This is a genomic window from Rhodopseudomonas palustris (genome assembly GCF_003226555.1).
GTDB classification, from domain to species: domain Bacteria; phylum Pseudomonadota; class Alphaproteobacteria; order Rhizobiales; family Xanthobacteraceae; genus Rhodopseudomonas; species Rhodopseudomonas palustris_I.
The window spans coordinates 206,964-552,616 of record NZ_QKQS01000013.1; the positions used below are offsets into that span (position 1 = coordinate 206,964).

At 64.7% G+C, this 345,653-nt stretch carries 327 protein-coding genes, 5 tRNA genes and 2 pseudogenes (1 of these 334 only partly in view); 115 read left to right on the plus strand and 219 right to left on the minus strand.

Features of this window, described 5'->3' with window-relative positions; all coding sequences use genetic code 11:
- Window positions 1-1,880, minus strand: the 5' portion of a protein-coding gene (gene dnaE / locus DNX69_RS08680; protein ID WP_110785613.1) for a DNA polymerase III subunit alpha. The gene continues 1,576 nt to the left of window position 1, outside the view; 1,880 of the gene's 3,456 nt are visible here — the first part of the coding sequence; the start codon lies at window positions 1,878-1,880; its stop codon lies beyond the left edge, outside the window.
- Window positions 1,881-2,377: 497 nt separating this feature from the next.
- On the opposite strand from dnaE, the gene DNX69_RS08685 reads away from it, so the two are divergent.
- Together DNX69_RS08685 and DNX69_RS08690 are read left to right on the plus strand one after the other, a co-directional pair.
- Window positions 2,378-2,623: a DUF3551 domain-containing protein gene (locus tag DNX69_RS08685; protein ID WP_110786030.1), complete on the plus strand. Its 246-nt coding sequence runs from the start codon at window positions 2,378-2,380 to the stop codon at window positions 2,621-2,623.
- A 113-nt stretch (window positions 2,624-2,736) separates the two neighbouring features.
- On the plus strand, window positions 2,737-2,997 hold the full coding sequence (locus tag DNX69_RS08690; protein WP_110785614.1) for a DUF3551 domain-containing protein: 261 nt from the start codon (window positions 2,737-2,739) through the stop codon (window positions 2,995-2,997).
- Between the two features lie 165 nt (window positions 2,998-3,162).
- Here DNX69_RS08690 and DNX69_RS08695 read toward each other — a convergent pair whose 3' ends face one another.
- The 28 genes from DNX69_RS08695 to DNX69_RS08830 all read right to left on the minus strand — a co-directional run bounded on the left by DNX69_RS08695 (window position 3,163) and on the right by DNX69_RS08830 (window position 29,717).
- Window positions 3,163-3,861 (minus strand): ABC transporter ATP-binding protein, encoded by a 699-nt coding sequence (locus DNX69_RS08695; RefSeq protein ID WP_110785615.1) that lies wholly within the window; start codon window positions 3,859-3,861, stop codon window positions 3,163-3,165.
- Between the two features lie 11 nt (window positions 3,862-3,872).
- Window positions 3,873-5,153: a lipoprotein-releasing ABC transporter permease subunit gene (locus DNX69_RS08700; RefSeq protein ID WP_110785616.1), complete on the minus strand. Its 1,281-nt coding sequence runs from the start codon at window positions 5,151-5,153 to the stop codon at window positions 3,873-3,875.
- A gap of 76 nt (window positions 5,154-5,229) precedes the next feature.
- Window positions 5,230-6,549 (minus strand): proline--tRNA ligase, encoded by a 1,320-nt coding sequence (gene proS / locus DNX69_RS08705; RefSeq protein WP_110785617.1) that lies wholly within the window; start codon window positions 6,547-6,549, stop codon window positions 5,230-5,232.
- 174 nt (window positions 6,550-6,723) lie between these two features.
- The gene (locus DNX69_RS08710) at window positions 6,724-8,322 is read right to left on the minus strand and encodes a copper resistance CopC/CopD family protein (RefSeq protein ID WP_110785618.1); all 1,599 of its coding nucleotides are present in this window, start codon (window positions 8,320-8,322) and stop codon (window positions 6,724-6,726) included.
- Window positions 8,319-8,846 carry a YcnI family protein gene (locus DNX69_RS08715; RefSeq protein ID WP_110785619.1) on the minus strand — a complete coding sequence of 176 codons (528 nt, stop codon included), beginning with the start codon at window positions 8,844-8,846 and terminating at the stop codon, window positions 8,319-8,321. Before DNX69_RS08715 ends, DNX69_RS08710 begins: the two co-directional genes overlap by 4 nt.
- The gene (locus DNX69_RS08720) at window positions 8,846-9,385 is read right to left on the minus strand and encodes a copper chaperone PCu(A)C (protein WP_110785620.1); all 540 of its coding nucleotides are present in this window, start codon (window positions 9,383-9,385) and stop codon (window positions 8,846-8,848) included. Before DNX69_RS08720 ends, DNX69_RS08715 begins: the two co-directional genes overlap by 1 nt.
- A gap of 126 nt (window positions 9,386-9,511) precedes the next feature.
- Window positions 9,512-9,865: a hypothetical protein gene (locus DNX69_RS08725; protein ID WP_234826900.1), complete on the minus strand. Its 354-nt coding sequence runs from the start codon at window positions 9,863-9,865 to the stop codon at window positions 9,512-9,514.
- A 543-nt stretch (window positions 9,866-10,408) separates the two neighbouring features.
- On the minus strand, window positions 10,409-10,690 hold the full coding sequence (locus tag DNX69_RS08730) for a DUF1467 family protein (RefSeq protein WP_110785622.1): 282 nt from the start codon (window positions 10,688-10,690) through the stop codon (window positions 10,409-10,411).
- Between the two features lie 3 nt (window positions 10,691-10,693).
- Window positions 10,694-11,098 carry a methylmalonyl-CoA epimerase gene (mce, locus tag DNX69_RS08735; RefSeq protein WP_110786031.1) on the minus strand — a complete coding sequence of 135 codons (405 nt, stop codon included), beginning with the start codon at window positions 11,096-11,098 and terminating at the stop codon, window positions 10,694-10,696.
- A gap of 38 nt (window positions 11,099-11,136) precedes the next feature.
- On the minus strand, window positions 11,137-12,807 hold the full coding sequence (locus DNX69_RS08740) for a ribonuclease J (protein ID WP_110785623.1): 1,671 nt from the start codon (window positions 12,805-12,807) through the stop codon (window positions 11,137-11,139).
- On the minus strand, window positions 12,807-13,622 hold the full coding sequence (locus tag DNX69_RS08745; protein ID WP_110785624.1) for a biotin--[acetyl-CoA-carboxylase] ligase: 816 nt from the start codon (window positions 13,620-13,622) through the stop codon (window positions 12,807-12,809). The genes DNX69_RS08740 and DNX69_RS08745 overlap by 1 nt, the downstream gene beginning before the upstream one ends.
- On the minus strand, window positions 13,623-15,062 hold the full coding sequence (nuoN, locus tag DNX69_RS08750; RefSeq protein ID WP_110785625.1) for an NADH-quinone oxidoreductase subunit NuoN: 1,440 nt from the start codon (window positions 15,060-15,062) through the stop codon (window positions 13,623-13,625).
- 19 nt (window positions 15,063-15,081) lie between these two features.
- The gene (locus DNX69_RS08755) at window positions 15,082-16,599 is read right to left on the minus strand and encodes an NADH-quinone oxidoreductase subunit M (RefSeq protein ID WP_165825215.1); all 1,518 of its coding nucleotides are present in this window, start codon (window positions 16,597-16,599) and stop codon (window positions 15,082-15,084) included.
- Window positions 16,600-18,705 (minus strand): NADH-quinone oxidoreductase subunit L, encoded by a 2,106-nt coding sequence (nuoL, locus tag DNX69_RS08760; RefSeq protein ID WP_110785626.1) that lies wholly within the window; start codon window positions 18,703-18,705, stop codon window positions 16,600-16,602.
- A 59-nt stretch (window positions 18,706-18,764) separates the two neighbouring features.
- Entirely contained in the window at window positions 18,765-19,076 is a 312-nt protein-coding gene (nuoK, locus tag DNX69_RS08765; RefSeq protein ID WP_011158489.1) for an NADH-quinone oxidoreductase subunit NuoK, read from the minus strand.
- Window positions 19,073-19,711, minus strand: a complete 639-nt coding sequence (locus tag DNX69_RS08770; protein ID WP_110785627.1) for an NADH-quinone oxidoreductase subunit J — start codon at window positions 19,709-19,711, stop codon at window positions 19,073-19,075. The genes nuoK and DNX69_RS08770 overlap by 4 nt, the downstream gene beginning before the upstream one ends.
- A gap of 9 nt (window positions 19,712-19,720) precedes the next feature.
- Window positions 19,721-20,209, minus strand: coding sequence for an NADH-quinone oxidoreductase subunit NuoI (gene nuoI / locus DNX69_RS08775; RefSeq protein ID WP_110785628.1), 489 nt, complete (start codon window positions 20,207-20,209; stop codon window positions 19,721-19,723).
- A 7-nt stretch (window positions 20,210-20,216) separates the two neighbouring features.
- The gene (gene nuoH, locus DNX69_RS08780; RefSeq protein WP_110785629.1) at window positions 20,217-21,242 is read right to left on the minus strand and encodes an NADH-quinone oxidoreductase subunit NuoH; all 1,026 of its coding nucleotides are present in this window, start codon (window positions 21,240-21,242) and stop codon (window positions 20,217-20,219) included.
- Window positions 21,243-21,251: 9 nt separating this feature from the next.
- Entirely contained in the window at window positions 21,252-23,327 is a 2,076-nt protein-coding gene (nuoG, locus tag DNX69_RS08785; RefSeq protein WP_110785630.1) for an NADH-quinone oxidoreductase subunit NuoG, read from the minus strand.
- 33 nt (window positions 23,328-23,360) lie between these two features.
- Entirely contained in the window at window positions 23,361-23,570 is a 210-nt protein-coding gene (locus DNX69_RS08790) for a hypothetical protein (protein ID WP_110785631.1), read from the minus strand.
- Between the two features lie 9 nt (window positions 23,571-23,579).
- Entirely contained in the window at window positions 23,580-24,905 is a 1,326-nt protein-coding gene (gene nuoF, locus DNX69_RS08795) for an NADH-quinone oxidoreductase subunit NuoF (protein ID WP_110785632.1), read from the minus strand.
- Window positions 24,906-24,923: 18 nt separating this feature from the next.
- Window positions 24,924-25,088, minus strand: a complete 165-nt coding sequence (locus DNX69_RS08800; protein WP_234826901.1) for a hypothetical protein — start codon at window positions 25,086-25,088, stop codon at window positions 24,924-24,926.
- Window positions 25,089-25,135: 47 nt separating this feature from the next.
- Entirely contained in the window at window positions 25,136-25,885 is a 750-nt protein-coding gene (gene nuoE, locus DNX69_RS08805) for an NADH-quinone oxidoreductase subunit NuoE (RefSeq protein ID WP_110785634.1), read from the minus strand.
- Between the two features lie 2 nt (window positions 25,886-25,887).
- On the minus strand, window positions 25,888-26,859 hold the full coding sequence (locus DNX69_RS08810) for an FkbM family methyltransferase (protein WP_110785635.1): 972 nt from the start codon (window positions 26,857-26,859) through the stop codon (window positions 25,888-25,890).
- Entirely contained in the window at window positions 26,856-28,064 is a 1,209-nt protein-coding gene (locus tag DNX69_RS08815) for an NADH-quinone oxidoreductase subunit D (RefSeq protein ID WP_110785636.1), read from the minus strand. Before DNX69_RS08815 ends, DNX69_RS08810 begins: the two co-directional genes overlap by 4 nt.
- A 51-nt stretch (window positions 28,065-28,115) precedes the next feature.
- Window positions 28,116-28,730 carry an NADH-quinone oxidoreductase subunit C gene (locus DNX69_RS08820; protein WP_110785637.1) on the minus strand — a complete coding sequence of 205 codons (615 nt, stop codon included), beginning with the start codon at window positions 28,728-28,730 and terminating at the stop codon, window positions 28,116-28,118.
- Between the two features lie 13 nt (window positions 28,731-28,743).
- Window positions 28,744-29,361 carry a NuoB/complex I 20 kDa subunit family protein gene (locus DNX69_RS08825; RefSeq protein ID WP_425327299.1) on the minus strand — a complete coding sequence of 206 codons (618 nt, stop codon included), beginning with the start codon at window positions 29,359-29,361 and terminating at the stop codon, window positions 28,744-28,746.
- Window positions 29,352-29,717 carry an NADH-quinone oxidoreductase subunit A gene (locus tag DNX69_RS08830; RefSeq protein ID WP_011158501.1) on the minus strand — a complete coding sequence of 122 codons (366 nt, stop codon included), beginning with the start codon at window positions 29,715-29,717 and terminating at the stop codon, window positions 29,352-29,354. The genes DNX69_RS08825 and DNX69_RS08830 overlap by 10 nt, the downstream gene beginning before the upstream one ends.
- 318 nt (window positions 29,718-30,035) lie before the next feature.
- Here DNX69_RS08830 and DNX69_RS08835 point away from each other — a divergent pair, with 318 nt between their 5' ends.
- Window positions 30,036-30,230, plus strand: coding sequence for a hypothetical protein (locus DNX69_RS08835; protein WP_110785639.1), 195 nt, complete (start codon window positions 30,036-30,038; stop codon window positions 30,228-30,230).
- 280 nt (window positions 30,231-30,510) lie between these two features.
- Here DNX69_RS08835 and DNX69_RS08840 read toward each other — a convergent pair.
- A tRNA-Asp gene (locus DNX69_RS08840) sits at window positions 30,511-30,587 on the minus strand.
- Between the two features lie 240 nt (window positions 30,588-30,827).
- Here DNX69_RS08840 and DNX69_RS08845 point away from each other — a divergent pair.
- The 7 genes and pseudogenes from DNX69_RS08845 to DNX69_RS08875 all read left to right on the plus strand — a co-directional run.
- A pseudogene (locus DNX69_RS08845) lies at window positions 30,828-31,145 on the plus strand (HU family DNA-binding protein); the annotation flags it as partial.
- Between the two features lie 291 nt (window positions 31,146-31,436).
- Complete coding sequence (gene pepT / locus DNX69_RS08850) at window positions 31,437-32,690, plus strand: peptidase T (RefSeq protein ID WP_110785640.1); 1,254 nt, start codon at window positions 31,437-31,439, stop codon at window positions 32,688-32,690.
- A gap of 136 nt (window positions 32,691-32,826) precedes the next feature.
- Window positions 32,827-34,071, plus strand: coding sequence for an efflux RND transporter periplasmic adaptor subunit (locus DNX69_RS08855; protein ID WP_110785641.1), 1,245 nt, complete (start codon window positions 32,827-32,829; stop codon window positions 34,069-34,071).
- Window positions 34,072-34,099: 28 nt separating this feature from the next.
- Complete coding sequence (locus tag DNX69_RS08860) at window positions 34,100-37,240, plus strand: efflux RND transporter permease subunit (protein WP_110785642.1); 3,141 nt, start codon at window positions 34,100-34,102, stop codon at window positions 37,238-37,240.
- 200 nt (window positions 37,241-37,440) lie between these two features.
- Window positions 37,441-38,553, plus strand: coding sequence for a DUF4236 domain-containing protein (locus DNX69_RS08865; protein ID WP_110785643.1), 1,113 nt, complete (start codon window positions 37,441-37,443; stop codon window positions 38,551-38,553).
- Between the two features lie 114 nt (window positions 38,554-38,667).
- Window positions 38,668-38,744 (plus strand) — tRNA-Val (locus tag DNX69_RS08870).
- A 361-nt stretch (window positions 38,745-39,105) separates the two neighbouring features.
- Entirely contained in the window at window positions 39,106-41,694 is a 2,589-nt protein-coding gene (locus DNX69_RS08875) for a bifunctional diguanylate cyclase/phosphodiesterase (protein WP_234826902.1), read from the plus strand.
- Window positions 41,695-41,707: 13 nt separating this feature from the next.
- Here DNX69_RS08875 and lon read toward each other — a convergent pair whose 3' ends face one another.
- The 6 genes from lon to DNX69_RS08905 all read right to left on the minus strand — a co-directional run bounded on the left by lon (window position 41,708) and on the right by DNX69_RS08905 (window position 49,816).
- Window positions 41,708-44,140, minus strand: a complete 2,433-nt coding sequence (gene lon / locus DNX69_RS08880; RefSeq protein WP_110785645.1) for an endopeptidase La — start codon at window positions 44,138-44,140, stop codon at window positions 41,708-41,710.
- A 324-nt stretch (window positions 44,141-44,464) separates the two neighbouring features.
- Window positions 44,465-45,739: an ATP-dependent Clp protease ATP-binding subunit ClpX gene (gene clpX, locus DNX69_RS08885; RefSeq protein ID WP_110785646.1), complete on the minus strand. Its 1,275-nt coding sequence runs from the start codon at window positions 45,737-45,739 to the stop codon at window positions 44,465-44,467.
- 388 nt (window positions 45,740-46,127) lie between these two features.
- Window positions 46,128-46,766, minus strand: coding sequence for an ATP-dependent Clp protease proteolytic subunit (locus DNX69_RS08890; RefSeq protein ID WP_110785647.1), 639 nt, complete (start codon window positions 46,764-46,766; stop codon window positions 46,128-46,130).
- Between the two features lie 309 nt (window positions 46,767-47,075).
- A complete protein-coding gene (locus DNX69_RS08895) occupies window positions 47,076-48,044 on the minus strand; it encodes a DNA-methyltransferase (RefSeq protein WP_110786033.1) in 969 nt (322 codons plus the stop codon).
- Window positions 48,045-48,222: 178 nt separating this feature from the next.
- A complete protein-coding gene (tig, locus tag DNX69_RS08900; protein ID WP_110785648.1) occupies window positions 48,223-49,581 on the minus strand; it encodes a trigger factor in 1,359 nt (452 codons plus the stop codon).
- Between the two features lie 150 nt (window positions 49,582-49,731).
- Window positions 49,732-49,816 (minus strand) — tRNA-Leu (locus tag DNX69_RS08905).
- 150 nt (window positions 49,817-49,966) lie between these two features.
- Here DNX69_RS08905 and DNX69_RS08910 point away from each other — a divergent pair.
- Window positions 49,967-51,292 (plus strand): multicopper oxidase family protein, encoded by a 1,326-nt coding sequence (locus DNX69_RS08910; protein ID WP_110785649.1) that lies wholly within the window; start codon window positions 49,967-49,969, stop codon window positions 51,290-51,292.
- A gap of 44 nt (window positions 51,293-51,336) precedes the next feature.
- On the opposite strand, the gene DNX69_RS08915 is transcribed toward DNX69_RS08910, so the two are convergent.
- Complete coding sequence (locus DNX69_RS08915) at window positions 51,337-52,836, minus strand: NAD(P)H-hydrate dehydratase (protein ID WP_110785650.1); 1,500 nt, start codon at window positions 52,834-52,836, stop codon at window positions 51,337-51,339.
- Between the two features lie 401 nt (window positions 52,837-53,237).
- Here DNX69_RS08915 and DNX69_RS08920 point away from each other — a divergent pair, with 401 nt between their 5' ends.
- From DNX69_RS08920 to DNX69_RS08935, 4 genes are all read left to right on the plus strand, one after another.
- Complete coding sequence (locus DNX69_RS08920; RefSeq protein ID WP_011158515.1) at window positions 53,238-53,576, plus strand: P-II family nitrogen regulator; 339 nt, start codon at window positions 53,238-53,240, stop codon at window positions 53,574-53,576.
- A gap of 87 nt (window positions 53,577-53,663) precedes the next feature.
- Window positions 53,664-55,073, plus strand: coding sequence for a type I glutamate--ammonia ligase (glnA, locus tag DNX69_RS08925; protein WP_110785651.1), 1,410 nt, complete (start codon window positions 53,664-53,666; stop codon window positions 55,071-55,073).
- 166 nt (window positions 55,074-55,239) lie between these two features.
- Window positions 55,240-55,998, plus strand: coding sequence for a CerR family C-terminal domain-containing protein (locus DNX69_RS08930; protein WP_110785652.1), 759 nt, complete (start codon window positions 55,240-55,242; stop codon window positions 55,996-55,998).
- On the plus strand, window positions 55,995-56,606 hold the full coding sequence (locus DNX69_RS08935) for a hypothetical protein (RefSeq protein WP_110785653.1): 612 nt from the start codon (window positions 55,995-55,997) through the stop codon (window positions 56,604-56,606). The genes DNX69_RS08930 and DNX69_RS08935 overlap by 4 nt, the downstream gene beginning before the upstream one ends.
- Before the next feature lie 141 nt (window positions 56,607-56,747).
- On the opposite strand, the gene DNX69_RS08940 is transcribed toward DNX69_RS08935, so the two are convergent.
- The 7 genes from DNX69_RS08940 to DNX69_RS08970 form a co-directional block, all read right to left on the minus strand.
- On the minus strand, window positions 56,748-58,025 hold the full coding sequence (locus DNX69_RS08940; protein ID WP_110785654.1) for an adenosylmethionine--8-amino-7-oxononanoate transaminase: 1,278 nt from the start codon (window positions 58,023-58,025) through the stop codon (window positions 56,748-56,750).
- Entirely contained in the window at window positions 58,022-58,660 is a 639-nt protein-coding gene (gene bioD / locus DNX69_RS08945) for a dethiobiotin synthase (protein WP_110785655.1), read from the minus strand. The genes DNX69_RS08940 and bioD overlap by 4 nt, the downstream gene beginning before the upstream one ends.
- Window positions 58,657-59,787 carry an 8-amino-7-oxononanoate synthase gene (locus DNX69_RS08950; RefSeq protein ID WP_110785656.1) on the minus strand — a complete coding sequence of 377 codons (1,131 nt, stop codon included), beginning with the start codon at window positions 59,785-59,787 and terminating at the stop codon, window positions 58,657-58,659. Before DNX69_RS08950 ends, bioD begins: the two co-directional genes overlap by 4 nt.
- 146 nt (window positions 59,788-59,933) lie before the next feature.
- Complete coding sequence (locus tag DNX69_RS08955) at window positions 59,934-60,491, minus strand: hypothetical protein (RefSeq protein WP_110785657.1); 558 nt, start codon at window positions 60,489-60,491, stop codon at window positions 59,934-59,936.
- Between the two features lie 89 nt (window positions 60,492-60,580).
- Window positions 60,581-62,011 carry an amidase gene (locus DNX69_RS08960; RefSeq protein ID WP_110785658.1) on the minus strand — a complete coding sequence of 477 codons (1,431 nt, stop codon included), beginning with the start codon at window positions 62,009-62,011 and terminating at the stop codon, window positions 60,581-60,583.
- Between the two features lie 162 nt (window positions 62,012-62,173).
- A complete protein-coding gene (locus tag DNX69_RS08965; protein ID WP_110785659.1) occupies window positions 62,174-63,163 on the minus strand; it encodes a hydroxyacid dehydrogenase in 990 nt (329 codons plus the stop codon).
- Window positions 63,164-63,269: 106 nt separating this feature from the next.
- Window positions 63,270-64,169, minus strand: coding sequence for a DMT family transporter (locus DNX69_RS08970; protein ID WP_110785660.1), 900 nt, complete (start codon window positions 64,167-64,169; stop codon window positions 63,270-63,272).
- A gap of 662 nt (window positions 64,170-64,831) precedes the next feature.
- On the opposite strand from DNX69_RS08970, the gene DNX69_RS08975 reads away from it, so the two are divergent.
- The 7 genes from DNX69_RS08975 (at window position 64,832) to DNX69_RS09015 (ending at window position 72,816) form a co-directional block, all read left to right on the plus strand.
- A complete protein-coding gene (locus DNX69_RS08975) occupies window positions 64,832-68,605 on the plus strand; it encodes a vitamin B12-dependent ribonucleotide reductase (protein ID WP_110785661.1) in 3,774 nt (1,257 codons plus the stop codon).
- A gap of 98 nt (window positions 68,606-68,703) precedes the next feature.
- On the plus strand, window positions 68,704-68,943 hold the full coding sequence (locus tag DNX69_RS08980; protein WP_110785662.1) for a DUF2188 domain-containing protein: 240 nt from the start codon (window positions 68,704-68,706) through the stop codon (window positions 68,941-68,943).
- A gap of 280 nt (window positions 68,944-69,223) precedes the next feature.
- A complete protein-coding gene (locus DNX69_RS08990) occupies window positions 69,224-70,156 on the plus strand; it encodes a toll/interleukin-1 receptor domain-containing protein (protein ID WP_110785664.1) in 933 nt (310 codons plus the stop codon).
- A gap of 525 nt (window positions 70,157-70,681) precedes the next feature.
- Window positions 70,682-71,191: a hypothetical protein gene (locus tag DNX69_RS09000; RefSeq protein ID WP_110785666.1), complete on the plus strand. Its 510-nt coding sequence runs from the start codon at window positions 70,682-70,684 to the stop codon at window positions 71,189-71,191.
- 148 nt (window positions 71,192-71,339) lie between these two features.
- The gene (locus DNX69_RS09005) at window positions 71,340-71,588 is read left to right on the plus strand and encodes a DUF2442 domain-containing protein (RefSeq protein ID WP_110785667.1); all 249 of its coding nucleotides are present in this window, start codon (window positions 71,340-71,342) and stop codon (window positions 71,586-71,588) included.
- Window positions 71,589-71,785: 197 nt separating this feature from the next.
- Window positions 71,786-72,265 (plus strand): hypothetical protein, encoded by a 480-nt coding sequence (locus DNX69_RS09010; RefSeq protein ID WP_110785668.1) that lies wholly within the window; start codon window positions 71,786-71,788, stop codon window positions 72,263-72,265.
- 191 nt (window positions 72,266-72,456) lie between these two features.
- Window positions 72,457-72,816 carry a hypothetical protein gene (locus DNX69_RS09015; protein ID WP_110785669.1) on the plus strand — a complete coding sequence of 120 codons (360 nt, stop codon included), beginning with the start codon at window positions 72,457-72,459 and terminating at the stop codon, window positions 72,814-72,816.
- A 188-nt stretch (window positions 72,817-73,004) separates the two neighbouring features.
- Here DNX69_RS09015 and DNX69_RS09020 read toward each other — a convergent pair whose 3' ends face one another.
- From DNX69_RS09020 to DNX69_RS09035, 4 genes are all read right to left on the minus strand, one after another.
- Entirely contained in the window at window positions 73,005-73,301 is a 297-nt protein-coding gene (locus DNX69_RS09020; RefSeq protein WP_110785670.1) for a type II toxin-antitoxin system HicB family antitoxin, read from the minus strand.
- A gap of 313 nt (window positions 73,302-73,614) precedes the next feature.
- Window positions 73,615-74,256 carry a type B chloramphenicol O-acetyltransferase gene (gene catB / locus DNX69_RS09025; RefSeq protein WP_110785671.1) on the minus strand — a complete coding sequence of 214 codons (642 nt, stop codon included), beginning with the start codon at window positions 74,254-74,256 and terminating at the stop codon, window positions 73,615-73,617.
- 923 nt (window positions 74,257-75,179) lie between these two features.
- Window positions 75,180-76,331 carry a GGDEF domain-containing protein gene (locus DNX69_RS09030; RefSeq protein WP_165825216.1) on the minus strand — a complete coding sequence of 384 codons (1,152 nt, stop codon included), beginning with the start codon at window positions 76,329-76,331 and terminating at the stop codon, window positions 75,180-75,182.
- Between the two features lie 144 nt (window positions 76,332-76,475).
- A complete protein-coding gene (locus DNX69_RS09035) occupies window positions 76,476-77,555 on the minus strand; it encodes a DUF3443 family protein (protein ID WP_165825217.1) in 1,080 nt (359 codons plus the stop codon).
- Between the two features lie 229 nt (window positions 77,556-77,784).
- Between DNX69_RS09035 and DNX69_RS09040 the strand changes: the two genes are divergently transcribed.
- Complete coding sequence (locus DNX69_RS09040) at window positions 77,785-78,879, plus strand: hypothetical protein (RefSeq protein WP_234826904.1); 1,095 nt, start codon at window positions 77,785-77,787, stop codon at window positions 78,877-78,879.
- 8 nt (window positions 78,880-78,887) lie between these two features.
- Here the strand turns inward: DNX69_RS09040 and DNX69_RS09045 are convergent, their stop codons facing one another.
- Complete coding sequence (locus DNX69_RS09045; protein ID WP_110786036.1) at window positions 78,888-79,232, minus strand: 5-carboxymethyl-2-hydroxymuconate Delta-isomerase; 345 nt, start codon at window positions 79,230-79,232, stop codon at window positions 78,888-78,890.
- Window positions 79,233-79,449: 217 nt separating this feature from the next.
- Here DNX69_RS09045 and DNX69_RS09050 point away from each other — a divergent pair, with 217 nt between their 5' ends.
- A complete protein-coding gene (locus tag DNX69_RS09050; RefSeq protein WP_110785673.1) occupies window positions 79,450-80,430 on the plus strand; it encodes an NADPH:quinone oxidoreductase family protein in 981 nt (326 codons plus the stop codon).
- Between the two features lie 32 nt (window positions 80,431-80,462).
- Here the strand turns inward: DNX69_RS09050 and DNX69_RS09055 are convergent, their stop codons facing one another.
- From DNX69_RS09055 to DNX69_RS09065, 3 genes are all read right to left on the minus strand, one after another.
- The gene (locus tag DNX69_RS09055; protein WP_110785674.1) at window positions 80,463-80,900 is read right to left on the minus strand and encodes a hypothetical protein; all 438 of its coding nucleotides are present in this window, start codon (window positions 80,898-80,900) and stop codon (window positions 80,463-80,465) included.
- Window positions 80,897-81,544, minus strand: coding sequence for a PepSY domain-containing protein (locus DNX69_RS09060; RefSeq protein ID WP_110785675.1), 648 nt, complete (start codon window positions 81,542-81,544; stop codon window positions 80,897-80,899). Before DNX69_RS09060 ends, DNX69_RS09055 begins: the two co-directional genes overlap by 4 nt.
- Window positions 81,545-81,851: 307 nt before the next feature.
- The gene (locus DNX69_RS09065) at window positions 81,852-82,427 is read right to left on the minus strand and encodes a TetR/AcrR family transcriptional regulator (RefSeq protein ID WP_234826905.1); all 576 of its coding nucleotides are present in this window, start codon (window positions 82,425-82,427) and stop codon (window positions 81,852-81,854) included.
- A gap of 402 nt (window positions 82,428-82,829) precedes the next feature.
- On the opposite strand from DNX69_RS09065, the gene DNX69_RS09070 reads away from it, so the two are divergent.
- Window positions 82,830-83,420: a hypothetical protein gene (locus tag DNX69_RS09070; RefSeq protein WP_110785677.1), complete on the plus strand. Its 591-nt coding sequence runs from the start codon at window positions 82,830-82,832 to the stop codon at window positions 83,418-83,420.
- Window positions 83,421-83,452: 32 nt separating this feature from the next.
- Here the strand turns inward: DNX69_RS09070 and DNX69_RS09075 are convergent, their stop codons facing one another.
- From DNX69_RS09075 to DNX69_RS09095, 5 genes are all read right to left on the minus strand, one after another.
- Entirely contained in the window at window positions 83,453-84,292 is an 840-nt protein-coding gene (locus DNX69_RS09075) for a universal stress protein (RefSeq protein ID WP_110785678.1), read from the minus strand.
- A 188-nt stretch (window positions 84,293-84,480) separates the two neighbouring features.
- Window positions 84,481-84,876: a cytochrome o ubiquinol oxidase subunit IV gene (cyoD, locus tag DNX69_RS09080; protein ID WP_110785679.1), complete on the minus strand. Its 396-nt coding sequence runs from the start codon at window positions 84,874-84,876 to the stop codon at window positions 84,481-84,483.
- Window positions 84,873-85,523, minus strand: coding sequence for a cytochrome (ubi)quinol oxidase subunit III (locus tag DNX69_RS09085; RefSeq protein WP_110785680.1), 651 nt, complete (start codon window positions 85,521-85,523; stop codon window positions 84,873-84,875). The genes cyoD and DNX69_RS09085 overlap by 4 nt, the downstream gene beginning before the upstream one ends.
- Complete coding sequence (gene cyoB / locus DNX69_RS09090; RefSeq protein WP_110785681.1) at window positions 85,520-87,523, minus strand: cytochrome o ubiquinol oxidase subunit I; 2,004 nt, start codon at window positions 87,521-87,523, stop codon at window positions 85,520-85,522. The genes DNX69_RS09085 and cyoB overlap by 4 nt, the downstream gene beginning before the upstream one ends.
- Entirely contained in the window at window positions 87,469-88,623 is a 1,155-nt protein-coding gene (locus tag DNX69_RS09095; RefSeq protein WP_234826906.1) for a cytochrome ubiquinol oxidase subunit II, read from the minus strand. Before DNX69_RS09095 ends, cyoB begins: the two co-directional genes overlap by 55 nt.
- On the opposite strand from DNX69_RS09095, the gene DNX69_RS09100 reads away from it, so the two are divergent.
- The 3 genes from DNX69_RS09100 to DNX69_RS09110 are packed head-to-tail and all read left to right on the plus strand — an operon-like array spanning window position 88,555 to window position 92,397.
- Window positions 88,555-89,376, plus strand: a complete 822-nt coding sequence (locus DNX69_RS09100) for a class II glutamine amidotransferase (RefSeq protein ID WP_110785682.1) — start codon at window positions 88,555-88,557, stop codon at window positions 89,374-89,376. The two genes, DNX69_RS09095 and DNX69_RS09100, sit on opposite strands and share 69 nt — an antisense overlap.
- A 29-nt stretch (window positions 89,377-89,405) precedes the next feature.
- Complete coding sequence (locus DNX69_RS09105) at window positions 89,406-91,175, plus strand: N-acetylglutaminylglutamine amidotransferase (protein WP_110785683.1); 1,770 nt, start codon at window positions 89,406-89,408, stop codon at window positions 91,173-91,175.
- Window positions 91,165-92,397 carry a carboxylate-amine ligase gene (locus DNX69_RS09110; protein ID WP_110785684.1) on the plus strand — a complete coding sequence of 411 codons (1,233 nt, stop codon included), beginning with the start codon at window positions 91,165-91,167 and terminating at the stop codon, window positions 92,395-92,397. Before DNX69_RS09105 ends, DNX69_RS09110 begins: the two co-directional genes overlap by 11 nt.
- A 36-nt stretch (window positions 92,398-92,433) precedes the next feature.
- Here the strand turns inward: DNX69_RS09110 and DNX69_RS09115 are convergent, their stop codons facing one another.
- Together DNX69_RS09115 and DNX69_RS09120 are read right to left on the minus strand one after the other, a co-directional pair.
- Window positions 92,434-95,670, minus strand: coding sequence for an efflux RND transporter permease subunit (locus tag DNX69_RS09115; protein WP_110785685.1), 3,237 nt, complete (start codon window positions 95,668-95,670; stop codon window positions 92,434-92,436).
- Between the two features lie 129 nt (window positions 95,671-95,799).
- Window positions 95,800-96,993 carry an efflux RND transporter periplasmic adaptor subunit gene (locus DNX69_RS09120; RefSeq protein ID WP_110785686.1) on the minus strand — a complete coding sequence of 398 codons (1,194 nt, stop codon included), beginning with the start codon at window positions 96,991-96,993 and terminating at the stop codon, window positions 95,800-95,802.
- A gap of 197 nt (window positions 96,994-97,190) precedes the next feature.
- Here DNX69_RS09120 and DNX69_RS09125 point away from each other — a divergent pair, with 197 nt between their 5' ends.
- Both DNX69_RS09125 and DNX69_RS09130 read left to right on the plus strand, forming a co-directional pair.
- Window positions 97,191-97,778: a TetR/AcrR family transcriptional regulator gene (locus DNX69_RS09125; protein WP_110785687.1), complete on the plus strand. Its 588-nt coding sequence runs from the start codon at window positions 97,191-97,193 to the stop codon at window positions 97,776-97,778.
- Window positions 97,779-97,898: 120 nt separating this feature from the next.
- Window positions 97,899-99,065, plus strand: coding sequence for a GGDEF domain-containing protein (locus DNX69_RS09130; protein ID WP_110785688.1), 1,167 nt, complete (start codon window positions 97,899-97,901; stop codon window positions 99,063-99,065).
- Between the two features lie 122 nt (window positions 99,066-99,187).
- Here the strand turns inward: DNX69_RS09130 and DNX69_RS09135 are convergent, their stop codons facing one another.
- Complete coding sequence (locus tag DNX69_RS09135; protein WP_110785689.1) at window positions 99,188-99,655, minus strand: hypothetical protein; 468 nt, start codon at window positions 99,653-99,655, stop codon at window positions 99,188-99,190.
- A gap of 225 nt (window positions 99,656-99,880) precedes the next feature.
- Here DNX69_RS09135 and DNX69_RS09140 point away from each other — a divergent pair, with 225 nt between their 5' ends.
- Both DNX69_RS09140 and DNX69_RS09145 read left to right on the plus strand, forming a co-directional pair.
- Window positions 99,881-100,117: a hypothetical protein gene (locus DNX69_RS09140; RefSeq protein ID WP_110785690.1), complete on the plus strand. Its 237-nt coding sequence runs from the start codon at window positions 99,881-99,883 to the stop codon at window positions 100,115-100,117.
- Window positions 100,118-100,161: 44 nt separating this feature from the next.
- Window positions 100,162-100,812 carry a CPBP family intramembrane glutamic endopeptidase gene (locus DNX69_RS09145; protein WP_110785691.1) on the plus strand — a complete coding sequence of 217 codons (651 nt, stop codon included), beginning with the start codon at window positions 100,162-100,164 and terminating at the stop codon, window positions 100,810-100,812.
- A gap of 9 nt (window positions 100,813-100,821) precedes the next feature.
- On the opposite strand, the gene DNX69_RS09150 is transcribed toward DNX69_RS09145, so the two are convergent.
- Together DNX69_RS09150 and DNX69_RS09155 are read right to left on the minus strand one after the other, a co-directional pair.
- On the minus strand, window positions 100,822-102,684 hold the full coding sequence (locus DNX69_RS09150; RefSeq protein ID WP_110785692.1) for a potassium transporter Kup: 1,863 nt from the start codon (window positions 102,682-102,684) through the stop codon (window positions 100,822-100,824).
- 251 nt (window positions 102,685-102,935) lie between these two features.
- Window positions 102,936-103,772: a tetratricopeptide repeat protein gene (locus DNX69_RS09155; RefSeq protein ID WP_110786037.1), complete on the minus strand. Its 837-nt coding sequence runs from the start codon at window positions 103,770-103,772 to the stop codon at window positions 102,936-102,938.
- A gap of 298 nt (window positions 103,773-104,070) precedes the next feature.
- Between DNX69_RS09155 and DNX69_RS09160 the strand changes: the two genes are divergently transcribed.
- Both DNX69_RS09160 and DNX69_RS09165 read left to right on the plus strand, forming a co-directional pair.
- The gene (locus DNX69_RS09160) at window positions 104,071-104,244 is read left to right on the plus strand and encodes a DUF1328 domain-containing protein (RefSeq protein WP_110786038.1); all 174 of its coding nucleotides are present in this window, start codon (window positions 104,071-104,073) and stop codon (window positions 104,242-104,244) included.
- A 172-nt stretch (window positions 104,245-104,416) separates the two neighbouring features.
- A complete protein-coding gene (locus DNX69_RS09165) occupies window positions 104,417-104,713 on the plus strand; it encodes a hypothetical protein (RefSeq protein WP_110785693.1) in 297 nt (98 codons plus the stop codon).
- Between the two features lie 99 nt (window positions 104,714-104,812).
- Here DNX69_RS09165 and DNX69_RS09170 read toward each other — a convergent pair whose 3' ends face one another.
- From DNX69_RS09170 to DNX69_RS09180, 3 genes are all read right to left on the minus strand, one after another.
- The gene (locus tag DNX69_RS09170; protein WP_110785694.1) at window positions 104,813-105,442 is read right to left on the minus strand and encodes a GNAT family N-acetyltransferase; all 630 of its coding nucleotides are present in this window, start codon (window positions 105,440-105,442) and stop codon (window positions 104,813-104,815) included.
- Window positions 105,443-105,696: 254 nt separating this feature from the next.
- Window positions 105,697-106,095, minus strand: a complete 399-nt coding sequence (locus DNX69_RS09175) for a PaaI family thioesterase (RefSeq protein WP_110785695.1) — start codon at window positions 106,093-106,095, stop codon at window positions 105,697-105,699.
- 147 nt (window positions 106,096-106,242) lie between these two features.
- Window positions 106,243-107,523 carry an ArgE/DapE family deacylase gene (locus tag DNX69_RS09180; RefSeq protein WP_110785696.1) on the minus strand — a complete coding sequence of 427 codons (1,281 nt, stop codon included), beginning with the start codon at window positions 107,521-107,523 and terminating at the stop codon, window positions 106,243-106,245.
- A 133-nt stretch (window positions 107,524-107,656) separates the two neighbouring features.
- On the opposite strand from DNX69_RS09180, the gene DNX69_RS09185 reads away from it, so the two are divergent.
- Window positions 107,657-107,911 carry a DUF6719 family protein gene (locus DNX69_RS09185; RefSeq protein ID WP_110785697.1) on the plus strand — a complete coding sequence of 85 codons (255 nt, stop codon included), beginning with the start codon at window positions 107,657-107,659 and terminating at the stop codon, window positions 107,909-107,911.
- Between the two features lie 31 nt (window positions 107,912-107,942).
- Here the strand turns inward: DNX69_RS09185 and DNX69_RS09190 are convergent, their stop codons facing one another.
- Entirely contained in the window at window positions 107,943-108,305 is a 363-nt protein-coding gene (locus DNX69_RS09190) for a hypothetical protein (RefSeq protein WP_234826923.1), read from the minus strand.
- 650 nt (window positions 108,306-108,955) lie between these two features.
- Here DNX69_RS09190 and DNX69_RS26075 point away from each other — a divergent pair.
- Window positions 108,956-109,141 (plus strand): hypothetical protein, encoded by a 186-nt coding sequence (locus DNX69_RS26075; RefSeq protein ID WP_133255991.1) that lies wholly within the window; start codon window positions 108,956-108,958, stop codon window positions 109,139-109,141.
- A gap of 436 nt (window positions 109,142-109,577) precedes the next feature.
- On the opposite strand, the gene DNX69_RS09200 is transcribed toward DNX69_RS26075, so the two are convergent.
- Window positions 109,578-110,126 (minus strand): CreA family protein, encoded by a 549-nt coding sequence (locus DNX69_RS09200; protein WP_110786041.1) that lies wholly within the window; start codon window positions 110,124-110,126, stop codon window positions 109,578-109,580.
- A 211-nt stretch (window positions 110,127-110,337) separates the two neighbouring features.
- Between DNX69_RS09200 and DNX69_RS09205 the strand changes: the two genes are divergently transcribed.
- From DNX69_RS09205 to DNX69_RS09215, 3 genes are all read left to right on the plus strand, one after another.
- Complete coding sequence (locus tag DNX69_RS09205) at window positions 110,338-111,945, plus strand: L,D-transpeptidase (RefSeq protein WP_110785698.1); 1,608 nt, start codon at window positions 110,338-110,340, stop codon at window positions 111,943-111,945.
- Between the two features lie 154 nt (window positions 111,946-112,099).
- On the plus strand, window positions 112,100-113,038 hold the full coding sequence (locus DNX69_RS09210; protein ID WP_110785699.1) for a polysaccharide deacetylase family protein: 939 nt from the start codon (window positions 112,100-112,102) through the stop codon (window positions 113,036-113,038).
- Between the two features lie 32 nt (window positions 113,039-113,070).
- Window positions 113,071-113,634, plus strand: coding sequence for a dihydrofolate reductase (locus DNX69_RS09215; protein WP_110785700.1), 564 nt, complete (start codon window positions 113,071-113,073; stop codon window positions 113,632-113,634).
- Between the two features lie 6 nt (window positions 113,635-113,640).
- Here the strand turns inward: DNX69_RS09215 and DNX69_RS09220 are convergent, their stop codons facing one another.
- The 3 genes from DNX69_RS09220 to aspS form a co-directional block, all read right to left on the minus strand.
- Window positions 113,641-114,078, minus strand: a complete 438-nt coding sequence (locus DNX69_RS09220; protein WP_110786042.1) for a DoxX family protein — start codon at window positions 114,076-114,078, stop codon at window positions 113,641-113,643.
- Window positions 114,079-114,183: 105 nt separating this feature from the next.
- The gene (locus DNX69_RS09225; protein WP_110785701.1) at window positions 114,184-116,493 is read right to left on the minus strand and encodes an NADP-dependent malic enzyme; all 2,310 of its coding nucleotides are present in this window, start codon (window positions 116,491-116,493) and stop codon (window positions 114,184-114,186) included.
- Window positions 116,494-116,539: 46 nt separating this feature from the next.
- Window positions 116,540-118,315, minus strand: a complete 1,776-nt coding sequence (gene aspS / locus DNX69_RS09230; RefSeq protein WP_110785702.1) for an aspartate--tRNA ligase — start codon at window positions 118,313-118,315, stop codon at window positions 116,540-116,542.
- A gap of 260 nt (window positions 118,316-118,575) precedes the next feature.
- Between aspS and DNX69_RS09235 the strand changes: the two genes are divergently transcribed.
- From DNX69_RS09235 to DNX69_RS09245, 3 genes are all read left to right on the plus strand, one after another.
- The gene (locus DNX69_RS09235) at window positions 118,576-120,054 is read left to right on the plus strand and encodes a protein adenylyltransferase SelO (RefSeq protein WP_110785703.1); all 1,479 of its coding nucleotides are present in this window, start codon (window positions 118,576-118,578) and stop codon (window positions 120,052-120,054) included.
- Between the two features lie 100 nt (window positions 120,055-120,154).
- Window positions 120,155-121,318, plus strand: coding sequence for a ribonuclease D (gene rnd, locus DNX69_RS09240; protein WP_110785704.1), 1,164 nt, complete (start codon window positions 120,155-120,157; stop codon window positions 121,316-121,318).
- Between the two features lie 15 nt (window positions 121,319-121,333).
- On the plus strand, window positions 121,334-122,257 hold the full coding sequence (locus tag DNX69_RS09245) for a bestrophin family protein (RefSeq protein WP_110785705.1): 924 nt from the start codon (window positions 121,334-121,336) through the stop codon (window positions 122,255-122,257).
- Window positions 122,258-122,513: 256 nt separating this feature from the next.
- Here DNX69_RS09245 and DNX69_RS09250 read toward each other — a convergent pair whose 3' ends face one another.
- The 8 genes and pseudogenes from DNX69_RS09250 to DNX69_RS09285 form a co-directional block, all read right to left on the minus strand.
- Window positions 122,514-123,455, minus strand: a complete 942-nt coding sequence (locus tag DNX69_RS09250; RefSeq protein WP_110785706.1) for a serine hydrolase domain-containing protein — start codon at window positions 123,453-123,455, stop codon at window positions 122,514-122,516.
- Window positions 123,452-125,767 (minus strand): hypothetical protein, encoded by a 2,316-nt coding sequence (locus DNX69_RS26080; protein ID WP_133255992.1) that lies wholly within the window; start codon window positions 125,765-125,767, stop codon window positions 123,452-123,454. Before DNX69_RS26080 ends, DNX69_RS09250 begins: the two co-directional genes overlap by 4 nt.
- A 5-nt stretch (window positions 125,768-125,772) precedes the next feature.
- Window positions 125,773-126,981 carry an IucA/IucC family protein gene (locus DNX69_RS09260; RefSeq protein ID WP_110785708.1) on the minus strand — a complete coding sequence of 403 codons (1,209 nt, stop codon included), beginning with the start codon at window positions 126,979-126,981 and terminating at the stop codon, window positions 125,773-125,775.
- Window positions 126,982-127,186: 205 nt separating this feature from the next.
- A pseudogene (locus DNX69_RS09265) lies at window positions 127,187-128,098 on the minus strand (integrase core domain-containing protein); the annotation flags it as partial.
- 160 nt (window positions 128,099-128,258) lie between these two features.
- Complete coding sequence (ppx, locus tag DNX69_RS09270) at window positions 128,259-129,764, minus strand: exopolyphosphatase (protein WP_110785709.1); 1,506 nt, start codon at window positions 129,762-129,764, stop codon at window positions 128,259-128,261.
- 12 nt (window positions 129,765-129,776) lie between these two features.
- Window positions 129,777-131,987: an RNA degradosome polyphosphate kinase gene (locus DNX69_RS09275; RefSeq protein WP_110785710.1), complete on the minus strand. Its 2,211-nt coding sequence runs from the start codon at window positions 131,985-131,987 to the stop codon at window positions 129,777-129,779.
- Window positions 131,988-132,135: 148 nt separating this feature from the next.
- Window positions 132,136-132,813 carry a chromosomal replication initiator DnaA gene (locus DNX69_RS09280; RefSeq protein WP_110786043.1) on the minus strand — a complete coding sequence of 226 codons (678 nt, stop codon included), beginning with the start codon at window positions 132,811-132,813 and terminating at the stop codon, window positions 132,136-132,138.
- Window positions 132,814-132,857: 44 nt separating this feature from the next.
- Window positions 132,858-133,403, minus strand: a complete 546-nt coding sequence (locus DNX69_RS09285; protein ID WP_110785711.1) for a CDP-alcohol phosphatidyltransferase family protein — start codon at window positions 133,401-133,403, stop codon at window positions 132,858-132,860.
- A 266-nt stretch (window positions 133,404-133,669) separates the two neighbouring features.
- On the opposite strand from DNX69_RS09285, the gene purM reads away from it, so the two are divergent.
- Window positions 133,670-134,743, plus strand: a complete 1,074-nt coding sequence (purM, locus tag DNX69_RS09290; RefSeq protein ID WP_110785712.1) for a phosphoribosylformylglycinamidine cyclo-ligase — start codon at window positions 133,670-133,672, stop codon at window positions 134,741-134,743.
- Window positions 134,744-134,751: 8 nt separating this feature from the next.
- The gene (gene purN, locus DNX69_RS09295) at window positions 134,752-135,405 is read left to right on the plus strand and encodes a phosphoribosylglycinamide formyltransferase (protein WP_110785713.1); all 654 of its coding nucleotides are present in this window, start codon (window positions 134,752-134,754) and stop codon (window positions 135,403-135,405) included.
- A gap of 64 nt (window positions 135,406-135,469) precedes the next feature.
- On the opposite strand, the gene DNX69_RS09300 is transcribed toward purN, so the two are convergent.
- The gene (locus DNX69_RS09300; protein ID WP_110785714.1) at window positions 135,470-135,673 is read right to left on the minus strand and encodes a cold-shock protein; all 204 of its coding nucleotides are present in this window, start codon (window positions 135,671-135,673) and stop codon (window positions 135,470-135,472) included.
- Between the two features lie 497 nt (window positions 135,674-136,170).
- Between DNX69_RS09300 and DNX69_RS09305 the strand changes: the two genes are divergently transcribed.
- Window positions 136,171-136,941 carry a Crp/Fnr family transcriptional regulator gene (locus DNX69_RS09305; protein ID WP_110785715.1) on the plus strand — a complete coding sequence of 257 codons (771 nt, stop codon included), beginning with the start codon at window positions 136,171-136,173 and terminating at the stop codon, window positions 136,939-136,941.
- 78 nt (window positions 136,942-137,019) lie between these two features.
- Here the strand turns inward: DNX69_RS09305 and DNX69_RS09310 are convergent, their stop codons facing one another.
- Together DNX69_RS09310 and ndk are read right to left on the minus strand one after the other, a co-directional pair.
- Window positions 137,020-137,844 carry a TerC family protein gene (locus DNX69_RS09310; RefSeq protein WP_110785716.1) on the minus strand — a complete coding sequence of 275 codons (825 nt, stop codon included), beginning with the start codon at window positions 137,842-137,844 and terminating at the stop codon, window positions 137,020-137,022.
- Window positions 137,845-137,918: 74 nt separating this feature from the next.
- On the minus strand, window positions 137,919-138,341 hold the full coding sequence (gene ndk / locus DNX69_RS09315; protein ID WP_110785717.1) for a nucleoside-diphosphate kinase: 423 nt from the start codon (window positions 138,339-138,341) through the stop codon (window positions 137,919-137,921).
- 145 nt (window positions 138,342-138,486) lie between these two features.
- On the opposite strand from ndk, the gene DNX69_RS09320 reads away from it, so the two are divergent.
- Window positions 138,487-140,364 (plus strand): ABC-F family ATP-binding cassette domain-containing protein, encoded by a 1,878-nt coding sequence (locus tag DNX69_RS09320; protein WP_110785718.1) that lies wholly within the window; start codon window positions 138,487-138,489, stop codon window positions 140,362-140,364.
- Window positions 140,365-140,370: 6 nt separating this feature from the next.
- On the opposite strand, the gene DNX69_RS09325 is transcribed toward DNX69_RS09320, so the two are convergent.
- From DNX69_RS09325 to DNX69_RS09335, 3 genes are all read right to left on the minus strand, one after another.
- Window positions 140,371-140,907 carry a hypothetical protein gene (locus tag DNX69_RS09325; protein ID WP_110785719.1) on the minus strand — a complete coding sequence of 179 codons (537 nt, stop codon included), beginning with the start codon at window positions 140,905-140,907 and terminating at the stop codon, window positions 140,371-140,373.
- A gap of 111 nt (window positions 140,908-141,018) precedes the next feature.
- A complete protein-coding gene (locus DNX69_RS09330; RefSeq protein ID WP_110785720.1) occupies window positions 141,019-141,471 on the minus strand; it encodes a DNA polymerase III subunit chi in 453 nt (150 codons plus the stop codon).
- Between the two features lie 10 nt (window positions 141,472-141,481).
- Complete coding sequence (locus tag DNX69_RS09335) at window positions 141,482-142,984, minus strand: leucyl aminopeptidase (RefSeq protein WP_110785721.1); 1,503 nt, start codon at window positions 142,982-142,984, stop codon at window positions 141,482-141,484.
- A gap of 413 nt (window positions 142,985-143,397) precedes the next feature.
- On the opposite strand from DNX69_RS09335, the gene lptF reads away from it, so the two are divergent.
- The 8 genes from lptF to DNX69_RS26595 all read left to right on the plus strand — a co-directional run bounded on the left by lptF (window position 143,398) and on the right by DNX69_RS26595 (window position 153,447).
- The gene (lptF, locus tag DNX69_RS09340; RefSeq protein ID WP_110785722.1) at window positions 143,398-144,564 is read left to right on the plus strand and encodes an LPS export ABC transporter permease LptF; all 1,167 of its coding nucleotides are present in this window, start codon (window positions 143,398-143,400) and stop codon (window positions 144,562-144,564) included.
- Window positions 144,565-144,577: 13 nt separating this feature from the next.
- The gene (gene lptG / locus DNX69_RS09345; protein WP_110786044.1) at window positions 144,578-145,663 is read left to right on the plus strand and encodes an LPS export ABC transporter permease LptG; all 1,086 of its coding nucleotides are present in this window, start codon (window positions 144,578-144,580) and stop codon (window positions 145,661-145,663) included.
- Between the two features lie 8 nt (window positions 145,664-145,671).
- The gene (locus DNX69_RS09350) at window positions 145,672-148,170 is read left to right on the plus strand and encodes an LPS-assembly protein LptD (protein ID WP_165825234.1); all 2,499 of its coding nucleotides are present in this window, start codon (window positions 145,672-145,674) and stop codon (window positions 148,168-148,170) included.
- Window positions 148,171-148,249: 79 nt separating this feature from the next.
- On the plus strand, window positions 148,250-149,170 hold the full coding sequence (locus DNX69_RS09355) for a SurA N-terminal domain-containing protein (RefSeq protein ID WP_110785724.1): 921 nt from the start codon (window positions 148,250-148,252) through the stop codon (window positions 149,168-149,170).
- Between the two features lie 48 nt (window positions 149,171-149,218).
- Window positions 149,219-150,235 (plus strand): 4-hydroxythreonine-4-phosphate dehydrogenase PdxA, encoded by a 1,017-nt coding sequence (gene pdxA, locus DNX69_RS09360; protein WP_425327300.1) that lies wholly within the window; start codon window positions 149,219-149,221, stop codon window positions 150,233-150,235.
- Window positions 150,232-151,095: a 16S rRNA (adenine(1518)-N(6)/adenine(1519)-N(6))-dimethyltransferase RsmA gene (rsmA, locus tag DNX69_RS09365; protein ID WP_110785725.1), complete on the plus strand. Its 864-nt coding sequence runs from the start codon at window positions 150,232-150,234 to the stop codon at window positions 151,093-151,095. Before pdxA ends, rsmA begins: the two co-directional genes overlap by 4 nt.
- Window positions 151,096-151,111: 16 nt before the next feature.
- Window positions 151,112-152,170, plus strand: coding sequence for an alcohol dehydrogenase (locus DNX69_RS09370; RefSeq protein WP_110785726.1), 1,059 nt, complete (start codon window positions 151,112-151,114; stop codon window positions 152,168-152,170).
- A 590-nt stretch (window positions 152,171-152,760) separates the two neighbouring features.
- Entirely contained in the window at window positions 152,761-153,447 is a 687-nt protein-coding gene (locus DNX69_RS26595) for a hypothetical protein (protein WP_234826907.1), read from the plus strand.
- A gap of 4 nt (window positions 153,448-153,451) precedes the next feature.
- Here DNX69_RS26595 and gmk read toward each other — a convergent pair whose 3' ends face one another.
- From gmk to fabD, 7 genes are all read right to left on the minus strand, one after another.
- On the minus strand, window positions 153,452-154,114 hold the full coding sequence (gene gmk, locus DNX69_RS09380) for a guanylate kinase (RefSeq protein WP_110785728.1): 663 nt from the start codon (window positions 154,112-154,114) through the stop codon (window positions 153,452-153,454).
- Between the two features lie 2 nt (window positions 154,115-154,116).
- Window positions 154,117-155,004: a YicC/YloC family endoribonuclease gene (locus tag DNX69_RS09385; RefSeq protein WP_110785729.1), complete on the minus strand. Its 888-nt coding sequence runs from the start codon at window positions 155,002-155,004 to the stop codon at window positions 154,117-154,119.
- 101 nt (window positions 155,005-155,105) lie between these two features.
- The gene (gene mltG, locus DNX69_RS09390; RefSeq protein WP_110785730.1) at window positions 155,106-156,350 is read right to left on the minus strand and encodes an endolytic transglycosylase MltG; all 1,245 of its coding nucleotides are present in this window, start codon (window positions 156,348-156,350) and stop codon (window positions 155,106-155,108) included.
- Between the two features lie 205 nt (window positions 156,351-156,555).
- Window positions 156,556-157,821 (minus strand): beta-ketoacyl-ACP synthase II, encoded by a 1,266-nt coding sequence (fabF, locus tag DNX69_RS09395; protein ID WP_110786046.1) that lies wholly within the window; start codon window positions 157,819-157,821, stop codon window positions 156,556-156,558.
- 96 nt (window positions 157,822-157,917) lie between these two features.
- Window positions 157,918-158,157, minus strand: coding sequence for an acyl carrier protein (locus DNX69_RS09400; protein WP_009799564.1), 240 nt, complete (start codon window positions 158,155-158,157; stop codon window positions 157,918-157,920).
- 303 nt (window positions 158,158-158,460) lie between these two features.
- The gene (gene fabG / locus DNX69_RS09405) at window positions 158,461-159,198 is read right to left on the minus strand and encodes a 3-oxoacyl-[acyl-carrier-protein] reductase (RefSeq protein ID WP_110785731.1); all 738 of its coding nucleotides are present in this window, start codon (window positions 159,196-159,198) and stop codon (window positions 158,461-158,463) included.
- A gap of 20 nt (window positions 159,199-159,218) precedes the next feature.
- On the minus strand, window positions 159,219-160,178 hold the full coding sequence (fabD, locus tag DNX69_RS09410) for an ACP S-malonyltransferase (RefSeq protein WP_110785732.1): 960 nt from the start codon (window positions 160,176-160,178) through the stop codon (window positions 159,219-159,221).
- A 714-nt stretch (window positions 160,179-160,892) separates the two neighbouring features.
- On the opposite strand from fabD, the gene rpsF reads away from it, so the two are divergent.
- The 4 genes from rpsF (at window position 160,893) to rplI (ending at window position 163,314) form a co-directional block, all read left to right on the plus strand.
- A complete protein-coding gene (gene rpsF, locus DNX69_RS09415; RefSeq protein ID WP_110785733.1) occupies window positions 160,893-161,369 on the plus strand; it encodes a 30S ribosomal protein S6 in 477 nt (158 codons plus the stop codon).
- A gap of 5 nt (window positions 161,370-161,374) precedes the next feature.
- Complete coding sequence (rpsR, locus tag DNX69_RS09420; protein ID WP_011158623.1) at window positions 161,375-161,614, plus strand: 30S ribosomal protein S18; 240 nt, start codon at window positions 161,375-161,377, stop codon at window positions 161,612-161,614.
- 126 nt (window positions 161,615-161,740) lie between these two features.
- A complete protein-coding gene (locus DNX69_RS09425; RefSeq protein WP_110785734.1) occupies window positions 161,741-162,691 on the plus strand; it encodes a hypothetical protein in 951 nt (316 codons plus the stop codon).
- A 35-nt stretch (window positions 162,692-162,726) separates the two neighbouring features.
- Window positions 162,727-163,314, plus strand: a complete 588-nt coding sequence (gene rplI / locus DNX69_RS09430; RefSeq protein WP_110785735.1) for a 50S ribosomal protein L9 — start codon at window positions 162,727-162,729, stop codon at window positions 163,312-163,314.
- A gap of 148 nt (window positions 163,315-163,462) precedes the next feature.
- Here the strand turns inward: rplI and DNX69_RS09435 are convergent, their stop codons facing one another.
- Window positions 163,463-164,407 carry a hypothetical protein gene (locus DNX69_RS09435; RefSeq protein ID WP_110785736.1) on the minus strand — a complete coding sequence of 315 codons (945 nt, stop codon included), beginning with the start codon at window positions 164,405-164,407 and terminating at the stop codon, window positions 163,463-163,465.
- Window positions 164,408-164,674: 267 nt separating this feature from the next.
- Between DNX69_RS09435 and DNX69_RS09440 the strand changes: the two genes are divergently transcribed.
- The 3 genes from DNX69_RS09440 to alr all read left to right on the plus strand — a co-directional run bounded on the left by DNX69_RS09440 (window position 164,675) and on the right by alr (window position 169,352).
- Window positions 164,675-165,925: an SAM-dependent methyltransferase gene (locus tag DNX69_RS09440; RefSeq protein ID WP_110785737.1), complete on the plus strand. Its 1,251-nt coding sequence runs from the start codon at window positions 164,675-164,677 to the stop codon at window positions 165,923-165,925.
- Between the two features lie 618 nt (window positions 165,926-166,543).
- A complete protein-coding gene (locus tag DNX69_RS09450; RefSeq protein ID WP_110785739.1) occupies window positions 166,544-168,040 on the plus strand; it encodes a replicative DNA helicase in 1,497 nt (498 codons plus the stop codon).
- 67 nt (window positions 168,041-168,107) lie between these two features.
- Window positions 168,108-169,352, plus strand: coding sequence for an alanine racemase (alr, locus tag DNX69_RS09455; protein WP_110785740.1), 1,245 nt, complete (start codon window positions 168,108-168,110; stop codon window positions 169,350-169,352).
- 112 nt (window positions 169,353-169,464) lie between these two features.
- Here the strand turns inward: alr and DNX69_RS09460 are convergent, their stop codons facing one another.
- Together DNX69_RS09460 and DNX69_RS09465 are read right to left on the minus strand one after the other, a co-directional pair.
- Window positions 169,465-169,725 carry a hypothetical protein gene (locus DNX69_RS09460; RefSeq protein WP_234826908.1) on the minus strand — a complete coding sequence of 87 codons (261 nt, stop codon included), beginning with the start codon at window positions 169,723-169,725 and terminating at the stop codon, window positions 169,465-169,467.
- A 63-nt stretch (window positions 169,726-169,788) separates the two neighbouring features.
- Window positions 169,789-170,181 (minus strand): NifB/NifX family molybdenum-iron cluster-binding protein, encoded by a 393-nt coding sequence (locus DNX69_RS09465; protein WP_110785741.1) that lies wholly within the window; start codon window positions 170,179-170,181, stop codon window positions 169,789-169,791.
- 148 nt (window positions 170,182-170,329) lie between these two features.
- Here DNX69_RS09465 and radA point away from each other — a divergent pair, with 148 nt between their 5' ends.
- The 5 genes from radA to DNX69_RS09490 all read left to right on the plus strand — a co-directional run bounded on the left by radA (window position 170,330) and on the right by DNX69_RS09490 (window position 176,397).
- Complete coding sequence (gene radA, locus DNX69_RS09470) at window positions 170,330-171,787, plus strand: DNA repair protein RadA (RefSeq protein WP_110785742.1); 1,458 nt, start codon at window positions 170,330-170,332, stop codon at window positions 171,785-171,787.
- Between the two features lie 213 nt (window positions 171,788-172,000).
- Window positions 172,001-172,636 (plus strand): CvpA family protein, encoded by a 636-nt coding sequence (locus tag DNX69_RS09475; protein WP_110785743.1) that lies wholly within the window; start codon window positions 172,001-172,003, stop codon window positions 172,634-172,636.
- Between the two features lie 23 nt (window positions 172,637-172,659).
- Entirely contained in the window at window positions 172,660-174,189 is a 1,530-nt protein-coding gene (purF, locus tag DNX69_RS09480; RefSeq protein WP_110786048.1) for an amidophosphoribosyltransferase, read from the plus strand.
- A 152-nt stretch (window positions 174,190-174,341) separates the two neighbouring features.
- Entirely contained in the window at window positions 174,342-175,085 is a 744-nt protein-coding gene (locus tag DNX69_RS09485) for an SDR family NAD(P)-dependent oxidoreductase (RefSeq protein WP_110785744.1), read from the plus strand.
- Window positions 175,086-175,164: 79 nt separating this feature from the next.
- Window positions 175,165-176,397 (plus strand): ABC transporter substrate-binding protein, encoded by a 1,233-nt coding sequence (locus tag DNX69_RS09490; RefSeq protein ID WP_110786049.1) that lies wholly within the window; start codon window positions 175,165-175,167, stop codon window positions 176,395-176,397.
- A gap of 95 nt (window positions 176,398-176,492) precedes the next feature.
- Here DNX69_RS09490 and DNX69_RS09495 read toward each other — a convergent pair whose 3' ends face one another.
- On the minus strand, window positions 176,493-177,065 hold the full coding sequence (locus tag DNX69_RS09495) for a GNAT family N-acetyltransferase (protein ID WP_133255993.1): 573 nt from the start codon (window positions 177,063-177,065) through the stop codon (window positions 176,493-176,495).
- Between the two features lie 163 nt (window positions 177,066-177,228).
- Between DNX69_RS09495 and DNX69_RS09500 the strand changes: the two genes are divergently transcribed.
- Window positions 177,229-177,516 (plus strand): DUF6916 family protein, encoded by a 288-nt coding sequence (locus DNX69_RS09500; RefSeq protein ID WP_110785746.1) that lies wholly within the window; start codon window positions 177,229-177,231, stop codon window positions 177,514-177,516.
- A 92-nt stretch (window positions 177,517-177,608) separates the two neighbouring features.
- Here DNX69_RS09500 and DNX69_RS09505 read toward each other — a convergent pair whose 3' ends face one another.
- Complete coding sequence (locus tag DNX69_RS09505) at window positions 177,609-178,241, minus strand: phage tail protein (RefSeq protein WP_110786050.1); 633 nt, start codon at window positions 178,239-178,241, stop codon at window positions 177,609-177,611.
- 424 nt (window positions 178,242-178,665) lie between these two features.
- On the opposite strand from DNX69_RS09505, the gene DNX69_RS09510 reads away from it, so the two are divergent.
- Window positions 178,666-183,774 (plus strand): IPT/TIG domain-containing protein, encoded by a 5,109-nt coding sequence (locus tag DNX69_RS09510; protein WP_234826909.1) that lies wholly within the window; start codon window positions 178,666-178,668, stop codon window positions 183,772-183,774.
- A 49-nt stretch (window positions 183,775-183,823) separates the two neighbouring features.
- Here DNX69_RS09510 and DNX69_RS09515 read toward each other — a convergent pair whose 3' ends face one another.
- The 6 genes from DNX69_RS09515 to DNX69_RS09540 all read right to left on the minus strand — a co-directional run bounded on the left by DNX69_RS09515 (window position 183,824) and on the right by DNX69_RS09540 (window position 189,331).
- Window positions 183,824-185,092, minus strand: a complete 1,269-nt coding sequence (locus DNX69_RS09515; protein ID WP_110785748.1) for a TCR/Tet family MFS transporter — start codon at window positions 185,090-185,092, stop codon at window positions 183,824-183,826.
- On the minus strand, window positions 185,089-186,468 hold the full coding sequence (gene der / locus DNX69_RS09520) for a ribosome biogenesis GTPase Der (protein WP_110785749.1): 1,380 nt from the start codon (window positions 186,466-186,468) through the stop codon (window positions 185,089-185,091). Before der ends, DNX69_RS09515 begins: the two co-directional genes overlap by 4 nt.
- Before the next feature lie 72 nt (window positions 186,469-186,540).
- The gene (locus DNX69_RS09525; RefSeq protein ID WP_110785750.1) at window positions 186,541-187,059 is read right to left on the minus strand and encodes a hypothetical protein; all 519 of its coding nucleotides are present in this window, start codon (window positions 187,057-187,059) and stop codon (window positions 186,541-186,543) included.
- A 45-nt stretch (window positions 187,060-187,104) separates the two neighbouring features.
- Window positions 187,105-187,758, minus strand: a complete 654-nt coding sequence (locus tag DNX69_RS09530; protein ID WP_110785751.1) for a tetratricopeptide repeat protein — start codon at window positions 187,756-187,758, stop codon at window positions 187,105-187,107.
- Between the two features lie 161 nt (window positions 187,759-187,919).
- The gene (gene panB, locus DNX69_RS09535) at window positions 187,920-188,744 is read right to left on the minus strand and encodes a 3-methyl-2-oxobutanoate hydroxymethyltransferase (protein ID WP_110785752.1); all 825 of its coding nucleotides are present in this window, start codon (window positions 188,742-188,744) and stop codon (window positions 187,920-187,922) included.
- A 2-nt stretch (window positions 188,745-188,746) separates the two neighbouring features.
- Window positions 188,747-189,331, minus strand: a complete 585-nt coding sequence (locus DNX69_RS09540; RefSeq protein WP_110785753.1) for an NnrU family protein — start codon at window positions 189,329-189,331, stop codon at window positions 188,747-188,749.
- Between the two features lie 142 nt (window positions 189,332-189,473).
- Between DNX69_RS09540 and DNX69_RS09545 the strand changes: the two genes are divergently transcribed.
- On the plus strand, window positions 189,474-190,469 hold the full coding sequence (locus DNX69_RS09545) for a Bug family tripartite tricarboxylate transporter substrate binding protein (RefSeq protein ID WP_110786051.1): 996 nt from the start codon (window positions 189,474-189,476) through the stop codon (window positions 190,467-190,469).
- A 52-nt stretch (window positions 190,470-190,521) separates the two neighbouring features.
- Here the strand turns inward: DNX69_RS09545 and DNX69_RS09550 are convergent, their stop codons facing one another.
- The 7 genes from DNX69_RS09550 to DNX69_RS09580 form a co-directional block, all read right to left on the minus strand.
- On the minus strand, window positions 190,522-190,968 hold the full coding sequence (locus DNX69_RS09550; protein ID WP_110785754.1) for a cache domain-containing protein: 447 nt from the start codon (window positions 190,966-190,968) through the stop codon (window positions 190,522-190,524).
- A 137-nt stretch (window positions 190,969-191,105) separates the two neighbouring features.
- Window positions 191,106-191,372, minus strand: a complete 267-nt coding sequence (locus tag DNX69_RS09555; protein WP_110785755.1) for a sel1 repeat family protein — start codon at window positions 191,370-191,372, stop codon at window positions 191,106-191,108.
- Between the two features lie 674 nt (window positions 191,373-192,046).
- Complete coding sequence (locus tag DNX69_RS09560) at window positions 192,047-192,184, minus strand: histone H1 (protein ID WP_110785756.1); 138 nt, start codon at window positions 192,182-192,184, stop codon at window positions 192,047-192,049.
- Window positions 192,185-192,708: 524 nt separating this feature from the next.
- Window positions 192,709-194,193 carry an Asp-tRNA(Asn)/Glu-tRNA(Gln) amidotransferase subunit GatB gene (gene gatB / locus DNX69_RS09565; RefSeq protein ID WP_110785757.1) on the minus strand — a complete coding sequence of 495 codons (1,485 nt, stop codon included), beginning with the start codon at window positions 194,191-194,193 and terminating at the stop codon, window positions 192,709-192,711.
- 27 nt (window positions 194,194-194,220) lie between these two features.
- Window positions 194,221-194,637 carry a type II toxin-antitoxin system VapC family toxin gene (locus DNX69_RS09570; RefSeq protein ID WP_110785758.1) on the minus strand — a complete coding sequence of 139 codons (417 nt, stop codon included), beginning with the start codon at window positions 194,635-194,637 and terminating at the stop codon, window positions 194,221-194,223.
- On the minus strand, window positions 194,615-195,022 hold the full coding sequence (locus tag DNX69_RS09575; protein ID WP_110785759.1) for a DUF7662 domain-containing protein: 408 nt from the start codon (window positions 195,020-195,022) through the stop codon (window positions 194,615-194,617). Before DNX69_RS09575 ends, DNX69_RS09570 begins: the two co-directional genes overlap by 23 nt.
- A 111-nt stretch (window positions 195,023-195,133) precedes the next feature.
- Window positions 195,134-195,637, minus strand: coding sequence for an isochorismatase family protein (locus DNX69_RS09580; RefSeq protein ID WP_110785760.1), 504 nt, complete (start codon window positions 195,635-195,637; stop codon window positions 195,134-195,136).
- A 100-nt stretch (window positions 195,638-195,737) separates the two neighbouring features.
- Between DNX69_RS09580 and DNX69_RS09585 the strand changes: the two genes are divergently transcribed.
- On the plus strand, window positions 195,738-196,673 hold the full coding sequence (locus tag DNX69_RS09585) for a GlxA family transcriptional regulator (RefSeq protein WP_110785761.1): 936 nt from the start codon (window positions 195,738-195,740) through the stop codon (window positions 196,671-196,673).
- A gap of 51 nt (window positions 196,674-196,724) precedes the next feature.
- On the opposite strand, the gene DNX69_RS09590 is transcribed toward DNX69_RS09585, so the two are convergent.
- Window positions 196,725-197,831: a sensor histidine kinase gene (locus tag DNX69_RS09590; RefSeq protein ID WP_110785762.1), complete on the minus strand. Its 1,107-nt coding sequence runs from the start codon at window positions 197,829-197,831 to the stop codon at window positions 196,725-196,727.
- Between the two features lie 77 nt (window positions 197,832-197,908).
- On the minus strand, window positions 197,909-199,387 hold the full coding sequence (gene gatA / locus DNX69_RS09595; protein WP_110785763.1) for an Asp-tRNA(Asn)/Glu-tRNA(Gln) amidotransferase subunit GatA: 1,479 nt from the start codon (window positions 199,385-199,387) through the stop codon (window positions 197,909-197,911).
- A gap of 178 nt (window positions 199,388-199,565) precedes the next feature.
- Here gatA and DNX69_RS09600 point away from each other — a divergent pair, with 178 nt between their 5' ends.
- Together DNX69_RS09600 and DNX69_RS09605 are read left to right on the plus strand one after the other, a co-directional pair.
- A complete protein-coding gene (locus DNX69_RS09600) occupies window positions 199,566-199,847 on the plus strand; it encodes a BrnT family toxin (RefSeq protein ID WP_110785764.1) in 282 nt (93 codons plus the stop codon).
- Window positions 199,801-200,088, plus strand: coding sequence for a BrnA antitoxin family protein (locus DNX69_RS09605; RefSeq protein WP_110785765.1), 288 nt, complete (start codon window positions 199,801-199,803; stop codon window positions 200,086-200,088). Before DNX69_RS09600 ends, DNX69_RS09605 begins: the two co-directional genes overlap by 47 nt.
- Window positions 200,089-200,090: 2 nt before the next feature.
- On the opposite strand, the gene DNX69_RS09610 is transcribed toward DNX69_RS09605, so the two are convergent.
- The 3 genes from DNX69_RS09610 to DNX69_RS09620 form a co-directional block, all read right to left on the minus strand.
- Complete coding sequence (locus DNX69_RS09610; RefSeq protein WP_110785766.1) at window positions 200,091-200,297, minus strand: hypothetical protein; 207 nt, start codon at window positions 200,295-200,297, stop codon at window positions 200,091-200,093.
- 11 nt (window positions 200,298-200,308) lie between these two features.
- A complete protein-coding gene (gatC, locus tag DNX69_RS09615) occupies window positions 200,309-200,596 on the minus strand; it encodes an Asp-tRNA(Asn)/Glu-tRNA(Gln) amidotransferase subunit GatC (RefSeq protein ID WP_110785767.1) in 288 nt (95 codons plus the stop codon).
- An 87-nt stretch (window positions 200,597-200,683) separates the two neighbouring features.
- On the minus strand, window positions 200,684-201,760 hold the full coding sequence (locus tag DNX69_RS09620; RefSeq protein WP_110785768.1) for an NAD(P)H-dependent flavin oxidoreductase: 1,077 nt from the start codon (window positions 201,758-201,760) through the stop codon (window positions 200,684-200,686).
- A 169-nt stretch (window positions 201,761-201,929) separates the two neighbouring features.
- On the opposite strand from DNX69_RS09620, the gene ruvX reads away from it, so the two are divergent.
- Together ruvX and DNX69_RS09630 are read left to right on the plus strand one after the other, a co-directional pair.
- On the plus strand, window positions 201,930-202,412 hold the full coding sequence (gene ruvX / locus DNX69_RS09625; protein ID WP_110785769.1) for a Holliday junction resolvase RuvX: 483 nt from the start codon (window positions 201,930-201,932) through the stop codon (window positions 202,410-202,412).
- 21 nt (window positions 202,413-202,433) lie between these two features.
- Window positions 202,434-202,820, plus strand: coding sequence for a YchJ family protein (locus DNX69_RS09630; protein ID WP_110785770.1), 387 nt, complete (start codon window positions 202,434-202,436; stop codon window positions 202,818-202,820).
- A 133-nt stretch (window positions 202,821-202,953) separates the two neighbouring features.
- Here DNX69_RS09630 and DNX69_RS09635 read toward each other — a convergent pair whose 3' ends face one another.
- Window positions 202,954-204,603 (minus strand): acyl-CoA dehydrogenase family protein, encoded by a 1,650-nt coding sequence (locus DNX69_RS09635; protein ID WP_110786052.1) that lies wholly within the window; start codon window positions 204,601-204,603, stop codon window positions 202,954-202,956.
- Between the two features lie 78 nt (window positions 204,604-204,681).
- Window positions 204,682-206,313: an indolepyruvate/phenylpyruvate decarboxylase gene (gene ipdC / locus DNX69_RS09640; protein ID WP_110785771.1), complete on the minus strand. Its 1,632-nt coding sequence runs from the start codon at window positions 206,311-206,313 to the stop codon at window positions 204,682-204,684.
- 191 nt (window positions 206,314-206,504) lie between these two features.
- On the opposite strand from ipdC, the gene DNX69_RS09645 reads away from it, so the two are divergent.
- The 4 genes from DNX69_RS09645 to dprA all read left to right on the plus strand — a co-directional run bounded on the left by DNX69_RS09645 (window position 206,505) and on the right by dprA (window position 210,800).
- Window positions 206,505-207,458, plus strand: a complete 954-nt coding sequence (locus tag DNX69_RS09645; RefSeq protein WP_110785772.1) for an aspartate carbamoyltransferase catalytic subunit — start codon at window positions 206,505-206,507, stop codon at window positions 207,456-207,458.
- A gap of 19 nt (window positions 207,459-207,477) precedes the next feature.
- A complete protein-coding gene (locus tag DNX69_RS09650) occupies window positions 207,478-208,788 on the plus strand; it encodes a dihydroorotase (RefSeq protein WP_110785773.1) in 1,311 nt (436 codons plus the stop codon).
- Between the two features lie 153 nt (window positions 208,789-208,941).
- The gene (gene plsY, locus DNX69_RS09655) at window positions 208,942-209,553 is read left to right on the plus strand and encodes a glycerol-3-phosphate 1-O-acyltransferase PlsY (protein ID WP_110785774.1); all 612 of its coding nucleotides are present in this window, start codon (window positions 208,942-208,944) and stop codon (window positions 209,551-209,553) included.
- Window positions 209,554-209,663: 110 nt separating this feature from the next.
- Window positions 209,664-210,800, plus strand: a complete 1,137-nt coding sequence (gene dprA / locus DNX69_RS09660) for a DNA-processing protein DprA (RefSeq protein ID WP_110785775.1) — start codon at window positions 209,664-209,666, stop codon at window positions 210,798-210,800.
- 254 nt (window positions 210,801-211,054) lie between these two features.
- Here dprA and DNX69_RS09665 read toward each other — a convergent pair whose 3' ends face one another.
- Window positions 211,055-211,270: a hypothetical protein gene (locus DNX69_RS09665; protein ID WP_110785776.1), complete on the minus strand. Its 216-nt coding sequence runs from the start codon at window positions 211,268-211,270 to the stop codon at window positions 211,055-211,057.
- Between the two features lie 246 nt (window positions 211,271-211,516).
- Between DNX69_RS09665 and topA the strand changes: the two genes are divergently transcribed.
- From topA to DNX69_RS09685, 4 genes are all read left to right on the plus strand, one after another.
- Entirely contained in the window at window positions 211,517-214,252 is a 2,736-nt protein-coding gene (gene topA / locus DNX69_RS09670; protein WP_110785777.1) for a type I DNA topoisomerase, read from the plus strand.
- Between the two features lie 2 nt (window positions 214,253-214,254).
- Window positions 214,255-216,600 (plus strand): ribonuclease R, encoded by a 2,346-nt coding sequence (gene rnr / locus DNX69_RS09675; RefSeq protein WP_110785778.1) that lies wholly within the window; start codon window positions 214,255-214,257, stop codon window positions 216,598-216,600.
- Window positions 216,600-217,028, plus strand: coding sequence for a DUF983 domain-containing protein (locus tag DNX69_RS09680; protein WP_110785779.1), 429 nt, complete (start codon window positions 216,600-216,602; stop codon window positions 217,026-217,028). The genes rnr and DNX69_RS09680 overlap by 1 nt, the downstream gene beginning before the upstream one ends.
- Before the next feature lie 69 nt (window positions 217,029-217,097).
- A complete protein-coding gene (locus DNX69_RS09685) occupies window positions 217,098-217,853 on the plus strand; it encodes an NUDIX hydrolase (RefSeq protein WP_110785780.1) in 756 nt (251 codons plus the stop codon).
- Between the two features lie 34 nt (window positions 217,854-217,887).
- Here the strand turns inward: DNX69_RS09685 and DNX69_RS09690 are convergent, their stop codons facing one another.
- Window positions 217,888-219,135 (minus strand): MFS transporter, encoded by a 1,248-nt coding sequence (locus DNX69_RS09690; protein ID WP_110785781.1) that lies wholly within the window; start codon window positions 219,133-219,135, stop codon window positions 217,888-217,890.
- A gap of 305 nt (window positions 219,136-219,440) precedes the next feature.
- Here DNX69_RS09690 and rpmG point away from each other — a divergent pair, with 305 nt between their 5' ends.
- The gene (gene rpmG / locus DNX69_RS09695) at window positions 219,441-219,608 is read left to right on the plus strand and encodes a 50S ribosomal protein L33 (RefSeq protein WP_011158674.1); all 168 of its coding nucleotides are present in this window, start codon (window positions 219,441-219,443) and stop codon (window positions 219,606-219,608) included.
- A gap of 266 nt (window positions 219,609-219,874) precedes the next feature.
- On the opposite strand, the gene DNX69_RS09700 is transcribed toward rpmG, so the two are convergent.
- The 3 genes from DNX69_RS09700 to DNX69_RS09715 all read right to left on the minus strand — a co-directional run bounded on the left by DNX69_RS09700 (window position 219,875) and on the right by DNX69_RS09715 (window position 222,195).
- Window positions 219,875-220,258, minus strand: coding sequence for a helix-turn-helix domain-containing protein (locus DNX69_RS09700; protein WP_110785782.1), 384 nt, complete (start codon window positions 220,256-220,258; stop codon window positions 219,875-219,877).
- Between the two features lie 187 nt (window positions 220,259-220,445).
- On the minus strand, window positions 220,446-221,819 hold the full coding sequence (locus DNX69_RS09710) for a PleD family two-component system response regulator (protein WP_110785783.1): 1,374 nt from the start codon (window positions 221,817-221,819) through the stop codon (window positions 220,446-220,448).
- A 10-nt stretch (window positions 221,820-221,829) separates the two neighbouring features.
- A complete protein-coding gene (locus DNX69_RS09715) occupies window positions 221,830-222,195 on the minus strand; it encodes a response regulator (protein WP_011158678.1) in 366 nt (121 codons plus the stop codon).
- Window positions 222,196-222,320: 125 nt separating this feature from the next.
- Here DNX69_RS09715 and DNX69_RS09720 point away from each other — a divergent pair, with 125 nt between their 5' ends.
- Both DNX69_RS09720 and DNX69_RS09725 read left to right on the plus strand, forming a co-directional pair.
- Window positions 222,321-222,620 (plus strand): DUF3572 domain-containing protein, encoded by a 300-nt coding sequence (locus DNX69_RS09720; protein ID WP_110785784.1) that lies wholly within the window; start codon window positions 222,321-222,323, stop codon window positions 222,618-222,620.
- Entirely contained in the window at window positions 222,617-223,912 is a 1,296-nt protein-coding gene (locus tag DNX69_RS09725) for a DNA polymerase IV (protein WP_110785785.1), read from the plus strand. The genes DNX69_RS09720 and DNX69_RS09725 overlap by 4 nt, the downstream gene beginning before the upstream one ends.
- Before the next feature lie 8 nt (window positions 223,913-223,920).
- Here the strand turns inward: DNX69_RS09725 and DNX69_RS09730 are convergent, their stop codons facing one another.
- Window positions 223,921-224,790 carry a cell envelope integrity EipB family protein gene (locus DNX69_RS09730; protein WP_110785786.1) on the minus strand — a complete coding sequence of 290 codons (870 nt, stop codon included), beginning with the start codon at window positions 224,788-224,790 and terminating at the stop codon, window positions 223,921-223,923.
- 267 nt (window positions 224,791-225,057) lie between these two features.
- Here DNX69_RS09730 and DNX69_RS09735 point away from each other — a divergent pair, with 267 nt between their 5' ends.
- The 5 genes from DNX69_RS09735 (at window position 225,058) to DNX69_RS09755 (ending at window position 229,394) form a co-directional block, all read left to right on the plus strand.
- A complete protein-coding gene (locus tag DNX69_RS09735) occupies window positions 225,058-225,525 on the plus strand; it encodes a RidA family protein (protein ID WP_110786053.1) in 468 nt (155 codons plus the stop codon).
- Between the two features lie 18 nt (window positions 225,526-225,543).
- The gene (locus DNX69_RS09740; RefSeq protein ID WP_110785787.1) at window positions 225,544-226,296 is read left to right on the plus strand and encodes a glycerophosphodiester phosphodiesterase; all 753 of its coding nucleotides are present in this window, start codon (window positions 225,544-225,546) and stop codon (window positions 226,294-226,296) included.
- A gap of 86 nt (window positions 226,297-226,382) precedes the next feature.
- Window positions 226,383-227,621, plus strand: coding sequence for a GNAT family N-acetyltransferase (locus tag DNX69_RS09745; protein ID WP_110785788.1), 1,239 nt, complete (start codon window positions 226,383-226,385; stop codon window positions 227,619-227,621).
- A 49-nt stretch (window positions 227,622-227,670) separates the two neighbouring features.
- Complete coding sequence (locus DNX69_RS09750; RefSeq protein WP_110785789.1) at window positions 227,671-228,099, plus strand: HIT family protein; 429 nt, start codon at window positions 227,671-227,673, stop codon at window positions 228,097-228,099.
- Window positions 228,100-228,311: 212 nt separating this feature from the next.
- Window positions 228,312-229,394, plus strand: a complete 1,083-nt coding sequence (locus DNX69_RS09755) for a calcium/sodium antiporter (protein ID WP_110785790.1) — start codon at window positions 228,312-228,314, stop codon at window positions 229,392-229,394.
- A gap of 48 nt (window positions 229,395-229,442) precedes the next feature.
- Here the strand turns inward: DNX69_RS09755 and tsaA are convergent, their stop codons facing one another.
- The 4 genes from tsaA to DNX69_RS09775 form a co-directional block, all read right to left on the minus strand.
- The gene (tsaA, locus tag DNX69_RS09760) at window positions 229,443-229,904 is read right to left on the minus strand and encodes a tRNA (N6-threonylcarbamoyladenosine(37)-N6)-methyltransferase TrmO (RefSeq protein WP_110786054.1); all 462 of its coding nucleotides are present in this window, start codon (window positions 229,902-229,904) and stop codon (window positions 229,443-229,445) included.
- Window positions 229,905-229,956: 52 nt separating this feature from the next.
- Complete coding sequence (locus tag DNX69_RS09765; protein ID WP_110785791.1) at window positions 229,957-230,301, minus strand: AzlD domain-containing protein; 345 nt, start codon at window positions 230,299-230,301, stop codon at window positions 229,957-229,959.
- Window positions 230,298-231,038 carry an AzlC family ABC transporter permease gene (locus DNX69_RS09770; protein ID WP_110785792.1) on the minus strand — a complete coding sequence of 247 codons (741 nt, stop codon included), beginning with the start codon at window positions 231,036-231,038 and terminating at the stop codon, window positions 230,298-230,300. Before DNX69_RS09770 ends, DNX69_RS09765 begins: the two co-directional genes overlap by 4 nt.
- Before the next feature lie 90 nt (window positions 231,039-231,128).
- Complete coding sequence (locus DNX69_RS09775; protein WP_110786055.1) at window positions 231,129-232,160, minus strand: lytic transglycosylase domain-containing protein; 1,032 nt, start codon at window positions 232,158-232,160, stop codon at window positions 231,129-231,131.
- Between the two features lie 703 nt (window positions 232,161-232,863).
- On the opposite strand from DNX69_RS09775, the gene DNX69_RS09780 reads away from it, so the two are divergent.
- Window positions 232,864-234,573 carry a glycosyltransferase family 39 protein gene (locus tag DNX69_RS09780; RefSeq protein WP_110786056.1) on the plus strand — a complete coding sequence of 570 codons (1,710 nt, stop codon included), beginning with the start codon at window positions 232,864-232,866 and terminating at the stop codon, window positions 234,571-234,573.
- A gap of 108 nt (window positions 234,574-234,681) precedes the next feature.
- On the opposite strand, the gene clpA is transcribed toward DNX69_RS09780, so the two are convergent.
- On the minus strand, window positions 234,682-237,069 hold the full coding sequence (gene clpA / locus DNX69_RS09785) for an ATP-dependent Clp protease ATP-binding subunit ClpA (RefSeq protein ID WP_110785793.1): 2,388 nt from the start codon (window positions 237,067-237,069) through the stop codon (window positions 234,682-234,684).
- Window positions 237,070-237,256: 187 nt separating this feature from the next.
- Window positions 237,257-237,586 (minus strand): ATP-dependent Clp protease adapter ClpS, encoded by a 330-nt coding sequence (gene clpS / locus DNX69_RS09790; RefSeq protein WP_165825236.1) that lies wholly within the window; start codon window positions 237,584-237,586, stop codon window positions 237,257-237,259.
- Between the two features lie 468 nt (window positions 237,587-238,054).
- On the opposite strand from clpS, the gene DNX69_RS09795 reads away from it, so the two are divergent.
- Both DNX69_RS09795 and DNX69_RS09800 read left to right on the plus strand, forming a co-directional pair.
- The gene (locus DNX69_RS09795; RefSeq protein ID WP_110785795.1) at window positions 238,055-239,473 is read left to right on the plus strand and encodes a pilus assembly protein TadG-related protein; all 1,419 of its coding nucleotides are present in this window, start codon (window positions 238,055-238,057) and stop codon (window positions 239,471-239,473) included.
- 383 nt (window positions 239,474-239,856) lie between these two features.
- Window positions 239,857-241,581 (plus strand): serine hydrolase, encoded by a 1,725-nt coding sequence (locus DNX69_RS09800; RefSeq protein ID WP_110785796.1) that lies wholly within the window; start codon window positions 239,857-239,859, stop codon window positions 241,579-241,581.
- 237 nt (window positions 241,582-241,818) lie between these two features.
- Here the strand turns inward: DNX69_RS09800 and DNX69_RS09805 are convergent, their stop codons facing one another.
- The 4 genes from DNX69_RS09805 to DNX69_RS09820 form a co-directional block, all read right to left on the minus strand.
- On the minus strand, window positions 241,819-242,547 hold the full coding sequence (locus DNX69_RS09805; protein WP_110785797.1) for a DnaJ domain-containing protein: 729 nt from the start codon (window positions 242,545-242,547) through the stop codon (window positions 241,819-241,821).
- 55 nt (window positions 242,548-242,602) lie between these two features.
- Window positions 242,603-243,343, minus strand: coding sequence for a VWA domain-containing protein (locus tag DNX69_RS09810; RefSeq protein WP_110785798.1), 741 nt, complete (start codon window positions 243,341-243,343; stop codon window positions 242,603-242,605).
- 85 nt (window positions 243,344-243,428) lie between these two features.
- The gene (locus DNX69_RS09815) at window positions 243,429-244,256 is read right to left on the minus strand and encodes an alpha/beta fold hydrolase (RefSeq protein WP_110786057.1); all 828 of its coding nucleotides are present in this window, start codon (window positions 244,254-244,256) and stop codon (window positions 243,429-243,431) included.
- 133 nt (window positions 244,257-244,389) lie between these two features.
- Window positions 244,390-244,575, minus strand: coding sequence for a hypothetical protein (locus DNX69_RS09820; RefSeq protein ID WP_110785799.1), 186 nt, complete (start codon window positions 244,573-244,575; stop codon window positions 244,390-244,392).
- Between the two features lie 273 nt (window positions 244,576-244,848).
- Between DNX69_RS09820 and panC the strand changes: the two genes are divergently transcribed.
- Complete coding sequence (panC, locus tag DNX69_RS09825; RefSeq protein ID WP_110785800.1) at window positions 244,849-245,700, plus strand: pantoate--beta-alanine ligase; 852 nt, start codon at window positions 244,849-244,851, stop codon at window positions 245,698-245,700.
- 35 nt (window positions 245,701-245,735) lie between these two features.
- Here panC and DNX69_RS09830 read toward each other — a convergent pair whose 3' ends face one another.
- The 4 genes from DNX69_RS09830 to DNX69_RS09845 form a co-directional block, all read right to left on the minus strand.
- A complete protein-coding gene (locus DNX69_RS09830) occupies window positions 245,736-246,155 on the minus strand; it encodes a DUF1489 family protein (RefSeq protein WP_110785801.1) in 420 nt (139 codons plus the stop codon).
- Between the two features lie 36 nt (window positions 246,156-246,191).
- Window positions 246,192-247,229: a hypothetical protein gene (locus tag DNX69_RS09835; protein ID WP_110785802.1), complete on the minus strand. Its 1,038-nt coding sequence runs from the start codon at window positions 247,227-247,229 to the stop codon at window positions 246,192-246,194.
- Between the two features lie 171 nt (window positions 247,230-247,400).
- Window positions 247,401-247,592 (minus strand): hypothetical protein, encoded by a 192-nt coding sequence (locus DNX69_RS09840; RefSeq protein ID WP_011158703.1) that lies wholly within the window; start codon window positions 247,590-247,592, stop codon window positions 247,401-247,403.
- A 211-nt stretch (window positions 247,593-247,803) separates the two neighbouring features.
- A complete protein-coding gene (locus tag DNX69_RS09845; protein WP_110786058.1) occupies window positions 247,804-248,460 on the minus strand; it encodes a glutathione S-transferase family protein in 657 nt (218 codons plus the stop codon).
- A gap of 116 nt (window positions 248,461-248,576) precedes the next feature.
- Here DNX69_RS09845 and DNX69_RS09850 point away from each other — a divergent pair, with 116 nt between their 5' ends.
- Window positions 248,577-248,861: a DUF3253 domain-containing protein gene (locus DNX69_RS09850; protein ID WP_110785803.1), complete on the plus strand. Its 285-nt coding sequence runs from the start codon at window positions 248,577-248,579 to the stop codon at window positions 248,859-248,861.
- An 8-nt stretch (window positions 248,862-248,869) separates the two neighbouring features.
- Here the strand turns inward: DNX69_RS09850 and DNX69_RS09855 are convergent, their stop codons facing one another.
- The 3 genes from DNX69_RS09855 to mgtE all read right to left on the minus strand — a co-directional run bounded on the left by DNX69_RS09855 (window position 248,870) and on the right by mgtE (window position 252,226).
- A complete protein-coding gene (locus DNX69_RS09855) occupies window positions 248,870-249,664 on the minus strand; it encodes a YdcF family protein (protein WP_110785804.1) in 795 nt (264 codons plus the stop codon).
- Between the two features lie 75 nt (window positions 249,665-249,739).
- Window positions 249,740-250,573, minus strand: coding sequence for an aldo/keto reductase (locus DNX69_RS09860; RefSeq protein ID WP_110785805.1), 834 nt, complete (start codon window positions 250,571-250,573; stop codon window positions 249,740-249,742).
- A gap of 231 nt (window positions 250,574-250,804) precedes the next feature.
- Complete coding sequence (gene mgtE / locus DNX69_RS09865; RefSeq protein WP_110785806.1) at window positions 250,805-252,226, minus strand: magnesium transporter; 1,422 nt, start codon at window positions 252,224-252,226, stop codon at window positions 250,805-250,807.
- A gap of 162 nt (window positions 252,227-252,388) precedes the next feature.
- Between mgtE and DNX69_RS09870 the strand changes: the two genes are divergently transcribed.
- From DNX69_RS09870 to DNX69_RS26085, 5 genes are all read left to right on the plus strand, one after another.
- Window positions 252,389-253,192 (plus strand): polysaccharide deacetylase family protein, encoded by an 804-nt coding sequence (locus DNX69_RS09870; protein WP_110785807.1) that lies wholly within the window; start codon window positions 252,389-252,391, stop codon window positions 253,190-253,192.
- A gap of 133 nt (window positions 253,193-253,325) precedes the next feature.
- The gene (locus DNX69_RS09875) at window positions 253,326-254,645 is read left to right on the plus strand and encodes a polysaccharide deacetylase family protein (RefSeq protein WP_110785808.1); all 1,320 of its coding nucleotides are present in this window, start codon (window positions 253,326-253,328) and stop codon (window positions 254,643-254,645) included.
- An 88-nt stretch (window positions 254,646-254,733) separates the two neighbouring features.
- Window positions 254,734-255,165, plus strand: a complete 432-nt coding sequence (locus DNX69_RS09880) for an antitoxin Xre/MbcA/ParS toxin-binding domain-containing protein (RefSeq protein WP_110785809.1) — start codon at window positions 254,734-254,736, stop codon at window positions 255,163-255,165.
- A complete protein-coding gene (locus DNX69_RS09885) occupies window positions 255,165-255,626 on the plus strand; it encodes an RES family NAD+ phosphorylase (protein WP_110785810.1) in 462 nt (153 codons plus the stop codon). Before DNX69_RS09880 ends, DNX69_RS09885 begins: the two co-directional genes overlap by 1 nt.
- A gap of 44 nt (window positions 255,627-255,670) precedes the next feature.
- A complete protein-coding gene (locus DNX69_RS26085; RefSeq protein WP_133255994.1) occupies window positions 255,671-255,967 on the plus strand; it encodes a hypothetical protein in 297 nt (98 codons plus the stop codon).
- 15 nt (window positions 255,968-255,982) lie between these two features.
- Here DNX69_RS26085 and DNX69_RS09890 read toward each other — a convergent pair whose 3' ends face one another.
- From DNX69_RS09890 to DNX69_RS09900, 4 genes are all read right to left on the minus strand, one after another.
- Complete coding sequence (locus DNX69_RS09890; RefSeq protein ID WP_133255995.1) at window positions 255,983-257,170, minus strand: hypothetical protein; 1,188 nt, start codon at window positions 257,168-257,170, stop codon at window positions 255,983-255,985.
- Complete coding sequence (locus tag DNX69_RS26090; RefSeq protein ID WP_133255996.1) at window positions 257,170-257,595, minus strand: hypothetical protein; 426 nt, start codon at window positions 257,593-257,595, stop codon at window positions 257,170-257,172. Before DNX69_RS26090 ends, DNX69_RS09890 begins: the two co-directional genes overlap by 1 nt.
- A 199-nt stretch (window positions 257,596-257,794) precedes the next feature.
- Window positions 257,795-257,879, minus strand: a tRNA-Leu gene (locus DNX69_RS09895).
- Window positions 257,880-257,958: 79 nt separating this feature from the next.
- Window positions 257,959-258,201 (minus strand): FliM/FliN family flagellar motor switch protein, encoded by a 243-nt coding sequence (locus DNX69_RS09900; RefSeq protein WP_011158713.1) that lies wholly within the window; start codon window positions 258,199-258,201, stop codon window positions 257,959-257,961.
- 66 nt (window positions 258,202-258,267) lie between these two features.
- On the opposite strand from DNX69_RS09900, the gene lipB reads away from it, so the two are divergent.
- Together lipB and DNX69_RS09910 are read left to right on the plus strand one after the other, a co-directional pair.
- Complete coding sequence (gene lipB, locus DNX69_RS09905) at window positions 258,268-259,005, plus strand: lipoyl(octanoyl) transferase LipB (RefSeq protein ID WP_110785812.1); 738 nt, start codon at window positions 258,268-258,270, stop codon at window positions 259,003-259,005.
- 263 nt (window positions 259,006-259,268) lie between these two features.
- On the plus strand, window positions 259,269-261,902 hold the full coding sequence (locus tag DNX69_RS09910) for an EAL domain-containing protein (RefSeq protein ID WP_425327301.1): 2,634 nt from the start codon (window positions 259,269-259,271) through the stop codon (window positions 261,900-261,902).
- A gap of 39 nt (window positions 261,903-261,941) precedes the next feature.
- Here DNX69_RS09910 and DNX69_RS09915 read toward each other — a convergent pair whose 3' ends face one another.
- From DNX69_RS09915 to DNX69_RS09960, 10 genes are all read right to left on the minus strand, one after another.
- Window positions 261,942-263,438 carry a sugar ABC transporter ATP-binding protein gene (locus DNX69_RS09915; protein ID WP_110785813.1) on the minus strand — a complete coding sequence of 499 codons (1,497 nt, stop codon included), beginning with the start codon at window positions 263,436-263,438 and terminating at the stop codon, window positions 261,942-261,944.
- Window positions 263,435-264,526: a hypothetical protein gene (locus tag DNX69_RS09920; RefSeq protein WP_110785814.1), complete on the minus strand. Its 1,092-nt coding sequence runs from the start codon at window positions 264,524-264,526 to the stop codon at window positions 263,435-263,437. The genes DNX69_RS09915 and DNX69_RS09920 overlap by 4 nt, the downstream gene beginning before the upstream one ends.
- A complete protein-coding gene (locus tag DNX69_RS09925; RefSeq protein ID WP_110785815.1) occupies window positions 264,523-266,640 on the minus strand; it encodes an ABC transporter permease in 2,118 nt (705 codons plus the stop codon). Before DNX69_RS09925 ends, DNX69_RS09920 begins: the two co-directional genes overlap by 4 nt.
- Before the next feature lie 97 nt (window positions 266,641-266,737).
- Window positions 266,738-267,754: a sugar ABC transporter substrate-binding protein gene (locus DNX69_RS09930; RefSeq protein WP_234826911.1), complete on the minus strand. Its 1,017-nt coding sequence runs from the start codon at window positions 267,752-267,754 to the stop codon at window positions 266,738-266,740.
- Window positions 267,755-267,819: 65 nt separating this feature from the next.
- Window positions 267,820-268,791, minus strand: coding sequence for an ABC transporter permease (locus DNX69_RS09935; RefSeq protein WP_110785816.1), 972 nt, complete (start codon window positions 268,789-268,791; stop codon window positions 267,820-267,822).
- A 550-nt stretch (window positions 268,792-269,341) separates the two neighbouring features.
- Entirely contained in the window at window positions 269,342-269,641 is a 300-nt protein-coding gene (locus DNX69_RS09940; RefSeq protein WP_110785817.1) for an acylphosphatase, read from the minus strand.
- Window positions 269,638-270,507 carry an isocitrate lyase/PEP mutase family protein gene (locus DNX69_RS09945; RefSeq protein WP_110785818.1) on the minus strand — a complete coding sequence of 290 codons (870 nt, stop codon included), beginning with the start codon at window positions 270,505-270,507 and terminating at the stop codon, window positions 269,638-269,640. The genes DNX69_RS09940 and DNX69_RS09945 overlap by 4 nt, the downstream gene beginning before the upstream one ends.
- Window positions 270,508-270,514: 7 nt before the next feature.
- Complete coding sequence (locus DNX69_RS09950; RefSeq protein ID WP_110785819.1) at window positions 270,515-272,530, minus strand: acetyl-CoA carboxylase biotin carboxylase subunit; 2,016 nt, start codon at window positions 272,528-272,530, stop codon at window positions 270,515-270,517.
- Window positions 272,531-272,898: 368 nt separating this feature from the next.
- Window positions 272,899-273,474 (minus strand): hypothetical protein, encoded by a 576-nt coding sequence (locus tag DNX69_RS09955; protein ID WP_110785820.1) that lies wholly within the window; start codon window positions 273,472-273,474, stop codon window positions 272,899-272,901.
- Between the two features lie 292 nt (window positions 273,475-273,766).
- On the minus strand, window positions 273,767-274,165 hold the full coding sequence (locus tag DNX69_RS09960) for a DUF2177 family protein (protein WP_110786061.1): 399 nt from the start codon (window positions 274,163-274,165) through the stop codon (window positions 273,767-273,769).
- Between the two features lie 118 nt (window positions 274,166-274,283).
- Here DNX69_RS09960 and DNX69_RS09965 point away from each other — a divergent pair, with 118 nt between their 5' ends.
- Both DNX69_RS09965 and DNX69_RS09970 read left to right on the plus strand, forming a co-directional pair.
- Window positions 274,284-275,735 (plus strand): cryptochrome/photolyase family protein, encoded by a 1,452-nt coding sequence (locus DNX69_RS09965; RefSeq protein ID WP_110785821.1) that lies wholly within the window; start codon window positions 274,284-274,286, stop codon window positions 275,733-275,735.
- A gap of 78 nt (window positions 275,736-275,813) precedes the next feature.
- Window positions 275,814-276,155, plus strand: coding sequence for a histone (locus tag DNX69_RS09970; protein WP_110785822.1), 342 nt, complete (start codon window positions 275,814-275,816; stop codon window positions 276,153-276,155).
- A 95-nt stretch (window positions 276,156-276,250) separates the two neighbouring features.
- Here DNX69_RS09970 and DNX69_RS09975 read toward each other — a convergent pair whose 3' ends face one another.
- Complete coding sequence (locus DNX69_RS09975; RefSeq protein WP_110785823.1) at window positions 276,251-277,126, minus strand: DMT family transporter; 876 nt, start codon at window positions 277,124-277,126, stop codon at window positions 276,251-276,253.
- A gap of 151 nt (window positions 277,127-277,277) precedes the next feature.
- Between DNX69_RS09975 and DNX69_RS09980 the strand changes: the two genes are divergently transcribed.
- On the plus strand, window positions 277,278-278,186 hold the full coding sequence (locus DNX69_RS09980) for a PhzF family phenazine biosynthesis protein (protein WP_110785824.1): 909 nt from the start codon (window positions 277,278-277,280) through the stop codon (window positions 278,184-278,186).
- A gap of 60 nt (window positions 278,187-278,246) precedes the next feature.
- On the opposite strand, the gene DNX69_RS09985 is transcribed toward DNX69_RS09980, so the two are convergent.
- On the minus strand, window positions 278,247-278,693 hold the full coding sequence (locus DNX69_RS09985; protein WP_110785825.1) for a hypothetical protein: 447 nt from the start codon (window positions 278,691-278,693) through the stop codon (window positions 278,247-278,249).
- A 193-nt stretch (window positions 278,694-278,886) separates the two neighbouring features.
- Here DNX69_RS09985 and DNX69_RS09990 point away from each other — a divergent pair.
- Window positions 278,887-278,963, plus strand: a tRNA-Arg gene (locus DNX69_RS09990).
- Window positions 278,964-279,141: 178 nt separating this feature from the next.
- Entirely contained in the window at window positions 279,142-279,492 is a 351-nt protein-coding gene (locus DNX69_RS09995) for a GrlR family regulatory protein (RefSeq protein WP_110785826.1), read from the plus strand.
- Between the two features lie 25 nt (window positions 279,493-279,517).
- Here DNX69_RS09995 and DNX69_RS10000 read toward each other — a convergent pair whose 3' ends face one another.
- The 9 genes from DNX69_RS10000 to DNX69_RS10040 all read right to left on the minus strand — a co-directional run bounded on the left by DNX69_RS10000 (window position 279,518) and on the right by DNX69_RS10040 (window position 293,809).
- Window positions 279,518-282,220 carry a PAS domain S-box protein gene (locus tag DNX69_RS10000; RefSeq protein WP_110785827.1) on the minus strand — a complete coding sequence of 901 codons (2,703 nt, stop codon included), beginning with the start codon at window positions 282,218-282,220 and terminating at the stop codon, window positions 279,518-279,520.
- Window positions 282,221-282,400: 180 nt separating this feature from the next.
- Complete coding sequence (locus DNX69_RS10005) at window positions 282,401-284,575, minus strand: PQQ-dependent dehydrogenase, methanol/ethanol family (RefSeq protein WP_110785828.1); 2,175 nt, start codon at window positions 284,573-284,575, stop codon at window positions 282,401-282,403.
- Window positions 284,576-284,728: 153 nt separating this feature from the next.
- Entirely contained in the window at window positions 284,729-285,520 is a 792-nt protein-coding gene (locus DNX69_RS10010) for an NUDIX hydrolase (RefSeq protein WP_110785829.1), read from the minus strand.
- A gap of 4 nt (window positions 285,521-285,524) precedes the next feature.
- Entirely contained in the window at window positions 285,525-286,478 is a 954-nt protein-coding gene (locus tag DNX69_RS10015; protein ID WP_110785830.1) for a dihydrodipicolinate synthase family protein, read from the minus strand.
- Window positions 286,479-286,589: 111 nt separating this feature from the next.
- Window positions 286,590-287,468: an SDR family oxidoreductase gene (locus DNX69_RS10020; protein ID WP_110785831.1), complete on the minus strand. Its 879-nt coding sequence runs from the start codon at window positions 287,466-287,468 to the stop codon at window positions 286,590-286,592.
- 70 nt (window positions 287,469-287,538) lie between these two features.
- Window positions 287,539-288,399 carry a MaoC family dehydratase gene (locus DNX69_RS10025; RefSeq protein WP_110785832.1) on the minus strand — a complete coding sequence of 287 codons (861 nt, stop codon included), beginning with the start codon at window positions 288,397-288,399 and terminating at the stop codon, window positions 287,539-287,541.
- Window positions 288,400-288,546: 147 nt separating this feature from the next.
- Window positions 288,547-288,939, minus strand: coding sequence for a Zn-ribbon domain-containing OB-fold protein (locus DNX69_RS10030; protein WP_110785833.1), 393 nt, complete (start codon window positions 288,937-288,939; stop codon window positions 288,547-288,549).
- Entirely contained in the window at window positions 288,939-290,087 is a 1,149-nt protein-coding gene (locus DNX69_RS10035; protein ID WP_110785834.1) for a thiolase domain-containing protein, read from the minus strand. Before DNX69_RS10035 ends, DNX69_RS10030 begins: the two co-directional genes overlap by 1 nt.
- Window positions 290,088-290,323: 236 nt before the next feature.
- Window positions 290,324-293,809, minus strand: coding sequence for an indolepyruvate ferredoxin oxidoreductase family protein (locus DNX69_RS10040; RefSeq protein WP_110785835.1), 3,486 nt, complete (start codon window positions 293,807-293,809; stop codon window positions 290,324-290,326).
- A 324-nt stretch (window positions 293,810-294,133) separates the two neighbouring features.
- On the opposite strand from DNX69_RS10040, the gene DNX69_RS10045 reads away from it, so the two are divergent.
- Window positions 294,134-294,529 carry a hypothetical protein gene (locus DNX69_RS10045; RefSeq protein ID WP_110785836.1) on the plus strand — a complete coding sequence of 132 codons (396 nt, stop codon included), beginning with the start codon at window positions 294,134-294,136 and terminating at the stop codon, window positions 294,527-294,529.
- Between the two features lie 223 nt (window positions 294,530-294,752).
- The gene (locus DNX69_RS10050; RefSeq protein ID WP_110785837.1) at window positions 294,753-295,040 is read left to right on the plus strand and encodes a GCG_CRPN prefix-to-repeats domain-containing protein; all 288 of its coding nucleotides are present in this window, start codon (window positions 294,753-294,755) and stop codon (window positions 295,038-295,040) included.
- A gap of 62 nt (window positions 295,041-295,102) precedes the next feature.
- Here the strand turns inward: DNX69_RS10050 and DNX69_RS10055 are convergent, their stop codons facing one another.
- From DNX69_RS10055 to DNX69_RS10085, 7 genes are all read right to left on the minus strand, one after another.
- Complete coding sequence (locus DNX69_RS10055; protein WP_110785838.1) at window positions 295,103-295,912, minus strand: DUF1295 domain-containing protein; 810 nt, start codon at window positions 295,910-295,912, stop codon at window positions 295,103-295,105.
- A gap of 106 nt (window positions 295,913-296,018) precedes the next feature.
- Window positions 296,019-296,561 (minus strand): hypothetical protein, encoded by a 543-nt coding sequence (locus tag DNX69_RS10060; RefSeq protein WP_110785839.1) that lies wholly within the window; start codon window positions 296,559-296,561, stop codon window positions 296,019-296,021.
- Between the two features lie 85 nt (window positions 296,562-296,646).
- Complete coding sequence (locus tag DNX69_RS10065) at window positions 296,647-298,380, minus strand: bifunctional protein-serine/threonine kinase/phosphatase (RefSeq protein ID WP_110785840.1); 1,734 nt, start codon at window positions 298,378-298,380, stop codon at window positions 296,647-296,649.
- A 66-nt stretch (window positions 298,381-298,446) separates the two neighbouring features.
- Entirely contained in the window at window positions 298,447-299,286 is an 840-nt protein-coding gene (locus DNX69_RS10070) for a formate/nitrite transporter family protein (protein WP_110785841.1), read from the minus strand.
- Window positions 299,287-299,659: 373 nt separating this feature from the next.
- The gene (locus DNX69_RS10075; protein ID WP_110785842.1) at window positions 299,660-300,718 is read right to left on the minus strand and encodes a lipase; all 1,059 of its coding nucleotides are present in this window, start codon (window positions 300,716-300,718) and stop codon (window positions 299,660-299,662) included.
- Between the two features lie 414 nt (window positions 300,719-301,132).
- Entirely contained in the window at window positions 301,133-301,990 is an 858-nt protein-coding gene (locus tag DNX69_RS10080; RefSeq protein ID WP_110785843.1) for an SDR family oxidoreductase, read from the minus strand.
- Window positions 301,991-302,186: 196 nt separating this feature from the next.
- Complete coding sequence (locus DNX69_RS10085) at window positions 302,187-303,719, minus strand: acyl-CoA carboxylase subunit beta (RefSeq protein WP_110785844.1); 1,533 nt, start codon at window positions 303,717-303,719, stop codon at window positions 302,187-302,189.
- Window positions 303,720-303,996: 277 nt separating this feature from the next.
- Here DNX69_RS10085 and DNX69_RS10090 point away from each other — a divergent pair, with 277 nt between their 5' ends.
- Window positions 303,997-304,413 (plus strand): DUF4260 domain-containing protein, encoded by a 417-nt coding sequence (locus DNX69_RS10090; RefSeq protein ID WP_110785845.1) that lies wholly within the window; start codon window positions 303,997-303,999, stop codon window positions 304,411-304,413.
- A 1-nt stretch (window position 304,414) separates the two neighbouring features.
- Here DNX69_RS10090 and DNX69_RS26830 read toward each other — a convergent pair whose 3' ends face one another.
- The 11 genes from DNX69_RS26830 to DNX69_RS10145 form a co-directional block, all read right to left on the minus strand.
- On the minus strand, window positions 304,415-304,690 hold the full coding sequence (locus tag DNX69_RS26830) for an EscU/YscU/HrcU family type III secretion system export apparatus switch protein (protein WP_110785846.1): 276 nt from the start codon (window positions 304,688-304,690) through the stop codon (window positions 304,415-304,417).
- Window positions 304,687-306,489 carry a flagellar hook-length control protein FliK gene (locus DNX69_RS26835; protein ID WP_110785847.1) on the minus strand — a complete coding sequence of 601 codons (1,803 nt, stop codon included), beginning with the start codon at window positions 306,487-306,489 and terminating at the stop codon, window positions 304,687-304,689. The genes DNX69_RS26830 and DNX69_RS26835 overlap by 4 nt, the downstream gene beginning before the upstream one ends.
- A 69-nt stretch (window positions 306,490-306,558) precedes the next feature.
- Window positions 306,559-307,347 carry an ATP12 family chaperone protein gene (locus DNX69_RS10105; RefSeq protein WP_110785848.1) on the minus strand — a complete coding sequence of 263 codons (789 nt, stop codon included), beginning with the start codon at window positions 307,345-307,347 and terminating at the stop codon, window positions 306,559-306,561.
- 14 nt (window positions 307,348-307,361) lie between these two features.
- On the minus strand, window positions 307,362-307,778 hold the full coding sequence (locus DNX69_RS10110) for a hypothetical protein (protein ID WP_234826913.1): 417 nt from the start codon (window positions 307,776-307,778) through the stop codon (window positions 307,362-307,364).
- Window positions 307,762-309,000, minus strand: coding sequence for an RluA family pseudouridine synthase (locus DNX69_RS10115; protein ID WP_110785849.1), 1,239 nt, complete (start codon window positions 308,998-309,000; stop codon window positions 307,762-307,764). Before DNX69_RS10115 ends, DNX69_RS10110 begins: the two co-directional genes overlap by 17 nt.
- Window positions 309,001-309,403: 403 nt before the next feature.
- A complete protein-coding gene (locus DNX69_RS10120) occupies window positions 309,404-310,468 on the minus strand; it encodes a hypothetical protein (protein WP_110785850.1) in 1,065 nt (354 codons plus the stop codon).
- 12 nt (window positions 310,469-310,480) lie between these two features.
- Window positions 310,481-311,371, minus strand: a complete 891-nt coding sequence (locus DNX69_RS10125; protein WP_110785851.1) for a hypothetical protein — start codon at window positions 311,369-311,371, stop codon at window positions 310,481-310,483.
- A gap of 11 nt (window positions 311,372-311,382) precedes the next feature.
- Window positions 311,383-312,024, minus strand: a complete 642-nt coding sequence (locus tag DNX69_RS10130; protein WP_133255997.1) for a hypothetical protein — start codon at window positions 312,022-312,024, stop codon at window positions 311,383-311,385.
- Window positions 312,025-312,203: 179 nt separating this feature from the next.
- The gene (locus DNX69_RS10135) at window positions 312,204-313,622 is read right to left on the minus strand and encodes a hypothetical protein (protein ID WP_110785853.1); all 1,419 of its coding nucleotides are present in this window, start codon (window positions 313,620-313,622) and stop codon (window positions 312,204-312,206) included.
- Window positions 313,623-314,019: 397 nt separating this feature from the next.
- A complete protein-coding gene (locus DNX69_RS10140) occupies window positions 314,020-314,367 on the minus strand; it encodes a cupin domain-containing protein (RefSeq protein WP_110785854.1) in 348 nt (115 codons plus the stop codon).
- The gene (locus tag DNX69_RS10145) at window positions 314,364-315,014 is read right to left on the minus strand and encodes a TetR/AcrR family transcriptional regulator (RefSeq protein WP_207803131.1); all 651 of its coding nucleotides are present in this window, start codon (window positions 315,012-315,014) and stop codon (window positions 314,364-314,366) included. The genes DNX69_RS10140 and DNX69_RS10145 overlap by 4 nt, the downstream gene beginning before the upstream one ends.
- 83 nt (window positions 315,015-315,097) lie before the next feature.
- On the opposite strand from DNX69_RS10145, the gene DNX69_RS10150 reads away from it, so the two are divergent.
- A complete protein-coding gene (locus tag DNX69_RS10150; protein ID WP_165825219.1) occupies window positions 315,098-315,505 on the plus strand; it encodes an ester cyclase in 408 nt (135 codons plus the stop codon).
- A 212-nt stretch (window positions 315,506-315,717) separates the two neighbouring features.
- Here the strand turns inward: DNX69_RS10150 and DNX69_RS10155 are convergent, their stop codons facing one another.
- Window positions 315,718-316,281 (minus strand): HXXEE domain-containing protein, encoded by a 564-nt coding sequence (locus tag DNX69_RS10155; protein ID WP_110785856.1) that lies wholly within the window; start codon window positions 316,279-316,281, stop codon window positions 315,718-315,720.
- Between the two features lie 339 nt (window positions 316,282-316,620).
- Here DNX69_RS10155 and DNX69_RS10160 point away from each other — a divergent pair, with 339 nt between their 5' ends.
- Window positions 316,621-317,328, plus strand: a complete 708-nt coding sequence (locus tag DNX69_RS10160) for a nitroreductase (RefSeq protein ID WP_110785857.1) — start codon at window positions 316,621-316,623, stop codon at window positions 317,326-317,328.
- A gap of 274 nt (window positions 317,329-317,602) precedes the next feature.
- Here the strand turns inward: DNX69_RS10160 and DNX69_RS10165 are convergent, their stop codons facing one another.
- From DNX69_RS10165 to DNX69_RS10190, 6 genes are all read right to left on the minus strand, one after another.
- Window positions 317,603-318,022, minus strand: a complete 420-nt coding sequence (locus DNX69_RS10165) for a secondary thiamine-phosphate synthase enzyme YjbQ (protein WP_110785858.1) — start codon at window positions 318,020-318,022, stop codon at window positions 317,603-317,605.
- A gap of 69 nt (window positions 318,023-318,091) precedes the next feature.
- Window positions 318,092-320,062 carry a putative bifunctional diguanylate cyclase/phosphodiesterase gene (locus DNX69_RS10170; RefSeq protein WP_110785859.1) on the minus strand — a complete coding sequence of 657 codons (1,971 nt, stop codon included), beginning with the start codon at window positions 320,060-320,062 and terminating at the stop codon, window positions 318,092-318,094.
- 4 nt (window positions 320,063-320,066) lie between these two features.
- The gene (locus DNX69_RS26300; protein ID WP_165825220.1) at window positions 320,067-320,219 is read right to left on the minus strand and encodes a hypothetical protein; all 153 of its coding nucleotides are present in this window, start codon (window positions 320,217-320,219) and stop codon (window positions 320,067-320,069) included.
- Window positions 320,220-320,242: 23 nt separating this feature from the next.
- Window positions 320,243-321,574, minus strand: a complete 1,332-nt coding sequence (locus DNX69_RS10175; RefSeq protein ID WP_110785860.1) for a replication-associated recombination protein A — start codon at window positions 321,572-321,574, stop codon at window positions 320,243-320,245.
- Between the two features lie 238 nt (window positions 321,575-321,812).
- Window positions 321,813-323,204: a DegQ family serine endoprotease gene (locus tag DNX69_RS10185; protein WP_110785862.1), complete on the minus strand. Its 1,392-nt coding sequence runs from the start codon at window positions 323,202-323,204 to the stop codon at window positions 321,813-321,815.
- Window positions 323,205-323,286: 82 nt separating this feature from the next.
- Entirely contained in the window at window positions 323,287-323,676 is a 390-nt protein-coding gene (locus tag DNX69_RS10190) for a winged helix-turn-helix transcriptional regulator (RefSeq protein ID WP_110785863.1), read from the minus strand.
- A 129-nt stretch (window positions 323,677-323,805) separates the two neighbouring features.
- On the opposite strand from DNX69_RS10190, the gene DNX69_RS10195 reads away from it, so the two are divergent.
- Window positions 323,806-324,825, plus strand: a complete 1,020-nt coding sequence (locus tag DNX69_RS10195; protein ID WP_110785864.1) for a zinc-binding alcohol dehydrogenase family protein — start codon at window positions 323,806-323,808, stop codon at window positions 324,823-324,825.
- A gap of 341 nt (window positions 324,826-325,166) precedes the next feature.
- Here DNX69_RS10195 and DNX69_RS10200 read toward each other — a convergent pair whose 3' ends face one another.
- On the minus strand, window positions 325,167-325,814 hold the full coding sequence (locus tag DNX69_RS10200) for a TetR/AcrR family transcriptional regulator (RefSeq protein WP_110785865.1): 648 nt from the start codon (window positions 325,812-325,814) through the stop codon (window positions 325,167-325,169).
- Between the two features lie 242 nt (window positions 325,815-326,056).
- On the opposite strand from DNX69_RS10200, the gene DNX69_RS10205 reads away from it, so the two are divergent.
- The gene (locus DNX69_RS10205) at window positions 326,057-326,860 is read left to right on the plus strand and encodes an SDR family NAD(P)-dependent oxidoreductase (RefSeq protein WP_110785866.1); all 804 of its coding nucleotides are present in this window, start codon (window positions 326,057-326,059) and stop codon (window positions 326,858-326,860) included.
- A gap of 44 nt (window positions 326,861-326,904) precedes the next feature.
- Window positions 326,905-328,026: a DUF5938 domain-containing protein gene (locus DNX69_RS10210; protein WP_110785867.1), complete on the plus strand. Its 1,122-nt coding sequence runs from the start codon at window positions 326,905-326,907 to the stop codon at window positions 328,024-328,026.
- 237 nt (window positions 328,027-328,263) lie between these two features.
- Here the strand turns inward: DNX69_RS10210 and DNX69_RS10215 are convergent, their stop codons facing one another.
- From DNX69_RS10215 to tuf, 29 genes are all read right to left on the minus strand, one after another.
- Window positions 328,264-329,058 (minus strand): SDR family NAD(P)-dependent oxidoreductase, encoded by a 795-nt coding sequence (locus DNX69_RS10215; RefSeq protein ID WP_110785868.1) that lies wholly within the window; start codon window positions 329,056-329,058, stop codon window positions 328,264-328,266.
- A gap of 284 nt (window positions 329,059-329,342) precedes the next feature.
- Entirely contained in the window at window positions 329,343-329,759 is a 417-nt protein-coding gene (gene rplQ / locus DNX69_RS10220; RefSeq protein ID WP_110785869.1) for a 50S ribosomal protein L17, read from the minus strand.
- 156 nt (window positions 329,760-329,915) lie between these two features.
- Entirely contained in the window at window positions 329,916-330,959 is a 1,044-nt protein-coding gene (locus DNX69_RS10225; RefSeq protein WP_207803132.1) for a DNA-directed RNA polymerase subunit alpha, read from the minus strand.
- 109 nt (window positions 330,960-331,068) lie between these two features.
- Window positions 331,069-331,458, minus strand: coding sequence for a 30S ribosomal protein S11 (rpsK, locus tag DNX69_RS10230; RefSeq protein WP_011158772.1), 390 nt, complete (start codon window positions 331,456-331,458; stop codon window positions 331,069-331,071).
- A 130-nt stretch (window positions 331,459-331,588) separates the two neighbouring features.
- The gene (gene rpsM / locus DNX69_RS10235; RefSeq protein ID WP_110785871.1) at window positions 331,589-331,957 is read right to left on the minus strand and encodes a 30S ribosomal protein S13; all 369 of its coding nucleotides are present in this window, start codon (window positions 331,955-331,957) and stop codon (window positions 331,589-331,591) included.
- Window positions 331,958-332,141: 184 nt separating this feature from the next.
- Window positions 332,142-333,248, minus strand: coding sequence for an adenylate kinase (locus DNX69_RS10240; RefSeq protein ID WP_110785872.1), 1,107 nt, complete (start codon window positions 333,246-333,248; stop codon window positions 332,142-332,144).
- On the minus strand, window positions 333,245-334,576 hold the full coding sequence (gene secY / locus DNX69_RS10245) for a preprotein translocase subunit SecY (RefSeq protein ID WP_110785873.1): 1,332 nt from the start codon (window positions 334,574-334,576) through the stop codon (window positions 333,245-333,247). Before secY ends, DNX69_RS10240 begins: the two co-directional genes overlap by 4 nt.
- Before the next feature lie 147 nt (window positions 334,577-334,723).
- On the minus strand, window positions 334,724-335,209 hold the full coding sequence (rplO, locus tag DNX69_RS10250) for a 50S ribosomal protein L15 (RefSeq protein ID WP_110785874.1): 486 nt from the start codon (window positions 335,207-335,209) through the stop codon (window positions 334,724-334,726).
- Between the two features lie 12 nt (window positions 335,210-335,221).
- Window positions 335,222-335,416, minus strand: coding sequence for a 50S ribosomal protein L30 (rpmD, locus tag DNX69_RS10255; RefSeq protein ID WP_011158777.1), 195 nt, complete (start codon window positions 335,414-335,416; stop codon window positions 335,222-335,224).
- A 59-nt stretch (window positions 335,417-335,475) separates the two neighbouring features.
- Complete coding sequence (gene rpsE / locus DNX69_RS10260; protein ID WP_110785875.1) at window positions 335,476-336,051, minus strand: 30S ribosomal protein S5; 576 nt, start codon at window positions 336,049-336,051, stop codon at window positions 335,476-335,478.
- Between the two features lie 60 nt (window positions 336,052-336,111).
- Complete coding sequence (gene rplR / locus DNX69_RS10265) at window positions 336,112-336,474, minus strand: 50S ribosomal protein L18 (RefSeq protein WP_110785876.1); 363 nt, start codon at window positions 336,472-336,474, stop codon at window positions 336,112-336,114.
- An 11-nt stretch (window positions 336,475-336,485) separates the two neighbouring features.
- Entirely contained in the window at window positions 336,486-337,019 is a 534-nt protein-coding gene (gene rplF / locus DNX69_RS10270; protein ID WP_110785877.1) for a 50S ribosomal protein L6, read from the minus strand.
- A 112-nt stretch (window positions 337,020-337,131) separates the two neighbouring features.
- Complete coding sequence (gene rpsH, locus DNX69_RS10275; protein WP_013501927.1) at window positions 337,132-337,530, minus strand: 30S ribosomal protein S8; 399 nt, start codon at window positions 337,528-337,530, stop codon at window positions 337,132-337,134.
- 15 nt (window positions 337,531-337,545) lie between these two features.
- Complete coding sequence (rpsN, locus tag DNX69_RS10280; protein ID WP_110785878.1) at window positions 337,546-337,851, minus strand: 30S ribosomal protein S14; 306 nt, start codon at window positions 337,849-337,851, stop codon at window positions 337,546-337,548.
- A 43-nt stretch (window positions 337,852-337,894) separates the two neighbouring features.
- Entirely contained in the window at window positions 337,895-338,452 is a 558-nt protein-coding gene (gene rplE / locus DNX69_RS10285; RefSeq protein WP_110785879.1) for a 50S ribosomal protein L5, read from the minus strand.
- A complete protein-coding gene (gene rplX, locus DNX69_RS10290) occupies window positions 338,445-338,759 on the minus strand; it encodes a 50S ribosomal protein L24 (RefSeq protein WP_011158784.1) in 315 nt (104 codons plus the stop codon). Before rplX ends, rplE begins: the two co-directional genes overlap by 8 nt.
- Window positions 338,759-339,127, minus strand: coding sequence for a 50S ribosomal protein L14 (gene rplN, locus DNX69_RS10295; protein ID WP_013501924.1), 369 nt, complete (start codon window positions 339,125-339,127; stop codon window positions 338,759-338,761). Before rplN ends, rplX begins: the two co-directional genes overlap by 1 nt.
- Before the next feature lie 63 nt (window positions 339,128-339,190).
- Window positions 339,191-339,439, minus strand: a complete 249-nt coding sequence (rpsQ, locus tag DNX69_RS10300; protein WP_110785880.1) for a 30S ribosomal protein S17 — start codon at window positions 339,437-339,439, stop codon at window positions 339,191-339,193.
- A 12-nt stretch (window positions 339,440-339,451) separates the two neighbouring features.
- Window positions 339,452-339,661, minus strand: coding sequence for a 50S ribosomal protein L29 (rpmC, locus tag DNX69_RS10305; protein ID WP_013501922.1), 210 nt, complete (start codon window positions 339,659-339,661; stop codon window positions 339,452-339,454).
- Between the two features lie 5 nt (window positions 339,662-339,666).
- The gene (gene rplP, locus DNX69_RS10310; protein ID WP_013501921.1) at window positions 339,667-340,080 is read right to left on the minus strand and encodes a 50S ribosomal protein L16; all 414 of its coding nucleotides are present in this window, start codon (window positions 340,078-340,080) and stop codon (window positions 339,667-339,669) included.
- A gap of 32 nt (window positions 340,081-340,112) precedes the next feature.
- The gene (rpsC, locus tag DNX69_RS10315) at window positions 340,113-340,820 is read right to left on the minus strand and encodes a 30S ribosomal protein S3 (RefSeq protein WP_110785881.1); all 708 of its coding nucleotides are present in this window, start codon (window positions 340,818-340,820) and stop codon (window positions 340,113-340,115) included.
- Window positions 340,821-340,842: 22 nt separating this feature from the next.
- Window positions 340,843-341,226: a 50S ribosomal protein L22 gene (gene rplV, locus DNX69_RS10320; RefSeq protein WP_110785882.1), complete on the minus strand. Its 384-nt coding sequence runs from the start codon at window positions 341,224-341,226 to the stop codon at window positions 340,843-340,845.
- A 10-nt stretch (window positions 341,227-341,236) separates the two neighbouring features.
- Window positions 341,237-341,515, minus strand: coding sequence for a 30S ribosomal protein S19 (gene rpsS / locus DNX69_RS10325; RefSeq protein WP_011158791.1), 279 nt, complete (start codon window positions 341,513-341,515; stop codon window positions 341,237-341,239).
- Window positions 341,516-341,526: 11 nt separating this feature from the next.
- Entirely contained in the window at window positions 341,527-342,363 is an 837-nt protein-coding gene (gene rplB, locus DNX69_RS10330; RefSeq protein WP_110785883.1) for a 50S ribosomal protein L2, read from the minus strand.
- A 13-nt stretch (window positions 342,364-342,376) separates the two neighbouring features.
- Entirely contained in the window at window positions 342,377-342,676 is a 300-nt protein-coding gene (locus DNX69_RS10335) for a 50S ribosomal protein L23 (protein ID WP_011158793.1), read from the minus strand.
- Window positions 342,673-343,293 (minus strand): 50S ribosomal protein L4, encoded by a 621-nt coding sequence (gene rplD, locus DNX69_RS10340; RefSeq protein WP_107346648.1) that lies wholly within the window; start codon window positions 343,291-343,293, stop codon window positions 342,673-342,675. The genes DNX69_RS10335 and rplD overlap by 4 nt, the downstream gene beginning before the upstream one ends.
- 1 nt (window position 343,294) lies before the next feature.
- Entirely contained in the window at window positions 343,295-344,020 is a 726-nt protein-coding gene (gene rplC, locus DNX69_RS10345) for a 50S ribosomal protein L3 (protein WP_011158795.1), read from the minus strand.
- Between the two features lie 50 nt (window positions 344,021-344,070).
- Window positions 344,071-344,379: a 30S ribosomal protein S10 gene (rpsJ, locus tag DNX69_RS10350; protein ID WP_002712302.1), complete on the minus strand. Its 309-nt coding sequence runs from the start codon at window positions 344,377-344,379 to the stop codon at window positions 344,071-344,073.
- Window positions 344,380-344,468: 89 nt separating this feature from the next.
- A partial coding sequence (gene tuf, locus DNX69_RS10355) for an elongation factor Tu (RefSeq protein WP_110786064.1) occupies window positions 344,469-345,653 on the minus strand: 1,185 nt, incomplete at its 5' end.

A 345,653-nucleotide genomic window follows, 5' to 3' on the forward strand; every position in this document is an offset into this window, starting at 1 on the left:
CGCCGCATGCCGGCGCTTTCAACCTGGAACACGCCGACCACATCGCCGCGGGCCAGCATCTGATAGCTCGGCGCGTCGTCGATCGGCAGCGTGTGCAGATCGACGTGGATGTCGCGCTGCTTCAGCAGCTTCACCGCGACGTCGAGCGTCGTCAGCGTCTTCAGGCCGAGGAAGTCGAACTTCACCAGCCCCGCCGGCTCGACCCATTTCATGTTGAACTGGGTCACCGGCATGTCGGATTTCGGATCGCGATACAGCGGCACCAGATCGCTGAGCGGGCGATCGCCGATCACGATGCCGGCGGCGTGGGTCGAGGCGTGCCGGGTCAGGCCTTCGAGCTTCTGGGCGATGTCGAACGCGCGCGCTACGATCGGGTCTTCGTCGCGCGCCGCCTGCAGCTTCGGCTCGCCCTCGATCGCCTGTTTCAGGGTGATCGGCGCGGCCGGATTCTGCGGCACCAGCTTGGTCAGCTTGTCGACCTGGCCGTAGGGCATCTGCAGCACCCGGCCGACGTCGCGCAGCACGCCGCGCGCCTGCAGCGTACCGAAAGTGATGATCTGCGCCACCTGATCGCGGCCGTAGCGCTGCTGCACGTATTCGATCACCTCGCCGCGGCGATCCTGGCAGAAGTCGATATCGAAGTCCGGCATCGAGACGCGTTCCGGATTGAGGAAGCGCTCGAACAGCAGGCCGAACCGGATCGGATCGAGGTCGGTAATGGTCAGCGAATACGCCACCAGCGAGCCGGCGCCCGAACCACGGCCCGGACCGACCGGGATGCCGTGCGCCTTGGCCCATTTGATGAAGTCCGACACGATCAGGAAGTAGCCCGCGTATTTCATGCGGGTGATGACGTCGAGTTCGAAGGCGAGCCGCTTGTTGTAATCCTCCTCGGTCGTGCCCTGCGACAGGCCGTGGACGCTGAGCCGTTTGGCGAGGCCCTGCTCGGCCTGGTGGCGCAGCTCGGCGGCTTCGGCGGCGGCCGCTTCCACGGCGTCGCTGACGCCAGCGCCGACGGTGAATAGCGGCAGGATCGGTTTGCGGGTCAGCGGCCGGTAGGCGCAGCGCTGCGCGATCTCCACCGTCGAGGCCAGCGCTTCGGGCAGATCGGCGAACAGCACCGCCATCTCGGCGCGGGTCTTGAAGCGGTGATCGGGGGTGAGCTGGACCCGCTCGGTCTCGGCGATCAGCTTGCCGGACGCGATGCACAACAGCGCGTCGTGGGCCTCGTAATCGTCGGTCGAGGCGAAATGCGGCTCGTTGGTCGCGACCAGCGGCAGCCCCTTGTCGTAGGCAAGATCGATCAGCCCGCCCTCGGCGCGGCGCTCGGCATCGGTGCCATGGCGCTGCAGCTCGACATAGAGCCGATCACCGAACGCCTGCAGCAGCCGCTCGCAGCGCTGCGCGGCGAGCGCCGGATCGTGCTGCATCGCCAGCGATATCGGACCATCGGCCCCACCGGTCAGCGCGATCACGCCGTCGGTCTCGCCGTCGAGCCAGTCCAATTTGATGTGCGGCGCCTGATTGACCGGGGTCTCCAGGAACGCCCGCGAATTCAGCCGCATCAGGCTGCGATAGCCCTGCTCGCGCGCGGCCAGGAGCACGATCCGCGCCGGCTCGCCGAGCGCGCCGTGCCGGGCATTCGGATCCTGGTCGCCGAAATCGACCCCGAGCTCGAGCCCGACGATCGGTTGGATGCCGTAGCCCGACAGCTTGTCGGAGAATTCGAGCGCACCGAACATGTTGTCGGTGTCGGTCAGCGCCAGCGCCGGCTGGTGGTCGGCTTTCGCCAGCTCGGCCAGCTTGGCGATCTTCATCGAGCCTTTCAGCAGCGAATAGGCCGAGTGGACGTGCAGATGGACGAATCCGGCGTTGCTCATCGGCGCGGCGGCTCTTCAGATCGAATGGCGGGTCGGGCGAGAGGTGGACGGAGCCGGCGCCAATCGGCCGCCGACTCGGGTAAGCCAATGGTGGGCTCCCTCACCCGTCACCGCAAGCAGCGACGGCGCGCTTTTCCCCGCTATGCCGAAGCGATCGCAGCGCCCGCTCCCTCGCCGGGATCAGGCCTGTGCCAGCACCTGGGCCCAGACCGCCACCATGCCGATGAACAGTGCAATCGACGTCAGCGCCGCAGCTTCCTGGATGAAGATCTTCAGCATCGTCCCGCTCCCTGACTTCGTGAACATAACAAGAACAATGTTCTCATTTCGTTCTAGAGTCAAGAAAGCCCGGACCACAGCAACCTTGGTCGTTAACGAGACGTTACTATCCCCGGAATTCACCGCGCGGCGTGGATTGACGCTGATCGGGGAATGGCGCACGGACCGACACAACCTTGCGCCCGGCCATGGGCCGGCGCGCCGCAGCGGAGACGACGATGCGATTTGGAGCGATGGTGCTGACGGCGGCCGGGCTGTTGCTGCCGGCGGCGGCCGCGGCGCAGCCTTACGACAATTATCCGGTCTGCCTGCGGGTCTACGGCCCGGTGCGCTACGACGAGTGCCGCTACGTCTCGATCGAGCAGTGCCGGCCGTCGGCCTCGGGCATCGCCGGGCAATGCGTCGTCAATCCGTGGTATCAGCCGCCAGCGGGGCCGAATGCCCGCCGCGCCCAACGCCGCTGAGCGAACGTTAGATGCGCCGCGCCCGCCGGCGTCATAGACTTCTGCAATAATGGCGGGTGAAATTCGAGTCGCCGCCGAGGCTGCTCCGCAGTTCAACAAGGATACCAACGACGATGCGCAAGCTGTTCCTGATCGCGATGCTCGCCGGCCTCGGCCTGACCACCACCGCGGAAGCGCGGGACTACCGCGTCTGCCTGCGGGTGTATCAGAGCTACCATGACTGGTACGACGAGTGCAGCTACGACACCATGGCGCAGTGCCGGATGTCGGCCTCCGGCCGCCATGCCGATTGCATGATCAACCCATGGTACACCGCGCCGCAGCCGGCAAAGAAGAAGCTGCGCAAGCATCGCCGCCAGCATCGGCAGCACTGAGGCTCTGCAGGCCCCCTCAGGCCAGTCATTCCGGGGCGCGCGAAGCGCGAACCCGGAATCTCGAGATGTTCTGCGTTGAGGCCCCTCACCCTGCACTGCGGGATTCCGGGTTCGCTCGCTGACGCGAGCGCCCCGGAATGACGAGATGAGAAGGGCTGGCCCGCCCTATTCCAGCTCGACCACCACGCCGTTCTGCAGCGAGACGCGGCGGTCCATCCGGCCGGCCAGCTCCATATTATGGGTGGCGATCAGCATCGCCACCTGGGTCGCCTTGACCAGCTGCATCAGCGCATTGAACACGTGATCGGCGGTGTGCGGATCGAGGTTCCCGGTCGGCTCGTCGGCGAACAGTACGCGCGGCGCATTGGCGACCGCGCGGGCGATGGCAACGCGCTGCTGCTCGCCGCCCGACAGCTCCGCCGGCCGGTGGGTGATGCGGTCGCCGAGCCCGAGATAGGCCAGGATTTCCTTGGAGCGACTGATCGTTTCCTTGCGCTTCAGGCCGCGGATCATCTGCGGCATCATCACGTTTTCCAGCGCGGTGAATTCCGGCAGCAGCCGGTGCGACTGATAGACGAAGCCGATATCGGTGCGGCGGATCTGGGTGCGCTCGGCATCGGTCAGCGCCGAGGTCGCCGCGCCTCCGACATAGACCTCGCCGTCGTCGGGATGTTCGAGCAGCCCGGCGATGTGCAGCAGCGTCGACTTGCCGGAGCCCGACGGCGCCACCAGCGCCACCGACTGCCCCGCCCACAGCGCCAGCTTGGCGCCGTCGAGAATCGTCAGCGTCGCCTCGCCTTGCGAATAGTGCCGCTTGATGTCGTGCAGATACACGACGGGGATGTCTTCGGCGCCTTGCTCCATCGTCTTTCGCCTTACTCGTAGCGCAGCGCGTCGACCGGATCGAGGCGCGCGGCGCGCCACGACGGGTACAGCGTGGCGAGGAACGACAGCGTCAGCGCCATGATCACCACCGCGCTGGTCTCGGCGAAGTCGATCTCGGCCGGCAGCTTCGACAGGAAATACAGCTCCGGCGAGAACAATTCGGTGTTGGTGACCCAGGACAGAAACTGCCGGATCGACTCGATGTTCAGGCACACCAGCACGCCGACCAGGAAACCGGTCAGCGTGCCGACCACGCCGATCGCAGCTCCAGTGATCAGGAACACCCGCATGATCGAGCCCTGGGTCGCGCCCATGGTGCGCAGGATCGCGATGTCGCTGCCCTTGTCCTTCACCAGCATGATCAGGCCGGAGATGATGTTGAGCGCCGCGACCAGCACGATCAGCGTCAGGATCAGGAACATGACGTTGCGCTCGACCTGCAGCGCGTTGAAGAAGGTGGCGTTGCGCTGCCGCCAGTCGACCAGGAACACCGGCCGCCCCGCCGCTTCGGTGACGGCCTTGCGGAAGGCGTCGATCTTATCCGGATTGTCGGTGTAGACCTCGATCGCTGTGACGTCGTTGGCGCGGTTGAAATACGCCTGCGCTTCCTTCAGCGGCATGAACACGAAGGTCGAATCGTATTCCGACATGCCGATCTCGAACACCGCCGCCACCTTGTATGGCTTGATCCGCGGCGTGGTGCCCATCGGCGTCACCGCACCGCGCGGCGCTACCAGGGTGATGCTGTCGCCGGCATGCAGCGACAATTGATCCGCGAGCCGGCGGCCGATCGCGACGCCCTGGCCTTCGTCGAAGCCTTCCAGCGTGCCCTGCTTGATGTGATTGGCGATCGACGACAGCCGGTTGAGATCGTCGGAACGAATACCGCGCACGAACACGCCCGAGGCGTTGAACGGCGACGACGCCAGCGCCTGGCCATCGACCACCGGCGCGGCCAGCTTGATGCCTTTCACGCCGTTGAGCCGGTCGGCGACCTCTTTCCAGTCGGTCAGCGGGCTTTCCAGCGGCTGCACCAACAGATGACCGTTGAGGCCGAGAATCTTGTCGAGCAGCTCTTTGCGGAAGCCATTCATCACCGCCATGACGATGATCAGCGTCGCCACCCCGAGCATGATGCCGAGGAACGAGAAGCCGGCGATGACCGAGATGAACCCTTCGCGCCGGCGCGCACGCAGATAGCGCCCGGAGAGCAGCCACTCGAATGGGGCGAAAGGAGGGGTCCGAACAGGCTCGTTCATGGCGTGATCCATAGTCCGAATTTCACACGATTCGGGCTTTATCTGGCCGACGCCGCCCTCGCCGCTAAGGCCCGCGGTGGATAAGTGCCTATTGCGTCAGACGTGCGGCCACATCGGCGAGTGCGAGATTTTCGCGCGATCCGTCGCTACGCCGCTTCAGTTCGACCTTGCCTTCGGCAAGTCCGCGCGGACCGACGTGGATCTGCCACGGAATGCCGATCAGGTCCGCAGTCGCGAATTTGCCGCCGGCGCGTTGATCAGTGTCGTCGTAGAGCACCTCGACGCCCTTGGCGGACAGCTCGCGATACAGCTGATCGCAGGCCGCGTCGGTCGCCGCATCGCCCTGCTTCAGATTGAGGATCGTCACCCGGAAAGGCGCCACCGCCTCCGGCCAGATGATGCCGTTGTCGTCGTGGCAGGCCTCGATGATCGCACCGAGCAGCCGGGACACGCCGACGCCGTAGGAGCCGCCATGGATCGGTGCATCGGTGCCGTCGGGGCCGGTGACGTTGGCCTTCATCGACTCCGAATATTTGGTGCCGAAGTAGAAGATCTGGCCGACTTCGATGCCGCGGGTGTTGAGCCGGTTGGCCTCCGGCACTTCGCTCTCGTAGCGCGCCGGCTCGTGGACGTCCTCGGTCGCCGCGTAGACCGAGGTCCACTGCTTGATGATCGGGGTCAGGTCGCCGTCGTAATCGACGTTCTCGTCCGGCACCGGCAGGTTCAGCACGTCGCGATCGATGAACACCCCGGACTCGCCGGTCTCGGCCAGCACGATGAACTCATGGGACAGGTCGCCGCCGATCGGGCCGGTCTCGGCACGCATCGGGATCGCCTTCAGCCCCATCCGAGCGAAGGTACGCAAATAAGCGACGAACATCTTGTTGTACGATTTGCGCGCGCCGGCTTCGTCGACGTCGAACGAATACGCGTCCTTCATCAGGAATTCGCGGCCCCGCATCACGCCGAAACGCGGACGCTGCTCGTCGCGGAATTTCCATTGAATATGATAGAGATTGAGCGGCAAGCTCTTGTAGGACTTGATGTAGGCCCGGAAGATCTCGGTGATCATTTCCTCGTTGGTCGGGCCGTACAGCAATTCCCGCTTATGCCGATCGGCGATCCGCAGCATCTCCGGACCATAGGCATCGTAACGGCCGCTCTCGCGCCACAGGTCGGCGAGCTGCAGCGTCGGCATCAACAGCTCGATCGCGCCGGCGCGGTTCTGCTCCTCGCGCACGATCTGCTCGATCTTCTTCAGCACCCGATGGCCGAGCGGCAGCCAGGCGTAGATGCCGGCGGCCTCCTGCCGCAGCATGCCGGCGCGCAGCATCAGCCGGTGCGAGACGATCTCGGCCTCCTTCGGGTTTTCCTTCAGGATCGGCAGGAAGAAGCGCGACAAACGCATGGGATTTGCTCGGAGAATCGGGTGAAAGCTGAATTTGCGCCAGTGAAACCGGATCGGACGCCAAAACACAAGGGCGGGGCCGCACAGTTCGGCAATTCCGGCCGATTGGCCGCTGCTCGGCGCGGCGCGAACGAGAACCGGTCCTAGCATGGCGGCCGGGTGCTCGGCACCCGACTATCGAATCACGATCGGCCCTTCCAGGTTCACCTTCTCGAAATCCGAGATCAGGATGCCGAGCGTCAGCGTCCACCTGCCCGACACCGGCGCAGTCAGCTCCGCCCGCCACGGTCCGTCCGGCGTCTTCTGCGCTTCGGCGCTGAGCTGTTCGATCCCGGCTTCAGGATTGGCCAGCGTCACTGTCAGCGCCTGCGCGGGAAGCGGCGCCTCGTCGGCGGTCTGCAGCACGACGTCGATCGCGACCGGGCCGGCGCGGCCGGGCGTCAGCGTGACCGTCGCCATCGCCCGCTCGCCATGGAGATGCACCAGCTCGGCGGCCTCGGCGGTGACGCCGCGCGGCGGCGGCGTGAACCGCCACAGCCCGACGACGCCGAGGATCGCGATCACCAGCATCAGCTCGGCCATGATGCTGGCACGCATCGTCCGCACCGCCGCGCCCTCGCCCGCGAGCACCCGCGGCGTCAGCCGCACCCGGTTCCACAGCGCCAGCCCGAGCAGCAAGCCGACCAGTACCAGCTTGGCGACCAGAACCCGGCCGTAATCGCTCTGCCATAGCGCGTCGAGCCGGCCGAGTTCGACCGCCGCCAGCGCCACACCGCTGATCAGCAGCGCGACGATCGCCGCAGGGATCGTGCGCGAGAACCGCCGCAGCGTCGCCGGCGCCGTGTCGCGCTTGCCGATCGCGAGCGCGAGCGGCAGCAGCGCGCCGATCCACAATGCGAGGCTGACGCCATGCACCCACACCGCTGCGGATGCGAGCGTCCGCGGCTCGGCCGTGGCTGCGTGGCCGCTCACCGCGAATGCCGTGCCGAGGCTCACCACCGCGCCGAGCGACAACAGTCGCGCGTTCCAGCCGCGCCAGCGCAGCGCCGCCAGCGCCACGACCAATGCGATTCCCGACAGCGTCGCGGCATCGCCGAACGATCCTGACCCGCCGGCCCGCCACACCGCGGCCTCGCCGAGCCGTGCGAGCGGCAGATCGAGCACGTCCAGCCCCTGCAGACCGACCGACACAACCAGCGCAGCGAGGCCGAGCAGCGCCGTGACGATGCTGGTCGCGCGCGCCCCGCGCGGTGGCGCGGCAGCGATCCAGCCGAGAAACACCGCCCCGCCGACCGCCATCAGCAGCGTCAGTTCGGCGACGATCCGGGTCAGCCAGATCGCGGTACGACGGACAGGATCGTCGGGCACCTCGATGGCCGGCAACCTGTTCCCAGGCGTACCGATCCAGAACGTCAGTGTCCCGCCGACCGGATGGCCGTCGGCCGAGACCACGCGCCAGCTCAGCAAGTGCGCGCCCTGCCCCAGCGGCACCGGCGGCGCGAACCGCAACGTCGCGGCGTCCTGGTCGATCGCGCTGACCGGATGGCTCCGGCCGCGCGGATCGATCAGTTGCAGCCGCACCACCGTCACCTGCTCGTTGAAAGTCAGCGTGAAGCTCTGCGGCGACGTCGCCAGCACCGCGTCGGCGGCGGGAACGCTGGCGACGAGGCTTGCATGCGCGGCCGCGAGCGCCGGCCACAGCATCACGGCGATCGCCGCAATCCAGGCCAGCCAACGCCCGCGGTCGCGTGCGTGACGAAGCGCCGCCGTCACGGCGCCTTCGGCTCGAGCCGCAGCGCGGGGGCCGGCTCGCGTAGCGCATCGTGCTTCTGTCCAGCGGCCGGGATCTCGATCCAGCGGTGCACGCCCTTCTCGCACTCCTGCACGACCGGGAAGTACAGCGTCTTCCCGGCGGCGTCCGGAAGCTTCATCACCAGACCGAAGGTGTCGTACAGATTGTCGGGCAACGGCCCGCCCCGCCACGATACTTCATCGACCGTCTCGGTGATGATCTTGCCGTGCAGCTTCGGCTGCTCCCCCTCGATCTTGCGGGTCTTGATGTCGACGGTCCACCCCGGCTTCATCTGCGGCTTCACCGACAGCACGCCGTCCGGAATCTTGACCCGCACCGCGAGCGTTGCGCTGCCGTCGCAGCCGTGCGGCACGCTGAGCGCCGCCTGGAAGTAATTGCCGGCGGGAGCCTTGTTCGGCTGCAGCGTGACATGGGCCAGCGCTGGACCGACGCCCAGTGCGGCGGCCACGACGGCCGCCGCTCCCATCACGGATCGGGATCGCATCACTTCTTCATCCCGTGACCGCTGTGATCCATCGTGCCGTGATCCATCTTCATCATGCTGCCGCCGGCATCGCCCGGCGCCTTGGCGCCGACGCCTTCGACGTCGAGCGTCACCTGCACCTTGCCGGCCTTTTCGAACTGCAGCGTCACCGGCACCTTGTCGCCCTGCTTCAGCGGCGCTTTGAGGTCCATCAGCATGATGTGGTAGCTGCCCGGCATCAGCGTCACGGTCTTGCCGGGCTCGATCGCCAGCCCCTTGTCGAGCGGGCGCATCTTCATCACGCCGTTGTCCATCGACATCTCGTGGATCTCGACCTTGCCGGCGATGTCGGCGCTGCCCGAGACCAGGCGATCGGCACTGCTGCCCTTGTTCTGAATGGTCAGAAAGCCGCCGGCGACCTTGGCGCCGCCCGGAGTGGCGCGGCTCCAAGACTGGCTGATCACCAGATCACCGGCCTTGACCTCGGCGGCCTGCACGGCGGCGGTGGACAGCAAGGTGGCGACGGCGACGGACGCAAGGCTGCGGATGAACATCTTCATGGGTGGAGTCTTTCTGTCAGTGGAGGAACCGATAACGGAAGTACTGGCAGGCGCGTTCCCCGCGATTGCGGGAGCCACGTGCCGTCCGACGATTGTCAAAAATGGAAACAGCGGCAGAGGCCGCGATCAGGCAGAGGCCGGCAGCAAAACCGGCGGGCCGCGCGCCTGGGCGTGAGCGAACGACCGCAGGCTGATCGGCGCGGAGTCGGCAAGCTGCCAGGCCACCGTCTTGGCAAACCGCGCCACAACGAAATCTTGCGGCGGCAGCGCCGGCACGGGTGCGCCGCCGAGCGAGAGCGAACAGACCACGCAGCAGCTGCCACCGTGACTCACCGGGACACCGTCCGGCGTGTCGGCCTGCGCCATCGCTGCGCACAGCGGCGCAACGCCGACCGGATCGGCCATCGCATGGGCGATGAAGCACACGGCACCGATCGGCGCGAAAATCTGCACCAGCAGCACCACCGCGAGCAATGGCATCACCCGCCCGACACGTCGGCGTAGCGCGGCCAATGCTTTAGGCGGATGAATTATCATGCAGGTTGCTTGCGGTCGGTTGAGATGCGCAGCATCGCACAGGTCGCCAACCGCTCCAAACGAAACTGCCAAGCGCGCGCAACGGGCGACTTATCGTTCATTTCGCGCTTTGCCTTAAATTTGAACATTCGTTGCCGAGAATGATGACAAGGCGCTCCAAATAGGCTACCAATATCGGCACAGGCTGAGCTTTGCGGCGAAAGTCTGAGTGGTCCAAGTCTCGGGAGGAACCCTGACGTTCACCAATGAACGTCGCCCCGGCCAAAGAAAACAACAACTTTTCGGGGTAATTACAGGGTCGACAAGTTTTTCAGCAGGGCGCCGCGCCCTGCTTTTTCTTTTTCAGCACCATTTCGGCACTATTTTTCATTGTACGAATCGCCAAGCCAGCAACTGGCGCGCAAGCGAATCCGCCTCACCGACATTTGGCGATTACGTCGTTCGGATTGAGAGATTCGGAGGATGAGTCGTGCGTCAGCGCCGCCGCTACAGCGGGACGTGCATCAGTCTGGCGAGACGATCGATCGCGAGCCAACCGGCGTGATAGGCGTAGAGCGCGATGGCGAAGATCACCGCCGAGATCAGCGTGGTCCACAACACCTTGCGCGCCAACAGCGTCGCCACTGGCGCGCCCGGATCGGTCCCGGGCACAGCGCCCTCGCCGCCGCTCTCGGCGTGCGTGCGTACGCCGAACGGCAGCGTCACGAAAAACACGATCCACCACAGCACGAAATAGATCGCCAGCAGTCCGGTGATCGTGGCCGCCATGGCTCAGGCTTGTTCGATTTCGACCAAGGCGCCGGAGAAATCCTTCGGATGGAAGAACAGCACCGGCTTGCCGTGCGCACCGATCTTCGGATTGCCGTCGCCGAGCACACGCGCGCCCTCTTTGGTCAGGCGGTCGCGCGCTTCGATGATATCGGGCACTTCGTAGCAGACGTGGTGGATGCCGCCGTCGGCGTTGCGCTCGAGAAACTTGGCGATCGGCGAGGCTTCGCCGAGCGGCTGGAGAAACTCGATCTTGGTGTTCGGCAAGGTCACGAACACGGTGATGACACCGTGATCCGGCAGCGGCACGGCTTCCGAGATCGCCGCGTCGAAGCCGGCGCCATAGACCTTGGCGGCCTGCACCGCATCCTTCACCGCGATCGCCACGTGATTGAGCCGCCCGAGCATGATCACCTCTCCGTTGTCGTGTTCTTGTTGGTCTTATCTCAAACCGTCAGGACGTGCACCGTGCACAAAGGTTTCTTGCCCCAATGCTGCTGGATCACAGAGCGGACTGTGCGTCGGACGGATTCCGCCACGGCGTCTGGATCGCGCCGCTTGGCCCGCGGCAAGCCTTCGACGGTCGCCACAACGGCGTCGAACACGATGTCGTCGAGCGGTTCGCCGGCGCTGTTGTTTTCAGGCACGCCGATCAGCTCGACTTCGGGATCGTCGACCAGCTCGCCGGCCTCGGTCAGCGCTAGCGCCACGAAGGCGCAGCCGGCGAACGCCATCTTGCGGCGCTCGACCACGGCACGCGATTTGTCCTCTTCGAGGATGCTGCCGTCCTTGTAGAGCCGGCCGGCCGGCAACTGCTCGATGATGGCAGGATCGCCCGGGCCGAGCCGGATCAGGTCACCGTTGCGGCAGATCATCACCTTGGGCACGCCCATCTGCCGCGCCAGCTTGGCGTGTTCGTTCAGATGCAGCGCCTCGCCGTGCACCGGGATCAGCAGCTTCGGCCGCACCCAGGAGATCATCTCGCGCAGCTCGTCGCGGCGCGGATGGCCGGAGACGTGGACGAGATGATCGCGATCGGTGATCACCTCGATGCCTTGCGTCACAAGCCCGTTGATGATGCCGCCGACCGCCTTCTCGTTGCCCGGAATGGTGCGCGACGAGAAGATCACGCAGTCGCCTTTGTTGAGCGTGATCTCGGGGTGATCATCGCGTGCGATCCGCGCAAGCGCGGCGCGCGGCTCGCCCTGGCTGCCGGTGCACAGCGCCAGTACCTTGTCGGGCGGGAAATGCCCGTAATATTCAGGCCCGCGAAAATTCTGCACGCCGTCGAGATGGCCGGTCTCGCGCGCGACCTGCGCGACACGGTCCATCGCGCGGCCGACCAATACGACCTCGCGCCCCGCAGCTTTCGCCGCATCGGCGACGGCGCGAATGCGGCCGACATTCGACGCAAAGGTCGTCACCGCGACACGGCCCTTGGCGGATTTGATCAAGCCCGTCAGCGAGGCGGCCACCTCGGTCTCCGACGGCGAGCGGCCGTCGCGCACCGCATTGGTGGAGTCCCCGATCAACGCCAAGACGCCTTCGTCACCGAGTTGGCGCAGCCGCGCCTCGTCGGTCGGCGGCCCAACCACAGGGGTCGGATCGATCTTCCAGTCGCCGGTGTGCAGCACCGTACCGACCGAGGTGCGGATCGCCAGCGCGTGGCTTTCCGGAATCGAATGCGCCACCGGGATGAATTCGACGCTGAACGGGCCGAGATCGATCGTGCCGCCCGACGGCACCTCGGTAATCGGGATCTTCAGCGTGGTGCGTTCGGCCGCGAGCTTGGCGGCGAACAGCGAGGCGCTGAACTTGGTGGCGTAGATCGGGCATTTCAGCTTCGGCCACAGATCGATGATCGCGCCGAAATGGTCCTCGTGGGCATGCGTCAGCACCAGCCCGACCAGGTTCTTCTTCTCTTTTTCCAGGAAGCGGATGTCCGGCATGATCAGGTCGATGCCGGGCAGATGCTCCTCGTCGCCGAACGACACGCCGAGGTCGACCGCCAGCCAGCTCCGCTGATGGCGGTTGCCGAGGCCGTAGATCGACAGGTTCATGCCGATCTCGCCGACGCCGCCGAGCGGCGCAAAAGTGAATTCGTCGGGTCGTGCCATCAATCTGCAGCCTTTGCTGACGCCGCATCGCCGAAATAGACGTCGCCGGCCGCGATCGGAATGCGTTTCCGATCGGATGTTATCAGGACCATACAGCCTGTTTCATCGATGGTGTCGAATATCCCGGAAACCACCGACGCGCCCGACCGGATGGAAACCGTCTGACCAAGCCCTGCGGCTCGTTCCAGCCAGAGGTCGCGGATCTTTGGGAAACCACGCCCATTGTCCCAAATCCCGCGCATCTCGTGCCACGAGTCCGACAGCGCCGTAAATACGTCTTCCGCACTGGCGGTGACGCCGAGCTGGCTCAAACAGGTCACTGCGCCCGGGAGCCCCTCGGGAGCTGCGACCACGTTCGTGCCCATCCCGACCACGACCGCGAGCCGCCCATCCGGCAATGTCTCGGCTTCGAGATTCATGCCGACCAGCTTCGATCCGCCGGCCAGGATGTCGTTGGGCCATTTCAGCCGGTAATCGTTCGCGGCAGAGTTGGGCGACCGCATCGCGGCCTCGACGCTCACTTCGCGCAAGGCCTTCTCGAGCGCGACGCCTGCGGCAAAGCCCAGCGTGGCGGCGACAGCCGGTGCGACATTGAAGCTCTCGAACACCGAGCTGGCCAAGTTACCACGCGGCGCCACCCAGACCCGATTGCGACGACCGCGTCCCGCGGTCTGCATCGTGGTCACGAACCAGCAAGGCGCCTGCCCTCCGGATCGGGCATACGCCATCGCGTCGGTGTTGGTGGAGCCGGTCTCGTCGAAGACCTTCAGGCCGACGCGGGCCGCACGCGCCTTCGGTCCGAGTGCGAATGACACCTAGAACAACGACTTGGCGGCTGCCGTCGCCGCATTCACCAGCGGAGCCGGATAGACGAAGAACAGCAGGTTGAACAGGCCGGCGACCATCAACACGCTGCGCAGCTCCGGCCGAACCGGATCGATGCCGGCCGCCGGCTCGTCGAAATACATCACCTTGACGATCGCCAGATAGTAGTAGGCGCCCACCACGCTGCAGATCACGCCGAGCACAGCCAGCACGAACAGCCCCGCCTTGATCGCCGCCATGAACACGTAGAACTTGGCGAAGAAACCGGCCAGCGGCGGAATGCCCGCGAGCGAGAACAGCAGAATCCCGAAGAAGAACGCCAGCGGCGGATTGGTGCGCGACAGGCCGGCGAAGTCGGCGATGGTCTCGACGTGCATGCCGTTCCGGCGCATCGACAGGATCACGGCGAACGCGCCGAGCGTCATCGCGACGTAGATCGAGATGTAGACGATCACGCCCTGAGCGCCTTCGACGGTGCCGGCCGACAGGCCGACAAGCGCGAAGCCGATATGGCCGATCGCCGAATACGCCATCAGGCGCTTGATGTTCTTCTGGCCGATCGCGGCGAACGAGCCGAGCGCCATCGAGGCGATCGCGACGAACACCACGATCTGCTGCCACTGCGGCACGATGCCGGGGAACGCGGTGAGCGTAACGCGGGTGAAGATCGCAAGACCCGCCACCTTCGGCGCCGAGGCGAAGAACGCGGTGACCGGGGTCGGCGCGCCTTCGTAGACGTCGGGCGTCCACATGTGGAACGGCACCGCCGAAACCTTGAAGCACAGCCCGGCGAGCAGGAAGACGAGACCGAACACCAGGCCGATATTGCCGTCCTTGGCCGCAGCGGCGATGCCGGAGAACTCAACCGTGCCGGTGAAGCCGTAGATCAGCGAGGCGCCGTACAGCAGCATGCCGGACGACAGCGCGCCGAGCACGAAGTACTTCATGCCGGCCTCGTTCGACTTGGCGTCCTTGCGGTTGCTCGCCGCCACCACGTACAGCGCCAGGCTCATCAGCTCGAGGCCGAGATACAGCATGATCAGGTCGCCGGCCGAGATCAGCAGCAACATGCCGGCCGACGACAGCAGCACCAGGATCGCGTATTCGAACATCCGCCGCGACGGATCGGTCAGAACTTCGAGCGACAACAGCAGCGTCACCGCCGAGCCGATCAGCGCCAGCACTTTGAGGAAACGGGCGAAGTCGTCGACGACGAAGCTGCCGCCGAAGGTGACGAGCCTGCCGCCCGGCAGCGCGAACAGCTCCAGCGCACCGGTCGTGATCAGCAGCAGGATCGCCAGCACCGTGATGGTGCCGGTCGCCTTGGGGCCGCGATAGGCGCCGAGCATCAGGAGCAGCATCGCGCCGATCACCAGCACGAGTTCCGGCAGGATCGGCAGCAGTGGATAACCGGCTGTTTCAAAGTTCATCGGGATTGGTCCTTGCCGGTCACGGCAGCGCCGCTGCCTTCACGGCAGTCACCGCGGCAGCGTAGTTGTTGACGAGTTGCTGGACGGAGGCGGCGGACATGTCGAGCACCGGCTTCGGATAGAAGCCGAACAGGACGGTCAGCACCACCAGCGGCGCGAGCATCAGCCCTTCCCGCCAGGTCAGGTCCTTGATGGTGGCGAGCGAGGGCTTGGTGAGCGCGCCGAACACCACCTTGCGATACAGCCACAGGGCGTAACAGGCCGACAGGATCACGCCGGTCGTGGCCAGCGTCGCGGTCGGCACATTGACCTTGAACGTGCCCAGCAGCGTCAGGAATTCGCCGATGAAGCCCGAGGTGCCCGGCAGACCGACATTGGCCATGGTGAACACCATGAACACCAGCGCATACAGCGGCATCCGGTTGACGAGGCCGCCATAGGCCGCGATCTCGCGGGTGTGCATCCGGTCGTAGACCACGCCGACGCAGAGGAACAGCGCGCCGGAGACGATGCCGTGGCTGACCATCTGGAACACCGCGCCGGAGACGCCCTGGGTGGTGCCGGCGAAGATGCCCATGGTGACGAAGCCCATATGCGCCACCGAGGAGTACGCAATCAGCTTCTTGATGTCCTCCTGCATCAGCGCGACCAGCGAGGTGTAGATGATCGCGATGACAGACAACGTGTAGATCAGCGGCGCGAAATACGCCGAGGCGTCCGGGAACATCGGCAGCGAGAAGCGCAGGAAGCCGTAGCCGCCCATCTTCAGCATGATCGCGGCCAGCACCACGGAGCCCGCGGTCGGCGCTTCGACGTGCGCGTCGGGCAGCCAGGTGTGCACCGGCCACATCGGCATCTTCACCGCGAACGACGAGAAGAACGCCAGCCACGCCCAGGTCTGCAGCCCGCTCGGCACCGACGTCCGCAGCAGGGTCGGAATGTCGGTGGTGCCGGCGTTCCAATACAGCGCCATGATCGCCAGCAGCATCAGCACCGAGCCGAGCAGCGTGTACAGGAAGAATTTGAACGACGCGTACACCCGGCGCGGTCCGCCCCAGATGCCGATGATCAGGAACATCGGGATCAGGCCGCCTTCGAAGAACAGATAGAACAGCACCAGATCGAGCGCCGAGAAGGTGCCGATCATCAGTGTTTCCAGCACCAGGAACGCGATCATGTATTCGCGCACCCGCATCGTCACCGAGCGCCAACTCGCGATGATGCAGAACGGCATGATCGCGGTGGTCAGGATCACCAGCGGCAGCGAAATGCCGTCCAGACCCATGTGGTAGGTGATGGTGTTGCCGAGCCAGGGCGCCTTCTCGACGAACTGGAAGCCCGGATTGGCGGGATCGAAGTGCCACACCAGCAGCAGCGACACCGCGAAGGTGATCAGCGTGGTCCACAGCGAGATCCAGCGGGCGTTGCGTCGCGCCGCCTCGTCCTCACCGCGCGCCAGATACACCAGCGCCGCGCCGAGCAACGGCAGGAAGGTGACGACCGAGAGGACCGGCCAAGTCATGATCGAAGCCGACATTTAGCGGCCCCCCAAGCCGAGCATGAACCAGGTAATCAGACCGGCCACGCCGATCAGCATCGCGAAGGCGTAGTGGTAGAGGTAGCCGGTCTGCATCCGCACCACGCCTCGGGTGACGTCCAGCACCCGGGCGGAGATGCCGTCGGGCCCGAGCCCGTCGATCAGCATGCCGTCCCCCTTCTTCCAGAGCTGTCGTCCGATCCACTTCGCCGGGCGGACGAAGATGACCTCGTACAGCTCGTCGAAGTACCACTTGTTGAGCAGGAAGTTGTAGAGCAGCCGGTGCTGGCCGGCGAGCTCCACCGGAATGTCCGGACGGCGGATGTAGAAGTACCAAGACACCAGGAAGCCCACCACCATCATCACCGTCGGCAGCAATGCGATCCAGGCCGGGATGTGGTGCATCTCTTCGATGATGTGCGGGTGCATCTTCAGCGACGAGCGGAAGAACTCCTCGATGCCGTGGCCGGCGAACAGCTCCTTGAACGGATAACCTGCCGCCAGCGCGCCGAAGGCGAGCACGAACAGCGGGATCGTCATCACCAGCGGGCTCTCGTGCGCCGCCTCGTAGTGCTTGCGATCGTGCGGCTCGCCGTGGAACGTCTTGAACACCAGACGCCACGAGTAGAACGAGGTCAGCAGCGCCGCCACCACGGTCATCAGGAAGCCGTAGAACGCCAGCGGGTTCTTCGACACGAACGCAGCCTCGATGATCGCGTCCTTGGAGAAGTAGCCGGCGGTCAGCGGGAAACCGGTCAGCGCCAGGGTGCCGATCAGCATCACGCCGTAGGTGAACGGGATCCGGTCCTTGAGGCCGCCCATATGGCGGATGTCCTGCTCGTGATGCATCGCGTGGATCACCGAGCCGGCGCCCAAGAACAGCAGCGCCTTGAAGAAGGCGTGCGTGAACAGATGGAACATGCCGACCGAATAAGCCCCCGCCCCCATCGCCACGAACATGTAGCCGAGCTGCGAACAGGTCGAATACGCCACGATCCGCTTGATGTCGTTCTGCACCAGACCGATGGTCGCGGCGAAGAACGCGGTGGTGGCGCCGAAGAACATCACCACGGCCTGAGCGTCCGGGGCGAGTTCAAACAGCGGCGACATCCGCGCCACCATGAACACGCCGGCGGTGACCATGGTCGCGGCGTGGATCAGCGCCGACACCGGGGTCGGACCTTCCATCGCGTCCGGCAGCCAGGTGTGCAGCAGGAACTGCGCCGACTTGCCCATCGCGCCCATGAACAGCAGCAGACAGGCCAGCGTCAGCGCGTCGGCGTACCAGCCGAAGAAGTTGATGGTCTTCCCGGTCAGGCCCGGCGCCGCGGCGAAGATGGTGTCGAAATCGGTCGAGCCAACCAGCACGAACACCGTGAAGATGCCGAGCAGGAACCCGAAGTCGCCGACGCGGTTGACCACGAAGGCCTTGATGGCGGCGGCGGCGGCCGACGGCTTCTGGTACCAGAAGCCGATCAGCAGGTAGCTCGCCAGACCGACGCCTTCCCAGCCGAAGAACAGCTGCATCAGGTTGTCGGCGGTCACCAGCATCAGCATCGCGAAGGTGAACAGCGACAGATAACCGAAGAACCGCGGACGATGCGGATCTTCGTTCATGTAGCCGATCGAATACAGATGGACGAGCGACGACACCGTCGTCACCACCACCAGCATCACCGCGGTCAGGGTGTCGACCCGCAGCGTCCAGGCGACTTGCAGCTCGCCGGAATTGATCCACGGGAACAGCGCCACGCGTGCATCGTGGTGCATAAAGCCGACGTCGACCAGCGTCACCCAGGACAGCGCGCAGGAGATCAGCAGCAGCGTCGTGGTGACGATCTCGGCGAGACGCGAACCGGCAGCGGCCGGTTCGGTCGGGCCGTGCGCGTGATCGTCGTGAGCATGATCATCGTGAGCATGGTCGTCGTGACCATGCGCGGCGTGAGCATGGGCGTCGTGCGCGGCGTGGCCATGAGCGCCATGACCGTGATCGTCGTGATGCTCGACGGTGTCACCGCTCGGGTTGCGGGCGTGGGCGCCCACCAGCGCTATGACGGCGGCGATCAGCGCGCCGACGAGCGGCAGGAATACGATAGCCTGGATCATGCGCGCGCCTTCAGCCTCCGGACGATGCCGTCAATCCGCACTCGATTGCCGATCATGCCCTAGCCCTTCATCAAGTTGATATCTTGCACCGCGATGGTGCCGCGGTTGCGGAAGAACACCACCAGCACCGCCAGGCCGATCGCGGCCTCCGCGGCGGCGACGGTGAGCACCAGCAGCGCGAACACCTGACCGACGATGTCGTTCAGGTAGATCGAGAACGCCACCAGGTTGATGTTGACGGCGAGCAGCATCAGCTCGATCGACATCAGAATGATGATGACGTTCTTGCGGTTCAGGAAGATGCCGAGGGTGCCGAGCGTGAACAGCACCGCGGCGACCGACAGGAAATGGCCGAGCCCGATCTCGTTCATCGCACCCACTCCGCAGCATCGTTGTCGGAAAGTCCCTGCCCCGGCTTGACCTGGCGGATCGCCATCGCGGTCTCCTTGGAACGGGCGTTCTGCGTTGGAATGTCCTGCCGCTTGACGCGTTGCTTGTGGCGCAGCGTCAGCACAATCGCGCCGACCATCGCCACCAGCAGGATCATGCCCGACACCTGGAAGTAGTGGATGTAGCGGGTGTAGAGCACGAGGCCGAGCGCTTCGGTGTTGGACACGCCGGCCGGGATCGGCGCCGTCACCGTCTTGGTCACGGTCGGGCTGATCACCCAGCCGCCGGCGAGCAGCAACAGCTCGGCGAGGAAGATGAAGCCGATCAACAGGCCGAACGGCAGATATTCGAGGAAGCCTTCGCGCAGCTGGCTGTAGTCGACGTCCAGCATCATGATCACGAAGAGGAACAGCACCGCGACGGCGCCGACATAGACCACGATCAGGATCATCGCCAGGAATTCGGCCCCCATCAGCACGAACATGCCGGCGGCGTTGACGAACACCAGGATCAGGAACAGCGCGGAGTGCACCGGGTTGCGGGCGACCACGACCATCACCGCCGCGGCGATCGCCACCCCGGCGTAGAGATAGAAGAACAGAACGGGCATCGACATGGCGTCAGCTCACCGGTACGGCGCGTCGAGGGAGATGGCCTTGGCGATTTCCCGCTCCCAGCGGTCGCCATTGGCCAGCAGGCGGGCCTTGTCGTAGTACAATTCTTCGCGGGTCTCGGTGGCGAATTCGAAATTCGGTCCCTCGACGATCGCGTCGACCGGGCACGCCTCCTGGCAGAACCCGCAATAGATGCACTTCACCATGTCGATGTCGTAGCGCACCGTGCGGCGGGTGCCGTCGTTGCGGCGCGGACCGGCCTCGATGGTGATCGCCTGCGCCGGGCAGATCGCCTCGCACAGCTTGCAGGCGATGCAACGTTCCTCGCCGTTGGGATAACGGCGCAGCGCGTGCTCGCCGCGGAACCGCGGCGAGATCGGATTCTTCTCGAAAGGATAATTGATCGTCGGCTTCGGTTTGAAGAAGTAACGCATGGCGAGAAAGAACGCCGATACGAACTCGGTCAGAAGCAGCGAACGGGCGGTAGCGGTGACGTTCATCAAAGCCTCATTTCGGTGCCAGGCCGGCGAACTGCAGGACGGCCGCCACGATTACCACCATCGCCAGCGACAGCGGCAGGAACACCTTCCAGCCCAGCCGCATCAACTGGTCGTAGCGGTAACGCGGCACGATCGCCTTCGCCATCGCGAACAGGAAGAACATGAACAGGACTTTGAGCGCGAACCAGACGATGCCCGGCACCCAGGTGAAGGGTGCGTAAGGCACCGGCGGCAGCCAGCCGCCCAGGAACAGGATCGTGCCCATCGCGCACATCGTGACGATCGCCACGTATTCGCCGAGCATGAAGAGCAGATACGGGGTCGACGAATATTCGACCATGAAGCCGGCGACCAGTTCCGATTCCGCTTCGACGAGATCGAACGGCGGACGGTTGGTTTCGGCGAGCGCCGAAACGTAGAACACCACGAACATCGGGAACAGCGGCAGCCAGTACCAGCCGAGCATGCCCCATTTGCCGTTCTGCGCCTCGACGATCGCGGTCAGGTTCAGCGAACCGACGCACAGCAGCACGCAGATCACGACGAAGCCGATCGAGACTTCGTACGACACCATCTGCGCGGCCGAGCGCAGCGCGGCCAGGAACGGGTACTTCGAGTTCGACGACCAGCCGGCCATGATGATGCCGTACACCGACAGTGACGACACCGCGAGGATGTACAGCACGCCGACATTGATGTCGGCGATCACCCAGCCGGCACTCACCGGGATCACCGCCCAGGCCGCCAGCGCCAGTACGCAGGTGACCAGCGGCGCCAGCAGGAACAGGCCCTTGTTGGCGCCGTCCGGAATCGTCGGCTCCTTGAGGACGAACTTCAGGAGGTCGGCGAACGACTGCAGCAGGCCCCACGGCCCGACCACGTTCGGGCCGCGGCGGATCTGCACCGCCGCCCAGATCTTGCGGTCGGCGAGCAGGATGTAGGCGATCGAGATCAGGAGGATGACCAACAGCAGCACGCTCTGCCCGATCACCACGAGCAGCGGCCACAGGTTGGTCGCGAAGAATTCAGCCATGGGTCCCGCCTACTCCGCCGCCGTCAGCAATTGCCCCGACGCCAGGCGGGAACATTCCGCCATCACCGCGGATGCCCGCGCGATCGGGTTGGTCATGTAGAAATCGGCGATCACCGGCTTGAACGGCGTCTTCTCGACGCTGCCGCCGGCGCCCGCCAGCTTGCGCACATCGGCCGGATCACCGGCCTCGATCTGATCGATCCGCATCAGATGCGGCACCTCGGCGAACAGCGCCTTGCGCAGCGCCGCCAGCGAGTCATAGGGCAGCTTGGCGCCGAGCGCGTCCGACAGCGCCCGCAGGATCGCCCAGTCCTCGCGCGCATCGCCCGGCGGAAACGCCGCCCGGTTCGCGATCTGCACGCGGCCTTCGGTGTTGACGTAGATGCCCGACTTCTCGGTGTAGGCGGCGCCCGGCAGGATCACGTCGGCGCGGTGCGCGCCGCGATCGCCATGGGTGCCGATGTAGACCACGAAGGCGCCATCCGGCACCTTGATCTCGTCGGCGCCAAGCGAGAACAGCACATCGACGCCGCCGGCGGTGACCATCTCGGCCGCGCCCAGGCCGCTCTTGCCGGGCACGAAGCCGATGTCCAGCGCACCGACGCTGGAGGCCGCCGGATGCAGCACTGCAAAACCGTTCCAGCCGTCGTCGAGCGCGCCGATGTCGGCCGCGAGCTTGGCGGCCAGCGACAGGATCGCCGGGCCGTCGCGCCGTGAGGTCGCCGCCGCGCCGACCAGAATGATCGGATTCTTGGCGTTCTTCAGCGTCTCGGCGAAGGCGTGCTTGCCGGCGATCAGGTCGTTCAGCGTGTCGGTGCCGGCGCCGAGATAGTCGTAGCCGTAAGTGAGATCGGCCTTGCCGCCGATCACGCCGATCGGCATGCCGCTGGCGCGCCAGCGCTTACGGATGCGGGCGTTGAGGATCGCCGCCTCCTTGCGCGGATCGGAGCCGATGATCAGCACCGCGTCGGCCTGCTCGATGCCGACGATACCCGGATTGAAGATGTAGCTGGCGCGGCCGGCCTTCGGATCGAACGCGGCGACGTTCTGCGCCGCGACGTTGTCAGAGCCGAGCTTGGCGAGCAGCTGCTTCAGCGCGAACATCTCTTCGACCGCGGCGAGATCGCCGGCGATCGCGCCGATCTTTTTGGCCGAGGCGCCGTCGAGCTTGGCCTTGATCGCGGCGAACGCTTGCGGCCAGCTCGCCGGCTTCAGCTTGCCGCCTTCGCGGACGTAAGGCCGGTCGAGCCGCTGGGTGCGCAGGCCGTCGACGACGTGGCGGGTCTTGTCGGAGATCCACTCCTCGTTGATCGCCTCGTTGACGCGCGGCAGGATCCGCATCACTTCGCGGCCGCGGGTGTCGACCCGGATCGCCGAGCCGACGCCGTCCATCACATCGATCGACTGGGTCTTGCCGAGCTCCCAGGGCCGCGCGGCGAACGCATAGGGCTTCGACGTCAGCGCGCCGACCGGGCAGATATCGACGAGGTTGCCCTGCAGCTCGGAGGTGAGCGCATTCTCCAGATAGGTGGTGATCTCCATATCCTCGCCGCGGCCGATCGCGCCCATCTCCGGCACGCCGCAGATTTCCGCCGCAAAGCGCACGCAGCGGGTGCACTGGATGCAGCGGGTCATCGAGGTCTTGACCAGCACGCCGAGATATTTGTCCTCGACCGCACGCTTGTTCTCGGCGAACCGGCTCTGATCGACGCCGTAGCCCATTGCCTGGTCCTGCAGGTCGCACTCGCCGCCCTGGTCGCAGATCGGGCAGTCGAGCGGATGGTTGATCAGCAGGAACTCCATCACGCCTTCGCGCGCCTTCTTGACCATCGGCGATTTGGTCGAGACTTCCGGCGGCTCGCCGTTCGGGCCCGGGCGGCAGTCGCGCACGCCCCAGGCGCAGCTCGCAACCGGCTTCGGCGAGCCCTTGAGCTCGACCAGACACATCCGGCAGTTGCCGGCGATCGACAGCCGCTCGTGATAACAAAACCGCGGAATCTCGGCGCCGGCCGACTCGCAGGCCTGCAGCAGGGTGTATTCCGGCGGAACTTCGACTTCCTTGCCGTCGACGATGATCTTGATCATATCGTTCCAGTCACTCTCAGTGTCGGCGAGCGATCAATGCGGCTGGTCGGCGAGATCGAGGCGACGCTCGATCCGGTCGACACGAACTTCGAGACGATCGAGACGGCGATTGACGCCGGCCAGGCCTTCTTCGACGCCCGTCATACCCACCTTCAGGTCGTGAACGTCATCGATCACGCGATCTAGCTTGGCGTCCATCCGCCGCAAGTAAGTCAGCACCAGATTGTCGGGCTCGTCCGCCATCTTCGCCCCCTACTCCGCCGCTTGCATGTGCGCCGGATCGAGCACGCCCTGATCGTCGAGCGTGGCCTTGCGCGAGAAGTCGTCGATACGGCGCTCGATCTCCGGGCGGAAGGCGCGGATCAGGCCCTGAATCGGCCAAGCCGCGGCATCGCCGAGCGCGCAGATGGTGTGGCCTTCGACCTGCTTGGTCACTTCCAGCAGCATGTCGATTTCACGCTTGTGGGCGCGGCCTCCGACCATGCGGTCGAGCACCCGCCACATCCAGCCGGTGCCTTCGCGGCACGGCGTGCACTGGCCGCAGCTTTCGTGCTTGAAGAAGTAGCTGATGCGCGCGATCGCCGCGACGATGTCGGTGGACTTGTCCATCACGATCACGCCGGCGGTGCCGAAGCTCGACTTCACCGCGCGGGTGCCGTCGAAGTCCATGATCAGCTCTTCGCAATCCGCCGCCGGGATCAACGGGCACGACGCACCGCCGGGAATGATCGCCAAGAGATTGTCCCAGCCGCCGCGGATGCCGCCGCCGTGCTTTTCGATCAGCTCGCGGAACGGAATCCCCATCGCCTCTTCGACGACGCAGGGCGTGTTGACGTGGCCGGAGATGCCGTAGAGCTTGGTGCCGACGTTGTTGGGCCGGCCGATCGACGAGAACCAGGCGGCGCCGCGGCGCAGGATATCCGGCGCGACCGCGATCGACTCGACGTTGTTGACGGTGGTCGGGCAGCCGAACAGGCCGACATTGGCCGGGAACGGCGGCTTCAGCCGCGGCTGGCCCTTCTTGCCTTCGAGGCTTTCCAATAGGGCGGTTTCTTCGCCGCAGATATAAGCGCCGGCACCATGCGCGACATACAGGTCGAACGGATAGCCGTGGACGTTGTCCTTGCCGAGCAGCTTGGCCTCGTAGGCCTGGTCGATCGCCGCCTGCAGCCGCTCGCGCTCGCGGATGAATTCGCCGCGGACGTAGATGTAGCCGGTGTGGGCGCCCATCGCGCAGCCGGCGAGCAGACAGCCTTCGACCAACGTGTGCGGGTCGTGGCGCATGATCTCGCGGTCTTTGCAGGTACCGGGCTCGGACTCGTCGGCGTTGACGACCAGATAGCTCGGCCGGCCGTCGGCATTGTCCTTCGGCATGAACGACCATTTCAGGCCGGTCGGGAAGCCGGCGCCGCCGCGGCCGCGCAGGCCCGACGCCTTCATCTCGTTGATGATCCAGTCGCGGCCCTTGTCGATGATCGCCTTGGTGCCTTCCCACGCGCCGCGACGGCGCGCGCCCTTCAGCGTCCAGTCGTCGAGACCGTACAGGTTCCGGAAGATGCGGTCCTTGTCGTCCAGCATGGCTTGCGGCGTTCCCTGTCAGCGTTTGGTTTGCATGTGAGCGAGACCGGCCGCGCAGCCCCCGAAGGTCAGCGCCCAGATCAGGCTCGATTGAAGTGTCGCACCGAGCGCGTAGCGCTGCAGCAGAAATATGAACGCTGCGGCGGCGACACCGTGCAGCAGGATGTAAACCGGGGTCGGCATGGCTCTCGCGCTTTCCGCGACGGCGCGCCCCGCTAGGGCGATCATCGTCATGGCGTGTTCTTACCGCTGGCGTCGGCGGCGGGCGGCTTCGGCGCCGGCCGCTCCTGAACATTGGCCGCCGCCCCGCTCCGCTTGGCCTCGCTGTCGGTCAGCGGCGGCCCGTTGGCATCGACCGGCGACACGTTGATACCGCCGCTCGTGAGAGTGGTCGGACCGGTAATCGGTGCCGCATGCTGGCGGCCGTTCTGCGGGCCCGGAGTCGGCGGATTGCCGGCCGCGAAGCCATCGAGCACCTTGTTCAAGGTCTCCGGCGTCAGGTCCTCGTAGACGTCCTTGAAGATCTGCACCATCGGCGCGTTCACGCAGGCGCCGGCGCACTCGACCTCCTCCCAGGAGAAGTCGCCGTCGGCGGACAGATGGAACGGATCATGATGGATCCGGCTCTTGCAGACTTCGATCAGCTCACCGGCGCCGCGCAGCCGGCACGGCGTGGTGCCGCAGACCTGGACGTGCGCCTTCTTGCCGACCGGATTGAGCTGAAACATGGTGTAGAAGGTCGCGACTTCCAGCGCCCGGATATGCGGCATCTGCAGCATGTCGGCGACGGTGCGGATCGCCGCTTCCGGCAGCCAGCCGCCGCACTGTTCCTGCGCGCGCCACATGATCGCGATCACCGCCGAGAACTGCCGGCCCGGCGGATATTTGGTGATTTCCTTCTGCGCCCAGGCGAGATTGTCCGCGGTGAACGCGAAGCTCTCGGGTTGCAGCTCTTTGGGTGCCAGACGACGAACGGACATGCTCAGTTTCTCGCCGAGCGTTTCGCCACGCTCGCATTGAGGTGTTGGATACGGGCGTGCCAGAACGCGCTCGAGGTTCCGACGACGTTGTAGCCGACATTCGACGCGACCTTGATCCGGTCGAGAATGCCGAGGTCGACCACGGCCTCGTATTGATTGCTTTGCGGGTCGTACACGACCAGCTTCAGCGGCGTATGTTCGAGGATGTAGCGCGAAACCGTGTGATCGGGGTCGCTGCCATGCTCTTCGCACAGGATCGCGGTGTCCTCGGCCAGCAGCCGCTGGCCACCGCGGATCGCGTCGATCTCGACGCCCTCGACGTCGAGCTTGACGATGTACTTGCCGCCCAGCGGCAGGTGGCCGTCGTCGATCAAATCGTCGAGCCGGATCACCGGCACGTCCTCACCATCGGCGCCGGGCTTGCCGACGATGCTGAGCGCTTCGTGCTTGGTGCCGGACAGCCGGGCAACGCCGCGCGCGGACCCGACGGCGCATTTCATCACCGTGAACCGGTCGCCGTTGACCTTGGCGTTGTGCGCCAGACGGGCGAAGTTCTGGCTCGACGGCTCGATCGCCAGCGTGCGATGCGCGCCGAACGGGGCGCTCGACACCAGCACCGACCAGTAGCCGTAATTGGCGCCGCAATCGACGAAGGTGAAATCGACATCGGCCGCGTCGCGGAACAGCAGGTCGAGTTCGATCTCGTAGGCGTAGTCGCGCTGCAGCAGCTTGCTCCAGTAGCCGTCGCCGTAAGGAAACACGAAGGTCGCGTCCGGATTCAGCTTGATCGCGATGTCGCGCTCCGGCAGCGCCTTGCGCATCAGATTCGCCGCAGCGTTGTAGCCGCGATACGAGAAGGTCGACGACACCCGGGCGCCCATCACCAGCGCATACGCCGCTACGCGCTCCAGGGCGCCAGCGCCCTCGAGCGCGCCGGTGGCGCGGTCGAACTGGATGGGCTCGGGGACGTTCACCGATCGACCTCTCCGAACACGATGTCGAGCGAGCCGAGGATCGCCGAGACGTCGGCCAGCAGATGGCCGCGGCTGAGGAAATCCATCGCCTGCAGATGCGCGAAGCCCGGCGCGCGGATCTTGCACTTGTACGGCTTGTTGCTGCCGTCGGACACCAGATACACGCCGAATTCGCCCTTCGGCGCCTCGACCGCGGCGTAGACTTCGCCGGCCGGGACGTGGAAGCCCTCGGTGTACAGCTTGAAGTGATGGATCAGCGCTTCCATCGAGCGCTTCATCTCGCCGCGACGCGGCGGGAAGATCTTGTGGTCGTCGACCACCACCGGTCCCTGCCCGGCCGGCTCGCGCAGCTTGGCGATGCACTGCTTCATGATCCGAACCGCCTGCCGCATCTCCTCCATGCGGATGTGGTAACGGTCGTAGCAGTCGCCGTTCTTGCCGATCGGCACTTCGAAATCGAGTTCGGCGTAGCATTCGTAGGGCTGCGCCTTGCGCAGGTCCCAGGCCGCGCCCGAGCCGCGCACCATCACGCCGGAGAAGCCCCAGGCCCACGCCTGATCGAGCGTCACCACGCCGATATCGACGTTGCGCTGCTTGAAGATGCGGTTGTCGCTGAGCAGCCGGTCGAGATCGTCGACCACCGCCGGGAACGCGTCGCACCAGGCGTCGATATCGTCGACCAGCTTCGGCGGCAGATCCTGATGCACGCCGCCGACGCGGAAATACGCCGCGTGCATCCGGCTGCCGGACGCGCGCTCGTAGAACATCATCAGCTTTTCGCGCTCTTCGAAGCCCCACAGCGGCGGGGTCAGCGCGCCGACGTCCATCGCCTGCGTGGTGACGTTGAGCAGATGCGACAGGATGCGGCCGATCTCGGCGTACAGCACGCGGATCAGTTGCGCGCGGCGCGGCACGGCGATGCCGAGCAGCTTCTCCACCGCGAGGCAGAACGCGTGCTCCTGGTTCATCGGCGCGACGTAGTCGAGCCGATCGAAATACGGGATCGCCTGCAGATAGGTCTTGGCTTCGATCAGCTTCTCGGTGCCGCGATGCAAGAGGCCGATATGCGGATCGACCCGCTCGACCACTTCGCCGTCGAGCTCCAGCACCAGCCGGAGCACGCCGTGCGCCGCCGGATGCTGCGGGCCGAAATTGATGGTGAAGTTGCGGACGCTGGGCGCGTCTACGGCGGCGGCGTCAGCCATGGAGCGGGCTCCGCATCAAAGCGAGTAGCGAATGGCGAATGGCGGGCGACATCACGACTTCACTCCCGCCTTCTCGTCTCCGGGAAGAACCGGATAGTCCGCACCTTCCCAGGGCGATAGAAAATCGAACTTGCGGAATTCCTGATTGAGCCGGACCGGCTCGTAGATCACCCGCTTCTGGTCGTCGTCGTAGCGAACCTCGACGAAACCGGTGAGCGGAAAATCCTTGCGCAGCGGATGACCATCGAAACCGTAATCAGTCAGCAGCCGACGCATGTCGGGATGGCCGGTGATGACGATGCCGTACAAATCGTAGGCCTCGCGCTCGAACCAGTCGGCGCCGGGAAACACATCGATGATCGACGGCACCAGCGTGGTCTCGCCGACCTCCGCCTTCACCCGCACCCGCTCGTTCAGCTTCGGCGACAGCAGATGATAGACGATCTCGAACCGCTGCGCGCGGCCGGGATAATCGACCGCGGTCATGTCGATGAAGCTGATGAAGCGGAAGCGCGGATCGTCCCGCAGCGTCCGCATCACGTCCACGATCTTGCCGGCATCGACAGTCAGCGTGAGCTGGCCGAACGCGACCGAATGACCGGTCGCGACGCCCGGCAAGGCGCCGACGATCGTCTGACCCAGGGTGTCGAGCCCGTTGTCGTCCATGAAACAGCCTTCTTCAGCGTTCGATAGTGCCGGTTCGGCGAATCTTCTTCTGCAGCAGCATCACGCCGTACAGCAGCGCCTCGGCGGTCGGCGGACAGCCGGGCACGTAGATGTCGATCGGAACGATGCGGTCACAACCGCGCACCACGGAATACGAATAGTGATAGTAGCCACCGCCGTTGGCGCACGACCCCATCGAGATGACGTAGCGCGGCTCGGGCATCTGGTCGTAGACCTTGCGCAGCGCCGGAGCCATCTTGTTGGTCAGCGTGCCGGCGACGATCATCACGTCGGACTGACGCGGCGAAGCGCGCGGCGCGAAGCCGAACCGCTCGGCATCGTAGCGCGGCATCGACAGCTGCATCATCTCGACCGCGCAGCACGCCAGACCGAACGTCATCCACATCAGCGAGCCGGTGCGCGCCCAGGTGATCAGATCATCGGTCGCGGCGACGAAGAAGCCCTTGTCGGACAACTCGCGGTTGACGTTGAGAAAGAACGGATCATCGGCGCCGACCGGCTTGCCGGTGCGCGGGTCGATGATGCCGGTGGCCGGCCGCGCCACCAGCGGCTGCGCACCGATCGGCTGTTGCGACGGTGTCGGCTGCATCGTCTCAGGCCTCAATCCCATTCCAGCGCGCCCTTCTTCCACTCGTAGGCGAAGCCGACGGTCAGAACGCCGAGGAACACCATCATCGACCAGAAGCCGGTCGCACCAAGCTTGCCGAAGGCCACCGCCCACGGAAACAGGAACGCGACCTCGAGGTCGAAGATGATGAACAGAATGGCGACCAAGTAGAATCTGACGTCGAATTTCATGCGGGCATCGCTGAAAGCGTTGAATCCGCATTCATAGGCCGAGAGCTTTTCCGGGTCCGGCTGCTGATACGCCACCGCGAACGGAGCGACCAGAAGGACGAAGCTCAAACCAGCCGCGACGATGATAAAAACGACGATTGGCAGATAGTTAGACAGAATGCCGCTCATCACCCGCTCCCTAACCCCGCGGCCCTTTGCGCTGCCGCAGACTCGTTCGCATTTGAATTGTTCTACCGCTTAGCGCAGTGCAACAGGGGGCGCAAGCCAAGCTGTGGCAACTCCGAGGCATATGCACCTCCATACGTCTTTAGCAGCACGAATTCGTGACTCATCATTCAGCACCGACCGTAGACACATCAACCAAACAGAAACCATACGGTGATCGCACGAAACCATTTTCGGAACCGGCGAAACGATCCTGAAACACACGCAAGGCTATCGTCCGTTCGTCAACGCGGCAACAGCAAGAGCCGCGGGGAGGCAGCGATGAACCACTCTTTGCATTCAGCGGATCGTGCGACCCACCTGAAGATCGTGGTGGTGGCTCTCGTTGCCGGTATCAGCGTCGCCGCACTCGGGATCATGGCCCGCACCACCGCGTCCGACAGCCAGACCGCCCAGGTGATCAAGGCCACCAAGCAGATGACCCTCACGGACTCCGGTCAGTCGACGGTCAGATAAGCATACCTCTGCCGTCGCGCATCGGCGGTAACAGAGGGGTGAGAGCATTGCGGCCCTGCCGCCCCTCACCTGCATCGCCCCTGCTTTTTCGAGTTGCGACGTGAGCTGCGGCGCGTGCGAATGTCCGCCCCGCCTGCGATCGTCCCGCTCAATTCAGCCAGACACATCAGCACCGTACGCGCGCGTCACCGACCAACAGACACGCGTGGCGTAGGTTCAATTCGTCGACGGAAAGTTTCAGGGAAGCTCGCGGGATCGCCAAAACGCCGCCTGGGCGAAATGGCGCGAGAGACGGGGCTCGAACCCGCGACCTCCGGCGTGACAGGCCGGCGCTCTAACCAACTGAGCTACTCCCGCGTGGTTTGCATCAACCGCGCAGGCGGTCGATTAAAGGGCCCGCCCTCCCAAGTCAAGCGGCTTGCGGCAGAGATTCCCATTCTCGTGCACAGCTTTGCATTTATCCTTTAATGTCGGCATTTTTCGACACCCGAATGCAAATAATGCGCTGTTTACAGGGCAAACGGCGTAGGCAGCGCCCACCCGAATCATCTAAGCCCTGGTACGTCTTAGTTTCTAAGCCGCCACACACAGCAGGAGAGCTATATGGCGAAGAAAGCAGTTGCCAAATCCGCGACGCCGGCAACGGTGACCCTGAAGCATCTCGCAGCGGCGCTCGCCGAAGAGCACGAGCTGTCGAAGAAGCAGACCGAAGCCATTCTCGGCGACATGGTGACCCGCATCACCAAGCACCTGAAGAAGGGCGAGCGCATCCGCATCGTCGGCCTCGGCATCCTCCAGGTCCGCAAGCGCGCCGCCCGCATGGGCCGCAACCCGGCCACTGGCGAGCAGATCCAGATCAAGGCCAGCAAGAAGGTGGCATTCCGCGCCGCCAAGGAACTCAAGGAAGCGATCTGATTCTGCTTCCGGGGTCATTGGTTCGGGCGTTTCCGGCCTTCGGGAACGCTTGAATAGAGCTCGTCCCGCGCGGCGCTGGGGTCGGTTTCCAAATTGATTGGAACCAGCTCCGGTTCAGATTGAAGAACGGCAGGCTTGGGCATCCGCCCCGCCTGCCGTTTCTTTTTGATGCCAACCGTCGTTCGGCTGCGGGTCGCGCCGCACGCCAGGACAGGCTATCAACAGAAAAGCTCGCGACCGAATGCGCTCGAGCGCGTGCCGGGATGGTTGCGAGCCTGCAGGAGTTCGGCCGTGACCGCGATTAACTTCGACTTCACCGTGTTGGAGCGTTTTCTCCGCTACGTCACCATCGACACCCAGTCGGATCCGGCCTCCGACACCTGCCCCTCCACCGAGAAGCAGAAGAATCTCGGTGCGCTGCTGGCGCAGGAGCTGCGCGAACTAGGGCTCGCCGACGCCCATCTCGACCAGCACGGCTACGTCTACGCGACAATTCCCGCGACCACCGCCAAGCCGAACGTTCCGGTGGTGTGCTTCTGCGCCCACATGGATACCTCGCCCGATTGTTCAGGAGCCAGCGTCAAGCCGCAGGTCTGGAAAGACTATCAGGGCGGCGACATCGTTCTGCCGGGTGATTCCTCGCAGGTGATTCGGCGCGCCGAGCATCCGGCGCTGTCGGATCAGATCGGCCACGACATCGTCACCAGCGACGGCACCACCCTGCTCGGTGCCGACAACAAGGCCGGCATCGCCGAGATCATGGATGCGGCGCGGTTTCTGCTGGCGCACCCCGAGATCGCGCACGGCACGCTCAAGATCCTGTTCACCCCGGACGAGGAAATCGGCCGCGGCGTCGACAAGGTCGACCTGAAAAAGCTCGGCGCCGATTTCGCCTACACGATGGACGGCGAAAGCGCCGGCCATATCGAGGACGAGACGTTCTCGGCCGACAGCGCCGTGATCACGATCGAAGGCGTCAGCGCCCATCCGGGATTCGCCAAGGGCAAGATCGAACACGCCATCAAGATCGCCGCGGCGATCATCGAGCGGCTGCCGAAGACCGGCTGCTCGCCGGAGACCACCGAAGGCCGCGACGGCTTCCTGCACCCGGTCGGCATCACCGGCGCGCTGGAGAAGGCCGTGATTGCCTTCATCGTCCGCGACTTCACCGAGGCCGGGCTGCAGGACAAGGAGACGCTGCTGCAGAGCATCGTCGAAGAGGTGATGCTGGATTACCCGCGCTCGCGCGCCAAGATCGAGATCCAGCCGCAATATCGCAACATGAAACAGGTGCTCGACCGCCATCCCGAGCTGGTCGAGAACGCCCGCGAAGCGATCCGCCGCGCCGGCCTCACGCCCGTCACCGCGGCGATTCGCGGCGGCACCGACGGCGCGCGACTGTCGTTCATGGGCCTGCCCTGCCCCAACGTGTTCGCCGGCGAGCACGCCTTCCACTCGCGGCTGGAATGGGTCAGCCGCCAGGACATGGAAAAGGCGGTCGAGACCATCGTGCATCTGGCGATGATCTTCGAGCAGCAGGCGTAGCAGACGCATCGCGGCGCGGCCCCCACGAAGCCGCACGCCATGGTTTTGTCCTAATCGTTGGACCGTGATCCCGGAATCAGCTCTGAGTTCCCGTGCCGCGCGAGTTCGCTTCCGCGCGCGACACGGAGAGATTCGGATGGTTTGCGCCCGCTCGGTATGTTTGGCGTTTTCACACAGGATCGCCCTGGTCGCGCTGATCGCCAGCGCCCCCGTGATGCTGGCCGGCTGCAAGGAGCAGAACACATACGCCGCGCCGCCGCCCGCCAAGGTCACCGTGGCCAAGCCGACCCAGGCGCCGGTGACGCTGTATGCAGAATTCACCGGCAACACCGCGCCGGTCGCCTCGGTCGATCTCGAAGCGCGGGTGCAAGGCTTCATCGAGAGCATCGACTATCTCGACGGTGAGGCGGTCAAGAAGGACCGCGTGCTGTTCAAGATCGAGCGGGCCCAATACCAGGCCCAGGTCGACCTGCAGCAGGCGCAGCTCGACGGCGCCAAGGCCAAGCAGGCCAACGCCCAGCGCGAAGCCGACCGGCAGTCGATCCTCGGCCAGAAGGACGTCGCCTCACAGCGCAATGTCGATGACGCCCTGACCAATCTGGCCTCGGCCAACGCCCAAGTCGCCGCCGCCGAAGCCTCGCTGGCTCTCGCCAAGACCTCGCTCGGTTACACCACGGTGACGGCGCCGTTCGACGGTGTCGTCACCCGCCGTCTGGTGAACGTCGGCACCCTGGTCGGTTCGACCGGCGCCACCAAGCTCGCTACCATCCTTCAGGTCGATCCGCTGTACGTGTATTTCAACATCACCGAGCAGCAGCAGATCGCCTTGCGCGACGCGCTCGCCAAACGCGGCAAGACGCTGAAGGACATGCGCGAAGAGCGGCTGGAAATGCCGATCGAGGTGGCGCTGTCGTCCGACACCACGTTCCCCTACGCCGGCAAGGTCGACTACATCGCGCCGCAAGTCGATCCGGCCACCGGCACGCTGCAGCTCCGCGGCTCGCTGCCGAACAAGGACGTGGCGCTGGTGCCCGGCCTGTTCGTCAGGGTCCGGGTCGCGGTCGGCAAGCTCGACGACGCGCTGTTGATCAACGACACCGCGGTGATGTCCAACCAGACCGGCAGCTACGTCATGGTGGTCGGCACCGGCGACGTGGTCGAGCAGCGTCAGGTCACGCTCGGCCCGCAGGAGGGCCAGCTCCGCGTCGTCAGCAACGGCCTCAAGGCCGACGACCGGGTGGTGATCGGCGCGGTCCAGCGCGCCATCGCCGGCAACACCGTGACGCCGGTGGCCGGAGCGATGGCGGCTGCCCCAACGGCGCCGCCCCCGGCACCTGCCGCACTGAGCCCTGGAGCCCAATCCGGCACCGCAAAACCTTGATCCGATCGGCCCTCACGAGGCGTTGCCCATGTTCTCGCGCTTCTTCATCGAACGGCCGGTGCTGTCCAACACCCTCGCCTTTCTGATCATCCTGCTCGGCGCCCTGGCGCTGATGCGGCTGCCGGTGTCGCAATATCCCGACGTGGTGCCGCCGACGGTGTCGGTGTCGGCGAGCTATCCCGGCGCCAGCGCGCGCACCGTGATGGATTCGGTGGCGCTGCCGATCGAGCAGCAGGTCAACGGCGTCGAGGGCATGATCTACATGCAGTCGACCAGCGCCAGCGACGGCAGCTACAATCTGGTCATCACCTTCGACATCGGCACCGATCCGAACATGGCGCAGGTGCTGGTGCAGAATCGGGTGTCGCTGGCCACGGCGCAGCTGCCGGCCTCGGTCTCGACCCAGGGCCTCAACGTCAAGAAGAAGTCGACGTCGATTCTGCAGTTCGTCAGCCTGGTTTCGTCCGACAGCCGCTACGACAATCTGTTCCTCTCCAACTACGCCAAGATCAACATCCAGAACGAGCTGGCCCGGCTTCCCGGCGTCGGCGACGTCTCGGTGCTCGGCTCCGGCTCCTATGCGATGCGGATCTGGCTCGATCCCGACAAGCTGCAGAGCTACGGCCTGACGCCGAGCGACGTTGTCAGCGCCGTGCAGCAGCAGAGCAACCAGGTCACCGCCGGCCTGGTCGGCGGCCCGCCGGCGCCCTCGATCGTCAATTTCCAATACGCGCTCGACGTCGTCGGCCGCTTCAACGAGGCCACCGAGTTCGAGAAGATCGTGGTCAAGGCAGTCGACCAGGGCGGCGGCCAGCTGGTGCGGATCGGCGATATCGGCCGGGTCGAGCTCGGCGCCTCGTCCTACGGCCAGACCGCGACGCTCGACGGCAAGCCCTCGGCCGCGATCGCGATCTCGCTGCTGACCGGCGCCAACGCGCTGTCGGTGGCGAAATCCGTCAACGCCAAGATGAAGGAGATGGCGGACTCGTTCCCGGCCGGGCTCGACTACAAGGTGTCGTTCGACAGCACCAAGTTCATCACCGCCTCGGTCGACGAGGTCTACGAGACGCTGATCATCGCCGCGGTGCTGGTGCTGGTGGTGATCCTGCTGTTCCTGCAGGACTGGCGCGCAATGCTGGTGCCGGCCACCACCGTGCCGGTGACGATCATCGGCGCGTTCGCGGCGATGTCGGCGATGGGCTTCACCGTCAACACCACCAGCCTGTTCGCGCTGGTGCTGGCGATCGGCATCGTGGTCGACGACGCCATCGTCATCGTCGAAGGCGTCTCTCGGCACATCGCCGGCGGGATGTCGAGCCGCGAGGCCGCGGTGAAAGCGATGTCGGAGCTGTTCGGCCCGATCATCGGCATCACCTTGGTGCTGATGGCGGTGTTCCTGCCGGCGGCTGCGATCTCAGGCCTCACCGGCAAGATGTATCAGCAGTTCGCGCTGGTGATCGCCGCCACCGCGCTGATCTCGGCGGTCAACGCGGTGACGCTGAAGCCGACGCAATGCGCGCTGTGGCTGCGCGCGCCGGTGCCGCCGGAGCAGCGCAACCTCGTCTACCGGATCTTCAACGCGGTGTATGCGCGCTGCGAGGCGGTGTATGCGGCGCTGATCCGCCGCCTGGTGGCGTTCAGCATCCCGACCACGATCGTCGGACTGGCGCTGATCGGGGGCGCATTCTACGGCCTGTCGCGGGTGCCGACCGCCTTCCTGCCCTCGGAAGATCAGGGCTATTTCATCATCAGCCTGAAGCTGCCGGACTCGGCCTCCGCCGGCCGCAGCGAAGCGGCGGTGGCCCAGGCGGTCGAGCTGGTGCGCAAGACCGCGGGCGTCGAGAGCGTGATCGGCGTGTCCGGGATCTCGCCGCTCGACAACAACGCCACGCTGTACAACGCCGGCATGCTGTACGTCGTGCTGCACGACTGGGACCAGCGCAAGACCAAGGATCTGAGCATCGACGCGATCGCCGCCAAGGTCCGCGCCGCACTCGCCACGCTCGACACCGCGACCGCTTTGGTGCTGATGCCGCCGCCGATCCAGGGCATCGGCAACACCTCGGGCTTCACCATGATGGTGGAGATGAAGAACGGCAGCTCCGACTTCCTGGCGCTGCAGAACGCCGCCCAGCAACTCGCCGCCAACGCCGCGACCCAGAGCGCCATCAGCCACGCCGCCTCGACCTTCAACGCCGACGTCAAGCAGCTTCGCCTGGTGGTGGACCGGATGAAGGCGGAGACGCTCGGCGTCACCGTCGGCCAGGTGTTCTCGGCGGTCGAGAGCTATCTCGGCTCGACCTACGTCAACCAGTTCACCAAGTTCAACAACGTGTTCCAGGTCTACGTCCAGGCCGACGCACCGTTCCGGCTGCGGCCCGGCGACGTGCTGAAGCTGAAGGTCAAGGGCTCGAACGGCCAGATGGTGCCGGTCGGTGCCGTCGCCTATCTGACCGACGAGGTCGGCCCGCCCTTGATTACGCTGTACAATCTCTATCCGGCCGCGACCCTGGTCGGCAGCCCGGCGACCGGCTTCAGCTCCGGCGAAGCGATGTCGCTAATGAGCGAAGTCGCGGCCAAATCGCTGCCGTCGTCGATGGGCACGGCCTGGACCGGGATGTCGTATCAGGAACAGGTGGTCGGCGATCAGATCTACTACGTGTTCGCGGTGGCGCTGCTGCTGGTGTATTTCGTGCTCGCCGGCCAATACGAGAGCTGGATGCAGCCGCTCGCCGTGATCCTGGCGGTGCCGCTGACTCTGCTCGGCACCGTGGCGGCGCTGGAATGGTCCGGCCTGCCGAACGATCTCTATACCCAGATCGGCATCGTGCTGCTGATCGCGCTGGCGGCGAAGAACGCGATTCTGATCGTCGAATACGCCCGCGAAAAGTGCATCGAAGGCATGCCGATTGCCGAGGCTGCGGTCGAGGCGGCGCGGCTGCGGTTCCGGCCGATCCTGATGACCTCGTTCGCCTTCATCTTCGGCATGCTGCCGCTGGCGCTGGCGAGCGGCGCCGGTGCCGGCGCGCGGGTCTCGCTCGGCATCGCGGTGGTGGCCGGCATGCTGGCCTCGACCGGCCTCGCGGTGCTGTTCGTGCCGTCGTTCTTCGCCGTGCTGCAGCGGCTGGGAGCACGGCGCACCAATCCGGTCGAGCCGCCTCCAAAGTAGAGAGGCTAATGCTGCCTTTCGGCCGGATCGCATTTTCTCAAGGGGCGCTTCAACAAGTTATCAGAAGCGTCGAAGATGAGTCATCGTTTCCGACGACGAGGCGATCGTTAACCGATCCTACCGGTTGCGATTACTCAACTTTTGCTTGTATCGTTGGAGGGCAAGAGGCTTGCGCAGATGCGTCGTTGGGGTTGTAGGCCATGCCGTTCTATTTCAGGAAGAGCGTAAGCGCCGGTCCCTTCAGGTTCAGTTTCTCCCGAGGTGGCGTCGGCATGTCAGTCGGCGTCAAAGGTCTTCGAATCGGAGCTGGTCCGCGAGGAAACTACATCCACGCTGGATTCGGGGGCGTATACTATCGGTCTTCTATCCGTCCCGCCGGGCAGAAGGAACAATCACTCGACCAGCCTATTGCTACGCCCAAAACAACAATTGATGGCGTTGAAATGGTGGAGATCGAATCTGGCAGCGTTCTGCAAATGCGGTCTGCTAACTTCGCTGATATCCTAGATGACTTGAACATAAAGGCCTCAAAACTACCCCTATCGCGAATTATTGCTTGGACTGGTATTGCCTTGGGCTTCGGGTTGCTGGCTGTCAACTCGACAGCTGCCATAGCGACATGGACAGTCACCATTCCTGCCTGGATCGTTGCCCGCTGGCTCGATAGCTACAGACGTAAGACTGTATTGTTCTATGAGCTCGAAAGTGACGCTGCCAAAGCCTATGAAAGGCTCACCGAGGCGTTCGATCTTCTCATCGGATGCGCAGGTAAATGGCACATCAGATCCGGCGGCGCTGTTCGAAATCTCACGACATGGAAGCGCAACGCGGGAGCAACCCACATCGTCGATAAAAAGCCGACGAGGTTGGATTTTTCTCTTCCTTTGACTGTCGCATCAAACATCACACCTCCCTGCGCTCACGTTGGCGACCAAGTTCTGTACTTCCTTCCTGACGTGGTACTGGTCGCGCACGGCAAGAAGATCGGCGCCATTGATTACAACGACCTGAAGTTGCATTGGCAGGAATCAAATTTCATCGAAGAAGGTTCAGTGCCGTCGGACGCCAAGGTCGTCGGACAGACTTGGAAGCATCCGAACAAATCCGGCGGCCCGGACCGTCGATACAAGGATAATTGGCAAATCCCGATCTGCCGATACGAAGCCCTTCATCTGAGCAGCAACTCAGGACTGAATGAACTCCTGGAATTCTCGAAAGCGACTGTCTGTGCCCCCTTGGCCACCGCAGTCCGCGGCTTGGCTGTCATCAATGGCCAGAGCGCGGTACCCAACAGCTTGCAACCGGCGGAATGATCCTAGAAAATTACTGGCTCAACTGAAGGTGCCTGGCTCGAACAGCAGAGGTTCTCCCCTTCCGCGACCTCACGACTTGCCTACGACGCATCGTCGAGGGTAAATCAAGATTACGGGCGGCTAGCTCAGCTGGTTAGAGCATCTCGTTTACACCGAGAGGGTCGGGAGTTCGAATCTCTCGCCGCCCACCATGCGTTCCACGTCGCCGGACTGCGGATTCATCGCCGTTTCCCCACCCGCCTCCTGTCGCAATTTTATCCGGCCTGGTGAACAGTTTCCGACCAAACCGGCGACAGTCACCTGCAATTGCATCGCAGTTTCGCGCTGCAACCTCATTCGCAGTCGCGAAAATTTACTATAATACCCTCGATCGCGTCAGATCCGGCCGAATGCCGCCGATTCCGCGAGTGATTGCCCGTATCTGTACTAACGAGATCTCCACCTCCGGGCGGTAGTAGAAGCCATTCAGGCCGCCGACTGGGGTGCTCAATGTTACGGGTTGGAAGGGACGCAGGGCTGCGAAGCCTGCTGAGCGGGCCGCGAAACGTCTCGGTGCGCGGGATCGTCGTCAGCGGCGTGCTGCTCGGCGCGGCGATCGCGCTGGTCACCGGCTGGATGGCGGCGGACAGCCGCGACCGCATCCTGCGCAACACCGAACGCGAACTCCGCAACACCGCGCTGCTGCTCGCCCGCCAGTTCGACCGCACCTTCGAGGCGCTCAACATCGACCAGAGCGAGACCGCGTCGTCGGTCGAACACACCTTTCCGCTCGCCCAGACGCTGACCGGGCACACGCTGCTGGCGCTGAAGGCCGCCGAGCTCGGCGAATTCGACCTGTTCGACATCGACGGCGCGCTGATCAATTCGTCGCGCAGCTGGCCGGCGCCGCGCGTCCAGATCGGCTCCGCCCCGAACTTTCGGCGCTGGAGCTCGGACGTCGAGCGCGACGAGAACCAGACCGAATTCGTGCGCGATCCGGTGCTCGGCAACTGGACCCTGACGCTGGTCAAGCGGCTGCGCGGTCCGACCAAGCAGACGTCCGGCATTCTCGCTCGGACCATCCCCAACGCCTTGTTCGAGAACCTGGCCTCCTCGCTGATGCTGGGCCAGGACGCGACGATCGCGATCTTCACCACCGACGGCACCCTGGTGACACGGTGGCCGCGGTTTTCCTCGTCGATCGGCGAGAACTACCTGAACTCCGATCTCAAGCCGCTGTTCGGCCAGACCAGCGCGTCCCAGCGCATCGTCAGCCCGTTCGACGGCAGCGAACGGATCGCGGCAGCGCGGACGCTGAGCAAGCAGCCGATCGTGGTGGTGGTGTCGCGCTCGCTCAACGGAGCGTTGGCGACGTGGTGGCGCGAACTGAGCGCGATCGTGTCGGTCGCGCTGGCGACCGCGCTCGCTGTCGCCGGCGTGCTGTTCCAGCTCGGCCGCAACATCATCCGGCATCAGACCGATCTGCGCCAGCGCTACAGCATCGCGGTCGACAACATGGCGCAGGGACTGACGCTGTTCGACGCCTCGGGCCGGCTGCTGCTGCACAATCGTCGCTATCTCGAAATCTACGGGCTGCCCGCCGACGCGGTGAAGCCGGGCCTCACCGGCCCCGAGATCGTCGCCTTGCTGAAGCAGGCCGGCCACGACCCGCACCTCATGCAAGAATACCGCCGCTTTGCGGTGAAGAATGTCCACCGCAGGAGCTCGTTCGAGGCGGAGTTCGCCGACGGGCGGACCATCCTGATCACAAGGGAGCCGATCCAGGGCGGCGGCTGGGTGATGACCCACGAGGAAATCACCGAGCGCAAGCGTGCCAACTCGCGGATCCACTACCTCGCCCATTACGACGACCTGACCGGACTGCCGAACCGGTCGTCGTTCCGCGCCTATCTCGGCGCTGCGCTCGACGCGATCGAGCCGGGCGATCGGCTGGCCCTGCTCTACATCGACATCGACGAGTTTAAGATCGTCAACGACACCCTCGGCCATCCGATCGGTGACCTGCTCTTGAAGTCGATCGCCGACCGGCTGCGGCACTGCGTCGGGCCCAACGACTACGTCGCCCGGCTCGGCGGCGACGAGTTCGCGGTGGTGACGACCGACGCTGGCGCGGTGCGCGAACTGGTGGCGACGCTGCAGCGCGCGTTGCGCGACACTTTCGACTGCGCCGGCCATGTGATCTCGCCCGACGCCAGCATCGGCATCGCGCTGGCGCCGGACCACGCCGGCGAAGTCGACGAGCTGATCGCCAAGGCCGACCTCGCGCTGTATGCGGCCAAATCCGAAGGCCGTCACACCTACCGGTTCTTCCTGCCGGACATGGACATCAAGGCCAAGGCCCGGCACGAGCTGGCGACCGAGCTGCGGCGCGCCGTGGCCGAGCAGGACTTTCAGCTGCACTTCCAGCCGCTGGTCGATCTGAATTCCGGCGCGATCGCCGGCTGCGAAGCGCTGCTGCGCTGGCAGCATCCGCTGCGCGGCTTCGTCTCGCCCGCCGAGTTCGTTCCGCTCGCCGAGGACATCGGCCTGATCGAGGAGCTCGGCGAGTGGGTGCTGGAGCAGGCCTGCGGCGTGGCAGTCGGCTGGCCGGCGGCGATGACGGTCGCGGTCAACGTCTCCCCGATCCAATTCCGCCGCGCCACCTTCCCGCTCAAGGTCGCCGCCACGCTGGCGCGCACCGGGCTGCCCGCACATCGGCTGGAGCTGGAGATCACCGAAGCGCTGCTGCTGCAGGACACCGAGTCGACGCTGGCGATCCTCAACCAGCTCCGCGATCTCGGCGTGAAGATCGCGCTCGACGATTTCGGCACCGGCTATTCGTCGCTGAGCTATCTGCACCGCTTCCCGATCGACAAGATCAAGATCGACAAGAGCTTCGTCGATACCCTCAGCAACGAAACCGGGTCCGCCACCATCGTGCGGGCGATCGTGCAGATCGCCGCCGCCGGCAACAAGACCACGCTGGCCGAAGGCGTCGAGACCGCCGCGCAGCGCGATCTGCTGCGCCAGCTCGGCTGCCAGCAGATGCAGGGCTATCTGTTCAGCCCGGCGCTCCCAGCCGACGCGCTGGCACGCCTGATCGGCGACGAGGACGCAGAAACGCAAACGGCGCCCCGCAGGGCGCCGCTGATATCGGTGTAAGGCCGTCGCCGCCTTAGTGGGCGGTGAGGCCGCCGCTGGCTTCGTCGGAGGCTTCCGCGCTGTCGGGCGTCGGCAGCTTGGTGTCCTCTTCCCAGACGATCGGCACCGGCGCGCGGGTCAGCGCGTTGGCGATCACCTCGTCCATCCGCGCCACCGGGATGATGTTGAGACCACCCTTGATGGCGTCCGGAATCTCGGTGAGATCCTTGGCGTTGTCCTCGGGGATCAGCACCGTCTTGATGCCGCCGCGCGCCGCGGCGAGCAGCTTCTCCTTCAGGCCGCCGATCGGCAGCACCCGGCCCCGCAACGTGATCTCGCCGGTCATGGCGATGTCGCGGCGGATCGGGATGCCGGTCAGCACCGACACGATGGTGGTGGCCATCGCCACGCCGGCCGACGGGCCGTCCTTCGGGGTCGCCCCCTCCGGAACGTGGACGTGGATGTCGCGCTTCTCGAAGAACGGCGGCTCGATGCCGAAGGTGATCGCGCGGCTGCGGACGTAGGACGCCGCCGCCTGGATCGATTCCTTCATGACGTCGCGCAGGTTGCCGGTGACCGTCATCCGGCCCTTGCCCGGCATCATCACGCTTTCGATCGTCAGCAGCTCGCCGCCGACGTCGGTCCACGCCAGACCCGTCACCACACCGACCTGATCGTCCTTCTCGATCTCGCCGAAGCGGAATTTCGGCACGCCGAGATATTCTTCGATCCGCTTCTCGTCGATGTGCACCGCCTTCTTCTTCGAGAGCATCAGCTCCTTCACGACCTTGCGGGCCAGTGTGGAGATTTCGCGCTCGAGATTACGCACGCCCGCTTCGCGGGTGTAGCGGCGGATGACGAGCAGCAGCGCGTCGTCGTCGATCGACCATTCCTTGGAGTCGAGGCCGTGCTTGGTCAGCGCCTGCGGGATCAGGTGCTTGCGCGCGATCTCGACCTTCTCGGTCTCGGTGTAGCCGGCGATCCGGATGATCTCCATACGGTCCATCAGCGGCCCCGGAATGTTCAGGGTGTTCGCCGTGGTGATGAACATCACGTTGGACAGATCGTAGTCCACCTCGAGATAGTGGTCGTTGAAGGTGCCGTTCTGTTCGGGATCGAGCACCTCGAGCAGCGCCGAGGACGGATCGCCGCGGAAGTCGGCGCCCATCTTGTCGATCTCGTCGAGCAGGAACAGCGGATTCGAGGTCTTGGCCTTCCGCATCGACTGGATGATCTTGCCGGGCATCGAGCCGATATAGGTGCGGCGGTGACCGCGGATCTCGGCCTCGTCACGCACGCCGCCGAGCGACACGCGCACGAACTCGCGCCCCGTCGCCTTGGCGATCGACTTGCCGAGCGAGGTCTTGCCGACGCCGGGCGGTCCGACCAGGCACAGGATCGGGCCGCTCAGCTTGTTGGCGCGCGACTGCACCGCCAGATACTCGACGATCCGCTCCTTGACCTTCTCGAGCCCGTAGTGATCGGAATCGAGCACGGCCTGCGCCGCCTCGAGATCCTTCTTCACCTTGGACTTCTTGTTCCACGGGATCGACAGCAGCCAGTCGAGATAGTTGCGCACCACCGTCGCTTCCGCGGACATCGGCGACATCTGGCGCAGCTTCTTCAGCTCGTGCTGCGCCTTGTCGCGCGCTTCCTTGGTCAGCTTGGTCTTGGCGATCTTCTCTTCGAGTTCGGCGAGCTCGTCCCGGCCGTCTTCATCGCCGAGCTCCTTCTGGATCGCCTTCATCTGCTCGTTGAGATAGTACTCGCGCTGGGTCTTCTCCATCTGCCGCTTGACGCGGCTGCGGATGCGCTTCTCGACCTGCAGGACGGAGATCTCGCTCTCCATCAGCCCGAGCACCTTCTCCAGCCGCTGCGTCACCGACAGCGTCTCCAGGATGCCCTGGCGGTCGGCGATCTTGACGGCGAGATGCGAGGCGACGGTGTCGGCCAGCTTGGCGAAGTCGGTGATCGACTGCACCACGCCGACGACCTCGGCCGAGATCTTCTTGTTGAGCTTCACGTAGCTCTCGAAGTCGGACACCACCGAGCGCGACAGCGCCTCGGCTTCCACCGAAGTGGCGTCGCTGTCTTCGAGCGCGGCGGCGTCGGCCTCGTAGTAATCGGCGCGATCGGTGTACTTGTCGACCTTGGCGCGCGCCAGGCCTTCGACCAGCACCTTGACGGTGCCGTCGGGCAATTTCAGAAGCTGCAGGACGCTGGCCAGCGTGCCGATCTCGTAGATCGCATCGGGCGCAGGATCGTCGTCGGACGCGTTCTTCTGCGTCGCCAGCATGATCAGCGCGTCGTTCTTCATCACCTCTTCGAGGGCGCGGATCGACTTCTCGCGGCCGACGAACAGCGGCACGATCATGTGCGGGAACACGACGATGTCGCGCAGCGGAAGAACCGGATAGGAGTGGCTTTCGCCGTAGGTAATCGATGGCCTGGGTTTGTTGGCGGTCATGGCCCCGTTCCTTTCGTTTTGCCCCCTCGCCCTCGGCCCGCCATCGGCGCTGCCGTCACGAGGTGCGGAGGTGTCCGGTCTTCTCCGGCCGGTCAGGGCCTCGGTCTCCGGAATGATGGAGGCGAATCCTGAAAACGCTTGTCATCGCCGAACGATTAGGTGGCTATCCGGCGGTGGGGTGTCAAGTCGTGGAAAACGCAACGATTTGTCGGGCTTTCGCGCAGCATGTCGATGCACGGAAGCGGGCCGCGACACGTCGGCGACGGCCCATCTCGATCGTTGCCGGCGGCGGCCACAAGGCCGCCGCTTCGGCGCGGGGCGCCGTTAGGCGCTAGCGCTGCTCTCGGCCGCACGATCGGTGCGGTCGGCGTAGATGTACAGCGGCCGCGCAGTGCCTTCGACGACTTCGCGCGAGATCACCACTTCCTCGACGCCTTCCAGGCCCGGCAGGTCGAACATGGTCTCGAGCAGGATGCTCTCCAGGATCGACCGCAGGCCGCGGGCGCCGGTCTTGCGCTCGATCGCCTTGCGGGCCACCGCGCCCAGCGCCTCGTCGGCGAAGGTGAGCTCGACGTTCTCCATCTCGAACAGCCGCTGGTACTGCTTGACCAGCGCGTTCTTCGGGTCGGTCAGGATCTTCTTCAGCGAGTTCTCGTCGAGGTCTTCCAGGGTGGCAACCACCGGCAGACGGCCGACGAATTCCGGGATCAGGCCGTACTTCAAGAGATCCTCGGGCTCGACGTGGCGGAAGATCTCACCGGTGCGGCGATCTTCCGGCGCCAGAACCTGCGCCGCGAAGCCGATCGACGTGGTCCGACCGCGCGACGAGATGATCTTCTCGAGGCCGGCGAACGCACCACCGCAGATGAACAGGATGTTGGTGGTGTCGACCTGCAGGAACTCCTGCTGCGGATGCTTGCGTCCGCCCTGCGGCGGCACCGAGGCGACGGTGCCTTCCATGATCTTGAGCAGCGCCTGTTGAACGCCCTCGCCCGAGACATCGCGGGTGATCGAAGGATTGTCCGACTTGCGGCTGATCTTGTCGATTTCGTCGATGTAGACGATGCCGCGCTGCGCCCGCTCGACATTGTAGTCGGCCGCCTGCAGCAGCTTCAGGATGATGTTCTCGACGTCCTCGCCGACATAGCCGGCTTCGGTCAGCGTGGTCGCATCCGCCATCGTGAACGGCACGTCGAGGATCCGCGCCAGCGTCTGCGCCAGCAGCGTCTTGCCCGAGCCGGTCGGACCGATCAGCAGGATGTTCGACTTCGCGAGCTCGACGTCGTTGTGCTTGGTCTGGTGGTTGAGCCGCTTGTAGTGATTGTGGACGGCGACCGACAGCACCTTCTTGGCGTGGTTCTGCCCGATCACGTAGTCGTCGAGGACCTTGCAGATTTCCTTCGGCGTCGGGATGCCGTCGCGCGACTTCACCAGCGAGGATTTGTTCTCCTCGCGAATGATGTCCATGCACAGCTCAACGCACTCATCGCAGATGAAGACCGTGGGGCCAGCGATCAGCTTGCGGACCTCGTGTTGGCTCTTTCCGCAGAACGAGCAGTACAGGGTGTTCTTGGAGTCGCTCGTGCCGACCTTACTCATTTCTATCTCCGTCCGCCGTTCGGTCTTTTCCGGTCATCGCCGGGCCCGGGGCGAACCGGGTCGACGAGGTCTAAGGGAGCAAAATCCGTACCAGAAAAGACCCCCGCATCAGTCTGGTCGCGAACCGCGACCGAGTTCGAATCCCCCAAGCACTTTCGTCGATCAGGTTCAGCCAATCAGACTGGCACCCGTCTATCAAGAATTCGCTAATCGGCCGGGAGCCGGCCGACGTGACAATAGCGTGATTTGCTGCGTTTGCGCGACCCTTGGTCGCTGAAATCAACGCAGCGTTGCGCCGTAGTCACGCGGGATCCCGGCACGAAAGCGGAACATTGGGGCTTTCCTGTGAGAAGCCCGAGGTCGGAAATCCGACCCCGGAGGTCTCTGCTCAGGCGGCCTTCGGGGCCGGCGAGGGATCTTCGGGGCGCTTCTCGATCACCTTGTCGACGATACCGAACTCCCTGGCCATCTCGGCGGTCAGGAACTTGTCGCGTTCCAGCGCATCCTCGATCGCCTTGTAGGTCTGCCCGGTGTGGTGAACGTAGATCTCGTTGAGCCGCTTCTTCAGGTTCAGGATCTCCTGGGCGTGCAGCATGATGTCGGTGGCCTGGCCCTGGAAGCCGCCGGAGGGCTGATGCACCATGATCCGCGCGTTCGGCAGCGAGAACCGCATGTCCTTGTGCCCGGCGGCGAGCAGCAGCGACCCCATGGAGGCGGCCTGGCCGGTGCACAGCGTCGACACCGGCGGGCGGATGAACTGCATGGTGTCGTAAATCGCCAGACCCGACGTCACCACCCCGCCCGGCGAGTTGATGTACATCGAGATTTCCTTCTTCGGATTTTCCGCCTCGAGGAACAAAAGCTGCGCGACGATCAGCGTCGACATACCGTCTTCGACCGGGCCGGTGACGAAAATGATTCGCTCTTTCAGGAGGCGCGAGAAGATGTCGTAGGCTCGTTCGCCGCGGTTGGTCTGCTCGACCACCATCGGCACGAGGTTCATGTAGGTTTCCACCGGATCGCGCATAAATCACCTGAGGGTTGTCGTAGGCGACAGCTCGCGGGAGCAACAAAAACGGCTCCGCCGCAGGCGTTCGCCCCGTGATGCAGGACGTGAAGCGAGGTCACAGATATGAGCCGATTGCGCGGCGACAAGGGTGGGCCCCGTTTCCACCCCTGAGTTGATACCGATTCGGCCAGTGCCGGCAAAACCGACGAACGGCTTTTCGCCCCATCGGGACGGGTTTCGCGCCGGATCGTTAACGGCGCCCTCGCCCGCGGCCGGGCTCGTCGGGCGTCCAGCGTGGGAGCAAACACGCTGTTCGAAGCGGTAGGATCACAGCAGAGTCTGCAGCCGATCGTTCGCAACGCGCGCGTAGCGCGGATCGATCTCGACCCCGACGAAACGGCGCCCGAGCTGCTTGGCCGCCAGCAGTGTGGTGCCGCTGCCGGCAAACGGGTCGAGAACGATCTGGCCCGGCTGAGTGGTCAGCTCGATCAGCGCCGACATCAGTTGGAGCGGCTTCTGGGTCGGGTGCAGGCCGCCCTCGCCCGGCGCGAATCCGCTTCTGATGATGTTGTCGGGCCGCTCGAAGTGCCGGACGAACGCCTCTTCGTTGTAGGCACCGACGCCGTGCTCGAGCACGTTGTCGGCGATCGTGACGCGATACGGCTTGAAGCACCAGATGATCGGCTCGAACGACGGCCGCAAGTTCCCGACCCGCCAGCCGTCCCACAGCGCCGCGGACTGCACGTCGCCGCGGCGCTCGAACACGATGCTGAGCCGCTGCGCGCGGTGCGGAGCTCTGTCACGCACCCACGCCAGCATGTCGCGATAGTTGAAGCCGGCATCCTCCAGCGCCGCGATGCCCCGGTGCATCAGGCGGCGCCCGGCGAACACGATCGCGGCCCCGCCCGGCTTCAGCACACGCAGCCATTCGCCGGCCCACGAGCTGCACCACTCGTAGTACTCCCGCGGGATCGCACGGTCAGCGTCCGACCAGCCGTTGATCGGTTTGCCGCGCTTCTTGAAGATGGCGCCGGCCTTCTCCTGCGCGGGGCTGTTGCCCAAGTAAGCGGAGTTGGTGTTGGAGTGGAGTACGTCCCAGTCGTCGACGCCGATCCCGTAGGGAATGTCGCTCAGGATCAGGTGCACCGAATTGCTCGGCAGCTTCTTCAGCGCCGCCAGACAGTCGGCATTGTGAACAACGTCCAATTCCAAGTCCGAAGCCCCGATCGAGTCCTCGGACCTGAGAATGTCGCTGCGCCGCTTCAACGGTGAGAAGTGTGGGACGGGCTCGGCCATGAATGGACCCTGCGGCACGGTGGACTCTGCCGGCGAATCGTCAATACCGCCGGGCCGCATCTTTGCGCGCTCCGCGCGTTGCGTCGACCGATTGCATCGACGCCCCTGCCACTGATGCAAAACGGCCGCCGCGACGGATGTCGCGACGGCCGCCAGAACTGAGCGCGAAGACGACGGATCAGGCCGTGGTCTTGTCGTCCTCCTCCTTGTAGAGCTCCTCGCGGGTGACCGGCTTCTCGGTCACGTTGGCGAGCTCCAGGATGAAGTCGACCACCTTGTCTTCATAGATCGGAGCGCGGAGCTGGGCGACCGCTTCCGGATTCGAGCGGTAGAAGTCCCAGACTTCCTTCTCACGGCCCGGCATCTGACGGGCCCGCTCGATCACCGCGCGGCTGACTTCGTCGTCGGTGACCTGGATCTTGTTCTTCTCGCCGATCTCCGACAGCACCAGGCCGAGACGGACGCGGCGGTCGGCGATCTTGCGGTACTCTTCCTTGGCGGCGTCCTCGGTGGTGTTCTCGTCCGCGAAGGTCTTGCCGGTCGACTGCATCTCGGAATTGATCGAGCGCCACATCACCTCGAACTCCTGTTCGATCAGCGACGGCGGCGCATCGAACTTGTGGGCTTCGTCGAGGCGGTCGAGCAGCTGGCGCTTGACCTTCAGACGCGCCGCGCCGGCGTATTCGGCGGCGAGCCGGGCCTTGGCGGCTTCCTTCAGCTTGTCGAGCGATTCCAAGCCGAGGGTCTTGGCGAACTCGTCGTCGATCGTGGTTTCCTGCGGCGCCTCGAGCTTGGTCGCGGTGGTTTCGAACTCGGCCGGCTTACCGGCCAGCGTCTCGCTGGCGTAGTTGGCCGGGAATGACACCTTGATGGTGCGGGTCTCGCCCACCGCGATGCCGACGAGCTGATCCTCGAAGCCCGGAATGAAGCTGGCCGAGCCGATCACCACCGGGATGTCCTCGCCGGTGCCGCCGTCGAACGCGACGCCGTCGATGGTGCCCTTGAACGACACGGTGACGCGGTCGCCGGTCTCGGCCTTGGCGCCCTCGGCCTTGTCGGCATAGGCGCGGTTGGATTCGGCGATGCGCTTGATCGCTTCATCGACGTCCGATTCGCCGACCTCGACCACCGGCTTCTCGACCGAGAAGCTCTTGAAGTCGGCCAGTTCGATCGCGGGGACGACTTCGATCGCCACGGTGTAGTTGAGATCGGACTTGCCCTCGAGGATGTCCTCGATTTCCTTCTGGTCCTGCGGCATCGTGATCTTCGGCTCGGTGGCGAGGCGGAAGCCGCGCTCCGTGAAGATGCCGTCATTGGTGTCGCGGACCAGCTTGTCGATGGTCTCGGCAGCGACCGAACGGCCGTAGACGCGCTTCAGGTGAGCGGTCGGCACCTTGCCCGGACGAAAGCCGTTGAGGCGCACCTTATCCTTCAGATCGGCGAGCTTCTCGTCGATCTTGGCGTCGATGTCCGCAGCCGGGACACTGACCTGGAATTCGCGCTTCAATCCGTCGGCAACGGTTTCCTTGACCTGCATGGCGTCAATCTTCTTCTCTTGGCTCCGGCCGAAGGACCGGAAATGGTCGAACTGTGCGATGGGGCCTCGCGGCCTGCATCAACGGGGTGGCGGACATCCGTCCTGGCGGACGGCCCTCCGAAAAAATCGTCATGAGCAAAAGCACTTGCGTGGTGCGGGCGGAGGGACTCGAACCCCCACAACTTTCGTCACTGGAACCTAAATCCAGCGCGTCTACCAATTCCGCCACGCCCGCGAAGAGCATCATGTCCGGCCGCGATGCCGCGGGCGGCGGCTTATAACATGACATATAGGGCCCGCATCAAGAGAAACCCGCAGCTTTTGCCAGCCGCGGCGGGCGGCCGCAGACTGGACAGCGGACAGCGAACATGGTCCGCATCGAACGATGACCGATCAGCCGCCCGCCCTGTCCCGCCGCACCTTGCTCGCCGGCCTCAGCGCCGCAACGATTGTGCCTGTGTTCCGGATCGGCGACGCCGCTGCAGCGCCGGCGCACAAATCAGTGGTGATCCGCGCCGCGCCGGGCAGCGTGGTGTTGAAGCCGGGAGCGGCGGCGCTGACGCGGCCGTCGCTGACGCTCGACGCCCCGGCTCTGACCCGCGGCGACGAGGTCGCAGTCCAGTTCGACAACCAGCTCGATCAGCCGGCGCTGCTGACGCTGCGCGGCCTCGACGGCGCTGCCGCTGCCGAACCGCTGGTCAAGACCAAGCCGGTGCCGGCCGGCGGAACCGACCGGTTTCTGCTGACGCTGCGCTCGGCCGGGACCCTGATGGCCGACCTGCGCTTGACCGCCGACGCCGGTTCGGCGCCGATGCCGGCGCTGCCGCTGGTGGTCCGCGAGCCCGAGCCGCCGCAGGCCGACGGCGATCAGGTGGTGCTGATCGAGGATTTCCGGCTCGGCGAGGACGGCAAGCTGCGGCCGTCAGGGGTCGATGTCGGCGCTACGCCGTGGCTGTACACGGTCAACGGCAAGCCGTCGGCGGAGTTCACGCTGCGCACCAATGGCCGATTCAGATTCCGCTTCATCAATGCCTGCCAACGCAATGTGGTCGCGCTCCGAATCGAGGATCACAATGTCTGGGTGATGGCCCTCGACAGCCAGCCGGCCGAGCCGTTCCTGGCGCGCGGCGGAGCGCTGGTGATCGCCGCCGGCGGCCGGGTCGACGTCCTGATCGACGCGCTGAAGCCGCCCGGATCGAGCGCCGCGATCACGCTGCACGACGGCGGCAAGCCGGTTCCGCTGGCCCGGCTGGTCTATTCCGGCGAACCGCCGCTGCGCCCCGCACCGCTGCCGCAGCCTGCCCCGTTCCCGGCCAACGGGCTGCCGGCGCAACTGCCGCTCGGCGGCGCGCTGCGCACCGAGCTGCTGCTCGGCGCCCTGGTCAATGCCCAGCTCGATTGGTTCGCGCCGGACAAGTTCAATCCCGCCGCCGGACCGGCGTTTCAGGTCAAGCGTGGCCGCACCGTGGTGCTGGCGCTGACCAACCACGCCACCTACCCGATGGTGTTTCACCTGCACGGCCACCATTTCCGGCTGCTCGACCGGCTCGATGACGGCTGGAAGCCGTTCTGGCTCGACACCCTGGCGATCGACGCCGGCCAGACCCAGCGGATCGCCTTCGCGGCCGAATATCCGGGACTGTGGCTGATCGAGGCCTATGCGGCGAAATGGTCGGAGCCACGCTTGGTGCGCAGCTATCTCGTGACTTGAACCAACGGTTCCAGCCCTCTGCAGAACCAGGACTCTTTCAGACCTCAGTACTCGATCCCGAGGGCGTCATAGAGCCGCCGGTGTACCGCCGGCAGGGTCTCGGTCAGATCCTCGGCGATCAGGCCGGGACCGGCTTCGCAGGCCGCTTCGCCGTGCATCCACACGCCGATGCAGGCCGCCTCGAACGCCGGGACGCGCTGCGCCAGCAGGCCGGTGATGATCCCGGTCAGCACGTCGCCCGAACCGGCGGTCGCCAGCCAGGGCGGCGCATTGCAGGCGATCGCGGCCCGCCCGTCCGGCGCCGCCACCACGGTATCGGCACCCTTGAGCAGCACAACGGCGCCGGAACGCTGCGCCGCGACGCGCACCCGTTCAAGTTTCGAGCGAAGTGGATTTTTGTTGCTCATGTCGCTGAACAGCCGAGGGAATTCACCCTCGTGCGGGGTCAGGACAACCTGTGGATTGGCTGTGGATTTGACCGCCTCGAACAGCTCCTCGGGGCGCCCGGCGAAGCTGGTCAGCGCATCCGCATCGAGCACCAGGCCGGCACCGGCCGCCAGCGCCGCCAGCACCTTGCCCTGGGTCGCCTCGCCGATCCCTGCCCCCGGCCCGATCCCGATCGCGTTGAAGCGCCGGTCGGCCAGCATCGCGCCGAGCTCGCCGGCGGTGTCGACCGGCCGCACCATCACCGCGGTCAGCGCCGCGGCGTTGACCGCCAGCGCCTCGCGCGGCGACGCCACCGTGACGAGGCCGGCGCCGGCGCGCAGCGCCCCGCGCGCGGCCAGCCGCGCCGCCCCGGTCTGCGACAGTTCGCCCGACACCACCACGGCATGGCCGCGGCCGTATTTGTGGCCGTCGGCGCGCGGCACCGGGAAATCCTGCAGCCACAAATCGGAATCGTTCTCGAACGCCTGCGGCCGGATCTCGCTGAGCACGTCGGGCTCGATGCCGATGTCCACCAGCCGGACCCGGCCGCAATGCAGCCGGCCCGGCAGCAGCAGATGGCCGATCTTGCGGCGAAAGAACGTCACCGTCTCGTGCGCCCGGATCGCCGCCCCCATCACCGCGCCGGTGGCGCCGTTGATGCCGCTCGGCAGATCGACCGCCAGCACCGGCACGCCGGCGGCGTTGACCGCCTCGATGATCTCCAGCGCCTGATCTTTGACCGGGCGGTTGAGGCCGGAGCCGAACAGCGCGTCGATGATCAGGGCCGGCGCGCCGATCGACTGGGTCAGGAACGGCAACAGCGGCCCCTTCCACTCCCGCGCCGCCAGCGCCGCATCGCCCTTCAGCGCATCCCGCTCGCCCAGCAGCATCACGTGCACCGTGCGCCCCAACGCAACCAATTCGGTAGCAGCGATCAGTCCGTCGCCGCCATTGTTGCCGGGACCGGCGATCACCAGGATCGGCCCTTCGTCGGCCAGCTCGATCGCCGCCTGGGCGACGTGGCGGCCGGCGTGCAACATCAGCGCGAAGCCGGACGACCCGCCGGCGATCGTCAACAGGTCGGCGCGGTCCATTTCAGCGGGCGTCAACAGTTCCATGCCCAATTCCCGGTACACTCGCCTGTGACGAAGGCAGCGCGGCCCGCGCGGCTCGTCACATGCACAACAGATGAGCTAATTGCCCTCAAATTAATCAGATAGAGTGCCTTCAGCGTTTCCGCAGTGGGCCATGCGCTCCATTAATATCCTGATAAGGCTTCACAATCAGTCACCCTAGCAAATTGGCACGGACCCTGCTTTTACGGAAGCCAGTTTCGATCCCTCGCGCTCGCCTCTCGCAGGCGGGGTCGGCGCGATCGTCTCCGAGTGCCGACCGGGCGGGACTTGGGGGCGATGTCGCTCACCCAATCGGCCGCGGTGTCATCGATCAACTGCGCAGCGTCGCGCAATCTGGCATACACATGCCGACTCACGACGTGGGAAGTCCGGGGAGAGTGTAAGTGAAGAAGATCGAAGCCATCATCAAGCCGTTCAAGCTCGACGAGGTCAAAGAGGCGCTGCAGGAAGTCGGATTGCAGGGGATCACCGTCACCGAAGCCAAGGGCTTCGGCCGGCAGAAGGGCCACGCCGAACTGTATCGCGGGGCGGAATATATCGTCGACTTCCTCCCGAAAGTGAAAATCGAGATCGTGATCGCAGACGACCTGGTCGAGAAGGCGATCGACGCGATCCGGCGCGCGGCCCAGACCGGCCGCATCGGCGACGGCAAGATTTTCGTTTCCAACATTGAAGAAGCCATCCGCATCAGGACGGGCGAATCCGGACTGGACGCCATCTAAGCGCCGGGCCTATCACCTCGCCTGCTCGAATCACCTGGCGGCCTGTCCGGCCGCCGTTTCACGACGACCCGAAGCAAAGGGGTACTCATGACGACCGCTAAAGAAGTCCTGAAATCCATCAAGGACAACGACGTGAAATACGTCGACCTGCGTTTCACCGATCCGCGCGGCAAGTGGCAGCACGTTACTTTCGACGTGTCGATGATCGACGAGGACATCTTCTCGGAAGGCACGATGTTCGACGGCTCCTCGATCGCCGGCTGGAAGGCGATCAACGAGTCCGACATGACGCTGATGCCCGATCCGGCGACCGCCACGATCGATCCGTTCTTCGCAGAGACCACCATGGTGATCACCTGCGACATCCTCGAGCCGTCGACCGGCGAGCCCTACAACCGCGACCCGCGCGGCATCGCCAAGAAGGCTGAAGCCCAGGTCAAGGCGCTCGGCATCGGCGACAGCGTGTTCGTCGGCCCCGAGGCCGAATTCTTCGTGTTCGACGACGTCCGCTATTCTGCGAACCCGTACAACACCGGCTTCAAGCTGGACTCCTCCGAACTGCCGACCAACTCGGACACCGAGTACGAGGGCGGCAACCTCGGCCACCGCATCCGCACCAAGGCCGGTTACTTCCCGGTGCCGCCGCAGGACTCGGTGCAGGACATGCGCTCGGAAATGCTCGGCGCGATGGCCAAGATGGGCGTCAAGGTCGAGAAGCATCACCACGAAGTCGCGTCTGCCCAGCACGAGCTCGGCATGAAGTTCGACACCCTGACCCACATGGCCGACCAGATGCAGATCTACAAGTACTGCATCCATCAGGTCGCCCACATCTACGGCAAGACCGCGACCTTCATGCCGAAGCCGGTGTTCGGCGACAACGGCTCGGGCATGCACGTGCACCAGTCGATCTGGAAGGACGGCAAGCCGACCTTCGCCGGCAACAAGTACGCCGACCTGTCGGAGACCTGCCTCCACTACATCGGCGGCATCATCAAGCACGCCAAGGCGATCAACGCCTTCACCAACCCGTCGACCAACTCCTACAAGCGTCTGGTCCCGGGCTATGAAGCCCCCGTGCTGCTGGCCTACTCGGCCCGCAACCGTTCGGCCTCGTGCCGTATCCCCTACACCACCTCGCCGAAGGCCAAGCGCGTCGAAGTCCGCTTCCCGGACCCGATGGCCAACCCGTATCTCGCCTTCGCGGCGATGCTGATGGCCGGCCTCGACGGCATCAAGAACAAGATCGATCCGGGTCCGGCGATGGACAAGGATCTGTACGACCTGCCGAAGGAAGAGCTGAAGCAGATCCCGACCGTTTGCGGCAGCCTGCGTGAAGCGCTCGAAAACCTCGACAAGGACCGCGCCTTCCTCAAGGCCGGCGGCGTGTTCGACGACGATTTCATCGACGCCTTCATCGAGCTGAAGATGACCGAAGTGGCGCGGTTCGAAATGACCCCGCACCCGGTCGAGTTCGAGATGTACTACTCGTACTAATCGCGTCGGCGACATCACTCAGGGAGAAGGCGCTCCTCGCGGGGCGCCTTTTTCTTTGCCCGTCGGCGACCCGCGCCTCGGTCCGCAGGTCGCCGCCCCCGGGTTGATCCAGCTCAAAGCCTCATTCATTCGAATGAATTAATCGGATGAGCATGAGGCGACCGCAATGAAGTCCGACGGACACGCAGCACCGCTCCGCATCACGCCGCTGTACGGCGGCCACAGCCGCGACACCCGCACCCGAATGATCGAGGCGGCGATCGAGGTGTTCGGCTCGGTCGGCTACGACGGCGCCACCACCCGCCAGCTCGCCGAGCGGGCAAAAGTCAATCAGGCGGCGATCCCCTATCATTTCGGCGGCAAGCGCGAATTGTATCTCGCCGCCGCGCAGGCGATCGCCGACTACATGCGATCCCGGATCGAGCCGCTGATCGATCAGCTCCGCACCGCCGCCACCGACCCGGTCCGCCATATCGATGCGGTGGTGATGCGCTTTTTTCAGTTCATCGCCGGCGACGAGGAGCCGGAAGCCTGGACGGTGTTTTTCGTCCGCTGCGAGCGCGACGCCGACGATGCTTTCAGGATCATCTATTATCAATCGGTCGCGCGGTTTCAGGCCGCACTGATCGCCGAAGTGGCCGCCGCCACCGGGCGTTCGCCGGACGACGAGGACCTGAAAGTCCGGGTCGCGATCGTGCTCGGCGCGATCTCCAACTTCCGCACGCTGCGCAACGTCATGCTGAGTTCACTCGGCTGGGACACATTCGACACCGCGCGGAAGCGGACGGTCGAGATGGCGGTGCGGCGGCTGGCGCTGGCCGAACTGCTCGGCATCCGCGCCGAGGACCAGTCAGGCGCCCCGTCCCCACGCTCTGCCGCCGAAGCCTCACCAGCCTTCACCGACCTCGAAAGGAGGATCTCATGACCAAGCCCGATCTCGCCCAAGCCTATATGGAATGGACCAAGCAGAAGCTCGACGAGTCGGCCGCGACCCTGGCCAAGGTCGAGGAAACGGTCGCCAAGCTGAGCGACGCCTCGAGCGCGAAAGCTGAGGAAGCGCTGGCCCAATTCCGCGCCGCCCGCGACGACTTCCAGACCAAGGTGACGGCCCTGCAGGCCGATCTGGGCGAGTCGAAGCAGGTCACGGACGCGGCGCTGGCGGCGGTCTCGGCGCAGTGGAACGAGGTCGAGCTGGCGTTCCAGAAATTCCTCGGCACCGCCGGCGATCAGGCCAGCGTCGTCAAGGATGCGCTCGCCGCCCGCGCCGAAGCGCAGCGCCAGGCGTTCCTGTCGTCGCTGGAGACGATCCAGACCAGCGCCGCCTCGGCGCTCGAACAGGGTCGCAAGGAAATGGAATCCTCGCTGCGCCGCTGGACCGAAGAGACCGAGAAGACGCTCGGCCCGAAGCTGAGCCAATTATCGGCCGCCGGCGACGAGACCTGGAACGCGCTGAAGGCCGGCCTCGACGAGACCGCCGCGGTTTACGAGAAGACCTGGGCGCGGATCTCGCAGGCGTTCACCACGAAAAAGTAACAGCAACCAATACATCCAAGCGTCATGGCCGGGGTCGTCCCGGCCATCCACGTTCTTGATCTACGCAAGCCTAAGGCGTGGATGTCCGCGACAAGCGCGGGCATGACGGGTTGCGCAATATCTTGCTCATCAAATCACCGCTCAGCTCAGCGTGCCGCCTCGCGCCAGCACCTCGGGTGCCGCAGCGATGGCCTCATACACCGCCTCGATCTCCGCCGCCGTGCTGCAATACGGCGGCATCAGGTAGATCGTGTTGCCGAGCGGCCGGACCAACAGGCCGCGGGCGATGAAGTAGGCGTACAGCCGCGGCCCGATATCGGCGAGATAGCCGCTGTCGCCGACGTCAAGGTCGACCGCCGCGATGGTGCCGATCTGGCGCACGTTGGCGAAGCGCGCATCGTCGCGGAAGCGGTCCAGCGCGCGGGCGTGAACGGCAGCGAGATCGTCGATGCGCTGCTGCACCGGCTCGCTTCCCCACACCTGAAGATTAGCCAGCGCTGCGGCGCAGGCGATCGGATTGGCGGTGTAGGAGCTGGAGTGGAAAAACGTCTTGCGCCGGTCGGTCGAATAATGCGCGTCGAAGATCTCGCGCCGGCACATCGTCACCGCGAGCGGCACCGAACCGCCGGTCAGACCTTTCGAGTAGCAAGCAATATCGGGGACGACGCTCGCCTGCTCGCACGCGAACAGCGTGCCGGTGCGGCCCCAGCCGGTCATCACCTCGTCAGCGATCAGCAGCACGCCGTGCGCTTTGCAGATCCGCGCCATCTCGGCCAGCACCCAGGGCGGATAGATCAGCATGCCGCCGGCCCCGAGCACCAGCGGCTCGACGATCAGCGCCGCCACCGCCTCGGCACGGCACGCCTGCTCCAGCGCGTCCAGCGTCGCCTGCTCGGCGCCGGCGCGCGGGAACGGCAGCCGGCTGACGTCGAACAGCAACGGATCGTAAGGCGCGTTGAACACGCCGCGCTCGCCCACCGACATGCCGCCGATGGTGTCGCCGTGATACGCGCCCTCCAGCGCCAGGATGCGCCGCCGGCTCTCGCCGGAATGCAGCCAATAGCCGAGCGCCATCTTCAGGCCGACCTCGACCGACGTCGAACCGCTGTCGGAGAAGAACACATGCGTCAGCTCCGGCGGCGTGATCTCGACCAGGCGCCGCGCGAGCTGTTCGGCCGGCGGATGCGTGAAGCCGGCGAAGATCACCTGATCGAGCCGGTCGGCCTGCTGCTTGATCGCCGCGATGATCGCCGGATGGCGGTGGCCGTGTGTCACCACCCACCACGAACTGATGGCGTCGAAGATCCGGCGGCCGTCCTCGGCTTCGAGCCAGGCGCCCTCGCCGCGCACAATCGTCGGCGTCTCGCCCTGCACCGCATGCTGGGTGAACGGATGCCAGACCGGCGATGTGTCCCTCATGATGCGTCTCCAACAAAATCGCGCTGATCGAACGCCGCGGCAAATGCCGCCTTCAGCGCAGCGGCATCGAGCGTCGCCAGCCATGGCAGCCGGCCGAGCCGACGGGTGCGGCCGAGCTCGGCGATGATCTGTTCGGAGTCGGCATTTTCCTCACCGAGGAACGCGACGCCGAGCAGCGGAATATCACGTGCCCTGATCGCCTCGATCGACAGCAGCGTGTGGTTGATGGTGCCGAGCGAGGTCCGCGCGCACAACACCAGCGGTGCGCGCCAACGCGCGAACACATCGATGTAAGTGACCTCGCGCGTCAGCGGCACCATCAGCCCGCCGGCGCCTTCGATCACCAGCGGCCGCGGCACGTCCGGCAGGCCGAGCGCGTCGACGTCGATGCCGACGCCGTCGATCGCGGCGGCGAGATGCGGCGATGCCGGCGTCTTCAGCCGGTAGCGCTCGGGCAGGATACGCTCGGCGGCCAGCCCCGACAGCCGCTGCACCGCGCAGGTGTCGGTCTCGTCTTCGAGGCCGGACTGCACCGGCTTCCAATAGGCTGCGTCCAGCGCGCCGGCGAGCGCGGCGGCGAACACCGTCTTGCCGATGCCGGTGTCGGTGCCGGTGACGACGATGCGGGCGCTCATCCGGCAGCCCTCATGTCCTCGGCGAGGCCGTCGATCAGCGCTCCGACCACCTGCTCCGACAGATTGGCGCTCAGTGCGATCCGCAGTCGCGCAGTGCCTTCGGGCACGGTCGGCGGCCGGATCGCGCGGACGTCGAAGCCGCGCCGCTGCAGCGACGCCGCAAGCGCCACCGCGGTGCGGTTGGCGCCGACGATGATCGGCAGGATGTGCGAGCCCGACGAGGTGATGCCGCAGCGCTGCTTCAGTTCACGATCCGCAAACGCGACCAGCGCGGCGAGCCGCTGCCGCCGCTCGGGCCGGGTGCGACTGATGGTGAGCGCGGCCCGCGTCACCGCCGCGATCAGCGGCGACGGCGCGGTGGCGAAGATGAACGGCCGCGCCCGGTTGACCAGGAAATCGCGCACGATCCGAGGCCCCAGCACGAAGCCGCCCATGGTGCCGAGCGCCTTGCCGCAAGTGTGCAGCGTGATGACGTTGGGCCGTCCCTCGAACGCCGCCGCCAGCCCCCGCCCCTCCGGTCCGACCACGCCGGTGGCATGCGCCTCGTCGATCACCAGGATGGCGTCGTGCCGATCCGCCACCGCGAGAAAGTCGGCGATCGGCGCGCTGTCGCCGTCCATGCTGTAGACGCTCTCGATCGAAATCCAGGCGCGCCCGCGCGCACCGCCGGCGCGCCACTGCCGCAGCCGCGCGTCGAACGCATCGACGTCGTTGTGCGGCACGCTCTCGCATGCGGCCCGGCCGCGGCGCATGCCTTCGTGCACGCTGGCGTGGATCAGTTCGTCGTACAGCACCAGATCGCCGCGCTGCGGCAGCGTCGCGAAGATCGCATGATTGGCACCGAAGCCGCCGCCGAGATACAGCGCGCTCTCGGCGCCGAAGTAATCGGCCGCCTCCGCTTCGAGCGCTTCGTGCTCGTCGTGATTTCCCCGCAGCAGCCGCGAACCGCCGGCGCCGATCGGCACGCCGCGTGCGATCGCATCTGCCGCGGCTTGGCGCAGCTCGTCCGACTCGGCGAGGCCGAGATAATCGTTGGAGGTGAAGTCGACGCCGGCGCGCGGCTGGAGCGAGCGTCGCCGGCCGGCGTCGTCGAGCGAACGCAGATCGGCTTCGAGGCTCTGATACATCGCTGATTGTCCTGGAGGTGCGGCCGATCGATCCGCGCAACGCGGCGAGCGGCCCTGCCTGCCGTCACAGGTGAGGAAGTTCGACAACACGCGACCGCGGCGCGACGACGGATCGCGCCGCTGCGGTCGGTCGGTGCGAGCCTTGCTTAGCGCTCGGCGTCGGGTTCGTCACCGTCTTCTTCATAGCCCCGCTCTGAGGGGCCCATGACGATCTCGTTGCGCAGCGCTTCGAACCGCCGCCGCGTCTCGGCATCGCGGCTCTCGATGAAGGCGATCGCCTCGGCCCGCGGCATCGGGCCGGCCGTGATCGGATGCACACTGGCCCCGATGGTCTCGTCCACATAGTAGCCGCGCTCGTCGCGGCGCAGCCGCCATTTGAAGCGCAGCGCGTCGAGCGGTCCCGGTCCCTCGCGGGTATAGCGCTCGAGATCGTCGTCCACAGGATCGGGCTCGGGCGCCTCGGCATCGCGCTGCGCAGCACCGCCAGCCTCGGCGGGGTGCTCAGCCGACGGCTGATCGGATTCGGTCTCGGCCGCTTCCACCTCGTCAGTCGCGGGTTGTTCGCCGGACTCGGCGGCCCGCTGCGAGGCGTCGGACGAATCCCCCTCCGATACCGCTTCGTCGCGCTTGTCCGCGGCGTCGGGCTTTTCGAAGATGCTCGCGATCGCCGCGAGGGCTTCATCCGTTGGGTCGTTGGCAGTCAATACAAGGCTCCCCCAGCTCAGGCACGAAGAAAACACCTCGGCCGAGCACGTCAACGCAGACAATGGTCGCTGGTTTCTATTTTGTGTGGCTATGTCGAGGCACAGACCGGCGGACGTCGGGTTTTCCACGGCCGTTCGCGTTCGAGTTGTGCAGCGAGACGGAGCAGCGTCGCTTCTTCGCCGAACCGGCCAGCGAACATCATCCCGATCGGCAGCCCGCTCGCACTCCACGCCAGCGGCACTGACATCGCCGGTTGTCCCGACATATTAGCAAGGCTGGTCCCCGGAATGTACCGGCGCAGCGTCGGGCTGATGCCGGACAGGTCGCGCGCCATGGTGTCGAGCTCGCCGATCCGCAGCGGCAGTGCGCACAGCGTCGGCGACAGCAAGATATCGACGCCTGTGAAGAAATCGGCCAGCGCCCGCGAAATCTGAAACGCGGCGAGCTCGGCGGCGCAGTAATCGACGCCATTCGCCTTGCGCGCATTGGCGGCCGACGCCAGCGTCAGCACTTCGAAATCTCGCTCGGTCATCGGCCGACCGAAAGTCTGCTCGGCGAGCCGCACCGCAAGCCCGGTATTGCAGGCGACAATGGTGGCGATCACTTGCGCCGGATCGGACGGCAACACCGGCGCGCGCTCCTCGACATGATGGCCGAGGCCTTCGAGCAGCTTGGCCGTATCACGCACCGCCGCGGCGATTTCGGGATCGATCGGATCGCCATAGGTCGAGCGATCGGTGAACGCGATCCGCAACCGCCCCGGATCGCGGCCGACTTCGTCGGCGAACGGCCGCTCCGGTGCTGGCGCGACATAGGGGCTCGACGGCTCGGGGCCGTGCAGCGCGTCGAGCATCACAGCGCTGTCGCGCACGCTGATACTCACGACATGGCCGCAGGCGAAGCCGCCCCAACCGGCGCCGCGATCCGGCCCGATCGGATTGCGCGCCCGGGTCGGCTTCAGCCCGAACACGCCGCAGGCCGAGGCCGGAATCCGGATCGAGCCGCCGCCGTCGCTGGCATGCGCCACCGGCAGAATCCGCGCAGCGACCGCGGCCGCAGCGCCGCCCGACGAGCCGCCGGACGAATGATCGAGATTCCAAGGATTGCGGGTCGGGCCGTGCAGCCGCGACTCGGTGGTCGGCATCAGGCCGAATTCCGGGCTGGCGCTCTTGCCGAACACGGTGACGCCGGAATTCAGAAACCGCTGCGCCAGCGTGCCGGTGTGGGGCGCGACGAAATCCTTGTACAGGCTGGCGCCGAACGTGGTGCGGGTGCCGACGATCAGATCGAGATCCTTCAAGAGAAACGGCACGCCGGTGAACGGCCCCTGCGGCAGGCCGGCTTCGATCTGCTTGCGCGCGTAGTCGTCGTGGCGGACGACGACGGCGTTGAGCTTGGGATCGACCGCCTCGGTGCGCGCGATCGCCTCGTCGAGCAATTCGCCCGCGGTCACCTGCTTGCTGCGAACCAATTCGGCGAGGCCAACACCGTCGTAATTGTCGTAGTCCTTGAACGCCATGATGGGCCTTCCCCCGAGGCTTGTTTTGGTGATGATGCAATGATCTTTGAGGCGTCATTGCGAGCGAAGCGACGAAGCAATGCAGTCTCGGCCTCGCAGCTCTGGATTGCTTCGCTTCGCTCGCAATGACGCGCGTTGCCGTGATGAACGCCGAGCGCCCAACTAACCGAGCACGTCCTGATTGACGACGTTGACGCGGATCGGGTCGCCGTCGAGCACGCTCAGCATGTTGCGCGCGGTCTGTTCGCCCATGCGGTCGAGCGCTTCGCGGGTGACGCCGGCGACGTGCGGCGCGATGATCACATTGGGCAGGTCGAACAGTCTATGGCCGTGCGGCGGCGGCTCCTGCTCGAACACGTCTAACCCGGCGCCGGCGAGCTGGCCGGCGAGCAGAGCGTCGTACAGCGCCTGTTCGACCACGATGCCGCCGCGCGCGGTGTTGATCAGATACGCGGTGGGTTTCATCTTCGACAGCCGTTTCGCATCGAACAGCCCGGTGGTCTCCGCCGTCTTCGGGCAGTGCAGGCTGACGAAATCGGCATTCGGCAGCGCGGCGTCGAGATCGGCCACCGGCTTGCAGCCGGCCGCTTCGATCGCAGCCGCCGGCACGTAAGGGTCGTACACCAGGGCGTTCATTTCCATCGCCAGGCAGCGCTTGGCGGTGCGGGTGCCGATCCGGCCGAAGCCGACGATCAGCACCGTCTTGCCGAACAGATCGAACGGCAGCAGGCCGAGCCGCGTCGCCCAGGCGCCGGTCTTGACCAGCGCGTGCAGCTCGGCGCCGCGCTTGGCCAGCGTCAGCATCATGAACAGCGCCTGCTCGGCGACCGAGGGTGAATTCGCCGTGCCCGCGGTCATCAGCGGCACCTTGCGCTTGCTCAGCGCCGGCACGTCGATCGCATCAAAGCCGACGCCGATCCGCGCCACCACGCGCATCTCCTGCGCCGCATCGAGCTCGCGCTCGCCGAACCGGGTGGCGCCGAGCGCGACGCCGTGCACCGGCGCTTGGCTGCGTAGCAGCGCGTCAAACTCCTCCGCCGATATCATGTTGGGAAATTCGATCATCTCGATGTCGCCGCGTGCGGCGATCAGCGCCCTGCCCTGCTGCGACAACGATTCCGTCACCAGCAGCTTCTTCGTGTTGGACGTCATTTCCTGCCCCGAGATCTTGTTCGTTGGTCGCGCCGCTCGTGATGCGGCGGCGACCTGTTTCTGTATCAGGCCGCGCGTTGCGCGGTCCACCTGCAATTGCCGCGGATCAGGACCGCGTGGCCAGCGCCACGCCCGCGAGCGTCATCACCAAGGCGGCGATCTGGCCGAGGCCGAGCGGCTCGTGCAGCGCGACCGCCGAGGCGACGACGCCGATCACCGGCGTCGCCATCGTGCCGATCGCCGCGACCGAGGCCGGCAGCCGCTGCAATGCGGCGAACCAGCAGACATAGGCGACGCAGAACTGGATCACGATCAGATACACGATCCCCGCCCAGCCGAGCGGCGTCAGCACCGACGGATGCGGGATCTCGAAGGCGAGCCCGATCGCCGCCACCGGAATGCAGCCGAGCCCGATCTGCCACGCCGCGGAGGTGGCGCCGGGCAGCGCGATCGGAAACCGCTTCAGGAAGATGGTGCCGAGCGCGAAGCCGAGCGCGCCGATCAGCGCCAGCAGGATGCCGGGCAGCTTCGCCAGGCTGGCGGCGAAGCCCGCCGCGCCCATCAGCGCGGCGATGCCGCCGAACGCCAGCACCAGCGCCGCGACGCGCCGCAGCGTCAGCCGCTCGCCGAGCAGCGGCCAAGCCAAGAGCGCCGTCCACACCGGCATGGTGTAGGCGATCACCGCGGTCTCGCCGGCCGGCAGCCACAGCAGCGCCAGCCCCATCACCGCCATCCACAGCGTGACGTTGAAGAACGCCGAGATCACCAGCCGCAGCCGCTGGCCTCGCGGCACCGCCAGGCTGTCGCCGCGCAGCGCCGCATAGCCGAACAGCGCCAGCGACCCGGCGATGCCGGTCAGGCCGCGCAGCGGCAGCGGCGGCCATTGCGCGATCAGATATTTGGTGACCGGCCAGCTCAGGCCCCAGGCCACCGTGGTGACGGTCAGGAACACCAGGCCGCCGGACGCGATGCGGCCGCGGGCGGGAATCGGAGAAGGATTTGACATGGAGAATCCGGCAGAAGGAGCGTCCAGAATGCCGGTGTTGGGGTCCTGACGCCACCCGTAATCGGGCACCTCTCAGGGGTCTTTCGTGAGTCGGGTTTGGCAAGCCCCGAAAGCGAAAAAATACCTGCCCTGTGAACAGCGGGTGCAGCCTCGATCGGGGGCACGCCGCCGACTTTTTCGACTTTGGAATCTGTAAGGACTCACCGATACTTGACCGGGTCAGGGCGAGCCGCGGCCCCTGTTTTCCACCTTAATCCACCACATTTAGTATTTGATTCAGGAACCCGCACTATTGCTTGACGGGTCGGACGGAGTCGGCCTAGCTTCAGGGCCGTCCAGCGAGGGAGTGTTTTGTCCCGCCGGACGTTTCCCAGAAGGGTCCAGACCGGCCACCTCCGACAGCCACAGCGGCAGCGGGGCGAGGCATCGTCTGCTCCTAAATCGACCGTTGGGGCGCATTCCGACGGGCCGGCAAAACGGCTCGCAAAGCGACATGGGGCGTTATGATGGGTGGAGTGCCCGGCTGCAAAATGCGGCCGTCGCCTCTGCCCGCAAAAACAGACGGAGCCGGGCCACGGCTCGCAGGGCGAACAAGGTTCGCCGACCAGCAACTTCCCGGGCTACCCACGGCGGGGGTTCGGGCGACTTGAACGGGGCACGAGATGAAGATCGAACGGCGTTACACCAAGGACGGCCAGTCTCCCTACGCGGACGTCGCGTTCAGGCTGACGACCAGCGAGATTCGCAATCCGGACGGGTCGGTGGTGTTCCGCCTCGAGAATGTCGAGGTGCCGGAGTTCTGGTCGCAGGTCGCCTCCGACGTGCTGGCGCAGAAGTATTTCCGCAAAGCGGGCGTCGCCGCGCGCCTAAAGAAGGTCGAGGAAGAGAGCGTGCCGTCGTGGCTGTGGCGCTCCGTGCCCGACACCGAAGCCCTCGCCGCTGTGCCCGAGAGCGAGCGCTTCACCTCCGAACATTCCGCCAAGCAGGTGTTCGATCGGCTGGCCGGCTGCTGGACCTATTGGGGCTGGAAGGGCAGCTACTTCTCGAGCGAAGACGACGCCCGCGCGTTCTTCGACGAGCTGCGCTACATGCTGGCGATGCAGATGGTGGCGCCGAATAGCCCGCAGTGGTTCAACACCGGCCTGCACTGGGCCTACGGCGTCGACGGCCCCGGCCAGGGCCACTATTACGTCGACTACAAGACCGGCAAGCTGACCAAGTCGAAGTCGGCCTACGAGCATCCGCAGCCGCACGCCTGCTTCATCCAGGGCATCGAGGACGATCTCGTCAACGACGGCGGCATCATGGACCTGTGGGTCCGCGAGGCGCGGCTGTTCAAATACGGCTCCGGCACCGGCTCCAACTTCTCGCGGCTGCGCGGTGAAGGCGAACGGCTGTCGGGCGGCGGCAAGTCCTCCGGCCTGATGAGCTTCCTGAAGATCGGCGACCGCGCCGCCGGCGCCATCAAGAGCGGCGGCACCACCCGCCGCGCCGCCAAGATGGTGGTGGTCGACGTCGATCACCCGGACATCGAGGCCTATATCGATTGGAAGGTGAAGGAGGAGCAGAAGGTCGCCGCGCTCGTCACCGGCTCCAAGACCAACCAGAAGCACCTCAAGGCGATCCTGAAGGCCTGCGTCAACTGCCAGGGCTCGGGCGACGATTGCTTCGATCCGGAGAAGAACCCGGCGCTGCGCCGCGAGGTCAAGCTGGCGCGCCGCGCGCTGGTGACCGACGCCATGATCAAGCGCGTCATCCAGTACGCCAAGCAGGGCTACAAGGAGATCGACTTCCCGATCTACGACACCGACTGGGATTCGGAGGCGTACCTCACCGTCGCCGGCCAGAACTCCAACAACTCGGTGTCGCTCCGCGACGACTTCCTGCGCGCGGTCGAGACCGACGGCGACTGGCACCTCACCGCTCGCACCAACAAGAAGGTGGTGAAGACGCTGAAGGCGCGCGACCTGTGGGAGAAGATCGGCACCGCGGCCTGGGCCAGCGCCGATCCCGGCCTGCACTTCAACACCACGATGAACGACTGGCACACCTGCAAGGCGTCCGGCGACATCCGCGCGTCCAATCCGTGCTCGGAATACATGTTCCTGGACGACACCGCCTGCAACCTCGCCTCGGCCAACCTGCTGACGTTCTACAACACCGAGACCAACACCTTCGATCTCGACGCCTACGAGCATCTGTGCCGGCTGTGGACCGTGGTGCTGGAAATCTCGGTGCTGATGGCCCAGTTCCCGTCCAAGCAGATCGCCGAGCTATCTTACGAATTCCGCACCCTCGGCCTCGGCTTCGCCAATATCGGCGGCCTGCTGATGACCATGGGTCTGTCGTACGACTCCAAGGAAGGCCGCGCGCTGTGCGGCGCCCTCTCCGCCATCATGACCGGCACCGCGTACGCGACCTCGGCCGAGATGGCCGCCAAGCTCGGCGCCTTCCCCGGCTACAAGAAGAACGCCGACCATATGCTGCGGGTGATCCGCAATCACCGCCGCGCTGCGCACGGCGAAAGCCGCGTCTATGAGGCGCTGTCGGTCAACCCGGTGCCGCTCGACCACACCAACTGCCCGATCCCGGACGCCGTCGCCCACGCCAAGGCGGCCTGGGACAAGGCGCTCGAACTCGGCGAGCAGCACGGCTACCGCAACGCGCAAACCACCGTGGTCGCGCCGACCGGCACCATCGGCCTCGTCATGGACTGCGACACCACCGGCATCGAGCCCGACTTCGCGCTGGTGAAGTTCAAGAAGCTGGCCGGCGGCGGCTATTGGAAGATCATCAACCGCGCCGTTCCGGCCGCGCTGCGCGTGCTCGGCTATCCGGAAAGCCAGATCGCCGAGATCGAGGCCTACGCGGTCGGCCACGGCTCACTCAGCAACGCCCCAGCCATCAACGTGACGACGCTGAAGGCCAAGGGTTTCACCGACGAGGCGCTGAAGAAGGTCGAGGCCGCGCTGCCGACCGCCTTCGACATCAAGTTCGCCTTCAACAAGTGGACCTTCGGCGAGGACTTCCTCAAAGAGACGCTCAAGATCGAGGCCGAGCAGATCGCCGCGCCGAACTTCGACCTGCTCGCCGCGCTCGGCTTCACCAAGCGCGAGATCGAGGCCGCCAACATCCACATCTGCGGCGCCATGACGGTCGAAGGTGCGCCGCATCTGAAGCCCGAGCACTACGCGGTGTTCGATTGCGCCAATCCCTGCGGCAAGATCGGCAAGCGCTATCTGTCGGTCGAGAGCCACATCCGCATGATGGCGGCGGCGCAGCCGTTCATCTCCGGTGCGATCTCCAAGACCATCAACATGCCGAACGACGCCGCGGTGGAGGACTGCAAGTCCGCCTACATGCTGTCGTGGAAGCTGGCGCTGAAGGCCAATGCGCTCTATCGCGACGGCTCCAAGCTGTCGCAGCCGCTGAACTCGCAGCTGATCGCGGACGACGACGAGGACGAGGACATCGACACCTTCCTCGACAAGCCGATGGCCGCCCGCGCCGCGCACATCTCCGAGAAGGTGGTGGAGCGCCTGGTCGAGCGCATCGTGGTGATGCGCGAGCGCGAGAAGATGCCGGATCGCCGCAAGGGCTACACCCAGAAGGCAGTGGTCGGCGGCCACAAGGTCTATCTGCGCACCGGCGAATACGATGACGGCCGCCTCGGCGAGATTTTTATCGACATGCACAAGGAGGGTGCGGCGCTCCGCTCCTTCATCAACAACTTCGCCATCGCCGTTTCGCTGGGTCTCCAGTACGGCGTGCCGCTCGAAGAATATGTCGACGCCTTCACCTTCACCCGGTTCGAGCCGGCCGGTCCCGTGCAGGGCAACGACTCGATCAAATACGCCACCTCAATCCTCGACTATGTATTCCGCGAGCTGGCGGTGAGCTACATGGGCCGGTTCGACCTCGCCCATGTCGATCCGACCGAGACCGGCTTCGACGCCATCGGCAAGGGCGTCGACGAAGGCAAGGCGCCGGACGGCGGCATGGTCGCGGGCCCGGCGGCGGCGACCAAGTACCTGTCCAAGGGCCTGACCCGGTCGCGCACCGACAATCTGGTGGTGATGCGCAGCACCCCCGCCCACCCGGCGGATTCGACGCCGCGCAGCACCCCGGCCGGCGCCGCGCCGACCGTCACCGCGCTCGCTTCCTCGCGCGTCGGTGACGCCCTCGAAGGCGCCACCGCGCTGAAGCAGGAAGTGCAGACCGAGCTGTCGCCGACCGAAAAGCTGGAAGCGCTGCAGTGGAGCAAAGCCGCCCCCGCCGCGACCCAGCCCGCCCCGAGCAAAGCCGAACGCCGCGCCGAAGCCAAAGCCAAGGGCTACGAAGGCGAGATGTGCTCGGAGTGCGGCAACTTCACACTCGTCCGTAACGGGACCTGCATGAAGTGCGATACTTGCGGGTCCACGACGGGATGCTCGTAATCGACTAATCCACAGGTTGAAGGGCGGCGACTACTCGCCGCCCTTGACATAATAGAACAAATCACGAACGGTATCAGATGCAGCAATAGGAGCCGATCATGGCGAAGCGCGATTACCACGTGGTGCCGAACGGAGATCGTGGCGGCTGGGATGTCCGACGCGAAGGCTCCGACCGATCAAGCGGACATTTCGAACGCAAGTCGGACGCCATGGATCGTGGTCGAGAACTCGCAAGAGAGCGACGGACCGAACTTGTCGAGCACGGCCGCAACGGTCGTATCCAAGATAGCGACAGCTACGGCAACGATCCCAATCCGCCGAGGGACCGGAAACACTAGGACGAACGCCCCGTTGCCAGGTGTGATGACCGGGCGTGGATCATCCGTACTCGGGAGCCAGAAATGCCGAAGCTGGTTCAATATCGATGCAGAAATTGCGGCCATCGATTTTCCTACGAAGCACTAAGCCCGGAGGAAGTTCGCGAGGCACAACGAAGGGGCGACGACTTATCGAGGATACATTGCCCTCGCTGCAATCGCACCGATCTGGATCGAGAATGAGAACGCTTGACCTCTTTTATCGATAATCCAGCCGACCTCGTCGTTATGGAGCCCTCTTTTGTCCAGTATATTCTTCTCTTACTCTCACAAAGACGAGGAACTACGAGATCAGCTCGAAACGCACCTCGCCATGCTCCGCAATCAAGGCCTGATCGATTCATGGCACGATCGCCGTATTCTGGCAGGAGACGATCTTGATCACGCAATCAATTCGCAAATTAATACTGCAGACGTAATCTTGCTGCTTGTTTCGCCGGACTTTCTCGCATCGCGCTACTGCTATGATGTCGAAGTGCGCCGAGCCATGGAGCGACAACAAGCAGGCGAAGCGAGGGTCATACCCGTGATCTTGAGACACTGCGATTGGCACTCCGCACCATTCGGGAAACTGCTGGCGGCTCCTAAAGATGGCAGACCAATCAAGGCATGGGGCGATCCCGACGAAGCATTCGCTGACGTAGCAAGACAGATTCGCGCCGCACTACCCAAAAGACCTGACCCGCGCACTCGACGTGAAGAGACCACAAGTCAATCGACAGAAATTGCGCGCGCCCGTTCCAGCAACCTTCGAATACGAAAAGAGATCACCGAGGCTGACCGAGATAGATTCTTACACAACAGCTTCGAATTCATGATGGAATTTTTCGAATCATCATTAGCCGAGCTTGAGAACCGACATCAAGAAATCGAAACTGCTTATCGGCGCATCGACAATGACCGCTTTAGCGCCGTCATCTATCAAAACGGAAAAGCGGTATCTCGTTGCAAGATCGCCCTGGGCAGCATGTTCGGGCGCGGAATCTCTTTCTCTTATAATGATCAAGCTGCTGACGGGAGCATGAATGAGAGCTTGTCAGTCGAGATGAACGATGACCGCCTCTATCTAAAAGCGCTTGGAATGGCATCCCGCCGACTGGACGAACGGCTCCTAACGCCGGAAGGCGCCGCAGAGTACTACTGGTCGTTATTAATCGAACCTCTTCAGCGCTAAATTCACCACCCGCATCAAAGATACGCTGGCGCAACACCATGGCCGACGACTTTATAAATGAGATCATTTCGGTAACGAGAGCAGCCATTAGCAACTCCAGTGTTTACATACACTGTGGGAGCATCCACCTCCGAGACAGCGACTTGACGCTATATGGCGAAAGCGCAGGCGACGATTATGCTCGAACGACCATCGATGACATCAAGGCCGGAATAAAGCAAAGCGCTCAGAGCAGAAAGATGAGCGTCACAATTCGCGTCCCAGCAGGTGGAAACCTTGCACGGAAGCAGATGGAAGAAACCTACAAGTCGCTGTTGAAAGGGTTTGAGGTTTCAGTCTGCTCAGGCTCACTAAGAATCGATTGGAAATCACACTTCAATCTATAGCAGCAGCCCGGTAGGGCGGATTAGCGCAGCGTATTCCGCCCCCATTGCGCAAGGGCGCAATACGCTTCGCTATTGCGCACTACGCCCCACAAATACGCGGCATGCTACAATACCATTTGTCGACTGTCCGGAGTGATTGATGGAATTTCCGATCGGCAACGCGCTCACGGGGGTGGCGACGGTCGTGGCCGTCGTTATCTCCAATTTGCTTACCTCCAGGAGCACCACTCGGGAACGGCTTTGGGAGTTGAGACGCGAAGGTTACAGCGCAATCCTCTTTGAGCTTGCCGCCATTGAAAGAGTTTGCGATGCGGCAGATTCCTATATCCACGAGGTCGGCTACATGGCCTACTGGGAAATGGAAGCTCGCAGTAGACACGACAACGACATTAATGAGCGAATGAAGAAACTCCGGGATCGCGTTTCCAGCGATTACCTTATTTTTTCGGATGAGTTTCTGTCGCTATTTGACGGATTTGAGAGAGCGCTCCAGACGGACGAAAATTCTACGTTGCCTGACGATGAACACGACACATTCTGTTCTGCTGTTCGAAACTTTCGCCCGCGCCTTAGTGCTCTTGGCCGAAGCGAGATTGCATCGCCCAAGAACTTTGGACGTAAGATCTTCGGAATCGGATTTCGATTTTAGCAGCAAGCGTAGCCCGGGTGAGCGCAGCGACACCCGGGATTCATCGCCTGCTGATACTCTGATCCCTCATGGCGCTTCGCATTTCCGAGCTGCAGGATTACGATGGTCGCCGTCGCGGACAACCGCGACCTGGTCTTGAGAGTCTGGCATGAGCATTTCGGCCATCAGCGTCCGCTTTGACGACCATACGATGTGGGTCGAGTTGTCGGATGGCCGCACCCTCGGCGTGCCGCTGGCTTGGTTTCCACGCCTGTTGCGAGCGACGCCGGCGGAGCGCGAACAGGCAAAATTGAGCCGCGTCGGCCTGCATTGGGAAGCACTCGACGAGGACATTTCGGTCGCCGGCCTGCTGGCAGGCCGGGGCGACGTGACCCAAACATCAGAAACCGCTGCATAGCAAGCGTAGTCCGGGTGAGCGCAGCGACACCCGGGTCTCTCCGGGCCTAGCTCGTAGGGCCGTGAACCATCTTCCCCGCCTGAGCGTCTCACCATGAGCGTTGCTCGCGTCGGTGCGGCTGCCGTTCGGCCGGCCGCTGTCGTGCCTGCGCCCGCTCCGGCGTTGCGGAACGACCGGCGCATCTTGGGAGATAGATCATGCGTCTCGTCGTCGCCGGCACGCTGGTGCTGGCTCTGTCGTTTGGTTCGGCGGCGCTGGCAACGGAGGTGCGGTGGACGTCCACCAAGCAGCCCGCCGAAGTGCTCGGCATGCCCGCCGGTGAGGAAGAAGCCGACGATGTGCTGCGCCTGACCTGCCTGAAGGCAGGCGCGGTGCAGATCGGACTGGGCGGCTACAACAGCCTCGGCAAAGGCAAGAGCGAGCCGCTGAGCGTCACGCTGGCCAGCGGCACGCAATCCGTCACGCTGAATGGCAAGTCGGTGCGCAGCAAGAATTTCGAAATGACCGGGGCCTTCGAGCTGAGAGCGGATCTTGCTCCCGGCGAGACCAAATCCTTGATCGGCGTGCTGACAGCGGGACAGCCGATCCGCGTCTCTGGCGCCCTGAAGGAGAAGTGGTCGGTCAAGGGACTGAAGCCGATCGTGGAGCGGTTCAGCGCGGCCTGCCTCAAGAACTAACCAAGCGTAGCCCGGGTGAGCGCAGCGACACCCGGGACTTCACGCCGCCGAGATGCTGCTCCCGGATCTCGCTTCGCTCATCCGGGCTAAAGACCGAGATTGATTAGCTGCTCAGCTACTATTACGACCATTGCTATTCATTACTAGAAATTGTATTGGGATAAATCCCTTTCCGGTAGAGGCAATTTCGCATGACGGAGTCACTTGGCGAATACAACATCAAACATCACTCCGATGTCGTCGTAACGATCTCCGAGGCCGACGACGAAGCGGCTATTGTTCTGAATGGCGCTGTCGTTGGAAATAGATACATCGCAGATCCCGCACTGATCGTTAGACTTTCTCCGCTACTTAAGGCCGGTCGAAACGAGTTGATCATCCGCTCGACAGACTACGGAAGAGGTGGCAAGAACTACTGGACGTGCACATTTTCGATTGCCTTCCCAGGAAATAACATCCCTTCGATCCAGCGCCGCTTTCACGTCGAGCGATTTGGACAAAACGATCAACACGCAACCACGGATTGGCAGATCATCCTCAATAGCGCATGAATGTCTCTCCTAACGCTATCCTGCAGGCAGCGCCACCCCAACGTGCGGAGGTGGAGTTCGACCGCGTTGGCCTTCATTGGAAAGAAACTGTACGTCGGGTGAGCACAGCCAACCCGGGAGTCTTTACGCACCGAGATGCTGCTCCCGGATATAGCTTTGCTCATCCGGGCTACAGACGATGCGGCTCGTCACTCCGCCGCCGCTTGCTCCGCATGCGGGCGGACGAAGGCCACGACCGCATCGGCGGCGTCTGCGACGAACTCCGGGTCGTCGCGGAGCTGTTCGATGCTGCGCGGCTGCGGGATCGGGTCGCCGTCGGCAAGCAGCAATGCGAGATGGCCGCCGAGCGCCTCAGTGGCGTTGTCGATCGCCTGCTCGAACGTATCGCCGGCCGAGATGCAGCCGGGTACGTCGGGAAAGGCGACGCCGTAGCAGGTGTCGCTGTCCTTGTAGACCAGCGCCAGATAGCCGGATGATGCACTCATCGGACCTCCTTGCTCGTCATTCCGGGGCGCGCGGAGCGCGAACCCGAAAATCCATACTCCCTGTGCTCGCGAAATGGCAATGCGGTGGCCTCTTGGCCCTCGCCACAAGTGCCGTGGGATTCCGGGTTCACGCCGCGAGGCGGCGTGCCCCGGAATGACGGCGGTGAGATTGGACGAGCAAACGAAGCGCAGAGCCCGCAGAGCGGATCAGTGCAGCACGCGTAGCCCGGGCGAGCGCAGCGACACCCGGGACTCTCTCCCGCCGCCAAAATTGCGGTTCCCGGATGTCGCTGCGCTCATCCGGGCTACGGGACTAGCTACGCGACGATTGGACGGCCGTCTGCCAGTAACGGTGAAGGGCCGCGATGTCGCCGCTGGTCAGGATGGGCATCGCAGCTCTCAGCTCGTCGTCGCTCCAGTCCCACCAGCGAAGCTCGAGCAGCCGCGCGATGTCGGGATCGCCAAACCGCTTCCGGATCACCTTCGCGGGGTTGCCGCCGACGATGGCGTAAGGCGCAACGTCATGGGTCACCACAGCCCGCGCGCCGATCACCGCGCCGTCGCCAATTCTGACGCCGGGCATGACGATGGCTTCGGTGCCGATCCAGACATCGTTGCCGATGACCGTGTCGCCCGCGGGTTGGAATCCGTTCGCCGCGCCGGCGAAGGCGGGCATTTCGGGCATCCAGAAGAACGGAAAGGTGCTGATCCAGTCGCTGCGATGCCCCTGGTTTCCGGCCATGATGAAGGCCGCACCCGAGCCGATCGAGCAAAACGAACCGATGACGAGCTTGTCGACACCGTCGTCCGGCAGAAGGAAGCGGGCGCAGTCGTCGAAGCCATGACCGTGATAATAGCCCGAATAGTAGCTGTAGCGGCCGACCCGGATATTGGGGTTCGTGACCAGGCGATCGAGCGTGATGCCCTTGAACGGGCTTTCGAAAACGTTATGCATGGTGAGGACCAATGGTTCGCAAGCCGCGCATGCGGCGATGGCTCACCCGAGCTTTCTCGGGTGACCGACAGCGAGCGATCAGGGCGATCGCCTGCTGCAGCTTCCAGCGTCAGATCCGCGGAAGCGCGATGCCGATGGTACTGTGTGTAGCCTTCATTCTCGCATCATGGCGCATCCGTCAGCCCATGCCAAGGTCGCCTCACTTGGCCGCCGGCATCCTGTGGATCGGGACAGCAGGCGTAGCCCGGGTGAGCGCAGCGATACCCGGGATCTTCACGCCGCAGGGACGCTGCTCCCGGATATCGCTGCGCTCATCCGGGCTACAGACATCTTGACAATATTCCTACACGGATTATAGTCCGCATCGTCCTGTCCGTGAGGGGCGCTTCGCGAGGCGTCGTTGAGCGGGACAGATCGCCGGCTGGGAGACCGGCCGGTGAGGGTTTGGCGAAGCTGCATGGTGCAGCGGCGCCGGGCCTGACGCGGCGTCCTGCGCGAGGTGGTTCGCACCCACGTCGTCCGGGAGGCAGAAGGTCGCCGTCCGCCGCTACTATGAGCGGCTGCCCATTGCGAGGCTGGACGGGACGGAACGAGGCGGGAGAAATCCCCGTGCTCCCCGCGCCCGGAAGAACGGTCCCGACGCCAAAAGATCGCCGCTGGTGGGCGCGCCGTGAAGGCGATGCGCGATGGATCGCAAGCCATCGCGACCAACCACCAATCTGCGCCAAGCGGCGCGCCCCCGCCCCTCGTCGTGACGACGACGGGCGCAAAGCTCGGGCTCGGCAGAGCCGCGAGATCGCGACGCCGTGGCTGTTTGACAGTGTGATCCCGAAAGCGTGGCGAAGCTCGTCTCGAGCGCGCAGCCTGGCGCCGCTGAGATGCTATTCCCGGATCTCGCTTCGCTGATCCGGGCTACGCGACGACTACATCCCGCAATCGACGGTGCGGTCCCGGCCCGATGCCTTGGCTTGGTACAATCGATTGTCCGCCAGCTTGTACAGCGCCGCCCAGTCGCCGGCCTCGCGGGTCGTCGCCACCCCGAAGCTCGCGGTCACCGGCCTGTTGCCGAGAGCGGGAATGCGGCCTTTGCGGATGGTCTGCCGGAGCCGTTCGGCGCAGGCGGCGGCCTCGGACAACGAGGTGTCGGGCAGGAATACGGCGAACTCCTCGCCGCCCCAACGGCCGACCAGATCGCCCTTGCGCGCGGTCCTGCGCAGGATCGCGCCGATCTCCTTCAGAACGACGTCGCCGACGTCGTGACCGAAGCTGTCGTTGATCGGTTTGAAATGGTCGACGTCGCACAGGATCAGCGCCGCGCCTGCGGGCGCGCGGCGCATCGGCGCCGCGATCTCCGCCTCGAAGCCGCGGCGGTTGAGCAGCCCGGTGAGATGGTCGAGGTCGCGTTCGCGGCGCAGATCGTCGATCAGGTCGGACACCGCAGCAGCCAGGATGGCCATCGCCAAGGCGGCGCCCAGCACGGCGAGCGACAGCTGCAGCGTCTGCCAGAACACCGAGTCGGCGAACGCGAGTGGTCCACCCGACGGCGGCGAGGCGCCGACCGTGAACACGGTGCGGGGAAAGAAGTGCAGCCCGAACAGCAGCAGCGTCCAGAACAGAATGCGGTCGACCACGCGGCCGTGTCTCAGATGCGCAAGTCGCAGCGCGGCGACGCACACCAGCAGTCCGTAGCCGAAATTCTGCACATAGATGCGCGCGAGCAGACTGCGATCGACATAGAAGAAGTAGTACAGCGCCAACGAAAAGGCGGCGAAGATCTCAACGTCGATCCACACGCCGAACGCCCTGCCCGAGCGGATCAACACGCCTTCGACCGCCGCGATCACGGCGCAGGTGTAGAGCGCGCCCGACACCATCGCGTTCAGGCCGGTGTCACGCGGCCAATACAGAATCTGACTCGCCGCCCCGAGCGCGAACAGCGCACACGCCGCGGCCAGAAGAGCGAGATAAGGCCGCCGCCGGTCGTAGCTCCAGGCTGCCAGAAACGCGAGGCCGAATACGCCGATGATGCCTGGCCCGATCAGGGACAGCGTTATTCTGACAACCGAACCCGGCATTTCGAACGTCGCGACCTCGCACACTGAAGCCCGCGTGTTTTGCCTCCATCGACTGTCTAAATCCACCACACAGTCGATTCAATTTTAGCCAAGTGAACCGTCGGGCCGGCGAGCGCGTCGCTGAGCCGAACCACGGACGTCCGCTCAGTGTGCCGCGATCCCGTACATCGGGCCGACGGTTTGCGGCTCGCCGGGGATCGCGCGGCCTTCGATCAGCACGCTGATCCGCTTGCCGAGAAAGAACGGCGCGCCCCAGACGAACGCGGTCGAGGCCGGCGCTGCGGCGAGCGCGAGGCGGTCGGACGCGCCGATGCTCGGATTGCGCAAGCGCTCGTAGTTGCCGATCGCCAGATCGACCGCGAGCGCCGACTGATCGCGGCCGATCAGCGTCGCTTTCGCGGCCGTGTCGGCCGCCGGACAGAAGCCGGCGGTCTTGACCCGGCATCTGGGAAGCTCGGCGTCCGGCACGATGTAGGTTTCGGTGCCGGAATCGATGTAGCTGCCGGCGAACGCCTGGCCCTGATACACCGTGGTGAAACGGCCGTTGTCGCCCAGCAGCAGACGGCGGGCAGGTCCGATCTGGTTGTTGGCCGCAGTGCCGACGCCGAAGGTCAGCGTGCCGCTCACCATCCGATCGCCGCCCGGCGCGCCTTTTGGAAAATCGATCACGACGCCGTTGGCGTGAGCCGGCAGACGGGTCACCGGGTTGGGCAGGCGATATGCCGGGTCGACCGCACCGGTCAGCGGCGTGCAGGCGCCGGCATCGCAGCCGTAGTACAGCGGCATCCGGCTGCTCTGCACGCAGGCCTTGCCGCAATCGGTGGCGTGAATGCCGATACCGAGCGTGCCGTTCGAGGTCGGCGCCGCGCCGCCGCCGGGGCAGCTGTCGGGCTGTGGTCCGGCCGCTTCGCCGACCACCTGGATCGGGATGTCCTGTGCCGTCAGGCCGCCGAAGCGGACATCGGCGCGCACCACGCCGCCCCAGGCGCGGCTGCCGACGAAATGCAGGCACTCCGCCAGCGCGCGCCGGTCCGGCCCGACCGCATCGGGCAGACGGAACCCGGCCGGCAGCGCCGAGGCCTGCAACCGCAGCCCGGTCGAGCCGGTGTCGATCATCACGTCGTTCACCGTCGCGCATTGCGAAGTTCCAGGCTTGCACACCGTGACGCTGACCAGCACGCGATTGAATCCGCCGTGCGGCGGAAAGCCGAGTTTGATCGGCACGACATTGTCGGGCGATGCGCTCGACGACGCCGCAAACGCAAACGGACTGATTGCAAGCAGAACCGCGATGACGGCCGACGCGCACCGCGAAAATCTCATTCGTTTAGAATTGTTCATGGCGCCACTGTGCTCTCGTAAAGCTCTTGCGCGTAGAGCTCTCCTTCAAGCTACAGATCATCGATTAAGCGATGGCTGCATTGATGTCTCGATTACGAGGGAGCGAACGATCGTGATCCACCACGACATTGCCAAGACCGTCACCATCAGCGCCATGGCGCTGGCGCTGGTTTATCTCGCCTCGCCCGCCCTCGCGCAGCCGCGCTACGAGAACCGCGAAGGCGGCACCTATCTGCGCTACCTCAACGACAGCGAAACCGGCGAGCCGCGCGGCGCGCCGCCGACGCTGCTGATGAGTTTCGGCGGAGACCCGGTGCGCGCGGTGATGGACACCGGCTCGACCGGCATCGTGGTCGCGGCGTCGAGCATTCCAGGCATCGACGGCCTGCGCCAGATCGGGCCCGGCACGCTGACCTATTCGAGTTCCGGCCGGATCATGCGCGGCCGCTGGGTCGAGACCCGCGTCACGATCGGCGGCAGCAACGACCAGAGCGTCACCACCCGGCCGATCGCGGTGCTCGCCGTCGAGCGGATCGACTGTGTGCCGCATCCCCGCAATTGCGAGCCGAGCGACGCGCCGCGCCACGTCGCGATGATGGGCATCGGCTTTGCCCGCGAGGGAGATCATCAGAGCCAGAGCACACCGGACAAGAACCCGTTCCTCAATCTGCCCGGCATGGGCACGATGGCCGCGCCCGGCCGCCTGACGCGCGGCTATGTGGTGACGCGCGCCGGCGTCCATGTCGGGCTCACCGCCGCCAACACCCGCGGCAATTATCGCTTCGTGCAGCTGCAACGCGCAGCGGACGGCCGCGACTGGGGTCCGCTGCCGGCCTGCATCGCGGTGGAAGGCGGCGCGCCGGCCTGCGGCACCGCGCTGATCGATACCGGCGTCTCGGTGATGTATCTGACCGTGCCGGCGGATCGCGCCGCCGATCGCACCCAGGCCGGCGACCGCGGCGGCCAGACGCTGGCGCCCGGCACACGGCTGTCGATCCGGTTCGGCGACGCCGATGCCGAGCGCCCGGCGGGCTACGGCTTCGCCGCCGGCGACACCGCCAATCCCGCGGCGCCCGAACGGATCGTGCTGGTCGGCGGCGAGAACCGGCCGACCTTCGTCAACACCAGCGTTCATGCCCTGAACGCATTCGACTATCTGTTCGATGCCGACGCCGGCGTGGTCGGCTTCCGCATGATCGATCGCTGACGCAGGCCTTAGGCTTTCAGCCGCTTCTTGTACGCCTCCGGATCCATATCGCGGATGTCGACGCTGAGGCTGGTGACGTCGGGGCAGTGTTCGACCAGAGTCTGGCGCAGCGCGGTGCTGAGCGTGACCTTCTGTTCCGGCGTGCGGCCGGCCAGCATGAACACGGCAAGATGCACGAAGCTGTCGCGCTGGCCGGCGACCAGATAGTCGTCGAAGCCGCGCGCCCGCACCTTGATGTCGGCGGCCTGCATCACCCCGGTCGCCGCGGCGGTGACGGCGAGCTGCTCGATGAGGCGCCCGACACGGTCGCGGCCGAGATGGTCGGCCGAATAGTCCATCACCAGATGCGGCATCGTCCCTCCGGCTGGCTCGCTACGGTTTCTGCAGGCCTTCTTTGGCGCTCGCACGAGCACGGTCAAGCCCGCCCAGCGCATCAACGCAAGCGCCGCGCCGCTCATGGCCGTATGCACGAATCCGATCGACAGACCGCCGGCATTGCGGCAAAGCTCGCGGCCAACAAAGAAGCTGCACGTTCGATGGAGCCCTCCCTTGCCAGATCGTAAAACCTTGATGAAGGCCGTCGTCGTCGAGCAATACGCCGCGATCGACCAGATCGAACTGAAGCTCGTCGCACGGCCGGCGGTGACGCCGGGATCGGTGCTGGTCCGGGTGCAGGCGGTCGGCATCGGCTTCGTCGACGGCCTCAAGGTGCAAGGGCGCTACCAGACCAAGGATCCGCTGCCGTTCATTCCCGGCACCGAATTCGCCGGCGTGATCGAAGCGGTCGGCGACGGTGTCGCGGAGTACGCGGCCGGCATGGCGGTGATGGGCATGGCGCGCTCCGGTGCGCTCGCGGAGGCCATCGTCGTCCCCGCCGAGGCCGTCAGCCGGCTGCCGGACGGCGTATCGCCCGAGGAAGGCGCCTCATTTCGGGCCAACTATTTGACGGCGTATTACGCGCTGACCGAGCGCACGACACTCCGGCAGGGCGAGATCATGCTGGTGCTCGGCGCCGCCGGCGGCGTCGGGACGGCCGCGATCCAGATCGGCAAGCTGCGCGGCGCGCGCGTCATCGCGGCAGCCTCCACCGCGCCGAAGCGGGACTTCGCGCTCCGCCTCGGTGCCGACGCGGTGATCGACTACACGCAGCCGGACTGGCGCGACACGTTCAAGACCCTGACCGAGGGTCACGGCGCCGACGTCGTATTCGATCCGGTCGGCGGCCCGATCTCGGTCGATGCGTTTCGCTCGATCGCCTGGAACGGCCGGCACATCGTCGTCGGGTTTGCGGCGGGCAGCATTCCGGCGCTGCCGTTCAACCTGCCGCTGCTCAAAGGCGGCAGCCTGCTCGGAGTCGATCTCGCGCAAGTGCCGCGGCGCGAGCCGGCCGCGTTCCAACGCTGTATGGCGGACCTGTACCGGCTGCTCGGCAACCGGGAGCTCAAGCCCGCGATCGAGTCCGTGTTCGCGCTCGAGGATTTTCGCGCCGCGTTCAAGACGCTCGCCGGCCGCGAGGCGCTCGGCAAAGTGGTGGTGACGATCGCCCCGTGACGACCCGCGCAGCGCAGGCGCGCCGTGCGCGGCTATGACGGCCCGGATGTCAGCTCGGTGCGGCAGGCTTCGGCGAACGGCCACAGCAGATCGAACTTGTCGCGGTCCAACATGTGCAGATCCTGCAAGTTCAACGGCGGTCGATCATAGAGCGCGACGATGTGCTCGATCACGCGCTCGGCCTCTGCGACCGTCTTCGGCGCCGCGAACAGGCGCAGCTTGCCGATCAGCGCGTAGATCTCGATCAGCTTGGTCGGATCGTCGAGCGAGTGCATCAGCGCATCGATATAGAGCTTCGACGCCTGATCGATGAACTCGCCGAACAGCTTTTCGCGGCGGCTGCCTTCCTGTGTCAAGCGCGCGCTGCGCGCCTGGTAGTTCTGGGACAGCCAGGTCGTGCTCAAGGTCGCCAGGCCGCCGATCGCAGAACCGGCGAGCGCCGCCAGCGCGGATACCGAGGCGCCGGTCACGACGGCTGCTTTCTCGGCGGCACGGTCGGACGGCCGGGCGCGGCACCAGGACGGGCGGGCGGCGAACGGCGCAAGCGGGCACCGGGCGGCTCGAGCACGACTTCCTTCAGCGCGTCGCCGGCCAGCACCACCACGGCGAATTTCAGCCGGCCCTGCTCCACCACGAGCTCGCCGAGCACCGCCCGCCCGCGCGTCGACCGCTCAGCGACCGCCACCGCATCCGACAGGCCGGGGCCGATCGATTGCAACAGCGCCAGCTCGCGCTGCTCGTCGTCGCCGGCCTGCACCGGCGATGAATCCGACGGCTCGCCGACCACCGCGCCGGAATTGCCCGACACGACGCTGACCCAAACCTGTCCGTCGCGCGCTGTGCGAACGCGGTAGACCAGCGCGTTGCTGACGATGTCGGCCTCGATCCGGACGCTCTTGGTCCCCGGGTGCAGCTTCTCGGCAATCGCGATCGCCTGTCCCAACGAGACCGGCGCGGCGCGCACCATTTCGAGCTTGTCGAAGACGGGCTGATCGGCGTCCCGCCCCTCGCCGGTCTGGCCGGCACCGGTCGCCACTGCGTCGCGCGCGGCCGACGATGGCTGCGGCGCCAGCACGATGAAACAGGCGACGATGGCTGAGACGAAGGCACGCATGAGACCGGCTCTGGGCTGCGCCCGTGAGCGTGAAAACCGCCGCCACGAATAAAGAACGCGGCCGATCGCTTGGGGCGGCATGCGATCGGCCGCGTCGGTTCACGGACAACGTGGGAGTACGGTAGTCCGCGAACCGCAATGGCGCTGGGGCGCCAGAACGATACGGTACCAGTTCGTTTCGTTATGTCAATCGACATGACCCAGCGCTGGGCTGTTGGCGGCCCGACTTCGGGACCACCTCGCTACTTCGTGAACGCTGGAAGAGACGCGGCCTCAGGCGATCGAACGATCGCGTCGCCGCGCGGACTCAATTGGGGCGAATGCCGTTCAGAAACAGTTTGACGGCCAGACGGAGTTGCCGATCCCGTGTCTTCTCGTCGATCGCAATGTCGAACATCGTTAGCCGAGTCAGCGGGCCGACCACGATATTGAGAAAGGTCTCGGCGGCCGCGGCGGCATCGGGCACCCGAACCAGCCCCTGCTCGTTGAAATGGTCGAACAGTACCGCCAGGGTCGACACCGCGCGCCCCCAGCCCTCCTCGTAGGCCAGCCGCGCCAGATCGGGGAAATTCGCCGCCTGGAACGACAGCGTGCGCATGATCGCGGTGACGCGCGGGGTCGATCCGATCTCCTGTATCTGCCGGCCGATCGAGACAAACCACGCTTCCAGCGACCCGTTCAACGGGTTATTCCGGCGCTCCTCGACACCGTTCGACAGTGGCGCCAGCCAGCGCGCGATCTCACGGCGAAGCGCCGCTTCGAACAGCCCCCGCTTGTCGGTGTAGCGGGAGTAGACGGTCAATTTCGAGACCCGCGCCTCCTCCGCCACCGCATCGATCGTGGTCGCATCGAAGCCCCGCTCCATGAACAGGCGAGTAGCCACATCGAGTAACCGGAGGTCGCGCTGAAGGGCGGCGGTTCGGGTCGGGCGGCCACCGCGGGATCTGGCGGCGGGCGCCTTTGCAGCGGACTTTTTCGCTGCGGTTTTCATCGTCTGGGTCGCCTCCTGTTGCGAAAATCGCATGCCACTATACCCCCCTCCGACCAGCAAGCCATGCCATTGCAAGATGTTCCATTGGATAAGAGCAGCCCAATGGCAGAGCCAACATCATTTCGCCGCCAAGCTCTGCACTGCGGCAAAGCCGAGACGCTCTTGTCAGGGAAATCCCCATCGACAGCTACAGAACAAAACGTTATCGTTTTGTTTATCTGAGTGGCGGTGGAGTTCGGCAGTCGTGCGACGTGCATCGGCCCTCCGCCAGCACCGAGCCGAAGGCGCCAGACCATGGACGCGAGCGTCAGCCATTCCGAACAAATCAGTTGGATCAAGGCCAAGCGGGACGCGATCGACATGCTCGCCTCTTCGCTGCACGGCTGGGCGGCCCATCTGGAAGGCGCCCAACGCACTGAGGCGCACCGCGCAATCGCCGAACTGCTGTCGATCCGCACCGTGTTCGCCGAGCGGCTCGATGCGCTGGCCTCCCGACACGCGATTCCGCCGGAGGTGGGCGACGTCACCGTCGCCTGGCTGTCGAAAGAATGGGGCAAGGCGCACGACGAAATCCGCTGGTTCTTGCTGGCGCGGCTGGGCAGCCTGTCCGACGATCAACTCGCCGTCGGAACGATCGATCGCAAGGCGGAGATCAAGGACGTATTGGAAAAGCTGAAGCAGGACTCCAGCGCAGCGATCGAGCAAGCCAAGCGCGATCTCGACGAAACTCTCGGACGAATCGCGGCCGAACAAGTCCGGCTGGGGACGTTCTCCACCTCCAGCGACAAGGCGCTGAAATCGATCAAGGCGACCTTCGAACGGACCCGCGAGCAACACGATCGGACGTGGCAGAGTATCGCGGAGATCTGTGATCGCGGCACATGAACGGGCCGTCGGCATCGCGACCGGCACGATCGTCAATGATACAGAAACAGCGAGCAAGGCGGATTGGCGACGAGCTCGTCCGTGGTCGAGCCGAACAGCGCCTCTCGAAACCCGCGACGTCCGTATGCGCCCATCACCAGCGTGCCGACTTTGCGATCGGCCACCGCGATCCTTATCGCCTCCGACGGTTCGACGTCCGACGACAGCGGATGCGACTCCGACTGATAATCATGGCTGCGCAGATACGAGGCCGCGGCCGCGCAGTTACGCTCGGCCGTCTCTTCACTTCGATCGACCGCCGCGACGACGATGCGACGTTCGGCGCCGAGGCCAAGCAGCACGAACATCTGCAGCGCGCGCATCGCCGCGATGCTGCCGTCATAGGCGATCAGCACATCCTCGCCTTCCGGCAGTTCGTCGGGACACACGATCATCGGCCGCGGTGTCCGCAGCAGTAATTTGGCGAGTACCTCCGACAGCGGCTCGTTGAGATCGCCCGCATAGCCGGTGTCGTGCCCGGCAATCACCAAATCCCGCGTTTCGCTGGCGAGCTGGAAGGCGTCGATCGGATCGCCTTCGAACGCCAGCCACGCGAACGGCAGGCCGCGGTCACGGCATTCGCGCTCGAAAATCTCGCGCAAACGTTGCTGCGCCTCCTCCGCCTGACGCTTCAGCTCGTCTTCGAGCTTGGCCTGATAGGCCGAGATGCCAATGCCGCCGAGGATCGGCGCTTCGATCGCCGACGGATCTACTCCGGCGAGCCCGGCCAATTCCGTCCCGGTCCGTTGCGCCAATTGGAATGCGTATCGCCGGGCAGAAACCGATGATGCGGTCTGACCGAGCAGGATCAATGTGCGCTTGAGCATGGACATCCGACTCTCCCCGTATCGACGCGGCCGGCGTGGGATCGCAGCTGCGCAAGCGGACTCGCCGACGGACCATGCCTCGCCGATCACGCTCGCACCACGCCGATCAGCAACCGATCGGGCGGCATTGTGTCGCGCGGGCGAGATCTCAGCGTCGCCGCCGCGCAACACACGATGGATCGGGTTGCAGCCGTTCAGCCGCCGGAGCGCATGATGTGCTCGACCGGCATCATGTTGTGATTGAGATGCCCCATGATCCAGATCGAGCCGCCGACCACCAGCAGCACGACCAGGGTGCCGAACGCGAGTGCCATCACGTTGTTGGTGTTGTCCGGTCCGGTGGTGATGTGGAGGAAGAACACCAGCTGCACGCCCATCTGCGCGATCGCCAGCACCGTGATCGCCACCGGGATGCTGGGCTGCCAGACGAGATCGGTGCCAGCGATGAAGAACGAGGTCGCAGTCAGCAGCACCGATAGCCCGAGCCCGACCGCATAGCCGAGCAATCGCGGGCCGATGCGAACGTCCTCCTGGTCGCCGGGGGCGACGTCGTAGGGCTCGGCGTCGTCGGTGACGCTCTTGTCGCTCATGTTGCGCTCCCGAGCAGATAGACCATCGAGAAAATCGCCACCCAGATGATGTCAAGCGCGTGCCAGAACAGCGAGAAGCACAGCAGCCGGCGGCAGATGTCGTCGCGAAAGCCCTTGGCGAACACCTGCGCCATCATCGTGAGCAGCCACAGCAGGCCCATCGTGACATGAAGCCCGTGGCATCCCACCAGCGTGAAGAACGCTGACAGAAACGCGCTGCGGGTCGGACCGGCTCCCTGCGCCACCAGGCCGGCAAATTCCCGCAGCTCCAGTACGAGGAAGGCAAGGCCGAGCAATCCGGTCACCGCCATCGCGAGCTGGAACCAGCGCTGGCTGCGCACCGCGGCGGCGACGCTCGCCATCCCGCAGGCGAAGCTCGACAGCAGCAGGCAACCGGTTTCGATCGCGACGTTGCGGAGATCGAACAGTTGTGCGCCGCCCGGCCCGCCCGCGGTGGCGCCGGACAGCACCGCGTAGCTCGCGAAGAAGCACGCGAACATCACGATGTCGGACAACAGGAAAATCCAGAAGCCGTACCCGACCACGATCCGTTTCGGCGCAGGCCCTTCGTGACTGGCGCCGACCGAATCCAGCCCGCGCAACTGATGCGGATCGTCCTGACCGTATGACAGCGTCGCCTCGGTCATGGTGCGCGCCCCGCCGCGGCCAGCGCAGCACGCCGTTCGGCGATGTTGGCGCGGTCGATCCGTGCGACCTCGGCCGCCGGGATGACGTATTCGTCGCGGTCGCGCCAGGCGAACACCACGAAGGTCGCGAACGCGCCGATCCCGCCGAGCGCCACCATCCACCAGATGTGCCAGATCAAGGCAAAGCCCATTACGGTCGCGAAGAATGCGCAGACAAATCCGGTCGGCGAATTCCGCGGCATCTCGATATCGTGATAGTCCTGCTTGCGGGTCTCGAGGCCGTGTTCCAACGCCTTTTGCTTGGTGGCCCAGTACGCGTCTTCGCCGGTCACGTCCGGATCGACTGCGAAGTTGAACACCGGCGGCGGCGACGAGGTCGCCCATTCCAGCGAACGCCCGTCCCACGGATCTCCAGTATGGTCGCGCAGCTCGTCACGATGGCGGATGCTGACCGCGAATTGCACGATCTGCAGCACCACCGCCGTCGCCATGATCGCGGTGCCGACACCGGCCACGATCATCAACGGGTGCCACGCCGCGACGTCGTAGTGTTGCAGCCGGCGGGTCATGCCGAGCAGACCGGCGACGTAGAGCGGCATGAAGGTGACGAAGAACCCGACCAGCGTGAACCAGAACGCGGCCTTGCCGAGTCCTTCGTGCAGGCGGAAGCCGAACGCCTTCGGAAACCAATAGGTGTAGCCCGCGAAAGCGCCGAACAGCACGCCGCCGATGATGACGTTGTGGAAGTGCGCGACCAGGAACAGGCTGTTGTGGAGCTGGAAGTCCGCCGGCGGCACCGCGACCAGCACGCCGGTCAGCCCGCCGATGATGAACGTCACCATGAAGCCGATCGCCCACAGCATCGGCGTCGCGAACCTGATCCGGCCGCCATACATCGTGAACAGCCAGTTGAAGATCTTCACCCCGGTCGGCACCGCGATGATCATGCTGGCGATGCCGAACACCGCGTTGACGGTGGCTCCCGCCCCCATCGTGAAGAAGTGGTGCAGCCACACCATGAACGAAATGATGCAGATCGCCATCGTCGCGAGCACCATCGAGCGGTAGCCGAACAGCGGCTTGCCGGAAAAGGTCGACACCACTTCCGAAAACACCCCGAAGGCCGGCAGCACCAAGATGTAAACCTCCGGATGCCCCCAGGCCCAGATCAGGTTCATGAACATCATCATGTTGCCGCCGGCTTCATTGGTGAAGAAATGAAAGCCGAGATAGCGGTCGAGCAGCAGCATCGCCAATGTGGCGGTGAGGATCGGAAACGCAGCGACGATCAGCAGGCAGGAGGCGAGCGTCGTCCAGCAGAACATCGGCATCCGCAAATACGTCATTCCGCGCGTCCGCAGCTTGAGCACGGTGGTGACGAGGTTGATCCCCGCCACCAGCGTTCCAATGCCGGAGATCTGCAGCGCCCAGGCGTAGTAGTCGACGCCGACGCCCGGCGAATAGCTGAGCTCGGACAGCGGCGGAAACGGCAGCCAGCCGGTGCGGGCGAACTCTCCCACCACCAGCGACAGATTGACCAGCAGCGCCCCGCTCGCAGTCAGCCAGAAGCCGACCGAATTGAGCGTCGGAAACGCGACGTCCCGCACGCCGAGCTGCAGGGGCACCACCAGATTCATCAGCCCGATCACGAATGGCATCGCGACGAAGAAGATCATGATGGTGCCGTGCGCGGAGAAGATCTGGTTGTAGTGCTCCGGCGGCAGATAACCGGGCGATTGGTAGGCGATCGCCTGCTGTGCACGCATCATGATCGCGTCGACGCCGCCGCGCAGCAGCATCACCATCGCCAGCATCATGTACATGACGCCGATCCGCTTATGATCGACGCTGGTGATCCATTCGCGCCAGAGATAGGGAAAGTAGCCTTTGAGCCCTGCCCACAGCAGGATGGCGACGATCGCCGCCATCACAGTAGCGCCGGCGATCAGCGGAATTGGCTGATCGATCGGAATGGCCGACCAGTCGAGCTTGCCGAGCATATCGCGTTGGCTCCAAAATTCGCTTCGATGTACGACTGCGCGCCGTCCGTAGTCGGACGCGGCCCCGGCTGCGGCGGAATCCGTTGCGTGCTGATGGCCTCAAACAGCAGCGGATCGGCCAGCCGATAGCTCCGCGTGCCGCTCACCGGCGCCTGCTTCATCAGCTCTTTGTAACTGTCCGCGTTCAGCGCTTTGTCACTCGACGCCGTCTTGGCGACCCATTCGGAGAATGCGATCGGCGACACGACATGCACCGGAAACATCATGTCGGGAAAGCCGTCACCGCTGAAATGCGACGACAGCCCGCGCAACTCGCCTTCGCTGTCGGCTCGAAGGTTCAGCCGCGTCACCATGCCGTTCATCGTATAGATCATGCTGCCGAGCTGGGGGATGAAGAACGCGTTCATCACGCTCGCCGACGTCAATTCGAACTTCAGCGAGGCGCCGACCGGCACGGTCAGCGAGTTGATCGTCGCAATGCCCTGATCCGGGTAGATGAACAGCCACTTCCAGTCCATCGACACCACTTGGATCCGAACCGGAATGCCGGTTCCTTCGACCGGCGCGGCCGGATCGAGCCGGTGTGCACCAATCCAGGTGACACCGCCGAGCAGAATGATGGTCAGCGTCGGGATCGACCACACCACGAGTTCGATCTTTCCCGAATAAGTAAACTCCGGCCGATACTTCGCCCGTGGATTGGAAGCGCGAAACCAGAACGCGAAAGCCAGGATGGCAATGATCGTCGGCACCACGATCGCGAGCATGATCACCACGGAATCAACCAGAATGGTCGAATTTCCGTACGCGACCGGACCTTTGGGGTCGAAAATGTTCATGTGGCGGCGCGCCTTGCGGCGGTTCCAAGAGGGTCGGTAACGAGCAACGTCGGCATCCGTTCCGAACTTAGCCGTTGATGCGCGCTTAGGCGAGTGGCCACGGAACATTGCCCGCCGTGCATCAGTTGGAGGAACGCGAACGCCGCCCATCCGGCGATATTTCGAGGTGCACAGATGTTTCGAGGTCTGTAGATGTGCCGCTGGCTGGCATACCGCGGAAAAGAGACGTCCTTCGACAGCTACGTCACCGAACCCGTCCACTCCCTGATCAATCAGAGCCTGCGCGCCCGGGAGTCCGCTGGTAGCACCAATGGCGATGGTTTCGGGCTCGGTTGGTACGGCGTTCACCCCGAGCCGGGGCTGTATCGCGAGACCAGGCCAGCGTGGTCCGATGAAAACCTGAGCTATCTCTGCCGACATCTGCAATCGCACATGTTCTTTGCCCATGTCCGCGCGGCGACCGGCACCGCGGTGACGCGGCAGAACTGTCATCCGTTCGCATGCGGGCGCTGGATGTTCATGCACAACGGCTTCATCGGAAGCTGGAGCCGGCTGCGCCGCAAGGTGGAGGCGATGATCCCCGATGAACTGTATCCGTCGCGCGTCGGCACCACCGATTCGGAGGCGGTGTTTCTCGCGATGATGGGGCAGGATCTCGAGCAGGATCCGATCGGTGCCACGCAGCGCGTGATGCGCGCGCTGTGCGAATTGGTCGACGAAGACGGATTGCGCGAACGGATGCGTTTCACCTCGGCGCTCGCGAACGGCCAAGACCTCTATGCGTTCCGGTTCTCGCACAACGACACGGCGAACACGCTCTATTACCGCGAGGATGGGCCGCTCGTAGTTGCCTCCGAACCGTTCGACACCGAACAAAACTGGACCGCAGTGCCGGCTAATCATGTGCTGATTTCGCGCCCCTCCTGCCCGGTCGAAATCCGTCCGTTTATGCCCGAGCCGGAGAATGTGTCGCGGGAACCCGAGCATACTCGAAATGTTGTCGAGAGAGCTTAAACGTTCGGCAACGGAGGCCTTGAGCAAAGATGTGTGGAATTTGCGGAGAAATCCGCACCCGTGGCGAGCCTTCGATTTCTTCGTTGAAGGCAGTCACCCGCGCAATGCAAACGCGCGGACCTGACTCCGAAGGATTGTTCGCGCAGGGCCCGATGGCGTTCGGCCACCGGCGCCTGAGCATTATCGATCTGGCTCCTGCGGCGCAGCAGCCGATGATCGACAGCGAGCTCGGTCTCGGCATTGTCTTCAACGGCTGCATCTACAATTTCCGCGAACTGCGCGAGGAACTGACGCAGCGCGGCTATCGGTTCTTTTCGCAAGGCGATACCGAGGTCATTCTCAAGAGTTATCATGCCTGGGGCGCCGACTGCGTCGCGCGATTCAAGGGCATGTTCGCCTTCGCGTTGTGGGAGCGCGACAGCGGACGGGTCGTGCTGGCGCGCGACCGGCTCGGCATCAAGCCGCTCTATTACGTCGACGGACCGACCTCTTTCCGATTCGCGTCGGACCTGCCTGCCCTGCTCGCGGGCGGCGGCGTCGATACATCGCTCGATCCAGTCGGGCTGCATCAATTCTTCAGCTTCCACGCGGCGGTTCCGCCACCGCGCACCATCCTGCGCGGCGTCAAGAAGTTGGAGCCGGCCACCCTTCTCACGTTGGAGCCGGACGGCTCCCGGACCACGCGGCGCTATTGGCACTTTGCCGTCGGTGCCTCGCGCGACGATCGGGTGATGACCGAACAGGAATGGACCGAAGCGGTGACCGACGCGATGCTGACCGCGGTCGATCGCCGCCGGGTTGCCGACGTGCCGGTCGGCGTGCTGCTGTCGGGCGGCCTCGACTCGTCGCTGATCGTTGCATTGCTCGCAAAGCTCGGCCACAGCGACGTGAAAACTTTCGCAATTGGGTTCGAGAGCGTCGGCGGACACAGCGGGGATGAATTCTATTATTCGGACCTCGTCGCGAAGCACTTCTCGACCTCGCACGAGCAGATCAGAATCGACGGCGGCGAGGCCCTGCGGCACTTGCCGGATGCGATTCAGGCGATGTCCGAACCAACGGTCAGCCACGACGCGGTCGCCTTCTATCTGTTGTCGCGAGAAGTCGCCAAACGCGTGACGGTCGTGCAAAGCGGCCAAGGAGCCGACGAAGTGTTCGGCGGCTACAGCTGGTACCCGTCGATGCTCGCCGCGAACAACGCCTCGGACAAGTATCGCGAGGTGTATTTCGACTGGAGGCATTCCGACATCGCCAAGCTGCTGACGCCGGATCTTGTCACGGACGACCACAGCTCGGATTTCGTCGAAAACTTTTTCGATCAGACCTCGGCAAGCACCCCGGTCGACAAGGCGTTGCAGATCGATGCCGAAATCATGATGGTCGACGATCCGGTCAAGCGCGTCGACAACATGACCATGGCTCATGGCCTGGAGGCCCGGGTGCCGTTTCTCGATCACGAATTGGTCGAACTCGCCGCTCGGATTCCTGCCTCGCTCAAGCTCGGCGACGGCGGCAAATACATCCTCAAGAAAGCTGCGCGCGCCCTGCTCCCCGCGGACGTGATCGACCGGCCCAAAGGCTATTTTCCGGTGCCGGCGCTGCGGCATCTGCGCGGCGATTTCCTCGACTACGTTCGCGACACTCTGACGTCGTCGGCGGCACGCGACCGCGGCCTGTATCGTGCCGATTTCATCGATCACATGCTCGACCAGCCCGAAGCAGAGATGAGTCCGAAAGGTCATTCGCGGCTGTGGCAGGCGGCCCTCCTCGAAGCGTGGTTGCAGGCCCATGCCATTTGATCCGAAAATCCTGGACAAGCTGCGGCTCAATTTGAGCGCCAGCCAGCAGCATTTGGTGATCCGGTCCGCGATCGGAGTCGACGCCGATGCGGCTTATTCGTTTGGCGTCGAGGAAGAATATTTCCTCGCGGACGCCGAGACCTACGAAGTGGCGATGCAGACGCCGAACGGGCTGTTCGAGACTGCGAGCTGGTCGACCGGCGGCCAGGCGATGCGCGAAATGCTGCAGGCGCAGATCGAAGTCGCCAGTAACGTTCACGTCGATCCCAGCGACGCCCGCAAGGAACTGCGCTTTCTACGAAGCGAAGTCGCAGCCGCCGCAGCCCAGCATGGCCTCGTCATCATGGCGAGCGCCACCCATCCGACGGCGTCGTGGCAGGCCTCCAAGCCGAGCCCGAAGCAGCGCTATGCCGACATGATCGAGGATCTGCGCGCCATCGGTCACCGTAACATGCTCTGCGGCATGCACGTCCACGTGCAAACTCCGCCGCAGGCCGAACGCGTTGGGGTGATGCGGGCGATGATCCCGTACCTGCCGCTGTTCATCGCGCTGGCGACCTCGTCGCCGTTCTGGAACGGCAAGGAGACCGGCCTTCGCGGCTATCGCCTCGCCGCATACGACGAACTGCCCCGCACCGGGCTGCCGGAATTGTTCACCACCCAAGCCGAATACGACGCCTATGTCGAAGCGCTGGTGTGCTCGGGTGTAATGCCGAACGAGAGCTACGTCTGGTGGGCACTGCGGCCGTCGTTCCGCCATCCGACGCTCGAGCTGCGCGCGCCGGATGTGTGCACGCGGCTGGAGGACGCGGTGTTGATCGCGTCGCTGTATCGGGCACTGATCAAGTACCTGTGCGAGCATCCTGCCTCCGCCCAACAGGTCGACAACGTCGAACGCGCGATCGCGGTCGAGAACAAATGGCGCGCGCAGCGCTACGGCACCGACTGCGTCTTTGCCTCCAAAGACGGTCCGATCGAGATCCGTGAATTCCTCGACAAGGTGATCGCGCAAGTATTGCCCGATGCCAAATCACTCGGCTGCGCCGCCGAGGTCGAAGGCTGCCGCAGCATCCTGGAGCACGGCAACTCCGCGGACGCCCAGCTTCGTGCCTATCACGACGCCGGCGGCGATCTCTCGGCGGTGACGCAGTGGATCGCGCGCCAGACCCTCGGCGAAGATACCGTCCCTACTGTCCGCGATTCCGCCGAAAGGGTCCAATAACAACTTGACCGAACCGGCCGCAGCAGCAGGTGTGCATCAGGGATGCACACCGTTGGCGGTGTGCCGGCGTGGCTCCAGCTCATGTGAGGCCGGTGACAGCGGCGCGTCCTGATCGACAGTCCCTTGGCCGTGTTGCGTCAGCGGCCGGTTGCCGGCCAGGGCACGCAGCAGCACATAGAACATCGGGGTGAAGAAGATGCCGAAGGCTGTCACCCCGATCATGCCGGCGAACACCGCAACACCCATGGCGTGGCGCATCTCGGAACCGGCACCACTCGACGTCACCAGCGGCACCACGCCCATGATGAACGCCATCGAGGTCATCAGGATCGGCCGAAGCCGCAATCGGCTAGCCTCGATCGCCGCCTCGATCGGCTTGCGCCCCGCGAATTCAAGTTCGCGCGCGAATTCGACGATCAGGATGGCGTTCTTCGCCGACAGACCAACAAGGACAATCAATCCGATCTGAGTGAAGACGTTGTTGTCGCCCTTGCTGATCCAGACGCCGAACATTGCGGCGAGCAGCCCCATCGGCACGATCATGATGATCGACAGCGGCAACGTCAGGCTTTCGTATTGCGCGGCCAGCACCAGGAACACCAAGAGCAACGCCACCGGGAACACGATCAGCGACGAGTTGCCGGCGATGATTTCCTGATAGGTCAGCTCGGTCCATTCATAGGATACGCCCTTCGGCAGCGTCTCCTTGGCGACGCGGTCGATCGCAGCCTGCGCCTGCCCGGTCGAAAAGCCGGGCGCGGCACCGCCACTGATGTCCGCCGTGAGGAAGCCGTTGTAGCGCATCGCCCGCTCCGGCCCGGCGCTCTCCTTGACCCGCAGCAGCGTCGACAGCGGGATCATCTCGCCAGAATCCGAGCGCACCTTGAGCTGGCCGATGTCGTCGGCCCGCGCCCTGAACTTGGCATCCGCCTGCACCCGCACCGAATAGGTGCGACCGAACTTGTTGAAGTCGTTGACGTAGAGCGAGCCGAGATAGATCTGCATGGTCTCGAAGATCGAGGTCACCGGCACGTTGAGCTGCCGCGCCTTGGTACGGTCGACGTCGGCATAGAGCTGCGGCACGTTGATCTGGTAGCTGGTGAACAGCCCGGCCAGTTCTTTCTGCGCGCTCGCCTTGGCGACGAACGCCTTGGTGGCATCGTTGAGGGCCTCGTAACCCAGCCCCGCACGATCCTCAATCTGCAACTTGAAGCCGCCGATGGTGCCGAGGCCGGCGACCGGCGGCGGCGGGAACATCGCGATGAACGCATCCTGGATGCCGGCGAACTTCTTGTTCAGCGACAGCGCGATGGCGTTGCCGCTCAGCGCGGGGCTCTTGCGGTCAGCGAAGTCCTTCAGCCCGATGAAGACGATGCCGGAGTTCGACGAGTTGGTGAAGCCGTTGATCGACAGGCCGGGAAATTGGATCGAGTTTTCGACCCCCGGCTCCTGCTGGGCGATCTCGCCCATCCGGCGGATCACCTCCTCGGTGCGGTCCAGTGTGGCACCGTCCGGCAGTTGCGCAAAGCCGACCAGATACTGCTTGTCCTGTCCAGGCACGAAGCCGCCCGGCACCGCGTGGAACAAGTAGAAAGTGGCGCCGACCAGCACCAGATACAGCCCCATGCCGACCGCGCGGCGCGACACCACGCGCTTGACGCCGCCGCCATAGGCTTCCGAACTGCGGGTGAAGAAGCGATTGAAGCGCACGAAGAACCAGCCGAGCGTCTTGTCCATCAGCTTCGTCAGCGCGTCCTTCGGCGCGTCGTGGCCCTTCAGCAGGAGCGCCGCGAGCGCCGGGGACAGCGTCAGCGAATTGAACGCCGAGATCACCGTCGAGATCGCAACCGTCAGGGCGAACTGCTTGTAGAACTGCCCGGTGAGCCCGGTGATGAAGGCGAGCGGTACGAACACCGCGACCAGCACCAGCGCAATCGCGATGATCGGCCCGGTCACCTCACGCATCGCCTGATAGGCGGCTTCCTTCGGCCCGAGGCCGCGCTCGATGTTGCGCTCGACATTCTCGACCACGACGATGGCGTCGTCGACCACGATGCCGATCGCCAGCACCAGGCCGAACAAGGTCAGCGCGTTGATCGAAAAGCCGAACACATGCATCACCGCGAAGGTGCCGACCACCGACACCGGCACTGCGATCAACGGAATGATCGAGGCTCGCCAGGTCTGCAGAAACAGGATCACCACCAGCACCACCAGCGCGATCGCTTCCAGCAAGGTGTGGATCACCGCCTCGATCGAAGCGCGAACGAACTGGGTCGGATCGTAGACGATGTCATAGGAGACGCCGTCCGGCATGTTCTGTTTCAGCTCCTTCATCGTCGCGCGGACGTTGTCGGAAATCTGGATCGCGTTGGAGCCGGGCGACTGGAAGATCGGGATCGCCACCGCGGATTTGTTGTTAAGCAGCGAGCGCAGCGCGTAGTCGGCGGCCCCGAGTTCGATCCGCGCGACGTCGCGCAGCCGCACCACTTCGCCGTTGTCGCCGTTCTTGACGATGATGTCGCCGAATTCCTCTTCGGTCTGCAGCCGGCCTTGCGCGTTGATCGAGAGCTGCAGGTCGAGCCCCGGCTCGCCCGGCGAACTACCGACCTGCCCGGCCGCGGCCTGGACGTTCTGGGCGCGGATTTCGCGCACAATGTCGGCCGGCGACAGGCCGCGCTCGGCGACCTTCTGCGGATCGAGCCAGACCCGCATCGAATAGTCGCCGGAGCCGAACAACTGCACCTGCCCGACGCCCGGGATCCGCGCCAGACGATCCTTGACGTTGAGCACCGCGTAGTTGCGTAGGTACGTCATGTCGTAACGGTCGTTCGGCGACATCAGATGCACCACCATGGTAAGGTCGGGCGCGCTCTTGATGGTGGTGATGCCGAGCGCGCGGACTTCCGCCGGCAGCCGCGGTTCGGCCTGCGAGACGCGGTTCTGCACCAGCTGCTGCGCCTTGTCCGGATCGGTGCCGAGGCGGAAGGTGACGTTGAGCGTCATCTTGCCGTCGGTGGTCGCCTGGCTGCTCATGTACAGCATGTTCTCGACGCCGTTGATCTGCTCCTCGATCGGCGTCGACACGGTTTCGGCGATCACCTTCGGATTGGCGCCGGGATATTGCGCCGACACCACGATGGTCGGCGGCGCCACCTCCGGATATTCGGAGATCGGCAGCACCGGCATCGACAGCAGGCCGGCGAGGAAGATCACCGCCGACAACACGCCTGCGAAGATCGGGCGATCGATGAAGAATTTTGAGAAATTCATGGCTGTGTTCCGCCGGTTCGCTCGCGCGCGAAGCGCAATCATCCCTGCGCGGCGGACGGAACGTCTGCCGCGTGACTGTCTGTTGAAACGATGAGGTTCGGCCCCGCCTTCGCGGCGGAGCCGCGACGGTTAGTTCTGTGCGACCGTCTTGCTGGAGGCGGCATCCATTGCGACCGTCTCCGGCTTAATGGTGACGCCGGGACGGACCCGCTGCAGGCCGTTGACGACGATGCGCTCGCCGGCCTTCAGACCAGAGGAGATCACCCGCAGACCATCGACCGCCGGGCCGAGCGTCACCTCGCGATACTGGGCGTGGTTGTCGGCATCGACCACCATCACGAACTTCTTGTTCTGGTCGGTGCCGACCGCGCGCTCGCTGACCAGCAGCGCGGCTTCCGGCTTCGGCTGCCCCATCGACAGCCGCGCGAACTGGCCCGGCATCAGCCGACCGTCGGCATTGTCGAACACCGCGCGCACCCGCACCGTCCCGGAGCGCGGATCGACCTGGTTGTCGATGAACTGCATCTTGCCCTTGACCGGCGCCCTGCCCGCAACCGTCGTCATCTCGACCGGGATACGCTCGATCGCGCCCGGGGTGTTTTCGTCAGCCAGCGTCTTCAGCGCGCGGGTCACGACCTGTTCGTCGGCATTGAAGCTGGCATAGATCGGATTGACCGAGACCAGCGTCGTCAGCAGCGGTGAGCTCGGGCCGGCGGCGATCAGATTGCCGACGGTGATCTCGACCTTGCCGACGCGGCCGGACACCGGTGCGCGGATTTCGGTGTAGCTGAGATTGAGCTCGGCGGTCTTCAGCGCCGCCTCGGCGGATTTGAGGTTCGCCTCGGCCTCGCGATAGGCATTGAGGCGATTGTCGACCTCGCGCTGGGTGATGCTGGAGCTGGAGAGCTGCTGGCTGCGCTCGACATCGGCCTTGGTGAAGACGACGCGCGCACGCGCTGCCGACAATTGCGCCTGGGCGCGATCGACCTCGGCGGCATACAGCGACGGATCGATCCGGACCAACAGATCGCCCCTGTTGACCAGGGTGCCTTCCCTGAACTGGATCTCCTGCACAGCGCCGGCAACCCGCGAGCGGATCTCGACCCGCTCGATCGCTTCGAGCCGTCCCGAAAACTCTTCCGAGGGCGTGGTCGCCTTGGCCTCGACGGTGGCGACCGAAGCGGTAACGGCCGGCGGCGGCCCCGCCGTCTGCGCCTTTGCCCCGGGCGCCTGGTTCAACAGCAGCGCCCCGCCGCCGACCCCCGCCGCCACCGCGGCGATCACGCCGCCAAATGCGAACTTCCGAGTGAAGCCAATCGCCATAGGAACCCCATCCGTATCCGCCAGGCTTGCAAAAAGCCGAGCGATCTCAGTAACTCGCCCTGCAGTGAGGGTGAATCGAACACCCGCTCCACCACGCTGCAGCGCACACATTCGTACCGTCCGGTATAGATGGACCATCGACATCCACTGTCAAGAGACTTATCTACCGCTCGGTAGAAATCTCTGGAGATCCAGCCATGACCCTGGGACGCCCCCGCGAATTCGACGTCGATGCGGCGCTCGACCGCGCTTTGCATGTGTTCTGGCGCAAGGGGTACGAGGGCACGTCGATGACCGACCTCACCGACGCGATGGGCATCACCAAACCCAGCCTCTATGCCGCGTTCGGCAACAAGGAAGAGCTGTTCCGCAAAGCGCTGGATCGCTACGTCGACGGGCCGGGCAGCTACTATCAGGCCGGGCTGCAGAAGCCGACTGCGCGCGAAGTCGTCGAGCACATTCTGTACGGCGCCGCGGATGCGATGTCCGATCCGAGCAACCCCGGCTGCCTGGCGGTCCAGGGCGCGCTGTGCTGCGGCGACGCCGCAGAGACGATCAAGCAGGAACTTGCGGCGCGGCGCGGCAAGACCGAAGAAGATCTGCGAGACCGCCTGAGCCGGGCTGTCACCGAGGGCGATCTGCCGTCCGGTTCCCACGCGGGCGACCTCGCCCGCTACGTCTCGGCGATCCTGCAGGGCATGGCCGTCCAGGCAGCGAGCGGCGCCCCGCGCGACCAGCTTCGCAAGCTCGCCGACATGGCGCTTCGGAATTGGCCGCCGGTGTGATCTGCGGAGTAGCTCCGCCTCGACGTCGTTGACAACTCGTTAACGATAGCAAGAGCGGGTTACCGACTGTCGCCCGTGGTTGCCATCGGTTATTAGGAAGTGGCTCCGATATTGCGGACTATGCCTCTCACGGTGTTGTCCAGATACCTGCATCCCGACCCGCGGATTCGCCGCGAGCTGGTCGAATTGCTCTACACTTCGCTACCGCAAGTGGTGGCAATCGGCGTGACGTCGGTGACGGGCGCGCTGACTCTCACGCTGCTCGGAGACGATCCGGGCTATGCGGTGATTACGTTTTTCATCCTGGTCACCGCCACCGCGCGGGTCATCTCGTTGATGCGCTACAAGGCTCGCGCCGCGCAGTTCACCGACGCCGATGTAGTGCGCTGGGAACGTCTGTACGGCGCCGGCGCCACCGCCTTCAGCCTGGCGCTCGGTGCATTGTCGTTCCGTGCGCTGCAGCTCGGCGATGCCCCCGGCGCCTGGATCGCGTTCGGCCTGTCGATGTCGTACTGCGTCGGCATGGTGTCACGCGCGGCGATCCGGCCGTGGATCATCCTCACCGCCGCAGCGGCGCTGCTGATGCCCACCATGATCGCCGGCATGATGCGACCGGAGCTCGCCTACAAGATCGGCGCCGGCATGCTGGTGCTGTTCTGGCTGACGCTACGCGAAGCGTCCAAGCATCTCAGCGCCGCATTCACCGAGCGGCTTGAAGCCAAGCATCGGCTGGCGCGTCAGGCCAACCACGACTTTCTCACCGGCCTGCCCAACCGCGCCGGATTCCTGCAGGCTCTGTCGGAGGTCCGCGGCGATTTCACCGTGATCGCTATCGACCTCGACGGCTTCAAGCCGATCAACGACCGGCACGGACACCAGGCCGGCGACGACCTGCTGCGGCAAGTGGCCGAGCGCCTGTCGGCCTGCGTCGGGACCGATGGCATCGCCGCCAGATTCGGCGGCGATGAATTCATGCTACTGAAACCGGTAGCCGCCGACGAGCAAGGTCATGCCGAAGCATCGGCTCTTGCGCGCAAGGCTGTGTTCGAGCTGTCGCTGCCGTTCTTGCTGTCCGATTTGCCGGTCCGCATCGGCGCGTCCGCCGGCATCGCTGTCAGTGGCGCGGCCCTGAGCCAACGCACGACTCCGCAATTTCTCGAGCGGGTCGACCGTGCACTCTATGCCGCCAAGCGCGCCGGCGGCGGCTGCGCCTGGGCGGACACTGAGATTGAACCACCCTTCTCCTGCGCCAACGAAAGCTGCCTGCCCAATCCGGAAGCAGCTTGACGCCGCTGGGCGGAAACACGCTGAACCACGCCCGCGCCACCCACCCTACCATCGGCGGGTCGCGTTATCCGGCAGGAGCAACGGCGGGACTGAACGGCTGATAGTTCAGGCCCGTCGCGCGGTCAGGACTTCGGTGCCGCTGCGGGCTGGGAAGCAGCCGGCGGCTTGGGCGCAGCCGCCGGTTTGCGTGCGGCCGCGGGCTTGTCGGCGAAGCCGTTGTAGCAAGCAAGCCGCTCGTCTTCTTCCTTGAGCAAGCGACAATCCGCCGCAGCCTTGGCCGGCTTCGCTTTGGCGCCCGGCTTGGTCGCCTTCGGCTTCGGCGGATAGATCGCGTCGAAGCACTCGAGCCTTTCCTTCGTGGCGTCCTCGATATCGAGGCACGCCCTCATCTGTTCCGCGACCGACGGCTTCGCCGCCGCCGTGTTCTTGGCAGCCTTGTGCCCCTTCGGCTTGATCTGCAACAGCGGCTGATCGCCGACCATCGGCGTAGCATGTCCCGCAGCAGGCGCATTGCCTGCGGCCGGTGCGTTGTTCTGCGCCAGCGCCGCGCTCGACACGAGCAGCGCCGCAACGACCATGATCGTCCTCATCGAAATCCCCGTCCCTTGCCCCGAACCACATGCGGCCGGCCGCTGCCGCGGCGATGATCCACAAACCGAACACGCCCAGCGCCGTCAAGCGTGCCGGGTGCCGCAGCCCGGCCCGTCCACGGCGCAAGCACGGCGTTGAGAATGCGGCGGGTTTTGGGCAAGCCCGCTCGGCTCCACAACCTCGGCGGCTAGTCAGATCGTCGCCCAAGCGCTACATCAGCACCGATGAAGTACATGCTGATCGTTCTCGCCGTCCTGCTTCCAGTTTCGGCTGGGGCTGAGCCGCGCAAGTCCGCGGTCCCCAAGGCATTGGCCGAGACCAGCGCGCCGGCTCCTCGGGCGCCAGGATCAGGACGTAATCCCTGCTCGGCCTTTGGCCCCGGCTTCGTTCAGCTGGAAGGCAGTTCGACCTGCGTCAAGCTCGGCGGCAGCATCAGCGTCGGAGCCGGCGTGCGCCGCTGACCTCGGAGCATTCCGCACTGGAACCCACCGGCCAATACCGGATTATGGGTCCTATGACGATTTTGCGACGGTTCCCAGCATACCCATCTCCGGCCGCGCGGCATCCCGCCCTGCGCTTCGCCCCGCTTGCAGGACTGACCCTGCTGCTGGCGGCTCCGGGTCTCGCCATCCAGTTCGGACTGCTGCCGTTCGAGTACCGGATGGGCGCGCTGATCACGGTGTCGGCGCTGTGCATTGGGCTGTGCCTATGGGCCGGCTTCTCGTTCAGCGAGCTCGGTTTTGGCCGTCCGCATCAATGGCGGCACTGGCTTGGCGCCATCGCGGTCACCAGCCTGATCTCGGGAATCATGCTGCTTCAGACCCGTCTGTTCAGCTTCGATGCCCAGCCGCCGGCGTGGCTCAGCTTCGCGCCGTTCTACGTGCTGGTCTCGAGCCCGTGCCAGGAAGTGGTGTGCCGCTCGATCCCGAAGCTGATTACGGACCGGATGCAGCATGGAGGCTGGGCCTATGTGCTGTATTCGGCGGCGCTGTTTTCGCTGATCCACCTCTGCTATGGCGACCCGGCGCTGCTGCTCAACACCTTCCTGCTCGGTGTGGTGTGGGGCTTCGTGTACTGGCGCACGCTGAATATCTGGCCGCTGATCGTCTCGCACGCCGTCGTCGGCACTTTGGCGTTCTCGCTCGGCCTCGCCTGATCGGTCTCGTCAGATCTCGAGCTGCGTGCCGAGTTCGACCACGCGGTCGGTCGGGATCTTGAAGAACGTCGTCGCCCGCGTCGCGTTCAGCGTCATGAAGGTGAACAGCCGCTCGCGCCACAGCGCCATGCCTGGATTGAGACTTGGCACATAGGTTTCCCGGCTGAGGAAGAACGACGTCGACATCATGTTGAACTCGTGCCCGAACTGTTTGCACAGCGCGAGCGCGGCCGGCACGTCGGGAGTCTGCATGAACCCGTAGCGGATGATCAGGCGATGGAAGCCGTCTCCGATGTCGGTCATGTGGACGCGCTCAGCGTCGGGCACGTAAGGCGTCTCAGCGGTCGAAACCGTGGTCAGGATCACTCGTTGATGGACGGTCTGATTGTGTTTGAGATTATGCAGCAGTGCCGGCGGGACGCCGTCGGTCGCAGCGGTGAGAAACACCGCAGTGCCGCGAGCCCGGGACACGTTCGGTCCGAGCGCGCGTAGCACGACATCGAGCGGCACCGCCTGCTTCTTCAATTGCTTGCGCACCAGGGCCCGGCCCCGCCGCCATGTCGTCAGCACGGTGAAGGAGATGAAGCCGATGAACAGCGGGAACCAGCCGCCTTGCGCCACCTTGATGATGTTGGCTGCGAAATAGGCGAAATCCAATAGCAGCAGCGTACCGACCACGACGGCGACGAGGCCCCAATGCCAGCGCCACAGCAGCACGGCGACGAACGACACCAGGATCGTGTCGATCATCATCGTGCCGGTGACGGCGATGCCGTAAGCCGCAGCGAGATTGCTCGACGACTGGAATCCAATCACCAGCGCCATCACGGCCAGATATAGGGTCCAGTTGGTGAACGGCACGTAGATCTGGCCGGCCTCCTCGCCCGAGGTGTGCACGATCGTCATCCGCGGCAACAGGCCGAGCTGGATCGCCTGCCGCGCAACCGAGTAGGCGCCGGAAATCACCGCCTGCGATGCGATCACCGTGGCCATGGTGGCGAGCGCCACCATCGGCATCACCATCCATTCCGGACCGAGCCGGAAGAACGGGTTCTGGATCGCCGCCGGATCATGAATCAGAAGTGCGCCCTGGCCGAAATAGTTGAGCAGCAGCGCCGGCAGCACCAAACCGAACCAGGCGAGCCGGATCGGAAATTTGCCGAAATGGCCCATGTCGGTGTACAGCGCCTCGCCGCCGGTGACCGCCAGCACCACCGAGCCGAGCGCGTAGAAGCTCATCAGCGGATGGCGGATCACGAACTCGATCGCATAGGTCGGGCTGATCGCTTCGAGCACTTCCGGCGCATGCACGATATTGACGATGCCAAGCGTGGCGAGCGTCACGAACCACAGGCACATCACCGGCCCGAACAGTCGGCCGACCAGCCCCGTGCCGCGCGACTGAATCCAGAACAGAATCGTCAGCACGACCGCGGTGATCGGGACCACATAGGTCTTGAGGTCAGGCGTCACCACCTCGAGGCCTTCGACGGCGCTGAGCACTGAAATCGCAGGGGTGATCATGCTGTCGCCGTAGAACAGCGCCGCTGCGATCACGCCGAGCATCATCAACGGATAGTGCACGCGGCGCCCGCGGGTCAGTTCGGTGACCAGGGCCAGCAGCGCCAGACTTCCGCCCTCGCCATGGTTGTCGGCGCGCATGATGACGATGACGTACTTCACCGTGACCAGCAGCATCACCGTCCAGAACACCAGCGACAGCACGCCGAAGATGTTGTCGGCCACGACCGGAATCGGATGGTGGCCCGCGAAGGTCTCCTTCATCGCGTAGAGCGGGCTGGTACCGATGTCGCCGTAGACGACGCCGATCGCGCTGACCAGGACGCCGAGGCCCCTCTTCTGCTGGCTCATTGCCTACCCCTGGGCAGCGTCTAACGAACCGCGGCGGACACGTCGCGGCAGTTGCCGCGCTGCCAGAATCCGAGGCAGCGCACCGCGGTGTCGGCCGGGCAGCACTCGATTTCGGTCCCGCGTCTGTTCCATAACGGCTGCGCCCTGTGATTGACCTGGATCAGAGGGCGCACGGCGCCGACGCTCCAGGAACGTGATCGAGTTTGGTTTGATTCGGTTGACGTCTGATCAGGCGTAGTCGCGCCGATTGCCTAGAAGCATAGGTTTGTCACCACGTTTCCGCGCTTGTCCTTGACCACATAGGGGCAATCGCTCCGCTTCAGCGCCGCCTTGGCTTCGGTATTGCCGAGCGCAGCAGCCTTTTCGTAGTACGCCTTGGCCGCTTCGCTGTCCTTCGGACCGCCGCGGCCAGCCTGGGCGAAGGCGCCCATCTGCATCAGCGCGCCGGGATGGCCCTGCCCAGCCGCCTTTTCGAACAACGCCCGCGCCCCGATGTCGTCCTTCGGACCACCGCGGCCCTCAGCCAGCATCAACCCGAGCTGATATTGCGCCTCGGCGTTACTCTCTGCGCCCTTGGCAAGCAAGGCTCGGGTTTTGACGGGGTCCGATGAAGCCCCGCCGCCGAGTGCGGCGAGATTGCTGATGCCGCGCGGATTGCCCGCCGCCGCGGCCCGCTCCAGCAACTGACGCGCCTTGGCCTCGTCCTTCGGCAGTCCCGCGCCGGTGGCATAGGCGACGCCGAGCTCGACCATCGCCGAACTCGACCCCTTGTCGGCGGCCTTGCGGTAGGCTGCGAGCGCTTCAGCAGTCTGGCCACCTGCCGCATAGGCACGGCCGAGGGCATACATCGCCCGGCGCGATCCGGCCGCAGCAATCCGGCAGTACTTCACCGCGGTCGCCACGTCCCCAGCTGCAATCTGCGCGACACCCTTAACGTCTGAAGGCTTGTCGGGATCGGCCGGATCGGCAGCGATCCGATCACATAGCACCAAATCCGCCGACTGCGCGTGTGCGGAGGTGACAACGCCCCCAAGTAACAGCGCGAGCAGGACTGCCGATCCGCCGGCGGCCCACGATCTCGTCATCATCATTCATCCCCAAACACGCGGTCGCACCGGTCGCCAGCGACCCGCCACTGGCCGCTGCACGCGGCCTCGACCGGCCGCAATCTAGCCAATCCGCACGGAGGTTTAAACCGACCAAGCCCGACAAAGGATTGTGGAGGAGCCTCGCGTTCGGCGAAAACCGACTTGCCGCACCGGCCAGGATCGGCATCGCCACCCGACGCCCCGCCCCCCATCGGCCTCCTTGGCCGGCCCCGGAGGATCCCGGAACCATTGCGTTTGCGCCCCGTTCAAGCCCCAGTCTCAACTAAGGATGAACGTGATGACGATCTTGAAATGGGCGCTGATCTTTCTGGTAGTTTCGATCATCGCCGGCCTCTTCGGATTCACCGGCATTTCGGCGGCATCAGCCGATATCGCACGAATCTTGTTCTATATCTTCGTGGTGATCTTCCTCGTGCTTCTGATTCTCGGCCTGACGATTTTCAGAGCCTGATGCGCGGCCGCCCTGCGCTTCGGCGCAGGGCTGCCATGATCCTGAACTGCGTTTGATCTGTCGCAAGCGGTGGCGGGCCACCTTCGACCAAGGTCGTTGCATCCTGCCGATTTTCAATATTGCAATGCAACATCGGCTCCACTAGGTAAGCCATCTCAACCTGAGGCAGTCGATGAGCGAAGATTGGAACACCAAATACGGCGTGCGGCGCGTTCGACGCGACCCGCCGACTCTTGAAGAAGCGATTTTCGCGGCGGCCGGCATTACCGACGACGTCGACTCGCAGGCAGAGATTGCCGCGTCTCTGATGGGGATGCCGGTCGAAGCCGTCCTGAAGGAAGTCCGGAAGTCTGCCCGCGCTTCGGCTCGTACCTCGCGGGTGATCACCGGCGAACAGGGCTTCCAGCGCTCCGTCGTGGTCGAGCGCCGGGTGTCGCGCCGCATCGTCGGCAACGACAAGCGGATCTGACGCCGGCTTCAGCGCTCGCCTTCGAGTGCATTGTCTTTGAACAGAACAACGCCGCGGGCTTCAGCACGCGGCGTTGTTGTTTTGCGGGGGCTCGGCCGGTCAGGCCGCGCGATTGAAGCCCGACATGCGCAGAAACAGACTCCAGCACGCCTGATTGAAGGCAATCAGAGCATTCGCCGCGCCGCCCGGAATGTCGATCGCCCGCGCAGCAGCCTCAGGAGCAACATCGTCTTGCTGGACGAGGTCGATCGTGCCGGTGGATTCGCCCTGGCGGAACGTCAGGTGCGCGCCGAACTTGTTGGCGAGCGCGCGCATCGCCTGATTTTGCGAGCCTGTGGTGATCCGCAGCTTCTCGTAACCGAGTGAGCGCGCGACCTCCATCAGCTGCTTGAACAGAATGCTGCCGATGCCCTTGCGGCGCAGATGGCTTTCCACGCTGAAGGCGATCTCGGGAAGCGAGTCGAAGTGCAGATCGGGCTGATGCAGCTCGGCAGCCGCGTGCACGGAGCCGTCTTCCGCAAAGAACGCGATGATGATGGTGCCGTCGCCGCCGCACTTCTTGGCATAGCGATCGATGAAGCCTTCGTCGGCGAAGCCGTTGAAGCGATCGCGCCGGCTCTCGGCGTCGAGACGTAACAGATGATCCCGCAGCAGCGGCAGCTCTTGATTGATCAGGGATCGAATCGTCCCTTTTGAGCCGGTAAGATCGGCAATGAGAGCGTCGTGCATAAGTCTTCTCTCCTCTCGGGGCGACCCTCAAGGAGGCGTTCGTCTTCCCTAGACAGAAGTCATATTGTGCATTGCACAATAATATTCAAGACCCATTCGCAGGCGACGCCTAGCAAAGAACGGCAAAGAGCCTTCGAACTTTGGCAAAACCTTTCTAAACTAAAGCGTTTAAGAAAGCTTGAGGAAGCGCAAACGGTGCTCCGAGGGTGGTTTCGCACCGCACCCTCGTAATCTTACGTAGGCCACAAACCGTATCATAACACCATTTGCGTCTGGGTGACCACGGCGACCAGTTTGCCGTCTTCGGTCTCGATTCGGGTCTGCCACACCTGGGTCCGCCGCCCGCGATGCACCGGCGTGGCCGTGGCGACTACGGTCGAGCCCGCTTTCGCCGGGCCGATGAAGTTGGTCTTGCTCTCCAGCGTTGTGGTGCCCTTGGCATCTGCCGGCAGGTTGAGCACGGTGGCGGCCGCACCGACGCTGTCGGCAAGCGCCATCACGGCGCCGCCATGAATGCTGGCGCCGACGGTGCAGAGATCGTCGCGTACCAGCAGCGTTGCGACGACGCGGTCGGGTTCGGCTTCAGTGAAGCGCAGCCCCATCAGCGCCGCGAACGGCAGCGGAATCGAATTGATTTTCTCCAGCGGCGTCATCGTCGCCCTCCCCGTCGCCCGCCGATGTGGCGACGGCGGCGCGGGCTGCCCACCGTCGCTCTGTTGGATCTCCGGCGGACCGATGCCTGCAGCTCCGCCTCGGCGCAATGACCTGTCAGGTCATCGGCGCCGCACGCAGACTGTGCCTCAGGCCGGCTCGACGCCGCACCACTCGGCGATGAACAGCGCCGTCGCCTTGGTCGATTGCCGCAGCGAGTCGAGATCGACGTATTCATTGAAGCCGTGCATCGCCGCACCGGAAGCGCCGAAACAAAGACTGGGGATGTTGTAGTTGAGGCCGTAGAACCGGGTATCGGTCAGCGCGGTGAACACCAGATCCTCCGGCGCACCGCCGTACACCGCAGAGAACGCCTTGCCGAAGGCGGCCTCCGGTTCGGCCGAGTTGGTCAGTTCGTAGCCTTCCGACAGGAAGCCCGACCACTCCACCTGCGGCGGATTGTTCGACAGGAAGCGGTGGTCGCGCGCCGCCGCGGTGACGCAGGCCATGATCTCGGCCTGATGGTCGGCGACCGACCAGCCCGGCAGAATGGCGATGCGGCAATCGACGTCGCACCACGCCGGCACGCTGGAAGCCCAGTCCCCGCCTTTGATGATCCCGGGATTGAAATTGATCGGATGTGCCACGCTCTTGAAGTGGCGATCGCTCGCGGCGCGCCTGTTCCACTCCTCCTCGAGCTTCTCCAGCGCGTGGATCAGATGATACGCCGCGGTGATGGCGTTCGATCCCGACCCAGCTTCGAACACATGGACCGGAAAACCGCGCACTTTCAGCCGAAACCAGATCACCCCGACCTGGGAGCGCACCATCTTGCCGCCGGTCGGCTCGGGAACGAAGCAAGCATCGGCGCGATAACCGCGCTGCAGGGTCGAGAGCGCGCCGACGCCGGTGCTCTCCTCCTCGATCACCGATTGAAAGTGAATCCGCCCCGTCGGACGCAGGCCGGCGGCCTTGATCGCATCGAGCGCGTACAGCGCGCCGATGGTGCCGGACTTCATGTCGCATGCGCCGCGGCCGTACATCCGGCCGTCCTTGATCGCGGGCGAGAACGGTGGAGTGTCCCACATCTCCAGCGGCCCCGCCGGCACGACGTCGCAATGGCCCTGCAGGATCAGCGACCGGCCGGCATTGTTGGTCGGCCGATAGGTGCCGACCACCGTCCGGGCTTTCGAAAAGTCGTGCTCGATCGGCCCGTAGCCGCGCAGGTCCTTCAGCTCGTCGAGATCGATGTGCCAGTCGTCGACTTCGTAGCCGCGCTGCCGCAGCAGATCCGCGATCATGTCCTGGCACGGCCCCTCGGCCCCGCGGGTACTCGGGATTGAAACGAAATCGCTCGTGGTGGCGAGTTGGGCATCGAAGCCGGCATCCACGGCATCGAGAATGCGGCGCTGAAGGTCGTTGTCACTCATGCGGATGGGCACCCCTTTGTTGTCAGCTCTGACACCGGAGCGCCGATCAAACCACAGATCGCCCGATTTCCCATGCAGTTTGGCCCTGCAGTCGAATCATGCCCTCATGCCTCGGCACTGCTCAGGAGATCCGATGTTCCGTTCACAACTCAAGCGCGCGTCTGTCGTCGCGCTCGGCGCCGCAATGCTGATCGCTGTCGCAGCTCCGGCCGCCGCACAGCAGCAAGTTTCACGCGAGCAAGACATCACCGGATTGCGACTCGGCCAGAAGATCCTGGTCGACGACGGCTCCTGCCCAAACGGTCAGATCAAGGAAGTGACGGGCTCGACGCTGACGTCCACGGGTGTGGCGGCCACGCGGAAATGCATCCAGCGGGTACGGCGCTGACGCAGTTCTCGTCTCCTGGGGTGGAAGTCGGCTAGTCCAGCGGATCGAACATGCACTGCAGCGCTGGTTTGGCGATCAGCGTGAAGGTTGCGCTGATTTCCGACCGCTTGGTTTGCGGCACCCAGTTGTTGTCGATGGTCGGCACGCCGCTCTCGCGGATGCCGCGGAGCAAGGCTTGACGCAGATCGCTGTCGGGCACCATCGCAGCGGCATGATCATGGAGACAGCCGCACACCGCGTCGGGATGCGCCCACCGCCCGGTCATGTGCGCGGTGCATTGGCGGATGAACTCGGTCCGCCCATCCTGGATTCCAAACAGCGACCTCGTCTGGGCCTGCGCCATGCTGCCGCCCATCAGCCCGAAGCCGACCAAGAGCACAGCGAACCGAAGCATCTTCACCAATTCACCAACTCCATCCGGCAAAGCCGCCGCTTCGCCGGCCAGTTCTCGCGCGCTCTAGCACTCCTCATGAACGGCGTCCCGGACAGGCGAAGTTGGCCGGCTGTTTGCCCGCCAACGGCCGAGACGAGGAATTGACGCCGGCTCTCTGTCCAAAGGTTTCCATCGGCCAGCGTCCAGTTCTGCACGCGTTGACCGGTTGATAACCACGCCCTGTTTCCGGACGGCTGCGCGGCTGGGTCCGAATGGTTTCGTCGCACTGCAGAATTGTTTCGTCGGCACGGTTCCAACGAAACAGTCCTGGAAAAACCATCGGCATTTCAAAGTGGCTGGCGCATTCGGCAAACTCGGCGCCACCCCCGACCAAAGTCGCAGCTGCCACGACATGCCGCAGGTGGATGCGACATCACCCCGTCATCAACGATCGCTTAGTACAGCGGCGCGCCCGCCACGCTCGATGTTCCGCGCTTCGCAGGTGAGCGGCCTTCCACCCTCTATTACCAATTTTTGGCTGGCGGGCGATGGAGACTAGTAATTTCATTGGATCGGCTCTACAAATGATTAGTTGCGGAGCTAGGCGTGATCCAGCTTTGAGCCGCGCTGTGACGTCGGGTGCAGATCATCGCGGTGAAAAGACCGCGGCCGTGGCAGAGACCTGGACGTTGGAGATCCGCAAATTAACGGATCTCGCCCTCGCCGCGCCGGCTCATCCGGTCTGCGTCACGAAAAGCCCGCTTCGGTTCGGACCACGCGTCGTCTCGGCGATGCGCGGCAACGATTCCGGCATCGCGGCGTTAATGTATGATGGAGGAAACAAAGATGGCCGGTAATCCGCTCGGCGATGGCACTGGCATCGACCGTCCACTGGAGCGGCGTTATTCAACCCGCCCGGAAGTCTTGCACACGGATCCTCTGTACACGGATCCCCTGCACACGGGCCCCCTGCACATTGAGCCCCTGCACACAGAGCCCCTCTCCCACGACGCCCTGCGCAAGGGTCGCAGAGGCATCGCGACATCTGGAGAGATGGCCCTACAGGTCCCGTTCGGACATTCCGCCACGCAGTGCATCCCGCAGCGGCTTGTCCGCCTCGTCGGGTACTGTGCGCCGGCCCGAGCGGCTAAACCCCAGCAGATCTCGCCCGAACGGGAGAGCGCCTAAAGGGCCAAGTTTACCGATCAATTTTCCGATGAGGATCGGCGCTTGGCTGCTGGCCGCAGCCGAAGCGCCGCCGTTCGGATCGTTACTTGACCCGGGTTCTAATCGTTACTTGAAGAAGTCCCCACACTTCTCGACGGCATTGTCGCTACCCCACGGCATCACCGGCACCGACGAGGTCGAGTTCTTCGGCGAGCCCTCGATCAGCTTGTCCGAGTACACCATGTAGACCAGCACGTTGCGCTTGGTGTCGCAGCCCCGCACGATCTGCATTTTCTTGAAGAACACCGACCGGCGCTTGCTGAACATGTCCTCCCCCTGCTCGAGCTTGGCCTTGAAGTGGATCGGACCGATCTGACGGCACGCCAGCGAGATATCCGAAACCTCCTCGGCAAGCCCCAGCCATCCCTTGAACCCACCGCGCTCCGGTATCGTGAAGTGGCAGGCGACGCCCTGCACTTCCGGATCGTCGACGCCGTACACCGCCAGCTTGTCGTTGGGGCTGAGCAGCTTGAACACGGTCGAGCGGCGGAAGATCAGGTCCGGGTCATCCGACGCAACGGCAGCAGTGGATACGCCGGCCACGGTCAGCGCCAACAGCGCAAGGATCCCTGATTTGAAGCGGGAGAGTCGAAACTGAGAGACACGCCGGTTCATCGAATTCTCCATAGAAGCGGTTCTGTGCATTTGGTGAACACATTGCGGGTTTGGAAGATGCAATCCCTGCCAGCCGATGCGTTTAACCTTCGGTGAAGCTTTTTTGTTACGGTCAGGCAGATTTGCTCGGCGGTTCGCCACGAAGGTGAACGCGTCTCGGGCTCGAGCGACTAATCTACAATCCTAACGGCAAGATTCGGGGAAGACCTGCGTGCGCGTATTTCACTGCGAAGCCGATTTCACCGACGAACGTTACCAAAGCACCGGCAAGCTCGCGACCTCCGGGCGATTGACGATGTCGCAGGCAACTTTCGCGGCTGGGATCATGGTCACCGCGATGATCGCTGCACCGAGCGCGCAAGCATCGCCGGCTTGGTTCTGGGCCGACGATACGCCGATTTACGACGCTCCGCCCTACGACCTTCCGCCGCCAGCGCCGAAGCGCCATCAACACCCACGCAAGCGACTTCAGCTCGACCATAAGGCCGAAAAGCAGATCGAAAAACAGACGGCCAAGCCGCAGGGACCGGTGGTGATCGCCGTTTCGATCGAGCAGCAGAAGCTCCGGGTGTACGACGCCAACGGACTGTTTGCCGAAGCCCCGGTGTCGACCGGGATGCGCGGCCATTCGACCCCGATGGGCGTGTTCAGCGTGATCCAGAAAAGCAAATATCACCGCTCGAACATCTACAGCGGCGCCCCGATGCCCTACATGCAACGCATCACCTGGTCGGGGATCGCACTCCACGCCGGTGCCCTTCCCGGTTACCCGGCGTCGCATGGCTGCATCCGGATGCCGATGGCATTCGCGGTCAAAATGTGGGGCTGGACCCGGATGGGCGCCCGCGTGATCGTCGCGCCGGGCGAGATCACACCCGCAAGCTTCACTCATCCGCTGCTCGCGACCAAGAAGCTCGTGCCCGATCCCGAACCGATGGTGTCGGATTCGCCGAAACCCGCAATCACGACCAAATCCGACAAGGCGGCCGACAACGACAAACCGGCGGAGCCGACATTGTCGGCCGATGAGCTGCGCCGTGGCATTGCGCTGGGTGGCGACAAGCCGGCGGCCGCGCCGGTCCGCACCGCGGATGCGGCAGCCGCAGCGGTGACGCTGACCGACGCCTCCTCCAGCAAAGCCCCCGAGGCCACCGACGCTGCGGCTCCCGCCACAACCGCGACGGTGGATTCCACCAAGGCGCAGGACAAGCCGGTCGATAACAAGTCCGCCGACACCACCCCGGCCGCCGAGCAGCCCAAGGCCGCGGCGGCGACAACCGACGACAAGACTCCGTCGGTTCCTGGAGACAAAGACCAGTCGCGCGCCCCGACCGGAGACGATCATGCCGCCTCCGCTCCGGCGCTGCCGTCCCCGAATCCGAAGCAACAGATCGCCGGCTTCGTCAGCGCCAAAGACGGCAGGCTGTACGTGCGGCAGAACCAGACTCCGCTGTTCGATGTCCCGGTGACCATCGCGGCCGGCGACCAGCCGCTGGGCACGCATGTCTTCACGGCCGAGCTTGACAAGGATCTGAGCGTTCGCTGGTCGGTCGTCTCACTGCCGACGAAGCTGGCTAAAGCGGAACCTGAGGTGAAGCGCAAATCCCGCCGCCATGACAGCACCTTGGCCGAAGAGGCGAAGACGTCGCATCAGACCAACAGCCCGACCGAAGCGCTCGACCGTCTGACGATTCCGCCGGAAGCGATGAAGCGGTTTGCCGAAGCGCTGACGAATGGCAGCTCCCTGATCGTGTCCGATCAGGGCATCGCCACCGGCGAAACCGGCAAAGGCACCGACTTCATCATTCCGCTGCGCTGATCTCGCCGCGCTCGAATCTGCGGGCAACTCCGCAGCCGCGGCAAAAACCGTTGGCACGGCTGAAGGCGAGCCTCTACCTTGGCGCGACGACGCGTGTGCAGCCCCGACTCGGGCCGCGTACGCGCGGACGACCAAACGGCAGAAGGACTTCGGCATGCGGATCGCAGCAGCTTTGATCGTTGCAGGTGTGGTGTCTGTTGGGGCGACCGCAGCTTTCGCGCAGGCGCCGAAATCTGCCGCTCCCGCCGCCCCGCAGGCCGCCCCGGCTCCAGCGCCCGCCCCGCAGCCGGCGGCGGCAGCCAAGCCGGTCTGCGCCAATCCGGATGCGCTGGGCGTCGGCCGCATCGTCGAGATCGACACCACCGGCGGCCCGGGTTTCGGCTTCGAGCATTTCAAGCAGCTCGACTTCCTGCGCGACAAGGAAGTGGTGCTGACGTTCGACGACGGTCCCTGGCCACATAACACCCCGGCAGTGTTGAAGGCGCTGGCCGACCAGTGCACAAAGGCGATCTTCTTCCCGATCGGCAAGCACGCCACCTACCATCCCGAAATTCTCAAGCAGGTCGTGGCCGCAGGTCATACCGTCGGCTCGCACACCTGGTCGCACGCCAACCTCGCCAACAAGAAGCTGACCGAGCAGCAGGCCAAGGACGAGATCGAGAAGGGCTTCGCCGCGGTGAAATGGGCGATCGGCACCGCACCGTCGCCGTTCTTCCGCTTCCCGGCGCTGCAGCATCCGCCGGCGCTGGTGACGTATCTCGGTACCCGCAACGTCGCGATGTTCTCCTGCGACATCGACTCGTTCGACTTCAAGGCGCGCAGGCCGCAGCAGGTCGTCGACACCGTGATGAACAAGCTCGGCAAGCTCGGCAAGGGCATCATCCTGATGCACGACTTCCAGAAGAGCACGGCTGAAGCGTTGCCGGAACTGCTGCGACGGCTGAAGGCCGGCGGTTACAAGGTCGTGCAGATGCGCGCCAAGGCGCCGGTGCAGACGCTGCCGCAGTACGACGAGGAGCTCGCCAAGAGCAACCCGCTGCCGACCGTGAGCACACGGCCGGTCAGCGCCGTCGTCCAGACCGTGTCCGAATAAGCCGCCTTGCTGATGCGGATCGCGAACCGCCAATGACGGCGACGCCGGCGTTGACGATCGAGGGCTATGTGATCGTGTCGGCCGAGGGCAACCTCGCCGACGCCGATCGGCTGATGCCGGATGCCCTGAAGTACAAGGGCGACCAGGCGTTCTTCGCCGCAGCGCTGGACCGTGCCGACCTGATCGTCCATGGCCGCAATTCGTTCGAGGACCAGCCGAACTCACCGCTGCGCCGCCGGCTGATCGTGACCCGTCAGGTCGCGGGCCTGGCACCCGACCCGTCGAACCCGAAAGCGCTGCTGTGGAATCCGGCCGCTGCGTCGTTCGAGGAGGCCTGCGCCCGCGCCGGCGTGACCACCGGCACGGCGGCGATCATCGGCGGACCCGACGTGTTCGCGCTGTTCTTCGATCGCTACGACACGTTCTATCTGTCGCAGGCGCCGCAGGCCCGGCTCCCGGGCGGCGAGCCGTGCTTTCCGGGCGTGCCCGAGCGAACGCCCGAGCAGATCCTGTCGGCGCACGGCCTGCGCCCGGACGACCGGCAGATCCTCGACGCCGACCACGACGTCAGCGTCACCGCCTGGCGCCGCCGCTGACCGCGATCACGCAGCGCCGGACGCTGCACCACCCCGGCCGATCCCGGCAATGATCAGCAGGCCGCCGATCAGCGACAGGTTCTTCAGCGCGACCGGCAGATTGGCCTGGGCGTCGGGACCGACCTGATTCCAGAAATCGTGGAAGTAATAGGTCCCGACCGCGACGAGCACGATCAGCACCAGCGCGCAGAACCGCGCGCCGAAGTTCAGCGCGATCAGCAAGCCGCACAGCAGCTCGATGCCGCCCGCCGCCAGCGCCAGCATCTGGGCGAACGGCATTCCGGCGGCCTGCTCGAGCTGCGTCGTATAGGTCGTCAGCATCTCCGGCACGATGAACTTGCCGGTCGCCTGCGTGGTGGCGGGCAGATCGAGCAGCTTGGCCGCGCCGGAGTAGATGAACAGGATGGAGAACAGAAAGCGCCCGAGCGGAATCAAGGCCGGCATGTGCATCCCCATCGACGGCGGTGAACGTGCCGCACCGCACCCTCAGTATGGCGCGGCGCAGGGGTTTTTCAAACCAACAAAACCGGCAGCGTCCGGGGCGATGCCTCAGGCGAACAGCGTGCCCTGATGCCGCCCTGCCCGCTCCTGCGCCTCGACCACCGCCACCGCAGTCATGTTGAGGATGCCGCGCGCAGTCGCTGACGGCGTCAGGATGTGTGCCGGTAGCGCCGGGCCGATCAGAATCGGGCCGACCGGCAATGCCTCGCCCACCACCTTGATCATCTGATAGGCGACGTTGGCGGTGTCGAGATTGGGCATGATCAGCACGTTGGCGACGCCGGTCAGCCGCGAATGCGGCAGGATCATCTGCCGCGACGTCTCCGACAGCGCGCTGTCGCCCTGCATCTCGCCGTCGGCTTCGATCTCCGGATGCTTCTCGGCAAGGATCGCGGTGGCGCGGCGCATCTTAAGCGACGAGTCGGTCGGGAAGCTGCCGAAATCCGAATGCGACAAGAACGCGATCTTCGGCTTGATGTTGAAGCGCTGGACGTGGACCGCCGCGAGCGCCGCCAGTTCCGCCAGCTCTTCGGCGGTCGGATTGGGCCGCACCTGGGTGTCGGCGATGAAGATCGGGCCCTTCTTGGTGATCAGCAGCGCCAGCGCCGCATAGTCCGACACGCCGGGGCGACGGCCGATCACATCACGGACATGACGCAGATGGTTCATGTAGCGGCCGTCGAGGCCGCAGATCATCGCGTCCGCCTCACCGCGCGCCACCGCGAGCGCCGCGATCACCGTCGAATTGGTGCGCACCACCGTGCGCGCCGCTGCCGGCGTCACGCCGGCACGGCCGGCGATGTCGATGTAAGACTGGACGTAAGAGCGGTAGCGCGGATCGTCCTGCGGATTGATCAGGTCGAAATCCTCGCCGGGACGGATCGACAGGCCGGAGCGCTTGATCCTTGCCTCGACCACCGAGGGACGGCCGACCAGGATCGGCCGCGCCAGCCTCTCTTCGAGGATGGTCTGCACCGCGTGCAGCACCTTCTCGTCCTCGCCTTCGGCGTAGATGACGCGGACGGGCTGCCCCTTCGCCTTGGCGAACACCGGCTTCATCACCAGCCCAGAGCGGAACGCGAAGCGCTCGAGCTGCGCGTAGTAATCGTCGAACGACGTGATCGGACGCGTTGCGACGCCGGAATCCATCGCGGCCATCGCCACCGCGGGCGCGATCCGCAAGATCAGCCGCGGATCGAACGGGCTCGGGATCAGCGAGCCCGGACCGAAGCCGAATGCTTCGTCACTATCAAGACCGACGGACACCGGATCCGACGGCGCCTCGCGCGCAAGCTGCGCGATCGCATCGACTGCGGCGTGCTTCATCGCTTCGTTGATCGCAGTCGCGCCGACGTCGAGGGCGCCGCGGAAGATATAAGGGAAACACAGAACGTTGTTGACCTGGTTCGGAAAGTCCGACCGCCCGGTGCAGATCATCGCGTCGGGCCGCACCTTGCGCACGTCCTCCGGCATGATCTCGGGCGTCGGGTTGGCGAGCGCCATCACCAGCGGCCGCTCCGCCATCTCCTTGACCATGTCCTGCGACAGCACGTTCGGCCCGGACAAGCCGAGGAAGATGTCGGCGCCGCCGATCACTTCAGCGAGCGTGCGCTTGTCGGTTTTCTGCGCGTAGACCTCTTTCCAGCGGTCCATCAGCACATTGCGGCCTTCGTACACGAGGCCTTCGAGGTCGCAGACGAAGATGTTCTTGCGCTGGGCGCCGAGCGACACCAGCAGATTGAGGCAGGCGAGCGCCGCGGCGCCGGCGCCGGCCGTGACGATCTTGACCTTGGCGATGTCCTTGCCGGTCAGCGCCAGCGCGTTCTTCACAGCCGCGCCGACGATGATCGCGGTGCCGTGCTGATCGTCGTGAAACACCGGGATCTTCATCCGGTCCTTCAGCATCGCCTCGATCTCGAAGCACTCCGGCCCCTTGATGTCTTCGAGGTTGATGCCGCCGAAGGTCGGCTCCAGCGCCGCCACGGTGTCGACCACACGGTCGACGGTGTCGGCCGCGATCTCGATGTCGAACACGTCGATGCCGGCGAATTTCTTGAACAGAACCGCCTTGCCTTCCATCACCGGCTTGGCGGCGAGCGGCCCGATATTGCCGAGGCCGAGCACCGCCGTGCCGTTGGTGACGACGGCGACCAGGTTGGAGCGCACGGTCAGCTCGGCGGCCTGTGCCGGATCGGCAGCAATGGCGTTACAGGCAGCGGCCACGCCGGGGGAATAAGCCAGCGCGAGGTCGCGCTGGTTGGCAAGCGGCTTCGATGCCTGAATCTCCAGCTTTCCGGGCTTCGGCTTGCGATGATAGCCGAGCGCTGCCGCCTGAAGATCTTCGGAATACGACGCCATACGTTCCCCCGCCAGTGTAGTTGAGTTCGACTAAGCTGCCCGACGCTTACTTGGCGTCAGGCAGATTGAGCCGGATGTGCAGTTCGCGAAGTTGCTTGGGCGAGACTTCCGACGGCGCCCCCATCAGGAGATCTTCGGCACGCTGGTTCATCGGGAAAAGCGAAATTTCGCGCAGGTTGGTGGTGCCGCACAGCAGCATCACGATGCGGTCGACGCCGGCCGCCATGCCGCCATGCGGCGGAGCGCCGTACTGGAACGCCCGATACATGCCGCCGAACCGGTCGACCACTTCCTGCTCGCCGTAGCCGGCGATCTCGAACGCCTTAACCATCGCCTCCGGGCGATGGTTGCGGATGCCGCCCGAGGCAATCTCGTAGCCGTTGCAGGTGATGTCGTACTGGAACGCCTTGATGGTCAGCGGGTCTTGCGACGTCAGGGCGTCCATGCCGCCCTGCGGCATCGAGAACGGGTTGTGCGAGAAGTCGACCTTCTTGTCGTCCTCGTTGTACTCGTACATCGGGAAGTCGACGACCCAGGCGAGCGCGAACTGATCCTTGTCGATCAGGTTCAGCTCCTCACCGACCCTGGTGCGCGCAAGCCCGGCGAACTTGACGAATTTCGACGGATCGCCGGCCACGAAGAACGCGGCGTCGCCGGCCTTCAGGCCGAGCGCGGCGCGGATCGCTTCGGTGCGCTCGGGGCCGATGTTGTTGGCCAAGGGACCGGCGCCCTCGCCGCCTTCGCGCCACATGATGTAGCCGAGGCCGGGCTGGCCTTCGCCCTGCGCCCACGAGTTCATGCGATCGCAGAACGCTCTGGAGCCACCGCCCGGACCGGGGATCGCCCAGACCTGATTGCGCTCTTCTTCGAGCATCCGCGCGAACACCTTGAAGCCGGAGCCGCGGAAGTGCTCGGAGACGTCCTGCATCTCGATCGGGTTGCGCAGATCGGGCTTGTCGGTGCCGTATTTGCGCATCGAGTCGGCGAAGGCAATGCGCGGCCAGCCCTTGGTGACCCGCTTGCCCTTGGCGAACTCCTCGAACACGCCGGTGATCACCGGCTCCATCGCCGCGAAGATGTCGTCCTGGGTGACGAAGCTCATCTCGACGTCGAGCTGATAGAACTCGCCCGGCAGGCGGTCGGCACGCGGGTCTTCGTCGCGGAAGCACGGCGCGATCTGGAAGTAGCGGTCGAAGCCCGACATCATCAGCAGTTGCTTGTACTGCTGCGGCGCCTGCGGCAGCGCGTAGAACTTGCCCGGATGGATGCGGCTCGGCACCAGGAAGTCGCGCGCGCCTTCCGGCGACGACGCCGTCAGGATCGGGGTCTGGAATTCGAAGAAGCCCTGCTCCTTCATCCGCCGGCGCATCGAGTCGACGATCGCGCCGCGGGTCATGATGTTCTGGTGCAGCTTGTCGCGGCGCAGGTCGAGGAAGCGATAGCGCAGGCGCACGTCTTCCGGGTATTCCTGCTCGCCGAACACCGGCAGCGGCAGTTCGCCGGCCGGACCCAGCACTTCGATCTCGGTGACGAACACTTCGACCGCACCGGTCGGCAAATCGGGATTCTCGGTGCCCCCGGGGCGACGGCGAACCCTGCCGTCCATCCGCACCACCCACTCGGCGCGCAGTCTTTCGGCATCCTTGAACGCCGGCGAATCCGGGTCGGCCACGCACTGGGTGATGCCGTAATGGTCGCGCAAATCGATGAACAACACGCCGCCATGGTCGCGGATACGATGGCACCAGCCGGACAGGCGCACGGTCTGGTCGATATCGCTGTCGCGGAGCGCGCCGCAAGTATGGGTTCGGTAACGGTGCATGGAAATCCCGGGAAAGCCGTCTTTAGGCAGAATCGCGTGTCCGCAAGCCGTTGCGGAGAGCGTCAGGGTTTACCCGAGCGAACCCACCGCGGCAACCAGATGCGGAACGGGTGCCCACCGCGTTCAAAGCAGGACACGCCCCTTCCTAGCCGTCTGTCCCGCCGGATGCCTCCAGATTGCAGCTTTTCCGCGGAAGCTGTTGAAACCGACCGATTTCCGGCGGATTGTCGAAACGGCGAAGCGTTCTTAACTGGTGATCGATGACAGTGCATTTTCCGTTCGACAACAGCTACGTGGCGCTCCCGCCCAACTTCTTTGCGCGGGTTGCGCCCACGCCGGTCGCCGCCCCCCGCTTGATCAAACTGAACCGCCCCCTCGCGGTCCAGCTCGGTCTCGATCCCGACCGCCTGGACACGCCTGAGGGCGCGGAGATCCTTGCCGGTAACCTCATGCCGGAGGCCGCCGCCTCGATCGCGATGGCCTATGCCGGCCACCAGTTCGGAAACTTCGTGCCGCAGCTCGGCGACGGCCGGGCGATCCTGCTCGGCGAGGTGGTCGACCAGGGCGGCATTCGACGCGACATCCAGCTCAAAGGCGCTGGCCGGACGCCATTCTCCCGGAGGGGGGACGGCCGCGCCGCGCTTGGCCCGGTGCTGCGCGAATATATCGTCAGCGAAGCCATGGCCGCCCTCGGCGTCCCGACCACCCGCTCGCTGGCTGCCGTGCTGACCGGAGAGACGGTGCTGCGCGATCCGATTCAGCCCGGCGCAGTGCTGACGCGGGTGGCCTCCAGCCATATCCGGGTCGGCACCTTTCAATATTTCGCCGCCCGCGGCGATCTCGCCAGCGTTCGGGCGCTCGCCGACCATGCCATCGCCCGACACTATCCGGAGGCTGCGCAGGCGCCCTCGCCTTATCTCGCGCTGCTCGAAGGCGTGATCGGCCGACAGGCGGAGCTGGTGGCGAGCTGGATGATGATCGGCTTCATCCACGGGGTGATGAACACCGACAATTGCTCGATCGCCGGTGAGACCATCGACTACGGCCCCTGCGCCTTCATGGACAGCTTCGATCCGAAGACCGTCTACTCCTCGATCGACCAGTTCGGCCGTTACGCCTATGGCAACCAACCCCCGATCGTGCTGTGGAACCTGACCCGACTGGCCGAGTGTCTGGTCCGGCTGCTCGCCGATGACGACGACAAGGGCGTCGAGATCGCCCAAGAGGCGCTCGGCGGGTTCGCCGAGCAGTTCAACGCTGCCTATCTGGCCAAACTGGCCGCCAAGCTCGGGCTGTTCAGCAGCCAGCCGGACGATCCGCAGCTATCCCAGGAGTTCCTCGCCGCTCTGGCCAAGGGCGAGGCTGACTTTACCCTCGCGTTCCGCCGGCTCAGCGACGCCGCTGCCGACCCGTCGGATGTCGGCGAGGTTCGCGCGCTGCTGACCGATCCGTCGGCGTTCGACGAGTGGGTTCCGCGCTGGCGGGCGCGGATCGCAGCCGACCCGGAGGACGGTCCCGCCCGCCAAGCCGCGATGCGGCGGGTCAACCCGGCCTATATCCCGCGCAACCACCAGATCGAGGCGGTGATCCGGTCGGCGGTCGACCGGAACGATTTCGCGCCATTCGAGGAGATCCTGGCGGTGCTCGCCAACCCCTTCGCGGAAAAGGCAGAATTCGCCCGCTATGCGGAGCCGCCGCAGCCCCATGAACGGGTGCTGGAAACCTTCTGCGGAACTTGATCGCCGCCGGGCGAGCGTGTCTAGTGGACGGGATTCGACGGATCGGGCGGCCGGCGCGGCCGATTGTCGCCCGAACCGTCCCCGAACGCGACAGAGTTTAATGGACCTGATTTCAACCTCCGAGCAGCTTGCCGACGCCTGCGCCCGTCTCGCCCGCCATCCCGTCATTACGGTCGATACCGAGTTTCTACGCGAGACGACGTTCTACCCACTGTTGTGCGTGGTGCAGATGGCGAGCGCCGAAGAAGCGCTGGTGATCGACGCACTGGCCGATGGCATCGACCTGAAGCCGTTCTTCGACCTGATGGCGAACGAGCAGGTGCTGAAGGTGTTTCACGCCGCACGTCAGGACATTGAAATCGTCTGGCACCGCGCCGGCATCGTGCCGCACCCGATCTTCGACACCCAGGTCGCCGCGATGGTCCTCGGCTACGGCGACAGCATCGCCTACGACCAGCTCGTCGAGCGCATCACCGGCCATCGTCCCGACAAGACCCACCGCTTCACCGACTGGTCGCGCCGCCCCCTCACCGAGGAGCAGGTTCACTACGCGGTTTCCGACGTCACGCATCTGCGCGACGTGTTCGCGGCGCTCGATGCCGACCTGAAGAAGCGCGGCCGCAGCGATTGGGTCAGCGAGGAGATGGAAGTCCTGAGCTCCCCGAGCACCTACGATGTCCATCCCGAGCGGGCCTGGGAGCGGCTGAAGACCCGCGTCCGCAAGCCGAAAGAACTCGCGGTGCTGATGGAAATCGCCGCATGGCGCGAGCAGGAAGCGCAGAACCGCGATGTGCCGCGCTCGCGCGTGCTCAAGGACGACGCGCTGGGCGACATTGCGACCCACGCGCCGACCTCGCTGGAAAGGCTCGCCACGTTGCGCTCGCTGCCGAAGGGCTTCGATCGTTCGAAATGGGGCACAGAGATCGTCGCAGCAGTCCAGCGCGGGCTCGCACGCGATATGACGACGCTGCCGAAGATCGACAAGCCGCGCAACAATTCCAACGGCACCGCGATCGTCGAACTGCTCAAAGTGCTGCTGCGGATGACATCGGAGCGTCACGCCGTGGCCGCCAAAGTCATCGCTACTGTCGACGATCTCGAACAGATAGCAGCCGACGACAATGCCGATGTCGGCGCGCTGCGCGGCTGGCGCCGCGAATTGTTCGGTGAGGCGGCGCTGGCGCTGAAGCACGGCCGGCTGTCGCTGGCGATCGAACGCGGCAAGGTGATTCAAGTCGAACGCGGCGCCGGCAATCCGACCTAACGCGGCGATCCATCGATGATCGTCCGCCCGCAGCCCAATCTGCTGCAACTTTTCTTTCTTGTTCAAGGCTCGGTGGTGCAGCGGATCTTTCCGCAGGCACTGCTGATTGCCGCCTTGTCGGTCGCGGTGGTGTGGGCGCATCACGCCTATCCGGGCCTCGTCTCCGATTTCAACAGCGCGCCGTTCACGGTGCTCGGCATCGCGCTGTCGATCTTCATGGGCTTCCGCAACAACGCTTGTTACGACCGCTGGTGGGAAGCCCGCCGGCATTGGGGCGAGCTGATCTGCCTGAGCCGCAATCTGGCGCGGCAGACCCGGATCCTGCCCTGCTCCGGCGCTGATCCGGAGCGCAGCCGACGTCATCTGCTGACGCTGGCGATGGCGTTCGCTCAGGCGCTGGTGCTCCACCTGCGCCCCGGCGGTGACACGACCAAGGTCACGCGCCGTCTCAGCGCCGATATCCGCGCGCGCTACGAGGCGGGCCGCAACGCGCCCGAAGTGATCCTGTCGGCCATGCAGGCCGAGCTCGCGGCACTCCACCGCAGCGGCGAGCTGCGAGACATCCCGTTTCAGATCCTCGATCGCACCATCGGCCAGATGGCAATGGTGCAGGCCGCATGCGAGCGCATCCGCTCAACGCCGGTGCCGTTCGGCTACTCGCTGCTGCTGCACCGGACCGCTTACGTGTTTTGCTTCCTGCTGCCGTTCGGCTTCGCCAACACCCTCGGCTGGCTGACGCCGTTCGCGACGGCACTGGCGGCCTACACCTTCTTCGGCCTCGACGCGCTCGGCTCCGAGCTGGAAGAGCCGTTCGGTCAGCTCCCGAATGATCTGCCGATCGCAGCGCTGGCCGACACCATTGAAATCAATCTGCGCGAAGCGCTCGGCGAAACCGATCTGCCGCCGTTGCCGACGCCGGTCGACCACATTCTGGTGTAGCAGAGCTCCAAACTCTTGAACGAGCAACGCAAGCTAATACGGTTTCCCAACTTCCAATTTTAGGTATGCCCGCTACGCAGGCGTACAGGCTTTATCTTCGAGCTATTATTTCAGGTGGGACAAGAGAAGAAGCGGTCACAGCAGCAGGCCAAGAGCGATAAAGTACTGCGCGACGCCGCATTCTCGGCACACCAACCGGTCGACTACAGCTTCTCTTTGCGGACTTCGTTGGCCACCGTACTGGCGGCCGCTCACACTAGGTCAGAAGCGGCAGCATGCATCTCGTTATCGGCTTCATATCAGGCTGCTCACCAGTTGTGGATACCGCAAGATCACGCTCGGGAACAACGATAAGATACTGGCCGTTAGTACCATCACAATAGAACGATCCATTCTCGCAAATCCACAGACCCAAACCATAAGCATACTTTGGAAACACGCGTGAGGGGTCATACATTTTTGGCGTCAGTGAAATCGGCCGCCTCATCTCCGCTGCCCATGCCCCACTGACAAGCTCCGCACGATTGTACTTTCCGCCGTCCCGAAGAACCGTCGCCAACTTCAACAAGTCATCACTACTCATATGCAATCCTGTTGAACCGGCCGTGAACTCGCCAAACCTCCGCCAACTCGCAGAAATTCCAAGGGGCTCAAATACGCTTTCTTGAGCCAACTCGAAAAGTGATCGCCCCGTGATCGCTTCAAGGACAACAGAGATAAGGAATGGCCCCACATTGGAATACGAGAAGTGACCGCCTGGAGCGTGAGGTACAGGCGCTGCAAATATATAATTGATGAAATCATCCTCTTTTCTATCTCCAATGTCTTTCCTGAAGAGGAATCCTTCTTCATGTCCTATCGTATTGTTCATCAAATGCCGTAACGTCACGTACTTCCAATTTGTCGACACGCTTGAGCGCACAACGGGCTCCAATACCTCGATCGCACAAGTATCAAGAGAGATTGAGCGCCCCACATAGCTAATTCTACGCTCAATCACATTTCCAAGGACCATTGCTGTCACAACCTTGCTAACCGATCGCAAGTCAGCAACCGCCCCGGTCGAGGTGAACTGATGCGAGAACGTCTCCGCCCCAAAACGAACCGAGACTCCATACATCTTAAGATGTAGACCGTCCTTGTCCGTCGCAGATTCAAAGAGCCCAATACTCTCGCCGAAGGCGTCCCTACGGTTCATTTCGATACCTCGTCTTTCGGTTTCAGGCCGCCACCGGGCGAGACTAGATACGTAATTGGCACCGCAATTAGAGCGCCAATTACCAGTCCCAAGAGGGACCCGGTGCTTGCCACAACGTTCAGGAGCGCTTGACGCTCACCAAACCAAAATGATGCCACAAGCGTTACCAATAGCAGAAGCGATACGAAACCCAGCATCCGAAAGATCGACATGCTGCTTCTTGCGCGGACGGCGTCCGCTCTCAATCGCTCAATCTCTTTATCTTGCGCCTCGCCCAAGTGTCCTAGCTCTTTGATCTTCTTGTCTTTAAATAGATCTCGAGCAAAGAGCTCCTTCAGGTCAACCCGAATCTTCCCAAACCCTACCGACTGACGAGGCAGTCGACTTTCAGCCTCGAGAGACTCAAAGAGTTCCTGACTGCCCGCATCATAGGTGGAACGAAATAGGCCGAGGGCTTGCACCGCAAGAGCCGCATCTTGAATGATCCCGCCCCACGGCTCAGTCGAATTCTTAAAATTGGCTCGCAGCCCCTCTACAGCATGGGCGACGACATTCTGGATTGCAGCGGCGCTCCGCTCGCCCTCCCTCGAAATAGCCGCCTCTACTAGAGTAACGACGATGAGAGCGGTTAGGGCAATTGAGCCCCACAGGCCATCAGCGCCCTGCCGACGAGCAAGTTCCTTGGCACTCGCGACAAGCACTGTTTCGAGAGTGGCGACGCCACCAGACAACTGAATGTATCTAACCAAATCAATGTTACTCAACGACGGCACCTGCTCTACGGATGCCAGAAGCGCTTTTGTAACTGTTGTGCGTAATAGCGCCAAGGTGCGGCTCTTTTTGCGATGCTCAAGTTCTGCAAGTGTTTTGCTGGAGCCTGCTCCGAAGAGCGCTCGCGCGGCGACCTGGCGCGCAACATCACTCTGACTTTCCAAATTGTCGAGTATCCAAAGAGCAATGTCAGCCCTAACTGTTGCGCCGAAGCCGTACTCATCGAGACACGCTTCGTACCCGTCCGACAGAAGATTAAGAAGGCTCAAAAGTCCGCAACTCGGCCCCATCACGGCATCATAGCCGCCTGGAACAAGATGCGGTTTTATTTCCTCTAGAACTCCGGGCAGAAACGACGAGACATCCGTTCCCAGACTGACGTAAGTCTTAAGGATGTCATGGGTCGCCCAAAAGCTCCCGCTCCACATTCCCCCGTCGAATTGCCGTTCAAGCCAGACAAGTGCCTCGTTCGCTATAACATCGATCGCGGTGTAGTTCATATATCGCGTCAGGGACGTATGTGATCTGGCGCCATCACCCAGCTGGTATAGCCGCTTGAATTGGATCGCATCACGCAAGCCCTTGGGATCCGGCCCCGCCAGTTCCGACCAGAATGCTTCAACCTCACGCTTTTCCCATTGCGAAGAGAGCAAGTAGACGGTGTGAACGTTACGAAAGCGCGTCGGAACGGACAGAGATGGGTATTCGATATGCGTCACTCGGAGAAGTCTGGCAGACGATCGAACAAAATCAAAAGCAGCGTCGGATTTACGGGGGTGCGGATACATTGCGACGGTTGGGACACCCTCGGTAATGTATCTGACAATATTCTCAAGAAACTTCCAATGCCCCTCCCAATCAACTACTACGGAGCATACCACAACTCGCTCGCCAGCGAAGGATGCTCGGTTAACCAGCATTAGCCGCCTGATATCACCATAGCTCCTATCCTCAAGGACCGCCTCAAAGGCGGCCTCATTCTCGGGAACCAGAATTGATCTATATACGTGCGACTTGAAGTCGTTCTCTCTACAATGGTTTCCGATAAGCTCATTCGAGATGAGAAACGGGCTATTTAGCAGGAGAAATGCAGCAACAGAACTATCTCCCGTAGGCGATGCGCTTACAATTCCTTCGGATGAATCGGTTTCCTTCTTTGGACGGATGGCCATTCTGACCCGAAATGGCTCCGGAAGAAGCCAGTTGCCCTCATTTGTTTCTAGTGAGTCAGAGAGCTTTTTCTGGTATCCAACAAAGATACCTTTGCCAGACGACAGGAATTGGGAGATAGCCTCTTGGCTTGATTGGAACCAAGTTCGTGTCGTTTCATCACTAAGAGCATTCGTCGAAACAAATATGGAATCAAATTTGGATAGCGAATTTGCCGAACCGTCCTCGAATAGCTCCCGTACATTTCCACCGTCAAAAGGTACAAAGCTGTAGTCGTCGGCTCTCAAGTTCCCGGACATGTTTCGGGCGACGTCGGCATAGCCGGATCTGAAACTTTCGCTCTGGTTCTGTAGGACTGCGACGCGGAACATTCAGACTATCTGAATCTAGGGGCCGAATTTGATCGATATTGACGAATTTGGCTCCCCTCATGGACAACAGGTTCATAATCGAACCACACTCCCTTCGGGAAGAAATCGTCGGGTAGACGCTTCATCTTGTCCTGTGAGTAGCCCCGAATCCGCCCTTCGATCACTGCAGTCGCCCTCTCTCCTGCGAGTTTTGCCCAGCAGTCAGTAAGTGGCCGAATCAGATATTCGCCGAGTTTAAAATCGAACATAAAGGAGTGCATAATTTGATAGTTGTAATCGGATTTCCGCAGGGTTTTGTATGTAAGTTCGGTAAAGCTCGGGCTCATACGGAAATGGTCCATAATCCCCAAGTCTTTATCGACCGATTCCATATCGCGCAATGCTACGGCGGCTGGAATAAGGTTGGAACCTAGGGCGTATATAACGTTTTGAGAATGGGCCTCTGGCTGAAGGCCGAGCACGATTATGATTTCGAAATAGAGATCAAGCAAAGGGCGTATATAGGATACGAAGAAGCACTCCGGATTCCGGAGATCTGTTGACCTCTCCATGATCGCATGCAAAAGAGGAATTTTACTACCATGCGCGGTCGCGAACAAGGAGAATGCCGGTATTAGCGGGAATTGTTGGACCGCCTCTACTCGTGCTTGACGCTCAACGAAGCCCCAGTCTGTAAGATCGCTATCATCGTCGAAATACGCTCCCGCGTACTCATGAAAAATCTGGATCTGCGGCGGAAGTAAGCGGCGATCTATCGCATCCTTTAGGCAGCGCGATATTTCGATCGCAGACATGACGTGCCTCCGTGTCATTCGGCGCGTGACACGGCCAATCAGGCGTTGATAAGCGAGCTTTACAAACAATGGGTCATTCGGCTGGTCAACGTAAAGTGTCCGAGGGCTCGACGTTGGGATCGCTTTTGCTTTGTGACATGCTTTAAGACCTGTCATTTCTTCGAAGGAGGCCGTCATGTCGGGGTGGACGGGGTACAGCTGATTTTCAATTTTAGAATCACTTCCTGCCCTATGTAGATTGACTTGATCGGCGGAGTACAAGGATAGATCGAAGCAAGGCACTGGATCACTTGGTCTATGACCGGGGCTCGTTGTATTGATTTCACTAAAGCCGCTGGGTGAGCCGTCGTTCAAATAGCGCTCGAGCTTTATGAAAGACTCTAAAGTGGGATGTAATCCTGAGAGCTTGTCCTCAATCATGCCGATCGTCCGCACTTAGCCGCACCACATCGCGCGATTTTATTATTTGGAAACGTCGGATAGATGATAGTTAGTTGTCAAGATATCACTCCGTCTAAAGCGGAAACTCGATGGTACCTTAACGGCGGTAAAGACCGCCGGCTTCTCGCCCTTTGTTTTTACAGAGAGGGTAATCGGCTGACAGTGCCGCGGTGAGCGGGCGGTGTCAGGCGGCTTTCTGGGTGGTTTGTTGTTCGGCTTTCTTGCTGTCCTTCTTTTGCTGTGACGTGGGCAGGCCATCGACGAAGGCGGTGGCGGGTGTGCGGCCGTTCATGCCCCGACCTTGATGGGGCCGGCGCTGATTGTACCCGACCAGATAGTCGTCGAGAACGGTCTGCATCTCGTCGACGGTTTCGAACCAGGTGCGACGGCCTTCGACCCGGAAGTGCTCGTCGAGCAGTGTGCGGTGCAGGCGCTCGACGATGCCATTGGACTGCGGCCGCTTCACCCGTGTGGTGCGATGGGCGATGTCCTTGAGCTGCAGGAACAGCTCGTAGGGGTGCTGGTCGGGGCGGCCGCAGAACTCCCGGCCATTGTCGGACAGCACGGTCTCGATTTTGGCGTCGTGCGCCTCGAAGGTCGGCAGCACGTCGTTGTTCATCAGATGCACCGCGGTGACCGGCAGTTTGCTGGTATACAGCCTGACCCATGCGAAGCGGCTGTGGCAGTCGATCGCGGTCTGCAGATAGATCTTGCCGACGCCCTTCAGCGAGCCGACGAAGAAGGTGTCGACGGCGACCAAACTGCCGGTGTGCGGGGCCTCGATGTGACGCTCGCGGAACTCCGGCGAGAACCGTTCGAGCAGCCGGGTCTGTTCTTCGGAGAGCTCGATCGTGCGCTCGGCGGTGGTCTTCTCCAGCCGCAGCAGGCGCTCGTGCTTGGTCAGCAGGCCATGGCGCTGCCAAACTCCGCGGACGCCGCCGGCGGAGACCTGCAGGCCCTTCAGCCGAAGCTCCTGCTCGACGCGCACCGCGCCGTGGCAGGGATGAACCAGAGCGTGGTCGAGCACGACGGCCTCGATCTCGGCCGAGACGCGGTTGGGATGCGGTCCCCTGGCGCCGGGTAGCCGGTCGATCAGCTCCGCCGATCGTCCGTTGCTCAACCGGCGCATCTGCGCCAATCTCAATCCGTGGCTCTGGCTTCAGCTGGATGAACGAATGGGGGCACAGCACCGGTCATGGCGCCCGGATAGGCCGGATCAATGGCCACCGGTATGATCCGATATCAGTTGCATACCTTCAGCGCAGCACGATCGTCCCTGAACGGCCGACCATCTTGGCGAGCTGCTTGAAGCGGCTGCCGACGCGGTCGGCGACCAGATCGACCAGCCTGTGCTCGAACACCAACATAAGCTTGCGCCCTTCGGTGCGGAAATGCGTGGCGGGCAGAACGCCCGGCCGTGCGGCGCTGATCAGATGGGCCACCCGGAATGCCGCGCCGAGTAGCCGAGCACGGTCGTTGAGCACGTCTGTCACCAATTCGCGCGCCGACAACGGCGGCTCGTTCTGCTCGCTGAAGCCAGCGTAGCGATAGTACACCGACAGGCCCATGAAGGCGCGGTCGCGGTGGGTGACGTCGCCGAAATTGGCGTTGGCGATCAGCGACAGCGTCTGCTCACCGCGATGATCCGGATGCACGCGCCAGCCGACGTCGGACATCAGGCAAGCTGCACGGCGCAGCCGCCGGTCCTCATCGGTTTCGCGCACCTTGGCGACGCGGAACAGCCGATCGGTCCACTCGATCAGTTCCTCGGCGTGACGCGCCGACCGCGACAGCAACAGGTTCAGATTCTGCGCGGCACACAGCAGCCCGTCCTTGGCACGCTGCTCGGGCGACAGCTGCTCGAACAGCAATCCTTCGCGCACACCGTAGGTCGAAAATACGATGGTCTTCGGCTTGGCAATGCGGATGACGTATTCGAGCACGAGCGCCGCGTAGACGAGCAGAGGCCGCCGGGCGTCGGCGACGATTTCGATATCGGCGAGCTGGTTGGCGGCAGCGAGGACGCGAAGCCGCTTCGCAAAGCGCAGCGCTTCGGCCGCAGGAAGCGAATAGCCGTGCATCACCTGGAGCGAGTAGCCGCTCTGAATGATGTGGAGACGGGCGAGCGCACGCCAGGTTCCGCCGACCGCATAGAACGCGCGGCCTCGGGCGGTCTTGAGCGGTCCCGCCTCGGACAGCAATTGCTGAGCGATCCGCTCGGCACGCTTGAGCGATTTCTGCGAGGCGTCCTGCAACGCCAGACTGCCGAGCGGCAGCGTGACGCCCTTCCGCACCGCATTGCCGCGGACGTCGATCAGTTCGAGCGAGCCGCCGCCGAGGTCGCCGACGACCCCGTTCGGCTTGTGCACTCCGGAGATCACGCCGAGCGCCGACAGCTTGGCTTCGCGTGGTCCCGACAGGATTTCGATGGTCACGCCGCAGATGCGTTCCGCCTCGGCGATGAAATCCGGACCGTTCTTGGCGTCGCGGCACGCGGCGGTCGCGATTGCGAAAACCTTGCCGACCTTCATCACCCGGATCAGCGCGCGGAACCGCTTCAGCGCCACCAGCGCTTTATTGACCGCATCGGTGGTCAACAGCCCTGTGGTCTGAACCTCGCGGCCGAGACCGCACAGCGCCTTCTCGTTGAAGACGGTCACCAGGCTGCGGGCCAGCGCCTCGTAGACGACGAGACGCACGGAGTTGGAGCCGATGTCGATGACGGCGACGCTGGGTTCGCGCCTGTGCGGCTGCTTGCTCAACGTCGTGGTCCCTTAGGAAGATTGCTGGGACTGCTGGCGCTCGGCCCGCCGGGTGAGCCGGCGGGGCGAGGATTCCTGGAGCGACTTCCCACGGCCGGACAGACTCGGATTGGTCATAAAGTAGTTGTGGACGTTGAAGGGCTCCTCACCCTTGGCCACCTTCATACGCGTCGACGATCCGTCCGGCAACAACCGCCAGCTCTGCTCGGTATCTTTCAGGTTCGCGACCATGATCTGCTCCAGCACCTGCTGATGCACGGTCGGGTTGAGCATCGGGCACAGCACCTCGACACGGCGATCCAGATTGCGCGGCATCAGATCGGCGGAGGAGATGTACACCGCCGCCTTGGCGCTGGGCAGGCCGTAGCCGTTGCCGAAGCAGTAGACGCGGCCGTGCTCGAGGAAGCGGCCGATGATCGACTTGACCCGGATATTGTCGGACAGGCCCGGCACACCCGGCCGCAAGCAGCAGATGCCGCGGACGATCAGTTCGACCGACACCCCTGCGCGCGAGGCTTCGTACAGCGCGTCGATGATCTCCGGATCGACCAGTGCATTCATCTTCAACCAGATCGCCGCCGGCTTGCCGTTGCGGGCGAAGTCGGTCTCGCCACGGATGTGCGCCAGCATGGTCTTGCGCAGCGTGATCGGCGACACCGCCATCTTCTCGATGTCGCTCGGCTCGGCGTAGCCGGTGATGTAGTTGAACACCCGCGCGGCGTCGCGACCGAGGATCGGGTCCGAGGTGAAGTACGACAGGTCGGTATAAATACGCGCCGTCACCGGATGGTAGTTGCCGGTGCCGGTGTGGATGTACGTCGTCAGGCTGCCGCCCTCGCGCCGCACCACCAGCGAAAGCTTGGCGTGGGTTTTCAGCTGCAGGAAGCCGTACACCACCTGCACGCCGGCGCGTTCCAGATCGCGCGCCCAGCGGATGTTGGCCTCCTCGTCGAACCGCGCCTTCAGCTCGACCAGCGCAGTGACCGACTTGCCGGCCTCCGCGGCTTCGGCCAGCGCGCGCACGATCGGCGAGTTGTTCGACGTGCGGTACAGCGTCTGTTTGATCGCGACGACGTCGGGATCGCGCGCCGCCTGCTGCAGGAATTGGACGACGACGTCGAACGATTCATACGGGTGGTGGACGATCAGGTCCTTCTGCCGGATCGCGGCGAAGATGTCGCCGCCATGGTCGCGCACCCGCTCCGGATGCCGCGGCACATAGGGCACGAATTCGAGATCGGGACGATCGACCCGGGTGAGCTGCGACAGCTCGTTCATCGCTAGCACACCGTCGACCAGGAACGCCTCGTCGTCGGCGGCCCCGAGCGCGCGCTGCACGAACATCCGCAGCTCTTCGGGCATCGCGGCGTCGACTTCGAGCCGGATCACCGATCCGCGCCGGCGCCGCTTCAGCGCGGTCTCGAACAGCCGGACTAGATCCTCGGCCTCTTCCTCGATTTCCAGCTCGCTGTCGCGGATGATCCGGAACGAGCCCTGCCCCTTGACGTGGTAACCGGGGAACAGCCGTCCGATGAACAGCGAGGTCGCCTGCTCCAGCGTCACGACCCGGACCGTCTGATCGCGCCCATTCCCGGGCAGACGGATGAAACGGTCGATCCGCGCCGGCATCCGGATCAACGCATTCATCGGCTTGCCGTCCGACACCCTCGCCAATTGCAGGCCAATGGTGAAGCCGAGGCTCGGGATGAACGGAAATGGATGCGCCGGATCGATCGCCAGCGGCGTCAGCAGCGGGAAGATGTTGTGGAGGAAGTGGTCCTCGATCCAGGTCCGCTCGGACTTGGTGACATCCTTGCCCTCCAGCAGCAGGATGCCGGAGTCGGCCAGCACGCCGCGCAGCTCGCGCCAGATGGACTGCTGGTCGGAGGCCAGCTTGGAGACGGCCTCATTGATCAGGGCAAGCTGTTCAGACGGCGTCAGGCCGTCCGGGCTGCGCTCGGTAATGCCTTCGCGAATCTGCGCCTTGATGCCGGCGACGCGGACCATGAAAAATTCGTCGAGGTTGTTCGCCGAAATGGACAGGAATCGCACCCGCTCCAGCACCGGATGGTGCGGATTGACCGATTCTTCGAGCACCCGACGGTTGAAGTGAAGCCATGACAGCTCGCGATTGATGAATCGCTCGGGGCCAGCGGCGACCATCGACGCCGGCTCGGTTTCGCCTTTTTTCTCTTCGATGGCAATCACTTGCTCGGAGTCCATGAGAACTGATCCAGACCAGGATGGGGCGCACCGCGGCCGCGGCGCCGCGAGACAATGCTGACGCTGCATGACGTTTCCATGACATTGAGAAACGACGCACGGAAACCGTCAAGCGACGCTCCGGCCGCCATATGCCGCAGGCCGGGTATCAATCGGCGCGGAGCAATTCCGAAGCGAGCGCCTTGGTCACGGGGCGGCCGAGGCGAAGCGCCATGGTGTCGAGCTGCTCCACCACCTGGCGGGCGGCGACGAACGAGCGGTCGATCCGGTTGGCAAGGTAGCCGACCAGGGCCGCATCGATGCACATCTGGCGGTCGGCGCAGAACTTGACGATCAGCGCCCGAAACAGCGCATCGTCGGGCGGCAGCAGCGACACCACCGGCACCGTCCGCAGCCGCGACCTCAGGTCTCGCAACTCGACGGGGAAAGCCGACGGCGCGATCCGGCCGGTGAACAGCACATAGGCTTCGTCTTCGCGGGCCATGTTCATGAGGTGGAACAGTGCCCGTTCGTCGAAGCTGCCCGGCGCAAGGTCCTCGACGACCAGCGCGCCGGTCGCCAGCGCACCGGGCACCGCAGCCGCATTCAACGCCTGTGCCGCGGTCGACCGCGCCCCGGCGAGCTCGGCCCAGATCGCCGCCAGATGGCTCTTGCCGCTGCCCTCGGGGCCCACCAGCATCATGATACGGTTGGGCCAGTCCGGCCAACTCTCGATCAAAGAGAGCGCCGCGGTGTTGGCCGAACCTTCCAGAAAATCCTCGCGCGACAGGCTTTCGGCATGCGGCAGGTCGAGGGCTAATTGTCGAGGTTCAACGCGAACTGGCACGGGGCGCTCCATGCCGGCCCGAAAAACGCGGCCGGCCGACGCGGTCAACGGCTGGGCTCGATCGTGCTCATATGCCGCATCCACTCGACGAGATAGAGGGAGACGGAAAGCAAGGTCAAGACGGTCACCGCGCCCATCAGGAACAGGTCGTAAGGCGCCGGCTCGAAGCCGAACGCCAGCGCTCCGAGCACCATCGCGGCGAACGCCACCTGGGCCACCGTGTTCAGCTTGGAAACCATCAGCGGCTTCATCGGGATCGGCTTGCCGAACACCCAGGAGATCAGCACCGCGCCGACGATCATGATGTCGCGCGACACCACCAGGATCACAAGCCAGCGCGGGATCGCCCCCCAGATGCCGAGCGAGACGTAGATCGAGACCAACAGCGCCTTATCGGCGAGCGGATCGAGCAGCGCCCCGAGCTCGCTAGCCATATTGAAGCGCTTGGCCAGAAATCCGTCGATCGCGTCGCTGACCCCGGCCACCACGAACACCGCGAAGGCGACTGCCATCTCATTGGACGCGATCGCCCAGACGATCACCGGCACCAACAGGATGCGGCACAGCGTAATGATGTTTGGAATGCTCACGCAACGTTCCCGGCTTCCGGCCCAAATCCGACGAAAAACCTCGACTTTCGACGGTTGAGCGGGCTGGTTTTCTACATAGACCATGCTGGGTCCCCTTGCGAGCCATTGCACGCTGGCGGAATCCGACGTAACCACCCCAAAACATCGGCCGGGCGCGGACAAGCGGGACTTAGGTCTAGCGTCGTCGCGCCGGCGAAATCGACGGCGGGCTTCGCCCTGGCGACGTATGCCCGGGTGCCGCACAGCTTGAATTGGGAACACCGGGCATGACCGAGCGGAAGCACGGCCTCACCTACGCCGACTCCGGCGTCGACATCGATGCGGGCAACCGGCTCGTCGATCTGATCAAGCCGATGGTGCGGGCGACCGCACGGGCCGGCGCGGATTCCGAAATCGGCGGCTTCGGCGGCCTGTTCGACCTGAAGGCGGCCGGCTTCAAGGATCCGGTGCTGGTCGCGGCCACCGACGGCGTCGGCACCAAGATCAAGGTCGCGATCGACGCAGGCTTGCACGCCGGCATCGGCATCGACCTGGTGGCGATGTCGGTCAACGACCTCGTGGTGCAAGGCGCCGAGCCGCTGTTCTTTCTCGATTACTTCGCCTGCGGCAAGCTCGATCCGGAAGCTGCTGCCGAAATCGTCGCCGGCGTGGCGGAAGCCTGCCGCGAGTCCGGCTGCGCATTGATCGGCGGCGAAACCGCCGAAATGCCCGGTCTGTACAAGGACGGCGATTACGACCTCGCCGGCTTCGCGGTCGGCGCGGCCGAACGCGGCACGCTGCTGCCGTCGAAGGACATCGCCGAGGGCGATGCGGTGATCGGGCTGGCGTCGTCCGGCGTGCACTCCAACGGCTTCTCGCTGGTGCGCAAGATCGTCGAGAAGTCCGGCCTGCCCTATGACGCACCGGCGCCGTTCTCTCCGGTGATGACTCTCGGCGGTGCGCTGCTGGCCCCGACCAAACTCTATGTGAAGTCCTGCCTGCAGGCGATCCGCGACACCGGCGCGATCAAGGGCCTCGCCCACATCACCGGCGGCGGCTTCACCGAGAACATCCCGCGTGTGCTGCCGAAGCATCTCGGCGTCGGCATCGACCTGCCGCGAATTCCGGTGCTGCCGGTGTTCAAGTGGCTCGCCGAACAAGGCGAGATTGCCGAGCTCGAGCTGCTGCGCACCTTCAATTGCGGCATCGGCATGGTGGTCATCGTCAAGGCCGATGCGGTCGATCAGGTCATCGAGAGCCTGACCACGAGCGGCGAAAGCGTGCACCTGCTCGGTCAGGTGATTGCCGCCAAGGGCGACCAGCGCGTGGTCTATGACGGCCACCTCGACCTCGCCTCGTGAGCCATCCGATGAAACCTCGCGTTGCCATCCTGATTTCCGGACGCGGCTCCAACATGGCCGCGCTGATCGAAGCCGCGGCCGAGGACGGATTTCCAGCCGAAATCGCCGTGGTGATCTCGAACGTGGCGACTGCCGGCGGTTTGGCGATCGCCGAGCGCAGCGGCATCGCCACCGTGGTGATCGAAAGCAAACCGTTCGGCAAGGACCGCGCCGGCTTCGAAGCCAAGCTGCAGGCTGAACTCGACGCGCGCGGCATCGAGCTGATCTGCCTCGGCGGGTTCATGCGGCTGTTCACGGCCGAGTTCACACAGCGCTGGTACGGCCGGATGTTGAACATCCACCCCTCACTGCTGCCGTCGTTTCCCGGCCTCGACCCGCACGGCCAAGCGCTACGCGCAGGCGTGAAAATCTCCGGCGCAACGGTGCACTTCGTCACGCCCGATACCGACGCTGGTCCGATCGTCGTTCAAGGTGCGGTCCCCGTGCAGGACGACGACACGGCTGAGACGCTGGCCGCACGCGTGCTCGCCATCGAGCACCGGATCTATCCCGAAGCGCTGCGAATGCTGGCGGCAGGCGTGCTGCGGCTCGACGGCGATCTCTGCAAGTCGTCGTTGACGATTGGACCAGAGCGCACACTGATCGTGCCCGCGGCGGTGTAATCACTCCTCGAAGCTCCCCCGGATATTGCACCGGGGGCAGTCGAGTAACAGTGACCAGGTGAACTCAGGAGATCTTCAGGTTCTCCGCCGACGTCCGACCGCGATTTTCGACCAGCTCGTACTCGATCGCCTGGTTCTCATTGAGCGTGCTCAGCCCCGCGCGCTCGACCGCAGAAATGTGGACGAAGACATCCTTGTCACCAGTGGTGGGACGGATGAAACCATACCCCTTCGTGGGGTTGAACCATTTGACGGTGCCCTTTTGCATCGCCTGCCTCCCGATCTAGATACAAAAAAGACGCGGCCCGCTATCCACGGTGCCACGCCACAACGGCGAACCCAGAGCGTTGTTGTCGATTTCCCAGTCGCAAAACATGAAGCCAAAGGGCCAGATCCGATTGCACATCAATTGCAACACGATTTTTGTGGTATAGCAAGCCTCGCGCGAGCGACCAATCCACGTAGTACTTGGTGCCATTGATCAGTTCGAATGCAACGGCGCCTGCCCTTGCGGCACATGTTACTATTTGCGCCGCAACAGCATCGGAGCGCTGGAACATTCGTGGCAATGTGCTTCCAGTTTGCGCAAGTCCCCTCACTCAATCATGCTGCAGTGCAGAACGGCGCCACAGTTGCGGCGAGGATGCGACAATTTAGGACACATTGAACCGTGGTCACCCCGGCCTAGCTTCGGTAAGCTACCGTCTGAATCGGCATTGCCGGTTCCACGGCAGAAGCAACAATCACCAAGGAGCCGATGCGATTTTGGCCAACGATCTGCAAGCAAGCTCATCTCCGGTGCGAAATCGGGTTCTGACCCAACTCGCGCCCGACGATCTCGAAGCGCTCAAACCGCTGCTCCGGCCGGTCGAGTTTCGCGGCCGTGCCGTGTTGCAGGAAGCCAATCGGCGTGTCGAATACGTGCACTTCATCGAGGATGGACTCGTGTCCCACCTCTCCGGAACCCGCACCGACTTCGTCGAAACGGCCATGGTCGGCTATTTCGGCTATGTGGGCGTTCCGCTCGTGCTTGGAGCCGAGGTGTCGTCGCAACGATCCGTCGTGTGTATGCCTGGCACCGCGCTGCGGATCGAAGCCGATGATCTGGCACGGGTGATGGCCGATCGCCCGCAAATTCGCGAAGAGATGCTTCGCTACGTGCCGGCACTGATTGCACAGAACACCCAGAGCGTGCTGTGCGCAGCAAAGCATGAGATCAACCAGCGGCTGGCGCGCTGGCTGCTGCTGGCGAACGACCGCATTCAGAGCGACGTGCTGTACATTACGCACGAACTGCTCGCGGCCAGCATGGGCGTTCGTCGCGCCAGCATCACGAATGCGCTGTTGCAGCTCGAAGCCGACGGCGTGGTGGAAAAACGCCGTGGCGCGGTACGTATTGTCGATCGCCCGGCGCTCGAAAATCGCACCTGCGACTGCTACCACGTCGTGCGCGATGCTTATGATCGCTCCGTCGTCTCGGACTGCGACGGGCATCATCACGATGCAGGTCACGGCATGATCGCCGGAACCGCCTGACGAAAAGCGGCATCCAATCCGTCCAGTGCAGCGAGCCGCGATCGTAGCCCGCGGCACTGGACGTTCGCTTCCGCAACGTCAGGGCGCAAGCTGCTGTTCGGAGACCCGCCTCCGCCAAAGCGCGCCCGCGACCAGCACCAAGATCGCACCGACGATTGCGAACAGATACTCGCCGACGTTTCCGTTGCTGGACAGATGGGGGGACATCCCCATCGAGCCTAACAGCGTATCGAGCTCACTGCCGATCGGCGCGTCGAGCTTGTGGATCAACGGCAGTGCCACTGGATCCGTGGCGATCACCTGCCCGGCGATCCAGCCGAGCAGCGCCGCGCCGGCCCAGACCAGGATCGGCAACTTCTCGAGCACCATCAAGATCAGGGCGGCGCCCGCCACGATCAGCGGCACGCTGATTGCGAGGCCGAGGATCAACAGCGTAACGCGCCCGTCCGCAGCGGCCGCGACCGCAATCACGTTGTCGAGGCTCATGATGATGTCGGCGACGACAACGATCTGGACCGCGCGCAAGAGATGCGATGCGGCTTCGACGCTGTCTTCGTCTTCGGTTTCAGGAACCACCAGCTTGGCGGCGATCACCAGCAGCGCCAGTCCGCCGACCAGCTTGAGGTAAGGCCACTCCATCAGCGTGGCGACAATGCCGGTGAAGACGATCCGCAGCAGGACGGCCGCCCCGGCGCCGAGCACCATGCCCCACAGCCGATGATGCGGCTTGAGCCCGCGGCACGCGAGCGCGATCACCAGCGCGTTGTCGCCCGACAACAGCACGTTGATCCAGATGATCTTGCCGACGGAGATCCAGAATTCGGGCTGCTGAATGCCGCTCTTGAATTGCGCGACGATCGACCAGAAGGTCGCGGGGTCGAAGACGTGCAGCACCCAGTCCACGGTCTTTCCCCGATGTCGCCGGGGTCCCGCGGCCGCCGATGATCAGCGGCCGGGAACGTCCGACGTGGTAATGCTTAGCCGACGATTTCGTTGCCGGAGAAGAACTGGGCGATTTCGATCTTGGCGGTTTCCGCCGCATCCGAACCGTGCACCGAGTTCTCGCCGATCGACTTGGCGTGCGCCTTGCGGATGGTGCCGTCAGCCGCCTTCGACGGATCGGTCGCGCCCATCACGTCGCGGTACTTCGCGATCGCGCCCTCGCCTTCGAGCACCTGAACCACGACCGGGCCGGAGATCATGAAGTCGACCAGCTCACCAAAGAACGGGCGTTCCTTGTGCACCGCGTAGAAGGTCTCAGCCTGCTCGCGGGTCATGCGGATCCGCTTCTGAGCGACGATCCGCAGACCGGCCTTTTCGATCAGCGCATTGATCGCGCCGGTGATGTTGCGCTCGGTCGCATCGGGCTTGAGAATCGAGAAAGTCCGTTCGATCGCCATGGAATGTCCTTGAAAGCTAAGGGCGGGAGGGAGTTGCCGGGCTTATATCCACGCCGCCGCGCTCCGGCAAGCTGCGGGGCGCGATTCATCGAGCGCTCCCCGGTTGATCGGTTGCCTTTGCGGCCGGACCCAGCCAAAACGCGCCATGCTCACGCTTACCGAGATTTCGATCCGGCTCGCCGGACGACTGTTGATCGACCAGAGTTCGGTCCAGATCGCCCCCGGCGCACGCGTCGGTTTCATCGGCCGCAATGGCGCCGGTAAATCCACCCTGTTTCGCGCCATCCGCGGCGAGCTCGCGACCGAAACCGGCCGGATCACCCTGCCGCCGCGCTGGCAGATCGGCAGCCTTGCCCAGGAAGCGCCGAACGGCCCCGAGGCGCTGCTGGACGTCGTCCTGGCAGCCGATGTCGAGCGGGCCGCGCTGCTGCACGAAGCCGAGACTGCGCAGGACCCGCACCGCATCGCCGACATCCAGACCAGGCTGGTCGACATCGACGCTCACTCGGCGCCAGCGCGGGCCAGCGCCATTCTCAGCGGTCTCGGCTTCTCGGCCGCCGATCAGGCCCGCTCCTGCTCGGAGTTCTCCGGCGGCTGGCGGATGCGGGTGGCGCTCGCGGCGACGCTGTTCGCCGCGCCGGACCTTTTGCTGCTCGACGAGCCGACCAACTATCTCGACCTCGAAGGCACGATGTGGCTCGAGGACCATCTCGCCAACTATCCGCGCACCGTGATCGTGATCAGCCACGATCGCGACCTGCTCGACACTTCGGTCAACGAGATCCTGCATCTCGACCGCGGCCGTCTGGTGCATTTCCGCGGCAGCTACTCGGCCTATGCGGATTTCCGCGCCAACAAGCTGGCGCTCGACGCCAAGAACGCCAAGCGTGACGAAGCGCGGCGCAAACATCTGCAAGACTTCGTCGACCGCTTCAAGGCCAAGGCCACCAAGGCGCGGCAGGCACAATCGCGCGTCAAAATGCTGGAGAAGATGAAACCGATAGCGCCGCTGGTGGCGGACGACACGCCGGCTATCAACTTCCCGCCGCCCGAGAAGACGCTGTCGCCGCCGATCATTGCGGTCGACAACGTCGCGGTCGGCTACGATCCAAAACACCCGGTGCTCCGGCACGTCACGCTGCGGATCGATCCGGACGACCGCATCGCGCTGCTCGGCTCCAACGGCAACGGCAAGTCGACACTGGTCAAGCTGCTGGCGAACCGGCTGGCACCGTTCTCCGGATCGGTGACCCGCGCCGACAAGCTGTCGATCGCGTATTTCGCACAGCATCAGCTCGACGAGCTGAACGAAGACGGCTCGACCTACGACCACGTCCGCAAGCTGATGCCGGATGCGCCGGAGAGCAAGATCCGGGCGCGGGCCGGCGCCATGGGGTTCTCCGGCAAGGCGGCCGATACCCTGGTGAAAAGCCTGTCCGGCGGCGAGAAGGCGCGGCTGTTGCTCGGGCTCGCGACCTTCTTCGGCCCGAACATGATCATTCTCGACGAGCCGACCAACCACCTCGACATCGACAGCCGCGCGGCACTGGCCGAAGCCATCAACGACTTCCCCGGCGCGGTGATCATGGTGTCGCACGATCGCTATCTGATCGACGCCTGTGCTGATCGTTTGTGGGTGGTGGCCGACCACAAGGTGAAACCGTTCGACGGCGATCTCGACGAATATCGTCGCGCGGTTTTGTCCTCGCGAGGCGCGCGGAGCGCGCCGTCGGAAACCAAGGAGCGCAAGCCCGATGATGGCGCCGCCAAAGTATCGGGATCGCGTCCGAAGAAGACGGTGTCGCTGAAGCAGCAGATCACCGAAGCCGAAGCGGAAATCGATCGCATCACTGCGATCATCGACAAGATCGATGCCGCGCTGGCGATCCCCGATCTGTTTACCCGCGATCCAAAGCAGGCGGCGCAACTCGGCACCGCGCGCGCCAATGCACAAGCGGCACTGCAAGCTGCAGAGGAGAAATGGCTGGAAGCAAGCGCGGCGCAGGACGCCGCGCAGAGCTGAACGCGACTACCCCGAATGCGCGCTTCGCCGCTTCGCCCGCGTCGGCTTGCGCTCCGGCGCAGTCTCCTGGACCCGCTCGATCGAAGTCAGGCGGCCTGCGGTGAAGGTGTAGATGCCGGGACGCGGTCCGCGGTTATAGGTCAGAACCACCGAACGGTCGCCGCGCTCATTGTTCGAGAGGCTAACGTGATCCGGCGCCCCAATCCCGCGCGCGACGTCGCATTCGGTGTGGCCGAGCGCAACGGTTCCGCCTTGCGAGAGAGGTGCGACCTGACCATCCTGCGGGGCATTGGGGTCGCCCGGAGGGGGCGCCATACCCGAGCAGCGGCCATCGGCACTAATGAGATCGTCAGGAGTGATCGGCTTGTCCGGCGTGAGCGGCGGGGTTTCGATCGAGATATTCTTGATGAACACCCGACCCGAGCGTGAGAACCACTCCGCATCACGCGAGAGGAATTCCGGGGTCCCGGAACAGCCCGCCAACAACGGCGTCGCAACCGCGAGCGCAACGAACAATGGTCGGACGGAAAACTTCTGATACACGGTCGAACGCGCCCCAACAGACATCTTAAGCTCTTGTCCAATCATCGATTTACGGCGCCACCGTGACCACCTCCCAGATCCCCTGGAAAGTGGCGGCACCATCCACACCTCTTAGTCTCGCCGCTGCCAACGACCGGCCTCGTCGGCCTGCCAATAAGTGACGTCGAACGCACGCGCTTTGCACTGTTTCCAGGCGTCGCGAGCCAGCGCCACCGCTTCGTCGTCCTCGCCGTTAAACAGTAGGACAATTCTCTCGTAGCTGTCCGAATCCGCTGGTAGCGCAGCGTTGTCGACCAGGAACCGAACATGAGCCTCGTTCGGTCTGCCCTCACCCGCAATCAGTAGAATCGGCTGATGCGCCGCATCCGCCGCACGCCAAGTGGCATGCGGCAGAAACGAATCCTCACGATAGGTCCACAGGTGAGAATCGAGCGCATCAGCCCTTTCCTCCGAGGTCGACTGCACCACCACCCGCCAGCCGCGCGCGAGCGATTTCTCGAGCAGCGGCGGCAGCACCTGTTCGATGGTCCTGCCTTGCAGGTGGTAGAACAGCACTTCGGTCATCGCGGTGCTATTACTTCTTGGATTCGTAATACTCCGCCACGAGCTGATTGAGCAGCCGGACGCCGTAGCCCGAGCCCCAGCTCTGATTGATGTCGTTCTTCGGCGCCCCCATCGCGGTGCCGGCGATATCAAGATGTGCCCATGGCGTCCCGTCCACAAATCGCTGCAGGAATTGCGCCGCAGTGATCGAGCCGCCATTGCGCGAGCCGGTGTTCTTCATGTCGGCGAACTGGGAGTCGATCTGCTTGTCGTATTCCGGTCCGAGCGGCATGCGCCACACCTTCTCGCCGGTCGACTGGCCGACCGCGGTCAGACGTTCCGCAAGCTGATCGTTGTTGGAGAACAGGCCTGCGTAGTCGGTGCCGAGCGCGACCATGATGGCGCCGGTCAGCGTCGCCAGATCCACCATGAATTTCGGCTTGTGCTTCTGCGCCACGTACCAAAGCACGTCGGCCAGGACCAAGCGGCCTTCGGCATCGGTGTTGATGATTTCGATGGTCTGCCCCGACATCGAGGTGACGATGTCACCGGGGCGCTGGGCATTGCCGTCCGGCATGTTCTCGACGAGGCCGATCGCGCCGACGACATTGACCTTGGCCTTGCGGGCAGCGAGCGCATGCATCAGGCCGACGACACAGGCGGCGCCGCCCATGTCACCCTTCATGTCTTCCATGCTGGCCGACGGCTTGATCGAAATGCCGCCGGTGTCGAAGCAGACGCCCTTGCCGACGAAGGCCAGCGGCTGCTCGCTCTTCTTACCGCCGTTCCACCGCATGATCACAGTGCGGCCGGGATGCGCCGAGCCCTGCGACACGCCGAGCAGTGCGCCCATCTTGAGTTGGGTCATCGCCTTGACGTCGAGGATCTGCACCTCGACGCCGAGCTTCTTGAGCTGCGCCGCGCGCTTGGCGAACTCTTCCGGATACAGCACGTTCGGCGGCTCGTTGACGAGTTCGCGCGCCAGGATCACGCCGTCGACGACGTGGCTGTCCGGTGTGAAGGCCTTCTTCGCCGCAGCCGGATCCGCCACCGCAATCGACACGCTGGCGTTCAGCGCGCCGGCATCGTCGTCCTTCTTCTTGGTCTTGTAGCGATCGAACTTGTACGCCCGCAGCCGGATGCCTGACGCCAGCGTCCCCGCCTGCTCCGGCTGCATTGCTCCGCCGGGAAGATCCGCGATCACCGTGACGTCCGTATCCGCGGCGCCGATCTTGCCGGCGACCGTGCCACCGAGCTTCAGCAGGTCGTAATCCTTGATCGATCCGACCTTGCCGGTGCCGATCACGATCAGCCGCCCGGCCTTCAGCCCCTCCGGCGCAAGCAGATCCAAGGCCGAACCGGACTTGCCCTTGAACTGGCTGCTCGCGACGGCGCGCTTGACGGTCGCGACCGCCACGCCCAATGCCTTGGTCGCCGCCGAGCCGAACTTCAGCGCGTCGTCACAGAACACGATCAGCGTGCCGCGCGCGGGCGCAGAAAACGGGACGAAACCGACCTTGACGGCGTCGGGCATTGGCATTCCTCCAAAAAACGGGCTGTCGGCGAAAACGGTCCGGCAGGCGCGGGTCCAAAGCCGTTGTTTTGGAGCGTTGAGGCGTCAAGTCAAGACAACATCGCTAAGCTGCGCAGCTTTCACGGGAAAGTGGATTGCGTCCCGGCCGGCCAGCAGATTGGTGCACAGGCACAAGGCGCGGCGGGCGAGTCGGCGCTTGGTTTCATTGCGCGCGATCAGAATCTGTGGTCTTCCGGCCGCAGTCGGGGTCCGTTAACCATATCCCCAGTGCGCCGCGGCACGGCCATTTTGTTGACAGATCAGACAGATGGTAATGGCAACCTGGGACAAGGTCGGACCTTCCGCCCTGGGGAGGATTCATCATGAATCCGGGCGGCCGTTAGAACCGGATCCAAGGGGATCGTACTGAGGCGATGGGCTCCATCGACAGCTATATCTTCCGCACGACGCTGATTTCGTTTGCGGTGGTGATGGGTAGCCTGACGGGTGTGATCTGGATCACCCAGGCGCTGCGCGGCATCGATTTGATGACCAGCCAGGGCCAGACCATCGTCACGTTCCTCGGCCTGACCGGCCTCGCCGTCCCCGTGCTGGTGCTGGTGATCGCGCCGATCGCGTTGATGATCGCGGTGGCCCACACCCTGAGCCGGCTTGCGACCGATTCGGAAATCATCGTGATGAATGCCGCCGGACTGTCGCCGATCCGGCTGTTCCGACCGTTCTTCTACGCAACGCTGGTGGTGGCTGCGCTGGTGATCGTGATCGGCGCCTATATCGCGCCGGACGGTCTTCGCCGGATTGCACGCTGGGACAGCGAAATCACCGCCGACGTGCTCGCCAATGTGCTGCAACCCGGCCGCTTCGCGCAGCTCGAGCCCGGCCTGACGATCCGTGTCCGCGAGAGGCAGCCCGGAGGCATGCTGGTCGGGGTGTTTATCGACGACGCCCGAGACCCGAACGAGCGGGTCAGCATCATCGCCGATCACGGCACCGTCCTGAAGAACGAGAAAGGTTCTTTCCTGGTCTTGGAAGACGGCCATCTCGAGCGTTTCCAGACCGGCAAGCAGGAGCCGGCCCTGGTCGCCTTCAGCCGCTATGCATTCGACATGTCGAAATTCTCCCGCGCCCGCGACGTCTCCTACGGAATCCGCGAGCGATATCTGTGGGAATTGCTGTGGCCGCCGGCCAACGATCCGCTGCTGGCGCGCCTGCCGACCGAGTTCCGGTCGGAGATGCACGACCGCCTGCTCGCCCCGATCTACCCCTTCTTCTTTGCCACGGTGGCGTTCGCGTTTCTCGGCCTGGCCCGGACGACGCGGCAGAGTCGGACCTTCTCGATGATCGGTGCGGTGCTGGTCGCCTTCTTGGTGCGGCTGGCGGGGTTTGCGTTGTCGGTGATCGCCAACAAGACGCCCTACGTCGCGGGACTGCAATATCTGCTGCTGGCGGTCGCGATCGCGGCCTGCCTGTGGCTGATCAAGCGCAACGTCGTGATCGAACCGCCGGTGCGGCTGACCGAGGCGCTCAACAGCTTCAACGCCTCGCTGCTCCGGTTGATCCGGCGCCCGGCGGCGGCCTGATGCGGAGCGCATGATGGTCGTCAACACGCTCGGACGCTATTTCGCCCGCCGCTTTGTGATCGCCTCGCTCGGCGTCTTCTTCGGGCTGTTCGTGCTGCTGGTGTTCGTCGACTATATCGACCTGCTGCGTCGCGCCGGCGGCCTTGCCGTGTCGGCCTTCTATGTGGCGCAGGCGTCGTTCTGCCGGGTGCCGCAACTGCTGGAGCGGCTGCTGCCGTTCTGCATCCTGATCGGAGGCATGACCTGCTACCTGGCGCTGTCGCGCAGTCTCGAACTGGTGGTGGCGCGGGCCGCAGGACTTTCGGCCTGGGAGTTCATCTCGCCGGCATTGTGGAGCGCCATTGCGATCGGGATCTTCGCCACCGCGGTGTTCAATCCGCTGTCTGCGCACATGCAGGAGCGGGCCAAACAAATGGAAGCCGAAATGTTCGGCGAGAACACCGGGGGGCTGCAGGACGCCAACGGCTTTTGGATGAATCAGGTCAATGCCGATGGCCAGGCGATCATCAACGCCGCGCGCAGCCAACAGCAGGGCGCGGTCCTGACCGGCATCACCGTGTTTCGCTTCGAGCCGGATTTCCAGTTCAAGGACCGAATCGAGGCGCGCGAGGCCGTGCTGGAGCCAGGCCATTGGCTGCTGAAGAACGTGCGCCGTTATACGCTGGAAGGCGCTCCGGTCGATCAAGACACGCTCGAGTTGCCGACATCCCTCACCCTTGCGCAGGTTCGGAACAGCTTTGCCACGCCGGAAAGTGTGTCTTTTTGGCAACTTCCGTCCTACATCAAATCCTCGGAAAACTCCGGTTTCGCAACGGCGGGCTACCGCCTGCAGTATCACAAGCTGCTGGCAAAGCCGTTTTTGTTGGCCGCGATGGTCATGCTAGCTGCTTCTGTCAGCTTGCGATTCTTCCGTTTCGGCGGCGTGCAAAAGATGGTTTTGAGTGGCGTGGCGGCAGGCTTTCTGCTCTATATCCTGTCGAAAGTGACTGAGGACTTGAGCAAGGCTGAATTGATGCATCCGCTTGCTGCGGCGTGGTTGCCTGTGTGTGTGGGCGGTCTCGCTGGATTTTTGGCCCTGCTCTATCAGGAGGACGGATAGTGGCTGAGATGGCCGCCCTCCGTGGAAAGCTGTCGACCAAGCGTCGGCGCACCAAGGTGCGCCGCGAGCGTGTGGTCACGGCCGTATTGCTGACGCCGTTCGCCGTGCTCGCGCTTGCGGGCGGGATGCAGGCTGTCGCGATCGATTCCGCCTCCGCCCAGAGCTACAACTACAATCCGCGCCCTGCCCGGCCAAGGCCGCCGCCCGCGGCCAATAACGGCCAGATGCTGGTTCAGGCCACCGAGGTCAATTACGACTACAACAACAAGCGCGTCGCCGCGGTCGGCAACGTGCAGATGTACTACAACGGCACCACCGTCGAAGCCGATCGGCTGGTCTACGACCAGGACACCAAACGGCTGCGCGCGGAAGGAAACGTCCGCATGACCGATGCGGACGGCAAGATCACCTACGCCAACTTCCTCGATCTGTCGGACGATTATCGCGACGGCTTCGTCGACTCGCTGCGCGTCGACACCGCGCAGGACACCCGAATCGCCGCCTCGCGCGCAGACCGCACCGGCGGCAGCTACAACGTGTTTCAGAACGGCGTGTACACCGCCTGCGCGCCTTGCAAGGACGATCCGAAGAAGCCGCCGCTGTGGCAGGTCAAGGGCGCCCGGATCATCCACGACCAAACCGACAAGATGCTGTATTTCGAGGACGCCCGAATCGAGTTCTTCGGCGTCCCGCTGGCGTACATGCCGTATCTGTCGACGCCCGATCCGACGGTGAAGCGCAAGACCGGCTTCCTGATGCCGTTCTATAGCAGCAACACCACGTTCGGCTCCGGTTTCGAAATTCCGTTCTATTGGGCGCTGGCGCCCGACTACGACGTCACGCTGACGCCGCGCATCACCACCAAGCAGGGCCTGCTGATGCAGGGCGAGTTCCGGCAGCGGCTGCTGGACGGCGCCTACCAGATCCGCGCCTACGGCATCAACCAGTCCGATCCCGCCGCGTTCGGCAGCGGTCCTGGCAACCGCGACCTTCGCGGCGCCGTCGATACCCAGGGCCAGTTCGCCCTCAACGACAAGTGGGTATGGGGCTGGGAAGGCGTGCTGATGTCCGATCGCGCGTTCTTCCTCGACTATCGGCTTGCGCAGTATCGCGACAGCTGGGGCACGTTCCTCAACCAGACGACCGAGGCGACCTCGCAGATCTATCTGACCGGCGTCGGCAACCGGTCGTATTTCGACATTCGCGCGATCTATTATCTCGGCTGGGCCGCTGCGGACATTCAGGGCCAGATCCCGGTCATCCACCCGGTGCTCGACTATTCGAAGACGCTCGATCAGAACATCTTCGGCGGTGAGTTCAGCTACAAGTTCAACCTGACCAGCCTGAGCCGGCAGACCGCGCAGTTCGATCCGGTCACGACGATCGCGAACACCACCGGGCTGTGCCTCAACACCTCTGCCGACCCGGCGGCCCGACTGCCGTCGAGCTGTCTGTTGCGCGGCGTTCCCGGCACCTATACGCGGCTGACCGCGCAGGCCGACTGGCGGCGTTCGTTCACCGATCCCTATGGTCAGATCTGGACGCCGTTCGCTTCGCTGCGCGCCGATGCGATCGACGCTTCGATCTCGAACCAGCCGGGCGTGTCGAACTATCTGACCCCTGGCGATACTCAGACGATGCGGCTGATGCCGACCGTCGGCCTCGAATATCGCTACCCGTTCATCAACGTGCAGCCGTGGGGCACGACCACGATCGAGCCGATCGCGCAAGTGATCATCCGCCCGAACGAGTCCTACGCCGGCAAGCTGCCGAACGAAGACGCGCAGACCATGGTGTTCGACACCAGCAATCTGTTCAGCGTCGACAAGTTCTCCGGCTACGACCGCGTCGAAGGCGGTGGTCGCGCCAACGTCGGCATTCAGGCGACGACGCAGTTCGATCAGGGCGGCTCGATCAACGTGCTGTTCGGCCAGTCCTATCAGTTGTTCGGCCTGAATTCGTTTGCTGTCGCTGATGCAACAAACACCGGTCTCGACTCGGGCCTGGCCAAGCCGAAGTCCGACTATGTCGGCCGGGTATCGTACTCGCCGAACTCGACCTACAAGTTCACCACCCGCGCCCGCTTCAATGAAGCGACGTTCAACGTCGAGCGGTTCGAAGCCGAGGCCAGCGCCAGCTTCAATCGCTGGTCGGTGAGCATGATCTACGGCAACTACGCGGAGCAGCCGGATCTCGGCTTCCTGACTCGTCGCCAGGGCATTCTGGGAACCGGAACTTTCAAGCTTGCCTCCAATTGGGTGGTGTCCGGCGGCGCCCGTTGGGACCTTGAGGCCAACCGGATCAATCAGTATATCGTCGGGGCAGGCTACGTTGATGACTGCTTCGTGTTGGCGGTCAACTATGTGACCGGATATTCGTACGCCAACTACGGAACCACGCCGACGCTCACTCACTCCGTCATGCTGCAGCTCGGGCTGAGGACGATCGGCATGACAGCGATGCAGCAGAGTGTGTCTGGTGCATCGAGCGGCATGTTCAGCCAATAACGCGCGCTGCGCGGGCCTGAACTGTCTTTCCGGCGCGCGACGACCCAACATCCCTGCGGCTGTGAGGTAAACGCGACCTATGACGATCAAGCTCTTCCTTCGTATCCTCGGCTTGGCACTGTGCTGCGCGGTGGCAATCCCCGGTCTTGGAACGGTCGCGACGCGGGCGCAGTCGGTGGTCGTCATGGTGAACGGAGAACCGATCACCAGTTTCGACATCGAGCAGCGCGCGAAACTGAACCGGCTGTCTCACAAGAACGACACTCGGCAGCAGGTGCTGGATGATCTGATCGACGAGAAGGTCAAGATCAAGGAAGCCAAGAAGTACGGCGTCAATCCCACCGATTCAGACATCGACTCGTCTTTCGCTTCGATGGCATCACGGATGCGGATGACGCCCGCGCAAATGACGAAAATGCTGGCGGCTCAGGGAATTCGCCCCGACACGCTGAAGTCGCGCATCAAGGCCGAAATGGTCTGGAGCAGCTTGGTGCGTGGACGCTTCAAGGACAGTCTTCAGGTCAGCGAGCGCGAGATTCAGTCGCAGCTCAAGGGCAATGACGACTCCAAGGCGGTCGAAAGCTACGAGTATCAACTTCGGCCGATCGTGATGATCGTCTCGCGCGGCTCCGGATCGATCGATGCTCGCCGCAAGGAAGCTGAGCAGCTTCGTGGTCGGGTCTCGAGTTGCCAAGAGGCCGACCGACTGTTCAAGGCGCTACCGAATGCGGCGATCCGCGGAACCGTCGTCAAGACGTCCGCCGACCTACCTCAGGCCCTGCGCGACATCCTCGACAAGACCCCAGTCGGCCACCTCACTGCTCCTGAAGTGACCAAACAGGGAATTGAGATGGTGGCGTTGTGCGGACGCAAAGCGTCGACCGCGGACACCCCACGGAAGCGCGAGATCCGTGAGAAGATCTTCGCCGAGAAGTTCACGGCGAAGTCGAAGGAATATCTGCAGGAAGTCCGCAAGTCTGCGATGATCGAGCAGCGCTGATCGTCGGCGGAACTGCCTTTCGCATGCTGCGTCGGCGACGTGAAAACGATGTGGACCGAAATGGCAAAACCACTGGCGCTGACGCTAGGCGAGCCCGCGGGTATCGGCCCCGATATCACGCTGGCGGCTTGGCTACAGCGAAAGCGACACGATATCCCCCCGTTCTACGTCGTCGGTGACGCCGGCAGTGTCGCGCGCCGCGCTGCCGTGCTCGGTCTCGACGTCGCCATTGCCGAAATCCGCCCCCAGGATGCCGTATCGGCCTTCGCAGACGCCCTCCCGGTCGTCCCGACCGGATTGAAAGCAACGGCGGCGCCCGGCAGGCCGGACGGCTCCAGCGCCGCTTCGGCGGTCGCCTCGATCGAACAGGCCGTCGCCGACGTGAGTGAAGGCCGCGCGGCAGCGATCGTCACCAATCCGATCGCCAAGAGCGTGCTGTACCAGGCCGGCTTCCATTATCCGGGCCATACCGAATTTCTCGCCGAGTTGGCGAAGCGCGACGGCGTTGTGCCGCAGCCGGTGATGATGCTGTGGTGCCCGTCGCTCGCCGTGGTGCCGGTCACGATCCATGTGTCGCTGCGCGACGCAATCGCCCAGCTCAGCACCGAGCTGATCGTGTCCACCGCGCGGATCGTGGTGCAGGACCTGCGCAGCCGGTTTGGCATCGCGCAGCCGCGGCTGGCCCTCGCCGGCCTCAATCCGCACGCCGGCGAGGACGGCTCGCTCGGCCGCGAGGACAGGGCCATCGTCGCGCCCGCGGTGGAAATCCTGCGCGGCGAAGGCGTCGATGCGCGGGGTCCGCTGCCCGCCGACACCATGTTTCACGCCGCCGCCCGACACACCTACGACTGCGCGATCTGCATGTATCACGACCAGGCGCTGATCCCGATCAAGACAATCGCGTTCGACGAAGGTGTCAACGTCACGCTCGGCCTCCCCTTTGTCCGCACCTCGCCTGACCACGGCACCGCTTTCGACATTGCGGGCAGCGGACGAGCCAACCCGTCAAGCCTGATCGCCGCACTGAAGCTGGCCGCGCGAATGGCATCGGCCCAGACCACATGAGCGCGATCGACGATCTGCCGCCGCTGCGCGAGGTGATCCGGCGGCATGATCTCGCGGCCCGCAAGTCGCTGGGCCAAAACTTCCTGCTCGATCTCAATCTCACAGCACGGATCGCGCGGGCCGCCGGCCCGCTCGACGGCGTCACCGTGGTCGAGATCGGTCCCGGCCCTGGCGGCCTGACCCGGGCTCTGTTGGCAACTGGCGCCAAGCGCGTGATCGCGATCGAACGCGACGAGCGCGCACTCGGCGCGCTCGAAGAGATCGCCGCGCATTATCCCGGACGGCTGGAGATCGTCAGCGGCGACGCCATGGAATTCGATCCGCGTCCGCTGCTGAACGGCGAGCGCGCTCGGATCGTTGCCAACCTGCCCTACAACATCGCGACGCCGCTGCTGATCGGCTGGCTATGCGCCGAGCCCTGGCCGCCATGGTACGAGATGATGGTGCTGATGTTTCAGCGCGAGGTGGCGCAGCGCATCGTCGCCCAGCAGGATGACGACGCCTATGGCCGGCTCGCGGTGCTGGCCAACTGGCGTGCAGAGACGCAGATGCTGTTCGACATTTCGCCGTCTGCCTTCGTGCCGCCGCCGAAGGTGACCTCGTCGGTGGTACGCTTGGTACCCCGCGCGCACCCTGAACCTTGCGATCGCGCAGCCCTCGAACAAGTCGCAGCCGCGGCGTTCGGCCAGCGCCGCAAGATGCTGCGTCAGAGTCTCAAATCGCTCGGCGTCGATCCGGCACGGCTGACCGCCGCCGCCGGGATCGATCCGGCTCGGCGAGCCGAGACCGTGCCGATATCCGGGTTTGTTGCCATGGCGAATGAATTGGCCAATAGTCGCGCGATAAGAACACAAGCCTGAAAGGGAGAAACCCGACATGACGCAAATGCGTCGCCAATCTCTGGTGAAATTCGACGCCCCGCTGTGCGAGACCATCATCGACGCGCCGAAGCCACAGGGGCGCGAAGTGCTGGTGAAGATCGAGCGCTGCGGCCTGTGCCATTCCGACCTACACATCCAGGACGGCTACGCCGATCTCGGCGGCGGCAAGAAGCTCGACACCACGCGAGGCATGACGCTGCCGTTCACCCTCGGTCACGAGATCGCCGGCGTGGTCGCCGAAGTCGGTCCCGATGCGCCGCAGGATCTGATCGGCACCAGGAAAGCGGTGTTTCCCTGGATCGGCTGCGGCAAGTGCCGTGACTGCCTCGCCGGCGATGAGAACCTGTGCGCCAAGAACCGCTTCCTCGGCGTTTCGATCGACGGCGGCTTCGCGACGCACGTTCTGGTGCCTGACGTCAAGTATCTGCTCGACTACGACCCGCTTCCGACCAATGTCGCCGCCACGCTGATGTGCTCGGGTATCACTGCGTATGGTGCATTGAAGCGCCTGGTCGACCGGCCGCGCCAGCGCAATCTACTGCTGGTCGGCTTGGGCGGCGTCGGCATGATGGGGCTGTCACTGGCCCAGGCGATGTTCAAACAGCCGATCGCGGTGGCTGATCTCAGCCCGGCGGCGCGGGAAACCGCGCTGAAGAACGGCGCAGCGGTCGCCTATGATCCGTCCGAGCCCGATATCGCCAAGCGCATCTTCAAGGAAACCGACGGCGGCTTCGACGGCGTGGTTGATTTCGCCGGCAACGACAAATCGATGAACTTTGCGGTGAGCTCCGTGGCGCGCGGCGGCAAGATCGTCGTGTCGGGTCTGATGGGCGGTCAGTTCAGCCTGCCGATGGTGCAGTGGATCTACAAGCGCATGACCGTCGAAGGCTTCATGGTCGGCACGCTCGAAGAGACCAAGGAACTGCTCGCGCTCGCACGTGACGGCAAGGTCAAGCCGACGCCGATGAAGGAAGAGCCGATGCAGGACGTGCAAACCTGGATCGACCAGCTCCGCGCCGGCAAGGTCGTTGGCCGCATCATGCTGACGAACTAATCATCGCCGTCTCCAGGCATTGCGGGTTCCCCCGCAATGCCGAGATCCGAATTGTCTCACCCTCACCGAATTATCGGCATATTGCGACCCCATTCTTTGCGGAAAACACGGGCGAATAGACTTTCGTTGTCCGTGTCGAATTGGGGAAAGCCATGCACAACCGATCCGCGAAGTTGCTGTCCGTTGCGGGCGCGAGTGTCATTGCGAGCCTGGCGGTCCCGGCAACGGCAATCACCCCGGCGCATGCAGACACCTGCCTTTCGGCCCCGAACGCTCCGACGCCGGCTGGCAGTCATTGGTTCTACCGGACCGATCACGCCAACAAGCGCAAATGCTGGTACTTGCGCAAATTGGACGCTGCACCGATGGCGGTCGCCCCTGCGGACACCAACGCGGCGGACGGAAACGACGACACTGCAGCCGAAGCCGCAACCACCTCGTCCAAGCCCGTGACTGCGGCAGCGTCCGCGCAACCGACCGCAGCCCCCCTGCGCTCTTCGGTCGCCGACGCCCGAGCGGAATATGCGGCGCCATCACAACAGCGCAATCCGGCTCCGGCCGCAGCGAACTCGCCGTTTCCAGATCCGGTGATGGCGAATCCGGCCGAGGCTAGTCAGCAAGTCGCGGCGCCCGCGCCGCAATCTACACCCGCGGTACCGCCGACAACGATGACCGACCGATGGTCGGAGCCGGCGGCCACGAATCTGCCGGTCTCCGCCGAAGCGGCCGACAAGCTGCGGAGAGCCGCGAAGGTCGCGGCCAAATCAACGCCGGCCGCATCAACCGACGCATCGATGAGTGCAAGCACAATCGCCACACTGATCGGCGCGCTGCTGGCAGCTCTGGCCGTTGCCGGCGGCATCGTCGCCGCACTGGTCAAATTCGGCCGCTCCGAGCCGGTCGTCCGCCGCGATCCCACCGAACGTCCCGATCTTTGGGCGGGCCACACCGAGCAGGTCGCGCCAGACATGTATGCTGACGATTTCCGATCGAGCCCGATCGATCTCGATGCGTCTGTCGCCGCGGCGGCGACAAAGTCCGAGCAACGTCCGGCCGCGAACTGGGAAGAAGAGACCGATCCGCCGGCCTGGATCAAGGCTGCCCGCGAGCGCCACGTTGCCAACGACAGCCTTCACACGAACGATGTGCCCGCACATCCGCCTGCCCACGACAACCTCCAGGCCAGCGTCGCCGGCGAAAAGGCCCGCGAGCCGGCGCCCGCCGCCGACGAGATCGAGCAATTGCTGGCATTGGCGCAGAAGCGGTCGGCGGCTTGATCGGTCAGACGTCGAGTTGCTGACGCATATCGCGAACGAAAGCGTCGATGCCGATCTGACGCTCACGCTTGAGCTGCTCGGCACGTAGAATCGCTTTCACGGACTCGAATGCGATACCGACGTTGTCGTTGACGACGATGTAGTCGTAAGCGTCGTAGTGGCTCATCTCGTCGCCGGCCTTTTTCATCCGGCCTTGGATGACGTCGTGGCTGTCTTGGGCGCGCGTGTGCAGACGATGCTCGAGCGCCTGCACCGAGGGCGGCAGCACGAACACGCTGACGACGTCGTTCGGAGCATGGCTGCGAAGTTGCTGCGTGCCTTGCCAATCGATGTCGAACAGAACGTCACGTCCCGCGGCCAGCGCTGCTTCGACCGGCGCTCGGGGCGTCCCGTAGCAATTGTCGAAGACGTTTGCCCATTCGAGAAATTCGCCCGCAGCGACCATCGCGTCGAATTTCGGCCGATCGACGAAGAAGTAATCGCGTCCTTCGACTTCCCCCGGCCGCATCGGCCGCGTGGTGGCCGATACGGACATCTGCAGGCCAGCAGCTTCCTTCACCAGCATTCGCGACAGCGTCGTCTTGCCGGCGCCCGACGGCGACGACAGGACGAACATTACGCCGCGCCGCTCGACACCGTTGTGTCCGCCCGCCGCTCCGTCGCTCATGCTCACTCCAGATTCTGAACCTGCTCGCGGAACTGCTCGACCACGTTCTTCATCGCCAGCCCCGCATTGGTGAGCTCCAGATCAATCGATTTGGAGCAGCAGGTATTGACCTCGCGGTTGAACTCCTGCGCGAGAAAATCGAGCCGGCGGCCCACAGCACCGCCCTTGTCCAACATCTCTCGGCTTTGCGCGATGTGGGAGGCGATGCGGTCGAGCTCCTCGCGGATGTCCGCTTTCGTCGCCATCATAATCGCTTCCTGATGCAGCCGATCCGCGTCGAAGCGATCCGACGTGTCGAGCAATGCCGCGATCTGCTCGGCCAGCCTCGCCTTGATCGCTTCCGGCTTGCGGCCCGGCGCGGCCTCGGCCTGCTTGGCAAGCCCTTCGAGTTCTTGCAGACGCTGAGCCAATATCGCGGCGAGACTCTCGCCCTCGCGCCGTCGCATCGCAACGAGACTGTTCAGTGCTTCGATGAAGCTGGTTTCGACAGCTGCGCGTGCGGCCTTGTCCTCGGCCTCATCAGCCTCGGGCTCGACCACCTCGATCACCCCTTTGATGCCGAGCAGACCGTCGATGCTCGGTGCCACCGCGTCGACCTTGCCGGCGATCTCACTTGCAACCTTGAGGACCGAAGCCAGTACGTCTTGATTGATCTGAATGGTCGACGCCGCGTTGGCTCGTTTCACGGTCAGATTAGCGTACACCGTACCGCGAGATAACACTTCGGCGGCGCGCTTGCGCACCGTTGGTTCGATGTCGTCCCACCCTGGGGGCAACCGCATCCGGAAATCGAAGCCCTTGGCGTTCACCGACTTCAACTCCCACTCGAACACGTAGGGGCCGCTGGAGCCATGGCTGCGTGCAAACCCGGTCATGCTCGATAACGACATGGCGTCACTGTCTCCGGATTTGGGGTTGAGAATCGCCCCGAAAGGCTTCGCGGAACTTAGCCCAAACGCCGCCGCGATGTGAACCTTCGTGCGCGTGTAACTTACTCGGTAGTCGCCTCAGGCGCAGCACGGCGCGGACGACGTTTTTGGGTCCCAGCCTTCCCCTTCGGTGCGCCGGCCGTCGCCGCGGTGGCCGAAGGTTCGTTTTCAGTCGCCGGGGCAACCGAGTTCGACGTCGCCTCCTCCGGTTCTGCGGTATCGTTCTGGGTCTGCTTCTCTTGCGCCCGTAGCTTGGCGACGTTCTTCTGGTGCTGCTCGTAGGTATCGCTGAACGCGTGGCCACCGCTTCCGTCGGCGACGAAATACAGATCGCGGGTGCGCGCCGGATTGGCTGCAGCTTCCAGCGAGGCGCGGCCTGGATTGGCGATCGGCCCGGGGGGCAGTCCGTCGATCACGTAGGTGTTGTAAGGCGACGGCTGCGTGATCTCGCTGCGCTTGATCGGTCGGCCCAGCGTGCCCTTGCCCCCGACCAGACCATAGATGATGGTCGGATCGGACTGCAGCCGCATCTTTCGTTGCAGGCGATTGACGAACACGGCGGCGACACGTGTGCGCTCTTCCGACTTGCCGGTTTCCTTCTCGACCAGCGACGCCAGGGTGACTAACTGCTCAGGAGTCTTGATCGGCAGGTCGGGATTGCGGCGCTCCCAGATCTCCGCGAGGACGCGCTTCTGCGCGCTCTGCAAGCGGTGCAGCACCTGCTCGCGAGGCGTTCCCCGGGGAAACTTGTAGGTCTCGGGCAGCAATGTTCCTTCACGCGGAATTTCGCGGATGCTTCCGGTCAGGATTGGATTATCTGACAGCCGCTCGACGATCTGCTCCGAGGTCAGCCCTTCCGGAATCGTGATCGCATGCTGCACCACCTTGCCTTCGACGATGGTGCCGATCACGTCGCGAAGGCTGGCGTTCTTCTGGAACAGATACTCGCCGGGCTTGAGTTCGGTACGGGCTCTCAACGCAATCACGCCGCCAGCAAACACCAGCCAGCCGTCCTCGATCACACCTTCCCGCTTCAGGATCTGCGCAATGTCGTCGAGACCGGCGCGCTGCGGAATGTTGACGGTCTTGTCCTGCGCGAGCGGACCCGGTGCTTCGAGCTTGTTCTTGCCGTAGACGTACAAGCCGCCGGCGCCGATCATCACCACCACGATGAACGTGATGATCGCATTGCCGACGATCACCAGCGGATTGCGTGCGTGGTCCGACCGCTTCGGGGGCGGCGGAAGCTGCTCCGGCTCGAGTGCCGCGCGTGGGCTTCTCGGCGAAATCGGCGGCCTGTCACTCATCGGTGCAACCTGAATCCTGTCGGCTCGCATTGGGGCCCGCGCAATTCGCGCCGGCGACATTCGGGATCACGACGTCGATGCAATGTCCCGTCGGGAGTCTATCCAGGCGGATGAGGGCTGCAACCGATCATACTCCGAAACTAAAGCACCGCGTAGGGTTTAGCAGCGATTGCGGCGAAACGGTGGATGACGAGACGCACTGCGTCTAGTTCGGCACGCGCTGCAACAGCAACGATGCGTTAGTGCCACCGAACCCGAAAGAGTTCGACAACGCAACGTTGATTTCGCGGGACCTGGGCTTCCACGGCACCAGATCGATCGCAGTCTCGACCGAGGGGTTGTCGAGATTGATCGTCGGCGGCGCGACGTTGTCGCGAATCGCCAGCACGCTGAAGATCGCCTCCACGGCGCCGGCTGCGCCGAGCAGATGTCCGATCGACGACTTGGTCGACGACATCGACACCCGCGAGGCCGCGTTGCCCAGCAGGCGCTGCGCCGCACCGAGCTCGATCTCGTCCCCGAGCGGCGTGGAGGTGCCGTGCGCGTTAATGTAGTCGATGTCCGACACCGCGATGCCGCCACGCTTGATCGCTGCGCTCATGCAGCGAAACGCGCCGTCACCATCCGAGCTCGGCGCCGTGATATGATAGGCGTCACCCGACATGCCGTAGCCGATCACTTCGGCATAGATCTTCGCGCCGCGCGCCTTGGCGTGTTCGTACTCTTCGAGAACGACGACGCCGGCACCCTCGCCCATCACGAAGCCGTCGCGATCCTTGTCGTACGGCCGCGACGCCTTGGTCGGCGCATCGTTGAAACCGGTCGACAGCGCCCGCGCTGCGGCAAAACCGGCCATCGCCAGACGACTGATCGGAGATTCGGTGCCGCCGGCGACCATCACGTCGGCGTCGCCAAGCGCGATCAAACGCGACGCGTCACCGATCGCATGTGCGCCGGTCGAGCACGCGGTGACGACCGAATGGTTCGGGCCCTTGAGGCCGAATTCGATCGAAACGTAACCGGACGCGAGGTTGATCAGGCGACCGGGAATAAAGAACGGAGAAATCCGGCGGGGGCCGCGTTGTTCGAGCAGCAGCGCGGTCTCGGCGATGCCCTGCAGGCCGCCGATGCCGGAGCCGATCAGCACGCCGGAGGCGCAGCGCTCTTCTTCAGTGGAAGGATGCCAGCCGGCGTCATCGAGCGCCTGGCGAGCCGCAGCCATCGCATAGACGATGAAGTCATCGACCTTGCGCTGGTCTTTCGGCTCCATCCACTGGTCTGCATTGAAAGTGCCGTCGGTGCCGTCGCCGCGCGGAATCACGCAGGCAATCTGACTGGCAAGGTCGGAGACGTCGAACGTGTCGATCTTGCGCGCGCCGCTCTCGCCGGCGAGCACGCGGCTCCAGGTTGGTTCGACGCCGCAGCCCAGCGGCGACACCATGCCAAGGCCCGTGACGACAACCCGTCTCATCTCCATCACTCCGGAATCAAATGCGCACTGCAAAACAAGAAGCCGGTGGACCGCACTCGCGCGGCCCGTCCGGCTTCCGTTGCATCGCGCGGAGCGTCAGCTCTTGGCGTTCTTTTCGAGAAACTTGGTGGCGTCGCCGACAGTGAGAATCGTCTCGGCGGCATCGTCCGGAATTTCGCAGCCGAACTCTTCTTCGAACGCCATCACGAGTTCGACGGTATCGAGGCTGTCCGCACCGAGATCGTCGATGAAGCTGGCGCTCTCGACCACTTTCTCGGGTTCGACACCAAGGTGTTCGACCACGATCTTCTTAACCCGCTCGCCAATCTCACTCATCTATTTAACCCCGTGCTGTTCCGTTTCGACCCGACCGACAGACGATACGAGCCATCGTGGTGCGTCAACTCGCTAAGTTCCCGTCGCATCGCGAAGTGTGTTGATTTTGCCCCCGTCCCCGGGTCGAAGCCGACCACTAGGCGTCAGGCTCCCCATCGCCAATATACAGGGTTTGGAGATCCTGCAATGGCCTTCTTTTGCCTGTCCGCCGGTGCTTCGGTTATCATACTTCCGATGCATTGACCACAAGGCCGGGGCAGCGGGAGCAGGATCGCACACGCCGCCAAAGCCTCGCAGATCGCCTCAGATCATCGCCATCCCGCCGTTGACGTGAATGGTCTGACCGGTGACGTAGGCGGCCTCGTTCGAACTGAGATAAACCGCCGCGGCGGCGATGTCCTCGGGGCTGCCGAGCCGGCCGGCCGGGACTTTGCCGAGAATCGCTTCGCGCTGCTTGTCGTTGAGAACGTCGGTCATCGGCGTGGCGATAAAGCCCGGCGCAATGCAGTTCGCCGTGACGTTGCGTTTGGCGTATTCGGCGCCGAGCGTCTTGATCATGCCGATCAAGCCGGCCTTCGAGGCCGTGTAGTTGCCCTGCCCCGGGTTGCCGGTGACGCCGACCACCGAAGTGATCGCGATGATGCGGCCGAACTTCTTGCGCATCATCAGCTTGGTGGCGGCGCGCGTCAGCCGGAAGGTCGCGGTGAGATTGACCTTGATCACCTCGTCCCAATCCTCGTCGCGCAATTGCACGAACAGATTGTCGCGGGTGATACCTGCATTACATACCAGGATGTCGAGCCCGCCCATCGCCTCGGCCGCCGCCGGCACCAGAGCCTCGACGTCGGCCGCATCCGACAGATTGCACGGCAGCACGTGCACGCGTTCGCCGAGCTTGCCCGCCAGCGCATCCAGTGCCTCGCGCCGCGTGCCCGAGATCGCCACGGTGGCGCCCTGGCCGTGCAGCGCCTGGGCGATCGCGCCGCCGATGCCGCCGCTTGCGCCGGTGACCAGCGCGGTTCTGCCTGTCAGATCGAACAATTTCGCCTCCTTGTGCCGGCTTATGCCGGGCGTCCGGCCGCCAGCGCGTCCTTTGCCGACGCGATGTCGTTGGGGCCGCCTACGGAAATACCAGTCGCGCCATCGGCGATGCGCTTCACCAGACCACTCAGCACCTTGCCGGCGCCGATCTCCAGAAACTGGCCGACGCCCTGCGACGCCATGAAGGCCACCGACTCGCGCCAGCGCACGGTGCCGGTGACCTGTTCGACCAGGCGGCGGCGAATCTCGTCGGGATCGGTGATCGGAGACGCCAGAACGTTGGCCACCAACGGCGCCGCCGGCGCGTTGATGGTGACGCCCGCGAGCGCCTCGGCCATCGCCTCGGCAGCCGGCTGCATCAACGAACAATGGAAGGGAGCGGACACCGGCAGCAACATGGCGCGCTTGGCGCCCTTGCCCTTGGCGATCTCGACCGCGCGCTCGACCGCGTCCTTGTGACCGGAGACGACGACCTGCCCGCCGCCATTGTCATTCGCAGCCTGGCAGACCTGCCCCTGCGCCGCTTCGGCCGCCACCGCGACGGCAGTGTCGTAATCGAGCCCGAGCAGCGCGGCCATCGCGCCGACGCCGACCGGAACCGCCTTCTGCATCGCCTGACCGCGGATCCGCAGCAACCGCGCCGTGTCGCTCACGCTCAGGCTGCCGGCAGCCGCCAGCGCCGAATATTCGCCGAGGGAATGGCCGGCCACGAAGGCGGCGTCTTTGCCGACCGACAGACCCGCCTCGGTCTCGAGCACGCGCATCGTCGCCAGCGACACCGCCATCAGCGCTGGCTGCGCATTCTCGGTGAGCTGCAGGGTTTCGGCCGGGCCTTCCCAGATGATCGCCGTCAGCTTTTCGCCGAGCGCGGCGTCGACCTCGTCGAACACCGCCCGTGCTGCCGGAAAGGCATCAGCCAGCGCCTTGCCCATGCCCACGGCCTGGGACCCCTGCCCCGGAAAGGTGAATGCTGCGGTCATCTGGATTCCTGAACCTGTCTCTGAAGTCGGGGCCGTAAGACACCGCCCGGCCCTGTCGTGTCAAGTTGACTGCCGTCTAACATCCGTTCGTTCCGGCCGCGAAGCACAGGCTTGCTGCGCCCGATGTGGCGCGGCCCCGTAAGCAGCTCGAGAGAATGCCCTGTCGGCAGCATGAAATGCTTGACCGCACAACGGCATGACAACGGCTCCTCGGAAACTGATCAATGCCGATCCAGTGATGCAATCGCCAGCCCATGAACGAGTATTCCTCATGCGATGGATCAGCGAACGACAATTGCTTCTGAGAAAGGCGACCTTTTGTACACGCCGCCGTCTTGCGGCATAACGAGCCCCAGCCCCCGGCATGCGTCTCGTCGCTCCATCTCGGCGTGCGCGGGGAATGGGACCTGATTCGGATCGCTCGTCTGGCAGGCAGGATCCCCACGCCGGCCGACTTGTGGCCGGAACTCTGGCTTTCCGTCCCTTGCCAAGTCGGCCGAAATCCGTATAACGGCGCATCCGCAGATCCCGGCCGGGAGCTGAACGGACGGTCTCACCATGATCTCCCCTGGGTCTTGTCTCCCTTGGCGATTTTGATGCGGCAGGGCCAGTCGGCTCGTCGTCCCGTGCTTCCGCCTTCTGAGCAGTCGAGTCCTTTCCGAAGGGTTCGAAGGGCTTGCCGCCGGTTTTGCGCTAACACGAGAAAGGACAACCATGCCTCTTTATGAGCATGTATTTTTAGCGCGCCAGGATGCCAGCGCCCAGCAGGTCGAAGAGCTCACCACCCAGATCACCGGTGTGATCGAAAGTCTCGGCGGCAAGGTCGCCAAGACCGAGTCGTGGGGCCTGCGCTCCCTGACCTACCGCATGAACAAGAATCGCAAGGCGCATTTCGTGCTGCTGAACATCGACGGCCCCGCCGCGGTGGTCGCCGAAATCGAGCGCCAGGAGCGAATCAACGAAGACGTCATCCGTTACCTGACGGTGCGCGTCGACGAGCACGAGGAAGGCCCCTCGGCGATGATGCGCAAGGCCGATCGTGACCGCGAGCGCGACGACCGTGGTCCGCGCGAAGGCGGCTTCCGCGGTGATCGCGAAGGCCGTGGCGACCGCGACGGTTTCCGTGGCGATCGTGGTCCGCGCCGTCCGCGTGAAGACGCCGAAGCCCCCGCAGCAGCAGTCGAGGAGTAAGCATCATGGCTGAAGCAGGTGCACGCCGTCCGTTCTTCCGCCGCCGCAAGACCTGCCCGTTCACGGGAGCGAATGCGCCGAAGATCGATTACAAGGACTCCAAGCTGCTGATGCGTTACGTCTCGGAGCGCGGCAAGATCGTGCCGAGCCGCATCACGGCCGTGTCCGCCAAGAAGCAGCGCGAGCTCGCGCGCGCCATCAAGCGCGCCCGCTTCCTCGGTCTGCTGCCCTACGTGATCCGCTAAGTGAAGTAGCCCCGCGGCGTCAGCGCCGCGGGGCTCACCTCTTTTTCTCATAAGGCTTCCGGGTCGTCCGGTCGCCGATGGTTGGGGCAAAGCGCCTCTAACCGCTCGAAGGGAGCGGGACAGCTGATGATGATCAACATTCTGATCGCGCTCGCCGCAGGCTGCGCTTCGGCGCTGATGTTCGCCTCGATCGTTTCGGGCGCGCTGATCTCTTTGCTGCTGTTCTATCTGGCGCCGCTGCCGCTGATGGTGGCCGCGTTCGGATGGGGTGTGCTCGCCGCCGCGATCGGCGGCCTGGTGGCCGCAATCGGCCTCGCCGCCCTCGTCAGTTTCCCCTACGCCATCGCCTTCGTCGTCACCATCGCCGTACCGGCTTGCTGGCTCGGTCACCTCGCGCTGCTGGCCCGGCCGGCGGAAGCCGCGCAGAGCGAGCCCGCTGCGCTGGAGTGGTACCCGATCGGCCGTCTGGTGGTGTGGATGGCCGGATTCGCCGCGACCACCACGATGGCCGCGCTGTTCACCCTCGGCGCCGACGGCAGCGCGATCAATGACGGCCTGCGCAACGGCCTTCAGCGCACGCTCGGCCCAGGCAGCACGCCCGGCAGCGACGCCGCCCTGGTCGACGCGCTGGTGACGATCGCGCCGCCCGCCGCCGCCACCGTTGCCATGCTGACGCTGACGCTGAATCTGTGGCTGGCAGCGAAGATCACCTCGGCCTCCAACCGCCTGGGCCGGCCGTGGCCGGATCTGCGGACCGTGACGCTGCCGCCGATGACTTTGGCGGTGTTGTCGCTGGCGCTCGCACTCAGCTTCGTCGGCGGTTTGACCTCGATGTTCGGCAAGACTGCGAGCGCCGCGCTGTTCGTCGCCTACGGGCTGACCGGCGCTGCGACGCTCCACACGATAACGATGGCGTCGCGTAGCCGCCTGTTCCTGCTGAGTTCAGCCTATGCGCTGATGCTGATTTTCGTATGGCCCGCCGTCGGCCTGGTCGCGCTCGGTCTGGGCGACGCCTTTCTCAATCTTCGGCAGCGCTACTTCCAGCGCCGTTCGATGCCGCCTCCGCCTACTCACTAGTTCAAACTTCTTAGCAAACACACGAGGAGATCATCATGGAAGTCATTCTGCTGGAACGTGTCGCAAAGCTCGGTCAGATGGGCGAGCTGGTGCGCGTCAAGGACGGTTACGCACGTAACTTCCTGCTGCCGCGCGGCAAGGCGCTGCGCGCCACCGCCGCCAACCGCGAGAAGTACGAGCACATGAAGGCCGACCTCGAGGCGCGCAACATCGCCGCGAAGGCCGAAGCCGCCAAGGTCGCCGAGAAGATCGACGGCCAGAATGTGGTGGTGATCCGCCAGGCTTCCGAAGGTGGCCAGCTGTTCGGCTCGGTGTCGGTGCGCGACATCGTCGTCAGCTTCGATGCCGAAGGCGTCAAGATCAACCGCAGCCAGGTGCTGCTCGACGCCCCGATCAAGACCATCGGCAAGCACCCGATCCAGGTCGCCGTGCATCCGGAAGTCGAAGTCGAAGTGTCGGTCACCGTGGCGCGCAGCGCCGAGGAAGCCGAGCGCATCAACCGCGGTGAGGACATCTCGACCCGCCGCGAGGATGAAGACGCCGCCGCCGAAGCGCTCGCCGCCGCCGGCGAATTCTTCGATCCGGATGCCCAGTTCGACGAAGAGCAGCCGGCCGAACAGTAAGCAACGCTCGCGTCCTTGGAACGGGGCCCGGCCTGAGCGATCAGGCCGGGCCCTTTGCCGTTCGGGGCACCTGCTGAAGAGCGCAGGGACTATCGCCCAGAAACGAAAAGGGCCGCATCGAAGCGGCCCCATCGCATCAAATCATCGATTATTTCGCCGGTGTGTCGGCGGAGCCGGAAGGCGGCGGCGCCGGAGGCGGCACCACCTCGGTCGAGGACGGAGCCGACGGCGCCTCCGACCTGTTGGCTGGCGGACCGGCCGGTGACGGCGGCGGGGCCGCCGATTCCGGCGGCGCGGCGGCGGCCGGCGCAGCGGACTCGGGCGACTTGGTTTCGGATGGCACCGCCGGCTTGGCCGGCTCGGGCTCCGCAGCCTTCGGCGCCGGGGTCACGGCAGGCACCGGATCGGGGCGCACGGGAGTTTCAGCCGCCGGAGCCGCAGCGGGCTTGCCACCGCCCTGCTTCGGCGCAGCGCCCTTCTCCTCCTTGCCGGGCTCGGCCGCAGGCGTCTCGGGCTTGGCTGCTTCGGGTTGCGCCGGCTTCTCGTGATGGCGCTTCTTGTCGCGGCGCTTCTTGGCCGGCTTGGCTGCCGGCTCGGGGGCAGCAGCCGGCTCGGCTTCTGCGCCCGGAGCCGGAGCAGCGGCCTCGGCGGGCTTCTCCGCCTCGACCGGCGCGGCGCGCCGCCGGGACTTACGCCCGCGCTGGACCTTCGGCTCTTCAGCCTGCGGTGCGGGCGCGGCCTCCTCCGGAGCAACGGCTTCTTGAGCGCCGCGCCGCTTGCGTCGCTGCCTCGGCTCGGAAGGAGACTCCTGCCTGCCGCGAACATCGGCACCGCCATTCGACACCACGTAGCCGGCCAACATGGCGGCCATGTCACTGCTGGTGGTGTAGTGCTGCCTCAGAAATGAGGCGACCGCGTTGGGCGGGACGGTGCGCAGGAGACCGCGCGGGCTCTTGTGACACACCGCGCAAGTGCTGGAGAAGATCTGTGCCGAGCTCTTGCCCGCTTCCAGATTTTGGGCTCGGGCGGGCTGTGCGACGGCGGCGCCGAGCACGAGCAGTACCGCTACCGAACTGAGCAATCGGCTCACCATTTAGCCCTCCGATGCAAAAAATCACCGCAGTCGCGGCGGGGACCTTTTAGCGAATTGTGTGATGATTGGAAGCGAAGAGATGGAACATTACCGTGCATGATCGAGGCAGCATACCAGCCTCACGCTGATGTCAGTGATGGTATCTTCGATCTTGATTATACTTTCACTCACGCCGCGCGGCGATGCTCTAAGAACCAAGCCGCGAGGCCGGTGTTGTAGCAGTCGAGGCGCTGCTGAATGGTCGGCGCCCGATGCCGGGGCTTACCGATGGACGGATTATTTCGTCTGCTCCTGAGCCGCTTCATCAGACGCGGCACGATCGTCTTCACAACCGCGAGCGGCACCACGTTCACCTGCGGTGACGGCACCGGCGAGCCGGTGCACGCACGCTTCGCGAGCGCCGTAGCGCAACGCCGCCTGCTGCGCGATCCTGAACTCGCCTTGGGCGAGATCTATATGGACGGCGATCTGGTGATGCAGCGCGGCTCGATTGCCGACTTGCTGGCGATCGCGATGGACCAGCCGGACTGGACGCCGCGCTGGGCCAAACTCCACGGGCTGATCCGCTACTGGATCCGCACGCTGCACCAATTCAACCCGCGCCGCCGCTCGCGTCACAACGTGGCCCATCACTACGACCTCGACGGCCGGCTGTACGCGCTGTTCCTGGATTCGGACCGGCAATACAGCTGCGCCTATTTCGAAACGCCCGACAGCAGCCTCGATGACGCCCAGCTCGCCAAGAAGCGTCATGTGGCCGCCAAGCTGCTGATCTTCCCCGGGCAGCGCGTGCTGGATATCGGTTCTGGCTGGGGCGGCTTAGGATTGTATCTGGCTGAGACTTGCGGTGCCCAGGTCACCGGCGTGACGCTGTCGCAGGAGCAGCTTCAGGTCTCCAATGCCCGTGCTGCCGAACGCGGTCTTGCGGACCGAGCCAGCTTCCTGCTCCAGGATTATCGCGACATTCCCGGCCCGTTCGACCGCATCGTTTCGGTCGGCATGTTCGAACACGTCGGTGTCGCCCATTACGACACCTATTTCCGACGCTGCGCCGAATTGCTCAAGCACGACGGCGTGATGCTGCTGCACTCGATCGGCCGCTCCGAAGGGCCCGGCTTCACCAATCCGTGGATCGCCAAATACATCTTTCCGGGCGGCTACCTGCCGGCGCTGTCGGAGGTGTTGCCGGCGATCGAACGCGCCGGACTGTTGGTCTGCGACATCGAAATCCTGCGGCTGCACTACGCAGAGACGCTGAAAGCGTGGCGCGAGCGCTTCCTCGCGCATCGCGAAGAAGCCGAGCGGCTGTACGACGCCCGTTTCGTGCGAATGTGGGAGTTTTATCTGGCGGCGTCGGAAATGTCGTTCCGGAAACAGAACACCATGGTGTTTCAGATTCAGCTTACCCGGCGCCAGGGCGTGGTGCCGATCACCCGCGATTACATGGCTGCAGAAGAGCGGCGATTGCGCGGGATCGAAAGCAGCCACCGACCGCGGCTGCAACTTGCCGGCGAGTGAACCAGCCGGCGCGGTGTCGGAGTTCTCAACTGACCAGCCGAACCGGAAGCTCGCGATCCGCTGCCGGCGGCAGCGGCCGTGCCAAATGGGCCTCCGCGGCACAAAGCAATTCGCGATCGCACGGCCGATGCTCGGCCTCTTCCGCTGCAGCGCGCTCGAAGGACTCGATCAGCGAATTCAGCCAATCGCGGTCGGAATGATCGTGGCAATACTGCTGTGCCATGCTGTGTCCATCATCCGAGGTGCTCCGCGAGCCGCTGCGAAGTGCCTCGACGCTCTTGCCCTGTTTCGCGTCACTTTGTTTGAGTGCACCCTTCCGGGTGCCTCGGTGATCGCGTCTTTCGACCTATCTTCGCCGACAATTCTTACGAATCCCCGACTGGAGCGGTTCGATCTGTCTCGACCGTCCATTTTGAACAGTCGTCCCACTGCGCCCCGAGGTTCACTCCGGCCGCGACGCTGCGGGAACACGTCAAGCACGGGTGACGGCGGCTCCAGCGATCATCCACATCCTTGTCGCGCTGGTGCATAACGCGCGATTGCGACTTTCGCTCCCGACGAAATCGGCGCTTTAGTCGCGCCCCGCATCTGACAAAATCGATCCGATATTCGAGAGCTATGGCCGCATCTGATTCGAACGTTCTCAAGCTTGCGCCGGAACCGGGCGCGCCGGCCTACCGGACCGCACCGCACAACATCGAGGCCGAGCAGGCCCTGCTGGGCGCGATGCTGGTCAACAACGATGCGTTCTACCGGGTGTCGGACTTCCTCGAGTCGAAGCACTTCTTCGAGCCGATCCACCAGACGATTTTCGACACCGCAGCCAGCATCATTCGTGCCGGCAAGATCGCGACCCCGGTCACGCTGAAGACGTTTCTGGCGGCCGACCTCGATCTCGGCGGGTTGACGGTCGCACAGTACCTCGCCCGCCTCGCCGCCGAAGCCACCACCATCATCAACGCCCAGGACTATGGGCGGACCATCTACGAGCTGTCGCTGCGGCGCGACCTGATCGGCATCGGCACCGACATGGTCAACGTCGCCTACGACGCTCCGGTCGACTTCGCGCCGAAGAACCAGATCGAAGACGCCGAGCGACGGCTTTACGAACTGGCTGAATCCGGACGCTACGAAGGCGGCTTCCAGAAATTCTCCCAGGCGCTGACCACTGCGGTCGACATGGCGGCCAAGGCTTTCCAGCGCGACGGAAAGCTGTCGGGCATCGCCACCGGGCTGCGCGACCTCGACACCCGGATGGGCGGGCTGCAGCATTCCGACTTGATCGTGCTCGCCGGCCGTCCCGGCATGGGCAAGACGGCGCTCGCTACCAATATCGCCTACAATGTCGCCAAGGCGTACCGCGGCGAGGTGCAGCCCGATGGCTCGACCAAGACCATCAACGGCGGCATCGTCGGCTTCTTCAGCTGCGAAATGTCGGCCGAACAGCTCGCCACCCGTATTCTCGCCGAGCAGGCCGAGATCGCGTCGAGCAAGATCCGCCGCGGCGGCATCTCCGATGCCGACTTCGACAAGATCCGCGACGTCTCGATCGAGCTGCAATCGCTGCCATTGTTCGTCGACGAAACCGGCGGCCTGTCGATCGCCCAGCTCACCGCCCGCGCCCGCCGTCTGAAGCGGCAGAAGGGCCTCGACATGCTGGTGGTCGACTATATCCAGCTGCTTCAGGGCTCCAGCAAGAAGGGTGACAACCGCGTCCAGGAAGTCACCGAGATCACCACCAGCCTGAAGGCGCTGGCGAAGGAATTGAACATCCCGATCATCGCGCTGTCGCAGCTGTCGCGTCAGGTCGAATCCCGCGACGACAAGCGTCCGCAGCTCGCCGACTTGCGTGAATCCGGTTCGATCGAGCAGGACGCCGACGTGGTGATGTTCGTGTTCCGCGAGGAATACTATCTGCAGAACAAGGAGCCGCGGCCCGGCACGCCCGAACACGAGAAGTGGGCGACCGATATGGAGCTGGTCCACGGCAAGGCCGAAGTGATCATCGCCAAGCAGCGCCACGGTCCGACCGGCACTGTCGACCTGCAGTTCGAAGGCCAGTTCACCCGCTTCAGCGACCTCACCGACGACAGTCATCTGCCGGAACGGATTTGACGCCGAAGCGGATCTGAGCCGCGCCGGCTGCCGTTGAACGGGCCGCAGGCAACGCATAAGGTACGCCATGAACTTCGTTCCCGACCCGAACGCCACCGCCGCCGGCCTGTCGGCGCCGGAGGCGACCACAGCCGCTCCGTTCGCCGCGGCCGACGCGGCCACCTCCGGCATTCTCACCATCGACCTGGACGCGCTCGTCGCCAACTGGCGCAAGCTCGAGAAGACGGCCGTGCCGTCCGAATGCGCCGGCGTGGTCAAGGGCAACGCCTATGGCTGCGGCGCCGGCCCGGTCGTCAAGGCGCTGCTCGCCGCCGGCTGCAAGACCTTCTTCGTCGCCACGCTGGGCGAAGCACGCGCCGTGCGCGAAGTCGCGCCCGAGGCGACGCTCTACGTGCTCGACGGCCTGTTTCCGAACTCCGGCGATGAGTTCGCCAGACTGAATTGCCGGCCGGTGATCGGAGATCTGTACGAACTCGCCGAATGGGACGTGTTCTGCCGCAACTCCGGCTGGCGAGGCGGCGCGGCGCTGCACATCGACACCGGCATGAGCCGCCTCGGCCTGACGATTGTCGAAGCGCAGAGCATCGTGCCCCGGATCATTGCCGGCAATCACGGCATCACCCTGGTGATGAGCCACCTCGCCTGCGCCGATCTCGCCAATCATCAGCTCAACGCCAATCAGGTGGCAGCGTTTCGCGAGATCGCGAGCCAGTTCGCGGGTGTGCCAGCGTCACTGTCGGCCTCGTCGGGCATCTTCCGCGGTCCGCAATTCGCGTTCGACTTGGTCCGTCCCGGCGCCGCGCTGTACGGCATCAATCCCACGCCGGAAGCCGACAATCCGATGCAGCCCGTCGTCGATCTGAAAGCGCGGATCGTCCAGATCCGTAGCGTCGAGCGCGGCGACAGCGTCGGCTACGGCGCGACCTGGACAGCGCGGCGGCCCAGCAGGATCGCGGTGCTGTCGGCCGGCTACGCGGACGGTTACTTCCGCGCCGCCGGCTCCAGCGACGGCACCCGCGGCGCCGACGTGATCATCGCCGGCGAGCGCTGCCCGATCGCCGGCCGGATCTCGATGGATCTGATCGCGGTCGACGTCACCGACCTGCCCGCCAACGCCGCAAGGCGCGGCATGATGGCGACGCTGATCGGCGACGGCATCACCGTCGACGAACTCGGGCATCATTTTGGGACGATCGGCTACGAGGTCTTGACCAGCCTCGGCCCGCGCTACACCCGGATCTACAAAGGCGGCGACGCCAAGATGATGACTGAGCCGGTCGTGTCAGACGAACCGGCAGTTCCGGCGAGCTGAGAGCACGCCACCCGTCAACGTCATTGCGAGCGAAGCGAAGCAATTCAACGGAGTGCACTGCGCTGGATTGCTTCGCTTCGCTCGCAATGACGGATGGGCCTCGCTTCACTTCTCAATCTTCGTGCACCAGAAACAGGAACCCGGTGATCGCCGCCATGAAGGCGAACGACCCGGCGACGCCGACCACGAAGATGATCCGCACCAGGGTCGGCGCCTCGCTGGTGGCGATTACGCCCGCCAGACCGAAGTAATTCTTGAACAGCACGATGCCGGCGAACAGCGCACCGAACGCCGCCCCCATGCCGAAATGGCCGGCGACCTGCAGCCACTTGCGGCGCTCGTAGTCCCGCTTGTCCCGATCGTCACGCATCATCGGACTATTCTAATGCGCTTTCGGCCGAGCCCACTATGGATTCGCACGCAAGCAGCACTGTTGTCAGTGCTTCGAGAACAAGTCGCGCAGCCGGCACAGCGTGGTGGTGATGTCGAAGCGCTGGTCGGGCAGCGTCTCGCCCTTGATGATGAGATCGATCGCAGTCGCCGGGTCGGTCTCGCCGGTCAGCAGCACGTCGGCGCCGCGCTTCTTCATGTGGCGGACATAGCCGTCGCCGGCGCTGCCCGCGACGATCAGTTCGATGCCGTCGAGCGGATGCGGCCCGTCGTCCTTGAAATAGTGCGGCAGCTGTTCCTTGGTCAGTTCGACACGCGACGGCGGCGGCAGCGGCCGGCCGTCGCGATGATCCGAAAGATCGTACACCATCCAGCGCGACGCCTGCCCGGCATGGCCGCTGATCGTGGCCCAGTCCTGGGTCGGAATGGCGATCTTCATGTCCGATGTTTCCCGAGCGCGCTCCAGGCGAACGCCCGAGCTCACAGCATTCTCGATCAAACGGCAGCGCCTGTCTGCTGGACCGTTGACGAATAGAACAAACTATGAACATCAATAACGCATCTATCCCGGTCCAGCCGAGCACGCGATGGCCAAAGCCTCCTCTTCCTTCGTCTGTCAAAACTGCGGTGCCGCGTTCAATCGCTGGCAGGGCAAATGCGAGGCGTGCGGCGAGTGGAATACGCTGGTCGAGGAAGCCGGTGACAATGCCGTGCCGGTGTCGATCCGCGCCAAGCGGCGCGGCCGGACGTTTAGGCTGGAATCGCTGGCCGGCAAGAGCAACGACGCCCCTCGCCTGCCCTCCGGCATGGCCGAGCTCGACCGCGTCACCGGCGGCGGCTTCGTGCGCGGCTCGGTGCTGCTGGTCGGCGGCGATCCCGGCATCGGTAAGTCGACGCTGCTGACCCAGGCCACCAGCCTGATGGCCAAGGCCGGGCATCGCACCGTGTACATCTCCGGCGAAGAAGCGATCGCGCAGGTGCGGCTGCGCGCCGAACGGCTGGGCCTCGCCGCCGCGCCGGTCGAACTCGCCGCCGAGACTTCGGTGGAAGACATCATCGCAACCCTTTCTGAAGGCACGACGCCGAAGCTGATCGTCATCGACTCGATCCAGACGATGTGGACCGACACGGTCGAATCCGCGCCCGGCACGGTGACCCAGGTCCGCGCCGCGGCGCAGGCGCTGATCCGCTTCGCCAAGAAGACCGGCGCCGCGATCATCCTGGTCGGCCACGTCACCAAGGATGGCCAGATCGCCGGCCCGCGCGTGGTCGAGCACATGGTCGACGCGGTGCTGTCGTTCGAAGGCGAAGGCTCGCAGCAGTTCCGCATCCTGCGCTCGGTCAAGAACCGCTTCGGCCCGACCGACGAGATCGGCGTGTTCGAGATGACTGGCCTGGGCTTGCGCGAAGTCAGTAACCCGTCGGAGCTGTTTCTGTCCGAGCGCGACCTCGGCTCACCGGGCACCGCCGTATTTGCCGGGATCGAGGGCACTCGGCCTGTGCTGGTCGAATTACAGGCACTGGTGGCACCCTCCACGCTCGGCACCCCGCGGCGCGCGGTTGTCGGATGGGATTCGGCGCGGCTGTCGATGGTGCTCGCGGTGCTGGAGGCGCATTGCGGCGTCAAGCTGGGTGGCTACGACGTCTACTTCAACGTGGCCGGCGGTCTGCGCATCAACGAACCCGCAGCCGACCTGGCCGCAGCCGCGGCGCTGGTGTCATCGCTGGCGAACGCGCCGCTGCCGACCGATGCCGTCTATTTCGGCGAGATCTCGCTGTCGGGGGCCGTGCGCCCCGTGGCGCAGACCCCGGCGCGGCTGAAGGAAGCTGCCAAGCTCGGCTTTGCCCGCGCGGTGCTGCCGGAACAGACCCGGGGCGATTCCCCAGCCGATGCCGGTCTGACGCTGCAATCGGTCGGCGGCCTCTCCAGCCTGGTCGCGGACATCGCGGCGCGCGGCACGCGGCGCGGTGGTGACGACAGTACGCCGCGGACGAAAGCTGCCTCAAATGCAACACCGGCGCGATTCCGGCGCCAGGAGGGTTGAAGCGGCGTGACGTTTGCAGGGCGCACAGCTATACAACGCCCGCGCAAGCTGAACGTATCCGGCCACCAAGCCTTAACCCAGCGGAACATTGCTGTGACGAGGCACACCGGAACAGTTTTCTGACCTTGCGCCGCGTGCCATACCACCGTCACCTGTGCCGACCCCGTGCACGCCGATTCGCCGTTGTGCTGACCGAGCGGACCTGACCTGCCGATGCCGATTACCATCCTCGATCTCGTTGTTCTCGCGGTGATGTTGGTGTCGGGCCTATTGGCGATGGTGCGCGGCTTCATGCGCGAAGTGCTGTCGATCGCGGCCTGGGGCGCCGCGGCTCTGGTGACGCTGTACGCGTTCCAGAAGCTGATGCCGATGGCGCGGACCTATTTCTCGTCCGAGACGGTCGCCGCCGTGGTGGTGATCGCCGGCGTGTTCCTCGGCACTCTGATCATCGTGTCGATCATCACGGTGCGGATCTCGGACATGATCCTGGATTCGCGCATTGGCGCGCTCGACCGCACGCTCGGCTTCCTGTTCGGCCTCGCCCGCGGCCTTTTGATCGTGGTGGTGGCGTATCTGTTCTTCAACTGGCTCGTGCCGGACAAGCAGCGGCCCGAATGGGTCACCAACGCGAAGTCGCGCACCGTCCTGCAAGGAACCGGTGACTGGCTGATGACGCTCTTGCCGGACGACCCTGAAAATACCATTTTGAAGCGGTTCAAGAAGAACAAGCCGGAAGACGATCAGCAGCAGTCCGACGATTCGGCCGCTCCTGGAACTAATGACGGCTACAGCAAACCTGCCCGCGACGGCCTGAAAAAGCTGATAGAGGGCAAACCGGCCACGCGCTGAGCGTGTCCCACATGAAAGGCGCGATGGACGCGATGCCCAGCTCTTCCGACGACGCCGCAACGCCCGCTTCGGACGCTCGCGACCACCATATCTTCGACGAGACCGTTTTCGACACCGACGGTGACACGCTGCGCGAAGAGTGCGGCGTGTTCGGCATTTTCGGGCACCCCGATGCCGCCGCGATCACCGCGCTGGGGCTGCACGCCCTGCAGCACCGCGGCCAGGAAGCCGCCGGCATCGTCTCGTTCGACAACGGCCGGTTTCATTCCGAACGCCGGCTCGGCCTCGTCGGTGACACCTTCTCCCGCGCCGACGTGATCGCCCGCCTGCCCGGCACCTCGGCGATCGGCCACGTCCGTTATTCGACCACCGGCGAGACCATCCTGCGCAACGTGCAGCCGCTGTTCGCCGAGCTCAACGCCGGCGGCTTCGCGGTCGGCCACAACGGCAATCTCACCAACGGCCTGACGCTGCGCCGTGAGCTGATCCGCAGCGGCGCGATCATGCAGTCGACCACCGACACCGAGGTGATCCTGCATCTGGTCGCGCACTCCAAGAAGACGCGGTTCATCGAACGCTTCATCGAGTCGCTGCGCGCGCTGGAAGGCGCCTATTCGCTGGTGTCGCTGACCAACAAGAAGCTGGTCGGCGCCCGCGATCCGCTCGGCATTCGGCCCCTGGTGCTCGGCGAACTCGACGGCTGCCCGATCCTGGCGTCGGAAACCTGTGCGCTCGACATCATCGGCGCGCATTACGTCCGCGACGTCGAGCCCGGCGAAGTCGTGGTGTTCGATCGCCACGGCGTCACCAGCCACAAGCCGTTCCCACCGCAGCCTCCCCGCCCTTGCATCTTCGAATACATCTACTTCGCGCGGCCGGATTCGATCGTCGGCGGCCGTTCGGTGTACGACGTCCGCAAGGCGTTCGGCGCCCAGCTCGCCCTCGAGAGCCACGTCGAATCCGACGTCATCGTGCCGGTGCCGGATTCCGGCGTGCCGGCGGCGATCGGCTATTCGCGGCAATCCGGCGTGCCGTTCGAGCTCGGCATCATCCGCAACCACTATGTCGGCCGCACCTTCATCCAGCCGACCCAGAGCGTGCGCGAACTCGGCGTGCGGATGAAGCACTCGGCCAACCGCGCCGCGATCGAAGGCAAGCGGATCGTGCTGATCGACGACAGTCTCGTCCGCGGCACCACCTCGAAGAAGATCGTCAAGATGATGCGCGATGCCGGTGCTCGCGAGGTACACTTCCGCATCGCCTCGCCGCCGATCACCCATCCCGACTATTACGGCATCGACACGCCTGACCGCGCCGGCCTGCTCGCCGCGACGCATTCGCTCGACGAGATGCGCGACCTGATCGGTGCCGACACGCTGGCCTTCCTGTCGGTCGACGGCATCTATCGCGCGATGGGCGAACCGGGCCGCGATCCGGCGTTGCCGAAGTTCACCGACCACTGCTTTACCGGCGACTATCCGACCGGCCTCACCGATCTCAATCAGACCGAGGCAACGCCGCGGCAATTGTCGTTGCTGGCCGAAGCGAGCTGAGCTGCGATCCTTCCGAACGCCGTCCCCGGGCGTCCCGGCGGCGGCGTTCGCTTTGAAGGGTCCCGTGTTCGAAGATACCTCTTTTAGAGGATGGCTCCGCCGGTCCGGTCCGCGTATGACAATGCGCGATATATCTTAAGCCGGACATCCTCATGACCCAACCTCTCGCTTCCCGTATTGCTCTCGTCACCGGCGCCTCGCGCGGCATCGGCTACGCCACCGCCAAGTCGCTCGCCAAGGCCGGCGCGCATGTCATCGCCGTGGCCCGCACCCAGGGCGGACTCGAAGAGCTCGACGACGAGGTGCGGAAGGACGGCGGTCATCCGCTGACGCTGGTCCCGCTCGATCTCACCGACTACCAGGCGATCGGCCGCCTCGGCGGCACGATCTACGAACGCCACGGCAAGCTCGACGTGCTGGTCGGCAATGCTGGGATTGCCGGACCGTCGTCGCCGCTCGGCCATATCGACCTGAAGCCGTGGCTCGACGTCATCGGCATCAACCTGAACGTGAACTTCCAGCTCGTCCGCTGCATGGAACCGCTGCTGCGCGCCTCGGATGCCGGCCGTGCGGTGTTCCTGACGTCCCGCGCCGGAGGCAAGGCACCCGGCTACCGCGGCCCCTACGCGGCCTCGAAAGCAGCGTTGGAGACATTGGTTCAGGTTTGGGCCAAGGAAGTCGTCAATACCACGCCGATTCGCATCAACCTGTTCGATCCCGGCCCGACCCGCACCAAGCTCCGCGCCAACGTCATGCCCGGCGAAGATCCGGAGACCCTGCCGACGCCGGATCAGGCCGCAGAGCTGCTGCTGCCGCTGTGCCTGCCGTCCTTCACCGAAACTGGCAAGCTGTTCGACGGCCCCTCTCGTTCCCTGAAAGACCCGCAGGCCGATTGACTTCGCCCCGGCAGCGCGATTGACTGACTGCGAGCGGAGGAAAACATCCGCAGTCAATCGCCATTCCTAGGGGGAAATGATGAGAGTAGTCTTCTCACGCCGTTACGCTATGGCCATCGCGATGGCGAGCGTCGCCTTCGCAGCGCCCGCACTCGCCCAGACCAAGGACAAGAACGTCAAAATCGGCGTGCTCAACGACATGTCGAGCCTGTACGCCGACATCGGCGGGCCGAACTCGGTGGTGGCGGCCAAGATGGCGGTCGAGGATTCCGGCCTCGCCAAGAAGGGCTGGACCATCGACGTGATCAGCGCCGATCACCAGAACAAGCCGGATATCGGCGCCAATATCGCGCGGCAATGGTACGACATCGACAAGGTCGACATGATCACCGACACGCCGAACTCCGGCGTCGCGCTCGCAGTCAGCAATGTCAGCAAGGAAAAGAACGGCATCCTGATGAACTCGGGCGGCGCCAGCGCCGACCTGACGGGCAAGCAGTGCACGCCCAACACCATCTCGATGACTTACGACACCTACATGCTGGCGCACGGCACCGGCGCAGCCATGACCAAAGCCGGCGGCAAGACCTGGTTCTTCCTGACGTCCGACTACGCGTTCGGCCACGCACTCGAACGTGACACCACCGCGGTCATCAACGCCAACGGTGGCAAGGTGGTCGGCAGCGTCAGGCATCCGCTGAACACCCCGGACTTCTCCTCGTTCCTGCTGCAGGCGCAGGCCTCCAAGGCCAACGTCATCGGCCTTGCCAATGCCGGTGGCGACACCACCAACGCGATCAAGCAGGCGGCCGAATTCGGCATCGTCCAGGGCGGCCAGAAGCTGGCAGCGCTGCTGCTGTTCATCAACGACGTCCACTCGCTCGGGCTGAAGACCGCACAGGGCCTCACCTTCACCGTGTCGTACTACTGGGATCACAACGACCAGGGCCGGGCATTCGCCAAGCGCTTCCAGGAGCGCGCCAGAAACCACGAGATGCCCTCGATGACCCAGGCCGGCGTGTATGCCGCCGTGCTGCACTATCTCAAGACGCTGGAGCAGATGGGCGGCAACCCGCACGACGGCAAGATGGTGGTCGCCGAGATGAAGAAGCTGCCGACCGATGATCCGGTGTTCGGCAAAGGCTCGATCCGCGAAGACGGCCGCGCCATGCACCCGGCATTCCTGTACGAGGTCAAGAAGCCCTCGGAGTCGAAGGGAGCGTGGGACTACTTCAAGCTGATCTCGGAGATCCCGGCCGATCAAGTGGCGGTGCCGCTGGGAGAGAGCACCTGCCCGCTGATTAAGAAGTAGCAGCTGGCAACGCTGATCACGACAATGATGATGGCCGGCCCGATCCCGGCCATCATCATTCCTGGTGCTCCATTCAACTAAATTCGCCCTCTCAATCAGTCGACCGGCTTCGTCATCTGCCGATACGCTTCGCCGCCGAGCTCGACAAATCCGAGACGATGATACAGCCTGCGGGCCCGATCATTCGACGACTGCACCGACAGAGTCAGTCGTCCCACATTCATCTGTTTTGCCACGCTGGCTAAACCATCAATCACCGCTCGCCCGACACCGTCTCCTCGCGCGGCGGGAAGCAGCGCGATATCGATGATCCGCAGCGCTTGGCCATCCCGGCACTGCCGCGCGGCACCCGGCTCGAGTCGGGCTACATCGCGCGATACGGCCACCGCCTCCTCGATCGCGACAACGATCCTGCCGACCGCCACGTCCCGGTCCGAAATGACGAAGTATTCGGCATCGGGAAAACTGCGCAGATAGCCGATCCGCCGCGCGTCGAACTGCTGCGCGAGTAGCCCCGCGAGCATCGGTTCGGGCAACTCCATATCATCGAACTCCGTTCGCAAGATCTCATCCGACAGGCCCCGACAGAAAGCATCGTCCGTCGGCCGCATTGGACGAACCGATAGCCCCGCAACAGCCAGCTTGAAATGCGCCGCGATACGAGCCACGGCCACCTCCAATTCAATCGGCGCCGCAAGCTTTGAGGCGGCTCATTGACGCCGACTACATGTCCTACACTAATCGAATGCTACAGCGTTCACGACCACGCACGCGGCTCGAACGTTCTCGTTCGCGGCGCAATCGCCTTTCAACAACCAATCGAGGCTCCAGATGTACCTGATGAAGCCTGAAGACTTCGAACCCTGGGTCGGGCGGGCAGTCCGTGTCGCCACCGTCCCCGAGCCTGTTGAACTCACGCTCGTCAGACTGCAACGCAAGCCGGTCTTCGTCGGCGTCGAGCGCGAGCCGTTCAGCCTGTTTTTCGAGTCCTCGGAAGACGTGTACCTGATCGATGCCGCCTACGAATTCGATTGCGGTCGTGGCGGCCCCTACACGATCCTGATTTCCCAGCTGCAGCCCAAGAATGGCCGAAGACGCTACCAGGCAGTCTTCAATTGAAGCGAACTATTCAATTCCGACAAACATGAGCGGTCAGTCAACGCCACTGCCGACAGTGGCGCTGACATCGCGATCTCGTTAATTCCTCCGGCTCATCCGTGTTGCGGATAGATACCGGCGAGGCAGATATTGGTGCGGAGCGCCAGATAGGGAGGCAGGGTCTCGATCGGCACATTGTTGCCGGTATTTCCGATCTGAACCGTGCCGCCGGTGATTCCGCCACCGCCGCTGACGCCACCGAGATTAACCGGCGTGCCCGAGGTGCCCGCTGGCGCATAGATCTTCGGCTGCGCTGCACCGCCCGGAGCCGTATTCGCCAACTGAGAGCCCGCCGCCGGCGTGGCCGTCAGCGACGCTGCCGGAGCACCTGTCAGCGCCTGAACGGCCACCGCCGAACCGCCGCCACCGCCCGTCGGCGTGAATACCGCCGCATGCGAATGTGCCGGTAGATTGACCTGAGTGAGCGTGACGCGCTCGACGCCGTCATGGGCGCCCCATGCGTAGTTACTCAGCCCCGGCCCCTGCCCCGCGCCGATGATCACCCGTGACTGCAGATTTGGAAGCTGGAACGTCGTCCGCCCATCACCACCAAACGTCGCGCCGATCAGCGCGAACAGCGCCTGGTTCTGGTTGACAGTGAATGTCTGCCCCGCTGCGACCGCCCAATCGATCGGCGCAAAGTTAAAACTGACCTGCATAATCTGACCAATGAATGCCTCAGCCATCTGATCCACCCTCGCTGTTGAAGATTGGGTGCACCAACACGGGCACCCCGACCCCGCCGCTCCATACGCGGCATATGCCGTCAAAAACTCATAGTAACAACAACGTCTTCGCCCCCGTACTCGAACTATGCGCCCATGATCCGCGGCAGACGACACGATCGAGTTCACAATCAGCAAACGACTTCCCGATCTCCGTTCGCCGGTATCAAGACACAACTAATCTATAATCAATAGACCGGGAACAAGACCCCGAACACTTACTAACTGTTACTTTCTTGCATCTGGTGCAGCGATTCAATCGAACAATCACCGATTGCAGTTGATAACACACCAATCTGAATGCGAACAATAGCGCCGTTTCGAGATCGGGCCTCGCGACCGTCATTTTCAGAGGCTTCGACACGCTCCGGAAGCGGCCAACGACATGCATATCGCAGAACGCTTATCATCGTCCTATTCGGCCGTTTCTAAATCACGATTGTTGGCACAAGCTAACCTGACGCGCTCCCGTTTCGACAGCGCGTGGTGCGATCGGCGCAACGTTCCCGTTGCCTCTGCCATGTCGCTTATCAGGCGAAGGAACCGCCATTTGGCTCTGGCGGCATTGATTTACCTCACCGCAGCAGCAGTACCGACGTTGAGCTGGGCGGCATCGGCAGGGTGTAACGCGGTCAACAGCGGGGCGCTGGATTATTCCGTCACCTATTCGTCAGCCGACACTCCAGACGACGGAAACGGTTACAAAAGCACTTTTGTGGCGGGGTTCGCTGCTGGCGACATCATCAACTATTCAGTCACCATTAATCCAACGACCGGCTCCATCCAGGCGGGCTTTCTTTCCGATTTCAGTTTCGGCATCCCGAATGGATTCAACAACAACACAGGCGGCGGCTTCACGTCGACAGTTACCGGTCAGCACTATCAATTGACATCGACCGACGTCAGCAACATCGACGCGAATGGCGGCCTTTACGCCGAAACATACTACAATGGCTTTCAAGGCTTTACCGGCAGCGTTACGCTTTCGGCGACCTGCACCGCGGCAGGCACACCAAGCGTCACATCAGTGGCGCCGACATCGGGTCCGCTCGGCGGTGGCACGTCGGTGACCATCACCGGCACGGACTTCACCGGCGCCACGTCGGTGAGCTTCGGCGCAACATCGGTACCGAGTTCGAGCTTCACTAGCAGTTCCGCCACTCAGATCGTGGTCCCTTCGCCGAGCGGCAGCGCAGGAACGGTGCATGTGACCGTGACGAACGGTATCGGCACGTCACCGACCAGCTCAAGCGATCAATTTACCTATGTGGCGGCGCCGACGATCGGCACAATTTCACCCAATTCGGGCTCGACCGCCGGCGGAACAGCGGTGACAATCAACGGAACGAACTTGTCCGGTATCACCAGCGTGACCGTCGGCGGCACAGCCGCGACACTCGGCACCAACACCGCGACCTCAATCGCGATCACAACACCGGCCGGAACTGCAGGTGCTCGCGACGTGGTGGTGACCACAGCGGGCGGCTCGGCCACCTCGACGGGCGGCTTCACCTACGTCGCGCCGCCGACCATCGGCACGATCTCGCCGAATTCGGGCCCGACCGCAGGTGGTACGTCCGTCAGCATTACGGGTACCGATCTGTCAGGCGTCACAGGCGTCACCGTTGGCGGCGCGGCAGCGACGCTCGGCGCCAATACATCGACCTCGATTGCAATCACGACCCCGTCCGGAAGCGCAGGCGCGCAGAACGTCGTGGTGACGACGGCAGGCGGTTCCGCGACTTCGACCGGCGGTTTCACCTATATCGCGGCGCCAACCATCGGCACGATCTCGCCGAGTTCCGGTCCGACAGCGGGTGGAACGTCCGTGACCATCACCGGCACCAACCTGTCCGGGGTAACCGGTGTGACCGTGGGCGGGGCAGCGGCGACACTCGGCAGCAATACATCGACCTCGATCGTGATCACGACGCCCTCGGGAACGGCCGGAGCACGCGACGTGGTCGTGACCACCGCGGGCGGCTCAGCCACTTCGACGGGCGGCTTCACCTATGTCGCTGCGCCGACCATCGACACGATCTCACCGAGTTCCGGTCCGACTGCGGGTGGAACGTCCGTGACCATCACCGGCACCAACCTGTCCGGGGTGAGCAGTGTAACCGTGGGCGGGGCAGCGGCGACACTCGGTACCAATACATCGACCTCGATCGTGATCACGACTCCGGCCGGAACCGCAGGTGCACGCGACGTCGTCCTGACCACGGCGGGCGGCTCGGTGACATCGACCGGCGGTTTCACGTACATTGCCGGACCGACCATCAGCACGATCTCTCCGAGCGCAGGCCCCACCGCCGGCGGTACCAGTGTCACGATCACGGGCACCGATCTGTCTGGAGTCACGGGCGTGACGGTCGGCGGCGCAGCCGCAACACTGGGCACCAACACGGCGACGTCGATCGTGATCACCACGCCGTCGGGAACGGCCGGGGCGCGTGACGTGGTCGTGACTACCGCAGGCGGCTCTGCAACCTCTGTCGGCGGCTTCACCTACGCGGCGCCACCGACGATCGGCACAATTTCACCGAGTTCCGGCTCCACAGGAGGCGGCACCTCGGTGACGATCACCGGGACAAATCTATCCGGAGTGACGTCTGTCACGATCGGCGGCGCGTCCGCCACGCTCGGCACCAATACGTCGACATCCATCGCGGTGACCACGCCCTCCGGCACGGCCGGGGCACGCGACGTGGTGGTGACCACCGCAGGCGGCTCGGTAACCTCGACTGGCGGCTTCACCTACATCCTGTCACCGTCGATCAGCACGATCACCCCGAATGCCGGTCCGACCGCGGGCGGCACCTCGGTGACGATCACCGGCACCAACCTGTCCGGCGTCACCAGCGTGACAGTTGGCGGCGCCTCTGCGACCCTGGGCACCAATACCTCAACCTCGATCGTGATCACCACGCCTGCCGGAACAGCCGGCGCCCGAGACGTGGTGGTGACCACCGCAGGCGGCTCGGCAACCTCTGTCGGCGGCTTCACCTATGCGGGGCCACCGACGATCGGCACGATCTCACCGAGTTCCGGCTCCACAGCGGGCGGCACCTCAGTGACGATCACCGGGACAAATCTATCCGGAGTCACATCCGTCACGATCGGCGGCGCGTCCGCCACGCTCGGCACCAATACATCCACTTCGATCGCAGTGACGACGCCCAGCGGCACCGCGGGCGCACGCGACGTCGTCGTGACCACGGCCGGGGGTTCGGTGACATCGACCGGCGGCTTCACCTACGTGGTGTCCCCGACCATCAGTACCATCGTGCCGAACTCGGGCCCGGCCGCCGGCGGCACGTCGGTCACCATCACCGGCACCAACTTGTCGGGAGTCACCGCGGTAACTGTCGGGGGAGCTGCTGCGACGCTCGGCACCAACACCGCGACATCGATCGTGATTACGACGCCGGCCGGGACTGCCGGCGCTCGCGACGTCGTGGTGACCACGCCGGGCGGCGCCGCCACATCGAGCGGCGGCTTTACCTATATCGCGGCTGCGACGGTGACAGCGATTACGCCTGCCGTGGGTCCGATCAGTGGCGGCACGTCGGTCACCATCACCGGCACGAATCTCACCGGCGCGACAGCCGTGACGATCGGTGGCGCCGCCGCGACCGGCGTGACCGTCGTGAACCCCACCACGATCACCGCGACCACGCCGGCTCATGCGGCGGGCAGCGCCGACGTCGTGGTGACGACACCGGGCGGCACCGCGACCGGAACCGGACTCTATAGCTACGTCTCGGGTCCCGCCGTGACGTCGATCAGTCCTGCCAGTGGCCCGGCCGCCGGCGGTACCTCGGTCACGATCACCGGCAACAACCTCACCGGCGCGACCGCGGTCAGCTTCGGCGGCGTGGCGGCCACAGCGGTGAGCGTCACCAGCGCCACAACGATCACTGCAACAACGCCGGCGCATGGCGCGGGCGTCGTAGACGTCACCGTGACGACGCCAGGCGGCAGCAGCACCGGAGCCGGGCTCTTCAGCTACATCGTCTCCGCCACCATAACCACACTCACCTCCTCCCGAAATCCAAGCGAAGCGGGCCAGGCCGTGAGTTTCACCGCAACGGTGACGGCGAACGGTGCCACTCCGATCGGCACCGTCACTTTCACCGATGGCGGTGTCTCGATCGGATCGGTTGCGTTGTCCGGCGGTACTGCGACGCTCACCACGAGCAGCCTGACCGTCGGCACGCACACCATCGTCGCCGTGTTCGCCGCCAATGCCAGCTTCAGCGCCAGCACCTCATCGCCGCTGCTGCAGGCCGTCAATACACCCCAGGACAGCTTGAAGCTGCGCGCGATGCAGATCATCGCGAGCAAGACGATCGCTCAGACCTCCGGCGCAGCGATCGCTGGTGCGATCGATTCGGCGATCTCCGAAGGGTTCAACGACGGCGGTGAGCTGATTACGCCGTCCAGTACGGGCCTGCGTTTCAATTTTACCGACGATCTTTCGCAGAGCAGAGCCGGTGCCCGCGACAGCGCCGTCGAGAGCCGCTGGCCAAGGTTTGGAGTACAGGACGACGTGGCCGGCGGTCAGACGAAGGGATTTGGCTTCGGCGCTCCGGCAGCCTTCGGACGTAGTCGATCGCGCGTCGACGATGCATTCGCCGCGATGGGCAGCAGCCCCGGTATCGCCAAGGCACCCTCGAAGGCACTGGTCGAACCAAAGGAGTGGCTGATGTGGGCCGAAGTGAGAGGTGCCGGGATCGGCCAATGGAATGCGAGCAGCACCGGCTCGGTCTTGACCGGCAATCAGGTCAATGCCCTGATCGGACTGACCAGGAAGCCCTCCCCCGACTTTCTGATCGGCGTCGTCGGCGGCTACGAGATCTTCGACTACAAGTCCGGTACGCTGAACGGCAGGCTCAAAGGCGATGGCTGGACGATCGGCTCGTATGCTGGGTGGCGATCCGCCGCCGGGTTGCGCTTCGATATTGCCGGCGCCTATTCGGGGATTGGTTACGACGGTTCGGCCGGTGCCGCCTTCGGCAGCTTCGATGGGCAGCGCTGGTTGGTGTCCGGCGGCATCACCGGCGCCACCGAAGCGTTCGGCTTTGCGATCGAGCCCTCGGCGAAGATCTACGCACTGTGGGAGCGGCAGAACGCTTATGTCGATTCGCTCGGCACGCAACAGGCGCAGCGCGACTTCTTCACCGGCCGGGCGTCGGCCGGCCTCAAGCTGAGCTATCCCTGGCATTATAGCGCAAGCGTGACGTTCGCGCCCTATGCAGGCTTCTTCGGAGACTACTACTTCCTCGGCGACAACGCTGAAACAGTCACTTTGGACGGCGGGGCACCGCTGGCGTCCGTGCCGCTGCTGGATGGATGGTCGGCGCGCGTGACCGGCGGCGTCGCAGCGCGGTTTGGCAACGGCGCTGCGGTTGCGGTGGGCGGTGAGCTCGGAGGTCTCGGCGGCACGGTTCAGATTTGGACGCTTCGGGGCCGGGCGTCGGTGCCGTTCTGAACAGAGGTCGCCCAAGCAAAATGCGGGCCGACCAGGGGGAGCGGCTTCGTCAGTTCGGCAAAGTTCGCTTGGTGGCGTCTCCCGCCGACACCACGATCACCACCGACACCATCAGCAGCGCGCCGGCGAGCAAGAACGGCGCGCCGGGCAAATGCAGCGGCGCGCCGGCGTCGATGAAATAGGCGAAGATCATCGTGAACATGAACGGGCCGATCAGTTCGGCGACGCTCTTGACGCTGGTGGTGGCGCCCTGCAATTGGCCCTGCTGCGCCGGCGACACCAACCGGGTCATCATCCCCGAGGTCGCCGGGCCGGCGATGCCCCACAGCGTCATCACCGGAATGCCGATGCAGAACAGCGCGCCGCTCGGCGCCAGCGCATAGATCAGGAAGCCGAGCGCGCCGCCGCCATAGCCGATGATCTGCGCGTTGCGCTCGCCGAGCAGTTTCACCGCCGGGCCGACCAGCCCGCCCTGCACGATGGTGGTGCAGATGCCGACGAACGCCAGCGCCAGGCCGACCGTGGTCTGATCCCAACCGTAACGATAGCCGGTGTAGAGCACGAAGGTCGCCGGCAGCGCGACGTGCGCCACCTCGGCGCAGAACTCGACCACCGCCAGCGCGGCCAGCGTGGCGTTCGAGCCGAGCAGCCGCACTGCACCGATCGGATTGGCGGATTTCCAGCGGAACGGAGAACGCCGGTCGCGTGGCAGCGACTCCGGCAGCACGAACAGCCCGTACAGCGCGTTCGCCAGGCTCAGTCCCGCCGCCACCCAGAACGGCAGCCGCGGATCGACGCCACCGAGCAGACCGCCGATCGCCGGTCCGAAGGTGAAGCCGAGCCCGAACGCGGCCCCGACCATGCCGAACACCGCCGCACGCTTCTCCGCGGGCGTCACGTCGGCGATGTAGGCGAACGAGGTCGAGATGCTCGCCGAGGTGATGCCCGACAGTACCCGGCCGACGAACAGCCACCACAGCGACGGCGCCAGCGCCATCAGGATGTAATCGAGGCCGAGCCCGACATTCGACAGCAGGATCACCGGCCGCCGGCCGAACCGATCGGACAGCCCGCCGAGGATCGGCGAGGCGAACAACTGCATCAGCGCCCAGGCGGTGCCGAACAGGCCGTAGATTCGCGCGGCGTCCGCGGTGTTGTCGTTGGAGAAGCTCTCGATCAGCTTCGGCAGGATCGGCAGGATCATACCGACGCTGAGCATGTCGAGCGCGATGGTGATGAAGATGAAGCCGACAGCGGCGCGACGCGGCCCGGTCATGCCGGTCACCGGCGCCTGCTGCGCTGCGGCCCCCTCGGTCATGACTTGCGTTTACGCTTGTGCGCGAACGGATTGGCCTTCTCGCGCAGCGTGATCCGCACCGGCGTGCCCGGCAGCTCGAAGGCGCCGCGCAGGCTGTTGACCAGATAGCGCAAGTACGATTCCGGCACGGCGTCGGCGCGCGAACAGAATACGACGAAGCTCGGCGGCCGCGCCTTGGTCTGGGTGACGTAGTTCAGCTTCAGGCGGCGGCCCGAAACCGCCGGTGGGGGGTTCTGCGCGATCGCCTGCTCGAACCAGCGGTTCAGCGCCGCGGTCGGCACCCGCCTGTTCCACACCGCATAGGCATCCTGGATCGCCTGCATCAGGCGCTCGACGCCTTCGCCCAGCATGCCGGACGTGGCGACGATCGGCACACCCTTGATCTGCGGCAGCCAGTGATCGGCATCGGTGCGAAGCTGACCGATCTGGCCGCCCTGGCGCTCGATCAGGTCCCACTTGTTCACCGCGAGCACCAGCGCCCGGCCCTCACGCTCGACGAGGTCGGCGATCCGCAGATCTTGTTCTTCGAAGCGGTGCTGCGCGTCCATCATCAGCACCACGACTTCGGCAAAGCGCACGGCGCGCAGCGCATCCGCGACCGACAGCTTCTCGAGCTTTTCTTCGATCCGCGACCGGCGCCGCAGCCCGGCGGTGTCGAACACGCGGAAGTCGCGCCCCTGCCATTCGACCTCGACGGCGATCGAGTCGCGCGTGGTGCCGGCTTCGGGACTGGTCAGCAGCCGCTCCTCGCCGAGCAGGCGATTGATGAAGGTCGACTTGCCGGCATTCGGGCGACCGACGATCGCCACACGGATCGGCCGTGTCGCGATCGCCTCGTCGCTGTCATCGATCAGCTCGTCGTCGTCCTCCTCGTCGACCGGCTCGGGCAGCAGCGGTCGCAGGGCGTCGTAGAGCTCGCCCATGCCCTCGCCGTGCTCGGCGGAGATCTGCACGGGATCGCCGAGGCCGAGCGCATAGGACTCCATCGCGCCGACCTCGCCGTGCTTGCCCTCGCTCTTGTTGGCGACCAGCACCACCGGCTTGTTGGCCCGGCGGGCGAAGTCCGCGAAAGCCCGATCGTTCGGCGTCAGGCCGGCGCGGGCGTCGATCACGAACAGCAGCGCATCGGCGAGCTCGATCGCGGTCTCGGTCTGCTCCTGCATCCGAGCGGTGAGCGAGCCCTTCGGCCCCTCGTCGAGGCCGGCGGTGTCGATCAGCGTGAAAGTGAGATCGCCGAGCCGACCTTCGCCTTCACGGCGATCGCGGGTGACGCCCGGCGCGTCGTCGACCAGCGCCAGCTTTTGGCCGACCAGGCGATTGAAAAGCGTCGATTTGCCGACATTGGGCCGGCCGATGATTGCGAGGGTGAAAGACATGGCTGATCCGTCGCCGAGAAGCTGCGGCGTGTCAATGACACTCGGGTCGGACCTTCGAGGCCGGAGCCTCAATCAACGCTGGAAGCTGCCGCTCGGCAGCGGTGCCGGGAAGGCTGGAGCCGTAGCGGAGGGTTGTGGCTGGGCCGCCGGTGCAGCCGGCTGATCATCCGCCGGCGGAGCGGTGACACGGCGACGGGACTGCTTGACCGGCTTAGGCGTTTCCGCCGCGTCCTGACCGCCCGCGGCAGGCTCGGGCGCCTGACGCCGGGCGGCCGACTGGTGCCGTGTCCGCGTCCGCGCGACCGGCTTCGGCTTTTCTTCGACCGGCGCGGCCGCAGCCGCCGCAGCGGCGGCCTGCTCGCGCTGCTGCTGCTCGACCTCGTCCTTGTACAGGCTCTTCGGCACGCCCTGCTCGAGGCCCGGCACGCCTTCCGGAAACACCGGCTTGCGCTCGCCGGCCAGCTTCTTCTTCTGATCCAGGAAGTCGAACATGTCGGTCGGATCGAAGCTGCTCATGCTGCCGCAACCGGCCAGAGCGCTGGACAGCGCGGCCAGCACAGCGAGTGAAATCAGGCGTTGCGACAGGCGCATGGACTATCTCTCACAATCTTTGGTGTCGCGGTCGCTCGAACGAGGTCAGCTCTTGGCGGTGGGCGGCAGCAGCGCCTGCAGCACGTCGGCGCGGCTGCGCAGGCTGCCCGGTGTTTCGGCGTCGGCGGTGATCTTATCGATCCACTGCCGCGTCGCAGTCACATTGTTCGACCGCCACGCCGACAGCGCCAGCAGCTCACGCGCGGTGTGACGAAACGCACCGTCGCCCGAAGCGACCGGTTCGAGGCGCTGCACCAGATCGTTGTAGCTTGCGGTCTCCAGTACCAGGCCAGCGGCACGAATGCTGGCGAGATCACGGAACGGCGTCACAAGGCTACGATCGGCTGCGATCTCGTCGTAGCGCTTCACGGCGGCCTGCGGATCGCGCGCGGCCAACTCTGCAGCGGCACGCAGGCGGGCCAGAGTGCGATACCCCGCGGGGGCCGTCGCAGCAATCTTGTCGAACGCAGCCTCCGCCTCGGCGTGCTTGTTCTGCTCGGCAAGGTCCGCGGCGGCGACGAAGGCCGCACCAGCTTCAGCCGCCTTCTTGGCTTCGTAATATTCGTAGCCGCGCCAAGCACCGACCCCGACGACGATCAGGAGTGCCGCGCCGACGATAACGATCGAGTACTTGTCCCACAGCTTCTTGAGCCGTTCGCGACGCAGCTCCTCGTCGACTTCATTAAATAATTCAGACACTTGAAGATTTTTCCTGTCCCGACAGCGCAGCATCCCGGCGGGTGCTGCCGCTCGCCCGTCCCTCTCGGCCGGCCGGGCGATACCCTAGCGTTATGGCGCTGGCAAGGCAAAGCAAGCCGGATCAAGGGGATACCTTGACCGGCGCACCCGCCGCCGCGGCCTCACGCCTTCGCTTTCATTCCGTACACATGCTCTGGTCCGGGGAAAGCCCGTGACCGCACCTCTTCGGCGTAGCCCTTGATGGCCTCTTCGATCCCAGGCCCGAGATTACCGTAGCGCTTGACGAATTTCGGCGCCCGCGGCGAAAGGCCGAGCATGTCTTCGAGCACCAGCACTTGGCCGTCGCAGGCCGCGCTGGCGCCGATGCCGATGGTCGGGATCGCGATCGTCTCGGTGATCTTGCGACCGAGCGGTTCGGCCACAGCCTCGACCACGACCGAGAACGCGCCGGCCTCGGCGACGGCCTTGGCGTCGGCCTCGATGGGCTCCCAGCTGCCCTCCTCACGGCCTTGCGCGCGGAACGAGCCCAGGGTGTTGATCGACTGCGGCGTCAGACCGATGTGGCCCATCACCGGGATGCCGCGCTCGGTGAGAAACCGGATGGTCTCGGCCATGCGTACGCCGCCCTCCAGCTTCACCGCGCCGCAGTGAGTCTCTTTGAGGATGCGCGCGGCGGAGTGGAAGGCTTGCTCCTTCGACGCTTCATAGGAGCCGAACGGCATGTCGACCACGACCAGCGCGTGCTGCGAGCCGCGCATCACCGCGTGGCCCTGCAGGATCATCATCTCGAGCGTCACCGGCACGGTGGTCTCGAAGCCGTGCATCACGTTGCCGAGCGAGTCGCCGACCAGAATGGCGTCGCAATAACGGTCCACCAGCGACGCGGTGTGGGCGTGATACGAGGTCAGCATCACGATCGGATCGCCGCCCTTGCGTGCACGAATGTCTGGAGCGGTCTTGCGCCGGATTTGGGATTGAACAGACATATTTAGGCTCCGAACACGGACACGCCGATGACATAGGGATGGAAGACGAAGGCGAGCACCACATACAGCACGACGCCGGCGACGATGGCGATGACGTCATTCCGGACGCCGCCAACCGGGATCGGCGGTCCGCCCGCGTCGCTGCGCCGCTTCAGCGAGATGCGGTCGTACACCGCCCAGGCCAGCAACGAGCCGAACAGAATGATGGAGCCAAGATCGCCATTGGCGATCAGGTGTCCGACCGCCCACAGCTTCACCGCGGTGATCATCGGATGCTTGACGGCGGCGTAGATGCGGCCGCGCGAATAGGCCGCAGCCAGCAGGATCGCCATCGGCAGCATCAACAGCGCGGTGAGGTGCCGGGTCCAATGCGGCGGATACCAGACGTCGATCCAGCCATGCGCGCGATACGAGCCGAACCCGTATGCGATCAAGATCAGACCACCGATCGCCAGCACCGCGTAGGCGATCTTATAGATCGCCTCGCCTCCGATCCCGATCAAGCGGCTGCGCAGGTCGCGCTTCGTCGTCACGACGTGGGTGCCGATGAACAGCACCAGGCCGAGGATCATCACCGCAAGTCCCATCGCCTCACTCCTGTCTCGGCCAGCGCATGCGGCGGTTTGCGCATCGGCCAATTCCCCCTATGGTCCGCGCCATCACATGGCCGACCGCAGCACGGCACCGCGCGGGCGAAATCCGGGTATCATTCTTTACGGGACCGATGCAATGCTGGGACACCTCCTCCGCCGGACCCTGCCGCCGACGCTCTGGATGCTTGGCATCGCGCTCGGCACGATCAACGGTGCCGCCGGGGAAGCTGCCGCGTGGCCACCGCCGACGGTGCGGATCGTCGTGCCGTTCGCCGCGGGGTCAACGCCGGATCTGGTCGGCCGGGTGCTCGCCGATCAACTTCATGCACGGCACCCGCGCTCCACCTTCGTGATCGAGAACAAGCCCGGCGCCTCCGGCAACATCGGCACCGACGCTGTTGCCAAGGCGGCACCGGACGGCGCGACGCTCGGGATCTCGATCCCCGGGCCGCTCGCCATCAACACGTTGCTGTTTCCGAAACTGCCCTACGATCCCGAGCGCGATCTCGCGCCAGTGACACTGCTCACCCGAATGCCGAGCGTGCTCGCTGTGCCGGCAACCGCCAACATCGACAACGTCGGCCAGTTTCTCACCAGGGTGAAAAGCGAAAAGGGCGGCATCGCCTATGCGTCGATCGGCGCCGGCTCGCTGTCGCAGCTGTGCATGGAAGCGATCGCTCAGAAGGCCGGCGCCGCGATGGTGCACATCCCCTATGCCGGCTCGCCGAACGCAATGACCGCGCTGATCCGCGGCGACGTTCAGGCCGCTTGCCTGCCAGCTATTTCGGTGGCGCCGCAGCAGGCGGCCGGAACAGTCAAGATCCTGGCCGTGACCACACCGGAGCGCTCGCCGTTCCTTCCCGACGTGCCGACCTTGAAGGAGAGCGGCATCGACGTGCAGTCGGATGCCTGGAACGCGTTGATCGCGCCGGCCCGGACTTCGCCCGAACTGATCGCCGCGATCCACCGCGAGGTCGAAGCAGCACTGGAAGATCCAGCGGTGATCACAAAGCTCAAAAGCCAAATGATGACGCCGGAAGCATCCACCCCCGACGCGCTACGCCGGAAGATCGCCGACGAGAAGCGCGCCTGGGCCGAGGTGATCCGGGCCGCCGGCATCAAGGTGCAGTAAAGATCCGGCGGCGCGAGCATCGCACTGCCGCCGTGTCGCCGCCCCAAAGGCGTCACTTGTAGTAGCCGACCGCGCAGGTCTGGTCGCCGATCTTGGTAACGAAGCTCACCTTCTGAACCGGATCGGTCTGGCCCGGGCGCGGCCACATATAGGCGACTTCCTTGACCTCGCCGTCCTTGGCGGCTGCGTAGATCTCTTCGCCGAGCGGCTTGCCCGTCTTGTCCTTGAGATCCTTCAGGCTCTTGCCCGTCAGGGTCGGGTGCGCGGTGAACAGACCGTCCGGCCCGCCGCAGAACGGATACAGGTCGCGGTCCTTGAAACTGCCCTCGCCCTTGGCAAATTCCGCGAGCGCCTTGGCCTTGTCGGCCTTCACGGCGGCTGCGGCCTTGGTGAGCATCGCCTTGGCTTCGTCGGCGGTGCCGAACTCGCCGGCGAACGCGGCCGCGGCGGCAAACAGGCTGGCGCCGGCGACGAGACAAAATACTGATCTGAGTTTCATAGCATCTCCTCCTCTGAAGGCTCGCTTTGTGGAGCATGAGGAGAAGATATCTGCGGTCAGTTGCGGCGGTCAGCGCGACTTAGGACGAACCATAAGGCGATACCAAGCGCCGCATCCCATCAGCGGAAAGCGAGCGTTCAGTGCGAGGCGATCCAGGCGCGGGCTTCGCGCTGGGCGACTGCGATCTCGTCCGCCGACATCAGCTCGGCGAGTTCGCGGCGATAGGCAATCGCGTCGGCCCGGCCCTTCAGTGCGGCGAGGTTGAACCACTTGTGCGCCGCGATCAGATCGACCGGCGCGCCGCGGCCGGAGGCGAACAACAGACCGAGGTCGAACAGCGCATCGGGGTTCTCCCCGGCTTCGATCGGCATCGCGGTTTCGATATTCAGATGTCCCTGCAGCATCTTTGATCTCCATCTTTTGCCGCCGAAGCGAGGGCGGCTCCTGTCCTCTGTCTGTCGTCCCCACCGCCGTGCCCCGGCGTGTTATGGGGCAATGATGACCGATCAAATTTGAAGAGCAGTTTAAGCGTTGCGCTGAACGATTTCTGAACGCGGCGCGGCACCCGGCGCAGGCCCTTTCAGAAAATGCCTGTGCCGCAACGGTTTTTCGAGTTCGGTGAGGGACGGTTTACCCTCCGGTTTGGCGAACCGATAACCATCGCCGCAACCGCCTGGGGAAACGACAGCTCCGACTGCGGACGCAACGCAGCTGCCGCAGGCTGATCGGAACTCGGTCGATGTCTGAGATGGAACTGGATAGGCCGGACCGTGCCGGCGGGGGAAACAAGCCCCACAAACAACGAGGGCGTCGGCGAACACGTCAGGTTCAGATCTCACACGCGGCTCGCCGCCCATGAAACTGCGGACCTTGCGTCCGCACCGTTCGAAGAAAAACCGTTTCTTCTACCGGGCCCTTCGCCGCCGGGGTGACCCCTGCCGCTATCGGATCCGGCCGTCTGACCTGATGTCTCGCCGACACCCTCTCGTCGACTAGGTCCCGGCTCGTGTCGCGTTGCGAAGAGCCCGTCCTGTGACGCTGCCGGCAGTCACCCGCCAGCACTCGCTCGAAAGCGAGCTTACTTCTTCTTGGCGGCCTTCTTGGCAACCTTCTTGGTGGTCTTCTTCGCGGTCTTCTTCACCGCGCTCTTGGCGACCTTCGCCTTCTTCGGCGCCGCTTTCTTGGTCGCCGCCTTCTTCACTGCTTTCTTGGCCATGTTGCCCTCCGATCAAGTCAGATCGCTCGATTGCTGCTGCGTGCACTCGGGAATCGAGATGCACTAATTCCCGAATACACCAACGCTTTGAAAAAAACAGTGTCCCGCTTAAGGAAGAGTTGATGGGAGTTGTCCCTCGCGCACAGGCAGTCTTAGTGAACGAGGCGCCGCAGGATCGGCCGAACGAGCCGACTTATGCGCGAAAAACCTGCATCGACATTTGTCAAGACCGCAAAAAACCTCTGTGCCACAGCGGTTTTATCAATTCACATATCGAGCCAACTAACTACTTTTCCGAAGCTCGCCGAGCGTCGAGTCGGTGACGCAACGCCGGCTGCAGAATCTGAGTCGCAGTCTTTGGCAACGAAAAAATTTTCACGCACGACGCGGCGCCGGAGCGTCCAAGCGCTCCGGCACAGGGGTTTTCTGCACCAAAGGATGCGGCTGATTCGCGAATGCCAACGCTGTCGCGGGCGGGCGAAACGTCATCGCGGCGGCTCGCGCGCGACGACCAAGGCGACGCTTCAGAGGCCGAGCTTGCGCTTCAGCAGGTCGTTGACCGCCTGCGGATTGGCCTTGCCGCCGGAGGATTTCATCACCTGGCCGACGAACCAGCCGAGCATCGCCGGCTTGGCCGCGACTTGCGCCACCTTGTCGGGATTGGCAGCGACGATGTCGTCGACCACCTTCTCGATCGCCGACAGATCGGTGACCTGCTTCATGCCGCGCTGTTCCACCAGCACGCGCGGATCACCGCCCTCGGTCCACACGATCTCGAACAATTCCTTGGCGATCTTGCCCGAGATGGTGCCGTCGCCGATCAGCTCGACGATCGCGGCAAGCTGCACCGCCGACACCGGAGATGCATCGATCGACCGGCCCTCCTTGTTGAGGCGGCCGAACAGCTCGTTGATCACCCAGTTGGCGGCGAGCTTGCCGTCGCGGGCTTTGTCCTGCAGCTGCGCCAGCATTGCTTCATAGAATTCGGCGCTCTCGCGCTCGCTGACCAGCACGCTTGCATCTTCCGTCGACAGTCCGAGGTCGCGGACGAACCGCGCCTTCTTGGCGTCGGGCAGTTCCGGCAGATCCGCTTTGAGCTCGTCGACATAAGCCTGACTGAACTCCAGCGGCAGCAGATCCGGATCGGGGAAGTAGCGATAGTCGTGCGCCTCTTCCTTCGACCGCATCGACCGCGTCTCGCCCTTGCCCGCATCGAACAGCCGGGTCTCCTGATCGATCCTGCCGCCGTCTTCGAGGATGCCGATCTGGCGACGCGCCTCGTATTCGATCGCCTGGCCGATGAACCGGATCGAGTTGATGTTCTTGATCTCGCAGCGGGTCCCGAGAGGTTCGCCCGGCCGGCGTACCGAGACGTTGACGTCGGCGCGCAGGCTGCCCTTCTCCATGTCGCCGTCACAGGTGCCGAGATAGCGCATGATGCTGCGCAGCTTGGCGACATAGGCCATCGCCTGCTCGGCGTCGCGGATGTCGGGCTTGGAGACGATCTCCATCAGCGCGATGCCGCAGCGGTTCAGATCGATCAGGGACTGCGACGGCAACTTGTCGTGCAGCATTTTCGCCGGGTCCTGCTCCAGGTGCAGCCGCTCGATGCCGACCGTAGCGGTCCAGCCGCCCTCGAGATCGATGATCACCTCGCCCTCGCCGACGATCGGCGATTTGTACTGGCTGATCTGGTAGCCCTGCGGCAGGTCCGGATAGAAATAGTTCTTACGGTCGAACACCGACCGCAGGTTAATTCTGGCATTCAGCCCGAGCCCGGTGCGGATGGCCTGGCGCACGCACTCCTCGTTGATCACCGGCAGCATGCCGGGCATCGCCGCGTCGACCAGTGAAACGTGGGTGTTCTGATCGCCGCCGAATTCGGTGGCCGCGCCGGAAAACAGCTTGGCTTTGGAAGACACCTGGGCGTGGATTTCGAGCCCGATCACGACTTCCCAATCGCCGGTGGCGCCCTTGACGAGCTTCGAAGGTTTGACAGGTGCGTTCATGGGAGAAGCCTTTCGACGGGCGCAGATTCAACAAGCCAGCGCCTGAATATGCCCTTCCCGGGCATATGCCAACAACGACCGATCGCGCGTGATCAGCCGATAGCCGTATTCGCGGGCGGTCGCGGCAAAGATGCGGTCAGCCGGATCGCGGGGCGGAACACCGGGAAGAAACGACGAGGCGATCAGGATATCCGGCGTCAAACCCGCCAACTGCAGTCCTGGCGCCTGCATCAGCCGCTCGAACCAACGACGCGGGCTGGCGAGCAAATTCAGTCGCCCTCGCGACACGAGCAACCCAATCTCCCAACCGGTGATCGGCGAGACGTAAACCGGTTCGGCAGCCGCTACCGCTCGATTCATCATCGCGGCTGCCTCTGGTGCGATCGGCTGATCTTCTCCGATCCAGATCGCCGCACAGGTATCAAATAAGAGGGGGATATTCACGATCGATCCGATCTGCCCAATCGGGATCTGCCGGCTCGGTCAAGTCCACGCCAGGCGGGATCGTCACCGTCCCCTTCATCCATCCGAACAACGGATGGCGTCCGGTCTTTGCGGTGGGTGTCGCAGGCGGTGCCTCGCCCTGCTCGTCGCGTCGGAACACCAGTTCGCCGCTGTCGATGTCGACCTGCTCGCTGCGGAAGCCGGCGTCGAGCCAGGCCTTGGTCATCACATTGTTGGTCGGCGAGTTGCTCCACCACGCACGATGGCGCTGCGCAACCGGCGGCAGCCTGCTGCCGATCACGCGCTCGATCTGCGCAAAGCTCATCCGCACTTCGCTGCCGGTCTGTTGCTTGAGGAACTCGGTCAGCGGCTCATATTTACCCATGAGTGAACTCCGCCGTCGCAATGGTCATAGTAACTATTGGAGCGGCGAAAGTCTAGATTTTGGCCGCGGAAATGGCCTAAACTACGCCTCCGAAGAGACCTTACCCGGACGCTAAGTCCACACCTCGGCGGCTGTGGCAACGTCGATCTTCGACGCCAGAGCATTCAGCGCGATCTGATGCACAACCGCGGTCGGCGCGGTGCAGAGGTCACTGACGACCTTGATGCGGAGACCGTCGGCGCTCCGCGACATCGCGGTGAACACCACGCAGTTCTGCGTCATCATGCCGGCGACCAGCAGTTGATCGATCCCATCGAGATGCGTCGCGAGGTCAGTATCTTGAAATGCGTCGGCGACATCTTTGGTGACGATCGGCGCGTCGCCGGTCGCCGTCAGAATGGCCGGACGGATCGCGACGCCGGTGCTGCCGGCCGCGAACGGGCCTTGCGCCGCGGTCGAGATGTGCTGGACCAGAATGATGCGATCGCCCGCCGCCCGCGCCTTGCCGATCGCCGCGACGAGACGCGCCTCGGTCTCCTCCGCCTGCCACAGCGGCAACGCACCGCCGGTGAAGTAGTCGTTCTGAATGTCGATCACGAGGAATGCGCGCGCCATCGATATCTCCCTGTTGGCCGTGGAAACGCTCGTTTCCTCTAGGCCGCCGCGCCACCACGGATCAGTGGCCTGATAGACATTTTCCGGCTAAATTGGGCCAATGCGGCTCGCCATCATCGCCTACGACCAGATCAGCCCGTTCATGCTGTCGACACCGCTCGCGGTGTTCGGCGAGCCGTTTCTCGCCGGCGGTCATCGGGTCGATGTCTGCGCTGCGCAGCCGCGATTTTCTGCGACCGGCGGTCTGACGATCGAAGCGCCGCAGCCGCTGCAAGCCGCGCGCGACGCCGACATCGTCATCCTGCCGGGGTGGCGGGACGCGAATGAACCGGTGCCTGCGGAGATCACGTCCGAACTACGCGCCGCCGAGGCGCGCGGGGCGATCGTGGTCGGCCTGTGCCTCGGCGCATTCGGCCTCGCCGAAGCCGGCCTGCTCGACGGCCGTCGCGCCACGACGCACTGGGCGTGCGTTGATGCCCTCACGGCTCGCTATCCCGACGTAGCTGTCGATCCGGGCGCTCTGTTCGTCGACGAGGGACAGATTCTGACCTCGGCAGGTGTCGCCTCGGGCCTCGATTGCTGCCTTCACCTGCTGGGCCGGATCTCGGGCACGGCCGAAGCCAATCGTGTCGCCCGGCACCTCGTCGTTGCCCCGCAGCGCGCCGGCGAACAGCCACAACTCATCGAGCGTCCCGCCATCGGCTCGTCTGCCGATCGCCGGATCATCGATCTTCTGGAGACGCTGCGCGCCGATCCGGCGTCCGCGCCATCGCTCGATGAGCTGGCGCTGCGCGCTGGCATGAGCCGACGCAGCCTTACCCGGCACATCCGTGCGCGAACCGGCGGCAATCTCAGCGACTGGCTTCGCCGCGTCCGCCTGGCACGCGCGCAGGATCTGCTTGCCGGCGGCGCGCGCGGGCTCGAAGACGTCGCCGCGCGCTGTGGCTTTCCGGATGCCGCAGCGCTGCGCGCGGCGTTCCGCGCCGAGCTCGGGATCACGCCACGGCAATGGCTTGCACGGCAAAGACTGGACTGACCGCCCGCTCTGCTGCAACCGAAGGGCCCGAAGGACGGCGGTCGGAAAACCCTAGTTTGGCGCGAGTGCTGACGCAGCCTCGAAGGTCAGCGTGAACCAAGTGCCCTGCCCCCGAATGGTCTTCACCTCGAAGCAGACATTGCTCGCATTCTCTTTGAGGGTCTGCAGGATCAGCGCACCGAGCTTGCGCGGAGACGGCCACTGCTGCCCTTCCGCCAAACCCACGCCATCGTCCGACACAACCACCGAGACGCGCCCTGCCTCGGCACTGCAGACCACCTTGATCCGTCCGGCGCTCCGACCGACGAAAGCGTATTTCAGCGCGTTGGTCAGCATCTCGTTGACCAGAAGTCCGGCCGGCATCGCGACGTTGACGGATAGCGGACAATAGCAGGCGCTGACCTCGCAATTGACACCGCTCGCCGCGTTGGCGTGGATTACCGCATCGGCAATATCCGACAGATACTGCCCGAGATCGATCTGCCCGCCATCGACACTCGTATTGTCGTCCGACAGCACCCGATAGAGCACGGTCAGCGCATCGATCCGGCTGGCGAGCCGCGCCAGCGCCACGGTCTCACCTTCCGCGGCGGAGCGCGCTTCGAGACGAACCAGCGCCGTGATCAGCTGCAGATTGTTCTTCACCCGGTGCTGCAGCTCGCGCATCAGGGTGTCGCGCTCGCGAATCTGGCTTTCGAACCGCTCGATCTGCGCCCGCTCCCGGCCGCCGACATCGACCAGCGCCGCGATCCGATAATTCTCGATGCCGTCGTCACTCTCAATGGCAGCCACATAGGCTTGAACGATCAGCAACCGATCGGAAAGCGCGGCTTGGCGGAAGACGCCAACGAACTCCTCGCCGTCGCGGATCGCTGCGCCGAGTGTGCGGCCGGCATCGTCCTGGTCGGCGAAACCGTCGAGGCACGACCATCCATGGCCGTAGACCTCGGCTTTCGACAGCAACGTCAGGGCCTCGAAGGCTTGATTGATATAGACGACCCGCTGGTCTTCGCCAAAGCCCTGCGACACCGCGATCGCGACCGGAACGTTGTCGAGCAGGTGCTTGTAGCGGTCGCTTTCGATCGCCGCGACGAGCCTCGGCGATCCAAGGATCTGATCGACACCTTGCGGTGGAACTTGACCGTCGTCAGCGCTCATTTAACACCCCTGCCCCGGAAGAGAATGGCCAACGGGCCAGACAAACGCAATCCGGAACCCGCCCAGAGGCGGCGCGCTTACGCCCACCATTTCGCCGGCGTGAACCGCCCGGCCGACTGCTCGATCACCTCGCCGAGCGAGAACAAGATCTCCTCGTCGAACGGGCGACCGATCAATTGCAGACCGAGCGGCAGCCCCTGCGAGTCGCTTCCGGCGGGAACGGCGATGCCCGGCAGACCGGCCATGTTTACCGTCACCGTGAAGATGTCGTTCAGATACATCTCGACCGGATCGGCGCCGCCCTTCTCGCCGATTCCGAACGCGGCCGACGGCGTCGCCGGGGTCAGGATCGCGGAGACGCCCTGATCGAAGCAATGCTCGAAGTCACGCTTGATCAGCGTGCGGACCTTCTGGGCGCGCAGATAGTAAGCATCGTAATAGCCGGCCGACAGCACATAGGTGCCGATCATGATGCGCCGCTTGACCTCGGCGCCGAAGCCGGCGGCGCGGGTGTTCTCGTACATCTCGTTGATGTTGCGGCCGTTGACACGCATGCCGTAGCGGACGCCGTCGTAACGCGCGAGGTTCGACGAGGCCTCCGCCGGCGCCACGATATAATAGGCCGGCAGCGCGTATTTGGTGTGCGGCAGCGACACTTCGACCAGTTCGGCGCCCGCGGCCTTCAGCCAATCGGCGCCCTGGCTCCACAGCTTCTCGATCTCGGCCGGCATGCCGTCGAGCCGGTACTCCTTCGGAATGCCGATCTTCATGCCCTTTACCGAGCCGCCGACCGCGGCCTCGTAGTTGGGCACGGGACGATCGACCGAGGTGGTATCCTTCGGATCATGGCCAGCCATCGAGCGCAGCAGGATCGCGCTGTCGCGCACCGTGCGGGCGATCGGGCCGGCCTGATCGAGCGACGACGCGAATGCGACGATGCCCCAGCGCGAGCAGCGGCCGTAAGTCGGCTTGATGCCGACCGTGCCGGTGAAGGCCGCGGGCTGGCGGATCGAGCCGCCGGTGTCGGTCGCAGTGGCGCCGAGGCAAAGGCCGGCCGCGACCGCAGCGGCCGAGCCGCCGGACGATCCGCCCGGCACGAGCTTGGCGTCGGAGCCCGCACGCCGCCAGGGATTGATCACCGGGCCGAAGCACGAGGTCTCGTTCGACGAGCCCATCGCGAATTCGTCGTTGTTGAGCTTGCCGAGCAGCACCGCGCCATCGCGCCACAGTTGCGTCGTCACCGTCGACTCGTAGGTCGGCTTGAAATCGCCGAGAATCTTGGAGCACGCGGTGGTGCGTTCGTCCTTGGTCGCGAACAAGTCCTTAATGCCGAGCGGCAGCCCGGCCAGCGGGCCCCCCTCGCCCTTGGCGATCTGCGCGTCCGCCGCCTGTGCCATCTGCCGCGCCTGATCCGGCGTCTCCAGCACATAGGCGTTGAGCACGCGCGCGGCTTCGATCGCGGCGAGGTGCGCATCGGTCAGTTCGACCGCGGTGAAGGACTTGTTTGCGAGGCCATCGCGAGCCTCGGCCAGCGTCAGCGAAGTCAGGTCGGTCATGGTTCAGGGCACGCCAGAATAAAGCCGGCGACAGGCCGGTCACGGGCGCCGCGATCGTGCGGCTTGTTGCAGCGCTGGCTAGCACAGCGCCTCCGGGAAATGAAGCGATTGCGCCGCTCTGCCCGCCACAGCTACAGTCGGGCCATTGACGGCAAGATTATTGTAGTTACATAATTCAATGGCAATCACGTTTGATCCGGCGAAACGGGACGTCACCCTGCGGGAGCGTGGGATCGATTTCGCCACTGACGCGGCGAAGGTGTTTGCCGGAGACTCGGCCACTTTTGACAGCGAGCAGAAGGGACACGGCGAGCTCAGGCAGATCACCGCCGGATGGCTGAACGGCAGGCCTGTCATGATCGTATGGACTGCTCGCGGAGAAGACCGCCACATCATCTCAATGAGGTACTGCCATGCCGGAGAAGCGAAAAAGCTCCGAGAGCGCTTCAAGCAGACGTAAGCCATGGGTCGATCCCGACGACGCCCCGGAGCTGACCGATGAAATGCTCGATCGTGCGGAGTACCGGATCGATGGCAAGATCGTCCGTCGGGGTCGACCGCCGCTGGGCACTCAACCGAAAAGCTCCGTCACCCTCCGTTTGGATGCCGATGTCCTGGATGCCTATCGGGCTCTCGGCCGCGGCTGGCAGTCGCAGATCAATGCCGACCTTCGCCGGGTGCGGAAGCTCAAGAAGGCCTGAGCCTATTTATTGACCGGGCTGCAGAAGAACGGCGACAGCGTCTTGTCGTTCTCGGGCGCATTGCGTCGGGCCTTATCGGCGGCCTGCAACTGGTCGAGCACCGCCTCCATCGCCTTGTCGGCGTCGACGACCTTGCCCTGCCGCCCCATCGCGTCGAGGTAGTCCATATAGGCCTGATAGGCACTCTCGTCGTCGCACAGCAGGCACATTGGCGCGTCCTTTATTCGACCACCTTCGGAACCAGGAAGAAGTGATCCTCGGCAGCCGGGGCATTTGCCACCACCTGATCGGCGATATCGCCATCAGTGACCACGTCGGCACGCTTCTTCATCTGCATCGGCGTCACCGAGGTCATCGGCTCGACACCATCGACATCGACTTCCGCAAGCTGTTCGACGAAGGCCAGCATCGCGTTGAGCTCGCCCTGCAGATGCGGCACCTCGTCGTCGGTCACGGCGATCCGCGCCAGATGCGCAATGCGGCGGACGGTGGCAGCATCGACCGACATAAGATAAGGCCCTTCTACGAGATATCGACCTCCGCCGTATAGCAGAGCCGGGTTTCGCGTCGCAACCTCGGTGCGCCGCCCGCCACCTCAGCCCGCGAGCTGGCTGAGGCGCGCCACAGCCGCACCGGCCAACGCGCGGGTGAGCTCCGCCGCCGGCATGTCGCGGCCGAGCCGCACCGCCTGCCCGGCCCACAGATTGGTGAAGTCGGTCGCTCCATACTGTTCAGCCGCCGCCTTCAGCGGCCCCAGGGCCGAGGCCGCGTGTGGGAACACCGGCGCGTCCGGCGACACCGGTCCGATCTCGCGCATCAGACGATTGGAGACGCCGCGAGCCGGCCGCCCGGTCATCACATTGGTGATCACGGTCGCTTCATCGGTGCCCTGCGCGAGCTGGGCCCGCACCAGCGCGCTGGTCCGGGATTCCGGGCAGCGCAGATACGCGGTGCCGATCTGCACGCCGGCCGCGCCGAGCGCGAACGCCGCCGCGATGCCGCGGCCATCGGCGATGCCGCCGGCCGCGATCACCGGCACATGCACGGCATCGACCACCTGCGGCAGCAACGCGAACAACCCCGGCTGCCGCGCCATATCCTCGGTCAGGAACATGCCGCGATGGCCGCCGGCCTCGGCACCCTGCACGATCACCGCGTCGACGCCGTGTTCCTCGAGCCAGATCGCCTCGCGGACGATCGTCGCCGACGCGATCACCTTGGCACCGGTCGCCTTGACGCGATCGAGCAGCGCAGTTTCAGGCAGGCCGAAATGGAAGCTGACGACCTCCGGCTTCAGCTCCTCGACCAGCGCGCACATCGCCGGATCGAACGGCGCCCGGCTCGCAGCGGGCGCCGGCATCGCCGGATCGAGCCCGAGCTCGGTGAAATAAGGCGTCAACCGCTTGCGCCAGACCTGTTCGCGCGCCGCGTCCGGCGTCACCGCCTGATGACAGAAGAAGTTCAGATTGATCGGAGCAGCGATCTGTTGCCGAAAGATCCCGACCTGCTCGCGGGTTTTGTCCGGCGTCAGCATCGCGCACGGCAGCGAGGCCAGCGCTCCACCGCGCGCCGCGGCGACGGCGAGTTCCGCATCCATCGCGCCCGCCATCGGGGCGAGCAGAATCGGACATTCGATAGCAAACAGGTCGAGGAGACGGCGATCCGGCCACATGGTCAGGCTCTCGCGATGAAAGGAAAAGGCAGCGCAGCGTCGTTGCCGGCCAGCGTCCGTTCTACACCTCGCCACCGGTATCTTCCATGGCGGTTCTACGGCGTCGTTATCGGAGCAGAAGCACCAAAGGACGTTTTCGCAACCCCTGTGCGCATGCTATGCGGACGCCATGCCTGCCCTCATCCTTCCTCTGATCGAAGCCGCCGCGTACTGGCCGGCGCGCGGTGGCCTGCTCGGCCTCGACCTCGGCACCAAGACGATCGGCGTCGCGGCGTCCGATCCCGACCGCAAGCTCGCCACCGGCGTCGAGACCATCGCCCGCAAGGCGTTCACTGCCGATGCGGCGCGGCTGCTGGCATTGGCGGCCGAGCGTAGCGCCTGCGGCTTCGTGCTCGGCCTGCCGCTCAACATGGACGGCAGCGAAGGCCCGCGCGTGCAGTCGACCCGCGCCTTCGCCCGCAATCTTTCCCGGCTCACCGAACTGCCGATCGGGCTATGGGACGAGCGGCTGTCGACCGCCGCCGTCGAGCGCGAGCTGATCGCCAACGACGTCAGCCGGGCGAAACGGGCCAAGGTCATTGACGAGCACGCCGCGATCTTCATCCTGCAGGGCGCGCTCGACCGGCTCGCGGCGCTGCGCCGAGCCGAGTGAGCCGGCAACAGGATCGATGCGATGAATTGCGTGTGCGGCTCGGGAAAGACTTACGACGAGTGCTGCGGTCCCCTGCTCGCCCGCGCGCGGCCTGCAGCTTCGCCCGAAGCGCTGATGCGATCGCGCTACGCGGCCTACGCGCTGAAGGACTTCGACTACATCGTCGAGACCACCGACCCGGAGCGGCGCGACCTGTTCGATCACGACGTCAACCGCGCCTGGATGGAGGAGTCGGACTTCCTCGAACTACGCGTGCTCGGCAGTAGCGAGAAAGGCAACCGCGGCACCGTCGAATTCATCGCCCGCTTTCGCCGCAGCGGCGGCCCCGAACAGAGCCATCATGAACGCTCGCAATTCCGCAAGGTACGGGGCCGCTGGTACTTCTCGGAAGGCGAAGCGGTCGACTGAATAAACGCCCCATCCCCGTCATTGCGAGCCGAAGGCGAAGCAATCCAGGAGGCCGAGCACTTTTCATGGATTGCTTCGTCGCTGCGCTCCTCGCAATGACGGAGTTAGCGGTGCCGTATGAGCACCAGCCGCCTCACATCTCCGGCAGCACGCGCCCCAACAGTCCCTTGGCAATCTCGCTCGGAATATCGGCGGCGCCGTAGAGGCTCGCCGGCTCCGGCGTCAGGCGGGTCCGCGCGAACAGCTCGGCGTGCGGCGGATGGATTTCATTGAGCGCGGCAGCCGCAGCGAGCTTGGCCAGCATCTCGACCGCGAGCCGCGCGGTGCGCTCGTTGTCGACCTGCAGCAACGCGCGGGCGATCAGGCCGGCGGCGCTCGGGCCGCCGGTGAGCGCCGACGTATCCTGAATCAGCGCCTGCAGCACCTCGGTGCCGGCGTCGCTCTCGCGCGACATCGCCCGCAGCACATCGAGGCACATCACGTTGCCGGAGCCCTCCCAGATCGCGTTGACCGGCGCCTCGCGATAGTGCCGCGCTAGGATGCCGTCCTCGACATAGCCGTTGCCGCCGAGGCATTCCATTGCCTCGTACACGAAGGGAGGCGCCGATTTACAGATCCAGTATTTCACGGCCGGCGTCAGCAGCCGCATGTAGGCCGCTTCAAAGGAATCGCGCGGAGCCTCGTCGAAAGCGCGGCACAACCGCATCACCAGCGCCACCGAAGCCTCGACCTGCAGCGCCATGTCGGCGAGCACCGAAATCATCAGCGAATGGTCGGCGAGACTCTTCTGAAACACGGTGCGATGCCGGGCGTGGTGCAGCGCGTGCGCCAGCGATGACCGCATCAGGCCAGCCGAGGCGATCGCGCAATCCTGACGGGTCAATTGCACCATCTGAATGATCGTGCGGATACCACGACCGGGCTCGCCGACCGGCAGCGCGTAGGCACCGGTGAACTCGACCTCCGACGATGCGTTGGAACGGTTGCCGAGCTTGTCCTTCAGCCGCTGGAAGCGGATCTCGTTGACCGAACCGTCGGGCGCAAAGCGCGGCATGAAGAAACAGCTCAACCCCTCGTCAGCCTGGGCCAGCACCAGGAAGGCGTCGCACATCGGCGCCGACATGAACCATTTGTGGCCGACGATGCGGTACGCGTCGCCGTCCCGGAACGCGCGCGTCGCGTTGGTGCGCACATCGGTGCCGCCCTGCTTCTCGGTCATGCCCATACCGATGCTCATGCCGCGCTTGGCGGTCCATGGCGCAAAGCCCGGATCGTATTGCCGGGTGCCGAGCACCGGCATCACCTGCGCCAGCAGCTCCGGCTGCGCGCCGAGCGCTGCGACCGAAGCGCGGGTCATCGTCACCGGGCAGAGATGGCCGGTCTCGACCTGAGCGGCCATGTAGAACTTCGCCGCGCGGACCACTTCCGAGGCGTTGCCGGCGGGCTTGCCGTTCGCGTCCCAGGTCGAGTTGTGCAGGCCGGCCTTGAAGCTTTCGCCCATCAGCTCGTGATAGGACGGATGGAATTCGACCTGATCGCGGCGAACGCCCTTGGCGTCGAAGGTCTTCAGCTTCGGGGTGTATTCGTTGGCAAGGCGGCCGCGCTCGACCATCTCGGTGGTGCCCCACGCCTTGCCGAAGGCTTCGAGCTCGACATGGGCGTTGGCGCCCTGGTTGAAGGTGACCGCCTCGAGCAGCGGCCGGTCAGCACCGAACAGGTTAATGTCCGGAAGCGGCGGCGACTGGTTGAACACCTCGTGGGTGGCGAAGGAAGGCTGCGTCATGTCGGTCCTGGAGCGATGCGGATTCGCGCGCATGTTACGCAGAAAACCGCCCCGAGGACACGCCGGATCGCCGCGCCCTCACTTCATCCGTTCGCGCGCCGCCTTGAAGCCGGTGACGAACCGCGCCAGCGTGTGCGAGGTGGCGCCGCGCGGCAGCATCACTTCGATCAACGAAAATACCCCGCGCCGCTCGACCGCGCACTGCAGCGCGGCGGCGAGTTCGGCCCGTGTCGTCACCCGCGTCCCGACCCCGCCGATCGATTTGGCGATATCGGCGAAATGCCAGTCGTCGAGATCGTTGAACTTCGACTCCGGCTGGAACACCCGCAGCATTTCCCAGCTGCAATTGTTGAACAGCACCACGATCGGATCGAGCCCATAACGCTTGCAATTGCCGAGCTCCCAGCCGGTCATCTGGAACGCGCCGTCGCCGACCAGCACCAGCGGCCGCAAGCCGGTCGCGGCGACGCCGATGCCGGCGGGCACGCCGAACCCCATGCCGGCGTAGTATCCCGGGGCTGCTAGCGCGGTGTTGTCGATCTCCATCGCGGTGAACAGGCAATCGCCGATGTCGGCGGTCATCGGCATCTTGCCGTTCCGGTCGAACAGGTCGTTGATCGCGGTGGCGATGTCCGACGGCGCGATCGGCGACGCATCGGCGGAGAGCCCGCGCGGATAAGCCATCCCCTTGCCGACCTTGCGCGGCCGCGGCGGATGCTGCGAGGCGTGGGCATCGAGCCCAGCGATCAGATCAGCCAGCGGCAGGTCGCGATAGACGTGGTGGCCGATCTGCACCTCGCGCCCGCTCGCCAGCACGGTGCGGCGCGGATCGGTCATGTTCGAGGACAGCGCGAAATTGGTGTCCGACAGGATGACACCGAACATCAGCACCAGGTCGGCGCCCTCGACTAGCGCCGACAGGTCCGGATCGCCGGCGGCGCCGAGGTAGGTGCCGGCGACCACGTCGTCGGCACCTTCGAGCAGGCCGCGGCCCATGAACGTCGTCACCACCGGCAGGCCGAGCTTACGGGCGAGCGCCCCGACCTGCTGCTCCACGCCGTAGCGGCGGATCTCGACGTCGACCACCATCACCGGCGACTTCGCCTTGGCGATGCGATCCAGGATTTCTTCGGCGCATTCGTCCCGCGCACCGGCGTCGGCCTCGCGCCGCGGCAGCTTCGGCACCGGGTCGACCTTGGCGTCGACCATGTCGCGGGGAAATTCGATGTACACCGGCAGCGACAGTTCCAGCGCGCTGCGCAGCACCCGGGCGATCTCGGCGGGCGCGGTCGAGGGATCGCTCAGCACGGCCTGATCGCAGGTGACTTCCTTGAATACCGCAAGTTGGGTGTCGACGGTGCGCACCTGATGATGCAGCAGATAGCCGCTGGTGCGCTCGCGTGCCCCCGGCGCGCCGGCGATCACCACCACCGGCGAGCGCTCGGCATAGGCGCCGGCGATCGAGTTGACGAGATTGAAGGCGCCGGCCCCATAGGTCACCACCGCGACGCCGATGCTGCCGCGATAGCGCGACGCGGCGTCCGCCGCGAAGCCGACCGCCGGCTCGTGGCTCAGTGTGACATACGGCAGCGTTCCGCTCTCTTCGATGACCTTGAAGAACGGCAGCACGAAATCGCCGGGAATGCCGAAAATCTCTCGGGCACCGTGATCCTTGAGGGCGTCGAGCAGCGCGGTCGCAAGCGTCGGCATGGAAGCTCCTGGATGGGCACAAAGGGGGCGGACCGATTTACCAGAGCTTGCGACCTTCGACCAACCGCACGCCATGATCACGCCCGGCACAGCATAAATGCCGGCGGCTCGATAACGCCGGGGGATTATTCCAGGCCCAGCCCCGTTGTCGCTTGCCCGGCTATCCAACTCTCCCTATAGCTCTTGCTTTAATGACCCCCGCCCCAAAATCAACTTTCGTCCTCGGTCACCGGCATCTGCTGGGAATCGAAGGGCTTTCCGCCGCCGACATCACCGGCCTGCTCGACCTCTCCGAGGAGTATGTCGAGCTCAACCGGCAGGTCGACAAGAAGCGCACCTCGTTGCGCGGCCGAACCCAGGTCAATCTGTTCTTCGAGGCCTCGACCCGGACGCAATCGTCGTTCGAGATCGCCGGCAAGCGCCTCGGCGCCGACGTGATGAACATGAGCGTGTCGTCGTCGTCGATGCGCAAGGGTGAGACCCTGATGGACACCGCGGTGACGCTGAACGCGATGCACCCGGACATCCTGGTGGTCCGGCATCACGCCTCCGGCGCGGTGGAACTGCTGGCCCGCAAGGTCGACGGCTCGGTGATCAACGCCGGCGACGGCGCCCACGAACACCCGACCCAGGCGCTGCTCGATGCGCTGACGATCCGCCGCAACAAGGGCCGGCTCGAAGGCCTGGTGGTGGCGATCTGCGGCGACGTGATGCATTCGCGTGTCGCCCGCTCCAACATCCTGCTGCTGAACACGATGGGCGCCCGCGTCCGTATCGTCGCCCCCTCCACCCTGCTGCCCGCCGGCATCGAGCGGCTCGGCGTCGAGGTCGCGCGCGACATGCGCGAGGGGCTCGACGGCGCCGACATCGTGATGATGCTGCGGCTGCAGCGCGAGCGCATGAACGGCTCGTTCGTGCCGTCGTCGGCCGAGTATTTCAACTATTTCGGGCTCGACCAGAAGAAGCTGGCCTACGCCAAGCCGGATGCGCTGGTGATGCACCCGGGCCCGATGAACCGCGGCGTCGAGATCGACTCGATCGTCGCCGACGGCGCCCAGTCGGTGATCCGCGAACAAGTCGAAATGGGCGTGGCGGTGCGCATGGCGGTGCTCGAAGCGCTCGCCCGCAACCTGCCGAACGCCTGATGCCGGAACGGGAAACACCATGCTGACCGATCGCCGCCCGATCCTGCTCGCCAACGCCCGCCTGATCGATCCCTCACGCGACTTCGACGGCATCGGCGACGTGCTGATCGCCGACGGCGTGATCCGCGATGCCCGCCGCGGCATCGGCGCCGCCGGCGTCCCCGAAGGCACCGACATCGTCAATTGCGCCGGCATGGTGGTCGCGCCCGGTCTGGTCGACATGCGCGCCTTCGTCGGCGAGCCCGGCGCCAGCCACCGGGAGACGTTTGCGTCCGCCAGCCAGGCCGCGGCCGCCGGCGGCATCACCACCATCGTCTGCCAGCCCAACACCAGCCCGGTGATCGACAATTCGGCGACGGTCGACTTCGTGATGCGCCGCGCCCGCGACACCGCGATCGTCAACATCCACCCGATGGCGGCGATCACCAAGGGACTCGGCGGCGCCGAAATGACCGAGATCGGCCTGCTCAAGGCCGCCGGCGCGGTGGCGTTCAGCGACGGCGATCTCAGCATCACCAACGCCCAGGTGATGCGCCGGGCGCTGACTTACGCGCGCGATTTCGATGCGCTGATCGTCCATCACACCGAAGACCCGGATCTGGTCGGCGAAGGCGTGATGAACGAGGGCGAATTCGCCACAAGGCTCGGCCTCGCCGGCATTCCAAATGCGGCCGAGACGGTGATGCTCGAACGCGACATCCGCCTGGTGATGCTGACCCGCGGCCGCTATCACGCCGCGTCGCTGACCTGCATCGAGTCGCTGGAGATCTTGCAGCGTGCCCGCGATCTTGGACTGCCGGTTTCGGCGTCGGTGTCGATCAACCACGTCGCGCTGAACGAGAACGACATCGGCCCGTATCGCACCTTCCTCAAGCTGGCGCCGCCGCTGCGCACCGAGGACGACCGCAAGGCGCTGATCGCCGCGCTCGCCTCCGGGCTGATCGACGTGGTGATGTCGGACCACAATCCGCAGGACGTCGAGGTCAAGCGGCTGCCGTTCGCCGAAGCCGCCGCCGGCGCGATCGGGCTGGAGACGATGCTGCCGGCCGGGCTGCGGCTGGTGCATGCCGGTGAACTGGAGTTCTTGAGCCTGATCCGCGCGATGTCGACCCGCCCGGCCGAACTGCTCGGCCTGCCCGGCGGCACGCTGCGCGCAGGCAGCCCCGCAGACCTGATCGTGGTCGATCCGGACGTGCCGTGGCTCGTCGATCCGGACGAATTGAAATCGAAGTGCAAGAACACCCCGTTCGACGAAGCGCGGTTCTCCGGCCGGGTCATCCGCACCATCGTCGGCGGCCGCACCGTCTATGAGCACGTCGGCGCGCATTGAGGGAGGCCTTCGATGTGCGGATCGAATGAAATCATTTCTCTTCGTCATTGCGAGCGAAGCGAAGCAATCCAGAGTCGCACATACAGACTGGATTGCTTCGTCGGCTTCGCCTCCTCGCAATGACGAACGCATGTCTTTGAGGAGACGACCACGATGATGATCGGGATCTACATCGCCGCGCTGGTGATCGGCTACCTGTTCGGTTCGATTCCATTCGGCCTGATCCTCACCAAGATCGCCGGCACCCAGGATCTTCGCTCGATCGGTTCCGGCAATATCGGCGCCACCAACGTGCTGCGCACCGGCCGCAAGGGGCTCGCAGCCGCGACCCTGCTGCTCGATGCGCTGAAGGGCACCGCCGCGGTGATCCTCACCGCTTATCTCGCCACCGGCACCGACGCGATCGCCGCCAATGCCGCGATGCTGGCGGCACTCGGCGCCTTCCTCGGCCATCTGTTTCCGGTCTGGCTGAAGTTCAAAGGCGGCAAGGGCGTCGCCGTGTATATCGGCGTGCTGATCGGACTGTTCTGGCCGGCCGCGGTGGTGTTCTGCCTGATGTGGCTGGCGACGGCCTTCACCTCCCGCTACTCGTCATTGTCGGCGCTGGTGGCGAGCTTCATCACCCCGATCTTCCTGTGGTGGTTTGGCCACGCCGCCCTCGCCTCGCTGTTCGCGGTGCTGACCCTGCTGCTGTTCTGGATGCACCGCGAGAACATCAAGCGGCTGCAGGCCGGCACCGAAGGTAAGATCGGCGAGAAGAAGTAATCGCAGGGGCAATTGCGGTAAGCGGGTGATCTGACCATACTTTCCGTCCACCTTCATCGACCTTGTTCACACGCAAAAGTTGCGCAACACTCCCGCTCGCGGGGGCGGATGTGGGCGAGCGTAGTAGCGATCAGGGGACGACAGTCCTTACCGAAGCGCAGCGGATCGACTGGCTGCGGCTGATCCGGGCCGAGAATGTCGGACCGCGCACCTTCCGCTCGTTGATCAATCATTTCGGCTCGGCCCGTGCGGCACTGGAGCGGCTTCCTGAGCTCGCAAAGCGTGGCGGCGCCGCCCGGAGCGGACGCATCCCGTCCGAGGACGAAGCGCGGCGCGAGATCGAGGGTGGCCGCCGGATCGGCGTCGAGCTGGTGGCACCGGGCGAGATCGGCTATCCCCCTCGCCTCGCCACCATCGACGACGCGCCGCCGCTGCTCGGCGTCCATGCCCTGCCCGATGCGCTCGGCGTGATGGTCCGGCCGATGATCGCAATCGTCGGCTCGCGCAATGCCTCGGGCGCCGGATTGAAATTCGCCGGCCAGCTCGCCGCCCATCTTGGGGCCGCCGGCTTCGTGGTGATCTCCGGCCTCGCCCGCGGCATCGATCAGGCGGCGCATCGCGCCAGCATCGCCAGCGGCACCGTCGCGGTACTGGCCGGCGGCCACGACAAGATCTATCCGGCCGAGCACGAGGACCTGCTGCTGGACATCATCCAGGCACGCGGCGCCGCGATCTCCGAGATGCCGCTCGGCCACGTCCCGCGCGGCAAGGACTTTCCCCGCCGCAACCGGCTGATCTCGGGCGCTTCGGTCGGGGTCGCGGTGATCGAGGCCGCCTATCGCTCCGGCTCGCTGATCACCGCCCGCCGCGCCGCCGATCAGGGCCGCGAGGTGTTCGCGGTCCCGGGATCGCCGCTCGACCCGCGCGCCGCCGGCACCAACGACCTGATCAAGCAGGGCGCGACCCTGATCACCTCGGCGGCCGACATCGTCGATGCGGTCGCCTCGATCCTGGAACGGCCGATCGAGCTGCCGGGCCGCGAGCCCGAGCACGCGCCGCCGGACGGCGAGCCTGAAGCAAGCGACCGCAGCCGCCTCCTCGCTCTGCTTGGTCCGAGCCCAATCGGAATCGACGACCTGATCCGCCTCTCCGGCATTGCGCCGGCTGTGGTGCGAATCGTGTTGCTGGAGCTCGAACTCGCCGGCCGGCTGGAGCGCCATGGCGGCTCGCTGGTGTCGCTGAGCTGAGCGAACCGCTCCCAAAAAAGCCAACGGCCCGAAGCGGTGAAACTTCGAGCCATTGTCCAGGAGCGGACGTACATCCGGCCCGCCCCGACGTTCGAATCGTGAACTGGTTCGGTTAATTAGACGTTAACTGCGAATGCTTCGTGACAGCGACCGCAGCCAGCACGCAGGTCGAACTCACGCACCGAACAAAGCTCAACCGGGATCTCAGGGGAACACAAAGACCTCTGTCTAATGAGATAGATCGCGGAACTTGTTCACTCGGTGCTGGAATTGCGCCGCCGGCGGACGATCTCCTTGGCTTCCATCCGCGCCATGTCGAGCAGATAACAAAGCATGTCGAGGCGATGCGCCTGCGCGACCTGAATCAGTTGGCCGGTCGCTTCCGACAGGTATTGGGCCGCTTCAACAGGCCCGCCATCTCCTGGCCGGACGGTACGGCAGTTTCGGTGGCTCTCGGACGGGGACGTCATCGGGCACCATTCCTAGACAGAATCGAACACACCAATCAGAAGATCATAGCCTCGATATACACGCATAAGTTGTACATCTCTAGGTTTATGTTTCGTGAATTTCAGTCCTAAGTAGGCCTGATTTCAGGCTGGTTCCCCGAGCAGCCATTTGACAGCGCACCCGTCACCACCCATGTTCCGGGCAATCCGGCCGGCGCGAGTCTCGCAGTCCGGCCTTTTTCTCTTCATTCTGACGCCTGGAATGCGATGAACCTCGTCATTGTCGAGTCGCCGGCGAAGGCCAAGACGATCAACAAATATCTCGGCTCGTCCTACGAGGTTCTCGCCTCGTTCGGGCACGTCCGCGACTTGCCGGCCAAGAACGGATCGGTCGACCCCGACGCCGACTTCCAGATGATCTGGGAAGTCGACCCGAAGGCGGCGAGCCGGCTCAACGACATCGCCAAGGCTTTGAAGAATGCAGACAAGCTGATCCTCGCCACCGACCCTGATCGCGAGGGCGAGGCGATCTCCTGGCATGTGCTGGAGGTGATGAAACAGAAGCGTGCGCTGAAAGACCAACAGGTCGAGCGCGTCGTGTTCAACGCCATCACCAAGCAGTCGGTCACCGACGCGATGAAGCATCCGCGCCAGATCGACGGTGCGCTGGTCGACGCCTATATGGCGCGCCGCGCGCTCGATTATCTGGTCGGCTTCACCCTCTCCCCGGTGCTGTGGCGCAAGCTGCCCGGCGCCCGCTCCGCCGGCCGGGTGCAGTCGGTGGCGCTGCGGCTGGTGTGCGACCGCGAGACGGAGATCGAGAAATTCGTCCCGCGCGAATACTGGTCGCTGATCGCCACTCTGGCGACGCCGCGCGGCGACACCTTCGAGGCGCGCCTCGTCGGCGCCGACGGGAAGAAGATCCAGCGCCTCGACATCGGAACCGGTGCCGAGGCCGAAGACTTCAAGAAGGCGATCGAGGCCGCGAACTTCCGCGTCGCCAGCGTCGAAGCCAAGCCGGCACGCCGCAATCCCTACGCCCCGTTCACCACCTCGACCCTGCAGCAGGAAGCCAGCCGCAAGCTCGGCTTCGCCCCGGCTCACACCATGCGGGTGGCGCAGCGGCTGTATGAAGGCGTCGACATCGGCGGCGAGACCGTCGGACTCATTACATATATGCGTACCGACGGTGTGCAGATCGACCCGTCCGCCATCACCCAGGCGCGCAAGGTGATCGCCGAGGATTTCGGCAACGCCTATGTGCCGGAGGCTCCGCGGCAATACACCGCCAAGGCCAAGAACGCGCAAGAAGCCCACGAAGCGATCCGCCCGACCGACCTGTCGCGCCGCCCGGCCGACGTCAGTCGCCGGCTCGAATCCGACCAGGCCCGGCTGTACGAGCTGATCTGGATCCGCACACTCGCCAGTCAGATGGAATCCGCCGAGCTCGAGCGCACCACGGTCGACATCGAGGCGAAGGCCGGGTCGCGCCTGCTGGAACTGCGCGCTACCGGCCAGGTGGTGAAGTTCGACGGCTTCCTCGCCGCCTATCAGGAAGGCCGCGACGACGATTCCGAGGACGAGGATTCGCGCCGCCTCCCCGCGATCAGCGAGAACGAAGCGCTGAAGCGCGAGGCCCTCGCCGTCACCCAGCATTTCACCGAGCCGCCGCCGCGGTTTTCCGAAGCCTCGCTGGTGAAGCGGATGGAAGAGCTCGGCATCGGCCGGCCCTCGACCTACGCTTCGATCCTGCAGGTGCTGAAGGATCGAGGTTACGTCCGGCTGGAGAAGAAGCGGCTGCACGGCGAGGACAAAGGCCGCGTCGTGGTCGCGTTCCTGGAGAGCTTCTTCACCCGCTACGTCGAATACGACTTTACCGCCGGGCTAGAAGAAGACCTCGACCGCATCTCCAATAATGAAGTGTCCTGGAAACAGGTGCTGAGCGACTTCTGGCGCGACTTCATCGGCGCGGTCGACGAGATCAAGGATTTGCGCGTCGCCCAGGTGCTCGACGTGCTCGACGAGATGCTCGGGCCGCACATCTATCCGGCACGCGAAGACGGCGGCGATCCGCGGCAGTGCCCGAGCTGCGGCTCCGGCAAGCTCAATCTGAAGGCCGGCAAGTTCGGCGCCTTCGTCGGCTGCTCGAACTATCCGGAGTGCCGCTACACCCGGCCGCTCGCCTCCGACAGCGCCGGCGACGCCGACCGCGTGCTCGGCACCGATCCGGACAGCGGTCTCGAGGTCGCGGTGAAGTCCGGCCGGTTCGGGCCGTACATCCAGCTCGGCGAGGCCAAGGACTACGCCGAGGGCGAGAAGCCGAAGCGGGCTGGCATTCCGAAGGGCACTTCGCCGTCCGATGTCGATCTCGAAATGGCGCTGAAGCTGCTGGCGCTGCCGCGCGAAGTCGGCAAGCACCCGGAGACCGGGCAGCCGATCAAGGCCGGCATCGGCCGGTTCGGCCCCTATGTGCAACACGAGAAGACCTATGCCAGCCTCGAGGCCGGCGACGACGTGCATACGGTCGGCCTCAACCGCGCGGTGACGCTGATCGCCGAGAAGGTTGCCAAGGGCCCCAGCAAGGGCCGCTTCGGCGCCGATCCCGGCAAGGCGCTCGGCGACCATCCGAGCCTCGGCGCGGTCGCGGTGAAGAAGGGACGCTACGGCGCCTACGTCACCGCCGGCGGCGTCAACGCCACGATTCCGAACGACAAGACCGAAGACACCATCACGCTGCCCGAAGCGATCGCGCTGCTCGACGAGCGCGCCGCCAAGGGCGGCGGCAAGGCCAAGAAGGCACCAGCCAAGAAAGCCGCCACCAAGAAGGCGGATGCCGACGGTGAGGCCAAGCCGGTGAAGAAGGCCGCCGCCAAGAAGGCCAAGCCGAAGGCGGAAAGCGCCGCGGCCAGCAAGGCGCGTGCACCGGTGGCGGCCAAGACCGCGGCGAAGAAGGCCGCCAAGCCCAAAGACGCGGCCAAGAGCAGCGCCGCCAAGAACGGATAGATGTGAGCAAGACGCGCGACGCGAAGTTTCCGGACAAGGCCACTCTCCTCGCCTTCATCCGCGCCCATCCCGGCAAGGTCGGCACCCGGGAGATCGCGCGCGAATACGGCCTCAAGAATGCCGATCGCGCCGAGTTGAAGCGGATGCTGCGCGAACTCGCCGACGGCGGCAGCATCCGCAAGAGCGGCCGCCGCAAGGTATCCGAGCCAGCCACGCTGCCGCCGACGCTGCTGGCCGACATCGTCTCGCGCGATGCCGACGGCGAGCTGATCGCCACGCCGTCCGAATGGGACGAGCAGGACGGCGACGCGCCGAAGATCCGCATCCACACCCCGCGGCGGATCAAGCCGGGCACCGCGGCCGGCGTCGGTGACCGCGCACTGCTGCATGTCGAGACTGCCGATCCGCAAGACGCCGGCCCCGCTTATGTCGGCCGCATCATCCGTGTGCTGGAACGCGGCAAGGCCCGCATCCTCGGCATCTTCCGCGCGCTGCCGCAGGGCGGCGGCCGGATGGTGCCGGTCGACAAGAAGCAGGCCGGGCGCGAACTCAACATCGCGGCGCACGATGCCGGCGGCGCCGAGGATGGCGACCTCATCAGCGTCGATCTGATCCGCACGCGCGGCTTCGGCCTCGCCTCAGGCCGGGTCAAGGAGCGGCTCGGCTCGCTCGCCAGCGAAAAAGCGATCAGCCTGATCGCGATCCACACCCACGATATCCCGCAGGAGTTCTCCTCGGCCGCGATCAGCGAGTCCGAAGCCGCCCAGCCGGCAACGCTCAAAGGCCGCGAAGACTGGCGCGAACTGCCGCTGGTGACGATCGATCCGCCCGATGCGAAAGACCACGACGACGCCGTCCATGCCGAGCCGGACCCCGACCCCGCCAACAAAGGCGGCGTGATCCTGCACGTCGCGATCGCCGACGTCGCTTACTACGTGCGGCCAGGCTCGGCGCTCGATCGCGATGCGTTGCGCCGCGGCAATTCGGTGTACTTCCCCGACCGCGTCGTGCCGATGCTGCCGGAGCGGATCTCCAACGATCTGTGTTCGCTGAAGCCCGGCGAGCCCCGCGGCGCCCTCGCCGTCCGCATGGTGATCGACGCGCAGGGGCACAAGCGCTCGCATTCGTTTCACCGCATCCTGATGCGCTCGGCGGCGAAGCTGAGCTACGCGCAGGCCCAGGCCGCGATCGACGGCAGACCCGACGACGTCACCGGCCCGCTGCTCGAAACCATCCTGAAGCCGCTGTACGACGCCTATGCGGTGATCAAGCGCGGTCGCGACGAGCGCAGTCCGCTCGACCTCGATCTGCCCGAGCGCAAGATCATCCTGAAGCCGGACGGCACCGTCGACCGCGTGATCGTGCCGGAGCGACTCGACGCGCACCGGCTGATCGAAGAGTTCATGATCCTCGCCAACGTCGCCGCCGCCGAGATGCTGGAAAAGAAGGCGCTGCCGCTGATCTACCGCGTCCATGACGAACCGTCGGTGGAGAAGGTCCACAACCTCGTCGATTTCCTCAAGACGCTGGATCTGTCGTTCGCCAAGCAAGGCGCGCTGCGGCCGGCGCAGTTCAACCGCATCCTGGCGATGGTCAAAGGCGAGGACTCCGAGCCGCTGGTCAACGAGGTGGTGCTGCGGTCGCAGGCGCAGGCGGAATACAGCTCCGAGAACTACGGCCATTTCGGCCTGAACCTGCGCCGCTACGCACATTTCACCTCGCCGATCCGGCGCTACGCCGATCTCGTGGTGCACCGCGCCCTGATCCGCGCGCTCAATCTCGGCGACGGTGCGCTGCCGCAAACCGAGACGGTCGAGACGCTGGCGGAGGTTGCGGCGCAGATCTCGCTCACCGAGCGACGCGCGATGAAGGCCGAGCGCGAGACCGTCGACCGGCTGATTGCGCATCATCTCGCCGACCGGATCGGCGCTACGTTCCAGGGCCGCGTCTCCGGCGTCACCAAAGCCGGCCTGTTCGTCAAGCTGAGCGACACCGGCGCCGACGGGCTGATCCCGATCCGCTCGCTCGGCGACGAATATTTCAACTACGACGAAACCCGCCACGCGCTCATCGGCTCGCGCAGCGGGGCCATGCACCGGCTGGGGGATGTGGTCGACGTCAAGCTGGTGGAAGCTGCACCGGTCGCCGGCGCGCTGCGGTTCGAACTGGTGAGCAACGCCAGCGTTGAATTCACGCACCGCAAGACGGCACGCACCATCAAGGGGAAGAGCAAGGCCAAGCTGAAAACCGAGAGCGGCAAGTCGGCACGCGCCAAGCCCGGACGGGCGAAAGCGCGGAAAGCGGCCAAGCCGAAGCAAAAAGCCAAGTCCGGGAGAGGAAAACGCTGATGACCATGCTGTCACGCGAGCCGATCGTCTGGCCGCCGCAATCCACCCCGTCGCAGCAGCGCAATGTCTGGCAGGCGATGTGGCGCGGCTTCCGCGGCCGATGCCCGAACTGCGGCGAAGGCAAGATGTTTCGTGCGTTCCTCAAGACCGCGGACAGCTGCGACCAATGCGGCCAGGATTTTACCGGCCACCGCGCCGACGACCTCCCGGCTTATCTCGTGATCGTCATCGTCGGCCATATCGTGGTGCCACTCGCGCTGTCGATCGAAACTCATTTTTCGCCGCCGGTGATGCTTCAGCTCGCGATCTACCTGCCTTTCACCCTGCTGGCTTCGCTGCTATTGCTGCAGCCGGTCAAAGGCGCCGTAGTCGGATTGCAATGGGCATTCCGGATGCACGGCTTCGACGAGACCAACCCGGACCACTGACGGCGCGATTCCGACGCGGCGGCACAACGACGAACAACAACACCAACAAGAAACGACAACGGGAGCGACATGACCGAATCCGCGATACAGACCGAGCCGAAGGTCGAGCAGGATCATCAGGAACCCAGCCACCACCCGTATTTCCGGCCCAAGGACGCCGCGACGTTAATCCTGGTCGATCGCAGCGGTTCGACGCCGAAGGTGCTGGTCGGCAAGCGCCACGACAACGTCGTGTTCATGCCCGGCAAGTTCGTGTTTCCCGGCGGACGCGTCGACAAGAACGACGTCCGCGTCCCGGTCGCGGCGCCGATCCCGCCGGAGCTGGAAGCTAATCTGCTGAAGGGCAGCCCGAAGACCACGCCGTCCCGCGCCCGCGCGCTGGCGATCGCGGCGATCCGCGAAGCTTGCGAAGAGACCGGGCTGTGTCTCGGTTGCAAGACCGAAGCCAAGTCGAAGCTGGCCGGCCCGTGGCAGCCGTTCACTGAAGCCGGTCTGCTGCCCGATCCGTCGGGCCTGTTCCTGATCGCCCGCGCGATCACCCCGCCCGGCCGCATCAAGCGGTTCGACACCCGCTTCTTCACCGCCGACGCGTCTGCAATCGCGCACCGCGTCGACGGCGTGATCCATGCCGATGCCGAACTGGTCGAGCTGGTGTGGGTCGAACTCGGCTCCAAACCGCTCGCCGATCTGCATCCGATGACCAAGAACGTCCTCGGCGAACTCGACCGCCGGCTCGCCACAGGTCCGCTGCGCCACGACGCGCCCGTGCCGTTCTTCCATTTCTACGGCGGCAAGATGCAGAAGGACATGCTGCCGGGCGCCTGAGCGCCTGGCCCGTATCGACGAGGCCAAGCTCGAACTAACGGCGCGACCACCGCGCCGTCAGTTCGAGCAACAAAGCGATTGCAGCCAGCGCGCCGCCATAGAGGCTCACAACCGTCCAGCCGCCATGCGCCCAGGCGAAGGCGGCGCCGGCAGAGCCGATCGATCCGCCGATGAACATTCCGGTCATGAACACGGTGTTGAGCCGGTTGCGCGCTTCCGGAACCAGCGCATAGACGATGTGCTGGTTGGAGATCAGCGCGCTCTGCAGACCAAAATCCAGCACCACCACGCCGATCAGCAGTCCGGCGAGGCTGCCCCACAGACCGAACACGACCCACGACACCAGCACCAGAGCCGCGCCGACCGCGATCACCGGTCCCGGCCCGCTTCGGTCCGCGATCCGGCCGGAGATCGGCGCGGCCAGCACGCCGACCACACCGACGAGGCCGAACAAGCCGGCGGCTTGGGCTCCGAGACCGAAGTGCGGCTCCTGCAGATGCAGCGCCAGCACCGTCCAGAACACGCTGAAGGAGGCGAACAGCGCCGCCTGCACCGCAGTCCCGCGCCGCAAATCAGGCTGCTGGCGCCACAGCGACGCCAGCGACTTCAGTGCGGCGCCATAGCTGAGATCAAGGTGACCATGATGGCGCGGCAGCAGCCACGCCATCAGCGCCGCGGCCGCGAGCGCCACCGGCACGGATAGCCAGAACATCTCGCGCCAGCCGAGATGCCCGGCGACGAAGCCCGCCACCGTCCGGCTGAGCAGGATGCCGCACAACAGCCCGGACATCACCAGACCGATGGTCTTGCCGCGCCGCTCCGGTGCCGCCAGCGCCGCGGCGAACGGTACCACCCGCTGCGCGACGGTCGCACAGGCACCGAGCGCGAGCGACGCGGCAATGATCAGCCAGGCCGACGGCGCCAATGCCACCAACGCGGCCGCGATCGCCAGCAGCACGAACTGGCCGGCGATCAGCCGCCGCCGGTCGGTCAGGTCGCCGAGCGGCACCAGCAAAAACAGCCCCACCGCATAACCGAGCTGGGTCGCGGTCGGGATCATCCCGGTCAGCGACGGACTACCGAGATCGCGCTCGATCACCCCCAGCATCGGCTGGTTGTAATAGATGTTGGCGACGCTGATGCCCGCGGCCGCCGCCATCGCCAGCGTCAGCCCGGCGCCCATTGCGGGATCTGGCCCCACGGCGCCGCTCGAGTCGGTCTTGGGCGGCGGCTTGGGTCGAGAGGCCTCCGCGATGCGCGGGGCCGGCTCGCTGACACTCATCTGGGGCCTTTCGTGACAGAAACAGAATCGGAGGGGCGGGATTCCGAACATGGTTCGCAATTGCCAAAAATCGAGGGCGGCTTCGGGAAGGCCTGCGATGCGCGGAACGCGGTCTGGTCGGATTTTCCCGCCCTTTGGCGCCTTTAGGGGCGAGTTTTCGCGCTTCAGACCGATTTTGTCCTCTTGGCCCGACTATCCCTACCGAAAACCTTGACTTTCGGGCGTTGGCGGCTAGTTTGCCGGCCAAACGCGGGTCCTGACGTTCGACCTCGCCTGTTTATTCCCAAATTCCGAGGTTTGAGATCATGGCCAAGGCGGTCACCATCAAGATCAAGCTCGTGTCGACGGCCGACACCGGGTTCTATTACGTGACGAAGAAGAACTCGCGCACCATGACCGACAAGATGGTCAAGAAGAAGTACGACCCGGTCGCGCGCAAGCACGTCGAGTTCAAGGAAGCCAAGATCAAGTAAGCCGCCACCGGCTCACTGACAGCATTCCTTCCACGGGGCCTTCGGGCCCCGTTTCTATTTTGGGCGATGATCGGCAGCCTTCGCTCCGCCCACAGACGTCATCGCCCGCGCAGGCGGGCGACCCAGTATCCCAGAGCGCCCGAGATCAAACACAGAAGCCGCGGCGTACTGGATCCCCGCATCCGCGGGGATGACGACCGTGCGTGATCGTGAACTCGTGCAAATTGCCTCGGCTACGCCACCGCCGAGACCATGCCGATCGCTGCTCAGGCGGCGCGTTCGGTCTTGTAGGGACGCACCAGCAAGTCAGCCGGAATCTTCCACGCCTCCGCAATTTTGCGGATCATCTCGACGGTGAGTGCGCGACGACGCGACAGCACCTCGGACGCTCGCGACCGCGAGCCAAGGAGTTGGGCCAACTCAGCCTGCGTATGCCCGAGTTCGTCGATGGCGTACTGCAGGACATCGATCGGGTCCTGATCTTCGGCGATCACGATCGGCCACCGCTTCGCTTCGTAAAGCTCGACCAGCGCCAGCAGCACATCGAGCTTGTCGCCCTCTTCCGATCCTTCTGGCGCGCCCCAGCAAGCCTCTATCGCCGCAAGTGCGGCGCGGTGATCCTCGTCTGTCCGGATCGGGCGAACGTCCACGACGATCTTCCTTCTGAACCTCGTCGGTTGAGTTCCAGTTTGCAGCCCTGATCAGCGCGTACAAGCGCTCGACAGATGGCTTGGCTTCCGGGTGTTTGCCCCAGAACTCGACCAGCACGTTGCGGGCGATCAGACGCATGATCACGACTAGCACGTTCCCGTTTTGGGAACAATGCCAAGGGCGGAATTACGCTGCCGCTGCGACCACCCGATTCCGGCCGTCATGCTTGGCGCGGTACAGCGCGGTGTCAGCGCGTTTCAAGAGGTCGGGGATCGGCTCGCCCTTGCGTTCCAGCGTCGACAGCCCGATCGAGATCGTGACTTCGATGCGTCGGGTGCCCTTCTCGACCGCGAACGGTTCGCCGGCGATGGCGCGGCGCAGCCGTTCGGCCACCATCTGGGCGACGTGCAGATCGGTCTCCGGCATCACGATCACGAACTCCTCGCCGCCATAGCGGCAAGCGAGATCGATGCCGCGGATCGACTTCTTGATCCGCAGCGCGAACTCACGCAGCACGTCATCGCCGGCATCGTGGCCGTAGCTGTCGTTGATCGACTTGAAGAAATCGATGTCGAGGATCATCAGCGCCAGCGGCTTGCCGCGCGTGCCCGCCTGCTCGGCGAGCGTCGCCAAATGGCTCTCCATGTAGCGCCGATTGTGCAGCCCAGTGAGACCGTCGGTGATCGCCATCTCGATCGAATGCTGCACGTTGTCGCGCAAATGATCGGTATAGCGGCGACGCCGGATTTGGGTCCGTGCCCGCGCCATCAATTCGTTCTTGTCGACCGGCCGCAGCAGATAGTCGTTGACGCCGATCTCGAGGCCCCGCAGCAGCCGCGCGTTGTTCTCGGCGTCCGCGATCGCCAGGATCGGCACGTGCCGCGTGCGCTCCAGCGAGCGCGCCTGACTGCACAGCCGCAGGCCGTCGAAATTTTCCAGTCCCAGCGACACGATCAGCAGGTCGTAGTTGCCCTCGGCGGCATGGAACAGCGCTTCCGACGGATTGGTCTCGACGTCGACGTCGTGTTCAGCGCTGAGCAGCGGCGCCAGCCGCTCGTAGGACGACGGCCGATCGTCGACCAGCAGAATGCGGCCGCCTTTGCCCTGATCCGAGACGGCTTCACGCTCCGGCGCCTGCATGCCGATTTCGAGCGACGTGATCGCCCGCATCCGCAGCTCGTCGGTCATCATCTTCAGCCGGGTCAGCGACCGCACGCGCGCGATCAGCACCACGTCCGACACCGGTTTGGTCAGGAAATCGTCGGCGCCGGCTTCCAGCCCGCGCACCCGATCGGCCGGGCTGTCGAGCGCCGTCACCATCACCACCGGGATGAAATGCGTCTTGGGATTCGACTTCAGCCGACGACAGACTTCGAAGCCGTCCATGTCCGGCATCATCACGTCGAGCAGCACGATGTCGCATTCGGCGCGCTGGCAGATCTCCAGCGCCTGCACACCGTTCGACGCGGTGATGACGTCGAAATACTCGGCCGACAATCGGTCTTCGAGCAGCTTGACGTTCGTCGGGATGTCGTCGACCACCAAGATACGCGCTGACACGTTGCTACTCCTAGCCGATGAACCGGCGGACCGTCTCGATGAACTTGCCGACAGAGATCGGCTTCGACAAATAAGCCTCGCATCCGCCTTCGCGAATTCGCTCCTCGTCGCCCTTCATCGCGAATGCGGTGACGGCTACCACCGGAATGTGTCGGAGTTCGGCATCGTCCTTGATCCAGCGGGTGACTTCGAGCCCGGACACCTGGGGCAACTGAATGTCCATCAAGATCAGATCGGGACGCAGCTTGCGAACCAGGTCGAGCGCTTCATATCCATTGCTCGTTCCCGCGGTCTGGTAGCCATGGGCCTCCAGCAAGTCGCGAAAGAGCTTCATATTGAGCTCGTTGTCTTCCACGATCAGGACGGTTTTCGCCATCCCGCCCTCCAATACTCACACTAAAATGCCCGGGCCGGCGGCCCGCGATCGTTCGACAAGCCGCAAGACTCGGGCATGATTGAATAAAATACAGACGAGAAGTTACGGAAAGGCAAACACAACCGATGCGAAAGCGGCTTCAAGATCCACGCCAAGCGGCTGAAATCGTGGCAATTCAGGCGTTGTCCTTCATCGCAGGAGACCCCGAGCGGCTCGGCCTGTTCCTGGCCGAGACCGGCATCGGACCGGAGACCCTGCGGAGTTCCGCAACCGATCCGCAGTTCCTGATCAGCGTGCTGAACTTCGTGCTGCGCGACGACGCGACCGCGAAAGCCTTCGCCGACTCGGTCCAGCTTCACCCCACCAACGTCGCTGCGGCCCTGCAGGTTCTCGAGGACAAGCGATGGGAGCGTGACACGCCGTGAGCGGCGGCGACCCGAGCCCACCCACTGCGCCCGGCTTCTGCCGGGATTGCCTCGCCGACCAGCGCGCCGAGGCACGGCGCTGTGCGGCCTGCGGGTCGCCGCGCCTGCTGCGGCATCGGTCGCTGGGAGCGCTGTCGCTCGCCCATATCGACTGCGACGCGTTCTATGCGACGGTCGAGAAGCGCGACAATCCGGACCTCGCCGACAAGCCGGTCATCGTCGGCGGCGGCAAGCGTGGCGTGGTGTCGGCGGCCTGCTACATCGCCCGCACCTTCGGGGTGCGCTCGGCGATGCCGATGTTCAAGGCGCTGGCGCTGTGCCCGTCGGCGACGGTGGTGCGGCCCGACATGGCGAAGTACGTCCGGGTCGGCCGCGAGGTGCGGCAGGCGATGCGGGCGCTGACGCCGCTGGTCGAACCGCTGTCGATCGACGAGGCGTTTCTCGATTTGGCCGGCACCGAGCGGATGCACGGCATGGCTCCCGCCAAGGTGCTGGCGAAATTCGCCCGGGAGGTCGAGCGCGACATCGGCGTCACCGTCTCGGTCGGGCTGTCGTGCAACAAGTTCCTGGCCAAGATCGCGTCCGATCTCGACAAGCCGCGCGGCTTCGCCGCGCTCGATCAGGACGAGGCGCGCGAGATGCTGGCGCCGCGGCCGGTCGGCTTCATCTTCGGCGTCGGCCCGGCCACCGCGTCGCGGCTGGCGAGCCGCGGCTTCCGCACCATCGCCGATCTGCAGCGCGCCGATGAGATCGAGATGATGCGGCAGTTCGGCGACGAAGGCCGGCGGCTGTGGCGGCTGGCGCGCGGCATCGACGATCGCAAGGTGGTGCCCGATCGCGGTGCCAAATCGATTTCGAACGAGACCACCTTCGAGGACGACATCCGCGACCTCGCAACGCTGGAAAAGATCCTGTGGCGCCTGTCGGAGAAGGTGTCGTCGCGCCTGAAAAGCGCCGCCCTCTCCGGCTCGACCATCACCTTGAAACTGAAGACCGCCGACTTCCGTCAGCGCACCCGGGCGCAGACGATCCATGCGCCGACCCAGATGGCGAACCGGATCTTCTCGGTGTCGCGCGAGATGCTGAGCAAGGAAATCGACGGCACCGCGTTCCGGCTGATCGGAACCGGGGTCAGCGCGCTCACTGAACAAACTGGCCCGATTGAGGACGACATGCTCGATCGCCGCTCCGCTCACGCCGAACGCGCGATCGACGACCTGCGCAAGAAATTCGGCGACGCCGCCGTGATCCGCGGCATCGCCTTCGACCGGGTGCAGAAGCCGCCGGGATAAGGATCTGGTTACTTACACGGCTTGCCGGTGGTCTTGACCTCGAGTTTGCCCATCGCCCCGGCGAGGACAAAATCGTTGTAGTCGAGCACCAGCGAGCGCGACACGCCGTTCTCGTAGAGTTCGAACGACATCGCATAGACCGGTGTCTGCTCGCCGGCGTTGGCTTTGGCGTCGCGATCGTAATAGCTCACCGTCACCGGCCAACGCGTCAGCGACTTCATCGCGTCGTCTTTGGTGGACGGATCGGGCGATGCGACCGCGCCGCTGCCCTTGATCGGCTGGCCGATCACGGTAAGCGTATTGTAGACCTTCTCGCCATTGTCCGACCCGTCGTACACGGACAGGTTCAGCAGCGACTTGCCGGCGCGCGCGGCTTCGATGATGCGTTCGATCTGCTCGGTCGGAAACACCGTGGCGCCGTCGAGCTGGAACGTCTTCTGTACCGGCTGCTTCAGCTTCACCGTGATATGATCGCCGGTGCGCTCAGCGATGCCGTCGACGTCACTCTCGGTGGAGTCGTCCATCCGGGTGCCGATCTTGAAACGATAGCTCTTGCCGGCGGCGTCTTCCCAGCTCGATGAGCGCAGATCGCTGAGCGTGTTCTTGCCCTCGCCGCTCTCGATTTCCGACACCTGCCGAAAATCGGAGGTGTAGCCTTCGCAGGCGTTGCCCGAAAAGTTGTACAGAATGCGGCCGCGCACCGTATTCACCGAGGCGTTGTTACGGGTCTTGACCAGGCTGAGGTCGTACAACGCCTGATGCGGCAGGAAGTTGATCGCGGGGCCGGCAACGGCCGCCGATCCGGTCGACATGGCGAACACCGCCACGATTGCCAGCAGTCCCCGGCTCGATCGCGTCGTCTGTCGTGACACGGGCATGTCGTCTCCCTGATAACGGTTCAATGAGAATAGGTGGTGGCCGAAGTCGTCGCAACGGCCGAGACTTCCTGGACCATCGGATTGCGGTGAAATCACGGAGCAATTTGGTTCAAACGCAATTTGAACGGAACCTGGCGGTAGGCCCTCCTAGCGCGGTGACGCTGGCCCAGGTTGCAGCGGCTTGCTTGCAACAGCCGGCGCAATCGGCGAAACAGGACCGCCCGGCCGCGCACGCCGGGACAACGCGACAAGCAAATGGGGATCGGCATGACCGGGGTGATCGAGCAGAAACTGACCGCGCAGGGCATCGTGTTGCACGAGCCGGCGAGCCCGGTCGCCAATTATGTCGGCTTCGTCCGCACCGGCAATCTGCTGGTGGTATCCGGACAGGTGTGCTTCGACGGCGAAGGCAAGCTGGTCGCTCAGGGCAAGCTCGGCGCCGACGTCTCGATCGAACAGGGCAATGCCGCCGCGCGGGCCTGCGCGATCAATCTGCTGGCGCAGCTCAAGGCGGCGCTCGGCGATCTCGACAAGGTTGTGCGCGTGGTGCGGCTTGGCGGCTTCATCAACTCGACGCCGGACTTCGTCGACGGCCCGAAGGTGATGAACGGCGCGTCCGACCTGATGGTGGCCGCGTTCGGTGACAAGGGTCGCCACGCCCGTACCACGGTCGGTGTCGCCTCGCTGCCGGCCAATGCCGCGGTCGAGGTCGAGGGCCTGTTCGAAGTCGCGTAAGACGCAGGAGACAGAGCGATGCGCGCGCCCGACTGGCTGACCGCCCGACCGGTCGCGCATCGCGGCCTGCACGACCGCACCCGCGGCATCGTAGAAAACATGCCCGGAGCGATCAACGCAGCGATCGCCGGCAATTTCAGCATCGAAGTGGATATCCAGCTCACCGCCGACGGCGAGGCGATGGTCCACCACGACGACGACCTCGGCCGGTTGACCGACGGCGGCGGTCCCCTGCTCGGAATGACAGCAGCACAACTGCGGCAGGTGCCGTTCAAGGACACGTCCGAGCGAATGATGTCGGTCGGCGAGTTGTGCGATCTCGTCGACGGCCGTGCGGGGCTGGTGATCGAATTGAAGAGCCATTTCGACGGCGACCGCAAGCTCGCCCGCCGGCTGCTTCAGGTACTGGCCAACTACAAGGGACCGGTCGCGGCGATGTCGTTCGATCCCGACCAGGTGCTGGCGCTGCGCCAGCTCGCGCCGAAGCTGACGCGCGGCATCACCGCCGAGCGCAGTTACAACGACGCCTATTGGGCCAAGCTCAATCAGGCGCAGCGCGACTCCATGGTGGCGCTGAAGCACGGGCTCAGAACCCAGCCGCATTTCGTGGCCTACCGGGTCGACGACCTCCCTGCCCCGGCGCCCTGGATTGCCCGCAACCTGTTCGGCTGCGCGCTGCTGGGCTGGACGGTACGCACGCCCGAGCAGCGGGCGCGCGCGGCCCACTACGCCGACCAGATGATCTTCGAGGGCTTTGTTCCGCAATCGTGACCGCAACCGGTCTTGAACGAAGCGCGGCAAATGCCCAATCTCTGCGTGATGACAGTCACCAGCGCTCTTTCGACCGGCTCAGCGGTTTGACGATATCGTCCGACATCACTCTGGAAGCGGTGTCGTCGGTGGATGCGATCTCCGCCGCCGATTGGGATGCCTGCGCACGCTCCGGGACGATTGTCCCGCATCCGGATGTGACCGTCGCTTCAGGTAGCCGCTGCACCGTCCCGACGGCCGCCTACAATCCGTTTCTCAGCCACGCATTCTTCGCCGCGCTCGAGCAGTCGCGGTCGGCAAGCCCCCGCACCGGCTGGGGCGCACGGCATCTGATCGCGAGGCAGGACGGCGCGATCGTCGGCATCGTGCCGTGCTATCTGAAATCGCATTCGCAGGGCGAATACGTGTTCGACCGCGGCTGGGCCGATGCCTATGAGCGCGCTGGCGGCAGCTACTATCCCAAGCTGCAGGTCTCGGTGCCGTTCACGCCGGCGACCGGGCCGCGCCTGCTGATCCGCGATGGCGCAGACCCGATGCGCGTCGGCGGGGCGCTGGCGAACGGCCTGATGGCACTGTGCGACCTCAGCAAGGCGTCGTCGGCGCATGTCACCTTCGCGCGCGAGAGCGAGTGGCGGTTTCTCGCCGAGCGCGGCTTCCTGCAACGCACCGATCAGCAGTTTCACTGGCACAATGCCGGCTATGCCAGCTTCGACGACTTCCTCGCGACGCTGAACTCGCGCCACCGCAAAGGCATCAAGCGCGAGCGGCGCGACGCGGTGGCGAACGGCATCACCATCCACCACCTCACCGGCGCCGACATCACCGAAGACGCCTGGGATGCGTTCTTCGAATTCTACATCGAGACCGGCTCGCGAAAATGGGGGCGGCCGTACCTGAACAGGGAGTTCTATTCCCTGATCGGCCAGAGCATGAGCCAGGACGTTTTGCTGTTGATGGCGAAACGCAACGGCCGCTGGATCGCCGGCGCCATCAACTTCATCGGCGGAGACACTTTGTTCGGCCGACATTGGGGCGCGATCGAGCATCACCCGTTTCTGCATTTCGAAGTGTGCTATTATCAGGCGATCGAATTTGCGATCGAGCGCGGCCTTGCCGTGGTCGAGGCCGGCGCCCAGGGCGAGCACAAGATCGCGCGTGGCTATCTGCCGCAGACCACCTACTCGGCGCACTTCATCGCAGACCCCGCCTTGCGCCGCGCGATCGCCGATTATCTGAAGCGCGAGCGGATGTATGTCGACGAAATGGGACGCGAACTGAGCGAAGCTGGCCCGTTCAAAAAAGGTAACTTCGCCGATCCGGCTTGACCCGCCTGGGCACGGCGGGGACAATCGCGCCGCCAAGCCCGGAGCAGCCATGACCGCCTACGATCCCGAGAATATTTTCGCCAAGATACTGCGCGGCGAAATCCCGTGTCATAAAATCTACGAAGACGATCACGTCTTCGCCTTCCTCGACATCATGCCGCGTTCGACCGGCCACACGCTGGTGATCCCGAAAGCACCCGCGCGCAATATTCTCGACATCACGCCCGAGGATTTCGCCCATGTGGCGCGCGGCGCCCACAAGATCGCCCACGCGGCCATGAAAGCGTTCAAGGCCGACGGCATCGTGGTGCAGCAGTTCAGCGAACCGGCCGCCGGCCAGGTCGTCTACCATCTGCACATGCATGTGATGCCGCGCCACGACGGTGTGCCGCTGCTGCCGCCGGCCTCGCGCAAGGAAGAGCCCGCGGTGCTCGAACAACACGCCGCGCAACTGAAGGCGGCGCTGGCGCAGGGCTAGGCTTCCGTCCCATCGCTGCGCCGACCGCGACGGCGCAGCGACGTGAGGCCGGATGACACGCGACCGGGACGCTCGGCCTCTGCCCCGCCTCCGCGGCAGTCCGCCGCGACCAGCGCAGGTTGCCTCCGCGGCCGGAACGCCCGATCTCCGTTGAAGGTGATGATCGAGACCGGCCGCCGACGTGGCGTCCATACGCTGACGAGGCAACAGAGATGATCGCGCTGGTCGTTTTCGGATTGGGACTGGTCGCCCTCGTCGTCGGCGCGGAATTGCTGGTCCGCGGCGCCTCGAAGCTGGCGCTGTCGTTCGGGATCTCGCCGCTGGTGGTCGGGCTGACGGTGGTGGCGTTCGGCACCGGCTCTCCAGAACTCGCGGTCGCGATTCAAGCGGCGATCTCCGACCAAGCCGACATCACCGTCGGCAACGTGGTCGGCAGCAACATCTTCAATGTGCTGTTCATCCTCGGCCTGTCGGCGCTGATCACCCCGCTGATCATCAACCGGCAGCTGATCCGCCAGGAGGTGCCGATCATGGTGGGAACGTCGCTGCTGGTGGCCGCGCTGGCCTGGGACGGCAGTCTGTCGCGCCTCGACGGATCGCTGCTGGTCTGCCTGCTGGCGGCCTATACCGGCTTTCTGATCGTGCAGAGCCGTCGCCAGGAGGCAGCCTCGGATGCGGACGAGCCGATCGCGGCGGAGACCGGATCGCGCTGGGACTCCAAGCTGCCGGTACAGATCGCGCTGATCCTTGTCGGCCTGGTGATGCTGGTGTTCGGCGCGACCTGGCTGGTCGAGGCAGCGATCACGTTCGCACGGCTGTTCGGCGTCAGCGAGATGGTGATCGGCCTGACCATCGTCGCGGCAGGCACCTCGCTCCCCGAGGTCGCGACCTCGATCATGGCGGCGATCCGCGGCCAGCGCGACATCGCCGTCGGCAATGTGGTCGGCAGCAACACCTTCAATCTGCTCGGCGTGCTCGGCGTGTCCGCCGCGGTGGTGCCGGGCGGGCTCTCGATCGCTCCGGCAATGACGGCGTTCGACATCCCGGTGATGGTCGCGGTGGCGATCGCCTGTCTGCCAATCTTCTTCACCGGCAACCTGATCGCCCGGTGGGAGGGCGCGCTGTTTCTGGCGCTGTATGTCGTCTACACGATCTATCTGGTGATGGCCGCCCAACAGCACGACGCCCTGTCCACCTACGGCTTCGTGCTCGGGACCGTCGTTCTTCCGCTGTGCGCGCTGACCATCGCGGTCATCACCTGGCGGGAGTGGCGCGCGAGGCGGCGAATGCATTGACGATCGCCTAGCGCGGCGCCGCAGCGTTCACGCCGCGCGCCCGTCCTGCTACTTCCCCATCGAATGCACGCAGCGATCCGGCTTCAAATCGATCAGCGGCGTGCCGTCGAGGCAGTCGAGGCCGCGCACCAGCACGGTCGCGCCCTCGATCCCGACCACATCGACCGATGAAATCCCGATCGGATTCGGGCGCAGCGGCGAGCGCAGCGCAAAGGTGCCGCGCGGTCCGTCGATGCCGTGACCGCGCTGGATCACCAGATCCCGCCGCGATAGATGCAGCCAGTACACCACCTGCGCATGGGCGAACTTGTCGAGCCCCTGCAAAGCCTGAGTCCACGGCTCGAAGATCTCGAGGCGGCACACCGGTCCTTCGCGATTGCCCTGCCGGGGCGTCTCGCCGCGCGAGGTCCAGGGCGTGCGGATGCGGCCGATAAAGATCAGGCCGGCGTCGGTCGGCGGCGGCGCCTCGACCACGACCTCGCCTTCGCGGATTTCACCTCTGTCGGTCATCATCGTTCGCCTTCTGCCTAAAGGCCCGGTGTAGCGCGAAACCGGTTCGGTTTCATCGCCACCAAAGTTGGCCGAGCAGCAGCACCACCTCGCCTGCCACCACGCCGGCGAAAATCGACCGCCGTGCCACCAGAAACACCGCGAACCCGGCCGCCACCGACCCGTAGCGCAGCAGCGGCGACACGCTGGCCAATGCTCCCGGCGGCAGGAACAGGATCTGGGCGATCACCCCGGCGAGGATCGCGGTGGCGACCGCGCGCACCCAGATCAGCAGTTCGGAGCCTTCGTCGATGCCGCCGCCGAGCCACAGCCCGAGCATCCGCCAGACTTCGTTCGGCAGCACCCCGGCCAGCACCAGCACCAGCAGTGCCTGCCAGTCGCCGATGAATTCGCTCATGCCCGCCTCCGCCGTCGCAGCCGGTGCACACCATAGGCGATGGTGCCGGCGGAGACGCCGCTGATCAGCACGTCGACGCCGGTGTGCAGCATGGCAACCAACGGAAACAGCGCGAGCCCGAGCACCAGCGCGACGACGTCGGCGAGCTCGCGGCAGTTGCGCGCGGTCGAGAGCAGGAACGCCAGCGGCGTCAGCAGCAGGATCGCCGCGCCGAACGATCGCGGCAAATTCGCAGCCAATAGAAAGCCGATCACATTGGCGACGAGGCACACCAGGATCAGCCCGGTGCCGAGCCCATTGGCAAACGCGATCCGGCGCTCACGCGGCACTTGCGGCAGCAGCCGGAAGCATTCGACCCACATCGTTACGGCGACGAAATGAGCCGGTAACACAAGCTCGCGCAGCCTGGTGGTCGGCGACTTCAGCAACGGAAGCACCGACACCACCATCGGAAACAGCCGGATCGCGCTGACGGTAACGGCGATCGCCGCCTGAACCGGCGTCGCACCGGAACCGAGCGACGAGATCAGGATGATCTGCGCCGGGCCAGCCCACACCAGCACCGTACTGATCAGCACCCACCCGAGACTGAAATGGCTGTCGTGCGCCAGCGCGCCGATGCCGATGAAGGTCGCGAACAACACCAGCGTCAGCACGGTGGTGCCGGCGGCAGCGAGTCCGTAAAGGAAGGCACGCAACGGGGACTGCCATTGCGGAGATTCGAGAGGCGGCGGCACAGGGATTCCAATCGATCGGTTGCAGCCGCATAACGGGCGGGAAATTGCAGGCGGTCAAGGCCGCGCGCTGCGGCTCTGATCTGCTACGCGCTATCCTGGAATCCCGCGATTGCGCAACACCAAGCACGCCTGCCCGGCCCGGCGGATTTGCTTGCACAGATCGTCTGCCTCGTGGCGCGTGTCGGCACCGATCCGCACTTGATAGAAGGTCCGTGTACCGCGGCTGCGGAACACGGCGCTCAGCAGCGTCGGATCGCGCTCGCCGATCACGGAGCTCAGCCGCGCCATCGCCCGCGCGTAGCTCGCCAGCGCCCGGTTGCGACTAAAGCCGGCGGCAAGCTGCACGCCCCACGGCCGGTCGGCGCCGAGTTTGACGCGTTGTTCAAGCTCGGCAACGAACGGGTTCGGCGCGCGCTTCAGCAGCGCCATCAGCGTGCGGCAATCGGTGTCGGCCTTTGCTTCCGGCAGCTTCGCGGCGCGCCCCGCCTTTGCCCAGTCGTCGACCGAACTGCCGGTGATCGCGTACACGTAGTCCCGCGTCTGCAGCGGCATGCCGCCGGTGCCGGCGAGCCATTCCTGCACCCGGCGCGGCCCGGCATTGTAGGCCGCGGCCGCCAGGCCGAGATTGCCGAACTGCTCGCGCAACTCCTTCAGAAACTCGGCCGACTTCGGCAGCGCCTGCACCGGGTCGAACGGATCGAGCAGCCGGCGTTCGCTGGCAGTGCCGGGCATGAACTGGGCGATCCCTTGCGCGCGCTTGCCGCTCCGCGTCACCGGCCCGACTGCATCGGGCTGGAACCGGCTCTCCTGCCAGATCACGCGGGCAAAGAATTCCAGCGGCAGGTCATGGGCCTTGGCGGCGGATTCGATCATCAGGCAGATCGACTGGCGCGTATCAGGATCTCCATCCTTCTCGGCCGCATCGGTCGGCTTGCCGCTGGGCTGAACAGAATCGGGCGCAGCCGACGGCTTGGCTGGTTCCGCGGCAGGCGGTGGCGTGGTGGTCTCGGTTGCGGCAGGCGGCGACCTGTCAGGTTTTGGCGGGGGCGTGTCCTCCGCACGCGCCGCGGTGAGCGCAACTAAGGAGAGCACGACTGCGCCGAGCCAACGCGGCCGACTCATGCGCGGTTTTCCTTCACAGCCATATTCCTGCTCGGACAACGGACCAGCGATTCCTGGCGACGATCGGGAACGCATGATGGCCGAAACCGATCCGAATGCCAGAGGTGCGGCAGATCGCCCTCGGCGCTCCGCCGCATTGCTCAACAACGCCTGAAGACGGCGCGGCAATACCGCAAGCCTCGTTGCCGCCTCGTCTTTCCGGCAATTGCTTGCTCGATCCATTGGACTACAACGTCGGTTCGAAACGCCACGCGCGAACCGCGGCATCGATACCGCGGCTCGGATTCGCCAGGGGACGACGACCATCAAGCGCAAGCAACCCAAACAGCGCCGGCCGAAGAAGAAGCATCACGGCGGTCAGCCGCGCCCGTCGGCTGCGGCGCGAGCGCCGCTTCCTGACGACAGCACAGATGCCGCCGCGAACGTCGACGCTCCGCTTCCGGCCGAGCCGGCAGCAACCGAGCCTGCGCCGATGGCTGCCGAGCCGCGCCCGGCGGCGGTCAAACCGGAACCTTCCCCGAGGCAACACCCTGGGCCCAAGCCGAAGCAACCGCAGCTCAAACCGGTAAAACCTGTGCGCGGAACCGGGCAAACTTCGCCCACGCCCGCCGCAGCTCCTGCGACCGCGGTCCGGCCGCCCGCTACGCGCGCCAGCTTCCTTCCGCTCACTCTTTTGCTGGGCGTCTGCGACAGCCTGTTCGAGATGCTGCGCAACCGTCCGCAGCGGCTGCTGCTGTGGGTGCTCGGTCTCTATGGCACGTTGTGGTTCGTCAGCGCGATCAGTTTCCCTGGCCTGCCCGCGGTCGGCTACGAGATGGCGCTGTTCGGCAGCGAGCTGCAGGGCGGCTACTGGAAGTATCCACCGCTGGCGCCGTGGCTGACCGAGCTCGCTTCACTCGCCACCGGACGCTGGACCGGCGCACAGCTCCTGCTCGCGCTCGGATCGGCATTGATGACGCTGGCGCTGCTGTGGCGGCTCGGCGCTTCGATCGTCGGGGCCAGCGGCGCAACGCTCGCCGTGGCGCTGACGATCCTGATCGGCTGCTTCGGCCCGCAGGTTACCGCCTATGATCCGGCGATCGCCAGCCTCCCGTTTGCGGTCGCCGTGGTGCTGCTGTATCGCCGCGCCGTACTTGGCGGCGCAAGGTCGAGTTGGATCGGATTCGGCGTCGCTGCAGCGCTGCTGATCGCCACCAACCACGCCGGCGCCGCTCTCGTCCTCGTCCTCGTCGGACACCTTTTACTGACCAAACAAGGCCGCCGGCACCTGGCGACCACCGGGCCGGCCGTCGCCGCAATTGCCTGTTTCGTCGTGCTGCTGCCGCATCTGATGTGGCTATCGCAAGCCCATGTCGCTGCGCTCACCCCCGAAGACGGAGCGAGCGGGCCGTGGCCGAAGATCGGCGCGGCATTCGCCTTTGTGTTCGGTCAAGTCGGATTGAACCTCGGACTGATCGTCGTCACCGCGCTGGCCTTGATCCCGCGTTTGCCGCTGCAGGGCGCGCCGACGGAGGTCGAGCTCGCGGCTCCGACGGCGTTCGATCGCTCGCTGCTGGTCTCCGTCGCGGTGCTGCCGTCGATCCTGGTGGCCTTCGGCAGTGTGGTCGGCTGGTTCACGATCGGCGCCTACACCGGCAGCGCGCTGGTAGCGTTCTCCGGCCTCGCCGTGGCCGCGCTGCTGCCGGCGCGGCTGTCGATCCGGGCACCGCGGCTCGCGATCGCCGCGTGGCTGCTCGTGCTGTTCGGAGTGCCGATCGGCTACGCCACCTCGACCTACTCGCGCGCCTATGGCAGCGGCCCAGTGCCGACCGAGCTGTATCCCGCCAAGGCGCTGTCCAATGCCATGCAAGCGGTGTGGAAGAGCCGCACCACCCGCCCGCTCGACATCGTCACCGGCAGCGCCCGGGAAGCCGGATTTGTCGCGGCCTACGCGTCGCCGCGACCTTCGGTGTTCATCGATGCCGATCCCGCCAAGAGCCCCTGGATTACTCCGGAACGTCTCAAGCGGTCCGGAACGCTCGTGGTATGGACAGCCGATGAATTCCAACGAACCGACGTGCTGCCCCCACCGTATCGCGCTGCATTGGGACAGACGGCACCGTTGATTGGCACGCTGGTGCTGCCGCTTGGCGGCGGCAAGCTCAAAGCCTACGGCTGGGCCATGATCCCGCCCGAAGGTGTGGTGCTGTCGCCACCGGCCCCGCCCCCGGCCCCGCCGGCTCAGGCCGCGCCGCCGCCTTCCCCCGCTCAGCCGGAGTCTCCGCCATCCGTTGCAGAGCCTCGTGCCCCTCCTCCAGAGCCGAAGGCCGAGCCGGCAGCGCCAAACCCGGCGCCGATCCCGCCGGCTTCGACCGAGGCCGCACCGGAAGGGCCATCACCGGCCGGCCCGCCACCGGCGCGGCGGGCCGAATAGAGAATTTCCGGTTCTGTTCCCGTCAGAACCGGAGCTCTGGTCCGGCTTCACAAACGAAAAGGCCGACGATCGCTCGCCGGCCCCTTCTTTCTACATTCGCTTTGCGGATCAGGCCTTTTCGACCTGATCCTTGATCTTGGCCTTGCGCGACGAGCCGCGCTTCTTGGCACCGCCGGGCAGGTTCTCGGGCTTCGGGGTCACCGGGCCGTCGAGGAATTCGAAGCTGATCTTCTCCAGCTCGACGCCGGCGACCGCCTCGTCCTTGACCAGCACCACCTTGACGTGACCGCCGCCCTTGAGCTGACCGAACAGCACCTCGTCGGCCAGCGGCTTCTTGATGTGCTCCTGGATAACGCGGGCCATCGGCCGGGCGCCCATCTGTTCGTCGTAACCGTGCTGCACCAACCAGGCCTTGGCCTCGTCGGTCAGCTCGATGGTGACGTCGCGATCCGCGAGCTGAGCTTCGAGCTGCAGCACGAATTTCTCCACCACCATGCCGATGACGTCGGCATTGAGATGCGCGAACGACACGATCGCATCGAGACGGTTGCGGAATTCCGGCGCGAACTGCCGGTTGATCGCCTCATGGTCGTCGCCTTCCCGCTTGCTGCGGGTGAAGCCGAACGCCTGCCGGGCCAGATCCGCCGCGCCGGCGTTGGTCGTCATGATCAGGATTACGTTGCGGAAGTTGACCTGCTTGCCGTTGTGATCGGTAAGCCGGCCGTGATCCATGATCTGCAGCAGCACGTTGTACAGATCCGGATGGGCCTTCTCGATTTCGTCGAGCAGCACCACGCAATGCGGATGCTGATCGACGCCGTCGGTCAGCAGGCCACCCTGATCGAAGCCGACATAGCCGGGAGGCGCGCCGATCAGACGCGACACGGTGTGGCGCTCCATGTATTCCGACATGTCGAAGCGCAGCAGTTCGACGCCGAGCGACGACGCGAGCTGCTTGGCCACTTCCGTCTTACCGACACCGGTCGGACCGGAGAACAGGTAGCAGCCGATCGGCTTCTCCGGTTCACGAAGGCCAGCACGCGCCAGCTTGATCGACGCCGACAGCGACTCGATCGCCTTGTCCTGACCGAACACCACGCGCTTCAGGGTCTGCTCGAGATGCTTCAGCACCTCGGCGTCGTCCTTGGACACGCTCTTCGGCGGGATCCGCGCCATGGTCGCCACCGTGGCTTCGATCTCCTTGATGCCGATGGTCTTCTTGCGCTTGTTCTCCGACAGCAGCATCTGCGCCGCGCCGGATTCGTCGATCACGTCGATCGCCTTGTCCGGCAATTTCCGGTCATGGATGTAGCGCGACGACAGCTGCACCGCAGATTCGATCGCCTCGTTGGTGTATTTCAGCTTGTGATAGTCCTCGAAGTAAGGCTTCAGCCCCTTCAGGATCGCGATCGCGTCTTCGACCGTCGGCTCGTTGACGTCGATCTTTTGGAAGCGCCGCACCAAGGCACGGTCCTTCTCGAAGTGCTGACGGTATTCCTTATAGGTCGTCGAGCCCATGCAGCGGATGGTGCCCGAAGCCAAGGCAGGCTTGAGCAAATTCGAGGCATCCATCGCGCCGCCGGAGGTCGCCCCGGCGCCGATTACGGTGTGGATTTCGTCGATGAACAGGATCGCATTCGGATGGGCTTCGAGCTCCTTCAAGACTTGCTTGAGGCGCTCCTCGAAGTCACCGCGGTAGCGCGTGCCGGCGAGCAGCGTACCCATGTCGAGCGAGAACACGGTGGCTGCCGACAGCACCTCCGGCACCTCACCGTCGACGATGCGCTTGGCGAGACCTTCGGCGATCGCCGTCTTGCCGACGCCGGCTTCGCCGACGAACAGCGGATTGTTCTTCTGCCGACGGCACAGCACCTGAATGGCACGATTGATCTCGGAATTACGGCCGATCACCGGGTCGATCTTACCGTCTCGCGCCTTCTTGTTGAGGTTGACGCAATAGGTGTCGAGCGCGTCGCCCTTCTTCTTGGCGTCGTCGCCGCCCTTGGTCTCGGTCTCTTCATCGACACCGCGCACCGGGCGCGCTTCGGACACGCCAGGCCGCTTGGCGATTCCGTGGCTGATGTAGTTGACCGCGTCGTAGCGCGTCATGTCCTGCTCCTGCAGGAAGTACGCGGCGTGACTCTCACGCTCGGCGAAGATCGCGACCAGTACATTGGCGCCGGTCACTTCTTCACGACCTGAGGATTGTACGTGGATCACGGCGCGCTGAATCACGCGCTGGAAGCCGGCCGTGGGCTTGGCGTCTTCGGAGCCGTCGGTGACCAGATTCTCGAACTCGGTTTCGAGATAGTTGACCAAGCTGGTACGCAGCTTGTCGAGATCGACGCTGCAGGCGCGCATCACCGCGGCGGCGTCCGAATCATCCACCAGCGATAGCAGCAGATGTTCCAGGGTTGCGTATTGGTGGTGCCGCTCGTTGGCGATGGCAAGCGCGCGATGGAGGGATTGCTCAAGGCTTTGCGAAAATGTCGGCATTGCGTCCTCTATGTCCCCCGCTGATCATGATCGCCGCTGCACCGTGACGCAACAACAACCTTTCCAGATATAGTGTCCAAACCTGATCGCGAAAGACCGGTTCCGTATCAGCCGTCCACCAGCAAGTCCGGGAAAACCCGCCTCCCTTCCCCGATGCAAGACCCATTCCGACTTCAGCAGCGCGCTGCTATTTTTTCTCCATCACGCATTGCAGTGGATGCTGGTGCTTCCGGGCGAAATCCATCACCTGCGTCACCTTGGTCTCGGCGATCTCGTAGGTGAAAACGCCGCACTCCCCGATGCCGTGGTGATGGACGTGGAGCATCACCTTGGTGGCCGCCTCGACGTCCATCTGGAAGAACTTCTCCAAAACGTGGACCACGAACTCCATCGGCGTGTAATCGTCGTTCAGGATCAGCACGCGATACAGATTTGGCCGCTTGGTGCGCGGTTTGGTCTTGGTGATGACCGAAGTCGACGGCGTATTCGGGCCGGAGCGCCCGCCTTCCCCGGCCATCAGAATGGGCCGGGTCGTCGGATCGCCGGCAGCGGCGGCAAAATCGTGGCTCAGAGTCGGTTGCAGCATGGCTTTCGGTATTTGAACCCCCAGGGAACTTCCCAGACACCGGAACCGCGACCTGCGGTCAAGCCGCAAAGGCCGACGACGCGCACGGCGCAGCGGCTCCCGGCACGACGCGGCGGCGGAATACGGTAAATATGGGTCGAGTGCCGATTTGCTGCAAGCGGGGAGATTCCGGAGGCTCTGCAGATCCAGAGGCCTCCCCAAGGTCTGGCCGCCCTGGGGAGGTTAACGTCAGGTTGTGCTATTGCGGCAAATTCGGAGGGCGGCATTCAGGCGCCGTCAATCATGCGCCACGCTCCTCCGGCATTTGTGGCGCAGTTTAGTGAGTTTGGGCGCATCATTTTACGCGCCGTTTATCCATAGCGACCGATCCTGCCGATCGAATCAGGATCGGTGACCGCCATGTCTATTGTTTCCCTTATCTCGCCATTGATCCGCGAAGCCCGGCGCTTCCGGCGGGACCGCGGCGGCAACATCGCGGTCATCTTCGGAATTGTCTTGGTGCCCCTGCTGGGATTTGTCGGCGCGGCGGTGGATTATTCCCGCGCGTCCCGCGCGCGTAGTGCGATTCAGACCGCGCTCGATTCCACCGCCCTGATGGTCGCGAAAGACCTCACCAGCGGCAAAATTGATGCGTCCAACGTCCAAAGCACAGCCAACACTTACTTCAATTCACTCTACAACAACGCCGAAGCACCAAGTATCAAAGTCACCGCGGCGTACACACCGAAGACTTCCTCCGAAAACGCCAAGCTCGTCGTCGACGGCAGCGGCTCGATCAACACCGAGTTCATGAGAGTCATGAACATCACAACGATGACCGTCGGCGCGTCGTCGACCACCACCTGGGGCGGAACACGGCTTCGCGTGGCGCTGGCGCTCGACGTCACCGGCTCGATGGTCAACTACGGCTCCACCAAACTCGCCGAGCTGAAAACCGCAGCAAAGAAGCTGATCGACACACTCAAACAATCGGCAACGAGCACGGAAGACGTTTATGTTTCGATCGTGCCGTTCGACGTGTACGTCAACGTCGGAACAGGCAATAGCTCGGCCAGTTGGTTATCGTTCAACTGGGAGGGCTACGGCACCTGCAGCCCGATATACTCCAACTGGTGGTCCTGGGAAAACGAGAAGGACTTCAACACCAAGGCGACCTGTCAAAAGGCCGGGAAAACGTGGACCGCCAGCAAAAAGAAGGACTGGGGCGGCTGCGTAACCGACCGCAATCAGGACTTCGATACGACCAAGGACGCTCCGACTTCCGGCAACAGCGGAACGTTGTTCCCGGCGACTAACGATACCCCGTGCCCTAAGCCGCTGCTCTCTCTGAAGTCAGTCTACGATTCAGCCGGCACCGACGAATCCACTGATGAAAACACGCTGAAGGGCAAGATCAACCGTTTGACAGGAGCCGGCAACACCAACCAGGCTATCGGGCTGCAATGGGCGTGGCTCTCACTTCAAAGTACCGCGCCGCTGAATGCGCCGACCAAGGATCCTCAGTACAAGTACACGGACGCGATCATTCTGATGTCGGACGGGCTCAACACCGAGGACCGCTGGTACAATTCGGCGAGCGACATCGATGCCCGAGAAACGAAGCTCTGCAACAACATCAAACAGGGCAAGACCAAGGATGGGCCCGAGACGCTGCTCTATACGATCCAAGTCAACACCGATGGCGACCCAGAATCGGCGGTTCTCAAGGCCTGTGGACAGGACTCTGGCGGCTTCTTCTCGACCACCACTGCGGCAGGCATCAACGACATCTTCAACCAGGTCGGCGCCTCACTGACCAAGCTGCGGCTCTCAAAATAGGCTAGGCATCGAGCCCTGCACCGGTATCGGCTCCGTCCCCCGGCTGGGATCCTACGGCAGCGGCACTTCTCGATCGCCGCCGCCGGCTTCGAGACACGCCGTGCTGCACCGCGAAATTAGGACCGATCCATTCGAATCCTCGGCATCGACGCAATAGATGCTTAACCTTTTCGAAACCGCCCGCTCCTAACCTTATCCCCTAAACATTCGCGCTCGCCGAAGAAAAGCCGCGTCAATTCAGCCGCTTACCCAACTTCACGGGAGCAGCCGCTGGTGCCGGGCAAGCGGGTGATTCCAGCGCTGGATTGAAGTGTCGCCGGGACGGGCGGGCATAATTTTGCCTCACGGACCGGTGAATGATGACAGATCGGACGGGGACGTTCATGCACCGCAATATCTTATTCCGCTCGCGGGCCCTGCGAGTTTGCGTGCTCGGCTTGGCCACGATCTCCGCTGTGGTGATCTTTACGACCGATAACGCGGATGCACGGCGGCGCCATAAGCACCATTCCCGCCACCACGTCGAGCGGAACGCCTACAATCCCGCGTTTGCGTCGATCATCGTCGACGGCAATTCCGGTGCGGTTCTGACTGCCACCAACCCCGACGGCCTCCGTCATCCGGCGTCGCTGACCAAGATCATGACGCTCTACCTGCTGTTCGAGAAGCTCGAACAGGGCAAACTCAGCCTCGACAGTGAGATGGAAGTGTCCGAACACGCTTCCGAACAGGCACCGACCAAGCTCGGCCTGCGTCCCGGCTCGACGCTGCGGGTCGAGGACGCGATCAAGGGCCTGGTGACGCGCTCGGCCAACGACGCCGCCGTCGTGATCGCCGAAGCGGTCGGCGGCAGCGAGAGCGACTTCGCCAAGATGATGACGCGCAAGGCGCGCGCCCTCGGCATGTCGCGCACCGTTTACCGCAATGCGTCCGGCCTGCCCAACGACGAACAGGTCACGACCGCCCGTGATCAATCGATCCTCGGTCGCGCCATTCAGGACCGCTTCCCGCGCTACTATCGCTACTTCTCGACCAGCGTGTTCACCTATCGCGGTCAGGCGATCCGCAACCACAACCGATTGCTCGGAAACGTCGAGGGCGTCGACGGCATCAAGACCGGCTATACGCGCGCGTCGGGCTTCAACCTCGTCACCTCGATGCACCGTGGAAACCGGTTCCTGATCGGCGTGGTGCTCGGCGGCCGCAGCGGCGGCTCGCGCGACGCTATCATGCGCAATCTGCTCGCCGAAAATCTGGAAAAAGGCGCGACGCGCCGCACGGTCGCCGCCATCACCGAGCGCTCGTCGGGTTCGGACGAGACCGAGGTGGCCGACACCAGCCGCACCGCACCTGCGGTGCAGGTCCAAGGCGCCGTTCAGGTCGCGTCGGCAGGTCCAGAAGCCGTGCTTCCGACGCCGCGCCCCGCCGTGCCGCTGACGCGATCGGCCGCCGCGCCGGAACCGAAGCCGGAGCCCGGCCCGTTCAACAGCGGCAGCATCGAAACCAAGCCGCTCGTGATCATTCCCGGCTCGGCCGAACCGATGAAGCCGGTGCGGGTCAAGACGGTGCAGGTCAAATCCGCTCCGATCAAGCTCGCTTCCGCGGTCACTGCGCCGCCGGTCACCAGCGCCATTCCGCCGGCCCGGCGTGATCCGGCCGAGACCTCGAACGCCGCGATGGCCCGGGTCGAGACCCGGCCGGAGACGATCCAGCAGCCCGCTGGACACGGCACCGGACAAGGCGTGCTCGGCGTGCTCCCTGCCTCCAGCCTGTCGTCGAAGAACTCTCAGGCTCTCGCCTACGCCGACCCCGCGACAGTCCCCGCCGTGCAGCAGCAAGGTGCGATCAAGACGGTGTCCCACACCGGCTGGATCATTCAGGTCGGCGCAATGGAGAGCGAAACTGAAGCGCGCAAGCGGCTCGAAGCGGCGCGCGAACGCGCCAGCGGCTTGCTCGGCAAGGCCGACCCGTTCACCGAGACCGTCTCAACCAAAGGCGATCGCAAGCTCTACCGCGCGCGCTTCGCCGGGCTCGAGCGCGACGAAGCAGAAGCCGTTTGCCGCAAGCTGAAGCGCTCCGACATCTCCTGCTTCACCATCAAGAACTGACCGGCGTTACGCATAAGCGCTGAGAACCAACGCGACCGGGCTGTCCCGGTCGCGTTTTTCGTTTTGGACGCCAACCGGCTCGCCCACGCGGCCGGCCCGCGCCAAGCGGGAAACCACTCGTCAATCATTAATCGATAAAAGTCGTGACAAAGGCCACGCCGAAACGGCGGGCATTGGGGCGTCACGACAGATTTCAGGACACTCGCAGTCTGTAGCGTTTAGTTGCGTTGCTGGAGTTTAGCTGCGATGCGTTCGAAGCAAGGTATCCTTGGCCGCGTTTACGCGGGCGGCAAGGTACGTCGACCCCCCTTGGTCGGGATGCAATTTCTTCATGAGAGTGCGGTGGGCCCGTCCGATCTCGTCCGGCCCCGCACCCGGCTGCAGGCCAAGGATCTCATAGGCTTCCTCGGTCGTCATTTTGCTGCCCGACGCTTGGCTACGCTGCCCCCCTGCCGCATCTCCATGCGCGTTCTGACGCCAAGCGGGAAACCGGCGGTCCAGATAGCTTTCAAGTAGCGCACAGCTCTCGGCGTCGAAGCCGGTCAGCATCGCGGCGAGTTGGCCGAGGTCGAACTCGTCGAGCGAGCGACCGGCATTGGGACCGGCCACGATCCGCCCGGTCATCGTACCGCTGTCGTGGTCCAGAACCATTTCCAGATAGGTCGAGCGTACCGTCGAGGCCTGCCCGCGCGAGCGTCCGCCGAAGCCTCCGAACAGTCCGCCGAGATTGCCGAAGCCGGCATTCTGCAGCGGCGTCCAGCCGAGCAGCCCGGCGCCGAACAGGCCGAGTGGAATCGCCACCGCCAGCTCGCCTTTGGCGCCGGTAAACAGCGCCGCCGCCAGCGTCACGATCCCGGCGGCAATCTTCAGCGCCCGCGCCAGCACCGCCGGATTGGCCGAGCGGAACATCTGCAGCAGCGTGTACAGCACGAAAACGGCGATGGCGCCGGCAATCAACGTAGGCATGAGATCAATATAAGTCGGCCGTACCGAAAAAGCACCGGCGAGCCCGCGACCGGCTCTACCGCATCTGCCCGAGCAGCAGCGCCGCGCCGCCGCCGCTCGCGGCCAGGCGCTGCAGGGCCTCACGGCCGCCCGCCGCATAGGCAGCAGCCGCGCGCAGCAGCTCGCGGAGCTGCGCTGCCGCGCCCGGATCGAACCGGCACCATGCGCCGCCGCTCAGCCGCGCGATCTCGCGGAACGTCTGCTCGGCGACGGGGTCCACACCTTCCTGGAATACGAACACCGGGACCTTGAGCATGCCGAGTTCACCGGCCTTGGCGCAGAGCTCGTCGGCAGCCTCTTCCATCGCATCGCCGACGAACACGATCGCCCGGACGCCGGCGGCAACCGCCTCCTTACGGGCATCCGCCAGCACGCGGCCGATCTGGGTGTGACCGCCGCGACAATCGATCTTACCCATCAGCCGCGCCAGCTCCGCACTCGAGGAGATCCAGCTCGAGGCCCGGCATTCGTTGAAGCCGCGATAGTACACGAGGCGGATATCGAGGCTGCCGATCGCTTCGGCCTCGCGGAACATGTCGGCCTGTAGCGCGCAGGCCATGTCCCAGGTCGGCTGCCGGCTCATCGTCGCGTCGAGCGCGAACAGCAGGCGTCCACGCGCCCCGGCGGCATTCGGTGCCATGGCCCGCGCCTTGGCGACGAACGCCGCAATCTCCGCCGACGTCGACGGGGTCGGCGTCGCGGCGCCGTTCTCACGGCCGAACGTCTGGGGCGGGGTTGAAGTCGGCTCGCGGGACATAAGGACTCGCTCTGGCGCTACGAGACCTATGTGGCGACGGCGGAAACAAGCGTCAATGTGCTGGCCACCAGGCGGCGGCCGGCCCTTATCTGGCCGACGCGACCGCGCTGGCGCCGCGCGGGACGGGCTTCGGCCTGATCACGGCACTGCTATCGTCGAGGAAGCGGTCGAGCGAGGCCGCGATCGCGTTCTTCACATCATCGGGCCCGCGATCGCTCATCTCGGTGTGCTGAAAACCGGTCTTGACCACGGTGATGCCAGCCTTGTCACAGACGTCCTTTGCCGGGATCACCCCAGGATCGGTCTTGAACACCGGGTCATGCGAGCGGAACGTCAGCGTCTTGAACCTGCCATCGATCATGAACGGCACCCGCAGATTGTCGAGCGTCACCACTCGTCTGATCCGTTCGGGGTGGAGCTGCGCGTAGTACATCGAGATGTCGCCGCCGTTGGAATGCCCCACCATCGTCAGATGTTGATAGTCGGCATTCGGAACGATGGCCTTCAACTTCGCAATCGCGAATTCGATATTGGCAACGCCTTTCTCGTAGACCGGAAGCCGCCCAACATAAGGCTCGCCGACCTTGGTGACCAGCGGCGCGTCGGTTGGTAGATCGTGCTGGATGCTGACCGCGAGATAGCCGCGCACCGCAAACAGATTGGCGAGAAACGAGTACTCCGTGAATTTCACGGTATTGCCGTGATTGAGAACTGCGACCGGAAGCTCTGTCAGTCCGGCTTCGGCCTGCATCTCCTTGTCGCGACGTACCGCGATCGCGATCTCGACGGGCCGCTGCCTGGACGCATCGAAGAACGTCAGTGTCTGGTGACGGATCGCCCACTTCGAGGCGGTCAAGTATCCGACCGCCGAGACGACGCACAGCACGAGCAGAACTGTGATTCCGCGGGTCATCATTCATCCCGTGTCGATCAGCGGCCCACGCCCAGGACAACCGACGACACGACTATAAATCACGCTCATATGACAGAAAGATCAAAGATTAGCAGATTACCGCTCCGTCATTGTGCAAATGCACAATGCTCCGTCAGAGGCGCTCGGTAGCTCGCCCGCCCGATTGCAAGCGCTCGACGTATCCCCGGAAACACCGCGCGGCAATGGCCGCTTCACTGCGTGCTGATTGCGGCCAACGCAATGATCCGCGCACGCGGTAGCTGAGCATCATCGCGATCTGCAGGACCAACACCGTCAGGCCCTTCTCGTCGCCGAACACGATGGCGCCGCCGCCGCAGGCGATTTGCGGCGGGCCCGGTCAGCCCCGACCGGCCTCTCGGCCGAGATCTCGAAATCGGCAAACGCAGCGGCTTCGCGCCCCATGAGAAGCCGCGGCATGCCGGATCGCTGCGATCAGACTCAGCGGCGGCGCCGAAGCCAAGTTCTCGGCCCGCGGTCCAGGTGGCGGTCAGAGGCAGGGCTTGATAAGATCGGATTCCTTCCCGCTGCCGCCTGGTGCGGCCTGTTTCCGCTGACCGCGATCGAGCCTTCGATGTCCCGTCCCCCCGTTGTCGCCCGCACTCTCCCTGCCCTTCGCCGCGCGCTCGCCGAGCTGCACCAGCGCAACGCCAGCGTCGCGCTGGTGCCGACCATGGGGGCGCTGCACGACGGACACCTGTCGCTGGTGCGGCTGGCGAAGCGGCGCGCCGACAAGGTCGTGGTTTCGGTGTTCGTGAATCCCACTCAGTTCGCGCCGCACGAGGACTTCGGCTCCTATCCACGAACCTTCAAGGCCGATGCGTCCAAGCTCGCCGCGGAGGATGTCGACCTGATTTGGAATCCCGACGTCAAGGCGATGTACCCGGACGGCTTTGCCTCCAAGATCTCGACCGAAGGCCCCGCCGTCGCCGGCCTCGAAGACCGTTTCCGCCCGCACTTCTTCGGCGGAGTCGCCACGGTGGTCGGCAAACTGTTCATTCAGTGCCGGCCGGACGTCGCGATTTTCGGCTCGAAGGACTTCCAGCAGCTCCGCGTGGTGACGCGGATGGCCGCCGACCTCGATATGGGCGTGAAGGTGATCGGCGCGCCGACCGTGCGCGAGCGCGACGGCCTCGCGATGTCGTCCCGCAACGTCTATCTGTCCGCGGAAGAGCGCGCGGTGGCGCCGACGCTGTACCGGGCGATGAAAGAGGTCGCGAAGCGGATCAAGGCCGGCAAGAGCATCGCGTCATCGCTCACAACCGGTGCCAAATTGATTACCGAAGCTGGCTTCGTGCTCGATTATCTGGAAGCCCGCCACGCCGAGACACTGGCACCGATCAAATCGGCGAAGGAAGGTCCGATCCGGCTGCTGGTCGCCGCCAAGCTCGGCAAGACCCGGCTGATCGACAACATCGCCGTGTAACACCGACTGGGGCGCAATGGCGCCGATCGCCGTGCCTACAGCAGCCCAAGCTCGCGCAGCTCCCGGCGCATCGCCTCCGGCATCGCCGCGATCCCCTCGGCAGCTCTGCCGAGATCCAGCGGCGCGTCGGCTGCGGTGAGATAGCGCCAGCCCTGGAACGGCCGCATCGGCCGCGGGCTGACCGGGTGCACCTCCGGCTCCAGCACCAGCCGGCAGCGGCTGATGCCCTCACCGTCGCGAAACGGCTCGATCGCAACCAGCTTCTCGCGCGCCGCGATCTCGCCGCGGATCACCCAATACAGCGAGCCGCCGTCGAGCAGCTCGGCGTCCCGCTTCGGCACCATGCGGGTGACGTGGATGTGGTGCCCAGTCCGCCTGCCGCGCTCCACAACGCGCTCGGTCAAATCCTTCACCGACTCGCAGCCGACTGCGAGCTTGATGAGATGCAGTGCCATCGTTTTGGAACATCCTGACGCGGCGAATGCCGCCGTTCAGTTATCCGAATTGACCGCTTCCGGCGCAAGCTGCACCGGCGCAGCAGGCTTCGGCTTTGACGGCGCGGGGGGGCGCTTGGGCGGTGCGGGCGCTGCTGCATTGCTGTGCGTGGTGGGCGAATGCGCGGGAGCCGGCGGCCTCTTGGCGGTCGCGGAGGGATTGGCCTTGGCGTTGGCCGCGCCGTTATGGGTGGCCGGAGCAGCCGGCTTGGCCGCAGCGGCGCCCTGCCCCGGTTCAGGGGCCATGATGCTGACCGCGGGAATCGAGGCCGAGGTCGGAAAGTCGATGTCGGTCGGCTTGCCGCTCGGCGCCTCGGTGACGCCTGCGAGGCCGGGCGAAGGCGGCGTCGGCGTCGAAGCAGCGCTGTCGGCGCCTGCGGCGGCCGGCGTACCCCAGCTCGGGGCGTAGCGGGTCAAGGTGGTCTCGTAGAGGTGCTCCCCCATGTTCGCCGCGATCCGGCTGCTGTCGGTGAGGGAACGGAAGGCAGCGCATTCGCTGGCCTGACAATGGTCCTGCGCCACCAGCACATACGCGATCAAACCGTAGCGATCGCGCTCGACAGCGCGGCGCAGCCGAGACAGCTCCGGGGTCATCCGCTTGTCCGCGGCGGCGACATCGCCGAACGCGGTCAGCCGCGCCAATTGGGTTGAAGCATAGGACACCGCAGCCGCGACCGTGTCTGGCGAACTGAACAGCACGCGCTCGCACGCCGACAACACCATGTCACCGGCGAGGTCGTCGATGCATGCAAGCGCCGGAACCGCATTGACATTCGACAGCTTCGCATCGGCCGAAACCGGAGCCGCACCGCCGAGGGCGCTTCCAGGCGTCCGATACAGACCATAGCCAGCCAACCCGATTGCGCCGAGCGTAATGATCACCAGCGCACCATTAGCCACCGACTTATCGGCGCGGAGCAACGCGATCAGAAGCAGCAAAGCGACAAAAGCCGCGACCGCCACCGTAACCAGCATCGGAAAATTCGGTGAATGCAGAATCCGGTCGAGCGACGCCGACCAAGTAGCCCAATCCATGCGCGTTGTCCCTTGAACGCCAGTCCGGCGACTCAACACCGGCTTTACGACCAAAATAGGCGCAAGGCTCGACGAAACGCGTCCCCGAGATCGCTGTCCCGGCCCGAGGGCGTCAGGACAGCGATGATGATCTCAGAGGCTTATATCCTTGGAAGACAGACGATGCGCGGCTCAGCAGACACTGAGCTGGCTCTCCTTGGCGACACGCTCGAACGCCTCGGAGATATTCTTGATGCGGTACTGACAATCAGACCCGTCGGTCGGGAGCAGCCGGACGATTTCGTACATGCCGCTGGCTGCCGGACGGGCAACATTGCTGGCGGTAAAATAGACGGATTCACCTACCACGAACTTGTGCTTCAACGCTCAACTCCTGCGCCATTTGAATACCGATCCAGCCCTTGTGGCCGGGTGTGACCGGTTCCCCTAGCCCCGCGTGCTTATAGCACAGGAGGGGCTTCACTGGCCAGTGCTTCACGCATGGCTGGCGCCGCAATTTTGCTGATTTTTCAGCGATCTAGGCGCAAATCACGAGGCGTTTCGAAGGATTGGGAATGAATCCCCGATCAAGGGCTCAGCCGACCTCGAACTTGTCGATGATCCAGCTTTCGGCAAGCGCCGCCTGAGTCCACTCCTGGAATGCCGGCAGCGCCATCATCACCTGCATGTAGCCCTGGCCAATCGGGTCGACCTCGACCGCATAGGTGCGAAACCGGTGCACGACCGGCGCGAACATCGCATCCGCCGCGCTGAAACGGCCGAACAGATAGGGCCCGAACCGGCCGTACCGGTTGCGACAATCGATCCAGATCTGCTGGACCCGGGCGATGTCGTTGCGTGCGGCATCCGAGAGCGTCTTCGCGCCGACCGGGCGATGGATGTTCATGCCGCACTCGTTCCGGAGCGCAGCGAAGCCCGCATGCATCTCGGCCGACACCGAGCGCGCGTGAGCCCGTGCAGCCACGTCATCGGGCCACAGCTGGGCTTTGGGAAAGCGCTCGGCAGCGTACTCGATGATCGCCAGTGAATCCCAGATGGTGACGTCACCATCGACCAGCACAGGCACCTTGCCGGCGGCCGTGAAGGCGAGGATGCGCCGTTTGTCGGCGTCGCCGGTGTAGAGCGGGATCACGACTTCGTCGAACGCAATGCCGGCGGCCTTCAGTGCGATCCAGGGCCGCATCGACCACGACGAGTAGTTCTTGTTGCCGATCACCAACGTCCGCGCCATGGCCGAAAACTCCTTCATCCCCGCCGTCGAGCTTCACGCGATAATCAATCCACCGCGGCTACGGCTGTCAATCAGTCGAGGTTGCGGCGTCCAGGTCAATGCGGCACTGCATTGCGATGACCCCTCACGATTCGGCACCCGCCACCGCTTCGCCCGTCTCCCCCCTGGAAGACGACATTCTCGCCGTGCTGAACAAGGCCGGGCACGGCACGCTCAGCGCGCCGGAGATTGCCCATCAGCTCCGCCCCGACGGCGATTGGCACGGCCTGTTGATGCCGATCCGCCGCGCCGCAGTCGCGTTGGCGCTGGAAGGCCGGCTCGTGATCTATCGCAAGGGCAAACCGGCCGATCCGAACGACTTCCGCGGCGTCTACCGGCTCGGCCTGCCGCGCCACGACTGACCCCGCCGCTAAGGCGACGGCAGCAGCGACGTGGTCTTGCCGCCGAGCCGATAGGCGAGCAGCCCTGCCCATTCATGTACTGCGACGTCGGTGCGCGCCAACCCTGCCGCCAACGTCGCGAACGGCAGCGTCCTATCTTCGGGCCCGCGCGTTCGCCAATCCACCGGATAAGCAACGACGTCGAAGCCGGCATCGCGAAACGCGATCATCGACCGCGGCATGTGGAACGACGAAGTCACGAGCAGCCATAGCTCACCCGGCTTTGGCACCACCAGAGCGCGCGTGTGGGCGGCGTTCTCGGCCGTGGTCCGCGACTCGTCCTCCAGCACGACACGATCGGCGGCGACGCCGAAGCGTTTCAGCAATTCGCCGGCGATCGGGGCTTCGGCGGCCGATCGCTGGATCAGATTGCCGCTGCCTCCGCTGTAGACGATCCGCGCCTGCGGATAACGTCGCGCCAGATCGAGCGCGGCAAAGACGCGTTCGGCCGACGCATCGAGCTCCAGCGTGCCGCGCGCGGCGCTGACTTCGGAGTTGATCGCTCCGCCGAGCACGATGATCCCGTCCGGGGCTCGACCGGTGTCCCGCCATGGCGGAAACCGTTCCGACAGAGATAGCATCAGCACGTTGCCGAGCGGCGAATAGCCGACGATCAGAAGCAGGACGACGCCCGCAACCAGCAGAACCCGCCCTGCCCGCCGCCATCGCGTCAGCAACAGAACCGCGCCCGCCATGCAGATCAGCGCGATCGTGTTCGACGGATGAACAACGAAGCCGAGGGTCTTGGAAAGAACAAAGAACATCGCTCACCACCCGCGCGGACGATCCTCTCCGGGAGGTGCGGGATTTCGGTTGCGGGGTCAACGGTGCGAGACGTCTCAGTCCCAAGCCGGCGCGGTCGCCGTGGTGGTCAGCCGTCCCGTGGGGCTGCCGAGCGCAAAGATCTCCTGCATCTCCGTCTCCGATAGATTGAAGTCGAAGATGTCGATGTTCTGCGCCAGTCGCTCCAGCCGCGAACTGCGCGGGATTGCGGCGACGTTCTGCTGGATCAGCCAGCGCAGACAGACCTGGGCCGGCGACTTGCCGTGAGCCGCGCCGATTCTCGTCAGCACTTCGCTTTTCTTGGCGTTGCCGCGGGCGATCGGACTGTAGGCGACCAGCGCCATGCCGTGCGACCGACAGGCGGCGAACACCTTCTGCTGATCAAGAAACGGATGGTACTCGACCTGATTGCACACCAGCGGCGCAGGACATGCCGCAACGGCCTCGGCGAGCAATGCGACCGTGAAGTTCGAGACCCCGATGTGCCGCGTCAGTCCGAGCTCGCGCGCGCGCGCCATCGCACCGAGCGTCTCGGCCAACGGCACATGCGAATTCGGCCAGTGCAGCAGCAGCAGATCGATCTCGGACAGCCGCAGTTTGACCAGACTTTCCTTGGCCGAACGGATCAGATCGTTCGGGGCGAAATGCGTCGTCCAAACCTTGGTGGTGACGAAGATCTGATCACGGCGGATATGGGAATTACGGATGCCCTCACCGACGTCACGTTCATTCGCGTAGATCTGTGCGGTGTCGATATGGCGATAGCCGAGCCTCAGTCCCTGCTCGACCGCACGCGAACAAACGTGTCCGCTTAGTTCCCAGGTGCCGAGGCCGAGCGCAGGGATCCTGGCTCCATGGGCTTCGATGAAATGCGTTGCGGTGGTTTCCATGGCGATCGTCTCGCATTTCGGTCACGCAGACTGATCTTTAGTAGTATGAACCGATCGCGCTCCGCTGCCAATCGTCGCAGCGCAACGAGCTTACCAATTTGTTCCGGCCTGAAGCGAGCACGACGGCCGGAAATGGCGATGATCAGCTTGGCCTGAGGCTCAAGACCGGAGCCAGCCTCTGCACTATTCACGAACGATGGAACCGCCGACCGGCTGGCCGACGAGCAGCGGTTACTTCAGTCCGAACCACAGGGTCGCGATCCCGAGGAAGGAAAAGAAGCCCACAACATCGGTCACGGTGGTGACGAACGTGCCTGAGGCCACCGCCGGATCGGCGCGCAGGCGCTCCAATGCCATTGGTATTAAAATGCCACCGAGTGCGCCTGCGATCAGGTTCGCGATCATCGCCAGGGCGATCACGACGCCGAGGCCGGGCACCTTGAACCAGGCGTAGGCGGCAATCCCGGTGATCAGAGCGAAGGCGACGCCGTTCACCAGCCCGACCAGCGCCTCGCGCATCACCACCCGGAACGCGTTCCATGGGCCGAGCTCGCGAGTGGCAAGCGCCCGCACCGCCACCGTCATGGTCTGGGTCGCGGCATTTCCGCCCTGGCTGGCGACGATCGGCGCCAGCACCGCCAGCGCCACCATCTGCTGCAACTGATCCTCGAACAGCCCCAGCACTGAGGACGCGAGGAACGCGGTGGCCAGATTGACCAGCAGCCAGTTGAACCGGCCGCGCGCGATCGTCCACACCCGATCGGACAGTTCTTCGTCACTGGTGACGCCGCCCAGCGCCTTGAGGTCTTCGTCGGCCTCTTCCTCGATCACGTCGACGACGTCGTCGATGGTGATCACGCCGACCAGCCGGTTCTGGCTGTCGACCACCGGCGCGGCGACGAGGTTGTACTTGCCGAACAGCCGCGCCACTTCCTCCTGGTCGTCGTCCACGGACACCTTGCGGCGATCCTCGTCGACCAGATCGGTCAGCGGCACATTGCGGTGCGACCGCAGCAGCCGGTCGAGCGACACCGCCCCCTGCCAGTGGTTGACCCCATCGACGACGTAGATCTCGTAGAACCGCTCCGGCAGTTCCGCCGTCTCGCGCATGAAATCGATCGCTTCGCCAACCGTCCAGTCGCGCGGCACCGCGATGAAGTCCGTCTGCATCCGCCGCCCGGCGGAGTTCTCCGGATAGTCCAGGCTGCGTTCGAGCGCGTCGCGTTCCGACGGCGGCAGCTTGTCGAGGATCTCCTCCTGATCCTCCTCGTCGAGCACCTGCAGCAGTTCGACCGCGTCGTCGGAATCGAGTTCGCGAACGCCCTCGGCGACCGTTTCCGGTTTGAGCTCTTCAAGGATCTCCTCGCGGACGGTCTCGTCGACCTCATTGAGCGCCGAGAAGTCGAAATCCGCCCCGGTCAGCTCCACCAGCCGGACGCGCTCGTCGGATTCCAGCGCCTCGATCAGATCGCCGAGGTCGGCCTCGTGCAGTTCCGATACCAGCCCGCGCAGCCAGACCGCGTCCTCGGCAGCGATCGCTTGCGACACCGCCTCCACGAACCCGGCCCGCAAATCGCCATGGTCGTCCCGCATCGCCTCATGGTCGAGCGTAGCCAAATCGGGTCGCACGACCGCGTCCACGTCATCGGTCATGAGGGCCCCCTACGGGTTTTACTGGTTGCAGATGTCGGCCGCCGTCATGCAAGATGCACCTTCGAGCGGCGGCTCGAATGCTCGTGGCAATAACCAATCGGTGAAGCAAAGCGCAATGATAATCGTGACACCCTGCAACAATCCGCTGGTCGGGAGGGTGTCGTGATGATCGCGCGCACCGCTGCTGCATTGGTCGCCCTCGCCGCGCTCGGTGGGACGGTTCGGGCGACCGAATGCCCGCGTCCGGGCACGCTCGGCACGTCACGCGTGCTGACCGTCGATGCGGCCACCTATCCGCGGGTCGGCCTGAAGAGCTTTCCGCAGACGCTGCCGCTCGCCGACCACGAAATCGTGCTCACGTTCGACGACGGTCCGGCGGCCACGACACCGGCCGTGCTCAAGGCACTCGCTGACGAATGTGTCCACGCCACCTTTTTCCTGGTGGGCAAGCCGGCTTCCGGCATGGGCGACATGGTGCGGCGGATCGCGGCCGGCGGTCACACCATCGGTCACCACACCTACACCCATCAGCATCTGGCGGCGCTCAGCTATGCCGACGCATTGACCGAGATCGACCGCGGGATCGCCGCCGATGAAGCCGTAATGCGCGCCAAGGGCATCCCGGTGCCGACAACGCGCTTCTTCCGCTTCCCGTATTTCGAATCCACCCCGGCCCTGCTGGACAATCTGCAGGCGCGCGGGATTTCGGTGTTCGGGGCCGATCTATGGGCCAGCGATTGGAAGCCGATGACGCCGGATGAACAACTCGCGCTGATTACCGAGCGCCTCACCGTTGCCGGCCGCGGCATCATCCTGTTCCACGATCCCCGCAAGCAGACTGCCGAGATGATTTCGGCATTCCTGCGCTGGCTGCGCGAAAACCATTACCGGGTGGTGCATGTCGTCCCGGCTGGCACCCCTGGGCGCGCCGTCGCGTCGGATACGCATAGCCGCACTGCACGCTGAACCGGTCCTGCGGTCCCATAAATGCCATGGAACCTTGAACGGTTAAGCGGCCGTTCACGACGTTGAATCTAGTTTGGCTGAATGGGCCGAACGTCGTGATCCGTGCTGTCGGTCGCGTGAAGGCGGTGCACTGTTGATTGAACGTTCGTTGCGGATCTCCTCGTTGTTCGGCGCGGCCTGTGTCGCTGCCGCGCTGGCTCTCCCTCTCGATCCGGCTCGCGCCGCTGGCTGCCCCGGCAATCCCGATGCGCTCGGGACCTCCCGCACGCTGGTCGTCGATCCGACCGAACATCCGCGGATCGGGACGATGCAATATTCCGAGACGCTGCCGCTGCGCGACCACGAGGTGGTACTCACCTTCGACGACGGGCCGTTGCCGCGCGAAAGCAATCAGGTCCTCGACATCCTGGCCAAGGACTGCGTCAAGGCGACGTTCTTCGTGGTCGGGCGGATGGCGAAGACGTTTCCCGAAGGCGTGCGCAAGCTGCGCGACGCTGGCCACACCATCGGCACCCACAGCCAGAATCACCCGCTGAGCTTCAATCGGATGACGGTCGAGCAGGCCCAGCAGGAGGTCGACCAAGGCATCGCCTCGACGCTCGCCGCCCTCGGCGGCGACCGCGCGGCGCTGTCGCCATTCTTCCGCATCCCAGGCCTGCTGCGCGCCGAAGCCGTCGAGGGCTATCTCGCCTCGCGGGGAATCCAGACTTGGAGTGCGGACTTCCCGGCCGACGACTGGCGCCATGTGTCGCCCGACACCGTGTTTCATCTGGCCATGAGCCGGCTGGCAGCCAAGGGTAAGGGTATCCTGTTGCTGCACGATATCCAGCCGCGCACGGTGACGGCACTGCCGCGCATCCTTCAGGCGCTGAAAGCCGGCGGCTACAAGATCGTCCACGTGGTCGCGGCGACGCCGGACCTGCCGAAGACGCCGACCACGCCGCAGGAGTGGCGCCTGCATCCGGCGCCGGAAGCCGTGGCGCGCGTGCGCTGGCCGAGGGTGCCGCACTTCGTATTTGCGAATGCACAGATGCTGCCCGGCCCTGAGCTGGCGGATATCGGTCTCGACCGTGGCCGTTTGCTTCCGGGTAGCGCACCGATCCGGTCGACTCGCCTGACCCGGGGCCAAGTCCCGTCGCCGCAGCGCTCGCCATGGCCGCGGCAGACCCCGATCGAATCGACGGATAACTTGATCGCCCTGCCGGTGCCGTCGGCGAGCCTGTTCGCGATTCCCGAGCTCAGCGCCCCGATGATCCGGCCCATGGTCCCCGTGAAGGCAGATCGGGCCGCGCGCCAGGCGCCGCGGCCCGTCCGCAACGTGAGCAACCGGCCGACGTCGATCGATATCGGCGCCGCCGCACGCCCGATCGCCGGCAGCGTCGGCATCGCCCCAGAGGGCCTGCAGCGCGGGCCGCTCGACGCCGGAAGCCGCCCTCGCCCGCTCAATCACTGATTCCGGTACCCGCCCCCAAGCCCCTTGCCGCCCGGCAATTTGCCATTAGATTATCGGCATCTTGCCGACGATATGGGTGGGTCACACGATGTCGATCATCGAAACGGTCGCCGATAAGCTCGGCGGCAAGCCAGTACTTGGTGCAACGGTTCGGTCGCAGGCAGACTTAGCCATGGTGGTCCGCAACCGGCTCCCCCTCGCCGCTCTCCAAGGACTGAGCCGGGCCGGGCTGAGCGATCAGGAAATCGAGCAGTTCGTCATCCCGCAGCGAACCCGCCGACATCGTGCCGAACGCAATCAGCCGCTTACGATCGACGAATCCGACCGCGCCGTCCGCTTGCTGCGCATTCAGAGCCTTGCCGAGGATACTTTCGGCGGCGTGGACAAGGCCAGCCTGTGGCTTCGCCGCCCTCTGGCTGAGCTGAACGGCGAACCACCCCTGACCGTCGCACAAACCGAGGCTGGCGCCAGACTGATCGAGATGGTGCTCGGCAAGATCGCTTGGGGCGCAGCAGCCTGATGCGCCTGTGGCGACTGTCGCTCGCCCGTCACGCTCGGGCGTTCGACGGCGGTTATGGACTGCTCTTCGATGGCCGCTGGAATACCGTCGGCCGGCCCGTCACCTACTGCGCGACATCGCCGGCCCTCTGTGTGCTGGAGAAGCTGGTGCACGTCGAAGACCCGCTGCTGCTCCCCGAGCTGATGTTGGTGCGCTACGAAGCGCCGGACGAGCTGTCCGTCGACGAGGTGCTACTTTCCGCCCTTCCGGCAGATTGGCGACGTCGAGAGAGCTGGACGCAGCAGCGCGGTGATGCGTGGCACGCTTCGCTCACAGCCCCACTGCTGCGGGTGCCATCCGCGATCGTCCCAATCGACGGATCGCCCGATCTGAACGTTCTGATCAACCACAGGCATCCTGACGCCGGGCGGATCAGAATCGCAGCGATCGAGCCGTTTGCCCTCGATCCCCGACTGTTCTGACGATCGAGCTTCGGCATCCGAATGCCAACGTCCTCGCAGTTCTCGTGCGCGACGCCGCTTCTTCAGATTCTTTAGGAGGGTTGCGCCGAGCGGCACAGGCCGGCGCGGAAGTGGTGCGCTCGCAGCAAACCGAACGCATCCACAAAATCTTTATTTTACTCGCTTATTTTCATTGGTTGACAGTATTTGTGGCCCAGGAGATGGCTCAGCTTGTGGCCCACGTCGAACCAGTTCGCGCTGCGAACTGGTCTACTCTTTTCCCACTCAACGATGTTTCAACGGAGTTGAAGAATGCGAGCGGGCGAGATCTCAAGACGACACATGCCGCACAAGCTGGGTAAGCCTTACAAGCCTGTTTAGCCCCGACTCGTTCTTGGGGGTACGGTTATGTCGGGCTGCCCTTCAGCTGCCATCTGATCTCTCTGAGGTCTTTTTGTTAGATGTCCCTTGACCCGAACCAACGCGCCGATCTGAAGCTTCCCGCTCTCTTCTAAGGTCTGGAATGCTTCGGGGGAAACGTAGCACGTAACTTGCTTACCGCGAGACGACCGATAGACAAACGTCTTGCTGGGCGAGTTAACAATTTCAACTCGGCCGACGTCCGTCACCGCCTTTTTTTCGATCCGCTTGAAGGCTCTATGCATCGTCGTGCCCGCGCGTTCATTCACTGCGACAGACAATACAGAATCACCCTCTCTTGCAGAGAAAACTACGCTCTCAATCCGATTTTGATCGGATGGGATGATCTGCTGGAGATTGTCGAGCAAAGCAAACCGCTCTTCGGCAAGACTGTCCGAAAGTTGTCCCGAGTTCGCCTTCGCTACGAGCTCAGCAGTCTCTTGGAAAAACAAGTCGCGTTGCTCGATAAACGATGCTTGCGCGTCTTCGACGCTCAAAGGAGACTCGGCCGTTCTTCTTCTAAGTAGCGCATCGTTGATCCGTGGTTCATCCAACGCAAGAATGAGGCTACCCGGAATTGCCCGAGCCGGAAAATCGAAAGTGGCGCTTTTGGCGCCGGCCATAAACGCGGGACTTAGAAGGCGCCGAGCTGCTTCGTAGGAATCGTCAATGAGAGACTTTAGAAGGTTGAAAGGAATACTCTTGTTTGCGAGTCTCTCTCCTCTGAAGGCGATCGAGAAGTATGCGTTCGCCTCCTCCAGACTATCAGGAGCTTGCTCCATGGAAGCGTATAACGGAACATTTCTAGCGGGCATCAATTTTTCAGGAAAATCGTCCTGATCGCAGATCCAATAGCGTTGAACCGCGAATTCTAGATCCAGGTCGACTATCCATATAGTGCGGGAGCTTAACGCTCCGCGGATCGACAGTGCGCCTGATTGCAACGCCTCAACAGTCTGCTCATTCGACTGGACCACAGCATAGAAATTCGAATTTTCCCGCCGCCCTATGTGATGGAATAATGCATCGAAAGGCCCAAAAGAGGCAGTGAAGGTGAGCGGACCATTGAACTCATAAAGAATTTCATCCGGGACGATCGGATCTGTCGTCCAGGGGCGCAGTGAGGGTTCGTTAATTGACCACATTACATGGGTCCCAACGGATCGTCCTGCTGAGGAAGAATTGGATCGAGCAACTTTCGAAAGTGACTAGATACATCCAGTCCGTGAACTTTCCAGAAAGTCGCATGGCCAGGCTGAGCCTTCGATGGGGTTGGTAGCACTTGGCCGGCACTAGGCTGTAAATCCCCGACGACGATGTAGCTCGTACGAAACGTGTCGTAAACCTTGCGTGCGTGCTCTACTGATTGCAGATCCTGCCAGACGGAGCACCCCCAGTGCTTGCAATTGCCGCGCTTTGCGTTCGGCTTGTTGGCCTCAACGTCGGATTCGAAATCCGCCGCGAGGGGAGGAAAACTCTGCACCGATCGGTAGATCGTTCCCACCGGCTCGGCGCCGTCTAAGGGGCAGCTCTCCGGAATATCCGGATGATAGACGTACGTTTCAGACATGACTCACCAAGCCTTTCTGGAGCCATATCCGAGAGTCGGCGAGAAATGCAACTTCTCGTTAGAATTAGAAGCATTGATGCATGGGAATTTGTGGCCCACAAGGTGGGCCAGCTTGCGGGCCAAAAACCTTAAAGTGATACCATAATGCCAGGCATCGCCGATAAACCGCGAACAATTCAATAGCTTAGCAGCTAATTCGTGGTGCGCTCGGAGGGACTCGAACCCCCACGATTTTACTCACTGCCACCTCAAGGCAGCGCGTCTACCAATTCCGCCACGAGCGCTTGGGACCGATGTCGGGCATCGCCGACCGGATCGACGGCGCCCATTTAACAAAACAATGATCAGGCCACAAGGCCAAGGTCACCTACGATCTGGGGATCGCGGCAACATCTGTTTGACCTCGACCGCAATTCGGTTGCGATCCACCAAAACCATGCCGGAAGCGATCGGCATGTTGTTGGCGAGGATCTTGACCTCGTCCGCCTCGGTGGCGTCCAGTTCGATGATGGCGCCGCGGCTCAGCCGCAGCACTTGGTGGATCGGCATCGAGGTGGTCCCGAGAACCACCATCAGATCGACGGAAACTTTATCGAGTGTCGGCACTGGAACCCGGACTGACTTGCCTGAGGAACGAGGACGTGGTCGACCACACCACGTTATGGTTATCCAATGATTAACGCCCCGACTTCCCCCCGGCAGACGCTGGATTGGACCGCCCTGAAGCCGGCCGACGGCTTCCCGGCGGTCGAATGGCGCATTTCCGATTCGCCGGTCGCCTACCCTGAAGCGGTGGCGACCATGGAAGCCCGCGCGGCCGCAATTGCCTTGGGCGAAGCCCCCGAGCTGGTCTGGCTGCTGGAGCACCCGCCGCTTTACACCGCAGGGACCAGCGGTCACGCCACCGACCTGCTGGAAGAGCGCTTCCCGCTGTTCACCACCGGCCGTGGCGGCCAGCTGACCTATCACGGCCCCGGCCAGCGGGTCGCCTATGTGATGCTCGACCTGAAGCGCCGGCGTCCGGACGTGCGCGCCTATGTGGCAGCGCTCGAACAATGGATCATCGCCACCCTCGACGCCTTCAACGTCCGCGGCGAGCGGCGGGAGGATCGAGTCGGCGTCTGGGTCCGCCGCCCTGAGAAGGGCGACGGCTACGAGGACAAGATCGCGGCGATCGGCGTCCGGCTGAAGCGCTGGGTGTCGCTGCACGGCATCGCCATCAACGTCGAACCCGATCTGTCGCATTTCAAGGCGATCGTGCCCTGCGGGATCAGCGATCCGCGCTATGGCGTCACCAGCCTGATCGACCTCGGGCGACCGGCGGTGATGACCGATGTCGACGTGGCAATGCGCGCCGCGTTCGAAAACATCTTCGGCGAAACCCGCGCCTCGACGCCTGCAATCGCCTGATCTGGCTCCAACGGTGCCCTTTCAGTCCCGCCCGAGCCAATCCTCGGGCGCCGATCCGTCCTATCCAGGCGGCTGTCCTCGAGACTAAGCAGGTCGACCGCGGGAGCGTCACAGGTTCCGGCAACGGATTTCTAAGGATGAAACCGCTCGCCTCCGTCCACGCTGCACCGACAACGCTTTCGTCACGTTAAGGTGGATAGATCCGCCGAGGCCGTCGCTGCTGCGCCGAAGCGACCTCGTAGTTCCCAAAGTATCCGACCTTGATGATACGACGACACATCAGCTCTCTCGACGATCCGTCGCTGTGGCGCGCTGCGCTGGAGCAGACGAGGGATGCTGCCGTTATCATCGATGACCATGGCCGCGTTTGCTTCTTCAACCAAGCGGCCGAGCGACTATGGGGACTTTCGCGCGCAGACGTCGTCGGAAACTCCGCAGATCGCCTCGGCATCGATGCGATCACATCGGAGCCGCCTCCCAGCTCCGCACTCGGCCAGTCTGCACCCGAGCTCACCGCTCAGATCGACATTGCGCGCCCCGACGACCGACACATTACCGCCGAATTGACGCGATCGACGATCATCATCGGCGGTCGCAACTACGTGTTGGTCACGGCGCGTGACGTTACGTCCGAGCTCGAGCGCCGCAAGGGAATCGAACTTCTCACTTCCGTCGCGGACCGTACTACGCGCGCCGTGCTGGTCACCGATCCAGATTTGAAGCTGCTCTACACCAACGCAGCCTTTGCAGGCCTGTTCGGCTACAGCGCCAAGGCCGCCAAAGGTCGCAACGTCATCGACCTGCTCGCCGGCCGCCACACCAATCGCCGCACGATCGCCAGCCTGAAGCGATGGATCGCCTATACTGAGGGCGGCGAAGAAGAGATCCTCGTCTACGACAAGAACGGCGAAGAGATCTGGATCTCCGCAGACGTCAAAGCGCTGCGTAACGCCCAAGGCCGGATAACCCAGGTCTTTGCGCTGCTGACCGACATCTCGGAGATCCGCCAGCTGCGCATGCTGCAGCAAGTGACGCTGAGCGCCCTCGCCGACGAGATCCCGATCACCGACGCCGCCGACCGGATGTGCCGTTTCGTCGAGAAGATCGCCCCGGACGTCGTGTCCTCGCTCCTGCATGTCGACGCGCAGGGACTGCTGCATCCGCTCGGCGGGCCGAGCCTTCCCGATGATTACTCGCGCGCGCTCGACGGCGTGTCGATCGGCCCGCAGGTCGGCTCGTGCGGCGCCTCGGCGTATTTCGGCGAACCAGTGCTGGCGCTCGACATCGAAACCGATCCGCGCTGGCAACCGTTCAAGAAGCGACCACTCGAAGTCGGGCTGCGCGCCTGCTGGTCGTCACCAATCAAGGCCAAGGATGGCCGCGTGATCGGCACCTTCGCGTTCTACTTCCGCGCATCGCGGCCGCCGAGCCGCTGGCATCACCGAATCGTCGACGCCTGTCTTCACCTCGGCGCCCTCGCGATCGAGCGGATGGAGGCGCGCGCTCAGATCGCACGGCTTGCGTATTTCGACATGCTGACGGGACTGCCGAATCGTTCGCGGCTACGCGATCTGATCGCAGCGGCGATCTCCGTCTGCCCGCATGGACGAACAATCGCGCTAGCGTTTCTGGATGTCGACAATTTCAAGGACATCAACGACACGCTCGGCCATGCCGCCGGCGACGAATTCCTGATCGAATTCGCGCGCAGGCTGCGCGATCAGGTGCTGCCCGGCGATGTCGTGGGACGACTCGGCGGCGACGAATTCGTCGTCGTGCTGCCGAACCGCGAGCCCGCCGAGGTCGAACCGATCGTGGCCCGGATCACCGAGGCGCTGATGCGCCCGTTCGTGCTCTGCAACACTCAAGTGCCGATGTCGTCCAGCGTCGGCGTCAGCCTGTATCCCGACAACGCCTCCGATATCGACACACTGATCAATCAGGCCGACACGGCGATGTATCGCGCCAAGCGGTCGGGGCGCTCGACCTATCGGCTGTTCAACTGCGACATGCACGGCGCGACCGAGCAGCGAATGGCCTATGCCGCGGCGCTGCGTGCCGCCCTCGCCAATGAAGGTCTCGATCTGCACTACCAGCCGCAGATTCGCACTATTGACGGCGCGCTGCACGGCGTCGAAGCGATGGCGCGCTGGCACGATCCGGTGCTGGGGGTCGTGCCGCCGACGAAGTTCATTCCGCTCGCCGAAGAATGCGGCCTGATCGATCAGATTGCGTGCTGGTCGATCCGCGAGGCCTGCCGGCAGATGCGGCTGTGGCACGACCAGGGCCTGGACATCCCCTGCGTTGCGGTCAATCTGTCACCGATCAACTTCGAGAATGCCGGGCTGCCGACGCTGGTCGCCGAAGCACTCGCCAGCTATCGCCTTCCACCTCAAGCGCTGATGCTCGAGGTCACCGAAGGCGTTGCCCAAGACAACCGGTCGGTGGCGCATGACACGATGGTGGCGCTGCGCCGGATAGGGGTCGGGTTGTCGCTCGACGATTTCGGCACCGGCTATTCCAATCTCAACCGCCTGGCGCAACTGCCGATCCGCGAGTTGAAGATCGATCGCGGCTTCATGAGCGAACTCGAGACCAGCCCCACCGCCCGCGCCGTCGTCACCACCGTGGTGCGGGTCGGCCAGAGCCTCTCTCTCAGCGTCGTCGCCGAAGGCGTCGAGACGAAAGCTCAATTCCAGCTCTTGAGCGAGCTCGGCTGCGACGTCGTCCAGGGCTTCCTGTATGCGCCCGCACTGGCGCCCGACGCATTCGAGCAATGGCTGCTCGGCTACGGTGCCGCCCGCGCCGGCACCATGATCGAGCTGATCGGCATCGCCGCAGAGGACAGCCATGCGCCGTCCCGTATCACCGGGGGACGGCGTCCCTCACCACCCTGACCAGGGCCCAGGGCGGCCTCGTCGCTGCGACGTTGGGCGTCAGTGAATCGCCGCGTACATGATCTTCTCCTCGGTCGCGTCCAGACAGGAGAACTCCTCGACCACCTTGCCCTGCCGGCTCACGAGGATGCGGTCGGACAGCGCCAGGATTTCCGGCAAGTAGGACGAGATCACCACCACCGCCCTGCCCTCGTCGGCAAGCCGATTGATCAGTTCGTGGATCTCGACGATGGCGCCGACGTCGACGCCGCGGGTCGGCTCGTCGAAGATCACCACACTCGGGTCCTGTGCCAGTGATTTCGCGATCACCACCTTCTGCTGATTGCCGCCCGATAACTCTACGACCTTCGCCTTGGTGCTGATCGCCCGGACGTTGAGCCGCTTGATCCAGCTCTCGCCGCTCGCCTGCGCCTCGCGCCGCGACAGCAGGAAGCGGCCGCGCGGAAATTTGGCGAGCAGTCCGAGATAGACGTTGCGGGCGATCGACATCGTTTCGAAGAAGCCTTCGACCTTGCGGTCCTCGGTGATGTAGGCGATGCCGTCTTTCACCGCCGGCGCCGGCACGCGGTAACGCACCGGCTCGCCGCGCAGCAGAATTTCACCGCCGTGGAAGAAGTCGCGCTTCAGCACGCCGGCGGCGATCTTGAAGGTCTCGGTCCGCCCTGCCCCGACCAGGCCGAACACGCCGGTGATCTGACCGGCGAAGATCGACAGCGAATTGTTCTTCACCATCGGCGCCAGCTTCAGATTCTGGATCGTCAGCATCCGCTCGCCGGCCGGCCGCACCGTGGCCTTGCGCTTGCCGTACAGCGTGTTCGACAGGTCGCGGCCGACCATCGCCTGGACGATGCGGTCGCGATCGAAATTGCGGGCGTCGTCGGTGACGACGTGCTTACTGTCGCGCAGCACGGTGATGCGGTCGGCGAGCAGCAGCGCTTCTTCGAGCGCGTGCGAGATGAATACGATCGAGACGCCGCGCTTCTTCAGGTCGCGCACCAGATCGAAGAAGTACTTCTTCTCCTCCGGCGTCAGCGTCGCGGTCGGCTCGTCGAAGATGATTACCTTGGCCTGATGCAGCACCGCGCGGGCGATCTCGACCATCTGCTTCTGCGCCGCGCCGAGCATCCCGACCGTCGCGGTCGGCGTCACGTCGAAGTTCAGCGACTGCAAAAATTGCTGGGCGGCGATGTAGATGCCGCGCAGCCGGTTGTAGAACTTCTCCTGTCCGAGAAACAGATTCTGCGCCACCGTCATGGTCGGCACCAGGCTGTTCTCCTGAAACACCATGCCGATGCCGAGATGCCGCGCTTCCAGCGGCGTCTTCGGTGCCACCTCCTTGCCGTCGACCAGCATGGTGCCGGAGGTCAGCGTCACCACACCGGCCATCGCCTTGGTCAGCGTCGATTTGCCGGCGCCGTTCTCGCCGACCAGCGCATGGATCTCGCCGCGGCGGAGCTGAAAGTCGACGCCTTCGATCGCCGGCACGCCGGAATACAGCTTGGTTGCCTTGCGGAATTCCAGAACATTCTCGGTCATGCGCGGGTCTCGCCTTCGACCTCGGAGCGTTTGACGCGCAGCAGCCGGCGCGGTCCCTTGGCCAGCACATACAGGCTGTCTGCGACCTCGACCGCGGCAACGACGCCGTGGTTGGTGCCGTCGACCCGGCTGTGCAGCGAATACAGGGGCGCACAGTCGGCGCCGAGCCGCACCACCAGGCCGTAGGCGCGCGGCGGCGCCCACGGCTTGATGATGCCCATGGTCTTCAGATGCGCGCCCTGCATCGGTTCCCGGAACGACTGCCCGGCGCGCAGACGCGGCACGATCCAGAACTCCGGATCGATCTCCGCCATCATCCGGCGGCGATACGTCGCCTCGCGAAGCACGAACTCGATCAGTTGGGTGCGCGCGGTGAACGCCGTCAGCCAGAACCCGCCGCCCGCCGCCGGCGTCAGTCGCGACGGATACACCGGCAGATGGTCGAACACCGGCTTGACCTTGCCATCGCCGCTCACCGCGATCAGGCGATGACGCCAGCTCTCGCTGACCAGCGTGGTGTCGCCTGCCGACGCAGCCCCGAACGCGTAGCGCAGGCCGGATGCAACGACCTCCGCCTTGCGCGACGCCGGATCGATCGCCAGCAACCGGCCGCTGCGGCCACGGCTGAGCAGATCGCGGCCCCACTCCGCATATGGCAACTCGGTCGATCCGTCGGTCGCGAGCAGCGTGCCGTTGCGGCCCGGCGTCAGCGCGTTAACGGCGGTCATGCCGGCGCCGGTAATGGCGATATCGGCAGCCTCGCCCGGCGCGAACACCCGCACCTCGCGTCCAGCCAGCGCCACCGCGAGCCGGCCATCCGGCAAGACGCACAGCGCGGTCAGCGGCTGATCGAACTGCCGCACCGGGACGAACGCCGCACCGTCCAGCCGCAACACGGCGTTGCCGTCCGCGACGTACAGCGACGTGCCGTCTGTCGCGAGATCTTCGGCGCCAGGCAGCGTCGCGACGATCTCGGCGTGCTCGAGCGTCTGGTTCGGCTTCAGCGCGCCGTCGAACGGCGGCACCGTGATGGCGCCCTCGCCGCGGCCGAGGAAGTGATGCGCGAATTCGCGAAGCGCCGGGATCATGCCTGCTTCCCCCATCGCTTGTCGTATTGCACGAAGTTCGGATCGGCGCCGTCGAGCTTGTAGCGGCCGATGCGGTTATTGGCGATGCCGCCGAGATACAGATGCCCGCGGTGCTCGCGCATCGAGGTGATCATCGGATGATTGACGCCGCCGAGATCCCAGAACGATTCCAGGATCTCACCCTGCTCGTTGAACTTGACGACGCAGCCGGTGTTGATGTTCGGGAACAGCCACTCGTCGACCGGCAGCCGCTTGCCCATGCGGCGGCGGAAGTCCGGCATCCGCCACGCCAGATCGAGCGCGGGCGAGCGCATCCCGACCAGCGCCAGCCAGTAATTGCCGTCGGAGGCCAGATTGATGTTGTCCGGATAGCCGGGCAGATTGTCCATCACCACTTCGACGGTGCCGGACTTCGGTCCGTCGAACCAGTAGCGCTTGATCGAGCAGCCGAAGGTCTCGGCGAACAGGATCGACTGCCGATCGCTGGCGATGGCGATGCCGTTGGGGAATTTCAGCCCGCGCAGCACGGTGCGGGTGGTGTTGGTGTTCGGGTCGTAGCAGATGATGCGGCCGTTGCCGCGCGCTTCGAGGCCGTCGACCGGCCATTCGTCCATCTCGTAGCGCACCGTGGCTTCGGAGAAGAAGATGCGGCCGTCGTCGGCGATGTCGAGGTCGTCGGCGAGCCGCAGCCGGCTGTCGTCGTTGACCGACCACAGGCTGCGGTTGGTCTCGTCGGTGGCTTTCTCGACTTGGCCGTCCGGCGCGATGCGATACAGCCCCATGCCGCCGATGCAGCAGTAGAGGTTGTCATTGCGGTCGAACGCCATGCCGAGCGGCTGGCCGCCGATATGGGCGAAGACTTCCATCCGCTCATAGTCCGGCGCGTAGAACTTCATGATGTCGCCGTGGCGCGAGCCGGCATAAAGGTTGTCGTGGCGATCGAGAATGACGTCCTCGGGCGCCTCGATCCTGCCGAGGCCGATCAGCGACACGTCGCGCAGCTTGTCGTTCTGCTCGAACGGCCCGCCCTTTCCGATCTCGGTCGAAGGTGGCGGCGGCAGATAATGATAGGCCGGTGCGACATAGACCTTGCTGATGATGCGGTTGCGGTTCTTCAGCCAGCGGATGTCGATCATCGCGGCAACCAACAGAATCGACGCCAGCACCATGCGGTTGTAGCCGCCGCGCACCGACAGCGTGGTCAGGCCGTTGGTGATCAAGAGCACGATCAGCGTGCCGGCCAGCGCTTTGGCGACCGAGCCCTTGCCGCCGCCGAGCGTGATGCCACCGAGCACGGTCGCGGTCAGCACCGTGACTTCGAGGCCGATGCCGACGTCACCGCCGACGGTGCCGAGCCGGGCGGCGAAGAACAGCGCGCCGACGCCGGTGAGCGCGCCGCTTGCGACGTAGCACAGCGCAATGGTGCGGCGGACCGGGATGCCGGAATTATAAGCCGAGCGGCGCGAGCCGCCGATCGCGGTGATGTGCCAGCCCGGCCGCAGCCGCGTCAGGAAAATGTGGCCGAAGATCGCAATCACGACATACAGCAGCGCGACGCTCGGGATCCCGAACACATCGCCGCCGCCGAGGAAATCCCACGCCGGAAAGTCCGGCATCGACGAGGCGATCTTGACCGAATTGCCGACCAGCAGCAGATCGTAGGCGGAGCGAAAAATGATCAGCGTGATCAGCGTGGTGATGAAGGCCCGCAGCCGCAGATAGCCGATCAGGATGCCGTTGATGCTGCCGAGCAGCGCGCCGCAGGCAATGGTGGCGACGATCACCGCCGGCACCGGCCAGTTCAGCACGTTGAGGCAGTACAGCGCACAGAAATCGCACAGTGCGAACATCGAGCCGACCGACAGGTCGATACCGCCGACGATCACCACCAGACCCATGCCGAGCACGACGAAGCCGATCTCGCCGGCCTGCCGCGCGGTGTCGCCGAGCGAGGCCGGCGACAGGAAGCCCGGAATCGCGCGGCTGAGCGCGATCGCCACCACGATCAGCACAATCATCGGGATCGCGGTTTCGGTCCAGCGCTTCGACAGGATCTCGCCGAGCAGATGATCCGGCCAGTAGCGCGACTTGAATTTGACGAGAGCTTCTTGCATGGGGCCCGCTGACAGGATGGTCGCCGATATCAGGGCGTGCGTCCGCAGTAGCCGCCCGCTGGATGCGGGCGGCGCCTGGATCGGAACAGAGCGTGCGTTACTTCTTCAGGTCGCTAAGATTCCAGCAGGCCATGTCGGAGCCGGCGTTCTCCTTGGTGATCGGGATCAGCGTGGTGTAGATCGAGCCCTTCACCTGGCCCGGCTTGACGCCGGACGACAGCAGCCACTTGATCATCGCAGCCATGTCGGCGGCCTGGGTCGGCACGTCGTAGCTGAGGTTGAGATCGAACGCGCCCGACTTCACCAGCTCGCAAGCGCCCTTGCGCTCGCCGCCGCCAGAGGTCGCGACGAACACCTTGCCGGTGAGCCCCGCTTCCTTCACCGCCGCGGCGGTGCCGATGTCCATGCCGTCCCAGAAGCCGACGATGCCGCACAGATCCGGGTTCTGCTTCAGCACCGTCTGGGTGATCGCCTTGGCCTTGGCCGCATCCCAGTCAGCCGCCTGCGACGACACCACCTTGATCTCCGGATGCTTGGCCAGCACGTTCTCGACGCCCTTCAGCGTGTAGGCCGAAGTCGCCGCCGACAACGCGCCCTGCATGATCGCGACCTTGCCGGACTTGCCCTCGCAGGCCTTCACCACCGCCTCGGTGGCGCGCTCGCCGACCTCGATCCAGTTGGCGCCGACGAAGGCGGAGCTGCGATACACCGAGCCCATGTTGATCTGGATGATGAAGATGCCTTCCTTCTCGGCGCGCTGCAGCAGCTTGGCGTAGGTCTGCACATCGGGATTGTGCACGATGATCACCGCCGGCTTCTCCGAAATCAGCGTGGTCAGCGCCTGAGCGCCCGCGCTGGTGCTCCAATTCGGATCACGCACGACCACCTTCATGCCGAACGGCTCGAGCTCGCGCTTGACGCCGGCGAACCAGCCTTCCGTGAGGTCGAAGTTCATCGCCACCGGAATGTAGGCGACGGTCTTGCCGGCCAGCGCCGCCTTGAACGGCCCCTGGAACGGCTCGTCGAGCCCCTGCTGCGCGCGTGCGGGCAACGCCATCGCCGCCACCGCCGCGAAAATCAGTCGCGCCGCGACGCGTCTCAGTTGAACCGACATGGTCACCCTCCCTTGGTCGTTGGTCTTGTCGCCCGGCGTTGCTCGCCGTGGCTTTTGCTGGTTTGCTAGATATCGCCCTGCTGGGCGGTCTCCTCGTTGCGCGGGTTGAGGAAGGAGTCGGCGATCACCGCGATCAGCAGCACGACGCCCTTCACCAGATTCTGCCCCGAATACGACACGTCCATGATCGTCATGCCGTTGAGCATGGTGCCGATCAGGAGCGTGCCGATCACCACGTTGAGCACGCCGCCGCGGCCGCCCGACAGGCCGATGCCGCCGAGCACCACGACCAGGATGACGTCGTAGATCATCGTCGAGTTGAAGATGCGGGTCGGCATGCTGTTGACCGACGACGCCATCACCAGGCCGGCGAAGCAGCCGATCAGCGCCGCCAGCACGTATTGCAGCACGATGATCGGGCGGGTCGGAATGCCGGTGACGCGCGCGGTGTTCGGATTGTCGCCGACCGCATAAATGTAGGCACCAGGCCGTGTACTGCGCAGCAGGAAGGCGACCAACAGGCAGGCGAGCCCGAACAAGATAATCGGCAGCGGCACGCCGAGCAGCCGCCCCTGCCCGAGCCATTCGAAGCCCTGCATGCCGGGGCTCCATTGCACGACGTCGAGGCTGAACAGCGCCGCCTGACCGAAGCCCGCGAGAAACAATCCGCTCGCCAGCGTCGTGAACAGCGCCGGAACTTCGGCGTAAGCGATCAGCCAGCCGTTGAACACGCCGAACGCGACCGCGAGCAACAGGGCCACCGAAAGCGCGACCGGCAGCGAGCTGCCGTCCTGCACCATCTGCAGCACCAACCCCGGCGGCACTGCGAGCACGGCGATGAGGGAGATATCGATGCCGCGACCGATCACCACGATCGCCATTGCCAGACCGAGGATACCGAGAACCGACACGTTCTGCAGCAGCGTCAGCATATTCGCGGTGGTGAAGAAACCCGGCAGAAACACGACGAATGCTGCAAACATGACAGCAAAGATGCCGAGCACGATGCCCTGCTGACTAACCCGACTGAGCGCCATCCCTAGCCTTACGTCTTTTTAGTTACGCGATCCTCCCCCGTCCTTTTACTAATTGCAAGACGAAATCCGGTTCACGAACAGCCAGCGCGTTTGTGCACTGCACTGACGACGCGAATGCGCGTTGCGCGATGAAGTGGTCAGTAACAATCATAGGTTGGCAGCACGCGACGAATGACAGGCGCAACACGATCTAAGCCGACCTTTGGACTGACGCGCGAAGCGGCATGAGGCAAGACTTCGCCCCGTCATTGCGAAGAGCGCAGCGACGACGCAATCCAGCCGCGGCGCTCGGAGTCTGGATTGCTTCGCGGAGCCTGTCATCGGGCGACGCTTCGCGCCGACCCGTTGGCTCGAATGACGGAGATCCAGATCTTGATATCAGATCTGATAGTTAGACAAACGTCGTCATGGCCGGGTTCGTCCCGGCCATCCACGCCTTTTCCGCGTTTCCGACAGCAAGGCGTGGATGCCCGGCACAAGGCCGGGCATGACGTAGATAGACGTGACTGACAGAGCGAAGCCGGGTCTGCGAGGCAGCAGCCTTCGCCAGCTACACGATCGGCAAAATCGAAAACCGCTCGCCCGGCGCACGTTGCGCCAGAAGGATGGCGCCCGCGTCTTCCACTAGCACCGCCTCGACGCGCGCGGCCGAGGGGCCGCGGTGGCAGGCGGCGATCATGTCGCGGACGATCGGCTCGCTGCCGGCCAGCACCGCCTCGACGCTGCCGTCGCGACGGTTGCGGACCCAGCCGTCCAGGCCGCTGGCTTGCGCGGTCATCGCCAGCCAAGCCCGATAGCCGACGCCCTGCACCCGACCGCGGATCGTCACTTGCCGAATGATTTCGGTCATCGGCGTTTCACGCCGAGGAAATGTTCGCACCGTTCGGCGACGACATCGCCGCGCGTCACCTTGTCCATCAGGTCGGCGCCCGCAAGACCGCTCAACTGCTTGGGTGTCGCCCCGACCTTGATCGCCGAGAGCGTTTTGAACACGGCCTCGGTCGCAGCCGCGATCGGCGCGTGGCCCTGCACCGCGATGCGAACGCGTCTCTCCGCAAGATGATCGAAATCGCCGAGCTCGGCTGGCGGACTGCCGAGCGCCAGCGGCAGCGTCGTGGCGGCGCTGATCGCTTCGAGTTGGGCACGGTTCTTCACGCCGGTGAAGAACAGCGCGTCGACGCCGGCGGCCTCGTAGGCCAGCGCGCGTTCGATCGCGTCGTCGAGCGAGGTGATCGAACAGGCGCCGGTGCGGCCGATAATGACGAGGTTGGGGTCGCGCCGCGCGTCGAGCGCGGCCGTGATCTTGCCGAGCCCCTCTTCGCGCGACACCAACTGCGGCTTGGCCTCGCCGTAGGCCTGCGGCAGCAGCGTGTCCTCGATGGTGAGGCCGGCGGCGCCTGCCGCTTCGAGCTCTTCGACCGTGCGGCGGACGTTGAGCGCATTGCCGTAGCCGTGGTCGGCATCGACCACCACCGGCAGCGCGGCGGCGCGGCTCATGCGCCGCACCTGTTCGGCGAGTTCGGTCAGCGTGATCAGCGCGATGTCCGGGTCGCCGAGGATCGCCAGCGACGCCACCGAGCCGCCGAACATGCCGAACGGAAAGCCGAGGTCGTCGGCGATCCGGATCGAGATCGCGTCGTACACCGACGCCGGGCGCACGCAGGCCGATCCTGCGAGGATCGCCCGTAATGCACCGCGGCGGTCGCGCCAAGCCACGGCGGTGTTACGCGAATTCGAGGATCATCGCGTCGACCGCGAGCGTCGCTCCGGCAGAGGCGTGGATCTTCTTGACGGTGCCGTCGCGTTCAGCGCGCAGCACGTTCTGCATCTTCATCGCCTCGACCACGGCGAGCGTCTCGCCGGCCTTGACTTCCTGGCCTTCGGTGACCGCGATCGACACGATCAGGCCCGGCATCGGGCACAGCACCTTCTTGCCGGTGTCGGCCTTGTCGACTTCCTTCATCCAGCGCGCGGCAGCCGCTTCGCGCTCGGTGAAGACGTTGACCGACACCTCGTAGCCGTGATGCGCCAGCTTGAAGCCGTTCGGGATCGAGCGGACCTGCACCGCCACCGGACGGCCGTCGATGGTGCCTTCCCAGACCGGATCGCCCGGCATCCAGGACGACAGCAATTGATGCGGCTGACCGAGCGAACCGTCGGGGTTGGCGAAACGGACGACGAACGCCTCGCCCTCGCGGATCACGTCGAGCGGCACTTCGCTGCGCTCCAGCCAGACGCAGCGGCGGCGCTCGCGGATCACCGCGCGGCCGATCATCTGACCCGAGATCTTGCGCTTGCGTTCGCCGATCACCCGGTCGATCGCCGCGCCGACCGCAGCGATGCGGCGGGCGACTTCGCCCTCCGGCACCCGCGGGTGGAAACCTTGCGGAAACTCTTCGGCGATGAAGCCGGTCGACAGGTTGCCCTCGCGCCAGCGCGGATGCGTCATCAGCGCCGACAGGAACGGAATGTTGTGGCGAATGCCGTCGACGTAGAACGCGTCGAGCGCATGGGCCTGCGCCTCGATCGCTGCGGCGCGCGACGGCCCGTGCGTCACCAGCTTGGCGATCATCGGGTCGTAGAACATCGAGATCTCGCCGCCCTCCTGCACGCCGGTGTCGTTGCGCACCGTGATGCCCGAGGCCGCGCTCTCGGCCGGCGGACGGTACTTCACCAGGCGGCCGATCGACGGCAGGAAGTTGCGGAACGGATCTTCCGCATAGACGCGGCTTTCGACCGCCCAGCCCTTCAGCGTGACGTCCTTCTGCGCCAGCGCCAGCTTCTCGCCGGCCGCCACACGGATCATCTGCTCGACCAAGTCGATGCCGGTGACCATTTCGGTGACCGGGTGTTCGACCTGCAGGCGGGTGTTCATTTCGAGGAAGTAGAAGCTCTTGTCCTGGCCGGCCACGAACTCGACGGTGCCGGCGCTGTCGTAGTTCACGGCCTTGGCCAGCGCGACCGCCTGCTCGCCCATCTTGCGGCGAGTGACTTCGTCGAGCAGCGGCGACGGCGCTTCCTCGATCACCTTCTGATTGCGGCGCTGGATCGAGCACTCACGCTCGCCGAGATAGATGACGTTGCCGTGCTTGTCGCCGAGCACCTGGATTTCGATGTGGCGCGGGTCGACGATGAACTTCTCGATGAAGACCCGGTCGTCGCCGAACGACGCCTTCGCCTCAGCCTTGGCGAGGTTGAAGCCTTCGGCGACCTCGGCGGTCGAATGCGCGATGCGCATGCCCTTGCCGCCACCGCCGGCGGAGGCCTTGATCATCACCGGATAGCCGATCTCGTCGGCGATCTTCACCGCATGCTTGTCGTCCTCGATCACCCCGAGGAAGCCCGGCACGGTCGAGACCTTGGCCTGGGCGGCGGCCTTCTTCGACTCGATTTTGTCGCCCATCGCGGCGATCGCGCCGGGGTTCGGACCGATGAACACGATGCCGGCCTCGGCCAGCGCCTTGGCGAACGCCTCACGCTCGGACAGGAAGCCGTAGCCCGGGTGCACCGCCTCTGCGCCGGTCTTCTTGCAGGCCTCGACGATCTTCTCGATCACCAGATAGCTCTCCGCCGCTGCCGGCGGTCCAATCAGCACCGCCTCGTCGGCCATTTCGACGTGCAGCGCGTCGCGGTCCGCCTCCGAATAGACGGCGACCGTCTCGATACCCATACGGCGCGCGGTCTTGATGACCCGGCAGGCGATCTCGCCGCGGTTGGCGATCAGAATTCGTTTGAACATGCTCTTTTTCTTGCAACCTTGGGTGGTTCTGCTGTCCCGGGCGGGGCAGCGACGGGGCATTGCGGGTGTGCTTGTAACAATTCTGTCGCCGCGGAAAACTAGATATTGCGCAGGGGGCCCGCGCAGCGACCGTTTAAATCAAAGGTAGCGCCCGCACCGGCCGCCGCGACATCCGCAAGCATGCGTCCGCTGTCGCGCAAAAATGCCCGCTCTGCAACCGAATTCCGTGCTTTTCCAGCGGCCTAACGGCGGATTCCGCCGTCCGAGTTGAACTGTTTCGGCGGCGGCGGCCGCCGCCCCGGCGCGCGCAAACAAAAGCGGCGGGGAACACCTCCCCCGCCGCCGGATTGCCGCCTGAATTGAATCGATCAGACGCCGAGATCGAAAATCTGCGGCACCTGCGTGATCAGCGGCAGGGTCGCGACGCCGACCAGGGTCGCCACCAGCCGCATCAGGGTGTGATTGCTGCGCCGCGTGCTCCGCATCTGGCGCGAGATCCACTCCAGCACCTCGGTGTTGACGCCGACCGCCTGGGTCGGAGCCCAGGACTCGATCGCCACGTCAGGCGACAGCGCGACGCTGCGGGCCGGAACTGGAAGACCCGATGCGGCTGCGGCGTGATGCGCCACCGCCTTGGCGAACAGGTCATCGAACCGGCCGCCGTCGACGCGCTCGGCAGCGGCATCGTTGATCTCGAACAGCGCTTCGGCCTCGGCCCGGCTGATCGGCTGATTATCGACCGCAGAGGCCGTCAGGATGCGCATGCACCAGGCGGTGTCGGCGGCGTCGATCGTTCGGGAGAAGTGGACCCGACCGCCGGTGGTCGGGCCTTCGCCGGTGATGATCCCATCCCGTACGACCCCGAGCGCCTGCGCGGCGGTATAACGATCCGAAACGTTGAGAGGGTCGATGCCGATCAGGTCGGCGGTGGCGACGGCAGTCATTGCTTTCACTCGTTTTCTGGCTCTGAGCCAGCATTTCCACGCTGGCGTAAACGCTTGGTTAAGACTTCGCCCCTGCGCCCGACTCGATCGGAATTACCCACGATGTTTCGAAACAGGGTTGCCGATTTGTCGCAGCAGCGGTCTCGTCGGCTCAATTTGCAGGACGCTCCGGCGGCGATTAGGCGCAGTGGCGGCGAAGTTGAGGCAAAGCGACTTTGCCGGGCGGCCATTTGGCCGCACCGGTCGTTCACCCACTCTTCAGCGTTTCAAGCGTCGGGCGGTCTGCACTCGGTCAGCGCGGAGACCACCAGTCGGCGAGCAGGAGGCCGAGCGTGCCCGACACCGCCGTGACGAACACTCCCCAGGAGATGTCGACGGCGACCACCGGCCAGGTCCAGTGCTTCAGCAGCGCCAGCGAGGTCAGCTCGAAGGTCGAGTAACAGAAGAAGCCGAACAGCGCCCCGTACAACAACGTGGATTGCCAGGTCGCCTGCGCCGACCCGTTGACGAAGATGATAATGCCGACGACGTAGAGCAGGTAAAACAGCACAGCCGGCGGTAGCCTCACTTCCCCGAGCATCTCCCCGACCTGCGACTGGAAGAAGCTCTTGGCGATCGTGCCGAGGAACAGAAAGTCGAGCGGAATCAGGACAATGAATGTTGCCAGATAGAGCACACCGTATCGCTTCAAATCGTCCTCCTGAACAAAAGCCAAGTGTATCCTGTCAAATACGCGGCGCCGCGTCGATGGTTGCAGACCCGGCGAAAAGTCGGTGCAGGATCGCAGCCCGGATCGAGGATGAGCCAACGTGCTGACCACGGCCGAAACTCGCCCTGTCGTCGTCTGGTTTCGTGACGACCTCCGCCTCGCCGATCATCCGGCGCTGCATGCCGCCACGGAATCCGGCGCTCCGGTGCTGTGCGTCTATGTGCTCGACGAGGAGAGTGAGGGCCTCCGGCCGATCGGAGCAGCGGCGCGGTGGTGGCTGACGCAATCGCTGCGCGCGCTGAGCTCCGAGCTGCGCGCGCTGGGCGCAGCATTGGTCCTGCGACGTGGGCCGGCGGCGGCGGTGCTCGCCGAGATCGCACAGCAGAGCGATGCAGCGGCGGTGCATTGGAACGAGATCGAGATCGCCCCGCATCGCGCCGTCGCCGATGCGCTGGCCGACGCCCTCACCATGGCGGGCATCGCGTATCACCGCCATCGCGGCGATACGCTGGTGGCGCCGAACGCGATCCGCAGCAAGGACGGCCGTGGCATGCGGGTGTTCACCCCGTTCTGGCGGCGTGTACTCAGCCTCGGCGACCCGCCGCAGCCCCTGCCCCGCCCGACCACGCTACGGCCGGCGCCGGCGCTGCCGAGCGAACAGCTCAGCGACTGGCGGTTGGAGCCGACGACGCCGGACTGGGCTGGCGGTCTCCGCGCCACCTGGACGCCGGGGGAAGCCGCAGCGCAAACCCGGCTCGCCGGTTTCCTTGCTAAGCAGCCCGGCTATGCCGAGGGCCGCGACTATCCGGATCGGCACGTCACCTCCGGCCTGTCGCCGCATCTGCGCTTCGGCGAAATCAGCCCGCGCCAGGTCTGGTACGCGGCGCGCTTTGCCGCCGCCGAGCGGCCCGCGATCGCGCCCGACATCGACAAATTCCTGAGCGAAATCGGCTGGCGGGAGTTCTGCCGGCACCTGCTCGCCGAGCATCCGGATCTTGCGAGCCGCAATCTGCAACCAGCGTTCGACGCCTTCCCGTGGCAGAGCGACGAGACGGCGCTGAGCGCCTGGCAGCGCGGCCGCACCGGCTATCCGATCGTCGATGCCGGGATGCGTGAGCTGTGGCATTCCGGCACGATGCATAATCGCGTCCGCATGGTGGTGGCCTCGTTCCTGGTCAAGCACCTGCTGATCGACTGGCGGCTCGGCGAACAATGGTTCTGGGACACGCTGGTCGACGCTGACTTCGGCAGCAATCCCGGCAATTGGCAGTGGGTGGCGGGCTGCGGCGCGGATGCGGCGCCGTATTTCCGGGTGTTCAATCCGGTGCTGCAAAGCGAGAAATTCGACGCGGGCGGCGCATACATAAGGCGCTGGATCCCCGAACTGGCCGGCCTGCCCGACAATCTGATCCACCAGCCGTGGACCGCGACGCCGATCGAACTCGCCGCCGCCGGCGTCGAGCTCGGCGGCAACTACCCGCAGCCGATCATCGACCACAAAGCCGGCCGCCAGCGCGCTCTTTCGGCCTATGCCGAACTGCGTCAGCGTTGAACAACTCCGCTTAGCAGCGTTACTAATTTCGCGAATCGGCTATCGTCGGGGTTATCTGCAAACCCCTGGGGGATCAACATGGACGACGACAAGCCAATTCTCGATCAGATGGGCGACGTGATCAACGAGGTCGCCGACGCGGCCAAGACCGCCGTCAAGAAGGCGCGCAAGGCGGCTAAGAAAGTCGCCAAGAAGGTGAAGACCGGCGCCAAGAAGGCGGCGAAGAAGACGACCAAGAAGGCCGCCAAGAAAGCTCCGAAGAAGCCCCCGAAAAAGGCCGCCAAGGCGGCCAAGAAAGCCGCCAAAAAGGCCCCGAAGAAAGCCAAGAAGGCCGCCAAAAAGGCAACCAAGAAAACCGTGAAGAAGACCAAGAAGGCGGCGCCGAAGAAGGCGAAGAAAGCCAAGAAATCCAAGCGCTGATCGCTTCATTCGCGTCGGCCAGCGAAAGCCTCCGGAGCAATGCGCCGGAGGCTTTTTGCTGTCTGCAAAGCCGGAGCGGCGTAGCCGTCGCCCAGCTACGCCTTGGCCCGGTTGACCAGAAACACCGCCGCTGCGCAGATCACCATGCCGACGATCGAAACCGCATCCAGCGTCTCGCCGAACAGCACATAGGCCATCAGGGCGGTCACGCCGGGGACGAGGTAGAACAGGCTCGCCACCGAGGTCGCGGCCGAATGCCGGATCAGCCAGTACAGCAGCCCGATCGAGCCGATCGACAACACCACCACCAGCCAGCCCACCGCCAGGACGAACTCAACGGTCCAGCTCACGACCCGGGTCTCGAAAAGCGCGGCGCCGACCGCTAACAGGGCCAGCGCGGCCAGGAACTGGATGATGTTCCCGGCGCGCCAGTCGATGCCGCTGCAGAACCGCTTCTGGTACAGCGTGCCGATGGTGATGCCGATCAGCGAACAGGCCGAGGCGAGCCAGCCCCAGCCGACGTCGCCGGTCAGGCTGCGGCCGTGCAGGATCAAGAGCGTGCCGCCGAGACCGAGGCCCAGCCCCAGCCATTGCAGCGGCGCGACGCGCTCGCCGAGCCAGCGATTGGCCAGCGTCGAGGTCAGGATCGGCTGCAGCCCGGGGATCAAGGCCGACAGGCCCGCCGGCACCGAATGCGCGATCGCGATCGAGGTGCCGCCGAGATACACCCCGTGCACCAGGAGGCCGGCGACGATGCTGTGGCCGACGCCGGCGAGGCTCGGCCAGCGCGGCCGCGCGATCGCGGCGATCACCGCGAGCAGCGACACCACCCCGATCATCCGGATCGACAGGTAGGTCAGCGGCTCCGCACCGCTCAGCGCATATTTGGTGCCGACGAAGCCGGTGCTCCACAGCACGACGAACACGGCGGGCGCGGCGCGACCGGCCAGATGCTCTGCGTGAGGTTTCATTGTCTCCCCGGGGGCCCGATCGTATGGTGACGGGCAAGCGCCCGATGGCGCCACGTCCATGCCATGCCGCAAGCGCCGCGACCAGCAGGGATCGTCATCATCCGACGCGCCGCCCTTCCCGCTGAGCGCGTTCGTCGTTTCCGGAGCCGCCATGCGCCTGCAGTTCGAAACCGTCGACGTGTTCACCTCCGAGCAGTTCAGCGGCAATCCGCTGGCCGTCGTGCTCAATGCGGAAGGCCTGTCGACCGCGCAGATGCAGGCGATCGCCGGCGAGTTCAATCTGTCGGAAACCACCTTCGTGCTGCCGCCGCAGAATCCCGCACACACCGCGCAGGTTCGGATCTTCACGCCCAATGGCGAGCTGCCGTTCGCCGGCCATCCGAATGTCGGCACCGCCTTCGTGCTGGCCCGGATCGGGCAGAGCTACGGCCGCGACATCTCCGGCAATCGTGTCGTGTTCGAAGAGAAAGCCGGGCTGGTGCCGATCGAACTACTCGAGGACGGCGGCGCGGTCAGTGGGGCGCGTCTGACGTCGCCGCAACGCCTCTCGCTGGCCGACGAGGTCGCGCCCGACGTCGTGGCCGCGGCCTGCTCGATGAGCGTCGGCGACATCGAGACGGCCAACCACCGGCCCTGCATCGCGTCCTGCGGCACCGGCTTCATCATCGCGGAGGTGAAGAGCCGAGCTGCGCTCGCCGCCGCTAGCCCGCGGGCCGACGTGTTTGCCGACCGCATCGCCGGCTACGCGACGTCGAAGCTCCTGCTCTACGCGCAAACCGGCGAGGATGGGATCGACATCCGCGCGCGGATGTTCGCGCCGCTGAACAAGATCCCCGAAGATCCTGCGACCGGCAGCGCCAACGTCGCACTGATCGGCCTATTGGCGAAGCTGCGGCAGGAAGCCGATCTGAGGCTGTCGAAGATCATCCTGCAGGGCTTCGAAATGGGGCGGCCGAGCGTGCTGTTCGCGAGCGCCGAGAAGCGCGGTGGCGAGGTCATCGCGACGGCGATCGGCGGGCACTGCGTCGCGGTGATGTCAGGAACGATCGACCTGAAGTGAGGTTTGTGCTGCCGGACGAAGTGCGCGCGCCGAGGAACCCGGTTCAGGCGGCCGGCACGCTCAATAGTCTTCCGGGCACGGATCGACGATCTTCCACAGATCGACGCCGTTCTTGATCTTCTTCATCTCGGTGGTCAGGCCGCCGTGGCGGGCCAGCCAGTCCTTAACCGGACGCGGATAATACGACATCAACTCCGAGGTGCCCTCGAGGCTGGTGACCTTGATACCGAAGGTGAAGGCCTTGTCGTAATAGGCCTGGTGGAAGCCGAGGCTGGCGCGCGGGGTGACGCAGATCTTGTTGAGCGGCACGATCCCGAACACCAGGGTACAGGCCGAATTGCAGATGCCGTCGATGATCACCCGCTCGTGGCGGTCGCGGATGCGCTGGTACTTGGCCTTGTATTCCTCGACATAGCCGCCGTGATCCCGCCTGATATGGAGGTCGGCACGCGCCGGCGACGCCAGCAAAATCAGCGGCAACAGCAGCAACGAGAACAGCGGGCGCATGGTTCGTTCGAAACCCGTGGCGACAAGGGAGCAGGCCGGCAACCGCCGGCACCGGCACTTTGGCCGAGTTTGGTTTGCGCGACGTTAATGTGCACATTCCGGCAAAATCATGGGACGTCCCCCTCCCCCTTGTAAGCGCCTGCAAAAGTGGGGTATTCGGAAGGCCCGCCGGGGGCACGCTCCCCCGGCCCCCGCGCTCGTAGCTCAGCTGGATAGAGCATCGGATTTCGATTCCGAGGGTCGGAGGTTCGAATCCTTCCGAGCGCGCCATTCGTATTACGGACGGAGGCCAAGGGGTGACGACTGATCCCCGAAGGTTCATCAGGCCATCAGTGCCCGTTCCGATCCGCCGCACCCGGTCGCGTTGACGCGGCGTCCGGCGCCTTGGCATAAACTTACTGCGCTCGATGCGACAGAGCGATCGGCCGGGGCGCGGCTGGGGGGTGCGATGCAAAACGGGCTGTATTCGATCCACGTCGACCTGCTCGACGGCCGGTCCGGCAAGGGCAGCGGCGTGGTGCTGTTTCGCGACGGCAAGATCCTCGGCGGCGACGCCTATCTGTTCTATGTCGGCACCTATGTCAGCGACGGCGACAGCTTCAAGGGCGAGGTCACCGTCACCCAGCACACCCCAAGCCCGGACGCCAATCCGCTGTTCGGCGGCCAGAAAGAGCCGGTCGGAATCGGCGTCAGCGGCACCTCCACCGGCAACGCTGCGGTGATGAACGGCACCGCGCTGGTCGGCAAATCCAGTCAGATCTTTCGCGCGACGCTGCGGCGGCTCGCCGACGCGGACTGACGCCCAGCCCCTTCCCGCAGGCAGCCTATGACGCCGAGGCCGCCGACAATTCGGCACGCTCCTGCGGCGCGATCCGCGGCAGCGTCATCAGGATACGAGTGCCGTTGCCGGGCTCGGAGTCGAGCTCGAGCCGGCCCCCGAGCCGGTTGGTGACGATATTGTAGACGATGTGCAGGCCGAGGCCGGTTCCGCCCTGATCGCGCCGCGTGGTGAAGAACGGATCGAACGCACGGCGGCGAACGTCGAGGCTCATGCCGCAGCCGTCGTCGGAATACGCCACCACGACGTGATCGTTGCCGGCCGCGCGCACCTTGATCTCGACTGTGCCGGCGCGGCCGTTCGGGAACGCGTGCGCCACCGAATTCAAAAACAGATTGGTCAGCACCTGGCCGTAAGGGCCCGGATAGGAATTCATCATCAACCCGGGCTGGCACTCGACGTTGAGCGTCAGATTGTGTTTACGCAGGCCGGGCCGCAGGCTCATCACCACCTGCTCGGTGAGGTCGCCGAGATCGAACAGACGCTGATCGGAGTAGTTGCGGTCGGCCGCGACCTGCTTGAACGACTGGATCAACTCGGCGGCGCGGTTGAGATTGGCGACGAGCTGCGCCGAAGCATCGCGCGTCGTCTCCAGAAACTCGTTGAGGCGCGAGCGCTTCAGCTCGCCGCGGGCGACCTCGGTGGCAAACACCGCGGCCTTGCGCTCCAGCGCGGAGGCCACCGTCAGGCTGATGCCGACCGGATTGTTGACCTCGTGGGCGACGCCGGCGACCAGCCGGCCGAGCGCGGCGAGCTTTTCCGCCTCGATCAGCGACTGCTGGGTCTCGCGAAGGTTGCGCAGCGCCGCTTCGGCCGCGTCCTTGGCCTGGCGCATCTCGAGTTCGCCGCGCTTGCGTTCGCCGATGTCCAGCGCCACCGTGACGATGCGCTCGATCTGGCCGTCGGCGTCCTTCAGCGGCATCTTGTTGACCAGCCATTGCCGCACCGCGCCAATGGCGTCGCGGTACTCCTCCTCGTAGAAGCCCAGCCCCTCGCCGGTCTCCAGCACGCGCTTGTCGTTGGCGTCTGTCTTGTGCGAGCCGAACCGCGACATCAGCTCGGCTGTGGTGTGGCCGATCGCCTCGCGCGGATCGATGCCGAACACGCCCGCCATATAGCGGTTCATCAGCACGTAGCGCAGCTCGGTATCCTTGACGTTGATCACCGCCGGAACGGTGTCGATCACCTGCTGCAGCAGCAGCCGGCTCTCGGCGACCGCCTGCTCGGCGCGCTTCTGATCGGTGATGTCGCGCACCGCGCCTTCGTAGCGGATCACGTTGCCGGCCTCGTCGCGGACCGCCCCGGCGCTGTCTGACAGCCACAGCACCTCGCCGCTACGCTTGCGCGCCTGATACTCGAATTCGCGCACCATGCCGTCGCGCTGCATCAGCTCCCGATATTCCAGACGCTTGGCCGGATCGAGGTAGATCGTGGTGGTGACGTCGGCAGTGGCGCGGATCAGTTCGGCCGGGCCGTCGTAGCCCATCATCCGCGCCAGCGCCGGATTGGCGTTGAGCAGCGCGCCGTCCGGCGTGGTGACATAGATGCCGTCGATCGAGCCTTCGAACAGCTTGCGATAGCTTTCTTCGGCGAGCCGCTGCTCGGCGAGCGCCCGCACCGCGGCCTCGCGGGCTGTGTCGGCCTCGACCAGCGTGCGGCGGAACACTTCGGCGGCGCGGGCGATGTCGCCGATCTCGTTCTTCACGTCGGTCGCCGGGATCGCGGTGTATTGCTGACCGGCCGCCAGCGACCGGATCGCCCGGGTGATCGCCGTCAGCGGCCCGACGGTACGGCGGACCACGAAGGCGGCCGCCATCCAGCCGACCAGCACGCCGGCGATGCCGAGCACGATGCTCTGCCACTTGTCTTCGGCCAGCGTGCGGGCAAGATCGCGCGACAGCACCCGGCCGCGGCGGGCGGCGGCATCGCGCAGCAGCTCGGTGACCTTGCCGATCAGCCGCCCCTCGGTGCCGAGCACATCGCGGTCGAGATCAGCGATCTCCTGCTCCAGAGCCGCCGTCGCGGCGATCCCCTCGGCGTAGTCGCGAACCGATCCGGCCACGCCGGCATCGCCGATCGGCAGCGCCCGCATCCGCCTTGCGGCATCGCTCGCCCCCATCAGGTCGCGCGACAGCAAAGCCGCCACCACCTTGGTCTGCGCCGCATGCAGCTCGCCGGCGATCTTACGGTCGGACAGGCCGGCCACCGCCGCCTCGAAGCTCTCACGCAGCGCCGGGATCTTGGCCACCAATTCGCCGCGGCGCTGCATCAGTTCGGTGATGCGCTGCAGGCCGTCGCGATAGTTGGTCAAGCGTTCGGTGACGCCGTCGAGCATCTCTTGCTGGTCCGGCGCCAGCTCCAGACGGGTCTTCTTCAATAATTCGGTGAGCGCGGACGCGGCGGTGAACACCTTGCTGGCGGGCTGCGCCCCGGGCTCGGTCACCGCCTGACGGGCGGCGAAGCGGAGATCGCTCATCCGCCGTTCGATCTCTTCGGCGAGGTCGCCGACGCTCTGCAGCCGCTGCAATTCGCCGAAGGTGCGGTCGATATGCCGGATCGCCACCACACTGCCGATCGAGGTGGCGGCGATGATCGTCAGCAGCAACAGAAAGCTGCCGAACGTCATCTGTCCGATCGAGAGCGTACGCGTCCTGACGCTCTGGATGAACGATGAAACAGCGTTTGGCATGCGGACGAGACCGGCTCCTGTGCGGGCGCGATCGTCCCACACTTGTACCGCCAAGAGTACAGCGTCGGTGCGCCGGCAACAATCGCCGAAGGGGTCCCGGCAGCGCCGGCTGCCGGGACCGCTGTTCAGGCTTTGGCCGACGCCGCCATGGACGAACCGGGCGGCGGCGGTCGCCAGCCGCTATTTCTTCGGCCGGATCGCGTCCGCGGTGCCTTGGATAAAGGCCTGGATCTTGACCACGTCCGCCTCGGTTAGCTTGCCGGTGAAGTCCGGCATACCCTTGTCGCGGAACGGCCCCTTGAACACGATGTCCTTCAGGTGCGCGATCCGGTCGGTGGTGGAGTAGCCGAGGTTCTTGACGTTGCCGCCGCGGTCGACGCCGGGCACGCCGTGGCAGGTGGCGCAGGCGGCGACATAGATCGCGGTCCCCTCTGCCACGTCCTTCGGATCGTATTCGATGCCGGTGAGCAGATTGCCCATCTGGTACTTGGCAAATTCCGGCATCTTAGCCTTGCCGCCGACCGCGAAGGTGTACACCGTGCCCGGCGTCTCGGTCTCGGTGGCGCGGGCGCTGATGCCGAACACACCGCCCCAGCCGACCGCGATCGAGACGTATTGCACGCCGTCGACCATGTAGGTGGCCGGCGCCGCCACCGCGCCAGTGCCGAGCGGGCTCTCCCACAGCTTCTCGCCGGACTTGGCGTTGTAGGCCACCAGGCGACCGTCAGCCGTGCCCTGGAACACGAGGTTGCCGGCCGTAGTCAGCGTGCCGCCGTTCCACGGCGAGACGTAGTCGGCGCGCCACGCTTCCTTCTGCTGCACCGGGTCCCACGCCACGAGGCGCCCGAACGGCAGGTTCTTCGGCGGCACCGCGTTCAGCGTGAAGCCGACGTTCCAGCCGGTGGTCGAGCCGAACTTGAACGGCTCCATCTTGTTCTGGGTCAGCGCCTTCTCGCCGGTGAGGTTGACCGGCACGCCTTGCGCCGGCAGGTACACGAGGCCGGTCTGCGGATTGAACGACATCGGGTGCCAATTGTGGGCACCATACGGCCCCGGGATCGCGTCGAACGACTTGTCCGCCGAGCGTGCCTCTGGATTTTCGATCGGACGTCCATTGGCGTCGTAGCCGGTCGCCCAGTTCACATCGACGAAGTTCTTCGCCGAGATGAACTTGCCGTCGGTGCGGTCGATCACGAAGAAGAAGCCGTTCTTCGGCGCGTGCAGGATCACCTTGCGCGGCTTGCCGTCGATCGTCAGGTCCGCCAGGATCATCGGCTGGGTCGAGGTGTAGTCCCAATTGTCGCCGGGTGTCTCCTGATAGTGCCAGACGTATTTGCCAGTGTCGGCATTCAGCGCGACGATCGACGCCAGATACAGATTGTCGCCGCCCGCCGGGCTGCGCAGGTTCCGATTCCATGGCGAGCCGTTGCCGGTGCCGACATAGATCAGGTTGAGATCGGGATCGAACGTGATGGTGTCCCACGCGGTGCCGCCGCCGCCATTGACCCACCATTTGCCGGCCGGGTCCCAGGTCTTGGCGGCCTTCTCCATCGACTCGTCTTCGAACGGCTTGCTCGGATCGCCCGGCACCGTGAACCAGCGCCACGCCTGCTTGCCGGTCTCCGCATCATAAGCGGTGACGTAGCCACGCGCGCCGTATTCGGCGCCGCCATTGCCGATCACCACCTTGCCGTTGAACACCCGCGGCGCGCCGGTGATGGTGTAGGAATGTTCGTGGTCGATCAGCGTGTCGATCTCCCACGCCTTCTGCCCGGTGGCGGCATCGAGCGCGATCAGCCGGCCGTCATAGGCGCCGACGAACACCTTGCCCTTGTACAGCGCGACGCCGCGGTTCACGACGTCGCAGCAGCCGCGATAGCCTTTCGAGCGATCGACCTTGGGATCGAAGGTCCACAGCTTCTTGCCGGTGCGGGTGTCGACCGCATGCACGACGCTCCAGGACGCCGTGACGTACATGATGCCGTCGACCACCACAGGCGTCGCTTCGACGCCGCGCTCGGAGCCGAGGCTGTAGCTCCATTGCAGGCCGAGCTGTTTGACGTTGTCGGTGTTGATCTGGTCGAGCTTGCTGAAGCGGGTCTCGGCATAGTCGAGGCCGTAGCTCGGCCAGTCCTTGGTGGTCTTGGCATTGGCGATGATCGCGGCACGGTCGACCGCGCCGGTGACCGCGCGGATATGCGCGGCGGAGCCCTTGGCATCTTGCGCGGCGGCCACCGCCGGCGACAGCAACGCGGCCATCAGCGCCGCGGCGCCGAGCCGCTTCGCAACTAATCGTGTTGCGGATTGATGGACAGGTCGGTGCGCAGTCCGCACCGCGTCAGCAGGCTTCCTCATGCATTCGCTCCCTACTCGGCCTCTTGCCGGGCCGAGCGGAAGTGTTGCGCGCGGTGGGAACAGCGTCAACCACAATGCGGACGCGACGCAGACGCAGTTATTATCTCGCAATGCAATGCACGACGCGCTGCATTGCGATGCCGCGGCTGCGAACTAAGCGCCGGAAAACTCGAACAGCTCGCCGTCGTAACCGGCTTCGGCCGGAATCCGCAGCAAACGCTTGTCGCCGTCCTTGCTCATGATCGGCAGCACGGTGACGATGCTCTGCGCACGTGCGTGATCGAGCGCTGCAGCAACGCTCGGCTGCTGGCCGAGCCGGATCAGATTGCGGATGGTCGGAAACGGCAGCGTGAAGCGGCCGCTGTCGCCGCCATCGAGCGCTTCACGCGGCGACAGCCAGATCGAATCGGTGGTCTCCCAGCCGTCGTGCATGCCGACCTGCTCCGGCGGTGCCTCGGCGAGGAAGAACCAGGTATCGAACCGCTTCGGCAGCTTCTCCGGCGTGATCCAGTGCGCGTAAGGCACCAGCAGATCGAGCGCGAGCACCACATCGTTGTCGGCCAGGATCTGCGCAAAGCTGATATTGCCGTCGCACAGCGCCTTGCGATGCGCCGCCTCGATCTCGGCAGCACGAGCCGCCGCGACCAGGGTGTCGCTGCCGCGCTGCCGCGCCAGCAGGATGCCGCTTTCCTCGAAGGTCTCGCGGATCGCTGCGATCCGGAATTCCAGCGCCGGGCCGACCGCGGCATCGACGCCGGCGTACAATTCCGGTCGGGCGGCGATGTCGCGGTCGCCGGCATCGACGCTGCCGCCCGGGAACACCAGCGCCCCGGAGGCAAACTCGACCTGATAATTCCGGACCATCATGAACACGTCGAAGCCGGCCGCAGCCTGGCGCAACAGCACAATGGTCGATGCGGGACGTGCGGCGGCCTCAGTGGTCATGATGTTAATCCGCAGCCTTGCTGCGCGGCTCGAGATCGGCGCGTTTGTCGACCCGCGCCAGCCGCGACAACAGATAATCGACCTCTTCACGTGCTGTGTCGGTCAGGCTCGCGCCCGGCTTGCGCTGCGCGCTCGACGACAACAGCCCGCGCTTCTTCAGCACGTATTTGCGAACCGACAGGCCGACGCCCTGCTGATGCTCGTAGCGGATCAGCGGCAGATGCGCGTCGAACAGATTGTGCGCGAGGTCGCGCTGCCCGGCCTTCGACAGCTTGACGACATCCACCAGCATGTCCGGGAAGCAGTAGCCGGTCATGGCGCCGTCGGCGCCGCGCTCCATCTCGAAATCCAGGAACATGCCGCCGTTGCCGCACAGGATCGACAGCGGCCGCAGCGAGCCGTCCTTCTGGAAGCCGCGCAGCGTGGTGATCTTCTCGAGCCCCGGCCAGTCCTCGTGCTTCAGCATCACGCAGGATGCGCTGTCCATCACGATCTGCCGGATCACCTTCGGGGTCATCACCACCGACAGCGTCAACGGATAATCCTGCAGCACCCAGGGCACGTCGTCGCCGATCGCCTCGGTGGCCTGGCGGAAATAGGTGGTGATCTGCTCGTCGGAGCGCAGCGACGGCGGCGGCGCGATCATCACGCCAGCGGCGCCCGCGTCCATCGACAGCCGCGCCAGCCGGCGCATCGCGGCAAAGCCCGGCGCCGAGACGCCGACGATCGTCTGCATCGACTTGGCGCGCTTGATGAAGCGGGTGGCCACCGCCTCGGCCTCGGCCGCATCGAGCTTCGGCGCCTCCCCGAGGATGCCGAGCACGGTGACGCCCTCGCAGCCGACCTCCGCGTAGAAATCGGTCAGGCGGTCGATCGACGCGTCGTCGATCTTGCCGTCGTCGTGGAACGGGGTCGGCGCAATGGCAAAGGTGCCTGCGGCTTCCGGGGTGAGCTTCATCGCGTGGGCCTTTCGATCGGTTGCGCCGGCGCCGGCAGGTCGACCCGCTTGTTCAGCACTGGCCGTCGCCACCGCACTGGTTCGGCGGCGGCGACACCTTTCGGCACCCGCTCAGCGCGGGCGTCCGGCCGCCTTGATAGCCTCTTCCGAGAAGAAAATCTCGCCGGCGTGGGCCGCAATCTCCTCGGCGGACCAGCCATTGTGGGACGGCTTCCAGCCGTCCATTTCCATGAGCTTCATCTCGCGCACCCCGCGCGGGCCGGAGACGCCGAGCACCTTGCCGGTCTGGTCGCCGGACAGGCTGGAGACCATGTACAAAACCGCCGGCGCGATCCCCTCCGGCGTCAGCGCCGCGCCCGGATTCTCGCGGTAGCGCGGCAGGTCTTCGGTCATCCGGGTCAGCGCGCCCGGCGCCAACGTCCAGATCCGGATGTTGTATTTGCGGCCCTCGATCGCCAGCACGTTGGACAGTCCCCAGATGCCGCCCTTCGCGGCGCCATAGTTGCTCTGGCCGAAATTACCGAGCAGGCCCGAGGTCGACGAGGTGTTGACGATGACGCCGCCGCCATTGTCCTTCATCCATTTGAACACCGGCTGGGTGACGCAGAACGTGCCCTTCAGGTGCACCTTCATCACCCTGTCCCAGTTCGCCTCCGAGACCTTGGCGAAGGTCTGGTCGAGCAGGATGCCGGCGTTGTTGACCAGGATATCGGCACGGCCGAAATGCGTGATGGCGTCGTCGAACACCGACTGCCCGCCGGCCATCGTCGAGATGTCGGCGGTGTTGGCGACGGCGCGGCCGCCCGCAGCCTTGATCGCATCGACCACCTGCTGCGCCATGCCGGCGTCGGAGCCCGAACCGTCGCGCGGGCCGCCGAGATCATTGACCACCACCGCGGCGCCTTCGCGCGCGAACAGCTTGGCGTAAGCCTCACCGAGCCCCCCGCCCGCCCCGGTGATCAACGCCACCTTGCCATCGAGCAATCCCATCGCGTCCTCCCGTTTGTCTGTTGTCACCTCTCCCCGCGCGCGGGGAGAGGGAGTGCGCAGGACGTTATTATCAGCCCAGCACCGTCCGGCCGCTCTTGATCACCGTCACGTTGCGCGACTTCACCCGCGCTTCGAACGAGATCACATCGCCGTCCTTCCACATGTCCATGGTGACGGTCTCGCCCGGATAGACCGGCGAGGAGAACCGCACCGCGTGCTGCTTGAACGCCGCGGCGTCGTAGTCGGCATAGGTCTGCAGCACGCCGCGGCAGGTCAGGCCGTAGGTGCACATGCCGTGCAGGATCGGGCGCGGGAAGCCGGCCTTCTTGGCGAATTCCGGATCGGAATGCAGCGGATTGCGGTCGCCGCACAGCCGATAGATCAGCGCCTGATCCGGACGGGTCGAAATATCGACGCTGCGGTCGGGCGCGCGGTCGGGCATCTTGTGCGGCTCGGGCTGTTCCAGCGCCGGACCGTCGAAGCCGCCGTCGCCGCGCGCGAAGCGCGACGCCAGCAGAGTCGCCAAGGCCTCTCCCTTGTCGTCGCGCAGGATGGTCTGGTGACGGATCACCACGCCCTTGTCCTTGCCCTTGTCGTAGACCTGCACCACGCTGGAATCCGCGTTGATGTTCGCCGCCACCGGCATCGGGCGGTGAAAGGTGATGTCGCGCTCGCCGTCGACCACCAGCAGACGGTTGAGGTTCATCTCGCCCGGGCCAGCGCCCCACGCCGCGACCGACGCGAAGGTCGGCACAACCTTCAAGGGGCGGTCGGTGTAGGTCGCCTCGTTGACGAAGGCGAGTTCCTTCTCGTCCATCGGATCGGCGCCCATGCCGATGCCGTAGGCGTAGAGCATCACATCGCGATCGGTGTAGGCGTATTTCTGCCCCGTCGTCTTCAGGGCCATCAGTTCGTCGTAGCGGGCCGACATCGGCTTCTCCCCTTGTTCTTATCGTTCTTATCGTGATCCTCATGGTGAGGAGCGCGCCTTGCGCGCGTCTCGAACCATGAGGATGGAAGCAACTCTCCTGTCACATCCTTCGAGACGCGCGCTTGCGCGCGCTCCTCAGCATGAGGCTCAGGCAACCGTAAAGAACGGCAGCGGCGCGCCGCCGTCGCTGGGCTTGAACACCACTTTGACCTTCTGGCCGATCTTCAGCGCGTGCAGATCGCAGTCGACGAAATTCGTCAGCAGCGACGGGCCTTCCTTGAGCGTGACATAGCCGACCGCATAGGGCCCGGTGGCGGATTTGCGCATCAGGCTGAATGTGTAGATCTCACCCTCGCCCGAGCTTTGCTCCCACACCGTCTGATCGGAAAAGCAGAACGGGCAGATGCTGCGCGGAAAATAATGTCGCTCGCCGCAGGCGGTGCAGCGCTTGATCAGGAGTTTGCCCTCGGCGGCCGCGTCCCAGAACTGCTTGGTTTCGGGATTGCCCTGCGGCATCGGGTACTTCACGGTGGTGTCCATTACACGCGCTCCAGAATGGCGGTCGAGGCGGCATGGCGAACACCGAGCAGCCCGCCGGTGCCATGCGCGATGGCGAGATCGCAGTTCGGCACCTGCACCTTGGGATGTGCTTCGCCGCGCAGCTGGCGCACGGCTTCCAGAATCTTGGTCATGCCGCCGCGGTTGACCGGGTGATTGCTGCACAGGCCGCCGCCGTCGGTGTTGAACGGAAGCTTGCCGACGCCCGAGATCAAATTGCCGTCGGCGACGAACTTGCCGCCCTGGCCCTTTTCACAGAAGCCGAGATCTTCGAGCTGCATCAGCACCGTGATGGTGAAGCTGTCGTAGATCGAGGCGTATTTGATGTCCTTCGGCGTGATGCCGGCTTCCGCGAAGGCGCGCGGCCCCGACCACACGCCGGCCGAATAAGTGAGGTCGAGATCCTTGCCGCCGCGCGGCCCCTTCATCGCCTCGCCATGGCCGATCAGCCGAACCAGCGGCTTCTTCAGGCTGCGCGCGATCTCCTCGGAGGTCACAATCATCGCCCCGCCGCCGTCGCTGACCACGCAGCAATCCATCCGGTGAAGCGGGTCGGAGATCATCGGCGAGTTGATGACGTCCTCCACCGTGACGACGTCCTTCAGCATGGCGTGCGGGTTGTACTGAGCGTGATGCGACGCCGCGACCTTGATCCAGGCGAGCTGTTCGCTGGTGGTGCCGTAATCGTGCATGTGGCGCATCGCGCACATGCCATAGGCATTGTGGGTGGTCGCCCCATAGGCGGTCTCGAAATCGGCCTCGGCGCCCTGCGCGCGCGGCGGCATTACGCCGGTGCGCGGCTTGCCGGCCAGCGTGATCAGCGCGATCGAACATTTGCCGGCGGCGATCGCCTGCGCGGCATGGCCGAGATGGATGATGTAGGAGCAGCCGCCGGTTTCGGTGGAATCCACATGGCGGGGCTTGATGCCAAGATAGTCGACCATCGGCCACAACCCGCCGGGCGCGTCGCCGGCGCAGAAATAGCCGTCGACGTCCTTATGCGTCAGCCCGGCATCTTCCAGCGCGCCCTTGGCGACTTCGGCGTGCAGTTGAGCGATGGATTTGTCGGGCGCGTGGCGCGTGGGGTGTTCGTAGATGCCGGCAACGTAAGCCTTGCCTCTTATTGTCAACGCAGTTCTCCGCTGGCGTTTGGTCGGACGGATTTTGTGACCGCTCCAAGCGACCTTGGCAAGCGTGTTCGCGCGCGGTCGCAATTACCACGACACGGAATGTCTTGAGGTTGCTCGGCGGTCTCCTCCGTCATTGCGAGGAGCGCAGCGACGAAGCAATCCAGAAGCGCCATGCACTAGGCTTCTGGATTGCTTCGCCTTCGGCTCGCAATGACAGGAAGAGGATGTTGGTAGACCTACTCCGCCGCCATCTGCCGCGGCGGAGCGGGCTGCGGATCGCGCAGGCCCGCGCGCAGTTCGGCAAACCGCGGCGCGGTGTCGTCGACCGATTTCTGCTTGATCGGGCCGTAGCCGCGGATCCGATCCGGCATCGACAGCAGTTCGACCGCGGTGTCGATCGTCGCCGGCGACAGATGCTGCAGCACGCTGGCGACATCCGCCTCGTAGTCGGCGATCAACTTCCGCTCCAGCTGCCGCTCGGGGTGATAGCCGAACGGATCGAACGGCGTGCCGCGCAGGAAGCTGAGCTTCGCCATCACCCGGAACACCGGGCGCATCCCCTCCCCGAACTGACGCTTTTTCGGCCGGCCGGTGAGGTCGATGCCGGGCAGGATCGGAGGCGCGAGATTGAAGCTGATCTTGTAGTCGCCGTCGAACTGATCGCGGATCTGCTGTTCGAAGCCGGGTTCGGTGAGCAGCCGCGCGACCTCGTACTCGTCCTTGTAGGCGAGCAGCTTGGCGTAGTTCAGCGCCACCGCACGCGGCAGCGCCTCGCCGTAGCCGCCGGCATCGGCGGCGCTGCGGACCTTGGCGACGAGATCGGCGTAGCGCTTGGCCAGCCGCTTGCTCTGATACGCCGTGAGCAGCGCGCTGCGATGCGAGATGATGTCGTCGAGCGACATCTCGCCCTGGGTCTTGCCAGCCGTTGTATGGTCCGCGCCCTGCAGCAGCGAGGCCAGACGCGCCGGATCGGCGGCGGCGAGCCGGCCGAGCCGGAACGCCTGGGTGTTCATCTTGATCGACACGCCGTTGAGTTCGATCGCCTGCTCGATCGCGGTCGCTGACAGCGGCAGCAACCCCTGCTGATAGGCGAAGCCCATCATCATCATGTTGGTGGCGATCGAGTCGCCGAGCAGCGTTTCGGCGGCCTTGGTGAAGTCCAGAAACGCCGAGTCCTTGCGCAGCGCGGCTTCGAGCACGTTGTTGACCTTGCGGGTCTGGAAATCGAAGTCGCGGTTGCGGATGAAATCGGCGATCGGGATCAGGTGGGTGTTGACGACGCCGTGGGTGCGGCCGGCTTCGCACAGCGACAGCGTCTCCTTGGAGATCGCCATCACCTCGTCGGCGACGATCAGCACATCCGCGGTGCCGGTGACGATCCGCGAACAAGTGACGTCCTCCGGCTTGTCGGACAGCCGGACGTGGCTGAGCACCGCGCCGCCCTTCTGCGCCAAGCCGGACATGTCGAGGATCATCGAGGCCTTGCCTTCGATATGCGCCGCCATGCCGAGCAGCGCGCCGATCGTCAGCACGCCGGTGCCGCCGACGCCGCCGACCGCGACGTTGTAGGGCTTATCCAGCCCCGGCCGTGCCGCCGGCTCCGGCAACGAACCGAGATCGCCGAGATCGACCGCCGCGCGTTTACGCAGCTTGCCGCCGTCGATGGTGACGAACGACGGGCAGAAGCCCTTGAGGCAGGAATAGTCCTTGTTGCAGGTCGACTGGTTGATGGCGCGCTTGCGGCCCAGCTCGGTCTCCAGCGGCTCGACCGAGATGCAGTTCGACTGCACCGAGCAATCGCCGCAGCCTTCGCACACCGCGGCGTTGATCATCACCCGGCGCGCCGGATCTTCCATCAAGCCGCGCTTACGGCGCCGGCGCTTTTCGGCCGCGCAGGTCTGCACGAACACGATCGCGGACGCGCCCTTGATCTCACGGCATTCCTTCATCACCGCGTCGAGCTCGTCGCGGTGGCGCAGATGCACGCCCGGCGCGATGGTGTCGGCCGGATAGGCACCGGGAGTCTCCGACACCAGATAGATCTCGCGGATGCCTTCGGAGTGGAGCTGATAGGTGATCTGCTGCGGCGACAGATCGCCGTCGTGACGCTGACCACCGGTCATCGCCACCGCGTCGTTGTAGAGGATCTTGTAGGTGATGTTGGCCTTCGAGGCGATCGACTGCCGGATCGCCAGGCTGCCTGAATGGAAATACGTGCCGTCGCCGATATTGGCGAAGATGTGCTTCTCGTCGGTGAACGGCGCGATGCCGACCCACGGCACGCCCTCACCGCCCATGTGGGTGAAGGTCTCGGTCGAGCGATCCATCCACAGCGACATGAAGTGACAGCCGATGCCGGCGAGCGCGCGGCTGCCTTCCGGCACCTTGGTCGAGGTGTTGTGCGGGCAGCCGGAGCAGAAATACGGCGTGCGGGCGATCGGCACCACGTTCTGAACCTGCGAGGCGTCGCGGCCATGGAACCAATCGGCCTTGGCGCGCAGCATCTCGGCGATGGTCGGATCAATTTCCATCGCCAGCAGCCGGTCGACCATCGAGGTCGCGACCTTGGCGACGCTCAATTCCTCGGCGAAAGGAAGAAAACGATGGTTGTGATCGTCCATTTTGCCGATCACGCGCGGCCGGTCGCGCATCCCGAACAGGAGCTGCTTGACCTGGTTCTCGACGATCTCGCGGCGCTCTTCGACGACGAAGATCTCCTCCAGCCCGCGCGCGAACTGCTGCACGCCCTCGGGCTCGAGCGGCCACGGCATCCCGATCTTGTACAGCCGCAGGCCGATCTTGGCGGCAACCTCTTGGTCGATGCCGAGTTCGCGCAGCGCCTGACGCACGTCCTCATAGCTCTTGCCCGAGGCCATGATGCCGAACCGCGCGTTCGGCGAATCCATGGTGATGCGGTTGACCTTGTTGGCACGAGCGAAGGCGATCGCCGCGAAGCCCTTGTAGTCCTGCAACCGGCGATCCTGGTCGTAGCGGTCGTCGGGCCAGCGCAGATTGAGTCCGCCCGGCGGCATTTCGAAGTCGGTCGGGATCACGAACGGCTTCATCTCGTCGGCGAGATTGATCTCCGCGGTGGTCTCCACCGTTTCGGTGATCACCTTCATGCCGACCCAGCAGCCGGAATAGCGCGACATCGCGATCCCGAGCAGACCCATCTCGATCATCTCGTGGATCGACGACGGATACAGATACGGCATCAAAGCGGCGATGAAGGCGTGGTCGGACTGATGCGGCACGGTCGAGGATTTGGCGCCGTGATCGTCGCCGGCGAGGCACAGCACGCCGCCGTGTTTGGCGGAACCCGCCGCATTGGCATGGCGGAACACGTCGCCGCAGCGATCGACGCCCGGGCCCTTGCCATACCAGATGCCGGTGATCCCGTCGTATTGCGCGCCCGGCGACAGATTGAGCTGCTGCGTGCCCCAGATCGCGGTGGCGGCGAGATCTTCGTTCACGCCGGGCTGGAATTTGACGTTGTACTGCTCGAGATGATGGCGCGCGGCGACGAGCTGCTGATCATAACCGCCGAGCGGCGAGCCCCGATAGCCGGTGACGAAGCCAGCGGTGTTTAGCCCGGCCGCGCGGTCGCGCCGAACCTGCGCCATCGGCAACCGCACCAGCGCCTGAATGCCGGTGAGGAAAACGTGGCCCGAGTGCTGCGTGTATTTCTGATCGAGACTGATCGGTCCCTGGTCGATTCCCATCCGGCCCTCGCATAAGGCATTGGACCGCGAGGCCATTCGGCCGCTGAAGCGGTCTATTTCGAACCAGTCTAAGCTGGTTTTTCCGCCCCGCGCATCACAAAATGCAGCTCTGCGAACGCTGCACGCCTATTCGAATTTTGATGTCTCGGAACCTGCGCGCGGATTCAAGAAAGTGCCGCCGGACAGGCCGCGGACGAACGATCATATCCGCCGCAGCGCAACACGCATCGCGTGAGCCAAATCAGATCCAGCTTGCGGAACCGGGCACGCCGGGAACGTAAGGATGGACGATGGATTGGTTGAGGAGCCGACAAGGAGGACTCCATGGCACGCAATCCAGAAGATCCGTACCGGCCCGATGCTCCGACCGATGATCCTCGCTCGCCGTCCCAGCTCGATGCACATTTGCAGGCCGACCCGGAGATGCGCGAAGGCCCGGTGACTTCCGGGCGGCTGATCCTGGTCGCATTGGCGATCGTCCTGGCGTTCGCAGCAGTATTCTACGGGATGAACAGCACCGCGACTGGCCCGAACAATCCGTCGGTCGCGACCCAGACTGCGCCGCCACCCAATCAAACCGACGCGAACAACAATGCACCGCCGGTGCCGCCCGGGGTTCGCGATGTCACGCCGCACAACACCGATTCGAATCGGAATGGTGTGACCACCGGCGCAGCACCTGCGCCCCGCGCCGCGCCGAGCAGTGGCTCACAGAACTAACTGCCTCCTGCGACGACTCGATGATGCGGCGGATGGCACGGGCCGTCCGCCGCATCATCGTATCTGCCTGCCTGCGACTGCATCTCGCCGCATTCATGCCGTGTTCAGACCGAATCGGGTACACGCATCCTGGGGACGAATAGAACGCACGCCGACTTCGATCGAACGAGGCGCGCGATGGTCGCAGAGCCGTCTATCTGGCAGTGAAGGGAAGAACCAACATATGAAGAAGATCTTTGCCGCAGCATTGTTTGCAGCCACGCTGGTCGGAGCCGGTGCCGCCAATGCGATGCCGTTGGCTCCTCTCGGTGCCGCCACTTCGGGCGACGTGATCCAGGTCGCGCAGGGTTGCGGTCCGGGTTGGGCGCGCGGCCCGATGGGCCGTTGCCGTCCGATGGCTCGCCGCCCCGTCTACGGCCGCCCGGTCGTGGTGCCGCCGCGCGTAGTCGCGCCGCGCGTCTGCCCGCCCGGCTACGCCTGGCGTCACGGCCGCTGCTTCCGCCGGTTCTGATCGGTCAGCAACTGGTCTCGAAAAGCCCCGCTTCGCCGGGGCTTTTTTTGCGTCGGGCAGCTTCAACGGAAGCGCACGAGCAGCTTGCGCAAGCTGTAGAGCGGCACCCACGGGAACAGGATCGGCACGCTGCGGACGTAGTCCTGATAGTCGGTGCGATCGCCGTAGCGTTCATCCTGCTTGCGCTCGAGCCCGGCCGCGGCGGCCGTCATCAACGCTTGGATATAGAGCAATCCGAGCAAAGGCAGCGCCCACGCCCAGCCGGAGCCGTAGGCCGACAGGCCCGAGAACCAGACGCCGAACCAGAACAGCATCTCGCCGAAATAGTTCGGGCAGCGCATCGTGCGATACAGCCCGGCGTCACAATAATGCGACGGGTGCTCGGCCTTGTAGCGATACTTCTGCCAATCGGACAGGCTCTCGACCCACAGTCCTGCGACCATGATCATCACCCCGAGCGGGGTCGACGCCGGCCAGACGCCTTCGGCCTGCAGCGACAGCGTCAGCAGCGCCGGCAGGAACAGCAGCGTGAACAGCAGGCTGACGCCGAGCCAGATCGCGATTTTGTGCCACAGCTTCAGTTCGGACGTCCGCCGCTCGGCGCGAGCGAGCTCCGCAGCATAAATCGGATTGCGCTCGCGGATCGCGAGGAACAGCCCGAGGCGAACGCCATAGGCGAGCAGCAGCAGAAGCTGCAGCGTCACCCAGCCCGACATCGTGCCGAAGAACAGCAGCGCGAACACCACGCTCTGCGCCGCGATCGCACCCGCATAGCACAGGCTGACGAAGTAATAGACCCGCCGGAAACCAGGCGCGGCGACCACAAGACAGACGGCGAAAGCCAGCGCAACCAGATGCCACGGTATCGTCATGTCGGCGTACCCGTTCTTGACCCGGTGTCTTGACCTTATAGGCCGCCCAGATTGCCAAGCCATGTCCGGAATCAAAGCCGGCCGCAATTGGCCAGCCGCCTTGCGGTCATTTCGCCGCGCAGCGCTGCCCGGGAACGCGGCTGTCACAGACCCGCGAAACCTCGAAGAACCGGGTCCACAGCTTGCGCTGCTTGGCGTCCGGCTCGGAGTCGGCGGTCAAACGCAGCGCATAGAAGTTTTCGCGGCCCTGCACCGCCTTCCACCAGGTCAGGACCGGCTTGTCCTTGGCCTCGGGGCAGCTCTCGCTCCACATCACCATCGGATACAGGTTTTCATTGCCGTGACGGAGCTGCTCGAAGCGAGCGCCAGGACACGCCGCCTTTGCCGCCTTCTCTTTCGCCGCGCGATACGCCTCGGGCGATTGGTCGGCCTGCTTGAATAGGGTCTGCGCCGTGATCCGGGTGGTGGCGCTGGCGATGCTCTCGCTACCCGGCACCAGCACCGTGGTGCTTTCCTTGTCGTTGCTCGCCTCCGCCACGACCTTGAAGCCCTTGGGCGATTGCAACAGCAGCTTCTCGGTTTCCGCCGCGCGGGATGTCCCCGCCGCGGCAACGGTCGCGATCAGACACAGAACGGCAAGACGGCGCATGACGAGGAGCCCGATTGAATTGAAGGCGCCGGAGCTTGCCCGAGAACCGCAGCCTGTTCAATATCGCTCGGCATCGCGACGACCGTCAGATCCCGCCGTGCAGCCGCGCCAGCAGCGCCACGACGATCACAGCCAGCAACGCCGACAGCAGCTGCCAGAACAATAGCGGATTGCGCGCGGCGAGCGGCTGCGGCCGGATGTCGAGATAGTCGGCCCGCGGATGCCGGAGGTCGTGAATGAACTCCGATAGCGCCGGATAGCGCTTGGCCGGATCGAGGCTGACGGCGCGTTGCAGAGCGCGATCGACCCACACCGGCACCTTGGCATTGTGATCCGCCGCCGGACTGTAGCGCAGCTTGCGGGACTTCAGCGCCTGATTGGCGCGAGCCAGCTCGGCACCGTAAGGCAGCCGGCCGGTCAGCATCTGATAGGCGATCACCCCGAGCGAGAACTGATCCGCCAGCGCCGAACCACCCTGCCCGGCGAAATACTCAGGCGCCATGTATTGCACCGTGCCGAGCAATTCGTCGCCGCCAGCCGGTCCCAGCTCGGCGACGCCAGCGACGCGGGCCGAGCCGAAGTCGATGATCTTCACGGTGCCGCTGCGGTCGATCAGCACATTGGCCGGCCGCAGGTCCTGATGCACCATCTCTTTCCGGTGGAACGCGTACAGCCCCTTGGCGATCTGCTCGGTCAGGCCGCGGACGGTTTCGAGCTCGGCGCGCGGATGGTCGACCATCCACTGCGCCAGGGTCTGGCCTTCGATGTATTCGAAGGCGACGTAGAGAGAACTGCGCGGACGCTGCACCGCGCGCGGCTTCAGCACATGTGGGCTGTCGATCCGCCGCGCGATCCACTCCTCCAGCATGAAGCGTTTGCGCGCCTCCGGATCGTCCCGCAGATCCGTGGACGGACTCTTCAGTGCCACGAGGTGCTCGGTTTCGAGGTCGGCCGCCAGATAGATGTGGCTGCGGCTCGACGCATGCAGCTCGCGGATGATCCGGTAGCCGTCGAACTCGGCGCGCGGCGCGAACTGAGGCGGCAGCGGCAATTCCGCGGCGCGATCGAACAGATCGGCCGCGTCCGCATCCGGCAGCGTGTCGATCCGCACCACCTGGACGGTGAGATTGTCGTCGCTGCCGTTGGCGAAGGCTTCACCGACGATCGCCCGCGCCGCGGCGTCGAGGTCTCGGGCATGCTGGTCCAACGCCTTGACGATGAAGCGATGCGTGACGTGCTCGTAGACGCCGTCGGTCGCCAGCACGAACACCTCGCCAGCTGCGACCGGCACCGACTGGTAATCGATCTCGACCTGCGGATTGACGCCGAGGGCGCGGCCGAGATAGCTCTGCTCGGCGGAGATCCGGACGCGGTGATCCTCGGTGAGCTGCTCCAGCGAGGCGCCGGCCAGCCGATAGATCCGGCTGTCGCCGATATGAAACAGATGCGCCGCCGCGCCTTTGATCACCAGCGCACTCAAGGTGCAGACATAACCCTTGTCGCGATCGTAGCGATAGTCGCTGCGCCGGGTCTCCGCGTGCAGCCATGAATTGGTGGCGGCGATCACCCGCTGCGCCGACGACTTCACCGACCAGGCTTCCGACGTGCAATAGTAATCGGTGAGGAAGCTCTTCACCGCGGATTCGCTGGCGACCTGGCTGACGTCGCTCGACGAAATGCCGTCGGCGAGTGCGATCGCGACGCCCTTGGTGGTGAGCAGCGGCTCGGCCGGGATCAGCGCGCCGTAGAAATCCTGATTGACGGGTTTCCGCCCCGGCGACGACGCCTGCCCGATCGAGACTGTGAGCTGCTGCGCCATGCGCCCTGCTGCGAGGAAAGTCGGGAGCTTCGCCCTCAACGGGCGAAGCTCCCGGACGCGATCGGATTACGCCGCGACCCGCGGCATCGGCGCGGCTTCGATCTGGCGCTTCGCCGCGGTGCGGACGTGGGTGGTGTAGAGCGTCAGCCCGGTGAAGGCGAGCCCGCCGACCAGATTGCCGAGCACGGTCGGGATCTCGTTCCAGATCAGATAGTCGAGGATCGAGAACTTGGCATGCAGCATCAGGCCCGACGGAAACAGGAACATGTTCACCACCGAGTGTTCGAACACCATATAGAAGAACACCAGGATCGGCATCCACATCGCGATCACCTTGCCGGGCACGGTGGTCGAGATCATCGCCATCACGACCCCGGTCGAGACCATCCAGTTGCACAGCATGCCACGGAAGAACAGCGTCGCCATGCCGGCGGCGCCGTGCGCCGCGTAGCCCAAGGTGCGCCCCTCGCCGATATTGCCGATCACTGTGCCGACCTTGTCGGGCCCCTGGCTAAAGCCGAATGTGGTGACGAACGCCATCAGGAACGCCACCGTCAGAGCGCCGGCGAAATTGCCGATGAACACCAGGCCCCAGTTGCGCAGCACGCCGCCGATCGTGCAGCCCGGGCGTTTGTCCAGCCAGGCCAGCGGCGCCAGCACGAACACGCCGGTGAGCAGGTCGAACCCGAGCAGATACAACATGGTGAAGCCGACCGGAAACAGCAACGCGCCGATCAGCGGCTGGCCGGTATTGACGTTGATGGTGACCGCGAACCAGGCGGCGAGCGCCAGGATGGCGCCGGCCATATAGGCGCGGATCACCGTGTCGCGGGTGGACATCAGGATCTTGGACTCGCCAGCGTCGACCATCTTGGTGACGAATTCAGAAGGTGCGAGGTAGGACATGCTGCTCCGTGCTCCGTTGGTGCTGAAAAGACCGCGTCGGAACGCACAAGCGAGGCGAGCAACAAGGGAGCGGAGCCTGGGCGACGCCGCGACTCTCCTTGGCGGGAGAGCTGTCCCATTGCTGTCTGCCTGACACCGGCTTGGGCAATTCTCGGACGGCGGTCGTCGTTGACCGGAACTTACTAAGCAATCGGCGTGCCAGCGACTGATGGCTCGTGTCACCGGCTGGTATCGGGGAAAATCCTCGCATCAACGCGGCTTTGGCCGTAGCCGCAGGCCGCAACATTGCCCAGAGTCTGCGCAACCGACCTGCGCACAGCTCTCATTTGAGGCAACTCCCCCTCCCAGCGGGGCGCTTCGTCAGCGCCGGCAGTTACTTCGGAAGAATACGGGCCAGCACCCGCTCGATCCAACTGTCACCAGGGTCGGCGCCGGACGGCACCGGCAACGGACGCGCCCTGGTGGACCACTCGACAGGCGGCCCCGCCGCTTCGAGCAGCCCGGCGGCGAGATCCGCCATGCTGTGTTTGGCGATGCCGTGCCCGCGGGCGCCGAAGCTGAACCGAACGGTCCGGATCTGCGGGTTGAAGGCATCGACCGGATACAGCTGGGTCATCAGAAACCGCAAATAAGCGAGGATCTCGCCGCGCTGATACACCCGATCGATCACCAGCCCGACTGCATTCTGCGGGCCGTTGACGCCAGGATCGTAGTATCCGGTCACGGTCGAGGGATCGAACGCATAGACCTCGCGGATGCGGCCGTCCTTATAGGCTGCCTGCTGCGCCAGGCCGCCGCCCAGCGAATGCCCGACCGCCACGATCCGCGGGTTCGGCCGGCCGTGCACCGCCAGCGCGCGATCGAGGATCGGGCCGATGTGCCGCTGCACTTGCCGATATTGATCGTCATACGGCAGGAAACGCGTCACCCAGCGGAAGTTCGCCATCCAATCGTCGGCCTCGCGAAAATCGGTGCCGCGAAACGCCACAACGATCTCGTTGCGATCCTGGTTACCGAACACCTTGTAGCCGAGCCCGCCGAGCGCCTTGCCGCCGCACCCGCGCTCGCCCTCCGGACACGGCAGCGGTCCCTCGCCCTGCTCGATCAGCGCCCAACCGGCGGACCAGCCACCCAGCAGTTCGGCGGTGACCCGCGCCAGCGCCGGATCGTTCGGCGCCGGGCGGGTCAGGAGCTCCTGCAGCTTCGGCGGCCCCTCGCCGCCGTCGCGGTCATAGGCCCACAGCGCGAACAGCGCATACGGCAGGTAATGACCGGCATAGGCCGACGACGGCAGATGCGCCGCGCGATAGTCGCCGACCCGGACGAACATCTCGCCACTGTTCTGGCGATAGCTGTCGAACGAGCCGTGCCACCACAACCACCCGGCCAGCGCGGCCGCAGCAAATAATCCAACAATCACCAGGGCACGCATCGAGCTCTCCTGGGCTGTATCAATCAATGCAATACGCGAACGCCTCATCGATTGATGGAAGCGAATCTGGCCCTTCCCAACGGCACTGAATCCTCATCCTGAAGAGCCCGGCACAGCCGGGCGTCTCGAAGGATGAGGCCACGCGTGGCCCCGCGGCGCATGGTTCGAGACGGCGCTACGCGCTTCCTCACCACGAGGCCCCGGCTGTCGCCAGCATTCGGAACAGCGTAGTCATTCCATCAAAAGAAGCTGGCGGCGTGCCGATCGCCACAATTCTGGCGACAACGCGCAACCCGCTATCAAGTATGTCCTGATTTGATGCCGACCGCCAGCCGCGCGTGCACGCGGAGCGCTACAACTAACGATCAAACGATCGACCTAGATACCGTTGCAGCATCAAAGCGCTCCGCACCGCTAAGCTGGCCCCTCGCCGAGCGCTCGCAAGGCCGAGAGTCCTTCCCGATAGGATGGATAGGCTAATGTAACCCCCAGTTCCGTGCGGATCAGGTCATTGCGGACCCGGCAGTTCTCCAGATAGAAGCTGCGCGCCATCGGAGACAGCTCGGCGTGCTCAAAAGCAATTTCAGGAGGCGGTGTTCGTCCGCATAGTTCCGCGGCGAATTCGACGACCTGCTGCGGCGGTGCCGGCTCGTTGTCGGTCACATTGTAGATGGCGCCAGGCCGCGGCCGCGAAAGTGATGCAGCGACCACCGCGGCGATATCGGCAACGTGAATTCGATTGAAGACCTGGCCGGGCTTGACGATACGTGTCGCCGTTCCGGCTGCGAGCTTCTCCAGTTGGTTTCGGCCCGGGCCGTAGATCCCTGACAGACGGAAAACTTGCGCTCCTAACGCCAGCCAGGCCTGCTCGGCGGCGATTCGGAGTTGCGAGCGGGGCTTTTCCGACTTCGCAGGTGTTGTTTCGTCGACCCAATTGCCGAGGTGGTCACCGTACACGCCGATCGTCGAAAGATAGCCGATCCACCGCGGCCTGGAATCGCCGGTGATAGCGCCGATGACGGACGCGAGAACCGGATCGCCGGTTTCATTCGGAGGCACCGAAGACAGAATGGCGTCGCTCGACTTGATATCATCAACGATGAGAGGATCGACAAAAGCGGACGAAAACACCCGTGCCGTGATCCCGCGCCGGCCTAACTCTTCGGCCTTGGCGGTCGTTCTGACGGTTGCAGTGACCTCGATCCCGGCTCCCTGCAAATGCTGCGCGATGTAGCCGGCCGAATAGCCCAAGCCAAAAATCAATAACTTCATCCGGACATCATTCCATCTGGACATGACGATACGCACGGATACCAGACATCTGAGCCGATCGCTGTGTCCTTATGAGTGTCTGTCCTGGTTGGACCATCAAATGGGCCGGGCCAGGAGCTTCGCGTCAGCTCAAAAACACGAAGGGCGGTGATCGTGTCGCGACCACCGCCCTTCTCAACCAAACGAACCGATGCCGTTACAACGGCATGTTGTCGTGCTTCTTGGCCGGGATTTCCATCTTCTTGTCGCGCAGCATCGCCAGCGCGCGGGCGATGCGGCGGCGGGTGGCGTGGGGCATGATCACGTCGTCGATGTAGCCGCGCTCGGCGGCGATGAACGGCGACAGGAAGCGGCCCTCGTATTCCTTGGTGCGGGCGGCGATCTTGTCGGGGTCGTTCATGTCCTGGCGGAAAATGATCTCGACCGCGCCCTTGGCGCCCATCACCGCGATCTGCGCCGACGGCCAAGCGTAGTTGATATCGGCGCCGATCTCCTTCGACGCCATGACGTCGAACGCGCCGCCATAGGCCTTGCGGGTGATCACAGTGACAAGTGGCACGGTGCACTGCGAGAACGCGAACAGCAGCTTGGCTCCGTGCTTGATCAGGCCGCCGTATTCCTGCGCGGTGCCCGGCAGGAAGCCCGGCACGTCGACGAAGGTGACGATCGGGATGTTGAAGCTGTCGCAGAACCGCACGAACCGTGCCGCTTTGCGCGACGCATCGCTGTCGAGCACGCCCGCCAGCACCATCGGCTGGTTGGCGACGAAGCCCACGGTGCGGCCGGCGATGCGGCCGAAGCCGGTGATGATGTTCTTGGCGAAAGTGTCCTGCAATTCGAAGAAATCGCCCTCGTCCACGACTTTGAGGATCAGCTCCTTCATGTCGTAGGGCTTGTTCGGATTGTCGGGGATCAAGGTGTCGAGCGAGAAATCCTCGCGCTCGATATCGTCGAAGCTCGGCCATTCCGGCACGCCGTCGCCGGAATTCGACGGCAGGAAGTCGAGCAGCCGGCGCATCTGTAGCAGGGTCTCGACGTCGTTCTCGAACGCGCCGTCGGCGATCGACGATTTGGTCGCGTGCACCGAGGCGCCGCCGAGTTCTTCCGGGGTGACCACTTCGTTGGTCACCGTCTTCACCACGTCGGGGCCGGTGACGAACATGTAGCTGGTGTTCTTCACCATGAAGATGAAGTCGGTCATCGCCGGCGCGTAGACGTCGCCGCCGGCGCACGGGCCCATGATGACGCTGATCTGCGGGATCACGCCGGAGGCCTGCACCACGCGGCGGAACACATAGGAGTAGCCGGCGAGCGCCGCGACGCCCTCCTGGATGCGGGCGCCGCCGGCGTCGTACAGGCCGATGATCGGGGCCCTGGCCTTCAGCGCCATGTCCTGGATCTTGGTGATCTTCGCCGCGTGGGTCTCGGACAGCGAGCCGCCGAACACGGTGAAGTCCTTGGCGAACACGAACACCTTGCGGCCGTTGACCGTGCCCCAGCCGGTGACGACGCCGTCGCCGGGGATCTTGGTCTTCTCCATCCCGAATTCGGTCGAGCGGTGCTGGACGAACATGTCCATCTCCTCGAACGAATGCTTGTCGAGCAGCAGGTCGATCCGTTCGCGTGCGGTGAGCCGGCCGCGGGCGTGCTGCGCGTTGATGCGCTTCTCGCCGCCGCCGAGCTTGGCTGCCGTGCGCCGTTCGTCCAATGCTTCCAGGATGTGCTTCATGATCAATAAGCCGGTTTTCTTTTCTTGGTTGGGCGTGCGGAGGTTTTGCCCTTTTCACCGCAACAATCAAGGCCTTCTAGCACGGGCATTTCAGGGGAGGAAACCGCCTTGGGCGGCGCCGGCCTAGCCCTTTTGGCGTGTCTGGGCCGGGTTCTGGCCACCCTGCGACACGGCACCCCAGCACCGCGGCCAAATCTGCATCGGCCGGATGCGAAACCGCGATGGCGCCCTGCCCCGAACCCCTCTATATCGCGGGGCCGCCACACGGAGCCGACCGATGACCGCCGCCCCGCCGACCGCCGATCCCGTCAAGGAGAGCGGAGGCGTTCTCACCGTGCTGCGCGCCGAGGGGCTGGCGCTGTTCATGGGCTGCTCGCTGTTCTACGTGATCTCGGAGGCGCCCTGGGAGCTGTATGCGCTGCTGTTCTTCGCGCCCGACTTGAGCTTTCTCGGCTATCTGGCCGGACCGAAGGTCGGCGCCGTGGTCTACAACGCGCTGCATTCGACCGTCGGGCCGCTCACGCTGGCGGTCGCCGGGATCGTACTGGTGATGCCTTACGCCGGCACCGTGGCGATGATCTGGCTGGCGCATATCGGCTTCGACCGCGCGCTCGGCTTCGGCCTGAAATACAACACCGGCTTCCGCTTCACCCATCTCGGCCCGATCGGCAAGGCGCCGGCCGGCCGGCGCTGATTCAGCGCGCCGGGCCGCGCCCCGACAGCCGCAGCACGAAGGCCAAGACTTCAGCCACTGCCTTGTACAGCTCCTCGGGGATTTCGTCGCCGAGTTCGACATGCGACAGGGCGCCGGCGAGCATTTCGTTCTCTTCGATCGGAATGTCGTGCTCGCGGGCGACCTCGATGATCTTGGCGCCGAGCACGCCCTTGCCCTTGGCGACCACCCGGGGGGCGCCGGCATAATCGTAGTGCAGGGCAATCGCGAGCGGATTCTTGGTGTCGGAGACGGTCACAGCGCGCGGTCCAGGAAATGACCGGCGGCGGCCGGGCGTGGCGCGGGCGGCGCGCCGTCGCGCACCACGATTTCGCCGGGCACCAGATCGGCGCGGGCCAGCGCGCGGCCGAGGTCGGCGGCGCCGGCGCGCAATTGGGCGGTGGTGGCGGGGCGCTCCGCCCACAGCCGCACCATGGTCTTCTCCCCGCGCAACGAGATCAGCGCGTGCACCGGGCCGGCGGGCTCGACATCGAGCGAAAACCGCGCCTGCCACACCGTCCCGGCCGAGTCGCCGGGCTGCGCGGCCTCGTCGCGGTCGCGCGAAATCTCGAACTGCGCCACCGCGGTTCCCTGCGGCGTGGCGAGCGGAATCTCGAATGCCCAGCGCGGCTGCGCGGCATCGAGCCTCGCCGGCGCGGCATCGACCCGGTCCGGCAGCGAGGCGACCTGCAGCAGCGTCTGCCGCGCCAGCGCGCCTTCGGTCTCGGTCAGAATCCGGCGCAAATTGGCGTCGAGTGGGGCGTGCGGATTGAGATTGGCCGGCATCACCGGCTGGGCGGCCGGCAACGCGCCGGGAAACGGCGGCGGCGGCGTATTGGTGCGGGCGATGCCGCTGTCGTCCTTGACGACGCGGTTACCGGTCAGCGCCGGCAGCAGCGACAGCAGCACCGGATTGCTGAGCCCGGCCTTCGCCAGCACCGCGGCGGTCTGCGGATCGGCCTGCAGCGCCTGCTGCAGCGCGCTGAGCGTCGAAGCATTGCCGGATGCGGCCGTCCCGCCCTGCGCCGCGGTCGCGGTCGCCGAGGTCGCGGTGCCGGTAAGCTGAGCGATGACGTTCTGAAGCAGCGACTGCTCGGAGGCGGAGGCGCTGGCGCCGGGCGCGGCCGAGGCCGCCAGCGTCGGCGAGGCGGTGAACGGCAGCGCCGTCGTCGTGCCGTTCGCAGCGGTCGGCGCCGTGGCTTGGCCGGTGGTAGTTTGGCCGGTGAGGCCGAGCAGATTGGCCTCGGCCTCGAGCTGGGCGGTGAGCGCCAGCAGCGAGGTGCCCTGCCCGTTCTGCAGCACCGGCGTGGTCACCGGGTTGCCGGCCTGTGCGGTCGCCGCGCCGAGCGCGGTGGTGAGCACCTGGCGCAGCACCAGCAGCGCCGCCTTCAGGTCGGTGCCGCCGCCCGCAGCCGGCGTGCCCGCCGCCAGCGCGGTTTCGAGAAAGATGCCGGAATTCTGAAACGCCTTCTGGACGTCGGCGCCGGTCAGCCCGCCTCCCGTCGGCAATTGTTGCGCCAGCACCTGCGTCGCCGCCTCGCGCACCGCCGCTGGCAGCGCGCTGGAACTCGCCACCGCGCCGAGATTGGCGAACAGCGCCGACAGCCCGGTCTGCTGCGTCACCGCGGTCTGGGCTGCGGTCGCCACCGCGGCCGCCTGCTGCGGCGTCAGTGCCGGAGTTGCGGCCGGCACGATGCTCGGCGCCGCCTGCGCCGAGGTCACCACGATCGCCTGCGGCCCGAGCGTGACGCGGTCGACCGCCGGGCCGGACGCCGCCAGCGCGGCCTGCGCTGTCGTGGTGGTGACCGGCTGATTGACGACCGCGAGGCGAATCCCGGCATCGGTCTGCGACACCGCCACCTGCAACGTCTGCCCGGCCTGCAGCGGAACCTGGGTGGTGGCTTCGACGGTCTGGCCGCCGATCGCGATCCGAACCTGGTTGTTATCGCCGACCGACAGCACCTTGGCCTGCAGCACCGCCCCGGGCTGCAGCAGCACGTCCGCGGTCACGCCCTGCAGCGCGACCAAAGGAAGGTTCGGATTGACCGAAATCGCCATCGCTGTCCTTTGCGGGCGGCTGCTGAAATCGCAATCCGATCAGACTAAGCGAGGGTCGTAAACCCGTCGTTAACTTCTCCGGGAACCCAGCGTGGCGATCACCTGAGCAGCGGCGGCGAACTCCGCCTGCTTGGCGGCGCGGCGTGCGGCGACCTCCTCATCGAGGCCCCATTGCTCGATGTTCCAATCCTCGTCGACATGCGCCGCCGCCCACACCTGATCGGCATCGAGCCGGCCGTGCGCCAGCGCCAGCGCCAGCAGCGCCGAGCCGGTGATGGTGGTGACGACGTGCAGCGCGCCGATCGACCAAGGATCCTGCGGCAGCGCCGCGCGCGCCGCCGCGATCGCGGTGTCCGGCTGCGCCGCATGGATGATGCCTTGCGCCAGGATGAAATGCGCGCCGAACGCCTCCGCGGCCCAATACAGCACCGGATCCCACTGCGCAGCTTCGCGCGCGATCAGCTCCTCCGGATGCTCGGCGCGATAGAACAGCAGATCCGAGCCGAAGTACTTGGCGACGTCGTCGGTCACAGCTTCAACGCGGCCGGCGACGCCGTCGATCACGCTGTTGGCGAGCCGGGTCAGCGGCATCGTCGACGGATCGATGGTCTCGCTCTGCGCCTGCCATTCGGCGGCGATCGCTTCGGCAAGCGCGCGATCCGGCGCGGCGAGCGCGTTGCGCGACGGCGTCTTGATCGGGCGATCGTCGAGCCGCACCGCGAAGCCACCGCCTTCGTTCTCGGCAACGCTGGCCTGCGTGTAGAACCGCTTCGGCAGTTGCGCCCGGCTGGTGCGCCGCACCGCTTCGTTGGGATCGAGCGGCGACTTTCCTGCCACCTCGTCGAACAGATCACGCATCCTGGTTTCTCGACCTACTGATTGGCACAGGCGCGCGAATAGGCGGCGCGCTCGCTGGCGTTGAGCCCCATCGCGGCGCCTTCGTCGAGGCAGCGCGAAATCCGGTCGCCGAAATGACCGCGCTGCTGCAGCTGCGCCTTCGGCAGATCCGGCGCCGGCTGGATCCGCTCGTGCGTCAGCGGCGGCGGGGCCGCGAGTTGCGGCACCTTCGGCACGGTGATCACCGGCGGCGGCGCCGATGGCGGCGGAGCCGGCGGCGGAATCGCCGAGGGCATCGCCCCCGGCAGCACCACCTGCGCGGCGGCGGGGCCGCCGCATGCGCCGACGACCAGAACCGCGGCCAATAGGATGTGAGGTCGCTTCATCTTGGCCATGTCGGCATCGCCGCGCGTCGCCGCAAGCGGCGCCGGGGCGTCATTCCTCCGGCGCATGTTCGATCGGATCGAACCGGTCGTGCTCGAGGCCGAGCAGGTTCCAGCTCTGCAGCATGTGCGGCGGCAACGGCGCCGAGACGTCGATGACGCCGCCGCGCGGATGCGGGATGACGATGCGGCGCGCCAGAAGATGCAGCCGGTTCTGCAGGCCGCCGGGCAGCTGCCAGTTCTCGATGTTGAAGTACTTCGGATCGCCGACGATGGCGTGGCCGATATGCGCCATGTGGGCGCGCAGCTGATGGGTGCGGCCGGTCACCGGCTTCAGCGACACCCAGGCCAGCTTCTGCCCCGAGGTCTCGACCACCGCGTAGTAGGTCACCGCGTGGCTCGCGCCGTCGTCGCCGTGCTTGGCGACACGCATGATCGAATCCTCTTCGCTCTCGTCCTTGGCCAGATAGGTCGAGATCCGACCCTGCTTCGGCTTCGGCACGCCGGCGACCAGCGCCCAATAGATCTTGCGCGCCGAGCGATGGCGGAACGAGCCGGTCAGCGCGGTGGCGGCGAAGCGGGTCTTGGCCACAAGCAGACAGCCGGCGGTCTCCTTGTCGATCCGGTGAACCAGCCGCGGCTTCTGCCCCTTAGCGTCGCGCAGCACTTCGAGCATCTGGTCGATGTGCCGCGTCGTGCCCGAGCCGCCTTGCACCGCGAGGCCGGCCGGCTTGTTCAGCACCAGCACGTCGGCGTCTTCGAACAGCGTCATCTCCTTCAGCGTCTGAAGGGTCTTCTGCTCGGCTTCGGACAGATGCCCTGGCAGCTTCGGCGTATCCAGCTTGAGCGGCGGAATCCGCACGCTCTGGCCTTCTTCGAGCCGGTCCTTCGAATCGGCGCGCTTGCCGTTCACCCGCAGCTCGCCTTTGCGGACGATGCGCTGGATGTGGCTGAACGACAACCCCGGAAACCGCGCTTCGAGGAAGCGATCGACCCGCATGCCGTTCTCGTCCGCCGTCACGGTGACGGTCTCGACCTTGGTCGGCAGAACTACGGTTTCGGCGGCGGGCTTGGCCTCGGGCCGCGGCGCGTCAGGCTTTGGCGCGCGCGGCGGCGCCGGCTTGCGCACCGGCCGCGCCGAAAGCGGCCGCCCGTCCTCGCCGCGATTGCCGCGCACCGGCCCGTCGAGGCCCCCGCGCGGCGCCGACCGGCCGGACGCCGGCCGCGCGCCCTTGGCGCGCTCGCCGCCGGGGCCGCGCTTGGAAAGGGGTTTCTTGGTTCGACGGCTCATCAATCTTCGCTCCGGGATAAACGCCGTGCCTAGCGCAAAAGCCGCACCCGGTCACGGGAATTGCTCGGCCTCACGCGGCCGCGCCTCTCGGCGCGGGCGCCCGAGTTGTGCGGCAGTCCGCCCCGATCGTGAGGGGCGGCGGAGCGCCGGACGGCGCGCCTTAATCGTCGGTGGCCGCGAGCCTCGCACGCCGGAACGCCGGCGCCTCGTCTCGCGGAAACGCCCTCCGGCGCTCCACCGTGGCGACTTTTGGCTTCGGGACCGTTCTTCGGAAACACTGCAACCTTTCAGAATCTTCCCGTACGCGCTGCGCGTCCAGCCACGCAAAGTGCAGCCGCTCGTAGTAGCCGCGGACTAAGACCTTCAACCTCCACAACCAGTCTGGCAGCTATCCACGCTTGTATTAGTGAGACTCTGACGGATTGCTTAGCCATGGAAATAGCTCCACCGGAGCGGAACTGCTAGCCGGGGCTGGTGGCGGCGGAGCTGACACGTTTTGAGCGGGCAATTTGGCGGGCTCCGCGATGAACGGATAGAAATTGCCCTCCACCATTCTCCGAAGCTTTTTGTAACGAGCCTTGTTGGTAGGACCGGTGGCATCGCGGATGATCGTGTAGAAGCGGCAAGATTGCTGCTTACTCCACTCGAACAACCCCTTCGTCGAGGAAATGAAATTATTCTCGTTAATTTCTGCAGCCCGCGGGAAGGAGGCAACCATAGCCCATGCGGCATCGTGTGCTCGGGCTGGGGTTGCATCCTTGACACGCAAACCACCGTCCGTGAGCGTCACATCGAAGATATACTCCGTCTGGCCGGCCGAGGTGGTCCAGCAGGAAGGATAGGTCAATCCATTACCCGAGCGCATAAGGTTGTTTCGCTCGCGAGTGAGACGATCATTATTCGCCTCAAGCTCCGCAATCTTCCTATCTGCCTCCGCGCCCGTAACCATCTGCGACAGCGGCTTAACCTGTTCTGGCACGGTAGACGCCCCAAGCCGATCAAGGACCTCCATCGCTCGCTTCAAGACGGCAGGAGGATCGTTCGGCTCGATCTCCGCAGCACGCTTCATTGTATTTTCAATACTGAGGCGCTTCTCGTCCGCCAACAACCCAAGAGTTTTAATAAGACTAGATTGCTTCGCCAATTCGGCATTCTCATCACGCGCAGCAGCCAGCTCCCGCTCCAATTTCTGCACACTCTGGAGCCGAGCGATCAGCAATTGTACACTCGCGACATCAGGAGCGCCCCCGAGCACGAGCGCCTGCTGCAATGGCTTCAATTCAGCAAGCGCCGCCGAAAGCTGGGCTTCGCGCTGTTCTGCCTCTTTAGCCCTGTTTTGAGACTGTTGAACCTTGTACGCGAGGAGAAGCAGCAACAAGAATAGAAGAAGGAGAAGCACTTCAGCTAAAGACAGACCTAGAATGAGACCTCGACGCTGCTCGCGCTCGTCAGCAATTCTTGAGGCCATTTGCCATCCTCACTACTTTCGTCCAAACGGCCAAAATCGTCGCCTCGGCTTAACCCGCGCCACCAAATCAATCGCCCTCTCAAGTTGCCCAACCATCTTCTCAAGACTGTCGGCAAGACTATCCATCCTGTCGTTCATATCCGAGGCATGCATTTTGATACCATTCTCAATCCGGCGAGCGACCACTTCGAACGACTGAAAGCTGCCAGCCTCCTGTTCAAAGGCCACATCAATTCTCTCCGCAGCAGCACTTGCAACACGGCTAATGTTCGATATCGCATCCTGAACCGCCGTGGTCGATTGTGCGGCGGCGCTCCTCGTCGCCTGCTGCACGCCGACATGAAATGTCTCGAACTCGGCCAACATCATGTTGAGCTGGGCGCGCAAATCAGCCGACGTGTGAAGGAGGTCCCGACGAACCTCGTCCTCCACTTCATCAATGTCGCCTCGCATCTGCACGAACAGAACACGGCCTGCGACCCCGACAATCGTGGTGAAAAGCGCGATACCGAATGCGCCCAAGACATCGTCGACCGACGTGCCTCCTCGTAGCTGGAGTAGCGCGGCTGAAAGACTGGCCAGTGTGAAGATAAACCCAAGGTAGTAGAAATTGTCGCCCAGCCGATCAGGACGCATCCTAACCTTGGGAAACTGGAAAGCCACAAACCCATACAAGAACATGAGGCCAACCGCACCAACCGCCACATAATCTGTGGCAATGCCCCACATCTTCAGAGAAAGTATTACCCCAAATCCGGCAACTGCTACGACCGCAAAAAGACCCTTGTCAGGCATGTCGTTGAAGAAACGCCGACGAGGCAGAGTTCGCTGAGCCCGTTCCAACCTCGTTTCGGCATTCGAATCGCCCTCGAAGTCCGCCGTATTCCCTGCAGTTTCGGTCATTTGGAAGCCCTTCAGAGCGGGTCGACAACCAGCAACCGCCCACCGGAAGATTCAATCAATTGTTCCCAGAACAACTGGTGCCCACGGTTCTGAACGGGTTTTCCGTTACGGGCCGCAGACAGTCGAAGCAGATACAAAATGTCGACATTGGCCCCCTTGAGCCGCGGCTGTAACGCAGCCCAAGCCGGCGACTGGGAGAGCTTCCGAAAGTCAGCCTCAGACTGAAACTGGTTGGACAATCGCGTATTCTGCACCATATCGGAAATCATGGTAACCCGGAGAGGAATCTTCCCAACCTCGATAGAGCCAAACGAACTGATAGCAGCGGCGCGCAAGCTCTCAATGATCGGGGAGTTCGGCTCGCTCGAAGCTCGAAGTAATTCAGATATCGTTTGATCAAGAACCGCTACAAACTTCGTCTCGTATTGACGTCGGACCAGCTCTGGATTTTCGATCCAGGGGTTAGCCTCATCGGGTTTACCGAGCGCGCAGATGCGCAACTTTGGTTCAAGACTATGAACCGCATCTCCCTGAAAGGTGTATATATCAAATCGGAGCCCGAACGAGGCGTCGTTCTTCAGCTTATCGATGGACTGCCGTATCCGCTGCCCCTGCTGCTCCGAAATCGGATCGCTGCGATCGATCAAGATCATGTGGACTGCGGTAGGACCAGACTTAGGACAGTTCGTTTCAGCATCAAGGACGGGATGAGACCTCTTGACTAGCCAGTACGTCGCACCAAGAGCTCCGATAACGGCGATGCCGAGCATCGCAAGGACGACTCCGGTCAATAGATCCGAGCGCCCTTTCGATCGTCGTCGACGCCGCGCCATTAATCAGACATTCTTGTTGGATGAGGATAATTGGTCATAAGCAGCTCGTATTCTTCGAGCACCGCAGTTGAAAGCCTTCTTAGTTCATCGAGGGCAGCATTGGCATCGAGCGGCGGCGTCGGTGGCTCGGCAATCTCCTTGAGCACGGCAGCATCGGCGAGAAACCTGTGCGGCAGCTTCCACGGAACATCGAAATAGCGTGGTCTAGGCGTCTTCCTGTGATGCGTGTTTGCATCGCGATAGCGGGCAAGCAGTTGATTTACGGAGGTTTCTATCGTCGTCTCATAGGCCTGGAAGGCCTTCAGATGTGCATCACGCTGCGTTCGGATCTGGGCGGCTTGCTGCGGAAACAAGGGAATTTGCCGGATGCCTGCGTTAATCGCCTCGACCGTCTGCTCTTTGATCTCGGCCAGATCGTCAAACAGCATCGCGTGCTCATCACTATATTCTTCGCGCGCGTGCAACGCCCGACGGTAATACGCACCGTATCGCGGATAGGGATCGTCAAATGTAGCCCCCTTCCACACTGCAAGGAACGCCCAAAGCAATCCAATACCGAAAAGATAGAAGGAGTTCAGATCTGCCAGGGCCAATGGCGATGATTGAAGCGTTTGAAACGCCGTATCGAGTGCCCGATCTTCTCCCACCGCCGCCGTGGCATCGCGATAGTGGGCTGCAAATCCGTGAAGGCCGACAAGAGCGCCGACACCAGCTATCGAGGCGACCAATCCGCAGAGCTTGAACAAAACATTGTTGTGATTCAGCCATCGGACTGGAAATAGACCGATCATAAAGCCAAATGCGACGTTAACGAACGCAATGCCAATAGCAGTGACGATGCCCCCGACCAACCCAAGGGCAGCTCCTTTTGCGAAGAATACGCCGTTCAAGACGGACTCGACCGCGATCAGCAGGAAGAGAAGACCAAAGGTAGTCCAGCGGTGGCCCGGATTGCGTGCAAGCCGTTTGAGTTTGTGCCTTTCTCTGAAATCGTGGAGCTCGTCGCGGTACGCAACATAAGTCTCCCTGAGTGGCCCGAGTTCGGCTTCTGCACGATGATTGGCATCGCGCAGCTTGGTCAAAGTATTTTGGGCAAGTAGGTCGAGCTTGGCGAGCTCCGTCTGAACCGACACGGCAATTAGCCGTGAGCCATAGGCCCGCAGATTGTTGATTAGATCCGCGCCATGCCAACTCCACTCGCCTTCCAGTGTCTGGACGATCCGTTGTTCGACGCCGTCCAAGAATTGAGAGTCGCTCGCAGGTTGTTCTCGTGAACCCCGCTCCGCCGCAACTGCGTCAAGATCGAGCTTTCGTGCGATTTCGTCAGTATCAATAGGCTTAAGATATCCCTGAACGAGACCACGCCCGTCGTCACCCCGAATGGCGTCCTTGGCCTTCCGAAACACTTTGGCAATCATACGCTTGCCCTTTGAGCACCCGCGCATTCCATTTTTGGTGCGCCAGACTTTACCACAAAACCAGAGGTTGCGGCGCCTTTGTGATCCAAGATGCGGTCTTTGTCCAACAGGTTGGAGATTGCATGTTGGCTCGCCAGCAAGCCGATATGACGCGTATCGGATCAGCGAGCACCGAGCAGCCTGGGTAAGGGTGAGCGGAGCAATACCAGGCCGCCCCCTCTCGGTCGTTACGGATCTTACGACGCCGCCGCGCTCACCGCGCCGCGCGCCGACTTTGCCCGCTGCAGCGAGTAGCCCGGGTGAGCGAAGCGATACCCGGGATCGCGGGACGATACGCCTTCCCGCATATCGCTGCGCTCATGCGGGCTACATGTCTGCGCTCATGGGAGCTACGTCGCTATTCCGCTTCGGACCAGTGAGGATAGGTCACATAGGCGGTCAGCGCGCCTTCTGCGTGGGAGCGGATGACGACCGTGTTGCCCTTTGGCATGTAGATGATCTCGCCGCGACCCGCGGTCAGGGTCTCGCCGTCGGCTTCGACCGAAACCCTCCCTTCTAGGACCACCATGACGTCATCGACGGCAATATCGGTCTGCAGGACTTGGTCGGGATCATACTTTCCATACCCGACGGTGATCGGGCCCCCTTGCTGTTGATCCGCCAAGTTCGCCACGAAGATGTCGGCGTCCTGGCCGGGCGAGCGTTTGAAGACGGCATCGGCTGGTTCAAATCTGAGGACTTTCATCTCTTTCCTTTCTGAGTTTCGGTGTAGTCGACGGGGCCAGTTCGTTCGAGACCCGTGCCGCCCGCGATGATGGCGGCGAGCGTGGCGGTGGCGTCGGCGGACGTGCTCCTGCCAATGACGACATCCGCCGCCAGGCATTCGCCGGCAGCAACGAAGGCTCGGCATCGCCGCTCCAATTCGGAAGGAGCGAGGGCGACATGCGGACGGAGAACGGCGATGAACATCCGAATGCTGTTCTCAAGTAGATCGGCGAAGACCGAGGCTTGTTCCGGCGTTCCGGCGAGGGCCGCGCCGATCACTTGAAACTCTCCGGTCACGTCGCTCGCGCAATCGATATAGGCCCGCGCCAGTTCTCCGATCGTCTCCCGCCTGCCGATCGTGCTGCCCTTCATGTTTTCGCGGAAGGCATCAATCTTCTCGATGTCGATCCAGCGATACAGTTCGAGCAGGAGATCGATCCGCCTCCGAAAATGATCATAGGCGACAGGCTTCGAGACCCCTGCTCGCTCGGCGAGCCGCGTCAGAGTGAGCCTGTCAGTTCCCTCTTCGCCGACCAGGCGTCGTGCGAATTGGAGCAGTTGGCGATGCCGCTCCTCGTACGACAGCCGCTCGGCTCGGGTCGATGGTGTGGTTCTCTTCGTGGCCATGGTGGAGGAACCTACTAAACGTAACTTCGTTCCTCTCGACATCACGATGTGAAGGGTGCCCCGAAACAAGAAGGAGATTGGTCATGTCAGAACGAAACATCGAATTGATGCGGCAGATGGCTGAATTCGAAACCTCGCATGACAGGGATCGGCTTTTCGCCCTCTACACCGACGACGTGATCTTTCGCGATGTCGCGTTGGATGTTCTCGCGACCGGCAAAGACGAGGTGAGGCGATTGCTGGACAGCGTCTATGCTGCGATGGAAGGATATTCGATGACCTTGACCTCAGCTTACGCCGACGAGAATGGCGGTGGCGCGGAATGGATCATGACCGGCAAGCACACCGGCGATTTCATGGACTTTCCAGCGACCGGCGTCTCTTGGAAGCTGCGCGCCGCTTCGATCATGAGATTCTCCAACGGTCTCGTCAGTCACCGCAGCGACTATTGGTCCGTTACCAGTTTTACCAAGCAGGTCGGACTTGCGTGAATTGGGTGCGCCCGCTCGGCCGATACCAAGACACGATGATACAGAGGATCTAATTGCTGATCGTGCCGCGGTGAACTGGCGGTGTCAGGCGGCTTCTCACCGGCTTCTTTCGGCCCGAGTTGCGCCGGTGCCTGCCCCAAATGCCCGCGGACCGCGTCAAGGGGGCCTGCGATGCTCCGCGCCTCCCAAACGGGACGACTACACCGCTGCGCTCACCGCGCCCGCGCCGCCTTTGCCCGCTGCAGCGCATGCACCGCGATGGCGACGTGGATGCCGATCGCGATGGCGAGGGCGACGACGAGCTGCAACGTCGTGGCCGGGACGGTGACCACCGCGACCAGGCCGAACGGGATGAACACAAGGACCGCGCTGGCGAGGCCGGGATTATAGCTGCGCAGATGCGCCGCCATGCCGAGATGGCTGAGGCCGTTGACCAGGATCAGCCAGGCTGCTGCGAGGCCCCAGCCGGGGTCGATGAAATAAGCGGCGTACAGCGCCGCCAGGTTGATGCCCCAGACGCCGGGCAGATTGATCAGCAGCACATCGCCCGTCGTCAGCGCCTCGACGCCGCCGAACACGCGGGCATTGACGAAACGGCGGAAGCGATCGCCGAGATGCTCCTCGACCTGGTGCAGCATGTAGATCGGCGACGCCAGGTAGATCAGCAACAGCGAAAGGTCACCGCCGGGGACGCCGAGCGGCAGCAGCAGGAGCAGCGCCACGCCCATGAACAGCGCGGCCGCGACCCAATGGGCTTCGAGATACGATCTGATCATGCGCGCACCGTGGCTGGTGAGACGGTGCGACGCTACACGCGATTACTTAACCGTGCGTGTCGGGGCCGGCTGGGGCGGCGTCATCGGCATCAGCGCGGAGCGCGTAGCCCCTGTGAGCGGAGCGATACCCGGGGAGCGGCGTGCGGATCTCCGCCCCTTATGCCGCTGCGCTGAAGCGGGCTACGGTCGTAGATCAAGCGTGTCCCGGGCAGCCCTCGCCAGAATCCGGGTTCGCTCGCTGGCGCGAGCGCCCGGAATGGCGATGGTTGGCCGTCTTGCGCTCGGCAGCCGAAACCGCGACACTCCGCGGCAACCATAAGCTTTGGGGGAAACCAGACGATGCACTACGACGACGTTGTTCTCGGCCGGCGCAGCATTCGCGGCTACAAGCCCGATCCCGTGCCGCGGGAATTGATCGAGGAGATCCTGACGCTGGCGATGCGGTCGCCGTCGTCGATGAACAGCCAGCCGTGGAATTTCCACGTCATCACCGGCGAGCCGCTGAATCGCATCCGCGCCGGCAACACCGAGCGCAACCTCGCCGGCATCCCGCACTCTCGCGAATTCCGCATTGGCCAGCCGTTCGCCGGCGTGCACCGCGACCGCCAGGTGTTCGTCGCCAAGCAGCTGTTCAGCGCGATGGGGATCGCGCGCGACGACAAGGTGATGCGGCAGGACTGGGTGATGCGCGGCTTCCGCCAGTTCGACGCGCCGGTCTGCATCATCGTCACCTACGACCGCGCCCTCGACGGCAGCGACGACACCCCGTTCGATTGCGGCGCCGTCACCAACGCGCTGGTCAACGCGGCGTGGTCGCGCGGGCTCGGTTGCGTCATCAACAGCCAGGGCATCATGCAGTCGCCGGTGGTGCGCGAACACGCCGGCATTCCCGACGATCAGGTGATCATGAAGGCGATCGCGCTCGGCTGGCCGGACGAGACGTTCCCGGCCAATGCGGTGGTGTCGGAACGCAAGCCGGTCGCCGAAGCGGCGCGGTTCGTCGGTTTCGACGACGCGCCGGCCGCGCGGGAAAAGCAGTCGGCGTAGGCCGCAGTGGCCAGCCCGGGTGAGCAAAGCGACACCCGGGATTTCGTCACAGGGCCCCTCCCCGCATTGCGCTTCGCTGCATGCGGGCTCCCCCCATCACCACGCGTCATTCCGGGGCGACGGTCGCGCATCGCGCGAGCGTCGACCCGGAATCTCGGGATTCCGGGGTCGCGCGCCTACGGCACGCGCCCCGGAATGACGGTGCGACCAACACACCGCGTCATCGCCCGCCTGCGCGGGGATGACCTTCGACGTGAACCTCGTGGCGATCGGGCTACTCGCCGATGATCTTGATCAGCACGCGCTTCCTGCGGCCGCCGTCGAATTCGCCGTAGAAGATCTGCTCCCAGGGGCCGAAATCGAGCTTGCCGGCGGTGATGGCGACGACGACTTCGCGTCCCATCACCTGGCGCTTCATATGCGCGTCGGCGTTGTCTTCGCCGGTGCGGTTGTGGCGATAGGACGACACCGGCTCGTGCGGCGCCAGTTGCTCCAGCCATGTGTCGTAATCGGCGTGCAGGCCGCTCTCGTCGTCGTTGATGAACACCGAGGCGGTGATGTGCATGGCGTTGACCAGCACCAGGCCCTCGCGCACGCCGCTGTCACGGAGCGCCTGTTCGACCTCGCCGGTGATGTTGATGAACGCCCGGCGCCCGGGCGTCTGAAACCACAGCTCCTTGCGATACGACTTCATCGCGCGGTTCTCCTATTGCGCCTGATCGGTTGCGGCCAACCATGCGGCGGCCGCGGCGCGGCATCAAGCCTAGGCGAGCTGCCGCGCGCTGCGCCGCTCCTCGTCGAGGCCGGCGAGCCACGCCACCGCGTCGGCGGCGCGCATCGGGCGGCCGTACAGCCAGCCCTGGCCGTAGGAGCAGCCGAGCATGCGCAGCGTCTCCGCTTCGCCCTGGGTCTCGACGCCCTCGGCGATGATGCGGTGGCCGAGCGGCCGCGCCACCGCGGTGATCGCGGCGATCAGTTGCTGGTTCTGCGGATTGACGCTGACGCCGTGCACGAACGAGCGGTCGATCTTGATGGTGTCGAGCGCGACGCTCATCAGGTTGGAGATCGACGAATGGCCGACGCCGAAATCGTCGATCGCCAGGCCAAAGCCGTGATGCTCGATGCGCTGCAGCTCGCGGGCGCACTGCTTGGGATCGAACAGCGCCTCCTCGGTGATCTCGATCTCGATCCGGCGTGGATCGACGCCGTGGCGCTGCGTCAGATCCATCAGGATCCTGGCCGGCGAGTGCAGCGTCAATTCGCGCGGCGAGACGTTGACCGCGACATTGACCGGCGGCGCGCCGCTGGCGTCGAGCGCGCGCAAGAATTCGCACGCCGCATTGCCGATGAACGACAGCAACCGGGCCGAGAGCTGCAGCCGGATCGCGGCGTGGATGATATCGGGCGGCGGGATCAGTCCGGCGATCGGATGGCGCCAGCGCAGCAACGCTTCGAAGCCGGCGACCTGCCCGGTGGCGAGCACCACCTGCGGCTGGAATTCGAGGTGCAGCTCGCCCCGCGCGAGCGCGCCCGGCAGATCAGTGTCGATGCAGCGCTGCAGCAGGAACTCCTCCTGCATCCGGGCATCGAACAGCCGGATGCAGGCGCGGCCATCGTCCTTGGCCCGGTACAGCGCGGCGTCGGCGCGCGCGAACACGTCCTCGACGTCGACCGGGCCGCCCGGATGCACCGCGATGCCGATCGAGCAACTGATCGCCAGGGGCTGGCCGGCGACCCGCAGCGGCCGGGTCAGCGCGCCGCTCAGCCGGCGTGCGAGCGACAGGGCGCGCGCCGCGACGTCGTCGCCCTGCAGCACCACGATGAACTCGTCGCCGCCGAGCCGCACCGGCAGATCGTGCGGCCCGCAGGACGCGCGCAAGAGCTCGGCCACCGCGGCGATCACCCGGTCGCCGACGTCGTGGCCGCGGGTGTCGTTGATGATCTTGAAGTTGTCGACGTCGAACAGCACGAAGGCGACGCCCTGCCCGGACTGACAGGCGGCCGCCGCGGCTTCGCGAAAGTGGCTGCGGTTGGCGAGCCCGGTGAGCGGATCAGCGCGCGCGATCTGCTCCAGCGCGCGGTTCGTGTTCAGCACTTCGCTGTTGGCGCTCGCCAGCGAATTGGCGAGATCGGTCGCCTCCAGTGCGGCCATCTGGCTGGCGGTGAACTCGCGCTCGCCACCGATCGCGGCGCGGAACAGCATGCCGGTCAGGAATAGCCCGTCGAGCGCGATGATGTAGTCCGAGCCGTTGCCGGACAACATGATCCGGACCAGCGTCGCCGCCATCACCGGCATCGCGAAAGCGAGCGCGACGCGGGCATAGGACGCGCTCTGAATGATCGCGCCGGTGGCGGTGCCGACCATGATGAAGGTGATGTAATCGATGCCCTGCTGGGCGCCGAACACACCGACCGCCGCCGGTACGACGCACCAGAGCACTCCGCTGGCGAAGGCAAGTACGGTGAGATGATGCAGCACCCGATACGGCGCGGCGTCGACCGCTCCGGTCCTCGCCAGCCGCGCCACCCACCAGGCGCGGAACAGCGCCAGCGCGATCGCGCCGCCGAGCCACCACAGGATCGGCGTCTCGCCGCTCTCCCGATACAGCAGCGCTGCCAGCGACAACGCGATCACGACGTTGGAGAGCAATGTCAGCCAGACATTGCGCAGCGCCGTGCGGGCCTGGGCCTTGGCGAGAGCGATCGCCCTGAAGCTGCTGTCGGCTCGGATCATGAAATCAATCGATCGGTGCTGGAAAATGCCGCTGCTGTTCGGAGCAGCCAATCAACCAGAGGCCGTTTAACATCGGCTTTGCACGCAGCGGTAAAATGACCGCGCCGTGATAATCCGAACCGATTGGTTTCCTGATCGCAAAGATGTCCGACGCCATCGCAAATGCGACGGAGTGGCGAACTAACCGCCCTTGGCGGCGCGCAGCTTGGCCCAATAATCGAGGCGCTTGCGGATCTCGCGCTCGAAGCCGCGGTCGGGCGGATCGTAGAAGGTCTGGCGGCCGAGCGCGTCGGGGAAGTAGTTCTGGCCGGAGAAGCCTTCGGGCGTGTCGTGGTCGTACTGATAGCCGGAGCCGTAGCCTTCCGACTTCATCAAGCCGGTCGGCGCGTTGAGGATGTGCTTGGGCGGCAGCAGCGAGCCGGCGCGCTTCGCCGTCGCCATCGCGGCCTTGTAGGCGGTGTAGGCGGCGTTGGATTTCGGCGCGGTGGCCAGATAGATCACCGCCTGCGCGATCGCCAGCTCGCCCTCCGGGCTGCCGAGGAAGTCGTAGGCGTCCTTGGCGGCGTTGCAGATCACCAGCGCCTGCGGATCGGCCAGACCAATATCCTCGACCGCCATCCGCACCACACGGCGCGCCAGGAACAGCGGGTCTTCTCCGGCGTCGAACATCCGGCACAGATAGTACAGCGCGGCGTCCGGATCGGAGCCGCGCACCGATTTATGCAGCGCCGAGATCAGATTGTAGTGGCCGTCGGCGCTCTTGTCGTAGATCGGCGCGCGGCGCTGCAGGATGTCCTGCAACTGCGCGGCGTTGAACACTTCGCCGGCGCGCGCCGAGCGCCACACCTCTTCGGCCAGCGTCAGCGAAGCACGGCCGTCGCCGTCGGCCATCCGCGCCAGCACCGCCCGCGCCTCGGCGTCGAGCGGCAGCTTCTTGCCTTCGACGTCTTCCGCATGAGCAAACAGTCGTTCGATCGCCGCGGCATCGAGCGAGCGAAACACCAGCACGCGCGCCCGCGACAGCAGCGCCGCGTTGAGTTCGAACGACGGGTTCTCGGTGGTGGCGCCGACCATCACCACGGTGCCGTCTTCCATCACGGGCAGAAACGAGTCCTGCTGCGCCTTGTTGAAGCGGTGCACCTCGTCGACGAACAGCAGCGTGCCTTTGCCCATCTCGCGGCGCGCACGGGCGGCGTCGAACACCTTCTTCAGATCGGCGACGCCGGAGAACACCGCGGAGATCTGCTCGAACTGCAGCTCCGTGGCGTCGGCGAGCAGCCGCGCCACGGTGGTCTTGCCGGTGCCCGGCGGGCCCCAGAACACCAGCGAGCCGAGCGTCCGGGTCTCCAGCATCCGGGTCAGCGCGCCGTCGGGGCCGACGATGTGATCCTGGCCGACGACCTCGGCGAGCGTGCGCGGCCGCAGCCGATCCGGCAGCGGACGCGGCGCCTCGCGCTCGAGGCCAGCGGCCGCGAAGAGATTGTCGCTCTGCTGAGGACGCTTTGGACTCACGATGCGTCCCCGAGCACGGCCTGCTCCTTCTCCCCGCGCGCGGGGAGAAGGCTGGGATGAGGGGGCGTCTCGACGCAGCCGAGCGGTGCGGCTGTGACGAAATACAAAAGCTCGGCCGTGTGGAGGCGCCCCCTCACCCGACCGGCATCGCTAACGCGACGCCGGTCGACCTCTCCCCGCGCGCGGGGAGAGGTGAAGGCGCGCGCGGTGCCTGGAAGCATCAGCGGGTCGCCGCTGCTCATCCGCCGAGCGTGACTTGGATCTGCTGGCCGCCGCGGACCAGCATGATGCGCCACAGCCGCGGCGACTGGCCGGCGATGCGCTCGAGGTCACTGGTCTTGGCGATCCGGCTGTTGTTGACCGCGACGATGATGTCGCCCTTCTGGAAGCCGACATTGGCCGCGGTGCTGTCGTCGGCAAGATCGGTGACGACCACGCCCTCGACGCTCGGATCGAGCCGCATCTCGTCGGCGATCGCCGGCGAGATGTTGGCGACCTTGGCCCCCTTGAACGGCGAGCGCGAGGTAATCACCATCTCGTCGCGACCGGTGTCCGGCGCGGTCTCGAGCGGAATCGACAGCTTCACCGGCTTGCCGTTGCGCTGCACGTCGATTTGCGCGGCGCCGCCGAGCGGCCGAGTGGCGAACCGGTAGTCGAACGCGTTGGGATCGTCGATCGCGAAACCGTCGATCGACACGATCAGGTCCGACAGCTTCAGCCCTGCCCGCTCCGCCGGGCTGCCCTTGGTGACGCTGGCGACCAGCGCGCCGCCGGGCCGCTTCAGGCCGAGGGTTTCGGCGATCTCCGGCGTCACCGCCTGCAGCCGCGCGCCGAGCCACGGCCGCTTCACCGCCTTGCCGCCGCTCTTGGCGGAGGCGACCACCACCCGCACCATGTTGGCTGGGATGGCGAAGCCGATGCCCTGCGAGCCGCCGGAGCGCGAGAAGATCGCGGTGTTGATGCCGACCAGCTTGCCGGTCATGTCGACCAGCGCACCGCCGGAATTGCCCGGGTTGATCGCCGCATCGGTCTGAATGAAGAACTGATAGTCGGTGATGCCGACCTGGGTGCGCGCCAGCGCCGAGACGATGCCGTGGGTCACGGTCTGGCCGACGCCGAACGGATTGCCGACCGCCATCACCAGATCGCCGACCATCAGGTCGTCGGAATTGGCGAAGTCGAGCGTCGGGAATTTCTCCTTGGTGTCCTTCAGCCGCAGCACCGCCAGATCGGTGCGGCTATCCTTGAGCACGATCTCGGCCTCGAACTCGCGCTTGTCGGCGAGCGCCACCTTGACCTGATCGGCGCCCTCGATGACGTGGTTGTTGGTGACGACGAGGCCCGAGGCGTCGACCATCACGCCCGAGCCGAGCGAGCGCTGGATCTGCTCGGGCTGACCGGGCACGCCGAAGAACCGGCGGAAGATCGGATCCTCCAGCAGCGGATTGCGATTCTGCACCACCTTGGCAGCATAGACGTTCACCACCGCCGGCTGCACATGCTGCACGATCGGCGCGTAGCTCAGACGGATCTCCGCCTGCGACGACGGCAGCCGCCGCTCCTGCGCCGCGAGCGGCGTGGTGACGGCGAGCGACAGACACAGGATGGTCAACGTGCGAATCGGGTTCATGCGGGAATCCGTTACAGGGGCATCAAGGGCGCAGCAGATATAGTCCGCCGGCCAGGCCAGGAGAAGGAAAAGCGGCCGGCGCTCAAGCCGGCTCAGCCTCGGCGGTTTCAGGTGTCGATTCGGCTGCGAGCGGAGCCGGTTGCTGCTGGCGGACGCGATGTTCCTCGGCCCAGCGTTTCAGAGCGTCGATCACCGGGCGCAGGCTCTCGCCGATCTCCGACAGCTCGTATTCGACCCGCGGCGGCACCTCGGCGAAGACTTCGCGCCGAATGAGGCCGTCTTCTTCGAGAGCTCGCAGCTGCTTGGTCAGCATCCGCTGGGTGACGCCCGGCATCCGCCGGCGCAATTCGCCGAACCGCAGCCGGCCGCTCTGCAAGTGGAACAGGATCACGCCCTTCCACTTGCCGTCGATCAGATCGAGCGTGGCTTCGACCGGACAGCCCGGCGCACAGGCAATATCGCGACGCTTCATACGAAGTGATCCAATAGTATCCGATCGGTGACTATATCCCCTAATTGACAGTACTTGCAATATCGGTACGTCAGGGCGACTTTGCGCGCCCAGCCTGGCGCGCGAAGACGCCCCTGAACGGAGACCATCATGAAAGCTGTCGGATACACCAAGAGCCTGCCGATCGACGATCCGGACGCGCTGCTCGATTTCGAGCTCGAAAGGCCCGAGCCGGGGCCGCGCGACCTGCGGGTTGCGGTGAAGGCGATCTCGGTCAATCCGGTCGACACCAAGGTCCGCAAGCGCGCCGCGCCGCCGGCCGGCGAACACAAGATCCTCGGCTACGACGCTGCCGGCGTGGTCGAGGCGGTCGGTGCCGAGGTGACGCTGTTCCGGCCGGGCGACGAGGTGTTCTACGCCGGCTCGATCCAGCGGCCGGGCACCAACGCCGAATTCCATCTGGTCGACGAGCGCATCGTCGGCCGCAAGCCGAAGACGCTGGGCTTTGCCGAGGCCGCAGCATTGCCGCTGACCTCGATCACCGCCTGGGAACTGCTGTTCGACCGGCTCGGCGGGCGGCCGAGCAAGGCGTTCGATCCGCGCACGTTGCTGATTGTCGGCGGCGCCGGCGGAGTCGGGTCGATCCTGATCCAGCTCGCCCGCCGCCTCACCGGCCTCAGCATCATCGCGACGGCGTCGCGGCCGGAGACGACGCAATGGTGCCTCGACCTCGGCGCGCACGCGGTGATCGATCACAGTCAGCCGATGAAGCCGCAGGTCGACGCGCTGAAGCTGCCACAGGTTTCGCTGATCGCCAGCCTCACCAACACCGACCAGCACTACCAGCAGCTCGTCGACATCCTCGCCCCGCAAGGCAAGATCGGCCTGATCGACGACCCGGTGCAGCCGATCAATCCGATGCTGCTGAAGGGCAAATCAGCCTCGCTACATTGGGAAGCGATGTTCGCACGCTCGACCTTCGAGACCGCCGACATGATCGCGCAACACGATCTGCTCGACGAAGTCGCCGGCCTGATCGATTCCGGCGTGCTGCGCACCACGCAGGATCAGACCTACGGCACGATCAACGCCACCAACCTGAAACGCGCCCACGCGCTGATCGAAAGCGGCAAGGCGAAGGGCAAGGTCGTGCTGGAGGGTTGGGGCTAGTCGGCCCCCTCTCCGCGAGTCATTCCGGGGCGCGCGCAAAGCTCGCGAACCCGGAATCTCTGCCTCGCACAGCAGCGTGAATTGAATCGCAGACCATCTCGAGATTCCGGGTTCGCTCGCTGCGCGAGCGCCCCGGAATGACGGAACAAGTAATAGGCCGCGGGTTCAACTCCAAATGACCACGTCATCGCCCGACTTGATCGGGCGACCCAGTATTCCAGGGAGTTCGTGATGAGTCGCTGACGCTCTGGGATACTGGGTCCCCCGCATGACGGCATCGCGTGTGGAGATGCTGCGCACCAAACGCGAGCGTTTCACAAACGGGGCGCGGCCCCCGCCCCCTACCCGATCATCGGCAGCAGCCGCCGCAGTTCGGCCTGCAGATCTGGGATCGCCTGCGCGTCGCCCGACAGGTGGCGCAGCAGATACTTCTGAAACAGGCCGTCGAACACCGCGTACAGCGACTCCGGTGACATCGCCGGGGTCTTGCCGCCGAGTTCGGAGAAGCGCGACACCACGCGCCAGACCATGTCCTCGAGGCTCTTGTCGATCGCGGTGACATCGTCGCGGAATGCGGTTTCGAACAGCGCCTGGGCGCGGAGGTCGTACCATAGACGGTGCATACGCGCTTCGCTGCGCATGGTCTCGCCGAGCTTGCTCAGGAAGCCATCGAGCAGCTCCTCGCGGCTGCGCGCCGTCGAGGTGATCTGATCGTAGCGGGTGACGCATTTGCCCTTGTAGTAGCGGACGCTGCAGCAGATCAGATCGAACTTGTCGCTGAAGTAATAATGCAGCACGCCGTGGCTGAACTCGGACTTCTGCGCGATCTCGCGCAGGCTGGTGCGCGCGTAGCCGATCTCCGCCAGCGTCTCGAGCGCCGCCTCGGCAAGTTCGATCCGCCGCGCATTGAACTTGTCGATCGGCGGCCGGGCGCCGCGCTTCGGTGCCCCCTCTTCACGCGATTTCCGTTCGAGCAATTGCTCCGTCATTCCCTGCCTTCACTCCGAGCGCGCCGTTTCGGCCGCCGCATCATGCCTGTCCCACGCCAAAAAATCACCGACTAGCCCTCACGGGAACTCTTGACAATCGTCCATATATATTTTGACAATCGTCCAATAAAAATTGGTCAATCGTCAAGAAGATCGTCGCTGACCTGCTCTGCATTCCGCAAAGTATCTGGCTCGATCAAATAAAGCCTTGATGGAATTGGCCTTTCACAGGGAGGACGACAATGAACAGAACGAGTCTGTCTGGGAAAACCGCGCTTGTGACCGGGGCCGCCCGCGGCATCGGGGAAGCGATCGCGACGGCGCTCGGCACAGCCGGCGCCTCGGTCATGATCACCGACGTGCTGGCCGAGCTCGGTCGGCAGACCGCCGCCAAGCTGACATCCTCCGGCACCAGGGCGGCTTTCGCGCAGCTCGACGTCACCGACGAGGCGCAGTGGGAAGCGGCGGTGGCCGCGACCGTGACCGAGTTCGGCGGCTACGACATCCTGATCAACAATGCCGGCATCGAGCTGACCTCGCTGATGGCCGATGCCAGCCCTGCCGACATGCGACGGATGTGCGACGTCAATGTCGTCGGCACCGGCCTCGGCATCAAGCACGCCTTCCGCGCCATGCGGCCGGACGGCGCAGCCGGCAAAGGCGGCGCGATCGTCAACATCTCGTCGGTGGCCGCGACCATCGCCTATCCGGCGATCGGCGGTTACTCGGCGACCAAATCGGCGGTCGACCGGATGACGCGTGTGGCCGCGATGGAAGCCGGCAAGCTCGGCTACGGCGTGCGGGTCAACTGCGTGTACCCGGGCCTCGCGGCGACCGAAATGGGGCTCAAGCTCGCTCAGGACATCGCCGCGCTCGGTCTGGCGGCCGACGTCAACGCCGCCGTCGGTTCGGTGATCGAGCAGACCCCGCTCGGCCGCCTCGCCGAGGTCGGCGACATCGCCGACGCCGTGGTGTTCCTCTGCACCGACGACGCCCGCTTCATCACCGGCGCCGGCCTTCCGGTCGACGGCGGCATGGGCACCTAACCGGGCACCTGACGGCTTTTCCCTCGGACACAAGGACAGCGAACATGAGCGACAAGCGCCCCGTCGTGGTCTACGGCGTCTCCGGCTACACCGGCCGCCTGGTATGCGAGTATCTGCGTGAGTACAACGTGCCGTTCATCGCGGCCGGCCGCGACAAGGCCAAGGTGCAGGCGGTGGTCGACAAGATCCCCGGCATCGAAACGGCGGACTACGAAGTCGTCGAAGTCGAACACACCGTCGCGGCGCTGACGGAATTGTTCAAGGGCGCCCGCGTCGTCAGCAACATGGTCGGGCCGTTCATCAAATACGGGCCCGAAGTCGTCGAAGCTTGCCTCGCCGCCGGCTGTCACTATCTCGACACGACGGGCGAGCAGGACTGGGTGCTGAAAGCGCAATCGAGCTGGGGCGATGCGTTCGCCGCCAAGGGCCTGCTGCTCTCCCCCAACCTCGCCCAGATGTACACCACGGGCGAGATCGCCGCGAACATCTGCCTGGAGACGCCCGGCCTCGACACGCTCGACATCCTGGTGTTCTGGAAGGGCCTGCCCACCTACGCCTCGACGCAGACGATCTTCACCATCCTCAAGGCCGACTGGTACTACCTCGAGCAGAACAAATATCTGCCGTGGGACGTCACCGCGCGGGCCGACGTCGTGGTGCCCGGTCAGCACGAGACGGCGATCGCCGTGCCGTGGGGCGGCACCGCGCATCCGGTGTGGTTCAAGAACGATCCGCGCGTCGCCAATTGCAAGGTGATGGGCGGTGTGCTGGCGCGGCCGGTGATGGAAGGCGTCGTGCAGACCACGCAGATGGTCAAGGAGCAGATCAAACCGCTGCCGCTGGCCGACCAGGAGAAGGCGCTGGCGGACATCGCCGCGACCTTGCAGGCAACGATGCCGCCGCGCGAAAACCCGCGGATCAATACCTCGATCGACTCGGTCTACGCTTCCGGCCCGCTCGGCCGCGCGCATTGTGTCATTCACGGCAACTGCAACTACAAGCAGACCGGCATGCTGCAGGCTTATGCGGCGTATTCGTTGCTGCAGAAAGCACCGAACCGGGCCGGTTTCGCCTCCGGCTGCCAGGCCTTCGGCCATCGCGAGCTGCTCGGCCAGCTGCGCAGCTTCGGCCTGGTGATGAAGCCGCAACTGACGGTGCAGGACTGATCACCACCGCTCTACCTGCGTCGCCCTCACCGCACCCCTCTCCCGCAAGCGGGAGAGGGAGCAGGCCGCCGTTGCAGCCGCGCGGCGGATGAACGCGGCATAAGATTTCGGTTAGTCGGAAATCGCCACAAAACCACGGCCCCCGCCCGGCTCGCAGCGAGCCCCCTCTCCCGCTTGCGGGAGAGGGGTGGGGTGAGGGCTGCCGCGGGCAGTGACTCGAAAACCTTTCGGAGCGAACTACGCGATCGTCTGCAGCAGGCCGCCTTCGGCGTGGAGCGCGGCGCCGTTGGTGGCGGAGGCTTCCTTGGAGCTGACATAGACCACCATGTTGGCGATCTCCTCGACCGTGGCGAAGCGCTGGATCAGCGAGCCGGGGCGGTGCTGCTTGATGAAGTTGGCGGCGGCTTCAGCCTCGGACTGGCCGTTCTGCCGCGCCAGATCCGCCACGAAGGTCTGCACGCCCTCGCTCATCGTCGGGCCAGGCAGCACCGCATTGACGGTCACCGCGGTGCCGCGGGTCATCTCGGCGAGGCCGCGCGAGATCGAGAGCTGCGCGGTCTTGGTCATGCCGTAGTGGATCATTTCCTGGGGAATCATCAGCGCGGATTCCGACGAGATGAAGACGATGCGACCCCAGTTGCGCTTCAGCATTGCCGGCATATAGGCGCGGGACAGCCGCACGCCGCTCATCACGTTGACGTCGAAGAAGCGCTGCCAGTCTTCATCCGGGATGTCGAAGAACGGCTTCGGCTCGAAGATGCCGGCATTGTTGATCAGGATGTCGACGCGGGGGATCGCCACCAGCAGCGCGGCGCAGCCTTCCGCCGTCGACACATCGGCGGCGACGCCGCACAACTTGGAGCCTGGCACCGCCTTGTCGAGCGCCGAGAGCGCGGCATCGACCTTGCTCTGGCTGCGGCCGTTGACCACCACCTCGGCGCCGGCCGCGGCGAGGCCCTTGGCAATGGCATGGCCGATGCCGGCGGTCGAACCGGTGACGAGCGCGGTCTTGCCGGACAGATCGATGTGCATGGAGTGCTCCGTTTCCAATGATCAACGCGATGACGGAAGTAACGATCCGGACCGCCGATCGCCAGCACCAGACACGAGGACGTGCGCCCTCACCGCACCAGCTGTCATCGCCCGCGCAGGCGGGCGACCCAGTATCGCAGAGCTTTCGTGCTCATCATCGACGCCCTGGAATACTGGATCCCCGCATACGCGGGGATGACGGCGGAACAAAACCTCGCCCAGCAACGAAAAAGGCGGCGCCTTGCGGCACCGCCTTTTGAAAATTCAGGCCGGAAGGAAGCCGCTTACGCCGCTTCGGCTTCGCTCTCCTGGGTCGGACCGGAATCCTTGCCCTTGGCGTCTTCGTCGCGGTCGACGAACTCGATCACCGCCATCGCGGCGTTGTCGCCGTAGCGGAAGCCGGCCTTGATGATGCGGGTGTAGCCGCCGTTGCGGTCGGCGTAGCGCGGCGCCAGCACGTCGAACAGCTTCTTCACCTGATCCTTGTCGCGCATCTCGGCGATCGCCTGACGGCGCTTGTCGAGGCCGCCCTTCTTGCCGAGGGTGACCAGCTTCTCGACGATCGGCCGCAGTTCCTTCGCCTTCGGCAGCGTGGTGACGATCTGCTCGTGCTTGATCAGCGCGGCGCACATGTTGGCGAACATCGCCTTGCGGTGTTCGGCGGTGCGGTTGAGCTTCCGATGAACCTTGCCGTGCTTCATGTTGTCAGTCCTTCACTCGATGATTCCCGACGGTTCGTCGGAGTTGCAGGTGGGCTGCCTGCGTTCGCCCTGGCGGAGCCCCATCCTTCGAGAAGCGGCCGCGCCGCTCCTCAGGATGAGGAAGAGGCCTCATGGCGAACCATGAGGCCGATTGGCTTAGTAGTGATCTTCGAAGCGCTTGGCGAGCTCGTCGATGTTCTCCGGCGGCCAGCCCGGCACTTCCATGCCGAGATGCAGGCCCATCTGCGCCAGCACTTCCTTGATCTCGTTCAGCGACTTGCGGCCGAAGTTCGGAGTGCGGAGCATTTCGGCTTCCGACTTCTGCACCAGATCGCCGATGTAGACGATGTTGTCGTTCTTCAGGCAGTTCGCCGAACGTACCGACAGCTCGAGCTCGTCCACCTTCTTGAGGAAGGCCGGGTTGAAGGCGAGATCCGGAATGATCTCCTGGGTGACTTCCTTGCGCGGCTCTTCGAAGTTGACGAAGACGTTCAGCTGATCCTGCAGGATGCGGGCGGCGAACGCCACCGAGTCCTCCGGCGAGATCGCGCCGTTGGTCTCGACCGTCATGGTGAGCTTGTCGTAGTCGAGGATCTGGCCCTCGCGGGTGTTCTCGACCTTGTACGACACCTTGCGGACCGGCGAGTACAGGCTGTCGACCGGGATCAGACCGATCGGCGCGTCCTCGGGACGGTTGCGCTCGGCGGCGACGTAGCCCTTGCCGGTGTTGACCGTGAACTCCATGCGAATCTCGGCGCCGTCGTCCAGCGTGCAGAGCTGCAGGTCCGGGTTCAGCACCACGATGTCGCCGACGGTCTGGATGTCACCAGCGGTGACCGCGCCCGGACCGGACTTCTTGATGACCATCCGCTTCGGGCCTTCGCCCTGCATCTTCAGCGAGATGTCCTTGATGTTCAGCACGATGTCGGTGACGTCCTCGCGCACGCCGGCAATCGAGGAGAACTCGTGCAGCACACCGTCGATGTGCACAGACTGCACCGCCGCGCCCTGCAGCGACGACAGCAGCACGCGCCGCAGCGCGTTGCCGAGCGTCTGGCCGAAGCCGCGCTCGAGCGGTTCTGCGACCAGGGTCGCGAACCGGGTGGCATCGCTCCCGGGGGTGACCTGGAGCTTGTTCGGCCGAATCAATTCCTGCCAATTCTTCTGGATCGTCACTGTGTCACCTTCCTGGCCAAGCAATCGACGCCGGGGCCCCGGCGCATCGTCGCTAGCATTGGAAACTGCGGATCAATCCGCGGGAAACAACGAATAAAGCCGCCGGCGGCACCGGGCCGCCGGCAACGAAAACTCAGACGCGACGACGCTTACGCGGACGGCAGCCGTTGTGCGGGATGGTGGTGACGTCGCGGATCGAGGTCACCGTGAAGCCCGCCGCCTGCAGCGCGCGCAGCGCCGACTCACGACCCGAACCGGGGCCCGCCACCTCGACTTCGAGGGTGCGCATGCCGTGCTCCTGCGCCTTCTTGGCGACGTCCTCGGCCGCGACCTGCGCAGCGTAAGGAGTCGACTTGCGCGAGCCCTTGAAACCCATCGTGCCCGCCGACGACCAGGCAATCGCATTGCCCTGCGCGTCGGTGATGGTGATGGTGGTGTTGTTGAACGACGAATTCACATGCGCGATGCCGGAGGCGATGTTCTTGCGCTCGCGACGGCGAATGCGGGTGGCGTCCTTGGCCATAGTCTACCTTTCTACGTGATCTCAACGCCGCCGTAACGCCAGCGGCTCCACCGAAACGGCGAATGGCGAACAACGAGTGGCGAATAGGGGAAGTCCCCTACTCGCCATTCGCCGTTCGCAACTCGCAAACTTACTTCTTCTTGCCGGCGATCGCCTTCGCCGGACCCTTGCGGGTGCGGGCGTTGGTGTGGGTGCGCTGACCACGCACCGGCAGGCCGCGACGATGACGCAGGCCGCGATAGCAGCCGAGGTCCATCAGACGCTTGATGTTCATACCAGTCTCACGGCGAAGGTCGCCCTCGACCAGATAGTCTCGGTCGATCACTTCGCGGATCTGCAGCACTTCGGCGTCGCTGAGCTGATTGACGCGACGATCGAGCGGGATCTTCACCTTCTCGATGATGTCGGCGGCATGCTTCTGGCCGATGCCATGGATGTACTGAAGCGCGATCAGCACGCGCTTGTTGGTCGGGATATTCACGCCGGCTATACGGGCCACAGACTTCTCTCCTGTCACCGGCCAAAGCCGGTCAATTCCTTGCTCTCTCGGGCGGCGTTCACATACGCGAACACGACGCCGACCCCTCGCTCAGTTCTGGGGCCCGGCATCGTCTGAAACCTATCCGACGGGATATCGGGCCTTATTAAAGGATTCCGTTTCGCTTCGTCAACCGAATCCCAATTCAAGCTCGCTTCTTCGTGACCTTGTTGGCCTTCTTGCCGCGCGCCGGAGCCTTGGCAACCGCCTTGGACTTCGATGCCGCGGCGGCCTTCTTGGTCGCCTTCTTGCCAGTGGGCTTTTTGCCAACGGCCTTCTTACCGGCCGTCGGCTTGGCCGAACCCTTGGCGGCCTTCACGACTGCCTTGGCGGCCTTTTTGCCAGCCTTTGCAACGACTTTGGCCGCCTTCTTCAGACCGGCCTTCGCGCCCTTGCCGGCCGCAGCCTTCCCCGCCTTGGCAGCGGTCGGCTTGGTGGCGGCCTTCTTCGCGATTGCCGTCTTGCCTGAAGCCTTCTTGCCAACCGCCTGTTTGGCCGAGGATTTCTTCGCGGCGCGGGACTTCGCACCCGGCTTCGCGACGACCTTCTTGGCTGCCTTTGCCTTGGCTGACGCCTTCGGCTTGGTCGCGGCCTTCGCCTTCTTGCCGCTGGTCTTGACCGCGCGCTTGGCACGCGAGGCCTTCGCGCCCTTCTTGGCGTCGGCGGCGCGAACTGCCTCGAGCACCCGGCCGATTTCGCGGGTCACCTCGTCGATCGTCATCATGCCGTCGACGGTCAGCAGCTTGCGCTTCTCGGAATAATAGTCGACCAGCGGCTCGGTCTGCGCCCGGTAGGCAGACAGCCGCTTGGCGAGCGCTTCGGCGTTGTCGTCGGCGCGCGGCTCCTCGCCGCGGGCGCGCATCTCGGCGACGCGGGTCTCGACCCGGTCGAGCAGCGCGCCTTCATTGACCTTGAGCTCGACCACGGCGTCGAGGTCGAAGCCCTTGTCCTTGAGCAGACGATCGAGCGCCTCGGCCTGGGGCACGGTGCGCGGGAAGCCGTCGAGGATGAAGCCGCTGGCGGCATCGTCCTGATCGATCCGGTCGGAGATGATCCCGATCACCACCTCGTCCGGCACCAGACCGCCGGCCGCCATGATGTCCTTGGCCTTCAGACCGATCGGCGTGCCGGCCGCGACCGCAGCGCGCAGCATGTCGCCGGTGGAGAGCTGCACGATGCCGTGCCGCTCGACCAGACGCGCCGCCTGGGTGCCCTTGCCCGCGCCAGGCGGTCCGAGGAGGATCAGTCTCATTTCTTGCGCCCCCGCAACTTCGACTTCTTGATCAGGCCTTCATACTGGTGTGCCAGCAGATAGCCCTGCACCTGCGCCACCGTATCCATCGTCACGCTGACGACGATCAGAAGCGAAGTTCCGCCGAAATAGAACGGGACAGCGGCGTAGGAAATCATGATCTCCGGGATCAAACATACGATCGCCAGGTAGATCGCACCGACCACGGTGATGCGCGACAGCACGTAGTCGATGTACTCGGCGGTGCGCTCGCCGGGACGGATGCCCGGGATGAAGCCGCCGTGCTTCTTCAGATTGTCCGCGGTCTCGGTCGGATTGAACACGATCGCGGTGTAGAAGAACGCGAAGAACACGATCATGCTGATGTAGAACACCAGGAACAGCGGCCGGCCGTGCCCGAACTGGGTCACGATCCACTGGAACCACTCCGGCCCGCTGCCGGCGTTGAAATTGGCGATCGTGGTCGGCAGCAGCAACAGCGACGAGGCGAAGATCGGCGGAATGACGCCCGCGGTGTTGAGCTTCAGCGGCAGATGCGAAGACTGGCCCTCGAACATCTTATTGCCGACCTGGCGCTTCGGATACTGGATCAGCAGCCGGCGCTGGGCGCGCTCCATGAACACGATGAAGGCGATCACGACCACGGCCATCACCAGCACGACCAGGATCAGGCCGGTCGACAGCGCACCCTGACGGCCGAGCTCGAGCATGTTCGCCAGCGCCGACGGCAGCTCGGCGACGATGCCGGCGAGGATGATCAGCGAGATGCCGTTGCCGATGCCGCGCGAGGTGATCTGCTCACCCAGCCACATCAGGAACATGGTGCCGCCGGTCAGCGTGATCGTGGTCGACAGCCGGAAGAACAGGCCCGGGTCGGACACCACATTGCCCGCACCTTCGAGGCCGACCGCAATGCCGTAGGACTGGAACAGCGCCAGCACCACGGTGAGATAGCGAGTGTATTGGTTGAGCGTCTTACGGCCGCTCTCGCCTTCTTTCTTCAGCGCCTCGAGCTGCGGCGACACCGTGGTCAGCAGCTGCACGATGATCGATGCCGAGATGTACGGCATGATGTTGAGCGCGAAGATCGCCATGCGGTGGATGCCACCGCCGGCGAACATGTTGAACATGCCGAGGATGCCGCCAGCCTGCTGGCGGAAAACCTGATCCCAGATGTTCGGGTCGATACCGGGCAGCGGGATGTAGGTGCCGAAGCGGTACACCAGCAGCGCGCCGAGCGTGAACCAGATCCGCTTCTTCAACTCTTCGGCTTTACCGAGCGCCGAGAAATTGAGATTTGCCGCTAGTTGTTCAGCTGCTGAGACCATGTCCGGCTTTCTCCCGCGCTGCTTGTCCCGATCCGCCGGATGCGGCGGATGGGTCGGCGCCGGGCATCAATTTGGTGCGCGCGCGTCGAAAAATCCACCGTACCGGCGAAGCCGAGCGCCCGCATGACGCGGGCGCTAACGGGGATGTTACGCCGCCTCGCCTTCTTCGGCCTTCGGGGCGAGGATCTTGACCGAACCGCCGGCCTTTTCGACCGCGGCGATCGCCGACTTGGTCGCGCCGTACACTTCGATCGTCAGCTTCGCGGTGAGCTCACCGCGGCCGAGCAGACGAACGCCGTCCTTGGCCCGGCGCACAACCCCCGCCTCGACCAGCGCCGCGGCGTCGACCACCTTGCCGGCGTCGATCGCCTTGGAGTCGACAGCCTCCTGGAGGCGATCGAGATTCACCTCGGCGAAGTCGAGCGCGAAGATGTTGTTGAAGCCGCGCTTCGGCAGGCGACGATGCAGCGGCATCTGGCCGCCCTCGAAGCCCTTGATACGCACGCCCGAACGCGCGGTCTGGCCCTTGCCGCCACGGCCGCCGGTCTTGCCCTTGCCCGAACCGATGCCACGGCCGATCCGCATGCGCTTTTTGCGCGAACCGACGTTGTCGGCGATCTCGCTGAGCTTCATCGCCCTGTCTCCTTACTTCTCGTCGACGACGCGGACGAGGTGTTGCACCTTGCCGATCATGCCGCGAACCTCAGGAGTGTCCTGCAGTTCGGCGACGCGGCCGATCTTGTTCAGCTTCAGGCCGATCAGCGTCTCGCGCTGCGAGTGATGGCGCCGAATCGGGCTGCCGATCTGCTCGACCTTGATCATATTTGCGGCCTTGGCCATCTCGTTCACTCCGAATCGCGTCTTGTCAGAAGACCGCGTGATCGCCCTCGATCACGCTGTTATTCGGCCACCACTTCGGCGTCGCCACCGATACGGCGGGCCTGCAGAGTGGAGACCTTGATGTTGCGGCGCGCAGCGACCGAACGCGGCGAGTCGACATGCTTCAGCGCGTCGAAAGTGGCGCGAACCATGTTGTAGGGGTTCGACGAACCGACCGACTTCGCAACCACGTCCTGGATGCCGAGCGTCTCGAACACCGCACGCATCGGGCCGCCGGCGATGATGCCGGTACCGGCCGGGGCGGCGCGGAGATAAACGCGGCCAGCGCCGTGACGACCGGCGATGTCGTGATGCAGGGTGCGACCTTCGCGCAGCGCGACGCGGGTGAGGTTGCGCTTCGCAGACTCGGTGGCCTTGCGGATCGCTTCCGGCACTTCGCGCGCCTTGCCGTGACCGAAGCCGACGCGGCCCTTCTGATCGCCGACCACGACCAGCGCAGCGAAGCCGAACCGCTTGCCGCCCTTCACCACCTTCGCCACACGGTTGATGTGGACGAGCTTGTCGACGAACTCGCTGTCGCGCTCCTCGCGCTCCCTGCTCCGTTCGCGTCCGCCGCGTTCGCGTTCAGCTGCCATGGTGTGTTCCAATCCTTGCGAGGCTCGCGCCCCGATCCTGGTATCCGTTCAATCCGAAATTTAGAAGCTCAGGCCGCTCTCGCGGGCTGCATCCGCCAGCGCCTTGACGCGGCCGTGATACAGATAGCCGCCACGGTCGAACACGACCTCCTTGACGCCCTTCTGCACCGCCCGCTCGGCGACCAGCTTGCCGACCGCCTTCGCCGCATCGATATCGGCGCCGGTGTTGCCGGCTTCGCGCAGGGTCTTCTCGAGCGACGAGGCCGAGGCGAGAGTCTCGCCCTTGGCGTCGTCGATCACCTGCGCATAGATGTGCTTCGAGGAGCGGAACACCGACAGCCGCGGACGGCCGTTGGCGGTGCGCCGCAGCGCAGTCCGGACCCGGTTGGTGCGCCGGGCATTCGTAACCTTCATCTTCGACATGACCGGCTCCGTTACTTCTTCTTGCCTTCCTTGCGGAAGATGAATTCGTCCGAGTAGCGGACGCCCTTGCCCTTGTACGGCTCCGGCGGACGATATTCGCGGATCTCGGCGGCGACCTGGCCGACCTTCTGCGAATCGATACCGGTCACGGTGATCTCGGTCGGCTTCGGCACCGTGATGGTGATGCCTTCCGGGATGTCGTACAGCACGTCGTGGCTGTAGCCGAGCGCGAGCTGCAGCTTCTTGCCCTGCATCGCCGCGCGATAGCCGACGCCGGTGATTTCGAGCTTCTTCTCGAAGCCCTTGGTGACGCCTTCCACCAGATTCGCAATCTGCGCGCGAGCCGTGCCGTAAAGCGCCCGCGCCCGATTGGTCTCGAACCGCGGCGAAACCGAAACCGAACCGTTCTCGAACTTCACGTCGACGTCGTCGTGCACGACGAACTGAAGCTGGCCTTTCGGCCCCTTCATCTTGACGGTCTGTCCCTCGACGGTCGCCGTCACCCCAGACGGGACCGTGACGGGCTTCTTGCCAACGCGTGACATGGTCGATCCTTCTTAAACCCTGCATCCTCCGGCGAAACCCGCCCGGGACGATGCGCCAATTTCCGTTCTCCGGCGCCTCCCGGCCGCACCCTGCGGCCGCCGGCGCCAGCGATTAGAACACCGTGAACAGAACCTCGCCGCCGACATTGGCGTCGCGGGCGTCGTGATCGGCCATGATCCCTTTCGGGGTCGACAGCACCGAAATGCCGAGGCCGTTGTTGACGCGCGGCAGATTCTTCACCGAAGCGTAGACCCGACGGCCGGGCCGGGAGACGCGCTCGATTTCGCGGATCACCGGTTCGCCGTCGAAATACTTCAGCTCGATCTCGAGCTCGCTGCGTCCCGACGGATGCTCGACGGAGGCGTAGCCGCGGATGTAACCTTCCGCCTTCAGCACGTCGAGAACGTTGGCGCGCATCTTCGAGCCCGGGGTCGAAACCTTGGACTTGGAGCGCATCTGCGCGTTGCGGATGCGGGTGATGAGATCGCTGATCGGATCGTGCGTGGACATCTGACGACCCTCCCCTTACCAGCTCGACTTCACGAGGCCCGGAACCAGGCCCTTCGAACCGAGGTCGCGGATCGCGATACGGCTCAGCTTGTTGAGACGATAGACCGAACGCGGACGGCCGGTGAGGTCGCAGCGGTTGCGGATCCGGGTCGCCGACGAATTGCGCGGCATCTCGGCGAGCTTCAGCGTCGCCGCGAAGCGCTCCTCCATCGGCTTGGACTTGTCGGCGATGACGGCCTTCAGACGCGCGCGCTTGGGCGCCGCGTTCTTGGCCATCTTCTTCCGGCGGTTGTTCTTCTCGATCGCACTCTTCTTTGCCATATCAGGCTCCTGGGTTTCCGCGTTTGAGATGCTTTTCAGCGTCTCACTGCCGGAACGGGAAATTGAAAGCGGTGAGTAGCGCACGCGCCTCGTCGTCGGTCTTAGCTGTGGTGCACACCGTGATGTCCATGCCCCACGACTCGCCGGTCTTGTCGAAGTCGATTTCGGGGAAAATGATGTGCTCCTTGATGCCGAGCGAATAATTGCCGCGGCCGTCGAAGCTCTTCGGGTTCAGGCCGCGGAAGTCGCGGACGCGCGGCAGCGCGACCGTGATCAGGCGGTCGATGAACTCGTACATCCGCGCCTGGCGCAGCGTCACCTTGCAGCCGATAGGCTGGTTCTCGCGCAGCTTGAAGGTCGAAATCGCGAGGCGCGAATAGGTGATGATCGCCTTCTGGCCGGCGATCAGCGACAGATCGGCCGCCGCCTGCTCGGCCTTCTTGCGGTCGTTGACCGCTTCGCCGACGCCCATGTTCAGCACGACCTTGTCGAGCTTCGGCACCTGCATCACGTTGGCGTAGCCGAACTTCTCGGTGAGCTGCGCGCGAATGCTGCGGTCGTATTCCGTGCGCAGCCGCGGAACGTATGCGGTCTCAGCCATCGATCTCTGCTCCCGAGCGCTTGGCAACGCGAACCTTCTTGCCGTCCGCGAGAATCTTGAATCCGACGCGGGTCGGCTTGCCGTCCTTGCCGACGATCGCGATGTTCGACAGGTCGATCGGCGCCTCTTTCGAGATGATGCCGCCTTCCTGAGTCTGGGTCTGCTTCTGGTGGCGCTTGACCACGTTGATGCCGCGCACCAGAGCCTTGCCGGCGTCCGGACGAACCTCGAACACCTCACCGGTGCGGCCCTTGTCGCGACCGCTCAACACGATCACCTTGTCACCCTTGCGGATCTTGGCGGCCATCACAGCACCTCCGGCGCCAGCGAAATGATTTTCATGTGGTTCTTCGCGCGCAGTTCGCGCGGAACCGGCCCGAAGATACGGGTGCCGATCGGCTCCGACTGATTGTTGATCAGAACGGCAGCGTTGCGGTCGAAGCGGATGACGGAGCCGTCCGGGCGGCGGATGTCCTTGCGGACACGGACCACCACGGCCTTCATCACGTCGCCCTTCTTCACCTTGCCCCGCGGAATCGCTTCCTTGATCGAGACCACAATGACGTCACCCACGGTCGCATACCGGCGCTTGGATCCCCCAATCACCTTGATGCACATGACACGGCGTGCGCCTGAATTGTCGGCCACGTCGAGGTTGGTCTGCATCTGAATCATTGATGCACCTCGTCCTCTCTCTGCTGCGCTAATTGCGCGCTAAACTGATGCGCAAATGCGCGCTTAGGCGGTCTTCTTCGGTTCGCCCCGGACGACGGTCCAGCGCTTCAACTTGGAGATCGGCTTGCTCTCTTCGATCCACACCATGTCGCCCGGCTTGAACTGGCTGTTCTCGTCGTGCGCGTGGTAGTTCTTCGAGCGGCGGATCGTCTTCTTGTAGATCGGGTGAGTGAAGCGGCGGTCGACGCGCACCACGATCGTCTTTTCTTGCTTGTCGCTGACGACCACGCCCTGCAGGGTCCTCTTCGGCATGTGTAAAGGTCCTTACTTCGTCTTGCCGGCGCGCTTCTGCGCGGCGATGGTCTTGATGCGGGCGATGTCGCGGCGAGCCTCGCGGAGCCGGGAAGTGTTCTCGAGCTGGCCGGTGGCGCGCTGGAACCGAAGGTTGAAGCGCTCCTTCTTCAGGCCCAGGATCGCGTCGTCCATCTGGTCTTCGCTCATCGCCCGAATGTCGGCGGTCTTCATCTCAGCCATCACGATTACTCCGCGATACGCGCGACGAAGCGCGTCTTGATCGGCAGCTTGGCGGCGGCGAGCGTCAGCGCCTCGCGGGCGATCTGCTGGTTGACGCCGTCGATCTCGAACATCACCCGGCCCGGCTTGACGCGAGCGACCCACAATTCCGGCGAACCCTTGCCGGAGCCCATGCGGACTTCGGCCGGCTTCTTCGACACCGGAAGGTCGGGGAAGATCCGGATCCAGACGCGGCCGGCACGCTTCATGTGACGGGTCAGCGCGCGACGGGCGGCTTCGATCTGACGTGCGGTGATCCGCTCCGGCTCCATCGCCTTCAGGCCGAACTGACCGAAAGCCAGGGTCGCGCCCGAGGACGCAACACCGTGGATGCGGCCCTTGTGCGCCTTGCGGAACTTGGTTCTCTTTGGTTGCATCATGGCTTTACGCCCTCAATTCGAATTCTGCGCGATCAGGCGGCGTCGCGGCGCGGACGGGACGAACCGCCACCATCGCCTTCGGCCATGCGCTTGTCCTGGGCCATCGGATCGTGCTCGAGGATCTCGCCCTTGAAGATCCAGACCTTGACGCCGCAGGTGCCGAAGGTCGTGAACGCGGTCGCGACGCCGTAGTCGATGTCGGCGCGCAGGGTGTGCAGCGGAACGCGGCCCTCGCGATACCACTCCATACGGGCGATTTCGGCACCGCCGAGGCGGCCCGAGCAGTTGATCCGGATGCCCTCGGCGCCGAGACGCATCGCCGACTGCACCGCCCGCTTCATCGCGCGGCGGAACGCGACGCGGCGCTCGAGCTGCTGCGCGATCGACTCCGCGACCAGGGTCGCGTCGAGCTCGGGCTTGCGGATTTCGACGATGTTGATCACCACGTCGGACGAGGTGATGTCGGCGACCTTCTTACGCAGCTTGTCGATGTCGGCGCCCTTCTTGCCGATCACCACGCCGGGACGCGCCGAATGGATCGTCACGCGGCACTTCTTGTGCGGACGCTCGATCACGATGCGCGCAACCGCCGCCTGCTTCAGTTCCTTGTGCAGGATCTCGCGGATCTTGACGTCCTCGTGCAGCAGCCTGCCGTACTCGTTCTTGCCGGCGAACCAACGGGAATCCCACGTCCGGTTGATGCCCAGCCGCAGCCCGATCGGATTGATCTTTTGACCCATCGAAAGTCTCCCGCGCCTTCGCTTAAGCGCTTGCTTCTTCGACCTGACGAACGACGATCGTCAGCTGCGCGAAGGGTTTGAAAATACGGCCCGAACGACCACGGCCGCGCGGGGTGAAACGCTTCATCACGATGCCCTTGCCGACATGGGCTTCCGAGACGACCAGCGCATCGACGTCGAGATCGTGATTGTTCTCGGCGTTGGCGATAGCCGATTCGAGGCACTTCTTGACATCGACCGCGATCCGCTTGCGCGAAAAGGCGAGATCGGCGAGAGCCGCCGACGCCTTGCGACCACGGATCAGTTGGGCGACCAGGTTGAGCTTCTGCGGAGAGACGCGAAGCATCCTGGCGACAGCCTTGGCCTCGTTATCAGGCAGGCCACGTTCGCGCTTGGGTTTGCTCATCGTCTCGTCCTCAACCCTTCTTCGACTTCTTGTCGCCGGCGTGGCCGTGGAAAGTGCGGGTCGGCGAGAACTCGCCGAACTTGTGACCCACCATTTCCTCGTTCACCGACACCGGGACGTGCTTCTGGCCGTTGTAGACGCCGAAGGTCAGGCCGACGAACTGCGGCAGGATGGTCGAGCGGCGGCTCCAGATCTTGATCACGTCGTGACGGCCCGACGCGCGCGCGGCATCGGCCTTCTTCAGCAGCGAGGCCTCGACGAACGGGCCCTTCCAGACTGAGCGAACCATGTCCGGCTTCCTTACTTCTTCTTCCGCTTGTGGCGGCTGATGAGGATGAACTTGTCGGTCGACTTGTTCGAACGGGTCTTCTTACCCTTGGTCGGCTTGCCCCACGGGGTGACCGGGTGACGGCCGCCCGAGGTGCGGCCTTCGCCGCCGCCGTGCGGGTGGTCGATCGGGTTCATGACGACGCCGCGGTTGTGCGGGCGACGGCCGAGCCAGCGCTTGCGACCGGCCTTGCCGATCGAGATGTTCATGTGGTCCGGATTCGACACCGCACCGATCGCACCGATGCAGCGGCCGTGAATCAGGCGCTGTTCGCCCGAGTTCATGCGCAGGATCACGTAGTCGTGGTCGCGACCGACGATCTGGGCGTAGGTGCCGGCCGAACGCGCCAGCTGACCACCCTTGCCGATCTTCAGCTCGACGTTGTGCACGATGGTGCCGATCGGCATGTTGCCCAGCGGCATGACGTTGCCCGGCTTCACGTCAACATAGGCGCCGGCGATCACGGTGTCGCCGACCGCCAGACGCTGCGGCGCCAGGATGTAGGCCTGCTCGCCGTCCTCGTACTTGATCAGCGCGATGAACGCGGTGCGGTTCGGATCGTATTCCAGGCGCTCGACCTTGGCCGGAACGTCGACCTTGGTGCGCTTGAAATCGACGATGCGGTAGGTCTGCTTGTGACCGCCGCCGCGGAACCGCACGGTGATCCGACCGGTGTTGTTACGACCGCCGTTCGAGATCTTGCCTTCGGTCAGCCGCTTGACCGGCTTGCCCTTGTACAGCGCCGAACGATCGACCATCACCAGCTGGCGCTGGCCCGGCGTCGTGGGATTAAAGGTTTTCAATGCCATGGTCGGTCCCGCCTCACAGTCCGGTGGTGACGTCGATGCGGTGGCCTTCTTCCAAGGTCACGACCGCACGCTTGACGTCCGACTGCGTGCCGAAGGTGCCGCGGAAGGCTTTGGTCTTGCCCTTGCGCACCAGCGTGTTCACGCTCTTCACCTTGACGTCGAACAGCTTTTCGACGGCTTCTTTGATTTGCGGCTTGGTCGCGCCGCCTTGCACCTTGAACACGACCTTGTTGTGTTCGGACGCCATCGTGGACTTTTCAGTCACGACCGGCGCAACGATCACGTCGTAATGGCGCGGATCGATGGATTTCATTTGAAGCGCGCCTCCAACGCATCGACCGCCGCCTTGGTCAGCACCAGCTTCTTGCGGCGCAGAATGTCATAGACGTTGATGCCCTGAACCGGCAGCACGTCGATGTTCGGGATGTTGCGGGCCGCCGCGGCGAAGCCGTTGTTCACCTCGGCACCGTCGATGATCAGCGCGCTCTCCAGGCCGAGGCCCGAGAAATGACCGACCAGCGTCTTGGTCTTGGCGGCTTCGAGCTCGGCCTTGTCGAGCACGATCAGACCGCCGCCCTTGGCCTTGGCCGAGAGCGCATGACGCAGCGCCAGGATACGCACCTTCTTCGGCAGGTCGATGGCGTGCGAACGCACCACCGGGCCGAAGGCGCGACCGCCGCCACGGAACTGCGGCACACGCTGCGAACCGTGACGAGCACCGCCGGTGCCCTTCTGCTTGTACATCTTCTTGCCGGTGCGCCAAACTTCGGCGCGCCCCTTCGCCTTGTGAGTGCCGGCCTGCCGTTTGGCGAGCTGCCAGATCACACAACGCTGAATGATGTCGGTGCGCGGCTCCAGACCGAAGATCTCGTCGGAGAGCTGGACCGAGCCGGCTTCCTTACCCTCAAGGGTGGTGACTTTCAGTTCCATCTCACGCACCTTCCTGCTCGGCGGCCGGCGCTTCCGCAGCCGCATCGCCATTGGCGAGCCGGAACTTGCCCGGCTTCGGCGCATCCGCCGGCAGCGCCTTCTTCACCGCGTCACGCACGCGAATCCAGCCACCCTTGGTGCCGGGCACAGCGCCCTCGACCAGGATCAGCCCGCGCTCGACATCGGTCTGCACCACCCGCAGGTTCAGCGTGGTGACGCGATCGACGCCCATGTGGCCCGGCATCTTCTTGTTCTTGAAGGTCTTGCCGGGGTCCTGACGACCACCGGTCGAACCGATCGAACGGTGCGACACCGACACGCCGTGAGTGGCGCGCAGACCGCCGAAGTTCCAGCGCTTCATACCGCCGGCGAAGCCCTTACCGGTCGAAGTGCCGGTGACGTCGACGAACTGGCCGACGACGAAGTGATCGGCCTGGATCTCGGCGCCGACCGGGAGCAGCGCGTCCTCGGACACGCGGAACTCTTCGACCTTACGCTTCGGCTCGACCTTGGCGGCGGCGAACTGGCCGCGCTCGGCCTTCGGCATGTACACGGTCTTGCGCGAGCCGGAGCCGACCTGCAGCGCCACGTAGCCGTTCTTCTCTTTGGTGCGGTGGCCCAACACCTGGCAATTGCCAAGCTTCAGCACGGTCACAGGGATATGCTCGCCGGCCTCTGTAAAGACCCGCGTCATCCCGACCTTCTGTGCGATCACTCCGGAGCGCATCGGCGTGCTTCCTGTTCTTTCTGTCCGTTCGATAACCGGACGTTACAATCTCAGAGCTTGATTTCGACGTCGACGCCGGCAGCCAGGTCGAGCTTCATCAGAGCATCGACGGTCTGCGGGGTCGGGTCGACGATGTCGAGCAGGCGCTTGTGGGTGCGCATCTCGAACTGCTCGCGGCTCTTCTTGTCGACGTGCGGCGAACGGTTGACGGTGAACTTCTCGATCCGGGTCGGCAGCGGGATCGGCCCGCGCACCTGCGCACCGGTTCGCTTCGCGGTGTTGACGATCTCACGGGTCGACGTATCGAGAATCCGATGGTCGAACGCCTTGAGGCGAATGCGAATATTCTGGCCGTTCATTGCCGTATTCTTTCTTTCGTGTCGCGAATGGTGAGTAGTGAGCGGCGAACGGACACACCATCCGCCGCTCTCTATTCGCTATTCCCCGCTTACTCGATGATCGCGGCGACGACGCCGGCGCCCACCGTGCGGCCGCCTTCGCGGATGGCGAAGCGCAGCTTTTCTTCCATCGCGATCGGCACGATCAGGTGCACTTCCATGGCGATGTTGTCGCCCGGCATCACCATCTCGGTGCCTTCCGGCAGATGCACCACACCGGTCACGTCGGTGGTGCGGAAGTAGAACTGCGGGCGATAGTTGGTGAAGAACGGAGTGTGACGGCCGCCCTCTTCCTTGGTCAGGATGTAGGCCTCGGCCTTGAACTTGGTGTGCGGCTTCACCGAACCCGGCTTGCACAGCACTTGGCCACGCTCGACTTCTTCACGCTTGGTACCGCGCAGCAGCGCGCCGATGTTGTCGCCCGCCTGGCCCTGATCGAGCAGCTTGCGGAACATTTCGACGCCGGTGCAGGTGGTCTTCTGCGTCGGGCGGATGCCGACGATCTCGATTTCCTCACCGACCTTGATCACGCCGCGTTCGACACGGCCGGTCACCACGGTGCCGCGGCCCGAGATCGAGAACACGTCTTCGACCGGCATCAGGAACGGCTGGTCGATCGGACGCTCCGGCTGCGGGATGTAGGCGTCGACCTGCTTCATCAGCTCGAGGATCGCGTCGTGGCCGAGCTTCGGATCGGAGTTCTCCAGCGCCGCCAGCGCCGAGCCCTTGACGATCGGAATGTCGTCGCCCGGGAAGTCGTACTTCGACAGCAGCTCGCGCACTTCCATCTCGACCAGCTCGAGCAGTTCCGGATCGTCGACCATGTCGCACTTGTTCAGGAACACCACCAGCGCCGGCACGCCGACCTGACGGGCCAAGAGGATGTGCTCGCGGGTCTGCGGCATCGGGCCGTCGGCCGCCGACACCACCAGGATCGCGCCGTCCATCTGCGCCGCACCAGTGATCATGTTCTTGACGTAGTCGGCGTGGCCGGGGCAGTCGACGTGCGCGTAGTGACGGTTCTGCGTCTCGTACTCGACATGCGCGGTCGAAATCGTGATGCCGCGCGCCTTCTCTTCCGGCGCCTTGTCAATCTGGTCATAGGCCGTGAACGTCGCACCGCCCGTCTCCGCCAGAACCTTGGTGATCGCCGCCGTCAGCGACGTCTTGCCATGGTCGACGTGACCGATCGTCCCGATGTTGCAATGCGGCTTCGTACGTTCAAACTTTGCTTT

Bases quoted from the DNA above. Each gene is read 5' to 3' on its own strand.
- DNX69_RS08685 (WP_110786030.1), top strand. From the start codon at position 2,378: ATGCGATTTGGAGCGATGGTGCTGACGGCGGCCGGGCTGTTGCTGCCG.
- DNX69_RS08690 (WP_110785614.1), top strand. From the start codon at position 2,737: ATGCGCAAGCTGTTCCTGATCGCGATGCTCGCCGGCCTCGGCCTGACC.
- DNX69_RS08695 (WP_110785615.1), bottom strand. From the start codon at position 3,861: ATGGAGCAAGGCGCCGAAGACATCCCCGTCGTGTATCTGCACGACATC.
- DNX69_RS08700 (WP_110785616.1), bottom strand. From the start codon at position 5,153: ATGGATCACGCCATGAACGAGCCTGTTCGGACCCCTCCTTTCGCCCCA.
- proS (WP_110785617.1), bottom strand. From the start codon at position 6,549: ATGCGTTTGTCGCGCTTCTTCCTGCCGATCCTGAAGGAAAACCCGAAG.
- DNX69_RS08715 (WP_110785619.1), bottom strand. From the start codon at position 8,846: ATGCGATCCCGATCCGTGATGGGAGCGGCGGCCGTCGTGGCCGCCGCA.
- DNX69_RS08720 (WP_110785620.1), bottom strand. From the start codon at position 9,385: ATGAAGATGTTCATCCGCAGCCTTGCGTCCGTCGCCGTCGCCACCTTG.
- DNX69_RS08725 (WP_234826900.1), bottom strand. From the start codon at position 9,865: ATGCCATTGCTCGCGGTGGTGCTGCTGGTGCAGATTTTCGCGCCGATC.
- DNX69_RS08730 (WP_110785622.1), bottom strand. From the start codon at position 10,690: ATGGCGGCCACGATCACCGGACTGCTGGCGATCTATTTCGTGCTGTGG.
- mce (WP_110786031.1), bottom strand. From the start codon at position 11,098: ATGCTCGGGCGGCTCAATCACGTGGCGATCGCGGTGAAGGATGCGGTG.
- DNX69_RS08740 (WP_110785623.1), bottom strand. From the start codon at position 12,807: ATGGCACGACCCGACGAATTCACTTTTGCGCCGCTCGGCGGCGTCGGC.
- nuoN (WP_110785625.1), bottom strand. From the start codon at position 15,062: ATGAACTTTGAAACAGCCGGTTATCCACTGCTGCCGATCCTGCCGGAA.
- DNX69_RS08755 (WP_165825215.1), bottom strand. From the start codon at position 16,599: ATGTCGGCTTCGATCATGACTTGGCCGGTCCTCTCGGTCGTCACCTTC.
- nuoL (WP_110785626.1), bottom strand. From the start codon at position 18,705: ATGATCCAGGCTATCGTATTCCTGCCGCTCGTCGGCGCGCTGATCGCC.
- nuoK (WP_011158489.1), bottom strand. From the start codon at position 19,076: ATGAACGAGATCGGGCTCGGCCATTTCCTGTCGGTCGCCGCGGTGCTG.
- DNX69_RS08770 (WP_110785627.1), bottom strand. From the start codon at position 19,711: ATGTCGATGCCCGTTCTGTTCTTCTATCTCTACGCCGGGGTGGCGATC.
- nuoI (WP_110785628.1), bottom strand. From the start codon at position 20,209: ATGAACGTCACCGCTACCGCCCGTTCGCTGCTTCTGACCGAGTTCGTA.
- nuoH (WP_110785629.1), bottom strand. From the start codon at position 21,242: ATGGCTGAATTCTTCGCGACCAACCTGTGGCCGCTGCTCGTGGTGATC.
- nuoG (WP_110785630.1), bottom strand. From the start codon at position 23,327: ATGATCAAGATCATCGTCGACGGCAAGGAAGTCGAAGTTCCGCCGGAA.
- DNX69_RS08790 (WP_110785631.1), bottom strand. From the start codon at position 23,570: ATGGCGGACGAGCCCGACAATCTGGTGCTGACTTACTTGCGGCGGATG.
- nuoF (WP_110785632.1), bottom strand. From the start codon at position 24,905: ATGCTGGACGACAAGGACCGCATCTTCCGGAACCTGTACGGTCTCGAC.
- DNX69_RS08800 (WP_234826901.1), bottom strand. From the start codon at position 25,088: ATGCCGACCCCGGTTTACATCCTGCTGCACGGTGTCGCCGCCGCAGCG.
- nuoE (WP_110785634.1), bottom strand. From the start codon at position 25,885: ATGTCCGTTCGTCGTCTGGCACCCAAAGAGCTGCAACCCGAGAGCTTC.
- DNX69_RS08815 (WP_110785636.1), bottom strand. From the start codon at position 28,064: ATGGCTGACGCCGCCGCCGTAGACGCGCCCAGCGTCCGCAACTTCACC.
- DNX69_RS08820 (WP_110785637.1), bottom strand. From the start codon at position 28,730: ATGGACGACAACGGGCTCGACACCCTGGGTCAGACGATCGTCGGCGCC.
- DNX69_RS08825 (WP_425327299.1), bottom strand. From the start codon at position 29,361: ATGGGATTGAGGCCTGAGACGATGCAGCCGACACCGTCGCAACAGCCG.
- DNX69_RS08830 (WP_011158501.1), bottom strand. From the start codon at position 29,717: ATGAGCGGCATTCTGTCTAACTATCTGCCAATCGTCGTTTTTATCATC.
- DNX69_RS08835 (WP_110785639.1), top strand. From the start codon at position 30,036: ATGAACCACTCTTTGCATTCAGCGGATCGTGCGACCCACCTGAAGATC.
- DNX69_RS08855 (WP_110785641.1), top strand. From the start codon at position 32,827: ATGGTTTGCGCCCGCTCGGTATGTTTGGCGTTTTCACACAGGATCGCC.
- DNX69_RS08860 (WP_110785642.1), top strand. From the start codon at position 34,100: ATGTTCTCGCGCTTCTTCATCGAACGGCCGGTGCTGTCCAACACCCTC.
- DNX69_RS08865 (WP_110785643.1), top strand. From the start codon at position 37,441: ATGCCGTTCTATTTCAGGAAGAGCGTAAGCGCCGGTCCCTTCAGGTTC.
- lon (WP_110785645.1), bottom strand. From the start codon at position 44,140: ATGACCGCCAACAAACCCAGGCCATCGATTACCTACGGCGAAAGCCAC.
- clpX (WP_110785646.1), bottom strand. From the start codon at position 45,739: ATGAGTAAGGTCGGCACGAGCGACTCCAAGAACACCCTGTACTGCTCG.
- DNX69_RS08890 (WP_110785647.1), bottom strand. From the start codon at position 46,766: ATGCGCGATCCGGTGGAAACCTACATGAACCTCGTGCCGATGGTGGTC.
- DNX69_RS08895 (WP_110786033.1), bottom strand. From the start codon at position 48,044: ATGGCCGAGCCCGTCCCACACTTCTCACCGTTGAAGCGGCGCAGCGAC.
- tig (WP_110785648.1), bottom strand. From the start codon at position 49,581: ATGCAGGTCAAGGAAACCGTTGCCGACGGATTGAAGCGCGAATTCCAG.
- DNX69_RS08910 (WP_110785649.1), top strand. From the start codon at position 49,967: ATGACCGATCAGCCGCCCGCCCTGTCCCGCCGCACCTTGCTCGCCGGC.
- DNX69_RS08915 (WP_110785650.1), bottom strand. From the start codon at position 52,836: ATGGAACTGTTGACGCCCGCTGAAATGGACCGCGCCGACCTGTTGACG.
- glnA (WP_110785651.1), top strand. From the start codon at position 53,664: ATGACGACCGCTAAAGAAGTCCTGAAATCCATCAAGGACAACGACGTG.
- DNX69_RS08930 (WP_110785652.1), top strand. From the start codon at position 55,240: ATGAAGTCCGACGGACACGCAGCACCGCTCCGCATCACGCCGCTGTAC.
- DNX69_RS08935 (WP_110785653.1), top strand. From the start codon at position 55,995: ATGACCAAGCCCGATCTCGCCCAAGCCTATATGGAATGGACCAAGCAG.
- DNX69_RS08940 (WP_110785654.1), bottom strand. From the start codon at position 58,025: ATGAGGGACACATCGCCGGTCTGGCATCCGTTCACCCAGCATGCGGTG.
- bioD (WP_110785655.1), bottom strand. From the start codon at position 58,660: ATGAGCGCCCGCATCGTCGTCACCGGCACCGACACCGGCATCGGCAAG.
- DNX69_RS08950 (WP_110785656.1), bottom strand. From the start codon at position 59,787: ATGTATCAGAGCCTCGAAGCCGATCTGCGTTCGCTCGACGACGCCGGC.
- DNX69_RS08960 (WP_110785658.1), bottom strand. From the start codon at position 62,011: ATGGCGTTCAAGGACTACGACAATTACGACGGTGTTGGCCTCGCCGAA.
- DNX69_RS08965 (WP_110785659.1), bottom strand. From the start codon at position 63,163: ATGACGTCCAACACGAAGAAGCTGCTGGTGACGGAATCGTTGTCGCAG.
- DNX69_RS08970 (WP_110785660.1), bottom strand. From the start codon at position 64,169: ATGTCAAATCCTTCTCCGATTCCCGCCCGCGGCCGCATCGCGTCCGGC.
- DNX69_RS08975 (WP_110785661.1), top strand. From the start codon at position 64,832: ATGAAGATCGAACGGCGTTACACCAAGGACGGCCAGTCTCCCTACGCG.
- DNX69_RS08980 (WP_110785662.1), top strand. From the start codon at position 68,704: ATGGCGAAGCGCGATTACCACGTGGTGCCGAACGGAGATCGTGGCGGC.
- DNX69_RS09000 (WP_110785666.1), top strand. From the start codon at position 70,682: ATGGAATTTCCGATCGGCAACGCGCTCACGGGGGTGGCGACGGTCGTG.
- DNX69_RS09005 (WP_110785667.1), top strand. From the start codon at position 71,340: ATGAGCATTTCGGCCATCAGCGTCCGCTTTGACGACCATACGATGTGG.
- DNX69_RS09010 (WP_110785668.1), top strand. From the start codon at position 71,786: ATGCGTCTCGTCGTCGCCGGCACGCTGGTGCTGGCTCTGTCGTTTGGT.
- DNX69_RS09015 (WP_110785669.1), top strand. From the start codon at position 72,457: ATGACGGAGTCACTTGGCGAATACAACATCAAACATCACTCCGATGTC.
- DNX69_RS09020 (WP_110785670.1), bottom strand. From the start codon at position 73,301: ATGAGTGCATCATCCGGCTATCTGGCGCTGGTCTACAAGGACAGCGAC.
- catB (WP_110785671.1), bottom strand. From the start codon at position 74,256: ATGCATAACGTTTTCGAAAGCCCGTTCAAGGGCATCACGCTCGATCGC.
- DNX69_RS09030 (WP_165825216.1), bottom strand. From the start codon at position 76,331: ATGCCGGGTTCGGTTGTCAGAATAACGCTGTCCCTGATCGGGCCAGGC.
- DNX69_RS09045 (WP_110786036.1), bottom strand. From the start codon at position 79,232: ATGCCGCATCTGGTGATGGACTATTCGGCCGACCATCTCGGCCGCGAC.
- DNX69_RS09050 (WP_110785673.1), top strand. From the start codon at position 79,450: ATGAAGGCCGTCGTCGTCGAGCAATACGCCGCGATCGACCAGATCGAA.
- DNX69_RS09060 (WP_110785675.1), bottom strand. From the start codon at position 81,544: ATGCGTGCCTTCGTCTCAGCCATCGTCGCCTGTTTCATCGTGCTGGCG.
- DNX69_RS09070 (WP_110785677.1), top strand. From the start codon at position 82,830: ATGGACGCGAGCGTCAGCCATTCCGAACAAATCAGTTGGATCAAGGCC.
- DNX69_RS09075 (WP_110785678.1), bottom strand. From the start codon at position 84,292: ATGTCCATGCTCAAGCGCACATTGATCCTGCTCGGTCAGACCGCATCA.
- cyoD (WP_110785679.1), bottom strand. From the start codon at position 84,876: ATGAGCGACAAGAGCGTCACCGACGACGCCGAGCCCTACGACGTCGCC.
- DNX69_RS09085 (WP_110785680.1), bottom strand. From the start codon at position 85,523: ATGACCGAGGCGACGCTGTCATACGGTCAGGACGATCCGCATCAGTTG.
- cyoB (WP_110785681.1), bottom strand. From the start codon at position 87,523: ATGCTCGGCAAGCTCGACTGGTCGGCCATTCCGATCGATCAGCCAATT.
- DNX69_RS09100 (WP_110785682.1), top strand. From the start codon at position 88,555: ATGTGCCGCTGGCTGGCATACCGCGGAAAAGAGACGTCCTTCGACAGC.
- DNX69_RS09105 (WP_110785683.1), top strand. From the start codon at position 89,406: ATGTGTGGAATTTGCGGAGAAATCCGCACCCGTGGCGAGCCTTCGATT.
- DNX69_RS09110 (WP_110785684.1), top strand. From the start codon at position 91,165: ATGCCATTTGATCCGAAAATCCTGGACAAGCTGCGGCTCAATTTGAGC.
- DNX69_RS09115 (WP_110785685.1), bottom strand. From the start codon at position 95,670: ATGAATTTCTCAAAATTCTTCATCGATCGCCCGATCTTCGCAGGCGTG.
- DNX69_RS09120 (WP_110785686.1), bottom strand. From the start codon at position 96,993: ATGGCGATTGGCTTCACTCGGAAGTTCGCATTTGGCGGCGTGATCGCC.
- DNX69_RS09125 (WP_110785687.1), top strand. From the start codon at position 97,191: ATGACCCTGGGACGCCCCCGCGAATTCGACGTCGATGCGGCGCTCGAC.
- DNX69_RS09130 (WP_110785688.1), top strand. From the start codon at position 97,899: ATGCCTCTCACGGTGTTGTCCAGATACCTGCATCCCGACCCGCGGATT.
- DNX69_RS09135 (WP_110785689.1), bottom strand. From the start codon at position 99,655: ATGAGGACGATCATGGTCGTTGCGGCGCTGCTCGTGTCGAGCGCGGCG.
- DNX69_RS09140 (WP_110785690.1), top strand. From the start codon at position 99,881: ATGAAGTACATGCTGATCGTTCTCGCCGTCCTGCTTCCAGTTTCGGCT.
- DNX69_RS09145 (WP_110785691.1), top strand. From the start codon at position 100,162: ATGGGTCCTATGACGATTTTGCGACGGTTCCCAGCATACCCATCTCCG.
- DNX69_RS09150 (WP_110785692.1), bottom strand. From the start codon at position 102,684: ATGAGCCAGCAGAAGAGGGGCCTCGGCGTCCTGGTCAGCGCGATCGGC.
- DNX69_RS09155 (WP_110786037.1), bottom strand. From the start codon at position 103,772: ATGATGACGAGATCGTGGGCCGCCGGCGGATCGGCAGTCCTGCTCGCG.
- DNX69_RS09160 (WP_110786038.1), top strand. From the start codon at position 104,071: ATGACGATCTTGAAATGGGCGCTGATCTTTCTGGTAGTTTCGATCATC.
- DNX69_RS09165 (WP_110785693.1), top strand. From the start codon at position 104,417: ATGAGCGAAGATTGGAACACCAAATACGGCGTGCGGCGCGTTCGACGC.
- DNX69_RS09170 (WP_110785694.1), bottom strand. From the start codon at position 105,442: ATGCACGACGCTCTCATTGCCGATCTTACCGGCTCAAAAGGGACGATT.
- DNX69_RS09175 (WP_110785695.1), bottom strand. From the start codon at position 106,095: ATGACGCCGCTGGAGAAAATCAATTCGATTCCGCTGCCGTTCGCGGCG.
- DNX69_RS09180 (WP_110785696.1), bottom strand. From the start codon at position 107,523: ATGAGTGACAACGACCTTCAGCGCCGCATTCTCGATGCCGTGGATGCC.
- DNX69_RS09185 (WP_110785697.1), top strand. From the start codon at position 107,657: ATGTTCCGTTCACAACTCAAGCGCGCGTCTGTCGTCGCGCTCGGCGCC.
- DNX69_RS09190 (WP_234826923.1), bottom strand. From the start codon at position 108,305: ATGCTTCGGTTCGCTGTGCTCTTGGTCGGCTTCGGGCTGATGGGCGGC.
- DNX69_RS09200 (WP_110786041.1), bottom strand. From the start codon at position 110,126: ATGAACCGGCGTGTCTCTCAGTTTCGACTCTCCCGCTTCAAATCAGGG.
- DNX69_RS09210 (WP_110785699.1), top strand. From the start codon at position 112,100: ATGCGGATCGCAGCAGCTTTGATCGTTGCAGGTGTGGTGTCTGTTGGG.
- DNX69_RS09215 (WP_110785700.1), top strand. From the start codon at position 113,071: ATGACGGCGACGCCGGCGTTGACGATCGAGGGCTATGTGATCGTGTCG.
- DNX69_RS09220 (WP_110786042.1), bottom strand. From the start codon at position 114,078: ATGCCGGCCTTGATTCCGCTCGGGCGCTTTCTGTTCTCCATCCTGTTC.
- DNX69_RS09225 (WP_110785701.1), bottom strand. From the start codon at position 116,493: ATGGCGTCGTATTCCGAAGATCTTCAGGCGGCAGCGCTCGGCTATCAT.
- aspS (WP_110785702.1), bottom strand. From the start codon at position 118,315: ATGCACCGTTACCGAACCCATACTTGCGGCGCGCTCCGCGACAGCGAT.
- DNX69_RS09235 (WP_110785703.1), top strand. From the start codon at position 118,576: ATGACAGTGCATTTTCCGTTCGACAACAGCTACGTGGCGCTCCCGCCC.
- rnd (WP_110785704.1), top strand. From the start codon at position 120,155: ATGGACCTGATTTCAACCTCCGAGCAGCTTGCCGACGCCTGCGCCCGT.
- DNX69_RS09245 (WP_110785705.1), top strand. From the start codon at position 121,334: ATGATCGTCCGCCCGCAGCCCAATCTGCTGCAACTTTTCTTTCTTGTT.
- DNX69_RS09250 (WP_110785706.1), bottom strand. From the start codon at position 123,455: ATGAACCGTAGGGACGCCTTCGGCGAGAGTATTGGGCTCTTTGAATCT.
- DNX69_RS26080 (WP_133255992.1), bottom strand. From the start codon at position 125,767: ATGTTCCGCGTCGCAGTCCTACAGAACCAGAGCGAAAGTTTCAGATCC.
- DNX69_RS09260 (WP_110785708.1), bottom strand. From the start codon at position 126,981: ATGATTGAGGACAAGCTCTCAGGATTACATCCCACTTTAGAGTCTTTC.
- DNX69_RS09275 (WP_110785710.1), bottom strand. From the start codon at position 131,987: ATGGACTCCGAGCAAGTGATTGCCATCGAAGAGAAAAAAGGCGAAACC.
- purM (WP_110785712.1), top strand. From the start codon at position 133,670: ATGACCGAGCGGAAGCACGGCCTCACCTACGCCGACTCCGGCGTCGAC.
- purN (WP_110785713.1), top strand. From the start codon at position 134,752: ATGAAACCTCGCGTTGCCATCCTGATTTCCGGACGCGGCTCCAACATG.
- DNX69_RS09300 (WP_110785714.1), bottom strand. From the start codon at position 135,673: ATGCAAAAGGGCACCGTCAAATGGTTCAACCCCACGAAGGGGTATGGT.
- ndk (WP_110785717.1), bottom strand. From the start codon at position 138,341: ATGGCGATCGAACGGACTTTCTCGATTCTCAAGCCCGATGCGACCGAG.
- DNX69_RS09320 (WP_110785718.1), top strand. From the start codon at position 138,487: ATGCTCACGCTTACCGAGATTTCGATCCGGCTCGCCGGACGACTGTTG.
- DNX69_RS09330 (WP_110785720.1), bottom strand. From the start codon at position 141,471: ATGACCGAAGTGCTGTTCTACCACCTGCAAGGCAGGACCATCGAACAG.
- DNX69_RS09335 (WP_110785721.1), bottom strand. From the start codon at position 142,984: ATGCCCGACGCCGTCAAGGTCGGTTTCGTCCCGTTTTCTGCGCCCGCG.
- lptF (WP_110785722.1), top strand. From the start codon at position 143,398: ATGGGCTCCATCGACAGCTATATCTTCCGCACGACGCTGATTTCGTTT.
- lptG (WP_110786044.1), top strand. From the start codon at position 144,578: ATGGTCGTCAACACGCTCGGACGCTATTTCGCCCGCCGCTTTGTGATC.
- DNX69_RS09350 (WP_165825234.1), top strand. From the start codon at position 145,672: ATGGCCGCCCTCCGTGGAAAGCTGTCGACCAAGCGTCGGCGCACCAAG.
- DNX69_RS09355 (WP_110785724.1), top strand. From the start codon at position 148,250: ATGACGATCAAGCTCTTCCTTCGTATCCTCGGCTTGGCACTGTGCTGC.
- pdxA (WP_425327300.1), top strand. From the start codon at position 149,219: ATGTGGACCGAAATGGCAAAACCACTGGCGCTGACGCTAGGCGAGCCC.
- rsmA (WP_110785725.1), top strand. From the start codon at position 150,232: ATGAGCGCGATCGACGATCTGCCGCCGCTGCGCGAGGTGATCCGGCGG.
- DNX69_RS09370 (WP_110785726.1), top strand. From the start codon at position 151,112: ATGACGCAAATGCGTCGCCAATCTCTGGTGAAATTCGACGCCCCGCTG.
- DNX69_RS26595 (WP_234826907.1), top strand. From the start codon at position 152,761: ATGGCGAATCCGGCCGAGGCTAGTCAGCAAGTCGCGGCGCCCGCGCCG.
- gmk (WP_110785728.1), bottom strand. From the start codon at position 154,114: ATGAGCGACGGAGCGGCGGGCGGACACAACGGTGTCGAGCGGCGCGGC.
- DNX69_RS09385 (WP_110785729.1), bottom strand. From the start codon at position 155,004: ATGTCGTTATCGAGCATGACCGGGTTTGCACGCAGCCATGGCTCCAGC.
- mltG (WP_110785730.1), bottom strand. From the start codon at position 156,350: ATGAGTGACAGGCCGCCGATTTCGCCGAGAAGCCCACGCGCGGCACTC.
- fabF (WP_110786046.1), bottom strand. From the start codon at position 157,821: ATGAGACGGGTTGTCGTCACGGGCCTTGGCATGGTGTCGCCGCTGGGC.
- DNX69_RS09400 (WP_009799564.1), bottom strand. From the start codon at position 158,157: ATGAGTGAGATTGGCGAGCGGGTTAAGAAGATCGTGGTCGAACACCTT.
- fabD (WP_110785732.1), bottom strand. From the start codon at position 160,178: ATGACCGCAGCATTCACCTTTCCGGGGCAGGGGTCCCAGGCCGTGGGC.
- rpsF (WP_110785733.1), top strand. From the start codon at position 160,893: ATGCCTCTTTATGAGCATGTATTTTTAGCGCGCCAGGATGCCAGCGCC.
- rpsR (WP_011158623.1), top strand. From the start codon at position 161,375: ATGGCTGAAGCAGGTGCACGCCGTCCGTTCTTCCGCCGCCGCAAGACC.
- DNX69_RS09425 (WP_110785734.1), top strand. From the start codon at position 161,741: ATGATGATCAACATTCTGATCGCGCTCGCCGCAGGCTGCGCTTCGGCG.
- rplI (WP_110785735.1), top strand. From the start codon at position 162,727: ATGGAAGTCATTCTGCTGGAACGTGTCGCAAAGCTCGGTCAGATGGGC.
- DNX69_RS09435 (WP_110785736.1), bottom strand. From the start codon at position 164,407: ATGGTGAGCCGATTGCTCAGTTCGGTAGCGGTACTGCTCGTGCTCGGC.
- DNX69_RS09440 (WP_110785737.1), top strand. From the start codon at position 164,675: ATGGACGGATTATTTCGTCTGCTCCTGAGCCGCTTCATCAGACGCGGC.
- DNX69_RS09450 (WP_110785739.1), top strand. From the start codon at position 166,544: ATGGCCGCATCTGATTCGAACGTTCTCAAGCTTGCGCCGGAACCGGGC.
- alr (WP_110785740.1), top strand. From the start codon at position 168,108: ATGAACTTCGTTCCCGACCCGAACGCCACCGCCGCCGGCCTGTCGGCG.
- DNX69_RS09460 (WP_234826908.1), bottom strand. From the start codon at position 169,725: ATGATGCGTGACGATCGGGACAAGCGGGACTACGAGCGCCGCAAGTGG.
- DNX69_RS09465 (WP_110785741.1), bottom strand. From the start codon at position 170,181: ATGAAGATCGCCATTCCGACCCAGGACTGGGCCACGATCAGCGGCCAT.
- radA (WP_110785742.1), top strand. From the start codon at position 170,330: ATGGCCAAAGCCTCCTCTTCCTTCGTCTGTCAAAACTGCGGTGCCGCG.
- DNX69_RS09475 (WP_110785743.1), top strand. From the start codon at position 172,001: ATGCCGATTACCATCCTCGATCTCGTTGTTCTCGCGGTGATGTTGGTG.
- purF (WP_110786048.1), top strand. From the start codon at position 172,660: ATGGACGCGATGCCCAGCTCTTCCGACGACGCCGCAACGCCCGCTTCG.
- DNX69_RS09485 (WP_110785744.1), top strand. From the start codon at position 174,342: ATGACCCAACCTCTCGCTTCCCGTATTGCTCTCGTCACCGGCGCCTCG.
- DNX69_RS09490 (WP_110786049.1), top strand. From the start codon at position 175,165: ATGAGAGTAGTCTTCTCACGCCGTTACGCTATGGCCATCGCGATGGCG.
- DNX69_RS09500 (WP_110785746.1), top strand. From the start codon at position 177,229: ATGTACCTGATGAAGCCTGAAGACTTCGAACCCTGGGTCGGGCGGGCA.
- DNX69_RS09505 (WP_110786050.1), bottom strand. From the start codon at position 178,241: ATGGCTGAGGCATTCATTGGTCAGATTATGCAGGTCAGTTTTAACTTT.
- DNX69_RS09510 (WP_234826909.1), top strand. From the start codon at position 178,666: ATGCATATCGCAGAACGCTTATCATCGTCCTATTCGGCCGTTTCTAAA.
- DNX69_RS09515 (WP_110785748.1), bottom strand. From the start codon at position 185,092: ATGACCGAGGGGGCCGCAGCGCAGCAGGCGCCGGTGACCGGCATGACC.
- der (WP_110785749.1), bottom strand. From the start codon at position 186,468: ATGTCTTTCACCCTCGCAATCATCGGCCGGCCCAATGTCGGCAAATCG.
- DNX69_RS09525 (WP_110785750.1), bottom strand. From the start codon at position 187,059: ATGCGCCTGTCGCAACGCCTGATTTCACTCGCTGTGCTGGCCGCGCTG.
- panB (WP_110785752.1), bottom strand. From the start codon at position 188,744: ATGTCTGTTCAATCCCAAATCCGGCGCAAGACCGCTCCAGACATTCGT.
- DNX69_RS09540 (WP_110785753.1), bottom strand. From the start codon at position 189,331: ATGGGACTTGCGGTGATGATCCTCGGCCTGGTGCTGTTCATCGGCACC.
- DNX69_RS09545 (WP_110786051.1), top strand. From the start codon at position 189,474: ATGCTGGGACACCTCCTCCGCCGGACCCTGCCGCCGACGCTCTGGATG.
- DNX69_RS09550 (WP_110785754.1), bottom strand. From the start codon at position 190,968: ATGAAACTCAGATCAGTATTTTGTCTCGTCGCCGGCGCCAGCCTGTTT.
- DNX69_RS09555 (WP_110785755.1), bottom strand. From the start codon at position 191,372: ATGCTGCAGGGACATCTGAATATCGAAACCGCGATGCCGATCGAAGCC.
- DNX69_RS09560 (WP_110785756.1), bottom strand. From the start codon at position 192,184: ATGGCCAAGAAAGCAGTGAAGAAGGCGGCGACCAAGAAAGCGGCGCCG.
- gatB (WP_110785757.1), bottom strand. From the start codon at position 194,193: ATGAACGCACCTGTCAAACCTTCGAAGCTCGTCAAGGGCGCCACCGGC.
- DNX69_RS09575 (WP_110785759.1), bottom strand. From the start codon at position 195,022: ATGGGTAAATATGAGCCGCTGACCGAGTTCCTCAAGCAACAGACCGGC.
- DNX69_RS09580 (WP_110785760.1), bottom strand. From the start codon at position 195,637: ATGGCGCGCGCATTCCTCGTGATCGACATTCAGAACGACTACTTCACC.
- DNX69_RS09585 (WP_110785761.1), top strand. From the start codon at position 195,738: ATGCGGCTCGCCATCATCGCCTACGACCAGATCAGCCCGTTCATGCTG.
- DNX69_RS09590 (WP_110785762.1), bottom strand. From the start codon at position 197,831: ATGAGCGCTGACGACGGTCAAGTTCCACCGCAAGGTGTCGATCAGATC.
- gatA (WP_110785763.1), bottom strand. From the start codon at position 199,387: ATGACCGACCTGACTTCGCTGACGCTGGCCGAGGCTCGCGATGGCCTC.
- DNX69_RS09600 (WP_110785764.1), top strand. From the start codon at position 199,566: ATGGCAATCACGTTTGATCCGGCGAAACGGGACGTCACCCTGCGGGAG.
- DNX69_RS09605 (WP_110785765.1), top strand. From the start codon at position 199,801: ATGCCGGAGAAGCGAAAAAGCTCCGAGAGCGCTTCAAGCAGACGTAAG.
- DNX69_RS09610 (WP_110785766.1), bottom strand. From the start codon at position 200,297: ATGTGCCTGCTGTGCGACGACGAGAGTGCCTATCAGGCCTATATGGAC.
- gatC (WP_110785767.1), bottom strand. From the start codon at position 200,596: ATGTCGGTCGATGCTGCCACCGTCCGCCGCATTGCGCATCTGGCGCGG.
- DNX69_RS09620 (WP_110785768.1), bottom strand. From the start codon at position 201,760: ATGTGGCCGGATCGCCGTCTCCTCGACCTGTTTGCTATCGAATGTCCG.
- ruvX (WP_110785769.1), top strand. From the start codon at position 201,930: ATGCCTGCCCTCATCCTTCCTCTGATCGAAGCCGCCGCGTACTGGCCG.
- DNX69_RS09630 (WP_110785770.1), top strand. From the start codon at position 202,434: ATGAATTGCGTGTGCGGCTCGGGAAAGACTTACGACGAGTGCTGCGGT.
- DNX69_RS09635 (WP_110786052.1), bottom strand. From the start codon at position 204,603: ATGACGCAGCCTTCCTTCGCCACCCACGAGGTGTTCAACCAGTCGCCG.
- ipdC (WP_110785771.1), bottom strand. From the start codon at position 206,313: ATGCCGACGCTTGCGACCGCGCTGCTCGACGCCCTCAAGGATCACGGT.
- DNX69_RS09645 (WP_110785772.1), top strand. From the start codon at position 206,505: ATGACCCCCGCCCCAAAATCAACTTTCGTCCTCGGTCACCGGCATCTG.
- DNX69_RS09650 (WP_110785773.1), top strand. From the start codon at position 207,478: ATGCTGACCGATCGCCGCCCGATCCTGCTCGCCAACGCCCGCCTGATC.
- plsY (WP_110785774.1), top strand. From the start codon at position 208,942: ATGATGATCGGGATCTACATCGCCGCGCTGGTGATCGGCTACCTGTTC.
- DNX69_RS09665 (WP_110785776.1), bottom strand. From the start codon at position 211,270: ATGACGTCCCCGTCCGAGAGCCACCGAAACTGCCGTACCGTCCGGCCA.
- topA (WP_110785777.1), top strand. From the start codon at position 211,517: ATGAACCTCGTCATTGTCGAGTCGCCGGCGAAGGCCAAGACGATCAAC.
- DNX69_RS09680 (WP_110785779.1), top strand. From the start codon at position 216,600: ATGACCATGCTGTCACGCGAGCCGATCGTCTGGCCGCCGCAATCCACC.
- DNX69_RS09685 (WP_110785780.1), top strand. From the start codon at position 217,098: ATGACCGAATCCGCGATACAGACCGAGCCGAAGGTCGAGCAGGATCAT.
- DNX69_RS09690 (WP_110785781.1), bottom strand. From the start codon at position 219,135: ATGAGTGTCAGCGAGCCGGCCCCGCGCATCGCGGAGGCCTCTCGACCC.
- rpmG (WP_011158674.1), top strand. From the start codon at position 219,441: ATGGCCAAGGCGGTCACCATCAAGATCAAGCTCGTGTCGACGGCCGAC.
- DNX69_RS09715 (WP_011158678.1), bottom strand. From the start codon at position 222,195: ATGGCGAAAACCGTCCTGATCGTGGAAGACAACGAGCTCAATATGAAG.
- DNX69_RS09720 (WP_110785784.1), top strand. From the start codon at position 222,321: ATGCGAAAGCGGCTTCAAGATCCACGCCAAGCGGCTGAAATCGTGGCA.
- DNX69_RS09730 (WP_110785786.1), bottom strand. From the start codon at position 224,790: ATGCCCGTGTCACGACAGACGACGCGATCGAGCCGGGGACTGCTGGCA.
- DNX69_RS09735 (WP_110786053.1), top strand. From the start codon at position 225,058: ATGACCGGGGTGATCGAGCAGAAACTGACCGCGCAGGGCATCGTGTTG.
- DNX69_RS09740 (WP_110785787.1), top strand. From the start codon at position 225,544: ATGCGCGCGCCCGACTGGCTGACCGCCCGACCGGTCGCGCATCGCGGC.
- DNX69_RS09750 (WP_110785789.1), top strand. From the start codon at position 227,671: ATGACCGCCTACGATCCCGAGAATATTTTCGCCAAGATACTGCGCGGC.
- DNX69_RS09755 (WP_110785790.1), top strand. From the start codon at position 228,312: ATGATCGCGCTGGTCGTTTTCGGATTGGGACTGGTCGCCCTCGTCGTC.
- tsaA (WP_110786054.1), bottom strand. From the start codon at position 229,904: ATGACCGACAGAGGTGAAATCCGCGAAGGCGAGGTCGTGGTCGAGGCG.
- DNX69_RS09765 (WP_110785791.1), bottom strand. From the start codon at position 230,301: ATGAGCGAATTCATCGGCGACTGGCAGGCACTGCTGGTGCTGGTGCTG.
- DNX69_RS09775 (WP_110786055.1), bottom strand. From the start codon at position 232,160: ATGAGTCGGCCGCGTTGGCTCGGCGCAGTCGTGCTCTCCTTAGTTGCG.
- DNX69_RS09780 (WP_110786056.1), top strand. From the start codon at position 232,864: ATGCTGCGCAACCGTCCGCAGCGGCTGCTGCTGTGGGTGCTCGGTCTC.
- clpA (WP_110785793.1), bottom strand. From the start codon at position 237,069: ATGCCGACATTTTCGCAAAGCCTTGAGCAATCCCTCCATCGCGCGCTT.
- clpS (WP_165825236.1), bottom strand. From the start codon at position 237,586: ATGGCCGGGGAAGGCGGGCGCTCCGGCCCGAATACGCCGTCGACTTCG.
- DNX69_RS09795 (WP_110785795.1), top strand. From the start codon at position 238,055: ATGTCTATTGTTTCCCTTATCTCGCCATTGATCCGCGAAGCCCGGCGC.
- DNX69_RS09800 (WP_110785796.1), top strand. From the start codon at position 239,857: ATGCACCGCAATATCTTATTCCGCTCGCGGGCCCTGCGAGTTTGCGTG.
- DNX69_RS09805 (WP_110785797.1), bottom strand. From the start codon at position 242,547: ATGCCTACGTTGATTGCCGGCGCCATCGCCGTTTTCGTGCTGTACACG.
- DNX69_RS09810 (WP_110785798.1), bottom strand. From the start codon at position 243,343: ATGTCCCGCGAGCCGACTTCAACCCCGCCCCAGACGTTCGGCCGTGAG.
- DNX69_RS09815 (WP_110786057.1), bottom strand. From the start codon at position 244,256: ATGACCCGCGGAATCACAGTTCTGCTCGTGCTGTGCGTCGTCTCGGCG.
- panC (WP_110785800.1), top strand. From the start codon at position 244,849: ATGTCCCGTCCCCCCGTTGTCGCCCGCACTCTCCCTGCCCTTCGCCGC.
- DNX69_RS09830 (WP_110785801.1), bottom strand. From the start codon at position 246,155: ATGGCACTGCATCTCATCAAGCTCGCAGTCGGCTGCGAGTCGGTGAAG.
- DNX69_RS09835 (WP_110785802.1), bottom strand. From the start codon at position 247,229: ATGGATTGGGCTACTTGGTCGGCGTCGCTCGACCGGATTCTGCATTCA.
- DNX69_RS09845 (WP_110786058.1), bottom strand. From the start codon at position 248,460: ATGGCGCGGACGTTGGTGATCGGCAACAAGAACTACTCGTCGTGGTCG.
- DNX69_RS09850 (WP_110785803.1), top strand. From the start codon at position 248,577: ATGACCCCTCACGATTCGGCACCCGCCACCGCTTCGCCCGTCTCCCCC.
- DNX69_RS09855 (WP_110785804.1), bottom strand. From the start codon at position 249,664: ATGTTCTTTGTTCTTTCCAAGACCCTCGGCTTCGTTGTTCATCCGTCG.
- DNX69_RS09860 (WP_110785805.1), bottom strand. From the start codon at position 250,573: ATGGAAACCACCGCAACGCATTTCATCGAAGCCCATGGAGCCAGGATC.
- mgtE (WP_110785806.1), bottom strand. From the start codon at position 252,226: ATGACCGATGACGTGGACGCGGTCGTGCGACCCGATTTGGCTACGCTC.
- DNX69_RS09880 (WP_110785809.1), top strand. From the start codon at position 254,734: ATGTCGATCATCGAAACGGTCGCCGATAAGCTCGGCGGCAAGCCAGTA.
- DNX69_RS09885 (WP_110785810.1), top strand. From the start codon at position 255,165: ATGCGCCTGTGGCGACTGTCGCTCGCCCGTCACGCTCGGGCGTTCGAC.
- DNX69_RS09890 (WP_133255995.1), bottom strand. From the start codon at position 257,170: ATGTGGTCAATTAACGAACCCTCACTGCGCCCCTGGACGACAGATCCG.
- DNX69_RS26090 (WP_133255996.1), bottom strand. From the start codon at position 257,595: ATGTCTGAAACGTACGTCTATCATCCGGATATTCCGGAGAGCTGCCCC.
- lipB (WP_110785812.1), top strand. From the start codon at position 258,268: ATGATTAACGCCCCGACTTCCCCCCGGCAGACGCTGGATTGGACCGCC.
- DNX69_RS09910 (WP_425327301.1), top strand. From the start codon at position 259,269: ATGATACGACGACACATCAGCTCTCTCGACGATCCGTCGCTGTGGCGC.
- DNX69_RS09915 (WP_110785813.1), bottom strand. From the start codon at position 263,438: ATGACCGAGAATGTTCTGGAATTCCGCAAGGCAACCAAGCTGTATTCC.
- DNX69_RS09920 (WP_110785814.1), bottom strand. From the start codon at position 264,526: ATGATCCCGGCGCTTCGCGAATTCGCGCATCACTTCCTCGGCCGCGGC.
- DNX69_RS09925 (WP_110785815.1), bottom strand. From the start codon at position 266,640: ATGCAAGAAGCTCTCGTCAAATTCAAGTCGCGCTACTGGCCGGATCAT.
- DNX69_RS09930 (WP_234826911.1), bottom strand. From the start codon at position 267,754: ATGTCGGTTCAACTGAGACGCGTCGCGGCGCGACTGATTTTCGCGGCG.
- DNX69_RS09935 (WP_110785816.1), bottom strand. From the start codon at position 268,791: ATGGCGCTCAGTCGGGTTAGTCAGCAGGGCATCGTGCTCGGCATCTTT.
- DNX69_RS09940 (WP_110785817.1), bottom strand. From the start codon at position 269,641: ATGACCGAAATCATTCGGCAAGTGACGATCCGCGGTCGGGTGCAGGGC.
- DNX69_RS09950 (WP_110785819.1), bottom strand. From the start codon at position 272,530: ATGTTCAAACGAATTCTGATCGCCAACCGCGGCGAGATCGCCTGCCGG.
- DNX69_RS09955 (WP_110785820.1), bottom strand. From the start codon at position 273,474: ATGACTGCCGTCGCCACCGCCGACCTGATCGGCATCGACCCTCTCAAC.
- DNX69_RS09970 (WP_110785822.1), top strand. From the start codon at position 275,814: ATGGACGACGACAAGCCAATTCTCGATCAGATGGGCGACGTGATCAAC.
- DNX69_RS09975 (WP_110785823.1), bottom strand. From the start codon at position 277,126: ATGAAACCTCACGCAGAGCATCTGGCCGGTCGCGCCGCGCCCGCCGTG.
- DNX69_RS09980 (WP_110785824.1), top strand. From the start codon at position 277,278: ATGCGCCTGCAGTTCGAAACCGTCGACGTGTTCACCTCCGAGCAGTTC.
- DNX69_RS09985 (WP_110785825.1), bottom strand. From the start codon at position 278,693: ATGCGCCCGCTGTTCTCGTTGCTGCTGTTGCCGCTGATTTTGCTGGCG.
- DNX69_RS09995 (WP_110785826.1), top strand. From the start codon at position 279,142: ATGCAAAACGGGCTGTATTCGATCCACGTCGACCTGCTCGACGGCCGG.
- DNX69_RS10000 (WP_110785827.1), bottom strand. From the start codon at position 282,220: ATGCCAAACGCTGTTTCATCGTTCATCCAGAGCGTCAGGACGCGTACG.
- DNX69_RS10005 (WP_110785828.1), bottom strand. From the start codon at position 284,575: ATGAGGAAGCCTGCTGACGCGGTGCGGACTGCGCACCGACCTGTCCAT.
- DNX69_RS10010 (WP_110785829.1), bottom strand. From the start codon at position 285,520: ATGACCACTGAGGCCGCCGCACGTCCCGCATCGACCATTGTGCTGTTG.
- DNX69_RS10015 (WP_110785830.1), bottom strand. From the start codon at position 286,478: ATGAAGCTCACCCCGGAAGCCGCAGGCACCTTTGCCATTGCGCCGACC.
- DNX69_RS10020 (WP_110785831.1), bottom strand. From the start codon at position 287,468: ATGGGATTGCTCGATGGCAAGGTGGCGTTGATCACCGGGGCGGGCGGG.
- DNX69_RS10025 (WP_110785832.1), bottom strand. From the start codon at position 288,399: ATGTCGGCCCGCTACGACGAACTGATGGCCCTGAAGACGACGGGGCAG.
- DNX69_RS10030 (WP_110785833.1), bottom strand. From the start codon at position 288,939: ATGGACACCACCGTGAAGTACCCGATGCCGCAGGGCAATCCCGAAACC.
- DNX69_RS10040 (WP_110785835.1), bottom strand. From the start codon at position 293,809: ATGGGAATCGACCAGGGACCGATCAGTCTCGATCAGAAATACACGCAG.
- DNX69_RS10045 (WP_110785836.1), top strand. From the start codon at position 294,134: ATGGCACGCAATCCAGAAGATCCGTACCGGCCCGATGCTCCGACCGAT.
- DNX69_RS10050 (WP_110785837.1), top strand. From the start codon at position 294,753: ATGAAGAAGATCTTTGCCGCAGCATTGTTTGCAGCCACGCTGGTCGGA.
- DNX69_RS10055 (WP_110785838.1), bottom strand. From the start codon at position 295,912: ATGACGATACCGTGGCATCTGGTTGCGCTGGCTTTCGCCGTCTGTCTT.
- DNX69_RS10060 (WP_110785839.1), bottom strand. From the start codon at position 296,561: ATGCGCCGTCTTGCCGTTCTGTGTCTGATCGCGACCGTTGCCGCGGCG.
- DNX69_RS10065 (WP_110785840.1), bottom strand. From the start codon at position 298,380: ATGGCGCAGCAGCTCACAGTCTCGATCGGGCAGGCGTCGTCGCCGGGG.
- DNX69_RS10070 (WP_110785841.1), bottom strand. From the start codon at position 299,286: ATGTCCTACCTCGCACCTTCTGAATTCGTCACCAAGATGGTCGACGCT.
- DNX69_RS10075 (WP_110785842.1), bottom strand. From the start codon at position 300,718: ATGCGTGCCCTGGTGATTGTTGGATTATTTGCTGCGGCCGCGCTGGCC.
- DNX69_RS10080 (WP_110785843.1), bottom strand. From the start codon at position 301,990: ATGAAGTTATTGATTTTTGGCTTGGGCTATTCGGCCGGCTACATCGCG.
- DNX69_RS10085 (WP_110785844.1), bottom strand. From the start codon at position 303,719: ATGAAGCACATCCTGGAAGCATTGGACGAACGGCGCACGGCAGCCAAG.
- DNX69_RS10090 (WP_110785845.1), top strand. From the start codon at position 303,997: ATGACCGCCGCCCCGCCGACCGCCGATCCCGTCAAGGAGAGCGGAGGC.
- DNX69_RS26835 (WP_110785847.1), bottom strand. From the start codon at position 306,489: ATGGCGATTTCGGTCAATCCGAACCTTCCTTTGGTCGCGCTGCAGGGC.
- DNX69_RS10105 (WP_110785848.1), bottom strand. From the start codon at position 307,347: ATGCGTGATCTGTTCGACGAGGTGGCAGGAAAGTCGCCGCTCGATCCC.
- DNX69_RS10110 (WP_234826913.1), bottom strand. From the start codon at position 307,778: ATGCGCCGGAGGAATGACGCCCCGGCGCCGCTTGCGGCGACGCGCGGC.
- DNX69_RS10115 (WP_110785849.1), bottom strand. From the start codon at position 309,000: ATGAGCCGTCGAACCAAGAAACCCCTTTCCAAGCGCGGCCCCGGCGGC.
- DNX69_RS10120 (WP_110785850.1), bottom strand. From the start codon at position 310,468: ATGGCCTCAAGAATTGCTGACGAGCGCGAGCAGCGTCGAGGTCTCATT.
- DNX69_RS10125 (WP_110785851.1), bottom strand. From the start codon at position 311,371: ATGACCGAAACTGCAGGGAATACGGCGGACTTCGAGGGCGATTCGAAT.
- DNX69_RS10130 (WP_133255997.1), bottom strand. From the start codon at position 312,024: ATGATCTTGATCGATCGCAGCGATCCGATTTCGGAGCAGCAGGGGCAG.
- DNX69_RS10135 (WP_110785853.1), bottom strand. From the start codon at position 313,622: ATGATTGCCAAAGTGTTTCGGAAGGCCAAGGACGCCATTCGGGGTGAC.
- DNX69_RS10140 (WP_110785854.1), bottom strand. From the start codon at position 314,367: ATGAAAGTCCTCAGATTTGAACCAGCCGATGCCGTCTTCAAACGCTCG.
- DNX69_RS10145 (WP_207803131.1), bottom strand. From the start codon at position 315,014: ATGGCCACGAAGAGAACCACACCATCGACCCGAGCCGAGCGGCTGTCG.
- DNX69_RS10150 (WP_165825219.1), top strand. From the start codon at position 315,098: ATGTCAGAACGAAACATCGAATTGATGCGGCAGATGGCTGAATTCGAA.
- DNX69_RS10155 (WP_110785856.1), bottom strand. From the start codon at position 316,281: ATGATCAGATCGTATCTCGAAGCCCATTGGGTCGCGGCCGCGCTGTTC.
- DNX69_RS10160 (WP_110785857.1), top strand. From the start codon at position 316,621: ATGCACTACGACGACGTTGTTCTCGGCCGGCGCAGCATTCGCGGCTAC.
- DNX69_RS10165 (WP_110785858.1), bottom strand. From the start codon at position 318,022: ATGAAGTCGTATCGCAAGGAGCTGTGGTTTCAGACGCCCGGGCGCCGG.
- DNX69_RS10170 (WP_110785859.1), bottom strand. From the start codon at position 320,062: ATGATCCGAGCCGACAGCAGCTTCAGGGCGATCGCTCTCGCCAAGGCC.
- DNX69_RS26300 (WP_165825220.1), bottom strand. From the start codon at position 320,219: ATGGCGTCGGACATCTTTGCGATCAGGAAACCAATCGGTTCGGATTAT.
- DNX69_RS10185 (WP_110785862.1), bottom strand. From the start codon at position 323,204: ATGAACCCGATTCGCACGTTGACCATCCTGTGTCTGTCGCTCGCCGTC.
- DNX69_RS10190 (WP_110785863.1), bottom strand. From the start codon at position 323,676: ATGAAGCGTCGCGATATTGCCTGTGCGCCGGGCTGTCCGGTCGAAGCC.
- DNX69_RS10195 (WP_110785864.1), top strand. From the start codon at position 323,806: ATGAAAGCTGTCGGATACACCAAGAGCCTGCCGATCGACGATCCGGAC.
- DNX69_RS10200 (WP_110785865.1), bottom strand. From the start codon at position 325,814: ATGACGGAGCAATTGCTCGAACGGAAATCGCGTGAAGAGGGGGCACCG.
- DNX69_RS10205 (WP_110785866.1), top strand. From the start codon at position 326,057: ATGAACAGAACGAGTCTGTCTGGGAAAACCGCGCTTGTGACCGGGGCC.
- DNX69_RS10210 (WP_110785867.1), top strand. From the start codon at position 326,905: ATGAGCGACAAGCGCCCCGTCGTGGTCTACGGCGTCTCCGGCTACACC.
- DNX69_RS10215 (WP_110785868.1), bottom strand. From the start codon at position 329,058: ATGCACATCGATCTGTCCGGCAAGACCGCGCTCGTCACCGGTTCGACC.
- rplQ (WP_110785869.1), bottom strand. From the start codon at position 329,759: ATGAAGCACGGCAAGGTTCATCGGAAGCTCAACCGCACCGCCGAACAC.
- rpsK (WP_011158772.1), bottom strand. From the start codon at position 331,458: ATGGCCAAGGACGCCACCCGCATTCGCCGTCGCGAGCGCAAGAACATC.
- DNX69_RS10240 (WP_110785872.1), bottom strand. From the start codon at position 333,248: ATGAGACTGATCCTCCTCGGACCGCCTGGCGCGGGCAAGGGCACCCAG.
- secY (WP_110785873.1), bottom strand. From the start codon at position 334,576: ATGGTCTCAGCAGCTGAACAACTAGCGGCAAATCTCAATTTCTCGGCG.
- rplO (WP_110785874.1), bottom strand. From the start codon at position 335,209: ATGAAGCTCAGCGAGATCGCCGACAACGTCGGTTCGCGCAAAAAGCGC.
- rpmD (WP_011158777.1), bottom strand. From the start codon at position 335,416: ATGGCCAAGGCCGCAAATATGATCAAGGTCGAGCAGATCGGCAGCCCG.
- rpsE (WP_110785875.1), bottom strand. From the start codon at position 336,051: ATGGCAGCTGAACGCGAACGCGGCGGACGCGAACGGAGCAGGGAGCGC.
- rplR (WP_110785876.1), bottom strand. From the start codon at position 336,474: ATGTCGAAGATGAAGGTTACGAATGCCCGGCGCACCAACCGGGTCCGG.
- rplF (WP_110785877.1), bottom strand. From the start codon at position 337,019: ATGTCACGCGTTGGCAAGAAGCCCGTCACGGTCCCGTCTGGGGTGACG.
- rpsH (WP_013501927.1), bottom strand. From the start codon at position 337,530: ATGTCCACGCACGATCCGATCAGCGATCTCATCACCCGCATCCGCAAC.
- rpsN (WP_110785878.1), bottom strand. From the start codon at position 337,851: ATGGCAAAGAAGAGTGCGATCGAGAAGAACAACCGCCGGAAGAAGATG.
- rplE (WP_110785879.1), bottom strand. From the start codon at position 338,452: ATGGCTGAGACCGCATACGTTCCGCGGCTGCGCACGGAATACGACCGC.
- rplX (WP_011158784.1), bottom strand. From the start codon at position 338,759: ATGGCCGCCAAGATCCGCAAGGGTGACAAGGTGATCGTGTTGAGCGGT.
- rplN (WP_013501924.1), bottom strand. From the start codon at position 339,127: ATGATTCAGATGCAGACCAACCTCGACGTGGCCGACAATTCAGGCGCA.
- rpsQ (WP_110785880.1), bottom strand. From the start codon at position 339,439: ATGCCGAAGAGGACCCTGCAGGGCGTGGTCGTCAGCGACAAGCAAGAA.
- rpmC (WP_013501922.1), bottom strand. From the start codon at position 339,661: ATGGCTGAGATGAAGACCGCCGACATTCGGGCGATGAGCGAAGACCAG.
- rplP (WP_013501921.1), bottom strand. From the start codon at position 340,080: ATGATGCAACCAAAGAGAACCAAGTTCCGCAAGGCGCACAAGGGCCGC.
- rpsC (WP_110785881.1), bottom strand. From the start codon at position 340,820: ATGGGTCAAAAGATCAATCCGATCGGGCTGCGGCTGGGCATCAACCGG.
- rplV (WP_110785882.1), bottom strand. From the start codon at position 341,226: ATGAGCAAACCCAAGCGCGAACGTGGCCTGCCTGATAACGAGGCCAAG.
- rpsS (WP_011158791.1), bottom strand. From the start codon at position 341,515: ATGGTTCGCTCAGTCTGGAAGGGCCCGTTCGTCGAGGCCTCGCTGCTG.
- rplB (WP_110785883.1), bottom strand. From the start codon at position 342,363: ATGGCATTGAAAACCTTTAATCCCACGACGCCGGGCCAGCGCCAGCTG.
- DNX69_RS10335 (WP_011158793.1), bottom strand. From the start codon at position 342,676: ATGAAATCCATCGATCCGCGCCATTACGACGTGATCGTTGCGCCGGTC.
- rplD (WP_107346648.1), bottom strand. From the start codon at position 343,293: ATGGAACTGAAAGTCACCACCCTTGAGGGTAAGGAAGCCGGCTCGGTC.
- rplC (WP_011158795.1), bottom strand. From the start codon at position 344,020: ATGCGCTCCGGAGTGATCGCACAGAAGGTCGGGATGACGCGGGTCTTT.
- rpsJ (WP_002712302.1), bottom strand. From the start codon at position 344,379: ATGAACGGCCAGAATATTCGCATTCGCCTCAAGGCGTTCGACCATCGG.